At 66.5% G+C, this 461373-nt stretch carries 406 protein-coding genes, 2 tRNA genes, 3 rRNA genes, 25 pseudogenes, 1 riboswitch and 7 other annotated features (2 of these 444 only partly in view); of the genes and pseudogenes, 200 read left to right on the top strand and 236 right to left on the bottom strand.

Annotated features, from left to right (window positions below; genetic code table 11):
- A protein-coding gene (locus GBRO_RS12225; RefSeq protein ID WP_041920466.1) for an FHA domain-containing protein crosses the window boundary here: on the top strand, nucleotides 1-112 show its final stretch. It extends 2420 nt beyond the left edge of the window; only the last 112 of its 2532 coding nucleotides appear in the window; its start codon lies off the left edge, out of view; its stop codon occupies nucleotides 110-112.
- Between the two features lie 22 nt (nucleotides 113-134).
- Here the strand turns inward: GBRO_RS12225 and glgP are convergent, their stop codons facing one another.
- On the bottom strand, nucleotides 135-2684 hold the full coding sequence (gene glgP / locus GBRO_RS12230) for an alpha-glucan family phosphorylase (RefSeq protein WP_012834256.1): 2550 nt from the start codon (nucleotides 2682-2684) through the stop codon (nucleotides 135-137).
- Between the two features lie 78 nt (nucleotides 2685-2762).
- Between glgP and dop the strand changes: the two genes are divergently transcribed.
- The 11 genes from dop to GBRO_RS12285 all read left to right on the top strand — a co-directional run bounded on the left by dop (nucleotide 2763) and on the right by GBRO_RS12285 (nucleotide 15066).
- Complete coding sequence (dop, locus tag GBRO_RS12235; RefSeq protein WP_012834257.1) at nucleotides 2763-4262, top strand: depupylase/deamidase Dop; 1500 nt, start codon at nucleotides 2763-2765, stop codon at nucleotides 4260-4262.
- Nucleotides 4263-4449: 187 nt separating this feature from the next.
- Nucleotides 4450-4641, top strand: a complete 192-nt coding sequence (locus GBRO_RS12240) for a ubiquitin-like protein Pup (protein WP_012834258.1) — start codon at nucleotides 4450-4452, stop codon at nucleotides 4639-4641.
- Nucleotides 4638-5516 carry a proteasome subunit beta gene (gene prcB / locus GBRO_RS12245; RefSeq protein ID WP_012834259.1) on the top strand — a complete coding sequence of 293 codons (879 nt, stop codon included), beginning with the start codon at nucleotides 4638-4640 and terminating at the stop codon, nucleotides 5514-5516. The genes GBRO_RS12240 and prcB overlap by 4 nt, the downstream gene beginning before the upstream one ends.
- Nucleotides 5513-6301 (top strand): proteasome subunit alpha, encoded by a 789-nt coding sequence (prcA, locus tag GBRO_RS12250; RefSeq protein WP_012834260.1) that lies wholly within the window; start codon nucleotides 5513-5515, stop codon nucleotides 6299-6301. Before prcB ends, prcA begins: the two co-directional genes overlap by 4 nt.
- Before the next feature lie 45 nt (nucleotides 6302-6346).
- A complete protein-coding gene (gene pafA / locus GBRO_RS12255; RefSeq protein WP_085950367.1) occupies nucleotides 6347-7705 on the top strand; it encodes a Pup--protein ligase in 1359 nt (452 codons plus the stop codon).
- A 16-nt stretch (nucleotides 7706-7721) separates the two neighbouring features.
- A complete protein-coding gene (locus tag GBRO_RS12260) occupies nucleotides 7722-8717 on the top strand; it encodes a helix-turn-helix transcriptional regulator (protein WP_012834262.1) in 996 nt (331 codons plus the stop codon).
- On the top strand, nucleotides 8714-9694 hold the full coding sequence (locus GBRO_RS12265) for a helix-turn-helix transcriptional regulator (protein ID WP_012834263.1): 981 nt from the start codon (nucleotides 8714-8716) through the stop codon (nucleotides 9692-9694). Before GBRO_RS12260 ends, GBRO_RS12265 begins: the two co-directional genes overlap by 4 nt.
- A gap of 86 nt (nucleotides 9695-9780) precedes the next feature.
- Entirely contained in the window at nucleotides 9781-10050 is a 270-nt protein-coding gene (gene tatA / locus GBRO_RS12270; protein ID WP_012834264.1) for a Sec-independent protein translocase subunit TatA, read from the top strand.
- A 51-nt stretch (nucleotides 10051-10101) separates the two neighbouring features.
- Nucleotides 10102-11082, top strand: a complete 981-nt coding sequence (gene tatC / locus GBRO_RS12275; RefSeq protein WP_012834265.1) for a twin-arginine translocase subunit TatC — start codon at nucleotides 10102-10104, stop codon at nucleotides 11080-11082.
- Between the two features lie 24 nt (nucleotides 11083-11106).
- On the top strand, nucleotides 11107-13905 hold the full coding sequence (locus tag GBRO_RS12280) for a DEAD/DEAH box helicase (RefSeq protein ID WP_012834266.1): 2799 nt from the start codon (nucleotides 11107-11109) through the stop codon (nucleotides 13903-13905).
- A gap of 186 nt (nucleotides 13906-14091) precedes the next feature.
- Nucleotides 14092-15066, top strand: a complete 975-nt coding sequence (locus GBRO_RS12285; RefSeq protein WP_012834267.1) for a DUF4333 domain-containing protein — start codon at nucleotides 14092-14094, stop codon at nucleotides 15064-15066.
- A 12-nt stretch (nucleotides 15067-15078) separates the two neighbouring features.
- On the opposite strand, the gene GBRO_RS12290 is transcribed toward GBRO_RS12285, so the two are convergent.
- A complete protein-coding gene (locus GBRO_RS12290) occupies nucleotides 15079-16059 on the bottom strand; it encodes a 5'-3' exonuclease (RefSeq protein WP_041920467.1) in 981 nt (326 codons plus the stop codon).
- Nucleotides 16060-16124: 65 nt separating this feature from the next.
- Between GBRO_RS12290 and GBRO_RS12295 the strand changes: the two genes are divergently transcribed.
- Nucleotides 16125-17249, top strand: coding sequence for a M24 family metallopeptidase (locus tag GBRO_RS12295; protein ID WP_012834269.1), 1125 nt, complete (start codon nucleotides 16125-16127; stop codon nucleotides 17247-17249).
- A gap of 13 nt (nucleotides 17250-17262) precedes the next feature.
- On the opposite strand, the gene GBRO_RS12300 is transcribed toward GBRO_RS12295, so the two are convergent.
- Complete coding sequence (locus tag GBRO_RS12300) at nucleotides 17263-17685, bottom strand: pyridoxamine 5'-phosphate oxidase family protein (protein WP_012834270.1); 423 nt, start codon at nucleotides 17683-17685, stop codon at nucleotides 17263-17265.
- A gap of 57 nt (nucleotides 17686-17742) precedes the next feature.
- Between GBRO_RS12300 and GBRO_RS12305 the strand changes: the two genes are divergently transcribed.
- The 4 genes from GBRO_RS12305 to GBRO_RS12320 are packed head-to-tail and all read left to right on the top strand — an operon-like array spanning nucleotide 17743 to nucleotide 21246.
- A complete protein-coding gene (locus GBRO_RS12305) occupies nucleotides 17743-18501 on the top strand; it encodes an SDR family NAD(P)-dependent oxidoreductase (protein WP_012834271.1) in 759 nt (252 codons plus the stop codon).
- Entirely contained in the window at nucleotides 18498-19739 is a 1242-nt protein-coding gene (locus GBRO_RS12310) for a bifunctional cobalt-precorrin-7 (C(5))-methyltransferase/cobalt-precorrin-6B (C(15))-methyltransferase (RefSeq protein ID WP_012834272.1), read from the top strand. The genes GBRO_RS12305 and GBRO_RS12310 overlap by 4 nt, the downstream gene beginning before the upstream one ends.
- Nucleotides 19736-20515, top strand: coding sequence for a precorrin-4 C(11)-methyltransferase (gene cobM, locus GBRO_RS12315; protein ID WP_012834273.1), 780 nt, complete (start codon nucleotides 19736-19738; stop codon nucleotides 20513-20515). Before GBRO_RS12310 ends, cobM begins: the two co-directional genes overlap by 4 nt.
- Nucleotides 20512-21246, top strand: coding sequence for a cobalt-precorrin-6A reductase (locus GBRO_RS12320; RefSeq protein WP_012834274.1), 735 nt, complete (start codon nucleotides 20512-20514; stop codon nucleotides 21244-21246). Before cobM ends, GBRO_RS12320 begins: the two co-directional genes overlap by 4 nt.
- Nucleotides 21247-21347: 101 nt before the next feature.
- Here the strand turns inward: GBRO_RS12320 and GBRO_RS12325 are convergent, their stop codons facing one another.
- The 3 genes from GBRO_RS12325 to cobG form a co-directional block, all read right to left on the bottom strand.
- Nucleotides 21348-22850: a precorrin-2 C(20)-methyltransferase gene (locus GBRO_RS12325; protein WP_012834275.1), complete on the bottom strand. Its 1503-nt coding sequence runs from the start codon at nucleotides 22848-22850 to the stop codon at nucleotides 21348-21350.
- Nucleotides 22847-23473, bottom strand: coding sequence for a precorrin-8X methylmutase (locus GBRO_RS12330; protein WP_012834276.1), 627 nt, complete (start codon nucleotides 23471-23473; stop codon nucleotides 22847-22849). Before GBRO_RS12330 ends, GBRO_RS12325 begins: the two co-directional genes overlap by 4 nt.
- A gap of 100 nt (nucleotides 23474-23573) precedes the next feature.
- Nucleotides 23574-24755 (bottom strand): precorrin-3B synthase, encoded by a 1182-nt coding sequence (cobG, locus tag GBRO_RS12335; RefSeq protein ID WP_052298264.1) that lies wholly within the window; start codon nucleotides 24753-24755, stop codon nucleotides 23574-23576.
- 212 nt (nucleotides 24756-24967) lie between these two features.
- On the opposite strand from cobG, the gene cobN reads away from it, so the two are divergent.
- The 5 genes from cobN to GBRO_RS12360 all read left to right on the top strand — a co-directional run bounded on the left by cobN (nucleotide 24968) and on the right by GBRO_RS12360 (nucleotide 33291).
- Complete coding sequence (cobN, locus tag GBRO_RS12340) at nucleotides 24968-28579, top strand: cobaltochelatase subunit CobN (RefSeq protein WP_012834278.1); 3612 nt, start codon at nucleotides 24968-24970, stop codon at nucleotides 28577-28579.
- A gap of 92 nt (nucleotides 28580-28671) precedes the next feature.
- Nucleotides 28672-29190 carry an FxsA family protein gene (locus tag GBRO_RS12345; RefSeq protein ID WP_012834279.1) on the top strand — a complete coding sequence of 173 codons (519 nt, stop codon included), beginning with the start codon at nucleotides 28672-28674 and terminating at the stop codon, nucleotides 29188-29190.
- Between the two features lie 36 nt (nucleotides 29191-29226).
- Nucleotides 29227-30852 carry an amidohydrolase gene (locus GBRO_RS12350; protein ID WP_012834280.1) on the top strand — a complete coding sequence of 542 codons (1626 nt, stop codon included), beginning with the start codon at nucleotides 29227-29229 and terminating at the stop codon, nucleotides 30850-30852.
- 50 nt (nucleotides 30853-30902) lie between these two features.
- Nucleotides 30903-32489 carry an apolipoprotein N-acyltransferase gene (lnt, locus tag GBRO_RS12355; RefSeq protein WP_172491687.1) on the top strand — a complete coding sequence of 529 codons (1587 nt, stop codon included), beginning with the start codon at nucleotides 30903-30905 and terminating at the stop codon, nucleotides 32487-32489.
- Nucleotides 32473-33291 carry a polyprenol monophosphomannose synthase gene (locus GBRO_RS12360; protein ID WP_012834282.1) on the top strand — a complete coding sequence of 273 codons (819 nt, stop codon included), beginning with the start codon at nucleotides 32473-32475 and terminating at the stop codon, nucleotides 33289-33291. The genes lnt (GBRO_RS12355) and GBRO_RS12360 overlap by 17 nt, the downstream gene beginning before the upstream one ends.
- Before the next feature lie 24 nt (nucleotides 33292-33315).
- Here the strand turns inward: GBRO_RS12360 and GBRO_RS12365 are convergent, their stop codons facing one another.
- Nucleotides 33316-33660 (bottom strand): RNA polymerase-binding protein RbpA, encoded by a 345-nt coding sequence (locus tag GBRO_RS12365; protein ID WP_012834283.1) that lies wholly within the window; start codon nucleotides 33658-33660, stop codon nucleotides 33316-33318.
- A gap of 229 nt (nucleotides 33661-33889) precedes the next feature.
- Between GBRO_RS12365 and GBRO_RS12370 the strand changes: the two genes are divergently transcribed.
- The 8 genes from GBRO_RS12370 (at nucleotide 33890) to GBRO_RS12405 (ending at nucleotide 39189) form a co-directional block, all read left to right on the top strand.
- Nucleotides 33890-34171, top strand: a complete 282-nt coding sequence (locus tag GBRO_RS12370; RefSeq protein ID WP_012834284.1) for a hypothetical protein — start codon at nucleotides 33890-33892, stop codon at nucleotides 34169-34171.
- Nucleotides 34168-35292, top strand: coding sequence for a DUF475 domain-containing protein (locus GBRO_RS12375; RefSeq protein ID WP_012834285.1), 1125 nt, complete (start codon nucleotides 34168-34170; stop codon nucleotides 35290-35292). Before GBRO_RS12370 ends, GBRO_RS12375 begins: the two co-directional genes overlap by 4 nt.
- Complete coding sequence (locus GBRO_RS12380) at nucleotides 35289-36122, top strand: adenylate/guanylate cyclase domain-containing protein (protein ID WP_012834286.1); 834 nt, start codon at nucleotides 35289-35291, stop codon at nucleotides 36120-36122. Before GBRO_RS12375 ends, GBRO_RS12380 begins: the two co-directional genes overlap by 4 nt.
- 217 nt (nucleotides 36123-36339) lie before the next feature.
- Nucleotides 36340-36561: a DUF3263 domain-containing protein gene (locus GBRO_RS12385; protein ID WP_041920470.1), complete on the top strand. Its 222-nt coding sequence runs from the start codon at nucleotides 36340-36342 to the stop codon at nucleotides 36559-36561.
- Between the two features lie 28 nt (nucleotides 36562-36589).
- Complete coding sequence (locus tag GBRO_RS12390; RefSeq protein ID WP_012834288.1) at nucleotides 36590-36931, top strand: hypothetical protein; 342 nt, start codon at nucleotides 36590-36592, stop codon at nucleotides 36929-36931.
- On the top strand, nucleotides 36928-37698 hold the full coding sequence (locus GBRO_RS12395) for a VOC family protein (RefSeq protein WP_012834289.1): 771 nt from the start codon (nucleotides 36928-36930) through the stop codon (nucleotides 37696-37698). The genes GBRO_RS12390 and GBRO_RS12395 overlap by 4 nt, the downstream gene beginning before the upstream one ends.
- 117 nt (nucleotides 37699-37815) lie before the next feature.
- Nucleotides 37816-38835 carry an oxygenase MpaB family protein gene (locus GBRO_RS12400; protein ID WP_012834290.1) on the top strand — a complete coding sequence of 340 codons (1020 nt, stop codon included), beginning with the start codon at nucleotides 37816-37818 and terminating at the stop codon, nucleotides 38833-38835.
- Nucleotides 38836-38847: 12 nt separating this feature from the next.
- A complete protein-coding gene (locus tag GBRO_RS12405) occupies nucleotides 38848-39189 on the top strand; it encodes a nitroreductase/quinone reductase family protein (RefSeq protein WP_012834291.1) in 342 nt (113 codons plus the stop codon).
- 4 nt (nucleotides 39190-39193) lie between these two features.
- Here the strand turns inward: GBRO_RS12405 and GBRO_RS12410 are convergent, their stop codons facing one another.
- Together GBRO_RS12410 and GBRO_RS12415 are read right to left on the bottom strand one after the other, a co-directional pair.
- On the bottom strand, nucleotides 39194-40303 hold the full coding sequence (locus tag GBRO_RS12410; RefSeq protein WP_012834292.1) for an NAD(P)/FAD-dependent oxidoreductase: 1110 nt from the start codon (nucleotides 40301-40303) through the stop codon (nucleotides 39194-39196).
- A 9-nt stretch (nucleotides 40304-40312) separates the two neighbouring features.
- A complete protein-coding gene (locus GBRO_RS12415; protein ID WP_012834293.1) occupies nucleotides 40313-41569 on the bottom strand; it encodes an esterase/lipase family protein in 1257 nt (418 codons plus the stop codon).
- A 107-nt stretch (nucleotides 41570-41676) separates the two neighbouring features.
- Between GBRO_RS12415 and GBRO_RS12420 the strand changes: the two genes are divergently transcribed.
- The 6 genes from GBRO_RS12420 (at nucleotide 41677) to GBRO_RS12445 (ending at nucleotide 49554) form a co-directional block, all read left to right on the top strand.
- Nucleotides 41677-43365 carry a phospho-sugar mutase gene (locus tag GBRO_RS12420; protein WP_012834294.1) on the top strand — a complete coding sequence of 563 codons (1689 nt, stop codon included), beginning with the start codon at nucleotides 41677-41679 and terminating at the stop codon, nucleotides 43363-43365.
- Nucleotides 43366-43418: 53 nt separating this feature from the next.
- Nucleotides 43419-43832: a helix-turn-helix transcriptional regulator gene (locus GBRO_RS12425; protein ID WP_052298402.1), complete on the top strand. Its 414-nt coding sequence runs from the start codon at nucleotides 43419-43421 to the stop codon at nucleotides 43830-43832.
- Nucleotides 43833-43842: 10 nt separating this feature from the next.
- Nucleotides 43843-44253, top strand: coding sequence for a VOC family protein (locus tag GBRO_RS12430; protein WP_012834296.1), 411 nt, complete (start codon nucleotides 43843-43845; stop codon nucleotides 44251-44253).
- Nucleotides 44254-44291: 38 nt separating this feature from the next.
- Complete coding sequence (locus tag GBRO_RS12435) at nucleotides 44292-46709, top strand: ATP-binding cassette domain-containing protein (protein WP_012834297.1); 2418 nt, start codon at nucleotides 44292-44294, stop codon at nucleotides 46707-46709.
- Between the two features lie 76 nt (nucleotides 46710-46785).
- On the top strand, nucleotides 46786-48009 hold the full coding sequence (locus tag GBRO_RS12440; protein ID WP_041920474.1) for a glycosyltransferase 87 family protein: 1224 nt from the start codon (nucleotides 46786-46788) through the stop codon (nucleotides 48007-48009).
- Between the two features lie 156 nt (nucleotides 48010-48165).
- On the top strand, nucleotides 48166-49554 hold the full coding sequence (locus GBRO_RS12445; protein WP_041920475.1) for a cytochrome P450: 1389 nt from the start codon (nucleotides 48166-48168) through the stop codon (nucleotides 49552-49554).
- Nucleotides 49555-49575: 21 nt separating this feature from the next.
- Here the strand turns inward: GBRO_RS12445 and GBRO_RS12450 are convergent, their stop codons facing one another.
- The gene (locus tag GBRO_RS12450) at nucleotides 49576-50610 is read right to left on the bottom strand and encodes an LLM class F420-dependent oxidoreductase (RefSeq protein WP_012834300.1); all 1035 of its coding nucleotides are present in this window, start codon (nucleotides 50608-50610) and stop codon (nucleotides 49576-49578) included.
- Between the two features lie 131 nt (nucleotides 50611-50741).
- On the opposite strand from GBRO_RS12450, the gene GBRO_RS12455 reads away from it, so the two are divergent.
- Nucleotides 50742-51329: a PadR family transcriptional regulator gene (locus GBRO_RS12455; protein ID WP_012834301.1), complete on the top strand. Its 588-nt coding sequence runs from the start codon at nucleotides 50742-50744 to the stop codon at nucleotides 51327-51329.
- Here the strand turns inward: GBRO_RS12455 and GBRO_RS12460 are convergent.
- Nucleotides 51310-51720 carry a nuclear transport factor 2 family protein gene (locus tag GBRO_RS12460; RefSeq protein ID WP_012834302.1) on the bottom strand — a complete coding sequence of 137 codons (411 nt, stop codon included), beginning with the start codon at nucleotides 51718-51720 and terminating at the stop codon, nucleotides 51310-51312. The genes GBRO_RS12455 and GBRO_RS12460 overlap by 20 nt on opposite strands.
- Nucleotides 51721-51792: 72 nt before the next feature.
- Nucleotides 51793-52641 carry an EamA family transporter gene (locus tag GBRO_RS12465; protein ID WP_041920476.1) on the bottom strand — a complete coding sequence of 283 codons (849 nt, stop codon included), beginning with the start codon at nucleotides 52639-52641 and terminating at the stop codon, nucleotides 51793-51795.
- Nucleotides 52642-52826: 185 nt separating this feature from the next.
- On the opposite strand from GBRO_RS12465, the gene GBRO_RS12470 reads away from it, so the two are divergent.
- The gene (locus tag GBRO_RS12470) at nucleotides 52827-53777 is read left to right on the top strand and encodes a LysR family transcriptional regulator (RefSeq protein WP_012834304.1); all 951 of its coding nucleotides are present in this window, start codon (nucleotides 52827-52829) and stop codon (nucleotides 53775-53777) included.
- On the opposite strand, the gene GBRO_RS12475 is transcribed toward GBRO_RS12470, so the two are convergent.
- On the bottom strand, nucleotides 53743-54858 hold the full coding sequence (locus tag GBRO_RS12475; protein WP_041919874.1) for an alpha/beta hydrolase: 1116 nt from the start codon (nucleotides 54856-54858) through the stop codon (nucleotides 53743-53745). The genes GBRO_RS12470 and GBRO_RS12475 overlap by 35 nt on opposite strands.
- 479 nt (nucleotides 54859-55337) lie before the next feature.
- On the opposite strand from GBRO_RS12475, the gene GBRO_RS12480 reads away from it, so the two are divergent.
- The 5 genes from GBRO_RS12480 (at nucleotide 55338) to GBRO_RS12500 (ending at nucleotide 62864) form a co-directional block, all read left to right on the top strand.
- A complete protein-coding gene (locus GBRO_RS12480; RefSeq protein WP_012834306.1) occupies nucleotides 55338-56462 on the top strand; it encodes a glutamate--cysteine ligase in 1125 nt (374 codons plus the stop codon).
- Nucleotides 56463-56610: 148 nt separating this feature from the next.
- Nucleotides 56611-58146: a DUF3375 domain-containing protein gene (locus tag GBRO_RS12485; protein WP_012834307.1), complete on the top strand. Its 1536-nt coding sequence runs from the start codon at nucleotides 56611-56613 to the stop codon at nucleotides 58144-58146.
- Nucleotides 58143-58943 carry a DUF4194 domain-containing protein gene (locus GBRO_RS12490; RefSeq protein ID WP_012834308.1) on the top strand — a complete coding sequence of 267 codons (801 nt, stop codon included), beginning with the start codon at nucleotides 58143-58145 and terminating at the stop codon, nucleotides 58941-58943. Before GBRO_RS12485 ends, GBRO_RS12490 begins: the two co-directional genes overlap by 4 nt.
- Nucleotides 58940-62305, top strand: coding sequence for an ATP-binding protein (locus tag GBRO_RS12495; RefSeq protein WP_012834309.1), 3366 nt, complete (start codon nucleotides 58940-58942; stop codon nucleotides 62303-62305). Before GBRO_RS12490 ends, GBRO_RS12495 begins: the two co-directional genes overlap by 4 nt.
- A gap of 55 nt (nucleotides 62306-62360) precedes the next feature.
- Nucleotides 62361-62864, top strand: a complete 504-nt coding sequence (locus GBRO_RS12500) for a M15 family metallopeptidase (RefSeq protein ID WP_083775584.1) — start codon at nucleotides 62361-62363, stop codon at nucleotides 62862-62864.
- Nucleotides 62865-63007: 143 nt separating this feature from the next.
- Here the strand turns inward: GBRO_RS12500 and GBRO_RS12505 are convergent, their stop codons facing one another.
- The 4 genes from GBRO_RS12505 to GBRO_RS12520 form a co-directional block, all read right to left on the bottom strand.
- Complete coding sequence (locus GBRO_RS12505) at nucleotides 63008-64213, bottom strand: S8 family peptidase (RefSeq protein WP_012834311.1); 1206 nt, start codon at nucleotides 64211-64213, stop codon at nucleotides 63008-63010.
- Nucleotides 64210-65415 (bottom strand): trypsin-like serine peptidase, encoded by a 1206-nt coding sequence (locus GBRO_RS12510; protein WP_012834312.1) that lies wholly within the window; start codon nucleotides 65413-65415, stop codon nucleotides 64210-64212. Before GBRO_RS12510 ends, GBRO_RS12505 begins: the two co-directional genes overlap by 4 nt.
- Nucleotides 65416-65675: 260 nt before the next feature.
- On the bottom strand, nucleotides 65676-67205 hold the full coding sequence (locus GBRO_RS12515) for a catalase (protein ID WP_012834313.1): 1530 nt from the start codon (nucleotides 67203-67205) through the stop codon (nucleotides 65676-65678).
- Nucleotides 67206-67348: 143 nt separating this feature from the next.
- Nucleotides 67349-69586 (bottom strand): NADP-dependent isocitrate dehydrogenase, encoded by a 2238-nt coding sequence (locus GBRO_RS12520; protein ID WP_012834314.1) that lies wholly within the window; start codon nucleotides 69584-69586, stop codon nucleotides 67349-67351.
- Between the two features lie 298 nt (nucleotides 69587-69884).
- Here GBRO_RS12520 and GBRO_RS12525 point away from each other — a divergent pair, with 298 nt between their 5' ends.
- The 5 genes from GBRO_RS12525 to GBRO_RS12545 all read left to right on the top strand — a co-directional run bounded on the left by GBRO_RS12525 (nucleotide 69885) and on the right by GBRO_RS12545 (nucleotide 79380).
- Nucleotides 69885-70250 (top strand): ArsR/SmtB family transcription factor, encoded by a 366-nt coding sequence (locus tag GBRO_RS12525; RefSeq protein ID WP_012834315.1) that lies wholly within the window; start codon nucleotides 69885-69887, stop codon nucleotides 70248-70250.
- Nucleotides 70251-70253: 3 nt separating this feature from the next.
- Nucleotides 70254-70739, top strand: a complete 486-nt coding sequence (locus GBRO_RS12530) for an SRPBCC family protein (RefSeq protein ID WP_012834316.1) — start codon at nucleotides 70254-70256, stop codon at nucleotides 70737-70739.
- A gap of 171 nt (nucleotides 70740-70910) precedes the next feature.
- Nucleotides 70911-76409: an ATP-binding protein gene (locus GBRO_RS12535; RefSeq protein WP_012834317.1), complete on the top strand. Its 5499-nt coding sequence runs from the start codon at nucleotides 70911-70913 to the stop codon at nucleotides 76407-76409.
- Between the two features lie 234 nt (nucleotides 76410-76643).
- Complete coding sequence (fadD5, locus tag GBRO_RS12540; RefSeq protein WP_012834318.1) at nucleotides 76644-78248, top strand: fatty-acid--CoA ligase FadD5; 1605 nt, start codon at nucleotides 76644-76646, stop codon at nucleotides 78246-78248.
- Between the two features lie 82 nt (nucleotides 78249-78330).
- Nucleotides 78331-79380: a YihY/virulence factor BrkB family protein gene (locus tag GBRO_RS12545; RefSeq protein WP_012834319.1), complete on the top strand. Its 1050-nt coding sequence runs from the start codon at nucleotides 78331-78333 to the stop codon at nucleotides 79378-79380.
- A gap of 79 nt (nucleotides 79381-79459) precedes the next feature.
- Here the strand turns inward: GBRO_RS12545 and GBRO_RS12550 are convergent, their stop codons facing one another.
- From GBRO_RS12550 to GBRO_RS12590, 9 genes are all read right to left on the bottom strand, one after another.
- Nucleotides 79460-80074 (bottom strand): LGFP repeat-containing protein, encoded by a 615-nt coding sequence (locus tag GBRO_RS12550; protein ID WP_012834320.1) that lies wholly within the window; start codon nucleotides 80072-80074, stop codon nucleotides 79460-79462.
- Between the two features lie 121 nt (nucleotides 80075-80195).
- Entirely contained in the window at nucleotides 80196-81044 is an 849-nt protein-coding gene (locus GBRO_RS12555) for a Cof-type HAD-IIB family hydrolase (protein WP_012834321.1), read from the bottom strand.
- On the bottom strand, nucleotides 81041-82762 hold the full coding sequence (gene ilvD, locus GBRO_RS12560) for a dihydroxy-acid dehydratase (RefSeq protein WP_012834322.1): 1722 nt from the start codon (nucleotides 82760-82762) through the stop codon (nucleotides 81041-81043). Before ilvD ends, GBRO_RS12555 begins: the two co-directional genes overlap by 4 nt.
- Before the next feature lie 16 nt (nucleotides 82763-82778).
- On the bottom strand, nucleotides 82779-84401 hold the full coding sequence (locus GBRO_RS12565) for an alkaline phosphatase D family protein (protein ID WP_012834323.1): 1623 nt from the start codon (nucleotides 84399-84401) through the stop codon (nucleotides 82779-82781).
- 71 nt (nucleotides 84402-84472) lie between these two features.
- A complete protein-coding gene (locus GBRO_RS12570) occupies nucleotides 84473-85978 on the bottom strand; it encodes a phospholipase D-like domain-containing protein (protein ID WP_052298265.1) in 1506 nt (501 codons plus the stop codon).
- A 150-nt stretch (nucleotides 85979-86128) separates the two neighbouring features.
- Nucleotides 86129-86935, bottom strand: a complete 807-nt coding sequence (locus GBRO_RS12575) for a hypothetical protein (protein WP_012834325.1) — start codon at nucleotides 86933-86935, stop codon at nucleotides 86129-86131.
- A 122-nt stretch (nucleotides 86936-87057) separates the two neighbouring features.
- Nucleotides 87058-88071, bottom strand: a complete 1014-nt coding sequence (locus tag GBRO_RS12580; protein ID WP_012834326.1) for a YihY/virulence factor BrkB family protein — start codon at nucleotides 88069-88071, stop codon at nucleotides 87058-87060.
- A gap of 96 nt (nucleotides 88072-88167) precedes the next feature.
- Nucleotides 88168-89160, bottom strand: a complete 993-nt coding sequence (locus GBRO_RS12585; RefSeq protein ID WP_012834327.1) for an LLM class flavin-dependent oxidoreductase — start codon at nucleotides 89158-89160, stop codon at nucleotides 88168-88170.
- A 71-nt stretch (nucleotides 89161-89231) separates the two neighbouring features.
- A complete protein-coding gene (locus GBRO_RS12590) occupies nucleotides 89232-90797 on the bottom strand; it encodes an AMP-binding protein (protein ID WP_012834328.1) in 1566 nt (521 codons plus the stop codon).
- 164 nt (nucleotides 90798-90961) lie between these two features.
- On the opposite strand from GBRO_RS12590, the gene GBRO_RS12595 reads away from it, so the two are divergent.
- Together GBRO_RS12595 and GBRO_RS26315 are read left to right on the top strand one after the other, a co-directional pair.
- Entirely contained in the window at nucleotides 90962-91405 is a 444-nt protein-coding gene (locus GBRO_RS12595; protein WP_012834329.1) for a TIGR03668 family PPOX class F420-dependent oxidoreductase, read from the top strand.
- A 62-nt stretch (nucleotides 91406-91467) separates the two neighbouring features.
- Nucleotides 91468-91623: a hypothetical protein gene (locus GBRO_RS26315; protein ID WP_012834330.1), complete on the top strand. Its 156-nt coding sequence runs from the start codon at nucleotides 91468-91470 to the stop codon at nucleotides 91621-91623.
- Nucleotides 91624-91870: 247 nt separating this feature from the next.
- On the opposite strand, the gene GBRO_RS12600 is transcribed toward GBRO_RS26315, so the two are convergent.
- Both GBRO_RS12600 and GBRO_RS12605 read right to left on the bottom strand, forming a co-directional pair.
- On the bottom strand, nucleotides 91871-92197 hold the full coding sequence (locus tag GBRO_RS12600; RefSeq protein ID WP_041919875.1) for a hypothetical protein: 327 nt from the start codon (nucleotides 92195-92197) through the stop codon (nucleotides 91871-91873).
- Nucleotides 92194-94161, bottom strand: a complete 1968-nt coding sequence (locus GBRO_RS12605) for a sensor histidine kinase (protein WP_147290651.1) — start codon at nucleotides 94159-94161, stop codon at nucleotides 92194-92196. The genes GBRO_RS12600 and GBRO_RS12605 overlap by 4 nt, the downstream gene beginning before the upstream one ends.
- Nucleotides 94162-94420: 259 nt before the next feature.
- On the opposite strand from GBRO_RS12605, the gene GBRO_RS12610 reads away from it, so the two are divergent.
- The gene (locus GBRO_RS12610) at nucleotides 94421-95662 is read left to right on the top strand and encodes a M23 family metallopeptidase (RefSeq protein WP_012834332.1); all 1242 of its coding nucleotides are present in this window, start codon (nucleotides 94421-94423) and stop codon (nucleotides 95660-95662) included.
- A gap of 6 nt (nucleotides 95663-95668) precedes the next feature.
- Here the strand turns inward: GBRO_RS12610 and GBRO_RS12615 are convergent, their stop codons facing one another.
- The 4 genes from GBRO_RS12615 to GBRO_RS12630 all read right to left on the bottom strand — a co-directional run bounded on the left by GBRO_RS12615 (nucleotide 95669) and on the right by GBRO_RS12630 (nucleotide 97778).
- On the bottom strand, nucleotides 95669-96037 hold the full coding sequence (locus tag GBRO_RS12615; protein WP_041919876.1) for a TraR/DksA family transcriptional regulator: 369 nt from the start codon (nucleotides 96035-96037) through the stop codon (nucleotides 95669-95671).
- Nucleotides 96038-96124: 87 nt separating this feature from the next.
- Nucleotides 96125-96337, bottom strand: a complete 213-nt coding sequence (locus tag GBRO_RS12620) for a hypothetical protein (RefSeq protein ID WP_012834333.1) — start codon at nucleotides 96335-96337, stop codon at nucleotides 96125-96127.
- 157 nt (nucleotides 96338-96494) lie between these two features.
- Nucleotides 96495-97295 (bottom strand): crotonase/enoyl-CoA hydratase family protein, encoded by an 801-nt coding sequence (locus GBRO_RS12625; protein ID WP_012834334.1) that lies wholly within the window; start codon nucleotides 97293-97295, stop codon nucleotides 96495-96497.
- Between the two features lie 42 nt (nucleotides 97296-97337).
- Entirely contained in the window at nucleotides 97338-97778 is a 441-nt protein-coding gene (locus GBRO_RS12630) for a hemerythrin domain-containing protein (protein WP_041919877.1), read from the bottom strand.
- A 313-nt stretch (nucleotides 97779-98091) separates the two neighbouring features.
- Between GBRO_RS12630 and GBRO_RS12635 the strand changes: the two genes are divergently transcribed.
- The 5 genes from GBRO_RS12635 (at nucleotide 98092) to crtI (ending at nucleotide 103545) form a co-directional block, all read left to right on the top strand.
- Complete coding sequence (locus GBRO_RS12635) at nucleotides 98092-98817, top strand: dienelactone hydrolase family protein (protein ID WP_012834336.1); 726 nt, start codon at nucleotides 98092-98094, stop codon at nucleotides 98815-98817.
- Between the two features lie 99 nt (nucleotides 98818-98916).
- A complete protein-coding gene (locus tag GBRO_RS12640) occupies nucleotides 98917-100374 on the top strand; it encodes an MFS transporter (protein WP_012834337.1) in 1458 nt (485 codons plus the stop codon).
- Nucleotides 100375-100472: 98 nt separating this feature from the next.
- Nucleotides 100473-101018, top strand: a complete 546-nt coding sequence (idi, locus tag GBRO_RS12645) for an isopentenyl-diphosphate Delta-isomerase (protein ID WP_012834338.1) — start codon at nucleotides 100473-100475, stop codon at nucleotides 101016-101018.
- Nucleotides 101015-101938: a phytoene/squalene synthase family protein gene (locus GBRO_RS12650; RefSeq protein ID WP_012834339.1), complete on the top strand. Its 924-nt coding sequence runs from the start codon at nucleotides 101015-101017 to the stop codon at nucleotides 101936-101938. The genes idi and GBRO_RS12650 overlap by 4 nt, the downstream gene beginning before the upstream one ends.
- A complete protein-coding gene (crtI, locus tag GBRO_RS12655; RefSeq protein WP_012834340.1) occupies nucleotides 101935-103545 on the top strand; it encodes a phytoene desaturase family protein in 1611 nt (536 codons plus the stop codon). The genes GBRO_RS12650 and crtI overlap by 4 nt, the downstream gene beginning before the upstream one ends.
- Before the next feature lie 153 nt (nucleotides 103546-103698).
- On the opposite strand, the gene GBRO_RS12660 is transcribed toward crtI, so the two are convergent.
- Genes GBRO_RS12660 through GBRO_RS12680 form a run of 5 tightly spaced genes read right to left on the bottom strand, consistent with a single transcriptional unit; the run spans nucleotide 103699 to nucleotide 108958 of the window.
- A complete protein-coding gene (locus GBRO_RS12660) occupies nucleotides 103699-105189 on the bottom strand; it encodes a phytoene desaturase family protein (protein ID WP_012834341.1) in 1491 nt (496 codons plus the stop codon).
- Nucleotides 105186-106322, bottom strand: a complete 1137-nt coding sequence (locus tag GBRO_RS12665) for a glycosyltransferase (RefSeq protein ID WP_012834342.1) — start codon at nucleotides 106320-106322, stop codon at nucleotides 105186-105188. Before GBRO_RS12665 ends, GBRO_RS12660 begins: the two co-directional genes overlap by 4 nt.
- Nucleotides 106309-107133, bottom strand: a complete 825-nt coding sequence (locus GBRO_RS27000) for a carotenoid biosynthesis protein (protein ID WP_012834343.1) — start codon at nucleotides 107131-107133, stop codon at nucleotides 106309-106311. Before GBRO_RS27000 ends, GBRO_RS12665 begins: the two co-directional genes overlap by 14 nt.
- Complete coding sequence (locus GBRO_RS27005; RefSeq protein ID WP_012834344.1) at nucleotides 107130-107846, bottom strand: hypothetical protein; 717 nt, start codon at nucleotides 107844-107846, stop codon at nucleotides 107130-107132. Before GBRO_RS27005 ends, GBRO_RS27000 begins: the two co-directional genes overlap by 4 nt.
- On the bottom strand, nucleotides 107825-108958 hold the full coding sequence (locus tag GBRO_RS12680; protein WP_012834345.1) for a polyprenyl synthetase family protein: 1134 nt from the start codon (nucleotides 108956-108958) through the stop codon (nucleotides 107825-107827). Before GBRO_RS12680 ends, GBRO_RS27005 begins: the two co-directional genes overlap by 22 nt.
- Before the next feature lie 109 nt (nucleotides 108959-109067).
- Here GBRO_RS12680 and GBRO_RS12685 point away from each other — a divergent pair, with 109 nt between their 5' ends.
- Nucleotides 109068-109640 carry a TetR/AcrR family transcriptional regulator gene (locus GBRO_RS12685; RefSeq protein WP_012834346.1) on the top strand — a complete coding sequence of 191 codons (573 nt, stop codon included), beginning with the start codon at nucleotides 109068-109070 and terminating at the stop codon, nucleotides 109638-109640.
- On the opposite strand, the gene GBRO_RS12690 is transcribed toward GBRO_RS12685, so the two are convergent.
- Nucleotides 109634-110479: an enoyl-CoA hydratase/isomerase family protein gene (locus tag GBRO_RS12690; protein ID WP_012834347.1), complete on the bottom strand. Its 846-nt coding sequence runs from the start codon at nucleotides 110477-110479 to the stop codon at nucleotides 109634-109636. The genes GBRO_RS12685 and GBRO_RS12690 overlap by 7 nt on opposite strands.
- A 97-nt stretch (nucleotides 110480-110576) precedes the next feature.
- Here GBRO_RS12690 and GBRO_RS26540 point away from each other — a divergent pair, with 97 nt between their 5' ends.
- A complete protein-coding gene (locus GBRO_RS26540; RefSeq protein ID WP_012834348.1) occupies nucleotides 110577-111041 on the top strand; it encodes a hypothetical protein in 465 nt (154 codons plus the stop codon).
- Here the strand turns inward: GBRO_RS26540 and GBRO_RS12700 are convergent.
- Nucleotides 111016-111471, bottom strand: coding sequence for a VOC family protein (locus tag GBRO_RS12700; RefSeq protein ID WP_012834349.1), 456 nt, complete (start codon nucleotides 111469-111471; stop codon nucleotides 111016-111018). The two genes, GBRO_RS26540 and GBRO_RS12700, sit on opposite strands and share 26 nt — an antisense overlap.
- Nucleotides 111472-111583: 112 nt before the next feature.
- Between GBRO_RS12700 and GBRO_RS12705 the strand changes: the two genes are divergently transcribed.
- Both GBRO_RS12705 and GBRO_RS12710 read left to right on the top strand, forming a co-directional pair.
- Nucleotides 111584-112345 (top strand): alpha/beta fold hydrolase, encoded by a 762-nt coding sequence (locus GBRO_RS12705; RefSeq protein WP_115311696.1) that lies wholly within the window; start codon nucleotides 111584-111586, stop codon nucleotides 112343-112345.
- Nucleotides 112346-112374: 29 nt separating this feature from the next.
- Nucleotides 112375-113058: a DUF6319 family protein gene (locus tag GBRO_RS12710; protein ID WP_012834351.1), complete on the top strand. Its 684-nt coding sequence runs from the start codon at nucleotides 112375-112377 to the stop codon at nucleotides 113056-113058.
- Between the two features lie 25 nt (nucleotides 113059-113083).
- Here the strand turns inward: GBRO_RS12710 and GBRO_RS26320 are convergent, their stop codons facing one another.
- Nucleotides 113084-113521, bottom strand: a complete 438-nt coding sequence (locus GBRO_RS26320) for an SRPBCC family protein (protein WP_227892888.1) — start codon at nucleotides 113519-113521, stop codon at nucleotides 113084-113086.
- Here GBRO_RS26320 and GBRO_RS27715 point away from each other — a divergent pair.
- The gene (locus GBRO_RS27715) at nucleotides 113417-113761 is read left to right on the top strand and encodes an IS3 family transposase (RefSeq protein ID WP_227892889.1); all 345 of its coding nucleotides are present in this window, start codon (nucleotides 113417-113419) and stop codon (nucleotides 113759-113761) included. The two genes, GBRO_RS26320 and GBRO_RS27715, sit on opposite strands and share 105 nt — an antisense overlap.
- Nucleotides 113724-114071 (top strand): annotated as a pseudogene (locus GBRO_RS27720) (transposase); the annotation flags it as partial. The gene GBRO_RS27715 and the pseudogene GBRO_RS27720, both read left to right, overlap by 38 nt.
- A gap of 4 nt (nucleotides 114072-114075) precedes the next feature.
- Here the strand turns inward: GBRO_RS27720 and GBRO_RS12720 are convergent.
- Together GBRO_RS12720 and GBRO_RS12725 are read right to left on the bottom strand one after the other, a co-directional pair.
- Nucleotides 114076-114987, bottom strand: a complete 912-nt coding sequence (locus tag GBRO_RS12720) for an FAD binding domain-containing protein (RefSeq protein ID WP_012834355.1) — start codon at nucleotides 114985-114987, stop codon at nucleotides 114076-114078.
- Complete coding sequence (locus tag GBRO_RS12725) at nucleotides 114984-115490, bottom strand: 2Fe-2S iron-sulfur cluster-binding protein (RefSeq protein WP_012834356.1); 507 nt, start codon at nucleotides 115488-115490, stop codon at nucleotides 114984-114986. Before GBRO_RS12725 ends, GBRO_RS12720 begins: the two co-directional genes overlap by 4 nt.
- A 159-nt stretch (nucleotides 115491-115649) precedes the next feature.
- Between GBRO_RS12725 and GBRO_RS12730 the strand changes: the two genes are divergently transcribed.
- On the top strand, nucleotides 115650-116153 hold the full coding sequence (locus GBRO_RS12730; protein ID WP_012834357.1) for a hypothetical protein: 504 nt from the start codon (nucleotides 115650-115652) through the stop codon (nucleotides 116151-116153).
- A 93-nt stretch (nucleotides 116154-116246) separates the two neighbouring features.
- Complete coding sequence (locus GBRO_RS12735) at nucleotides 116247-117182, top strand: NADP-dependent oxidoreductase (RefSeq protein ID WP_012834358.1); 936 nt, start codon at nucleotides 116247-116249, stop codon at nucleotides 117180-117182.
- Nucleotides 117183-117270: 88 nt separating this feature from the next.
- Here the strand turns inward: GBRO_RS12735 and mbp1 are convergent, their stop codons facing one another.
- Entirely contained in the window at nucleotides 117271-117507 is a 237-nt protein-coding gene (gene mbp1, locus GBRO_RS12740; protein WP_012834359.1) for a microaggregate-binding protein 1, read from the bottom strand.
- Between the two features lie 299 nt (nucleotides 117508-117806).
- Between mbp1 and GBRO_RS12745 the strand changes: the two genes are divergently transcribed.
- Complete coding sequence (locus GBRO_RS12745) at nucleotides 117807-118670, top strand: alpha/beta fold hydrolase (protein ID WP_012834360.1); 864 nt, start codon at nucleotides 117807-117809, stop codon at nucleotides 118668-118670.
- A gap of 67 nt (nucleotides 118671-118737) precedes the next feature.
- Here GBRO_RS12745 and GBRO_RS12750 read toward each other — a convergent pair.
- From GBRO_RS12750 to GBRO_RS12760, 4 genes and pseudogenes are all read right to left on the bottom strand, one after another.
- A pseudogene (locus GBRO_RS12750) lies at nucleotides 118738-119763 on the bottom strand (lactonase family protein); the annotation flags it as partial.
- Nucleotides 119764-119994: 231 nt separating this feature from the next.
- Entirely contained in the window at nucleotides 119995-120450 is a 456-nt protein-coding gene (locus GBRO_RS27725) for an SRPBCC domain-containing protein (protein ID WP_083775693.1), read from the bottom strand.
- Between the two features lie 12 nt (nucleotides 120451-120462).
- Nucleotides 120463-121107: pseudogene (locus tag GBRO_RS27730) on the bottom strand (dihydrofolate reductase family protein); the annotation flags it as partial.
- 1 nt (nucleotide 121108) lies between these two features.
- A complete protein-coding gene (locus GBRO_RS12760; RefSeq protein ID WP_012834363.1) occupies nucleotides 121109-121321 on the bottom strand; it encodes an ArsR/SmtB family transcription factor in 213 nt (70 codons plus the stop codon).
- A gap of 5 nt (nucleotides 121322-121326) precedes the next feature.
- On the opposite strand from GBRO_RS12760, the pseudogene GBRO_RS12765 reads away from it, so the two are divergent.
- Nucleotides 121327-121836, top strand: a pseudogene (locus GBRO_RS12765) (IS3 family transposase); the annotation flags it as partial.
- 39 nt (nucleotides 121837-121875) lie between these two features.
- Here GBRO_RS12765 and GBRO_RS12770 read toward each other — a convergent pair.
- The 3 genes and pseudogenes from GBRO_RS12770 to GBRO_RS12780 all read right to left on the bottom strand — a co-directional run.
- A pseudogene (locus GBRO_RS12770) lies at nucleotides 121876-122386 on the bottom strand (ISL3 family transposase); the annotation flags it as partial.
- A 98-nt stretch (nucleotides 122387-122484) separates the two neighbouring features.
- A complete protein-coding gene (locus GBRO_RS12775) occupies nucleotides 122485-122685 on the bottom strand; it encodes a serine hydrolase (RefSeq protein WP_041919878.1) in 201 nt (66 codons plus the stop codon).
- The gene (locus GBRO_RS12780) at nucleotides 122682-123398 is read right to left on the bottom strand and encodes a TetR/AcrR family transcriptional regulator (protein WP_012834364.1); all 717 of its coding nucleotides are present in this window, start codon (nucleotides 123396-123398) and stop codon (nucleotides 122682-122684) included. The genes GBRO_RS12775 and GBRO_RS12780 overlap by 4 nt, the downstream gene beginning before the upstream one ends.
- Nucleotides 123399-123483: 85 nt before the next feature.
- On the opposite strand from GBRO_RS12780, the gene GBRO_RS12785 reads away from it, so the two are divergent.
- The 5 genes from GBRO_RS12785 (at nucleotide 123484) to GBRO_RS26335 (ending at nucleotide 126612) form a co-directional block, all read left to right on the top strand.
- On the top strand, nucleotides 123484-123768 hold the full coding sequence (locus GBRO_RS12785) for a PQ-loop domain-containing transporter (protein WP_012834365.1): 285 nt from the start codon (nucleotides 123484-123486) through the stop codon (nucleotides 123766-123768).
- Nucleotides 123768-124352, top strand: a complete 585-nt coding sequence (locus GBRO_RS24700) for an FAD-binding oxidoreductase (RefSeq protein ID WP_052298266.1) — start codon at nucleotides 123768-123770, stop codon at nucleotides 124350-124352. Before GBRO_RS12785 ends, GBRO_RS24700 begins: the two co-directional genes overlap by 1 nt.
- Entirely contained in the window at nucleotides 124310-125179 is an 870-nt protein-coding gene (locus GBRO_RS24705) for a BBE domain-containing protein (RefSeq protein WP_052298267.1), read from the top strand. The genes GBRO_RS24700 and GBRO_RS24705 overlap by 43 nt, the downstream gene beginning before the upstream one ends.
- The gene (locus GBRO_RS12795; protein ID WP_012834366.1) at nucleotides 125176-126063 is read left to right on the top strand and encodes an NAD(P)H-binding protein; all 888 of its coding nucleotides are present in this window, start codon (nucleotides 125176-125178) and stop codon (nucleotides 126061-126063) included. Before GBRO_RS24705 ends, GBRO_RS12795 begins: the two co-directional genes overlap by 4 nt.
- A 333-nt stretch (nucleotides 126064-126396) precedes the next feature.
- The gene (locus tag GBRO_RS26335) at nucleotides 126397-126612 is read left to right on the top strand and encodes a hypothetical protein (protein WP_012834367.1); all 216 of its coding nucleotides are present in this window, start codon (nucleotides 126397-126399) and stop codon (nucleotides 126610-126612) included.
- Nucleotides 126613-126839: 227 nt separating this feature from the next.
- Here the strand turns inward: GBRO_RS26335 and GBRO_RS12805 are convergent, their stop codons facing one another.
- Entirely contained in the window at nucleotides 126840-127178 is a 339-nt protein-coding gene (locus GBRO_RS12805; RefSeq protein WP_012834368.1) for an ArsR/SmtB family transcription factor, read from the bottom strand.
- Between the two features lie 105 nt (nucleotides 127179-127283).
- On the bottom strand, nucleotides 127284-127751 hold the full coding sequence (locus tag GBRO_RS25285) for a hypothetical protein (RefSeq protein ID WP_012834369.1): 468 nt from the start codon (nucleotides 127749-127751) through the stop codon (nucleotides 127284-127286).
- Nucleotides 127752-128069: 318 nt separating this feature from the next.
- Between GBRO_RS25285 and GBRO_RS12810 the strand changes: the two genes are divergently transcribed.
- Nucleotides 128070-129785, top strand: coding sequence for an acyl-CoA dehydrogenase family protein (locus tag GBRO_RS12810; RefSeq protein WP_012834370.1), 1716 nt, complete (start codon nucleotides 128070-128072; stop codon nucleotides 129783-129785).
- 79 nt (nucleotides 129786-129864) lie between these two features.
- Here the strand turns inward: GBRO_RS12810 and GBRO_RS12815 are convergent, their stop codons facing one another.
- The 4 genes and pseudogenes from GBRO_RS12815 to GBRO_RS27735 all read right to left on the bottom strand — a co-directional run.
- On the bottom strand, nucleotides 129865-130485 hold the full coding sequence (locus tag GBRO_RS12815; protein WP_052298268.1) for a hypothetical protein: 621 nt from the start codon (nucleotides 130483-130485) through the stop codon (nucleotides 129865-129867).
- Nucleotides 130486-131414: 929 nt separating this feature from the next.
- Nucleotides 131415-133244: a tyrosine-type recombinase/integrase gene (locus tag GBRO_RS12820; RefSeq protein WP_115311697.1), complete on the bottom strand. Its 1830-nt coding sequence runs from the start codon at nucleotides 133242-133244 to the stop codon at nucleotides 131415-131417.
- The gene (locus GBRO_RS12825; protein WP_227892819.1) at nucleotides 133241-134260 is read right to left on the bottom strand and encodes a tyrosine-type recombinase/integrase; all 1020 of its coding nucleotides are present in this window, start codon (nucleotides 134258-134260) and stop codon (nucleotides 133241-133243) included. Before GBRO_RS12825 ends, GBRO_RS12820 begins: the two co-directional genes overlap by 4 nt.
- Nucleotides 134261-134339: 79 nt before the next feature.
- Nucleotides 134340-135490 (bottom strand): annotated as a pseudogene (locus tag GBRO_RS27735) (IS3 family transposase); the annotation flags it as partial.
- Nucleotides 135084-135212, bottom strand: a sequence feature (AL1L pseudoknot). (Overlaps the previous pseudogene by 129 nt.)
- Before the next feature lie 670 nt (nucleotides 135491-136160).
- Here GBRO_RS27735 and GBRO_RS12850 point away from each other — a divergent pair.
- A protein-coding gene (locus tag GBRO_RS12850) for an IS3 family transposase (RefSeq protein WP_370452859.1) occupies nucleotides 136161-137443 on the top strand; the annotation gives its coding sequence in 2 pieces (ribosomal slippage) (nucleotides 136161-136443 and nucleotides 136443-137443; 1284 coding nt in all).
- Nucleotides 136439-136567 (top strand) — a sequence feature (AL1L pseudoknot). It overlaps the preceding gene by 129 nt.
- A gap of 107 nt (nucleotides 137444-137550) precedes the next feature.
- Here the strand turns inward: GBRO_RS12850 and GBRO_RS12855 are convergent.
- From GBRO_RS12855 to GBRO_RS12875, 6 genes and pseudogenes are all read right to left on the bottom strand, one after another.
- The gene (locus GBRO_RS12855; protein WP_012834376.1) at nucleotides 137551-138720 is read right to left on the bottom strand and encodes a L,D-transpeptidase; all 1170 of its coding nucleotides are present in this window, start codon (nucleotides 138718-138720) and stop codon (nucleotides 137551-137553) included.
- 436 nt (nucleotides 138721-139156) lie between these two features.
- Nucleotides 139157-139399: pseudogene (locus GBRO_RS27015) on the bottom strand (M23 family metallopeptidase); the annotation flags it as partial.
- Nucleotides 139400-139700: 301 nt separating this feature from the next.
- Nucleotides 139701-140159: pseudogene (locus GBRO_RS12860) on the bottom strand (WD40/YVTN/BNR-like repeat-containing protein); the annotation flags it as partial.
- Nucleotides 140160-140220: 61 nt separating this feature from the next.
- Nucleotides 140221-141609 (bottom strand): IS256 family transposase, encoded by a 1389-nt coding sequence (locus tag GBRO_RS12865; RefSeq protein ID WP_012834377.1) that lies wholly within the window; start codon nucleotides 141607-141609, stop codon nucleotides 140221-140223.
- 52 nt (nucleotides 141610-141661) lie between these two features.
- A pseudogene (locus GBRO_RS27020) lies at nucleotides 141662-142054 on the bottom strand (F510_1955 family glycosylhydrolase); the annotation flags it as partial.
- A 111-nt stretch (nucleotides 142055-142165) separates the two neighbouring features.
- Nucleotides 142166-142483 carry a hypothetical protein gene (locus GBRO_RS12875; protein ID WP_010844644.1) on the bottom strand — a complete coding sequence of 106 codons (318 nt, stop codon included), beginning with the start codon at nucleotides 142481-142483 and terminating at the stop codon, nucleotides 142166-142168.
- Nucleotides 142484-142719: 236 nt separating this feature from the next.
- Here GBRO_RS12875 and GBRO_RS12880 point away from each other — a divergent pair, with 236 nt between their 5' ends.
- Entirely contained in the window at nucleotides 142720-143670 is a 951-nt protein-coding gene (locus GBRO_RS12880; RefSeq protein ID WP_012834378.1) for a M56 family metallopeptidase, read from the top strand.
- 28 nt (nucleotides 143671-143698) lie between these two features.
- Here GBRO_RS12880 and GBRO_RS12885 read toward each other — a convergent pair whose 3' ends face one another.
- Complete coding sequence (locus tag GBRO_RS12885) at nucleotides 143699-144352, bottom strand: DUF305 domain-containing protein (RefSeq protein ID WP_012834379.1); 654 nt, start codon at nucleotides 144350-144352, stop codon at nucleotides 143699-143701.
- Between the two features lie 269 nt (nucleotides 144353-144621).
- On the opposite strand from GBRO_RS12885, the gene GBRO_RS12890 reads away from it, so the two are divergent.
- Nucleotides 144622-145557 carry a M23 family metallopeptidase gene (locus GBRO_RS12890; protein WP_012834380.1) on the top strand — a complete coding sequence of 312 codons (936 nt, stop codon included), beginning with the start codon at nucleotides 144622-144624 and terminating at the stop codon, nucleotides 145555-145557.
- A gap of 22 nt (nucleotides 145558-145579) precedes the next feature.
- Here the strand turns inward: GBRO_RS12890 and GBRO_RS12895 are convergent, their stop codons facing one another.
- From GBRO_RS12895 to GBRO_RS12925, 7 genes are all read right to left on the bottom strand, one after another.
- The gene (locus GBRO_RS12895; protein ID WP_006438343.1) at nucleotides 145580-145909 is read right to left on the bottom strand and encodes a metal-sensitive transcriptional regulator; all 330 of its coding nucleotides are present in this window, start codon (nucleotides 145907-145909) and stop codon (nucleotides 145580-145582) included.
- A complete protein-coding gene (locus tag GBRO_RS12900; RefSeq protein WP_012834381.1) occupies nucleotides 145906-148083 on the bottom strand; it encodes a copper-translocating P-type ATPase in 2178 nt (725 codons plus the stop codon). Before GBRO_RS12900 ends, GBRO_RS12895 begins: the two co-directional genes overlap by 4 nt.
- A complete protein-coding gene (locus GBRO_RS12905; RefSeq protein WP_012834382.1) occupies nucleotides 148080-150437 on the bottom strand; it encodes a heavy metal translocating P-type ATPase in 2358 nt (785 codons plus the stop codon). Before GBRO_RS12905 ends, GBRO_RS12900 begins: the two co-directional genes overlap by 4 nt.
- 63 nt (nucleotides 150438-150500) lie before the next feature.
- Complete coding sequence (locus tag GBRO_RS12910) at nucleotides 150501-151460, bottom strand: hypothetical protein (protein WP_012834383.1); 960 nt, start codon at nucleotides 151458-151460, stop codon at nucleotides 150501-150503.
- 92 nt (nucleotides 151461-151552) lie between these two features.
- Complete coding sequence (locus GBRO_RS12915; protein ID WP_006438347.1) at nucleotides 151553-151759, bottom strand: heavy-metal-associated domain-containing protein; 207 nt, start codon at nucleotides 151757-151759, stop codon at nucleotides 151553-151555.
- 101 nt (nucleotides 151760-151860) lie between these two features.
- Nucleotides 151861-153129, bottom strand: a complete 1269-nt coding sequence (locus GBRO_RS12920; protein ID WP_012834384.1) for an MFS transporter — start codon at nucleotides 153127-153129, stop codon at nucleotides 151861-151863.
- 3 nt (nucleotides 153130-153132) lie between these two features.
- Nucleotides 153133-154269 (bottom strand): PLP-dependent cysteine synthase family protein, encoded by a 1137-nt coding sequence (locus GBRO_RS12925; RefSeq protein WP_012834385.1) that lies wholly within the window; start codon nucleotides 154267-154269, stop codon nucleotides 153133-153135.
- Nucleotides 154270-154512: 243 nt separating this feature from the next.
- Here GBRO_RS12925 and GBRO_RS12930 point away from each other — a divergent pair, with 243 nt between their 5' ends.
- Genes GBRO_RS12930 through GBRO_RS12940 form a run of 3 tightly spaced genes read left to right on the top strand, consistent with a single transcriptional unit; the run spans nucleotide 154513 to nucleotide 156897 of the window.
- The gene (locus tag GBRO_RS12930; protein ID WP_005180009.1) at nucleotides 154513-155247 is read left to right on the top strand and encodes a response regulator transcription factor; all 735 of its coding nucleotides are present in this window, start codon (nucleotides 154513-154515) and stop codon (nucleotides 155245-155247) included.
- Nucleotides 155237-156469 carry a sensor histidine kinase gene (locus tag GBRO_RS12935; protein ID WP_012834386.1) on the top strand — a complete coding sequence of 411 codons (1233 nt, stop codon included), beginning with the start codon at nucleotides 155237-155239 and terminating at the stop codon, nucleotides 156467-156469. The genes GBRO_RS12930 and GBRO_RS12935 overlap by 11 nt, the downstream gene beginning before the upstream one ends.
- Before the next feature lie 47 nt (nucleotides 156470-156516).
- Nucleotides 156517-156897, top strand: coding sequence for a BlaI/MecI/CopY family transcriptional regulator (locus tag GBRO_RS12940; RefSeq protein WP_005180013.1), 381 nt, complete (start codon nucleotides 156517-156519; stop codon nucleotides 156895-156897).
- A 53-nt stretch (nucleotides 156898-156950) separates the two neighbouring features.
- Here the strand turns inward: GBRO_RS12940 and GBRO_RS12945 are convergent, their stop codons facing one another.
- Both GBRO_RS12945 and GBRO_RS12950 read right to left on the bottom strand, forming a co-directional pair.
- Nucleotides 156951-157280: a hypothetical protein gene (locus GBRO_RS12945; RefSeq protein WP_012834387.1), complete on the bottom strand. Its 330-nt coding sequence runs from the start codon at nucleotides 157278-157280 to the stop codon at nucleotides 156951-156953.
- Between the two features lie 27 nt (nucleotides 157281-157307).
- Nucleotides 157308-157721 (bottom strand): hypothetical protein, encoded by a 414-nt coding sequence (locus GBRO_RS12950; RefSeq protein ID WP_227892890.1) that lies wholly within the window; start codon nucleotides 157719-157721, stop codon nucleotides 157308-157310.
- Nucleotides 157722-158198: 477 nt separating this feature from the next.
- Here GBRO_RS12950 and GBRO_RS12955 point away from each other — a divergent pair, with 477 nt between their 5' ends.
- The 4 genes from GBRO_RS12955 to GBRO_RS12970 are packed head-to-tail and all read left to right on the top strand — an operon-like array spanning nucleotide 158199 to nucleotide 161375.
- Nucleotides 158199-158582, top strand: a complete 384-nt coding sequence (locus tag GBRO_RS12955; RefSeq protein ID WP_012834389.1) for an ArsR/SmtB family transcription factor — start codon at nucleotides 158199-158201, stop codon at nucleotides 158580-158582.
- Entirely contained in the window at nucleotides 158579-160534 is a 1956-nt protein-coding gene (locus tag GBRO_RS12960) for a heavy metal translocating P-type ATPase (protein WP_012834390.1), read from the top strand. The genes GBRO_RS12955 and GBRO_RS12960 overlap by 4 nt, the downstream gene beginning before the upstream one ends.
- The gene (gene lspA, locus GBRO_RS12965; RefSeq protein WP_012834391.1) at nucleotides 160531-161031 is read left to right on the top strand and encodes a signal peptidase II; all 501 of its coding nucleotides are present in this window, start codon (nucleotides 160531-160533) and stop codon (nucleotides 161029-161031) included. Before GBRO_RS12960 ends, lspA (GBRO_RS12965) begins: the two co-directional genes overlap by 4 nt.
- On the top strand, nucleotides 161028-161375 hold the full coding sequence (locus GBRO_RS12970) for a DUF3703 domain-containing protein (protein ID WP_012834392.1): 348 nt from the start codon (nucleotides 161028-161030) through the stop codon (nucleotides 161373-161375). Before lspA (GBRO_RS12965) ends, GBRO_RS12970 begins: the two co-directional genes overlap by 4 nt.
- 462 nt (nucleotides 161376-161837) lie before the next feature.
- Here GBRO_RS12970 and GBRO_RS24710 read toward each other — a convergent pair whose 3' ends face one another.
- Both GBRO_RS24710 and GBRO_RS12980 read right to left on the bottom strand, forming a co-directional pair.
- A complete protein-coding gene (locus GBRO_RS24710) occupies nucleotides 161838-162449 on the bottom strand; it encodes a DUF5134 domain-containing protein (RefSeq protein WP_321573992.1) in 612 nt (203 codons plus the stop codon).
- Between the two features lie 36 nt (nucleotides 162450-162485).
- Nucleotides 162486-163738, bottom strand: a protein-coding gene (locus GBRO_RS12980; RefSeq protein ID WP_085948627.1) for an IS3 family transposase whose coding sequence is annotated in 2 segments (ribosomal slippage) — nucleotides 162486-163444 and nucleotides 163444-163738 — 1254 coding nt in all. Because the reading frame shifts where the segments join, the coding sequence is not laid out codon by codon here.
- Nucleotides 163323-163454: a sequence feature (AL1L pseudoknot), on the bottom strand. (Overlaps the previous gene by 132 nt.)
- A gap of 340 nt (nucleotides 163739-164078) precedes the next feature.
- Between GBRO_RS12980 and GBRO_RS12990 the strand changes: the two genes are divergently transcribed.
- Nucleotides 164079-165899 (top strand): cytochrome c oxidase assembly protein, encoded by a 1821-nt coding sequence (locus GBRO_RS12990; RefSeq protein ID WP_115311699.1) that lies wholly within the window; start codon nucleotides 164079-164081, stop codon nucleotides 165897-165899.
- On the opposite strand, the gene GBRO_RS12995 is transcribed toward GBRO_RS12990, so the two are convergent.
- On the bottom strand, nucleotides 165896-168160 hold the full coding sequence (locus GBRO_RS12995) for a heavy metal translocating P-type ATPase (protein ID WP_012834395.1): 2265 nt from the start codon (nucleotides 168158-168160) through the stop codon (nucleotides 165896-165898). The genes GBRO_RS12990 and GBRO_RS12995 overlap by 4 nt on opposite strands.
- Nucleotides 168161-168273: 113 nt before the next feature.
- Between GBRO_RS12995 and GBRO_RS13000 the strand changes: the two genes are divergently transcribed.
- Nucleotides 168274-168645 carry a BlaI/MecI/CopY family transcriptional regulator gene (locus GBRO_RS13000; protein WP_012834396.1) on the top strand — a complete coding sequence of 124 codons (372 nt, stop codon included), beginning with the start codon at nucleotides 168274-168276 and terminating at the stop codon, nucleotides 168643-168645.
- 116 nt (nucleotides 168646-168761) lie between these two features.
- Nucleotides 168762-169613, top strand: a complete 852-nt coding sequence (locus GBRO_RS25300) for a M56 family metallopeptidase (RefSeq protein ID WP_227892891.1) — start codon at nucleotides 168762-168764, stop codon at nucleotides 169611-169613.
- 239 nt (nucleotides 169614-169852) lie between these two features.
- Here the strand turns inward: GBRO_RS25300 and GBRO_RS13005 are convergent, their stop codons facing one another.
- The 3 genes from GBRO_RS13005 to GBRO_RS13015 all read right to left on the bottom strand — a co-directional run bounded on the left by GBRO_RS13005 (nucleotide 169853) and on the right by GBRO_RS13015 (nucleotide 173102).
- Complete coding sequence (locus tag GBRO_RS13005; protein WP_041919884.1) at nucleotides 169853-170074, bottom strand: hypothetical protein; 222 nt, start codon at nucleotides 170072-170074, stop codon at nucleotides 169853-169855.
- Nucleotides 170075-170148: 74 nt separating this feature from the next.
- On the bottom strand, nucleotides 170149-171933 hold the full coding sequence (gene ctaD / locus GBRO_RS13010) for an aa3-type cytochrome oxidase subunit I (RefSeq protein ID WP_012834399.1): 1785 nt from the start codon (nucleotides 171931-171933) through the stop codon (nucleotides 170149-170151).
- Between the two features lie 233 nt (nucleotides 171934-172166).
- A complete protein-coding gene (locus tag GBRO_RS13015) occupies nucleotides 172167-173102 on the bottom strand; it encodes a M23 family metallopeptidase (protein ID WP_012834400.1) in 936 nt (311 codons plus the stop codon).
- A gap of 392 nt (nucleotides 173103-173494) precedes the next feature.
- Between GBRO_RS13015 and GBRO_RS13020 the strand changes: the two genes are divergently transcribed.
- The 3 genes from GBRO_RS13020 to GBRO_RS13030 all read left to right on the top strand — a co-directional run bounded on the left by GBRO_RS13020 (nucleotide 173495) and on the right by GBRO_RS13030 (nucleotide 176096).
- A complete protein-coding gene (locus GBRO_RS13020) occupies nucleotides 173495-174109 on the top strand; it encodes a TlpA family protein disulfide reductase (RefSeq protein WP_012834401.1) in 615 nt (204 codons plus the stop codon).
- Nucleotides 174106-174918, top strand: coding sequence for a cytochrome c biogenesis CcdA family protein (locus tag GBRO_RS13025; protein WP_012834402.1), 813 nt, complete (start codon nucleotides 174106-174108; stop codon nucleotides 174916-174918). Before GBRO_RS13020 ends, GBRO_RS13025 begins: the two co-directional genes overlap by 4 nt.
- A 236-nt stretch (nucleotides 174919-175154) precedes the next feature.
- On the top strand, nucleotides 175155-176096 hold the full coding sequence (locus GBRO_RS13030) for a cation diffusion facilitator family transporter (protein WP_012834403.1): 942 nt from the start codon (nucleotides 175155-175157) through the stop codon (nucleotides 176094-176096).
- Between the two features lie 105 nt (nucleotides 176097-176201).
- Here the strand turns inward: GBRO_RS13030 and GBRO_RS13035 are convergent, their stop codons facing one another.
- Both GBRO_RS13035 and GBRO_RS13040 read right to left on the bottom strand, forming a co-directional pair.
- The gene (locus GBRO_RS13035; RefSeq protein WP_012834404.1) at nucleotides 176202-176774 is read right to left on the bottom strand and encodes a vitamin K epoxide reductase family protein; all 573 of its coding nucleotides are present in this window, start codon (nucleotides 176772-176774) and stop codon (nucleotides 176202-176204) included.
- 59 nt (nucleotides 176775-176833) lie between these two features.
- Nucleotides 176834-177478 carry a DsbA family protein gene (locus GBRO_RS13040; protein ID WP_012834405.1) on the bottom strand — a complete coding sequence of 215 codons (645 nt, stop codon included), beginning with the start codon at nucleotides 177476-177478 and terminating at the stop codon, nucleotides 176834-176836.
- A gap of 262 nt (nucleotides 177479-177740) precedes the next feature.
- Here GBRO_RS13040 and lnt (GBRO_RS13045) point away from each other — a divergent pair, with 262 nt between their 5' ends.
- Nucleotides 177741-179192 carry an apolipoprotein N-acyltransferase gene (gene lnt, locus GBRO_RS13045; protein ID WP_083775695.1) on the top strand — a complete coding sequence of 484 codons (1452 nt, stop codon included), beginning with the start codon at nucleotides 177741-177743 and terminating at the stop codon, nucleotides 179190-179192.
- 744 nt (nucleotides 179193-179936) lie between these two features.
- Here the strand turns inward: lnt (GBRO_RS13045) and GBRO_RS13050 are convergent.
- Complete coding sequence (locus GBRO_RS13050) at nucleotides 179937-181184, bottom strand: L,D-transpeptidase (RefSeq protein WP_012834407.1); 1248 nt, start codon at nucleotides 181182-181184, stop codon at nucleotides 179937-179939.
- Nucleotides 181185-181616: 432 nt separating this feature from the next.
- On the opposite strand from GBRO_RS13050, the gene GBRO_RS13055 reads away from it, so the two are divergent.
- Together GBRO_RS13055 and GBRO_RS26345 are read left to right on the top strand one after the other, a co-directional pair.
- A complete protein-coding gene (locus GBRO_RS13055) occupies nucleotides 181617-183254 on the top strand; it encodes a cytochrome c biogenesis protein ResB (RefSeq protein ID WP_041919886.1) in 1638 nt (545 codons plus the stop codon).
- Nucleotides 183255-183388: 134 nt separating this feature from the next.
- Complete coding sequence (locus GBRO_RS26345) at nucleotides 183389-183715, top strand: DUF4229 domain-containing protein (RefSeq protein ID WP_012834409.1); 327 nt, start codon at nucleotides 183389-183391, stop codon at nucleotides 183713-183715.
- Between the two features lie 182 nt (nucleotides 183716-183897).
- On the opposite strand, the gene GBRO_RS27030 is transcribed toward GBRO_RS26345, so the two are convergent.
- The 3 genes from GBRO_RS27030 to GBRO_RS13070 form a co-directional block, all read right to left on the bottom strand.
- The gene (locus GBRO_RS27030; protein ID WP_227892892.1) at nucleotides 183898-184419 is read right to left on the bottom strand and encodes a M23 family metallopeptidase; all 522 of its coding nucleotides are present in this window, start codon (nucleotides 184417-184419) and stop codon (nucleotides 183898-183900) included.
- Nucleotides 184420-185717: 1298 nt separating this feature from the next.
- A complete protein-coding gene (locus tag GBRO_RS13065; protein WP_041920500.1) occupies nucleotides 185718-186350 on the bottom strand; it encodes an adenylate/guanylate cyclase domain-containing protein in 633 nt (210 codons plus the stop codon).
- Nucleotides 186351-186394: 44 nt separating this feature from the next.
- Nucleotides 186395-186994 carry a class I SAM-dependent methyltransferase gene (locus GBRO_RS13070; protein ID WP_012834412.1) on the bottom strand — a complete coding sequence of 200 codons (600 nt, stop codon included), beginning with the start codon at nucleotides 186992-186994 and terminating at the stop codon, nucleotides 186395-186397.
- A 15-nt stretch (nucleotides 186995-187009) separates the two neighbouring features.
- Between GBRO_RS13070 and GBRO_RS13075 the strand changes: the two are divergent.
- Both GBRO_RS13075 and GBRO_RS13080 read left to right on the top strand, forming a co-directional pair.
- Nucleotides 187010-187564: pseudogene (locus tag GBRO_RS13075) on the top strand (TetR/AcrR family transcriptional regulator); the annotation flags it as partial.
- An 86-nt stretch (nucleotides 187565-187650) separates the two neighbouring features.
- Complete coding sequence (locus GBRO_RS13080) at nucleotides 187651-190692, top strand: MMPL/RND family transporter (protein ID WP_006896188.1); 3042 nt, start codon at nucleotides 187651-187653, stop codon at nucleotides 190690-190692.
- 38 nt (nucleotides 190693-190730) lie between these two features.
- Here the strand turns inward: GBRO_RS13080 and GBRO_RS13085 are convergent, their stop codons facing one another.
- Complete coding sequence (locus tag GBRO_RS13085) at nucleotides 190731-191954, bottom strand: IS110 family RNA-guided transposase (protein ID WP_006896189.1); 1224 nt, start codon at nucleotides 191952-191954, stop codon at nucleotides 190731-190733.
- A gap of 495 nt (nucleotides 191955-192449) precedes the next feature.
- On the opposite strand from GBRO_RS13085, the gene GBRO_RS13090 reads away from it, so the two are divergent.
- Together GBRO_RS13090 and GBRO_RS25990 are read left to right on the top strand one after the other, a co-directional pair.
- Complete coding sequence (locus GBRO_RS13090; protein WP_115311700.1) at nucleotides 192450-192989, top strand: hypothetical protein; 540 nt, start codon at nucleotides 192450-192452, stop codon at nucleotides 192987-192989.
- 1 nt (nucleotide 192990) lies between these two features.
- Nucleotides 192991-193437 carry a hypothetical protein gene (locus tag GBRO_RS25990; protein ID WP_115311701.1) on the top strand — a complete coding sequence of 149 codons (447 nt, stop codon included), beginning with the start codon at nucleotides 192991-192993 and terminating at the stop codon, nucleotides 193435-193437.
- A 53-nt stretch (nucleotides 193438-193490) separates the two neighbouring features.
- Here GBRO_RS25990 and GBRO_RS13095 read toward each other — a convergent pair whose 3' ends face one another.
- Together GBRO_RS13095 and GBRO_RS13100 are read right to left on the bottom strand one after the other, a co-directional pair.
- Nucleotides 193491-194444, bottom strand: coding sequence for a DUF2971 domain-containing protein (locus tag GBRO_RS13095; protein WP_012834415.1), 954 nt, complete (start codon nucleotides 194442-194444; stop codon nucleotides 193491-193493).
- 260 nt (nucleotides 194445-194704) lie between these two features.
- Entirely contained in the window at nucleotides 194705-196093 is a 1389-nt protein-coding gene (locus GBRO_RS13100; RefSeq protein ID WP_012833431.1) for an IS256 family transposase, read from the bottom strand.
- Nucleotides 196094-196278: 185 nt separating this feature from the next.
- Between GBRO_RS13100 and GBRO_RS13105 the strand changes: the two genes are divergently transcribed.
- A complete protein-coding gene (locus GBRO_RS13105; protein WP_041919889.1) occupies nucleotides 196279-201171 on the top strand; it encodes a DEAD/DEAH box helicase in 4893 nt (1630 codons plus the stop codon).
- A gap of 170 nt (nucleotides 201172-201341) precedes the next feature.
- Here GBRO_RS13105 and GBRO_RS13110 read toward each other — a convergent pair whose 3' ends face one another.
- The 6 genes from GBRO_RS13110 to merA all read right to left on the bottom strand — a co-directional run bounded on the left by GBRO_RS13110 (nucleotide 201342) and on the right by merA (nucleotide 205717).
- Nucleotides 201342-201620 (bottom strand): hypothetical protein, encoded by a 279-nt coding sequence (locus GBRO_RS13110; RefSeq protein WP_012834417.1) that lies wholly within the window; start codon nucleotides 201618-201620, stop codon nucleotides 201342-201344.
- A 41-nt stretch (nucleotides 201621-201661) separates the two neighbouring features.
- Nucleotides 201662-201952 carry a type II toxin-antitoxin system RelE family toxin gene (locus GBRO_RS13115; RefSeq protein WP_012834418.1) on the bottom strand — a complete coding sequence of 97 codons (291 nt, stop codon included), beginning with the start codon at nucleotides 201950-201952 and terminating at the stop codon, nucleotides 201662-201664.
- Nucleotides 201949-202224 carry a type II toxin-antitoxin system Phd/YefM family antitoxin gene (locus GBRO_RS13120; protein ID WP_012834419.1) on the bottom strand — a complete coding sequence of 92 codons (276 nt, stop codon included), beginning with the start codon at nucleotides 202222-202224 and terminating at the stop codon, nucleotides 201949-201951. The genes GBRO_RS13115 and GBRO_RS13120 overlap by 4 nt, the downstream gene beginning before the upstream one ends.
- Before the next feature lie 897 nt (nucleotides 202225-203121).
- Complete coding sequence (merB, locus tag GBRO_RS13130; protein WP_005179592.1) at nucleotides 203122-203763, bottom strand: organomercurial lyase MerB; 642 nt, start codon at nucleotides 203761-203763, stop codon at nucleotides 203122-203124.
- A complete protein-coding gene (locus GBRO_RS13135; RefSeq protein ID WP_005179589.1) occupies nucleotides 203705-204256 on the bottom strand; it encodes a MerR family transcriptional regulator in 552 nt (183 codons plus the stop codon). The genes merB and GBRO_RS13135 overlap by 59 nt, the downstream gene beginning before the upstream one ends.
- A gap of 24 nt (nucleotides 204257-204280) precedes the next feature.
- Nucleotides 204281-205717 (bottom strand): mercury(II) reductase, encoded by a 1437-nt coding sequence (gene merA, locus GBRO_RS13140; protein WP_012834420.1) that lies wholly within the window; start codon nucleotides 205715-205717, stop codon nucleotides 204281-204283.
- 124 nt (nucleotides 205718-205841) lie between these two features.
- Here merA and GBRO_RS13145 point away from each other — a divergent pair, with 124 nt between their 5' ends.
- The gene (locus GBRO_RS13145; RefSeq protein ID WP_005179587.1) at nucleotides 205842-206219 is read left to right on the top strand and encodes an ArsR/SmtB family transcription factor; all 378 of its coding nucleotides are present in this window, start codon (nucleotides 205842-205844) and stop codon (nucleotides 206217-206219) included.
- Between the two features lie 612 nt (nucleotides 206220-206831).
- Here GBRO_RS13145 and GBRO_RS13155 read toward each other — a convergent pair.
- Nucleotides 206832-207056, bottom strand: a complete 225-nt coding sequence (locus GBRO_RS13155) for a hypothetical protein (protein WP_223374213.1) — start codon at nucleotides 207054-207056, stop codon at nucleotides 206832-206834.
- 132 nt (nucleotides 207057-207188) lie between these two features.
- On the bottom strand, nucleotides 207189-209351 hold the full coding sequence (locus GBRO_RS13160) for an MMPL family transporter (RefSeq protein WP_370452952.1): 2163 nt from the start codon (nucleotides 209349-209351) through the stop codon (nucleotides 207189-207191).
- A 208-nt stretch (nucleotides 209352-209559) separates the two neighbouring features.
- Here GBRO_RS13160 and GBRO_RS13165 point away from each other — a divergent pair, with 208 nt between their 5' ends.
- From GBRO_RS13165 to GBRO_RS13205, 8 genes and pseudogenes are all read left to right on the top strand, one after another.
- Nucleotides 209560-209949 carry an ArsR/SmtB family transcription factor gene (locus tag GBRO_RS13165; protein WP_005179570.1) on the top strand — a complete coding sequence of 130 codons (390 nt, stop codon included), beginning with the start codon at nucleotides 209560-209562 and terminating at the stop codon, nucleotides 209947-209949.
- On the top strand, nucleotides 209946-211910 hold the full coding sequence (locus GBRO_RS13170) for a heavy metal translocating P-type ATPase (protein ID WP_006902503.1): 1965 nt from the start codon (nucleotides 209946-209948) through the stop codon (nucleotides 211908-211910). The genes GBRO_RS13165 and GBRO_RS13170 overlap by 4 nt, the downstream gene beginning before the upstream one ends.
- On the top strand, nucleotides 211907-212437 hold the full coding sequence (lspA, locus tag GBRO_RS13175; RefSeq protein WP_012834422.1) for a signal peptidase II: 531 nt from the start codon (nucleotides 211907-211909) through the stop codon (nucleotides 212435-212437). The genes GBRO_RS13170 and lspA (GBRO_RS13175) overlap by 4 nt, the downstream gene beginning before the upstream one ends.
- A pseudogene (locus GBRO_RS13180) lies at nucleotides 212388-212915 on the top strand (MFS transporter); the annotation flags it as partial. The gene lspA (GBRO_RS13175) and the pseudogene GBRO_RS13180, both read left to right, overlap by 50 nt.
- A 51-nt stretch (nucleotides 212916-212966) precedes the next feature.
- Nucleotides 212967-214249 (top strand): IS3 family transposase gene (locus tag GBRO_RS13190; protein WP_370452859.1). Its coding sequence is split into 2 segments (ribosomal slippage): nucleotides 212967-213249 and nucleotides 213249-214249, totalling 1284 coding nucleotides; the frame shifts between segments, so codons are not numbered across the junction.
- Nucleotides 213245-213373: a sequence feature (AL1L pseudoknot), on the top strand. (Overlaps the previous gene by 129 nt.)
- Nucleotides 214250-214536: 287 nt before the next feature.
- On the top strand, nucleotides 214537-215043 hold the full coding sequence (locus GBRO_RS13195) for an MFS transporter (protein WP_223375528.1): 507 nt from the start codon (nucleotides 214537-214539) through the stop codon (nucleotides 215041-215043).
- 93 nt (nucleotides 215044-215136) lie between these two features.
- A complete protein-coding gene (locus GBRO_RS13200; protein ID WP_005179560.1) occupies nucleotides 215137-215727 on the top strand; it encodes a cadmium resistance transporter in 591 nt (196 codons plus the stop codon).
- 923 nt (nucleotides 215728-216650) lie between these two features.
- Nucleotides 216651-217388 carry a M23 family metallopeptidase gene (locus GBRO_RS13205; protein WP_012834423.1) on the top strand — a complete coding sequence of 246 codons (738 nt, stop codon included), beginning with the start codon at nucleotides 216651-216653 and terminating at the stop codon, nucleotides 217386-217388.
- Nucleotides 217389-217653: 265 nt separating this feature from the next.
- Here GBRO_RS13205 and GBRO_RS27740 read toward each other — a convergent pair whose 3' ends face one another.
- Both GBRO_RS27740 and GBRO_RS13210 read right to left on the bottom strand, forming a co-directional pair.
- Nucleotides 217654-217956: a DUF4229 domain-containing protein gene (locus tag GBRO_RS27740; RefSeq protein ID WP_083775591.1), complete on the bottom strand. Its 303-nt coding sequence runs from the start codon at nucleotides 217954-217956 to the stop codon at nucleotides 217654-217656.
- A 127-nt stretch (nucleotides 217957-218083) separates the two neighbouring features.
- A complete protein-coding gene (locus tag GBRO_RS13210) occupies nucleotides 218084-219727 on the bottom strand; it encodes a cytochrome c biogenesis protein ResB (protein ID WP_041919891.1) in 1644 nt (547 codons plus the stop codon).
- A gap of 432 nt (nucleotides 219728-220159) precedes the next feature.
- Here GBRO_RS13210 and GBRO_RS13215 point away from each other — a divergent pair, with 432 nt between their 5' ends.
- The 3 genes from GBRO_RS13215 to GBRO_RS13225 all read left to right on the top strand — a co-directional run bounded on the left by GBRO_RS13215 (nucleotide 220160) and on the right by GBRO_RS13225 (nucleotide 222944).
- Nucleotides 220160-221407 (top strand): L,D-transpeptidase, encoded by a 1248-nt coding sequence (locus tag GBRO_RS13215; RefSeq protein WP_012834425.1) that lies wholly within the window; start codon nucleotides 220160-220162, stop codon nucleotides 221405-221407.
- Between the two features lie 263 nt (nucleotides 221408-221670).
- Nucleotides 221671-222315, top strand: a complete 645-nt coding sequence (locus GBRO_RS13220) for a DsbA family protein (protein ID WP_012834426.1) — start codon at nucleotides 221671-221673, stop codon at nucleotides 222313-222315.
- A gap of 23 nt (nucleotides 222316-222338) precedes the next feature.
- Complete coding sequence (locus tag GBRO_RS13225) at nucleotides 222339-222944, top strand: vitamin K epoxide reductase family protein (protein WP_012834427.1); 606 nt, start codon at nucleotides 222339-222341, stop codon at nucleotides 222942-222944.
- 103 nt (nucleotides 222945-223047) lie between these two features.
- Here the strand turns inward: GBRO_RS13225 and GBRO_RS13230 are convergent, their stop codons facing one another.
- The 3 genes and pseudogenes from GBRO_RS13230 to GBRO_RS25995 all read right to left on the bottom strand — a co-directional run.
- Nucleotides 223048-223614 (bottom strand): cation diffusion facilitator family transporter, encoded by a 567-nt coding sequence (locus tag GBRO_RS13230; protein ID WP_321573993.1) that lies wholly within the window; start codon nucleotides 223612-223614, stop codon nucleotides 223048-223050.
- Between the two features lie 76 nt (nucleotides 223615-223690).
- Nucleotides 223691-224479, bottom strand: a complete 789-nt coding sequence (gene istB, locus GBRO_RS13235) for an IS21-like element helper ATPase IstB (protein WP_012834428.1) — start codon at nucleotides 224477-224479, stop codon at nucleotides 223691-223693.
- Nucleotides 224476-224634 (bottom strand): annotated as a pseudogene (locus GBRO_RS25995) (IS21 family transposase); the annotation flags it as partial. The pseudogene GBRO_RS25995 and the gene istB, both read right to left, overlap by 4 nt.
- Nucleotides 224635-224684: 50 nt before the next feature.
- Between GBRO_RS25995 and GBRO_RS27745 the strand changes: the two are divergent.
- The 3 genes and pseudogenes from GBRO_RS27745 to GBRO_RS13255 all read left to right on the top strand — a co-directional run.
- Nucleotides 224685-225835 (top strand): annotated as a pseudogene (locus GBRO_RS27745) (IS3 family transposase); the annotation flags it as partial.
- Nucleotides 224963-225091, top strand: a sequence feature (AL1L pseudoknot). It overlaps the preceding pseudogene by 129 nt.
- Nucleotides 225836-225914: 79 nt before the next feature.
- Entirely contained in the window at nucleotides 225915-226934 is a 1020-nt protein-coding gene (locus tag GBRO_RS13250) for a tyrosine-type recombinase/integrase (protein WP_227892819.1), read from the top strand.
- Entirely contained in the window at nucleotides 226931-228760 is a 1830-nt protein-coding gene (locus GBRO_RS13255; protein ID WP_115311697.1) for a tyrosine-type recombinase/integrase, read from the top strand. The genes GBRO_RS13250 and GBRO_RS13255 overlap by 4 nt, the downstream gene beginning before the upstream one ends.
- Nucleotides 228761-228936: 176 nt before the next feature.
- On the opposite strand, the pseudogene istA reads toward GBRO_RS13255, so the two are convergent.
- From istA to GBRO_RS13270, 4 genes and pseudogenes are all read right to left on the bottom strand, one after another.
- A pseudogene (gene istA, locus GBRO_RS13260) lies at nucleotides 228937-230310 on the bottom strand (IS21 family transposase); the annotation flags it as partial.
- A 184-nt stretch (nucleotides 230311-230494) separates the two neighbouring features.
- Nucleotides 230495-230872: pseudogene (locus tag GBRO_RS25325) on the bottom strand (cation transporter); the annotation flags it as partial.
- Nucleotides 230873-231082: 210 nt separating this feature from the next.
- On the bottom strand, nucleotides 231083-231895 hold the full coding sequence (locus GBRO_RS13265; protein WP_012834429.1) for a cytochrome c biogenesis CcdA family protein: 813 nt from the start codon (nucleotides 231893-231895) through the stop codon (nucleotides 231083-231085).
- Complete coding sequence (locus tag GBRO_RS13270; protein WP_012834430.1) at nucleotides 231892-232506, bottom strand: TlpA family protein disulfide reductase; 615 nt, start codon at nucleotides 232504-232506, stop codon at nucleotides 231892-231894. Before GBRO_RS13270 ends, GBRO_RS13265 begins: the two co-directional genes overlap by 4 nt.
- A 969-nt stretch (nucleotides 232507-233475) precedes the next feature.
- On the opposite strand from GBRO_RS13270, the pseudogene GBRO_RS26615 reads away from it, so the two are divergent.
- From GBRO_RS26615 to GBRO_RS26000, 4 genes and pseudogenes are all read left to right on the top strand, one after another.
- Nucleotides 233476-233910 (top strand): annotated as a pseudogene (locus GBRO_RS26615) (cation transporter); the annotation flags it as partial.
- A 49-nt stretch (nucleotides 233911-233959) separates the two neighbouring features.
- Nucleotides 233960-234421, top strand: a complete 462-nt coding sequence (locus tag GBRO_RS13280) for a helicase associated domain-containing protein (RefSeq protein WP_012834431.1) — start codon at nucleotides 233960-233962, stop codon at nucleotides 234419-234421.
- A complete protein-coding gene (locus tag GBRO_RS13285; RefSeq protein ID WP_005179528.1) occupies nucleotides 234421-235089 on the top strand; it encodes a helicase associated domain-containing protein in 669 nt (222 codons plus the stop codon). The genes GBRO_RS13280 and GBRO_RS13285 overlap by 1 nt, the downstream gene beginning before the upstream one ends.
- A tRNA-Leu gene (locus GBRO_RS26000) sits at nucleotides 235044-235165 on the top strand. The genes GBRO_RS13285 and GBRO_RS26000 overlap by 46 nt, the downstream gene beginning before the upstream one ends.
- Before the next feature lie 472 nt (nucleotides 235166-235637).
- Here GBRO_RS26000 and GBRO_RS13290 read toward each other — a convergent pair.
- Complete coding sequence (locus GBRO_RS13290) at nucleotides 235638-235850, bottom strand: hypothetical protein (RefSeq protein WP_005179525.1); 213 nt, start codon at nucleotides 235848-235850, stop codon at nucleotides 235638-235640.
- 516 nt (nucleotides 235851-236366) lie between these two features.
- On the bottom strand, nucleotides 236367-236729 hold the full coding sequence (locus GBRO_RS13300) for an Rv2640c family ArsR-like transcriptional regulator (RefSeq protein ID WP_005179521.1): 363 nt from the start codon (nucleotides 236727-236729) through the stop codon (nucleotides 236367-236369).
- 97 nt (nucleotides 236730-236826) lie between these two features.
- On the opposite strand from GBRO_RS13300, the gene GBRO_RS13305 reads away from it, so the two are divergent.
- The gene (locus tag GBRO_RS13305; protein WP_005179519.1) at nucleotides 236827-237312 is read left to right on the top strand and encodes an ArsI/CadI family heavy metal resistance metalloenzyme; all 486 of its coding nucleotides are present in this window, start codon (nucleotides 236827-236829) and stop codon (nucleotides 237310-237312) included.
- A 22-nt stretch (nucleotides 237313-237334) separates the two neighbouring features.
- Here GBRO_RS13305 and GBRO_RS13310 read toward each other — a convergent pair whose 3' ends face one another.
- From GBRO_RS13310 to GBRO_RS13330, 5 genes are read right to left on the bottom strand one after another with little or no spacing between them, the layout of a single operon-like run.
- Nucleotides 237335-237745, bottom strand: coding sequence for an arsenate-mycothiol transferase ArsC (locus GBRO_RS13310; protein WP_005179518.1), 411 nt, complete (start codon nucleotides 237743-237745; stop codon nucleotides 237335-237337).
- Entirely contained in the window at nucleotides 237742-238167 is a 426-nt protein-coding gene (locus GBRO_RS13315; protein ID WP_012834432.1) for an arsenate reductase ArsC, read from the bottom strand. The genes GBRO_RS13310 and GBRO_RS13315 overlap by 4 nt, the downstream gene beginning before the upstream one ends.
- Before the next feature lie 41 nt (nucleotides 238168-238208).
- The gene (locus GBRO_RS13320) at nucleotides 238209-238892 is read right to left on the bottom strand and encodes an arsenate reductase ArsC (protein ID WP_005179509.1); all 684 of its coding nucleotides are present in this window, start codon (nucleotides 238890-238892) and stop codon (nucleotides 238209-238211) included.
- Nucleotides 238885-239988: an ACR3 family arsenite efflux transporter gene (gene arsB / locus GBRO_RS13325; protein WP_005179505.1), complete on the bottom strand. Its 1104-nt coding sequence runs from the start codon at nucleotides 239986-239988 to the stop codon at nucleotides 238885-238887. Before arsB (GBRO_RS13325) ends, GBRO_RS13320 begins: the two co-directional genes overlap by 8 nt.
- Entirely contained in the window at nucleotides 239985-240347 is a 363-nt protein-coding gene (locus GBRO_RS13330) for an ArsR/SmtB family transcription factor (RefSeq protein ID WP_007240805.1), read from the bottom strand. Before GBRO_RS13330 ends, arsB (GBRO_RS13325) begins: the two co-directional genes overlap by 4 nt.
- A 156-nt stretch (nucleotides 240348-240503) precedes the next feature.
- Between GBRO_RS13330 and GBRO_RS13335 the strand changes: the two are divergent.
- A pseudogene (locus GBRO_RS13335) lies at nucleotides 240504-241232 on the top strand (DDE-type integrase/transposase/recombinase); the annotation flags it as partial.
- 204 nt (nucleotides 241233-241436) lie between these two features.
- Here the strand turns inward: GBRO_RS13335 and GBRO_RS13340 are convergent.
- Nucleotides 241437-241823 (bottom strand): hypothetical protein, encoded by a 387-nt coding sequence (locus tag GBRO_RS13340; protein WP_012834433.1) that lies wholly within the window; start codon nucleotides 241821-241823, stop codon nucleotides 241437-241439.
- On the bottom strand, nucleotides 241823-242461 hold the full coding sequence (locus tag GBRO_RS13345) for a nucleotidyltransferase domain-containing protein (protein ID WP_012834434.1): 639 nt from the start codon (nucleotides 242459-242461) through the stop codon (nucleotides 241823-241825). Before GBRO_RS13345 ends, GBRO_RS13340 begins: the two co-directional genes overlap by 1 nt.
- 201 nt (nucleotides 242462-242662) lie before the next feature.
- Between GBRO_RS13345 and GBRO_RS26355 the strand changes: the two genes are divergently transcribed.
- The 3 genes from GBRO_RS26355 (at nucleotide 242663) to GBRO_RS13355 (ending at nucleotide 244438) form a co-directional block, all read left to right on the top strand.
- Nucleotides 242663-242821, top strand: a complete 159-nt coding sequence (locus tag GBRO_RS26355) for a hypothetical protein (protein ID WP_012834435.1) — start codon at nucleotides 242663-242665, stop codon at nucleotides 242819-242821.
- 158 nt (nucleotides 242822-242979) lie between these two features.
- On the top strand, nucleotides 242980-243615 hold the full coding sequence (locus tag GBRO_RS13350) for an MFS transporter (protein WP_227892894.1): 636 nt from the start codon (nucleotides 242980-242982) through the stop codon (nucleotides 243613-243615).
- A gap of 286 nt (nucleotides 243616-243901) precedes the next feature.
- Entirely contained in the window at nucleotides 243902-244438 is a 537-nt protein-coding gene (locus tag GBRO_RS13355) for an AAA family ATPase (RefSeq protein ID WP_012834437.1), read from the top strand.
- 34 nt (nucleotides 244439-244472) lie between these two features.
- On the opposite strand, the gene GBRO_RS13360 is transcribed toward GBRO_RS13355, so the two are convergent.
- A complete protein-coding gene (locus GBRO_RS13360; protein ID WP_012834438.1) occupies nucleotides 244473-244874 on the bottom strand; it encodes a VOC family protein in 402 nt (133 codons plus the stop codon).
- Between the two features lie 76 nt (nucleotides 244875-244950).
- Here GBRO_RS13360 and GBRO_RS13365 point away from each other — a divergent pair, with 76 nt between their 5' ends.
- The gene (locus GBRO_RS13365) at nucleotides 244951-245529 is read left to right on the top strand and encodes a TetR/AcrR family transcriptional regulator (protein ID WP_012834439.1); all 579 of its coding nucleotides are present in this window, start codon (nucleotides 244951-244953) and stop codon (nucleotides 245527-245529) included.
- A 119-nt stretch (nucleotides 245530-245648) separates the two neighbouring features.
- Here the strand turns inward: GBRO_RS13365 and GBRO_RS13370 are convergent, their stop codons facing one another.
- Nucleotides 245649-246296: a hypothetical protein gene (locus GBRO_RS13370; RefSeq protein WP_012834440.1), complete on the bottom strand. Its 648-nt coding sequence runs from the start codon at nucleotides 246294-246296 to the stop codon at nucleotides 245649-245651.
- A gap of 150 nt (nucleotides 246297-246446) precedes the next feature.
- On the opposite strand from GBRO_RS13370, the gene GBRO_RS13375 reads away from it, so the two are divergent.
- Together GBRO_RS13375 and arsB (GBRO_RS13380) are read left to right on the top strand one after the other, a co-directional pair.
- The gene (locus tag GBRO_RS13375) at nucleotides 246447-246818 is read left to right on the top strand and encodes an ArsR/SmtB family transcription factor (RefSeq protein ID WP_012834441.1); all 372 of its coding nucleotides are present in this window, start codon (nucleotides 246447-246449) and stop codon (nucleotides 246816-246818) included.
- Nucleotides 246815-247614, top strand: a pseudogene (gene arsB, locus GBRO_RS13380) (ACR3 family arsenite efflux transporter); the annotation flags it as partial. The gene GBRO_RS13375 and the pseudogene arsB (GBRO_RS13380), both read left to right, overlap by 4 nt.
- Nucleotides 247615-248070: 456 nt before the next feature.
- On the opposite strand, the gene GBRO_RS13385 reads toward arsB (GBRO_RS13380), so the two are convergent.
- Nucleotides 248071-248457, bottom strand: a complete 387-nt coding sequence (locus GBRO_RS13385; RefSeq protein ID WP_012834443.1) for a VOC family protein — start codon at nucleotides 248455-248457, stop codon at nucleotides 248071-248073.
- A gap of 59 nt (nucleotides 248458-248516) precedes the next feature.
- Between GBRO_RS13385 and GBRO_RS13390 the strand changes: the two genes are divergently transcribed.
- From GBRO_RS13390 to GBRO_RS27755, 5 genes and pseudogenes are all read left to right on the top strand, one after another.
- Nucleotides 248517-249236 (top strand): TetR/AcrR family transcriptional regulator C-terminal domain-containing protein, encoded by a 720-nt coding sequence (locus GBRO_RS13390; RefSeq protein ID WP_012834444.1) that lies wholly within the window; start codon nucleotides 248517-248519, stop codon nucleotides 249234-249236.
- A gap of 86 nt (nucleotides 249237-249322) precedes the next feature.
- Nucleotides 249323-249949: pseudogene (locus GBRO_RS27750) on the top strand (SMP-30/gluconolactonase/LRE family protein); the annotation flags it as partial.
- 143 nt (nucleotides 249950-250092) lie between these two features.
- Nucleotides 250093-250323: a hypothetical protein gene (locus tag GBRO_RS26360; RefSeq protein ID WP_052298273.1), complete on the top strand. Its 231-nt coding sequence runs from the start codon at nucleotides 250093-250095 to the stop codon at nucleotides 250321-250323.
- 53 nt (nucleotides 250324-250376) lie between these two features.
- Nucleotides 250377-251618, top strand: a complete 1242-nt coding sequence (locus tag GBRO_RS13400; RefSeq protein WP_012834445.1) for a glucose-1-phosphate adenylyltransferase family protein — start codon at nucleotides 250377-250379, stop codon at nucleotides 251616-251618.
- A gap of 124 nt (nucleotides 251619-251742) precedes the next feature.
- Nucleotides 251743-252520 (top strand): annotated as a pseudogene (locus GBRO_RS27755) (tat pathway signal sequence).
- Between the two features lie 41 nt (nucleotides 252521-252561).
- On the opposite strand, the gene GBRO_RS13410 reads toward GBRO_RS27755, so the two are convergent.
- Nucleotides 252562-253746 carry a cytochrome P450 gene (locus GBRO_RS13410; protein ID WP_012834446.1) on the bottom strand — a complete coding sequence of 395 codons (1185 nt, stop codon included), beginning with the start codon at nucleotides 253744-253746 and terminating at the stop codon, nucleotides 252562-252564.
- Between the two features lie 154 nt (nucleotides 253747-253900).
- On the opposite strand from GBRO_RS13410, the gene GBRO_RS13415 reads away from it, so the two are divergent.
- Nucleotides 253901-254449, top strand: coding sequence for a TetR/AcrR family transcriptional regulator (locus tag GBRO_RS13415; RefSeq protein WP_012834447.1), 549 nt, complete (start codon nucleotides 253901-253903; stop codon nucleotides 254447-254449).
- A gap of 11 nt (nucleotides 254450-254460) precedes the next feature.
- Here the strand turns inward: GBRO_RS13415 and GBRO_RS13420 are convergent, their stop codons facing one another.
- The 3 genes from GBRO_RS13420 to GBRO_RS13430 all read right to left on the bottom strand — a co-directional run bounded on the left by GBRO_RS13420 (nucleotide 254461) and on the right by GBRO_RS13430 (nucleotide 255819).
- On the bottom strand, nucleotides 254461-254898 hold the full coding sequence (locus tag GBRO_RS13420; RefSeq protein ID WP_012834448.1) for a VOC family protein: 438 nt from the start codon (nucleotides 254896-254898) through the stop codon (nucleotides 254461-254463).
- 91 nt (nucleotides 254899-254989) lie between these two features.
- Nucleotides 254990-255421, bottom strand: coding sequence for a PPOX class F420-dependent oxidoreductase (locus GBRO_RS13425; protein WP_012834449.1), 432 nt, complete (start codon nucleotides 255419-255421; stop codon nucleotides 254990-254992).
- Between the two features lie 65 nt (nucleotides 255422-255486).
- Complete coding sequence (locus GBRO_RS13430) at nucleotides 255487-255819, bottom strand: MFS transporter (protein ID WP_083775594.1); 333 nt, start codon at nucleotides 255817-255819, stop codon at nucleotides 255487-255489.
- Between the two features lie 47 nt (nucleotides 255820-255866).
- On the opposite strand from GBRO_RS13430, the pseudogene GBRO_RS27540 reads away from it, so the two are divergent.
- A pseudogene (locus tag GBRO_RS27540) lies at nucleotides 255867-256791 on the top strand (MFS transporter); the annotation flags it as partial.
- A gap of 15 nt (nucleotides 256792-256806) precedes the next feature.
- On the opposite strand, the pseudogene GBRO_RS27055 reads toward GBRO_RS27540, so the two are convergent.
- Nucleotides 256807-257061: pseudogene (locus GBRO_RS27055) on the bottom strand (MFS transporter); the annotation flags it as partial.
- A gap of 234 nt (nucleotides 257062-257295) precedes the next feature.
- Here GBRO_RS27055 and GBRO_RS13440 point away from each other — a divergent pair.
- Complete coding sequence (locus GBRO_RS13440; protein ID WP_012834450.1) at nucleotides 257296-257850, top strand: DUF4334 domain-containing protein; 555 nt, start codon at nucleotides 257296-257298, stop codon at nucleotides 257848-257850.
- A 117-nt stretch (nucleotides 257851-257967) separates the two neighbouring features.
- On the opposite strand, the gene GBRO_RS27060 is transcribed toward GBRO_RS13440, so the two are convergent.
- Genes GBRO_RS27060 through GBRO_RS13455 form a run of 4 tightly spaced genes read right to left on the bottom strand, consistent with a single transcriptional unit; the run spans nucleotide 257968 to nucleotide 260255 of the window.
- Nucleotides 257968-258366: a GNAT family N-acetyltransferase gene (locus GBRO_RS27060; protein WP_012834451.1), complete on the bottom strand. Its 399-nt coding sequence runs from the start codon at nucleotides 258364-258366 to the stop codon at nucleotides 257968-257970.
- 16 nt (nucleotides 258367-258382) lie between these two features.
- Nucleotides 258383-258733: a hypothetical protein gene (locus GBRO_RS27065; protein WP_052298274.1), complete on the bottom strand. Its 351-nt coding sequence runs from the start codon at nucleotides 258731-258733 to the stop codon at nucleotides 258383-258385.
- Nucleotides 258730-259371 (bottom strand): nucleotidyltransferase domain-containing protein, encoded by a 642-nt coding sequence (locus GBRO_RS13450; protein WP_012834453.1) that lies wholly within the window; start codon nucleotides 259369-259371, stop codon nucleotides 258730-258732. The genes GBRO_RS27065 and GBRO_RS13450 overlap by 4 nt, the downstream gene beginning before the upstream one ends.
- On the bottom strand, nucleotides 259368-260255 hold the full coding sequence (locus tag GBRO_RS13455; RefSeq protein ID WP_041920512.1) for a hypothetical protein: 888 nt from the start codon (nucleotides 260253-260255) through the stop codon (nucleotides 259368-259370). The genes GBRO_RS13450 and GBRO_RS13455 overlap by 4 nt, the downstream gene beginning before the upstream one ends.
- 92 nt (nucleotides 260256-260347) lie before the next feature.
- Between GBRO_RS13455 and GBRO_RS13460 the strand changes: the two genes are divergently transcribed.
- The 5 genes from GBRO_RS13460 to upp all read left to right on the top strand — a co-directional run bounded on the left by GBRO_RS13460 (nucleotide 260348) and on the right by upp (nucleotide 266344).
- Nucleotides 260348-260791 (top strand): Fur family transcriptional regulator, encoded by a 444-nt coding sequence (locus GBRO_RS13460; RefSeq protein WP_012834455.1) that lies wholly within the window; start codon nucleotides 260348-260350, stop codon nucleotides 260789-260791.
- Nucleotides 260792-260833: 42 nt separating this feature from the next.
- A complete protein-coding gene (gene katG / locus GBRO_RS13465; protein ID WP_012834456.1) occupies nucleotides 260834-263053 on the top strand; it encodes a catalase/peroxidase HPI in 2220 nt (739 codons plus the stop codon).
- Nucleotides 263054-263191: 138 nt separating this feature from the next.
- A complete protein-coding gene (locus tag GBRO_RS13470; RefSeq protein ID WP_012834457.1) occupies nucleotides 263192-264445 on the top strand; it encodes a GTP cyclohydrolase II in 1254 nt (417 codons plus the stop codon).
- Nucleotides 264442-265698, top strand: a complete 1257-nt coding sequence (locus GBRO_RS13475) for a URC4/urg3 family protein (RefSeq protein ID WP_012834458.1) — start codon at nucleotides 264442-264444, stop codon at nucleotides 265696-265698. Before GBRO_RS13470 ends, GBRO_RS13475 begins: the two co-directional genes overlap by 4 nt.
- Before the next feature lie 16 nt (nucleotides 265699-265714).
- Nucleotides 265715-266344 (top strand): uracil phosphoribosyltransferase, encoded by a 630-nt coding sequence (gene upp, locus GBRO_RS13480; protein ID WP_012834459.1) that lies wholly within the window; start codon nucleotides 265715-265717, stop codon nucleotides 266342-266344.
- A 45-nt stretch (nucleotides 266345-266389) separates the two neighbouring features.
- Here upp and GBRO_RS13485 read toward each other — a convergent pair whose 3' ends face one another.
- Together GBRO_RS13485 and GBRO_RS13490 are read right to left on the bottom strand one after the other, a co-directional pair.
- Complete coding sequence (locus GBRO_RS13485; protein WP_012834460.1) at nucleotides 266390-267754, bottom strand: ABC transporter ATP-binding protein; 1365 nt, start codon at nucleotides 267752-267754, stop codon at nucleotides 266390-266392.
- A gap of 122 nt (nucleotides 267755-267876) precedes the next feature.
- Nucleotides 267877-269223, bottom strand: coding sequence for an ABC transporter permease subunit (locus tag GBRO_RS13490; protein ID WP_231140553.1), 1347 nt, complete (start codon nucleotides 269221-269223; stop codon nucleotides 267877-267879).
- Nucleotides 269224-269758: 535 nt separating this feature from the next.
- On the opposite strand from GBRO_RS13490, the gene GBRO_RS13495 reads away from it, so the two are divergent.
- Nucleotides 269759-270157: an ArsR/SmtB family transcription factor gene (locus GBRO_RS13495; RefSeq protein ID WP_012834461.1), complete on the top strand. Its 399-nt coding sequence runs from the start codon at nucleotides 269759-269761 to the stop codon at nucleotides 270155-270157.
- Between the two features lie 22 nt (nucleotides 270158-270179).
- On the opposite strand, the gene GBRO_RS13500 is transcribed toward GBRO_RS13495, so the two are convergent.
- From GBRO_RS13500 to GBRO_RS13520, 5 genes are read right to left on the bottom strand one after another with little or no spacing between them, the layout of a single operon-like run.
- On the bottom strand, nucleotides 270180-270932 hold the full coding sequence (locus tag GBRO_RS13500) for a CPBP family intramembrane glutamic endopeptidase (protein ID WP_012834462.1): 753 nt from the start codon (nucleotides 270930-270932) through the stop codon (nucleotides 270180-270182).
- Nucleotides 270929-271525, bottom strand: coding sequence for a TetR/AcrR family transcriptional regulator (locus tag GBRO_RS13505; RefSeq protein ID WP_012834463.1), 597 nt, complete (start codon nucleotides 271523-271525; stop codon nucleotides 270929-270931). Before GBRO_RS13505 ends, GBRO_RS13500 begins: the two co-directional genes overlap by 4 nt.
- Before the next feature lies 1 nt (nucleotide 271526).
- A complete protein-coding gene (locus tag GBRO_RS13510) occupies nucleotides 271527-272423 on the bottom strand; it encodes an ABC transporter ATP-binding protein (protein WP_012834464.1) in 897 nt (298 codons plus the stop codon).
- Nucleotides 272420-273253 carry an ABC transporter ATP-binding protein gene (locus GBRO_RS13515; RefSeq protein ID WP_012834465.1) on the bottom strand — a complete coding sequence of 278 codons (834 nt, stop codon included), beginning with the start codon at nucleotides 273251-273253 and terminating at the stop codon, nucleotides 272420-272422. Before GBRO_RS13515 ends, GBRO_RS13510 begins: the two co-directional genes overlap by 4 nt.
- Complete coding sequence (locus tag GBRO_RS13520) at nucleotides 273250-274311, bottom strand: ABC transporter permease (protein ID WP_012834466.1); 1062 nt, start codon at nucleotides 274309-274311, stop codon at nucleotides 273250-273252. Before GBRO_RS13520 ends, GBRO_RS13515 begins: the two co-directional genes overlap by 4 nt.
- Nucleotides 274312-274427: 116 nt before the next feature.
- Between GBRO_RS13520 and GBRO_RS13525 the strand changes: the two genes are divergently transcribed.
- Nucleotides 274428-275411 carry an arsenic resistance protein gene (locus tag GBRO_RS13525; protein WP_041920517.1) on the top strand — a complete coding sequence of 328 codons (984 nt, stop codon included), beginning with the start codon at nucleotides 274428-274430 and terminating at the stop codon, nucleotides 275409-275411.
- Nucleotides 275412-275432: 21 nt separating this feature from the next.
- Here the strand turns inward: GBRO_RS13525 and GBRO_RS13530 are convergent, their stop codons facing one another.
- A complete protein-coding gene (locus GBRO_RS13530) occupies nucleotides 275433-276167 on the bottom strand; it encodes a glucose 1-dehydrogenase (protein WP_012834468.1) in 735 nt (244 codons plus the stop codon).
- Nucleotides 276168-276316: 149 nt separating this feature from the next.
- Here GBRO_RS13530 and GBRO_RS13535 point away from each other — a divergent pair, with 149 nt between their 5' ends.
- Entirely contained in the window at nucleotides 276317-277399 is a 1083-nt protein-coding gene (locus GBRO_RS13535) for an NAD(P)H-dependent amine dehydrogenase family protein (protein ID WP_012834469.1), read from the top strand.
- Between the two features lie 99 nt (nucleotides 277400-277498).
- On the opposite strand, the gene GBRO_RS13540 is transcribed toward GBRO_RS13535, so the two are convergent.
- Together GBRO_RS13540 and GBRO_RS13545 are read right to left on the bottom strand one after the other, a co-directional pair.
- A complete protein-coding gene (locus GBRO_RS13540) occupies nucleotides 277499-278149 on the bottom strand; it encodes a response regulator (RefSeq protein WP_012834470.1) in 651 nt (216 codons plus the stop codon).
- Nucleotides 278146-279312: a sensor histidine kinase gene (locus GBRO_RS13545; protein ID WP_041919894.1), complete on the bottom strand. Its 1167-nt coding sequence runs from the start codon at nucleotides 279310-279312 to the stop codon at nucleotides 278146-278148. Before GBRO_RS13545 ends, GBRO_RS13540 begins: the two co-directional genes overlap by 4 nt.
- A gap of 128 nt (nucleotides 279313-279440) precedes the next feature.
- Here GBRO_RS13545 and GBRO_RS13550 point away from each other — a divergent pair, with 128 nt between their 5' ends.
- The 4 genes from GBRO_RS13550 (at nucleotide 279441) to GBRO_RS13565 (ending at nucleotide 284109) form a co-directional block, all read left to right on the top strand.
- Nucleotides 279441-280355 carry an ABC transporter ATP-binding protein gene (locus GBRO_RS13550; RefSeq protein WP_041920518.1) on the top strand — a complete coding sequence of 305 codons (915 nt, stop codon included), beginning with the start codon at nucleotides 279441-279443 and terminating at the stop codon, nucleotides 280353-280355.
- On the top strand, nucleotides 280352-281152 hold the full coding sequence (locus GBRO_RS13555) for an ABC transporter permease (protein ID WP_012834473.1): 801 nt from the start codon (nucleotides 280352-280354) through the stop codon (nucleotides 281150-281152). The genes GBRO_RS13550 and GBRO_RS13555 overlap by 4 nt, the downstream gene beginning before the upstream one ends.
- 265 nt (nucleotides 281153-281417) lie before the next feature.
- Entirely contained in the window at nucleotides 281418-283106 is a 1689-nt protein-coding gene (locus GBRO_RS13560) for an alpha/beta hydrolase (RefSeq protein ID WP_052298405.1), read from the top strand.
- Between the two features lie 70 nt (nucleotides 283107-283176).
- Nucleotides 283177-284109, top strand: a complete 933-nt coding sequence (locus tag GBRO_RS13565) for a helix-turn-helix transcriptional regulator (protein WP_012834475.1) — start codon at nucleotides 283177-283179, stop codon at nucleotides 284107-284109.
- Between the two features lie 15 nt (nucleotides 284110-284124).
- Here the strand turns inward: GBRO_RS13565 and GBRO_RS13570 are convergent, their stop codons facing one another.
- The gene (locus GBRO_RS13570; protein ID WP_012834476.1) at nucleotides 284125-284784 is read right to left on the bottom strand and encodes a PaaI family thioesterase; all 660 of its coding nucleotides are present in this window, start codon (nucleotides 284782-284784) and stop codon (nucleotides 284125-284127) included.
- Between the two features lie 93 nt (nucleotides 284785-284877).
- Here GBRO_RS13570 and GBRO_RS13575 point away from each other — a divergent pair, with 93 nt between their 5' ends.
- Complete coding sequence (locus GBRO_RS13575; protein ID WP_012834477.1) at nucleotides 284878-285705, top strand: crotonase/enoyl-CoA hydratase family protein; 828 nt, start codon at nucleotides 284878-284880, stop codon at nucleotides 285703-285705.
- A 4-nt stretch (nucleotides 285706-285709) separates the two neighbouring features.
- Here the strand turns inward: GBRO_RS13575 and GBRO_RS13580 are convergent, their stop codons facing one another.
- On the bottom strand, nucleotides 285710-286177 hold the full coding sequence (locus GBRO_RS13580; RefSeq protein ID WP_012834478.1) for a nitroreductase family deazaflavin-dependent oxidoreductase: 468 nt from the start codon (nucleotides 286175-286177) through the stop codon (nucleotides 285710-285712).
- A 118-nt stretch (nucleotides 286178-286295) separates the two neighbouring features.
- Between GBRO_RS13580 and GBRO_RS13585 the strand changes: the two genes are divergently transcribed.
- Both GBRO_RS13585 and GBRO_RS13590 read left to right on the top strand, forming a co-directional pair.
- Nucleotides 286296-286736 (top strand): hypothetical protein, encoded by a 441-nt coding sequence (locus GBRO_RS13585; protein WP_041919895.1) that lies wholly within the window; start codon nucleotides 286296-286298, stop codon nucleotides 286734-286736.
- An 18-nt stretch (nucleotides 286737-286754) separates the two neighbouring features.
- The gene (locus GBRO_RS13590) at nucleotides 286755-287699 is read left to right on the top strand and encodes an N-acetylglucosamine kinase (protein WP_012834480.1); all 945 of its coding nucleotides are present in this window, start codon (nucleotides 286755-286757) and stop codon (nucleotides 287697-287699) included.
- Between the two features lie 21 nt (nucleotides 287700-287720).
- Here GBRO_RS13590 and GBRO_RS13595 read toward each other — a convergent pair whose 3' ends face one another.
- The 3 genes from GBRO_RS13595 to htpG form a co-directional block, all read right to left on the bottom strand.
- Complete coding sequence (locus GBRO_RS13595) at nucleotides 287721-288860, bottom strand: hypothetical protein (protein WP_012834481.1); 1140 nt, start codon at nucleotides 288858-288860, stop codon at nucleotides 287721-287723.
- Nucleotides 288861-288942: 82 nt separating this feature from the next.
- Nucleotides 288943-289932, bottom strand: coding sequence for a hypothetical protein (locus tag GBRO_RS13600; protein ID WP_012834482.1), 990 nt, complete (start codon nucleotides 289930-289932; stop codon nucleotides 288943-288945).
- A 62-nt stretch (nucleotides 289933-289994) separates the two neighbouring features.
- The gene (gene htpG, locus GBRO_RS13605) at nucleotides 289995-292028 is read right to left on the bottom strand and encodes a molecular chaperone HtpG (protein WP_012834483.1); all 2034 of its coding nucleotides are present in this window, start codon (nucleotides 292026-292028) and stop codon (nucleotides 289995-289997) included.
- A gap of 208 nt (nucleotides 292029-292236) precedes the next feature.
- Here htpG and GBRO_RS13610 point away from each other — a divergent pair, with 208 nt between their 5' ends.
- Entirely contained in the window at nucleotides 292237-292998 is a 762-nt protein-coding gene (locus tag GBRO_RS13610; RefSeq protein WP_012834484.1) for a PIG-L family deacetylase, read from the top strand.
- 77 nt (nucleotides 292999-293075) lie between these two features.
- Here GBRO_RS13610 and recD read toward each other — a convergent pair whose 3' ends face one another.
- The 4 genes from recD to GBRO_RS13630 are packed head-to-tail and all read right to left on the bottom strand — an operon-like array spanning nucleotide 293076 to nucleotide 302269.
- Entirely contained in the window at nucleotides 293076-295001 is a 1926-nt protein-coding gene (gene recD, locus GBRO_RS13615) for an exodeoxyribonuclease V subunit alpha (protein WP_012834485.1), read from the bottom strand.
- Nucleotides 294998-298402, bottom strand: a complete 3405-nt coding sequence (locus GBRO_RS13620; protein ID WP_012834486.1) for a UvrD-helicase domain-containing protein — start codon at nucleotides 298400-298402, stop codon at nucleotides 294998-295000. Before GBRO_RS13620 ends, recD begins: the two co-directional genes overlap by 4 nt.
- Complete coding sequence (gene recC / locus GBRO_RS13625; protein WP_012834487.1) at nucleotides 298399-301854, bottom strand: exodeoxyribonuclease V subunit gamma; 3456 nt, start codon at nucleotides 301852-301854, stop codon at nucleotides 298399-298401. The genes GBRO_RS13620 and recC overlap by 4 nt, the downstream gene beginning before the upstream one ends.
- Before the next feature lie 16 nt (nucleotides 301855-301870).
- On the bottom strand, nucleotides 301871-302269 hold the full coding sequence (locus GBRO_RS13630) for an acyl-CoA thioesterase (RefSeq protein WP_227892943.1): 399 nt from the start codon (nucleotides 302267-302269) through the stop codon (nucleotides 301871-301873).
- Nucleotides 302270-302462: 193 nt separating this feature from the next.
- Between GBRO_RS13630 and GBRO_RS13635 the strand changes: the two genes are divergently transcribed.
- Nucleotides 302463-303086: a GNAT family N-acetyltransferase gene (locus GBRO_RS13635; protein WP_012834489.1), complete on the top strand. Its 624-nt coding sequence runs from the start codon at nucleotides 302463-302465 to the stop codon at nucleotides 303084-303086.
- A 196-nt stretch (nucleotides 303087-303282) separates the two neighbouring features.
- Nucleotides 303283-304734 carry an NAD(P)/FAD-dependent oxidoreductase gene (locus tag GBRO_RS13640; protein WP_012834490.1) on the top strand — a complete coding sequence of 484 codons (1452 nt, stop codon included), beginning with the start codon at nucleotides 303283-303285 and terminating at the stop codon, nucleotides 304732-304734.
- Between the two features lie 12 nt (nucleotides 304735-304746).
- Here GBRO_RS13640 and GBRO_RS13645 read toward each other — a convergent pair whose 3' ends face one another.
- The 9 genes from GBRO_RS13645 to GBRO_RS13685 form a co-directional block, all read right to left on the bottom strand.
- The gene (locus GBRO_RS13645) at nucleotides 304747-306264 is read right to left on the bottom strand and encodes an amino acid permease (RefSeq protein ID WP_012834491.1); all 1518 of its coding nucleotides are present in this window, start codon (nucleotides 306262-306264) and stop codon (nucleotides 304747-304749) included.
- A 51-nt stretch (nucleotides 306265-306315) separates the two neighbouring features.
- Nucleotides 306316-307017, bottom strand: a complete 702-nt coding sequence (locus GBRO_RS13650; protein ID WP_012834492.1) for an urease accessory protein UreD — start codon at nucleotides 307015-307017, stop codon at nucleotides 306316-306318.
- Nucleotides 307018-307044: 27 nt separating this feature from the next.
- Nucleotides 307045-307731 (bottom strand): urease accessory protein UreG, encoded by a 687-nt coding sequence (ureG, locus tag GBRO_RS13655; RefSeq protein ID WP_012834493.1) that lies wholly within the window; start codon nucleotides 307729-307731, stop codon nucleotides 307045-307047.
- Nucleotides 307732-307750: 19 nt separating this feature from the next.
- The gene (locus GBRO_RS13660; RefSeq protein WP_012834494.1) at nucleotides 307751-308401 is read right to left on the bottom strand and encodes an urease accessory protein UreF; all 651 of its coding nucleotides are present in this window, start codon (nucleotides 308399-308401) and stop codon (nucleotides 307751-307753) included.
- Nucleotides 308401-310119, bottom strand: a complete 1719-nt coding sequence (locus GBRO_RS13665) for an urease subunit alpha (RefSeq protein ID WP_012834495.1) — start codon at nucleotides 310117-310119, stop codon at nucleotides 308401-308403. The genes GBRO_RS13660 and GBRO_RS13665 overlap by 1 nt, the downstream gene beginning before the upstream one ends.
- 1 nt (nucleotide 310120) lies before the next feature.
- The gene (locus GBRO_RS13670; protein WP_012834496.1) at nucleotides 310121-310495 is read right to left on the bottom strand and encodes an urease subunit beta; all 375 of its coding nucleotides are present in this window, start codon (nucleotides 310493-310495) and stop codon (nucleotides 310121-310123) included.
- Between the two features lie 53 nt (nucleotides 310496-310548).
- Nucleotides 310549-310851 carry an urease subunit gamma gene (locus GBRO_RS13675; RefSeq protein ID WP_012834497.1) on the bottom strand — a complete coding sequence of 101 codons (303 nt, stop codon included), beginning with the start codon at nucleotides 310849-310851 and terminating at the stop codon, nucleotides 310549-310551.
- Between the two features lie 94 nt (nucleotides 310852-310945).
- The gene (locus GBRO_RS13680; protein ID WP_012834498.1) at nucleotides 310946-312220 is read right to left on the bottom strand and encodes a DUF6986 family protein; all 1275 of its coding nucleotides are present in this window, start codon (nucleotides 312218-312220) and stop codon (nucleotides 310946-310948) included.
- A complete protein-coding gene (locus GBRO_RS13685) occupies nucleotides 312217-312726 on the bottom strand; it encodes a PaaI family thioesterase (RefSeq protein WP_012834499.1) in 510 nt (169 codons plus the stop codon). Before GBRO_RS13685 ends, GBRO_RS13680 begins: the two co-directional genes overlap by 4 nt.
- A gap of 288 nt (nucleotides 312727-313014) precedes the next feature.
- Between GBRO_RS13685 and GBRO_RS13690 the strand changes: the two genes are divergently transcribed.
- The 9 genes from GBRO_RS13690 (at nucleotide 313015) to GBRO_RS13730 (ending at nucleotide 324392) form a co-directional block, all read left to right on the top strand.
- The gene (locus GBRO_RS13690; RefSeq protein WP_012834500.1) at nucleotides 313015-313413 is read left to right on the top strand and encodes a BlaI/MecI/CopY family transcriptional regulator; all 399 of its coding nucleotides are present in this window, start codon (nucleotides 313015-313017) and stop codon (nucleotides 313411-313413) included.
- 41 nt (nucleotides 313414-313454) lie between these two features.
- Nucleotides 313455-314405, top strand: coding sequence for a M56 family metallopeptidase (locus GBRO_RS13695; RefSeq protein ID WP_012834501.1), 951 nt, complete (start codon nucleotides 313455-313457; stop codon nucleotides 314403-314405).
- Nucleotides 314406-314511: 106 nt separating this feature from the next.
- Complete coding sequence (gndA, locus tag GBRO_RS13700; protein ID WP_012834502.1) at nucleotides 314512-315969, top strand: NADP-dependent phosphogluconate dehydrogenase; 1458 nt, start codon at nucleotides 314512-314514, stop codon at nucleotides 315967-315969.
- A gap of 19 nt (nucleotides 315970-315988) precedes the next feature.
- A complete protein-coding gene (guaB1, locus tag GBRO_RS13705) occupies nucleotides 315989-317425 on the top strand; it encodes a GMP reductase (protein ID WP_012834503.1) in 1437 nt (478 codons plus the stop codon).
- 4 nt (nucleotides 317426-317429) lie between these two features.
- The gene (locus GBRO_RS13710) at nucleotides 317430-318815 is read left to right on the top strand and encodes a hemolysin family protein (protein ID WP_012834504.1); all 1386 of its coding nucleotides are present in this window, start codon (nucleotides 317430-317432) and stop codon (nucleotides 318813-318815) included.
- Nucleotides 318808-319884 (top strand): hemolysin family protein, encoded by a 1077-nt coding sequence (locus tag GBRO_RS13715; protein ID WP_012834505.1) that lies wholly within the window; start codon nucleotides 318808-318810, stop codon nucleotides 319882-319884. The genes GBRO_RS13710 and GBRO_RS13715 overlap by 8 nt, the downstream gene beginning before the upstream one ends.
- Nucleotides 319884-320771 carry a hypothetical protein gene (locus GBRO_RS13720; RefSeq protein ID WP_012834506.1) on the top strand — a complete coding sequence of 296 codons (888 nt, stop codon included), beginning with the start codon at nucleotides 319884-319886 and terminating at the stop codon, nucleotides 320769-320771. Before GBRO_RS13715 ends, GBRO_RS13720 begins: the two co-directional genes overlap by 1 nt.
- 135 nt (nucleotides 320772-320906) lie before the next feature.
- Nucleotides 320907-323081, top strand: coding sequence for a malate synthase G (locus tag GBRO_RS13725; RefSeq protein ID WP_012834507.1), 2175 nt, complete (start codon nucleotides 320907-320909; stop codon nucleotides 323079-323081).
- Between the two features lie 126 nt (nucleotides 323082-323207).
- Nucleotides 323208-324392: a hypothetical protein gene (locus GBRO_RS13730; RefSeq protein WP_012834508.1), complete on the top strand. Its 1185-nt coding sequence runs from the start codon at nucleotides 323208-323210 to the stop codon at nucleotides 324390-324392.
- A 133-nt stretch (nucleotides 324393-324525) separates the two neighbouring features.
- Here GBRO_RS13730 and gcvP read toward each other — a convergent pair whose 3' ends face one another.
- Nucleotides 324526-327408 (bottom strand): aminomethyl-transferring glycine dehydrogenase, encoded by a 2883-nt coding sequence (gcvP, locus tag GBRO_RS13735; protein ID WP_012834509.1) that lies wholly within the window; start codon nucleotides 327406-327408, stop codon nucleotides 324526-324528.
- A 211-nt stretch (nucleotides 327409-327619) separates the two neighbouring features.
- Nucleotides 327620-327725: riboswitch (glycine riboswitch) on the bottom strand.
- A gap of 94 nt (nucleotides 327726-327819) precedes the next feature.
- Nucleotides 327820-328248, bottom strand: a complete 429-nt coding sequence (locus tag GBRO_RS13740; protein WP_012834510.1) for a MerR family transcriptional regulator — start codon at nucleotides 328246-328248, stop codon at nucleotides 327820-327822.
- A gap of 51 nt (nucleotides 328249-328299) precedes the next feature.
- Here GBRO_RS13740 and GBRO_RS13745 point away from each other — a divergent pair, with 51 nt between their 5' ends.
- Nucleotides 328300-329307 carry an SDR family NAD(P)-dependent oxidoreductase gene (locus tag GBRO_RS13745; RefSeq protein ID WP_012834511.1) on the top strand — a complete coding sequence of 336 codons (1008 nt, stop codon included), beginning with the start codon at nucleotides 328300-328302 and terminating at the stop codon, nucleotides 329305-329307.
- 4 nt (nucleotides 329308-329311) lie between these two features.
- Here the strand turns inward: GBRO_RS13745 and GBRO_RS13750 are convergent, their stop codons facing one another.
- From GBRO_RS13750 to secA2, 7 genes are all read right to left on the bottom strand, one after another.
- The gene (locus GBRO_RS13750; protein ID WP_012834512.1) at nucleotides 329312-329965 is read right to left on the bottom strand and encodes a MerR family transcriptional regulator; all 654 of its coding nucleotides are present in this window, start codon (nucleotides 329963-329965) and stop codon (nucleotides 329312-329314) included.
- A 308-nt stretch (nucleotides 329966-330273) separates the two neighbouring features.
- Nucleotides 330274-330777 carry a bifunctional nuclease family protein gene (locus tag GBRO_RS13755; RefSeq protein ID WP_012834513.1) on the bottom strand — a complete coding sequence of 168 codons (504 nt, stop codon included), beginning with the start codon at nucleotides 330775-330777 and terminating at the stop codon, nucleotides 330274-330276.
- A 168-nt stretch (nucleotides 330778-330945) separates the two neighbouring features.
- Nucleotides 330946-331632, bottom strand: a complete 687-nt coding sequence (gene ftsR / locus GBRO_RS13760; RefSeq protein WP_041920525.1) for a transcriptional regulator FtsR — start codon at nucleotides 331630-331632, stop codon at nucleotides 330946-330948.
- Between the two features lie 41 nt (nucleotides 331633-331673).
- Nucleotides 331674-332123 (bottom strand): glycogen accumulation regulator GarA, encoded by a 450-nt coding sequence (gene garA / locus GBRO_RS13765; protein WP_012834515.1) that lies wholly within the window; start codon nucleotides 332121-332123, stop codon nucleotides 331674-331676.
- Between the two features lie 239 nt (nucleotides 332124-332362).
- On the bottom strand, nucleotides 332363-332767 hold the full coding sequence (gene gcvH, locus GBRO_RS13770; protein WP_012834516.1) for a glycine cleavage system protein GcvH: 405 nt from the start codon (nucleotides 332765-332767) through the stop codon (nucleotides 332363-332365).
- On the bottom strand, nucleotides 332764-333471 hold the full coding sequence (locus GBRO_RS13775; protein WP_052298276.1) for a CDP-alcohol phosphatidyltransferase family protein: 708 nt from the start codon (nucleotides 333469-333471) through the stop codon (nucleotides 332764-332766). The genes gcvH and GBRO_RS13775 overlap by 4 nt, the downstream gene beginning before the upstream one ends.
- Nucleotides 333472-333491: 20 nt before the next feature.
- The gene (gene secA2, locus GBRO_RS13780; protein ID WP_012834518.1) at nucleotides 333492-335954 is read right to left on the bottom strand and encodes an accessory Sec system translocase SecA2; all 2463 of its coding nucleotides are present in this window, start codon (nucleotides 335952-335954) and stop codon (nucleotides 333492-333494) included.
- A 231-nt stretch (nucleotides 335955-336185) separates the two neighbouring features.
- Here secA2 and GBRO_RS13785 point away from each other — a divergent pair, with 231 nt between their 5' ends.
- Both GBRO_RS13785 and GBRO_RS13790 read left to right on the top strand, forming a co-directional pair.
- Nucleotides 336186-337775 carry a YgaP family membrane protein gene (locus tag GBRO_RS13785; protein ID WP_012834519.1) on the top strand — a complete coding sequence of 530 codons (1590 nt, stop codon included), beginning with the start codon at nucleotides 336186-336188 and terminating at the stop codon, nucleotides 337773-337775.
- A 72-nt stretch (nucleotides 337776-337847) separates the two neighbouring features.
- Entirely contained in the window at nucleotides 337848-339110 is a 1263-nt protein-coding gene (locus GBRO_RS13790) for an ISL3 family transposase (RefSeq protein WP_012832474.1), read from the top strand.
- Between the two features lie 87 nt (nucleotides 339111-339197).
- On the opposite strand, the gene GBRO_RS13795 is transcribed toward GBRO_RS13790, so the two are convergent.
- Nucleotides 339198-340406, bottom strand: coding sequence for a hypothetical protein (locus tag GBRO_RS13795; RefSeq protein ID WP_012834520.1), 1209 nt, complete (start codon nucleotides 340404-340406; stop codon nucleotides 339198-339200).
- Between the two features lie 139 nt (nucleotides 340407-340545).
- Between GBRO_RS13795 and GBRO_RS13800 the strand changes: the two genes are divergently transcribed.
- The 7 genes from GBRO_RS13800 (at nucleotide 340546) to poxB (ending at nucleotide 345841) form a co-directional block, all read left to right on the top strand.
- Nucleotides 340546-341004 (top strand): META domain-containing protein, encoded by a 459-nt coding sequence (locus tag GBRO_RS13800; RefSeq protein WP_012834521.1) that lies wholly within the window; start codon nucleotides 340546-340548, stop codon nucleotides 341002-341004.
- Nucleotides 341001-341990 (top strand): malate dehydrogenase, encoded by a 990-nt coding sequence (locus GBRO_RS13805; protein ID WP_012834522.1) that lies wholly within the window; start codon nucleotides 341001-341003, stop codon nucleotides 341988-341990. The genes GBRO_RS13800 and GBRO_RS13805 overlap by 4 nt, the downstream gene beginning before the upstream one ends.
- A gap of 42 nt (nucleotides 341991-342032) precedes the next feature.
- Nucleotides 342033-342863 (top strand): polyphosphate kinase 2, encoded by an 831-nt coding sequence (gene ppk2 / locus GBRO_RS13810; protein WP_012834523.1) that lies wholly within the window; start codon nucleotides 342033-342035, stop codon nucleotides 342861-342863.
- A 28-nt stretch (nucleotides 342864-342891) separates the two neighbouring features.
- Entirely contained in the window at nucleotides 342892-343188 is a 297-nt protein-coding gene (locus tag GBRO_RS13815) for a DUF503 domain-containing protein (protein WP_012834524.1), read from the top strand.
- Complete coding sequence (locus GBRO_RS13820; protein ID WP_227892897.1) at nucleotides 343189-343527, top strand: BBE domain-containing protein; 339 nt, start codon at nucleotides 343189-343191, stop codon at nucleotides 343525-343527.
- Between the two features lie 53 nt (nucleotides 343528-343580).
- A complete protein-coding gene (locus GBRO_RS13825; protein ID WP_012834525.1) occupies nucleotides 343581-343970 on the top strand; it encodes a PIN domain-containing protein in 390 nt (129 codons plus the stop codon).
- 134 nt (nucleotides 343971-344104) lie between these two features.
- On the top strand, nucleotides 344105-345841 hold the full coding sequence (poxB, locus tag GBRO_RS13830) for a ubiquinone-dependent pyruvate dehydrogenase (protein ID WP_012834526.1): 1737 nt from the start codon (nucleotides 344105-344107) through the stop codon (nucleotides 345839-345841).
- Between the two features lie 13 nt (nucleotides 345842-345854).
- Here the strand turns inward: poxB and GBRO_RS13835 are convergent, their stop codons facing one another.
- Nucleotides 345855-346670, bottom strand: a complete 816-nt coding sequence (locus GBRO_RS13835) for a shikimate 5-dehydrogenase (RefSeq protein ID WP_012834527.1) — start codon at nucleotides 346668-346670, stop codon at nucleotides 345855-345857.
- A 124-nt stretch (nucleotides 346671-346794) separates the two neighbouring features.
- On the opposite strand from GBRO_RS13835, the gene GBRO_RS13840 reads away from it, so the two are divergent.
- Nucleotides 346795-347199, top strand: coding sequence for an SRPBCC family protein (locus tag GBRO_RS13840; protein WP_012834528.1), 405 nt, complete (start codon nucleotides 346795-346797; stop codon nucleotides 347197-347199).
- Between the two features lie 119 nt (nucleotides 347200-347318).
- Entirely contained in the window at nucleotides 347319-348629 is a 1311-nt protein-coding gene (locus GBRO_RS13845) for a polysaccharide pyruvyl transferase family protein (RefSeq protein WP_012834529.1), read from the top strand.
- 51 nt (nucleotides 348630-348680) lie between these two features.
- Here GBRO_RS13845 and GBRO_RS13850 read toward each other — a convergent pair whose 3' ends face one another.
- Genes GBRO_RS13850 through GBRO_RS13860 form a run of 3 tightly spaced genes read right to left on the bottom strand, consistent with a single transcriptional unit; the run spans nucleotide 348681 to nucleotide 352183 of the window.
- Entirely contained in the window at nucleotides 348681-349697 is a 1017-nt protein-coding gene (locus GBRO_RS13850) for an LLM class flavin-dependent oxidoreductase (RefSeq protein WP_012834530.1), read from the bottom strand.
- Nucleotides 349698-349721: 24 nt separating this feature from the next.
- Nucleotides 349722-351143, bottom strand: a complete 1422-nt coding sequence (locus tag GBRO_RS13855) for a glycoside hydrolase family 1 protein (protein ID WP_012834531.1) — start codon at nucleotides 351141-351143, stop codon at nucleotides 349722-349724.
- Nucleotides 351140-352183 carry a hypothetical protein gene (locus tag GBRO_RS13860; RefSeq protein ID WP_115311704.1) on the bottom strand — a complete coding sequence of 348 codons (1044 nt, stop codon included), beginning with the start codon at nucleotides 352181-352183 and terminating at the stop codon, nucleotides 351140-351142. Before GBRO_RS13860 ends, GBRO_RS13855 begins: the two co-directional genes overlap by 4 nt.
- Nucleotides 352184-352354: 171 nt before the next feature.
- Between GBRO_RS13860 and thiD the strand changes: the two genes are divergently transcribed.
- The 4 genes from thiD to GBRO_RS13875 all read left to right on the top strand — a co-directional run bounded on the left by thiD (nucleotide 352355) and on the right by GBRO_RS13875 (nucleotide 355794).
- On the top strand, nucleotides 352355-353167 hold the full coding sequence (gene thiD / locus GBRO_RS13865) for a bifunctional hydroxymethylpyrimidine kinase/phosphomethylpyrimidine kinase (protein WP_041920530.1): 813 nt from the start codon (nucleotides 352355-352357) through the stop codon (nucleotides 353165-353167).
- A gap of 141 nt (nucleotides 353168-353308) precedes the next feature.
- Nucleotides 353309-353626, top strand: a complete 318-nt coding sequence (locus tag GBRO_RS27070) for a hypothetical protein (protein ID WP_223374271.1) — start codon at nucleotides 353309-353311, stop codon at nucleotides 353624-353626.
- 57 nt (nucleotides 353627-353683) lie between these two features.
- Nucleotides 353684-354334 carry an alpha/beta hydrolase gene (locus tag GBRO_RS13870; protein WP_231140568.1) on the top strand — a complete coding sequence of 217 codons (651 nt, stop codon included), beginning with the start codon at nucleotides 353684-353686 and terminating at the stop codon, nucleotides 354332-354334.
- Between the two features lie 86 nt (nucleotides 354335-354420).
- A complete protein-coding gene (locus tag GBRO_RS13875) occupies nucleotides 354421-355794 on the top strand; it encodes an NADP-dependent succinic semialdehyde dehydrogenase (RefSeq protein ID WP_012834534.1) in 1374 nt (457 codons plus the stop codon).
- Here GBRO_RS13875 and GBRO_RS13880 read toward each other — a convergent pair whose 3' ends face one another.
- Entirely contained in the window at nucleotides 355795-356217 is a 423-nt protein-coding gene (locus GBRO_RS13880) for a nitroreductase family deazaflavin-dependent oxidoreductase (protein ID WP_012834535.1), read from the bottom strand.
- Between the two features lie 150 nt (nucleotides 356218-356367).
- Here GBRO_RS13880 and GBRO_RS25345 point away from each other — a divergent pair, with 150 nt between their 5' ends.
- From GBRO_RS25345 to GBRO_RS13900, 3 genes are all read left to right on the top strand, one after another.
- The gene (locus tag GBRO_RS25345; protein WP_223374272.1) at nucleotides 356368-357111 is read left to right on the top strand and encodes a hypothetical protein; all 744 of its coding nucleotides are present in this window, start codon (nucleotides 356368-356370) and stop codon (nucleotides 357109-357111) included.
- 324 nt (nucleotides 357112-357435) lie between these two features.
- A protein-coding gene (locus tag GBRO_RS13895; protein WP_370452859.1) for an IS3 family transposase occupies nucleotides 357436-358718 on the top strand; the annotation gives its coding sequence in 2 pieces (ribosomal slippage) (nucleotides 357436-357718 and nucleotides 357718-358718; 1284 coding nt in all).
- Nucleotides 357714-357842 (top strand) — a sequence feature (AL1L pseudoknot). (Overlaps the previous gene by 129 nt.)
- 436 nt (nucleotides 358719-359154) lie before the next feature.
- Nucleotides 359155-360810, top strand: coding sequence for an HNH endonuclease signature motif containing protein (locus GBRO_RS13900; RefSeq protein WP_012834536.1), 1656 nt, complete (start codon nucleotides 359155-359157; stop codon nucleotides 360808-360810).
- 69 nt (nucleotides 360811-360879) lie between these two features.
- On the opposite strand, the gene GBRO_RS13905 is transcribed toward GBRO_RS13900, so the two are convergent.
- The 4 genes from GBRO_RS13905 to soxR all read right to left on the bottom strand — a co-directional run bounded on the left by GBRO_RS13905 (nucleotide 360880) and on the right by soxR (nucleotide 363767).
- Nucleotides 360880-361749, bottom strand: a complete 870-nt coding sequence (locus tag GBRO_RS13905) for a hypothetical protein (RefSeq protein WP_012834537.1) — start codon at nucleotides 361747-361749, stop codon at nucleotides 360880-360882.
- A 317-nt stretch (nucleotides 361750-362066) separates the two neighbouring features.
- Nucleotides 362067-362393, bottom strand: coding sequence for a hypothetical protein (locus GBRO_RS27075; protein WP_223374273.1), 327 nt, complete (start codon nucleotides 362391-362393; stop codon nucleotides 362067-362069).
- Between the two features lie 57 nt (nucleotides 362394-362450).
- Nucleotides 362451-363194, bottom strand: a complete 744-nt coding sequence (locus tag GBRO_RS13915) for a ferritin-like domain-containing protein (protein ID WP_012834539.1) — start codon at nucleotides 363192-363194, stop codon at nucleotides 362451-362453.
- A 96-nt stretch (nucleotides 363195-363290) separates the two neighbouring features.
- Nucleotides 363291-363767, bottom strand: coding sequence for a redox-sensitive transcriptional activator SoxR (soxR, locus tag GBRO_RS13920; protein ID WP_012834540.1), 477 nt, complete (start codon nucleotides 363765-363767; stop codon nucleotides 363291-363293).
- A gap of 40 nt (nucleotides 363768-363807) precedes the next feature.
- On the opposite strand from soxR, the gene GBRO_RS13925 reads away from it, so the two are divergent.
- The gene (locus tag GBRO_RS13925; protein WP_012834541.1) at nucleotides 363808-365232 is read left to right on the top strand and encodes an MFS transporter; all 1425 of its coding nucleotides are present in this window, start codon (nucleotides 363808-363810) and stop codon (nucleotides 365230-365232) included.
- Nucleotides 365233-365236: 4 nt separating this feature from the next.
- Here GBRO_RS13925 and GBRO_RS13930 read toward each other — a convergent pair whose 3' ends face one another.
- Both GBRO_RS13930 and GBRO_RS13935 read right to left on the bottom strand, forming a co-directional pair.
- Entirely contained in the window at nucleotides 365237-365647 is a 411-nt protein-coding gene (locus tag GBRO_RS13930; protein WP_012834542.1) for a DUF1622 domain-containing protein, read from the bottom strand.
- Between the two features lie 70 nt (nucleotides 365648-365717).
- Nucleotides 365718-366455 (bottom strand): annotated as a pseudogene (locus GBRO_RS13935) (exodeoxyribonuclease III); the annotation flags it as partial.
- A gap of 49 nt (nucleotides 366456-366504) precedes the next feature.
- On the opposite strand from GBRO_RS13935, the gene GBRO_RS13945 reads away from it, so the two are divergent.
- A protein-coding gene (locus GBRO_RS13945; protein WP_085948627.1) for an IS3 family transposase occupies nucleotides 366505-367757 on the top strand; the annotation gives its coding sequence in 2 pieces (ribosomal slippage) (nucleotides 366505-366799 and nucleotides 366799-367757; 1254 coding nt in all).
- Nucleotides 366789-366920 (top strand) — a sequence feature (AL1L pseudoknot). Its footprint overlaps the gene before it by 132 nt.
- Before the next feature lie 29 nt (nucleotides 367758-367786).
- Here GBRO_RS13945 and GBRO_RS27080 read toward each other — a convergent pair.
- Nucleotides 367787-367942 (bottom strand): annotated as a pseudogene (locus tag GBRO_RS27080) (endonuclease/exonuclease/phosphatase family protein); the annotation flags it as partial.
- Between GBRO_RS27080 and GBRO_RS26365 the strand changes: the two are divergent.
- Nucleotides 367911-368078 carry a hypothetical protein gene (locus tag GBRO_RS26365; RefSeq protein WP_169309846.1) on the top strand — a complete coding sequence of 56 codons (168 nt, stop codon included), beginning with the start codon at nucleotides 367911-367913 and terminating at the stop codon, nucleotides 368076-368078. The pseudogene GBRO_RS27080 and the gene GBRO_RS26365 overlap by 32 nt on opposite strands.
- A gap of 13 nt (nucleotides 368079-368091) precedes the next feature.
- Nucleotides 368092-368589, top strand: coding sequence for a DUF3253 domain-containing protein (locus GBRO_RS13955; protein WP_012834543.1), 498 nt, complete (start codon nucleotides 368092-368094; stop codon nucleotides 368587-368589).
- A gap of 111 nt (nucleotides 368590-368700) precedes the next feature.
- On the opposite strand, the gene GBRO_RS13960 is transcribed toward GBRO_RS13955, so the two are convergent.
- From GBRO_RS13960 to infC, 40 genes are all read right to left on the bottom strand, one after another.
- Nucleotides 368701-368774: transfer RNA gene (locus tag GBRO_RS13960), tRNA-Pro, on the bottom strand.
- Between the two features lie 97 nt (nucleotides 368775-368871).
- Nucleotides 368872-369141 (bottom strand): GlsB/YeaQ/YmgE family stress response membrane protein, encoded by a 270-nt coding sequence (locus GBRO_RS13965; RefSeq protein ID WP_012834544.1) that lies wholly within the window; start codon nucleotides 369139-369141, stop codon nucleotides 368872-368874.
- 24 nt (nucleotides 369142-369165) lie between these two features.
- On the bottom strand, nucleotides 369166-369651 hold the full coding sequence (locus GBRO_RS13970) for an FBP domain-containing protein (protein ID WP_012834545.1): 486 nt from the start codon (nucleotides 369649-369651) through the stop codon (nucleotides 369166-369168).
- 444 nt (nucleotides 369652-370095) lie between these two features.
- Nucleotides 370096-371532, bottom strand: a complete 1437-nt coding sequence (gene der, locus GBRO_RS13975; protein ID WP_012834546.1) for a ribosome biogenesis GTPase Der — start codon at nucleotides 371530-371532, stop codon at nucleotides 370096-370098.
- Nucleotides 371529-372263 carry a (d)CMP kinase gene (gene cmk, locus GBRO_RS13980; RefSeq protein WP_012834547.1) on the bottom strand — a complete coding sequence of 245 codons (735 nt, stop codon included), beginning with the start codon at nucleotides 372261-372263 and terminating at the stop codon, nucleotides 371529-371531. Before cmk ends, der begins: the two co-directional genes overlap by 4 nt.
- Entirely contained in the window at nucleotides 372260-373249 is a 990-nt protein-coding gene (locus tag GBRO_RS13985; protein WP_012834548.1) for a pseudouridine synthase, read from the bottom strand. Before GBRO_RS13985 ends, cmk begins: the two co-directional genes overlap by 4 nt.
- Nucleotides 373250-373252: 3 nt before the next feature.
- A complete protein-coding gene (gene scpB / locus GBRO_RS13990) occupies nucleotides 373253-373942 on the bottom strand; it encodes an SMC-Scp complex subunit ScpB (RefSeq protein WP_012834549.1) in 690 nt (229 codons plus the stop codon).
- 13 nt (nucleotides 373943-373955) lie between these two features.
- The gene (locus GBRO_RS13995) at nucleotides 373956-374861 is read right to left on the bottom strand and encodes a segregation and condensation protein A (RefSeq protein WP_012834550.1); all 906 of its coding nucleotides are present in this window, start codon (nucleotides 374859-374861) and stop codon (nucleotides 373956-373958) included.
- The gene (locus GBRO_RS14000) at nucleotides 374858-375796 is read right to left on the bottom strand and encodes a ParA family protein (protein ID WP_012834551.1); all 939 of its coding nucleotides are present in this window, start codon (nucleotides 375794-375796) and stop codon (nucleotides 374858-374860) included. The genes GBRO_RS13995 and GBRO_RS14000 overlap by 4 nt, the downstream gene beginning before the upstream one ends.
- A gap of 117 nt (nucleotides 375797-375913) precedes the next feature.
- Nucleotides 375914-376855, bottom strand: coding sequence for a site-specific tyrosine recombinase XerD (xerD, locus tag GBRO_RS14005; RefSeq protein WP_012834552.1), 942 nt, complete (start codon nucleotides 376853-376855; stop codon nucleotides 375914-375916).
- The gene (locus GBRO_RS14010; protein ID WP_012834553.1) at nucleotides 376852-377484 is read right to left on the bottom strand and encodes an NUDIX domain-containing protein; all 633 of its coding nucleotides are present in this window, start codon (nucleotides 377482-377484) and stop codon (nucleotides 376852-376854) included. The genes xerD and GBRO_RS14010 overlap by 4 nt, the downstream gene beginning before the upstream one ends.
- Complete coding sequence (locus GBRO_RS14015; protein ID WP_172491663.1) at nucleotides 377481-379235, bottom strand: CTP synthase; 1755 nt, start codon at nucleotides 379233-379235, stop codon at nucleotides 377481-377483. Before GBRO_RS14015 ends, GBRO_RS14010 begins: the two co-directional genes overlap by 4 nt.
- Nucleotides 379236-379365: 130 nt before the next feature.
- On the bottom strand, nucleotides 379366-380304 hold the full coding sequence (locus GBRO_RS14020) for a copper transporter (protein WP_012834555.1): 939 nt from the start codon (nucleotides 380302-380304) through the stop codon (nucleotides 379366-379368).
- Between the two features lie 3 nt (nucleotides 380305-380307).
- Nucleotides 380308-381495: a putative cytokinetic ring protein SteA gene (gene steA / locus GBRO_RS14025; protein WP_041920536.1), complete on the bottom strand. Its 1188-nt coding sequence runs from the start codon at nucleotides 381493-381495 to the stop codon at nucleotides 380308-380310.
- A gap of 101 nt (nucleotides 381496-381596) precedes the next feature.
- Complete coding sequence (gene recN / locus GBRO_RS14030) at nucleotides 381597-383369, bottom strand: DNA repair protein RecN (RefSeq protein ID WP_012834557.1); 1773 nt, start codon at nucleotides 383367-383369, stop codon at nucleotides 381597-381599.
- Between the two features lie 2 nt (nucleotides 383370-383371).
- Nucleotides 383372-384391 carry an NAD kinase gene (locus tag GBRO_RS14035; RefSeq protein WP_012834558.1) on the bottom strand — a complete coding sequence of 340 codons (1020 nt, stop codon included), beginning with the start codon at nucleotides 384389-384391 and terminating at the stop codon, nucleotides 383372-383374.
- Between the two features lie 44 nt (nucleotides 384392-384435).
- Nucleotides 384436-385263 (bottom strand): TlyA family RNA methyltransferase, encoded by an 828-nt coding sequence (locus GBRO_RS14040; protein ID WP_012834559.1) that lies wholly within the window; start codon nucleotides 385261-385263, stop codon nucleotides 384436-384438.
- Between the two features lie 15 nt (nucleotides 385264-385278).
- Nucleotides 385279-385560, bottom strand: a complete 282-nt coding sequence (locus tag GBRO_RS14045; RefSeq protein WP_041920537.1) for a hypothetical protein — start codon at nucleotides 385558-385560, stop codon at nucleotides 385279-385281.
- 11 nt (nucleotides 385561-385571) lie between these two features.
- Entirely contained in the window at nucleotides 385572-387599 is a 2028-nt protein-coding gene (locus GBRO_RS14050) for an HAD-IIA family hydrolase (RefSeq protein WP_012834561.1), read from the bottom strand.
- Nucleotides 387600-387701: 102 nt separating this feature from the next.
- Nucleotides 387702-387818, bottom strand: a 5S ribosomal RNA gene (gene rrf, locus GBRO_RS14055).
- A gap of 109 nt (nucleotides 387819-387927) precedes the next feature.
- A 23S ribosomal RNA gene (locus GBRO_RS14060) occupies nucleotides 387928-391060 on the bottom strand.
- A gap of 416 nt (nucleotides 391061-391476) precedes the next feature.
- Nucleotides 391477-392999, bottom strand: a 16S ribosomal RNA gene (locus GBRO_RS14065).
- The 16S, 23S and 5S rRNA genes sit together here, the layout of an rRNA operon.
- 439 nt (nucleotides 393000-393438) lie before the next feature.
- The gene (gene tyrS, locus GBRO_RS14070) at nucleotides 393439-394752 is read right to left on the bottom strand and encodes a tyrosine--tRNA ligase (RefSeq protein ID WP_012834562.1); all 1314 of its coding nucleotides are present in this window, start codon (nucleotides 394750-394752) and stop codon (nucleotides 393439-393441) included.
- Between the two features lie 63 nt (nucleotides 394753-394815).
- Nucleotides 394816-395031 (bottom strand): Trm112 family protein, encoded by a 216-nt coding sequence (locus GBRO_RS14075; protein WP_012834563.1) that lies wholly within the window; start codon nucleotides 395029-395031, stop codon nucleotides 394816-394818.
- Nucleotides 395032-395144: 113 nt separating this feature from the next.
- Nucleotides 395145-398153: an acyl-CoA synthetase gene (locus GBRO_RS14080; RefSeq protein ID WP_012834564.1), complete on the bottom strand. Its 3009-nt coding sequence runs from the start codon at nucleotides 398151-398153 to the stop codon at nucleotides 395145-395147.
- Between the two features lie 69 nt (nucleotides 398154-398222).
- Entirely contained in the window at nucleotides 398223-399710 is a 1488-nt protein-coding gene (argH, locus tag GBRO_RS14085) for an argininosuccinate lyase (RefSeq protein ID WP_012834565.1), read from the bottom strand.
- Nucleotides 399707-400906 carry an argininosuccinate synthase gene (locus GBRO_RS14090; RefSeq protein ID WP_012834566.1) on the bottom strand — a complete coding sequence of 400 codons (1200 nt, stop codon included), beginning with the start codon at nucleotides 400904-400906 and terminating at the stop codon, nucleotides 399707-399709. Before GBRO_RS14090 ends, argH begins: the two co-directional genes overlap by 4 nt.
- Nucleotides 400907-400991: 85 nt before the next feature.
- A complete protein-coding gene (locus tag GBRO_RS14095) occupies nucleotides 400992-401510 on the bottom strand; it encodes an arginine repressor (RefSeq protein WP_012834567.1) in 519 nt (172 codons plus the stop codon).
- Nucleotides 401507-402430: an ornithine carbamoyltransferase gene (gene argF / locus GBRO_RS14100; RefSeq protein WP_012834568.1), complete on the bottom strand. Its 924-nt coding sequence runs from the start codon at nucleotides 402428-402430 to the stop codon at nucleotides 401507-401509. The genes GBRO_RS14095 and argF overlap by 4 nt, the downstream gene beginning before the upstream one ends.
- Nucleotides 402427-403608 carry an acetylornithine transaminase gene (locus GBRO_RS14105; RefSeq protein ID WP_012834569.1) on the bottom strand — a complete coding sequence of 394 codons (1182 nt, stop codon included), beginning with the start codon at nucleotides 403606-403608 and terminating at the stop codon, nucleotides 402427-402429. The genes argF and GBRO_RS14105 overlap by 4 nt, the downstream gene beginning before the upstream one ends.
- On the bottom strand, nucleotides 403605-404513 hold the full coding sequence (gene argB / locus GBRO_RS14110) for an acetylglutamate kinase (protein WP_012834570.1): 909 nt from the start codon (nucleotides 404511-404513) through the stop codon (nucleotides 403605-403607). The genes GBRO_RS14105 and argB overlap by 4 nt, the downstream gene beginning before the upstream one ends.
- Nucleotides 404510-405766: a bifunctional glutamate N-acetyltransferase/amino-acid acetyltransferase ArgJ gene (argJ, locus tag GBRO_RS14115; RefSeq protein ID WP_012834571.1), complete on the bottom strand. Its 1257-nt coding sequence runs from the start codon at nucleotides 405764-405766 to the stop codon at nucleotides 404510-404512. The genes argB and argJ overlap by 4 nt, the downstream gene beginning before the upstream one ends.
- Nucleotides 405763-406800, bottom strand: coding sequence for an N-acetyl-gamma-glutamyl-phosphate reductase (gene argC / locus GBRO_RS14120; protein WP_041919899.1), 1038 nt, complete (start codon nucleotides 406798-406800; stop codon nucleotides 405763-405765). Before argC ends, argJ begins: the two co-directional genes overlap by 4 nt.
- Nucleotides 406801-406930: 130 nt before the next feature.
- A complete protein-coding gene (gene pheT, locus GBRO_RS14125; RefSeq protein ID WP_012834573.1) occupies nucleotides 406931-409405 on the bottom strand; it encodes a phenylalanine--tRNA ligase subunit beta in 2475 nt (824 codons plus the stop codon).
- A gap of 51 nt (nucleotides 409406-409456) precedes the next feature.
- On the bottom strand, nucleotides 409457-410509 hold the full coding sequence (gene pheS, locus GBRO_RS14130; protein ID WP_012834574.1) for a phenylalanine--tRNA ligase subunit alpha: 1053 nt from the start codon (nucleotides 410507-410509) through the stop codon (nucleotides 409457-409459).
- A 189-nt stretch (nucleotides 410510-410698) separates the two neighbouring features.
- Nucleotides 410699-413257 (bottom strand): Tex family protein, encoded by a 2559-nt coding sequence (locus tag GBRO_RS14135; protein WP_041919900.1) that lies wholly within the window; start codon nucleotides 413255-413257, stop codon nucleotides 410699-410701.
- A gap of 90 nt (nucleotides 413258-413347) precedes the next feature.
- Complete coding sequence (locus GBRO_RS14140; RefSeq protein WP_012834576.1) at nucleotides 413348-414157, bottom strand: TrmH family RNA methyltransferase; 810 nt, start codon at nucleotides 414155-414157, stop codon at nucleotides 413348-413350.
- A gap of 49 nt (nucleotides 414158-414206) precedes the next feature.
- Nucleotides 414207-414587, bottom strand: coding sequence for a 50S ribosomal protein L20 (rplT, locus tag GBRO_RS14145; protein ID WP_007237032.1), 381 nt, complete (start codon nucleotides 414585-414587; stop codon nucleotides 414207-414209).
- A gap of 66 nt (nucleotides 414588-414653) precedes the next feature.
- On the bottom strand, nucleotides 414654-414848 hold the full coding sequence (gene rpmI / locus GBRO_RS14150; RefSeq protein WP_012834577.1) for a 50S ribosomal protein L35: 195 nt from the start codon (nucleotides 414846-414848) through the stop codon (nucleotides 414654-414656).
- Nucleotides 414849-414981: 133 nt separating this feature from the next.
- Nucleotides 414982-415569, bottom strand: a complete 588-nt coding sequence (gene infC, locus GBRO_RS14155; RefSeq protein ID WP_083775597.1) for a translation initiation factor IF-3 — start codon at nucleotides 415567-415569, stop codon at nucleotides 414982-414984.
- Nucleotides 415570-415876: 307 nt separating this feature from the next.
- Between infC and GBRO_RS14160 the strand changes: the two genes are divergently transcribed.
- A complete protein-coding gene (locus GBRO_RS14160) occupies nucleotides 415877-416314 on the top strand; it encodes a DUF1844 domain-containing protein (RefSeq protein ID WP_012834578.1) in 438 nt (145 codons plus the stop codon).
- A gap of 60 nt (nucleotides 416315-416374) precedes the next feature.
- Nucleotides 416375-416722, top strand: a complete 348-nt coding sequence (locus GBRO_RS14165; protein WP_012834579.1) for a hypothetical protein — start codon at nucleotides 416375-416377, stop codon at nucleotides 416720-416722.
- 40 nt (nucleotides 416723-416762) lie between these two features.
- Here GBRO_RS14165 and uvrA read toward each other — a convergent pair whose 3' ends face one another.
- Together uvrA and GBRO_RS14175 are read right to left on the bottom strand one after the other, a co-directional pair.
- Nucleotides 416763-419645, bottom strand: a complete 2883-nt coding sequence (gene uvrA, locus GBRO_RS14170; RefSeq protein WP_012834580.1) for an excinuclease ABC subunit UvrA — start codon at nucleotides 419643-419645, stop codon at nucleotides 416763-416765.
- A 280-nt stretch (nucleotides 419646-419925) separates the two neighbouring features.
- Nucleotides 419926-421089, bottom strand: a complete 1164-nt coding sequence (locus tag GBRO_RS14175; RefSeq protein ID WP_227892945.1) for an MFS transporter — start codon at nucleotides 421087-421089, stop codon at nucleotides 419926-419928.
- A 79-nt stretch (nucleotides 421090-421168) separates the two neighbouring features.
- Here GBRO_RS14175 and GBRO_RS14180 point away from each other — a divergent pair, with 79 nt between their 5' ends.
- The 5 genes from GBRO_RS14180 (at nucleotide 421169) to GBRO_RS14200 (ending at nucleotide 427092) form a co-directional block, all read left to right on the top strand.
- Nucleotides 421169-421948 (top strand): AraC family transcriptional regulator, encoded by a 780-nt coding sequence (locus tag GBRO_RS14180; RefSeq protein WP_012834582.1) that lies wholly within the window; start codon nucleotides 421169-421171, stop codon nucleotides 421946-421948.
- Between the two features lie 46 nt (nucleotides 421949-421994).
- Complete coding sequence (locus GBRO_RS14185) at nucleotides 421995-422675, top strand: MBL fold metallo-hydrolase (RefSeq protein WP_012834583.1); 681 nt, start codon at nucleotides 421995-421997, stop codon at nucleotides 422673-422675.
- A gap of 160 nt (nucleotides 422676-422835) precedes the next feature.
- Nucleotides 422836-423975, top strand: a complete 1140-nt coding sequence (locus GBRO_RS14190; protein ID WP_012834584.1) for a DoxX family protein — start codon at nucleotides 422836-422838, stop codon at nucleotides 423973-423975.
- A gap of 82 nt (nucleotides 423976-424057) precedes the next feature.
- Nucleotides 424058-424729, top strand: a complete 672-nt coding sequence (locus tag GBRO_RS14195) for a hypothetical protein (protein WP_012834585.1) — start codon at nucleotides 424058-424060, stop codon at nucleotides 424727-424729.
- Nucleotides 424726-427092 (top strand): HelD family protein, encoded by a 2367-nt coding sequence (locus tag GBRO_RS14200; RefSeq protein ID WP_012834586.1) that lies wholly within the window; start codon nucleotides 424726-424728, stop codon nucleotides 427090-427092. Before GBRO_RS14195 ends, GBRO_RS14200 begins: the two co-directional genes overlap by 4 nt.
- A gap of 29 nt (nucleotides 427093-427121) precedes the next feature.
- Here GBRO_RS14200 and GBRO_RS14205 read toward each other — a convergent pair whose 3' ends face one another.
- From GBRO_RS14205 to GBRO_RS14225, 5 genes are all read right to left on the bottom strand, one after another.
- On the bottom strand, nucleotides 427122-427745 hold the full coding sequence (locus tag GBRO_RS14205) for an isochorismatase family protein (protein ID WP_012834587.1): 624 nt from the start codon (nucleotides 427743-427745) through the stop codon (nucleotides 427122-427124).
- A complete protein-coding gene (locus GBRO_RS14210; protein ID WP_012834588.1) occupies nucleotides 427742-429631 on the bottom strand; it encodes a hydantoinase B/oxoprolinase family protein in 1890 nt (629 codons plus the stop codon). The genes GBRO_RS14205 and GBRO_RS14210 overlap by 4 nt, the downstream gene beginning before the upstream one ends.
- Before the next feature lie 52 nt (nucleotides 429632-429683).
- A complete protein-coding gene (locus GBRO_RS14215) occupies nucleotides 429684-431738 on the bottom strand; it encodes a hydantoinase/oxoprolinase family protein (RefSeq protein WP_012834589.1) in 2055 nt (684 codons plus the stop codon).
- Between the two features lie 69 nt (nucleotides 431739-431807).
- Entirely contained in the window at nucleotides 431808-433040 is a 1233-nt protein-coding gene (locus GBRO_RS14220; RefSeq protein ID WP_012834590.1) for a CaiB/BaiF CoA transferase family protein, read from the bottom strand.
- Between the two features lie 44 nt (nucleotides 433041-433084).
- Nucleotides 433085-433774, bottom strand: coding sequence for a GntR family transcriptional regulator (locus tag GBRO_RS14225; protein ID WP_012834591.1), 690 nt, complete (start codon nucleotides 433772-433774; stop codon nucleotides 433085-433087).
- A 128-nt stretch (nucleotides 433775-433902) separates the two neighbouring features.
- Between GBRO_RS14225 and GBRO_RS14230 the strand changes: the two genes are divergently transcribed.
- Nucleotides 433903-434805: a hydroxymethylglutaryl-CoA lyase gene (locus tag GBRO_RS14230; protein ID WP_012834592.1), complete on the top strand. Its 903-nt coding sequence runs from the start codon at nucleotides 433903-433905 to the stop codon at nucleotides 434803-434805.
- Nucleotides 434806-434815: 10 nt separating this feature from the next.
- On the opposite strand, the gene GBRO_RS14235 is transcribed toward GBRO_RS14230, so the two are convergent.
- Together GBRO_RS14235 and uvrB are read right to left on the bottom strand one after the other, a co-directional pair.
- Complete coding sequence (locus GBRO_RS14235; RefSeq protein WP_012834593.1) at nucleotides 434816-435262, bottom strand: universal stress protein; 447 nt, start codon at nucleotides 435260-435262, stop codon at nucleotides 434816-434818.
- Nucleotides 435263-435442: 180 nt separating this feature from the next.
- Nucleotides 435443-437599, bottom strand: coding sequence for an excinuclease ABC subunit UvrB (gene uvrB / locus GBRO_RS14240; RefSeq protein WP_012834594.1), 2157 nt, complete (start codon nucleotides 437597-437599; stop codon nucleotides 435443-435445).
- A 76-nt stretch (nucleotides 437600-437675) separates the two neighbouring features.
- On the opposite strand from uvrB, the gene GBRO_RS14245 reads away from it, so the two are divergent.
- Together GBRO_RS14245 and GBRO_RS14250 are read left to right on the top strand one after the other, a co-directional pair.
- On the top strand, nucleotides 437676-438203 hold the full coding sequence (locus tag GBRO_RS14245) for a DUF402 domain-containing protein (protein WP_012834595.1): 528 nt from the start codon (nucleotides 437676-437678) through the stop codon (nucleotides 438201-438203).
- An 11-nt stretch (nucleotides 438204-438214) separates the two neighbouring features.
- Nucleotides 438215-438664, top strand: coding sequence for a hypothetical protein (locus GBRO_RS14250; protein ID WP_227892898.1), 450 nt, complete (start codon nucleotides 438215-438217; stop codon nucleotides 438662-438664).
- Between the two features lie 24 nt (nucleotides 438665-438688).
- On the opposite strand, the gene GBRO_RS14255 is transcribed toward GBRO_RS14250, so the two are convergent.
- From GBRO_RS14255 to rpsA, 5 genes are all read right to left on the bottom strand, one after another.
- Entirely contained in the window at nucleotides 438689-438946 is a 258-nt protein-coding gene (locus GBRO_RS14255) for a hypothetical protein (RefSeq protein ID WP_012834597.1), read from the bottom strand.
- A gap of 9 nt (nucleotides 438947-438955) precedes the next feature.
- Nucleotides 438956-439135, bottom strand: coding sequence for a hypothetical protein (locus tag GBRO_RS14260; protein WP_012834598.1), 180 nt, complete (start codon nucleotides 439133-439135; stop codon nucleotides 438956-438958).
- Between the two features lie 324 nt (nucleotides 439136-439459).
- Nucleotides 439460-440380, bottom strand: a complete 921-nt coding sequence (gene coaE / locus GBRO_RS14265; protein ID WP_012834599.1) for a dephospho-CoA kinase — start codon at nucleotides 440378-440380, stop codon at nucleotides 439460-439462.
- 81 nt (nucleotides 440381-440461) lie between these two features.
- Entirely contained in the window at nucleotides 440462-441694 is a 1233-nt protein-coding gene (aztD, locus tag GBRO_RS14270; protein ID WP_012834600.1) for a zinc metallochaperone AztD, read from the bottom strand.
- Between the two features lie 130 nt (nucleotides 441695-441824).
- Nucleotides 441825-443288, bottom strand: coding sequence for a 30S ribosomal protein S1 (gene rpsA, locus GBRO_RS14275; protein ID WP_012834601.1), 1464 nt, complete (start codon nucleotides 443286-443288; stop codon nucleotides 441825-441827).
- A gap of 198 nt (nucleotides 443289-443486) precedes the next feature.
- Here rpsA and GBRO_RS24740 point away from each other — a divergent pair, with 198 nt between their 5' ends.
- The 4 genes and pseudogenes from GBRO_RS24740 to GBRO_RS14295 all read left to right on the top strand — a co-directional run bounded on the left by GBRO_RS24740 (nucleotide 443487) and on the right by GBRO_RS14295 (nucleotide 447263).
- On the top strand, nucleotides 443487-444536 hold the full coding sequence (locus GBRO_RS24740) for a DUF4189 domain-containing protein (protein WP_012834602.1): 1050 nt from the start codon (nucleotides 443487-443489) through the stop codon (nucleotides 444534-444536).
- 41 nt (nucleotides 444537-444577) lie between these two features.
- Nucleotides 444578-445135, top strand: coding sequence for a 2'-5' RNA ligase family protein (locus tag GBRO_RS14285; protein WP_012834603.1), 558 nt, complete (start codon nucleotides 444578-444580; stop codon nucleotides 445133-445135).
- Between the two features lie 73 nt (nucleotides 445136-445208).
- Nucleotides 445209-446296 (top strand): annotated as a pseudogene (locus GBRO_RS14290) (class I SAM-dependent methyltransferase).
- Between the two features lie 115 nt (nucleotides 446297-446411).
- Complete coding sequence (locus tag GBRO_RS14295) at nucleotides 446412-447263, top strand: class I SAM-dependent methyltransferase (RefSeq protein ID WP_012834604.1); 852 nt, start codon at nucleotides 446412-446414, stop codon at nucleotides 447261-447263.
- Here GBRO_RS14295 and GBRO_RS14300 read toward each other — a convergent pair.
- Nucleotides 447256-448515, bottom strand: a complete 1260-nt coding sequence (locus GBRO_RS14300) for a branched-chain amino acid ABC transporter substrate-binding protein (protein WP_012834605.1) — start codon at nucleotides 448513-448515, stop codon at nucleotides 447256-447258. The two genes, GBRO_RS14295 and GBRO_RS14300, sit on opposite strands and share 8 nt — an antisense overlap.
- A 419-nt stretch (nucleotides 448516-448934) precedes the next feature.
- On the bottom strand, nucleotides 448935-449690 hold the full coding sequence (locus GBRO_RS14305) for a serine/threonine-protein kinase (protein ID WP_148223279.1): 756 nt from the start codon (nucleotides 449688-449690) through the stop codon (nucleotides 448935-448937).
- Between the two features lie 119 nt (nucleotides 449691-449809).
- Here GBRO_RS14305 and GBRO_RS14310 point away from each other — a divergent pair, with 119 nt between their 5' ends.
- On the top strand, nucleotides 449810-450778 hold the full coding sequence (locus GBRO_RS14310) for an ERCC4 domain-containing protein (protein WP_012834608.1): 969 nt from the start codon (nucleotides 449810-449812) through the stop codon (nucleotides 450776-450778).
- Between the two features lie 21 nt (nucleotides 450779-450799).
- On the opposite strand, the gene GBRO_RS14315 is transcribed toward GBRO_RS14310, so the two are convergent.
- Together GBRO_RS14315 and GBRO_RS14320 are read right to left on the bottom strand one after the other, a co-directional pair.
- Nucleotides 450800-451462, bottom strand: coding sequence for a response regulator (locus tag GBRO_RS14315; protein WP_012834609.1), 663 nt, complete (start codon nucleotides 451460-451462; stop codon nucleotides 450800-450802).
- Entirely contained in the window at nucleotides 451449-452690 is a 1242-nt protein-coding gene (locus GBRO_RS14320) for a sensor histidine kinase (RefSeq protein WP_012834610.1), read from the bottom strand. The genes GBRO_RS14315 and GBRO_RS14320 overlap by 14 nt, the downstream gene beginning before the upstream one ends.
- Nucleotides 452691-452843: 153 nt before the next feature.
- Between GBRO_RS14320 and GBRO_RS14325 the strand changes: the two genes are divergently transcribed.
- Both GBRO_RS14325 and GBRO_RS14330 read left to right on the top strand, forming a co-directional pair.
- Nucleotides 452844-453887, top strand: a complete 1044-nt coding sequence (locus tag GBRO_RS14325; protein WP_012834611.1) for an ABC transporter permease — start codon at nucleotides 452844-452846, stop codon at nucleotides 453885-453887.
- Nucleotides 453884-454657 carry an ABC transporter ATP-binding protein gene (locus GBRO_RS14330; protein ID WP_227892899.1) on the top strand — a complete coding sequence of 258 codons (774 nt, stop codon included), beginning with the start codon at nucleotides 453884-453886 and terminating at the stop codon, nucleotides 454655-454657. Before GBRO_RS14325 ends, GBRO_RS14330 begins: the two co-directional genes overlap by 4 nt.
- Here GBRO_RS14330 and GBRO_RS14335 read toward each other — a convergent pair.
- From GBRO_RS14335 to GBRO_RS14345, 3 genes are read right to left on the bottom strand one after another with little or no spacing between them, the layout of a single operon-like run.
- On the bottom strand, nucleotides 454629-455717 hold the full coding sequence (locus tag GBRO_RS14335) for an isocitrate/isopropylmalate dehydrogenase family protein (RefSeq protein ID WP_012834613.1): 1089 nt from the start codon (nucleotides 455715-455717) through the stop codon (nucleotides 454629-454631). The genes GBRO_RS14330 and GBRO_RS14335 overlap by 29 nt on opposite strands.
- Complete coding sequence (polA, locus tag GBRO_RS14340; protein WP_012834614.1) at nucleotides 455717-458566, bottom strand: DNA polymerase I; 2850 nt, start codon at nucleotides 458564-458566, stop codon at nucleotides 455717-455719. The genes GBRO_RS14335 and polA overlap by 1 nt, the downstream gene beginning before the upstream one ends.
- 42 nt (nucleotides 458567-458608) lie before the next feature.
- Nucleotides 458609-459181, bottom strand: coding sequence for a GNAT family N-acetyltransferase (locus tag GBRO_RS14345; protein WP_012834615.1), 573 nt, complete (start codon nucleotides 459179-459181; stop codon nucleotides 458609-458611).
- 310 nt (nucleotides 459182-459491) lie between these two features.
- On the opposite strand from GBRO_RS14345, the gene GBRO_RS14350 reads away from it, so the two are divergent.
- Together GBRO_RS14350 and GBRO_RS14355 are read left to right on the top strand one after the other, a co-directional pair.
- On the top strand, nucleotides 459492-460733 hold the full coding sequence (locus GBRO_RS14350) for a branched-chain amino acid ABC transporter permease (RefSeq protein ID WP_041919905.1): 1242 nt from the start codon (nucleotides 459492-459494) through the stop codon (nucleotides 460731-460733).
- A gap of 1 nt (nucleotide 460734) precedes the next feature.
- Nucleotides 460735-461373, top strand: partial view of a branched-chain amino acid ABC transporter permease gene (locus tag GBRO_RS14355; protein ID WP_012834617.1) — the 5' portion only. 351 nt of this gene lie beyond the right edge of the window; only the first 639 of its 990 coding nucleotides appear in the window; the start codon lies at nucleotides 460735-460737; the stop codon falls past the right edge of the window.

A 461373-nucleotide genomic window follows, 5' to 3' on the forward strand; every position in this document is an offset into this window, starting at 1 on the left:
GTGGGAGTCGAGCCTGGCGAACTACGCACTCGCGATCGGCGTGCTCATCGTGATCGGGTTGGTCCTGACCGCCCTCACCTACTCGAAACTGCGCCTGAAGAAGGCTCGCTGACGCGCTGGGCGGTCCTGGTGTGTCACACCTCCGGGTAGCGCACCAGACCGAGTTCGGCGTCGTCGGACAGGGCCGGATGGTTCGGCAGCACGCGGACGGTGTAGCCGAGGAGCCCCGAGGAGCGCGGTCCGATCGTCGCCGCGTACACCGTCCGGCCCGACGCATCGGTGCCGTCGGCAGGTGCCATCCGCGCCGATACCGGGTCGATGATGTCGCCGTCGTCGGTGACCCGTCCCAGGATCACCTCCACCTTCACCGCGTCGGGATCGAGGTCGCCCAGGGCGACGTGAGCGGTCACCAGCAGACCGTCGTCGGCCTTCTCGTCCTCGACCCCGGCGATCATGACCGACGACCACGCGGCCGCGATCAAGGCGCGATAGGACGCGAGATCACCGGCCTGCGCGTAGTCGTCGGCGCAGATGGCGTCGAAGGCCGCCGCGGCCGGGCAGTACAGCTCGACCGTGTAGTCGCGCACCATGCGTGAGGCGAGCACCTTCGGCCCGAGCCGGCTCAGGGTGTGGCGCACCATCTGAACCCAGCGCTGCGGCACACCGTCGGGGGTGCGCGTGTAGAACAACGGGATCACCGACTCCTCGAGTAGCGAGTAGAGCGCCTCGGCCTCGAGATCGTCGCGTCGATGCTCGTCGACGACCCCCTCGGCCGACGGGATCGCCCAGCCGTTCTCCCCGTCGGCCATCTCATCCCACCAGCCGTCCAGGATGGACAGGTTGAGTCCGCCGTTGAGCGCCGACTTCATCCCCGAGGTCCCGCAGGCCTCCATCGGCCGCACCGGATTGTTCAGCCACACATCGCATCCCGCGTAGATGTGTCGCGCCATCGAGATGTCGTAGTCGGGCAGGAAGACGATCTTGTGACGCAACTCGGGATCGTCGGTGAACCGCACCACCTGCTGGATGAGGGCCTTGCCGCCGTCGTCGGCAGGATGAGCCTTCCCGGCGATGACGAGCTGCACCGGCCGCTCGGCGTCGGTGAGGATGCGCCGCAACCGGTCCGGGTCGCGCAGCATCAGTGTGAGCCGCTTGTAGGTCGCGGCCCGGCGCGCGAAGCCGATGGTGAGCGCCTCGGGATCGAAGATCTCTGCCGTCCAGCCCAATTCGGCATCGATGAAGCCGCGGTCGCGTCCGCTGGCATGGGCGCGGCGGCGTACCTCGTCGACCAGACCGGCGCGCAACGTCTGCCGGGTGCGCCAGAGTTCGCCGTCGGGCAACTCGGCGTAGTGCGCCGGTGCGGAGTCCTCGTCCTCGCCGACCAGGTCGCGCCATGGGCGGGCCACCCAGGTGAATCCATGCACACCGTTGGTGATCGAGCCGATGGGCACCTCGTCGGCGTCGAAGCCGGGCCACAGGTCGGCGAACATCTGCCGGCTGACCTCGCCGTGCAGCCGGGACACCCCGTTGCTCCGTTGTCCGAGCCGAAAACCCATGTGCGCCATGTTGAACACCCCCGGGTCGGCTTCGTCGCCGAGTTCGAGGACCGTGCCGGCGTGCAGGCCGGGCAGCAGGCGCGACGAGCCGTCCGGCCCGGCATCGAGGTAGTAGCGCACCAGATCGGTGGGGAACCGGTCGATCCCGGCGGGAACCGGGGTGTGGGTGGTGAAGACGTTCGATGCGCGCACCACGGCCTCGGCGGTGTCGAAGTCGAGAGCGGCCGGGCCGTCGACGAGTTCGCGGATGCGCTCCACGCCCAGGAATCCCGCGTGCCCCTCGTTCATGTGGAACACGCTCGGCTCGGCCCGGCCGGTGATGCGGACGTAGTCGCGCAGTGCGCGGACCCCGCCGATGCCGAGCAGGATCTCCTGCTTGATGCGGTGATCCTGATCGCCGCCGTAGAGACGGTCGGTGACCGCACGCAGTTCCTCGTCATTGAGCGCGATGTCGGAATCGAGCAGCAGCAACGGGATGCGGCCGACGCTGGCCACCCACACCTGAGCGTGCAGCGTACGGTCGCCCGGCATGGCGATGCCGATGATCACCGGTCCGGAATCGTCGGTCAGCAGCGTCAGCGGCAGCGCACCGGGATCGTTCACCGGGTACCGCTCGATCTGCCACCCGTCGTGCGACAGGCTCTGCCGGAAGTAGCCCGACCGGTAGAACAGGCCGACGCCGATCAACGGCAGTCCGAGGTCGGAGGCGGCCTTGAGGTGATCACCGGCGAGGATGCCGAGTCCGCCGGAGTAGATGGGCAGCACCTCGGTGATGCCGAACTCCATCGAGAAGTACGCGATGCCTTGTGGCGCAACGGTTTCAGTGGACTCTGCATACCGCCCGAACCACTGCGGCGCGGCGAGGTAATCCTTCAGCTCGGCCGCCAGATCGCGCACCCGGGTGACGAACTCCTCGTCGGCGGCGAGTGCGTCCATCCGGTCCTGATCGACGTCGGCGAGGACGCGCAGCGGGTCGCCGGTGCTCGCCCAGCGCTCCGGATCGATCGCCGCGAACAGTTCCTGGGTGGGGACATGCCACACCCACCGGAGATTGTTCGCGAGAACTGCCAGATCGGTGAGCCGAGAGGGGAGTGGGACCCGAACGTTGAACCGGCGGAATGCTTTCACGGCGTAGACGCTACCCAGGTGGGCCCGCGTCTGCGAGGCGTCGACGATGAACATCGTGTGGACCACTAGGCTCGTGGCATGCAGCGAATCATCGGGACCGAGGTCGAGTACGGCATTTCCGCCCCGGGCGACCCGACCGCGAATCCGATCATGACCTCCACTCAGGCGGTTTTGGCCTATGCGGCCGCCGCCGGGGTGCCGCGCGCCAAACGCACCCGCTGGGACTACGAGGTGGAGTCACCGCTGCGCGACGCGCGCGGCTTCGACCTCGGGCGCGGCTCGGGTCCGGCGCCGATCATCGACGCCGACGAGATCGGCGCCGCCAACATGATCCTCACCAACGGTGCGCGGCTCTACGTCGATCACGCCCATCCCGAGTACTCCGCGCCCGAGGTCACCGATCCGCTCGACGCGGTGATCTGGGACAAGGCGGGGGAGCGGGTGATGGAGGCGGCCGCCCGGCACGTCGCGAGCGTGCCCGGCGCACCGCGCCTGCAGCTCTACAAGAACAACATCGACGGCAAGGGTGCCTCCTACGGCACCCACGAGAACTATCTGATGAACCGGGAGACACCGTTCACCGCCGTCATCGCCGGATTGACGACCTTCTTCGCGTCGCGCCAGGTGATCACCGGTTCCGGGCGGGTGGGCATCGGCCAGTCCGGCGACGAAGCCGGTTACCAACTGTCCCAGCGTGCCGATTACATCGAGGTCGAGGTGGGACTGGAGACCACCCTCAAACGCGGCATCATCAACACCCGCGACGAGCCGCACGCGGATCCCGAACGCTACCGCCGGCTGCACGTGATCATCGGCGACGCGAATCTCGCCGAGACCTCCACCTATCTCAAGGTCGGGACCACCGCACTGGTGCTCGACCTCATCGAGGCGGGGGTGGACTTCTCCGACATCGAGCTCGCCCGCCCGGTGCAGGCCGTCCACACCATCAGCCACGATCCGACACTCACCGCGACGGTCGCGCTCACCAACGGCCGCGAGGTCACCGCCCTGGCGTTGCAGCGCGAGTACCTCGACCGGTGCCGGCGGTTCCACGATCGTGAGCACTCCGACGACGAACGCGCCGCACATGTCCTCGCCACCTGGGCCAACGTCCTCGACCGGCTCGAACGCGACCCGATGGAATGTGCCGACATCCTCGACTGGCCGGCCAAGCTGAGAATCCTGGAGGGTTTCCGCCAGCGCGAGGGGCTGGGCTGGTCGGCACCCCGGCTGCAGCTGATCGACCTGCAGTACTCCGATGTGCGACTGGACAAGGGACTCTACAACCGCCTGGTGGCACGCGGTTCGATGAAGCGGCTCGTCGACGAGAACGACGTCCTCGCCGCGATCACCGAGCCGCCGCGCAACACGCGCGCCTACTTCCGCGGTGAGTGCCTGCGTCGCTTCGGCGCGGATGTCGCCGCGGCGAGCTGGGATTCGGTGATCTTCGATCTGGGCGGGGATTCGCTGGTGCGCATCCCGACGCTCGAACCGTTGCGGGGAAGCCAGGCGCACGTGGGTGCGTTGCTCGATTCGGTGGATTCGGCCGCTGAACTCGTCGACCAGCTGACCACCTGAGGGCCACCGGGATCACCGGTCCTGCCGATTACGCTCCTGCGAGAAGACGCGTACCGCCGCGTTCCGCCCCTCGCGTCGTGTCCACCGGTAATGTTGGGAGGACACGATTCCCGCGAACGGTTCGGCACTCACGCCGGAATCGGCACGGGCGGCCCGTGAGGGGCGATCGGTTTCAAGGAGGCAGCAGATGGCGCAGGAACAGACCAAGCGCGGCGGTGGCGACGACGACGGTGACCTCGGTCCCGAAGGCGGCGCCGGTCAGGAACGTCGCGAGAAGCTGTCCGAGGACACCGATGACCTGCTCGACGAGATCGACGATGTGCTCGAGGAGAACGCCGAGGACTTCGTGCGCGCCTACGTGCAGAAGGGCGGCCAGTGAGCGAGAGCCTCGGTTCGGTTCCAGGGTCCTTGCGGTCGGGTGTGATCTCTCCGGGTTTGTCGCTGGGTGCCGACATCTCGTCGTTCACCGAGTATCTGCGTGCCCACGCACCCGATCAGCTGCCGCAGGCGCGCGCTGAGGCCATGGGTCTGCACCGCGCCGCCGACGACATCCCGCACGGGACGACGATCGTCGCCGTCTCCTATCCGGGTGGGGTGATACTCGCCGGCGACCGGCGCGCCACCATGGGCAACCTCATCGCGACCCGCGACGTGAAGAAGGTGTACATCACCGACGAGTACTCGGCGGCCGGTATCGCCGGCACCGCCGGGATCGCCATCGAGATGGTGCGGTTGTTCGCCGTCGAACTCGAGCACTACGAAAAGCTCGAAGGTGTGCCACTGACCCTCGACGGCAAGGTGTCCCGCCTCGCGTCGATGGTGCGCGGCAACCTCGGCGCGGCACTGCAGGGCCTTGCCGCGGTTCCGTTGCTCGTCGGATACGACATCGACCACGACGACCCCACCGAGCGGGGCCGGATCTTCTCCTTCGACGTCGCCGGTGACCGCCACGAGGAGTTCGGTGGGTATCAGGCCATCGGCTCCGGTTCGGTGTTCGCGAAGTCGTCGCTGAAGAAGCTCTACCGCCACGACCTCGACGAGGCGTCGGCACTCGCGATCGCCGTCGAGGCGCTCTACGACGCGGCCGACGACGACTCGGCCACCGGTGGACCCGACATCGTCCGCAAGATCTTCCCGCTCGCCGCCGTCGTCGACGCCGGTGGCGCACGCGAGGTGGATGCCGAGTCCATTGAGGCGGCCGCCCGGGCGATCGTCGAACGTCGTGCCGCCGAGCACGAGGGGGGACCCCGATGACCTTCCCGTATTACGCCAGCGCCGAGCAGATCATGCGCGATCGTTCGGAACTCGCGCGCAAGGGCATCGCCCGCGGACGCAGCGTGGTCATCCTGACCTACGCCGATGGCGTGCTGTTCGTCGCCGAGAATCCGTCGAACACGCTGCGCAAGACCAGCGAGATCTACGACCGGATCGGCTTCGCCGCGGTCGGCAAGTACAACGAGTTCGAGAGTCTGCGCAAGGCGGGTATCCAACTCGCCGACATGCGCGGATACAGCTACGACCGGGCCGACGTATCCGGGTTGTCGCTGGCCAACACCTACGCCAACGCCCTCGGCGGTGTCTTCACCGAGCAGCCGAAACCCTTCGAGGTGGAACTGTGCGTCGCCGAGGTGGCCCGGTACGGCAAGCCGAAGCCCTCACAGCTGTACCGGATCAGCTACGACGGGTCGATCACCGACGAGACCCGTTTCCTGGTGATGGGCGGTGCGACCGAACCGATCGCTGCCGCGCTCAAGGAGAGCTATCAGCCGGATCTGGAACTCGGCGCTGCGGTGGCCGTGGCGGTTGGCGCGCTGGCCACCCCGGCCGATTCCGGCAACGGCACCGCGGCCTCACCGCGGGTGCTCACCGCCGGCGACCTCGAGGTCGCGATCCTCGACCGCAACCGTCCGCGGCGCGCCTTCCGGCGTCTGAGTGCCGCGGCGCTCGAAGAACTCCTCCCGACGACCGGCGAGAGCGACGCCGGGGACTCGGGCGCGGATGGTTCGCCGAGTGGCGACAGTCCGGACACGTCCGCGTGACGTGGCGCCGCGCCGGTGCCGTTCGGCACGGGTAGGGTTGAGCAGGTGCAGCGTCGAATCATGGGCATCGAAACCGAATTCGGTGTCACGTGTACCTTCCACGGTCATCGCAGGCTGAGTCCGGACGAGGTTGCCCGGTACCTCTTCCGGCGGGTGGTCTCCTGGGGCCGATCGTCGAATGTGTTCCTGCAGAACGGTGCCCGGCTCTACCTCGACGTCGGATCGCATCCGGAATACGCGACCGCCGAGTGTGACAGCCTGATCCAGCTGATCAATCACGACCGGGCCGGTGAGCTCGTTCTCGAGGATCTCCTCGTCGACGCCGAGCAGCGCCTGTCCGACGAGGGGATCGGCGGCGACATCTACCTGTTCAAGAACAACACCGACTCGGCGGGCAACTCCTACGGCTGTCACGAGAACTACCTCGTGGTCCGGGCCGGCGAGTTCTCCCGGATCTCCGATGTGCTGCTGCCGTTCCTGGTGACCCGCCAGCTGATCTGCGGCGCCGGCAAGGTCCTGCAGACCCCGAAGGCGGCGACGTTCTGCCTGTCGCAACGCGCCGAACACATCTGGGAGGGTGTGTCCTCGGCGACGACGCGATCGCGGCCGATCATCAACACCCGCGACGAACCGCACGCCGACGCCGAGAAGTACCGGCGCCTGCATGTCATCGTCGGCGACTCCAACATGTCGGAGATGACGACGCTGCTCAAGGTCGGCTCGGCCGCCCTGGTACTGGAGATGATCGAGGCCGGGGTGGTGTTCCGGGACTTCGCACTGGACAACCCCATTCGCGCGATCCGCGAGGCGAGCCACGATCCCACCGGCCGGCGCCCGGTCCGGCTGGCCGGCGGACGGCAGGCCAGTGCGCTCGACATCCAGCGGGAGTACCACGCCCGCGCCGTCGAGCACATGACCAACCGTCGGCCCGACCCCGAGATGGACATGGTGGTCGATCTGTGGGGCCGCATGCTCGACGCCGTCGAACGCGACGATTTCTCCAAGGTCGACACCGAGGTCGACTGGGTCATCAAGCGCAAGCTGTTCCAGCGCTATCAGGACAAGTACTCGATGGAACTGTCCGACCCGAAGATCGCACAGCTCGACCTCGCGTTCCACGACATCAAGCGGGGCCGCGGCGTCTTCGACGTGCTGTCCCGCAAGGGACTGGTGACCCGGGCGACCACCGACGAGGCGATCGCCACCGCGGTGAACGAGCCGCCGCAGACCACCCGCGCGAAGCTGCGCGGAGATTTCATCTCCGCCGCGCAGAAGGCCGGCCGCGACTTCACCGTCGACTGGGTGCATCTCAAGCTCAACGATCAGGCGCAGCGCACCGTGCTGTGCAAGGACCCGTTCCGCAGCGTCGACGAGCGCGTCGATCGCCTGATCGCCTCGATGTGAGTTCTATCCTGACCCGGTGGCAACTGCGAAAGTCGAGCGACTGCTCAATCTGGTGATCTGTCTGCTGCACACGCGGCAGTACGTCACCGCCGAGTACATCCGCGCCAATGTGGCCGGCTACTCCGACGACGGCCAGTCCCTCGAGGCGTTCAACCGCATGTTCGAGCGCGACAAGACCGAACTGCGTGACCTGGGCATCCCGCTGGTTACCGGCCGCTCACCGATGTCCGGGGGTGCCGAGGGTTACCGCATCGACCGCGGGAGTTACGAGCTCCCCGAGGTCAGCCTCGACGCGGACGAGGCGGCGACCATCGCGATGGCCGCCGCACTCTGGGACACCCCGGAGGTGTCCACCCTCTCGCAGACCGCGATCCTGAAACTTCGCGCCGCGGGATTTCCGGTCCGCAGCGAGGACGATCTCGGGATCTCCACGGGCGGGTCGGCCCGGTCGATGGGGTCGGAGGTCGTCATCGGTGCCCTGCTGACCGCGATCGACGCGGGGCAGGCCGTCGAGTTCACCCACCGGTCCGGTTCGGCATCGGCACCGACCACCCGCACACTCGAACCGTGGGGTGTCGTCACCCATCGCGGCCGCTGGTACGTGGTCGGTCACGACCGCGACCGCGACGCCACCCGCACGTTCCGGCTCTCGCGGATCTCGGATCTGCATGCGATCGGGGAGCCGGGTGCGGTCACGGTGCCGGCGGGCACCGATCTGCAGGGGATCGTCGCCGCGGCCGTGGACGCCGCCGCCGGATCCGACGGTCGTACCGCACGGATCTGGGTGGCCGCCGACCGTGCCGCCGGGCTGCGCAGGCTCGCGGTGTCCAGCGAGGCAGGCGACTTCGACGGCGAAGCCGGTGACGTCCTGACGATCGGTATCCGATCGCTGTCGACGCTGGCCCGGATGGTGCTCGGTGCCGGCCGCGACGCGGTGGTGCTCGAACCGCCGGAACTCCGCGACCAGGTCGTCGCGGCGCTCGACTGTCTCGTCGGGACGGGTGCGCGATGACCGCCCAGCCGTCGCGGCTGTCGCGGCTGCTCGCGATGGTCCCGTACTTCCAGGCCCATCGCGGTATCGCCATCGACCAGGCCGCACGCGATCTCGGGGTTACCTCGACGCAGCTCACCAAGGATCTCGAGCTGCTGTTCGTCTGCGGGCTGCCCGGCTACTACCCGGACGACCTGATCGAACTCGAGTTCAGCGAGGGTCACGTCCACGTCGGGTTCACCGCCGGAATGGACCGGCCGTTGCGGCTCACGAGCACCGAGGCCAGCACCCTGCTGGTGGCGCTGAGTGCGCTGGTGGACACTCCCGGCGTCGTCGATCGCGACGCCGCCCGCCGCGCCATCGCGAAGATCGAGCAGGCCGTCGGGTCCGGTGTGCGGGCGGTGTCATCCGACGATTCCGGCACCGGCGACACCGGGGATCCCACCACCTACGAGACCATCCGCGACGCCGTCAAGAAGTCCCGGGCCCTGGCCCTGCGTTACTACTCGGCGTCCCGCGACAGCATCACCGAGCGGGTCGTCGACCCGATCCGCCTGCAGGTGATGGACCAGCACACCTACCTCGAGGCGTGGTGCCGGCTCTCCGACGGGGTACGACTGTTCCGCTTCGACCGGGTCGAGGCGGCGACCGAACTCGACGAACCCAGTGCGCCGCCGGAGCAGGCGGCACAGCAGAACCAGTCGGTTGTCCTCGCCGACAACCCGGACCTGCCGGTCGCCGAGATCGAGATCGACCCCGATCACCTGTGGGTGCTCGACTACTACCTCATGGAACCCGAGCTCACCGAGCCCGGCGGGGACGTCGCCGCCCGCCCGGATCCGCAGGCACCGGTGCGTGGCCGGCTGGTGTACGGCTCCCCGGAGTGGCTCATCCGATTTCTGCTCGGTTTCGGTGGGGCGGTGCGGGTGGTGGGTGACGAGCAGTTCACCGACGACATCCGCGCGGCCGCCGCGTCGGCACGTGCGCGATACCGCTGACCGGTCCCCGGCGGACGTGTTCCCGATGGGGGCCACCGGGAACACTCGGGTAGCATGACAAGTGACCTGGATCGGGAGGTTCACACATGTTCAATGCAGTCCAGCCATGGCATCTCGTCGTCCTGGTGATCGTGCTTCTGGTGCTCTTCGGCTCCAAGAAGCTGCCCGACGCCGCCCGCGGTCTCGGCCGATCGCTGCGCATCTTCAAGAGCGAGATCAAGGAGATGCAGAAGGATGAGGAACCGGACACCACCGAGGCCGCCAAGGAAGCACAGCGGACCCTGCCCGCCGGTGCCGAGGATTCTGCGACCCGCAAGTCCACCGCTCCCAACGACGACGTGAAGAAGTCCGCGTAGCCGTTCCGGCCCGCGACGCCATCACGCCGAGCCCCCACGCCGAGCTCCAGAGTGCGCATACCCTTCGATCCCCGGTTCCGTAAACGCAAGCTCAATCCCGACGGCACCATGTCGTTGGTCGAGCATCTCTACGAACTGCGTACCCGCGTGGTCATCTCGTCCATCGCGGTCGTACTGACCACCATCCTCGGCTTCATTTGGTACTCCCACGGCTTCCTCGGGGTGTCCTCGCTGGGAGATCTGCTCCGGGAACCCTATTGCGATCTGCCACCGTCCTCGCGTGCATCGCTCACCCCCGACGACTCGTGCCGACTGCTGGCGACCGGTCCGTTCGATCAGTTCATGCTGCGTCTCAAGGTGGCGCTGACGGCCGGCATCGTGCTGGCGTGCCCCATCTGGCTCTATCAGTTGTGGCAGTTCATCACTCCGGGTCTGCACCGCAACGAACGCCGCTACGCCATCGCATTCGTCTCGGTGGGTGCGGTGCTGTTCGTCACCGGTGCCGTCCTCGCCTACCTGGTGGTGTCCAAGGCCTTCGAGTTCCTCCTCACCGTCGGCAACGACGTGCAGGTGACCGCGCTCGCCGGTGACCAGTACTTCGGCTTCATGCTGCATCTGCTGATCATCTTCGGCGTCAGCTTCGAGTTGCCGCTGATCATCGTGGCGCTCAACCTGATCGGCGTCTTGAGCTATCAGCGACTCAAGTCCTGGCGCCGGGGGCTGATCTTCGCCCTGTTCGTTTTCGCGGCCTTCGTGACACCGGGATCGGATCCGTTCACGATGTGCGCGCTGGCCCTCGCTCTGACCCTGCTGTTGGAGATCTCGATCCAGTTCGCCCGGTTCACCGACAAGCGGCGTGCCAAGCAGCGCCCGGAATGGCTGTCCGCATCCGACGACGAGGCCAGCCCGCTGCCCGGCGCCGAGCGGGAACCCGCCGGATCATCGATCGCACGACCCGCCCCGGTCGCCGATCCACGAACTGTCCCACGGACGTCGACCCGGGCCACCGAGACCTTCGACGATGTGCTCTGACCTGTGCTGGATGAAGGGAACCAGGTGAGCCGGCTCGACGAGTTCACCGCCCGCCTCGACTTCCGTCTCGACGACTTCCAGATCCGGGCGTGCACCGCGCTGGAGGCCGGTCACGGCGTGCTGGTGTGTGCACCGACCGGAGCGGGCAAGACCATCGTCGGCGAGTTCGCGGTACATCTCGCGCTGGCCGGCGGCACGAAATGCTTCTACACCACACCCATCAAGGCGCTGAGCAACCAGAAGTACGCCGACCTGGCCGCGGTACACGGACCCGAGTCCGTCGGCCTGTTGACCGGAGACTCGTCCATCAACCCCGACGCGCCGGTCGTGGTCATGACCACCGAGGTGGTCCGCAACATGATCTACGCGAATTCCCGTGCGCTGAACGGTCTCTCGCATGTGGTGATGGATGAGGTGCACTTCCTCGCCGACCGCTTCCGCGGTGCGGTGTGGGAGGAGGTGATCCTGCACCTCGAACCGTCGGTGCGGGTGGTCAGCTTGTCGGCGACGGTCAGCAATGCCGAGGAGTTCGGTGACTGGATCCAGACGGTGCGCGGCGACACGTCGGTCATCGTCGACGAGCACCGGCCGGTACCGCTATCCCAGCACATGCTGGTGGGTTCGCGCTTGTTCGATCTGTTCGCCCCGGGCGGACCGGATGACCGGCCCCGGGTGAATCCGGAACTGAAGAGCTTCATCCGCCATCGCATGCTGTTCGCCGACGAGGAGAGCCCGGCCCGTGATCGCAGCGGTGGCGATGGGCGGCACCGTGGTCAGCGGGGTGGCCGCGGGCGGGCACACAGTCCACGAACACGGCAACGCCGCGGCTCGGGGGCGTTGTCACGGCCCAACATGGTCGCCCGGCTCGACCGTGAGGGTCTGCTCCCGGCCATCGGATTCATCTTCTCCCGCGCCGGCTGCGACGGTGCGCTGGCCCAGTGCCTGCGCTCGGGTCTGTCGCTACTCGACCCGCCGGAAGCCGCCCTGGTCGACGAGGTGGTCGATCGGCATCTCAGCGAACTGTCGCCGTCGGATGCCGAGGTGCTCGGCGTCGACGAGTGGCGGGCCGGTCTGCGACGGGGTTTCGCCGCCCATCACGCCGGGCTGCTGCCGACCTTCCGGCATGCCGTCGAGGAGTTGTTCGTGCGGGGACTGGTGCGCATGGTCTTCGCCACCGAGACACTGGCACTCGGCATCAACATGCCAGCCCGGTCCGTGGTTCTCGAGCGTCTGGTCAAGTACAACGGCGAATCGCACGTGGATCTCACGCCGGGCGAGTTCACCCAGCTGACCGGGCGCGCCGGTCGACGGGGAATCGACGTCGAGGGGCACGCGGTGGTGGTGTGGACACCCGAGGTGGCCCCCGAGGAGGTGGCGGGTCTCGCCGGTGCACGGACCTTCCCGCTGCGCAGTTCGTTTGCGCCCGAGTACAACATGGCCGTCAACCTGATCGGCCGGCTCGGGATGGCCGGCTCCCGGGAACTCCTGAACCGCTCCTTCGCCCAGTTCCAGGCCGACCGTTCGGTGGTCGGCCAGGCTCGCAAGCTCGACGACGGCTATCGGGCCCTGCGCAAACTCGACGTCGAACTCGCGGGGGCTGCGGCCAACCGCGGGATCGAACCGGGGGAGCCGGGCGCGACCGACGATCCCACCGGGTTCCTCGGCTATATGACGCTGCGCGAGGACATCCGGCGCCGCGAACGTGAGCTCAAGTTCCGACGGCGGGTGAGCACGCACGATGCGATCGCCGCGGATCTGGCCACCCTCAAACGGGGCCATGTGATCGGGGTGCCCGGTGGCCGGCACCGGGGTCTGGCGGTGGTGCTCGAACCCGCGTCGCAGCCGGCGGACCCCAAGCCGCTCGTCCTGAGTGAGGACGCCTGGTGTGGCCGGGTGGGGATCCGTGACTTCGTCAATCCGCCCGACGTACTGGGCAACATGCGGCTCCCGAAGAATGCGGACCGGCGGACCGGCCGTGGTCGCCGCGACCTCGCCTCGGCCCTGCGGTCCACCGGGATCGAAGCACCTCGCGGGCGTCAGAAGCGACGGTCGGAGGCGGCCGACGACACCGAACTCGCGCAGATGCGCCGAGCCCTCAAAGCCCATCCCGCCCACCAGCTTCCGCCGGGCGACGATCTGTTCCGGCTGGCCGAGCGCCGCAACCGGCTGGTCCGTGACATCGGGAACGCCGAACGGGCGATCGACGCGCGCACCTCGACGCTCGGGGTCACCTTCGGTCACATCGTCGGCGTCCTCACCGAACTGGGCTACCTCGAGCACGCGGGCGACACGGTCACCGTCACCGACGCCGGCCGCCTGCTCGGCCGCATCTACAGCGAGAGCGATCTGGTGGTCACCGAATGTCTGCGCGCGGGTGTGTGGGAAGGGCTCGCGCCCCCGGAACTCGCCGCCGTCGTCGCGTCGCTGGTGTACGAGAGCCGCCGCGACAGCTACCGCGGTGTCGATGCGATGCCCGGGAACGCCGGGGTGCGGGCTGCGATGGCTGCCACCGCGGCGGTGTGGACCGAGGTGACCGAGGTGGAACGGCGCCATCAGGTGACGCCCACCCGGGAGCCGGACACCGGGTTCAGTGTGGCGGTGTCGTTGTGGGCGTCCGGGAGGTCACTGACCGAGGCCCTCGCCGCGGCCGGGGAGCGCGGACAGCTGCTCTCCCCGGGTGACTTCGTCCGGTGGAACCGGCAGGTCGTCGATCTGCTGGAACAGATCAGGCTGGGTGCCGGTCCCGATTCGCCGCTGGGATCGGTGGTGAGGTCGGCCGTCGGGTCCATCCGGCGCGGTGTGGTTGCCGCCGAACTGGGCTGAGGTCCACCGAACGTCCGACGGATCGTCGATTCGGCACCATCGACCTGACGTCGTTGCCTGATCGGGTGATGTCCCTGGGGTAACGTTCTTCACGGTCCGTTTCGCCGGGGTCTGGTGTACGGGTCGCGACGACGATTGTCATCCATGTGCGCGTCGAAGGACGCAAGGCGAGCGGGGAGATAACTCATGAGCCAGCCGAACAACCCACCGGCGGGCGGCAACAACGTGCCTGGCAACAATCAACCGCCCGGGGGTGGGGATGCGGGGTCCGGTGAGGGCAAGACCGAGGTCGTGAACGTTCGGGGAGGGCAGGGTTCGACACCGCAGCCGCAGCAGGCTCCTCCGACCACCGCGGCACCGACGCCGCCGCCCGGATATCCCTCGCAGCCCGGCCATCAATCCGGCCAGCCGGGGTACCCATCCCAGCCCGGCTACGGCGGACCGGCGACCCCGCCGCCCGGCCAGCAGCAGCCCAGTTCGCCACAACCCGGCCAGTACCCGCAAGGCGGGCAGCCCGGTCAGTTCAACCCGACGCAGGTCCACGGCCAGTTCGGTGCTCCCGGTGGACAGTTCGGTGCTCCGCCCGCGGGTGATCCGAATGCGACGCGTCAGGCGTCCGGATCGTACGGTCAGCAACCCGGACCGCCCTCCGGCCAGCAGTTCGGTTCAGGCCAGTTCGGTTCAGCCCAGCAGCAGTACGGACAGCCGGGGTATGGGACCACTCCCTTCGGCGAGCAGCAGCAGCCCTACGGGCAGTCCGGCCAGCCGGGTCAGCCAGGTCAGCCGGGTCAGTACGACCAGTTCGCGGCGATGGCGAACACCGGCTCGTCGGGCAAGGGCCTGCGTCGGGCGATGCTCGCCGGTGGCGTCGTTCTGTTCGTCGCCGCGATCGCGGTCGTGGTGACCGCTTTCTGGTTGCCCGGCTGGGCGCCCAAGAATTTGGATCAGTCGGCCGTCGAAGACGGGGTCAAGCAGGTGCTCACCACCGACTATCAGGCCCAGGACGTCAAGGACGTCTCCTGCCCGTCCGGTCAGCGGATCAAGCAGGGTGCGACGTTCACATGCACGCTCAACGCCGGCGGAGCCGATCAGCAGGTGACCGTCACCATCCTCGATGACGACGGCAAGTACGAGGTCTCCCGGCCGAGCCCCAAGGAGTGACGTTCCGGGCGTTCAGGACCCGCTGAACTCCCAGCCGAGCGCCTTGGCGAGGCGGGCCACCGATGTGCCGATCCCGAGTTCCTCGATGAGCCGGGCGAGTCCATCCGGATCGGCCGGTTGTGCCGGCAGGCGGTCGGTGCCCGCGGCGTCCTCGTCCGCGGTCCAGCTGTCGATGGTGTCGGCGTCGGTGCGCACCAGCACGACGGTGCGGGCGGCGTCCAGATAATCGGCGGAGGCGAGGATCGCCTTGCGCGCGCGGGTCGGCACCGACGATGACGGGTCGGCGGCCGCCGCCTCCAGGTTGTCGAGACTGCCGAACTCGGAGATCAGGGTCGCAGCGGTCTTCTCGCCGACCCCCGGGACGCCGGGCAACCCGTCGGATGGATCGCCGCGCAGCATCGACATCTCGGCGTAGGCCATCCCGGCGCGATCCGCCGGTACCCCGTAGCGGGCCGCCACTTCGTCGGGACCCATCATCTCCGCCTTGGCCAAGCCGCGACCGACGTAGAGGACCCGCACCGGCACCGGGTCGTCGGCGACCACCTGCAGCAGGTCGCGGTCGCCGCTGACCACCACCACCGGATCCTGTGCCTCCTCGTAGGCCAGCGTCCCGATCACGTCGTCTGCCTCGCAACCGACGGCCCCCGACCTCGCTATCCCCGCACACTCGAGGACCCGCATGATCATGTCCACCTGCGGCGTCAGGGTATCGGGAACCTCCTCGACATCGATCTCGGAATCGCCGGTCCCCGATGCCGCCGGGGTCGCCACCCGGTGTGCCTTGTAGGACGGGATCAGATCGGTTCGGAAGGACGGTCGCCAGTCCAGGTCCAGACAGACCACCAGCCGCGTCGGCCGCTCCCGGGTCACGAGATTGGCGATGGTGTCGAGGAAACCGCGTACGGCGTTGACCGGACGTCCATCCGGTGCGGTCATCTTCTCCGGCAGTGCGTAGAAGGAACGGAACCACAGGCTCGCACCGTCGAGGAGCATCAACGAATCGGTCACCCCCACACTGTGCCAAAGATACCGATCGACGTACGCGTAGGCTCGCACCCATGTCCACGACCGGAGAGACACGATTTCCGTCCGACGTCTACCGACGCCGCGTGCAGCGGGCCGCCGACCTGGCCTCCGAGAACGGATTCGACGCGCTTGTGGTGAGTCCGGGCCCCGATCTGCAATACCTGGTGGGCTCCCGTGCCAATACCTTCGAACGGTTGACCGCGCTGGTCATTCCGGCGGCCGGGTCGCCGCGAATCGTGGTGGCGCGCCTAGAGGTGCCGTCGCTGAGTGCCTCGGCGGTCGGCGACCTGGGTATCGAGGTCGCCGACTGGACCGACGGGCAGGACGCCCATGCGATCGCGCTCGCCGGGCTCGGCCGCCAACCTCGCATCGCCATCTCCGACGCCATGCCCGCGCTGCACGTGGTGCCCCTCGCGCAGCGCAGTGGCGCCACCCCGTCGCTGGCCACCCCGGTGCTGCGCGAGCTGCGAATGATCAAGGACGGCAACGAGATCGACGTCCTGCGGCGGGCCGGCGCGGCCATCGACAGGGTGCATGCCCGGATGGGTGAGTGGTTGCGGCCGGGGCGCACCGAACGGGATGTCGCCGCCGACATCGCCGACGCGATCCTCGCCGAGGGGCACTCGGGTGCCGAATTCGTCATCGTCGGCTCCGGACCCAACGGTGCCGACCCGCATCACGAACACTCCGATCGCGAGATCACCGCCGCTGACATCGTCGTCATCGACATCGGCGGGCCGATGGAACCCGGATACAACTCTGATTCCACCCGCACCTACTGCTTCACCGAACCGCCCGCGGAGATCGCCGAGACCTATGCGGCGTTGCAGGAGGCGCAGGCAGCGGCGGTGGCAGCCGTCCGGCCGGGGGTGCGGGCGGAATCGGTGGACGCGGCCGCCCGTGACGTCCTGGGTGAGCGTGGCCTCGCCGACCACTTCATCCACCGCACCGGGCACGGCATCGGCCTGTCGGTGCACGAGGAGCCCTACATCGTGGCGGGCAACACCATCGAACTACGGCCCGGGATGGCCTTCAGCGTCGAACCGGGCGTGTACTTCCCCGGACGGTGGGGTGCGCGGATCGAGGACATCGTCACCGTCACCGATGACGGTTGCGAGCCGCTCAACCTACGGCCGCACGAACTCACCGTGCTCTGAGCGACCCGACCGCTCAGCCGAGCAGCGTCTTCGATCCGAGAACCCGACGGACCTCGACCTCGATCACGACGCGTCGCGGATTCGGCTTCGGCTCGCGGTAGCGCGCCGCGTAGCGTCGTTCCGCCTCGGCCACGCGGGTGCGGTCGCGGCTCACGGTCGCGGTGCCCTCCAGCGTGATCCAGCGCGGCCCGTCGACGTGGGACAGCGCCGCGTAGCCGGCACGCTCCACATTGCGCACCTTCTGGCTTCCGTCGACGGTGATGACCCGGGCCAACCCGCTCGCCTCGTCGTAGGTGAAACCGACCGCGACGACGTGGGGCGTGCCGTCGGTGCGGACCGTGCTCATCGTGGCCAGGTGCCGCTCGGCGAGGAAGTCGAGTGCCTCCGGGGCGAGAGTCGGTGCGCTGATCGGGTTCCGGTGGCTCGGTGACGTCATGACCTCACCGTAATGGCCCGGCCCGGAACCGATTGCTCCGGATGGAATACTGCTGGCATGCCCGCAACCCGCACCATCCTGCTCTTCGGCGGTCGTAGTGAGATCGGTGTCGCCCTCGCGCGGCGGCTCGCCGCGGGCCGTACCGTGGTGCTCGCCGCCCGCCGTCCCGATGACCTCGCCGAGCAGACCCGGGCTCTGCTCGATGCCGGCGCGACGGCCGTCCACACGGTCGCCTTCGACGCCGACGACACCGCGTCCCACCCCGACCTCGTCGACTCCCTGTTCGTCGAGCACGGGCCGATCGAGGCCGCCATCGTCGCCTTCGGCATCCTCGGGGATCAGGCGCGTGCCGAACGCGACGTGCAGCATGCCCTGCAGATCGCGCATACCGACTACCTCGCCCAGATCAGTGTGCTGACCCCACTCGCCAGTGCCCTGCGAGCACAGGGGTCGGGCACCATCGTGGTGTTCTCGTCGGTCGCCGGAATCCGGGTTCGGCGCGCCAACTATGTCTACGGTTCCACCAAGGCCGGACTCGACGGTTTTGCCAGTGGGCTCGCAGATGCGCTGCACGGCAGCGGTGTTCGCCTGTTGCTGGCCCGGCCGGGATTCGTGGTCGGCGCCATGACGGCCGAGCTGATGGCGTCGGGAACCAAGCCGGCGCCGCTGTCGGTCAACGCCGAACAGGTGGCCGACGCGGTGGCCCGCGCCTACCGCAAGGGGCGCGCCGAGGTGTGGATTCCGTGGTCGTTGCGTCCGCTGTTCGTGGGGATGCGTCTGCTGCCACGAGCGGTCTGGCGAAGGCTGCCCCGGTGATCGACAGCGGAGGGACCCCGCAGTTCGTGGTCGTGGGCATCGGGGCCGACGGATGGCCGGGCCTGTCGCAGCGCGCCCGCGACGAATTGTGTTCCGCGGAGGTCATCTTCGGCGCCCGGCGGCAACTCGATCTCCTCCGGCCGGTGCCGGACGACACGGTCCGGGCCGAGACCGTGCCGTGGGAGTCGCCGATGTCGGAACATCTCGTCCGGGTACTCGACGATCCCGGCCACCGGCAGATCCACATCCTGGCCAGCGGGGACCCGATGTTCCATGGCGTCGGCACCACTGTCGTCAATGCGGTCGGTGCCGCGCGCACCCGCATCATCCCCGCGGTATCGAGCGTGAGCCTGGCATGTGCACGCCTGGGGTGGGACCTCACCGGCGTCGGGATCGTCAGCCTGGTCACCGACGACGAGTCGGCCGTCCTCGCGGAGGCATCCCATGGGCGCAGGCTCCTGGTGCTCAGCCGCGATCAGCACAGTCCTGGCGCTGTGATCGGCGTCCTCGGGGCCGCCGGGTTCGGCGAGTCCACGATCACCGTTCTCGAACAGCTCGGTGGTCCACGCGAGAAGGTGGTGTCCGGTGTCGCCGGCACCTGGTCACATCCCCCCGGTGACCGATTGAACATCGTCGCCGTCGATTGCGTCGGGCCGTATCGCACCCGGGCTCCCGGCCGCGCCGACGCCGACTACCTGCACGACGGTCAGATCACCAAGTCCGCCCACCGCGCCCTCACCATCTGTGCTCTGGAACCTGCTGGGGGACAGACACTCTGGGACATCGGTGCCGGCTCCGGCAGCATCAGTGTGGAATGGTTGCGGGCCGCTGGGCGCGGGCATGCGGTGGCCTTCGAGCGCGATCCACACCGAGCCGGGCGGATCCGGGAGAACGCGAGACAGCACGGTGTCGCGTCGGCCATCACCGTTCTCGGTGGCGCCCCCGACGCGCTGGCCACCGCGCCCCGACCCGACGCGGTGTTCATCGGCGGCGGCCTCACCGAGACCGTCCTTGCCGCCGCCTTCGAGGCCCTGCGTCCCGGCGGACCTCTGGTGGTGAACGCGGTGACGGTGGAGAGTCAGGCCCTGGTGCTCGGCTGGCATCGACGGCACGGCGGAACGACGCGCAGGGTGATGATCGAGTCCGTCGAACCCCTGGGGTCGATGAACACCTGGCGCCCAGCGCTTCCCATCGTGCAATGGATTCTGCACAAACACGTCGACGGCGGGGCGCAATGACGGTCTACTTCATCGGCGCCGGACCGGGTGCGCCCGATCTGATCACCGTGCGCGGCGCCCGAATCCTGGGTCGATGCCGCACCTGCCTCTATGCGGGCTCGCTCGTGCCGCCCGAACTGCTCGATCTGTGTCCACCCGATGCGACCCTCGTCAACACCGCACGAATGCCGCTGGGTGACATCATCTCCCGGATCGTCGACGCGGATTCCTCTGGCCACGACATCGCGCGGCTGCATTCCGGCGATCTCTCCCTGTACTCGGCGCTCACCGAGCAACAGCGGGAACTGAGGGCGCGTGGTATCGGTTACGAGATCGTGCCCGGCGTACCGGCGTTCGCGGCCGCCGCCGCCGCCCTGGACGTGGAGCTCACGACACCCGGGGTCGGGCAGAGCCTGCTCATCACCCGGGTGTCCACCCTGTCGACCGACATGCCACCCGGCGAGGAGCTCTCGCGCCTCGCAGCAACCGGAGTCACCCTCGCGCTGCACCTCGCCGCTCATCGGGCCGAACAGATCGTCGATGCCCTCGCCCCGCATTACGGTGCCGAATGTCCTACGGCCACAGTCGCCTTCGCCAGCCGACCCGATCAGCAGGTGATCCGCTGTGCGCTGCGGGAGCTACCCGCAGCCCTCGCTGAGGCCGGGATTCGCCGGACCGCGGTGATCTTTGTCGGCCGCGTCCTCGATCCGCACACCCACCCCGGTGTCACCGACAGTTACCTGTACTCCCACGCCCGGATGGGTAAGCTCCGGTCGGATCCGGGGTCCGTGCAGTGAGCGGGCGTGTTCTCATCCTCGGTGGCACCGGCGAGGCACGGGATCTCGCCGCGCGGGCCCAGGCCGCGGGGATGGACGTCATCAGTTCCCTGGCCGGCCGCGTCCGCGACCCACGGCTACCCGTCGGCGAGGTTCGGATCGGCGGCTTCGGGGGAGTCGACGGATTGCGAACGTGGATCGGCGACAACATGATCCACGCCGTCGTCGACGCCACCCATCCCTTTGCCACGCGGATCACCGGCAACGCGGTCGCCGCGACGTCCGCAACCGACGTGCCGTTCCTCCGCCTGCGCCGACCACCCTGGACACCGGATCCCGCCGACGACTGGTCGTGCGTCCCCGACATCGCCGCGGCAGCAGATGAGATCGCCGGTCGTCGAGCACGCGTCCTGCTGACGACCGGCCGCCAGGACGTCGGTGCCTTCGCCGGGATCGACTCGGCATGGTTCCTCATCCGCGTCGTCGACCCACCGGAGGCGTCGTTGCCGCCCCACCATCAGATCCTGCGATCACGGGGACCGTACCACCTCGACGATGAGCGGAACCTGCTGCGCGACAACCGTATCGATGTCCTGGTGACCAAGAACAGCGGGGGCGGACTGACCCACTCGAAACTCGTCGCCGCACGTGAGCTCGGCGTCGAGGTGATCATGGTCGAGCGCCCGCCCGAACCGCCGGGAATCCGCGTGGTATCGAATGCGGCACAAGCGATGTCGTGGTTGACCAGCTGACTTCCGGTGTCCAGAGAGGTCACTGCTGAGCCGTCCGAGGTGGACCGATGCAGGCCGGTGTCCTCAGCGGTGACCCTGGTGGACCGGGTATCGCACCGCCATCAGCCCGGTGCATGCCGCGGCGTATAGACCAGCGCGCCGGCGGTACGTCCCACCGCGGTGGTCGCCGACGATCCGATGATCAGCAGGGTGCGCATGTCGACGCTCGCCGGATCGAGTTCGCCGACTGTGGTGGTGAGCACCGATTGGGTCGGACCGCCGACGTCGCGTCCCACCACCACCACACGGTCCTCGGAGATCCGTTCCAGCAGAAGCATTTTCAGCGCACCAACCTGCCAGCCACGGGCCGACGACCCGGGATTGTAGACGGCGATGACGAGGTCGGCGTCGAGCGCGGCGATGATACGGCGTTCGATCAGCTCCCATGGCTTGAGGCGGTCGGAGAGCGAGATGACCGCGAAGTCGTGACCCAGTGGGGCGCCGACGGTGGAGGCCACCGCCGTCGCGGCGGTCATACCCGGCACCACGCGAACGGGAACGTCGTGCCAGCGTGGCTCGGCGGCCACCTCGGCGACCGCCGCCGCCATCGCGAACACCCCGGGGTCACCGGAGGAGACCACCGCAACCCGCGCGCCGTGGGCGGCCAGATCGAGCGCGAACTCGGCCCGCTCGGCCTCCACCCGGTTATCGCTCGCATGCACCCGTTGACCCGGTCGCGTCGTCACCCGGCGCAAGTAGGTCGTGTAGCCGACGAGATCGGTCGCGGCGGCGAGTTCGGCGCGAACCTGCGGCGTCGTCCACAGATCGTGACCAGGTCCCAATCCGACGACGACCACCTCGCCCGTCGAGTCGCCGACCGCAGGATCCTGTTCGGCGAAACGGGGATTGTTGCGGCGGCCGGCTACGACGACGATCGAGAAGTACGGCACCCGGGTCGAATCCACCTCCGCGGCCGGCTCCACTCGCTGCACGGTGGTGGACGCTCGTTCGACGTACCATGCCTCGTCGAGCCGACCGGTGGCCCGCAGCGCCTCGCGTACCCGGTCGAAGGTTCTGCCGAGCTTAATAACCACGATCGCGTCCGCGGAGGCGAAACGGAACCGCAGTTCCTCCGCCGACGCGGTGCCGGGTACCACCGTGAGGGTCTCGTCGCCTTCGACCAGTGGCACACCGGTGGCTGCCGACGCGGCACTCACCGAGGTGACCCCGGGAATGATCTCGGCCTCGAACTCGTCCGCGAGCCGTTTGTGCATGTGCATATACGAGCTGTAGAAGAGCGGATCACCCTCGGCGAGCAGCGCTACATCGCGACCCGCTCGCAGATGGGCGGCGAGCGTCCGGGCGCTCTCGGCGTAGAAGTCGTCCAGCGCGCCCTGATAGCCACGCGGATGATCGGTGGTCTCGGTGGTCACCGGATACATCAGGCGTTCCTCGCTCTGCCCGCCCGTCAGATAGGGCTCGGCGACCGAGCGCGCGATGCTGTTCCCGTGCCGCGCACAGTGATAGGCGATCACATCGGCCTCGGCAATGGCTCGTGCCGCCTTCACCGTGACCAATTCGCTGTCCCCGGGTCCCAGGCCGACGCCCCACAGTTTTCCGGTCATACCTCGCTCGCATTCGCGAGGGCGTTGAGAGCGGCTGCCGTGATCGCCGAACCGCCCCGGCGTCCGGTGACGGTGATGAACTCGAGATCGGTCCGCTCAGCCAGAGCCGCACAGGATTCCGCGGCCCCGACGAAACCGACCGGGGCACCCACTATTGCTGCCGGACGCGGCGCACCCTCGTCGATGAGGTCGAGCAGGGCGAACAGCGCCGTCGGCGCGTTACCGATCGCCACCACGGAGCCCTCGAGTCGCGGCAACCAATACTGGAGGGCCGCAGCAGTTCTCGTGGTGCCCATCTCGTCGGCGAGCGCCGGCAATCCCGGCTCGCCGAGGTAGCACACGACGTCATTGTCGGCCGGCAGTCGCTTGCGGGTCACGCCGGCAGCGACCATCGAGGCGTCGCACAGGATCGGGGCCCGCGCGGCGAGTGCCGCACGTGCGGCGACAACGACCCCGTCGGTGGCGACCACATCAGCCGGCAGATCCGTCTGTCCGCAGGCATGGATCATCCGTACAACGACGGTTGCCACGTCCGGGGCGAATGCCGAGAGGTCCGCCTCATCGCGGATGGTTGCGAAGGACTGCCGGTAGATCGCGGCACCGTCACGCAGGTAGTCAGTCATGGTGGCGTCAGTGTAGCCAGCGCCGCCTTCTGACCCGATCGTCGCGTGCATGGGTAGGTGGGGTAGGCACGAAAACTGCTCGACCGGCGGATAGGGCGGTTCAACCCGCGGTGGTGGAGCCGGGTCGTGGGTGGGTTCGGTATCCGTCGGGTTCGGCCTCCACGCGAAGATGCTGTGTGGCAGGTGATCCGCAACCGCGGCCGCACCCCACCCAGTGCTCGCGTACGGTGACCGGGGCGCCGTCGCGAACCCGGGCGAGCAGATCGTCACGAACCGGTGCGAGGCCGCTGGCGCACCCCGGGGCCCCGGCGCAGCAGCTCACCAGCGCCCACGGGGACGCGGCGTCGAAGATGAGTCCCATCGGAGCGAGCACGCGCACAACGGTTTCCGCGACTGCTTCGGAGAGATCGCAGATGAGGATCTCCCGGTCCGGGGTGATGATGATCGGCGTGTCGATCGCGGCGAGGAACTCGGCCAGTCGCGACGGGATCCGAGCGAGTTCGACCACTGCACCGAGCATGACGGCGCCGTCGTCCTGGTCGAACCAGCCGACCACCGGTCCCGCGGCGTCGCCGAGGTCGAGATCGCGACGAATGGGCTCGTTCAGGCCGGCCCGTGCTCTCTCACCGAGCCCGGCCAGCGTCTCGGCGTCGAGATCGGATATCCGCCACGCCGTGCCCGCCACAGCCGCGAACTCGCGCGCGACGCCGAGCATCGCGGCGACCACGGCATCGGTCCCGACGGCCGACCCCCACGTCTCTCCGGCCACCACGATGTCGACCGCCGGACCACGCTCGGTGGTCATGCGGGCAACCGCGCACACGTCGGGATCCCGCCGCAGGATGTCGCCGCGGCCGTCGTCGAGGCCGAACAGGAACCGGCCCGACAGCGAGGCGAGCCGATCGTCGGCCCGCAAGGCCTCGTCGAGCGGTGCGATCAGGGCGCGGACGTCGCCGATGCCACCAATGCGTCCGCTGAGCGGGCCGGCCGCGATGTTGCGCACCTTCTCATGGGTTGCACTCGGCACCAGCCCCGCCTCGAGGACGATCTCCGCAACCGCGTCCACGTCGGTGATCCCGCGCAGCTGGATGTTCGCGCGGGCCGTCAGCTCGAGATGGCCGTCGCCGAACTCGGCGGCGGCACGAGCGAGATGGGCGAGCTGCGGGCCGGTGATCTCCCCACCGGGCAGCCGAATCCGGGCCAGGTGCCCGTCGGCCGCCGCGTGCGTGCTGAACACGCCGGGGCAGCGATCGGTGACAGATCGACCAGGGGACTGGCTCACCTGTTCAGGGTACGGCGGGACCAGAAACGCGATGCCCTAGGCTTGACGCACCGAGAGCGACAGAAGCCGGTGCGAGTCCGGCGCGGTCGCGCCACTGTGACGGCGCCCCGAACCGGAACCCCGGGGTACCGAAGCCAGACCTGCGCCCCCGGCACCGACGTCATCCACGGCACGCCACGACATCCGGGCGCGACATCCCGGCGAGGAGAACCATGATCCTGCTGCTCTCGACCTCCGACACCGACCTGCTCACCGCAGCGGCGGCCGCCGAACGCGACGGGGTCGAGCTCACCGGCGCCAACCCGTCGCGCATCCTCGTCGACGACATCCCCGGACTCGCCGACTCCGCCGACATCGTCGTGGTGCGCATCCTGGGTGGCACCCGGGCGTGGGAGGACGGGCTGGCGGCGGTGGCCGCCACCGGCAAACCGCTCGTCGTCTGCTCCGGTGAGCAACAGCCCGATCCGGACCTGATGGCGCACTCGACGGTCCCGGCGGGAGTCGTGGCGCAGGCCCACAACTATCTGGCCGCGGGCGGCGTCGCCAACCTGGTCGCCCTGCACAACTTTCTGTCCGACACCGTGTTGCTGACCGGCCTCGGTTTCGATCCGCCGGTGCAGACACCCGCATGGGGGACACTCGAACGGCGCGGACGCGACGATCTGCCCGTCTCCGCACCCACGATCGCTGTGCTCTACTACCGCGCCCAGCACCTCGCCGGGAACACCCGCTACGTCGACGCCCTCTGCGCCGCCATCGAGGACCGCGGCGCCCGAGCGCTGCCGGTGTTCTGCGCATCGCTGCGAACCGCGCCCGACGACCTCATCGAACTCCTCGGTACCGCCGACGCCCTGGTGGTGACGGTGCTCGCCGCCGGTGGTGCCACCCCGGCCACCGCGTCGGCCGGCGGCGACGACGAGGCCTGGAACATCGAACGCCTTGCCGCCCTGGACATCCCGATCCTGCAGGGACTCTGCCTGACCGGCTCACGGGAGGACTGGGCGAGTAGTGACGACGGGCTCTCTCCGCTCGACGTGGCCACCCAGGTGGCGGTGCCCGAATTCGACGGCCGCATCATCACGGTTCCGTTCTCGTTCAAGGAGTTCGACGACGACGGGTTGCCCTGGTACCAGCCCGACCCGGAACGCTGCGCGCGGGTGGCCGGTATCGCGGTGGCCCATGCCCGCCTGCGGACGATCGCGCCCGCCGAGCGTCGTATCGCGATCATGCTCTCGGCGTATCCCACCAAACACGCGCGCATCGGCAACGCCGTCGGCCTCGACACCCCGCGGAGCCTGTTGCGGCTCCTCGAAGCCCTGCGCGACGCCGGGTACCACCTCGGTGAGACACCCATTCCCGGTGTCGCCGAAGATGATTCGGACGCGCTCATTCACGCCGTCATCGATGCCGGTGGGCAGGATCCGGACTGGCTCACCGAGGAAGCCCTGGCCGCCAACCCGATCCGGATGCCGGCCGCCGACTATCGGGACTGGTATGCGACGCTGCCCGCCGCGCTGCGGTCGGGAATGGAGGAGCACTGGGGTCCCGCACCCGGCGAGCTGTTCGTGGATCGTTCCCGAAATCCCGACGGCGACATCGTGATAGCTGCCCTGACTTTCGGCAACATCGTCATCATGGTGCAGCCGCCGCGCGGCTTCGGCGAGAATCCGGTCGCGATCTATCACGACCCCGACCTCCCGCCGTCGCATCACTACCTCGCGAGTTACCGGTGGCTGGCCGCGCAGACCGGGTTCAACGCCGACGCCGTCGTCCACGTCGGCAAACACGGCAACCTCGAGTGGCTGCCCGGGAAGACTCTCGGCATGTCCGCCGAGTGCGGCACCGATGCCGCGCTCGGTGATCTGCCGCTGATCTATTCCTTCCTGGTCAACGATCCCGGCGAGGGCACGCAGGCCAAGCGACGTGCGCACGCCGTGCTGGTCGATCATCTGATCCCGCCGATGGCGCGTGCCGAGTCCTACGGTGACATCGCTCGACTCGAGCAGCTGCTCGATGAGCACGCCAACATCTCCGCGCTGGACCCGGCCAAGCTGCCCGCAATCCGCCAGCAGATCTGGACTCTGCTGACCGCGGCCAAGATGGACCACGACCTCGGTCTGGCCGAACGACCCGACGAAGACGTCTTCGACGACATGTTGTTGCACGTCGACGGCTGGCTCTGCGAGATCAAGGACGTGCAGATCCGCGACGGGCTGCACGTGCTGGGTGAGCCGCCCCGCGACGACGCGGAGGTCGACCTGGTGCTGGCGATGTTGCGGGCCCGCCAGCTGTGGGGCGGAACCAGCGCGTTGCCGGGTCTGCGTGAGGCGCTCGGCCTCGTCGAGGACGGCGCGCAGGCACGTGGCGATGTCGATGCCGTCGAGACACTGGCGCGTGAACTCGTGGCCGCGTGCGCCAAGGGGGAGTGGAGCGAGGATGCGGTGGCCCGGGCCGCCGACGGCCATCCGGCCGCCGTGGCCGATGTGCTGGGCTTCGCCGCCCGGGAAGTGGTGCCGAGACTGCGCCAGACGACCGGGGAGATCCCGCGGGTACTGCACGCTCTCGATGGCGGGTTCATCCCGGCCGGACCGAGCGGATCGCCGCTGCGCGGACTGATCAACGTGCTGCCCACCGGCCGCAACTTCTACTCGGTGGACCCCAAGGCGGTTCCGTCGCGACTCGCCTGGGAGACCGGCCGCGCGATGGCCGACTCGCTGCTCGAGCGCTACCTGACCGACCACGGCCACCATCCGGCGTCGGTCGGATTGTCGGTGTGGGGAACGAGCGCCATGCGGACCTCCGGCGACGACGTCGCCGAAGTGCTCGCGCTGCTCGGCGTGATGCCCGTCTGGGACGAGGCATCACGACGGGTGACCAGTCTGGAACTCATCGACCTCGCCGAACTCGGCCGGCCCCGCATCGACGTCACCGTCCGCATCTCCGGCTTCTTCCGGGATGCGTTCCCGCATGTCGTGACGATGCTCGACGACGCGGTGGCGCTCGCCGCGGCCGCTGACGAGCCCGACGACCAGAACTTCGTCGCCGCGCATGTCCGGGCATCGCTCGCCGACCACGGCGACCACCGGCGGGCCATCACGCGCGTCTTCGGGTCCAAACCCGGAACCTACGGGGCGGGCCTGCTGCAGCTGATCGACTCGCGCGACTGGCGCAGCGACGAGGACCTCGCCCGCGTCTACACCGAATGGGGCGGTTACGCCTACGGCCGCGACCTCGCGGGTGTGCCCGCCGTCGACGACATGCGCTCGGCCTACCGTCGGATCGCGGTCGCGGCCAAGAACACCGACACCCGTGAACACGACATCGCCGACTCCGACGACTACTTCCAGTACCACGGCGGCATGGTCGCCACCGTGCGCGCGCTGACCGGCACCGCCCCGGATGCCTACATCGGCGACAGCACCCGCCCCGACGCGGTGCGCACCCGCACCCTGTCGGAGGAGACCAGCCGGGTCTTCCGGGCCCGGGTGGTCAATCCGCGCTGGATCTCGGCGATGCAGCGCCACGGCTACAAGGGTGCCTTCGAGATGGCGGCCACCGTCGACTATCTCTTCGGCTACGACGCCACCACCGGTGTGGTCGCGGACTGGATGTACGAGAAGCTGACCGAGGCCTACGTGCTGGACGAGGCGAATCAGCAGTTCATGCAGCAGTCGAATCCGTGGGCGCTGCACGGCATCGCCGAACGCCTGCTGGAAGCCGCCGAACGCGACCTGTGGGAGGCGCCGCCCACCGCGATGCTCGATGCGTTGCGCTCGGTGTACCTGCAGGCCGAAGGCGAGATCGAGGGCCGGGGAACCGACTGAGGGGTCCGGTTCGTTGCACGGGGGAGACTTCGATGAGGTTCCCCCGGACGCAGACGTGCCGGTGCGCGGACCTCGCAGAAAGGCAGGAAGCCATGCGCCTGCGTCACATGTTCTTCGTCTATGTGGTGGCGGAGTTGGCCGCCTTCGTCGCCATCGGGATGACCCTGGGCTTCGGTTGGGCCATTCTCATCAGTCTGGCCGCCGGGTTGCTCGGACTCGTGATCCTGCAATGGCAGGGCCGCAAGGTGTTCGGTCAGCTGCGCAGCGCGTCGCGCAACGAGGTCGACCCGGCCGGACCATTGGCCGACAGCGCCCTGTTCGCCGTGGCGACCGTGTTGCTGATCGTGCCCGGAGTGGTGTCGACCGCCGTCGGCGTCCTGATGCTGGCCCCACCGGTCCGCACACTGGCCCGTCCGGCCATCGTCGCGGTGGGTGCGCGGCGCGTGGCGACCGCGATGGATCGGGCGGGGGTGTACGCGACCGGTGTCTATCGGGGCGGCGTCGCAGGTGGTGACGTGATCGACGGGACCGTCGTCGACTCGGACCCGGCCCGGACTTCGCGGACCTCGCCGCCGTCGGGTGTCGCCGGGCAGCTGCCGCAGGGCCGCTGAGGATCACCGCGCCCGCGCAGGGCAGACTTGACCACCGTGCCGACCGAACTGCTCCTCGGCGGAGCCGTGTACTCCGCAACCGTGCCCCATGGGACCGCGATTGCCGTCACCGACGGCATGGTGGTGTGGGTCGGTAGTGACGACGTCGGACGGGCGTTGCACCCCGACGCGCACGTCACCGACCTGGGCGGCCGGTTCGTGGCACCCGCCTTCGTCGACTCCCACGTCCACCTCACCTCGACCGGGCTCGCGCTCCTGGGGCTGACCCTCAACGACGCCACCGGTCGTCGGGACTGTCTGGCCCGGGTCGGCGCTGCGGTACCCGGCCTCGACGACGGCGAGGTCCTCTGGGGACTCGGGTGGGACGATTCCACCTGGTCGGGGCCCGATGCCGACGACCGGCGGTTCCCGACGACCTCGGAACTCGACGCGGTGGCCGACAACCGCCCGGTCTATCTGGCCCGCATCGACGAGCATTCCGCGGTGGCCTCCACCGCGCTGCGCCGGCTGGTCCCGGACCTGGAGCAGGCTGCCGGCTATCACCCGGAGGAGCCGCTGACCGCCGAGGCCCACCACCTGGTCCGGGGCGCGGCCCGGCAGCTGCTCACCCCGGCACACCGCGCCCGCGCCCAGCGGCGCGCGCTCGACCTCGCCGCCTCCCGGGGTGTGGTGGCCGTGCACGAGAACGGCGGCCCCGACATCAGTGGGCTCGACGACTTCCTGGCCCTCGCCGACCTCGCCCACCCGGTCGAGGTGCGTCGCTACTGGGGACAGGCGGTCAGCGACGCCGACCACGCCGCCGAACTGGCCGCGATCACCCGGGCCGACGCGCTCGGGGGTGACCTTTTCATCGACGGCGCCATCGGATCGCACACCGCGTGGCTCACCGAGCCGTACGCCGACGACCCACAGAGCATCGGCATCTGCTACCTCGACCGCGAGGCGATCCGCACCCATGTGCGCGCCTGCACCCAGGCCGGCATCCAGGCAGGTTTCCACGTCATCGGCGACGCCGGTACCGAGGCGGTGGTGAGCGTCTTCGACGAGCTCGCCACCGAACTCGGTACGCCCGCCCTGGCACGCTGCGCCCATCGCCTCGAGCACGCCGAGATGGTGTCGGCCGCACAGGCCGACGTCTTGGCCCGCTGCGGCGTCATCGCGAGCATGCAACCGCTGTTCGATGCGGCCTGGGGCGGTCCCGGTGAGCTCTACTCCCAGCGTCTGGGCGACCACCGTGCTCCCGGCCTCAACGACTTCGCCATGCTGGCCAAAGCCGGTGTGGCGCTGTCCTTCTCGTCGGACGCCCCGGTGACCGACATCGACCCGTGGGCCACCATCCGCGCGGCGGTGCACCACCATCGGCCACGCAACGCCATCTCCGCGCGCGGCGCGTTCGCCGCCTGCACCCGGGGTGGCTGGCGGGCCGGCGGCATCAACGACGGCCTGACCGGAACCCTGGAACCGGGCGCCCGGGCCGCCTACGCCATCTGGAACGTCGAGGACATGGTGGTCGCCGGGTCGCATGCCGGCGTCGCGCGGTGGTCCACCGACCCTCGCTCACGTGTGCCCGCCCTGCCCGACGTCGCTCCCGACGCATCCCTGCCCACCTGTGTGCGGACGGTGCACCGCGATCGCATCGTCTTCGACCGGGGCGAACTGTGAGCCGAATCTGGGTGCTGCGCACCGCGGTCGCGGCGGTCGCCGGGATCGCGATGTGGGCGGCGTTCCCGCCGCACACCTGGTGGTTCTGTGCGGTCATCGGCACCGGATTGCTGTTCGGTGTGCTCAGCATCGGGCGACCGCGGGCGCGTACCGGAGCCTGGCTGGGCTTCGTGTTCGGTCTCGGTTTCTTCGTTCCGCTGCTGCCGTGGATCGGCGTCTACGTCGGTCCACTGCCCTGGCTGGCACTGGCCGTCGTCCTCGCCGTCTATCAGGCACTGTTCGGGGTCATCGCCGTCATCACCATGCGGCTGGGCTGCCCGCCACTGTGGTTCACCGTGTCCTGGGTATTCGTCGAAGCACTGCGATCGGGTTTCCCGTTTGGTGGATTCCCGTGGGGGAGAGCAGCATTCAGTCAGGTCGACGGGCCGCTGCTGCCACTGGCGTCCGCCTTCGGCGCACCGGGGGTGTCGGCCGGCGTCGCGCTCTTCGGCTCGGGCGTCGTCTGGTTGCTCGCGGTGCTCTACCGCGCCTACCGGACCAGCGGGCAACCCGGCGGTCCCGGTGTCCGGGTGGCGTTCCTGGCTGTCGTCGTGGCCCTGCTCGCGCCGATGTCCGCGATCGCGCTCACCCCGTCGACGCTGGAGAAGACCGTGTCGTCCTCCTCGACCAAGGTCGCGGCGATCCAGGGCAACGTGCCCCGGCTCGGTCTCGAATTCAATGCGCAGCGTCGCGCGGTCCTCGACAACCATGTACGCACGACATATGCGCTCGCCGCCGCGGTGGACGCCGGTACCGCCGAACGCCCCGACATCGTCTTCTGGCCAGAGAACGCCTCGGACATCTCGCCGCTGACCAACGCCGACGCCGCAGCCGTGATCACCGCGGCGTCCATCGCCGTCGGGGCGCCGATCCTCGTCGGCACCCTGGTGCGCAACGCGGACGGACGGCCCACCAACACCGTTCTGGTGTGGGACGGGCAGCGTGGACCGATCGACCGCTACGACAAACACATCGTGCAGCCGTTCGGTGAGTATCTACCGTGGCGACCCTTCTTCCGGATGTTCTCCTCGTATGCGGACATGGCCGGTAACTTCGCGCCCGGGACCGGCAGTTCGGCCGTGATGGTGCCCACTCGATCCGGGAATGTCGACGTCGGTATCGCGACCTGCTGGGAGGTGGCCTTCGACCGGGCCGCGCGCGATGCCGTGGACGACGGCGCACAGATCCTGTTCGTCCCGACCAACAACGCCACCTTCGGCCGGTCCACCATGACCTACCAGCAGCTGGCCATGTCGCAGGTGCGGGCCGTCGAGCACGGGCGGGCCGTGGTGGTCGCCGCAACGAGCGGCGTCAGTGCCATCGTCGAACCCGATGGCACAATGACGTCACAGTCGGGCGTGTTCACCTCCGCGGTGCTGGCCAATCGCCTACCACTGCACGAGGGCCGCACGTTGGCGACCCGGCTCGGGGACTGGCCGCAGACCGTCGCCGTGGTCGTTGCACTGGTGGGGCTTTTGGTTGCGATCAGGCGGCGTACTAGGTTCACAGACGGACCACGGGTCCCACCGGCGGCAACGCAGCCCGCCACGGTGAGGCCCTCCGGTGAGACAAAGGAGCTCGATGGCATCGGGGAGTGACGCTACGTCCGGGACGGGACATCCCGACGATGCACGGCAGCGGATCGTCGCCGACGACGGCGCCGGGGCGCTTGTCGTGGTGCCCACGTTCAACGAGCGCGACAACCTGCCGGCGATCATCAAACGTCTGCACACAGCTCTCCCGGGCACCCATGTCCTGGTAGTCGACGATTCCAGCCCGGACGGTACCGGCCGGGTCGCCGACGAACTCGCCGCCGCCGACGATGCGGCCCGCATCCACGTCCTGCACCGGGTCGAGAAGGACGGCCTCGGCCGGGCCTACCTCGCCGGATTCGCCTGGGGGCTGGCGCGCGACTATCAGGTCATCATCGAGATGGACGCCGACGGCAGTCACGCCCCCGAGCAACTCCACCGCCTGCTCAACGGCATCAACGAGGGTGCCGACCTCGTCATCGGATCGCGCTACGTGCCCGGTGGCAGACTCGTGAACTGGCCCAAACGACGCGAGTTCCTGTCGCGCGGGGCCAACACCTACGCGCGGCTGGCTCTGGGAGCCCAAGTCCACGACATCACCGCAGGTTATCGCGCCTATCGGCGGATCGTGTTGGAGAAGATCGCGCTCGACACGATCGAGTCGGCGGGCTACTGCTTCCAGATCGACCTGGCATGGCGAACCGTGCGCGCCGGTTTCGACGTGCGTGAGGTGCCCATCACCTTCACCGAACGCGAAGTCGGTGAATCCAAGATGAGCGGCGGCGTGATGACCGAGGCCTTCACGATGGTCGCGCGGTGGGGTATCGCCGGCCGGCTGGAGAAATGGGGAATCGGTCGCTCGCGCTGAGAGCGCGAGCGACCTACACCACCACTAGTTGGTGACGCCCTTACGGCGCTGCTTGAGCAGGTCGAGACGCTCGTTGAGCAGCACCTCGAGCTCCTCCTCGCTGCGGCGTTCGAGCAGCATGTCCCAGTGGGTACGCGGCGGCTTGACCTTCTTCTCCTCGGGCTCGGCGCCCTCGAGGATGGTGCCCTCCATGCCATTCTTGCACGGCCACTTCGACGGCACCTCGGCCTCGTCGGCGAAGGGGACGTCGAAGATCTCACCGTTGTCGGTGCGGTACTGGACGATGCGACGGGGCGCGAGGTCGTGGTCGCGATCGGTCTCGTAGCTCACCGCACCGAGGCGGCTACCCCGAAGTACTCGATCTGCCATGGAAATGTCCTCCAGCTTTCGTCGACTGAAATCTCGATCTCGATTGTCTCGGCGGCACTGCTCGGCCTGGTGCTCACGACCGGCGACAGTGTCGTCAACAGACCCATGCTACCCGCCCGACACCCGCCGGACGCTGCACGCGCACGCACATACGGCGCGGTAGGTTTGCCATGTGGAATCCACCCGCCGTCGTCAGCGCCCGTACGCGTGCGCGTGGTGTGGGCGGACCATGGTGGACTCCGAGCTCGGCCGGCGTCGAAAGTACTGCAAACGATCGTGCCGGCAGCGCGCCTACGAGCAGAGAACGCTGGTCGAGGGCACGGCTATTCCCGCCGACGCGATCATCCTCTCCGCAGCCGAGGCGGCCGACCTCGGCGATCGATTGTTCGCCCTGCGGTGCGCGGCCGAGGACCTCGACACCGCGCTCGCCGAACAGGCCGACACCGCGACGCTGACCGAACTCGCCGCCGAGGTGGTCTCCCTGGCCCGGGAAGCCGAGAAGTTGCGTTGACGATCCGCATCTTCGGATTGTCCGCGGTCGTGACACTGCTCGCGCTGGCCGTCGCCTTCGCCTATCGGGGATGGACCGGGCTCGCACTGTGCGCCATCCTCGGTGTCCTCGAGGTGTCGCTGTCCTTCGACAACGCCGTGATCAACGCGACGATCCTCGAGCGGATGAGCGAGTTCTGGCAGCGCATGTTCCTCACCGTCGGCGTCATCATCGCCGTCTTCGGGATGCGCCTGTTCTTCCCGCTCGCCATTGTCTGGGTGACCGCGGGTCTCGATCCGGCCGATGCCTTCCGGCTCGCGATGAATCCGCCCGCCGACGGCAGCGAGTACTTCGCCGACGGCAGTCCCAGCTACGAGACGATCCTGCACGACGCGAACCCGCAGATCGCGGCGTTCGGTGGGATGTTCCTGCTCTTGCTGTTCCTCAACTTCGTGCTGAGCGACCGCGAGAACACCTGGCTGACCTGGTTCGAACGTCCGCTCGCCGCGCTCGGCAAACTCGATCAGCTCGCGGTCGTCATCGCGGCCGCGGCGTTGCTGGCGGTGGCCCAGTTCCTCGCCGCCGAGGACAAGCGGGCGACGGTCCTCGTCGCCGGCCTGCTCGGCATCATCACCTACATCCTGGTCGACGGCCTGAGTTCCCTGTTCGCCGGGCAGGGCCACGACCGTGCCGCCGGATCCGGCGACGGATCCGGCGGTGCGACCGGTCCGACGGCGGTCACCAGGGCAACCGGCAAAGCCGGGTTCTTCCTGTTCCTCTACCTCGAGGTACTCGACGCGTCGTTCTCCTTCGACGGCGTGATCGGTGCCTTCGCGATCACACCGGACCCGATCATCATCGCACTCGGCCTCGGCTTCATCGGCGCGATGTTCGTCCGGTCCATCACGATCTTCCTCGTCCGCAAGGGCACCCTGGCGGAGTATCGCTACCTCGAACACGGTGCGCACTGGGCCATCGGTGCACTCGCGGTGATCCTGCTGACCAGCGTCAAGGTGCACATCCCCGAGATCATCACCGGCCTGATCGGCGTCGCCTTCATCGGCGCCGCACTGCTGAGCAGCATCCGGGCCAATCGACGTGACTCCCGCGCGAACGTCGTACGACTAGGCTCCCAGGCGTGAGCGCCCACAAGGGTTCAGATCCGGCCGGTTCAGATCCACCGGCGTCCCCCGAGGACCGCGCCGGCGCGGACGTCACGCCGGCGCGCCGCGCATCGGAGTTCCTGGCGCGGACCAATGCCAGCGATGGTGCCGTCAAGGCCGCCCGGGCCGCCCGGCGGCTCCTGCCCGAGGCCCCGCCACCCACCGCGGGCGACCGCGCCTCGGCACGCCTGGCGCGGTTGATCGGAGAGGCCGGGTCCGAGCGGCCCAGTGCCGTCCGCGAACTCGGGCTCGCGACGGTGCAGGTCTGGCAGTCGCTGGTCCGGCGCGGTCCACGCACCGACCGGCCGGTCCCGGCGACCATCCTGTTCACCGATCTGGTGAACTTCTTCACGTGGGCGCTGCGCGTCGGTGACGAACAAGTGCTCCGGCTGCTCGCCGAGGTCAACGACGTCACGCGGACCGTGGTGGTCCGCCGCGGCGGCACCATCGTCAAACACCTCGGGGACGGGGCCATGGCCGTGTTCACCGACGGAACCGAGGCGATCGAGGCGGGGTACGAGACGATCTGCGCGGTGAGCGCGCTCACCATCGACGGCTACCGTCCGCAACTCCGGGCGGGCGTGCACACCGGAACCCCGCGCGCGGTCGGCGACGACTACCTCGGTGTCGACGTGAACATCGCGGCGCGGGTCGCCGCGGCCGCCGGCCCGGGGGAGTTGCTCGCGAGCGCCGACACGCTCGACGTCGCCGAGGCCGATCGGTACGTCCGGCGCCGGCGCCGGTTCAAGGCCAAAGGGGTGCCCGCCGACCTCGAGGTCTACTCGGTCATTCCCCGCTATTCGGACTGATCACGCCCCGCGTTCGGCTCGTGTTCGCACACCGCATGACACGATTGCGATCATTGTGGATAGCACGCTGTTATCTGTCGCGCGACCGGTGTACAAAGGACCTCGACAGGGCCTCGGCGGTGGTGGGCGCCTCGCTCTCGAGAGCCGGAGCGCCCCGGCCCGAACAACATTCGAACGACCTTCGGTCAGAACAACTTGGTGGTGGCATCGCGTGGCAATCAACAGCAAGCAGCAGGAGATGCTGCAATTCGAGACCAGCTGGTACTCCCTCGGTGGCGGGTCGTCGCGTCAGATCATCGAACAGTTCGGTCTGTCCGATCGTGACTTCTTCTCCGAAGTCGATCGGCTCGTCGACACGGACCCGCCAGAAGCGTTGAGCAGAGCCGAACTTCGCCGCATGCGTGAAGTCATCCGGCGACGCCTGTGGATGGCGCGCTGAGTCACCTCGGACGAGTAATCTCGGCAGCGTGACCCCGTTCTCCGACGACGAACTCGCCGAGTTCTACCGCGAGATCGAGGGACGCACCGCCACGGGACGGCCACGTCGACGAACCGGCTCCCGCCTCGAGCCGGCCCAGCCGTGCCCGACACCGGACAAAAGCGCCTTCGGCACCCACGCCGCCGCTCTCGACGCGATCGCGTACTCCCGTCTGCACCGCCCCCGCGCCCCGCAGCTGCGAAGCTATCGATGCGCTTGCGGCGCATGGCATATCACGAGCTCGGCGCCACGGCCCGGATTCGACGAGCCGGGCTCGTCGGCCACCGCCCGGTCCGGGCGCGTTCGCCGGAAAGGGAAGAAGAAACGGTGAATCCGTTGGCTGTCACCGGGGTCCGGGTGGAACTGAGTGCTCCAGAGGCCCCACTCCGCGCCGCCTACGCGGCCCTGTTGTCGGCCGATGCGCGACGCCTCGAGCGTCCCAACGCGCACATCGTGGCGGGTCCGGGCCCGGCCCATCGTGTGCTCTTCGAGGTCGACGACGTCAACGGGGCCGCTCGCCTGCTGGGTCGGCGCGGGTTGCCGGTCGCTGGGCCGACCGAGGCCGCACCGCCCGGGCTCACCGGCGACGACGTGCGGACCGCATCGTCGGTGCCGCTGGGTATCTGCGCCGCGCGCAGGCCTGCGGAGTCGTTCGGGTCGTCGGACACCGACATCACCGGCATCGACCATCTCGTCTTCATGTGCAATGACCGTGATCAGGCGGTGGCCCTCTTCGGGGCCACCCTCGGCCTGGATTTTCGGCTCGACCGCCGAATCCCCGACGTCGGTGCGCCTGGGCCCGAGACGCCCGAGTCGGGCGAGCCCGCAACCGACGTCCACCAGATGTTCTTCCGCGGCGGCGAGATCATCTTCGAGGTCGTCGCGGGGGCTCCGCGCCCCGCCGACGCCGCACCGGTGGAGTTGTGGGGTATCGCCTGGCACAGCCCCGACCTCGAACGGACCCGCACCCGACTCCTCGACGCCGGCCTCTCGGTCACGCCGATCCGCGCCGGACGCAAACCCGGGACCCGCATCGCCACGGTGCGAAATGGGCCCGACCTCGCGACTCGCACCGTCATCATCGGGCCCGACGTCTGATCCGTCGGCCGTTCGCGGCGGCCGCCGACACGTCGAAAACGAGAATCTGTTCTCATTCGTCCCGCCGTGAGATAATCTGACTACATTCGTTGTCCGATTATCCCCGGAGGGGGCACCATGACCGTGATCCAGGAGAAGGCGACGGCAAGCGGGTCGCCCGACGACGTGAACGAGCAGCTCGCCGGTGGCGACCGGCTCATCAACAACCGCGACGACGAAATCGAACTGGTACCGGCCGACTCGCTCACCGCCGAACTCGCCGGCCACCTCACCTTCCTGCCCGTCAACGGTGCAGCCTTCGTGATGCAGGTGATGCACCCGGTCATCGGCGATGTGGTGGACAAGTACTCGGTCTTCCGCACCGACCCGATGGGGCGGGCCATCCGCTCGACCGATTCGGTGATGCGGTGGATCTACGGCGGCCAGGAAGCGATCGCCGAGGGACACCGGCTGCGCAAGCTCCACCAGCCGCTACAGATGCGCAACGCGGCGGGCAAACACATCAGCGCGCTGAACCCGGAGGCCTACCAGTGGGTGATCGCGACCGCGTTCCCCACCCTGCTGTCGGCAGCGCCGCTGCTCGTGGGTCGCGAGTTCGACCGCGACGAACAGCGTGAGCTCCTCGTCGACAACCGTCGCATCGCCAAGATCGTGCAGGTTCCCATGCGCGGCTATCCGGAGACCATCGAGGAGTTCGACGAGTACTTCGACGATTTCATCGAGAACAAACTGACCCGCCACCCGGTTGCCGTCGAACTGATCGAACAGATGCAGGCCGCCCCGCCGGTTCCCCGCGAGGTGCCCAAGGCCATCCGCCCGGCCGTCAAGGCGGCCGCCGCCAAGGCCGCCGTACCCCTGCAGAAGTTCAACTACCTCACCACCGTCGGCGTGATGGACCCGCGCGTGCGGGAGATCCTGGGTCTGACCTGGAGTAACCGGGAACGCAAGCAGCTCGAGCGGATGCACACCGTGCTGCGGGGGTCCTACAAGGTGCTCCCGGAACGCCTGACGTACTTTCCGCTGGCCTACCACGCGCGCCGTCAGCATGCCGCGATCCAGGCGATGAAACGTCGCGAGGCCAAGGGCGCCGCCTACATCAAGCCGAGTGCAACCGGCGCCACCTGCCCGCACCCGTGATTGGATCCGGGCGTGACCCTGTTTCAGCACATCGCCCGCGTCAACAACGCCATCACCCTGCCGATTCTGCGTCTGCCCGTCATCCGTGACCTGGCTGCCCGCTCGATCACCGTTCTCACCTACACCGGACGCAAGTCGGGAAAGTCCGTCCGCGTCCCGGTGGCCTATCGGCGCTCCGGCGACGAGGTGACGGTCGGGGTCGCCATGGCCGATCGGAAGACCTGGTGGCGAAACTTCACCGGTGCGGGCGCGCCGGTCGCACTCACCCTCGACGGCCGCGAACGCACCGGCCACGCGGTCAGCGGTCGGGACGAGAAGGGACAGGTGACCGTCCGGATCACGCTGGCCGGCTGAGCGCTCAGCGATCGGTGCCGCGCAACTCGCGCTCGACCTCCTCGGCGATCGCGAGGCAGGACGTGAGCCCCGGCGACTCGATGCCGAACAGATGGACGAGGCCGGGGATGCCGTGCGCCGCCGGACCGTCGATGACGAAGTCGGCCGCCGCTTCACCCGGTCCACTGATCTTGGGCCGGATACCGGCATAGTCCGGGACGAGGGATCGGCGGGGGAGTGCGGGCCAGTACTGCCCGATCTCGGCCTCGAAGGCGGCCGCTCGGGTCTCGTCGACGCGGTAGTCCACCCGATCGACCCATTCGACGTCGGGTCCGAATCGTCCGCGGCCGTCGAGGTCGACGGTGTAGTGCATCCCGAGGCCACCATCGACGGGGAGCGGATACACCAACCGCGAGAAGGGAACACGCCCCGACGCGACGGTGAAGTAGTTGCCCTTGGCCAGATGACGACCGGGTGTTCTCGCGTCGTGGCCCGACACCGACCGGGCCACCGACCATGCCCCGAGACCGGCGCAGTTGATCAGTTCGCGGCAGCGCAGGCGGGTGCCGTCGGACAGTTCGACGACGAACCCTGCCGAGACGGCCTCGGCGCTCGCAAGAGCGGTCCGTAACGCGACTACCCCGCCCGCGTCCAGCACGTCGCGGTGCAGTGCATGCATCAGTCCTGTGGTGTCGACGATGCCGGTGGACGGCGACAGGATCGCGGCCACCCCACAGACTTCGGGTTCGTACTCACCCAGGGCACGCTCGTCGAGCCGGCGGAGATCATGGACACCGTTGGCGATACCGCGGCGCCGGACGGATTCGAGCTGATCGATCTGTGCCGCCGTGACCGCGACGATGAGCTTTCCGATCCGCCGGTGACCAACGCCACGATCGGCGCAGTACGCGTAGAGCAACTCGCGTCCGCGGACGCACAGACGGGCCTTGCGGCTGCCCGCCGGGTAGTAGATCCCGGCATGAATGACCCCGGAGTTGCGTGAACTGGTCGCGGTGCCGACGGCGTCCTGCTCCTCGAGCACCACCACCTCGCGGTCCGATCGGGCGAGCAGGCGTGCAAGGGCCAGCCCGACGACGCCCGCGCCGATGACCAGGGTGTCGACCTGTTCCACCACCCGAGAATGTCAGGCGCTGCGTCCCACCGGCAACTGCGGCCGCGGCCTGAGGTGTTCACACAGCCAGCGGTAGATCACCTCGCTGTTGAGCAGCGTGAAGTGGTGCGCACCGCCGAGGTGCAACCCGTCGTCGACGCGGAACCCGACCCGGCGGGCCCGCCCCTCACCGCGACCGCTCGGCGTGAGCACCAAACCGTCGCCGACGATGCGGCCCAGCGGATGCCGCGGATCCCGGGTGACCGAGGCCGTGGCATAGAGGTGGCGGACACCCTCGACCAGCGGGATGGCCGCACTCGGCTTCTGCCGCAGGACATCCGGCTCGGCCCACCGCCAGTCGTCGTCGATCAGGTTGCCGTGGAACAGATCCCGGACACCGACACTGCGCCGGCGAAGGAACTCGCCGAACGGCCGGGTCACCGGGGTGAACCGCAACGCCGCCGTCGACATGTGCACACCGCGCGCCAGGGGCGCCCCGAGGTGCGGCGTCCCCAGGCTCACCGTGTGGCGCAGTTTCGAGAGCCAGGGCGCGCCGTTCTCCTCGGCCGCGTAGCAGGCGCTGCGGATCACGAGACCCCCCATCGAGTGGCCGATCAGGGTCAGCGAGGTGACCGGCGTCGGCCACAACAGCACGACCCGCGTCAGCAGTGCGGACAGTTCCCGACCGTTGTCGCTGATGTGGCGGCCGGTGTTGTAGCGCAGAAGTACCGGTGTCGCTCCGATGTCGCTCTGCAACCGCCGGCCATAGGTGGCGCGATCCTTGCGACGCCAGGCGTATTCGGTCTCCATCAATCCGTGCAGGAAGACCACGACGTGACCGGTGGCATCGGGGAAGGCCGTGGCGAGTCCGGCGCTGGTGACGGGCACGTCGTCGCCCTCCACCCGAATGCCCATCCGGCCGGCGAGCACCGAACCCGTGGCTTCCAGCTCGTCGCCGATCAGGCCGTTGAGCACGCCGATCGCCTGCGCACCCCGCGATGTCGACGACGGGGCGCGGCCGGGTGCGTCGAGTACGCTCTCGGCGACCCGGGCAGCGTTGTCGAGACCGGAGGCCAGCGCGTCGTAGATGCCCTCGCTGATCGTTTCGTGGGTGGTGTGTGACGGTTCGGTCCAGGGACGCAGCGGCGTCCGGGCGAGGCCGCCGAAGACGGTCCCGGACACCGATCTGTGCACGGCGGCGATCCCACGGGTGGCCCGGGCCAGTTCGGTGAGTCCGAGCCGACCTAGCTCACGCACCTCGTCGCGTCGCGTGGTGGGTTGTCCGACCATGTCGCTGAGTGTACAGGTGTTCACTGATGTTTCGGTGGGCGATTGGTACGGTCGGCGCGGCGAGTGCGCATGGCGCCCGGGAGCAATTGTGCAGAGAAGGTGGTCGAGTGGACGACGTCGTCGAGCGCGCGCAGGTCTGGTGCCGACATGATCCGGACCTGAGCACGCGCGCGGAACTGACCGCACTCATCGACGCCGCCCGGCACGGCGCCGAAGGCGCGCTCGACGATCTGTCCTCGAGGTTCTCCGGTCCGCTGGAGTTCGGCACCGCGGGCCTGCGCGGCGCAGTCGGAGCCGGTGAGTCGCGCATGAACATCGCCGTGGTCACCCGGGCGTCGGCGGGGGTGGCCGCATTCCTACGGGAGATGGTCGGCGACGACGCGCGCGTGGTCGTGGGCTGCGATGCCCGACATGGCTCGGATGCCTTCTACGACGCGGCCGTCGGTGTCTTCGACGGCGCCGGACTCGACGTCGTCGCCCTCCCGCGTCGGCTCCCGACCCCGGTGACCGCCTACGCGACGCGCGCATTGCGCTGCGACGCCGGGATCATGATCACCGCGTCGCACAATCCGCCCGGCGACAACGGCTACAAGGTGTACCTCGGTGGGCGCGCGACCGATGCCGCCGGCCGCGGGGTGCAGATCGTTCCGCCCGCCGATGCGCGGATCGCCGCACACATCCGGCGGGCAGCACCGGCCACCGACATCCCTGTTACCCCCGCCGGAACCGTACCCACCGAGTCCGGCGCGGTGGCCGACTCCTATGTCGAACGGGCCGCGGCGTTGCGGACGGCGACCGCACCCGCGAGCATTCGGGTCGTCCTGACACCGATGCACGGTGTCGGCGGACACACGGCGATCCGGGTTCTCCGGCGCGCCGGCGTGCCCGACGTCCACGTGGTGCCCACCCAGTTCGAACCCGACCCCGACTTCCCGACCGTCGGATTCCCCAATCCCGAGGAACCCGGCGCACTCGACGCGGCCGTGGCGGTGGCGACGCAGGTGGCGGCCGACGTGCTGATCGCGCTGGACCCCGATGCCGACCGGTGTGCGGTCGCCGTGCCACGGCGCGACGGTAGCTGGCGACAATTGACCGGTGACGAGCTCGGCGCCCTGCTCGGCGAGCAGGCCGCGACCGATCCCACTCGCCTCGGCGACACCCTGGCCTGTTCGATCGTCTCGAGCCGGCTGCTCGGCCGGATCGCCGCCCACCATGGACTGCGGTCGGTGGTCACGCTCACTGGGTTCAAGTGGATCGCCCGCGTGCCCGATCTGCGTTTCGGGTACGAGGAGGCCATCGGCTACTGCACCGACCCGAGCGCCGTGCGCGACAAGGACGGCATCGGGACGATGATCCGGGTGGTGACCCTCGTGGAGCGTGCGAAGGAACTCGGACGCACGCTCGACGATCTGCTCGACGACCTCGCCCGGCGTCACGGCCTGCACGCGACCGCACCGCTGAGCTTCCGGATGTCCGATCCCGCGGATATCGCCGCGACGATGGACCGGCTGCGGGTCACCGGCATCGGGCGCCTGACCGGTGCGCGAGTGGTGGAGACGACCGACCTGGCGCACGGCAGCGCGACGCTACCCCCGACCGACGGCTTGATACTGCTCACCGACGCCGACGACCGGGTGATCATCCGGCCCTCGGGCACCGAACCCAAACTCAAGTGCTATCTCGAGGTGGTGGCGCCCTGCACAGGAGACGTTGTCCCGCATGCCGCCGCGCGCGACCGCCTCGACGAACTGCGCCGCGACGTTTCGGCCGCGGTGTGTGGGACCATCGAGGGGTGACCCGTCGCGAGGTGCCGACCGCCGCCGAGCAGCGTCTGCGTGACCTGGCGGCGATGCGGTCAGTCCGGGACCGGATCGACTCGCACTTCGCCGAGCCACTTGACGTCGAGGCCCTCGCGCGCGGCGTGCACATGTCCGGGGGCCATCTCAGCCGGCTGTTCCGGCAGGCCTATGGCGAATCGCCCTACTCGTATCTCATGACCCGACGGATCGAGCGGGCGATGGTCCTGCTGCGGCGAGCGGAGTTGAGCGTCACCGAGATCTGCTTCGCGGTGGGTTGCTCCTCGCTCGGAACGTTCAGCACCCGGTTCACCGAGCTCGTCGGCATGCCGCCCAGCGCCTACCGGCGCGAGCACAGCCGCGCATCTGATCCCCGAGACGGCATTGCGGGTATGCCGGCCTGCGTTGCCAAACAGGTCACCAGACCGATCAGGAATCGAGAAGCACCCACGTCGACCGGTCGATAACGTTGGCCGCATGGACATCACCATTCATTCCAGCTTCCTTCCGCAGAACGATCCCGACGCGGCGATCGCGTTCTACCGTGACACCCTCGGATTCGAGGTGCGAATGGACGTCGGCTACAACGACTTACGGTGGATCACCGTCGGGCCGCCCGGGCAGCCGGACACCTCGATCGTGCTGTATCCGCCGACCGCGACCCCCGGACTCACCGACGAGGAGCAGCGCGTCATCGGGGAGATGATGGCCAAGGGCACCTACGGCAGTCTGCTCCTGGCCTCCGCCGACGTCGACGCCGCCTTCGAGCGTGTCGCCGGCGCCGACGCCGAAGTCGTCCAGGAGCCGACCGACCAGGATTATGGCGTGCGGGACTGCGCCTTTCGCGATCCGGCGGGCAACCTCATCCGCATCCAGCAGCGTCCCTGACCCGTCCACGTCACCACACCCGACAAGGAACCCGCCACATGCCCCCGAAGTCGCGTCCCCCGACATCCGACTCCGCAGACCGAACAGTCCACGTCGCCGACACCCACGACCGCATCCGCGTGCACGGCGCCCGCGAGAACAACCTCCGCAACATCGACGTCGAACTGCCCAAGCGACGGCTGACCGTGTTCACCGGGGTGTCCGGGTCCGGGAAGAGCTCGCTGGTTTTCGCGACCATCGCCGCCGAATCCCAGCGCATGATCAACGAGACCTACAGCGCGTTCGTACAGGGCTTCATGCCGACCCTGTCGCGGCCCGACGTCGACGTCCTCGGGGGGCTGACCACGGCAATCATCGTCGACCAAGAACGGATGGGCGCCAATGTGCGGTCTACCGTGGGCACCGCCACCGACGCGAACGCGCTGCTCCGAATCCTCTTCAGCCGTCTCGGCGATCCCCATATCGGCTCCCCGCAGGCATTCTCGTTCAACGTCGCCTCGATCAGCGGAGCCGGTGCGGTCACCGTCGAACGAGGCGGGCAGAAGGTGAAGGAGCGCCGCGAGTTCAGCATCACCGGCGGCATGTGCCCGCGGTGCGAGGGACGCGGGGCCGTCTCCGATTTCGATCTGACCGCGCTCTACGACGCCTCCAAGTCGCTCAACGAGGGCGCACTGACCATCCCCGGCTACTCCATGGACGGGTGGTACGGCCGGATCTTCCGCGGCTGCGGATACTTCGACCCGGACAAGCCGATCGCCAAGTACACCAAGAACCAACTCAGCGACCTGCTCTACAAGGAACCCACCAAGATCAAGGTCGAGGGCATCAACGTCACCTACGAGGGCCTGATCCCGCGCATCCAGAAGTCGATGCTGTCCAAGGACCGCGACGCGATGCAACCGCACATCCGTGCCTTCGTCGACCGTGCCATCACCTTCGCCACCTGCCCCGATTGCGACGGCACCCGGCTCTCGGCACAGGCACGCTCGTCGAGGATCGACGGCAAGAGCATCGCCGATGTGTGTGCGATGCAGATCAGTGATCTCGCCGGATGGGTGCGCGGACTCGACGAGCCGTCCGCGGCACCCCTGCTCGCGACCCTGCGCGACACCCTGGACTCCTTCGTCGACATCGGACTCGGGTATCTGTCGCTGGACCGGCCCGCGGGCACCTTGTCCGGGGGAGAAGCGCAGCGCACCAAGCTGATCCGCCATCTCGGGTCGTCGCTCACCGACGTCACCTACGTCTTCGACGAGCCGTCGATCGGATTGCATCCACACGACATCGCCCGGATGAACGAGCTTCTCCTCGCGCTCCGCGACAAGGGCAATACGGTGCTCGTGGTCGAACACAAGCCCGAGGTGATCGCGATCGCAGATCACGTCGTCGACCTCGGGCCGCGAGCCGGATCCGACGGTGGCGAGGTGGTTTTCGAGGGATCGGTGGCGGGTCTGCGTGCCAGTGCGACACTCACCGGTCGTCATCTCGACGATCGCGCCCAGCTCAAGGAGAGTACCCGCGAACCGTCCGGCACGCTGCCGATACGCGGTGCCGACACCCACAATCTGCGTGACGTCGACGTCGACATCCCGCTCGGCATCCTGGTGGTCGTCACCGGTGTCGCCGGTTCCGGCAAGAGTTCGCTCATCGAGGGATCGGTCACCCGCACCGACTCAGTGGTGTCGATCGACCAGACGCCGATCAAGGGATCGCGCCGCAGCAACCCGGCCACCTACACGGGCCTGCTCGAGCCCATCCGGAAGGCCTTCGCGAAGGCCAATGGGGTCAAACCTGCGCTCTTCAGCGCCAATTCGGAAGGGGCGCGCCCCAACTGCAACGGCGCCGGTGTCATCTACTCCGACCTGGCCATGATGGCCGGCGTCGCCACCGTCTGTGAGGTCTGCGAGGGCAAACGCTTCCTGGCCGAAGTCCTCGACTACACCCTCGGGGGCCGCGACATCAGCGAGGTCCTCGAGATGTCGGTCGCCGACGCCGAGGAGTTCTTCTCCGCCGGAGCAGCTCGTATCCCCGCCGCACACAAGATCCTCCTACGACTACGCGATGTCGGCCTCGGTTACCTCAAGGTCGGTCAGCCGCTCACCACCCTGTCCGGCGGCGAGCGCCAGCGCCTCAAGCTGGCCGCGCAGATGGGGGAGAAGGGCGACATCTACGTGCTCGACGAGCCCACCACGGGCCTGCACCTCGCCGACGTCGAGCAACTGCTCGGACTTCTCGACCGACTCGTCGACTCCGGAAAGTCGGTGATCGTCATCGAGCACCACCAGGCGGTGATGGCACACGCCGATTGGATCATCGACCTCGGTCCGGGTGCCGGCCACGACGGCGGACAGGTCGTCTTCCAAGGAACGCCGACGCAGATCGTCGCCGATCGCTCCACCCTGACCGGCCGCCACCTCGCCGACTACGTCGGCGCCGCCGTACTGAGTCCCGCCTGACGAGGCCGGGTACCGGCGGCCACGATACGATCCCGACTCGGAAGAGAGGGCGGTCGTGGCTGCTGGTTTGGTGAACATGTACCTGCGGAGCGCCGTGGCGCGGTGGGTTGCGCTGGTGATCGTCGCCACCGGAGCGGCACTCTACGTCTTCGTCTACCCGAATCAGCCGCCCTGGCCGTTCCGCATCGACTTCGACGTCTACCGCACCGGTGCCCAGGCCTTCCTCGACGGCCACCGGCTCTACGAGAACCTGCCGGCCCTCTCCGAGGGCACGCATCTGCCCTTCACCTATCCGCCGATCGCGGCCGTGCTGTTCACCGTCTTCACCATCGTGCCGGGATGGGCGGGGTCGGCGATCCTCACCGCCGGGTCCATCGGGCTGCTGATGGTCACGCTGTACGTGGTGCTGGCACGGGTGATCGACCGCCCGGCCACCGACATCGCGTGGTTGATGCTGCCGTTCACCGCGCTGGCACTGTGCCTGGGTCCGGTTCGCGACACCCTCAACTTCGGTCAGGTGAACATCGCGTTGATGACCCTAGTCGTGGTCGATGCCCTGGTGGGGCGCGGGCGGTGGTGGCGCGGTCTGCTCACCGGCCTGGCGATCGCCGTGAAACTGACCCCGCTCGTCTTCGTGCTGTTCTTCGTCCTGCGGCGCGACCGACGTGCGGCCATAGTCAGCGTCGCTGCGGCGCTGGCCCTGCACGGCATCGGATTCCTGTTGGCGCCCACCGATTCCGTCAAGTACTGGACCGATTCGCTGTTCGACACCGATCGCATCGGCAGCCCGATCTTCTCCAACAACCAGTCGATCAACGGCGAGTTGCACCGTCTCGGGATCGACTCGACGGCCGTCTGGCTGGTTCTGGCCCTGCTCGTCGGCTTGTTCATCGCGTGGGTCGCCTGGCGGTTGATCCAGGCCGGCAGCGAGGTGGGTGCCCTTCTGGCGGTGGCATTCTCCGCGCTCTACTGTTCGCCGCTGTCCTGGGACCAGCACTGGGTGTGGGTAGCGCCGCTGCTGATGGTGATGACGGTGTGGAGTGTGCGAACCCGGGCTCCGATCGCCTGGACGGCGCTGCTGGTGTCGGGTTTCGTGATCTTCGTGGTGATGCCGCATCAACGGGTTCCCCGCCGGTTCGAGGCTGAGCTGGACTGGACGTTCACCCAGCACATCATCGGTTCGTCGTTCCTGATCTGGGGGCTGGTCGCGTTGGCCGTGCTGGGTGTGCTCGCGCCCCGCCTGCCCGCCGACGTCGCGCGATCAGATACACGGGTGCGCCAGATATCGGCGATCCACTGACGCCGGTTCCCACCCCGCCGTACACTCGCTGTTGGAACAGCTTGTGAGTTTCGTGTCATCGCGCGACGGGTGTACGCGCGGCATCCGGGAGGTGGAACGACGGTGTTGGGCAAGAATCTGTTGGGCAGGACGGTGTTCGATCATCCGAAGCGGACCATGCAGTCGGGCTTGGGCGCGATCAGCAAGGCTTACCCCAGTTCGCCACGGCCGCTGGCCGAACCTCCCGCCGGTTCCGGGCTGAAGCCGGTGCTGGGCGACCCCGGACTTCCGTTGCTGGGCAACACCCTCGAGGCACTGGCCGACCCGCTGCGCAGCGCGATGCAACGCTACGAGCGCTACGGTCCGGTGACCTGGTCGGGATCGTTGGGGATGAACATCGTCACGCTCGTCGGGCCGGAGGCCATCGAGTGCGCGTGGATGAACCGCGAGAAGGCATTCTCCAGCGAGCAGGGCTGGGAGCCGATGATCGGGCCCTTCTTCCGGCGCGGCGTCATGCTGATGGATTTCGAGGAGCACATGCACCATCGGCGCATCCTGCAGCAGGCCTTCACCACCAATCGTCTCAAGGGCTACCTCGGCATGATGACGCCGCATATCGAGAAGACACTCGCCAATTGGCCAGTGGGCGAAGGCTTTCCGATGTACAGCCGCACCAAGGACCTCACCCTGTCACTGGCCACCGAGGTCTTCGTCGGAGCGTCCCTCAACGAGGCCGAGGCACATCGCCTGGAAACCGCGTTCGAGGCCGCGGTGCGTGGCGGGCAGGCGATCATCCGTGCGGACGTGAAGTTCGGCACCTGGGCGCGCGGCCTGCGCGGTCGGGAAGCCCTCCAACGCTATTTCCGCTCGGAGATCGCCGCGCGACGGGCCGGCGACGGTGACGACCTCTTCAGCGTGTTGTGTCACAGCGAGAGCCCCGAGGGCGATACGTTCACCGACGAAGACGTGGTCAACCACATGATCTTCGTGATGATGGCTGCCCACGACACCAGCACGATCGCGCTGTCGATGCTCACCTACTTCTTGGGGCGCCATCCCGAATGGCAGGACCGCTTGCGGGCCGAGTCGCTCGCCCTCGGCAAGGACACCCTCGACTACGAGGACATCGACGCCCTGACCAGTCTCGATCTGGCCTTCAAGGAGACAATCCGGATCAACGCACCGGTGGGCATGCTCTTCCGAAAAGCAGTGCGCGACACCGACATACTCGGGCACTACGTCCCGGCCGGGACACTTGTCGCCATTCACCCGTGGGCGACGATGCTGCGCGAGGAATGGTGGCCGAATCCGACGCATTGGGATCCCGAGCGTTTCTCCCCCGAACGTCGGGAGGACAAGGTCCACCGATTCGCGTGGGCGCCGTTCGGCGGCGGGGCGCACAAATGCATCGGGCTCTATTTCGGGGGCATGGAAGTCAAGGCCATCATGCACCAGATGCTGCAGCGCTTCGAGTGGTCCGTGCCCGCCGGCTACTTCCCCGAACTCGAATACGGGACCGGACCGACGCCCGCCGACGGACTGCCGATCGACTTCCGGCGCCGCTGATGCGACGCCGGCGGGCGGCACTCAGTCCAGAAGCGCGGCGAGTTGTTCCACCTGCTCGACGCTGCCGGGGGAGACGAGCATCGTCGTGACACCGGCGGCCTCCCAGATCCCGATCTGCGTGCGCACGTGGTCGAGGTCGCCGACGATCGCGGAGTCCTCGACGACCTCGTCGGGGATGACCCGTGCGGCTTCGTCTTTGCGGTCGCTACGGAACAATGCGGTCACCTCGTCGACGACGTCGCCATACCCCATCCGCCGGTAGACCTCGGCGTGAAAGTTGGTGTCCTCGCTGCCCATTCCACCCATGTACAGGGCCAGGAAGGGCTTGATCGCCTCGAAGGTGCCGGCGCGATCGTCGGTGATCACGATCTGGGCGGTGGCACAGATCTCGAAATCGGCGCGGCTGCGACGCGCCCCGGGGCGGCCGAAGCCGTCGTCGAGCCATTCGTTGTACTGATCGGCCATGCGCGGCGTGTAGAACAAGGGCAACCAGCCGTCGGCGATCTCGGCGGCAAGGGCGATGTTCTTGGGACCCTCGGCGCCCAGCATCACCGGGATGTCGGCGCGGCGTGGGTGAGTGATCGGCTTGAGTGGCTTGCCCAGTCCGCTGCTGTTCGCACCGGTCAGCGGGAGCGGGTAGTGCGGTCCGGCGCTGGTCACCGGTGCTTCGCGGGCCCAGACCTGCCGCATGATGTCGATGTACTCGCGGGTGCGGGCCAGCGGTTTGCCGAAGGTTTGTCCGTACCAGCCCTCGACCACCTGCGGACCCGAGACCCCGAGCCCGACGATGTGCCGTCCACCGGACAGATGGTCGAGCGTCAGTGCCGCCATGGCACACGCCGTGGGCGTGCGTGCCGACAGTTGTAGAACAGACGTCCCCAATCGCACGTGGCTCGTCGATGATCCCCACCAGGCCAACGGGGTGTAGGCGTCCGATCCCCATGCCTCGGCCGTGAAGACACTGTCGAAGCCGGCGCCCTCGGCCGCCGTGACCAGTTCGGCGTGATTCGACGGCGGCTGCGCGCCCCAGTATCCGAGTTGCAGACCGAATTTCATCATCATCCTCCGATGGCCGGTATCGCTGGTGTGAAACTACGCGGCGCAGCGTTGCCAATCAAGAGCCGAGTAGTCATATTGTTGCCTATCTGATCATGCCGTTCTGACGTGCAGCCCGGGAGGTCTCGCCCATGTCCTTGCGCCACGCGATCCTGGCCGCCCTGCTCGACGGTGGCGCGTCCGGATATCAACTCGCGAAGAACTTCGACGTGTCGGTGGCCAGTTACTGGTTCGCGACGCCACAGCAGCTCTACGCCGAACTCGGCCGCCTCGAGGCCGCCGGGCTGATCGCGGGCCGGGAGATCATCCAGGACCGACGGCCCAACAAGCGCCAGTTCACCCTCACCGACGACGGCCATCGCGAACTCGAGGCCTTCCTCGACGCGGGTTCCAAGCCGACCTTCATGCGCGACGAACTGCTGGTGCGGGTGTATGCGTGCGACGCGGGCGACACCGGCCGGTTGATCGAGGACCTGCGCGCCCGGGCCGACCAGGCCATCACGAAGGCCGAGTTCATCGAGGGGCTGTTGCGCAAGCTGCGTGGCGATCGCTCCGAAGATCGATTCCTCGCCGAGAGTCCCCGAATCGGGCCCTATCTCACGGGATTGCGCGGGATCGCCTTCGAGCGTGAGAACGCGGCCTGGTGTCGTCGAACCGCGTATGTGCTCGATGACCGCAGCGCCACCACGGGCTCGACCGTCACGTCGCCGGACGAGTGATCTCCTCGGCCGCTTCCGCCGAGATCTGGTCGAACTGTGCGCCCATCGCCTCGGCGAGGGCGGTGGCGCCGGACAGCGGCCGCACCATCACCATGAAGTCGTCGATCTTGCCCTCGTCGTCGAGATGCAGGAAGTCGCAGCCGGTGATGCTGCGGCCGCCGACCTTCGCTTCGAAGACCAGTGCATGATCGCGTCCCTCGGGGTCACCGATCTCGCGGACGTAACGGAAGTCGGTGAACACGCGCAGAACCCCACGCAGGATCGCCGCGGTGATCGCCTTGCCCTCATAGGGCGCGAAGGCGACCGGGCTGGTGAACACGACATCGTCGGCGAGAAGATCGGCCATCGCCTCGGTGTCCCGCTTCGCCACGGCGTCTCGAAATGCGCGCATCGCTGCCTCCTGGTCAATTTGTTGACCAAAGCCTAGAAGTATGTGCGCTTCCAGACAAGCCGCGAACCGCCGTCAGGCCTGCGACGGGGCCCCGGCACGGGGAGGACGCGCCGCGGTGATCGTGGTCCCGATGCTTGCGATGATGACCAGCGTGATCGCGGCGAGACGCAGGGGTCCGACCGACTGATGCAACATCACCCACCCGGCGAATGTCGCGACGATCGGTTCGAGACTGAGCAGGACGCCGAAGACGTGCCGGGGCAACCGGCGAAGTGCCGACAGTTCCAGGCAGTAGGGGATCACCGACGCGAGTACCGCTGTCCCGACGGCGAGAGCCACGGTGGTCGCGTCGGACAGCGCGACGGCCGCGCCGCGGACGCCCATCGGTGCCACGGCGAGAGCGGCGATGACCAGCCCGACGGCGAGTCCGCCGTGCCCGGGCACCGCGGCCCCGAGCCGCGCGCTGGTGAGAATATAACCGGCCCAACATAATCCGGCTATGCAGGCGAAGGCCACCCCGACCGGGTCGAGATGGGCGAGACCGAACAGGCTCTCGGCGCCGAGGATGCCCATGCCACAGGGCGCCACGGCGACCCACACCAGATCGAGTCGTCGACGGGACAGGATCGCGGCCAGCCCCAGCGGCCCGAGGAACTCGATGGCGACCGCGGTCCCGAGCGGAATCCGGTCGATCGCGGCATAGAAGGCGGTGTTCATCGCGGCCAGTGCCACCCCGTAGGCACCCGCGGCTCGCCACTGCGCCGTCGTCCACCCGCCGACACGCGGCCGGATGGCGACGACCAGGATCAGGGCCGCAAACGCCAGCCGCAGGGTCGTCGTACCCAGCACCCCGGCGATCGGGAACAGGGCAACCGCCAGCGCGGCGCCGAACTGCAGGGAGAGGCAGGAGCCGAGGATCATCGCGAGAGGCGTACCGATCCCGTTGCGATGCAACGGGATTCGTGTGCGAGACAGGACCTGGCCGGTCATCACGGCCGACGCCGGTGGATCAGTGACATGACACCCAGATTCCACCCGCGCATTACGTCAGTCCAGCAACTCCTTCTTGCGAGTTATCGTAAGTATTACTTACGTAAGGGTTGATCATGCTCAGTGTGTCGCGGTTGCGGCTCCTCGTCGAACTACATCGGCGAGGCACGCTCGCCCAGGTTGCCGAGGCCTTGTCGTACACGCCGTCGGCGGTCTCGCAGCAGTTGTCGTTACTCGAACGGGAAGCGGGCGTGCCGCTGCTCGAACGTGTCGGGCGAGGCGTGCGACTGACCGGTGCCGCGGTGACGCTGGTCGCGCACGCCGAAGCCGTGCTCACCCAACTGGAACTGGCCGAGTCCGATCTCGCGGCCGTGCAGTCGACCGTCGGCGGAGCGCTGCGGGTGGCGTCGTTTCAGACAGTGGTCTTCGCGATCATCCCGCAGGTCCTCGACCTGCTCGCGGCGCGACATCCCGACCTGCACGTCGATTTCAGCCAGCTGCAGGTCGACGAGGCCTACGACGGCCTGCACTCGCAGCGATTCGACGTCATCCTGGGCGAGGAGTACCCGGGACTACCCGAGCCGATCCGCCCCGGCATCGACCGGTCCGACCTCGTCAACGATCCGCTGCGCATCGCGCTGCCGCTGTCCGGTCGCTGGGCAGCACGCCCGGTCACGCTCGCCGAGCTCGCCGACGCACCATGGGCGATGGACCCGGCGCACAGCGCGACCGGTACCTGGGCCCGGGGTGTCTGCCGCACCGCCGGGTTCGAACCCTGGGTGCGTTTCGAGAGTCCGGACCCGTTGATGCACTCGCATCTGGTCCGCGGCGGTCATGCCGTGGCGTTCATCCCCGCTCTGATCGCCGCCGCGGTGGCCGGTGTCGCGTTCGGTGGACTGCCCGGTGATCCGGAACGGATCCTGTACACGGCGGTCCGGACCGGCCGCGCCGGTCATCCCGCCGTCGGCGCGTTCCGATTGGCGCTCGCCGAGGCCACGACCACGCTGGCCACGTCGCAGCCGTCGTGGGCCATCAGTGGGTCTGCTCGGCGTTCGGGTCGGGTTTGACCACCCGCCCGGACAGTTCCTGCAACGCACGGAACACCTGCTTGGAGGATTCGGCCCACGGCATCAGGATCGGGAAGACGTGGAACATCCCGAATTCCTCCATCGCGTACACCTCCACGCCGGCCGACTCGAGACGTTCGACGAACTGCCGGATGCCGTCGCGGAACATCTCGTCGGCACCCCAGCAGACGAAGGTCGGCGGGAACCACTCGGGATCCAGATCGCCGTCGACGATCGACACCCGGGCGTCATTGGGTTGCACACCCTGCAGGTACGGGGTCACCGGCACATTCCAGGGCAGGATATCGAGATCGGCGTTCTCGGTGACGGAGGGATGATCGAGATCGAGGTCCACCTCGGGTGAGAACAAGGCGACCGCAGCAGGCATCGGCATGGATCTGCTGTGGAGATAGGACACCAGCGAGGTGGCCAGACCACCGCCGCCAGAATCCCCGGCGATCACCAGGTGATCCGGTGAGACACCGCGGTCGAGCAACCCCTGATAGGCGTCGGCTGCATCCAATACGCCTGCGGGAAAGGGAAATTCGGGAGCCATCCGATAGTCGGCGATGAACACCTCGTGGCCGGTCGTGTTGACCAGCGAGGCGGTGAATGCCGAGTACATGATGGGCGAGGTCCCGATATAGCCCCCGCCGTGCAGATACAGAATGGTCGCCCCGATCTCCTGCCGTTCGGCGGGGTCGTCGACGTAGTTCTCCGAGCTGGCCCGGGCACGGCACCACAGGCCGTGGATGCCGCCGACGACGTCACTGGTGATCTCGACGCCGTCGGTCAGCGCGATGAACGGCGGCATGACCGCCTTGCAGACGTCGTCGAGGATCTTCTCCATCGAGCGGAACTCGTCGATCGGCAAGCCCATCGAGTAGCCCATGAACGAGCGGACCGCCTGCCGGGTGACCGACTGCCCGAGGTTGTCCAGGAGACCACCGGGACCCTGCCACGGTCGGCGGAACGGGACACGCGCGAGCCCGTTCAGCATGTTCTCCGCCAGCCCGACGACGGCGAGCGCCGTGACCGGACCGGACGCGGTTCTCACCTCGGGGCGATCTGCCATGACCATGACTCAACTGTAGAGCGCTCGCGTGCTGCCGGCGCGATCGAGCGGCCGGGGTCGCCACCGCGCTGAGCGGCCGGAAAACAGGAAAGATCTCCGGCAGACGGGAAGGGGAGCGGGTGAAGACGACCTGACCGGAAGAAGGTTCCCGGCGCTCAGTCGGGTCGGGGTCTGACCGACCGGCCGGGAAACCGATCGGTACATCGATGCGGGCCGGCCGGGCGTTACACCCACCCGCGATCGTGTTCAGCCCAGCCGACAAGGATCTCCGCCATCCCCGGCTTGCGCAGGTCGGTGATGTCACGCCAGGGCACGCGTCGTCGACACCGTGGTCGTGCCCGCCCACGACCGTTCACCGTCGGCACATTCCGTCGACAACGCTCCGACAACGCCGAGTACTGCGACTATGCGACGGCGGATCTGCCTGACATACAAGAAACGTCAATCGGTCCGCGCCGCTGGGTCGGTCCTACGATGACAAGGTGATGTCAGATGGTGCCGAACACGGCCCCGACGCGCTCGTGGTGGCCCCGACAGTCGGGGTGGAGGAAGAGTTCATCCTCGTCGACCCCGCCACCGAGCATCCGGTGGCACGTAATGGAGAGGTGGCCGCCGCCGCGTCACGGCGCGGTGTCGACCTCGAGCTGGAACTCACGTCCTGTCAGGTCGAGACCGCCACCGCGCCCCACCACGCGGTGGCCGACCTCCTCGACGAGCTGACCCGGCTGCGGTCGGTGGTCGCCGCGGCCGCCGCCGAGGTGGGCGTCGGGGTGATCGCGGCCGGGGCGCCGCCGACGGTGCCCGTTGCATTCCCCATCACCGACACCGCGCGGTACCGCCGGATCGGCGAACGTTTCGGCATGCTTGCCCACGAGCAGGGCGTCTGCGGATGCCACGTGCACGTCGCGGTGCCAGATCGCGAGACCGCGATCGAGGTGAGCAACCACCTGCGGCATCGGTTGCCGGTTCTGCTTGCGCTGTCGGCCAATTCACCGGTCTACCGAGACGCCGACACCGGACATGCGAGTTGGCGGTGGGTGCTCTGGTCTCGGTGGCCGGCGGCCGGGCCACCACCGCACCTGCGCTCACGCGAGCACTTCGAAAGCCTGGTGACGATGTTCGTGGCGAGCGGCGCGATCCTCGACGACCACATGGTTTATTGGGACGTCCGGCCGTCGGATCATCTACCCACCATCGAGGTCCGCGTCGGCGATGTGCAGCCAACGGCATCCGAGGCGGCCGCCTTTGCCGCCATCGTGCGTGGGCTGACCCTCACCGCACTCCGCGACATCGACGCCGGCATCGCCGCTCCCGAGATCGACACCGCCATCCTCGACGCCGCGATGTGGAAGGCCGCGCACGACGGCATCGACGGCGCGGGCATCGATGTACTCACCGGAGAATCGGTGCCGGCCCTCGACCTGGTCGGCCGGCTCGTCGACGACATATCCGACGCCCTGGACGCCGCCGGCGATGCCGACCTGGTGACGGCGGCCCGACGCAGTCTCGGTTCCCGCGGAAACGGGGCCACGCGTCGTCGCCGGGATTTCCGCGACGGCACCGACGGCCCGGGGATCGCAGGCGCGGCGATGGCCGAGTTCACCGGTTGACGCGAACGCGCGTCCAACAGTGGGAGGCCATGCCGTTTCCGGTTGTGGATCCCCTCGCCCGCCCGATGCGTGGACGTGGCAGACTACCTCGGGTCCTTTCCTCCGGTGACGCCGACGTGTTCACCGGGCAACGATTTCCGAGGAGCGCATGAGGAGTTCGGTGCAGAACGGTCTGGGGCAGAACGGTCTGGGGCACAACGGTCTGGGGCACAACGGTCTGGGAGACGCCGCCGTCGGCCGCTCGTCGCTCGCCGACGCGTGGGAGGCCAACCGGGCAATCCACCGGTCGGCCGCGGTACGACTGTTCGCCGCCGCCAACTCGGCGCTCTACGTCACCCTGATGGAACAGCACCTCGACTTCGGCGTGCGACTCCCCGAGACGGATCTCGCCGTCCGGCTCGAACGCGACATCGCCGAACTCGGCGCCGCCGAAGAACCGAACGGTCTCGAGTTGATCAAGTTGTGGGCCAAACAGGGCTGGCTGCACCGGGTCACCGACTCCGCGGGAGATGCGGCTCCCAACATCTGCTACCTGACCTCCGATGCCCGATCCGTCCTGGACTACGTTCGTCGGCAGCGCCGCGAGGACAGCGTTGCGACCGGCGGATCGATCAACGGTGTCGCGGCCGGGTTGCGGCGAGTGGCCGGGCAGGTGACCAACGATCCCGAGCAGATCCGCGAGGAGATCACCCAGCAGCTCACCGAACTCGACGCCGAACTCGCCGATCTCGACGCCGGTCGTCGACCTGCCCCGGATCTGCGGACCGCCGAGGACGAGGCCCGCGCGATCGCCTACCAGATGGAACAGATCATCACCGACATCGGCCAGTACGGGACGATGCTCGACCGGATCACCACCCAGTTGCTCGACGATCCGCACGATTCCGACCTGGCCTACCGCGACCGGCAGCGCCGGCTGTTCGACGATTACGAGGCGCTGCTCGAATCGTCACAGAGCGCCTCGTATCACGCCTTCAGCCACATGATCGGGGACCCGCAGCAGCGGGCCCGGCTCATCGCCGACATCGAGACGGTGACCGCGCAACTGCCGGGCATCGACACCGGGCTGCGGACGGTGATGGAGAACTTCTTCGGCCTCGTCACCCAGCAGATGGGTGAGGTGGGCCGGACCCGCCAACGGTGTGCGCGTCGCATCCGGCGCTTCGTCGCGTCGGGCACGCTGGAGCAGAGCCGCGGTATCGCCCGACAACTCAACGATGCGCTTGCGACCGCGAACGAACTGCTCAAGACATCGCTCGCGGACCGGCGCATCGGCTACGAGTTGCCGACGGCCACCCCGTCCCTGGCGTCCATCGGGCGGCTGGCCTTCGAGATCCGCGACCCGGCACCACCTGCGCCGGCACTGCCCGCCGACGGTGATACCGACCTCTCCTCCTTCGCGTCGCTGGCCGGACAGGTCGACACCGTGGAGCTGACCGAGGCGGTCAACGCGGCCGTCGAGGCCGGTCCGGTGCCGCTCACCGAGGTGATCGCGCACATCGAGGAGCCTTACCTCGCCCACGTGATCGTGTTGTGGTCCTGGGCGTTGCGTCAGCCCGGCAACACCGCAGGCGAGTCCACCCGAATCCGGTTCCGCTCGCTGCAGGGTGAGGACCAGTCCATCGAGATCCCCGCCCTGACGTTCACCGAACCCATCCCGACCGTGGAGGTCGACGCGCTATGAGCACCGAAACCGAACCGGACGAGTTCGCCGGGTACGACGACCTGCCCGCGGTCAGCACCGCCACGGTGAATCAGCGGCCCACGGGCCCCCGATTCGACGGCGACGTCAGCGAGTTGCCCGATCGGGCGTGCTGGGCCCTGCAGAATCTCGTGGCGCGCCGCTACGTCAGCGGCGACCGGCACCCGCAGCTGTGGTCGTGGGTGAGCGAGTATCAGGACGTGCTGCGGGTGCGACTGTCCGAGCTCGACCTGCGACTGCGGATCGCCGACGAACTGCAGGTGGCCTTCGTCGAACAGGCCGGCTACGACTCCCGTTGGGGCAGAAGAATTCTCAAGCGGGAAACGATCCAGACCTACGACGCGATCCTGGCGCTGCACCTGGCAAAGTACGCACGGGCATCCCGCGAGGAGCATGTGCTGATCACCCGCGAGGAGATCCACGAACTGTTCGCCGGGGTCAGCAACACCATCGACCGCGACCTCGCCCTGTTCGACAAGCGCATCGAGCGCGCCATCGACAAACTCGAGGAACTCGAGTTCGTCCGCAGGCAACGCGACGACCCGGACACCTTCACCGTGAGCCCGGCGATCTCGGCGGTCATGACCGCATCGGTGATCACCGATCTACAACGACAGTTCGACCAGTTCATCTCCTCGGGCGAGGAGGCAGACGGCCCCGACACCCCGGCCCCGACCAGCGGCGAAGCCGACCACCACGATCTCGACCACCAAGACCCTGACCACCACGAACCCGACGAGCGGGATCTCGACGGGGACGACGAAGGAGACGATTGGTGAGCGCGCACGTCGACCAGTACTCGCTGTCCCGATTGCAGCTGATCAACTGGGGTGTCTTCGACGGCTATCACTCGATTCCGTTCAGTCCCAACGGTTCGCTCATCACCGGCTCGTCGGGAAGTGGCAAATCATCACTCCTGGACGCGATCTCACTGGCCTTCCTGCCCGACAACCGGCGCAACTTCAACGCCTCCGGTGACGCCACCGCCGCCGGATCGTCGAGCGGCAAGCGGACCGTGGGCAAGTATGTGCGCGGCGCGTGGGGTGAGCGTCGCGACGGCGCCAACGCCGCGCGCGAGATCATGTACCTGCGCGGCACCGGCCCGGCCTGGGCGGCCATCGCCGTCACCTACACCTCCACATCCGGCTCGTCGATCACCGGCCTGGTGCTCAAATGGCTTGCCGCGGGCAAGATGACCGACGCGCACAGCTCCTACTTCATCCACGACGGCGACGCCGACATCGCCGACGTCTGTAACGCCTGGGCCACCAGCAACCACAACTCGGCACGCCTGCGGGAGGCCGGCTGGCGCGGCGGGCCGGGGGAGGGCCGCTACCTCGCCACGCTCTACTCGCTGATCGGCATCCGCGCCTCCGAGGCGGCCCAGCAACTCCTCGGGAAGGCCAAGTCGCTCAAGAGCGTCGGCGGTCTGGCCCAGTTCGTCCGGGAGTTCATGCTCGACGAACCCACCAGCATCGCCGGCATCAAGGACGCCCTCGAGCAGATCGATCCACTGGTCGAGGCGCGTGAACTGCTCGACGTGGCGCGACGTAAGCGAGCCATCCTCGGCAACATCGAAGCGGTACAGGAACGCTACGTGAGCGAGTCCGCCACCTTCAGTGTGCTCGACACGATCGACTCCTCGACGGTCCGTGCCTACGTCAACAACCTCGGGTTGCACAACGCCGTGCCGGAGGTCGCCGACCTCGACGATCAGATAGCTCGCCTCGACGGTGACCTCGCCGCGCTCACCGCGCAGCATGATCAACTGCGCCAAGATCATTCGCATCTTCTGTCCAGGATCGCGACCTCCACCGGTGACCTCGCACCGCTGCAGGAGCAGCTGGCCGGCGCGCAGAAGGTGAGTAACGAGGCGTCCATCCGGCGCGCGAGCTACGAGCACAAGGTCACCGCACTCGGCTTCTCACCCCCGAACGACGCCGAGGAGTTCTGGACCCTGCGCGAGACCCTGATCTCCGACGCCACCCATATCGACGGCCAGCTCGAGGCGGGTAAGGCACATTTCGCCGAGACCCTGGCGCGCGAGGTCGCCGCCCGAACCCAACGCGACACCGTCGCAGAGGAACTGCAGCGCGTGCGCCAGGCCGGATCGGCGTTACCGCGCGCCGAACACGACATGCGGCGCGTCATCGCCAATGCGCTGCAGGTCGACGAATCGGAGCTGCGCTACGTCGCCGAGATGGTGGAACTCGACCCCGACGAAGAGCGGTGGCGACTGGCCGTCGAGAAGGTGCTGCGGCCGGCGGGACTGCGACTCCTGGTCCCCGACAGGCATTTTCGCGTTGCCTTGCGTTTTGTGAACAACAACGACATGCGTGGACGGATCCAGCTGCATCACGCCGAGGACCGTCCGGCGCCGACCCCGCAGGCCGGCACCCTCGGCGCCACCCTGCGCCCGGTGGATCCCGGCCACCCGTGTTCGGCCGAGGCCGTCTCGATCCTGACCCGGCTCGGCAACTACGTATGCGTGGACTCGACAGCGGAGTTCGGCGACCATCCGAAAGCCTTGACCGACAAGGGACTTCGGAAGGACTCCGCGAAACTCGCCGTCAAGGACGACCGGGCTCCGCTGCGTCCGTCCCAGTACATCTTCGTCGGCAACGTCGACGCCAAGATCGCCGCTCTGCAGGACGAGCTCGACGAGGAACAGCGCGCCTACGACGAGGCGCGGGAGGCGAGCGCCACCCTGGACCGCGAACGCACCGAGCGTGAACAGCGGCGCGACGCCTACCGGCGCCTGTGTGAACAGTTCACACAGTGGAGCGAGATCGATCTCGACTCCGCCGACGATCGCGTCGATCAGCTGTCCGAGCAGTACGACCTGCTGATGGAGGAGCACCCCGACATCGAGGCGCTGCAGCGCAAGGCGGAGGATCTGTGGGAGCAGGTGCGCGGGGCGATCTCACAGGCCGCGCTGGTGCGCGACAAGATGGCCACCCATGACCAACGGCGCACCGCGCTCCTCGACCTCATGGACCGTCTGAAGCCGGAAAGTGTTCCCGCACAGGCACAGAGCACCCTCGACGGTTTCCGTGAAGAACTGGCAGCCACCCTCGACGTGTTGGCGCCGGACGCCTTTCGAACCGATCTCATGAAGGCGGTCGTCCGCGATCGAGACCGTATGCGGTCGGACACCCGTCGCTCACGCGACGAACTCGCCCGCATCCTCGATCGCTACGACGAGGAGTTCCCCGACGCGATCCCCAACGACAGCGACGACTTCGACGAGCGCACCCATGACTACGTGTCGCTGTGCCGGCGGATCGACGAGCGGGAACTGCCGTCGGCCTATGACCGGATGCGCCGGCTCATCACCGAGCAGGCACCGGGCGCCATCCTCAACCTGCATATGGCGGCCGACGCCGAGGAGCGGCGCATCATCGAACAGATCGAGCGGGTCAACAGCGGACTGGGCGCCGTCGCCTTCAACCGCGGTACCCGGCTTCGACTGCATCCGGGTCGCAAGAACCTCGCGGCGGTCGCCGAACTCACCGAGAAGGCCAAGCATATCTCGGGCCGAGCCGCCCCGGTGAGCTTCGGCGACGAACAGGCCATCCTCGAGCAGTACGCCGACATCCTGCTGCTGCGCGAACGCCTGGCGGGTGCCACGCCGGAGGATCGGGCCTGGACACGGGATGCGCTCGACGTCCGCAACCGCTTCGACTTCTACTGCGAGGAGCACGACGCCGAGACCGGGGAGACCATCCGCACCTACAGCAATGCCGGCGACAACTCCGGCGGCGAGCAGGAGAAGCTGATGGCGTTCTGCCTCGCCGGCGCACTCAGCTTCAACCTGGCCAGCCCGAGCGGCGACGACAACCGGCCCATCTTCGCGCAGCTGATGCTCGACGAGGCGTTCTCCAAATCGGATCCGCAGTTCGCCCAGCAGGCCCTCTCGGCCTTCCGGAAGTTCGGCTTCCAGCTCGTCATCGTGGCCACTGTGCAGAACACCAGCACCATCCAGCCCTACATCGACAATGTGATCATGGTGTCGAAGACCGAGGGCACGGTGTCCACGAGCGAGGGCACCAGCGCCCGTCCGGTCGCCACGGCGATGTCGACGTCGATCCAGGCGTTCTCGGATCTGCGACGCACCAGCGGCGCCCGCCTCCCCGTATGACCCCGGGGGTCTCGGTTTCCGCACGGCCGCTCGCCGGGCACGGTTGACTGGTGCGATGAGCACCCGTCCGTCCGGCCCGGCCTGGGTCACCGTCCTCGCCGCTCTCGCGGTGACCGCCGCAGTCGTCACGCCGTTCTCGGCCCCGAAAGCCCAAGCGGCACCCGCGACGTCAGGCCTCGATCCGGTGCTCGCCACGGCCTACCGCCAGGCGGCGGCCACCGCCCATGCCCAGGGGGTGGCGCTGGACATCACGTCGGGTCGCCGGTCGGTGGCTGAGCAACGCCGGCTGTGGCGCTCGGCGATCGCCACCTACGGCAGCCCGCAGGCGGCACGCCGCTGGGTGTTGCCGCCCGAGCAGTCCACCCACGTCACCGGCCACGCCGTCGACGTCGGGCCCCGCGCCGGCGCGCGCTGGCTGCAGACCCACGGGTATCGCTGGGGTCTGTGCCGCACCTTCGTCAACGAGTGGTGGCACTTCGAGGTCGTCACCATACGCGGCCTCCCGTGTCCACCGATGTGGCCCGACGCCGCGGCCCGCGCCGATCGACGGCCCGCCTGACTGCCCGGCCGATCGGTGACACATCTCGTCACATCGTTGGGTCAACCCTGTCTTCGACACCGCAGAAGGGCGGGAACACCGACACGCGAGCACTCCGGGTAACTCGGGAATCGCTACCGGCCGCACCCCGGCCACGGGGTGGTTCAGGGCGCGGTGGCCAGTCCGGCACCCACGTCCTCGACGGGGAGGGCCAGGCCTTGCGTACCCGCGATCAGTGCCTCCCAGAGATCACGGCCCCGCTTGCCGGTGCTCTGTGCATACAGCGCCGCGATGCCGGCTACATGCGGTGTGGCCATGGAGGTTCCGCTGATGATGTGGTAGCGGGTGGGCATCGGCCAGCTGGAGTACACATCCAGGCCAGGGGCGGCGATGTCGATAGAGCCGCCGTCGACGGGGGTGGCGCGTGCGGAGAACGGCGCCATCCGCAGATCCGGCGCGAGTGCCCCGACAGCGAGGATGGACGTCGAGTTGGCCGGGCTGCCGACGAATCCGGGGTCTCCCGGACGTCGTGCGTTGTTGCCGGCCGCCGCGATCACCAGGGTGCCCGCAGCCAGCGCACGCCGGCCGACGGCCTCGTAGGCGGCCACCGGCGTTGCGACATCGGCGCCCAGCGACATCGAGATGACCGCACAGCCGTTTGCGATCGCCCACTCCATCGCCGCCAGGATATTCGCATCCGATCCGCTGCCGGCATTGCTGAGTACCTTGCCCACATAGATCGAGGCACCCGAGGCCACCCCGTATCGACATTGGGTCGCCGGCGCCTTCGGCCCGCACGAGGTGCCGACACAGTGGGTGCCGTGCCCGTGACCGTCCTGCACATCCTCACCCGCGACAAAGGATCGGCTGACGATGGCCCGGCCGGCGAAATCCGGATGCGTGAGGTCGAATCCGGTGTCCAGCACGGCAACCCGGATTCCGCTGCCATCGAGGGGACAGGTGGTGACCTTGGTCGCCTGCAGCCCCCACGTGCTCAAGCGGCCGTCCCGCAGGTGAGTGTGTGCGGCGTGGGCCACGGTGGTCAGCGCGCGCACCACGTGCTCGGGTTCCACCGCGACGATGACCGGGTTCTGCTCGGCTTCGGCGTCGAGCGATTCGAGGGCCACCGGCCCCACGTCGGCCACCGCGATGCCGAGTCGTTCGAAGATGGTCGCGTCGGCGGTCTCGAAGATCTCGGGACCGACGGACTCGGTCGTGACATCCGCGCTCGAGGCCACGGTGTCGACACCCTCGACAGCCTGCAGGGCGGCCACCCGCTCCTCGTGAGAACTGTCGTCGGTGAAGGTGATGAGTCGCCGCCCGGTCTGCTGGGCGGGATGCGAACTGGTGGGCTGGTCGTCGTCGATCATTGTTCTGTCACTTTCTGTTCAGATGACATGGGTTGGGCTGCGGTGTCGATGGTGACCGTGACGGTGACGGGACACCGACGATTCCGTAGGTCGGTCTCCGGAGTGTCGGCGAGTTCTGTTGCGCCGGATTCGATCTCCGCGTCTTCGAAGTCCGGTGTCGTCGGCACGGCCATCGCGGTCCGGGAGGCCGGACCGATCAGCGGGGTCAGCAACTCGCGCTCACGTACCGAGAGCGTCCGGGCGCGCAGCATCGCGATGATCTGGCTGATCCGGATGCCCTCGTTGACGATCCCACCGAACTCCGCGTGATCGGGGGCGGGCACGCTGGCGTGATGGAGCGCGACCACCTCCCACTGGTCGTTGAAGACCGGAGAGCCCGACGAGCCGGGTTCGGTGTCGGCGCAGTAGTGGAGGTATCGGTCGAGGATGTCGACCAGCGTGTTCTCCCGCAGTGCGATCATCTTCTTGTCGCCGCGCGGGTGCTGGACGATGGTGGTGAACTCGCCGATCACGACGGTGCCCTGCGCCTCGGTCAGTGATCGAAAACCGAACGGCTGCAACTGTTCCGGGGTGCCCTTGACAGCGGTCAGCGCGAAGTCGAGATCACGGTCACCGACGTAGAAGGTATCCGGGTCGAGTTCGAAGGCGCGTACCGGCCGGGGGGACCCGTCCACGTCGTCCTGATAGTCGAATTCGACGGTGCTCGTGTGTGCCTTGTCCGCGGTGGGCAGGACATGGTGGTTGGTGAGCAGCAGTGTCGGGCTGACCAGGAACCCGGTCCCGTAGCCGCGGCCGTGGGAGATGTTGATCCGGCCCACCGAGCGGGCCGCGGCAACCCCGGCGTCGAGGTAGCGGACCCCGATGAAGTCGCTGGTGTTGATTATGGCTTCGACTGCGCGCCCGGCGGATTCGTTCTCGCCGGTGAGTGCGCCGGCCCGGGCGAGGACGCGATGGCTGTCCACCGGGGCCGCTGCGTCGACGCCGTCGGTGGAGCCGTCGAGATAGTAGCGGGAGAGCCGGTCGAGGCGTCGGGCGACGCGTTCGGGGGTGTTGGCCGCGGCAACCCCGCCCTCGAAACCGAGGACGCTCTCGGTGGCGTTGCGCGCAGCCGCCCGTTCGGCGACCCGCGCCTGCGCCGCCCGCTGTTGGGCTCGGTCCTCGCCCTCGGGCTCCAGCTCGCCGGCGAGCGCGATGATCGTCATGACGGGATCGCCGGCGCCGGCCGGCACACGTCGGGGTGGCGCATGATGGCGCTGGGCATGACGGGGCTGGGCATGACGGACTCCCTGGGATCGCACTGCCGATGGCGGATGTCACCGTGCAATCAGTGTGCGAACCCAGGGGACCAGGGGCATGCGTAGCCGACTACGCGTTTGCGACGACGCGATGCCGCCAGAACACGCAGGTGGTCGCGCACCGATGCGTAGTGCGCGACCACCTGGGGTGTTCTGCGGGGAGACGGTCAGGAAGAGCGGACCTTCTCCTGCATCGACGTCCGGGCCGGGTTGCCCTGATCGTCGACCTTCGGATCCGGTTGATCCCGCTTCTCGCTCACACCCGACTTGATGCGTGCGCCGATGTCCGGATCCACGCGGCTCCAGTAGTCGAAGGCGCGCGTCAGCACCGGCTCGGACACCCCGTTGAGGAGATGCCCGACGACGTTGTCCACGAAACGTTCTCGCGCGGCGTCGTCGAAGACCTCGCGCACCATCGTGCCGGCCTGACCCCAGTCGTCGTCCTCGGGATGATCCACGTACGCCGAGCGGATGATCTCGCCGTCGGCGGCCCACTGGGGCTCGTCGGGGCCGGAATAGACCGCTGCGGGACCACCTTTGGAGTTCGGCGCGTACACCGGGTCGGTGACCGGGTGGATGCGCATGTGACCGTCCTTGGTGTAGCTGTGCACCTCGTTGCGCGGCCGGTTGACCGGGATCTCCTTGTAATTCGAGCCGAGCCGGGCACGGTGAGCGTCGGCGTAGGAGAATACGCGGCCGAGGAGCATCCGGTCCGGGCTGAACCCGATCCCCGGCACCACGTTGTTCGGCTCGAAGGCCACCTGCTCGATTTGGGCGTGGTTGTCGGTCGGATTGGTGTGCAGCGTCATCTTCCCGACCTCGTGCAGCGGGTAGTCGCCGTGCGGCCACACCTTGGTGAGGTCAAAGGGATTGAACCGGTAGGACACCGCGTCGTCGTAGGGCATCAGTTGCACCTTCAGCGTCCAGCTCGGCGTTCCGCCGCCCGCGATCGTCTCGAACAGGTCGCGGGTGTGGAAGTCGGTGTCCGCCGCCGCCATCTGATCGGCCTCGTGCTGGGTGAAACACTCCACTCCCTGGTCGGTGATGAAGTGGTACTTCACCCAGTGCTTGACCCCCTGCGCGTTCACCCAGAGATAGGTGTGCGAGCTGTAACCGTTCATGTGACGCCACGTCTTGGGGATGCCACGATCTCCCATCAGCCAGGTCACCTGGTGAGCCGACTCCGGCGATAGCGTCCAGAAATCCCACTGCATGTCGTGATCGCGAAGGTTGTTGTCTGCGCGGCGTTTCTGCGATCGGATGAAGTGCTGGAACTTCATCGGATCCTTGACGAAGAAGACCGGCGTGTTGTTGCCGACCATGTCGTAGATGCCTTCGGTGGTGTAGAACTTCAGCGCGAAACCCCTTGGGTCGCGCCAGGTATCGGGGCTGCCGCGCTCGCCGGCGACCGTCGAGAACCGAACTACCATGTCGGTCTTGACACCTGGCGCAAACAGCGCGGCGCAGGTGTACGCGGAGACGTCCTCGGTGGTCTCGAAGGTGCCGAATGCCCCGCTGCCCTTGGCGTGCGGTTGGCGTTCGGGGATGCGCTCACGGTTGAACTGCGCCATCTGCTCGATCAGATAGTGATCGTGCAGGACGATCGGTCCGCCGGCCCCGACGGTGAGGGAGTGTTCGTCACTTCCGGCCGGGGCGCCCGAATCACGGGTTGTGTACACGGAATTGCTCTCGGTCATGGTGCCTCCGAGCATGTTGAAGCTTGATGGGCTGTCACGACGACCCGGACTGCTTCAGGCCCTGGGCCGATCCTACGCGTCAACCCAGACGGGCGACGGGGCTTCCTGCGCCCCGCCGCCCGTCTGGCGCGTCTGGTCCCGTGCTACTTCTGCACGTCCTCCAGAGCCTTGTTGAACGTCTCACTCGGGCGCATCACCTTGGCGAGCAGTTCGTTGTCGGGCGCGTAGTAGCCACCGATATCGACCGGTTCGCCCTGGACACCGTTGAGTTCGGCCACGATCGCGTCCTCGTTGGCCTCCAGCGCTTCGGCCAGCGGCGCGAAATGCTTCTGCAGATCGGCATCGTCGGTCTGCGCGGCCAGTTCCTTCGCCCAGTACAGGGCGAGGTAGAACTGGCTGCCACGGTTGTCGAGCTCGCCGACCTTGCGTGAGGGGCCCTTGTCGTTCTCGAGCAGCTTGCCGGTCGCCGCGTCCAGGGTCTTCGCCAGGATCTGGGCCTTCGGGTTGTCCTGCTTCTTGCCCAGGTCCTCCAGACTCACCGCCAGGGCCAGGAACTCACCGAGCGAGTCCCAGCGCAGGTGATTCTCCTCAAGAAGCTGCTTGACGTGCTTGGGTGCCGACCCGCCGGCGCCCGTCTCGTACAGACCGCCACCGGCCATCAGCGGCACGATGGACAGCATCTTGGCGCTGGTGCCCAGTTCCAGGATGGGGAACAGGTCGGTGAGGTAGTCGCGCAGGATGTTTCCGGTCGCGGAGATGGTGTCCATCCCGCGGATCAGGCGCTCCATCGTGTACCGGATCGCCCGGACCTGCGACATGATCTGGATGTCGAGACCGTCGGTGTCGTGGTCCTTGAGGTACTTGTGGACCTTCGCGATGAGCTCGTTCTCATGCGGGCGGTACGGATCGAGCCAGAACACCACCGGCATCCCGGAGTCGCGGGCCCGCGTGACGGCCAGCTTCACCCAGTCCTGGATGGGGGCGTCCTTGACGATGCACAGACGCCAGATGTCACCCTCTTCGACGTTCTGGGTGAGCAGCACCTCGCCGGTGGCGTTGTCGACGATGTCGGCCACACCGTCCTTGGGTACCTCGAAGGTCTTGTCGTGCGAGCCGTACTCCTCGGCCTTCTGCGCCATCAGCCCGACATTGGGGACCGTGCCCATCGTCGTGGGATCGAAGGCGCCGTTGGTCTTACAGAAGTTGATCATCTCCTGATAGATCCGGGAGAAGGTCGACTCCGGGTTGACCGCCTTGGTGTCCTTGAGTCGGCCGTCGGCGCCGTACATCTTGCCGCCGGCGCGAATCATCGCGGGCATCGAGGCGTCGACGATGACGTCGGAGGGGGAGTGGAAGTTCGTGATCCCGCGGGCGGAGTCCACCATCGCCAGCTCGGGCCGATGCTCGTGGCACTTGTGCAGGTCGTCGATGATCTCCTCGCGCTTCGCGCTCGGCAGCGATTCGATCTTGCTGTACAGATCCGACAGGCCGTTGTTGACGTTCACGCCCAGCTCGTCGAAGAGCTCGCCGTGTTTGGCGAAGGCGTCCTTGTAGAAGACCTTCACGGCGTGACCGAACACGATGGGGTGGCTGACACGCATCATCGTGGCCTTGACGTGCAGGGAGAACATCACGCCGGTCTCATAGGCGTCCTGCATCTGCTCTTCGTAGAACTCGATGAGGGCCTTGCGACTCATGAACATCGAGTCGATGACATCGCCGTCGGTGAGTGACACCTTGGGCTTGAGCACGATGGTCTCGCCGTCGGCGGTGGTGAGCTGCATCCGCACCTCGCGGTCGCCGGAGACCGTCGTGGACTTCTCGCCGTGGTAGAAGTCGCCGTGGGTCATGTGCGCGACGTGGGTGCGCGACGCCATCGACCACTTGCCCATGCTGTGCGGGTGCTTTCGGGCGTACTCCTTCACCGCCCGCGGTGCGCGACGATCGGAGTTGCCCTCGCGCAGAACGGGATTCACTGCGCTGCCGAGACACTTGGTGTAGCGATCGCGAATCTGCGATTCCTCGTCGGTCTTGGGGTTACCGGGGAAATCGGGGATCTTGTATCCCTTGTCCTGCAATTCCTTGATGGTGGCGACGAGCTGCGGCACCGAGGCGCTGATGTTGGGCAGCTTGATGATGTTGGTGTCCGGATTCTGGGTCAGCCGTCCCAATTCACCGAGATTGTCGGGAACGCGCTGTTCCTCGGTGAGGTAGTCGTCGAACTCCGCGAGCACGCGTGCGGCCACGGAGATGTCGCTGGTCTCCACATTGATGTCGGCGGCATCCGCGAACGCCCGGATGACCGGCAGAAACGCGTGCGTCGCCAGCATGGGCGCCTCGTCGGTCAGTGTGTAGATGATGGTCGGCTGCTTCGCGTTCATAACCCGCCTTCGTTTCCGGTTTCTCGTCACTCACCACATGGATCGCATGGGTCGAGCGTTTCAGCGCTACCAGTATCGCGTCGTGGGTGGGGTTGCGCCGAACGTTGGGGTCCTACCCGTCAGTAATGAGGCATTCGGTGATCAGGCACCGATGATCTCGATCCTGCCGAGGAGCCCACGACCCGTCACACAGTCACGATAGCCCGCGGCGCGACGTCTCCGACCGGGGTGCCGAGCCGGACACCGGCGAGCGCGGAGGGGTTGACAACGTACAACCATTTGGTTGTATATTTGGGACGTGGCCGAGACGGATGAGGACAGGGCAGACGCCCTCTTCCACGCGCTCGCCGACCGCACCCGCCGCGACATCATGCGGCGCGTGCTCGCCGGCGAGCATTCGGTCACCGCACTCGCGGCACGCTACGACATGAGCTTCGCCGCGGTCCAGAAGCACGTCGCCGTTCTCCAGCGGGCGGGGCTGCTCACCAAACGGCGCAACGGCCGCGAGCAGATCGCCAGTGGCGACGTGGACGCCGTGCGAGCGGTGTCGAGCATGCTGACCGATCTCGAACAGGTCTGGCGTGGCCGCATCGCGCGCATCGACGAACTGCTCGCCAGCGACACCGCAACCGACAATCCGAATAATCCGATCCCGGAGGACTGAGCAATGCCCGTCACCAACGTCACCCACGACGCCGACACCCGCACCCTGACCATCACGGCCGAATTCGCCGCCCCGGTGAACCGTGTCTGGCAGATCTATGCCGACCCACGTCAGCTCGAGAAGATCTGGGGACCGCCCACCTACCCGGCCACCGTCGTCGACCACGAATTCCGTCCGGGCGGGCGAGTGACATATTTCATGACCAGCCCCGAGGGCGAGAAGTATCCGGGCTACTGGAAGATCCAGGAGGTCGACGAACCCCACAGCTTCCGGTTCGTCGACGGCTTCGCCGATCAGGATTTCACGCCCATCGAGTCGATGCCCGAGTCGAGCAGCGTGTACACGTTCACCGAGCGCGACGGGCGCACACTGGTGACCTACACCAGCACCTATGCCACCGCCGAGGCGCTGCAGCAGGTCCTGGACATGGGAATGATCGAAGGTGCCACCGAGGCGATCAACCAGATCGACGTCTTTCTCGCCGCGTGAGCCTTCGACGAAACCACCTCCGGTCCCTGCCTCCCGACGTCACCGCCGGCGCGACCAGCAGATCCCGGGGGTGGTTTCGGGGAGCGTACTCGCGCGTACGAAAAACTTCCGAAACAATCATCCGGGTCCGCACTCGGCGCATGCCGATCTGACGAGAGAAGGGACTCGGTGATGTTCACCCGCATTGCCATCGTGAACCGCGGTGAGGCCGCCATGCGACTCATCCACGCCGTTCGGGGATTGTCTGCCGAGACCGGAGAGCCGATCGAGGTTGTCGCACTCCACACGGATGTGGACCGCGACGCCACGTTCGTGCGTGAAGCCGACATCGCCTTCGACCTCGGACCCGCCGCCGCGCGGCCCTACCTGAACCTCAAGGTCCTCGAACGCGCACTCCTCGAGACCGGCGCCGACGCCGCCTGGGTCGGCTGGGGCTTCGTCGCCGAGGATCCGCTCTTCGCCGAGCTCTGCGAGCGGATCGGGATCACCTTCGTCGGACCGTCGCCGGAGGCCATGCGCAAGCTGGGCGACAAGATCGGCGCCAAGCTCATCGCCGAGGAGGTCGGCGTCCCGGTCGCTCCCTGGAGCCGCGGGGCGGTCGACACCGTCGACGAGGCCAAGGCCGCAGCCGCCGAGATCGGCTACCCGCTGATGCTCAAGGCCACCGCGGGCGGCGGCGGTCGCGGCATCCGCGTCGTCACCAACGACGCCGATCTCGTCGACGCCTACGAACGCACCCGGGACGAGGCCGCCCGCGCCTTCGGTAGCGGCATCGTGTTCCTCGAACGCCTCGTGACCGGCGCCCGCCACGTCGAGGTCCAGGTGATCGCCGACGGTCAGGGCACCGCCTGGGCGCTCGGTGTGCGTGACTGCTCGGTGCAGCGCCGCAATCAGAAGATCATCGAGGAATCGGCGTCGCCGGTGCTCGCACCCGAGCAGGTGGCCGAGTTGAAGGGTTCCGCCGAGCGGCTCGCGGTCGCCGTCGGCTACCGCGGGGCGGCGACCGTCGAATTCCTGTACCACCCCGGCGAGAAGCTGTTCGCCTTCCTCGAGGTCAACACCCGCCTGCAGGTCGAGCACCCCATCACCGAGATCACCAACGGCTTCGACCTGGTGCGTGCCCAGCTGCATGTCGCTTCCGGCGGGCGTCTCGAGGGACAGCCGCCGGTCGAGCGAGGGCACGCCATCGAGGCACGGCTCAACGCCGAGGATCCCGATCGCGACTTCGCTCCGTCGCCGGGCCGCATCGCCCTGCTCGATCTGCCTGCCGGCCCGGGTATCCGCGTCGACACGGGGGTCAGCGAGGGTGACACCATCCCCGCCGACTTCGACTCGATGATCGCCAAGATCATCGCCTACGGCAGCGACCGCGACGAAGCACTGGGCCGGCTGCGCCGGGCGATGGCGCAGACCCGCGTCATCATCGAGGGCGGCTCCACCAACAAGAGCTTCGTCCTCGAGCTGCTCAACCAGCCCGAGGTCATCGACGGCAGCGCCGACACCGGCTGGATCGACCGGGTCCGCGCCGAAGGCGGGCTCGTGGCCCACCAGCACTCCGCGATCGCGCTGGCCGCCGCCGCCATCGACGCCTATGAGGAAGGCGAGGCCGTCGAGCGGCAGCGCCTGCTGTCCACCGCGGCCGGTGGCCGGCCGCAGGTCCAGCACGACAGCGGTGCGCCCCTCGATCTCAAGCTGCGCGGAGTTGCCTACCGGGTCCGGGTGGCGCGCATCGGCGCCCACCGGTTCCGCATCGCCATCGAGGCCGGCACCCAGACGCACACCGCCGATGTCGACCTCGAGCGGTTCGACGACCACGCCGCCCAGATGGTGGTCAACCGGGTGCGCTATCGCCTGGTCACCGACACCCACGGCCCTGTCCATCTCATCGACGTCGACGGCATCACGCACCGGGTGAGCCGTGACGAGGGTGGTGTGGTGCGATCGCCCGCACCGGCGCTCGTGGTCGCGACCCCCCTCGAGGTCGGCGACGAAATCGAGGCCGGCGCACCGGTTCTCGTTCTGGAGAGCATGAAGATGGAGACCGTGCTGCGCGCTCCGGTGCGCTCTCGGCTCAATGAGTGCCTGGTGTCGGTGGGCACGCAGGTGGAGACCGGCGCGACCCTGTTGCGCCTGGAACCCCTCGCCGACGACGACGATGACGATGACGACGCGGCAACCGACACCACCGACGCCGTCGAACTCGAACTCCCCGCCGAGCCCACACACGTCGAACCGCACGAGCGGACCACCCGCACCCAGGAGGATCTGCGCAGTCAGCTCCTGGGGTACGACGTCGACCCGCAGCACCGCACCCGCCCGCTCGACGACTACCTCACCGTGCGGCATGCCGCGCTGGAGAGTGGGCGCCGGCCGCTGGCCGACGAGCTGGAACTCATCACCGTCTTCGCCGATCTGGCCGAGCTGAGCCAGAATCGGCCGACCGGTGAGGATCTCGGCGTCGAGCACGTGCACAGCGCACGCGAGAACTTCCACACCTACCTGCAGAGCCTCGACGTCGAGCGGGACGGGCTGCCGGAGTCCTTCCACACGCAGCTCGGGCGGGCGCTCGGACATTACGGCGTCACCGAACTCGATCGGACGCCGGAGCTGGAGAGCGCGGTCTTCCGGATCTTCCTCGCACTGCAGAATCCGGCGGATTCGGCAGCCGTGATCACCACCCTGCTGCGCGAGTGGCTCACCGAACCGACTCCGCGCGAAGAGCTTCGCGGACCGGTCGGCAGTGCCCTCGACCGTCTCGTGGCGGCCACCCAGGTCCGGTTCCCGGCCGTCGCCGATCTGGCGCGTGGCGTCGTCTACGCCTGGTACGGCCAGCCACTGCTGCGGCGCAGCCGGGCGCGTGTCTACAACGACGTCCGCAAGCAACTGCGCTACCTCGACGAGAATCCGCAGACCCCCGATCGGGCCGAACGCATCGCCGAGATGGTCGGATCCACCGAACCGCTGGTGCGCATCCTCGGCCAGCGGATCGTCCGCGGCAACACCGACAACACGGTGATGCTCGAGGTTCTCACCCGTCGCTACTACGGCAACAAGGGGTTGTCCGGCGTCCGGATCCAAGAAGCCGGGGGAGCCACCTTTGTCATCGCCGACCGCAACGGGTCACGTCTGGTGTCGGCGGCGGTCAGTTTCGAGCGGCTCGGCGACACGATGAGCGGGCTCGCCGAACTCGCCCGGGACTCGGCGTCCATCGACGCCGACATCTACCTCAGCTGGGAACAGCAGCCCGACGAGTTCGACACCATGGCGCAGACGCTGCACGAGATCATCGCGGCCAATGCACTGCCCAATCAGGTCCATCGCGTCACCGTCACGGTGGCCGGCAGCGGCGACGCCCGTATGCATCACCACTTCACATTCCGCCCGTCGGCCACCGGTATGGCCGAGGAACGGCTGATCCGAGGTCTGCATCCCTACATCGCGCAGCGCATGCAGCTCGAGCGTCTGCACAAGTTCGATCTCACGCGCCTGCCCTCGGCCGACGACGAAGAGGTGTACCTGTTCCGCTGCGTGGCCAAGGAGAATCCGTCCGATGATCGGCTGATCGCCTTCGCGCAGGTCCGTGACCTGACCGCCATGCGCGACAACGACGGCCGGCTGCTGACCATCCCGTCGGCGGAGACCACCCTGGCCTCCTGCGTCGATTCCATCCGTCGCGCACAGCGGCAGGGCAACCGGACGGCCAACACCAACCGGGTCGTCATGTACATCTGGCCGCCGATGGAGGTCAGCGATCACGACCTGTACACGATCGCCTCACACATCCGCGGCATGACCTCCGGTGTGGGCCTCGAGGAGATCCAGCTCATCGCCCGCCGCCGCGACTCGGAATCCGGTGAGCTGAAGAAGGTCTCGGTGCGGTTCACGCTGAACGCGACCGGCGGTATCGAGGTTACGGTCGGTGACTCCACCGGCGAGCCCATCGAGCCGGTCGACGAGTATCGGCAGAAAGTCCTGCGGGCGGCCCGGCGCAACACCGTCTACCCCTACGAGTTGGCCACGCTGCTGGGCGATTTCGCCGAATACGACCTCGACGCCGAACAGCGTCTGGTTCCGGTGGACCGGCCGAAGGGGCGCAACACCGCCGCGATCGTCGCCGGTATCGTCACCACCGCGACCGACAAGTACCCGGAGGGTGTCACCCGCGTCGTCCTGCTCGGCGATCCGACGAAATCGCTTGGCGCGCTGTCGGAGCCGGAATGCAGCCGGGTGATCGGCGCCCTGGACCTCGCGGAGTCGATGCAGGTGCCGCTGGAATGGTACGCCCTGTCCTCGGGTGCACGGATCTCGATGGATTCGGGTACCGAGAACATGGACTCGGTGGCGCGTGCCCTCAAGCGGGTAGTCGAGTTCACCCAGGCCGGCGGCGAGATCAACATCGTGGTCGCGGGTATCAACGTCGGCGCGCAGCCGTACTGGAACGCCGAAGCGACGATGCTGATGCACACCAAGGGCGTCCTGGTGATGACCCCGGACTCGGCGATGGTGCTGACCGGCAAGCAGTCACTGGACTTCTCCGGTGGCGTGTCGGCGGAGGACAACTTCGGCATCGGCGGCTACGACCGCGTCATGGGCCCCAACGGCCAGGCGCAGTACTGGGCGCCGAATCTCGGTGCGGCACGCGATATCCTGATGTCGCACTACGACCACACCTACGTGCTGCCGGGGGAGCAGACCCCGCGCCGGTCGGACACCGCCGACCCGGTCGACCGGGACATCTCGGACTTCCCGCATGTGCTCGCCGACAGCGACTTCACCACGGTCGGTGACGTCTTCTCCAGCGCCACCAACCCGGATCGCAAGAAGCCGTTCGACATCCGCACGGTGATGCGGGCCGTCGCCGATCAGGATCTGCCCGTGCTGGAACGCTGGGCGGGTATGGCCGACGCCGAGACCGCCGTCGTGCAAGACGTGCACCTCGGCGGAATCCCGGTGTGTCTCTTGGGTATCGAGTCCCGCGAGGTGCAGCGGCGCGGCTACACGCCGACCGACGGTCCGGACACCTACACCGCGGGCACCCTGTTCCCGCAGTCGTCCAAGAAGGCGGCCCGCGCCATCAACGTGGCCAGCGGCAACCGTCCACTGGTGGTGCTGGCCAATCTATCGGGCTTCGACGGGTCGCCGGAGTCGCTGCGTAAGCTGCAGCTCGAATACGGCGCCGAGATCGGCCGGGCGATCGTGAACTTCCGTGGCCCCATCGTGTTCTGCGTGATCTCGCGGTATCACGGCGGCGCCTTCGTGGTGTTCTCGAAGGCGTTGAACCCCAACATGACCGTGCTCGCGATCGAGGGATCCTTCGCCTCGGTTCTCGGTGGTGCGCCCGCGGCCGCGGTGGTCTTCGCCGGCGAGGTCGGCAAGCGTGTCTCGGCCGACCCCCGTGTGCGGGACCTCGAAGCCAAGCTCGGCGGGGCCTCCGGTGTCGACCGCTCGGCGCTGGCCGCCGAACTCGCCGACACGCGGCAGACGGTGCGAGCCGAGAAGATCGGTGAGGTGGCCGCCGAATTCGATGCGGTGCACAGCATCCAGCGTGCCGTCGAGGTCGGTTCGGTGGACGCGGTCATCAAGGCCGCCGAACTCCGCCCCCGCATCATCGGTGCCATCGAGAACAGCGCGGCCTGGTCCGATCGCGGCTCGCGTGTGACGAGTTCCTGATCCCTGCTGATCAAACCGGCCGCCCCTGCTGATTGACATCCCTGAACGTCAGTTCTTCAGCGGCGGCGGCTTGGTCGGTGCCCCGTCGGGCGATGGCTGGTCGTAGGGGAGCCGACGCTGGACTCCCACTCCGCTCCTCTGACGTCGGAATTGCCCAACACACCTCACATTGGCTCTACTGTGTGAGCGAGGACACAGAACGACGTAGGTGTCCCAAGTGTGAGGGGGAGAAGTATGACCGCTGCCGTGGATCCGACCAGCAATCTGGTGACCGAGCCGCTGCGCTCGCGACGCAACCACTGGAACAACCAGGTCCGCCGGCATGCTTTCATGCAGCCCGACGCGATCGCCATTCGGTATCTCGACACCTCGACGACGTGGCGGCAGCTCGACGAACGGTCGCGGGCCTTCGGTGCCGCACTGCACCGCAACGGCGTGAAGTTCGGTGATCGGGTGCTGATGGCTCTGCTGAACCGGACCGAGTACATCGAAGCCATCCTCGGTGCGAACCTGATCGGCGCCATCCCGGTCCCGGTCAACATCCGGATGAGTCCGGCCGAGGTCGCCTATCTGGTGGACAACAGTGGTGCCCGGGTGATCGTCACCGAGAAGATGCTCGCACCACTCGCCGGCGCCGTGAGCGCATCGACCGGGTCCATCGACACGTTGATCGTCGTCGACGCCGACGACACCCCCGAGGCGCTGGACTACGAGACCCTGCTGAGCGAAGGCTCGTCGGATCTACCGGAGGTCGATGTCCCAGAGGACACCGTCGCGTTGATCATGTACACGTCTGGCACCACGGGAAAGCCCAAGGGCGCCATGCTCACCCACACCAACCTGCAGGCACAGGCGGTCACCACGATCGCCACCGCCCACGGTGATTCCGAGGACATCGCCTCGATCGTGCCGCCGCTGTTCCACATCGCCGGGATCGGCAACTTCGCGCCGGCGTTCTATCGCGGGGTGCGCGTGGTGATCCACCCGCTGGGCGCCTTCGATCCCGACGCGATGCTCGACACCCTCGAACGCGAGGGGACCACGTCGGTGTTCATGGTGCCCGCGCAGTGGCAAGCGGTGTGCGCGGCTCAGCAGGCCCGGCCGCGGACACTGCGGCTACGCAACATCAGCTGGGGCGCCGCACCCGCCTCCGACAGTGTCCTCACCGCGATGAATCAGTCCTTCCCCGACGCCCTCAACATGACCGCGTTCGGGCAGACCGAGATGTCGCCGGTGACGTGTGTGCTCGAGGGCCGCGACGCCATGCGCAAGATCGGTTCGGTCGGCAAGGTGGTGCCCGCGGTGACCGCACGCATCGTCGACCCGCTGATGAACGACGTCAAGCCGGGTGAGGTCGGCGAGATCGTCTATCGCGGCCCCAATCTGATGGCCGGCTACTGGGAGAACCCGCAAGCCACCGCGGACGCCTTCCGCGGGGGGTGGTTCCACTCCGGCGACCTCGTCCGCCAGGACGAGGAAGGTTTTCTCTACGTCGTCGACCGTGCCAAGGACATGATCATCTCGGGCGGGGAGAACATCTACTGCGCCGAGGTGGAGAACGTGCTCTTCGGGCACGAGAAGATCGCCGAGGCCGCGATCATCGGTCGCGCCGACGAGAAGTGGGGTGAGGTGCCGGTCGCCGTCGTCGTACTCGCGCCCGGTGCCGACGATCTCACCCTGAGTGAACTCGAGCCGTACCTCAACGAGAACCTCGCGCGTTTCAAGCACCCCAAGGATCTGGTCATCATCGACGAGCTCCCACGCAACGCCGGCGGCAAGGTGGTCAAGCCACGACTACGCGACGCCTACGGCAGCAAGGACGCCGGCCTCGCGCACTGACCGGGCGGCAACCTGAACCGGCGGCAAGGGGCCGGCGGATCACGGCGGGTTTGAACGACGGCCGAGCGGGTACAGCTATGCCATGTCGACCACCGATGCCCGCCCACCCGACCCCGAGAGCGACGATCTGCCGGATTCCCCGACAGATCTCACCCGCCCGTCGGTGTGGTACATCACCCGTAAGGTCGCCCGCGAGTTCAGCCGCGATCAGTGCACCGATCTCGCCGCCGCACTGACGTACTACGCGGTGCTGTCGCTATTCCCGGCGCTGCTCGCCGTGGTCTCACTGCTCGGTGTCTTCGGTCAGGGGCAGCGCACCGTGGATGCCGTTCTGCAGATGGTCGACGACGTCGGGCCGTCCTCGGCTGTCGACACATTGCGCGATCCGGTCCAGCAACTCGTCAGTGCGCCATCGGCGGGTTTCGCGCTGGTCCTCGGTCTGGCCGGCGCGCTGTGGTCGGCGTCGGGGTATGTCGGCGCGTTCGGCCGCGCCATGAACCGGATGTACGAGATCGACGAGGGACGGCCGATCTGGAAGTTGCGTCCCCAGATGCTGCTGGTGACCGCCGTGGCGTTGCTGATGGCGGGTGCAATCGCAGTGATGCTGGCGATCAGCGGACCTGTCGCGAAAGCGGTGGGGGATGCCATCGGAGCCGGCGATGCGGCTCTCACGGTGTGGAACATCGCCCGCTGGCCACTGGTGCTGATCTTCGCGATTCTCGTGGTGGCGATCCTCTACTACTCGACACCCAATGTGAAGCAACCCAAGTTCCGGTGGATCAGCATCGGGGCCACCGTGGCGATCGTGGTGTGGATCCTCGCTTCGGTCCTGTTCGGTCTCTACGTTGCCAACTTCAGCAGCTACAACAAGACCTACGGGGCGCTGGCCGGTGTGGTCGTCTTCCTGCTCTGGCTGTGGATCACCAACCTGGCCTTGCTGTTCGGCGCCGAGATCGACGCCGAACTGGTGCGCGGGCGCCAGCTCCAGGCGGGGCTACCGGCGGAGAGGTCGCTGCAGTCCCCGCCGCGTGACACCACTGCCTCGGAGAAGAACGACGCCAAGGACCGAGAACTCATCGAGGAGGGCAGGCGACTTCGGCGCACGCGCGGTGAGTCCGCACCTGACGACTGACGCGTGTTCGCGAGAAGCCCGCACCGAGTGCAGCGCCCCCACCTGCGAACCGCGGGTGGGGGCGCGGACCGGTCCGTGGTCACTCGGTGGGCACGACCTTGCCGTTGACGGTCACCTCGACCTTGTTGGTCGCCGAGTCCCAGGTGATCTTGCCGTGCTCGAAGGTGGACGTCTTGACGGTGCCCTCCTCGGTCTCATCGCTGGTCGCGACGCCGAGCGGACCCTGCGAGCCACCCTTGCCGTCGGCCGCGGGAGCCCCGGACTCGTCGCGCTTGACGTTCCACGCGTCGCGGATCTTGCCCCAGGTGATGTAGGCCGGGGTGGCATCATCGGCGTTCTTGGCGGTGATGACACCACCGTCGAACTGCTGGAAGACGACCCCGTTCGCACCGGTTCCGGCCGCGCCCTCGCCGGTCAACGGCTTGCCGAGGTCGGTCTTCTGCTTCTCGGTCGCCGCGGCGTACTTGGCGGCGATCGGGCCGGTCAGCCGGACGGTGGAGCCGTCCGCGGCCGTGAGTTCGACGGGCGCAACGGCGGCCGCGCTGCCCGACGTGGTTGCGCTCTCGGCCATCGACACCGTCGACGACGAGGCGGCCGAGTCACTGCTGTCGTCGTTGCTACAACCGGCTACGACGAGTAGGGCGATGGAGGTGGCCGCGGCGACGCCGACGACTCGCTGGAAGGTCTGCTTCATGATTTCCCTTTCGGTTCTCAGAGCACTCTCCGGATCTGCGCGCTATTGCACCGACCCTTAGCGACCCTAACCGCATCCTCTTCCGCAATCCAGGCTTTGAGGTCCTGCGCCGCTTGCGACCTCACCGGCTCGCGGGCTCGCCGAGCGCCGCGCGGATCGTGCGGACGACCCCGTTGTCTGCGTTGGATGGCGCCAGATACCGTGCGACCGCGAGGATCTCGGGATGCGCATTGGCCACCGCATAGGACCACTCGGCATCCCGGATCATCGCCAGGTCGTTGAGATAATCACCGAAGACCATGGTCTCCCCGGTACCGATCCCCAGGCTCTTCTGCACCGCCCGCACCGCGACCGATTTGTCGACACCCGGCGCCATGACATCGAGCCAGTTGCGACCCGACACCACGACCTCCATCGCACCGGGCAACGCCGTCAAGGCGGGCGCCGTCACGTCTTCGACGTCGCCGAAGTCGTAGATCGCGACCTTCACGAACGGTCCGGGCACCGCGGTGAGGTCCTCGACCACCTCATGTGCGTAGTAGTAGGGCCGCACCTGATCGAGAAAGGGTGTGTCACAACGCTCGACGAAGGCGACGTCGGGACCGCACAACACCACACCCACGTCCGATGACGCCGTCGACTCCAACTCGCGTGCCGCGTCGAGCACTGCGGCGACGACATCGTCGTCGAGTGCGGTCACGCTCAGCTTCTCCGTACCGCACGCCACCACCGCGCCGTTCTCGGCGATGACCACCAGACCGGGCACGGCATGTCCGAGCTGGTGCAGCAGCGTCGCCGCCTGCCGCCCACTCGCCGGACAGAAGACGACTCCGCGACGATCGAGCTCGTCGAGCACCGGCCACAGTCCCTCGGGAATCCGTTTGGCCTCGTCGAGCAGGGTGCCATCCATGTCGCTGACGATCAACCGCACCCCCGGCGGGACCGGCGGGATCCGGACCACCTGGGTCATTCGCAGATCGCTCCGCGAGATGCGGAGGTGACGAGTTTGGCGTACTTCGCCAGCACACCCCGCGTGTACCGGGGCAGAAGCGGGGTGAATCCCTTTGCCCGAGAAGCCATCTCATCTTCGTCGACGAGGATGTCGAGCGTGCCCGACGCCACGTCGAGGCGAATCCGGTCGCCGTCGCGTACCAGGGCGATCGGCCCGCCGTCGACGGCCTCGGGCGCGATGTGACCCACGCACAGGCCGGTGGTGCCGCCGGAGAACCGGCCGTCGGTCATCAGCAGCACGTCCTTGCCGAGACCCGCACCCTTGATGGCGCCGGTGATGGCAAGCATCTCGCGCATACCCGGACCGCCCTTGGGCCCCTCGTACCTGATGACCACCACGTCACCGGCGGTGATGGTGCCGTCCTCGAGGGCGTCCATCGCGGCACGCTCCCGGTCGAACACGCGCGCCACACCTTCGAAGACGTCGGAGTCGAAGCCGGCCGACTTCACCACCGCACCGCCCGGCGCGAGCGAACCGGTCAGGATGGTGATACCCCCGGTGGGGTGGATCGGTGTTGTCATGGCGCGCAACACTTTTCCGTCCGGGTCCGGCGGCGCGATGTCGGCTAGATTCTCCGCCATCGTCTTGCCGGTGACGGTGAGGCAGTCGCCGTTGAGCAGGCCCGCGTCGAGCAGCGCCTTCATCACCACCGGCACGCCACCGATCCGGTCCACATCGGTCATCACGTGCTGACCGAACGGCTTGACATCGGCCAGATGCGGTACGCACGAACCGATTCGGGAGAAGTCGGCCAGGCTGAGCGCGACGTCGGCCTCGTGGGCGATGGCCAGCAGATGCAGCACGGCGTTGGTCGATCCGCCGAAGGCCATGACCACCGCGATCGCGTTCTCGAACGCCTCGAAGGTCATGATGTCGCGCGCGGTGATGCCGCAACGCAGGAGTTCGACGACGGCCTCGCCGCTGCGGCGCGCGAACTGGTCGCGTCGCCGGTCCGGGGCGGGCGGCGCCGCACTACCCGGCAGCGACATGCCCAGCGCCTCGGCGACGCTGGCCATCGTGTTGGCCGTGTACATGCCACCGCAGGCGCCCTCACCGGGACAGATGGCGCGTTCGATGGTATCCACGTCGGCTCTGCTCATCAGCCCGCGCGAGCACGCCCCGACCGCCTCGAAGGCGTCGATGATGGTGACCTGCCGCTCCGAGCCGTCGGACAGCGTGGCATAGCCGGGCAGCGTCGAGCCGGCGTAGAGGAACACATTCGCAAGATCGAGCCGGGCGGCCGCCATCAGCATTCCGGGCAGCGACTTGTCACAACCGGCGAGCAGCACCGACCCGTCGAGCCGTTCGGCACTCATGACCGTCTCGACGCTGTCGGCGATCACCTCGCGCGAGACCAGCGAGAAATGCATACCCTCGTGTCCCATCGAGATGCCGTCGGACACCGAGATGGTGCCGAATTCGAGAGGGTAGCCACCGGCGGCGAAGACACCTTCCTTGACCGAGGTGGCCAGCCGGTCCAGCGACAGGTTGCAGGGGGTGATCTCGTTCCACGACGACCCGATCCCGATCTGCGGTTTGGCCCAGTCGTCGTCACCCATGCCGACCGCGCGGAGCATGCCGCGTGCCGCGGTCCGTTCGAGGCCGTCGGTGACGTCTCGGCTGCGGGGCTTGATGTCCACGTCGTTGGTGGTCGAGGACTCAGGTGAGGGGCTCATAGTCGCAGCGTAGTACTCACGTGAGGGGCACCGCGGCACGCTCGACGAGGCTGCCGTCGGCGCGTGGCTGCTCGAAGGTGACTCGCGAGGTACGCCCGTCGACGATCAGGGTGGCGATGGTGTTGCCGAACATCGGACCGGCGACGTTGGTCCAGTTCACCGGACGTGCCGGCACACCGGACCGACGGGCCCACGCCCGGGTCAGTCGTGCCGCCCGCGGTGACCAGGCATGGGCCAGAGCAGGTTTCACATACGCGGGAACATGATTGTGCACCGGTGAACAGACCAGTTGATGGATGGGCGTGCCGTGCGCGCCGTCCACGCGTGCCGCATAACTGTGGTGGACGTCGCCGGAGAGCACCGAGATCGACGCCGGCGGATCCGTTTGCCGCGCGGCCACGTCGGTGATGAGGCGGCTGAGCCGACGGAAGGAGTCGAAGAACGCCGGCCAGTGCTCGAAATCGGTGGCCTGCCGGATCTTCTCACCACACCGGCCGCGCAGCCCGGGGCGCGCCGCGGCGATCTCGTTGATCGACTGCAGGTCGCCGAGTGCCGGCGGCAGCAGCCACGGCAACGACGACCCGAGGACGAGATGGTCGACTCCGGCCGGGTCATCCTCGAGTTGATCGGCGAGCCAGTCGAACTCGTCGTCGCTCAACATCTTTCGCTGCCCACCGGACAGGATGCGGCCATTGCGCGAGTCGACGATGATCAGGCGCGTCCGCCCCAGATCCCATCGGAAACTGAAGCGCAGTCCCTTGTGACCGGACGTGTCGTCGTCGGCGCGATCGGCGAGATCGACCAGCAGTGGCCAGCAATCGCCCTCGGTGCCGAGCGCCGTGCGGTAGTCGGGATCGTCGGCGAGTTCGGCCGGCGAGAGATTGCCGAGGTGCTGGTACACCCAGTACGCGCCGAGTCCGGCGCGGATGCGGTCCCGCCACCACGGAACCGCGGCCATCTCCGCGCGCCACGCCGCCGAGGTGTTCCAGTCGTCCCGGATGTCGTGGTCATCGAAGATCATCGCCGTCGGCACCGTCGACATCAGCCAGCGGATCTCGGGATCGCTCCAGGTGTGCCGATAGAGTTCCTCGTACTCGGAAAAGCTCACCACCTCGTCCGGGGGGCGGTTGACGCGGGTGGATCCGCGTCGTCGTCCGGCGAGTCGACGACGCGTGTCGGGGGTCAGCTCATCGGCGTACACCTGATCGCCGAGCAGGATCAGCGCGTCGGGCAATTCCTCGACCGGACGTCTCGTCAGCCGTGTCGCATAGCAGTCCAGGGCATCCATGCCCAGCTTCTCGTCGAGGGCCTCGTCACCGGTCTTGGGGTAGCGGCACGAGCCGAACACCCAGCGCTGATGTCGGGTCGCATCGGCACCGCGGGTTGCGATGACACTCGGCGGGAACGGCGAATCCGGTTGCGGCCAGGCATCGGTCCCGTTGACCCGAACGCCGTACTCGACGGTGGTGTCCGGGGTGAGTCCGTCGACGACCACGAGGGCGTAGTGATTTCCCTGTACCTCGAAGGTGTCGGCCCGCGAGCCGAGGACCTCGACCGTGGCCTTCGCTTCGGTCTGCACCCACACGGTGGCGGTGGTTTCTCCGACGTGGCGCAGGATCGGGCCGAGGAGCAAGGGCATCACCCCACCCTAACGTCCGCACCGGCGCCCGGTGGCGGCTCAGCGACCTCCGTGATCTTCGCCCGCGGTGATCACACCCGCAACCGCCGCAGCGGCCGGCCCGCCAAGAAGCGGATCGTGCGCATCAGCACCGGATTTCCGCGTGCGCTTTCGGGGTCCATCAGATCGTTCTCCGCGAGCGGGCTCGACTCACCTTCGACGGTGTCGGCGTCGAAGGCGGCCAGGGTTTTCCCTGATCCGCGGAGGTCCTCGATCGCCGCGATCAGGCTGCCCCGGCGATCCAGCGCTGCGCGCCACGCCTCGTCGGTCACGTCGAGGTGCTCCGCGATGAGCGTGTCACGCACATCCAGCACGCCCGCCCGGTGCTCGTCGGCGCGTGGATCGGCGTCGGTGACCTCGATGGCGAGGTCACATTCGCTGTCGAGACCGAGGGAGCGGTTGTTCAGATTCGACGACCCCACGCGTAGCAGGACGTCATCCATGACAAGCACTTTCGCGTGCACATAGATCGGTTCACCGGCCGACGTGACGGGATAGTACGCACGGAATCGGTTGTGCTGGTCGGCCTCCCAGAGCATGTGCAGCAGGCGCTTGCGGGCACCGTCCATGGCCTTGCGCTCCAGCCAGCCGTCAGCGTGGCGGGGGAGGACCACGACGACCTCCGGCCCGTCGGGTTCGCGCAGTCGCTCGGCGATCGCCTCGGCGAGTGACCGCGCGGCCAGATACTGGCTCTCGACGTAGAGCCGGCGGCGTGCTCGGCGGATCACGTCGAGGTAGAGCTGCTCGATCTCGCGCACCTCGGACTGGTCACCGAGTTCCGGAAGTGTGCGCGCCACAGCCACATCCACATCGCGCAGGGTCGGGCTGAGCTGTGCCGGCCAGGGATCGTACTCGTCGTCGGGGACCGGCGGCAGATCTTCGCCGGTGGCGGATCGCCACCGGGCGCGCGCCACCTCGCCGACGAGCCGGGCGGCGTCACCGTCGACGGCTGTGGTGGCGTCGTGCCACGGACCGCACGGCGTGCCCCCTGGTTCGGTCCGGTGCGGCTCGTCGTCGCGGTGGGCCGGCGTGTCCCAGCGGTCGACCGTCATGTCGATGCCCCCACAGAAGGCGACGCGGTCGTCGATGACGACGATCTTCTGATGATGGGCGGCCCGAAGCGGGTGCCGTGTGTCGATCTCGAGGTGCAGGTGCCGGTTGGTGCGGAGATTGGTCAGGAAGATCGGCGCCATGCCGCGGGTGATGGCGGTGAGGGCGCCGACGCTCCATTTCAACAGGTGGATGTCGAGACCCGGCCGCTGAGCCGGCAGCCAATCGAGAAAGGCGCCGAGCTGGTTGGGTCCATCGACCGTCTGCCCGTCCGGCTCGAACTCGATGCGGGTGTCGAAGTCCCAGCCGATCAACATGATCCGGTGCCGGGCGCTGAGCATGGCGGTCTTGGCGTACCGGAAGTAGTCCTGCGCGTCGATGATGCAGGCGAGGCGCTCGGCCCGCGCGATGCCATAGCAGTTGCGCCCGGGGGTCAGTAGGGAGTCGTCACCGCGTCGATCGTCGTCACCGCATCTGCCTGCGCTCATTTTCACCCGCCCCTGGCTACCGCGATTCGACCCGACCCGGTTGAGGATAGCGGCGCACACGCACGGCTCGTCGACCCAGCCGCCGTCATCGGCGAAACGTCACGCAGATCGACGCTACGGTTTGGCCGCCCGGCTCGCCCGCTGACGAGGTCAGCGATGCGCGTGCCGGTTGCGCGACGCATCGCCGATCACCTGGTCGGCCTGCGCGATCGTGCGGTCGAGATGGGCGAGTCCGGCCCGGCGCGCCGCCAGCGGATCACCGTGGACGGCCAGATGTCCGGCGGCGATGTCGGCCGACTCGGTGGCGCCGGCCATCACGATCTCCGGCGCCTGGAACAAGACCGCCGAACCCACCTCGATGGCGTCGACCGCGGCGATCTGTGCCGGCGTCGACGGCCGCGCGATCTGCGGCGGATCCGCGACGACCGGGGCGTTGAGGGCGTCGAGGATGGCGATTCGTCCATCGTCGACGGCGCGGCGCACGACCGACGGCGGCGCTCCGGCCTGCAGAGTGTCGTTGACGGTGAGCACCTCGACGACAGCCACTTCCAAGGCGTTCTGCGCGCGCGGCAGGACGATCTGGAGATCGTTGTCGATGATCCCGGTCATCGCCGATCGTGCCGGGGCGGTAACCGACGCCGACGCGATACCCAGCGCGCGATCGGCAGATCCCGTCAGTGCCCGTGCCTGCGCATAGACGCCGGGCGCCCGGACCAGCGCGACCGGCACCTCGACAAGGCCGTCGACGATGTGCGGGCAGATGAGGGAACAGTAGGTGAGCTGATTTCGGGCGATCGCCCACGCGATGGCACCTGGCGGCGGGGCCGGCTGCCCGCTCACACCCGCGGGCATCCCCGGCGTCGGTTGCGCCGACGCGGGCGCTGCCAGAAGGGCAGGCGCCGACAATGCGGCGATCACCACGAGTCCCGCGGCTACGGATCGATGAGACCGCACCATGTCAACTCCCTTGACGTCCAACTCCCTTGTCCCCCCACGGCAGTGTGCGGTACCAATGCTGAAGGAACGCTGAAAGGTGCGACGCTGAGCGCCTTCCCACCCGACGCCGCCGCGTATGGCGGTCATCTCCGGTGCCGGCCGGTGTCGTGCTGGCCGGTTTCCTGCTCTTGCGTGTGGTGGCGATCGGTGTCGAAGGTGACATCGATCTCCTGAAATCCCTTGGTGCGCTGCGCACGCGCCTGCGCGGAGTAGGCCGCCTCATCACCCGGGGTGAGGGTCACGTTGTCGGTGAACGGCGTCAGCAGCGATCGCGGATACAGGTTGTCGACACGAACGGCATTGCATTCCAGGCAGATGACCACCATCACCGCTGCGATGTACAGAAACGCCAGCAGACCCAGGACAACAGCGAAAACCCCGGTCGTGGCACTGGAATTGGCGATGACGCGCTGGATGAAGACCGTGCCGAAGGTCTGCAGGATCTGCCACCCGACCGCAGCACCCACCGCGCCGGGCAGAACGTCGCGGATGCTCACGTCCCGTGCCGTGCCGAAGCGGAATCCGAACACGAACACCGCGATGTAGAGCAACAGGGTGCCGACGGTCGCGAGCACCCGGCCGTCGGAGCCGAGGTCGATCGCTGCGGACACCCCGTTGAGCGCGGTCAAGCCGATGATCACCAGACCGACCGTCGCCAGCAACAGGGCGCCTTTGACACGCACCTGAATCGGGTTGGGCCGCTCGTTGCGGGGGACCGTCCAGACGATGTTCATCGCGTTCTGGATGGCAACCGAGACGCCCAGCGCGCCGTACACCGCACTCACCACACCGATCACCACCGCCAGGGTGCTGCCACTCAGCTGGCCCGGCTGACCCAATTGATCACCGATGACCGGGATCTGGGAGAGCGCCGAATCCACGATGCGCTCCTGGAGTTCGGGGTTGTCCTCGAGGACGAGGCCGAGAACGGAGGTGAAGACCAGTAGCAGAGGGAACAGCGAGATGAAGCCGTAGTAGGTGATCAGGGCAGCGAGGTAACCGCCCTGATCGTCGAAGAACTTGTAGGCGACGGCGAGTGGAAAGCCGGTCTTCGGGTGCCGGTTCTGGAAGTCGTCGATCCGATCGGCCAGCGACACCGCCTCACCCTTCTCCTCGACCCCGCAGGATGCCGAGTCTACGTGGGGTCAGCCGCCTATCCGGTCATCGGAGACACGCTCGCCGGCGCACGCCGATCAACCGGCATCGACCTTCGGCATGATCTCCTCGGTCAGCCGCTTGAGGTCGTCGAGGGTCTTGGACACGGGAACGTCAGTGAACGGCGGCCACAAAAGCGGCATGTCCAGACCGGCTTCGGCATACCGCTTGAGGATGTCGGTGATCTGCTCGGCCGTCCCGGCGAGCAGATTGGTCAGTTTCCCGTTGTCGGACTGGTCGGTCTTCTCATCGGTGATGACGAACCAGATCATGCTGCACATCTGCACGTCGTCGATGGTGCGGTCGGTGTCCATGTCGTCGAGTTCCTTGGCGATCGCGGTGCGCCACTTGGACAGTTCCGCTGGGGAATCCTGGATTCCGATCCAGCCCGACATCCCGTACTTGGCGACACGCAACGCCGAGCGTCGCGCATCCTTGAGACCGCTGAAGTACATGGGCGGGAACGGCTTCTGCAACGGCTTGGCCCCGAAGCCGCTCTTCTCGAAGTCGGCGAACTCACCGTGGTATTCGAACAGGTCGTTGGTCCAGATACCCTGCATGATCTCGATGGTCTCGCGCACGTGGGCATGTCGACGCGGAAAGATCGCGCTCGCGCTCGCCGCGGCGAATTCCTCGGGCATCCAACCGGATCCGACAGCCACGTTGAGCCGGCCATCCGAGAGATGGTCGATGGTGGCCAGTTCGGCGGCAAGCACGCCGGGTGCGCGGAACGGTGTGTCGATGATGCTCATGCCGATGCGCACCTTCGACGTCTTGGCGGCCAGCCAGGGGATGAGCGGCATCCCCTGCAGGAACTCACCGTGAGCGGTCACCGGGAGCTGTTTGGGAAAGCCGTCCATCATGCCGAAGGCGTACTGCAGTTCACCGCGGTCAGACGCCTCGGGAACGATGATGCGGTCCAGTGTCCACACCGAATCGAAGTCGAGTTCCTCGGCCAGGTCCGTCAGCTCGGAGAGTTCGCCGACGGTCACCTTGTCTCGGAAGTTGGGGAGATAGAGAGCGAGTTTCATGGTGGTGGCCTCCTTGCCGGGTGATTCTCTACTGTTGTTGTGACGGGTGGCTATGTCACGATGGGGGAGCATCATTCGTTGTCTCCGCTGACGTAGGCGCGCAGCGCTTTCTTGTCGAGTTTGCCGAGTGCGGTCAACGGCAGTTCCTCGACCAACCGCACTTGTTTGGGGATCTTGTAGCGGGAGAGCCGTTTTCGACAGTGCGCGATCACCTCGTCGGGATTCAGGGCGCCGGCAGAGACGACGCAGGCGATCACGGCTTCCCCCCAATCCGGGTGCGGGGCACCGATGACAGCCACCTGGGCGACGCCCTCGAGTTCGGCGATGGCGTTCTCGACCTCCGTGGAGTAGACGTTCATCCCGCCTGTGATGATCAGGTCGTTCTTGCGGTCGACCAGGTAGAGGTAGCCATCGGGATCGACGCGCCCGAGATCACCGGTGTACAGCCAGCCGTCGCGGACGGTCTGCGCCGTCTTCTCCGGCAGCCCGTGATACCCGGTCATGGTGTACGGCGTCATCGCGGTCACCTCACCGATCCCTCCGGCCGGGCATTCGTTGTCGTGGTCGTCGACGATGCGCACCCGGGCCATCGCGATCGGACGCCCACAGCTCGTCAGCCGCTCGGGCCGCGCCGGATCGTGGTCCTCGCGGGTGAGGCGGGTGATGAAGTTGGGCGCCTCGGTCTGTCCGTAGAGTTGCATGAACACCGGGCCGAACGTGGCCAGCCCTTCGGTGAGACGGTCGACGGTGATCGGTACGGCGCCGTACAGGATCGTGCGCAGCGACGAGAAGTCGGCGTCACGGTCGGCGACGACCATCCGCACGTGGTCGAGGAGCCGGTAGATCATTGTCGGGACGGCGAAAAGAAAGGTGGCCCGGTCGCTTTCGATGCGTTCGAGCACGATCTGCGGGTCGAAGCCGGACTCGACGAAGGCGTGTGCGCCCTTGACCATTCCCGCCTGCAGATGCAGCCCCGACGAATGTGGCAGCGGTGAGGTGATCACCAGCCGTTCGTCGTCGCCGAATCCGATCTCGACGACATGTGACAGCACATTGAGCGCCAAGCCGGCCTGGGCGTGGACGACGCCCTTCGGCGCGCCGGTGGTTCCGCCCGTATAGACCAGAAGTGCCACATCGGTTGGCGCGACGGCGATCTCGGGCGGGGTGTGCGCGCCGACGCCCACCGCGTCGTCCCATGAGACCGCACCCGGCGGCGGATCGGGCGGCTCGGGGCCGACGACGACGAGCGTCTGCAACGCCGTCTCGGGATCGGCTAGTACCGGCACGGCGCGGCTGAGTTGCGACGGTGTCGCAATGGCGACGACGGCACTGCTGTCCCGCAGGATGTACTCCGCGTCGCGCACGCCGAGAAGGTCGTTGAGCGGCGCCTTGGCGCCACCGCAACGCAGGACGGCCTGGTCGGCGACCACGTATTCGAGGCCGTTGCTCATCATGAGCGCTACCGGTGTCCCCGGCGCCACGCCGCACTCGACGAGGAACCGGGACAGCCCGTTGGCCTGGGTGGCGAGCTCGCCATATGTCAGGGTCTCGCCGCCCGAGGTGACTGCGGGGCGGTCGTCGAAGCGATCGACCGCTCCTACCAGCAGGTCGCGAAGGGTCAGTTGACCGGCGGTCATCGCACTCCTCCGAGGTTGACAGCTCTCGCATTCACCCGACGTGCCGCCCCGCGCCCTCGGTGTGATGTATGACACAGTAGGCGCGCAGCGTCCGGTCCGGACCGTGAACGCCGCAGTTCCCCCGTTACGCAGGGGCGGCCACGGTGGTGTGAGAAGGTCGAGCCGTGTCCACCTCGGAGTTCCCGGTCCACGACTCCTTCCGATCGGCACGCGTCGCCCGACTGGCCACCAGCGGCGCCGACGGTGTACCGCATCTTGTGCCGATCGTGTTCGCACTGGCCGATGACACGCTCTTCACCTGTGTCGACCACAAACCCAAACGGACCCGAGCGCTACGCCGGCTGGCGAACATCGCGGCCAACCCGCGGGTGTCAATCCTGGTCGATCACTACACCGACGACTGGACAGCGCTGTGGTGGGTGCGCGTGGACGGCGCAGCGCAGGTCGTCGACGCGTCGACGACGCTCGGGACCCACGGCGTCGATGCCCTCGCCGCCAAATATACGCAGTACCGCGAGCATCGACCGGCCGGGGCGGTGATCGCGGTGCACGACCTGACCTGGCATTCGTGGACGGCCTCCGGCGCCACCCCCGATCGACGACCCTGACGGGCGAGAACTGGCATCCTGGTGTCGGACCCAGACTGACGCCCGACCCGAGGAGGCCTCCGATGGCGGCGGACAACGACCCCAAGACGTCACACCACTCCGACGACGACTCCGACGACGTGGCCCACCCCGGCCCGGCCGACCACGGCGGCACCGGCGGGATGGCCACCAGAGAGGTCACCCCGGAACTCGCCGAGGGCGACGACTCCGATAACTAGGGCCCGTCCCACAGCTGGTTGAGCCATGGTTGAGCCGCGACGAGCGAGCTTGTCCGACTGCTGGTTGAGCCGCGACGAGCGAGCTTGCGAGCTCGACGCGCGTCGAAACCAGCAGCAAGACAACACTATCGGCGACCACCACCCGAACAGCCGACAGTACTGGGCACCGACGCCTCTCGCCCAGCGGCTCGGGGCGGCTCAGCCGGCAGAAGGCAACAGCGACTCAGCGGCAATAGGAAGCGGCAGCTCAGTTGGTCGGCGTAACCGGTGGCTCAGCCGCCAGCCGGGCCGGTGAGCCGCGACGAGTGAGCTCGCGAGTCCGGTGCGCGTCGAAACCATCAGCGGGACAACGCTGTTCGTGACCACTGAGCTCGGTCAGCCGGTGACCGGCGGAGGTGTCGACGACCACGGTGACCGCTGCCGATCGTCCCGGTGGTAGTGCGCGGATTCGGACCGCACCGTCGGCCGCTCCACGCAGCGCCTCGACGAGGCGATCACGGATCTGCTCGTCCAGTGACGGAAGATCGGTGGGATCCCGGTCTCCCGCACGGTCGTCGAGCAATGTGACACTCACACCACGACGACGGGCCGCGTCGATCGCATCGACAACGTCGGGTGTGCACAGGGCCCGCGCCCGCAGCAGATCCCGAAGATGGCCTCGATCACCGCACACTCCAGACGCATCTGTGCATCAACGGCGTTGCCCTCCTCGGCGAGCAGCGCGAGCAGCGGCCGCGCCAGCGCGGTGATCGGTGCCAGGTGGAGAGCGCGTTCGTCGGCGGCGGCGCGGATGGCCGCCGCCTCGGCAGCCGCGTCGGCCGCCTGTCGCTGTGCATCGGCGAGCGCACCGACCAGCGCCCGGTTGACCGCGGCATAGACGATGGCAATCGCCACGAATCCACCAGACGGGCCGATCAGCAACACCCCGCGCAACGCGTCACCGGCGTCCACCGACGACCACCACGCCGCAACCGCCAGCGTCACCACGAACCCGAGCGCAGCCGACGACGGACGTCCCCGCATCGCCAGCATCGCGACGATCAGCGCCGGTGGGCCGGTGATCCAGATGGGGACGAGCTGTCCCGGCGGATCGAGGGCGAACAGATAGATCCCGCACATCACCGCCGGCGTGAGCGCGACGAACAGCGTGCCCCAGCCGGCGAGCGGATCCGGCCCGGGCGCCACGAGCACCGCTGCGGCACATGCCATCAGAAGCAGGGCCAGCAGGGCCACCCACGGCGACCTCAGCTCTCCCGGATTGAGGACCGCCGCGAGCACTTCGAGCCCGACGATCACCCCGGCCAGCCACCTCGCCGTACGCGACCGCATACCGAGAGCATCAGAACCGTCGGCAATCGCAATCGCGCCGGGCGGATCCCACCGCACCTGTACCGAAGTTCCCGCGCCGGGTCGCGACCACACCGTGGCGGTGCCGCCCGCGACCTCCGACATCCGCTTCTCGATCGACGAAGAGATTCCGAGACGCTCGGGCGCCACCGATGAGCGGACGAATCCCGCACCGTCATCGTCGATCCGCACGCTGATGCGCCCGGCACGCAGGTCGATTCGGCAGCGCCGCACCACGTCCGCGGGTAGATGACGCGCACAGTTGCGCGCGGCTTCGGCAACCGCTCCGAGAACCGCATCGACGACGGCCGGCGGATAGACGTGAACCTCGTCGTCGCGTCCGGCCATGGAGATCGACATCTGCGGGTCGTTCTCCTCGATCACGTCGACGATGGTCCGGGTCACCTCGTCACCGTCTGGCTCGCGCTCCACTGCGGCGCTCCGGAGGGTCTTGTCAAGAGCACGAACGGTTGCCGCCGCCCGGTCGGGAAGACGTGCGGACGCACCACCGCGGGCGGCCTCGAGGAGATTCGCCATGATCATGTCGTGCGTGAGGGCACGGGCCTGCGCGCGTTCCATCACGCGCGCACGCGCTGCGCCGGACTCCTGAGCTTGTGCGATGGCGGACGCGGCGGCGCGGTCGAGGGCCGCGGCAGTCCGCAGGCCGGCCGTGCCCAGCGCGAAGGGGACCAGTGCGAACACCGTCGAGCAGGCGATGTCGGCGATCATCGCGGTCACACCCGCATTGGACTGCGCGATGTTGCCGACGAACTTGACCCCGACCGCGGCGATCACCACGTACGTCGCTGTCACCGCGGTCGGCCACGCGACCAATGCACAGATCGTGCCGAGCACCACAAACGGTCCCAGCCAGAACACGGTGGCATCGTCGATGGGGTTGCCGTTCCAGGCCATCGGCCACAGTGCAACGGCCAGCAGAACCCCCAGTGCCGCAATCGAACTGAGTACGCGTAGGCGCAGGAGATCCGACGACCCGATCGCGTGTCCGGCGACCAGGAACCCCGGGAGAACGGCGAGGATCATCGCGCTCGGCGTCCACCACGTGGCGACCACCGCGTGTGCCTGAGTGATGGCCGGAATCAAGAACGGGAGGAACACCAGATAGGCGGCGCCCGCGAACACCGCGTAACAACGCATGGTTCGGCCGACGGCCGTGTCGGTGCGATCCAAGTCGCGATCGGCAGGCCCGACGGCACGAACCACCCAGGTGCCTGCCGACTCGGCAGGACGTCTCAATACCGCCCGGCGAATACCCACTGGACACGATTATGCGGGTGGCCCGGTGTCGACGTGAGAATTCGGGAGTCTTGGCGCCTGGGCGTGACCACTCGATGTCACCACCCGGGTACCCGATATCGGTATTGGACTCCTCGATGTCGTTGCGGTGCAACAATCAGTTGAGCCGGGGACCAGACAACTGGAGTACATCATGATCTGTATCGTCCCCGCCGGCGTCATTCGACCGCTCGTCCTCACCGCACTCGGCTGCGCAACGGTTCTCACGATCGCGGCGTGTTCGACGGGTTCCTCCGACACCGCCGCATCGTCGTCGAGTGCCGTCGCGACCGACACCGCGCCAGATGTCGTGACGCCCGTCATCGCCTCGACGGTCGACGATCCGATCCCGGTCGTCGGTTCGGACGGCAGGACGCACCTCGCCTACGAGCTGGTGCTGACCAACGTCACCCCCGACGCGGTCGCCATCCGCTCATTGGCGGTGAGCTCGTCCGATCAACAGCTGCTCACCCTCGACGGCGCGGCGCTCACCGCGCTCGCGCGGCGGGGGAGTGGCCGGCCGGGCCTCGATCTCGACGGTGGCGAGTATGCCCGACTGACGCTGGATGTGGCACTGCCCGAAGGTAGCCCGACGCCGACCTCACTGACCAACACGTTGACGGTTGCTCCATCCAAGCCGCAGCCGCCGCTGATCCCCGCGGTCATCGCCGAACCCATCAGCGTGCGGGTCTCGCCACACCAGGCCGTGACACTCGAATCGCCTCTGCAGGGCGACGGATGGCTCAACGGCGACGGCTGCTGCATACCGAGTGCGCACCGCACCGCGGCCAACCCCATCAACGGAAGGCTTTGGCTGGCAGAACGTTTCGCCATCGACTGGGTTCGACTCGACGCTGCGGGCAAGATGTTCGTCGGCGATCCTTCCGCGCTTGCGTCCTATTCGTACTACGGAGCCGAGATCCACTCCGTGGCGCAGAGCACCGTCGTTGGCGTGGTCGACGGACTGCCCGACCAGGTGCCGGGACGGACGCCCACCGGATTGCCGCTCGACCAGTACGGCGGAAACCACGTGGTCGCCAAGATCTCCGACGGGGTGTTCGTCTTCTATGCCCACCTCAAGCCGGGCAGCGTCCGGGTGAAGGTCGGCGACTCGCTGAGGCCGGGACAAACGGTCGGACTCCTCGGCAACAGCGGCAACTCCGATGCTCCCCACCTTCATTTCCACGCGATGAACGGACCCGACCCGCTGCGTTCCGCCGGAATCCCGTATGTCTACCGACAGTTCACGGTGGCGCACCGGCTACAGGCCGAGAGCCAGCTCGAGGAGTTGCTCACCACGGGCGGACCGGTGGCGTATGCACCCGAGCCGGTCGCCAAGGCGGTCACCGACGCCATGCCGATCGACCTGGATCTGGTGAACTTCCCGACCGGCTAGACGCACTCACCAGCGTCGGCTGGGACTGCGTATGGCGCAGCGGACGCACTGCCGCGCAGCAGGCAGCACCTCGAGGCGTTCGGAATCGATCTGTTGCCCGCAGGTTTCGCACAGCCCGTAGGAACCGTGCCCCACACGCTCGAGTGCCTCGTCGATCTCGGCCAGGCGTACCCGTGAACGTTCGAGCTGCGCCAACAGATGTCCGCGTTCGACGGCGAGCGTGGAACCCTCGGGATCGTGCTCGTCGTCGGCGGCCTCGTCTGCGGTGGCCTCGAGCACCGCCGCCAACCGTGCTGCGAGCGATTCGATGAGGTCAACCGTGCGCCCTCGTTCCGCGACCAACATGCTCCGCGAGGTGCCGTCCTGGCCTCTCATCGGATCGCGAGTCGTGCTCGGCTCCGGTTCATCACACCTTTCTACACCCGCAATGAGACAGCCGGCTTGGGCTTGACGCCGGAGTGGTCAGTCCGCGTCGGCCGACGGGCCCGTGTTGGTGCCGCCGTCGGACACCTCGAAGTTCTTCCATTCACCGTCGTCGTAGACCTGCATCGCGGTGCCGAGGGCGTCGTCGGGGACCTCGACGGTCTTGAACCAGTCATAGGCGCCTGTGGCGTCGTCGAACTCGGTTTCCTCGATGACCTTCTCCTGCGCATCGATCACACGGTAGCGAGCCATGATCGTTCACCAACTCTCTGTGCTTCTCGTCGTCTGCCGTCTCTCCCCGACGGTAGGCAGACGCCGCCGGCAGCACCCGCAGCACACCTGTATGATGCCGAATCGTGTTCTGCGACAACAGATCGGTAACGATGTCGAGCGAAAGGTTGCGCTGGCCTCAGTCCGGGTCGGCGAAGCGCGCCGGACGGCGTTGCATGCCCGCCGCCACCGCTTCCATCTGATTGGGCGAACCCATCAGACCCACCTGCAGTTCGCTCTCGAGCAACAAGGCCGAGTGCGCGTCGCAGCCGGTCCAGGTTTCGTCGTAGAGCCGTTTGGCCGCCCGTACCGCATGCAGCGATTTGGTGGCGATCTCGTGTGCCACCGCAATGGCATGCGCCAGCGGGTCCTCGCTGACCGCGGTGACCAGCCCCAGCGCGTGCGCCTCGGCGCCGGAGATGATGCGCCCGGTGAACGTGAGTTCCTTGGCCACATCGGCCGAGACGAGTCGGGGGAGTGTCTGGCTGATACCCATGTCGGGTACCAGCCCCCACTTGACCTCCATGATCGACAGGCGTGAATCCGGTGTGGCATAACGAATGTCGGCACCCAGCGCGATCTGCAGTCCGCCACCGAAACAGTTACCGGTGATCGCGGCGATGACCGGCGCGGGTACCTGCGCCCAATCGGTGGACACCCGCTGCGCATGATTGGCCGGGTTGTCGTCGGTCCGGGCCAGCAGCGTCTCGGCGCCACCACCGGCACCGAGCGAGCCGATGTCGAGCCCCGAGCAGAAGCTCTTGCCGGCGCCGTGCAGCACCACCGCACGCACCGAGCGGTCCTCGGCGACGGTCGACGCAGCCGCGACGATGCCCTCGAACATCGCGGCATCGAGCGCATTGTGCTTGTCACCGCGGTTCAGCGTCACCGTCGCGACACCAGCGTCGTCGACATCCACCAGTACCCGTGGCTCACCCATCACTTCGTCTCCTCGTCGTCATCATTGTCGGCCGGTCGTGCATCACAGCATCCGGACACCCGGGTGCGCGCGCTGCCAGGCGTCGATCGCCGAATCCCACTGGTCTCCGTCGAGCGTGGTCACCGAAGCCGGGAAGAGCGCGTCCTCTTCCTTCGCGATGTGCTCGTGCAGATCGAACACAGCCGTGCGGAAACGGTCCCGATCGGCCGGCACCGACAGATCCATCAAGGTCAGGAAGGCATCGAGTTCGCGATGTTCGTCGATCAGCGGGGCGATGTAGTCCTCGAAGATGTCGTCGGAGGTCAATAGCTGGGCGAACAACCCGTCTTCCTCACCCCGCCAGTGCGAGCGCAGTTCCACGGCCATCCGGCCGGCGAGCTGATGAGCGTGGGCCACGTCTCCGGCGTCGAGCGCCCGTACCGCATCCCCACCGAGATTCACCGCCCGTTCGTGTTCGGCGGTGTAGTCGCGCAACAACGGCATGTCCGGGCATCCGCAGTACTGACACACTGTGCGCCTCCCGAGGTCTCCGACAGGGCTGACCCCACCGTACTGGGCCGCCACATCTCGCAGTGCCGACTGCCCGCCACCCGCCGAAACGTCGTTGCACCCGGTGCAACACCGTTGCTACCGTCCGAGAACCACAGAAGGAGGTGATACCCGATGAACGCACATCCATGGGTGTCCCCCTCCGGAATCACGATCGCACCCCGCGTGGTCGCCACCGGCAACCACTGAGCGATCCCGTGCCGGTCGTCCGGGAGCACCACCCAGGTCACTCCCGAAAGGCACCATCATGCAGTTCTCATCCGAACAGCGACTCGACGACGACATGCGCGAGCGCCGTTTCACCGTTGCCGGGATCCCCGGAATTCTCTGGACCCCGTACCCGTCGACCCCGACGCCGCTGGTCCTGCTCGGCCATCCCGGCGACCTCGATTCCATGTATCCACGGCTGCTCGAGCGGGCCCGGTCCTGCGTGAGCCTCGGCTTCGCCGCAGCCACCATCGAGACACCCGGCGCGGGTGTCCGACCGCGCTCACCGGCCGCCGACCAAGCACGCAAGGATCTGCGTCGCGCCATGGCGGCCGGTGACCCGCTCGAGGACATCGTCGATCGGCTGGTCCTTCCGCTCGTGGACACCTCCGTTCCGGAATGGCAGGCCACCCTCGACGCGCTTCTGTCGCTACCCGACATCGGAGGCCCGGTCGCGTGGTCGGGAGGGGTGATCGGCATCGGCATCCGACTCGCCCGCATCGAGCCGCGCATCTCGGCAGCTCTGTTGTTCGCCGGCACCTTCGTTCCCAAGACCCTCGTGGACGAGGCTCGTCAGATCTCCATCCCGCTGTTGATGCTGCTCCAATGGGACGACGCCGGAAATGACCGGCCGGCCGCGCTGGAACTGTTCGACGCCTTCGGTTCGGCGCAAAAGACATTGCACGCCAACATGGGTGGCCACACCGGGGTCCCGGCATTCGAAGGCGACGACGCGGCCCGGTTCTTCGCCCGGCATCTGACCTGATCGCGCCACGACAGCAGGCGACAGCACGCGACAGTCCGGCGACAGCGCCGGCTCCTAACGTCCTGCGGTAGTTGCCACATCGATCGGAAGGAGACTGCCATGACTGCCGCCGTCACCTCCGCGACGCACACATCGTCGCGTACCTACACCTCCCTCGCCGCCGCCTGGATCCCGCTCGCCGCGCTGTGCCTGGCGTTCTTCGTCGAAATGGTCGACAACACGTTGCTGTCGATCGCATTACCCACCATCGGACGCGACATGGCCGGCGACACCACCGCCCTGCAGTGGATCACGGGCGCCTACTCCTTGACCTTCGGTGGGCTGCTGCTGACCGCGGGTTCCATCGCCGACCGATTCGGTCGTCGTCGGGTACTCCTCATCGGTCTCGCCGCATTCGGGTCACTGAGCCTGCTCGTGCGGGCCGTATCGAACACCGGCGAGCTCATCGCGTTGCGGGCCGGGCTCGGGATCGCCGCGGCGGCCATGGCGCCGATCACCAACTCGCTGGTCTTCCGCCTGTTCGACGACGAGAAGCTGCGGATGCGCGCGATGACCGTCATGATCATCGTCGGCATGTCGGGGTTCGTCCTCGGCCCGCTGATCGGCGGGACGGCGCTGGCCCACGTCCGCTGGGAGTGGCTGCTGCTCATCAACGCGCCGATCGCCTTGATCGCGGCCATCGGAGTCCGGTTCGGTGTCGCCGCCGACCGGCGCGACGATCTCACCGGGGACGCGCTCGATCTGCCGGGCGCACTGTTGAGCATCACCACGATCGGGCTCGCGTGCTGGTCGTTGACCAGCGGGGTGGAGCACGGCTGGCTCTCGGTGAGCACCATCGCCGCGATCGTCGGGGCAGTCGGGGCCGGCGTGCTGTTCGTCTGGCATGAACGCCGCAGCCCCGCACCGATGCTCGACATACGACTGTTCACCAACGGAACCGTGCGCGGATCGGCGATCGCCCAGATCGGTACGTCGGTGGCGATGGCCAGTGTGATGTTCGGGCTCATCCTGCACTTCCAGTACGCCTACGGCTGGAGTCCGGTCAAGGCGGGCCTCGCCAATCTGCCGATCATCGTGACGATGGTCCTGGCCACGCCGCTCTCCGAGTGGCTTGCCGCGCGGTTCGGTCATCGCATCGCGTGCCTGATCGGCGCGGGGTGTCTCGCGGGTTCGATGGCCGGACTGGCCTGGGGCGTGGAGCACGGCTACGGGGTCATCGCTGCCTGCATGGTCCTCATGACCATCGGCTTGCGCACCGTCATGACGATCTGTGCGATCGCTTTGGTCGCAGCGACGCCGCCGAACCGCACATCCATCGGCACCGCGCTGAACGACACCGCACAGGAGGTGGGCACCAGCCTGGGAACCGCGGTGGTCGGCACGCTCATCGCCGTACTCGTCACCACCACCCTGCCGGCCGGGGTGTGGAGCAGTTCACTCGTCGAATCCTTCTTCCACGGCGAGCGCATCACCTATGCGGTGCTGGCCGTGGTCGTCGGGCTGATCACGGCGGGCGGAGCGCTCACCCTGACCAACTCGCGCAGCACCGAGGAGTGAGCCTCGGCAGCGACCATCCGGATCGGCGGCGGCACCGAATTTCCTGGAGAACGGACAGTCCTGCGACGATGCTCTTGAACCGAGAAACGGAGGCCGCGATGACGAACGACCTGGTCGTGCTGCTCGATGAACGACGACGACCGTGCGGTACGGCACCGCGACGCAGCGTGCACGGCACCGACACACCGCTGCACCTGGCGTTCTCCTGCCACATCGTCGACTCTCACGATCGCATCCTGATGACGCGGCGGGCATTGGCCAAGACGACGTGGCCGGGGGTGTGGACCAACTCCTACTGCGGACACCCCCGGCCGGGGGAGTCCGTGGAGGACGCGGTCCGGCGATACGCACCTCGTGAACTCGGGCTCGAGGTGGACGGGTTGCACTGTGTGCTACCCGACTTCGACTACCGGGCCGTGGACGCCGACGGCGTGGTGGAGAACGAGATCTGCCCGGTCTACTGGGCTCGGCCGATCGGTGCACCGCAACCGAACCCGGACGAGGTGATGGACCACGTCTGGGCACCCATCGACGATGTGTGGGCGGCGGCAGCCAATACTCCGTGGGCCTTCAGTCCGTGGTTCGTCGAACAGGTCCGTGCTCTCGGGCCGCGGCCCCTCGAGGCGATCCGGTGGGCGTCATGACCGTCAGCGTGCGACCACCGACCCAGTCCGACGACACACGGCCCTATCACCACTACGACGATGTTGCCGACGAGACCGCGGCGCTGGTGATCAGCTCCTATTCGTCGTCGTTCGGGCTGGCGTCACGCCTGCTCGCGAAACCGGTGCGCCGGGACGTGCACAACATCTACGCGCTCGTCAGGGTGGCCGACGAGATCGTCGACGCCCCCCGGCCCGATCAAACCGAAACGCAACGGCGCCAGGCGCTCGACGCCCTCGAGACCGAGGTCATCGCGGCCCTGCGCACCGGGTCGAGTTCCAATCTGGTCGTACACGCCTTCGCCCGCACCGCCCGCCGCACCGGCATCGACGCCGCCCTGGTGGCCCCGTTCTTCGCGTCCATGCGCGCCGACCTGGACTGTGCGGTGCACGACGAGCAGAGCCTGGCCGACTACATCTACGGTTCGGCCGAGGTGGTGGGGCTGATGTGTGTGCATGCCTTCCTGTCCGACCACCCGCACCGCAAGGCGCGTTACGACCAGCTCGCGCCCGGCGCACGCCGCTTGGGCGCGGCGTTCCAGAAGGTCAACTTCCTGCGTGACCTGGGCGAGGATGCCGGCCAGCTGGGCCGGCGCTACCTCGTCGGACTCGATCCCGATCACCCCACCGAACAGGCCTGGCAGCACTGGCTCGACGACATCGACGCCGACCTCGCTGCCGCCGCGAGAACGATTCCGTTGTTGCCCAACGGCACTCGGGTTGCTGTGTGCACCGCACATGACATCTTCGCCGATCTATCCCGCCGGTTGCGGGCGACACCGCCCGCGCAGGCCTGCCGCACCAGGGTTCGCGTTCCTGGACGCGAGAAGGCACGGATCGCGGCAGCGGCCGCCCTCCGGCGCGGCAACCCACGCGTCACAGCGCAGGCCCCGGCGTCGTGACCGGGACTCACCAGAAACGAATTGTCGTCATCGGTGGCGGGGTCGCGGGCCTGGCCACCGCGACCCTGTTGGCCGCCGATGGCCACGACGTGGAACTCGTCGAGAAGAACCCGGACCTCGGTGGGCGCGCGGGTTCGTGGGCACACAGTGGGTTTCGTTTCGACACCGGGCCGTCGTGGTGGCTGATGCCCGAGGTCTTCGACCACTTCTTCCGCCTCGTCGGGACCTCCACCGAACAACGTCTGGATCTGCGTAGCCTCGATCCCGCCTATCGGGTGTTCTTCGAGGGTGACGCCGACCCGATTGACATCACCGCCGACGTCGACCTCAATCGGAAGGTCTTCGAGTCCGTCGAGCCCGGTGCGGGCGCCGCGCTCGACGATTATCTGACGTCCGCGCGTCGCGTCTATGACCTTGCGGTGCAACGTTTCCTCTACACCAACTTCGATTCCGCGGCCGCCTATCTGGGGCCTACGGTACTGCGTAATGCACCCGAACTCACCCGCCTGTTGCTCCGGACACTGGACCGGTTCATCGCCGAGCGATTCACCGATCGTCGCCTGCGCCAGATCCTCGGGTACCCGGCGGTGTTCCTCGGCTCATCCCCCGATCGCACGCCGGCGATGTATCACCTGATGAGTTGGCTCGACATCGCCGACGGGGTGCGTTACCCGGTGGGCGGATTCACCACCCTGGTCGACGCGTTGGCCGCGGTCGCGCTGGAACACGGTGTGCGCGTTCACACATCAACCACAGCCGTCGCCATCGAAACCACGCCCCGACGTCGGCTCACCCGGCCGCTGGGGCGACGCGCATCGGTGCGCGGTGTGCGGGTCCGTGACGACGACGGTGACGAGCGGACCATCGACGCCGACGTGGTGGTCGGCGCCACCGACCTGCATCACGTCGAAACCCGGCTGTTGCCCGCCCGGCTGCGCACCTTCGGTGAGAAGTGGTGGGACCGTGCCGTATCCGGCCCCGGCTCGGTCCTCGTCTTCCTCGGCGTACGCGGCGAGCTTCCGCACCTGGCGCATCATTCGTTGTTCTTCACCGAGGACTGGACCACCAACTTCGATGCCATCTTCGAGAGTCCCACGCGCGTGCCGGATCCGGCATCCATCTATGTGTGCCGTCCGTCGGCGACCGATCCGAGCGTCGCACCCGCCGGTCACGAGAATCTGTTCATTCTCGTCCCGGTGCCGGCGGATCCCGATCTCGGCGCGGGCGGTGAGGACGGCCACGGCGACGCCACGGTCGAGCGGATCGCCGATCGCGCCATCGCGCTCGTCGCCGACTGGGCGGGTGTGCCCGACCTCGCCGAGCGGATCGCCGTGCGGCGCACCGTGGGACCCGCGGACTTCGTCACCGATGTCAACGCGTGGTCGGGTGGGGCACTCGGACCCGCACATACGTTGCGGCAGAGTGCCTTCTTCCGCGCGACCAACCGTTCCCGCAAGGTCGACGGCCTGTACTACGTCGGGCACAGCACCACCCCCGGCATCGGCCTCCCGATGTGCTTGATCAGCGCCGAGCTCGTCCGCAAACGCCTCCGCGGCGACAAGTCAGTCGGCCCGTCGCCCACACCACCACCTCCCACCACTGGTTGAGCGGAACAACCCCCACCGCTGGTCGAGCCACCCCGTGACCACGGATCACACCGCCCGACCCCCACTGCTGGTTGAGCCGTGACTGACGAGCGAAGCGAGACAGCCGCGCGTCGAATCCACCCCGCGACACGACAATGTCAGCACCACAACGGATCACACCGCCGGACCGATCAACTCGGCCACAATCTTCGCCGACATCATCACCAACGGCAGTCCACCGCCGGGGTGGGCGGAACCGCCGACCACGAACAGACCTGGAACGTCGGTGGTGTTGCGCGGCCGCAGGAAGGCGGCGCGCGGACCATTCGACGACGTCCCGTAGATCGACCCGCCGGGAGTGAGCGTGCGCCGTTCCAGATCCGCGGGTGTCAGGATGTCGCAGTGCCGCACACGAGTTCGGATGTCGAGTCCACGCTCGGCCATTCGGTGCAGGATCATGTCCGCGTAGTCGGTGGCCAATGCGCCGCGGTCCCAGTCGACTCCGTTTCGCGGCTCGTGTCGGGGCGCATTCACCAGCACGAACCACGCACCAGTACCTGGCGCCGGCACGATCTGTGGGTCCTCGGGGGCAGACAGGTAGATGGTGGGGTCCGCCACGGGACGTGGCGGACCCCCGCGGCCGAAGATGGCGTCGAACTCCGCGTCGTAGTCCTCGGGGAACAGGACCTGATGATGACATCGGTCCGGCGGGGGATCGTCGACACCGAGCAGCAGCACAAAACCCGACAGCGACGCTGTCGCGCGCCGGATCCGGCGCAGAGCCCTTGCCGCTGAACGCGTGTGGAGCAACGATCGATACAGTTGCTCGGCATCGGCGTTGGCGACCACCAGATCAGCCCGGCGGTAGGTGCCGTCGGACAACACGACGCCATCGGCGTGCCCGTCGGCGCCGACGCTGATCTGCGCGACGGTGCTACCCGTCTCGATGACGCCACCGAGTGCCTCGAACCGGTCGGCGATCGCGGTGGCGATCCGCCCCAGGCCACCTGGGACATACCATGATCCCCACGCCTGCTCCGCCCACGGCACCGCGGCGAGAGCCGCCGGGGCACGCCTGGGATCTGAGCCGGTGTAGGTCGCGTACCGATCGAGCAGCATCCGTAGCGGCGGATCGCGCAGATAGCGGGATCCGAGACCTCGCAGCGACCTCCAGGGGGCGATGGTGGCGATGTCGGCGGGCCGGGCAGCTCTGAGCAGCGAGCGGCCACTGATCGGCGACTCCAGGAACGTGTGGTGGGTGAGATCCCAGATGTGTTCCGCGCGAGCAAGAAACGACATCCACTGTGCACCACGACCCGGCCCGAGCGCGGTGTCGAGTGCATCGGGGATCTCGGACAGCTCACCCGGCAGATCCAATCTCGTCCCGTCCGGGAATCGGTACCGGGCGGCGATGTCGAGGCGGGTCAGCGGCAGTACGTCGTCGACCGCGACGCCGGTGGCCGCGAACAGCTGCTGCAGCACGTGCGGCATCGTCACCAGCGAGGGTCCGGTGTCGAAGATGAAGCCATCACGTTCCAGCACACCGAGTTTCCCGCCGATCTCGGCAGACTGTTCGATGATGCTGACCCGGTGGCCCAGCGCCTGCAACCGCAGCGCGGCGGCCAATCCGCCCACGCCGGCGCCGACGACGAGGACCTCCGTCATCGGCCCACCGCCACCGTGCGCCCCTTCCAACGCGCCGTGCCGCGCCGGCGTGCGATCATCGAATCCGCGGTGAGCAGCCCGAACGCGAGGATCGAGATCGGATGCGCGGCCACGTCGGGCCAGATCCGACCGTGCGTGGTCGCGGCGACAACCGCCCGGGACGTCACGCCGGCGAGGTATCCCACCAAGCCGGCACGGGATCCGCCGACCATCGCGATCGCCGGGACGACGTGCACGACGACGAGCAAGCCGACCACCGCCACGGCCGCCGACGACGATCCGAAGGCCGCCCACAAGGACTTTCGATACCCGTCGCGGAGAGCGACGGCACCGGTGTACATGCGGCACTCGGCGATCTGGCTGCCCTCGGTCACCCCACCGCGTCCGCCGACGGCTTTGACGGCGCGGAGCAGCGCGATATCCTCGATCACCTCGGCACGCACGGCGTGGTGGCCGCCGGCGCGGCGGTACACTCCGGCGTCGACCACGAGCAGTTGGCCGTTGGCCACCGACATCGACGGTCGCGCGGTGCGTTCGGCGAGACGCAGCGGAAGGGTGCTCATCCACGACCACTGCAGCAGTGGCTGGATGAGCCGTTCGGCAACGGTGTCGGCGCGTTGCCGCGGGTAAGGACTCACCAGGTCGAGTCCGGTGTCGCGCAGCAACGCCCCGGCGGCGACGAAGGCGCACGGTCGCACCCGCACGTCGGCGTCGACGAAGATCAGCAATCCCTCGGCATCGTCGGCGCGGCGGGCCAATTGCGCACACGCCCACGGCTTTCCGAGCCAGCCGTGCGGTGTGGGTGTTCCGGTGATCACCTCGACCCGGGGGTCCCGGCCGGCATATCCGACCGCCAGCTCGGCGGTACCGTCGGTGGACTCGTCGTCGAGCACGATGACGCGGCCCGGTCCCGGCCACCGATCGAGCGCGGCGAGGATCGCGTCGAGGCAGTCGATGACGTTGCTCGCCTCGTCACGCACCGGCAGCAGGACCACGAGCGGCTCGGAGTGCGGCACGGCAGTCAGATCGGGTTGTCGCAGGGTCATCGCATTGCGGACGGTGAGGGCGAGTGAACCGACGGCGAGGACGGCGCCGACGCGGACCACCTCCTGCCAACGATCAGTCGCGGACACGGTCTCGCCCCCGGATGAGCACCACGATCAGTGGAATCGCGATGGCGCCCATGAGAAATGCGCCGACCACGGCGACCGAGGGACGACCGAAGAACAGAGCGTGGGCGAGCACGCAGGAGCCGTAGGTCCACAGGTAGACGGTGATCGGTAGCGCGTCGGTGGTGGGCCGGCCGATCAATCGGTCGAGAATGATCATCATCGTCAGTGACACGACGAACCAACCGGCGAAGTTGGTGAGCGGGATACCGTCGACTCCCGGCAGGGCGGGCTCGGGGCGAGCCCACACCCAGTGGCCCTGGTCCACCATCTGCGGATCCAAGAACACATCCCAGGCGGTGAGCGCACACGCACCCACCACGGCGACGGCCCATCGCCGACGCGGTCCGACGAGGCGGCGGGCCACCACCAGCGCCGGCCACGCCATCATGATCCAGGCGAGCGGAACGAGGACCGGCACGCCGAGGACCTCGGGTCCCAGTGTTCCCGAATAGGCATAGTGGCCGAACGGGAATCCGGTGTGCACGCCCACGGATTCGGCCACCAGTCCGCCGCCGGCGGCGACCGCCACGAGAACGAGGGCAGCACGGACGCCGACGCTGCTGGCCACGTGGACACACGCCGTGGTAGCGAGGAGAAGAACGCTCGCGGCGGTCAGCGGCAGCGTCCCGCCGTCGGTGAACGGGAAGCACGCCTGCACGATCACCGTTGCGGCGAACAGACCCCAGCTGAGAAGCAGTGGCAGGCTGCGCGTTCCGTGCGGCGGGGCGGCGGTCGCAGGGCGTCGACGTTCGGCGGCGGATGTACGCGTCACGGGGTCCGCCCCTGATAGCGGCCCGCGAGTTCGAGCACCGCGAACCGGGCGAAGAGCTCCTCGGCATACCAGTGCTTGGGCACGGTGTCGCGGATGGCCTGCCGGTGTGCCGTTGAGCGGTAGGCGAAGTCGGTGAGGGCGGTCGCCGAGTCCCAGATCGAGAAGGTGCCCTGCAAACCGACGGGCGCCTCGCCGATGCCGAGTGCCAGCCGAAGACCTGGCGCGCCACCGAGCTCGGCGACCACCGGCGGCACCGCGCGCCAGAACGACAATGCCCGGGTGGGCCGCAGCCGCGCGCGGGTGACGACGGCGACCGGTCCCGGGTGCGCGGCGTTGCGGCCGGCACCGATCCCGAAGGGTTCCCGGCCGGCCCAGCGACCCCGGCTCGACAACGGCCGCAGCCGCACGGTCAGCTCTTCGTGACTGGCCTCCGACCACGAGCGGATGAAACGCGAGGACCCGGCGGCGTCGGCCGCGTCGATGTCGGGCCACACCGTCAGCAACGCCCAGTGCCGCGGGTCTGCGTCGCGCGGGGTGAAGGTGCGCGCCGACCCGGTGCCCATCAGCTTGCCGAATCGCAACCCCGGCAGTCGACGGAGGCCGACTCCGCCGTATGCCATGCGTCCCAGCGCACCGGTGACGCTGCGTACTCCCCAGATACGCAGGTCCACCACCGGGGTGGCGACCTGCGTCACGAGTCCCGCCAGATGCATCGGGACACGAGGCGAGCCAACGCATTCCGGCACACGTCGTCGACCGGCAGGGTCTCGACCGCAGCCAGCGCCTCGGCGGCGAGATCGTCGATCCGGTCTTCGACGTGACGCACGGCCCCGGTGTCGTGCAGCACCCGGCCGACCGCGACCAGGTCGTCGTCGGTGAGATGCGGATTTCCGAGGGATCGTTCGAGGAGCAGGCGCTGCGCCGGGTCGGCCCGTTCGGAGGCGACGGCGACGAGCAGGGTGCGTTTTCCCTCGCGAATGTCGTCGATGACGGGTTTGCCGGTCGTCGCCACGTCGCCGAATACCCCGAGCAGGTCGTCGCGCAATTGGAATGCCTCGCCGGCGATCAGTCCGAGGGACTCGTAGGCGTCGAGCAGGTCGTCGTCGGCGCCGGCGAGCGCACCGCCGAGCCGGAGTGGCTGGGCGACGGTGTATTTCGCGCTCTTGTAGTGCAGTACCAGCCGGGTACGGGTCAGCGATGTTGTCGGTGTGGCCTGGGCCAGCATGTCCAGGTACTGTCCGCCGACCGTTTCGTCACGCATCAGCGACCACACCGCGCGGGCCCGTTGACCGATCTCCGGCGATGCGGCCGATACCGCGTCGGCGAGCACCTCGTCGGACCACATCAGACAGAGATCCCCGGCCAGGATGGCCACGGCCTGACCGAACGCCTCCGGGTCCCCAGCGAGGCCGTCGGCCGTGTGCCGGTCGGCGAAGCGGCGGTGTACGGTCGGCATTCCCCGACGCCGGTCGCTGTGGTCCATCACGTCGTCGTGGATGAGCGCGCCGAGGTGGAACAGTTCGATCGCCGCGGCGGCGTCGACCGCTCCCGCGGGAAGATCACCGCCGGCGGCACCACGTGCACCCCAGAGACAGAACGCGGCGCGCAGACGTTTGCCACCCGAAAGCGCACGAACGAGGTAGTCCGCCAGGGGAGCGATGTCGGGGTCGATATCGGCCAGGCGCCTGCCCCGGGCGTGGACGTGGCGGTTGAGCACGGCGTCCACGCCCAGCATGTTCTCCGCCCAGAGCGTCTCGATCGCGGTGTTGATGGTGGCGGTGTCGATGGTGGCCGTGGGCGCGTGCGAGATGTGTGGTGGTGACACGCCATGTATTCGGAGCCATCGAGAGATCGGATGGGACGGCAACTCGACGGCCCGCGGCGCGAACCGGACGCCGCACCGAGGAGTATTCGGGCGGCGTAGAGTTCTGCTCGTGCCACGAACGTCCCCCGACACCCGCAATCGTCTGCTCGACGCGGGACGCCGGCTCTTTGCCGAGCGCGGTGTGCTGGCTCCCACCCTCGACGAGGTCCGGCGTGAGGCGGAGGTGAGCGTAGGTGCCCTCTACCACCATTTCACGGACAAGCAGGCGTTGGCGGCCGCGGTGTATGCGCAGATCATGGGCGAGTACCAGAACGGCTTCCTCGAGATGCTCACCGCGCAGGCGACGGCCGAGGGCGGCATCCGCGGCGGTGTCGATTACCACCTGCGCTGGGTGGGCACCCACCGGGCACAGACCCAGCTCCTGCTCGGCGAACGCCTGGACAGCGAGTCCTTGCAGGCAGCGAATCAGCGCTTTTTCCGGGCGGTCTCGGACTGGTGGCGACCGCACCACGCCTACGGTGCGCTTCCGCCGATGCGGGCGGGTGTCACCTCGGCGCTCTGGCTGGGACCCGCGCAGGAGTACAGCCGACACTGGATCACCGAGAGCGACAAACAAGTCCCGCCCGCGGTCATCGCGGTCTTCTCCGACGCCGCCTGGGCCACGTTCCGGCAGGATCACTGACCTCGGCGCGACATCGTGGCCCGCACAGCGGTTGCGAAGGTCTGCGTGCTGAAGCAACTGGGTTCGGCGAATTCCTCGAGTGTGAGCGCATCGTGCCAGGAGGCATCGGCGCCCGCGCGTAGCAACGGCTTCACCATGGCGGTGGTGTGCGTAGGCAACGCCGCGACCCGTGACGCCCAGTCGTCGGCCGCCGCGAGCAGTTGGTCGTGGTCGACGACCTCTTGCACCAGCCCGATCTCCTTCGCCTGCCACGCGTCGAGGTGCTCGCCGCGCAGAAAGTAGCTCAGCGCCCCCTGGTAGCCGAGGCGTCGGGTCAGTGCCCAGGTGGTTCCCACCTCGGGCAGCAAGCCGAGGCGGCCGAACGCCGGAACGATCACCGCACGGTCACTTGCCAAGGTGATGTCACAGGTCAGCGCCCACGCGAGACCGACGCCTGCGGCGGGCCCGTTGAGTGCGGCGACGAAGATGGTGTCCGCACCGGCGATCGTCCGGGCGATCGCGCCGAATTCACGTCGGATCCACCGCCACATGTCGGTCGTCCCCTCGGCGGCATCGAGGTAGCCCAGAGCGGTGTCCATCATCTGCAGATCGCCGCCGGCGCTGAAGCCCGGGCCGGCACCCGTCAGGATGATCGTTCGGATGTCCGGGGATTCCGTCAGGTCCGCCACCGCTCGGCGCAGTTGCCGTACGAGCGGTGCGGACAACACATTGAGGCGTTCCGGTTCGCAGAGCGTGATGATCGCCCGATCACCCTGCTCTTCCACGAGCACGCGGCGTGGTGCGTCGGGCGCGTCCCCCTCGTCGATGAGTCGTCGATACAGCGAGTCGTCTCGTCCCATGTCGTCGTCCTTCTCTGCCGCGCGGGTCTATGAATACCGAGAATTACTCGGTATGTCCAGAGTAGAACTCCACCACTGACCGGACAAGGGGATCGGCATGGACCATCACACCAGGCGTGGTCGACGCGATATCGAACGCGTATTTCGTTGGACCACAGTCGCATTCGCCGTCGCTCTGTTGCTGCACGGCGCAGATCACCTGCGCCGCGGCATGGACGTGGTCCCGCATGCGGTGATGATCGGCGGCAACATCCAGTTGCTCTTCGCCGCCATCACCGTCGTACTGGTGTTCACCGGCCGCCGGGCAGCGCCGTACTTCGCGGTCGGTGTCGGACTGCTCAGCGCGATCGGCTTCACCGCGGTACATCTGTTGCCGCACTGGGGATTCTTCAGCGACAGCTTCGTCAACGCACCGGCGTGGGCCAGGGTGACGTGGTTCTCCTGGCTCACCGCGATCATCGAGATCGCCGCGGACCTCGCGCTGGCGATCGTCGGCTCAGCCGTCCTGGTGTCGCGTCGACGCAAAGCCGACGCCCCTACCGGGAGTGCGCGGATCGCGTGAGTTCTTCAGACTGGGCGACAATGATCCCGGCCGGGCCTTGAACGTAGCAGAGCCGGTAGATGTCCTCGTACCGCTCGATCGCGCCGATCAACTCGGCCCCGTGGGCTGCCAGCGCGGCCAGTGTGGCGTCGAGGTCGTCGACCGCGAACATGACGCTGCGCAGGCCGAAGGTGTTGCCCAACGCATTGCGCGGTTCGGGATCGATCACTGCCGGGGAGTGGAATTTGGTCAGTTCGAGCCGGCCGTGTCCGGTCGGGGTTCGCATCATTGCGATCGTCACCCGAACATCGTCGAGGCCATTGATGCGATCGACCCATGGCCCGCTGACGGGCGCCCGTCCCTCGGGTTCCAGCCCGAGTTCGGCAAAGAAGGCTGTCGCGGCGTCGAGGTCGTCGACGACGATGCTGACGTGATGCAGTTCCATGGTCATGGTGGTCCTCCTGAAGGTGTCGCGGTGGTCGCCGCTCACACGAAGGACGTAACCGGCCCCGCGTTCTCGACATCGCACCGGCGGATGGCTGCGGCAACGGTAGCGTGGCGGTGTGAACCCAGGTCTCTGCGAGTACACCACCATCTCTCATCCGCAGCCGGATACCCGTGTGTGGCACGAGGTCTACGGTGACGGCAAACCGGTGGTCCTGCTCCACGGCGCGTTTTCCGGAGCATCGTCGTGGGGTGGTCAGATTCCGGCATGGGTGGACGCCGGATGGAAGGTGTACTGCCCGGAACGACACGGCCACGCGCACAGTCCGGACGTCATGGCGGAGTTCCATTACGCCGACATGGCTGCCGAGACGATCGCCTACCTCGACGAGGTAGTCGGCGGCCCGGCGGAGATCGTCGGGTGGAGCGATGGCGCAGTGGTCGGGGTCCTCGTCGCGTTGCAGCGACCAGATCTCGTGCGCCACCTCGTGTTGATCGGTCAGTATCTCAACAGTTCCGGACGTGCCACCGGCGGCATCCTCGACGCTCTCGAATCCGCCAACGACGACCTGATGTCGTTCTTCGCGGCCGAGTACGCGTCCGAGACCCCGGACGGCGCAGACCATTTCCCGATCGTCTTCGCCAAGACGATGGCGATGATCAGTTCCGAACCCGAGATCGATCTGAGCGAACTGTCGGTGATCACGGCACCCACTCTGGTGATGCAGGGAGATCGAGACGAGGTCACGCTGGACCACAGTCGCGAGGTGGTCGACGCCATTGCCGGCGCACGCCTGTGCATCCTGCCCGGCTCCCACCTCATCCCGATCGAGGCACCGGCGGCGGTCAACAGTGTGATACTGCAATTCCTCACCACGTAGGAGACACACCCTGGACCTCGTTCGCACGCGTGTGCGAAGATGTGGCGGTGAGTACGCGGAACAATGCCGGATTGACTGCCGACGACCTACAGTCCCTGTCTGCCGGGCTCGCCGAGGGCAAACGCGTCAGCGTCTATCTCCGGGATCCATTGCCATCACTCGGTCTTGATGCCGGTGCGTCGGCGCGCGTGGTGGCCATCGACGGGTCGACGGTGACGGTCCGCCCCAAGGGCGTCGACGATCAGCTGCCGTTCAGTGCCGACGAGTTGCGGCGAACCCGTCGGGCACCATCTGTCGCCGACGGCCCGCGACGACGCACAAACGCGACCACGGCTTCACCCGCCGACCCGCCGACACCGACGAAAAGTGGTGCTACAGAGATGAAATCACCGTCGGAACCACCGGCACGACCGAAACCCGCACGGCGCGCGCGGCCGACCACCACGGCCGTCGCCATCACCATCACCTCGGGGCCGGGCACCACCTGGACGGTCGGGGTGTCGCATGGCAGCCGGCGGCAAGGTAAGCCCGCCGAGGTGACCGCGGACAAAGTGGCCCGCGCGATGCGTGAACTCGGCGACGATGGAGCGATCACCGCGGTCGACGGCGTGATCGAGTCTGCACGCGAGGCTGCGCAGAAGAGGGTCGAGGAACTCCGTCAGGAACTCGAGACCGCGCGGGCCGCGCTCGCCGACCTCGATGGGTCGGTCTAGCGGGCGAGTGCGTGTCGAGGCGTGATCAACCGGTGACCTCGGCGGCCAACCGGGCGAGGGTGTCCTCCAGCTGATCCGGCGTCACCAGCGGGAATTTCACCTTTTGCAGCAGGTCCTTGTCGGTGACCTTGGACCAGTCATAGGTATGGCGCACCAGGGTCGCGTCCGGACCCTGTGCCTCCAGCTCCCACAGCCATTCCCAGCCCGGGGGTTGCGTGCCGGCCGGCGCGGTCTGCCAGGCGAGGAGCTTGTCCTTGGCGTATCCGGTCACATGGTTGTCGGTCTTGTATTCGCCGCCCATGTGCGGACCGTCCATGTTCATGGTGAAGACCTCGCCGACCTTCTGGATGCGGTCGGCATGGTCGACGCCCCGCACGAATCCCGAACCGTCGAGTTTCTGGTGACGTTCGGGATTGCTGAGCACATCAAACACCTGGTCGATGCCCGCAAGAATCCACGGCACGGGTTCCGGCGGGCGTGGGCACACCTGCGGTTCGACGACGGCATCGAGATCAACAAGAAGAAAGTGCACCGGTTGTGGAAAGAAGAGGGCCTGCAAGTGCGGCGCGCTCCGCCGCAAACGCGCCGGCCAGTCATCGGTCCCGGTCGTTGTCGCGGACGCGCCGAAGGTGGTGTGGGCATTGGACTTTCAGTTCGATTCCACCGTGGATGGGAAGAAGGTCAAGATCGCTTCGATGGTTGACGAACACACCCGGATGTCGTTGCTGAACATCGTGGACCGCTCGATTCCGGCTGAGCGGTTGATCGAGGAGTTGGAGAAGACGTTCGCGATCTGGGGTGGCCCGCCGATGGTGCTGCGCATGGACAACGGCCCTGAGTTCATCTCAGAAGCCCTGCAGGCGTTCTGTGCAGGGTCGGTGGGGATCTCCTACATTCCGCCCGGCACACCGTGGAACAACGGGTTCATCGAGTCGTTCAACAACCGGTTGCGCGATGAGTGTTTGAACCGCAACTGCTGGCCCACACTGATCGAGGCCCGCGTGGTCATCGACGACTTCAAAGACGACCACAACCACCGACACCGGCACTCGGCGCTGGGCTACCAAACGCCGGCCGAGTACGCTGCCGGATGCACCCACCAACATCACCCCGTGCGCGCCAGGGCTTGTGGGCGACACCGCCCAGAGCAATGCGGGCGTCGCGGATTCGGCCCGCGTCGATCGTCAGCTCGGCCGCGACCGACACCACCGCAAAGGCGTAGGACGCACGGTCGCGAACCTTGCGGTAGGTGGCGACCGCACCGGCGGCGACCGGCGGAAGCGTCACGGCGACAATGAGTTCGCCCGGCGCGAGCACCGTGTCGTGGACCGCGTCGTCGGCGGGGAGCCGGTGCAGTTCACGCACGGCGATGCGGCGTTCGCCGGCGGGGCCGAGCACGCTGACCTCCGCGTCGAGAGCACACAGCGCAACCGCCATGTCCGAGGGATGCGTGGCCACACAGGTCTCGGACGCGCCGAGGATGGCGTGATAGCGGGTATAACCGCCGATCGCGGAGCAACCACTGCCGGCAACCCGTTTGTTGCAGGGTGTCGAGAGGTCCTGGAAGTACAAACACCGCGTGCGCTGCAACAGATTTCCACCGGTGGTGGCCAGGTTGCGCAACTGTGGCGACGCGCCCGACAGCAGAGCCCGGGCCAGAGCGGGATAGTCGCGGCGGATCAGCGGGTGCGCCGCCAGGTCGCTGTTTCGGACGTTGGCTCCGATGCGCACGGAACCGTCGTCGGTGGTCTCGACCGAGTCGAGCGGCAGGCGTGAGATGTCGATGACCAGATCGGGTGTGGCGATACCCAACTTGAGGTGATCGACCAGGTTGGTGCCACCGGCCAGCACGGCGGCATCGGGGTGGGCGCGCAAGAGTGTCACGGCACCGTCGACGTCGGTCGCGCGCTGGTAGTCGAACGGGATCATCGGGGACTCACCTGCCGTACCGCCGCCAGGATGTTCGGGTAGGCGGCGCATCGACACAAGTTGCCGCTCAGCCGTTCTCGGATCTCGTCGTCGGTGAGTTCGGGGTCCGCGTCGAGGTCGTCGGAGACGTGACTCGGGTGGCCGGCGGCAACCTCGTCGAGCATCCCCACCACCGCGCACACCTGCCCGGGTGTGCAGTAGCCGCACTGGAAGGCGTCCTGATCGATGAACGCCTGCTGCACCGGATGTAGCCGGTCGCCGTCGGCGAGACCTTCGGCGGTGACGATCGTCGCCCCGTCCTGGGCCACGGCCAGCGACAGGCACGTGGTGACCCGCCGGCCGTCGACGAGGGCGGTGCACGACCCGCACTGGCCGTGGTCGCAGCCCTTCTTCGGCGAGAACACCGACAGCCGATCGCGCAGGGCGTCGAGCAGCGTGGTGCGCGTATCGACGACGACGTCCCGTTCGACGCCGTTGACCGTGATGGTGATCCGGGCTTCCATGGGTGACGTCGTACCCATGGATGGGGTGCGGTAAACGTCTCCCGGCTTGCCGTGTTCCGTCGCGACAGACCGGGCCGACTACGCTTCACCAGCGGCGGCGTGGGCCCGCCGCCAGCGGGCCGGTCACGCCGTGCCCCGTTCCTCAGAAGGGAGTGCCCGGTGTCCCAGGGTTTCCGATCGCCGTCCGACTGGTCGTTGATGGCGCGGACCGTCGCCGACGCCACCGACCGGGGCATCCGCTCCGCGCGAGCTCACGACGGTGGCGACTTCGCCGAGGCCGTCGAGATTCTCGGCGTCCACGCCGATGCCGCCCGTGCGGTGCACGCCCACATGGTGCGTGAGCTCATCGAGACCGCATACCAGGACGGCCTCGACAGTGACGACGTCGCCGACGTCCTCACGCGAACCGTCGCCGACGCCACCGGATGGGATGCCCCGGTAGATCCGACGGCCGTCGCCGTGGTACTCACCGGAGCACTCGGGGTCAACGAGCCAGCCGACCCGGGCGATGCCGGTACGCCGGCCTCATCGGCCTCCCAGGTGATCGGCGCAGCGATCCTGGTGGCGGCTCGTCTGACCACCGATACCGGGGTGGACCATGGGGATTACCTCACGCGGGCCGTCGAGGAGATTCGCCGCGCACAGACCGTCGAGATGCCCTGAACCTGGCACGGTGGTGACGCAGGGGGGACACCGCCGGGCGCTGGGATCACATCCTGGTGGAATCATTCGGGCCGGGAGCCCGTTGCAGCGAACATGCGAGCAATCACTTATGACCACTTCGGCGGCTCCGATGTGCTGGCGCTGAGCGACCTTCCGAAGCCCAAGGTCGGGCCCGACTCCGTGCTGGTGCGCGTCCGCGCGTCGAGTGTCAACCCCGTGGACTGGAAGCTACGCCAGGGTTACCTCGCCGAGATCATGGATACCGTGTTCCCGGTGGTGCCGGGATGGGACGTTGCCGGGGTCGTAGAGCAAATCGGTTTGGACACAGACGAATTCGAGGTTGGCGACGAGGTGTTCGGCTACGTCCGCAAGGACGTGGTCGGCGGAGAGGTGGCCGGCGGCACGCTGGCCGAGTTCGTCGCCGCGCCGGTGCGCACACTCGCGCACAAACCCGACGCCTGGTCCTTCGAGGAGGCTGCGGCCGTCCCACTCGCGGGACTGACGGCATACCAGACAATTCATCGGGCCGGTCTCTGGTCCGGTCAGAGTGTCTTGGTCCACGCTGCGGCAGGTGGTGTCGGCTCGTTTGCGGTGCAGATCGCGCGATCGGTTGGCGCCCGCGTGATCGGCACGGCGTCGGAAGCCAATCACGACTATCTGCGGCGGTTGGGCGCCGAGCCGGTGACCTACGGGGAGGGCTTGGCCGAGCGGGTACGTGCGCTGGAACCCGAGGGTGTGGACGTCGTTCTCGACTATGTGGGCGGTGACGCCCTGGATTCGGTGCCGGACGTGCTGCGTGCGGGCGGCACGGTGGCCTCCATCACCGATGCCCGTGCGCGCGATGAGTTCGGCGGACAGTACGTCTGGGTCCGGCCCAGCGCCACAGACCTCGCCGAACTCGCCCGGCTGGGTCAGACGGGTGAACTGAAGCCCGAGATCGCCGAGGTGTTCGATCTGGCCGACGCCGCTGCCGCGCACGAACGCAGCGAGGCCGGCCACGTGCGCGGCAAGATCGTCATTCGCGTGTGAGAGCGAAGGGCCGGTGCGCCTGTCGTCGCACACCAGCCCTCCGGGTCTCTCGACCCACCGCGTGTCGTCGCCAAATGGCCCGAGTCGGCTAATCCTGTTCGGCGCGTTGACGTTCCTCGTCGACCCGAGCCTCGGCCCGGGCCTTCTCGGCTTCGGCTTCCTTCTCGGCGGCGGTGCGCTGGGACTCGGCCTTGTCTTGTTGTGCTTGGCCTTCGCGCGTCATCGAATCCTGGCCGGTGACAGCGCCGACGGCTTCCTTGGCCTTGCCCTTGACATCTTCGACGACGCCCTTGATTCCCTCGGCGGGGCCGCTGTTCTCACTCATCGATGCACTCCTCGCAATTTGGTGGTCGTTCATCACAGGGCGACAAGCCCTGGACTGCGAGTACCCACTGCCTCTGAAGTCAAACCCGACGGCACGTGCACGTCGCGCGATCCGGTGCTGAGCAGCACCGACGACGGCGTGGGCTGCCCCCACCGCCAACTTACGGTACCGTAACCACAGGGGCACCCATCATCAGTCGTCGCGATCGGGTGGACAGCCGTCGCGGGGATGGGCCCGCTCGGGTGGCGACGGATGAGTGCGTCGGACGGTGATGGAACCGAACGACAGGAGGGAAGATCGTGACCAACGATTACACACATCTTGACCTGCACGGCGACAAAGTGGCCTACCGTGATGTCGGTCGAGGGGACACAATTCTGCTGATCCACGGGATGGCGGGAAGTTCGGCGACCTGGGACGCCGTGCTACCGAAACTCGCGGCGCATCATCGGGTCATCGCCCCCGACCTACCGGGCCACGGGGAATCCGACAAACCGCGCGGCGATTACTCCCTCGGCGCGTTTGCGGCGTTCCTGCGTGACCTGCTCGACGAGCTTCGCGTCGAGCAGGTCACCGTGGTCGGTCAGTCGCTGGGTGGTGGCGTCGCAATGCAATTCACGTATCAGCATCCCGACTATTGTTCGCGCCTGGTGCTCATCGGTAGCGGGGGACTGGGACCTGACGTCAGTTGGATGCTGCGGCTACTGGCGGCGCCCGGCGCCGAACTCCTGCTGCCGGTGATCGCAGCGAAACCGGTTCTGCGCGTGGGTGACACGGTTCGATCGTGGGCACGGTCGGCCGGTATCGGGTCACCTCGGGCCGATCAGACCTGGCGTGCATACGCGTCGTTGTCCGACGCCGCGACTCGGCAGGCCTTCTTGCGCACCTTGCGATCGGTGGTCGACTATCGCGGTCAAGCGGTCAGCGCGCTCAACCGGCTGTATCTCAACGCCGATCTACCCACCTTGCTGATCTGGGGTGACAAGGACAAGATCATCCCCGTCGCCCACGGCGTCGCCGCACACGAGGCGATCCCCGGCAGCCGACTCGAGATCCTGCCGGGGATCGGCCACTACCCCCACGCCGAAGCCCCCGATGATGTGATGGCGATCCTTGATGACTTCTTCGCCACCCGACCGGCCCACACCCGCAAGACCGGCTGAGGTCGTCGGACGACTCTACCGAGACGAAACCCGGTTCATCCGACCACATTTCGGAGCTTTCCGGTTGTCAGGAAATCCCTGCCCGGGTGAACACGATGGCCGATGGGCTGCCGGTGGCGACCACCGTGGGGCAGGCTCGTAAAGCGCCGGTAGCAGGGGAGTAGTCGAACGCCACGATGGTGTCGGACCTCTGGTTCGCGACGTAGAGGGCGGTGCCGGCGGGATCGAAGTTCATGAATCGCGGCTCACGACCCTGCACCGAGGTGAAGACCGGGGCGCCCACAAAACCTGCGGACGTGATCGGGTACGAGGCCACCGACTCGTGACCGCGGTTGGACACGTGAACAAATCGCGCGTCGCGATCGAGGATGACCTCCGCCGCTGCGTTCTCACCGGCGAACTCGCGCGGAAGCGTCGAAACACGTTGCACCAAAGTCAGGTTCGCGGACCCGGCGTCGTATCCGCAGACGCCGAGGTGTGAGGACAACTCGTCGACGACGTACACCATGGGTAATCGCGGGTGATAGACGAGGTGACGAGGCCCCGCACCAGGTGCGGCGCGCACAGGTGGACCGAGTTCGGACAGCCACCCCGAGCTTGCCGTGTAGCGCAGTCGGTGCAGCCGGTCGGTGCCCTTGTCGGGGACCACGATATGGGTGCCGGAGGAGTCGAATCGAACCTCATGAGGGTGGGGGCCGGTCTGGTCACTGTGCACCGGCCCGGGTTGTCCGGTCAGGTCCAACAGCTGGGTACGCGCAGCCAACCGACCGTCGGATCGACGCCGGAAGACCGCGACCGACCCGGTGGCATAGTTCGCGGCGACGAGGTGGCGCTCGTCGGGGGACAGCGCCAGATGCACAACGTTGGTGCCGCCGGTGTCGTAGTGCTCCAGGACCCGCAGGCGTCCCGTGTTCGCGTCGATGCGCAGTGCCGAGACCCAGGAGCCGTCGCCGTGGGCGGCGTACAGCGTGCGTTCTTCGCTGTCGGTGATCAGGTAGGACGGGTTGGGCGCGGTCGCGGTGGTGTCGATGAGATGCCACGATCCGTCGGCGGCGATGTCGAACACCCCGATACCGGTACCGGTGCCGCGGCGCTGCGGTGTCGTATAACAGCGACGTAGGCGCGAAGTGCGCCTGTGCGGCTGGTTGGTACTGACGGAACGCTATCGCCCATGGCCGGCCTCCTCTCGTCCCATCGTAGGGACCGTTGATGTGGTCCACGCCGTACGAACGGCGTCACGGCGGCGGACTCATCAAGCGCCTCCTCGACGGCCGTCAGGGCTCGAGTGGGCTGCGACGCTGGCTGCGTTGGCGGGAAACTCCCGTCACGCGGCGTCCAGCGCGTCGAGTAGCCCGCGGGTGCCCATTTCACGGTTGGGCCCGTCGGCCCAGAATCGATCGAGGAAGATGCCGTGCTCGCTGTGTGTGAACCGGGTGCCCCCGGGGATCGGGTCGAACTCCAACGCCGCCAACGACGTTGACATGTGGACGCCGTCAAGCCACATGTCGTAGGTGGTGACGATGCGGTTGTGCTCGACGATGTCGGTGTAGACCGCCTCGTACCGCGAGAGTGGCCCATCGTGGAACTCCGCCTCGGCGATGTCACGTCCGCCGACGCGGAAATCAAAGGCCCACTCGGTGGGTTCGGCTGCGTCACCGGCACCCCACCACGACAGCTTCTGCTGCTCATCGGCAAACGAGTCCCACTCGCGCACGACAGGTACGAGGTAGTCGCGGGTCAGGGTGAACTCGGCGCGGGCCAGGCGTCGTTCGATCGTCACGGGCGTGTCCCATCGCGTGAAGGTGACGTGGATCGTGCCGCTCTCCGCGACTTCCGTCGTGACCTTGTGGGTGCGATCGAGGTCGGGGAGATCGTCCCACAAGCGCGCGCCCCGGCCCAGGACGATCGGCGCGATCATCAGGTGCAGGTCGTCGACCAGGCCGGCTTTCAGGAACGCGCGGGCGGTGCCGATGCCGCCACCCACGCGGACGTCTCGTCCGCCCGCGGCCTGCGCCGCTTCGGTGAGCACGTCTTCCACTGCGCCACTGCGGAAATGGAAGACCGTACCACCTGCCATCAGCAACGATGGACGTGGCGCGGTATGGGTGAGGACATAAACCGGGGTACCGAACGGAGGTTCATCGCCCCACCACCCCTTCCAGTCCGGATCGGCGGGGAATGTATGCAGCCCGAACATCGCGGCTCCGATGATCTCGGCACCGACACCCTCGAAATGCGCTGCGGCGTATGAGTCGTCGACACCGGTGGTTCCGGCTCCGGTGGTGTCGCCGAGAACACGCTCGTGGAATGTCCGCGTGGCGCCGTACGCCGCGGTAAGACGTCCCCAGTCGTCCCCCATCGGATTGTCCGGGGAGATCCCGGTTGTCGCGGTACGGCCGTCCAACGAAGTGAACAGATCGATGCGAATACGAGTCATGTCAAGCCTCTTTCGTGCTGGTCCGGGTCAGGTGGATGCCGAGTTGGTCGGCCTGGTGTTCGGCAGGAGTGCGTTGCTCGCCAAGCCACAGATGCAGTACATCGAGGGCACCGGGTCGCAGACTGACCGTGCGAACGCGTCCGTGCTTGTGCGACAGGATGATTCCCGCATCCTCGAGAACTCCGAGATGCTGCATGAACGAGGGGAGCGCCATCGAGAAGGCTGTGGCTGACCGACATCACGGAGCACCGCACCCGTGAGGGCAAGGTGTTCATGTGCGCCGTCAAGGACGTGTGGTCCAACCGGCTCGTCGGGTACGCGATCAGCTCGCGGATGAAGGCCCGCCTGGCCGTGCAGGCGTTGGAGCACGCCGTGGACACCCGCGCCCGGGCCGGCGTCGACGTGGCCGGGTGCATCGTCCACAGCGACCGCGGGTCCCAGTTCCGGTCCCGCAAGTACCTGCGGGCGCTATCCCGGCACAACCTGCTCGGATCCATGGGCCAGGTCGGCTCGAGCGCGGACAACGCCGCCATGGAGAGCTTCTTCGCGCTGCTGCAGAAGAACGTCCTGGACCGCCGAACCTGGGACACCCGCGACCAGCTGAGGCTGGCCATCGTCACCTGGACCGAACGGACCTACCACCGCCGACGACGCCAAGCCCGCCTCGGCAAGTTGACCCCCATCGAGTACGAGACCATCATGACCACACCGGCCACCCAGGCCGCGTGACCAACATGTCACCTATCTATCCGTGCAGCAGTCCCCGCGTAGGTGCTCGTCGACCCCGATCGCGCTCACCCCGTCGAACCGGGCCGGGTCGTCGATCAAGGCACGCTTGCCCTCGGCCAGGACGGCGTCGTTGGCGGTGTTCCACGCGACCGCGAGCCCTTCGGCGACCCGTGCCACCGTGAGGTGCTTGAGCACGATCGCTTCCAGCGCCCACCGCAGTCCACGCCCTGACAACTTCGCCCGCGGCTCCGCCGCCTTGGTGGTGTCCTGACGCCACACGTGGCCGCAGTGCGGACATCGGTAGCGGCGGACCGTCACCACCAGCGTCGTCGGGCGCCACCCCAGCGGCTCGTGCGCCAACTCCCGGGTGAACCGTGTCCCTGGGCGCGCCCTCGCAGCCACACCGTCGACACCACTGGTCAGGCTCGACCACCCGACACGCCAGGACCGCACGGTCAGGCTCCAGCCGCTGCCCCACCGCCTCCAGGCCCAGCTCGTCAAGGCGGGCGAACGTGGTCAGGTCAGGGCAAGCGAAGGTAGCGTCAGGCACGTCGAGGTCTTCCAGATGGTCAGTGTGAGAACTTCCATCCTGCGAAGGCCTCGACGCCTACCCCCGCACCGACGCGCCGATCACCCCGAAGTCAGCTCCTACACCCTCAAATGTGAAGAGCCGCTCTTCGTGCCGCTGGCGATGCCGAACAGGGTGTCAGGGCCGTTGGGGATTCCCAGGTCGCGCCGGGCCATGCCGTAGCCGCGGCTGACGGCCGGCGCTCCCTCGCGGTCGACACGGATCACCCCGGAGAAGCGCACGTCCGCAGCGATCTCGTCGAGTGCACTTTCCAGACTCACGACCTCACCCCTGTCCTGCCATCCACACCGTCCGTGCCGTGTACAGAGTCGGGCGCCTGACCGGTCAGCGTGGAGATGAGGTGATCTCCGACCCACTGCTCGGCCTGGTCCCAGCTCCACGAGCGGCCGCGGACGAGCAGCGCCCAGAACTCGGGCGACATGGCCATCCAGACCAGGTCGACGGCCTGGGCCTGCCCGAGCGTGGGGGACAAGGGGGTTACTGATTGCAGGTCGCGGACGATGCCTCGGGCGCCGAACAGCCGCTCGGCATCAGCCGTGGCTACGAGCTCGCGCAACTGATCGTCGCCGTCGCCGGCCGTGACGGCGGCCACCAGCTGGCTGTAGATGGGCAGCACCCGCTCTGCGACCGTGCGCATCAGACCCGCGTAGCCGCGAAGCTTTGCTGCCGGGTCGAGCTCCTCGAGCACCGCAACGAACTCGGGCCGGTGCCGGAAGGCGACCTCGGCCTGGTCACCGACCAGGGCAATGTCGTAGGCCCGCTTCACCAGGTCGGCCTTGGTCGCGCAGATCTTGTAGAGCATCGCACTCGAGATGCCTGCCTCACGGGCCACCTCCGCCATGGTCATCGCGGCCCACCCCTTGCTCGTCAACAGGTCCCTAGCCGCGGCGACGACTCTTTGCTGGGTGCGTTCGGCCTGGGCGCGGCGCTGGGGGCTGTGGTAGTCGCGACGGGGGTTCTGGGACGTCGCCATCAGATCACCGACTTTCTATTGGGTTGACGCAGACTCTACCAGTATCTACATTGGGTGGAGTCACTTACTATCGAAAGGGGGGTCCATGACGCTCACCACCGCATTCGGCGCCTTCTCGGCCGCGCTGTTCGCGCTGAGCCAGGTCCCCACCCTGTTCAAGGCCGTGCGCACTCGTGACCTGGCGTCGTACAGCCTGACCAGCCTGGTGATGGCCAACGTCGGCAACCTCCTCTATTCGGTGTACGTGATCAGCCTGCCGGCGGGACCCATCTGGTTCCTGCACGGCTTCTCCTTCGTGATCACCGCCCTCATGCTCGGGCTCCGCATCGCCTACCCCACCCGCACCCTCACTTCAGTCCAGGAGGATTGATGTCTCAACGCACCCACAACCACGTCGGTCACCACCGGCTGACGCCCGGCACCCAGGAGCATGCCGCGGCGACGTCGGCATGGAACCGGCTCACGGTCCACCGGCCTGCCGCCGTGTTCGCCCCCGCCGACGTCCACGACGTCGCCCACGCGGTGCGCTGGGCCGTTCGAGAGGAGCTGGGGGTGGCCGTGATGGCGACCGGTCACGGAGTCGCCGGTGTCGGCGAACACGGTGTCTTGATCAACACGGCCTCGCTTCGCTCGGTCTGCATCGATGCAGCGCGACGCACCGCCACGGTCGGGGCGGGAGCACATTGGTCCGACGTCCTCCCGGCGTGCGCACCCCACGGTCTCGTCGGAATCTGCGGGTCCAGCTCGCAGGTCGGCGTCGTCGGCTTCACCCAGGGAGGCGGCTTCGGCTGGCTCAGCCGGAGCCTCGGCTTCGCCTCGAGCTCGGTGCGCGGCGCGGAACTGGTCACCGCGTCGGGCCGGGTCAGGACGCTGCGCCGAGACCGTGACGACGACCTCGACCTGCTGTGGGGGTGGCGGGCGGCGCCAGCAACTTCGGAGTCGTCACCAGCCTGACCCTGGACCTGCACCCGATCCGCGGGGTGTACGCGGGCAGCCTCTACTACCCCGTCGACCGGGCGAGCGAGGTGATCCCAACGTACGCCAGCTGGTCGGCCTCGCTCCCCGCGGATGCCATGAGCGCGCTTGCGCTGAGCGGATTGCCCGACGCGCCGAGTGTGCCGGAGCCGTTCCGGGGTCGTCGCTTCGTCGTAGCCCGCGGCTGCTTCCCCGACCTGACAGCCGGCGAGGACCACGTGCACGAACTGCGTCGCCAGCTCGGCGACCCCGACATCGACACCTGGACGAAGCGAGCGGCCACCGATCTCGACGGGGTCAGCCTCGACCCCACCAGCCCGCTGCCGTTCGTCCAGCGCGGGGAGTCACTGACCGACATCACCGACGAGGTGACTTCGACACTGCAAGAACACGTCATCCCGCACCTCGGCACCTCGCTGGTGATGTGCGAGATGCGGCAACTCGGCGGCGCCATGGATACCTCACCTCGCGGCCCGCACCCGATGGCGGACACCAGCGCCCGGTTCAGCATCAACTGCATCGGCGTGGCCCCCACGCCCGACGCCGTGGCCGCGGTGCGCACAACCCAGGAGCGGATCTTCACCAGCCTGCGCCTGCACCCAACCGGGGACACCTACCTCAACTTCCTCGACGGCGACGCCACACCGGAACGAGTCCGCGCCGCTTACACCCCGCAGGACTGGGAGCGCTTGGTCGCTCTCAAGAACGAGCACGACCCCCACAACGTGCTCCGGTTCAACCGCAACATCCCTCCACACGCACCCTCCTCGATCCCATCCATCCATCAGAACGGAGCACCCTCATGAAAACCATCCTCGTCACCGGCGCAACCGGAACCATCGGCCGACATGTCGTCCCCGCGTTAGCCCACCATGGGCACCGACCCCTCGCCTTCGGGCGAGACCCACAACGACTCGCGGCGACCCATCCGGGAATCCAGGCCAGAGTCGGCGACTTCGGCGACCCCGAGACCCTGCGGGCCGCCATGACAGGGGTCGACAGCGTGTTCCTGGCCAGCCCCAACACACCAGATCAGGTCCAGCACGAATGCGCCGTCATCGACGCCGCCGCCGCGTGCGGCGTCAGGCGGATCGTCAAGCTCTCCGCCCGCGGCGCGGACGAGACCTCCCCGGTCGCGTTCTGGCAATGGCACGCCGCCATCGAGTCCCACCTCGAGCGCAGCGGCGTACCGTACGTTGCGCTGCGGCCGGGCTTCTCCATGGCCAATGTGCTCGGGCATGCCGACCAGGTCCGCGACCACGACATCTTGCCGGCACCCGCCCTCGCCACCCCCGTCGCCATGGTGCATCCAGCCGACGTCGCCGAGGTCGCGGCGCACCTGCTCGCCACCGACCCGTTCCCCACCGAGCGTGTCCTCGAACTCACCGGACCTCAGGCCATCACCTTCACCCAGCTGGCCGAACTGCTCACCGATGTCGCCGCACGCCCCATCGCCTACGCCGGCGGGACCGACGACCAGGTGCGGCAGTCACTGGATCAAAGAGGAGTCCCCGCATTCGTGACCGATCAGATCCTCGCCATCTTCGACCAGCTCCGGACAGGAGCCCAGGCGGCGAGCACCTCGGCGGTCACCGACGTGCTCGGAAGGCCGGCACGCCCTGTGGGTGCGTTCCTCGCCGAGAACGCCGCCGCCTTCAAACCAGCACGTCAAACCCGGAGCGCATCATGACCACCCCTGCAGACGCAGCACCCTCGCAGCCAGTGATCCAGGCCAGCGCACCCGGTGGACGCGCTCCGGACATCCTGCGGCGGCTGCTGGCCGTCGTGGCCCCCATCCCGATGATGGCAATGGGCACGTTCTACCTGATTAGCCCATTCCCCGGTGACGCGCCGCTTCCGGAGCAGGTCGCCGTCGCAACTCAGGACCCGGGCCGCATCCACCTGATGGAGTGGCTCACCGTCCCCTTCATGTTCCTCCTTCTCCCCGCCGTCGCTGCTGTCATCTGGGTGTCATATCGAGGGGCACCGCGATTGACCACCGCAGCAGCCGTTGTGGCCGGCGGTGGACGCTACCAACCTGCAAGGCCCGGTGTTCCCAGCGGCACTCATCGTGGAGAAACACATTCCTGTCGACCCCGTCGTCCAGCTTGAGGCGGCGATCGAGGAACACCCGATCATGCTGCTCGCCGGCCTGTCCTTCATCATCGGGATCACCTTCGGGCTGCTCCTGCTTGGTTTGGCCCTGTGGCGCAAAGCCCGAACATCGCGGCTCCGATGATCTCGGCACCGACACCCTCGAAATGCGCTGCGGCGTATGAGTCGTCGACACCGGTGGTTCCGGCTCCGGTGGTGTCGCCGAGAACACGCTCGTGGAATGTCCGCGTGGCGCCGTACGCCGCGGTAAGACGTCCCCAGTCGTCCCCCATCGGATTGTCCGGGGAGATCCCGGTTGTCGCGGTACGGCCGTCCAACGAAGTGAACAGATCGATGCGAATACGAGTCATGTCAAGCCTCTTTCGTGCTGGTCCGGGTCAGGTGGATGCCGAGTTGGTCGGCCTGGTGTTCGGCAGGAGTGCGTTGCTCGCCAAGCCACAGATGCAGTACATCGAGGGCACCGGGTCGCAGACTGACCGTGCGAACGCGTCCGTGCTTGTGCGACAGGATGATTCCCGCATCCTCGAGAACTCCGAGATGCTGCATGAACGAGGGGAGCGCCATCGAGAAGGGCGCCGCGAGCTCGGACACGACGGCAGGTGCCTTCGCGAGGCGTTCGACGACCGCCCGACGCGTCGGATCCGCGAGGGCACGGAGAATGGCATCGACGTCCGATCGATACTTAGGCACACACCTAAGTATCGACTCTTGCGCGGTCTCCGTCAAGACCTTTTGCGCAAGACCTGAACCACCATGAACCCGTCCGCCGCCGCACTGTACGCAAGCCTGATGCGCTCAGAGCGCGACGATGATGCCGCTATATGCGGTGCACACCTTGCCCCGACCTGGAATTCCTATGCGGCACAGGCGAAATTGCTTGGCGTTGTAGCGCGTCGACCGCGTCCACTGGCCAACCGCCGGCACGCCCCGTGGGGGTACGGAGGCCAAGCGATACCACCCGGTGGCACGCAGTATCGGAGTGCGTCGGGCAATCTTCTCACTAACGGGTGCCGCGATGCTGCGTCCCTCGAGGACAACCGCCCGCCTGCCCGCGTCGTTACGCAGTGCATAGACTCCACCGTTGCGGTCAAGCTGGACCGCGTCGGCGGTCCCGTACCAGTCCGCGAGACGGACATGGGGAGCAGGTTCACGCTTTGCCGTCACGGGCCCGGCATGGGCCGATGGCGCAGCAGATAGTCCTACCAACACGATGAGGCTCAATGCAGCCGTCCACAGAATCTGACGAAACTTCTTCCGCGTCATGGGTTACTCCTCCGTCGACAGCACAGTTGCACGCACCACCTAACGTGTTGGCCGATTCCCATCAGGGTAGGTGAGGCGGGAGCGTGCGCCTTCGCCGACTCGCCGCCCAATGAAGATGGATTGACCGTCAGCGCGATGGCCGGGATCGGCCGGGCTGAGCTGGTGGTTCGGGTCGTAGGCTGGACTCCAGCGATCTGCATTCTGTGCTCGGTGTGCTGCGTGACCGGTCGCGTCGCGACGTTCATTTACGCCCACCGACAGAACCTGGGTTCCCGAGGCCGGACATCGCCTCAACCAAGTGTGACTAGGGTGGTGGCCATGGGCCTCCTCCTGAACCCTGCAACGGATCACTACCCACAGTTCGACGCCGAGACGCGCCGGTTGCTGCGCGCGACCATCGACTTCTTCGAGTCCTACGGCAAGCAGCGGCTGCTGCAGGCCGATCTGAACGCCGAGTGGGTTGCCGACTTCCTCGAGTTCGAGAAGAAGGAGAAGCTGTTCGCGACCTTCCTCACCCCGTCGGCCTATGCCGACGGCGAGGGGAACCGGCGCTGGGACGCCGCCCGCAATGCCGCGCTGAGCGAGATCTTCGGCTTCTTCGGCCTGGCCTACTGGTACGCCGAGCAGGTCACCATCCTCGGCCTCGGGCCGATCTGGATGTCGGACAACGAGATCGCGAAAACCAGAGCGGCGCGGCAGCTTATTGACGGCGGGGTGATGGCATTCGGGTTGTCGGAGCGCTCACACGGCGCCGACGTGTACAGCACCGACATGATCCTGACCGATGACGACGCAGGCGGATTCACCGCCTCGGGCACAAAGTATTACATCGGCAACGGCAACGTCGCAGGCATGGTCTCGGTGTTCGGGCGGCGCGCCGACGTCGAGGGACCCGAAGGTTACGTGTTCTTCGTCGTGGACAGCCGACACCCGAACTATCGACTCATCGACAACGTGGTGCACGGGCAGATGTTCGTGTCGACCTTCGCACTCGATGACTACCCGGTCAGCGCCGACGACATCCTGCACACCGGACCCGAAGCATTTGCCGCCGCACTCAACACAGTCAACGTCGGCAAATTCAATCTGTGCCACGGCTCGATCGGCATGTGCACACACTCGCTGTTCGAGGCGATCACTCACGCCGACAACCGAATCCTCTACGGCAACCCAGTCACCGACTTCTCGCATGTGCGGAGCAACTTCGTCGACGCATTCGCCCGACTGTCGGCCATGAAGCTCTTCAGCGACCGTGCCGTCGACTATTTCCGCTCGGCAAGCCTCGAGGACCGCCGCTACCTACTGTTCAACCCGGTCACGAAATCGAAGGTGACGTCGGAGGGGGAGACGGTGATGACTCTGCTGCTCGACGTCGTCGCGGCCAAGGGCTATGAGAAGAACACCTACTTCCATCAGGCCAACAGGTTCATCGGCTGGTTGCCGAGGCTGGAAGGCACTGTCCATGTCAACGTCGGCCAGATTCTGAAGTTCATGCCCAACTACCTGTTCGGGCCGGTCGATTATCCCGAGATCGGGACCAGGCTCGACGCCGCCGACGACGCGTTCTTCTTCGCGCAGGGGCCGGTCGGCGGCGCCGGAAAGGTGCGGTTCGCCGATTGGACCAAGCCGTATACGGCACGCACCGACGTGCCCAACGTCGCGGTGTTCTACGAGCAGGCCACGGCCTTGCAGACGCTGCTGGAAACCGCCGCCCCCAGCCCGGAACAGCAGAAAGACCTCGACTTCGTCCTCACCGTCGGGCACTTGTTCACGCTCGTCGTGTACGGCCAGTTGATCCTCGAGCAGGCCGCGATCACCGAACTCGACGCCGACCTGCTCAACCAGATCTTTGATGTCCAGATCCGCGATTTCTCCGGTCACGCCGTGACGCTCTACGGGAAACCCACCGCCACACCCGAGCAACAAGATTGGGCATTGCGCGCCGTTCGACGACCCGTCGTTGGCGCCGACTCGTTCGGCAGGGTCTGGCAGCAGGTCAAGGCGCTCGCGGGCACCTACGAGATGCCCGGCTGACGACGCCCGGGGGTGGGGGAGCTCCGGTGCGTACGCTCGTTGCAACTAGATGTGAGGGCGACATCATTGGCGGGGCGCACTACAAAGCGCGCTTGGCCTTCTCCAACGCGCCGAGCATACGCAGCACAGTGTCCCGCTTCGCGGTCAGGTCAGACGCCTTGGCCTTCCCGCTTAGACCGCTGTCTTCCTGCGCGACCTCAAGGCGGTCCTCGATCTCAGCGAGCTGCGCCAAGAGGGCCTCGGCCCGACGCACGAGTTCACCGACGTCGGGCCGGGAAGCGCCCGTCGGGTCGGCCCCGGAACCGACTTTCTGCACCTTGCCAGCGGCCTTGCCATTCGCTTTCCCGACGGCGGGCGCGGATGTGGTGTCGGCGGCTCGCCCCACGGAGGCAGATGAACGTGTCTTCGGAGCGTCTGTCCGAATCCGCCTGAGCTCCGCGGACGCCTCGCGAAAAGCGACCCGATGCTCCCGCTCTTCGTCGTCCTCTGACTCCAGGGACCCACCCAAGGGGCGCAGACCGTAGAAGCGGATGAACCGGCGGGCCTCGGCGACAGTTTGTTCAGCGCTGCGACACCGCCCGCACCGCGGTTCATGGCGATAGACCGCAACGTCGTCTGAGGACGAGCACCACACACATCGGGATACAGTGACGTCGGCCACGGGAGCACCAGAAGCGAGGAGAGACACGGGTGAAGACATTACGACACAGGGTCTTTCACTTCTAATCGGGGTTGACGTCACACGTGTCGCGAGCGCGAATTGATTCTTGTAGAGGTGATGCACTGTGAGTCGCTAAGGACATACGACGCGCGTCATCGAAAACCAGCGATACATAACTTTCTTTGCCTTACTAGAGAGACTTCATGATGCCCCATCAGGTAATGTGCTGCAAGTCACACACAGAGGAGGTGGGCCGTGATTCCTCCGCCCGCACGTTGTTCCACTTGATTCACCACGCAATCGATCTCCCGTGTACGCGAGCGCGACGATGCCCAACGGGACGACGCCGTTTCGGCCGTGGCGCTGGCATCGAGCAGCAGAACGACCTGCCGACGCTCCTGTTGGAAGACACAGCTGGAAGAGCTCATCCTGCCTCCCAATCGATACCGTAGAGATTCAGCGAGATTACTTTCTGCCAACACGTTTAAGACTCCCAGCGCAGTAGAGCCGAGCGGTCAGGCTGGTGTTGCTCCGTTTGAGCATCGTACGCTCAGCTCTTGGACTAATCACTTTCCGCACGTATCCAGATATTCGTTGTGAGGAATACCCCCATGCACAATCTCAAGATAAGAATTCGCAACGCAATCGTCGCTGTAACAATCCTTGTCGGAGTAGGGATAGGAACAGTTGTTGTCGCAGCACCAGCTCAGGCAGCAACGAACGGGTGGGTCACCGCATGCTTCAAATTCACTCCCTCAAGGGGCGGAGGTGTTTGGACCGGAGCGCAGACTGCGATGACCTATCGAGGGAACTGGCCCACCTACTCGCTACCACAAACCAGTCGCAACGGTGGTGACCGGGTGGGTCGACCAGTAGGCGGTCTCGTACTCGACGGGCGGAACGTGTCCGATCTCGCCGTGCAGGCGGCGGTGGTTGAACTTATGTGGGTGATCGGCGTCAAGAGCCGGTCATGAGGCGTCGGTGTCGAGTCGTTCGAGGAGTCCGTCGAAGACCTTGGCTCGGCCAACTTGGCCCTTGTGTGCGGCGTCGTCGCGTTGGGCTTGGAGGGTGGGACGGAACTCGATGGTGGTGACGAAGAAGCTGCAGGATTCGCAGATCGATTCGAAGTGGCAGTCCATGTCGACGGGCCGGGCACAGTATCCGTTGCCGAGCATGCGGCGGTGCATTTCGGCGCGGAGCTTGCGCATCTCGGAGCCTTCGTCGGTGTCGGGAAGGTGTGGCGGCTGGTCGTAGAGTGCTTCGACCTTTTCGGTGACGGAGAAGTACTGCTCGGCCACTGTCCTGTCGGCGATGCGGGCGTAGACCATGGTCATGGCGAGCGTTTTGTGGCCGAGCAGAGCGGCGATGGCGTCGAGCGACATGCCCCGGTTGATGGCCTGGGTCGCGAGGGTGTGGCGCAGTTGGTGAGCGGTGACATGTCCGATCCCGGCGGCTTCGGCGTGCCGGTCGAGCGCGGCCGTCACTCGGTGGCTGGTGATCGGGCGGTGGTTCTCGACGAGCAGCCGGCTGGTGCGGATGCCGGTGGGACGGTGGTTGTCGATCCAGTCGTCGAGGAGTTCTTTGAGTTGGGGGTGTAGTGGTATGTAGCGGTCATTGTGCATCTTGCCCAATGGGATTCGTAGCCAGAAGGCTGTGCCGATCTGGACCACGGCATCGGTGGTCAGTCCGAGTAGTTCGCTAATGCGGATGCCTGTGCGGGCGAGTAATTCGACGATCAGACGGGACAGGGGGTCGGTATCTGCGCGGGCGGCGCGGAGAAGTTTGGTGGCGGCCCCGTCGTCAAGGAATCTGGGCAGTGGCTTGTCGATGATCGGTAGGTCCCCGATGAAGACCAGCGGACGCACCGGTGCGTTCGGGTAGTCCCAGTCGGTGATCCGGTCGAAGAAGCAATGCAGGTTGATCAGAGCGTTCTTGATGCTGACCCGGTTCAACGGTTTCCCGGTACGTGGGGTGGGTGTGGTGGACAGCCACTTCTTGAACTCCTCGATGTGAACGCGTTGCAGCTCAGCGCAATTCGCGATCTGTGGGTGGGTGTCGGTCAACCACGAACCGAAGCGCCGCAGGTCGTGTTCGATGCCGGTGACCGTATTGGGTCGCAGGCTCAGGGTGACCTGCTCGATGTAGCGGCGAGCGGTGGTCGCGTAACCGTGTGTGATCGTCGCCCAACCGGTCGTCGCGACTGGCTGATGGTTCGACGGGCGCCGCCAGGTGGACAGTTTCTCGGCATGGAACAGGGTCAGCTGGAGCTGGTTGAACATACCCGCGAGGTTGCGGCCGGCCTCGGGCAGTCCCCGCATCCGGTAGCTCGCCAGGAGCGCTTCGCGAGCCGGGAAGAACTCTGTATCACCCACTGCGGCAGGAGGAGTCGCGGTCATCGCGGAGATCTTGGCCAGTAGATTCCACTGGCCGGTGATCCGCGAGCCGCTGATCTCGACTGTCTCGCACGCCTCGAGAAACCAGCGGTAGTCCTGCGGGCAGTGGGAACGTGCGGCGTATCCCAGATGCAGATTCAGCGAGCTGATCAACTCGGCATCGGCACGCAGCTGCCCGGTGACCATCAGCCAGGACGCGAATGAGCGCGCTTTCCCGACGACCTCGAGCCGCTGCGGCGAGGTCAAGCAATGCCAGCCGCCGGCGCGACTCACTCGCCTCTGGCAGGTTTCGGCTGCCTGTGTCGTGGAGCGCCCGGTCTTGAGTCCTGCCGCGCGCATCGCCGCGAGGTAGCTGGCGACGATGTGTGCGTCGTTGCCGGACAAATCGGCGGCCGCGGCCATCATTGCTCCGAAAGGTTCTGGGCATCAATGGCTTCCATTGCTCGTCGGTACTCGCTGGCGAGCCAGTCGTTGGCCAGGTGTAGGTAGATCCGAGTCGACTCGATCGAGCGGTGGCCAGCCTGGGACTGGATGGCTTCCAACGCCATCCCGGCCTCGCGTAGCCGGGTAAAACAGGTGTGCCGCAACTGATGGCACGTCAGCTGCTCGATGCCTGCACGGCGCCGCGCGCCGGCGATGATCTCGTCGAGTCCGGCGGCGCTGAGTGGTTGCCCGCGACGGGGACCCTTGAGCACGACGAACAGGCGATCGGTGGCCGTATCCTGTGGACGCTCCCGATTCAGATAGTCGGTGACCGCGGTGAAGAAGCGTGTCGAGATCGGCACGATTCGCTGATGCCCGCCCTTTCCTTCGGCGATAAACACCCGTCTTTCACCAGGATTGAGATCGTTCAACCCGAGTCCGAGGACTTCGCAGCGTCGCAGACCGCCGAGCAGCATCGCGGCCACCATGGCCCGGTCACGGTCCGTGCGCAATGACGCGACGAATGCGTCGGCTTGCGCGGGATCGAGCACCCGTGGCAACGTCCGCGGCGCCCGGATCAACGGAACTCCCCGCACTGCCCGGCCCGGACTCCGAGTCGCTAGTCCTCGCGGCACGGGATTCGCCGTCACGACACCACGGATTCGCAGATACTCGTAGAGCCCGGCGATGCTGGACAACCGGCGCTTGATGGTGCGCGCCGACAATCCCTGCTCGCCGTCCTCGATGCGTACGACCGTCGCACCCCGACGCGGCTGACGCTGCTGCTTGAGGAAGTCGAGCACGTCATCGACGCTGACCTTCTCGGGTTCTCGGTCGACGACCTCGAAGAACACCTTCAGGTCGTAGGCGGTCGCCAGGACTGTGTTCGGTCGCGCCCGCGTGGCAACCAATTCGAGATAGTCGTCAACCAACTCGTGCCCGAGTGACACCATTCGGCCGCCGGTACTTGCGCCGCGCACCAGACAGGGATCGAACACCACGCACCTCCCGAGTCGAGGGTCCGCCTGCCCTGTAGCTATCACCAGCAGACACGCCGAGATCACCTGCATATCGTGACCATTCGACGTACTCAGCGACGGCGATCTCGACCTCGCCCACACCTGCCCAGCCGCCTCGCGGGCGCATCACGGGGTTACGGATGCATTCGGCTTTGAACAGCGAGTTGAACGCCTCAGCCATCGCGTTGTCGTATGAATCCCCTTTGGAGCCAACAGATGTCACCGCTTCGGCTTCGGCCAGTCGTTCGGTGTAGCGGATGGCTCGGTATTGCACTCCGCGGTCGGAGTGGTGGATCAGCCCGGCCACGTCGTGGCCGGCACGCGACCGTGCCCACAATCCCATGTTCAGGGCGTCGAGGGCGAGGTCGGTGTGCATGGTGGTCGAGACCTGCCAGCCGACGACCATCCGCGAGAACACGTCCAGGACGAACGCCGCGTACACCCAGCCCGAGTGGGTGCGGATGTAGGTCAGGTCCGCCACCCACAACGCGTTCGGTGCCGCCGCGGTGAACTGACGGTTGACCCGGTCAGCCGGCCGGGGTGTTTCAGCTCCCTCGCTGCGCGTGGTCTTGCGTGTCTTGAGTCTCGCTATCCCTTGCAGCCCATCGGCTTTCATCAATCGCTCGACGGTGCAGCGGGCAACACTTTGGCCCTGTCTGCGCAATTGGGCATGCACCTTGCGGGCACCGTAGACGCCGAGGTTGTCGGCATGCACCGCGCGGACCTGGGTAAGGAGCTTCCGGTCACGCACCACACGAGGCGCCTCGGTCTTCTGGGGGCTCAGGTGGGCTCGTACCGTGGACGGAGCGATCTGGGCGGACGTATCGCGCAATGCCGCACAGATCGGATCGACTCCGTGTTCATCGCGGTGAGCCGCGACGAACTCCACGATCAGCGCTGTGGGCGGTCGATCTCCGCCGCAAAGAAAGCCGAAGCCTGCTTCAAGATCGTGTTCGCTCGCCGCAGTTCACAGTTCTCCCGCTCCAACGCCGCGATGCGGTCAGCGTCCTCACTCGTGGTGCCCGGGCGGACCCCGCCGTCGATCTCGGCCTGACGAACCCAATTGCGCAACGCCTCGGGATGGACTCCGAGCTGATCGGCGATCCGCTTGATCGCACCTCTCGACGAATCGGGATCTTGTCGCGCTTCACATGCCATCCGGGTGGCCCGGTCCTTGAGTTCCTCACTGTACTTGCGTGGTGCTGCCATGCTCTCCATCCTTCACAGGTTCGAGAGCCTCCGACAGACCCGGGGCGGTTCATGAAGCCGGAAAGTGGGGTTAGCCCATCGCCGCACCGGTCATCGACCGCATCAACAACAAGGTCTTTAGGGTCCTCTCCGAAATGCTCGGCCATCAGAGGTAGCGCGGTGGATCGACCGTAGGGTCGTCGTCGATGGTGTCGACGTGCGGGTCGGCGAGAATGTTGGTAACCGCAAGGGAGCTGGCACCGAAGGTGGCGAAGTGCGGGTTGACGTCTCTGACGACACTCCGTGCACGGTCCGCCGGCCAAACGAACGCCGGGATCGGCCAAGAAGACCCGAACGGCGCGCGGCGTGGTTGTCGTCCCACGCGGCCAGATCAGCCTCGCCTCGCACAGGTAGTACCGACGGACGCTATGCCGCCGCTGCTCGTTATTGATGTTGATCCTCACGGCACCGGTTCGCCCGCACAGGGTCTCGACATGACTGACCAACGGCCCTCGTGAATTAACCCCTGGCTCAGTGGGTGACCGGTAGTAGCACTCGTCGCGAGTGGTGGTGTGCTGCATTCGAGCGAAGTTCTGTACACCGCGAGAAGCGCCTGAGACAGTGAGCGGGTGAGCCCGTTGAACCGCCCCGGGTTCGTCGGAGGCTCTCGAACCTGTGAAGGATGGAGAGCATGGCAGCACCTCGGAAGTACAGCATTGAGCTGAAGGAGCGAGCGACGCGGATGGCGGTGGAAGCCCGCAAGGACCCGGCCACACGGCCGGGAGCGTTCAAACGGATCGGCGATCAACTCGGTGTGCACCCGGAGGCGCTACGCACCTGGGTCAAGCAAGCCGAAATCGATGGCGGGCAGCGGCCGGGTACCACGAGCAGCGATTCCGAGCGGATCGCGCAGCTCGAGCGGGAGAACCGCGAGCTGCGGCGGGCGAACACGATCTTGAAGCAGGCGTCGGCTTTTTTTGCCGCGGAGATCGACCGCCCACAGCGTTGATCGTGGAGTTCGTCGCCGCTTCTCGCGACGAACACGGAGTCGATCCGATCTGCGCGGCCCTACGCGACACGGCCGCCCAGATCGCTCCGTCCACGGTACGAGCCCACCTGAGTGCGAACAAGACCGAGGCGCCACGCACGGTGCGTGACCGGGAGATGCTCGGCGAGATCCGCACCGTGCACGCCGACAATCTCGGCGTCTACGGTGCCCGCAAGGTCCACGCCGAACTACGCAGAAAGGATATCGACGTGGCGCGCTGCACTGTCGAACGATTGATGAAAGCCGATGGACTGCAAGGGATACCGAGGTTGAAGACACGCAGGACCACCCGCAGCGATGGCGCCGAAACCCCGCAACCGGCCGACCGAGTCGGCCGGCAGTTCACCGCCGAGGCGCCGAACACCTTGTGGGTGGCGGACCTGACCTACATCCGCACCCACTCCGGGTGGGTGTACGCGGCGTTCATCCTCGACGTGTACTCGCGCGTGGTCGTCGGCTGGCAGGTCTCGACCACGATGCACACCGACCTCGCATTGGACGCCTTAGACATGGGATTGTGGGCGCGTGATCGTGCCGGCCAGGATGTGGCCGGACTGATTCACCACTCGGACCGCGGAGTGCAGTATCGAGCGATTCGTTACACCGAGCGTCTCGCCGAAGCTGAAGCGGTGACTTCGGTTGGCTCCAAGGGTGATTCGTATGACAACGCGATGGCCGAGGCGTTCAACTCGTTATTCAAGGCGGAATGTATCCGCAACCCGATCATGCGCCCGAAGAGCGGGTGGGGCGGTGTCGGCGACGTCGAGATCGCGGTCGCCGAGTACATCGAGTGGTTCAACCACCGCCGTCTGCACGGCGAGATCGGACACGTCCCGCCGGTCGAGTACGAGGCCGCCTACTGGGCGGCCCACACGGTCACCAGCTACCGTGAGAACCCGGTCCCAGCAGAGGCCGGAACCAACTAACCGAGCCTCCAGCAAACCCGGGGCGATTCACGTCGTGAACTCGCCCCGGCCGTGCATGGTCGGAAGAACGTGCTGAGCGTCGACGAACTCCAGCCAGGCGGGGGCGCCTAGGTGTCTGCGTTGCCGTTCTTCCATTGTGGCCACGGGATGTTCCAATCGCCGAGTCCATCAACTCCCGGCAGTGTGTCGGCGTTGGTGTTCTTGACCGTGACGGGGTCACCGCGCAGGGTGTTCTTCACGAGCCATTCCGCGTCAGTGGGACTCAGGTTTGGGCAACCGTTGCTGACGTTGCTGCTGCCTTGCGCCGACATCGACCACGGTGCGCCGTGCATGTAAATGCCGCTGTAGGACATTTGCACCGCCCATTGAACGGGTGTGCGGTATCCCGCTGCGGACTCGACAGGCACTCCGTAGGTGGACGAGTCCATGATGATGTGCTCGACGCGATCTCCGATCATGTAGATACCGCGGGGCGTCGGAGTGCTGTCTTTGCCGAACGAGGTCGGCATCGTGCGGATGACCTTGCCGTCTCGTTTGACGACTATCGTTTTGGTGTTGTCGTCGGCAACGATTTCCTGAGCTCGGCCAATCGTGAAGTCGTAGGACAAGTTCTCGTCGCCGTAGAGCCCGTCGCCGAGGTCGACTCCGTAAATGTTGACGGCGACACTGACTTTGGTGCCCGGCGTCCAGAAGCGTTCGGGCCTCCACCGGACTTCGGAGTCGCTGATCCAATAGAACGCACCCCGCATCTGGGGGTCAGACGACACGGTGATCGCCGCCTGTGCCTTCTTTCGGTCGGGGATGGGATCGGCGAACCGCACCCCGACTGTGTGGGCGATCCCGACGGTTTTCTCGCCGAGGATGGCAGCGCTGGTCAGTGACTCCGGTGAGGTCGTGGTGAAGCGCTGCGAGACGACCGATCGACCGCCCACGCCCACGGCCTCGGCTTGAACGGAATACCGCTTCGAATATCCCAGGGGTTGGGTGCTTGTCCACGTTGAGCCGTCCTCGCTCAGTGAGCCCGCCAAGGGACGGCCGCTGGCTGTGGGGATACGGACGTTTGTCAACGCGCCGCGGCTGGCCGTGACAACAATAGGAAGCCCAGGTTCGACAACCGCGTTGGGCGCGAGTCGACCGCCACCTTCGGTGGCCACAGCAATGGAAGGCTGTGCGATGTCGGCGAAGCTGTCAACGGCCTGAATCTCGTTGCTGTAGGCGCCTCCGGTTGAGCTGCACGAGGTCAATAACATCACCACAGCCGTCAAGGCTGCGAGCATCAGCAGTCGCGGAATACCTGCCCGGACCGACCCGCGGCATCCACGAGCGCTCGAGCACTGCGGCTGCGCACCGTAAGCCGCCAAGAGATCACGTGGCTCTTCGATAGCTCGAGTCCTTCTTACGCGGCCCATCGATTGTGGCGAACCCTCTCACTCGGCGCCTGGACTAGGTTTACTATCCACGATAGTAGTTGAATGCTGTGCGCTCCTCTACCCGCTGCACAGCGCGAGAGAAGGTTCGAAACGTCTTCGTGGTGGGCGACCGCCGAGCGGTCACGTCGACCTCATTATTGCCGTGTGGCGACACCCCACAGGTAGTCCCCGCCGATGCGTGTTCGCCACCGCTCGCCGACGTCGAGGCCGTGGTGCGACAACTCTCGCGACACCTGCGGGACCACTCGTCCTCATACCTCCCGCGCGCCGATAAGGCGGGTCGTCCGACGACGTAGACTCCCCGGGTTCTCAACCACGGTGCAGGATCGAGTTTGGGTCCATCTTGCTGCCACACCTTGTAGTGCAGGTGTGGGCCGGTGGAGTAGCCGCGGTTTCCTACCGTTGCGATCTGCGCGCCGGCCAGGACTCGCTGCCAGACGCTCACCAGTGTCTCGCTGATGTGCCCATACACGCCGATCGTGCCGTCGTCTTGCAGCACTCGCATCCACAGCCCGAAGCCGGCGGCCTTCGATAACCGTCCCCGCCCAAGGCGATCTTTGAGGTCGCGGGTTCGGTGTGCTCACGCAGCTGTGACACGCGCAGCAAGTTCGTGGGGTAGTCGGGGCTGCTCGTCTCATCGATAACGACAGTGACGTCTTCGAAGACGTGGCGTTTCTGGGTGCCGTCAGGTGGTCGAGAGTGACCACCCAGGTCGGCCGGGTGCCACCGTCTGTCAGATCCTGCTCGTGGAGTGGGTGGAGTGGACGTGATCAAAAGCGCGTCCGGATCTGAGTCGCCTCCTTCCTTCGTTGCTCCACACGAGTCCGTTAGCTGAGCGTGTAGAGCAATTGTTCGTTTGCGGCGTATGCATTTTCGGCGTTTCTGGCGACCAGCGCGTTGACACTATTGATGGTGCTGCGTTGTTCCCAGTGTGTGCCGTCTGGGCTGCGCCAGACGGTGTCGGCGGTGTCGATGCCCCAGAGCGTGCCATCGGGTGCGGCCGCCAGGAGAGCTAGGGCCGGCGCATCGGGAACGGTTGTGAAGGTCTGGGCGTCGTCGGTGCTGTGTTGCAGGCCATCTGGGGTAGTCGCCCATACGCCGCGGTCGGTGATCGCGAGTGCTGCTGCGGCCAGGGGCGCGCCGGGGGTCCAGCTTCTCCCGTCATCGGTCGATACGAGCAGGCCGTTGATTCCGTCGAAGCCTACGAGTAGTTGTCCGTTGGTGGCGAGCGCGTGGAAGTCGATGTCGCCGGCCACCGATCTCGGTGTCCATGTCTGCCCGCCAGAGCTTGTCAAGATGTTTGTGTAAGAACGTGACTCCTGATTTTTGTGTGCTTGCTGTTGCGGTTTAGGTGAGGTGGGGTTCGATGCGGTCGGGGTAGGCCAGGGCGAGTTGGCCGAGGGCCTGTTTCCAGTTCGTCACGACCTGTCCCTCGACGAGTCGTCCGGGGGCTTTGCGGGTGGCGGCGGGCTTGCCGCGTTCCTTCTCGCGTTGCCGGGCGCGTTTGTCCTCGATGTCGCAGATCGCCAGCCACAGCAGCTTGCGGACCGCGACGTCATTCGGGAAATGGCCGCGGTTCTTGATGACCTTACGTAATTGATAGTTCAGCGACTCGATCGAGTTCGTGGTGTAAATGACCTTGCGCAGTTCGGGTGGGAACGCCAAGAAGGGGATGAAACGGTCCCACGCCCGGTCGAAAGCCTGTGCTGCACTGGGGTATTTGACACCCAACTCCGAGTCGCGGAAGGCCTCCCACTCGAGGCGGGCGACCTCGACATCCGGGGCTGTGTAGATCGGTTTGATCGCCCGGGCCACCTCCTTGCGGTCTTTGTAGTTGACGAACCGCATCGCGTTGCGGATCAGATGCACCACGCACGTCTGCACGGTGGCCAGCGGCCAGGTCGCCTCGATCGCCTCGGGGAATCCGGTGAGCCCGTCACAGCACACGACCAGCACGTCTTTGACGCCGCGGTTGGCCAGATTCGCGCACACCCCGGCCCAGAACCTCGCGCCCTCTTCGGCCTGTATCCAGATCCCCAACACATGCTTGATACCGGCCATGTCGACGCCAATCGCTATGTGGGCGTGTTTGTTTCGGACGTGGGCGCCGTCTTTGACCTTCACCACCAACGCGTCGAGATAGATGACGGGGTACAGCGCCTCCAGCGGCCGGTTCTGCCATTCGTCGACCGCGTCGAGGACCTCGTCGCAGATCTTGGAGATCGTCTCGTGGGACAGATCGGTGCCGATTGTGGATGCGAGGTGGTGTTGGATATCGCGCAACGTCATGCCGCCGGCATAGAGCGAGATGATGATGTCATCGAGGCCACCGAGCCGGCGCGACCCCTTGGGGACCAGACGTGGGGTGAACGTGCCGTCACGGTCACGAGGGACGTTCAGCTCGACCGGACCGGCTTCGGAGGCGACCGTTTTCGGGGTCGACCCGTTGCGGGCATTCGGCAGTTCCCGACCGCCCGGGTCGCCCTTGTCATAGCCGAGGTGATCGGTCAGTTCGGCTTTCAGCCCACGTTCGAGGGCGAGTTTGATCAGACCCGGAATTAGGCCACCGTCCCCGGTGATCTGAACCTGCCCGGTATCGATCTGGGCCAACAACTCATCGACCATGCCCGAAGCCGCCAACGCCTCGGCCACCTCCGCAGTCGAACGTGGCTCGGCCAGCTCAGGCAACTGATGATCGTCGTGGCCCTGCTGCTTGTCGTCTAACGCCATGCTCATAGATCTTCCTCTCACTGATGAGCACTGGACTTACACAGACCATCTGACACCCCCGCCCGCCATCTTCGCTGGCGACGAGTCCCAGCGGGTTGGGTGCCGAGCTCCGCGGGCCGGGATGGCCGGAGGCGAAGATCCGATCAGAGCCGGTTACCCCGGCCAGTCCCATGAAGTCGTCGTCGGAGACGCCGACCCGGCTGGTGGTTCCATCTGCGGTGAGGGCGATTACGCCGGTGTGAGTTCCGGCGAGGATGGTGCCGTCGGCGCGGATGTGCAGGGCGTGGAGGTGGTCGAGTTCTGGGGTCAGTGTTGCGCTCTCTGCTGAGGTTGCCGACGGTGGTGGGGATGTGGGTTGTTCCCGGGTGGAGCAGCCGGTTAGCACAATCAGCGTGGCGATGACTGCGAGGACGACCGCAGCGGTGCGGTTGGACGGGTTTGAGGCAGGCAAGCGGCTAGGACTTTCGTGTGGGTAGGACTGAGTTCGGGCGTGGGTGGTGTGGTGATCGGGGTGGTGGCGAGACCGGGTAGGAGCCGCCCTAACCCTCTGGGGGTGTCGTGGTCACGACTTCTGGATGGGGGTGGAAGGCTGTGAAGGCTTTTGGCCGCAATGCTTTTGGAGGACGAGGGAGATGAGGACGTTGCCGAGGTGGTGACGTGCCCCGGAGAGGTCGCCGATCGCAGCGAGGTGGCGGACGAGACCGATGTGTGCGGCGAGGTGGCGGCGTCGGTTCGAGGTGACGCTGAGGTGGTGGGCGCGGTGGAAAAACTGGTGGGTCGAGTATGGCGTGGGTGCTCGGTAGACGTCTCGCATGGCATGCAGATACTGACGACGGTGGTCGTCGGGGGGCGAGTGCGTCTCCTTCGGGTTCTCGGTCACGGCGCATTCCTCGGACTGGTACGCGCAGGCCGGGTCAACCCGCGTCAACTAACTACTATAAAACCTAGTAATTGGCGGCGCGGTCGGTGCCTGAGTTGCGGCGTCACCGACGAACTTCTGGGGCATACTGGCTGGTGGTGCAGGTGGTGGGTCGCCGGGAAGGTGTGTTGAGTGTGGGTCTCAGCGAGCACGACGGCGGGGCGTCGAGGATCGAGGCGAACGATGGGTGAGCATCCATGAGTGCAGCGGTGGTGTTAGTTGTTGCCGCGGGTGTGCTGGGCTGGTTGTGGCCTCGATGGATGGTTCGGGTGCAGGGCCGTATCGATGCTCGTTGGGTGTTGGTGGCCTGGCCGGCCGCGCAGGTCGTGTTTGCGATGTTGTGGGTGGGAGCTGTTGTGACGCTGGCGGTTCCCGGCCATTTCGGCATCCATTCGTTGTCCGAGGTGGTGTCGTGTCTGCGGGTGTTGTCACACGGCGCATCCCCGCGGGTGGAAGCGATCTCCGGTGGCGTGCTGGCGGTGGTGACCGGGGCAGCGATTGTCCGAGCGGTGACGATCGCGGTGCGATCGGCGGTGCGGATGCGTGGTGCTCGTGAGGAGTATCTGCAGTCGTTGCGGTTGGTGGGCGCCCGCAGTGAGCGCTATCCCGACGTGTGGTGGCTCGCCGACGGGCGGCCGATGGCGTTTTGTCTGCCGGGCAAGGATGCCGGCATTGCCGCCACGACCGGGTTACAGGCGGCGTTGTCCGGTGAGGAACTCGATGCCGTCGTTGCCCATGAGCGCGCACACCGGCGGCAACGTCATCACACCGTGGTGTTGGCGGCCCGCGCTCTCGGGCGTGCGTTCCCGCTGATTCCGTTGTTCAGCCGCGCGGGCCGTGAGGTCGCCGGCTTGGTCGAGCAAGCCGCCGATGCCCGCGCCGCCCAGCTGGTGGGTGCGCGGGCGGTCTGCTCGGCGTTGGGAACGTTGGCCCGTTCGGGACCTGTAGCGGGCCCGGTGGGTGTGTTGTCGATCAGCGATTCGTCGTCCGTGGGGCCGCGGCTGAGCCGCTTGGACTCCGGTCACCGGTGCCGGTCGCGACGTCATCATGTGGGTGCCGCCGCGGCGGTGGCTGGTGTGGTGGCGGTACCGACCACGCTAGCGGTGTCCGGTGTCGTCGCGGCGATGGTGATCGCGATGTGTGTGTAGCCGAGACCGACCCGGGCAGGTCCGACCGCTAGGGGTTGTTGAGAAGCTGCTGCATCCTCGCAATTTCGCTCTCCTGATCAGTGACGATCTGACGTGCCAGAGCGATCGCCTCGGGCGATTGGCCGTCTTGAATCTCGGTCTTGGCCATGGCGATGGCGCCGCGGTGGTGTTCGATCATCTGCGTCAGGAACAGGCGCGACGCCTCGGCGCCTTGCGCGTCGCGTAGCTGCTGCATCTGTTCTGGCGACATCATGCCCATCATCGACGGCATCGGGGAGGAACCCGGCGCCATCGACGTACCCATGTCCATGTTGTGCCCCTGGCCCTCGAGTGGGGCTCCCCATTGCTCCAGCCACGACTGCATCTGCTCGATCTCAGGCTGCTGAGCGTCTTTGATCTGCTGGGCCAGACTGACGACCTGGGGGTTGATGTTGTCCTTCTCCAACAGGATGTCGCTCATCATGATCGCCTGGGTGTGGTGCGGGATCATCTGCTGGGCGAACGAGATGTCCGCGCTGTTGTGTTCGGCAGTGGCCGCCGCTGACGATTCGGTACTGACCGTGCTGGTACCCATCCCCGACATCGAGGAATGATCCTCAGTCGAGGTGTCCGAACACGCGGCCACCACTGTCAGAACAGCCGCCGCGGCAGCAACGACGACACCGGTTCGTGTGGCTCTCATCGATCTCCTCCTCAAGGGTGATACTTCGCCACCGCCCGGCGGCGCTTCCATAACAATTCTACTAACACCGATAGTAGTTAGTCGCCTGCCCGGCACCCACAAAACGGGCGGTGAACTGCGCAAACAACGCCGCTAATGCCCGATTAGTTCGCTTCGTGGCGGGATGTTGTGTGACTGGTGGGGCACAAGTGACTTGTGGTGTGATCTCGCGGGTACACGCATGGCACTCGTGCGTGGGTCTACGACGTCCGCGGGAAAGGTGCGACCGCATGCAGATGGTGTTGACATCGCTACGGGTCAAGGCGGGGCAGCGGTGGGGCCCCAAGGCGCTGGGGGTGGCGGTGGCGGTGTGTGTGGGCGTTGCGCCTGTGATCGCCACCGCACCGGCGGCGGCCTCGACCGATGGACATGTGGCCGGGGAGTTGATCGCGATCGTGCAGGACTCGGTGAAGGCCGCATTGGGTGGTGCTGCAGCGGCGAGTTTGGGGGAGCCGATCACGCAGGCGGCGTCCTGCCTGGGCGCTCAGGCCCAGTCGGGCAGTGTCGGCGATGCGGGCAGTGTGGCCGCGCTGCAGTGCTTCGGCACGTTTTCGCTCATTGATCCGATAGACGGGTTCCGGATCATCGACGCGTTACCGCTGGCTCGGCTGGTGGCCACCCTGATCGCCGCGATCGTGCCGCACGATCCGAACGAGCCGCATGGCCCCCAACCGCAGGAACCCGGAACGCCGACGCCGCTGCTGCCCGGTAGTGGCGGTGCGGTGGCGCCGACTGCGGGTGAGATCACGTCCACCTTCGGTGACGGACGGGGCCATCAGGGCATTGATATCGGTAATGATCTGGGTGCGCCGATTGTCGCTGTGGCTGACGGGGAGGTCATCACCTCCGGACCCGCTGAGGGGTTCGGGTTGTGGATGCGGATCCGGCACGATGACGGCACGATCACCACCTACGGCCACAACGACGAGAATCTGCTCGAGCAGGGCGCGCGAGTACGGATGGGGCAATCGATCGCCACGGTGGGCAACCGTGGGGTGTCGACCGGCCCGCATCTGCATTTCGAGGTTCTCGATCCGACGGGAGTCAACGTCGATCCGGCACAGTGGCTGGCCGATCGTGGGGTGGTTCTGGCGATGGCCGCTGATGCCGACGCCCCCGCGCCGGGGCCGGTGGTGCCCCAGTGGGTCGGCGAACGACGCCTGTGACGAGCCAGCGCGGTGTGGTGGGTCAGGAACGAACGAGGCGAGCGATGGCCGCCGAGGCTTCAGCGATCTTCTCCTGTGCCTCGTCGCCGCCGGCGTGGGCGGCATCGAGCACGCAGTGGGTGAGGTGGTCGTCGAGCAAGCCCAGCGCCACCCCCTCCAGTGCCTTGGTCAGCGCCGAGATCTGGGTCAGGATGTCGATGCAGTACTGCTCCTCATCGACCATCCGGTGGATACCTCGGGATTGGCCTTCGATGCGCTTGAGCCGGGCCAGGTATTTGCCCTTGTCGCTGATGTAACCGTGGGAGGAGTGTTCCGGTGCGGAGGAGTTTCCCGGGGCGGAGGCAGTGGTCATGGACTCACCTTCTCAATGGATCTCGGTCGGTTGTGCTGCAGTGCACGCACTGTACTCGCGCCTGGGTGCAGGTCGAGTCGGCGCAGCAGTTGCGCGTTGAGTGCGACCACGACCGTCGAGGCTGACATCAGAATCGCTCCGACCGACATCGGCAGGACGAACCCGATGGGCGCGAGAATTCCGGCGGCCAGCGGTACCGAGATCAGGTTGTATCCCGCTGCCCACCACAGGTTCTGCTTCATTTTTCGGTAGCTGGCGTCCGACAGCTCGATGACCGACAGCACCGAGCGGGGGTCGTCGCTGGCGAGGATGACCCCGGCCGAGGCGATCGCGACGTCGGTGCCGGCCCCGATCGCGATGCCCACATCGGCCTGGGCCAGGGCGGGGGCGTCGTTGACGCCGTCGCCCACCATCGCCACCTTGCGTCCTTCGTGCTGCAGTTCGGCCACCTTGCTGGCTTTGTCTTCCGGGCGTACACCGGCGAACACCCGATCGATACCGAGGTCGTGAGCGACGGTGTGCGCGACCGCTTCGGCGTCGCCGGTAATCATCACAACCTCGACCCCGCGGGCGTGCAGCACCTCGACGGCTTGGCGGGATTCCCCGCGCACCTCATCAGCAAGTTTGAGAGCTCCAATCAGCTCAGTGTCGCGGGTGACATGCAGGATGATTGCGCCGTCGGCGCGCCAGCGATCAGCGATGGCCAGTTCCTGATGGCCCTGTTCCTCGAGCATGCGGGGCCCGCCCACCCGCACTGTGGCGCCCTCGACGCGAGCGGTCACACCGACCGCCGGTGACGAGGTGAAGTCGGTGGCCGCCGGCACCGGCCGCGCGCGGTCTCCGGCAGCTGCGACAATCGCTCGCGCCAACGGGTGCTCACTGTCGGCTTCGGCGCTGGCGGCCAGGGCGAGCACGGTGTCCTCATCGACGCCGTCGGCGGCCGCGATCTCGATGACCGTGGGCTCACCCTTGGTCAGGGTTCCGGTCTTGTCGAACAGCACCGCATCCACAGTGCGCATGGCCTCAAGTGCCAACCGGTCTTTAACCAGCACGCCGCCGCGGGCGGCGCGTTCGGTGGCAATGGCCACCACCAGGGGGATAGCCAAGCCGAGTGCGTGCGGGCAGGCGATGACCAGCACGGTGATGGTTCGAATCACCGCCTGGTCGGGTTGGCCGATGACCGTCCACACGATGGCCGTGATGATCGCTGAGCCGAGCGCGAACCAGAACAGCAGCGCTGCAGCGGAATCGGCCAGCCGCTGGGCGCGGGAGGTGGAGTTCTGCGCGTCTGCCACCAGGCGCTGAATCCCGGCCAGCGCCGTGTCATCGCCGGTGGCGGTGATCTGGACCCGCAGCCCCGAGTCGGTGGCCACCGTGCCGGCCACCACCTGATCGCCGATGCCGCGGCGCACCGTGCGCGATTCTCCGGTGACCATGGATTCATCGAGCTCGGCCGAGCCGTCTACGACGCGACCGTCGGCCGGCACGCTGGCCCCCGGGCGCACGATCACCACATCTCCGACCTGCAGCTCACTGGGAGCAACCGTGGTGATCTGGTCGCCATCGACGCGTTCGGCCTCATCGGGCAGCAGCGCGGCCAGCGAGTCCAGGGCCGAAGTTGTCTGGGCCAGCGACCGCATCTCGATCCAATGCCCCAACAGCATGATCACGATGAGCAGCGCCAGTTCCCACCAGAAGTCCAGTTCGTGGTGCAACACACCGATGCTCGCACCCCAGGACGCCACGAAGGCCACCGTGATCGCCAAGGCGATCAACAGCATCATTCCCGGTGCACGCGACCGCAGTTCTGAATAGGCGCCTACCAGGAACGGCCGCCCACCCCAGCAGTACATCACCGTACCCAGCACCGGTGAGACCCACTTCAACACCTCACCATCGGGTAGGTCATAGCCGATGAGCATCGCGAACATGGGCGAAAAGGCCACGACCGGCACAGCCAGGGCCAGCATGATCCAGAACAGCCGCCGGAACTGCCCGACGTGATCACCATGCCCCCCATGCCCAGCGTGATCATGGTCTGCGCGGGCGCGCTCAGCATGGTGATCGTGGTGGTTGTGTGACGCTGCGGCGAGTTGGCCGTGGTGGCGTTCATCGGCGGCGTCGTGACCGACGTGCTCAGGGGAAGAGTGCTCGGAGGAGGAGTGCTCGTTCATACCGTCACCTTATACCCCTGGGGGGTATACGTCGAGGGGTTGGTGGATGGAGTTGTGGACGATGAGTGGGGCGGGCTGGTGAAGGCGCGTAACCGCAGGCTGTTGCTGACGACGAACACGCTGGACAACGCCATGGCGGCCCCAGCCAGCATGGGGTTGAGCAGTCCCAGCGCGGCCAGCGGTATCGCGGCGACGTTGTAGGCGAATGCCCAGAACAGGTTCATTTTGATCGTTTTCAGAGTGGTGCGTGCCAAGGCGATCGCGTCGGCGGCAGCGTTGAGGTCGCCGCGGACCAGGGTGATGTCAGCGGCATGCATGGCGGCGTCGGTGCCGGTGCCCATCGCCAGCCCGAGATCGGCGTGGGCCAGGGCAGCGGCGTCGTTGACGCCGTCGCCGATCATGGCCACAACCTTGCCGTCGGATTGCAGGTCGGTGATGACGGCGGCCTTGTTGGCCGGCAAGACGTTAGCGATGACGGTGTCGATACCGACCTCAGCGGCCACGGCATCGGCGACGGTCTGGTTGTCGCCGGTCAACAGGATGGGCGTCATACCCAGTGCGGCGAGCCGGGCGATGGCGTGTGCGCTGGTGGGTTTGATCGCATCGGCGACCGCCAGGACCGCATGGGCGCGGCCGTCCCAGGCGACGAGTACGGCGGTCTGTCCGGCTTCTTCGGCGGCGGTCTGCGCCTCGTTGAGGTGAGGGTCATCCACGGCGATGCCGTGTTCGGCCAGCAGCGTCGGACGCCCGACGGTGACCACACGTCCCTGGACCAGACCGCGCACGCCTCGACCTTCGAAGTTGCGGAAGTCGTCGACCTCGTCGAGCGGCCCGACTTCGGCGGCTGCACCAGCAGCGATGGCGGCCGCGACGGGGTGCTCGGAGGCATTCTCCACCGCTCCAGCGAGGGCGAGCACGTCTTCGCGAGTGGTGGAGGGAGCAGTGGTGACCTGGACGAGTGTCATCTGTCCCGTGGTGACCGTGCCGGTTTTGTCGAGGACAACGGTGTCGACGGTTCGGGTGGATTCGAGGACTTCGGGGCCTTTGATCACGATGCCGAGTTGGGCTCCGCGGCCGGTACCGACCAGAAGTGCGGTCGGGGTGGCCAGTCCCAGAGCGCAGGGGCAGGCGATGATCAGCACAGCGACCGCGGCGGTGAACGCCGCTTGCAGGGGATAGCCGGCGCCGATCCACGCGCCGAGGACAGCGATGGCGACGGCGATGACCACCGGCACGAAGACACTTGAGATCCGGTCGGCCAGTCGCTGGGCGTGGGCTTTGCCGGTCTGGGCGCGTTCGACCATCGCGGCCATTTGCGCGAGTTGGGTGTCTGCCCCCACGCGGGTCGCCCGCACCCGCAGGTGCCCGCCGGCGTTGACTGTCCCGCCGGTCACGGTGTCGGCGGGGGCGACCTGGACTGGCATCGACTCGCCGGTGACCATGCTGGCGTCAACTGCCGAGGTGCCAGACACCACCACACCGTCGCTGGCGATCTTCTCGCCGGGCCGCACAATGAACTCGTCGTCGACGGCGAGCTCGCCGATCGGTATCCGATGCTGGTGGCCGTCCCTGATCACTGTGACGTCTTTGGCGCCCAGCTCCAACAAGGCCCGCAACGCCGCACCGGCTTGCCGTTTGGACCGCTTCTCGAAGTATCGGCCGGCCAGGACGAACATCGTGACCCCCGCGGCGACCTCGAGGTAGATGTTGCCTGCACCGTCAGAAGCGCTGACCGTCAGGGTGAATCCGTGGGTCATGCCTGGTTGTCCGGCGGTGCCGAAGAACAACGCATACAACGACCACAACAGCGCCGCGGTGGTGCCGACCGAGATGAGGGTGTCCATGGTGGCCGCACCGTGGCGCAGGTTGAGCAACGCGGCGCGATGAAACGGCCATGCCGCCCACACGATCACTGGCGCGGCCAACGTCAACGACGCCCACTGCCAGTAGGTGAACTGCAACGTCGGGACCATTGCCAGCGCGATCACCGGTACCGAGAGAACCACCGCACCGATCAGTCGGTGACGCAAGGCCACGAGCTCCCCGTCGTCGTCCGAAGGGTCATCGTCGGGGGCGGCACCTTTGGTGGGAGTGGCGGGCAGCGCAGCGTGGTATCCGGCCTGTTCGATGGTCTCGATCAGCAGGTGTGGGTCGACACCGGCGGGTGCGCTGACGTGAGCTTTTTCGGTGGCGTAGTTCACCGAGGCGCTCACTCCGTCGAGTTTGTTCAGTGTGCGTTCGATGCGTGCCGCGCACGATGCACACGTCATGCCCGACACGGCGAGTTCGACATCGACGGCGCCTGTCTGCTCGGCGGTGGCCGCAGGTGGGTGGATCGGAGCTGAGGTGGTCATGGGGGAGTTCCTCGTTGGGTGAATGCCTCGGCGCAATGCCCCGGGGTGGCGCTGGTCAGCGAGTTAGTGTCCGGCGTGCGGATCGACCGAGGGGGCCGTGGAGTCAGGTGTCGGGGCAGGGGTGCCGGTGGGGGCATCGAGAACGAAGGTGGCGGTGTGCACAGCGCCGTCGACCTGGAAGTCGAGGTAGAGCAGATAGCGGCCCGGGGTGGGGGCGGTGGTGGCGAAGCGGACCTGTGGTCCCGCGAGTTGACCGGCGGTCGGTGCCACGCCCTCAGGGTGAACATGCAGGTAGGCCAGGTCGCCTTGACGCAGGGCCACCAAGTGACCGAAAGCGCCCAGATACGGCTGCAGGGTGGTAACCGGTTGTCCTGCTCGGCGCACGGTGACGGTCAGTTCGGACTCGGCGCCCGCGCGCAGATGACCGGCCAGCTCGATGTCGAACCCGTCGACGGATGACTGTCGTGATTCGGCGGTGGGTGGGGCCGGCTGGTAGTCACCGCTGACTTCGACGGTGCTGGTGAGGGTGAGGGGTTGGCCGGTGGCGGCGGGCACGAAGTCGGCGTAGATCCGGTAGCTGCCTCCCGTCGCCCACTGCCAGGGCAGCGTCCAGCGCCCTTCGGGCGAGAGAGTGGGGTGCACGTGTCGGAAGTGGGTGCCATCCGCGCGGACGACGATCAGGTGCAGCTGCTTGTCGTGCTCGGTGGCGAAGTCGGTGACCGCGGTCCCGGCGGCATCGAGGATCTCAAAGCTCAATGGAGCCTGCACCCCGGACGCATGGGGTGCCACCACATTCCCCAGGATGAAGCCGCCTGCTGCCAGCGAAACCCCGCGAACCTGATCGGCACCCGGAGACGAGGCGGATGTTCGCGACTGTGGTGCAGCATTGTGATCGGCATGGGCGGACTCAGCCGGGGACGTCGACGCCCTGTCGGACGCGACACCAGCGGCGATGGCGTACGCCGCAGCGAAAACTATCAGCAGGGCCGCGGCGAAGACGCCGAGCTTGGTTGGAACATTCATCGCTGGATTCCTGTCATCGGTGGTGGCGACACACACGCCGCCCGGGGAGGGGCTGAAGTCGCCAGTGGGCAGACACTTCAGCCCCTCGTCGGCTACTGCGCCAGGTGGTAGCCGGCCTCTTCGACCGCGACGCGGATCGCGTCGGGCTCGATCGGGGCCGAGCTAGAGATGGTGACTTGCCCGCTGGCCACGTCGACCTCGACGTCGGTCACGCCGGCCAGTGCTCCGACTTCTTCACGCACCGACGACGCGCAGTGCCCACACGTCATTCCGGAGACGATCACTGTCGATGTGCTCATGAGATGTGCCCTTTCGGTACAGCAGTGGTGCCGACGACCTTGGGGGTCTGTCGCTGTGGCGTCTCGCCACACCACCTTTATACCCTACCCCCCTAGGGTAATCAATGGGTGGAGGTGGGTTGAGCTTCGGTGGGGGCGGAGACGCTGAGCCATCCGCGGCGGTGCAACATCAACAGGGCGGACGCCGCCGCTATGCCGGTGAGGACTAGAGCGATCCACACCAGTTCGGGCATGTCGCGGGTGGTGGCCGCGCTGAACAGCCACCCGGTCGCGGCGTTGCCGAGCAGAATCCCGATCCCGACGATGGTGTTGTAGAGCCCGTAGTGGGTGGCGACAAGCGTGCCGCGGGCCAGTCCCACCACCGTGTCCATTTCGAATGGGAACACTGCTGCGGTGGCGGCGGCGAGCAGAGCTGCGGTGAGTAGCAGTGCGGCGATGTTGAGGGCGATGTTGCGCTGATGCGTTGCGGTGCCGGCGACTAGGGGCAGGAAAGCTGCAGCCATCAGTGTCATTCCCACGCTCAGGCTGCCGGTGCTGCCCCAGCGGTTGCCGAACCATGTGGTGATGCGTAGCTGTCCGGCGATGGCCACCAGACCGGTCACCACGAACATTGCGGTGACAACACTGGTGGCGAGGGTGGGGTTGTCTGCTATGCGGTCGGCATGTAGGGGCAGGGCGAGGTAGACCTGGAAGGACAGCACGTAAGAGCTGGCCATCGCCGCAGCGAAGAGCAGGAATCGCCGGTTACGTACGACGCTGCGCCAGTCCTGAATGATTGAGGTGTTGCTTGGGGCTGGTGTTGTTGCGGGTAGCGCTTTGATCTGCACGAGGGTCAGGACCGCGAAAACTGCTGCCGCACAGAGAGAGGTGAGCCGGAAGTCCAGGGCGGTCAGGGCTAGTCCGACCAGCGGCCCGAGCAGGATGCCGGCCTGGTAGAAGACGTTGAACACGGCGAATGCTTCGATCCGGCGCTCACCGGCGTCGGCGGCCAGGTAGGCCCGTACGGCGGGGTTGAACAGCGCCCCGGCGAATCCCGTTGCCGCCGAGGCGATCAGGATCGCGGGCAGCGAACTGGCCAGGGCCAGTAGGACGAATCCGATGACCCGCATCAGGCATCCGGCGATGATGAGCGGTTTGTACCCCCAGCGGTCAGCGAGTGTTCCCCCGATCAGGAACATGCCCTGTTGGGAGAAGTTGCGTATCCCCAGGACCAGGCCCACTGCCCATGCGGCCAGGGCCAGCGGGCCGGCGAGGTAGGCGGCGAGGTAGGGCATGAGCATGTAGAAGCCGAGATTGATGGTGAACTGGTTGACCATCAGCACTTGGCTGGGGCGATCGAAGCTGCGGAAACTGCGGTAGAGGCGTCGCATAGATCAGCTCGTGGGCTCGGCGTGCGGCACGCAAGTGGGGTCGATGATGGTAGGGCACCGCGTCCAGCTGCTCGCGACCTGAGTGAGCGGATCGCTGATGGTGTGGGGGGCAGTGGGCGGCGCCGGGGCGCCGATCAGGTCGTGAGCTTGGCAGTACTCGTCGTTGTAAATGGTTCCGTAGTAGCGGGCGGGGCCATCGGGGAAGACCGCCGCGATGCGCGTATCGGCCGAACGAGTGCGAGCCAGCCAGCCCGAGACCAGGGCCACCGCGCCCACGCTCCAGCCGCCGGTGGCGTACTGCGTGGCGGCCAGGGTGCGGCATGCCCAGACTGCTTCGGCCGGCGCCACCCAGTGCACCTCACTGAACTGGTCATAGGCAACGTTGCGGGGGTAGATGCTCGAGCCGAGTCCCCGCATGATCCGTGACTGTGCGGGCTGGCCGAAGATCGTCGAGCCGATGGTGTCTACGCCCACGACTTCCAGCTCAGGGTTGAACTGCCGCAGAGTATGAGCCACACCGGCTGAGTGCCCACCGGTGCCCACCGAGCACACCAGCACATCGATATGGCGCAGCTGCGCGATCAGCTCCACACCCAGTGAGCTGTAACCGGTCACGTTGTCGGGGTTGGAATACTGGTCGGGACACCACGCAGCCTCGTCGCGCTCGAGCAGGGTGCGCACGCGGTCGCGGCGGGCTTGTTGCCAACCCCCGACCGGATGGGGATCGCTGACGACATCGACCTGGGCGCCGTAGGCGGCGAGCATCTGCCGCAAGATCGGTTCCAGTCCGGGGTCGGTCACCAAGGTCACCGGATGACCGAACACGATGCCCGCTAAAGCCAGGCCTAATCCCAGTGTCCCACTAGTTGATTCGATGATCTGCGCCCCCGGGGCCAGCTCTTCACGGGCGCGGGCGCGTTCGACCATGTGCAGCGCCGGCCGGTCTTTCATGCCACCGGGGTTGAAGCCTTCCAGCTTGGCCCAGAAGCCGCGCCCGTGCTCGGCGAAGGGTTCCTCGATGCGCAACACCGGGGTGCCGCCCACCAGCTGACGACTCAGCCCAGCACGGGGCGACGCGGCTTCGGCGGGGAAGGTACTGGCGAATGGATCACTGGTGGTGAGGCTGTAGGAGACAGTCACACGGGCATCCTCTGCGTTGTTGAACAGGACGCCGCCGGGCAGAAATCAGATCATCAGTGTGAGAGGGAACTGTGTCGTAACGTTCCACCCGGCGACACCGCCACCTTGCCCACCGAACCTCAAGGCTGATCGGCAGCGTGGATCAAGATCTGCTCAAGAATGCCCACGAGGTTGGATGATCGTGTAGACCACCGCCACCATAGGAGCGTGCCCCAAGATCGCAACGTCGTCGACGACCTCCATATGCCGGTGGTCCGACCACCGCACGGTCTGCACGCCCTGGTGATCGAAGATGAGCCCGACATTGCCGAAGTCGTTGCTGACTACCTGCAGCGCAGCGGATTCACGGTCACCGTTGCGCCCGACGGCCAGGAGGGAGTCGCCGCCGCACGCACGGCGAGTCCGGCAGTAGTCATCCTCGACCTGGGCTTGCCGTCACTCGATGGCGTCGAGGTCTGTCGACAGTTGCGCACCTTCACCAACGCCTACATCGTGATGGTCACGGCCCGCGCGGACGAAGTCGACACAGTCGTTGGCCTGTCGGTGGGGGCCGATGACTACCTCACGAAACCATTTCGCCCTCGTGAGCTGATGGCGCGCATCGACGCCATGCTGCGCCGACCACGGCCGACCCCAACCGGCGAGTCGCACCCGCGGACGATAGGGGAGCTCACCCTCGACCCTCAGGGTCGTGAAGTCCAGGTGGAGAGCACACCCGTGGAGCTGACTCGGACTGAGTTCGACGTTCTCGAAGCGCTCACGCGGCGGCCCGGTGTTGTGTTCAGTCGAGAGCAACTGCTCACCGAAATCTGGGGACCCGACTGGGTCGGCGATGCCCACGTCGTCGAAGTCCATGTCGCCAGTCTGCGCCGCAAACTCGGTGACAGCGCCGTAGCCGGCCGATTCATCCGCACCGTTCGCGGAGTGGGCTACCGGATGGGTGACGGCCAACCTCGAGGAGCCAGCGATGAACGATGAACGTCGACGGTTACGTATCCCCGGCAGCTTCGGCTCCCGGCTCATGCTCGCTCAAGCTATCGTCATCGCCGGCGGCGGCATCAGCGTCGCGATCGTGGCACTATTCGTGGCTCCACACACCTTCCACGACCACCTCGGCCAAGCTCGCCTCGAGCCAGGGTCAGTTCAGGCCGACCATGTCGAAGCCGCGTTCACTTCCTCGATCGTCGTCTCAATGTCTGCCGCATTGATCACCTCGACGATCCTGGCCACGGCCGTCAGCTGGTTCCTGGCTCGCCGCGTACAACAGTCAGTCGCCAGTGTCGCCCGCTCAGCCGTGGCTATTGGCGCCGGCAACTACCGCACGCGCGTACCCGATCGCCAGCTCGGCACCGAGTTCACCCAGCTCAGCCGAGCTATCAACCAACTTGCACAACGGCTGGATTCACAAGACGACATCCGTAAGCGGATGCTGTCAGACCTTGCCCACGAACTGCGCACCCCACTGACCACCATCGGCGCGATCACCGACGCCATCGAAGACGGAATCCGGGCTCCCGACTCCCACACCTTCGACGTCGTGCGCACCGCCACCACCCGCCTGCAGCGTCTCGCCGAGGACATCGCGACCGTATCCAGCGCCGACGAGCATCAGATGCCCCTCCACCCGGCGACGATCACTGTCAACGAACTGCTCATCGCGACCTACGAAGAAGCCGCCGACCTGTTCACCGACGCCAAAGTCACGCTAGGCATCGTCACCACCGCCGCGCGCGTACACATCCATGTCGACGCCGAACGAATGAGCCAAGTACTGCTCAATCTGCTCACCAACGCGCTGCGACACAGCTCCCCGGGCCAGCGAGTCGTAGTCAAAGCCGACACCGCCCCGGCACACGCGGTGCGCATCAGCGTCGTCGACTGCGGGGACGGCATTCCCCCTCAACACCTTCCACACATCTTCGACCGCTTCTACCGCACCGACTCCTCACGCACCAGAGACGCCGGCGGCAGCGGAATCGGCCTCACCATCGCCCGCTCCATCGTCGAAGACCATGGGGGCACCTTGCTCGCCGAAAGCCTGGGAACCGGACACGGAGCCACCTTCACCATCACGTTGCCGACCACCACCCGACGTCACATCCACCGCAGCACCCCTGGAACCGAATTCTCCGTGGCCTTCAAACACCGCCCGCCTCGCGGCGCTGCCGATGCGCTCCAACGGGACCAAGCTACTAACTGAGGTAGTCCGTCGTAAGATTGACCCGCATCTAGAGATGGTGGGTGAAAATGACTGGGCTGGGTTCACTGGAACGCGCAGTGATGGACGTGCTGTGGTCAGCAGGCGCGGCGATGTCGGTGCACGACCTAGTCGAGGAACTCCACGACCGCGAACCGGCCTACACCACAGTGCTCACCGTCGTCACCAACCTGCACAAAAAAGGGTTCGTCGGTCGAGAAAAAGTCAGCCGCGCCTACCGGTACTTCCCCATGCAGACCCGTGAAGAGGCCACCTCACGCACCTTGCGTCAGGTCCTCGACGCCAGCGGGGACTCCGCGGCAGTACTGATGCACTTCGCCCAGACCGTGACACCCGCCGAGCGTGAAGTGCTCAGCGAATACCTCACCCTCAAACCTCGCCACACCCGCGGCGGCGGCACCAAAGCCTAAGCCATAGAAACCCTCCGACAAGGGAAACCCCGGCGAGGCCCAGGCCCGACTACTCAACCGATCGCGCGCCCCTTGACTGCTGGGAGTAGACGCGCCACCAGCGCACCGGCCACACCCGCAGCGAAGGCCGCAGCACTCAGAGCCGACACCCAGTCGTGCACATCCACAGCGGTCAGCACCCGCAGCTCAACCGGATCACCGCGCCCGACTCCTGAGCGGGGGTCGGATGGCACGAGATCCGACGTTCGGAGCAGCATCACCAGCCAGAACGCGGCCACCGCCTCAAACATCACCACAGCAAGACCCACCGCACGGGAGATCGTACGGGCAGGACCGCGCGGGCCGAACCGACCCGCACGCCGCACCGCGACACCGTCAGTCATGCCTCACCACCTCCCCGCACACCCCCATCACACCCCACTTCTACTAACCACCTTCGTATTTTGTGGCCATCGGGCGTGGGCACAGGAGGCCGGCCGGGCCAGGCGGAAGACTATCGCGGCCACCAGACCGAAAATCGCGATCACACTGCCAGTACGGACCCACCTCGGGGGTCGATTGAGCTCTGCCCTCAACGCCAACTCGGCAATCGGATCAGCAGGCACCACACCAACCTCGATCGGCCCGCCCGTGGCCGCGAACACGATGAACACCCACATCGCCGAGGCCATCCACACGAGCGAGTCCACCATCACCGCCAACGACGCACCGTGCAGACGCGCGGAGAACAGCATGAATGCCCCAACACAGAGCAGCGCCAACACGATCGCCGCCGCGAAAAAGCCCGGGGGGGCAACCACCATCACGCCGCCGGCCGCACTCACAGCAAGCGCACACGAAACGACGAGCGCCCGCCAAGCCTCCCCACCTCGACCCGGCCGACGGGCAGCGGCGACACCACACGCTACGACCGCACCGAACAGCCCCAAGAATGCCCCTTGGGCCACAACGCTTGCAATCACCGCGCCTCCAACAGCCATCTTGAAACTATTACAAATAGTAGTTCAGATGGGCCGGAGGACGCTGAGCGGCGGGGGAGTAGCTCTACCCCATGGATGGACCGGGGCCTCCAGAGGCGAGGAACCCTGGGCCGCGCTCACACCAGTCCTAAAGGTGTCTGCCACCCGACTTCGAGAGTGACCCCGCGGTACACGCCAATCTGGCGTGCCCGCAACTGGAAGCGCAACAACCCACCGACGCGAACGGGTGGTCGAACCGGGCGGTGCCGACGATGCCCCTGCGGGTATCCCGGATGTCAAGGTGATGCTTTCGGAATCGCCCAACACGGTTATTATCGTGATATGACGATTGATAGTGCGGATGGGTGCCTCGCCGCGGCGGGTGCCGGATCGAATCTGGATGCGGCGGTGGCGTTGTTTCACAGCCTCTCCGACGGGACTCGGTTGGCGATCGTGCGCCGCCTCGCCGACGGGGAGTCGCGGGTGGCGGACCTGGTCGGCGAGCTGGGGTTGGCGCAGTCGACGGTATCGGCGCACGTGGCGTGCCTGCGGGACTGCGGCCTGGTCACCGGCCGCCCGCAGGGTAGGCAGGTGTTCTACTCGCTGACCCGCCCGGAGTTGCTGGACCTGCTCGCCGCCGCCGAAACCCTCCTCGCGGCCACCGGTAGCGCGGTCGCGTTATGCCCGAACTACGGCACGGACACCGGTGCGGGGGTGACGGTGTGAGCGACGCCTGCGGCTGCGGCCACGACGAACCCCGCCCGGAGGGCGAAGAGAAGCACGAACCCGACAAGCTGTGGCAGGTCACCGAGATCCGGGCCGCCGTCCTCGCCGGGGTGCTGCTGGTCGCCGCCCTGATCGTGGGGTGGTCTGACGGCTCGCGCCCGGTGGAGCTGGCCCTGGAAGCGGTGGCGTTGGTCGTCGCCGGCTACACCTTCGTCCCCTCCACGCTCAAGCGCCTGGCCAAGGGCAAGATCGGGGTCGGGACGCTGATGACGATCGCCGCCGTCGGCGCCGTCCTGCTCGGCGAGGTTGGCGAGGCCGCGATGCTGGCGTTCCTGTTCGCGATCAGCGAAGGGCTCGAGGAGTACGCGGTCACTCGCACCCGCCGCGGCCTGCGTGCCCTGCTGTCCCTGGTTCCGGACACCGCGACCGTCCTGCGCGGCGGCCGCGAACAGACCGTTCCCCCAGCGGATTTGGCGCTCGGGGAGATCATGATCGTCAAACCCGGGGAGCGGATCGCCACCGACGGCATCATCCGATCCGGGCGCACCGCGCTGGACACCTCGGCGATCACCGGCGAATCGGTGCCGGTCGAGGCCGGACCCGGCGCGGAGGTGTTCGCCGGCTCGATCAACGGCACCGGTGTCCTCGAGGTCGAGGTCACCGCCGGTGCGGAGGACAACTCGCTGGCCAAGATCGTGAAAATCGTCGAGGCCGAACAGTCCCGCAAAGGGGAGGCGCAGCGCCTGGCCGACAAGATCGCCAAACCGTTGGTCCCGGGTGTGATGGTCGCCGCGGTGCTGATCGCCGCGATCGGCAGTGTGTTCGGCGATCCGTTGGTGTGGATCGAACGCGCCCTGGTGGTGCTGGTCGCCGCCTCCCCGTGTGCGCTGGCCATTGCGATACCGGTGACGGTGGTCGCCGCGATCGGTGCCGCCTCCAAACTCGGTGTCCTGGTCAAAGGCGGTGCTGCACTGGAATCGTTGGGCCGCGTCCGCGGGATCGCGCTGGATAAGACCGGAACCCTGACCCGCAATCGCCCCGAGGTCATCGACGTCGCGACTACCGGCGGCGCTACCCGCGACGAGGTGTTGACTGTCGCGGCCGCGCTCGAGGCCCGCAGCGAACATCCCCTCGCCCGGGCGATCCTCGCCGCCGTCGACGACTACACCCCGGCCGAGGGCGTCGAGGCCATCCCCGGCGCCGGATTGACCGGCCACGTGGGCGGTACCCCCGCCCGCCTCGGCCGGCCCAGGTGGATCGAACCCGGCCCCCTGGCCGCGGACATCGAGCGGATGCAGCACGCCGGGGCCACCGCGGTGCTGATCGAACGGGACGGTCGCCTGATCGGAGCGGTCGCCGTGCGCGACGAGCTGCGCCCCGAGGCCCGCGAGGTGGTCGTCGGGCTCCGCCGCGGCGGTTACCACGTGGCGATGCTCACCGGCGACAATGACCGCACCGCACACGCGTTGGCCGCCGACGTCGGCATCGACGAGGTGCACGCGGACCTGCGCCCGGAGGACAAGGCCCGCATCGTCGGCACCCTCCGCCAGGAGCGGGCGACGGCGATGGTCGGCGACGGCGTCAACGACGCCCCGGCCCTTGCCACCGCCGACCTGGGCATCGCGATGGGCGCGATGGGCACCGACGTCGCCATCGAAACCGCCGACGTCGCCCTGATGGGTGAGGACTTGCGGCACCTGCCGCAGGCGCTCGCGCACGCTCGGCGGTCGCGGACGATCATGCTGCAGAACGTCGGCCTCTCGCTGGCGATCATCACCGTCCTGATGCCCCTGGCCCTGTTCGGGGTACTTGGCTTGGCCGCCGTCGTCCTCGTCCACGAGGTCGCCGAGATCGTCGTCATCGGCAACGGGGTCCGCGCCGGCCGGGCCGCCGCCCTCACCGGCCCGGCGGCAGCACCCGCACCGGTTCCGGCGACCGCGGCTCGAGCATGACCAGAACACCGGAAGCGAAATCGCGGCGGTCACGGCGCCTGCTGGTCGTTGTGGCCGCCGGGCTGGTCGCGGTCGCGCTGGTCGTCGACTCGATCGCCCGGCAGGCGCTCGCCGGCGACCGCAGCGTCGACCTCGGTGTGCTGCAGTTGAAGGTGGCCTACAACACCGGTGTGGCGTTCAGCATGGGCAATCAGCTACCACCCCCGGTGCTGCTCACGGTGACCGGGCTGATCACCGCCGGAATCGCGGTATACGCGTGGCGGGCAGCGCCCACCAGCAGCTGGTCCTCCATCGTCGGGCTCGGAGCGATCTTCGCCGGCGCCGCCGCCAACGTCATTGACCGCACCCTCGACGGGAAGGTCACCGACTACCTGCACACCGGGTGGTTCCCCACCTTCAACCTCGCCGACACCTTCCTGTCCTGCGGGGTCGCCCTGCTGCTGGCCGCCCAGTTCGTCGAATCTTGCTCCGCCGAGTCGAAGGTGAGCACGTCATGATCGCAATGCCCACCGCCGTCCGCACTGCCTACACCGCCGAGATGGCCGCCGCCCGCACCAGCACCGAGGACACGCAGCGGTGGTCACACCTCGAGCGCGCGCACATCCTGTCCCAGCCTTTTTCGTGGCCGCATACCAGCAACCACATCGCCATGCTCGTCCTCGCCCTGCGCCAACACGACCGCCGGGAGGCCCTCGGCCAGGTGCTGCGGATCATCGTCGCCGCCCCCGGCTCGGTCCTGGGCCGCTACCCCGAGGGCAACACCGGCCGCACCCGCGCCGGGCTGATGACACCGATGCCGATCCCCGCGGACCTGGCCGCGACCCTAGCCTCGACCAGCTGACACCCGTGCGGTGCGTCCGCACGGCACCACTAGATCAGGTGCCAGCCGACCGCTACCGGTGTGGGGCGGCTGGGGCACTGCGGGAACGGCCGGTGCGGGCAGGGCCGGCCCGGCGGGCCCGTCAGCTGCTTGGGCGACGTTGTCGGTCTTGAGGATCGTGGTGACGAGTCCGTTGGAGATTAGGGCTCCGTTTTCGAAGTCCGTTCGCTGTCCGTTCGGCACCCGGTATTCGTTACCTGTCGGCAGGCCGAGTCGCCCGTGTCCGTTCCGAGTTGCGCGAACCGTGCGAAGATCTTGCCGAGCACGGTCCACGTCCGGCCGCACACTCGACCACGCCATCGACGCACTACGACAGAGTCTCTCTATTCTGGTCATGAGTTGCTTCTCGCGGTGGGTTGCACTCAGCTGTCACGTGTGCGCTTTCGCGCTTCGCCCGTGAACCCGTGCCGACTCACTGAGCCGTCAGAGCAACGTCGCAAACATGATGCCCATAGCCGCGGCCATGCAGCCGTGGCACAGCCATCCGATTTCGCGTTGCCATCGTCGGGTGAACGACACTGCCTGTGACCGGCGAATGCGTGGTGCTGCCCACATTGCCGCCACGAACTTGCCGGTGCACACCAGCGTCGCAACGAGAAACGCTAGGACGATGAGCAAGTTCAGGGGGCTCATCCAACCCGGACTCGAAGTCGCACCATGCATGCTAGCCATCTCGGCTACGGCATCGTCAGCGCCGAGGTGATGCGACGCGGACGGACCGTCGGCGCCCGACGACGCCAGCGAATGTCGACTCATTACCGCATACATCCACACCATCGAACCCATCGTCAGCGATGCGTACACATAAAACCTACGCGCCATAAGAGTTCGGGCGGCGATGACGGCTAGTACCACGGTCGCGCCAGCGAAAAACACCAAGGGTGGGACACCCGACAATCGAAGGCCGATCGGCCATGCCATCACGATCATGGCAACGACCATCACCAGGAACAGCGAGTGTGCGATCTCATAATGACGGTCACCCCGCCGACGGATCAGGGCAGTAATACTGTCAATTGCGCCGAGTCCAAACAGGACTGTGAACCGTCCTGGATCGGATAGAGACCTGGTTCAGGCCACCTCCGCCACGGAGGCGACGCTGTCACGATAGCGCGTCTCGTACTCGACGGGTGAGCAGTAGCCCAGGGAGGAGTGCAGCCTCTCGGCGTTGAACCAGTGCACGTAGGCGGCGGTCTCTCGTTCGACCTCGCCGCGGTCCTTCCAGGCGCGGCCGGTGTCGATCAGTTCGGTCTTGTACAAGCCGATCGCCGACTCCATGAGCGCGTTGTCGAGCGCATCGCCGACCGATCCTATGGATCCGGTGATGTTGGCCTCGGTCAGCGCAGCGGTGAATGCCAACGATGTGTACTGACTGCCCGCATCGCTGTGATGAACCAAACCGGTTGCGGTGAAGTCGAATCCGGATCGGCGGCGGGCGAACAACGCTTGCTCGACAACACTCGTCACCAACGGTGTGTGCTTGCTCGCCATGACTCGCCACCCGAGGATGCGTCGCGAAAACACATCCACGAGGAACGCGACGTAGACAAACCCCGCCAATGTCCACACATACGTGAAGTCGGCCACCCACCACTGATCCGGATGTGTCGGTGTATCCCATTGTCGTTCAACATGATCAGGGAATCGTGGCGCCCTATCGTCTCGGTGGGTCGTGGTGGTGCGATGGCTGCCGCGTACAGCACCGGAGATGCCGCAGATCCCCATCAGCCGGCCGACCTGATCACGACCCATCACGTGACCGGCGCGCCACATCGTGTGATACATCTTGCGCACCCCGTACACACCGCGGTTCTTCTCGAACTGCTGGTAGACGGCATGAGCGGCGTAGGCCTCCTCGAGCATCGCTGCCGAGACCAGGCCACGCTGCTTGTGGGCATAGTAGGTGGATGGGGCAATCTGCATTCCGTACTCGGTGAGTACCCGGCAGATCGGATCGACCCCGAACCTGTCCCTGTGATCGTCGATGTACTCGACGATCAACGAAGTCGGCGGTCGATCTCCGCCGCGGCGAAAAACGCCGACGCCGTCTTCAAAATCTCATTGGCTCTGCGCAATTCGGAATTCTCACGACGCAGCTCACGCACCTGAGCATCCAACTCCCCACTGGTCGTACTCACCCCCGAGGAGACCACCGGCGTGTCCTTCTCGATCCAGTTACGCAGCGTCGCCTGATTGATATCGAGCATCTCGGCGACATGCCGGCGCGCCGCCGACTTCGACCCGCCCACCTCGCCGAGCCGATCCTGATACATCCGCACGGCACGCTCACGCGTCTCCTGGTCAAACTTCCGTGGTGCTCCCATGACAGCATTCTCCTGGTGAGATCACGGTCTCCACCAGACCCAGGACGGTTCACTGTGACGACCCACCGAAGCAGGACATCCTCGACCAACGTCACGCTCCGTCCTCAGGCCCGCCTGCCAGAAATACTATCGGTAGTAGTAGCATGCCGAGGTGGATGAACCAAGGCTGGCCCCTGCTGAAGTCACCCGAGATTCGATGTCTATGACTGGACGCGAGTCGGCGTGGGTGCTGGGCGCTACCGCGGCTGCGGTGGGCCTGGGCCTGGTGGCGTATGCACTAAGGGTGGGTGCATCGCGCTACTTAGAGAGCGGAGACCCGTTTCCAGGACGCACTTCTGCGGTGCTCGATGTCGTGGGCAACTATGTCGGTGCCGTTCTTGCCGCCCTGGTTGTCGGTGGGTTGGTGATCATTGCGATAGCGACAGTCATCGACTCCGACGGGTACATCGACGTCTCGGTCTATCGCACTCATCGCCTGGTGCGACGGCTGTCGGCGTTGTGGATGGTGTGGTCGACTGGGATGGTTTTGGTCGCTGCTGCAGACACTGCCGGCCTGTCGGTGGTCCGGATGGTGGTGACCGGTCAGGTGGGGTACGCGGTCAGCGTCAGCCTGCCCGCCATCGCTTGGATGGTTTGTGCGGTGGCTGCGGGGGTGGTGTCCGTGGTCACCGCGATGTCGTTGCGGTGGTTGACTCATGTGTCGATGTTGCTGCCTGCTGCGATTGGGGTAGCAGCACTGCCTGCGGTCGGCAACGCCGCGCAGGGTCCAGATCATGACTACACCACCGGGGTAGTGGTCTGTTTCGCCGTCGCTTTTGCGGTATCGCTGGGGGTTCGGTGCATGCAGCATTCTCGGGCGGGAGGGCTGTGTGCGAACTCAATGAACTATGCTGCTGCACAACGCATTAAGAAGGTGTTGTGCACTGCTGATGCTGTGGCTCTAGTTTGCGTTGTTGCGGTTGCGGGGTTGTTGCGTACTCGCGATGTGCCAGGATCTGCGTTCGGGGTTGCCACCGGGGTATTGATCGTGTCGTTGGTGGGTCTGGTGATCGCTGACGTCATCACCCTCCGCGTGCGCCGCGACACGGTGGTACCAGCGGTCGCGGCGGGTGCGCTCGTTGTAGCCGCGGGTTGTTGGGCGGTCATGGATACCCGCGTGGCGCCGGGGCTGATTGCCCACCCGTTCACGGTGTGGGATGTGTATCTGGGCTATCCGCTTCCAGATCCTCCCGCGATATGGTCCATGCTGGGCGTGTGGCGGTTTGACATCGTCGTGGGCGGTGCGGCTGTAGCGATGGGGCTTGCCTACGGGATTGCAGTGCGGCGTTTACGTCGGCGTGGGTCTGGCTGGCCGCTGGGTCGGGCCGTCTCGTGGTTCGCCGGATGCGTTGTGTTGGTCCTGGCCAGCAGTTCGGGTGTCAGAGCTTACGGAAACGCCATGTTCAGCGTGCACATGGTGGAGCATATGGGGTTGAGCATGATCGCGCCGGCACTGCTGGCGCTGGGCGCCCCGGCGAGTCTGGCGTTGCGGGCTTTTCCCAGACATGCTGCTGGACAGCAGCTTCCGAGTGCTCGTTCGACGGTTCTTATGATTCTTGACTCCCCGACAGTGCGGGTGCTGACTCACCCGGTTGTTGCACTGTCGCTGTTTGTCGGGGTTCCATTTGCAGTGTATTTCACTCCGGTGTTTGGGATTCTCGCTCGTTACCACTGGGGGCACATCGTGATGAGTGGGTTGTTTGTGGTCGTCGGTTACCTGTTCTTCTGGACGGTGACCGGGGTCGATCGGGGGCCGCGTCGCTTACCGATCCTAGGTCGATTGGGACTGCTGTTTGCGGCGATGCCGTTTCATGCATTTTTCGGTATCGCACTGATGACGATGTCTACGGTGGTAGCCGAGTCGTTCTATCAGCAACTTCAGTTGCCGTGGCAGCCTGATCCTGCGCAGGATCAATGGGTCGGCGGAGTCCTCGCCTGGGTGGTCAGCGAGGTTCCGATCGTGGTGATCATGGTGGTGTTGGTTGTTCGGTGGGCGCGGCAGGAACGTGCTGGGCGTCGACACGATGACTACGCCGTCGGGGCTGGCGGCGCGGATTCCATGGGTGACATCGACACCGAAATCCATGAGCTCGCCGCGGGTCGCCGCCTAGGGGGACGCTAAGCGCGGGCCGGTCGTCTCTCTGTCGACCGGTCTGCGCCGAACCGGCGCAGTCGCAGGCTATTTGTCACGACGAAGAGTGAAGACAATCCCATCGCCGCTCCCGCGATAAGAGGGTTGAGCAATCCCGCGGCGGCGACTGGCAATGCGGCGATGTTGTAGCCGAACGCCCACACAAGGTTGACCCTGATCGTGCGTTGGGTGGCTCGAGCTAGATCCAAAGCCTGAACGACACCTAGGAGGTTTGAGCGCATTAGCACGATGTCGGCGGCTCCGATCGCGATGTCGGTGCCGCGGCCCATGGCCACTCCGAGGTCTGCGGTGGCCAGGGCTGGCCCGTCATTGATGCCGTCGCCGACCATCGCCACACATGCTCCGCCCCGGCGGAGGGTGTTGACAATATCTGCTTTGGCCGCTGGAAGGACTTCGGCCACCACCTCGGTGATCCCGACCTCGTCGGCCACTGCGTGAGCAGCGCCGTGATTGTCGCCGGTGACCAGCAGCGTACGGACGCCGCGTCGCCGCAGCGCGGTGACGGCAGTGTGTGCCGATGGTTTCACTTCGTCGGTGACGGCGATGACGGCTACGGCGACCTGGCCGATGGCCAAACACACGGCGGTATGTCCGGCGCGTTCGAAGTCGCGGTAGGAGCGGACCAGTTCTTCACTGACGGTGGCCCGGTCTGTGACCCACGTCGGCGAACCGAGCGAGACCTCAGTCCCATTGATGATGCCTCGTACACCGCGGCCGACCTCGGCGCTGAACTCGAGACAGTCCTCCAGGGGCGTGTCCTGTGCTGCGCTGGTCAACGCTCTGGCGATGGGATGTTCGGAGTGTTGCTCGAGCGAGGCCGCCAGCCGGAGTGCCTCTCGGGCAGAGATGTCGGTGGAGACGACGATGTCGTGAATGCATGGGACTCCGGTGGTGATCGTTCCTGTCTTGTCGAGGAGGACTGTGTCGATGCGTCCGGAGAGCTCCAAGGCCTGGTGGCCTTTGAGGAAGATGCCCAGCTGAGCCCCTCGTCCGGCAGCCACCATGAGAGCCATGGGTGTGGCCAGCCCCAACGCGCACGGGCACGCGATCACTAACACTGCTACTGCCGCACTCAGGGCGTGCTCGAGCGACCCGCCGGTACTGAGCCATGCCGCTGCGGTGACGGCAGAGAGCGCCACGACAGCGGGGACGAATAGGGTGGCGACGCGGTCGGCGACGCGTTGAGCTCGAGCTTTGGTGAGTTGGGCTTGATCGACGAGCCGAATCATCTCGGCCAGGCGGGTGTCGTCTCCCACGGCGGTGGCTGAAACAACTAGCGTCCCCTCCAGGCAGACTGTTCCACCGACAACCGCAGACCTCGCGCCGGGTTCAGCAACAATGGGGGCATTCTCGCCGGTCATCATGCTCGCATCAACCGATGCGCGCCCGTCCACGACATCGCCATCGGTGGGGATGGTCTGTCCGGATCGGACGATGACCGTGTGGCCTACTTTCAGCTCTTCCGTGGGCAGCGACATCTCGGTGCCGTCGGCGAGCAGAATGTGGGCGTCGGTCGCGCGCAGGGCCGCGAGTGAACGCATCGATTCAGCGGCGCGCGCTCGTGCCCGGGCCTCGAAGTAGCGGCCGGCCAACACGAAAACGGTGACCCCGGCCGCGACTTCGAGATAAATCGAGTCACTGGCGGCGATCGCGGCCCACACGCCTGGTTCGGTGGGTGCAGTGGAGGGCGTCGCGAACATTGAATACAGCGACAGTCCGCTAGCAGCAAGCACACCGATGGAGACCAGTGTCTCCATCGTCGCGGCACCGGTCCGCAGTGCGGTGCGGTAAAACGGCCACGCACAGTAGGTGACGATCGGGGCGGCAAGAACGATGAGGAGGATTTGCCACCCGGGGAAGCGCAATTCGGGAATGACCGAAAGCACGACAGATACATCAGCAAGGGGAATGAACAGGACAACCGCGATGATCAGCCGACGCAGCAACCCCTCGGCGTGTGCGGTGTCGGGATCGATACGGCTAAGGTGCGGCACGTGCGGAGTGGCAGTGTACCCGGCCCTATCCACGGTCGAGATAGCCTCCCCGACATCGATATCGCTGCCTATGTCGATCGTTGCCCGGTGCGTGGCGTAGTTGACCGAAGCCCTGACACCGTCAATCTTGTTGAGTTTGCGTTCGATCCTGTTCGCACATGCCCCACAGGTCATGCCCTCGATGTCGAGTTGGATCTGGCGTACACGGCGATCTGCACAGTCGATGGTCTGCGTCACGCTCACGACCTCGCTATCGTGTCCGAAGGGTTCTGACGCGTAACCGCGCCGAGACTACTAAGCAGGCTAGTTTGTCGTAAGCTGAAGGTCGACTTCAAGGACGGTAGGGCAAGATGACTCGGCTCGGATCGCTAGAGCGCGAGGTGATGGATGTGCTGTGGGAAGCTGGCGCCGCGATGTCGGTACACGATCTCGTTGACGCCCTGACCGACCGAGACCTGGCGTACACCACCGTGTTGACGGTGGTCACGAACCTGCACAAAAAGCAGTTCCTCGGCCGGGAGAAGATCAGCCGCGCCTATCGGTACTTCCCGTTGCAGTCGCGCGAGGAAGCTACGTCGCAGACACTGCGGCAAGTTCTCGATGCCAGCGGCGATTCCACGGCCGTGTTGATGCACTTCGCCAAGATGGTTACTCCCGAGGAACGTGACGTCCTCAGTGAGCACTTGTCGCGGGCCAGAACTGGCCGTCCGCGGAGGCGTTGACAGTGAGTGTGGCGTTGGCGCACCTTGTGGGTGCGGCAGTGTTGGCCGTGCTGGCCCCCTACGTGCTGGATCGACTGCCCGCTCGTTGGTCGCCACGCGTCGTGATGACCGCATGGGTGAGCAGTATCGCCACTACGTTGGCCCTACTGGCTTTGTCGGCGCTGACGGCGCTTCTGCCGGATCCGCCACCGGCTGAACAATTCGTTGAAGCTCTGGCCCGGTGCGCCAGCGCCGTCTTACATGCGTTGCGTGACGATTTCAGTCAGTTGTATGGGTTCGGTGTGGTCGTGGCGGCGGCGGCGGTTGTGGCGCGCACGGCAGGTTCTTATGTCCGCCATACCCGCCGCTCATGGCGTATCCAGCGACTGCACCGCGACGTTGTGGCAGTGGTGGGGAGCACCGAAGCTGATACTCCCGACGTTCTGTGGATTGATCATCCCTATCCGATGGCCTATTGCGTGGGCGGCCGTAGTGGATTCGTTGTGGCCACCAGCGCGTTGAAGACCGATCTCTCGCCCGAGGCTCGCGCGGCGGTGCTGGCTCACGAGTTCGCTCACCTACGATCCCGACATCACCGAGTGGTTGGCTTCTGCGATGTGATGGCGCGGGCGCTGCCGTTAGTGCCACTGTTTCGGCGTGCACCCGCAGCAGTGAGCGCACTGGCTGAGGTCGATGCGGACATGGTTGCGGCGCGTACGACCAGTTCTGCGGCCGTTCGAGCAGCGTTGACATCTATCGGTGCTGCTGGCGGTTCCGCCGCCGGCGGCGCTAGCCCGGCTCTCGGTGGAGCCCACGCGGGGTCTGCGACCCGCTACCGACTGCGCATGCTCGAGCAGGCAACGACCGAACCCACAGCGGGTAGATACGCGCTCGCAGGTATGGCTCCGTTAGCAGCGAGTGCGATGTGCGCCGCCATGGCGTTGCCCGCGTTGTCTCTTCTCGTTCACGGCCTTACTGCCTCCTACTAGCTCGCGACAGCAACGGAAGCGCCCCGGGGTGTGGGGTTAGGCGCTGAGCGGCCTCTGTTACTGCAGCGAACGGGAGACCCACCTCGACTGCCACCGGTGGCAGTCGAGGTCCCCGTTGTCGTCGTCACCTTCGTGACGTGATGAGCTTCGAAAGCGTGTGCATCGTTGTCGATAACGCATCCCATGTTCTTGCCGCGCAGCGCGGTCGATTGACCCGCCCTGTTCTCGGACCTTCACGGTCAGCGGCCGCTGCGTTGCGCTGCGCGTGCCACTACGGTCGCTGTCAGTCGCGCGACGCAGGCCGCGATCGTGGCCGCGGTGAGCCACACAATCAACGGTGTGGAGGCGACATGCTCGGCGATGGTCTCGTTGTAGCCACGATGGGACTGCTCATCGAGGAGAGACCCCGCCACAGCGGTGAGCACGAAGGCGAGCAGCGTGGTGTACAGAACGGTGAGCATTGCAAACCATCGCGGCATAGCCAGTGCACGACGGGGACGGGGATGTTGGTAAGCACTAATCCCGGGATGCATGACTAGCGGCCTCCTCGATCGGCGTCCGAGGATGCCTCATGTGTGCCCGTCGTCAGGGGTTCACGGCGAACTTCCTCGGCGGCCCTGCTCTCTTCGTGGAATGAACCAACATGGGCTTCAGCGCGCATTCGTTCGACCATGTGCGGGTAGTGCAATTCGAACGCCGGACGCTCCGAACGGATGCGAGGGAGTTCGGTGAAGTTGTGGCGCGGCGGCGGGCAGCTGGTGGCCCACTCCAGGGAGTTGCCGAAGCCCCAGGGATCGTCGACGGTGACGACTTCGCCGTAGCGGTAGCTACGGAAGACGTTCCACAGGAACGGCAGGGTCGAGACGCCGAGGATGAACGCACCGACGGTGGAGATGATGTTGAGCGTGGTGAAGCCGTCTGACGGGAGGTAGTCGGCGTAGCGGCGGGGCATGCCTTCTGCTCCGAGCCAATGTTGCACCAAGAAGGTGAGGTGGAAGCCGATGAAAGTCAGCCAGAAATGGACCTTGCCCAAACGTTCGTCGAGCAGGCGTCCGGTCATCTTCGGGAACCAGAAGTAGATGCCGGCGTAGGTGGCGAACACGATGGTGCCGAAAAGCACGTAGTGGAAGTGGGCGACCACGAAGTAGCTGTCGGAAAGCTGGAAGTCTATGGGTGGGCTGGCCAGGAGCACACCGGTGAGCCCGCCGAAGAGGAAGGTGACCATGAAGCCGACCGAGAACAGCATCGGGGTTTCGAACGTCATGTGGCCACGCCACATCGTGCCGATCCAGTTGAAGAACTTCACACCGGTCGGTACCGCGATCAGGAACGTCATGAAGGAGAAGAACGGCAACAGCACAGCGCCGGTGACGTACATGTGGTGCGCCCACACCGCGACTGACAGCGCGGCGATGGCGAGGGTGGCGTAGACCAGTCCTGAGTATCCGAACAACGGTTTGCGGCTGAAGACCGGGAAGATCTCGGAGACGATGCCGAAGAACGGCAGCGCGATGATGTAGACCTCGGGGTGACCGAAGAACCAGAACATGTGCTGCCAGAGGATGGCGCCGCCGTTGGATGGATCGAACAGATTCGCACCGAATTGGCGGTCGACTTCGGCGCCGAGAAGTGCCGCGGTGAGTAGCGGAAACACTAGCAAGATCAGCACGCTGGTGACCAGGATGTTCCACGTGAAGATCGGCATGCGGAACATCGTCATTCCAGGCGCGCGCAGGCAGATAACCGTGGTGACCATGTTGACCGCGCCCAGGATGGTGCCCAGACCGGACACGGTCAGTCCGAGAAACCACATGTCTGACCCCACGCCCGGTGAATGGATTGCGTCGCTGAGCGGGGTGTAGGCGGTCCAGCCGAAGTCTGCGGCGCCGCCGGGAGTGATGAAGCCGGCCAGCGTGACGCTGGAACCAAAGAGGAACAGCCAGAAACCCAGTGCGTTGAGCCGAGGAAAGGCGACGTCGGGAGCGCCGATCTGCAGGGGCAGTACGAAGTTGGCGAAGCCGATCACGATGGGGGTGGCATACATCAGCAGCATGATCGTGCCGTGCATGGTGAACAGCTGGTTGTACTGCTCAGTCGAGAGGAATTGCATACCCGGCGTCGTGAGTTCGCCGCGCATCAGCAACGCCATCAATCCGCCGACGAGGAAGAACCCGAAGCACGCGACGATGTACATCATGCCGATCAACTTGTGATCGGTCGTAGTCAGCATCGTGTAGATAAATGACCCTTTGGACTTGCGCCGCTCGGGATAGGGCCGCTTGGCGACCACCTCGGGCGGGCGCGGGGACACCGCGGTCATGGAGGTCCTCCATCTGACTCGGAAACGGTGGCCCTGTTCGAACATCACGCACATCGTGCGCGCAACGTCACCGGGGCCCTACTACGGACTGTAGTCAATCAACTACTAAGTAGCATAGTTTGTATTGGAATCACCAGTCGTGGAGCACGCCTCGTCATGACTGCGACGAGACATGGCCTCCCTCAGAGGTATCAGGATCAACGGGCCGTCGCGGCCGAGCGTCGCTGCCGTCCCTACCGCCAGAGGTCTGCACTCCCGGTGCTGGGCGGCTCGCTGGGCGTGATAGTAGGAGGTTCGGCGTCGCTGTCGGAGGGAAGATGTACGCCGCGTTCAGCGAGCCAGGTCACCGGGTCGAGAGCTGCACCGGATGCATCGGCAACCTCGAAGTGCAGGTGGGGGCCGGTTGAGTTACCTCGATTGCCGACCGTGGCGATGGGTTGGCCAACCGCGACCGGCGCTGCCGCCGCGATGAGGTTGTCGTCATTGTGGCCGTAGGTAGTGATTGTTCCGTCGGCGTGCCGGATGCGGACCCACAATCCGAAGCCTTGGGCAGGACCAGAGTTGATTACTTCGCCGTCGGTGACCGCGAAAATCGGTGCCCCCAGGTCGTTGCCGATATCTAGACCCTGGTGCCCTCGGCCGTCACCGAAAGTAGAGGTGATTCGACCATTCGTCGGAGCGACCACCGTCCCGGGTGACGGCGCCGAGAACTGGGATCGACCGGTCGGTGCGGGATGCGGGGCCGCGGGATCGTGGGGGCGCATCTCCAATGCCAGAAGCGCCAGCAACCGCCCGATCGGTAGTGCGTCGACAACCAGTTCGGCAGCTGCTCGTCCCGCACTGAGTACGGCGGCAAAGCATCCCACTGCAGTGATGGGATCATCGGTCGGCACCGACGGCTCGACTGGGCGCGCTCGATCACTCAGACATGTGCTCACTGTTCGAATTTCGTCGGTCAGGGCTCCCATCGCCGGCCCGCCCAACGATGTCGAGATCGTCTCAGCGACCAGCTGAGCGAACTGCTGGGCCACGTGGGTGTCATCCGCATCGGCTCGCGCTCGAGCGTCGACCGAGAAGCTCAGCAGAACCGCAGCAACGATCCCCGCGACCCCCAGCCTCAGGCAGGGCTGTTTTTCGTCGCGGCGACGGGTGATGGACGACATAGGCATGCCGGGAGACCTTCCAGGGATGGGCGCGGCGGACTGGAGCGCAGCACCCCACGCTAGGTGCGCATGGGGCCACGGCGGTAGCCCTCCGCTCGAACCATAGGCCTCACAGGTCACAGCAGTAACACGGGCAGATTGAGTACCTATCGCGATTGGCTTCCCAACTACTAGTGCATGTAGTTGTGATCAGATGGCATCTGAAGCGGCCTAGACGCAATGTAAGGAAGGCCATAAGTGCAGTTGAGAGGCACATTCGACCGTTCGAGTATCACGTTGTAAACAACGATGCTGTGATCGTCGGACGAGTCGGTCCTCACAAAAACTATGACATTGTTGACAAATCCCTCGTTGATCTACCACGCTGCGTAGTAGAACGACGTCAAGGAGCGCTGATAGTGCAGCAGGGGATAAGGTTGTCCGCGGCACGGGCGGCAGTCCTGGCGTTGATCTGTGTGGTGCCGTGGGTGGCATCGGGCTGCGCCGGCGATGACGCGGTCGCTCAGGGCGGAACCTTTCAATTTGTCTCGCCTGGCGGGCTGACAGTTATCACTTACGACCCGCCCGCGAGCCGTCAGAGTATCGCTCAGGTCTCCGGCCCTGATGTGGTGACAGACCAGAACATCGGACTCGACGACTTCGCTGGCAAGGTCGTCGTCATCAACGTCTGGGGTTCGTGGTGTGGCCCATGCCGGGGAGAAGCCGACGACCTCGAGTACGTCTACGAACAGACTAAGGCCTCGGGTGTCGAGTTCCTCGGTATCAATCTGCGCGACAACCGGCAGGCCGCGCGTGATTTCATTGTCGACCGCAAGGTCGCTTTTCCATCGATCTACGACTTTGCCGGTGTCACGCTGGCCGCGCTGACCACTCCGACATCAGTGGTGCCGACCACCATTGTGCTCGACCGCGAACACCGTCCGGCCGCAGTGTTCCTCAAGGCCATCACTGCCGACGAACTCGGGACAACAGTCAAGCGAGTCGTCGCTGAGCCCACCGCGCAACAACAATGACGCCACAGGCCGTCGAACTACAGGCCGCAGTTGGCGAGACGTTTGCAGACGTCGTCGTCGGCGGTCCGCTATTGCTGGCACTGCTCGCGTGCGTGATCGCCGGACTGGTGTCGTTCGCCTCGCCGTGCGTCGTCCCGCTCGTTCCGGGGTATTTGTCTTACCTGGCTGGCGTGGTCGGCGCCGAGGCCCCCGCGGTGTCGGTGGGGGAGCCGACCAAGCGGGGTCGATCGCGTGTGGCGGCCGCGGCGATCCTGTTCGTCGGCGGCTTTACTGTGGTATTCGTCGCAGCGACTGCGACAGTGCTGGGGGTCACAACCACTTTCGTGGTGAATCGTGAGATCTTACAGCGCATCGGCGGCGTGGTGACCATCATCATGGGGCTGGTGTTCATCGGGCTGGTGCCGGCACTACAACAGGAACGACGGTTCGCGCCCCGCCGGATCTCCAATATCGCCGGCGCCCCGCTGCTGGGTGCGGTCTTCGCACTCGGGTGGACACCATGCCTTGGGCCCACGCTAGCGGCGGTCATCGCTACCGCCAGCGGCACCGAGGGCGCTACCGCAGCCAAAGGTGTCGCGCTGATCGTGGCGTACTGCGCAGGCCTGGGCATTCCCTTTGTCGTCCTTGCATTTTCCTCGGCGTGGGCGTTGCGCAGCCTCGGCTGGTTGCGCACCAACGCCCGCACAATTCAGATCGTTGGTGGCGCCATGATGATCGCGGTGGGCATCGCCTTGGTCACAGGACTGTGGGACCAATTCATCGTATGGGTCCGCGACGCGTTCATCACCGATACCCAACTACCCATTTAAGGCCTGTGGTGGCGGCGACGGTTCGCCGTCCCAGCGTTCCCCGCTGTACACCGACGATCCCCGAACACCGAAACAGCGCCGACGCCACCCGCGACCGCGGGCCATCCCACCACACCGCCCAGACCATTCCACAGTTCCGTAACAGCTCGGCCTGACATATAGTCACATGCGCATATATTGATACATTCGGGCGCGCGTAGCCCGTCCGAGTGCGGATCGAACGGAGAGCGCGAAAAATGGGAGCCGGACACAACCACGGACCGACCGACCCTGCATCCAGCGACTCGTCGCTGCGAGTCCGGCTGGCGATAGCGTTTGCTCTTACAGGGATCATCGTGGTTGCCCAACTGGTCGGGTCGGTGATTACGGGGAGTCTTGCCCTTCTGACTGATACAGCACACGCCGCGACAGATGCGATTGGTTTGGCGGTTGCGCTCGTCGCAGCAACGGTGATGCACAGACCGGTCAGTAAAACTCGCACATGGGGCCTGCGGCGCATTGAGGTCATCGCCGCCCTGGGTCAGGCCTCGCTGCTGCTCGCGGTCGGCCTCTACGCTGCTGTCGAGGGCGTGCGGAGATTGTTCGCTCCGCCTGAGGTGCCCTCGACCGAGCTGCTGCTCTTCGGAGTGATCGGGCTCGTGGCAAACATCGTCGCAATGCTCGTGCTCGCCTCGGGACGAGGCGCCAACTTCAACATGCGAGCGGCGTTTCTGGAGGTCCTCAACGACGCGTTGGGATCACTGGGTGTGATCGTCGCCGCGATCGTCATCGCTACCACCGGTTTCCAACGAGCCGACGCGCTGGCCGGGCTGTTCATCGCGCTACTCATCGCACCCCGCGCCCTCAAGCTCATGGCAGAGACGACCCGAGTGCTGATGGAATTCACGCCCAAGGAGATCGATCTGGACGACGTCCGGGCCCACATTCTTGAGATGGATCGTGTGCAGGACGTGCACGACCTTCACGCGTCGACGGTGGCCACTGGTCTACCGATCATCAGCGCTCACGTCGTGGTCGATGACGACTGCTTCCAGGACGGCCACGCCCCCACCATTTTGAACGACATCCGGACGTGCGTGGCGACCCACTTCGCCATTTCGTTCGAGCACTCCACTTTCCAGCTCGAGACCAACGCCCAACGCCACCAGGAAGAAGCGTTGGCCGCCCATCATCCATGAGGGTGTCGCGTCGGCGTCACCCCCATAAGCACGTCCGGTCTGCGCACGAGTGCAAGAGTGTTGCCGCGAGAGACCTGGTGCCTCACCCTTGGCGCCGGTCCACGGTCACACCAGCGTGGACCAGTACCACCAGAAGCGTTCGGTGATCAGGAAGATCACTGCCATCACCCACACCAGTGGTACTACGGTGTGCACTGTGAAGGCGACATCGAGGACTCGGCGTGCTCTCCCCGGTGGGCAGAAATGGTCGGCATTGCGCAGACTCACATACCAAAAAGCAACCACGACTACCACCCACACGGCCATGCAGTACGGACAGAGAGCATTGATTCGGTACAGACTCTGAAAGATCAGCCAATGGACGAATACCAGCGCACCCGTCAGTCCGATCTGCAGTCCGATCATGACCCAGGGCGCCGGCCGACGTCCCATCAGGACGGCGACAGCGAGTAGAGCTGTAAACCCTACGATTCCGATCAGAGAATTGGGAAACCCGAGGACGACCGCCTGAGGGGTGTCCATCACCGATCCGCAATTGACGATCGGGTTGATACTGCAGGTCGGTGTGTACTCCGGATCGGTTCCCAGTTCGAACTTTTCGACCGTCAGTGTGAACGCAGCGGCAAGCCCAACACCTCCGCAGACCGCAAGAATCCACGCGAGCAACCGCGGGAACACCGGAATCTGCGCATCTGGCGCCGAGGCTGAGGGCGTTGAGGCTTGCCGGTGTGGGGTGGTCACTGCCGTATCGCGGATTCGAGCGCAGAGCTCAGATCATCATACCCTTCGGGCTTGATGCGTTCGTCGTTGATGAAAAACGTCGGGGTTCCGGTGACACCTAACGCTTTACCGTCAGCGACATCGCGGTCGATAAGCTCCCGGGTGGCCTGCGAGTCGTAGGCGGCGGCGAATCGCTCCATGTTCAGGCCCAGCTCCCGGGCATAGGAGAAGAACAGATCGTCCAGCGGGACCCTCTGCTCACCCCAGCTGCGTTGCGTGTCGAACATCTTGCGGTACATCGGTTCGAACTGGCCCTGTTCGGCCGCCGCGGCCACGGCCCGGGCTGCGCGGTCAGCGTTGAAGTGCCCGGGGAGGGGAAAATAGCGAACCACGAAAGTGACCTGATCTCCGTATGTTTGGCGTAGCTGCTCCACCGCCGGGTACGCCGCCCCACACCCTTCACATTCGAAGTCCAAGAATTCGACGAACGTCGCCTTGGATTCAGCCGGAGCCGACAGCCGCGGAGAATCGGGCCTTGCCGTCATGCTCGCTTGGTCGCCGGACTGTTCGCTTTCGCCGGCCCGGGACACCACGAAGACCACCGTCAGCGCCAAGCAGAATACGAACACTGCCGCGAGCGACATCCTGACGTTACGGCTCATCGAGACACCACTCCGAGTCGAACCATGAGCGCTTGAGCTGGCACGATCTTCACTCCTGTCAGATTACTACTACCGTGACTAGTAGTTTACAGGCGCGCGGTTCCGGCCGGGCGACGGCGGGCGCCGATCTCGCGCTCGACAGAAATCGGTGAGGGAGCGGTGCTCTGTGAGTCGCCATTCGGATGCTCGGCGTGTCAGCGCACTTGTACCGCCGGCGCTTCATTCTGTGCTGCGGACCGCAGCTGCGGTCGGTTCGGGCTGGATGCTGTATGTAAGCTTTCCTCCGCGCCACCTGTGGTTCCTCGCCCCGGTGGCTATTGCGATTCTGGTGGTGACGCTGCGGGGACGCTCGCCTCGGGCGGCGTCAGGCTACGGCTATCTAGCTGGGCTGGGATTCTTTGTGCCGCTGCTGCCGTGGGTCGGCACCTATGTGGGCGCGGTGCCGTGGCTCGCCTTGGCAGCGGCCGAGGCCGTGGCGTTCGGGGTCTTCGGGGCGTTGGCGGCGGTGGTCGGCCGATGTCGTGGCGCGCCGTTGTGGCTAGCGTGCGCCTGGATGGCTGTCGAGGCCGCCCGCTCCCGCGTTCCTTTTGGCGGTTTCCCCTGGGGTCGAATCGCATTCGGTCAGCCGGATGGGTTGTTGCTGCCGTTGGCGGCACTGGCCGGCGCGCCGGGGTTGTCCTTCGTTGTGGTGCTGCTCGGCACACTCCTGGCCGCGGTTGCAGCGGCTGTGGTCAACCTGCACCCTCGGGCGTTGGCTGGCCCAGCCGCAGCAGTCGCCGCAGTTGGACTGTTGATGTGGATGTTGGTGCCCTCGCAGACAGCAGTTCCGGCGGAGCAGTCGGTGACGGTGGCGTTGGTGCAGGGCAACGTGCCTCGGTTGGGTTTGGACTTCAATGCCCAGCGACGTGCGGTGCTTGATAATCATGTCCAACGCACCCTCGATCTTGCTGAGAAGGTTCGTACCAGGCGGGTCGTTCGTCCCGATGTGGTGGTGTGGCCGGAGAACTCTTCTGATATCGACCCGTTCGGAAATCGCGATGCTGCCGCGCAGATTGATCGTGCGGCGCGGGCGATCGGGGTGCCGATCCTGGTGGGCGCCGTGGTCACCGGGAACAACAACACCGCCCGCAATACGATGGTGGTGTGGGATCCGGTCAGCGGGCCGGGTCAGGAGCACGACAAACGCCAGCTGGTGCCGTTCGGGGAGTACTTGCCGATGCGGAATTTGATGATCCGACTGTCTTCCTATGCCGCTCAAGCCGGCAACTTCGTTCCTGGCACAGGTAAGGGCGTCGTGGATCTCGCGGGAGTGCCCGTGGCGGTGGCGACTTGTTACGAAGTCGCGTTCGATGATCTGGTGGCCGAATCGGTGCGCGCCGGTGCGCAGCTGATCGCGGTGCCGACCAACAACGCGACGTTCGGACGCACCGAGATGACGTATCAGCAACTCGCGATGTCACGGGTTCGGGCAGTTGAACATGATCGGGCGGTCGTCATCGCAGCAACCAGTGGTGTGAGCGCTGTCATCAAGCCTGATGGGGATGTTGCGCAACAAACAGCGCTGTTCACCCCGGATGTCCTGATCGCGCGGGTACCGCTGAAGACAACGACGACCATAGCGACCCGGGCCGGAGCAGCAGGAGAAGGGATCTGCGCAGCCGTGGTCTTGGCAGTACTGGTCGTGCGTACGTGGACGTCCCGTCCCCGCACCTGAAGGAGCGCGGTGCACGTAGCGGCGCTCACGATGTGGCGATGACAAAGTAGGGGGCGCCATCTGCGTCGGTTGCCGGGGGCGAACAGCAGCTGCACCCGGGGTCTGCTGTGGCAGAGCAGTTATCGGCGCCGCGCGCGTCAACAGTTGCGGAGTCGTTAGCAGAGAAATCGCGGCTGACAGTGGTTGATCCGCGGTGGTCGATACCGAAGTGCAGAAGCTTCGCCTGTGCCGTGGTAGCCAGCAACCGAGATCCGTCCCAGCTCTTCTAGTGCAGCGCTGCGTTTGAGGAGCGCGCCGTGGTGGCTGACGGCGCAGATTGCGGCAGCGACCGTCAGCCGGTAGCGCGATCGCAACGCACACGGGGAAGCGGCTACCAGGACCAGTGCGGGGAACGTCACTCAGTGCGTGCCCATGCATTGGGACCGCCGCTGGTACCGGCGTGGCTAGTGTCGAGACACCTGCGACCGCCAGGACCGCCGTCACGAAAGCGGCCGGACGGGGTCAACGCATACGCCACCAACCGTCCGTGGCGGCGCCCGTTCATCAAGTCGGCACTCGTGACCAGGCACAGAGGGGCGAAACTAGATTCTGAGCCAGAGGGATACCTACTACCCGTTGATATGACAAATGGGCGCAATTCGCGCATGACCCTCGGCCGAAGCCGGCCTGTCGTGTCATGTCAAGACCGGACGAGCTCAGTCGCTGGCGAACAATGTGAGTGACCAGTCGAGCAAGTCGGAGCCTCTAGGTGTCTGCGTTGCCCTTCTTCCACTGCGACCACGGAATGTTCCAGTCACCGAGTCCGTCGACTCCCGATAGCGTTTCGGCGTTGGTGTTCTTGACCGTGACGGGGTCTCCGCGCAGGGTGTTCTTCACGAGCCACTCCGCGTCTGCCGGACTTAGATTTGGGCAGCCGTTGCTGACATTACTGTTGCCCTGCGCCGCCATTGACCACGGCGCCCCGTGCATATAGATGCCGCTGTAGGACATTTGGACCGCCCACTCGACGGGTGTTCGGTATCCCGCTGAGGATTCGACAGGCACTCCGTAGGTGGAGGAGTCCATGACGATGTGCTCGACACGATCACCGATCATGTAGATGCCGCGTGGAGTCGGTGTGCTGTCTTTGCCGAACGACGTCGGCATGCTTCGGATAACCTTGCCACCCCTCTTGACGACGATGGTCTTGGTTGAGTCGTCGGCTTCGATTTCTTGAGCTCGGCCGATTGCGAAGTCGTACAAAAGATTTCTGTTGCCGTAGAGCCCGTCGCCGAGGTCGACTCCGTAAATGTTCACGGCAACACTGACCTTGGTGCCTGGCGTCCAGAAGCGTTCGGGCCTCCATCGGACTTCGGAGTCGCTGATCCAGTAGAACGCGCCTTGCATCTGAGGATCAGAGGTGACCGTGATCGCATCCTGGGCCTTCTTTCGGTCAGGGATGGGAGCCGCGAATCGAACACCGATCGTATGGGCAATGCCGACGGTCTTCTCGCCGAGGATTACCGCGCTGGTCAGCGATTCAGGCGAGGCTGTGGAGAAACCTTGCGAGACGCTCAAACGACCACCCACACCCACGGCCTCGGCTCGAACGGAGTATCGCTTCGAGTACCCCAGCGGCTGGGTGCTTATCCATGTGCTGCCGTCCTCGCTCAGTGAGCCCGCCAAGGCACGGCCACTGGCTGTGGGGATATCAACCTTTGTCAATGCGCCGCGACTGGCTGTCACAATGATAGGGAGCCCAGGTTCAACGACCGCGTTGGGTGCGAGTCGGCCACCGCCGGCGGTGCCCACAGCGATGGAGGGTCGTGTGATGTCTGCAAAGCTGTCGACGGCCTGAATCTGGTCACTGTAGGTTGAGCCACCGCTGGCCGAGCTGCATGAGGTCAGTACCACCACAACGGCCGTCAGCGCTGCAAGTACCAGTAGTTGGGGAAGTTTGACCCACGCCGGACGGTGGCGCCGAAGAATTCTCAGACGCCGCGGCGACTCCATATCGCCAGTCGATCGGCGGTTACGAAGCGTCTCGCCCAACTGGGTCCCCAAAGCGCCAGAGCGGCCCATCAGTCACAAAGCCCTTCATCCGCTGGGACAACAACGGCACCACAGAGCATAGGCGCCGTTACAGATCTCACTAACCATGATAGTAGTTAGCTTACGGTCACGACCCTTCGCTCTCTGATTCGGCATCGAGCTGCATCACCGTTTGCTATCTGCCAGTCTGAACTACTACTCTTCGTAGTAGCGGCCCAGGCCAGAAAGAGCAGGTGAGACCCAGGTGGCGGTGCTGGTACGGAAGTCCTGGCGGCCGACCACGCTCGTAGTGTCGGGTGTCGATCGGCACACAGCCGAGGACTTCGTCGGCGCCCGCGTATGCCTTTCTCCCGCAATCGATAACTATCTGACCGCGACGTTACCGGCGCCACGATGACGGGCACCGAAACGCCGACGCCGCGCCGACGTCGTATGCTTGGCCGCCTACCCAAACTGTGGCGATCGCTGACGTCGATGAAAACAGCACTCATCCTGCTGTTCCTGTTGGCCGCAGCCGCAATCCCGGGCGCCCTGCTGCCACAACGACCACTCAACGAGCAGAAGACTGCCCAGTACATCGCCGACCGGGGCTCCCTCGGCATGTGGATGGACAGACTGCAGCTATTCGACGTCTTCGCCAGCTCGTGGTTCACCGCGATCTACGTCCTTCTGTTCGTTTCGCTCGTGGGTTGCCTCGCTCCCCGAATCCTCGAGCATCTGCGCGCTGTGCGCGCTCGTCCAGTCCCCGCGCCGCGCAACCTCACCCGCTTGCCGCGGCACATCGAGGACACAGTAGAGGGAGATCCTGACGAGGTTGCTGCCCTCATCAACGCCAACCTGCGGGGCTGGCGTCGAGTCACCACCACGCGACCAGCGACCGGGACCACCACAGCCGTTGAGATCTCCGCAGAGAAGGGCTATCTCCGTGAGTGGGGAAACCTGGTGTTCCACTTCGCTCTGCTCGCCCTGTTGATAGCGATCGCGGCCGACAAACTCTACGGCTACGAGGGCACCCGCAGTCTCGTCGCCGATGGCACGCAGGGGCTATGCAACACCTCGACCGCAGTCTATGACTCATTTCGTGCAGGCAGCCTGGTCGACGGTACCGACCTCTCACCATTCTGCGTTCGCGTCGAGGGCTTCGATGCCCGGTTCCTGCCGAGCGGTCAGCCCGACATGTACGAAGCTGACGTTACCTACACCGGCGACGTGCGGCAGCGTGACCCCGCTACCTGGAACACCGCGCGTATCCGCGTGAACGAGCCCCTGCGAGTCGCCGGCGACCGCGTCTATGTCCTCGGCAACGGCTTCGCGCCTACGTTCACTGTGACATTCTCGAACGGGGAGCAGCGCACTCAGACAGTGCTTTTCATTCCCGACGACTTGCAGACGATGCTGTCCTCAGGCGCGGCCCGTTTTGATACCCCAGCGGGCCTCTACCCCAACGCAGACGAACGTCGCAACCAACAGATCGCGATCGAGGGCCTGTTCGCTCCGACCGCAGCATTCCAGGGAACGCTTCTCACCTCATCGTCTCCCGTGCCGAATGATCCATATGTGGCTATCAGGATCTACCAGGGCGACACCGGACTGGATACCGGTCGCCCGCAAAACGCGTACTCCCTCAACCAAGCGCTCATCGAGCAGGGCCGACTCCAGCAGCGAGCACAAGTCAATCTCAGGCCAGGAGAGACCCACACCATCGCCGACGGCACCGTGGTGCGCTTTGACGGCTACGAACGATTTGTGTCCATGCAGGTTTCGCGTGGGCCGGCACAGAATTGGGTCTTGCTTTCGGCGACTGTGATGCTGGCTGGGCTACTTGTGTCTCTGCTTATCCGGCGCCGCCGAATCTGGGTGCGGTTGGTGCCCGTGAAAGTCGATGGCCAACGAGTCACTGCTGTGACAATCGCTGGTCTGGCCCGCACCGATCAGGCTGGGTGGGGCGAAGACTTCACCGAGCAGGCGCGGCGATGGATGACCGAGCCTGTGCCGACAGACCGCCGACCCCGGCGCATACGTCGCCGATGAGACGTACCTCCGTACAGATTCGTCCTGCGGGGGGAATCTATCCCACTCCGTGTCAAAGAACTCGCCGTGAGGACGGTGTCAAGTCGCATATTCAGCCGATCGCATTCAACCCGCACACGGAAAGCCTCCCGACCATGAGCAGCAAGAATTCTCACGGCGCCACCCCCTCACCCAGTTCTTCGGCCAGGTCTCTTATCGCAATTGCCCTGCTGTATAACACCGCGCGGTTAGCACTCGCTGCTGTGCTGTGTGGTTTAATCCTGTTGCTGTCCTACGCAATTGACTTGAGCTTCCCGATTCTCGGAGCTGTCGTCCTCGCCGTGATTCTCAGTAGTCCAGTCTCGATGATCGTCCTCAAACCCCTACGAACTCGCATCAATCAGCAGGCCGACGCAATCGATGCCCGCCATGCGACCAAGAGGGGGCTGGGCGAAAAGCCGCGTGGCAGACCTGCCGGATAATCGAAACCACGACCTTGGCGCCCGCGCCAGCGCACCGTTGCTGTCAATCGATCGAGGTCACCTTCGCAGAATGCTTCCGTCCTGGAACCGCAGAACAGCTCCGGGGGCGCGACGTCGGCTCGGCTCACGCCCGAGGCGCCTGGCCACAAGAGTCGCCAGCAGCTTGCGCAGATATTGCCGGGTCATCCGACGACATAGACTCCCCGCGTTCTCAGCCACTGTCCCGGGTCGAGTTTGGGTCCGTCTTGCTGCCAGACCTCATAATGCAGGTGCGGGCCGGTGGAGTAGCCACGGTTTCCCACCGTTGCGATCTGCTCGCCGGCCAGGACTCGTTGCCCGACACTCACTAGTGCCTCGTTGATGTGCCCATATACGCCGATCGTGCCGTCGTCTTGCAGTACGCGTACCCATAGACCGAAGCCGTCGGCTGGGCCGGATTCGATAACTTCCCCATCGCTGGCCGAGACCACCGGTGTGCCAATCGTGTTCGCGATATCGAGGCCATAGTGCGTGGTGTTCCAGCGCGACCCGTAACTCGAGGTCACGGTACCGAAGGTCGGCGCCGCCGACCGCGGCCGTGGTGGCGGTGCCGGGGGCTCGGGGCGCCGCAGCCGATCTGGCTGAATCAACTCACGCATCGCCGCGGTGAACTCATCGCGAGGCGATGCCGCCGCTGTACGCGCGCGGTCGTATTGCTCGTCCACCGTTCCATCGACTGCAGGTCGTGGCGCTGCGGAGGACCCGGCGGCGGCGGACCCGCTGCCAGTCTGGAACACGGGGGTGATCGTTGGGTTGTGTTGATCGGCGATGGCGGTGGCCGCGGTCCCGCCGGCGACGCAAAGAACCACGGCAGCCACGAGCGATCCGCCCAACCCGGCCGAGGCCGCCGACCGTATGAAGGCACCCGGCACCTCCTCGTCGTCGAGCACAGCGAGAAAATTCGATGGGTCTTGCTCGCGGTGAGGTTCCGGGACACACAAAGCTCGCTCCCACGGCGCAATCGCGACTGTAGCCCTTGTGTGACTGTCGCCGTCGAGCCGGCGCTGTCGGTGAGGTAGCCCAAAAGCCCGATGGTCGGGCAGAGCCGTCGCATGAGGTCGCGCGGTATGCGAACCGGGAGCGTGTGGACGAGCGGCACGGGATGGGTATACCGACGGCACCCGAGGCGCATTCATCGATCGCGTGTATGCCGAAGGCGGGGAAGCCGGGGTGAGGGGCCGGGCGAACATGCCCACCGCCTCTGTTGGGTGCGGCATTCGATGTCGCCCACCAGTACGCTCGACACCCGAATGCCGGGGCCCCGTTGGTCCGGGGGAGAGGGTTACCAATGCGCCGCGCCGGGTCGCAGGTATGCCAGCGAGGGGTGCGCCGGGATCAGCTGTGCGATGCCGTGCCAAGGGGAGTCCTTCAGTCCAAGCGTCGGGCCGGAATGGAAACAGATCGATATCGAGCAGGACACGGCCAGGTTACTACTATGGAGGCTAGTGACTTCAAGTGGGCGTCAGAATCACCCGCCTTCATGCCGTTCAGTCGGCTAACTCGCAACAATTAGCGATGAGATCCGCGTCCCAGTAGGGGAGAAAGGTCGATCGCGTTCGACCTACGTACCCCACGTCCCTCCGGCACCCGCGCGGCACAGTAACCCGCCCGACGTCGTCAGGTTCCGTATATTACTAACTGAATTAGTAGTATCGCGGGGGAAGGGAGTAGCTAACACCTGACGGGAGATCCCCCTATGACTCGGTGGCCGAGTAGTGACTCGAGCGCGCCGTGGACCTCTGGCTGCGGGGCAGCACTCATAGCTTCGGCGCCGGCGTCTCTGCCGCAGGAGGCACGTGGGGTTGTGAGCGAGCCAAAGGCAAGTATCCGCCAGTGAAAGGTCAGGGTGATCCCGGAGGCTCGGCCAACCCATCTTGCGCATGGTGAGCTGTTGACTCATCTGGGGGGGCAGGCAGCCGCCAACGACGTCGGGTGGCCGCGGCTGCGACGTCACTGACTACAATTAGAGGTCGAACCGGTCGGCGCAGCCGTCGGAGCAGAACCACCAATCCCGGCCGTTGCGAACCCGGTGGGCCGCCGCGGCCCTCGGGTCCACACCTATCCCGCATACCGGATCGTACGGGCGGCGGGCGGAAGCGAGAGAAAACGCATGCAGCTCGACCGAGGTGCTGATGTTGCGCAAGCTTCGCGGCCCAATGGAGGTGACAGGCAGCGACGCCCGCGTAGCGGCGGGCAGGACCGGGACGGTGATAACGGCCTGGCCGGCGCCGGCGAGCGCGGTGATACGGGCGGCGACGTTGACGTTGTGCCCAAAAAGGTCGCCGTCGCGACCGATGATCGCGGTGCCATGATGAACTCCCGCGCGCAGGGCTAGGAATCCACCCTCGTCGGAGGCCGCTTCGGCGAGGGCGGTAATCGTCGCCAGTATCGCGTCGGCGGTGCCCGCAGCAAGCATCACCGCGTCGCCGATTGTCTTGATCAACCGCACGCCAGGGTGCAGCGCTTCTCGGGCCTGCTCCGCCAGCCGGATGGCGAGTTCCGCAGCTTCGCGGTCGCCGCACATCTCGGTGAGCACGCTGTACCCAGCGAGATCGACGAACGCCACCGCCGCTTCTACCTCGTCGAGACCGGCCACCTCGTCGGACGGACCGTGATGGTGGTGACGGTGCGCCGCTGAGTTCATCGGCTCGGGCCGCGGGTCGCACGGAACCGTACAAGCCCCGCGTTCTCCCGAACGATCACGTCGCTTAGGGGCAGGCCCCCCAGGTGCGGCAAGAGTTGCCCGGGGTTGATGAAGCGGTGCGGTGCACCTTCGAGACGGTGCAGCAGCCGCGCCGGCACGGTGCCGAGCAGGTCATATCCGACCAGAGCTCCGCCGGGGCGGAGCACCCGCACGGCCTCGCTCAGTGCCTGCTCCCAGTCGATGACATGGTGCAACATGATGAATGAGACGACAGTGTCGAAGGAACCATCATCGTAGGTCAGGGCCGTGGCATCGGCGATCTCAGCGCGTGCCAGGGCGCCGAAGCCCCGCAACCGCTCTCGGGCTGCGGCGACCATCGCCGGGTCGAAGTCGGTCACCGTCACCTGCACCTGATGGGCCGGCACGCTTGACGTCAGCATCTGCGCCGCCATCGCACCACCGCCACCACCAATCTCCAACACCTCACCAGTAGGGCGGGTGCCCTGCAACGCCCACGGCAGTACCCACCGGGCAGTCGCTGTCTGCCACGGTGAGCTCCGACAGAACAGTGACTCGATCGTCGACATCGCTGGCATCCTAGTGGCTCCCACTCGACCTTGCTGAACAGTGGCGGGGTCGAAGCCGTTACCGTGGAGGCGGTCACTCGACTGTCTCGTGTTGCTCGCACCACCTTGTATCGTCACTTCGAGAGCTCCACAGATCTGGTGGCGGCTGCCTTCGAGCGATTGTTGCCTCAGGCCGAGACCCCCGAGACGACGACGTCGATCCGTGATGACCTGCTGAAGCTGATGCAGCGGCAGGCTGAGCTTATTGAGCAGGCACCGCTGCAGTTGACGACGCTGGCATGGTTGGCAATGCTTCCCGAGCAGCCCCGGCAATCCGGGCAATCCGACGGGGATCAGAACGCGCTCGCGCCACTGCGTCGTCGAGTCGTCGAGCAGTATCGAGAACCATTCGATCGAGTTTTGACGAGTGACGTGGCCACGGCGGAGCTCGGCGACCTCGATTTGACCATGGCAGTCACTCAACTGGCGGGCCCCCTTGTCTTTGCCAAGCTCACGGGCATTCGGTCGATGACCGTTGGCGATCTCGAACAGCTTGTCGACGATTTCCTCATGGCCCACCGGCGACACCAAACCTCCTGACCTCCTTCCCCATCTACGGTACTGCTAGTACCGTAACGATACCGTCGGTTTCGTAGACGGGCTGGGTCGAGGGTGAGGTGCTGCGTATGGTGGTCCAACGTCCAAGTGGTGGGCGCTTGGCGGCGCGCCGGTTGGCGGAACGCAGCGAGTACAGCACGACATTGGGGCGGTTGGCACGGTTCACCTTGGCGCACAGATTCCTCGTCATCGGGGCGTGGGTGGCTGTGGGTATCGTCTTGGCGATACTGTTTCCCCAGCTGGAGACGGTGGTGCGGCAGCAGTCTGTTGATCCGATCCCTGCTGGGGTTCCATCGTTTCAAGCACTCGATCAGATGGGTGGTGCGTTCGGTGAGAAGGGCGCCAAGACCACTGTTTTCGTGACCATGGAGAACCCGAACGGGTTCACCGACGTGGCGCGGGAACGCTACGACATGCTCGTTCTGCAGTTGCGCGAAAATTTCGACGATGTGCAGTCAGTGCGGGATTTGCTCTCCGATCCGACGACGGCCGGCCAGGCCTTGAGTGAGGACGGGCAAGCCTGGTACTTGCCTGTCGGGGTCACCGGAACTTTGGGAGGGCCAACGGCCACGCATGCTGTGGAGACCGTGCGCCAAACCGCGCAGCGCGTGTTTGACGGTACGGACACCACTGTCCATGTCACCGGGCCGACGGCCACTTTCAGTGACCAGATCGTCAGTGCTGAAAGCGATTTAGTCGTGATCACTGTGGCGACGGTGGCGCTTATCGCGATCATTCTGTTGATCGTTTACCGATCGCTGTTCACCGCGCTGGTGCCGTTGTTGGTGATCGGTGTCAGCCTCGGCGTGGGCCGCGGGGTCTTGTCCGCACTCGGCGAACTCGGTATGCCGGTATCGCAGTTCACCGTCGCGTTCATGACCGTCATCCTGCTCGGAGCCGGGGTCGACTACTCAGTCTTTTTCATCAGTCGCTATCACGAACGGCTACGCCAGGACGCTACCACTGAGGTTGCGCTCGTGGACGCGACAGCAACTATCGGACGGGTCATCCTGGCTTCAGCTGCCACGGTGGCGCTGGCCTTTTTGGCGATGGTGTTTGGTCAGCTGAGCGTGTTCTCCACCTTGGGTCCGGCATGCGCGATCGCCATCCTCATCGGATTCCTCGCCACGGTCACCCTGCTACCACCGGTGTTGCTGTGGGCGGCGCGATTCGGCTGGGGCGCACCCAGACGAGATCTGACCCGAAAGTACTGGAATCGCGTCGCCGTGCTCGTCGTGCGGCGTCCTGTGCCTCTGCTGGCACTAACCCTGGTCGGGCTAATCGTGCTTAGCGTCTTCGCGATGGGCATCCAGATCACCTTCGACGATCGTGAGGGGCAGCCCGCGACAACCGACAGCAACGAAGGCTACGCGTTGCTCGACCGTCATTTCCCTCAAGACGTCACTATCACTGAGTTCCTCGTTGTAGATGCACCGATCGATCTCCGTACTGCCAGCGGGCTGGCCGATCTTGAGCAAATGGCCTCACGTGTATCCCAGATCCCCGGAGTGACTCGAGTCATCGGTGTTACCCGTCCCACCGGGGACAAGCTCGAGCAAGCCGAGCTGTCCTGGCAGAACGGTCAGATCGGGGACCGGCTGGCGGGTGCGGTCGACGATGGCCAGAACCGCCGAGGTGACCTCGAACAGCTCCGTACCGGCGCATTCCAACTCGCCGACGGGCTTACTCAGCTCGACACCCAGGTACGCACCAACTTGGCCCCCCTGGCCGGCATCCTCGATCAGGCAAGCACAGCAGGGCAGCAAATTCAGCAGTACCAGCCGATACTCCGCCAACTCGCCGCATCTGCACCAGCGCTCGATCGCGCTTCTCAGAATGCCCCACAGCTGGCCGCGCTCACCCGCCAAACATCTGCAGCCCTGGCAACAGTGACCTCGATCCTGCCCATCCTCGATAATGCGCCCTGGTGCACCCAAGTCCCGCAGTGCGCAGCTCTGCGCGCGCAGACCCGCAATCTCGACGCCCTACTGAGCAACGGGACCCTCGACCAGATCGCCACGCTGTCAACACAACTCGCGCAGCTGGATACACCGATCTCAACAGTCACCGACCAACTCACTTCCACCGTCAACTCACTGGGCTCCACGCTGGGAAGCATCAGCAGCCAAGACCTTCCCGGCAAGCTCACCCAACTGCAAACAGGTATCAGTCAACTCGCGGCGGGATCACGCCAACTCGCCGCCGGTGTATCCGCGCTGATCGACAGCAACCTTCAACAACTCGCCGGGATGGCCGCGCTAGCCACACAACTACAAACCTCCGCCCGCGAGACCGCCGGAACAAACTCAGCAACCGGCTTCTACCTCCCACCTCAGGCCAACGCAGACCGCCGTTTCGTCGACGTCGCTCGCCAGTTCGTCTCGCCCGACGGCCATACCGTGCGCTACGCAATACAAACCAGCTTCGACCCCTACAGCACCGAGGCCATGCAACTGGCCGACACAATCACCGATGTCGCACTCGCCGCCAGACCGAACACAACCCTGCAGGACTCCAACATCGCGATAGCCGGGTTCCCCGCCATCAACGCCGATCTGCAACGTCTACTCACCGAAGACTTCCGACTCCTAGCGTTGGCCACCCTCACCATCGTCGGCCTGATCCTGATACTCCTACTCCGAGCACTCATCGCGCCGCTATACCTTCTGGGCACCGTCATACTCAACTACACCGCGGCACTGGGTATCGGTGTCCTGATCTTTCAACACATCCTCAAAACCGATATCGCCTGGCCCGTACCACTACTGGCCTTCATAGTCCTCGTCGCGGTCGGCGCCGACTACAACATGCTTCTTATCTCTCGCCTACGCGAAGAATCCCAAAACAACATCCGCATCGGCGTCCTGAGAACCGTCACCAACACCGGATCAGTCATCACCTCGGCCGGCCTCATCTTCGCTGCCAGCATGTTCGGACTCATGGCCGGATCCATCTCGATCATGACCCAGGTCGGACTCATCATCGGCATCGGCCTGCTGCTCGACACCTTCATCGTCCGCACCATCGTTGTGCCGACCATCGCCACACTTGTCGGCAGAGCAAGCTGGTGGCCGAGTACCCGAACCGACACGCATCCAGTGTCCCGCTAGTACGCACGCACGTGCCGAGATCTGACCGGCCCCGCCAGTCATCCAGCCATCGCGCCCACCTCATCGACTGACACCCGCTCGACGGTCGGCCGCGGCAACCACACCCTACCGTCGCGGATCAGTGCCCAGACCACGTCAACCAGACGTCTAGCGAGAGCGATGAGAGCGTGGACGTGGGAACGCTTCTCGCGTCGTTTGCGCTGGTAGAACTCGCGGGACGGGCCGTCGCGTTGCGAGCTGTTGAGTGCGGCCATGTAGAACACCTTGCGAAGTCCTCTGTGGTAACGCTGGGGTCTACGCAAGGCTCCCCGGCGGTTACCGGAGTCGTGCGGTACCGGAGCAAGACCGGCGTAGGCGGCGAGTCTGGCGGGCGAGCCGAACGAAGTGAGGTCGCCGCCGGTGATCGCGACGAGCTCAGCGCCGCTTCGGGTGCCGATGCCTGGCACGGATTCGAGAATCCGTGCGTGACGGTGGCGGCGGAACACCTCGGTGATCTGCTTATCCAGGTCGGCGATCTGACGGGTCAGCATGACCAACGAGGTAGCCGCGTGTTGCACCAGTAGGGCTGTGGTCGCCTCGCCAGGCAGGGTGACGGTCTGCGCGGCCGCCGCGGCACGGGCTTTGTCGATCATCTTCGGGATCGTGGGTCGGCGGACGCCGTGACTGCGCAGGTGGTCGTAGATCTCGTCGTCAGAGACCGCAGCGATCGCAGATGGCGTGGCGAAGCGGGTGAGGAACGTTAGACCGGTCAGTGTCGAGTAGTCGAAACACCGTTCTAGTGCAGGGAAGATGCGGGTCAGCAGGCCGCGCAGGCGGTTGATGCCTCGCGTACGTTCAGCGACGAGGTCGTTGCGATGTCCGGTCAGCAGGTCGAGTTCGATCGCGACGTCGTCGGGCGCCGAGACGGTGGCGAGATCGCCACGTAGGCGGGCTGTCTGGGCGATCACGACCGCATCGCGGGCATCGGTCTTGCCCTCACCCGCGAACGCACCGGTCATGCTGTGCACGACCCGGCCGGGCACGTAGCGGATCTGCTGGCGCCGCGCAGCCAGCACACCCCTCAGCAGCGCCGATTCCGGTGCGGTCATGTCGATCGCCCACACCACGAATTTCATGTCGGCGACCCGGTCCATGAGCGCTTCGATCGCCGGTTGATCGTTGGGAAGCCGCCGAGACCACAGCACCGTTCCCGCCTCATCGACCGCGGCGGCGTGATGCGCATGCCGACCGACATCAATTCCTACCCAGATCTTTTCGTCCATACTGTCCTTCCGTGTGCGGTTGGCTCGTCAGGGTGGTTTCGCCGGCACACCTTTACACAGCGACAAGTTCGCGAACACATCTCAATCAGCGGCCGAAACGACCCGTCACGGTCCGGGGTGACCTTCCACGCCAAGCCACCAGCGACAACAGGTGATTGTCGAGCCACGCCCCGAACCGCGGACGAACGTCCGAGGCGACCGCCCCGGACGTACTCCAACGTAAAGGTGATTGTGCGGAAGCGACGCGGGCCGCGGAAGAACTGGGTCTCGCGGTAGCGCTAGTCGTAGTCCAGATCGTCCGCTTCTAGGACTTGCGGTGCCATCCGCCCGGCTGCGCCTCCGTAGACAGGCGTCCCTACATGGGAGGACCCGCAGATCGTGGATCATCTATGTAACCATCGGCTTATGGTTCCGTCAGACGAAGTCCAACTTCTCCTTGACCACGTCCGCACCACTGGCATCGAACCTAGAGAGTCCGCTCGTGGCTGGCAGCACATGGGCGCGATCATCTGCGATGCGGCGCTTCAGCGACAGGCAAAGTACAAGACGCACGTGCGTCCTCGTGTAGTCCGACTGATTAAACGATGGCCCGATGCTGGCACGCTGAGTGGGTTTAGACGCCGCATGGCGGATGAGTCGATCTCTGACACGCTCGCGTGGCGCGGACCGCAGAAGCTCGCGGTCATTGCTGCACTCACCAAAGCCTTCGACGAGGCAGGAGTCGACAGGGTAGCGGATCTGGCCAACACTCTGGCGGATGAGGACCGCGGCCTAGAGCTACGCCGTGCGCTTCGCCGGATCGCGTACGTCGGTCCGAAGACCGTCGATTACATCGCCGTGCTCGCCGGCTCCGCCGAGCATGTAGCTGTCGACATGCACATTAAGGGCTTTGCTCGGGAGGCTGGCGTTTCGTACTGGAACGACTACAGCCGCGTCTCTCAGCTGGTGAAGGAAACCGCCGAAGCCGGGGGGTGGAGTACAGGGGCCTTGGACGCGGCGATCTGGAGCTACATGAGCGAACGAAAGAAGGTCTGACGTGGCCGAGGACATCCTTAACTGGCCGCGGGTCGGATCAGATCAGCGGCTTTACGTATGTCGTCCAGCAGAGCGTCAGTGGAAGGGTGGACTTGAAGATATCCATGCCACTGTGCGCGGTGGGGAAGCTACTCAAGGTTGGATCTTCAGCGGCGACGACTACCAGCCCGGACACTTGGTGTTGACGATCATGCAGACGGTTCCGATGCTCGTGATCGGTATCGACGTACCGATCAACCAGTACGACACAGATGGCAACATCATGTGGGAGCCGAGGCCAAGGGTCCATTTCCGCCATGGTCTCCCACTCGATGAAGTGGAAGCGAAGTCCCGCATTAACTTGCGAGATTTACATGGGTACCTCGCTGCGCCCGACATTCGTAGAGTCCTGTCAGCAATGAAATCGATTCATGCTGCTGACACCGGCATTTTCGGAAGCATTCCGTAGGGCGCTGCGTCCCCGATTTGATAGGCAGCCGACGGTGGCACCCAGGACTTCAATCAGCCGCGAAACGTGATCGTGGAGGTTTCCGCAACGTCGGGGTCGTGGCCATTGATGGCCAGTAGCTGACGTGCGGCGATGAGCTGGAGTTCTTGGTATGGCCCTGGGCCGATGATCAGCCTCGCGATTGTTGTCTCTGCCGCCGGGCGCCAATGGGTACCGAGGTTGATGGCAAACGTGGTAAAGGGCGTGAGACCGTAACCTCCGATGCGAAGTTCGCCGAACAGAGGCGAGGTGCTGGCAACCGGCGGCGCTGTATGCGTCATGACACGAAACTCCTGTTCGGCCTTGAACGAGTCATCTTTGTGCTGGGCGAGGTGCTTCGCCATCTCAAAGCGTGCGATAGCGAGGTCGTGGGGGCCGAGCGCGGGGCCGTTCGCGTAGCGGCTGATGAACTCGTCGGCGTCGTGTTCGATCGCGGCTGGCGTATAGCTCATTTCGACGAGATCCACGGCAGCTGGGAATCCCAGCAGCGGGTCCTCAGGGGCTGGCCGGTTGAACATTGGGTAGGTGTGATCCCTGAGGACGACCTTGGGTATGCCGATGGCAAATCCGCCTGCGCCCCCGGCATAGCCGCGCCACTGGCTGAGATCGTCGGACTGTGTGGAGAACGAAGCGGCAAACACCTGTGCGGGGTCTGGCAGGAATCCCTGCGCACGTAGTTCTCGAGCGAGGGGCAGCAGCTGGTGGCCGCCGCCGGTTGCGCTGGCGGCATTCTCGATCTTCTGTGCAAACACTTGGCCTGCGGTCTTTAGTTCGGCGTGGTCGTTCATGAATCGGACGTCGGACGCTTGGAATCGCAGCGTTCGCTGGTAGGTATACGCGGTGTAGAAAGCGTGTCCCTCGGTCGCGTACACCTTCGGGAAGCTCGCCTGGCCGATTTGATCAACAATGCCACGGAGCCCAGCCCCAGAAGTGTAGTGATACAAGATGTCGGTGTCGTCGGTGCCCACGTTGCTCATCCGCCTGCGAAGTCTGTGACCGGATAGCCCAGCCCGGCTTGTCGGTCACATTGTGCCCATGCACCCCGACACAGTCTCGTCGGGTGGCACCAACTAGCGACAATCTACCTTCGCGACGAGTAATTGGCGGCAGTGACGCATTCTAGGTCGTAGGGAGGGCGGCCCCTGTTGGTGGCTATGAATCCCCTGAGCTTGTCAAGATGTTTGTGTAAGAACGTGACTCCTGATTTTTGTGTGCTTGCTGTTGCGGTCTAGGTGAGGTGGGGTTCGATGCGGTCGGGGTAGGCCAGGGCGAGTTGGCCGAGGGCCTGTTTCCAGTTCGTCACGACCTGTCCCTCGACGAGTCGTCCGGGGGCTTTGCGGGTGGCGGCGGGCTTGCCGCGTTCCTTCTCGCGTTGCCGGGCGCGTTTGTCCTCGATGTCGCAGATCGCCAGCCACAGCAGCTTGCGGACCGCGACGTCATTCGGGAAATGGCCGCGGTTCTTGATGACCTTACGTAATTGATAGTTCAGCGACTCGATCGAGTTCGTGGTGTAAATGACCTTGCGCAGTTCGGGTGGGAACGCCAAGAAGGGGATGAAACGGTCCCACGCCCGGTCGAAAGCCTGTGCTGCACTGGGGTATTTGACACCCAACTCCGAGTCGCGGAAGGCCTCCCACTCGAGGCGGGCGACCTCGACATCCGGGGCTGTGTAGATCGGTTTGATCGCCCGGGCCACCTCCTTGCGGTCTTTGTAGTTGACGAACCGCATCGCGTTGCGGATCAGATGCACCACACACGTCTGCACGGTGGCCAGCGGCCAGGTCGCCTCGATCGCCTCGGGGAATCCGGTGAGCCCGTCACAGCACACGACCAGCACGTCTTTGACGCCGCGGTTGGCCAGATTCGCGCACACCCCGGCCCAGAACCTCGCGCCCTCTTCGGCCTGTATCCAGATCCCCAACACATGCTTGATACCGGCCATGTCGACGCCAATCGCTATGTGGGCGTGTTTGTTTCGGACGTGGGCGCCGTCTTTGACCTTCACCACCAACGCGTCGAGATAGATGACGGGGTACAGCGCCTCCAGCGGCCGGTTCTGCCATTCGTCGACCGCGTCGAGGACCTCGTCGCAGATCTTGGAGATCGTCTCGTGGGACAGATCGGTGCCGATTGTGGATGCGAGGTGGTGTTGGATATCGCGCAACGTCATGCCGCCGGCATAGAGCGAGATGATGATGTCATCGAGGCCACCGAGCCGGCGCGACCCCTTGGGGACCAGACGTGGGGTGAACGTGCCGTCACGGTCACGAGGGACGTTCAGCTCGACCGGACCGGCTTCGGAGGCGACCGTTTTCGGGGTCGACCCGTTGCGGGCATTCGGCAGTTCCCGACCGGCCGGGTCGCCCTTGTCATAGCCGAGGTGATCGGTCAGTTCGGCTTTCAGCCCACGTTCGAGGGCGAGTTTGATCAGACCCGGAATTAGGCCACCGTCCCCGGTGATCTGAACCTGCCCGGTATCGATCTGGGCCAACAACTCATCGACCATGCCCGAAGCCGCCAACGCCTCGGCCACCTCCGCAGTCGAACGTGGCTCGGCCAGCTCAGGCAACTGATGATCGTCGTGGCCCTGCTGCTTGTCGTCTAACGCCATGCTCATAGATCTTCCTCTCTCTGATGAGCACTGGACTTACACAGACCATCTGACACCCCCAATCCCCTCTGCAGCACGGACCTGGACCCAGCTGGAACAGGCCGCCGCGAAGGCGTCCCCGGTGACGAGTTACAAGACTGATCGGCGTGGTGGGGCACCACCATCGTCTCGTTGTCTGACAGATTATGTCCATGGCGTCTGTGCACGATGTAATCGAGGCGTTCCGCAAGGAGCCGACCAACTCCGAACGCGGCACCAAGTTCGAGCAGCTGATGGTTCGTTACTTCGAGCTGGATCCCACCATGGCGCAGCAGTACGACGGTGTGTGGCGATGGATCGACTGGCCAGGTCGCCAAGGGAAGCCGGACACTGGGATCGACATCGTCGCCCGCGAGCGCGACACCGGTGATTACACCGCGATCCAGTGCAAGTTCTACGAGCCCACCCACACCCTGGCCAAAGGCGACATCGACACCTTTTTCACCGCCTCGGGCAAGGCCGGGTTCACCAACAGGGTGATTATCTCCACCACCGACCGCTGGGGCCGCAACGCCGAAGACGCCATCACCGACCAGCAGATCCCGGTCCAGCGAATCGGGTTGGCCGAGATCGCCGAATCCCCGATCGACTGGGACATTGCCTGGCCGCAGGGCGAACTTCAGGTGGAACTGACACCCGCAGTCCGTCATCAGCCTCGCCCCCATCAGCAGCAAGCGATCGATGCGGTGTTTGACGGCTTCGCCGCGGGCAACGACCGCGGCAAACTGATCATGGCCTGCGGTACAGGAAAAACCTTCACCGCACTGAAGATCGCCGAACGTACCGCCGCCGAGAACGGTGGCAGCGCACGCATCCTGTTCGCGGTGCCCTCGATCTCACTGTTGAGTCAGACCTTGCGCGAGTGGACCGCACAGACCGAGACCGACATTCGCGCCTTCGCCGTGTGCTCGGATACCAAGGTGTCGCGCGCGGCCGAAGACGTCAGCGTCGTCGATGTGGCCATCCCGGTCACCACCGACGGCCCCACCCTCGCCGCGCACATGGAACACCGGAAACGCGCCAGAGGTCTGACCGTCGTCTTCACCACCTATCAGTCGTTGCCGGCGGTCGCAGATGCACAAAACCGCGGGGTGGACCCGTTTGATCTGGTGATCTGCGACGAGGCTCATCGCACCACTGGCGTCACGGTGTCTGGGGCTGACGAGTCGAACTTCGTCAAGGTTCACGACGACGACTTCCTCCACGCCCACCGCCGGCTCTACATGACGGCGACACCCAGGATCTTCGCCGACACGGTGCGGGAGAAGGCCGAGGAACACTCGGCCGAGCTCACATCGATGGACGACATGGACATCTACGGCCCGGAGTTCCACCGGCTGTCCTTCGGCGACGCCGTCGACCGTGGGCTTCTCACCGACTACAAGGTGATCGTGCTGACCGTGGACGAAGGCCTCGTCGCGGCGCCGATGCAAAAGCAGTTGGCAGGCGAGTTTGCCGAACTACAACTCGATGACGCCTCCCGCATCGTGGGCTGCTGGAACGGCCTGGCCAAGCGTGCCGGAACGACACCCGACGGCACGGGCTTTGCACCCGACGAACCGCCGATGCGCCGCGCGGTCGCCTTCGCCAAGGACATCGCCGCTTCTAAGCAGGTCGCCGAGGTGTTCCCCGCAGTGGTCGACGCCTACCGAGACCTTCTCGACGACACCGATCCGCTCAATGACGCCACCGGCAACCGCGATCTCACGGTATCGGCACGACATGTCGACGGCACCATGAACGCGCTGCAGCGTAACGAGGCGTTGCGGTGGCTGCGTTCGGGTTCCATCGGCGACGACGAATGCCGCATCTTGTCCAACGCCCGATGCCTGTCCGAAGGTGTGGACGTACCCGCCCTCGACGCCGTGTTGTTCCTTCACCCCCGCAATTCCGTCGTCGACGTCGTGCAGTCAGTTGGACGTGTCATGCGGCTGTCCCCAGGCAAGGACTACGGCTACATCATCCTGCCCGTGGCCGTACCCAGCGGCGTCAGCCCCGCAGCCGCGCTGAGCGACAACCGACGATTCAAAGTGGTGTGGCAGGTCCTCAACGCCCTACGCGCCCACGACGACCGCTTCAACGCCATGGTCAACTCCATCGCACTGAACGCCGCCACCCAACAGGCCGGCCTCGGCAAGGGCAACGACCGACTACTCGGCGGACACATCGGCCCGGTCGCCGACGACACCGACTCCATCGGTGGTGACTCCGCTTCTCCTGGCGCATCGGGTGACGACGGTACCGGCGACCACGACGTCGCCACCCAGCTGGCTCTGTTCTCCCTCTCGGAATGGCAAGAGGCGATCTATGCCCGCATCGTCGACAAAGTCGGCACCCGCGTCTACTGGGAACAATGGGCCGCCGACGTCGCCGACATCGCCGCAGCCCAAATCACCCGCATCAACGCACTTCTGGCCGACGCCGACCATGCTGTGACGCAACGCTTCGAGCTGTTCGTCCAGGCCCTACGCGACAACCTCAACGACTCGGTCAGCCGCGACGATGCGATCAGCATGCTCAGCCAGCACCTCATCACCAAACCCGTCTTCGACGCCCTGTTCGCCGGCCACGAGTTCGCCGCCCACAACCCGGTGTCGATCGTGATGCAACAGATGATCGACACACTCGACGACGCGAACCTCGAATCCGAGACCAGCGGGCTGGAAAAGTTCTACCAATCGGTGCGCATCCGAGCCTCGGAGGTGACCAGCGCCGACGGCAAACAGCAGGTCATCGCCGAACTCTACGAGCGGTTCTTCCGGGTGGCGTTCCGCAAACAAGCCGACGCACTCGGCATCGTCTACACGCCCACCGAGATCGTCGATTTCATTCTGCGCGCCGCCGACCACGTCTCGCGAGACACATTCGGCCGTGGCCTGACTGACGACGGTGTGCACATCCTGGACCCATTCACCGGGACCGGCACCTTCCTCACCCGACTGCTGCAATCCGGACTGATCCTGCCCCACGACCTCGGCAGAAAGTACCGAAATGAGTTACACGCCAACGAAATCATGCTCCTGGCCTACTACATCGCCGCAGTCAACGTGGAAACCACCTACCATGCACTGACCACTCCCGACGGCGAGACCGGAACCTACGAACCGTTCGAAGGCATCGTGCTGGCCGACACCTTCCAGATCACCGAGGACGACGACTCGATGGACTCGATCATGTTCCCGCAGAACAACCTTCGCATCGAGAAACAGCTCGCCGCACCCATCAACGTGATCGTCGGCAACCCGCCCTACTCGGTCGGCCAGGACAGCGCCAACGACATGAACGCCAACATCAAATACCCGACCCTCGACGCCCGGATCGCCGACACCTTCGCCGCCCGCTCCACCGGCACCAACAAGAACAGCCTCTACGACTCCTACTACCGCGCCTACCGCTGGGCCACCGACCGCATCGGCGACACCGGCATCGTCGCTTTCGTCTCCAACGGCGGCTGGATCGACGGCAACACCGCCGACGGCGTCCGCCTCACCCTCGCTCGCGAATACGCCCACCTGTGGGTATACAACCTGCGCGGCAACCAGCGGACTGCAGGGGAATTGTCGCGACGCGAGGGCGGCAAGGTGTTCGGCGCCGGAAGCCGTTCCACCATCACCATCTTCATCGGCGTCAAAGACCCCACTCACACCGGACCATGCCAAATCCACTACCGCGACATCGGCGACTACCTCAGCCGAGAAGACAAACTCCGCATCATCAACGCCGACCGCATCGAAACCATGGACTGGCAACCCATCGCACCCAACGAACACGGCGACTGGATCAACCAACGCAACGACGAGTTCAGCAGCTGGCCCGTCATCGGCGCGAAGGATGGAGGCAGCAGTGCAGTGTTCGCCTCGTACTCATCCGGTTTGAAAACGGGCCGAGACGCTTGGGTCTACAACTGGTCGGACACCGCGCTGCACAATTCAGTTGCTGAACTTATGAGACAGTATCGGCAGGTCGAAGAACTTTACGCGCAACGCACGACCGGGAGCCTCGACGACGTATTCGCCACCCACCCGGAGCTGACCGGTAGCGGAATGATCTCGTGGAACCGCAGCTTACGGCAGCAAATCATGCGGGGTGCCAGCCTCGAGATCTCGGAGGCGTCCTTCCGGGCTGGCTCGTACCGGCCCTTCGCGTCTCAACACGTCTACTTCGATAAGTCCACCAGCGACATGGTCTACCGATTGCCGTCGATGTTCCCAACACCCCATCACCACAACGTCGGCTACTACATAGTTGGGACCGGGTCTGACAAACCGTTCTCTGTGCTCGCGACGAATCGCATACCGGACCTATCGTTCTGGGGCTCCGGGAGCGGCCAGTTCTTTCCTCGCTTCACTTATGAGCATGTCGATGCAGTTGCAGCTTCGGGTGAGCTCGACTTCGGTTCTGCCGCCGATGTTGTCGATGTTGACGAGCATGGTTACCGCTGCATCGACAACATCACCGACGGAATCCTGGCTCGCTACCGACGGGCGCTCGGCGACTCGGTCACAAAGGACCAGATTTTCTGGTCGGTGTACGGCCAGTTGCATGTGCCGTCATACCGGGAGACCTACGCGGGCGATCTGAAGAAGATGCTGCCGCACATCCCGATTCCGGATTCGCGGGCACGGTTCGATCAACTCGCCCAAGTTGGGGAGCAGCTCGGACACTTGCACATGCGCTATGAGGACGTCGACCCGTATCCGCTCGATGTGCAACTCAAGCCCGGTGCCGGCCCAGGGGACCCTGAGACCTGGCGGGTACAGAAAATGAAGTGGCGCAGCAAAACCGACCACACCGCCATCATCTACAACACCAAAGTCACCATCGGCGGGATTCCTCCCGAGGCCGAGGAGTACCTGCTTGGTGCACGCTCGGCGCTCGCATGGATCATCGACCGGTACCAGGTCAAGACTGATAAGGCGTCCGGGATCGTCAATGACCCCAACCTGTGGTGCGACGAACACAACGACCCGACCTACATCCTCGACCTGATCAAAAAGGTCACGACCGTAGCGACGGAGACGGTGAAGATCGTCAAGGACTTGTAGGACTCGAACAGGGCCCGGACACCAGCCACTGGCTCGGGGGGCGTTCAATCTGCCGGGGGTGCCGGTGGAGGCCTTAGCGGAAGCGGTGCCGGCGGCGGGCATCGAGCGGCAGAGGACCGACGGGATCGCTCACCGGTTGAGGGTGCGCCCTGCTCGAGGATCTGACAGGTCTAGCGGTCGATGTAGAGGCGTGCTGCGTGGCGTTTGGCGGCGGCTTGGTGTTCTTCGGCGGCGCGGAGCGTGTCGCGGAGGGATGCGAGGGCTTCGGTGATGCTGGCGATCGCTTCGGCGGGTGTGGTCGGTGCGCCGAGGGTGTCGACGGCCAGATCGTCGCGGTGGGCGAGGTCACGGTAGTCGCGCTCGATGTCGAGCGACTGGCGTTGCAGAGCGATGATGGGGTCGTAAAGCTGGTCGATAGCCTGATCGAGCGTGTTCCCGGGGTCGTTCACAACATTCTCTCCTTCGTCCAGGTACGCAGTGCCACAGTCGGTTAGGTGCGATATGCGTGGGCGCGGTGGTCGATTCTGACGACAACGATGGTGTGGTTGGGGGCGTCGATGCGGAGCAGGATGCGGTAGTCGCCGCGGCGGGCGCTGTGGAGGCCTCCGAGGTCGTCGCGCAGCGGTTTGCTGAGCCGGTGAGGGTTGCCAGCGAGAGGTCCGGAGATGAATTCGATGACGGCGTGGACGATCCGGGATGGAAGTCGTTGAAGGTCGCGGCGAGCTGGGGATGCGACCTCGACCCGGTATGGGGCGGGCGAGTCTGTCGGAGCGTCGCTCATTTCGGCGGCATACCGTGTTCGGCGCGCAGGTCGTCGATGGAGGCGGTGTGGCCGGCGGCGTACTCGGCGTCGGCGGTGGCGACGTCGTCGCGGACGCCGGCACGTGAGAGCCAGTAGATCGTCTCGTGCAGCGATTCGAGGTCGTCGGCCGACATCAGCACCGCAGCGGGTTTGCCGTGCTTGGTGATCGTGATGATGTCGTGCGTGGTTTCGGCGCTGTCGATGAGCGCGGAGAGCTTGTCCTTGGCCTCGCCGAGTGGCACTGTCGTCATGCGTCCAGTGTAGCCGCCACACTGGCCCGGATATAGCCAGACTTTTAGCCGATAATATATCTTATGTCAAGTAAGCCCCTGCATATTGCATCAGATGCAACACGTGGCCTGAGATCCGTCATTTGGATGTCAGTTGGCGACCTGGGGATTCGTCACTCGTGTCAGTAGCGCTCGTCACCGGAGTCATCTACCCGTGCGTATCTCGAGCGCGCACCGCCACCCTGACTCTCGATCTGTAGATCAGCGGATGCCTTCGGCCGCCAGGCCCTCGCGCTGCTGGGTGGCGTCGATGCTGAATGCGCCGCCGTGGATCAGCTCACCGAGGCCACTACCGAGGCATTCCAGCAGTACCCCGACTACGCGGTGATCACCAGTTTTCCTGGCCTGGCTGACCTCTCCGGCGCTCGGGTGCTCGGCGAGATCGGCGACGACCGCGAGCGGTTCACCGACGCCCGTTCGCTGAAGGACCTACGCCGGTTCTGTGCTGATCACGCGGGCCTCCGGGCGCAGCATCTCGATTACCCGCCGCGTGGTGAAGAACAACCGACTCAACGCTGCAGGATTCCTTTGGGCGTTCGCCGCGATGGCGAAAGCCGGCGCACCCCAAGACCATTAACGCCGAGGACGCGACCGCGGCGATCGGCACGCCGCTGCGCTTCGGCACCTCTTCGACCGCTTGCTCGGGCAGCTCCACTACTGCTTGCAAACCGGTCAGCACTACGACCCGATCAAGGCGTTCGGGCCCGCTCAGGACGCGTCCTTCGAGATCGCGGCTTGACCTCTTGGTGTGATCGGAGGTCTTCTTCGGCGCGTTCAAGACCGATATCGACGCCGAACTCGCCCAGCTCGGCCCGACCGGGTACCGGCCCTTGTGGGTGCGCGACACCCTGTTCTGAGTCAGCAGCACGGCGCCTCGCCGGCCGGGTCGATGAGCGCCTCGGCCAGTGGGCGTGCGAGCTGGGTGTAGGCGTCGGCGACCGGTAGCACGGTCATCCCAGGATGCTCGGATCGCCACTGCTCGGCGGCGTCGGGAGTGGCCAGGAACATCTGCGGATTGCAGCAGGTGGCGCGGACCTGCCCGCCCCGGATCCCGGCGGGGTCGACGAAGGCCACCATCGCGGCGGCCGGTTGCAGGTCGGTGACTCCCGTGACTGGATCGACGGTCAATCGCACGGCGCTGACGGTAACCGGGCACTCGGATTCGACGTGTGCGCTCGCCCCGATCACGGCGGGGAAGACGAGCGTGTCGGGCGCACACCAGGTGTAGAGCTGATGGCCTGCGACGGTGAATCGGTGCGGGGTCGGATTCAGGGTCAATCCCCACCCGAGGACCCGGCCCTGCTCGTCGTATTCGATGTCGGCGCCGATCGGTGTCTCTTCGAGATCTCCGGCGTCGACACCGGCTGCGGCCGCCAACTCCGTGACGGTGACCGGCGCTCCGTGGGCCAGCAGCCGCAGCGCGGCCCGCAGCAGCGCCCGGTCACGGTCGGCTGGTGCGATCGTGGCGAAAACGTCGGCGGGAATGGAGTCGGTGCTCATGAGAGTCAGCCTTTCCGAGAATGCGTCGGGTGCGATGTCGATGACGGTAGGGTCTGCCCCCGGGGGCAGAGTCAAGCCCGCGTCGGGCATCGGCACGGACCTCGGTCCAGCACACATCGTCGGCGGCCCACCGCGCACGGTGGATGCTGGTGAAGTCGTCGATGCGGTCGAGGATCTGCTGGGCGTCGCTGATCCGGCGGTGCAGCCGCTGTCGCGACCGCTCCAGTAGCTCGGCCAGACGCGCGCCGACCGCTCCGTCTCCACTATCGACGGCGTCATCGGTGAGCTGGCAGATCTCGGCGATGGTGAGCCCAAGCCCGCGCAGCTCGCCGATGAACCGCACACACCACAGTGCGTCATCGGTGTACAGGCGGTAGCCGGCCGCGCTGCGCCCCAGGGTGTGGATGAGCCCGAGGTCGGTGTATTCACGCAACGCCTTCACCCTCACCCCGGTCCGCGCCGACAACACGCCGATCGTCATGTGCCCGTTCATCTCGGCCTTTCCTGGAGGAGATCGTCAGCCTGCGCAGCAGGACAGTTTCGTCACGTCGGTGGTGAAGGTCTGGGCGGTCAGTTTCAACGCTTCGGCCATGGTCAGATACGGCGCCCAGCTGTGGGCGAGCCGGTCGACGGTCATACCCGCGGTCATCGCGTATCCGGCGGCGGTGATCAGGTCTCCGGCACCCTCGGCCAGCGCGTGCACGCCCAAGATCCGGCCGGTATCGGCGTCGGCGACGATCTTGGCCAGGCCACGGGTATCGCGATTGACCAGCGCCCGCGCCACACTCGACAACGCCAGCGTCCGGCACCGGCACCGGTATCCGGCCGTCACCGCCTCGGCCTCGGTGAGCCCCACGGCGGCGATGGCGGGGCTGGTGAACGTCAGCCGCGGCACTGTGGCGTAGTCCAGGACCCGATCCGCGTCGGCGAACGCGTTGTCGGCCACCAGCGTTCCCTGCGCGGCGGCCACATACACGAACTGCGGGCCCCCGGCCACGTCCCCGGCCGCCCAGATCCGGGCATTGCCGGTGCGCTGACGGTCATCGACGATCACCGCGCCGCGCCCGTCGACACCGACCCCGACCGCCTCCAGGCCCAGCCCCGCGGTGTTCGGGCGGCGACCGGTCGCGACCAACACGTGTTCGGCCCGCAGCTCGCTGACCCCGGCCCGAGTGCGCACGCTCACCAGCTTGTGGCCGCCACCGGCCAGGACCTTCTCGACGGTGGCCGCGGTCAACACGGCGATATGCTCATCGGCGAAGACAGCCTCGATCGCGGCCGAGATTTCCGGTTCCTCGCCCGGCGCCAGCCGCCCCAGGGCCTCGATCACCGTCACCCGGGTGCCGAGGCGGGCGAACAACTGGGCTTGTTCGAGCCCGACAGTGTTGCCGCCGATCACGATCAGCGACTCCGGGAGCCGCTTCAGGTCCATGGCGGTGGTCGAGGTCAGATACCCGGCCTCGACCAGACCGTCGATCGGCGGGATCCACGGCGTCGCACCGGTCGCGATCAGGTAATGGCCAGCCTCGATCACCCGGGTCCCGCCGTCGTTCGCTCCGACCCGCAACCCCGGCGCCGCACTCGTGCCGTCGAACACTGCCGTGCCGGAGACGATCTCCCACCCGTACTCGCCCGCCAGCTCGATGTACTTGTTTGCCCGCAGCTGCGCGACCAGCGCGTCCTTACCGGCGATCAGGCCCGGAAAATCCAGCGGCACCGCAGCGGCACCCAGGCCGGGAAACCGGTCGGCGGCGGCTGCGGCGTGGCGGGCCTCCGCGGCGGCCAGCAACGTCTTCGACGGCACACACCCGACGTTCACGCAGGTGCCACCGACGGTGTCGCGCTCGATCATCACCACGGACCTGCCGTGGCCGACCGCGGCGATAGCGGCGGCGAACGCCGCCGAACCGGACCCGACGATCGCCAGATCCGGACGGGATTGTGTCGTGGCCACGCCTGCCTCCTGAGGGGTTGAGCAACCGCGTCGCCAGCCAACGGCTGCTATTCGCATTGACGAATACCTACAGGGCTCATACTATGCGCTTAAGCGAATAGTTCAAGTGGTGTGGAGGTGCCCCATGTCCCGGTCCACGACCGCCGTGCCCGGCGACGAGCTGGCGTGCACACATCTGGATACGACGGCGAAGTTCTTTCGCGCCCTGTCGGATCCGACCCGGTTGAAGCTGCTGGAATACATCCTCGCCGGCGAACGCACCTCGGCCGACTGCGTCGCCCACGCCGGCATCTCCCAGCCGCGGGTGTCGGTGCACCTGTCGTGTCTGGCCGATTGCGGATACATCGTCGCGCGCCGCGACGGCAAGAAGCTGCGGTACACGGTCGGAGACCCGCGCGTGGCCGAACTGGTGCTGCTCGCCCGGTTGCTCGCGGCCGACAACGCCGCCGCCCTGACGTGCTGCACCCGCATCGACCAGGTACCGGACGGTGACCGGACATGAACGCCCTCGACAGCCCTCACGTCTCGGCAGCCGCTCACCGTCGGCGGGTTCACCGCGGCTGGGACTGGGTGTCAAGCTCGCCGAGGTCGATGCCGAGCTCGCCGAACTCACCGCGGTCCGGCGACACCCTGGCCGCCGCGCTGGCGGCCGGACGCGAAGACCTGCTCGAGCGCAGCGAATCCCCCTGCTGCCCTGTCCCATCGACACCGAACCCAGCGCCAGGCAGCGGTGGCTCGGCGAGCTGCGGGGGAGGCCGTTGTGGCTGCTGCGACCTAGACACGCCGCTGGCGGGCTTGCATCGGGACCGCGGCACTGCTGCCTGGGCTGTTGCGCGGTGGTGCCCCGCTGCTGATCGCGGCCGTAGCACTGAGCAGCGGCACGCTGCTGGTGAGCCTGTCATGGCTCCAACCGCTCGGATTCGCCCATCGGACTCGGGCTCCTCGGACTGATCTGGTCCCGCCAATGACTCGCGCCCGCGGCTGCGATGAGGGCTGCGCAGCCACACCTTCCGGCGACGCGGGCACTCCGGCCCGCACCACCGCCGCGACCTGGCTCAGGCCGTCACCGAGTTTGGCGCCTGCGAGGCCACCACGGTGATCAGCACCGTAGCCATCAACGGCGCCATCGCCGGTGCTCACCGCGCGCCGAGACCCGCTGCCCGGTCCCGGCGCGCGGTACACCTGGGGTGAGCCACGCCAGCGTCAGTGGGATGACGATCAACACGAGGAACGCTTCCAGGAACGGTCCGGCCTCCACGAACTCGGCCAGATCCGACGTAGAGCCGCAGCTGGTGGCAGGGACACCGCTCCGCCGCGCCAGCTGGGTAATACGCATCATCACCACCCCGCGACCCTGAACCTTCGACTCGACTCGAAGGTCAGACCGGCCGTGACGGTTGCCCCCGAGGGCGGTGTGGCCCCGGCGGCCGGTCCCGTGTCCGCGACGAATCAACCTGGTCTGATCGCCGCGCTACTCAGCGGCGGCCCGTGGTGCGCGAGTGTTGGGTGGGCGAAACCTGAGGGCGGGCAGCCACCAGTTCCAGCCGCCGAGCAGGCGCATGAGGGCGGGGACGAGGACGAGGCGGATGAGGACGGCGTCGATGGCGACGGCGACGGCAAGGGCGAGTCCGAGTTGTTTGAGTTCGAGGATGTCGGCGGTGAGGAAGCTTGCGAAGATGGCGATCATGATCGCGGCGGCCGCGGTGATGGGGCGTGCGGTGTGGGTGAGCCCGGCCGCGACGGCGCGCTGGTTGTCGCCGCTGGCGTCCCAGTATTCGCGGATGCGACGAATCAGGAACACCTCGTAGTCCATCGAGAGCCCGAACAGTAGCGCGAACACCACGGTGGGTAGGTAGACCTGCACGAATCCGGGGCTGGTGAAGTCGAGGACGTTCTCGCCCAGACCCCACTGGAACACCGCGACGGTGATACCGAGGGCGGCGCCGGTGGCGAGCAGGTTCATCGCGATGGCCTTGAGGGGTAAGGCGATACTGCGGAAAGCGGCGATGAGGAAGACCAGCGAGGCGGTCAGCACCAGGGCTACGACCAGCGGAAGTTTGGTGGTCATTTCGTCGGAGAGATCGACGAATTCGGCGGTGCTGCCGCCGATGCGGATCTCGGCTCCGGCTGCGCCGGCGGCTGTGTTGCGCAGGTCGCGGACGAGGTCGGTGGCGGCCATCGAGTCGAAGGTGACCGAGGGGATCGCCATCGCGAGCATTCGACCGTCATTGAGCTGGGCGGGCAGGACGATGTCGATGCGGGCGTCGCCGTCGATCTCGGTCAGGAATCGGTTGACCCGTGCTTCGGCGTCTGCGGTGAGTGGGGTGTCGCTGGGGCCGGTGGCGATGATCTCGACCGGGGAGAGTGCTCCGGGCGGGAAGTTGGTGTTCAATGCGGTGCTGGCGCGTCCGGTCGGGGTGTCGTCGAGGGCGGTGGTGCCCATGTCGAGGCCGTAGCGGATCCCGAATACCGGCAGCGCGGCGAGGACCAGCACCGCTGCGGCCGCGGTGCCGAAGAGGACGGGTCGGCGCATGACGAGATACGCCCAGCGCGCCCAGCGGCCACCGAGAACGCCGGGAGCGTCGGTGGCGCTGTCGGCAGGGCGCCAGCGGGCCGGGAGACTACCGCGGTTGACAGCCGGGCCCAAGGCGGCGAGCAGGGCGGGTAGCAGGGTGACGGCGACGGTGAGCATACTGGTGACGGCGGTGGCGACGCCGATGGCGATGCCACGGAAGATCGGTGCCTGGATGATGATCAACGCGCACAGCGAGATCATCACCACCAAGCCCGAGACCAGAATCGTTTTGCCTGCTGTGGCGAGGGAGCGACCGACGGCGCCGCTGATCGCGGCATGGTCTGGCCCGGTGTGGTGGGTGAGTTCTTCGCGGAAGCGGCTGACGATGAACATCGCGTAGTCGATACCGACGCCGAGGCCCACCATGGTGGCCATGGCCACGGTCAGCGAATCGAACGCGGTCACAGCAGTGAGGGTGAACAACACTCCGACCGCGGTCAGCATCCCGGCGATGGCCACTGCGATCGGGACCGCCGCTGCGGCCAGGGCGCCGAGGGCGAGGACGAGCAGGACCAGCGCGACCGGGATGCCGATTGCCTCGGCGCGGGCCAGGTCGGCGTTCTGCAGTTCGGTGGCCGCGTTCTGTACCGCCGAGTACCCGGTGACCCCTACGTCGATGGAATCGTCGCCGGTGGTGGCGATGGCGTCTTGCAGGTCGCGCGCGACTTTCGCGCGTTCGGCCATGTCGCCGTCCATGCCGGCGAGCGCGATCGCGACGTGACCGTCGGCCGAGATCTGGGATCCGGGCAGCCCGTCGTAGGGGCCGACGACGTCGACCACGCCCTCGACCGCGGTGGCGGCGGTGATCGTGCGAGCCACCGCTGCACGGAACTCGGCGTCGGTGGCGGTGACCGCGCCAGACTGCAGCACGATGACCGCCTGTTCCGTACCGAACTGCGGGAAGTGCCGGGCAACCAGGCGATCCACCTCGGTGGACTCCGAGCCCTCGACACCGAAATCCATCGCACCGAGCCGGTTCTCGAGCAGCGGGTAGGCCACCGCGCACACCACCAGCAGCAGTCCCCAGACCGCCAGGACCGCACGTCTGCGCCGGGCCATCAGAACGCCCCACCGATATAGCACTCCGGGCGAGCCCGGCGGCGATGGTTGCTGAGGCGAGTTCTCGACGACGGCGGACTTCTGCTGGTTCACGCGTTCTCCCTCCGTAGCGACCACGAATTGATCGCCATATCACGATGTAATCGTTGAAACGAGATTAATCACACTCTCACTCGATATCAATAGCTTTCGCCGCTATCATCGCTTTATGGCGATTAATGATGGCGGGGGTTGCCTCGTCGAGACGCAGGGGTTGGATCCGGCGGTGGCCCTGTTCCACAGCCTCTCCGATGCGACACGGTTGGCGATCGTGCACCGGCTGGCGTGCGGGGAAGCGCGGGTCTTGGACCTGATGGCCGGGCTCGGACTGGCTCAGTCAACGGTATCGGCGCACGTAGCGTGCCTGCGCGACTGCGGGCTGGTCGTGGGCCGCCCGCAAGGGCGGCAGGTGTTCTACAGCCTGGCCCGCCCGGAGTTGATGGACCTACTCGCCTCGGCAGAGACCTTGCTCGCGGCGACAGGCAATGCGGTGGCGTTGTGCCCGAACTACGGCACCGACTCCACCACCGAGACGGAGAGCGCGGAGGTACGAGCATGAGCGACGCATGCGGCTGCGGCCACGACGAACCCGCCGGTGACGGCGAGGCCGAGGAACGCGAACCCGAAAAGCTCTGGGAAGTCAGTGAACTGCGCGCCGCCGCGGTCGCCGGAGTGCTGCTGGTCGCGGCACTGATCGTCGGCTGGACCGGCGGCCCACGCGCCGTCGAGTTGGGGTTGGAGATCGCCGCACTGCTCGTCGGTGCATACACCTTCGTCCCCTCCACGCTCAAACGGCTGGCCAAGGGCAAGATCGGTGTCGGCACGCTGATGACGATCGCCGCGATCGGCGCGGTGATCCTCGGCGAGGTCGGCGAAGCCGCCATGCTGGCGTTCCTGTTCTCCATCAGCGAGGGCCTCGAGGAGTACGCGGTCGCGCGCACCCGCCGCGGGCTGCGCGCCCTGTTGAACCTGGTACCGGACCGGGCCACCGTGCTACGCGACGGCACCGAAACCGTCATCGCCCCTGCCGAGCTGCGCGTCGGGGATCGGATGCTGGTGCGCCCCGGTGAGCGGGTCGCGACCGACGGGGTGATCGTCGACGGGCGTAGCGCGCTGGATGTTTCGGCGATCACCGGCGAATCGGTACCGGTAGAAGCCGGGCCGGGCGCGGAGGTGTTCGCCGGGGCGATCAACGGCACCGGTGTGCTGACCGTCGAGGTCACCACGACCGCCGAGGACAACTCCCTGGCACGGATCGTGCGGATCGTGGAGGCCGAGCAGGCCCGCAAGGGCGACGCTCAACGCTTGGCCGACAAGATCGCCAAACCGCTGGTGCCCGGCATCATGATCGCCGCCACAGCCATCGCGGTGATTGGCGCGCTCTTCGGGGATCCGGTCACCTGGATCGAACGTGCGCTGGTGGTGCTGGTCGCCGCCTCACCGTGCGCGCTGGCGATCTCGGTGCCGGTGACCGTGGTCGCCGCGATCGGTGCGGCGAGCAAGCTGGGTGTGCTGGTCAAGGGCGGTGCCGCACTCGAGGCGATGGGCCGGGTGCGCGAGGTCGCGCTGGACAAGACCGGCACGCTGACGGCGAACAAGCCTGCCGTCGTCGAGATCGCCGCCACCGGCGGTGTGCACGGGGACCGGGTGCTGGCGGTCGCGGCCGCGCTGGAATCGCGCAGTGAACATCCCCTCGCCCGCGCCATCCTCGCCGCCGTCGACACCGTCACTCCCGCCACCGACGTCGAGGCGGTCACCGGTGCCGGGTTGACCGGCCGCGTCGACGGACGCCGGGCGCGGCTGGGCCGTCCGGGCTGGATCGAACCGGGTGTTCTGGCCGCCGATGTGGAACGGATGCAGCACGCGGGGGCGACCGCGGTGCTGATCGAGCTCGACGGCCAGGTGATCGGTGCGATCGCTGTGCGCGACGAACTGCGGCCCGAGGCACACGAGGTCATCGACCGATTGCACGCGCTGGGAATCCGGGTCTCGATGCTCACCGGTGACAACGCCCGCACCGCCGCCGCTCTGGCCGCTGAGGCGGGGATCGAGGACGTGCACGCGGATCTGCGCCCGGAGGACAAGGCCCACATCGTGGGCGAACTGCGCAGCGACCGGTTCACCGCGATGGTCGGCGACGGCGTCAACGACGCCCCCGCACTGGCAACCGCCGACCTCGGTGTGGCGATGGGCGCGATGGGCACCGATGTCGCTATCGAAACCGCGGATGTGGCGTTGATGGGTGAGGACCTGCGGCACCTGCCGCGGGCTCTCGAGCACGCTCGTCGGGCTCGCCGGATCATGTTGCAAAACGTCGGTTTGTCGTTGGGGTTGATCACGATCTTGATCCCGCTCGCGCTGTTCGGGATTCTCGGGTTGGCGGCGGTGGTGCTGGTGCACGAACTCGCCGAGATCGTCGTCATCGCCAACGGTGTCCGCGCCGGACGCACCAAACCCCTGGCCTCGCTGACCGATTCGGCGGCAAAGCCCGCACCGGTACTGGCCGGAGCGCCCGCGTGACCGCCACCGCGTCGTCTGCTCCCACCGTGTCGCGGTGGGGGCGGCGACTGCGGTGGGTCGCTGCCGCGGCCGCGCTGGCCGGTATCGACCTCACGCTCAAAGCGTGGGCGCAGACCACGCTGGCCGGGGCCCCGATCGAGGCGGGTCCGGTGGACCTTAAGTTGGCGTTCAACCCGGGAGCGGCGTTCTCGATCGCCGCCGACGCACCGAGCTGGGTGATGCTCACGCTCACCACGGTGATCACCACCGCGGTCGCGGTCGGCGGATGGGTGGTCGCGCCGCGCGCGAACCTGCTCACCCGCGTCGCGCTCGCCGCGATCCTGGGCGGTGCCGCCGCCAACGTCATCGACCGGGCCCCCGACGGTGTGGTCACCGACTACCTGCACACCGGCTGGTGGCCCACCTTCAACCTCGCCGACACCTTCATCGTGCTCGGCGCGACCGCCCTCATCATCGCCACTCTGATCGGAAACTCCGATGAGCGAGAACCATTCTCACCCGAACACCACGCCGACGACCGGGGCTGAGCCGGGCCCGTCACGTCGGTGGGCAGGGCTGGCGGCGCTGGTCGTCGCCCTGCTCACCGTCGGGCTGGACCTGATGGTTCTCAACGTCGCCCTGCCCACCCTGGCCCAAGACCTCGGCGCGAGCACCACCCAGTTGCAGTGGATCGTCAACGCCTACACCCTGGTCTTCGCCGCGCTCATGCTGCCCGCCGGCGGCTTCGGTGACCGCTACGGTCGCAAACGGCTGCTGCTGATAGGTTTGGTCGCCTTCGTCGCCGCCTCGGCCTGGGCCGCTTTCAGCGGGTCCACCGGCTCGCTGATCGCCGCCCGCGCGGTCATGGGCATCGGGGCCGCGATCATCGTGCCGCTGTCGCTGGGGATCCTGCCGACCCTGTTCGGCCCCGACCAGCGTCGCCGCGCGATCGCGGTGTGGGTCGGTGCACTGGGTGTCGGGTTGCCGCTGGGGCCGATCGTCGGTGGCTGGCTGCTGCAGCATTTTGAACCGCCCCGGGTTCGTCGGAGGCTCTCGAACCTGTGAAGGATGGAGAGCATGGCAGCACCTCGGAAGTACAGCATTGAGCTGAAGGAGCGAGCGACGCGGATGGCGGTGGAAGCCCGCAAGGACCCGGCCACACGGCCGGGAGCGTTCAAACGGATCGGCGATCAACTCGGTGTGCACCCGGAGGCGCTACGCACCTGGGTCAAGCAAGCCGAAATCGATGGCGGGCAGCGGCCGGGTACCACGAGCAGCGATTCCGAGCGGATCGCGCAGCTCGAGCGGGAGAACCGCGAGCTGCGGCGGGCGAACACGATCTTGAAGCAGGCGTCGGCTTTTTTTGCCGCGGAGATCGACCGCCCACAGCGTTGATCGTGGAGTTCGTCGCCGCTTCTCGCGACGAACACGGAGTCGATCCGATCTGCGCGGCCCTACGCGACACGGCCGCCCAGATCGCTCCGTCCACGGTACGAGCCCACCTGAGTGCGAACAAGACCGAGGCGCCACGCACGGTGCGTGACCGGGAGATGCTCGGCGAGATCCGCACCGTGCACGCCGACAATCTCGGCGTCTACGGTGCCCGCAAGGTCCACGCCGAACTACGCAGAAAGGATATCGACGTGGCGCGCTGCACTGTCGAACGATTGATGAAAGCCGATGGACTGCAAGGGATACCGAGGTTGAAGACACGCAGGACCACCCGCAGCGATGGCGCCGAAACCCCGCAACCGGCCGACCGAGTCGGCCGGCAGTTCACCGCCGAGGCGCCGAACACCTTGTGGGTGGCGGACCTGACCTACATCCGCACCCACTCCGGGTGGGTGTACGCGGCGTTCATCCTCGACGTGTACTCGCGCGTGGTCGTCGGCTGGCAGGTCTCGACCACGATGCACACCGACCTCGCATTGGACGCCTTAGACATGGGATTGTGGGCGCGTGATCGTGCCGGCCAGGATGTGGCCGGACTGATTCACCACTCGGACCGCGGAGTGCAGTATCGAGCGATTCGTTACACCGAGCGTCTCGCCGAAGCTGAAGCGGTGACTTCGGTTGGCTCCAAGGGTGATTCGTATGACAACGCGATGGCCGAGGCGTTCAACTCGTTATTCAAGGCGGAATGTATCCGCAACCCGATCATGCGCCCGAAGAGCGGGTGGGGCGGTGTCGGCGACGTCGAGATCGCGGTCGCCGAGTACATCGAGTGGTTCAACCACCGCCGTCTGCACGGCGAGATCGGACACGTCCCGCCGGTCGAGTACGAGGCCGCCTACTGGGCGGCCCACACGGTCACCAGCTACCGTGAGAACCCGGTCCCAGCAGAGGCCGGAACCAACTAACCGAGCCTCCAGCAAACCCGGGGCGATTCATTTCTGGTGGGGCTCGGTGTTTCTGATCAACGTCCCGGTCGGTGTCGCCGCCCTGGTTGCCTGTGTGGTGCTGTTGCCCGAATCGGTCGACCCGCATGCACCGGCGTTGGACTGGCTCGGGATCCTCACCGCCGTGCCCGGTACGGCGGCGCTAGTATTCGGCATCATCCAGGCTCCCGCGTACGGGTGGACCGATCCCGTCGTGCTCGCGGCTCTGGCGGCCGGTGTGTGGCTGATCGCGGGCCGCGGCCGGATTCGTGCTCGCATCCCGCATCACCGTCGACTCCGGCTACGGCTTCGTCGCGGTGTGCCTGGCGACCGTGGGCCTGGGAGCCGGGCTGGCGTTGGCGCCGGCTGTCGACGCGGTCATGGCGAGCCTGCCCGAGCATCGCAGCGCCGCAGGAGCTGGGTTGCTGATGGCCATTCGACAGGTCGGTGCCGCGTTCAGCGTCGCGATCCTGGGCACCCTGCTCACCGTCGTTTACACCCGCGACCTCGACCCCCACCTGAGCGGCCTGCCCGAACCAGTGGTCAGCGCGGCGCGTGACAACATCGCCGGAGCGCAACTTGCCGCGACCCAGATTCCCGGCCCAGCGGGCGCCGATCTGGCCGCGTCCAGCGCCCACGCCTACAGCCACGCCATGTCCGCAGTGTTCCTTGCCAGCGCCGCCATCAGCGCACTACTGGCCGCGGCCATCGCCGCCAAACTCCCCAACCACACTCCTGCGCCCGCGCCGACATCACCGGCGCGTGATCGAAACTGAAATAGCCACTCCCATGACAGCGGCTACGGCACGCGACACAACTGCGTGTCAGCCGAGCAGCAGTGCACTCCCAGAGAAAGGGCATCCGCCGGAATGGTTACCTCGATCCTGCAGGCCATCGGACTCTTCCTGGTGACCAACATCGACGACATCATCGTGCTTTCGCTGTTCTTCGCCCGCGGCGCGGGAACCCGCGGAACAACGGCCGCCATCGCGACCGGACAATATCTCGGTTTCGGAGCGATCCTCGCCGCGTCGGTCCTCGTAGCGCTGGGAGTCACGGCGCTGCTGCCCGAAGAAGCCATCGCCTACTTCGGGCTCATTCCTCTGCTGCTCGGTCTGCTCGCCGCCTGGAGAGCATGGCGCAACAACGGCGACGACGATGAACGGTTCGAGGGCAAGAAGGTCGCGGTCTGGACGGTGGCGGCGGTGACCTTCGCCAACGGCGGCGACAACATCGGCGTCTACGTCCCGGTCTTCGCGACCGTGGGTACAGCGGCGATCGTCGCCTACTCGGTCGTGTTCCTGCTCTTGGTCGCCGTGCTGGTGTTCACCGCGAAGTTCCTCACCACCCGCAAGGCCATCGCCGAGATCTTGGAACGGTGGGAACACATCCTGTTCCCGCTCGTGCTGATCGTTCTCGGAATCGTCATCCTCGTCAGCGGCGGCGCATTCGGCCTCTGACCGTCGTCCCGGTCTGCACGGCCCAGATCACGGAGGACAGCGGCGATCGGCTCCAAAGAATGAAGTGCTATTCGAGGCCGTAACCGGTAGACAGCCGTCCTTCGGTTGGTCCATGGTTGTGCTCAGGGGCGCTGCACCGTTGTGGCACTACTACCACTGTGGCACTACTACCATCGACGTAGTTCAAGGCCTCCGGCAACGTGGGGCTTCTACCGCGCCTAGCGGGGTCGCTCGTGCAAACGCTTTAGTCGGGCGCTGTCATCGTTGCGAACTGTTTCCGCCCCAGCGCATAGCCCTGACCCACTGGTCAACTTAAAACGCTGATGGAACCGTGAGGGGCGCCGGTTCGGCGCGCCCGCGCGGAGAGAAACTAACCCACGTAGTAGTAACCTGTTCGTGGCTCGTTTGATATCGATCTGTTCCATCCGGGACGACTCTTGGACTGAAGGACCTTCCTTGGCACGGCATCGCAAAGCTGACCCCAGCCCGCTCCCCATTGGTATGCACACGTCCCCTCGCGGTGCCTCGGCGCCCTTCACCCTCGGAGCCACGGGGCCGCAGCCTTCGGGTGTCGCGCGTGCGGCGGGGCGACATCGGATGCCTCCCTCCCCCGAAGCTGTGGTCAGGTCCATCCGGCCCGCTACCTCTGTTCCCCCGCGCGCGTCGCACGCTCGGTCGGGGGGTGCGCCCGGGACGTCTTCATCTTCATATCTACCTCGCGATGGCCGTCCATACACGTCTCGCTCGCATGATGTATGGCCGCGCGCAGCCCGGTTCGATCATAGGGGTTTCGGGCCACCGCGCACACCGCGCACGGTCGATCTCGGCAGGAACCCAGGGCCGCAGCGCCTACTGCTCCATGGGAGCGGGCGTCCGGTCTCGATTGCCAAGGCAGTCAGCAAGTTCGATCTGCTTTTCTCGACGTGCTCGACGACGAGAAGGTCTCGGGCGCATCAGCCAGGTCGACGGCCGTTGCCGGGCTGAGTGGATCGCTCGTGGCCGCGGTGGTTCTCTGTGTAGCCGGCGGGGCCGCGGCCACCGCGCTCGCCGATCGTCACAATCCAACGAACACCCCAGCGCTCATGGCTGGCGTGTCCGCCGACGACCGATCCGCAGCAGCGCCACGACCTGTAGCCCCCGGATCGGTGGACGAAGAACAAGGCACCACTCTGGCAAGGGCATCGTCACGCGATGAGCTGTCCGCGGCCGTGCGGGAGCTAGTACAGCCAGATCGCGCGCGGCCGTCCGAGCCCCTGGCGCCACAACGCCCGCGGTCGGCGGCACCGACCTACGGCACCGTCACCTCGAGCTTCGGAGCGCGTTGGAGCACTACGCACTATGGCCTCGACATCGCTAACACGATTGGCACGCCGGTCGTCTCGACCAGCGACGGGCAGGTCATCGAATCCGGTCCGGCCGATGGGTTCGGTTTATGGGTACGTGTGCTACAAGACGACGGCACGATCGGCGTCTACGGGCACATCAACGAGACGCTGGTGAGCGTCGGACAACGAGTCCAGGCCGGCGAGCAGATCGCAACAGTAGAAAACCGCGGCTACTCCACCGGTCCACACCTGCACTACGAAGTTTGGCAACAAGACGGACCCAAACTCGACCCGGCGCAGTGGCTGAGAACCCGGGGAGTCTACGTCGTCGGATGAACCGGCATTGCCGACGCAAAGCTGTTGGCAACTCTCGGGCAGGCGCCATGGGCGTGAGCCGAGCCCACGCCGCGCCCTCGGAGCTGTTCTGCGGTGCCACGACGAAAGTATTCTGGGAAGGTGCTCCCGATCGATTCACAACAACGATGTGCTAACTGGGGTGGTCACCGCCGGCGGGCAGCGGCAGCTCGTTGTAGCTGATCGGTGGTCTTACCCGATGCTTGTGTGAGCACGTGTCTGGATCGTGGGTTCAACTATCCGGCAGCTACCCCGCGAGTCCACTCTTGGTCGCATGGCGGGCATCTATTGCGTCGGCCTGCTGATTGATACGAGTTCGCAGAGGTTTGAGGACGATCATCGAGACTGGACTACTGAGAATCACGGCAAGTACGACAGCTCCGAAAATCGGGAAGCTCAAGTCAAATATGAAGGAGAATAACAGGATTGATCCACATAGCACCGCAGCGAGTGCTAACCGCACAGTGTTGTACAGCAAAGCGATTGCGATAAGAGACTTGGCCGAAGAGCTAGGTGAGGGGGCGGCGCCGCGAGAAGTGTCTCTACTCATGGTCGGTAGGCTTTCCGTGTGCGGGTTGAATGCGATCGGCTGAATATGAGACGTGACACCGTCCTCCCGTCGAGCTCTTGACCTGGAGCGGGATTGATCCACCGATGAATCTGTGCGTATGTAGGTCTCATCGGCGACGTATGCGCCGGGGTCGGCGGTCTGTCGGCACAGGCTCGGTCATCCATCGCCGCGCCTGCTCGTTGAAGTCTTCGCCCCACCCAGCCTGATCGGTGCGGGCCAGACCCGCGATTGTCACAGCAGTGACTCGTTGGCCATCGACTTTCACGGGCACCAACCGCACCCAGATTCGGCGGCGCCGGATAAGCAGAGACACAAGTAGCCCAGCAAGCATCACAGTCGCCGACAGCAGGACCCAATTCTGTGCCGGCCCACGCGAAACCTGCATGGACACAAATCGTTCGTAGCCGTCAAAGCGCACCACGGTGCCGTCGGCGATGGTGTGGGTCTCTCCTGGCCTGAGATTGACTTGTGCTCGCTGCTGGAGTCGGCCCTGCTCGATGAGCGCTTGGTTGAGGGAGTACGCGTTTTGCGGGCGACCGGTATCCAGTCCGGTGTCGCCCTGGTAGATCCTGATAGCCACATATGGATCATTCGGCACGGGAGACGATGAGGTGAGAAGCGTTCCCTGGAATGCTGCGGTCGGAGCGAACAGGCCCTCGATCGCGATCTGTTGGTTGCGACGTTCGTCTGCGTTGGGGTAGAGGCCCGCTGGGGTATCAAAACGGGCCGCGCCTGAGGACAGCATCGTCTGCAAGTCGTCGGGAATGAAAAGCACTGTCTGAGTGCGCTTCTCACCGTTCGAGAATGTCACAGTGAACGTAGGCGCGAAGCCGTTGCCGAGGACATAGACGCGGTCGCCGGCGACTCGCAGGGGCTCGTTCACGCGGATACGCGCGGTGTTCCAGGTAGCGGGGTCACGCTGCCGCACGTCGCCGGTGTAGGTAACGTCAGCTTCGTACATGTCGGGCTGACCGCTCGGCAGGAACCGGGCATCGAAGCCCTCGACGCGAACGCAGAATGGTGAGAGGTCGGTACCGTCGACCAGGCTGCCTGCACGAAATGAGTCATAGACTGCGGTCGAGGTGTTGCATAGCCCCTGCGTGCCATCGGCGACGAGACTGCGGGTGCCCTCGTAGCCGTAGAGTTTGTCGGCCGCGATCGCTATCAACAGGGCGAGCAGAGCGAAGTGGAACACCAGGTTTCCCCACTCACGGAGATAGCCCTTCTCTGCGGAGATCTCAACGGCTGTGGTGGGTCGGGTCCCGGTCGCTGGCCGCGTGGTGGTGACTCGACGCCAGCCCCGCAGGTTGGCGTCAATGAGGGCAGCAACCTCGTCAGGATCTCCCTCTACTGTGTCCTCGATGTGCCGCGGCAAGCGGGTGAGGTTGCGCGGCGCGGGGACTGGACGAGCGCGCACAGCCCGCAGATGCTCGAGGATTCGGGGAGTGAGGCAACCCACGAGCGAAACGAACAGGAGGACGTAGATCGCGGTGAACCACGAGCTGGCGAAGACGTCGAATAGCTGCAGTCTGTCCATCCACATGCCGAGGGAGCCCCGGTCGGCGATGTACTGGGTAGTCTTCTGCTCGTTGAGTGGTCGTTGTGGCAGCAGGGCGCCCGGGATTGCGGCTGCGGCTAACAGGAACAGCAGGATGAGTGCTGTTTTCATCGACGTCAGCGATCGCCACAGTTTGGGTAGGCGGCCAAGCATACGACGTCGGCGCGGCGTCGGCGTTTCGGTGCCCGTCATCGTGGCGCCGGTAACGTCGCGGTCAGATAGTTATCGATTGCGGGAGAAAGGCATACGCGGGCGCCGACGAAATCGTCGACTGGGTGCCGATCGACACCCGACACTACGAGCGTGGTCGGCCGCCAGGACTTCCGTACCAGCACCGCCACCTGGGTCTCACCTGCTCTTTCTGGCCTGGGCCGCTACTACGAAGAGTAGTAGTTCAGACTGGCGGATAGCAAACGGTGATGCAGCTCGATGCCGAATCAGAGAGCGAAGGGTCGTGACCGTAAGCTAACTACTATCATGGTTAGTGAGATCTGTAACGGCGCCTATGCTCTGTGGTGCCGTTGTTGTCCCAGCGGATGAAGGGCTTTGTGACTGATGGGCCGCTCTGGCGCTTTGGGGACCCAGTTGGGCGAGACGCTTCGTAACCGCCGATCGACTGGCGATATGGAGTCGCCGCGGCGTCTGAGAATTCTTCGGCGCCACCGTCCGGCGTGGGTCAAACTTCCCCAACTACTGGTACTTGCAGCGCTGACGGCCGTTGTGGTGGTACTGACCTCATGCAGCTCGGCCAGCGGTGGCTCAACCTACAGTGACCAGATCCAGGCCGTCGACAGCTTCGCAAACATCACACGACCCTCCATCGCTGTGGGCACCGCCGGCGGTGGCCGACTCGCACCCAACGCGGTCGTTGAACCTGGGCTCCCTATCATTGTGACAGCCAGTCGCGGCGCATTGACAAAGGTCGATATCCCCACAGCCAGTGGCCGTGCCTTGGCGGGCTCACTGAGCGAGGACGGCAGCACGTGGACAAGCACCCAGCCGCTGGGGTACTCGAAGCGATACTCCGTTCGAGCCGAGGCCGTGGGTGTGGGTGGTCGATTGAACGTCTCGCAAGGTTTCTCCACAGCCTCGCCGAAATCGCTGACCAGCGCGGTAATCCTCGGCGAGAAGACCGTCGGCATTGCCCACACGATCGGTGTTCGATTCGCGGCTCCCATCCCTGACCGAAAGAAGGCCCAGGATGCGATCACCGTGACCTCTGATCCTCAGATGCAAGGCGCGTTCTACTGGATCAGCGACTCCGAAGTCCGATGGAGGCCCGAACGCTTCTGGACGCCAGGCACCAAGGTCAGTGTTGCCGTGAACATTTACGGAGTCGACCTCGGCGACGGGCTCTACGGCAACAGAAATCTTTTGTACGACTTCGCAATCGGCCGAGCTCAAGAAATCGAAGCCGACGACTCAACCAAGACCATCGTCGTCAAGAGGGGTGGCAAGGTTATCCGAAGCATGCCGACGTCGTTCGGCAAAGACAGCACACCCACTCCACGCGGCATCTACATGATCGGTGATCGTGTCGAGCACATCGTCATGGACTCCTCCACCTACGGAGTGCCTGTCGAATCCTCAGCGGGATACCGAACACCCGTCGAGTGGGCGGTCCAAATGTCCTACAGCGGCATCTATATGCACGGGGCGCCGTGGTCAATGGCGGCGCAGGGCAACAGTAATGTCAGCAACGGCTGCCCAAATCTAAGTCCGGCAGACGCGGAATGGCTCGTGAAGAACACCCTGCGCGGAGACCCCGTCACAGTCAAGAACACTAACGCCGAAACGCTATCGGGAGTCGATGGACTCGGCGATTGGAACATTCCGTGGTCGCAGTGGAAGAAAGGCAACGCAGACACCTAGAGGCTCTGGCTTGCTCGACTAAGTCACTCACATCACTGGCCAGCGACTGAGCTCTGGTCTTGACACGACACGACGCACCGGCTCCGCCCTGGGGTCAGGCCTGTGGCCCTCACCGATTCTTGTCGACCGCGAGATCGGCGCGCGCCGCCGCCCGGGCGGGACCGCTCGCCTGTAAACTACTAGCCAACATAGTAATATGTTTAGGCAGGAGTGAAGATCGTGCCAGCTCAAGCGGTCGTGGTTCGGCTCGGAGGGGTGTTTCGATGAGCCGCAACGTCAAGATGTCGCTCGCGGCAGTGTTCGTGTTCTGTCTGGCGTTGACGGTGGTGTTTGTGGTCTCCCGGGCCGGCGAGGGCGAACAGTCCGGCGACCACGCGAGTATGACGGCACGGCCCGATTCTCCGCGGCTATCGGCTCCGTCCGAGTCCAAGGCAACGTTCGTCGAATTCCTGGACTTCGAATGCGAGGGGTGTGGGGCGGCGTACCCGGCGGTGGAGCAGCTACGCCAAACATACGGGGATCAGGTCACTTTCGTGGTTCGCTACTTCCCCCTTCCCGGGCACTTCAACGCTGACCGCGCAGCCCGGGCCGTGGCTGCGGCAGCCGAACAAGGCCAGTTCGAACCGATGTACCGCAAGATGTTCGTCACGCAACGCAGCTGGGGTGAGCAGAGGGTACCGCTGGACGATCTGTTCTTCTCCTATGCCCAGGAGCTGGGCCTGAACATGGAGCGATTCGCCGCGGCCTACGACTCGCAGGCGACCCGGGAGCTCATAGACCGCGATGTCGCTGACGGCAAAGCGCTGGGTGTCACCGGCACCCCGACGTTTTTCATCAACGACGAACGCATTACGCCCGAAGGTTATGACAATCTGAGCTCTGCGCTCGAATCCGCGATACGGCAGTGACTACCCCGCAGCGGCAAGCCTTAATGCCCTCAGTCTCGGCGCCGGATGCGCTTCCAGTTTTCCCGCGGCTGCTCGCGTGGATTCTTGCGGTCTGCGGAGGTGTCGGGCTTGCCGCTGCGTTCACACTGACGGTCGAAAAGTTCGAACTGGGAACCAATCCGGAATACACGCCGACCTGCAGTATCAACCCGATCGTCAATTGTGGATCGGTGATGGACACCCCCCAGGCAGTCGTCTTCGGGTTTCCCAACTCACTGCTCGGAATCGTGGGGTTTACAGCTCTACTCGCTGTCGCCGTCCTGATGGGGCGTCGGCCGGCGCCCTGGGTCATGATCGGACTGCAGATCGGACTGACGAGTGCGTTGGTGTTCGTTCATTGGCTGATTTTTCAGAGTCTGTACCGAATCAATGCTCTCTGCCCGTACTGCATGGCCGTGTGGGTGGTTGTCGTGGTTGCCTTTTGGTATGTGAGCCTGCGCAATGCCGACTATTTTTGCCCGCCGGGGAGAGCACGGCGAGCCCTTGAGGTCGCCTTCACGGTGCACACCGTAGTACCGCTGGTGTGGGTGATGGCAGTGCTCTCCCTGATCGTCGAACGCTTCTGGTGGTACTGGTCGACGTTGGTGTGACCGTGGTCCGGCGCCAGGGGTGAGGCACCGCGTCTCCCGCGCAACATTCTTGCTCTCGTGCGCAGGCCGAAGGTGCCCGTGGGGTGACGCCGATGCGACGCCCTCATGGATGATGGGTGGCCAACGCTTCTTCCTGGTGGCGCTGGGCGCTGGTCTCGAGCTGGAAGGTGGAGTGCTCGAACGAAATGGCGAAGTGGGTCGCCACGCACGTCCGGATGTCATTTAAGATGGTGGGGGCGTGGCCGTCCTGGAAGCAGTCGTCATCGACCACGACGTGAGCGCTGATGATCGGTAGACCGGTGGCCACTGTCGATGCGTGGAGGTCGTGCACGTCCTGCACACGATCCATCTCGAGAATGTGGGCCCTGACGTCGTCCAGATCGATCTCTTTGGGCGTGAATTCCATCAGCACTCGGGTCGTTTCTGCCATGAGTTTGAGGGCGCGGGGTGCGATGAGTAGCGCGATGAACAGCCCGGCCAGCGCGTCGGCTCGTTGGAAACCGGTGGTAGCGATGACGATCGCGGCGACGATCACCCCCAGTGATCCCAGTGCGTCGTTGAGGACCTCCAGAAACGCCGCTCGCATGTTGAAGTTGGCGCCTCGTCCCGAGGCGAGCACGAGCATGGCGACGATGTTTGCCACGAGCCCGATCACTCCGAAGAGCAGCAGCTCGGTCGAGTGTCAACGGCCAGTTTGATGTCCCCGCTGGTGGCCAGGTAAAAGTCCCCACCCTGTGCGGGATGTTCTAGGTGGGTGGTACCTCCGTTCGGTGTGTCATGCGGTAGGAGTCGCCGTCAGTGATGACGATGGTGGCGTGGTGCAGTAGCCGGTCGAGGATGCTGGCGGCGGTGGTGTGTTCGGGCAGGAATCGTCCCCATTGCTCGAAGGGCCAGTGACTGGCTATCGCCAGTGAGCGGCGTTCGTAGGCGCCGGCGACGAGCCGAAAGAGCAGTTGGGTGCCGGTGTCGTCGAGCGGGGCGAATCCGATCTCGTCGAGAATGAGCAGATCTTGGCGCAGCAGGGTGTCGATGGTTTTGCCGACGGTGTTGTCGGCCAGCCCGCGATACAGGGTCTCCACGAGGTCGGCGGCGGTGAAGTACCGCACTTTGTGCCCGGCGTGCACTGCGGCGATCCCCAGCCCGATCAGGGTGTGACTCTTACCCGTTCCGGCTGGGCCGATCAGGGCTAGGTTGTGTTGTGCTCGTATCCATTCCAGTGAGGACAGGTATTCGAAGGTGTTGGCCGGGATGGAAGATGCGGCCACGTCGAACGATTCCAGGGTTTTGGTGACCGGGAACCCGGCAGCTTTGAGTCGGTTGCGGATGTTGGAGGCATCACGGGCGGCGATCTCGGTTTCCACCAGGGTCCGCAGCACTTCTTCGGGTGTCCACCGCTGGGTTTTCGCGGTGAGCAGCACCTCGGGGGCGCTGCGGCGGATCGAGGCCAGTTTCAATCGGCGTAGCGCGTGGTCGAGGTCGGCCGGTAGTGGCGGAACTGTTTGGGTTGTAACTGGTTTCGATGTTGTGTTGGTCATGACACCTCTTTGTCGCCGGCGCCGAGCTTGTAGGCATCCAGCGAGCGGGTGGGCGCGGTAGGCAGGTGGCCCAGCAATGCTGTGCCGGCCGGTCGCGGGTTGGGGGTGCCGGCTCCGGCATCGAGGATCGAGCGCACATCGGCGGCCTTGAACTGAACCGCCCCGGGTTCGTCGGAGGCTCTCGAACCTGTGAAGGATGGAGAGCATGGCAGCACCTCGGAAGTACAGCATTGAGCTGAAGGAGCGAGCGACGCGGATGGCGGTGGAAGCCCGCAAGGACCCGGCCACACGGCCGGGAGCGTTCAAACGGATCGGCGATCAACTCGGTGTGCACCCGGAGGCGCTACGCACCTGGGTCAAGCAAGCCGAAATCGATGGCGGGCAGCGGCCGGGGACCACGAGCAGCGATTCCGAGCGGATCGCGCAGCTCGAGCGGGAGAACCGCGAGCTGCGGCGGGCGAACACGATCTTGAAGCAGGCGTCGGCTTTTTTTGCCGCGGAGATCGACCGCCCACAGCGTTGATCGTGGAGTTCGTCGCCGCTTCTCGCGACGAACACGGAGTCGATCCGATCTGCGCGGCCCTACGCGACACGGCCGCCCAGATCGCTCCGTCCACGGTACGAGCCCACCTGAGTGCGAACAAGACCGAGGCGCCACGCACGGTGCGTGACCGGGAGATGCTCGGCGAGATCCGCACCGTGCACGCCGACAATCTCGGCGTCTACGGTGCCCGCAAGGTCCACGCCGAACTACGCAGGAAGGGTATCGACGTGGCGCGCTGCACTGTCGAACGATTGATGAAAGCCGATGGACTGCAAGGGATACCGAGGTTGAAGACACGCAGGACCACCCGCAGCGATGGCGCCGAAACCCCGCAACCGGCCGACCGAGTCGGCCGGCAGTTCACCGCCGAGGCGCCGAACACCTTGTGGGTGGCGGACCTGACCTACATCCGCACCCACTCCGGGTGGGTGTACGCGGCGTTCATTCTCGACGTGTACTCGCGCGTGGTCGTCGGCTGGCAGGTCTCGACCACGATGCACACCGACCTCGCGTTGGATGCCTTGGACATGGGCTTGTGGGCGCGTTCGCGTGCCGGTCAGGATGTGGCCGGGCTGATTCACCACTCGGACCGCGGAGTGCAGTATCGAGCGATTCGTTACACCGAGCGTCTCGCCGAGGCTGACGCGGTGACTTCTGTTGGCTCCAAGGGTGATTCGTATGACAACGCGATGGCCGAGGCGTTCAACTCGTTGTTCAAGGCGGAATGTATCCGTAACCCGATCATGCGCCCGAAGAGCGGGTGGGGCGGTGTCGGCGACGTCGAGATCGCGGTCGCCGAGTACATCGACTGGTCACGATATGCAGGTGATCTCGGCGTGTCTGCTGGTGATAGCTACAGGGCAGGCGGACCCTCGACTCGGGAGGTGCGTGGTGTTCGATCCCTGTCTGGTGCGCGGCGCAAGTACCGGCGGCCGAATGGTGTCACTCGGGCACGAGTTGGTTGACGACTATCTCGAATTGGTTGCCACGCGGGCGCGACCGAACACAGTCCTGGCGACCGCCTACGACCTGAAGGTGTTCTTCGAGGTCGTCGACCGAGAACCCGAGAAGGTCAGCGTCGATGACGTGCTCGACTTCCTCAAGCAGCAGCGTCAGCCGCGTCGGGGTGCGACGGTCGTACGCATCGAGGACGGCGAGCAGGGATTGTCGGCGCGCACCATCAAGCGCCGGTTGTCCAGCATCGCCGGGCTCTACGAGTATCTGCGAATCCGTGGTGTCGTGACGGCGAATCCCGTGCCGCGAGGACTAGCGACTCGGAGTCCGGGCCGGGCAGTGCGGGGAGTTCCGTTGATCCGGGCGCCGCGGACGTTGCCACGGGTGCTCGATCCCGCGCAAGCCGACGCATTCGTCGCGTCATTGCGCACGGACCGTGACCGGGCCATGGTGGCCGCGATGCTGCTCGGCGGTCTGCGACGCTGCGAAGTCCTCGGACTCGGGTTGAACGATCTCAATCCTGGTGAAAGACGGGTGTTTATCGCCGAAGGAAAGGGCGGGCATCAGCGAATCGTGCCGATCTCGACACGCTTCTTCACCGCGGTCACCGACTATCTGAATCGGGAGCGTCCACAGGATACGGCCACCGATCGCCTGTTCGTCGTGCTCAAGGGTCCCCGTCGCGGGCAACCACTCAGCGCCGCCGGACTCGACGAGATCATCGCCGGCGCGCGGCGCCGTGCAGGCATCGAGCAGCTGACGTGCCATCAGTTGCGGCACACCTGTTTTACCCGGCTACGCGAGGCCGGGATGGCGTTGGAAGCCATCCAGTCCCAGGCTGGCCACCGCTCGATCGAGTCGACTCGGATCTACCTACACCTGGCCAACGACTGGCTCGCCAGCGAGTACCGACGAGCAATGGAAGCCATTGATGCCCAGAACCTTTCGGAGCAATGATGGCCGCGGCCGCCGATTTGTCCGGCAACGACGCACACATCGTCGCCAGCTACCTCGCGGCGATGCGCGCGGCAGGACTCAAGACCGGGCGCTCCACGACACAGGCAGCCGAAACCTGCCAGAGGCGAGTGAGTCGCGCCGGCGGCTGGCATTGCTTGACCTCGCCGCAGCGGCTCGAGGTCGTCGGGAAAGCGCGCTCATTCGCGTCCTGGCTGATGGTCACCGGGCAGCTGCGTGCCGATGCCGAGTTGATCAGCTCGCTGAATCTGCATCTGGGATACGCCGCACGTTCCCACTGCCCGCAGGACTACCGCTGGTTTCTCGAGGCGTGCGAGACAGTCGAGATCAGCGGCTCGCGGATCACCGGCCAGTGGAATCTACTGGCCAAGATCTCCGCGATGACCGCGACTCCTCCTGCCGCAGTGGGTGATACAGAGTTCTTCCCGGCTCGCGAAGCGCTCCTGGCGAGCTACCGGATGCGGGGACTGCCCGAGGCCGGCCGCAACCTCGCGGGTATGTTCAACCAGCTCCAGCTGACCCTGTTCCATGCCGAGAAACTGTCCACCTGGCGGCGCCCGTCGAACCATCAGCCAGTCGCGACGACCGGTTGGGCGACGATCACACACGGTTACGCGACCACCGCTCGCCGCTACATCGAGCAGGTCACCCTGAGCCTGCGACCCAATACGGTCACCGGCATCGAACACGACCTGCGGCGCTTCGGTTCGTGGTTGACCGACACCCACCCACAGATCGCGAATTGCGCTGAGCTGCAACGCGTTCACATCGAGGAGTTCAAGAAGTGGCTGTCCACCACACCCACCCCACGTACCGGGAAACCGTTGAACCGGGTCAGCATCAAGAACGCTCTGATCAACCTGCATTGCTTCTTCGACCGGATCACCGACTGGGACTACCCGAACGCACCGGTGCGTCCGCTGGTCTTCATCGGGGACCTACCGATCATCGACAAGCCACTGCCCAGATTCCTTGACGACGGGGCCGCCACCAAACTTCTCCGCGCCGCCCGCGCAGATACCGACCCCCTGTCCCGTCTGATCGTCGAATTACTCGCCCGCACAGGCATCCGCATTAGCGAACTACTCGGACTGACCACCGATGCCGTGGTCCAGATCGGCACAGCCTTCTGGCTACGAATCCCATTGGGCAAGATGCACAATGACCGCTACATACCACTACACCCCCAACTCAAAGAACTCCTCGACGACTGGATCGACAACCACCGTCCCACCGGCATCCGCACCAGCCGGCTGCTCGTTGAGAACCACCGCCCGATCACCAGCCACCGAGTGACGGCCGCGCTCGACCGGCACGCCGAAGCCGCCGGGATCGGACATGTCACCGCTCACCAACTGCGCCACACCCTCGCGACCCAGGCCATCAACCGGGGCATGTCGCTCGACGCCATCGCCGCTCTGCTCGGCCACAAAACGCTCGCCATGACCATGGTCTACGCCCGCATCGCCGACAGGACAGTGGCCGAGCAGTACTTCTCCGTCACCGAAAAGGTCGAAGCACTCTACGACCAGCCGCCACACCTTCCCGACACCGACGAAGGCTCCGAGATGCGCAAGCTCCGCGCCGAAATGCACCGCCGCATGCTCGGCAACGGATACTGTGCCCGGCCCGTCGACATGGACTGCCACTTCGAATCGATCTGCGAATCCTGCAGCTTCTTCGTCACCACCATCGAGTTCCGTCCCACCCTCCAAGCCCAACGCGACGACGCCGCACACAAGGGCCAAGTTGGCCGAGCCAAGGTCTTCGACGGACTCCTCGAACGACTCGACACCGACGCCTCATGACCGGCTCTTGACGCCGATCACCCACATAAGTTCAACCACCGCCGTCTGCACGGCGAGATCGGACACGTCCCGCCGGTCGAGTACGAGGCCGCCTACTGGGCGGCCCACACGGTCACCAGCTACCGTGAGAACCCGGTCCCAGCAGAGGCCGGAACCAACTAACCGAGCCTCCAGCAAACCCGGGGCGATTCAAACCGCCGGAACGCCACCGCCCGGGTCAGGGCGGTGAGCACCTGCTCGCGGCCGTGGGAGGCGACTAGTCCGAGGATGTCATCGAGTTCACCGCCCAGGCGGGTATTACCGATCGCCGCAGCACCGACCAGGAACTGCTCAGCGACCTCACCGAGAGCGCAGAACTGTTTCTCTACCGCAGTTTTGGGTCGTGGTGCACGACTGGGCGGTGTGCGTGGCCCCCCGTAGTGGTCATCGTTGAGGACGACCTCACCAGGTGCGGCCAACACATGCTCGGCAACCACCTCACCCGAGGCGGGTTCGGCAATCAGGAGCCTTCCGCCGTCCTGGATGAGGGTGACGCTGGTGCCGATAAGCCGGTTGGGTACCGAGTAGCGGGCCGAGGCATACCGAATACAGGAAAGACGATCGACCTTACGAGTGACCGGTGGCGGACCGACCTGAGCACGCAGAGACGGCAACGCCGACAACACTTCTCGTTCCACATCGAGTTGCTCAGCAGGCACGCACAGCGTGTCGCTGTGGCGGCGGGTGTTGACCTCGACACACCAGTCCCGCGCGGCCCGGTTCGCTGCGTGCACATCCAGCTGCACGTCGTCACGACCAGCGGCGATCTTTGCTTCGGTCCACAACGGCTGCGCCAGATCCGACTGCGCGTACCCACACAGGTTTTCCACGATCCCTTTCGACTCCGGATCAGCGCCGTGGCAGAAATCCGGGGCGAACCCATAGTGGGTGGCAAACCGCACATACGTGGGCGTCGGTACGACGACGTTGGCGACGACTCCACCTTTGAGGCAGCCCATCCGATCAGCAAGTACCTTGCTGGGTACTCCACCGATCTCCTCCAACGCTTCGGCGATGAATCCGAGTGTGGTGGTGGATGTTTCGTTGGTGGCGAACCGAACGAAACGCCACCGCGAGAACGCCAGCACCGCGCAGAACATGTGTAGCCCGCCGATCACAGCCCAATCGATGACCAGATAGTCACCGGGAGCCCACACTGCCGGACGACGCCCACGATGATGATCACGGCGCCACTGTGTCTTCTCCTGGGCGACGAGACGACGGAAGTTACGGGCCGAGCCCTCAAAGCCCGCTGCACGTGCCACCGGCAGCAGACGTTTGGCGGTGATCCGGCCGTGTGACCGCTCGACTCGCTCAGCGACCAACTCGGCGACCACATCGTAGTTGCGGGCCCGTTCCTTGCGATCGGGTGGCTGATCGTCGGCCTCGAACCGGTCGACCACACGTTTGACGGTCTTGTGGGTGGTGCCGCACACCTCGGCGGCGGCGCGATAGCTTCCGAGTTCTCGGTAAGCAGAAATGATGTCCATACGGTCCTTCGCAGACTTCAATGGAACTCCCAGGCGGTGATGGTGATCGGTTGGCACCTTCACCGTCATCGCCTGGGCCCTCAGTTCCGGGTCGACACGACGAACACAGGGTGGGGACTTTTATCTGGCCACCAACGGGGACCTCGACCTGGCCACCAGTGGGGACTTTCTCATGGCCATCGACAGTCGAGGGCACCTCAGGCGGAGCGAACAGTCTCCGCACGCCCTCGACAGCAGCGTAGAGGCCGACCGCGAGCAGCAGCGAGGCCTGACCCAGGGCGGCGATGACCTCAATGCGCCGCAGGCCCCATGTGCGAGTTTTACTGACCGGTCTGTGCATCACCGTTGCTGCGACGAGCGCAACCGCCAAACCAATCGCATCTGTCGCGGCGTGTGCTGTATCAGTCAGAAGGGCAAGACTTCCCGTAATCACCGACCCGACCAGTTGGGCAACCACGATGATCCCTGTAAGAGCAAACGCTATCGCCAGCCGGACTCGCAGCGACGAGTCGCTGGATGCAGGGTCGGTCGGTCCGTGGTTGTGTCCGGCTCCCATTTTTCGCGCTCTCCGTTCGATCCGCATTCGGACGGGCTACGCGCGCCCGAATGTATCAATATATGCGCATGTGACTATATGTCAGGCTGGGTTGGTATGTAACTGTGGAATCGTCTGGGCGGTGTGGTGGGATGGCCCCGCGATCGCGGGTGGTGTCGGCGCTGTCTCGGTGTTCGGGGACCGTCGGTCTACAGCGGGGAACGCTGGGACGGCGAACCGTCGCCGCCACCGCAGGGCTCAGATGGGTAGTTGGGTATCGGTGATGAACGCGTCGCGGACCCACACGATGAATTGGTCCCACAGTCCTGTGACCAAGGCGATGCCCACCGCGATCATCATGGCGCCGCCAACGATCTGAATTGTGCGGGCGTTGGTGCGCAACCAGCCGAGGCTGCGCAACGCCCACGCCGAGGAAAATGCAAGGACGACAAAGGGAATGCCGAGGCCTGCGCAGTACGCCACGATCAGCGCGACACCTTTGGCTGCGGTAGCGCCCTCGGTGCCGCTGGCGGTAGCGATGACCGCCGCTAGCGTGGGCCCAAGGCATGGTGTCCACCCGAGTGCGAAGACCGCACCCAGCATCGGGGCGCCGGCGATATTGGAGATCCGGCGGGGCGCGAACCGTCGTTCCTGTTGTAGTGCCGGCACCAGCCCGATGAACACCAGCCCCATGATGATGGTCACCACGCCGCCGATGCGCTGTAAGATCTCACGATTCACCACGAAAGTGGTTGTGACCCCCAGCACGGTCGCAGTCGCTGCGACGAAGACCACAGTGAAACCGACGACGAACAGGATCGCCGCGGCCGCCACACGCGAGCGACCCCGCTTGGTCGGCTCCCCCACCGACACCGCGGGGGCCTCGGCGCCGACCACGCCAGCCAGATAAGACAAGTACCCCGGAACGAGCGGGACGACGCACGGCGAGGCGAACGACACCAGTCCGGCGATCACGCACGCGAGCAGTGCCAGCAATAGCGGACCGCCGACGACGACGTCTGCAAACGTCTCGCCAACTGCGGCCTGTAGTTCGACGGCCTGTGGCGTCATTGTTGTTGCGCTGTGGGCTCAGCGACGACTCGCTTGACTGTTGTCCCGAGTTCGTCGGCAGTGATGGCCTTGAGGAACACTGCGGCCGGACGGTGTTCGCGGTCGAGCACAATGGTGGTCGGCACCACTGATGTCGGAGTGGTCAGCGCGGCCAGCGTGACACCTGCAAAGTCGTAGATCGATGGAAAAGCGACCTTGCGGTCGACAATGAAGTCTCGCGCGGCCTGCCGGTTGTCGCGCAGATTGATACCGAGGAACTCGACTCCCGAGGCCTTAGTCTGTTCGTAGACGTACTCGAGGTCGTCGGCTTCTCCCCTGCAGGGGCCACACCACGAACCCCAGACGTTAATGACGACGACCTTGCCAGCGAAGTCGTCGAGTCCGATGGTCTGGTCTGTCACCACATCAGGCCCAGAGACCTGAGCGATACTCTGACGGCTCGTGGGCGGGTCATAGGTGATAACCGTCAGCCCGCCAGGCGAGACAAATTGAAAGGTTCCGCCCTGAGCGACCGCGTCATCGCCGGCGCAGCCCGATGCCACCCACGGCACCACACAGATCAACGCCAGGATTGCCGCCCGTGCCGCGGACAACCTTATCCCCTGCTGCAATATAAGCGCTCCTTGACATCGTTCTACTACGCAGCGTGGTAGATCAACGAGGGACTTGTCAACGTTGTCATAGTTTTTGTGAGGGCCGACTCGTCCGACGATCACAGCATCGTTGTTCACAACGTGATACTCGAACAGTCCAGATATGCCTCTCAACTCCACTTATGTCCTGCCTTTCATTGCGTCTAGGCCGCAGCAGGTGCCATCTGATCGCAACTACATGCACTAGTAGTTGGGAAGGCTATTGCGATAGGCACTCAATCTGCCCGTGTTACTGCTGTGACCTGTGAGGCCTATGGTTCGAGCGGAGGGCTACCGCTGTGGCCCCATGCGCACCTAGCGTGGGGTGCTGCGCTCCTGTCCGCCGCGCCCATCTCTGGAAGGTCTCCCGGCATGCCTATGTCGTCCATCACCCGTCGCCGCGACGAGAAGAAGCCTTGCCTGAGGCTGGGGGTCGCGGGGATTGTTGCTGCGGTTCTGCTGAGCTTCTCGGTCGACGCTCGAGCGCGAGCCGATGCGGATGACACCCACGTGGCCCAGCAGTTCGCTCAGCTGGTCGCTGAGACGATCTCGGCATCGTTGGGCGGGCTGGCGATGGGAGCCCTGGCCGACGAGATTCGAACTGTGAGCACATGTCTGAGTGATCGAGCGCGGCCAGTCGAGCCGTCGGTGCCGACCGATGATCCCATCACTGCAGTGGGATGCTTTGCCGCCGTACTCAGTGCGGGACGAGCAGCTGCCGAACTGGTTGTCGACGCACTACCGATCGGGCGGTTGCTGGCGCTTCTGGCATTGGAGATGCGCCCCCACGATCCCGCGGCCCCGCATCCCGCACCGACCGGTCGATCCCCGTTCTCGGCGCCGTCACCCGGGGCGGTGGTCGCTCCGACGAATGGTCGAATCACCTCTACTTTCGGTGACGGCCGAGGGCACCAGGGTCTGGATATCGGCAACGACCTGGGGGCACCGATTTTCGCGGTCACCGACGGCGAAGTGATCAACTCTGGTCCTGCCCAAGGCTTCGGATTGTGGGTCCGTATCCGGCATGCCGACGGAACAATCACTACCTACGGCCACAATCCCGAACGGCGGGAGAGAGTCGCGCTGCGGGTCATCGCGTTCTCGTTCTTCGCGTTGGCCGCGTACGTGAGCGTCGACTCGATCCGCACGCTGCTGGGAGTGGGTAGCGAGGCCGAGCATTCCTCGATCGGCATCGTGTTGGCCGCGGTTAGTTTGGCGATCATGCCGTTGCTGTCGTGGGCGGAACGCCGCGCAGGTCGCGAGCTCGGCTCGGTGAGCGCTGTCGCCGACTCGAAGCAGACGCTGCTGTGCACCTACCTGTCGGCGGTGTTGCTGGTCGGTTTGTTGCTCAACAGTTTGTTCGGATGGTCGTTGGCGGATCCGCCGTATCGAGACCGAGTTCCCGGACTGGCGGTGGAACGTACGGGAGGCGATGTTCGACGTCGGCCTGGCGCATCTGCGCCGCTACGTCGCCACCCATGGGACGAGCCGCGTGGGTTACGACGAGGTGGTCGACGGATTCCCGTTGGGGCAGTGGACGAGGGATCGTCGCGCCGACTTCCGCACAGGCCGACTGTCTGCGGAGCGGATCGAGGTGTTTGAGCGCGAATTCCCTGACTGGCAATGGACCCCTCAGACCGCAGTATTCGCAGCCGCGTTCGAGACCGGGATCGGGCACCTGCATCGGTATGTCGCCGCGCACGGCACCCCCAACGCCCCCCGGCGTGATGTGATCGACGGATTCCCGATCGGCACCTGGATCCAGAGCCGCCGCGCCGACTACCGCAAAGGCCGGTTGTCGGCCGAGCGGATCCGCCGTATCGAGACCGAGTTCCCGGACTGGCAGTGGACCATCCGAACCAGCTCGACTCAGGGCACGATCGGTGGCCTGTAATGGGTGGTCCTGATGACCGACGGTTCGAGGTCGGGCTCGCGCATCTGCATCGCTACGTCGCCGCACAGGGTTCGAGCTCTCCCCCGCGCGGCGCAAGGATCGACGGGTTCCCGATCGACGTGTGGGTGGCCAGCAGACGCACCGACTACCGCAAGGGCCGACTGTCGGCCGAGCGGATCGAACGGCTCGCGACCGAGTTCCCGGACTGGCAGTGGAGTGTGCGCGACGCGCAGTTCGACGTCGGCCTGGCGCATCTGCGCCGCTACGTCGCCGCACATGGGACGAGCACCGTGAGTCAGCATGAGGTGTTCGACGGATTCGCCCTCGGACAGTGGGTGACGAATCGTCGCGCCGACTACCGCAAAGGCCGACTGTCGGCGGAGCGGATCGAGGTGTTTGAGCGCGAGTTTCCTGACTGGCAGTGGTCGCCTCAGGCCACGGCGGCGGCCGCCGCATTCGAGGTCGGGATCGCGCACCTGCATCGGTATGTCGCCGCGCACGGCACCAGCAACGCCCGAAATCGGGCGGTGATCGAAGGATTCGCGATCGGACAGTGGGTCGCCAACCGCCGCGCCGACTACCGTAGAGGTCAGCTCGCCACCGAGCGGATCCGCCGCATCGAGGCCGAGTTCCCGGACTGGCAGTGGACCGCACAACGCCGCTCCTGATCCGACATACGGCGCGCGGTGAGGCAACGGATTCAAAACCCGTCCAGTGTCAGTTCGAGTCTGACCGGGGGCACCAGGGCCCTCGCAGGCAAGCGCACATCGCTCGCACCAAATTCTCCTGGGAAACCTATTGATCTCCGGCATGTGACGTGCTAAGTTTCACATCCCTCTTTCTATGAGGGCTTCCCTCCAACTCTGAGGGTCTGATTGTGGTCACAGGTCCAGGCGGAGCTATATCCGCACCCAGGGCCCACGTGGTTCAGCCACTCAGACCTTCGGAAGGGGGTGAAAATGGAAGCGATGGTCATCCTCGGGATCATCCAGATCCTCATCGCAACAGCCCATCTCGTTGTAGACATCCTCAGCTAGCCCCAGCGAGGGGGCCGGGCACTCGCCCGGCCCCTCGCCTCGCCTGGCGGCATCCTTCGTGGAAAGGCTTGCGTACCGACAAAACCCCGGGCTGCGAATCGCCCACCTGCACAACGCAACCACGATGGCCCTGTGGCAACCGACCCGCCGGGGAGGGCGGCAGCGCAGCGCCAGCGGAGTCAGCTCGTGGCTTCCCCGAGTCGTTCGACCTGTCCGCCAACCTCGTCGGCGTACGCCTGAGCCTCGGTCGCCTCATTGTCGGTGTAGACCCGGACGTCTGCCGGCCTACCGGCCGGCCGCACGATCAACGTCAGCTCCCCTATCGCGACGCGACCGCGTTTAGGTGCGACGCGATTGGTGGGCCCGGCCCCGGCATCGTTGTTCTCGGTCATCGCTCGGCGGCGTCCTGTCTCGGTTGCAGCGCCTCGGGCGGCACCCACATGGTGATCGTGGCCGAGGAGACGCGGTTGGCGCTCTCGACTGGCATCTGACATATCCCGCGCCAGAGGCCGTTTGAAGTTTGGAGCCACGCTAAGAGAAGCGCGTTCATGGTGGGTTCGATCCGGGCACCGGATGCGCGGACTCGCAGTGACACTCCCCCACCGGCGGCATACGAGCGTCCGCAGGACGGGTCAGCGATCGCCATGTCGATCAGCACGGGCCTCGGTGGGTCGACCACGCGTAGTGTTCGGGTGTCGGGCCAGTGGTCGAACATGCCATCAGTGTCATCTCGCAAGACATCGGTGACAGTTCTGCATCAGGCCATAGGTGACAGAGTGAGGGGTCTTGGTGGTGACACTTCTTCATTTGGTTTCCGCCACGCACCGCTATGTGCCTTGCGTTGCGTGGCGCGGTTGCCTATGAGGGGGGCCTGACGCAGGTGCTCAACTGACCGCGCCTGCGACGGTTCAGCAGCACCCCGTGATGGCGCTGAGAACGCTGCGCAGCGCTTCCAACGACTCTGGCCGGGCACGGTAGTAGACGTTCATCCCTCGTCGGTCAGGTGCGACCATGCCGGCCTTGCGGAGCTGCCCCAGGTGGTGGCTCGTGGTGGCCTCGGTGAGGCTGACCGCGGTCGCGAGGTCGCAGGTGCAGATCCCCTCACCGGTGTCAGTGAGCAGAATCGAGACGAGTTTGATCCGGACCGGATCGGCCAGCGCCTTGAGCCGCAGAGCGATTTCTAGGGCGGTGTCGTCATCGAGAGGGGCCGCCGACACGGGCGCACAGCAGATCGGGGCACTGATGTCGACCATCGGCAGGGCCTTCGGCATGACCCGACCATACCCTGGTACTTGACATATGTCGAAAAGGTGGCACCCTGCAGGTGTCAGTAGTTCGATATATGTCTCACAGGTGAAGGTGATGGTCATGTCCCGTATGCAGCTCGCGCTCAATGTCGATGATCTCGATACCGCGATCGAGTTCTACTCCAAGCTGTTCAACACCACCCCGGCCAAGCGCAAGCCGGGATACGCCAACTTCGCGATCGTCGAGCCGCCACTGAAGCTGGTGCTGCTGGAGAATCCCGGCCAGGGCGGCACGATCAACCATCTCGGCGTCGAGGTCGAGTCGAGCGAGAAGGTGCACGCCGAGATCGCCCGGTTGTCCGGGGAGGGTCTGTTCACCCAGGAGGAGATCAACTCCACCTGTTGTTTCGCGACGCAGGACAAGGTGTGGGTGACCGGGCCGGCGAAGGAGAAGTGGGAGGTCTACACCGTGCTGGCTGACTCCGAGACGTTCGGGACCAGCCCGAAACTGTTGGAACAGAACGCCACCGAGGACGCCGAGCAGGGTTCGGTGTGCTGCGGCGGCAACGCCGCAGACCAGGCCGAGGCGCGCACAGCCTGCTGCTGACAGCCTCGGTTCGCGTTCTCGCCTACCGCGCGATGCGGTCGGCGAGGGCGCGGATCCGGTTGGTGATGTCGTCGCGGATCAGCCGCATTCGTTCGATACCGTCGATGCCCCGTCCGGAGGGTTCGTCGGTGTCCCACACTTCGAGGGCGACGCCGTCGGGTGGGGTGACCTCGGCGGTGCCGACCACCACGACCAGGTCCACGGCTTGCATCAGTTCATCGGTGAGTTGCCGCGGCTGATGTCCGACGACGTCGGCGCCGACTTCGGCGAGTACCTGGGCGGACAGTTCGTTGACCTGGCCGCCGATTTTCGCGTTGGTGCCGGCTGAGGATGGGGTGATCCGGTCGGTGACTGTCGGTGTGAGGTGTTCGGCCATCACCGATTTGCCGCGGTTGGACACGCACACGAACAACACCTGCGGTGGTGTGCTCATTGGCCGACCTGCTGGTCGGCGGGTACCAGTTCGTCGAGGAGGTTCGCGACGAGTCCGCGGATCTGATCGCGGATGGGGCGGACCGCGTCGATGCCTTGGCCGGCTGGGTCGTCGAGAGCCCAGTCCCGGTAGCTGACGCCGGGGAACACCGGGCACGCATCGCCACAGCCCATGGTGATCACGACGTCGGAGGATTCGACGGTGTCGGGGGTGAGGATCTTCGGTGACTGTGCGGAGATGTCGATACCGACTTCAGCCATCGCCTCGACCGCGGCCGGGTTGATGGAGTCGGCGGGAGCAGATCCGGCGGAGCGGACCTCGACGCTGCCCTGGCTCAAGGCGGTGAGGAAACCGGCGGCCATCTGCGAGCGGCCAGCGTTGTGGACACACACAAATAGCACCCTAGGTCGAGATGTAGACATGAGACACAAGCCCTTTCAGCTGTGAAGGAACATCAGATACGTCACACACGTTCGGTGGTGAGTTCGGTGAGAAGACCACGAACTCGGGCGTCAAGATCGTCGCGGATCGCGCGAACCTCGTCGAGGGGACGGCCCTGGGGGTCCGCGACCGTCCAGTCCAGATAGCGTTTGCCGGGATAGATCGGACACGCGTCGCCGCAACCCATGGCTACGACCACGTCGGCGGCGGCGACTACATCGTCGGTGAGCGGTTTGGGGTACTGCGTGCCCATGTCGACGCCGATCTCGGTCATTGCTTCGACGACGGTCGGGTTGATCGAGTGCGCGGGGGCTGACCCGGCGGAGCGCACGTGTACCCGCCCGGCGGCGTGGTGGGTCAACAATCCGGCGGCCATCTGTGAGCGGCCGGCGTTCTGGACGCAGACGAACAGAACTTCGGGCACATCCTTGGGCACCGATCCATCGGACTGGGCCAGGGCGCGTAACCGATCAGCCGCGAACCTGCCCGCCAAGGTCGTCAGGTGCGCATGCACCCGGGAGGTGCGCCGTAAGGCGGTGTAGGACTCGAACACACAGCGTTCCACCGTCTGGCGAGACACCACCCCCTCATACTTGGCGGCCAGGTCAGCGGCGGTACGGGCGAGCACGGCATGGGGCATCAACAGTTCGGGCTGCGCGCGGTGTTCACTGCGACTTAGCTGCTCGTCCAACAGATCCTCAGGCATCGCGAGCCGGCTCCTTCGACACATCCGGGCTGGAGGCAGTGGTTGGGGTGGTGAAGCGTTTCCGCAGTGCCAGGGACACGTACACGAGGGCGACGAGGACGGGGACCTCGATGAGTGGTCCGATGACTCCGGCCAGGGCCTGGCCGGATGTTGCACCGTAGGTGGCGATCGCGACGGCGATGGCGAGCTCGAAGTTGTTGCCCGCGGCGGTGAACGCCAGCGTGGTGGTTCGCGCATACCCCAGCCCCATCGCGGCCCCGAGCACGAACCCACCGCCCCACATCACCGCGAAGTAGATCAGCAGCGGCAGAGCGATCCGCACGACGTCCCACGGCTGCGACGTGATCTGCTCACCTTGCAACGCGAACAGGATGACGATGGTGAACAGCAACCCGTAAAGGGCCCACGGCCCGAGACGCGGCAGGAACGAGGACTCGTACCAGTCGCGGCCTTTGGTTCGCTCGCCGATGCGGCGGGTGAGGAAGCCTGCGACCAGGGGTATACCGAGGAAGATCAGCACCGACTTCGCGATCTGCCACGGCGAGGTGTCGATGGTGGTCTGCTCCAGGCCCAGCCATCCGGGCAACACCGAGAGGTAGAACCAACCCAGCACGGCGAACATGACCACCTGGAACACCGAGTTCAGTGCGACGAGAACAGCAGCGGCTTCGCGGTCGCCGCACGCCAGGTCGTTCCAGATGATGACCATCGCGATGCATCGGGCCAGGCCGACGATGATCAGTCCGGTCCGGTACTCCGGCAGATCCGGGAGCAGGAGCCAGGCCAGCGCGAACATCAACGCCGGTCCGATGATCCAGTTCAACGCCAACGACCCGAGTAGCAGGCGACGATCACCGGTGACCGAGTCGAGTCGGTCGTAGCGCACCTTGGCCAGCACCGGATACATCATGATCAGCAATCCGAGGGCGATCGGCAGCGAGATGCCGTCGAGCTCGACCGCCGCCAAAGTGTCACCCAGGCCGGGGACGACTCGACCGAGCAGCAGTCCGGCGACCATCGCGGCGCCGATCCACACCGGCAGAAACCGGTCCAGCGTCGACAACTTGCCCGCGACCGCGGTGTCGGTGGCGGTCACTGGTCGGCCTCACACGACCGCGTTTCCCCCACGACCGTGGCGAGATCGCCCAGCAGGCCCGACAGTTGTTGCAGCGCTTCGGTGTTCACCCGGTAGTACACCCAGGTCGCGCGGCGCTCGCTGGTCACCAGACCCGCCTGGCGCAGCACCTTCAGATGGTGCGAGATCGTCGGCTGCGACAGCTCGAACGGCCCGGAGATGTCGCACACGCACGCCTCGCCGCCCGGATGCGCAGCGACCTCCGACAGCAACCGCAGTCGAACCGGATCAGCGAGTGCCTTCAACAGTGGGGTGACAGCCCCGGTCTCGTCGCTACTGAGGCCGCGGCCGGGTGGCAGCAGGAGATTCTTATTCGACACGCGTCAATATTGACACACGTCGATGCAGGCGACAAGGTGGCCGACCTGGAAGCAGGCTTGCGCTTTCGCGTTGGTGTCCACGACAAGCAACCGGTTGGGCTCCGATCGAACCGCCATCCTCGGGTCAGCTCACGTGCCGCATTCAACGCTCAGACGGTGGCTGTTAATGAACCTATCGACCCTGTCGTCCGGCTAGCTATCTCGCAGTGGCCTGATGATGCACCCCGCGGAGCGGTCTCAACATTCTGCGTCGAACACGGAATTTCTCGAAAGTCGTTCTACGAGCTGCGTAAACGCGCCAAAGTCGAGGGGCCCGCGGCAGCCCTCGAACCGCGGACCCGCCGCCCAAAGTCGAGCCCGTCAGCGCTCAGGGACGAGGTCAAGTCACAAGCGGTGGCGGTGCGCGCCGCCTTGGAAAGGTCGGGTCTGGACCACGGACCGATCAGCGTGCACGACAAGATGCGGTCGATGGGCATGGCACAGGTCCCCTCGACAGCATCGCTGGCCCGCATCTTCCGCGATGCCGGAGTAGCCCGGCGTGAACCGAAAAAGAAGCCCCGCTCGGCGTGGCGGCGGTTCGTCTATCCCGCACCGAATGCGTGCTGGCAACTCGACGGCACCGAATACGTTCTGACCGGCGGACGTACGTGCGTCATCCTGCAACTGATCGACGATCACTCTCGCTACGCCGTGGGCTCCCACGTGGCCGCCGGTGAGACCTCCGACGCCGCGATCGCGGTGTTCGACAAGGCGGTGACCGCTCACGGCGTGCCCCAGCGACTCCTCACCGACAACGGGCCCGCTTTCAACCCCTCACGCCGCGGCCGCATCGGTCAACTCGTCGAACACGCCCACGCGCTCGGAGTCGAAACAATCACCGGCAAGCACGCAGCGATCGAGTATGCAGGGCTACGTCCCGCGATCGACACCTGAACGCACTGGCCGTCATCGCGAACACATCGACGGACACGCAGACGACGACCCGACTACCCCATTCGCTCGCGTGAACGACAATCTACATCGGCCGTCTGCGTCGGCTCCTCGACCCCATCATCATCGCTCCGGTCCCAGAAGCGCCAACAGCGCGCGCTACCCGCGACTGGCTAGCGCCAGTCTGGCTGCCTCAACTAGGTGTTGCGCTGCACGGGTCATCCGCTTGAGCTCCGCAGAAGTTAAGTGCTGATGCGTATACGCAGCCTTGTTCTTCAGATTCAGCAGCGTGTTCAGATGTCGCTCGGACCCACTGTCCGCACGCTTCAGCAGGGCCGCCGCCTCGGCGTGGTTCCCGGTGTTGGAATGCACGCCGAGGCGAAGGCAGCAGATTACGTCCGAGGCTGCGACGCCGGCATCGACATACAGGTCCCCAGCGGCGTTGGGCATCTCATCTCCGAGGTGGCCCGCAGCATCGAAGAACTCATTCGCCTTCGACATCCGCCCAGCGATGATCACGGCGTCACATGTGCGCTGCGACGCCATCAGAACCTCCCCGAGGCCTGGCGCAGCTGTGCGTTGAACCAAGACCGCGTTCCCGCCACGGTGAGGCCGTGCTTCGCCACGTCCAGAAGCAGAGGTTCTCCGGCGGCGGCCGCGGCGCGAAACTCGTCCGCACCGTACTCAACTATGCGACCGTCGTTGCCGGTCCACGCAGTAATACGTCTGGCAACCTCGGTCGCGCGCTGCTCCCACAAATCACTGGCCTCGTGGTCCGAATCGCTGCGCACCAGAATCAGGTCGATGTCGCTATCGAGCCGCATATGCCCTGTCGCTGCCGACCCGAACACCGCGGCGTAGCGCAACGTTTCACCCCACTCGTGGAGATGCACTTCGAGGCGGTTCAGAAACTCGGCGTTGAGCCGCGCCAGCGCCATGATCGGCTCTGCAGCAAGGTGTTCGGTGTTGAGGCGATAGGTGTTTGTCCGACCCACCTGGTCGTGCAACACCACGCCCTGGATGGCGAGTCGATTGAGGACCTTGCGGATCCCTTCAGCCGATACCGTGGTCAGGATGCGATGGACCTGGCTGATCGTGAATGTAGCGTCTGCGGACGCCAAGACCGCGAGTACATCTCCGTCCAGGGTCGGCGTTACCGTGCCCAACGGCTTGTTCAATTGCACGACCGACAACCCCTCTCCCGGCAACTAAAGTTGGAGTAGTACCACTATAGTGGTACTAGGTTTGGATTGGCCACAATGTCGTGCGGAAGCCGGTACGGAGGAAGCTCAGAGGGTGTTCGTACGAGGCCTGCGACGACCGCAATCTGCTCCCCCGCATCCGACGTCGGTTTGACGGCGCCATGCCCGGGGTACACGGCCCGTGTGACGAGCAAAGAGACAGACCCCCACACCGAGAACGTCGGCACCAGCCCCGAGGGTGTCGAGTCCGACGTACAGTCCGATCCTGCCGAAGGCGAGCAGTCCGGCGACTGGTCCGGCGAGGGCGGTGCCACCCCGCAGGGTCCCGCGACCGACAACTGAACGGAGTGGCCGCTATCGCGAACACATCGACGGACACGCGAACGTCAACACGAATACCCCGTTCGCTCGCGTGGACGGCACTTGTCTTATCGGTCCTCCAGGTACTGGCACCTGTCATCCCCTTTTCCGGCTTTGGCGCTCGGCCCAACGAGGCAACGGTGGACTTTCTGATCACCCCGAGCGGATACACCTTCTCGATCTGGTCGGTGATCTATGTCCTCTCCATCGTTGTGTGCGTGGCGTTGGTCGCCCACCACCAAACCGGTGTGCAGGCCGGCACCAGGATCGTCGTCGACTTGTCGATCGCTTTTGCGGGAGCGACGACCTGGATCCTGTTCTCCGCAGCGGAATGGACGTGGATCACCTCGATCGTCCTCACCGTGATGACGCTGGTCCTACTCGACGCCGCTCGGCTCGCCGCCGGCCCCGACGATGCCTCTGGTCACAGCATGATCCGTACACTGGTACGCGTCCTGATCGGCATCTATGCAGCGAGGGCTACGGCAGCGGTCTTCCAGAACTGGGCGTCGGACATCGGTACCGCCGGCGCCGATCCCACCGCGCTCGGATGGCAACTCACCATCCTCATACTCGACGCAATCGTGGGAATCGTCGTCACCGGCCTCGTCGGCGCACCGCTGCCGTTCTATCCCCTGACGCTGATCTGGGCGTTGACAGGCATCGTCGTCGCCGGGTGGTCGGTGACGATCGAGGTGGTGATCGCCTGCCTTGTCGCGATCGTTCTGGTCATAGCCGCGTACCTAGCGTCGAGGAATCGAACCGCACTCGTTTGACAGTGCGGCTCAATGTGTTTCGCCCGTTCGGACCCGGCTCGTCGAACCAACACCGCAACAGATCTCCGACTACCGGGCACAACAGGAGATCGCCCGGCGAACGATCCACATCACCGCGCCCCTGCGCATTCCGGCTACACGGTTCCCTAGCGCGGGCAACGGATCGCCGTCGACCTCGACGAGCCTGATGCCCAGATCAGCCGCCGGCCGCCCGGCTCAGCCGGACTCGTCACGGGTGTCACGCCAAGTCCGCGAAGCGGTCCCCGACCGACGTATTAGGAGAGATATGCATCGACACTCGCGCGCTGTCATACTGTCGGGCTGCTCCGGAGGCGGCAAATCCACTGTGCTGCAACCCTTGGCAGCGCGCGGATTCGCCACCGTCGCTGAGCCCGGCCGGCGAATCGTTCGCCACGAACTCAGGACCGGCGGAGAGGCGTTACCGTGGCTGGACCCGTCACATTTCGCTCGGCGCTGCATCCAGCTGGCACGCACGGACCTTGGCGGCCACGACGACAGCCGGTGGCGCTTCTTCGACCGTGGCCTGGTCGACGTCGACACCGCGTTGCGGCACCACGAGGGCGTCGGCGCCTGCACGGTCGACGAGCTCAAGAGCTATCACCACCGAGTCTTCCTGACACCGCCCTGGCGAGCGCTCTACGCCGTTGACGATGAGCGTCAGCTGGGGTTCGCCGAGGCCGTCGACGAATACTCGCGACTTCTCAATGCTTATCGGGGACTCGCTTACACCGTCACCGTGCTGCCGAAGGTGGATGCCGCCCAGCGCGCCGACATGATCCTCACCGAGTTGGAACTCATCTGAATCCGCTCCGTCACCGCACACCGGTGCTCGCATCTCACTGGTAGGCGTCGGCGTACTCCCCCGACGGCGCGATCGGCTGGATCACGTCGAGCAGCACACCATCTGGTGCCGCGACGATGAAGTGACGCTGCCCAAAATCTTCGCTGCGGATCGGCAGCACGCACTCGACGTCGCCTCGGGACGTGAGCTTGTCGTGCATCGCGTCGACGTCCTCGACCTCGAGGTTCACGATCACGCCTTTCGGAAGCGCGCGGTAGTCCCCCGGCACCGTCGGGTGATCGTGGGCAAGGATTGCGAGCTCAAAGGCGTCGAGCCGCAGGCTGACGTACCAATCGGTTTCGAACGTGGTCTGGAATCCGAGTAGATCCCGGTAGAACCCGGCGGCCGCGCCGACGTCGCTCGACATGAGGACGGGATAGAAGCCGGTAGCAGACATGATTCCTCCGTTTACGTACGATGCGTATGTATCGCCGTTCACTATACATACGCAACGTACGTAAAGGTAGGTGCTCATGCCCCGCGCCAGTGCCGTCGACGCCGCTCGCACCGCCCAGCGGGTTCTCGAGTTCGCGACCGCGCTCTTCGCCGAGAGAGGTTTTCGCGAGGTATCGCTCGCGGACGTGGCGCTGGCCGCCGGCGTCACTCGCGGAGCGGTCTATCACCACTACGGAAGCAAGGCCAAGCTGTTCGCCGCTGTAGCGGCTCACCTGCAAGCGCGCGTTGCCGAAGCAGTTGTCGCCGCGGCAGATGCGGCTGGATCGTCGCCGACAGACCAGCTGCGCAGCGGGTCTCACGCCTTCCTGGACGCGATAACGACCGGCGACGCAGTACGGGTCTTGCTGATCGACGCTCCCGCGGTGATCGGCTGGCAGGAGTGGCGACGCCTCGACGCCCAGAACTCGGCAACACATCTGAGCGACGCCTTGAGCAGTGCGGGGGTTCCGACCGACCTGCTCGACGCCACAACCGCACAACTCTCCGGAGCGATGAACGAAGCCGCACTCTGGATTGCGCAGGAAGACGACTCCACGCATGCCCGCGTCCGCTCACACGTCGTCCTCGACCGGCTGATCGATGCCTACCTGACGTAGGTCACGCCATTGCTATGGCGAAGTCAGAGCCTCGAAACACCCGACGATACAACCTGTTCCGCATGCCCGAGCTCACGGCGCGATCAGCACGAAGTCGACCGAAGACGATCCGGCATCTGTCAGTTCAGACCCGACGGCACGACCTTGCCGTTGACCGTCACGGTGACCTCGCCGGTCGTGGTCTTCTCGGCGATCTCGCCGTGCTCGAAGGTGACCACGCGATGGTCGCCTTCGGTGATCAGGTCGCTCACGGGAACGCCCAGCGGTCCAGGTGAACCGTTCTTGCCCGTGATGGACGGTGTGCCGTCCGGTGCGCGTTCGGTGTTCCACGCGTCCCGGATCTTGCCCGAGGTGATGATGTAGGCCGGGGTGCCCGGCGTGTTGTTCTTCGCGATGATCACCCCGCCCTCGAACTGCTGGAACACTGCACCACTCTCGCGGGTCCCGGCATTGCGGTCACCGGTCAAGGGCTTCCCGAGCGATGACTTCTGGGCCGCGGTCGCCGTCGCGTACTTGACCGCCAGCGGGCCACTCAACGTCACCTCCACATCGTCGCGCCCGGTAATGGTGACCTTGGTGGGAGCCGTTCCTGTCGGGCTCTGGGCGACCGTCCCGGAGGTCGCGTCGCCACTCGGCGCAGCCACCGACCCAACCTGCGACGCGGCGGATTCTCCTGAGTCATCGCCCCCGCATGCGGCCACGATCAGCGTGACGGCGCACAGTCCGGCGACGACAACTGCGGACCGGTGAGAATCAAGCTGCCTCATACCCTCCCCCTCGAACTGTCGCGATTGTCGGTCCGGAGCGGATACCGGACACCCGGGCCGACTCTATCCGCACCATGACACGACCGCTGTTGCGATCCTCGAGATGCCACCCCTTTTGTCACTTACTTCGATATCGGTCAATATAGAGAGATGTCGAATCAAAATGGCGCTGTGCGGTGTATACCGCTCGCCCGCGAGCCGCTGTCCGACGAACGGGCCGACGGCCTGTCGCGGATGTTCAAGGCCCTGGGCGACCCGGTGCGTTTACGACTGCTCAGCCTCGTCGCGAGTCATGCGGGCGGGGAAGCATGCGTCTGCGACATCTCCGCATCCTTCGACGTGTCCCAACCGACGATCTCTCACCACCTCAAGGTACTGCGCTCCGCCGGGTTGCTCGATTGCGAGCGCCGCGGAACGTGGGTGTATTACTGGGTCATTCCTTCTGCGCTGCAACAGTTGTCGACGGTCCTCGCCGATCCGTCACAGTCGCAGAGTCTCCCCACGACGACAGCACGCGCGTGAGTCACGAGACGCGCACGCGGCACGCACCCGAGGTGGCCGGCAAGCTGTCCACCCTCGACCGGTACCTGCCGGTCTGGATCGGTGTCGCCATGGCCGTGGGCCTGCTGGTGGGCCGCTTCGTCCCGGGCATCGACACCGCCCTCGATGCGATCACCGTCGACGGTATCTCGCTGCCGATCGCTCTCGGATTGCTGATCATGATGTATCCGGTGCTGGCCAAGGTGCGCTACGACCGCCTCGACACGGTCACCGGCGACCGCCGTCTGCTCGTCGGATCGCTCGTGCTCAACTGGATCGTGGGGCCGGCGCTCATGTTCACCCTGGCGTGGCTGCTGTTGCCAGATCTTCCCGAGTACCGCACCGGCCTGATCATCGTCGGGCTGGCGCGCTGCATCGCGATGGTCATCATCTGGAACGACCTGGCCTGCGGCGACCGGGAAGCCGCTGCGGTCCTGGTGGCCATCAACTCGATATTCCAGGTGATCATGTTCGCGGTGCTGGGCTGGTTCTACCTCTCGGTGCTTCCGGGGTGGCTCGGGCTGCAACAGACCACCATCGATACCTCGTCGATTCAGATCGCCAAGTCGGTGCTGATCTTCCTCGGGATTCCCCTGCTCGCGGGCTACCTGTCGCGCAGATTCGGCGAACGCGCCAAAGGCCGCCAGTGTACGAGGATTCGTTCCTCCCGAAGGTCGGCTCGTGGGCACTGTACGGCCTGTTGTTCACGATCGTCGTATTGTTCGCCCTGCAAGGCGAACAGATCACCGCGCACCCGGGCGATGTCGCGCGTATCGCGCACCTTCGGGGCCCACGACGGCTCGCCGGGCCTACCGATCACCTGGTGGAGCCTGGTGGCCGGCGACTTGCGTATCCCCCATTTCCTCGGCCTCCACGCGATGCAGGTGTTGCTGGTGACGGCATGGCTGCTCCTGATGGCCTCACATCGACGACCATGGCTGCGCGACGATGATGTGCGTGCACGGCTTGTCTGTATCGCCGGCGCCGGATGGGCTGCGGCAGTGGCCATCACGCTGTCACAGGCCCTCCGCGGACAGTCGATCGTCCACCCCGACGCCGCAACGCTCGTGATGGCCACATGTGTTGCGAGCGTAGGTGTTGCCGCTGTTGCGTTCAGCGTGCGGTCAGCCCGAAGGTCTGCTCCGTTTGCATGTGGTGAAGCGCCGAGCGACACGCATCTGTCGGTGCGCTGACCGTCGCGCGCGTGACACGCGCATCCGCGCCGGGACGCGGCCTACCCGGCATCCACCCACTGCACGAGTTGCCAGATGAGTCCATTCGGATCGGCGAACTGACAGAACCTCTCGCCCCACGGCTCGGTTTCCGGTGGTGTCACCACCTGCGCGCCACCGTCCCGCAGCCGCCCGTATTCCGCGTCGACGTCATCGACGACGAACACCAGCAGAAGCCCCTGCCCGGCCGACCCGGCGATCTGCGCGGGTTTGAACGTCGGCAGCCCCGTGGCAAGGAAAATCACGTTCACACCGGCGGACGGATGCGCCAGTGACACAAAGCCTTCGGCAGCCATCTGTTCGGTGAAGCCGAAGTGTGTGCGGGCGAAATCGGCGGAGGCTGCGACATCGTCGACGTTGAGCGACACGGCGGTTTGGTTGATCTGCATCTGAACTCCTTGGACGGTAAACTACGTACACTGTACGTGAATTGTGGAAGGGGTGCCGTATGCCCAAGTCGCTGGTCGACCTGTTGTGGCGGGACAGCCCACACGCGCCGGTCGCCGGCAGCCGTGGACCACGTTCGAGACGTTCGCTCTCCGACGTTGTCGACGGTGCCGTGACCCTCGCCGACGCATCGGGACTCGACGCGCTCACCATCCGCTCGCTCGCCGAGGCCTTGGGCATATCAGCGATGTCGATGTACACCCACATCAACACCCGCGACGATCTCCTGGTCCTGATGGCCGACACCGCGCATGCCCGGATGGCTCTCCCACCCTTCGGACGTGCGGGCTGGCGCGCCCGCGTGACACGCGTCGCCGAGTCGAATCGTCAACTGTTCGTGACCCATCCGTGGCTACTACACGTCACCGATCAGCGCGTCGCCCTGGGACCGGGGACAATTGCCAAGTACGACCACGAACTCCACGCCTTCGACGGCACCGGCCTAACGGACGTCGACCGGGACGCGGCGCTGACCTTCGTGCTGAACTTCGTCGCCGCGGGCGCGGCGGCGCAACTCCGTCCGGCACAGGACTTCGATACGATCTGGGCCGAGTCGGCGGCGAGACTGGAACGCTATGTGGGCCAGTCCCATCCCCTGGCCCGTCGGATCGGTCAGGCCGCCGGTGAGGCGATGGGGGCACCCTACAGCGCGACCCGCGCGTGGATATTCGGCCTGCAGCGGGTATTGGCCGGGTTGCGCGAGATCATCGAGGCCGACTGACGTCACCGCTCGAGCAGTCATCCGGCGTGGCGAGTCAGCCGCTGCGACGGTCGATGTGCGCCTCGCCCGAGGTTAGACTTCTGGTCATGTTCGGCAAGCCGCCGCTCGACCCGGCGAGGCGTCACGTTGCGGCCGCTCCGGCGCTGCCGACCCCGACCCGCGCCTTCCCTGAGGCGCATCTGATCCCATTGCCGGGAACCGATCCCGAGGATGTGGTCGTCGGAACCGACGGCATGCTCTACTGCGGCCTGGCGGGCGGTGCGATCGTGCGCGTACACCCGGACACGCACCGGAGCGCCATCGTCGCGACCACCGGCGGGCGACCACTCGGGCTCGAACCACACGGTGACGGCCTCCTGGTCTGCGATGCCCACCGGGGACTACTGCGCGTCGACCCAGCCACCGGGCACGTGGCGACGCTGGTAGCGCACGTCGACGGATCTCCCCTCCGGTTCTGCTCCAATGCCGCTGTGGCGCCTGACGATTCGATCTGGTTCACCGAATCATCGACGCGCTTCGGTTTCGCACACTTCATGGGCGCATTCATGGAACACCGCCCGTCCGGACGGCTGTTGCGTCGCGACGCCGACGGCACCGTCGCGGTGGTGCTCGAGAACCTCGACTTCCCCAACGGACTGACATTGACCCCCGCCGGCGACGCCCTGATCCTCGTGGAGACCGCCGGCTACCGCATCAGCCGCATCGACCTGGCCGCCCCGCAGAACCCTCCGCACGTCCTGGCCGACAACCTGCCGGGCTTCCCGACAACCTGTCCGTCTTCCGTGACGGCCGCGCATGGGTCGCCTTCACCAATCCGCGCAGCCGCGACCTGGACCGCTCCGGGCAACTGCCTGCTATGGCCCGCAAACTCATCTGGCAGCTCCCTGAGCGCTGGATCCCGGCTCCCGACGACATCGTGTGGCTGCGCGCCATCGACACCGACGGTCGCGTCGTCGAGGACCTGCACGCGGTGCGCCCCGACTACGAGATGGCGACCGGCGTCGTCGAACATGGTGGACGTCTCTATGCAGCCGGTCTGCGACGGTCGTCGCTGCTGTGCCTGGACCTGCGCGACACCGCAACCTGAGCCGGGTCCGGCGATTATCGGGCACAATGTCCGATTTGCGGCACACTGGGCCGATGGGACGAAACGATGTGGTCGCGATCGTGCAGGCCGGTGGACGGGGTTCGCGGATGGAGGTGCTCACCGAACGCCGGGCGAAACCGGCTCTGCCGTTCGGTGGGAATTACCAGCTCATCGACTTCTCACTGTCCAACCTGCACCACAGTGGCATCGACGACGTGTGGCTGTGCGTGCAGTACCTGGCTGATTCACTGCTGCAGGAGGTGGCGGGCGGGCGGCCATGGGATCTCGACCGCACCCGCGGCGGCCTGCGCGTGGTATTGCCGGAGGAGTCCGACGACGAGGACACCGAGGACGGATTCGCGACCGGGAACGCCGACCTGCTCTATCGTATTCGCGATCGCATCGCGGCCCGCGCGCCGTCGGCGGTCATCGTGATGAGCGCCGACCACGTCTACGACTTCGACCTCTCCGACGCGCTGCGAACCCACGTCGACTCCGACGCCGAATGCACTCTGGTCACCACCACATGCTCACTCGAGGAGGCCGCCAGCCACGCCACCGTGCGCACCCGCCGCGACGGCACGGTCAGCGAATTCCGGTACAAACCCGAGCGTGCATCCACACGCGTCATCGCGGCCGAGATCTTCATCTACCGGCCGGACGTCCTCATCGAGGGTCTCGAGGACCTCTATCCGTCCACGGTGGCCACCGGCGACGACGACTCCGACACCGGTCTCGGCGACTTCGGCGACCATCTCATCCCCTGGTTCGTCGACCGCGGAAAGACTGTGACACACCGGCTTCCGGGGTACTGGATCGATGCGGGACGTCCCGAGACCTATCTGCAGGCACACCGCGACCTGATCGACGGCACGATCGATCTGTTCCGGCCGTCGTGGCCGATACTCACCCGTCAGCCCCAACGCAACGCCGCCCGCATCGACGAGGGCGCCATCGTCGCCGACTCGCTGATCAGCAGCGGCGCGCGGGTGGCCGGGACGGTCCGGCGAAGCGTGCTCGGACCCGGCGTGGTGGTCGAGCGTGGTGCAGTGATCTCAGACTCGATCATCTTCTCCGACACCATCATTCGTTCGGGTGCCGAGGTGTCGTGGTCGATTGTCGACGAGCGGGTGCGCATCGGACCCGACGCCCGGGTCGGCGGCCGGCCGCGGACTCGTCCGGTACCCACCGACCGCATCACCTTGATCGGCATGGAGGCGCAGGTCACCACGGGCGCGCGAGTGGGCATGGGTGAGCGCCTGGCTGCCGGATCACGGCGCATCTCGGGAAACTGACGCCCGGGAACTCACAGGTTCTCCGCGGGCAAACCCACGTAGGGTGGCGCCCGTGCGCTTCACCCTTCTGCGAATCGCGACAGCTCCGCGAATCGCGGCTGTTGGGATCGCGGCCGCTGCCCTGATGGGTCTGGCCGCACCCGCTGCGACGTCGGCGGCGCCGCAGCATTCCGACGACGCGATCGCGGTGTCACTACCGGGTCGTCTCGCGGCGGCCGACGCCTACGCCGCGACGCGACCGGGGACCGTCGGCATCGTCGTGGTCGATCGTGTCACGGGTACGGTGATGGCCAACCGGTACGCCGACACACCCGTGTGGACCGCGTCGACCATCAAACTCGCTGTCGCCACCGACCTGCTGCGTCGCCAGCGAGCCGGCACCGTCCACCTCAGCAACACCGGCCGGGCCGACATGCACGCGATGCTCAACTCGTCCGACGACGCCGCGACCGATCGGCTGTGGTTCGCCTACGCCGGCCGCGACCATCGCACGTTCAACCGCGACTTCCGTGCCTTGGGATGACCGCCCTGCAACCACAGGCCGGTTTCACGTCTTACTACCCGTATTGGGGCTTTCAGAAGGACAGTCCGCGCGACCTGGCCCGGCTGGTCCGCTACGTGCTGGACCGCCCCGCAGCGGGCGACCGCGGATACCTCGTCGCGGAGATGCGCAACGTGGCGGGAAACCAACGATGGGGCATCCGCGCATTACCGGCGAACCTGGCACCGGCAACAAGAACGGTTGGTCCGACGAACAGGGTGGATCGGTGGTCAACAGCATCGGCTTCGCCGGCCACAACCAACGCTTCGTCGTTGCGATCATGAATTCGCTTCGCGGCCAGGGCAATCAGAACGACGGTCGGGCGACGGTCACCCACGTCGCCCGTGATCTCCTGAGCTGAGCGAGACACACTGCGCTTCGGGCGTCAGGTCCGCTGGCCACTCAGCCGGCGAGGATCAACGGCAATGTCGTGAGGCGTCGCACCATCAAACTCCGTTCCCATTGTGGGTCCGGCGAGGCCAGTCTGAATTCGGAGGTCGCGTCCAGTAGCTGAGCGATGCCCAGGCGCGCTTCCAGTCGTGCCAGTGGCGCACCGACGCATAGGTGAATTCCCTTGCCGAATGCCATGTGCGAGCGACGGTCGGATGGGTCGAGGCTGATCGAGTCCGCGTAGTCGAAGATTGCCGGGTCGCGATTGGCCGCACCCCACATGAGGTAGAGGTGCGATCCGGCGGGTAACGGTGTCTGACCGAGGGTGGTGTCGTTGACGACATGCCGATAGTGTCCGCGGAACGGCGACTCCAACCGCAGTACTTCCTCGACGAACACCGGTATGAGTTCGCGATCGGCTGCAAGTGCGGCCACAATATCCGGATGGCGCGCGAGCAGCCAGACCGACGTTCCCAGTAGGCTCACGGTCGATTCCGCGCCCGCCGCGACGAGTTGGATCAAGATCATCACCGCAGAGTCCTGATCGAGGTCGCCGCAATGAACCAGCCGCGCCAGATCTCTCAGTACATCGTCGCCGGGTTCGGCCAACGCCCGATCAAAGGCGGCTGTGAGATAGGCGCTGAGCTCACCGACCGCAGCGGTTGCCGACTCCAACTGATCGGCGGTGACCACACCGTCCAGGAGCACAGTGCTGGCAAAAGACCATCGAATGAGTTCGGCGATGTCGTATTCGGGCAATCCCAGCAGCTCGGCCACCACCGCCATCGGTAGACGTTGAGCGATGGACTCCACCCAGTCCACGCGATCCCCGACGACTCCTGTCGCCCACAGGTCCACCAACGTCTGCTCGATGAACGGTTCGAGCCGGCTGACCCGCCGGGCCGTCAACGACGGCATGATGATTCGACGATGCATCCGGTGGCGGGGATCGTCGGCGGTGGCCAACACATGCATCGAGGAGCCCAGTTCGGCGACCGGAAAGCCTGTGACTTGCCCGTCGTCGTGCCACACCATGGTCGCCGTGAGATTTGACGAGAAGTCATCGGTCCTGGCCACTGCTTCGGCTATCAGGTCCCAGGACGTCACCGCATAGAACTCCGAATCGCCGAATCGAGCGACCGGGTTGTTGTCGCGCAGGTCGGCGAGACCGGCATAGGGGTCATCAAGATCACGCATTCGACCAGGGTCGACGCAGTTCGAGGCGAGCGCAATGGCTTCTGGTCATGTCGAGACATCGACGATTCGGGTCGAGCCCGCCGGTTCGGTCCACCAAGTGGTGACCTGCGGGAATTGCTGAAACATTCTGCGAATATGTCTCATACTGAGACTGGTGGCTCAGGACTGGTTGGTCGGCGGGGTACGAGCGGATTCGGCGCGTAACCGACTGCTCGATGTCGCGGCGACCATCGTCGCCCAGCGCGGTATCGACCGCTTCGAGATCAACGACCTGGCCGCCCGTGCCCACTGTTCGCGTGCCACCGTCTACCGCCACGTGGGCGGCAAACAAGCGATTGTCGAGACCGTTCTGGGCGTCGCCTCGGTACACATCGTCGACACCGTTCGCGAAGCCGTCGTCTCGCTACACGGACCCGAACGCGCCCAGGTAGCCATCGAAGTCGCGCTGCGTGAGATCCGTGCAGATCCGGTGACGAGTCAATTTATCCGGTCCGGACGGTTCCTCGAGGGCACCCGCTTGGTGCTTCACTCGCCGGTGGTCGCGCGGATCGCCGCTGAACTCATCGACCTCGACCCCACCGACAATGTGCCGGCAGCACTGGCCGTCCGTTCGGTGCTGGCGCTGCTGATCTGGCCCGCGAGTACTCCTGAACTGGAGATACAGATGATCGAGGAACTGGCCGTCGCGGTATGTCGGCACTGACCCGCCGGCGCTCAGTCGAGGCAGAACTCGTTGCCCTCCGGATCGGCCATCACGATGTGACCGCCTGCCATCGGCGGCGCGGGTTCGTGGCGCTCGAGCCGACGACCACCGAGCCCGACGAGACGCTCGCACTCCTTCTCGAGGGCCGCTATCCGTTCGTCACCCGCGAGTCCGGGTGCGGCCCGGACGTCGAGGTGCACACGATTCTTCGCGGTTTTCCCTTCCGGTACTCGCTGGAAGAAGACGCGCGGTCCGCGCCCGTCGGGGTCGACAAGCGCCGACGCGTCGTTGCGGTTCTCCGGTGGCACCCCCAATGCCTCCAGCGCCGCCTCCCAGGAGTCGAATCCCGGTGGTGGATCCTGCAATCGGTAGCCGAGGACCTGCGCCCAGAAGTCCGCCAGCGCGGCGGGGTCTGCGCAGTCGAAGGTCACCTGGACTTCTCTGGACATCGGAATCCTCCTCGCGATTGGTCTCACCCCCACGTTGCCAGTGATCGCGGACAGTGACGGTCCTCGATGTGGTGGGCGATCGCGGCGACCTTCAGCGCAGCCGTGCGCCGTACACCTTGTGAACCTGCATCGTCATCAGCACGCGGCGATCGTCGACCATCGCCGCGCGGTACTCGTCCCAGTCGGGATGCTCGCCTGCGGCGCGGCGGTAGTAGTCCACCAGGGCCTCCACCTCGGGTCCGTGCGGGTCGTCGCCCGGACCGACGAGGGTGACCGCCCCTTCGGCGGTCGCCCAGGTGTACCCGTCGGAACTGGTGACCTCGAGTGCCGCCCGCGGATCGCGCCGCATGTTGGCGGTCTTGGCCCGCCCCTGGGCCACCGACACCAGGATCGTGTCGGTCGAGCGATCGTAGAAGGGCGTCACCGGTGACAGTTGAGGCATGCCGTCGGACTTGATGGTCGCCAGCACTCCGATTCGTGCGGTGCTGAGGAATTCGCGGGGGTCAAAGGCTGCAGGGGTCATGTGACCGTCAACCGGTGCTGCCATCCCGGCTATTCCTGCCAACGACGACACCGCGGCACCCTGTGCTATCGGACATCCGTTGTGAACAGATGTTCTTCGTCGGGTTCGCCAGAGCCGGTCATGGCAAGTACACGGGCGACGTTGTCGTGGTCGTAGGAGGTCCACCGGTCGCGATGCTGGCGCCGGTACTCCGACCACGACGACACGATGAACTGCTCGACGAAGCGGTCGGGCTCGTCGCCGCTGCGATAGAGCCGCCAGTTCCGTGCGCCGGTGCGGCGGCGTGATCGGGCCACGGCCGCCATCGCGTCGAGGAACTCGTCATGCCGCTCCTCAGCGACCCGATAGGTGGCGCTCACCTCCACCGGGCCGTCGTCGGGCTCGGGCTCGAAGATCAGCGTCGGGACCGGCCAGGCTGCTGAGTTCGACGCTGATCGGCGCGGTGATGGCGTTGCTGGTCTACACCGGTCACCTCGATCCCGCGGGGCTGCTCATCTTGACCTTCCTGCTCGGTGTGGGATCGTCGTTGTCCTCGCCGGCATTCCAGGCGATACAGCCGGAGCTGGTACCGCGAGATCAGATCCCGGACGCCGCATCGCTGGGCAGCGTGTCGGTGAATGCGGCTCGCGCGATCGGGCCGGCGCTGGCCGGTCTGATCTTCTCTTTCGGCGGCGCCGGACTCGTGTTCCTGCTCAACGCCATCTCCTATCTCGCTGTCGTGATCGCACTGTTGATGTGGCATCGACGGTCCCGTGATTCGACTATCGAACCCGAGCATGTGGGAGTCGCTCATCGTCGGGCTCCGCTACGTCTGGTCGGCGCCCATCGTGCGTCGCATTCTGCTGCGTTCGGCACTGTTCGCGGTTCCGGCCTCTGCTCTCTGGGCGCTGTTGCCGCTCGTGGTCGCTCATTCGTTTCACCTCGGTTCCACCGGGTACGGCCTGGTCCTCGGTGTGCTGGGGATCGGGGCGCTGATCGGTGTGGCGCTCATGCCGTGGGTGCGCACCCACATGTCGTCATCGCTGGTACTGGCTTCCTCGGCGTTGTTGTTCGCGCTGGGCACACTGGCTGCGGCGGTGTTGTCGTTGTGGCCGTCCCTGATGCTGTTCCTGCTCGCGGGGGTGGCCTGGATCGCGACGCTCACGACTCTGAACGCGGGCACTCAGCTGACGCTGCCGCAATGGGTGCGTGCACGCGGTATGTCGGTGTATCTGCTCGTCTTCATGGGGTCGCAGGGCATCGGATCGTTCCTGTGGGGAGCGGTAGGGTCGGCGATCGGCACACGGTGGGCACTGATCGTCGCAGCGATATGCCTGGTGATCGCCGCGGCGAGTGTCGTGGTGCTTCCGTTGTCGCCCGTCACCGGCACCCTGAGCCGGGAACTCATACACCGAGGTCACCACCAGCAGCCACTTGCGATCGAGGAGGTCGGCGAGGACTCCCGCGAGCAGGGACAACACGAGTGTCGGCGCGAGGCTGGCCGTCTGCGCCAGCGAGATCACCGTTGGCCCGGCGTGATTGTCCACCAGGAACCACTGGGCGCCGACGGATTGCATCCAGAGTCCGACATTCGACACGAGTTGCGCGATGAACAGATTGCGAAAGATGTTGTTCTTCAGCGGTTCCCAGGCGGATGCCATGCGCACTCCTCGGTTCGGCGGGCGTCACCGGCCCGCGACGTCGTGGTGCCGCGACCGCCATCGTCGACGATCCGATCGCGCCCGCGACTCCGCTTCGGCGAACGGTCAAGGAAGCGGCGTCCGCCGTCCCAGTCTGACAGGCCCGCGTCGTGACGCCTCGACAACTGCGTCACCCATCCAGTTGTCTTGGAACGTACACAAGTATTCGTTTCAAGCTCGCGTAGGATTCATGCCATGCAGTTGCCCGATCTGATGCCGACCGTCCCCTCCACCACCGCCGAGGCGCTGGAACTCTTCGACGCCTCGCCTGCCGTGGAACCCGACTTCATGATCGGCACCTGGCACGGCGCCGAGGTCCCGACCGGACATCACGTCGACGGCCTGCTCGCCGCCAGTGGGTGGTGGGGCAAACAGTTCATCGACGCTGAAACGGTGCATCCCCTCCTGTTCCGCACCAGCGACGGCACCGGGCTGTGGCCGATGAATCCCGTCCTGGCCTTCAGCGGCGTCGGGGTGTCCAAGAAGGTCCCGGCAATCAAGAATCACTCGTACGCCAAGACGATCGCCGCGACCCGTCGGCTCTACCAGACGCGGACGGCCCGGGCCCGGTTGCGCACCACCCGTTATCGCGGTGTCGACTCGGCGACGATGGTCTACGACCAGCTGCCGATCAACGATGTGGTCCACCGTCTTTCCGAGGACGCGGTGATCGGTGCGATGGACCTCAAGGGCTCGGACAAGCCGTACTTCTTCGTCCTCTGGCGCGACGCTTCACTGACGCTGGTCTAGGCAGCCACTTCCTCCTCCTGCATCGTGTTCGTCCGCTGTCTGCAGCACCCGGAAGAACTGATTGCGGGGGAAGAACTTTCGCGCCGTCTCCCGAGATCGACGTCGACCACCGACGGTTCAGACCGGTAGCCGCGTGAGTCGTCGCTCCCCATACTTGCGAAAGCCCAACCGGCGCTGGATCGGAGACGACGTCTGCTCGGCATGCACGATCGCCAGCGTCGCACCACGCGATCTCGCGTCATCGACCCGGACGGCGACCAGCGCGCGATAGACGCCGTGGCCACGGAACTCCGGCAGAACCGCGGCACCCCAGAGCCGTGCCACACCGTCGACGAGCGCATAGCCGCCCGCACCTGCCGGACGACCGCGGTGACTGCCGAGGAACATGCCCGGCCAGTCCGCCTTCGGCGTCGAATCCAGATCGGCGAGCACCGGCGGCGCAAATCCCCAGGCACGATGGGACACATTCTCGAAGATGCCGAGCATGTCGCGGCCGCCGACGCGGGTGGTGGTCACCGCATCGATGTCGGGGTCAAGGGACGCTGGACTGTGAGAGATCAAGCGCCACAATGTCTATGACGGCCACGGTGGTGGCATCGCGGCGCCGGAGCTCATCCGCGTCTGCGTCGGCGAACACGCCCGGCCCGACGGTCAAACGCATCGATGACGCTCCCAGACGACCTGCGGCTGCGCCCGCATCGTCGAGCAGATCCATCGGATCGCCCGGTGGGCCGTGATAATTCAGCAGGGTCGCCTCGCCGTCCTGCAGATAGAACTCGTGAGGTCCGAGGACGATGTGCTCCGAGCCGGGGGGATGCCACGAGGACCGCCACCGCCTGGATTGCTCCAGCACCTGATCGGGCGTCCATTCCACGGCGTTCACCCTAGTGTCATCAGCGACGGCCACGGATGACCGGGATGGTTGACGTCGACGAAGCGACGCAGTCGGATGCGTGCTTCGGCGTCCATGTGCGGCCACGCGCGTTCCAGATCCGCCCGGTCCTTGTCGCGTGCCGCTGCGGCCTTGTACATGAGAATGTATTCCGTTGCGAGATAACGAATTTCACCTCGAAGCCAGGTGACCGTAGCCAACGGCGCCGACGATCCGTCGCGCCGGTTGTCCCACCGATCGTTGTCGTCGGGGGTGAGAAGCAGGTCGAGAAGCCACGGCGACGACGCATCGGCGCGGAGCCACACCTGGGTCGAATCCTCGGGCAGCACATCGTCGACGGGCCAGAGACTGCCACCCGGCCCGATGGCCCACACATCGAGTCGGCCGTCCACCGCCGTGCGGAGAGCCCTGATGTCCTTGCGGAAAACGCCGATGTCGATGTCATCGTGCGGCCGAGTCGATGACGTAAAGGCATCGATGGCCCACCCGCCGGCCACCCACCAATCACCGACGAAACCGTCGAGAAGCTCACCCACCTCCGTCGGCCGCACCGCAGCCCACGGTCCGTAACGCTGAAAGAAGCGCTCATCCTCCGGGGTTCTCGGTGGTACCAGCGGGAATTCCCTCACGTCTCGACCGCCCGACGTGCTGCATCCACACGTCTCGCTGCTGCGCGATGACGGCTCTCGATGTCGCTGCAGGCCTTGTCGGCAGTCGTCTCACGCCGGCGGGCGAACCGGAGTTCGCCGTCGACGCGCTCGAGCTCGGCCCGCAGCTCCTCGGTTCGGCGCGCGAGTTCCTCGACCCGGCTTCGCACTGCGTGCAGTTCGGTTCGTGCCCGTTCGAGTTCGTCGTGGATAGCGGCTTCGCCCGCGATCGCCTCGTCCAACTCCGCCTGCGCGGCGGCACGAGCCTGCACTGCGACATCGTCGGGCTGCTCATCGGCCGACTGCTCGGCGTCGCGCTTGTCGGCATCGTGCTCGTCGGCGAGATCCACTCGTCCCCCTTCGCTCACCGGATCCGGGACGAGAAAGACACCCGCAGGCCCGAATCCGCTGTACTCCACGGCAGTGACCAACCGTCCGGACCGCAGTTGCGTCGCGATCTCCTCGTCGGCGATGGCGGCACGCAGCGACGTCGTGATCTCGCGGACGGCGCCCGCCGCGATGGGTTGACCGCGCTCGGCGGCAACATCTGTGACCGCGCGCGTGCCGTCGGCCACCACCTGCCGGCGGCGTGCGGACAGTTCGCGCACCTGGGCGACCGCCGCCCGACGCTGCGCCGCCGCCAGCTCGGCCCCGAGTGCGATCAGCGCATCCACACCGTCCGGATCGGCCCGCACCCACTGGTTGATCGCCCAGGCCGACAGAGTCGGCCGACGCAGGCCACCGATGGTGTCGGCGAGCCCGCGGTCACCGGCGGCGCGTGCGTCCTTGACGAGTTCGTTTCTGCGCGAGACAAACTCGCCCGGCGAGAGTCCGTACAGTTCGTCTGCGGCGTCGTCGAACTCCATGCGATGATCATAGGACGCGGCGTTCATCAGCAGTTTTCGACGAGTTTCCGTAAAAACCTGAATCATTCCAGAAAACTGTGCATACTGGCTCCATGCCCACCGCCGACGAGTGCGCCGATCTCCTGCGCACCGCCAGTCTTCGCGTCACGCGGCCGCGCGTCGCGGTGATGCAAGCGGTGCACACACATCCGCACGCCGATACCGAGACGATCTACGCCGCCGCCCGCTCCGATCTGCCCGAGGTCTCCCTGCAGGCGATCTACGACGTTCTCGGTGCGCTCACCTCGGCCCGGCTCATCCGGCGCATCCAGCCGGCCGGTCACGTCGCGCGTTACGAGGCCCGGGTCGGCGACAACCACCATCACGTCGTCTGCCGCGCATGTGGCGCAATCGGCGACGTCGACTGCGCAGTCGGTGACGCACCCTGCCTCACCGCATCTCATGACCACGGCTTTGTCCTCGACGAGGCCGAAGTCGTCTATTGGGGCCTGTGCCCCGAGTGTTCCGTATCCGACCCATCGGGATCACATCCGTGATCACAGCCCGAATCACCCACTCCCGAAAGGAAAGTCACAGTCATGGCTGACGACAACACCACCGCCCCACCGATCGGTGAAGCCCAAACGGAGGCGGGGCAAGGCTGCCCGATGCGGATCAAACCGCCCGTCGAGGGTGGCGGTAACCAGCAGTGGTGGCCGGACCGTCTGAACCTGCGGGTCCTCGCCCACAATCCCGATGTGATCCGACCTCGCGAGCCCGACTTCGACTACCAGGCCGAGCTGCAGAACCTCGACGTCGAAGGTCTTGTCACCGACCTCAAGGCGCTCATGAAGGACTCGCAGCCGTGGTGGCCGGCCGACTTCGGTCACTACGGACCGTTCTTCATCCGCATGTCGTGGCACGCGGCCGGCACCTACCGCGTCGAAGACGGTCGTGGTGGCGCGGGCACCGGCATGCAGCGTTTCGCACCGCTGAACTCCTGGCCGGACAACGTGAGCCTGGACAAGGCCCGCCGCCTGCTGTGGCCGATCAAGAAAAAGTACGGCAAGTCGCTGTCGTGGGCCGACCTCCTGGTCCTGGCCGGCAACGTGGCCATCGAGGACATGGGTCTGCCCACCAAGGGATTCGCCTTCGGCCGTCCCGACGAGTGGGAGCCCGAGGAGGTCTACTGGGGTGCGGAGGCCGAATGGCTGGGCACCAACCTGCGCTACTCGGGGGATCGCAAGCTCGAGAATCCCCTCGCGGCAACCACGATGGGCCTGATCTACGTCAATCCCGAAGGGCCCGAAGGCAGCGGCGACTTCCTCGCCGCCGCTGCGGACATCCGCGACACCTTCGGCCGGATGGCGATGAACGACGTGGAGACCGCTGCGCTGATCGTCGGCGGGCACACCTTCGGCAAGACCCACGGCAACGGTGACGCCGAGCTGCTCGGGCCCGAGCCCGAGGCCGCGGGCATCGAGAAGATGGGACTCGGCTGGCACAACCCGCAGGGCACCGGCCACGGCAACGACACGGTCACCAGTGGCCTGGAGGTCACCTGGACCCACACCCCCACCAAGTGGGACAACTCGTTCCTGGAGATCCTCTACAGCAACGAGTGGGAGCAGTTCCACAGCCCGGCCGGAGCCATCCAGTGGCGCCCCAAGGACAACGGATGGGCCAACTCGGTGCCCGTGGCACAGGGTGACGGCAAGACCCACCCGGCGATGCTGACCACCGACCTCACCATGCGGTTCGACCCGGTCTACGGCGAGATCACCCGCCGCTGGCTCGATCACCCAGAGGAGCTGGCCGAGGAGTTCGCCAAGGCCTGGTTCAAGCTCCTGCACCGCGACATGGGTCCGGCGGTCCGCTACCAGGGTCCGCTCGCGCCGTCGGAGACCTACGTCTGGCAGGACAACGTTCCCGCACAGCAGGGCCCGGTCATCTCCGACGCCGACATCGATTCCCTCAAAGCCCAGATCCTGGATTCGGGACTCACTGTGGCACAACTGGTTTCCACCGCCTGGGCCGCGGCGTCGACCTTCCGCGGCAGTGACTACCGCGGTGGCGCGAACGGCGGTCGCATCCGTCTTCAGCCGCAGGTGGGCTGGGAGGTCAACCAGCCCGACAAACTGCGTCAGGTGATCTCGAAGCTGGAGAGCATCGCGGAGTCGTTCAACGGTGAGGGCGGCGCCGCGGTGTCGTTCGCCGATCTGGTGGTCCTCGGCGGTGCCGCGGCCATCGAAAAGGCCGCCAAGGACGCCGGTTTCGCCATCACGGTGCCGTTCACTCCCGGACGCACCGACTCCACCCAGGAGTCGATCGACGTGGAGTCGTTCTCCTACCTCGAGCCGCGCTACGACGGCTTCCGCAACTACGAGGGCAAGGGCAACGAACTGTCCGCCGAGTACAACCTGGTGGACAAGGCGAACCTGTTGACGCTGTCCGCACCGGAGATGACGGTCCTCGTCGGCGGGCTGCGCGTGCTCGGTGCCAACTATCAGAACTCCACCCACGGGGTACTGACCGACAAGCCGGGGCAGCTGACGAACGACTTCTTCGTCAACATCCTCGACATGGGAACCGACTGGGCACCGTCGTCTGCCGACGACGGCACCTACGTCGGTACCGATCTCGCGTCGGGCGCACAGAAGTGGACCGGAACCCGCGCCGACCTGGTGTTCGGTTCGAACTCCGAACTGCGTGCGCTGGCCGAGGTCTACGCCGAGGACGATGCGAAGGAGAAGTTCGTCAAGGACTTCGTCGCCGCATGGGACAAGGTGATGATGCTCGACCGGTTCGACGTGGCCTGACCGGCTCCGACGTGCGACGCCCCGCGAACCCACTTCGCGGGGCGTCGTCGTATCCGGCACGATCGGCGCCGGATGGTTAAGCTGGCTCCTTTCCACCGCGCACCGCGACGGATGTGGCACGTGAGGACGGAGAAGACCATGACCAACCCGCACCGATCCCTCGGGCATATTCGTCTGACCTCACACAGCGGGGGTGTCGACGCGCCGCCGATCCGGTGGGGCGCCGGCACCGCCGCCGAGCGCGGTCCCGTCATCGGCACCACCGCAACCCGCGCCCACCGCAACGTCATCGGAACCCACAGCGGCTCCTACAGTGTCTATCGCGCGGTCGCGGTCGCCGCCGGTGCGCTGTCGCGGGAGCATCGCGCCGACCTCACCGACACCTCCCCCACCGACGCCATCGGCCCCTACCCGCAATGGGGCGATCCGTCGGCCATCGTCAGTCTCGACCCCTGGGGCGCCTCGGTGGCCGAGTCGTTTCCCACCGAGATCGCCGCCGGAGTCGACATCCGCCCGACCATCGCCGTCACCAAGGCGCACGTCATCCTGCCGGAGGTCACCGAGGCCATCGCGAGCGGCCGGCTGGTGCCCGACGGCAGCGTCCTGTTGCCCAGCGGGGCCGCGCTGGTGACCAAGGCGGCCGTCGAACCGGTCTGGCACCTACCCGGGGTGGCCGCCCGATTCGGTTGCAGTGAAGCGCAATTGCGCCGTGTGCTGTTCGAAGAGACCGGCGGGATGTACCCCGAACTGGTCACCCGGGCCGACCTGGAGGTGTTCCTCCCGCCGATCGGCGGGCAGACGGTGTACATCTTCGGCGACCCGCGGGATCTGGCCGATCCGACGGTGGAACTGACCGCGCGAGTTCACGACGAATGCAACGGCTCGGACGTCTTCGGCTCCGACATCTGTACCTGCCGGCCATATCTCACGCACGCCATCGAAGAGTGCATTCGCGGCACCCAGCGTGGTGGCGTGGGACTGGTGGCCTACTCGCGCAAGGAGGGCCGGGCGCTGGGCGAGGTGACCAAGTTCCTCGTCTACAACGCGCGCAAGCGCCAAACCGGTGGCGACACCGCCGATCAGTACTTCGCCCGCACCGAATGCGTTGCCGGAGTTCAGGACATGCGTTTCCAGGAACTGATGCCCGACGTCCTGCACTGGCTGGGCATCACCCGAATCCACCGCTTGGTGTCGATGAGCAACATGAAGTACGACGCCATCACCGGGTCCGGTATCGAGGTCGGTGAGCGCGTCAACATCCCCGAGGAACTCATCCCCGCCGACGCCCGGGTCGAGATCGACGCCAAGATGGCCGCAGGCTACTTCGCCCCCGGCCCGGTCCCGGATGCCGACGAACTGCGAAAGGCCAAGGGCCGAGGGCTGAACGGATGAACCTCAGTCACCACGAGAACGACACCGCCGTCGGTGAGGTTCGCGCTACGGTCACCCTGCTGCGCTCCACGACCGCGGTGCGCGAACGATCACGACAGTTGCTCGACCGTGCCCGCGACGGCATGTCGCCGTGGTTTGTTCTCGACGAGGCCCGGCTGCCCGCCGCCGCCGAGTGCGTCGCGGACACCACGCGGCAGCGCTACCCGGATCTGGACATCCCATTCCACAGCCGCTGGCGCCACTTCGAAGCCGGCGGGGTCGACCGGCGAGCACAGCTCGAGAACACGCTCGGACCGTCGGATCCCGACGACCGGGCCCGAGCATTCATCGATGTCGCGCTGGTGAGTGTGCTCCTCGACGCGGGCGCCGGCTCGGCGTGGCGCTACCGCGAAGACGCCAGCGGCCGGTCGTTCCGCCGTTCCGAGGGGCTGGGTGTCGCGAGCTGGCACGCGTTCTGCGCCGGACTGTTCTCCGGCGATCCCGACCGGCCCCTGCAGGCCGACGCCGCCCGGCTGGCAGCCCTGACCGTCGAGGACGTGGCCACCGCCTTTCAGGTGAGCGCCGACAACCCGTTGGTCGGCCTCGAAGGTCGCGTCGCACTGCTACGGAATCTGGGTGCCGCACTGACCGCACGACGAGACGCCTTCGGCGCGGCCGCCCGCCCGGGCGGACTCTACGATGCGCTCACCTCGGACGCCGGTGATTGCGTTGCGGCCCAAGACATCCTGGCGACCCTCCTGGACACACTGGCCCCGATCTGGCCCGCCGACAACACGATCGGCGGGCAGCCGGTGGGTGACTGCTGGCGCCACCCGGCCGTCCACGGTCCCGGACGCAGCGACGGCTGGGTGCCGTTCCACAAACTGTCGCAGTGGCTCACCTACTCGCTGATCGAACCCTTCCAGTGGGCGGAGGTGGCCGTCACCGGCCTCGACGAACTGACCGGCCTGCCCGAGTACCGCAACGGCGGACTGCTGCTCGACACCGGCGTTCTGCAGCTGCGCGATGCGAGCCTCGCCGAGCAGCAATGGCGCGTCGGTGACGAGATGATCGTCGAATGGCGGGCGCTGACCGTCGCCTTGCTCGACGAACTCGCCGACCACGTGCGCGACGCCCTGGACCGCGACGCCGAGCAGCTTCCGCTCGCCTGCGTACTCGAGGGCGGGACGTGGGCGGCCGGACGTGCGCTGGCCGACCGCACACGCGACGGGCGACCGCCGATCGCCATCGTCAGCGACGGAACGGTGTTCTGACATGAAAGGGGACGACATGGGCCAGGTGCGGGTCATCGACCATCCGCTCGTTGCACACAAGCTGACACTGATGCGGCGAAAGGACACCTCCACCAACGACTTTCGTCGTCTGCTCACCGAGATATCGACGCTGATGTCCTATGAGGTGCTGCACGACATGCCCATGCACGAGATCACCATCGACACGCCGCTCGAGTCCACCACCGCCAGCGTGATCGACGGCAAGAAGCTCGTTGTCGCCGCGGTACTGCGGGCCGGTGCCGGGATCGCCGACGGCATGCTCGCGGTGGTTCCCGGCGCGCGCGTGGGCCACATCGGTCTCTACCGCGACCCCAAGACCATGGTCGTGGTGGAGTACTACTTCAAGATGCCGGGCGACCTCGAGGAACGCGACGTGGTGATCGTCGATCCATTACTGGCCACCGGCCACTCCGCGGTTGCTGCGGTGGACCGCATCAAGGAGTATCGCGCCAAGTCGATCAAGTTCGTCTGCCTCCTCACCTGCCCGGAGGGAATAGCCGTGCTGCACGACGCGCACCCCGACGTGCCCGTCTACACCGCTGCCATCGACCGGGAACTCGACGACAACGGCTTCATCCGTCCGGGACTCGGCGACGCCGGCGACCGCATCTTCGGGACCGCCTGACCTCGACGCATACGTTGTGCCGCACACGATCCGGCCGGACGGGACTCACCGGCGTCCAGAACCACCGTCCGGGTCGCGATCGATGAGCATGGCCGAGAGCGCGGTGGCAACCTCGGAGAGGACGAGTTCACCGGAGTTGGCGTCGTAGTCGAACAACTCACCGTAGCGGCCCCAGTCGATGGCGATGTCGAGTTGCTTCTCGGTGTCCTCGGCGCTGTAGCCGCGCCGCAGCAGGTCGCGGAAGAAGTCGTCGCGTAGCGCACCGCCGTCACTGTTCTCCAACGCCTTCACGATCGTCGCGACCAGCGGGGCACGTTCGACGGCGAGCGTGGCGAAGATCTCCTTGGAGCCCGGGATGTCGGCGGTGTACCAGGATCGTCCGGTGTCGGTGAGAAATGCCTGCGCGCCTTCGACTTCCAGGAGTCCCAGCATCCGGCCGGCGTCGACCAGCGGCAACAGGTCGTCGACCTGGAAGGAGAGTTCGTCGGCCAGATCGGGCAGGTCCGCCTGACCGTCGTGGGAGTACACGATCTCGACCAGGCCGGCCAGCCCACCGACACTGGCATCGGGCAGCGGATGGGTCAGCGGGCCGGGCACGGCGGCGCGTTCGGCGGCGGACTTCTCGTCGCGCCCGGTGAGGATCGCGTAGAGCCGGTCCACGGCGGCGTCGAAGGTGGGACTGCGCCGATCCCGCGGACGGGGCAGCCGCATCGGGACCTCGGCCTTGATGTGGCCCGGGTTTGAGCCGAGCACGAGCACCCGGTCGGCCAGCAGCACGGCCTCCTCGATGTCGTGGGTGACGATGCAGATGCACCGGGTGGGGAAGTCCGGACGCGCCCACAGCGAGATCAGCTCGCCGCGCAGGTTCTCACTGGTGAGGACGTCGAGAGCCGAGAAGGGTTCGTCCATCATCAAGACGTCGGGTTGCAGGACCAGCGCACGGGCGAAGCCGACCCGCTGACGCATCCCGCCGGACAGTTCACGCGGATAGGCGGTCTCGAAGCCGTCCAGGCCGATCTGATCGATCGCCTCCAGCGCCCGGCGGCGACGTTCCTTCTCGGGCACCCCCGCCGCGCGCAGGCCGAGTTCGACGTTGTCCTGCACGGTGAGCCAGGGCATGAGCGCGAAGGACTGAAAGACCATCGCGGCACCCGGATTGGCGCCGTTGAGCGGGGTGCCGCGATAGCGGACCTCTCCACTGCTGGGAGCGATCAGACCGGCCAGGGTGCGCAGGAGAGTCGACTTGCCCGAACCCGATTTGCCGAGCAGCGCGACGACCTCGTCCTCGTGCAGGGTGATGCTGACATCGTCCAGGACGTGCAGGACCGAGCCGTCCGCCGAGGGGAACGAATTGGAGACGTGTTCGGCCTGGATCAGGGCGGTGCGCGCGGGCGCGGGAACTGTGGTCATGTCGGTTTACATCCTTCTGTGGTCGGTACGGGATCAGCTGAGGGAGAAGCGGCGCTCGGCGAAGTCGTACAGCCGCCGCCAGAACAGGCGGTTGAGACCGACGACGAAGATGCTCATCACGGTCACCCCGACCAGGGTGCGGCGAAGTCGCCCTGCGCCGTGGACTGGGCGATGTAGGCACCGAGCCCGGTGGCGGTGAGGGTGTGACTGCCGTACGAGACCACTTCGGCCACGATGGAGGCGTTCCAGGCGCCGCCGGCCGCGGTGATGCCGCCGGTGACCCAGGAGGCGAAGATGGCCGGTCCGTAGAGGTAGCGCCACCTGTGAAAACGGTTGAGCCGCAGGTTGACAGCCGCTTCGCGGAGGTCGTTGGGGATGGCAGCGGCGCCCGCGATGACGTTGAACAGGATGTACCACTGGGCGCCGAGCGCCATCAGGACGATGCCACCGAGATTCAGGCTGACGCCGGTATGGATCAGCAGGAGCGTGAGGAACGGGAACAGGAAATTCGCCGGGAAACTGGCCAGCACCTGCACGACCGGTTGCGCGAAGCGGGTCACCTTGGGGCTCAACCCGATCCACACCCCGATCGGCACCCAGACGACCGTGCCGACGACGAGCACCACCACGACCCGGGCAAAGGTGGCCAGCCCCAGACCGGCGGCGACGACGAACTGGTCCAGCCCGGTGTTGTCGTCGATGTAGGTGAGCATCCGAACGAGTCCGAGGACGATCAAGCCCGTCACGATCACCGCGAAGGCGATGTCACCGGCCCGGCGGCGCACCTGATTGACCCGGAGCGGACGGTCGGCACGCCCCAGGGGTCGGGTCACACGGTCCAGCCCGGCGCCGACGGGACGCAGGGCACGCCCGACGACGGCGGGGACCACCGACCGACGTAACAGGTCGAGGACGACGCTGCGCTGTTGGTCGACGGTCACGGTGTCGCCGGCACGGAATCGCTCCGCCCACGCGGTCAGCGGCCGCCAGAAGAGGAAGTTGACGCCGACGACCATCACGATCATCACCACGATCGCCAGCAGCAAACGCCCGATCTGCTGGTTGGCCGAGGCGGCCGCCACGTAGGAACCGATGCCGGGTAGTGCGTAGACGTGATTGTTCACGGTGATCACCTCCGAGGCGATCAGGAAGAACCAGCCACCACCGAAACTCATCATCCCGTTCCAGACCAGCGGCATGGTTCCGTTGGGCACGTCGAGCTTCCAGAACCGTTGCCACTTCGTCAGTCTCAGCAACCGCGCGGCCTCGTCCAGATCACGGGGCTGGGTGATCAGGGACTGGTAGAACGCGAACGTCATGTCCCAGACCTGGCTGGTGAAGATCGCGAAGATCGCTGCGCATTCGACGCCCAGCGCCGTGCCGGGGAACAGCATCAGCCACACCGACAGCGTGATGGACAGGAAACCGAGCACCGGGACCGACTGGAGCACGTCGAGGGTGGGCAGCATGATCTTCTCGGCACGCCGCAGCCGGGCCGCGGCCGTTGCGTAGACGAAGTGAAGATCGTCGAGGCGGCGAGCGCGACGAACATGCGCAGCAATGAGCGCGCCGCGTAGTACGGCAGGTTCGCCGGATCGGTGGAAACCGTCGAGGGGGCGGTGACCCGATCGAACGGTTCGGTGATGCCGTGTGAGAGGCGGACGATCAGCCAGAAGATCACCGCGACGGCGAGCAGCACGAGCACGTCGGCGCCGAGGTGACTGCGGCCTCGTAGCGAGGCATCTTGGCCGGTGAAAGGGCGCAGCAAAGCCTTCAGGGTTCTCCTGAAGATCGCGAAGCAGAACCCGCGCCGTCAAAACCTAGGGAATCAGTACCTGGTGAATCAGCGCGGTGGGAGGCGGGACGAACAGCCGACCGGGACTGACGGGGTCGGAACTCATGGCTGTTCACCTCCTTGCGTCGACGGACTGACGGCTGACATCAGGCAGCATAATCAACATTCAATGGCTTGCGCAAACATCAGATTGTTCCGATGATGGAGCGATGGAGCCTCCCCCATCGTCCCGACCTGTCACCGAGGCGCAACTGACGGCGGCTGCTGCCACCTTCGACATGTTGTCGGCCCCGAACCGGCTTCATCTCGTCTGGTTGCTCGCGACCGGCGAGTTCGATGTGTCCACCCTGGCCGAGCTGTCCGGATCGAATGTGCCGGCCGCCAGTCAGCACCTGGCGAAGCTGCGTGCCGCCGGAATCGTCACGGCCAGACGCGACGGGCGACGTCAGCTCTACCGGGTGGAGGACCCGCACATCGTGACCGTCATCGAGCAGATGTTCTCCCACATCGCTCCGGACGGAACTCTCGCCGACTCGGCTGACCGGCGCCGTCCCCCGCGGCTGCCGCGATTCGAGCGGGCACTGTCGGCCGACAGATCATCGCGCTGACCCCACGCGGGGGCCGGACCGCTCAGGACGTCAGCTGCCAGGCCACCGCGGCACCGATCGCGCCGATCGCGTTGAGCGACCAGTGCAGCGCGATCGGGGCCAACAGGCTCGTCGTGCGGTCGCGCAGCCACCCGAGGATCAGGCCGGCCGCGGCTGTGGCGATCACGGCGCCGAGCACGCCCGCGACCTGCCCCGGAATACCGGAACCGAGGATCTGGGTGAGTCCCTCGTTGCCCGCGGTGAGCCCCAATGAGGTTGCAATGTGCCAGCATCCGAAGAGCACTGCACCGATGATCAGGGTCGGCCATCGGCCGAACAGCTCACCCAGGGTCCCCTGGAGGACTCCGCGGAAGGCGATCTCCTCGGGCAGCACGGTTTGCAGTGGGATCAGCACGAAGGCGGCGAGCATCGCCTCCGACGTGTCGTTGTACCGATCCGACAGGAACAGTTCGCGCGTGGCGGGTATGGCCACCGCAGCGGTCACGATGACCGCGACCACCACCACAGCACCGACCGCGAACGGCACTCCTGCCCGCAACTCCCCCGGACTGAGGCCCATACTGCGCCAACGTAACCCGGCCCATCGCGCCAGCACGAGCAGAACCACTGCCATCACCGGCACTGCCGCCAACTCGATGTTCGCATCGGTGAAGTGCGCGACATAGTTGGTGATCGCGAGGATCGCGACGACGACTGCGAGCAACGCCACCATGCGCCGATGATGATGAGGTGCGGTCCTCGTCTCGGCGAGGTCGTCGGTCGGTGGCACGCTCACAAGTGTGCCGTGCCCCGCAGATAACTGTCGATCACGGGGCCCACACGCGCGGCGATCTCGTCCGGGGTGGCGTCGGCCAGAGCCGGCACCTGCAAGATGTAGCGGGATATCCCGAGCCCGACGAGGACCGTGCCGATCAGGGCGAGCCGCCGTTCACGGTCGTCGGGCGCCACCTGATCTCCGAGCGCGATCGTGACCATGGCGATGTGCGCGTCGCGCAACCGCGCGGCGACCCCATCGTGGGACAACGAGATCCGCAGCATGGCCAGCAGGTGATTGCGTACGGTCGGCTGTTCGGTCCACACCGTGAGCACACGCCGGATGAATTCGGTACCCACACTCCCCTCGTCGGCGTCGATCCCGGCGAAGTACGTGGCCATGTCGATGTCGGGTTTCAACGCCTCGACAAGCAGGTTGTCCTTGGTTCCGAAGTAGTGATGGACAAGGGCCGGATCGACGCCGGCATCACTCGCGATGGCGCGAATCGTGGTGCGCTCGAATCCCTTCGCCGAGAACATCTCCCGCGAGCTGGACAGGATCGCTGCGCGTTTGTCGACATCACGGCCGACGGGCCGGCCTCTGCTGCGGACCATCTCAGTCCGACCGCCGTGCCAGAACCAGCATCTTCTCCTCGATGGTGGCGGGCACACTCGTGATGGTCGCATCCATACCGGCGTCGACGAGCACGCGACGGACCCGGTCCGGTTCGGTGTCGGCCACGCGGATCGCCCGCCCGTCGAGGATCACCGGGACATCGGCGTCGTTCAGAACACGGAATGCGCCGGCCCAGTCCGCGGTGCGCACAGCGACGGCCGTGGTGTCCCCCACCACATCACGTTCGCTGCCTTGGGCCACCAGCCGCCCACTCGACATCAGCAACAAGCGGTCGCATTGCTGTGCCTCTTCCATGTAGTGGGTGGTGACCAACACGCCCACGCCTTGTTTGGATTGCTCGCGGATGGTGTCCCACAGGGAGGCACGGGCCAGCGCGTCCACTCCCGAAGTGGGCTCGTCGAGCAACAGAACCTCAGGCTTGTGGGCGAGCGCCACCGCGAAGGCGACCTGCCGCTGCACACCCAGCGAGAGATCACCGACCAGGGTGTCGGCCACCGCGTCGAACTCGGCCGGCGGCTCGGTTCGCGCAAGGCCATACGCACGTCCGCTGAACTCGAGGTTCTCCCGGACCGTCAGATCACGCCACAAACCCAGGCCCTGCGGGACGTAACCCATGCGTGCTCGGCGCTTCTGATCCGGTGGGCCGCCGAGCATTTCGACGGCGCCCTCGGTGGTCTGGAGCAGACCGAGAAGCATGCGCATCAGGGTTGTCTTCCCCGCGCCGTTGGCGCCGAGCAGACCCACGACCTCGCCCGCGGCCACCGACATGGTGACGTCGTCGACGGCGGTGAAGTCACCGAACCTCCGTGTCACGCCCGCGGCGCGCAGGACCGCCCCGGCCAGGCTTCCCTGGTCGCTGCGCCCACCGGGAGTCATTGCGGCACTCCCGATCTGCGTTCGAGCGAGGCCGCTATGACAATATCCTCGAGGTCGGGCTGGAGCGGCTCGGCATCCGGCGGCGGATCGCCTTCCGGCCAGTACTCGTGCCGGCGTCGCCCTCGACGCCACGACCACTCCGGACGGACCGCCGTATCCCCTACGGTCACCACCCCGCGAAAGCCCTCGCGCACATCGTCGTACGATCCCTGGACCAGCACGTGACCCGCATCGAGCACCACGAGGTGGCCGCTGCGTTCGGCCTCGTCGAGATAGGTCGTCGACATCAGCACGGCTGCGCCCTCGGCCGCGGTCTCGGAGATCATGCGCCACAGATCGATTCGACTCACCGGATCAACACCGGTGCTCGGTTCGTCGAGCAGGAGGAGTCGCGGTTTGTGCAGCATCGCCATCGCTGCACCCAGTTTGCGTCGCATCCCGCCCGACAGTGCGGACGCGAGCCGGTCGACGGCCACCTGCAGCCCCGCGCGACGGATCACCTCGTCACGACGGCGGTCGAGGAGGTCGCCGGACAGACCGTACATTCCACCGACGAAATCCAGATTCTGCCGCACGGTCAGCGCCGCCCAACTACCCGGTCCCGCCGGCAGGAAGCCCATGTCCGCCTTCCCCGGCGCGCGCACCTCACCGGAATCGGTGGACACCTCCCGCGCGAGAGCACGCAGCAGCGTCGACTTGCCTGCGCCGTCGCCGCCGACCACCGCGACGACCTCGCCGGCCGGGAGATCCACGGTCACATTGTCGAGCGCGACACGCTCCCCATGGCGAACGGTGATGTCACGAACCCCGAACGCGGCCCCGTCGCTCATCGTGAGTCCCCGTCGGCAGTGGCGCCGTCGGTCGACGCCGGGATGGTGGCCCGGATGTTCGGCGCGAGGTCCCGGCGGAACCGCAGGGTGGCCCCGGTGAACACCACGACCGCCATCACGGCCAGGATGAGCAACGGTAGCCAGAGCGATTCGATCGGCGCGTCGCGCAGCATCACGCCCTGCGAGATCATCGTGAAATAGGTCAGCGGCAGCAGATAGCCGATCCATCTGACTCCGGCGGCCATCGCGTCCAACGGAAAGATCATGCCGGACAACAGGATCTGTGGGAGCAGGAACATGAAAGCGGTCTGGATCGCCTGCCCGGTGGTCTGCGAGATCGTCGAGATCAGCACGCCGAGGCCGAGCACCACGAACAGGAAGATCGCGGCGCCGAGTGCAAAGGTGGCGACATTCCCCGCGAACGGGACGCCGAAGAGGACCATGCCGAGGACCGTGACGATCAGCATGTCGAGCGCGGCGAGCAAGAAGTAGGGGGCGATCTTCCCGAGGATGACCTGGCTGGGTTTGATCGGCATCACGGCGAGTTGTTCCAGGGTGCCGGCCTCACGTTCACGGACCAGACCAATGCTGGTGATGATCGTGCCGATGAAGGTGAGGATCAAGCCGATGATCGCCGGCACCATCACCCAGGACGTCTTGAGGTCGGGGTTGAACAGCACGTCGGTCGTGATCTTGCCGTCCATCTTGTTGAGGATCCCGACGATCGATTGCGCGGCAAAGAGATTCGAGCCGTCCACGAGCGCGGTGGGCGGTTGGGTGCCGGTGACGATGGCAACGTCGACCTTGTTCTCCCGCAACATGTCCGTGGCGTCGGCCCGGTCGCCGTCGGTGACGGTGGTGACACCGAAGAAGTCGGGCAATCCTGAAGCCACCTGCGCCGCTTGGGGTCCCACCACGGCGGCCTTGACCGAGTCGACGTAGAAGTTGGCGGCATACCCGAAGATGACCAGGAGAAGGAGCGGCATGACGATGAGCATCGCCAGGGTGCGCCGATCTCGAAGAAGCTCGCGGAATTCCTTGACGATCATCGCTCGCATGGTCCGATGCTAAAACTTCGGTTCGACCAGGGTCAACAGTTGTTGAATTTTGTTCATCTGGCTGCCCGCAGGTGGGCGCCACCCGATCCGCCGGGGCGGTGGCACACAATGGTGCCGTGGCCGCTGCTCCCGGAATCGCCGAACGACTCGAACGTGTACAGGTGCCGCTCTACCTGGGGGCCATCGTGGTGGGCGTGCTCGTCGGACTGTCGACTCCCCGATTCGCCGAATCGCTGGACCTCGCCGTCACGCCCGTGCTGGCGGCGCTGCTTTTTGTCACCTTCCTGCAGATTCCCATTGCAGATCTGGGGAAATCTTTGCGCGACGTGAGATTTCTCGGCGCGATCGCGGTGGTGAACTTCGTCGTGGTCCCGCTGGTGATCGTGTGTCTGGCTCCATTTGTGCCCAATGACACCGCGATCCGGATCGGTGTGCTCCTGGTGCTGCTGTGCCCGTGCGTCGACTACGTGGTGGTCTTCACCGGACTCGCCGGCGGATCGAGAATCCGGCTCCTGGCCGCCACCCCGCTGTTGCTGCTCGTCCAGATGATTCTCGCCCCGCTGCTACTCCTGGCCTTCCTGGGGCGGGAGGTGACCGAGGTGATCGAGCCGGGCCCCTTCCTGGAGGCCTTCGTGCTGCTCATCGGGATTCCGCTTGCCCTGGCCTGGGTGGTTCAGGCCTGGGCCGCCCGGACACGCGCGGGCCGTCGGTTCACCGCCGGCGCGGACACCACCATGGTGCCGCTGATGATGGCAGTTCTCGCGGTCGTCACGTGCTCACAGATCCCACGGGTGGAAGAGCGCCTGGGTGATCTGCTCGCGATCATCCCCGTGTACGTGGTGTTCCTGATCGTGATGGCGTTCGCGGGAGTTGTTGTCGGCCGGGGATTTCGGCTCGACGTCGCGTCGACGCGCGCGGTCACGTTCTCCGGGGCGACCCGCAACTCGCTGGTGGTTCTCCCTCTCGCACTGGCGCTGCCCGTCGGCTACGAGGCCGCAGCCGCGGCGATCGTCACACAAACCCTGGTGGAGTTGATTGGCATGGTCGCCTATGTCTGGGCGATACCCCGCCTGGTTCCCGACCGTTCGAGGGCCATCTGACCGCGGCCGCTTGTGTAGGGCCTACTTGTGTGGGACGTCGGCGCTCAATCCGCCGTCCATGACGAACTCCGCCCCGGTCGCATAGGACGATTCGTCGCTGGCGAGGAACACGATGAACGTCGACACCTCGCTGGACTCGGCGGCTCGGCCCAAGGGCACCTTGACCATGTCCTCCGGCAGTCCCTCGGTCATCGGGGTGCGGATGAGTCCGGGATGGATCGAGTTGACCCGGATGTTGTGGGGCGCCAGTTCCAGCGCGGCCGACTTCGCGAGGCCGCGGACACCCCACTTGGAGGCGACATACCCATGCGCCCAAGGGCTTCCGCGCAACCCCTCGACGGAGGAGACGTTGATGATCGACCCGCCACCGGCCTCGATCATCGGGTCGGCGACGGTCTGGATGCCGATGAACGTCCCGGTCAGGTTGACGTCGATGATCTGCCGCCACTTGTCGAGACGGAACTTCTGCACCGTCGACCCGTTGACGATGCCGGCGTTGTTCACCAGCACGTTGACCTTGCCGAAGTCGTCGACCGCGGTGGCGACCGCGGCCTGCCAGTCCTCCGGTGAGGTGACATCGAGGTGGACGTAGCGTGCCACATCGCCGAGTTCGGCAGCCAGAGCCTTGCCCTCGTCGTCGAGGATGTCGCCGATCACGACCTTGGCTCCCTCGGCCACGAGGGCGCGAGCATGCTCGGCTCCCATCCCTCGAGAACCACCGGTGATCAGTGCGACCTTGTCGTCTACGCGTCCCATGGCGAGCAAGACTACAACGGTCAGAGCGAAATGAGAACACGTTCTACCGATCTGCGGGCGTTCATGCTCTACTGAGATGGACAGAAGTCCGGACACTTGTACATCTGACCTCGGGTTACTCCCCGAGTGGCACCAGGAGGCCCCATCTCATGCCCGTGCGCGTCGCCCTCATCGGTACCGGCAATGCCGGCCGACTCGCCCTCCGCCAGCTGATCGAGGATCCGCGGTTCGAGCTCACCGCAGTCGGGGTGTCGACCGCAGAGAAGGCCGGACTCGATGCCGCGGCGCTCGCCGGGCTGGACTCCCCGACCGGCGTCGAGGCCATTGATGTCACCGGTGCCGACGGCCTCGACACCGTCCTCGCGTCCCGCCCGGACTGCGTCGTGTACTGCGCGATGGGCGACACGCGACCCGTCGAGGCCTTCGACGACGTCCGTCGAATCCTGGCCGCCGGTATCGACGTGGTGGGCTCGGCGCCCGGCACCCTGCAGTTCCCGTGGGGAGTCATGCCGGCGAAGGCGATCGCCAAACTCGAGGCCACCGCACGCGACAACGACGCGAGCATCTTCATCACCGGCGTCGATCCCGGCTTCGCCAACGATCTGATCCCGTTCGCCTTCGCCGGGACCTGTCAGCGCATCGAGCAGATTCGCTGCATGGAGATCGCCGACTACGCGACCTACGACGGCGCCACCGTCATGTTCGACGTGATGGGCTTCGGCAAACCCATCGACGAGACACCCATGCTGTTCCTGCCCGGTGTGCTCGGTCTCGCCTGGGGCACCACCATCCGTCAACTCGCCGCCGGCCTCGGCGTCGAGGTGGATGAGATCGATGAATCGCACGAGAGTTTCCCCGCGCCAGACGATTTCGAAATCGCTGCAGGCCGGATCGCGAAGGGTACCCGGGCGGCCGTGCGATTCGAGATCATCGGTAGGTCGGCCGGCCGGCCGGCCATCGTCATCGAACACGTCACCCGGCTCCGCGAAGATCTGTGCCCCGAGTGGGCACAACCCGCACAACCGGGCGGTTGCTACCGGGTGGAGATCACCGGCGAACCGAACTACCGCATCGACATCTGCCCGACGAGCGAGCGTGGCGATCACAATCACGCCGCGATCGTCGCTGCCGCCGGACGCATCGTGAACGCGATCCCGGCGGTGGTCGACGGCCCGGCCGGTATCCGGACGACACTCGACCTGCCGTTGGTCACCGGACGCTACAGCGGCTGATCCCGCGTTGATCGTGCGTGGAGAACACGGTCACTGTGCACGAGGCGCGCAGCGCAATGCACGATGAACGAGTTCGCCTGCCCGGTCGATGGTTTCGGGTCAGGCCAAACCGGCGTCATGCATGCAGATGGCGACCTGCACCCGGTTGGTCGCGTCGAGTTTGGTGAAGATGTGCGAGATGTGTGCCTTGACGGTCGCCAGACTCATGTAGAGGCGTTCGGCGATCTCGGCGTTGGAGGCACCGCGGGCGAGTTCAACGGCCACGTCACGCTCACGCTCGGTCAGTGATTCCGCGCGCTGCGCCGCCTGTGCCGAGCGCACCCCGCCACCGTCGACGACCTGTTTGATGAGCGCGGCCGTGACCGACGGGCTGAGTGCCGGCCGTCCGGCCAGCACGCTCTTGATGGCGTGGACGATCTCGTCGGGCGGGGTGTCCTTCAGCAAGAACCCGTCGGCCCCGACGGCGAGCGCCCGCACCACGTAGTCGTCGGCGTCAAAGGTGGTGAGCACGATGACATTCGGCGGGTCGGCCAGCTGCTTGAGTGCGGCGGTCGCGGCGATGCCGTCCATCCGCGGCATCCGCAGATCCATCAACACCATGTCGACGGGATCGGCGGACTGCCGCTCGAGGGCTTCCTGTCCGTCGGCGGCCTCGGCCACGATCGACAACTCGGCGTCGCCACCGAGAAGCAACCGGAGTCCCGACCGGACCAGCGGGTCGTCGTCGACGAGCATGATGCGTGCGGTCATGGCTGCCACGGTAGCCAGACATGGAGGACGAAGCGCTTGTCGTCGGTCACCGTCGCCGACTGACGGCCGCCGCTGAGCGCCACTCGTTCGGCGACGCCGACGAGTCCGAACCCGGAGACCGGTGCGGGCGCGGTGAGTGTCCCGACGGGCAGCGCGTTCTCCACCAGCAGGTTGATCCCCTCGCCCGGCACCCCGCTCACACGCACCGTCACCAGCGACGCCGGCGCGTGCTTACGGGCATTCGTCAGTGCCTCCTGGGCGCAGCGGTAGAGCGTGCGCGCCACCGCGGCCGGCAACCCGGCGAGATCGGCGTCGCAGTGGTAGTGCACGCGCATACCCGCCGCGCGGCACTCCTCGATGAGCTCGGCGAGGTCGGCGGTCCGCCGCTGCGGATCCTCAGGATCGGCGTCACCGGGTCCCTCGCGCAGGACGCCGAGGACCTCGCGGAGTTCCGTCAGGGCGAGATGCGACGTCTCCTGAATCGTCTTGGCGGTCGCGCGAACCTCGTCGGTGGACAGATCGGTCCGGTAAGCCAGTGCGCCGGCGGTCATACTCACCACCGAGATGCGGTGTGCCAGAACGTCATGCATCTCCCGGGCGATGCGGGCGCGTTCCACCGAACGGGCCTGGTCGACCTTGGCCTGCTGTTCGGCCTCCGACGACAACGCCCGCTCGCGCCAACTGGCGAGCAACTCGCGCCGCGATCCGATGTACATTCCCCAGGCAATCAGTACCGCGGTGAAGGCGACCACGAAAGTTGCCGACACCAGGAGCGGATCGTCCTGCTCCGCCGGGGTGGCGACGTAGGTGACCCCGATCAGCCCGCACGCCACACTCAGGACCGCCTGCGGAATGATCTCGCGCCATCGGCGTCGCGTCGACAGCGACACCAACGCGAGCGCAGCCGGTCCGGTTGAACTGCTCGAGATCGTCGCCACGATGTTGAGGAAGGTGGTGATGGCGACCGGGAATCGTCGACGCCACCAGATGACGACGTAGCTGACGCAGCCGAGCGCGAGATCGCCGAAGAGCCACCATCGCGCCTCGTCCCACAGGAAATCGGCCCGCGAACCCAATGCCAGCCCGGAGATGAGCAACATCAACGCGAGCCGCCAGAGATGACTGATCGGTCTCAGCGGTGGCTGATACTGCTCGGGACGCACACCGCCACGGTAGCCGTGCGTCGCATACGCGGCGCCCTACTCACGGCCAGAGCCTCTACGACTTTCGGCCATCTGTTCCGGCCGGTCGCCTGATGCGCGCAGGCGTCGAGGACCCGATGCTGGAGATCATGATCACCGTTGAGAATCTGACCAAACGCTACGGCGACTACGTGGCCGTCGACGACGTGTCCTTCGCCTGCCGGCCCGGGCAGGTCACCGGATTCCTCGGGCCCAACGGGGCCGGGAAGTCCACGACCATGCGCATCATCGCCGGCTTGACGCCCCCGACCTCCGGACGCGCCCTCGTCGGCGGTGCCGACTATCGCGAGATCCCCAACCCCGCAACGCAGGTCGGTGTGTTGCTCGACGCCTCGGCTCAGCATGCGGGACGCACCGGCGCCGAGATCCTCCGGTTGGCCGCGATGACGATGGGAGTCGGCCGCGACCGCGTCGACGACATGCTCGAGATGGTCAGCCTCACCCCGGACGAGGCCGACCGTCGCGTGCGCAACTACTCCCTCGGCATGCGCCAGCGACTCGGGATCGCGACGGCACTCATCGGCGACCCGCGCATCCTCATCCTCGACGAGCCGGCCAACGGCCTCGATCCCGCCGGCATCCACTGGATGCGGACCCTGCTGCGCAACTACGCCGATCGTGGTGGCACCGTTCTGCTCTCGTCGCACCTGCTGCACGAAATCGAGATCATCGCCGACGACCTCGTCGTCATCGGCCACGGACGCATCGTGGCCCGCGGCACCAAGGAAGAGTTGCTCGCCGGAGCCGGTACCCGCGTGCGGTCGCTCGACGATGCCGCCCTGCAGACCGCGCTCCAAGCCGCCGGACTGGTGGTGACCCCGTCGCACGACGGTGGATTCACCGTCGACGCCTCCGGTGAGGAGGTCGGCCGCGCCGCCGCGCACGTCGGGGTGGTGCTGACCGAACTCCGGCCCGCCGACGGCGCCCAGCTCGAGGAAATGTTCCTGCAGCTCACCTCGGAAACCCAACGTGAACAGCCCACCCTCGAAGGAGCGCTCCGATGACCGCCACCACGACCGTCGCACCGGTCAGCGTCGACCTGTCCCGGCCGACGATTCCGTTGCGCCGACTCGTCCGCGTCGAACTCCGCAAACTCGTCGACACGCGGGCCGGGTTCTGGCTGATCGCATCGATCGGCGTGATCTCGCTGGTCGTGATGATCGCGATGCTGATCGCCAACCGCAACAATCCCGACAACCTGAACTACGGCCAGTTCTTCGGCATGATGAACATCCCGACCGGCATCATCCTGCCGATCATGGCCATCCTGCTGGTCACCGGCGAGTGGAGTCAGCGCACCGCACTCACGACTTTCGGGATGGAGCCGCGCCGTGAACGCATAGTGCTGGCCAAACTCGCCACCGCATTGATCGCCGGTGTCGCCGCGGTCGGCGTGTCGCTGGTGCTCGGCGCGATCGGCAACCTGATCGCGGGCATCGCCTATTCCTCGCCTGCGGGCAGCTGGGATTTCACCGCGGCCGGCCTGGTGAACTCCGTCGTGTTGCAGATCTTCGGGCTCCTGCTCGGATTCGGTTTCGCCGCACTGATTCTCAACACCCCGGGCTCGATCGTCGCGTACTTCGCGCTGCCGACGGCGTTGTCGCTGGTGACCGAACTGGTGCCGTGGTTCAAGGAGAACCTCGGGCAGTGGGTGGACACCGCTTCGACGAATCTGCCGTTCCAGTCGGGCGAATGGGCCACCGGTGGTGAATGGGCCCGTCTCCTGGTCTCGGCCATCATCTGGATCGCGATCCCTCTGACGCTGGGGATCGTCCGGGTGATCCGGTCGGAAGTGAAGTAGACGGTGGCGCAGTAACCACGTCTACGTCACGCGCGTCGGTCGGCGAACCATCCCAGGGTTCGCCGACCGACGTCGTTGTCCAACAGGACGTGCTCGCACCCGCCGGCTGGAAACCCTAGTGGTGTTTGCTGGTCCACCGACCCTGAGGAGCGCAGTGAGCAGCGACGCGGTATCCGACAGCAGGCCGGACGTGGGAGACGACCTCCCCGCCGGTACCGACGGTGGGCAAGCTGACCCGGCCGCCGATGCGCCGCCCACCGCGTCGATGACGACCGGGACCGCGACTTCGACCCCCCGCGCGCGATCCGGCCTCGACGGGTGGTGGTACCGACAGCGATGCCGCTACTCCTTTGTCGGCATGACCTTCGCGCTGGTCTTTCTGTGGCTGTCGGCCACCCCGTCGCTGCTGCCCCGTGAAGCCCTGTTCCAGGGTGCGGTCAGCGGCGCGTCGGCGGCGCTCGGATACTGCCTGGGTGTCTTCCTGGCCTGGCTCGCCCGGTTCATGGTGTCGAGGCCCGAGCCCTGGCAGCCGGCACGGCTGCGGTTCTGGACCGTCCTGGGTGTAATCGCGCTGATCGGCACGACCGTGATGATCTACTGGTGGGGGCACCGGCAGGACGAGATCCGCGACCTGATGGGCGTCGAACGGCTCTCGTGGACCGCCTACCCGCTGACCGTCGTCCTCGCCGCCCTGGTCTTCTTCCTGCTGATGTCGATCGGCCAGGCCTGGGCATCCGCGGTGCGCTGGCTCGTACGCAAGCTCGAACTCATTGCGCCGCCCCGGGTTTCGGCTGTCGTGGCCGGAACAGTGGCGGTGGTCTTCACCCTCTTCGTCCTCAACGGCGTGGTCGCGAACTACTCGATGCAGTGGCTGAACAGCACCTTCGCAGCCGTCAACGACGAGACCACGGCCGACTCCACCCCGCCGACGTCGTCGCTACGGTCGGGCGGTCCCGGGTCACTGGTCACGTGGGACTCGCTCGGCCGGCAAGGACGCATCTTTGTCTCCAACGGGCCCACCAGAGAGGCGCTTTCGGCGTTCAACCGGGCTCCCGCCGCCGAACCGATCCGTTCCTACGTCGGTCTTGGCTCCGGCAGTGACCTGCGCGCGAACGCGCAACTCGCGGCCGCCGAACTCGAACGGGCCGGCGGGCTCGACCGCGCCGTCGTCGCCATCGGTTCGACCACAGGGACCGGGTGGATCAACCGCTCCACCGTCGACTCGCTCGAGTACATGTACAACGGAAACACCGCGACGGTCAGCATGCAGTATTCGTATCTGCCGAGCTGGTTGTCGTTCCTCGTCGACCAGGAACGGGCCCGGCAGGCCGGCCGCGCCCTCTTCGAGGCCGTCGACGAACGCATCCGTGCCCGCCCCGAGGCGCAGCGCCCCAAGGTCGTCGTCTTCGGTGAGAGCCTCGGCTCATTCGCCGCCGAGTCCGCCTTCGGGACCATCCCGGCGCTCTCCGCGCGTACCGACGGCGCGCTCTTCGTCGGCCCCACGTTCAACAACACGCTGTGGATCGACACCACCCGCGACCGCGATCCCGGCTCGCCCGAGTGGCTGCCGATCTACCACGACGGCCTGCAGGCCCGGTTCATCGCCGATGCCGGCGACCTCGCCCGGCCGGACGCACCCTGGAAACCCGGCCGCATCGTGTACTTGCAACACGCTTCCGATCCGATCACCTGGTGGTCACCGGATCTGATCCTGGACAAGCCGGATTGGTTGCGCGAGAAGCGCGGTCCCGACGTGCTGTCGTCGATGCACTGGATACCGTTCGTCACCTTCCTGCAGGTGTCCGCCGACATGGCCGTGTCGACCGGGGTCCCCGACGGCCACGGACACAACTACCTGGCGGCGATCCCGTGGGCGTGGGCGGCGATCCTGCAGCCACCGGGATGGACCGCGGCCAAGACCGACGCACTCGAACCCCTGTTGCGCCGGGACTGACGAGCCATTCCCGATCAGGCGGGCAAGAACGGTCGGGTGTGTCGGGCACGCGCCGTCGCATACTCGGTACATGACGTCCGACTCCCGTGACCGACTGCGCGAGCTCCTCGATGCCGTCCTCGCCGACTCCCACGACAATCTCGAGGACATGGCCCGCGGGGCCTACGCGTCGACCTTTCACTTCTCCCGTCAGGTGACCCGCGGCGCGGGCGAGTCCCCGGTCGCGCTTCGACGACGCGTGCTGCTCGAGCGGGCCGCCTGGGGGCTGCAGCGGGGACGGTCGGTCACCGAGACGGCTTTCGAAGCCGGATACGACTCGGTGGACGGCTTTGCGCGTGCGTTCACGCGCGCCTTCGGGCACAGTCCCAGTCGGCTGCCTCGACTCGGCGAGCGCGGCCACTGGCTCGATGCCCCCAATGGCATCCACTTCCACTCTCCGACAGTGCTTTACGTGGACAACGGCGCACCGGTGACGGAGGGCGCGGGCAATGTCGTCATGATGATGATCCGGCACGACCTCGACGACACCGCCGCACTTCTCGACGCCGCCAAGGCGCTCGACGACGAGGAATACCGGCGGCCACGACTGGCCGGACACCAACTGCTGGACTGGAGTGGGACCGAGGAAAGCCTGGCGCAGTGCCTGTCTCACCTCGTCGCCGACAAACTACCGTGGTTGGCCACCATCGAGGGTGCCGATACACCAGCCGATGGACCAGACGATGTGGCCTCCCTGGTCGAACTGCATGAACGCCTCGCACCGCGCTGGCTCGCCGGAATCCGTGACATCGATCGTCGCGGAGCCTGGCAGGACCGCATCGTCGACGCACTGTGCGAACCGCCCGAATCCTTTCTGCTCTCCCAGATCGTCGCGCATGTGCTCACGTTCTCCGCACACCGACGGCAGATCGTCCGATGGATGCTGCGGGATGCCGGCATCGACGTCGGGGATCTCGACCCCGATCCGATCATGTGGCACCGCAGGCAATCCGGCGGATTCTGACCCGGGCCGGGATGCTCAGCCCTCGCCCACCGAGCGGCGGAGTTGATCAGAGACCTCACCGCGCGCCCATCGGGGCAGGATGAAGATTCCCTCCGCTTGGGCGCATACCCCTGTGTCCGTGGACAATTCGCCGGTGACGAACGACTTGATGCCCTCCACCCGGTCGAGTCGGGCATCCACCCGGACCGCGCCGAGCGGTGTACCCCGCACGTAGCGGACGGTGAGTGTCCCGGTCATGCCCGGTACACCGGCGTGCTCGGCGGCCGACCCCAGGACCTGATCGAGGATGAGCGCGATGACCCCACCGTGGACCAGGCCGGCCGGCCCCTCGTACTGGGGCCCCAACTCGAACTCCGACCACACGCGCTCGCCGTCGTGTTCCAGATCCACGGGCGGAGCGATGGGATTGCGTTCCCCCACGACCGCGTTGCCCCAGGCGCGCTTGGTGCCGTCGGAGTTGAATCGCACGCCGAACGCACCGTCGATCCGCTTCGTCTCGAGGATCGATCGGGCGGCGGCGAGATGCCTGCGCGCCTCGACGACGGCATCGTCGTCGACATCGGTCACCACGGTCGCCGCGACCAGGGCCCGGACGTCGTCGGCGAGCTCGCGCGCCACCGCCGTCCGCCGCACCAGTTCCGCGGGATCGATGTCCTCCTGGATGTATCCGGTCACTTCTGCCTGCCTCCCATTTTGTCGCGTCACCCCGGTGCATTCGTTCTAACAGGCGGCGCCTCGCTGCGTTGGCGTCCTAGTAGTCTCCTGAGGATGAGTGAACAGACATGGAAAGCATTCGAGGTCACCATCGCCGACCGGGTCGCCGAGGTACGCCTGACCGGACCCGGCAAGGGCAATGCGATGGGTCCCGACTTCTGGAGCGAGCTTCCCGTGCTGTTCGGCCAACTCGACGCCGACCCCGACGTCCGCGCGGTGGTGCTGACCGGCTCCGGTAAACACTTCTCCTACGGCCTCGACCTCGTGGCGATGGGTGGCACGTTGGCCACAGTTCTCGCCGACGGCGCACAGGCCGGTCCGCGTACCGAGTTCCTGGACAGCCTGCGTCGTCTGCAGAATGCGATCACCGCTGTCGCGGACTGCCGTAAACCGGTGATCGCGGCCGTCTCCGGCTGGTGCATCGGCGGTGGGGTCGACCTCATCTCGGCCGCCGACATCCGCTATGCGAGTGCGGATGCCAGATTCAGTGTCCGCGAGGTGAAGGTGGGCATGGTGGCCGACGTGGGCAGCCTGGCCCGCCTGCCCCTCATCCTCAGCGACGGTCACCTGCGCGAATTGGCGCTCACCGGCAGGGACATCGACGCCGCACGCGCCGAGAAGATCGGACTGGTCAACGACGTCGCCGACGATCAGGACGCCGTCCTGGCACTCGCCCGCGCGACGGCCGCCGAGATCGCGGCCAACCCACCGCTGGTGGTACATGGCATCAAGGCCGTCCTCGACCACACCCGCAGTGCCGCGGTTCACGACAGTCTCCGCTACGTGGCGGCGTGGAACTCGGCGTTCCTGCCGAGCAAGGATCTGACCGAGGCGATCACGGCCGTCTTCGAAAAGCGCACACCGGATTTCACCGGCGACTAGGCGCTCAGGAGGGGCGGAGCCGGAAGACCGGGATGCGGCGGTCGGTGCGCTGCTCGTAGAGATCGAAATTCGGCCACACCGTCCGCAGCTTCTGCCAGGCGTCGGCGCGGTCGTCACCGTCGAGTTCGGTGGGCACGGCCGTCCAGGTCCGCTGATGCCGGGAGATCTCCACGGAGTCGGCGGCACGGACGTTGAACACCCACTGCGGCATCTTCGGGCCACCGAAGTAGGAACCCGCGATCAGCCAGTCGTCCCCGTCGGGGACGGCGAGCAATCTGGTGGTGCGCATGACACCGCTGCTGCGACCGGGGACGCGGATGGTGACATTCGGCAGCGTCGCGATGTCGAGCAGGCTCAGACGCCCGCCGGTCACCTTCTGTAATGCGCTGTCACACTTCACGATCTGCGGAAGATAGTTCGGCATCCAGGAGATCGATCCGATCTTCACCGCGGTGGCGCGCAACGGGTTCATCTGCCCAGTCTGGCATGGCTTCGTGGGAGACCCGAACTGTCAAGAGTCCCGTCCACAGTCGCATTGCGCTGTGGACGGCCCAACCGTGGAGTGGCCCCCGGCGGCGCACTATCGGCACATGACATTCACCGATCATTCCCCGATTCCGCACATCGATACCGTCACCGATCCCTTCGACGGCCCCGACGACCTCCGGCAGCGCTGGCGTGCGCTGATGGGTCCCCTCGGATTCTCCGAACGGATCCTCTGGTTCATCTTCACCGAGGACTCCCGGATGCTGCCCACGGCATGCCAGCTCGAGCTGCCCGACCGACCCGACGCGTTCCTCGCCGACGTCTTCCTCATGCGGCTGCACGATCTCGCCGCCGAGGACCTGCCGCTGTCGGTGGCGTTCCTGCTCAGCCGCCCCGGGCGCAACGGGATCACCGCCGACGATGTCGAGTGGACGAGTCTGCTCACCGCGGCAGCGGCACGGCACCGGGTGAGCATCCACCCGATTCACCGCGCCAACGACCTCACCCTGGTGACGATGCCGAAGGTGATCGAGCAGGTGGCGTGAGCAGGTAGCTTGTGACTCATGCCGCCCACGCCTGGTTCCGGCGGTTCGCGGATCGTCATCGATTGCGGCCAGACGGGTTCGCGTCTGCGCATCGATGACGGCCCCGACCGTGACGCCGCGCCGGTCTACACGGATCGGCCCGTCGTCGAGCAGGTTGCGGCCCTGGCCCGCGAGGCGGTGTCGGCAGCCCGCAGCCCGGTGACCGCACTCGCCGCCGGGGTCTCCGGCCTGACCGAGCAGCATGCCCGCGCCGACGTGCTGCTCGGCATGCTCACCGACCTGGGTGTCGCCACCGTCGTGCTCGCGCACGACTCGGTTTCGGCGTACCTGGCGGCCAACGGTTTCGCCGAGGGCGTCACGTGTGCTGTGGGTACCGGCGTGGTGACCCTGGGCGTAGGGCCGGCCGGCGTCGCCCGGGTCGACGGGTGGGGACATCTCTACGGGGACGCCGGTAGCGGCTACTGGATCGGGCGGGCCGGCATCGAGGCAGCGCTGCGCGACTTCGACGGCCGTGGCACACACACCGCACTCACCCGCATCACCGAAGAGGTCTTCGGGTCGCTGCCGGAGCTCTACATGGTGCTGCAGGGCTCGCCCGACCGGGTGTCACGAACCGCCGCGTTCGCCAAGCGCGTCGATGCGGCCGCGGCCGGCGGTGACGTGGTCGCGCAGGATATCTGCCGACGTGCGGCAGCCGAGCTCGCGACCTCGGCCGGCGCCGCACTCACCCGCAGCGGCTGGTCGGCGGGACGACCGGCACGCATCAGCTGGATGGGCAATGTACTCGCGCGGAGCGAACTGATCCGCGACACTTTCATCGCGACGATGACCGAGCTCGCCCCCGGGGCCACGATCGGGCCGCCCGGGGGCACCACACTCGACGGCGTCACCGCACTGCTGGAGCTGCCCGCCGGGCACCCGCTCGGCGACTCGGTGACCCGGGCCGGTCCGCCTGGGCGGTGACCCCCGCCCAGGCGATTGAAGTCAGGACTTCGCCGTGTAGGTCGGCGGGTTCTGGGTGAGGTCGACGCTGCCGTTCATGTATTCGGTGACCGTGTCGGTCTCCGGGGTGTTGCCGTAGTTCGACACATAGCTGATCCCCCATTCGACGGAGCCCGAGACCGTGACCTTGGTCGCGTCGCTGTAGTCGAAGCGGGTCGTCAGTTCGTCGAGGCGGGTCGGCTTGGTCCATCGGACGCTTCCCGGCCGCGCACTGGCGTAGGTGTCCTGCTCACAGCCCGGTTTGTCGACCGACGCGCGGGCCTCCCGGGACCCCTCGCAATTGGTCAGATAGGTGTTGACGGCGTTGGCGACGGCGGTCTTTCCGGCCTCGCTGAGGGTGGGTGTGACGTTGCTCGAGACGGAGAAGTAGGACTCGGGACCGAGCGGGAATTCGCCCGACTTCTCGTCGGAGACGGTCACGTACTGGTTCTTGGAACCCCACAGCAGCGGACCCGGGAACACGTACAGCTTGGCCTCTTGCGAGACGTCGACGCCGAACAGGGTCAGCTGGGGCACCTCGATGTAGCTGGGATCGATTTCCAGCACGCCGTTCTCGAGCTGCCACGACCCACCGGAGCGCCGTACCAGGATGTCGATGTCGGCGTTGCGGTTCCCGAACTTGTAGGTCGCCTTCACCAGGCCGCCGTCGCTGTCATAGACCTTGATGTCGGTGATCTTGGCGGTGTCCTGCTGCTTCTTGAGGATCTCGTTCGTCAGCAGCTTCGTCGACGGCGGCGTCTTGACGACGCTGAGCGCCTTCGCCGCGTCGCCGGCGGCCAGGGCGTTCAGATATGTTTTCACCGCGTCTTCGGCGCTCGACGCACCGTCGTCGTCACCGCCGAGAACCAGCGCCAGTGTGGTCGCGACCACGGCGACGATCACGACGGCGGCGATTCCCGCGATGATCCACAGCGTGCGATTCGATTTGCGTGCCGGTGGCAGCCGCGGCGGAGGCCCGTATCCGGGGCCGGGCACCTGATATGCGCTGGTGGGCGCGAACTCCGAACCACCGGGCTGGCCGTAGTTCTGGTGTGGCGCATAGTTCTGGTGTGGCGCGGTCTGTCCGTAGTCGACCGGACGGAACCCGCCCGAGCCGTCTCCCCCGTAACCCGGACCCGTCATCACATTCCTCCCAGCGTCGTTGATCGAGCAACACACTAGAGGGTGCGCTGTCATGTGCACGAATCGAGGTGGGGCGAATGACCTACTCGGCGAGAAATGCGGGGGGTGTCACAGTCAGGTCGACGCTACCCACCAGATACTGATCGACGGCCACGGACCGGGTGGTTCCGTCGGAGACGTATGTCGGCGTGTAGTCCGCCTGCCAGGAGACCGGACCGGCCACGTCGACGGTGGTGACCGACGCACGTGAGAGCGTGGAGTACAGGCCGGACGCGTCGTCCGGGGCCCTCCAGCGGACGGTGCCCGGCCGAGCCGACCGATAGAGGGTCTGCGAACAACCGGGGCGGTCGGTGGCCGCATCGGCCTCACGGGAACCGGCGCATCGTTCGAGGTGGTTTCGGACGGCGCTGCCGACGGCCCTGACACCCGCGTCGTCGAGCTCGGCGTCGAGTCGAATGCGCACCGGCGACTGCGGACCCAATGGAAATGGTTGCGGGTCAACCACTTTGGCAGAAAGGAACGGATTGGCGCTCCCCCACACCTGCGGCCCGGGGTAAACGTACAGAGTCCGCGGACTGCCGATCTCGACGTCAAAGAGGGTCGGTCCGGGTACCCGGCCGGGATCGAGATCGATCTGCAGCACGCCATTGGACACCAACCAGCCCTTGCCGGACCGGACACTGCGGTAGCGGACGTCGGCGGCGCGATCACCGACACGGTAGGTGGCCCGCACCTCCCGGATCTGATCCGAGGCGCCGACGGCCTCGGCCCGCATCACCGCGATGTCGGTGATCGCGCTCAGTGCCCGCTGCTGTCGGAGGACGGCCTCGCCGAGCAGCCGATCCGAGGGCGCGGGTGTGGTCACCCGCACCAGCGCGGCGCCGTCGGCGGTGGCCAGGGCGTTGAGATATGTCTGCACCGCCTCTTCCGGCGAGTCCGCGACGCCGTTCGTCGGACCGGGGTCACGACGGAGAAGAACAGCGGTGATCACCAGGGCGACAACCAGTACGATCACCGCCCCCACGCCCAATCCAGCGAGGAACGGACGGCGGTGCAGCCAGTCGGCCACCACACGCCGACGATCCCGTCGCACGGGTGCGACGGGATCGGTCGGCGGCGGGGTCGCGGTACCGGTCAGGACTCGGATGCCTCGCCGATCGCGTCACCGGTGGTCGCGTCACCGCTGGTTCCGGCGCTGGAACCGGCGGCTTCGGTGACCGAGCTGGTGAGTTGCGCGGCAAGCAGTTTGGCGAATTCGGCGGGATCGTCGAGTTCACCGCCTTCGGCGATGAGCGCCATACCGTAGACCAGTTTGGCGGTGGCCGCGAGTTCGTCGGAGTTCCCGCTCGCGTGCGCCTTGTTGAGCCCGATCACGAGCGGATGATCCGGATTGAGTTCGAGTGCACGCTTGGACTTCGGAAACTGTTGTCCCGACGCCCGATACAGCTTTTCCAACTGAGGTGACATGGAGAAGGTGTCACCGACGAGGCAGGCCGGCGACTCGGTGAGGCGCGTGGAGAGCCGGGCTTCGCTGATGTCGTCGGACAACGTGGTCCCCAGCCAGCCGAGCAGACCCTCGAAGGCCTTGTTCTGCTCGTCCTTCGACGACGAGTCCTCGTCGTCGGAGTCGCCGTCCAGATCGACGGCACCCTTGGCGATGGACTGGAAGGTCTTGCCCTCGAATTCGGCTCCGCTGGTCACCCACATCTCGTCGACGGGGTCGGCGAGCACCAGCACCTCGATGCCTCTCGCCTTGAACGCCTCCATGTGCGGGGAGTTCACGATGTGCTGACGCGACTCACCCGTCATGTAATAGATGGTGTCCTGGCCCTCGGGCATCCGGGTCACGTAGTCGGCCAGCGAGGTCAGTTCGTCCTCGGACCGGGTGGATTCGAAGGCCGACGCCTTGAGCAGTGCTTCGCGGTTGTCGGGGTCGTTGACCAGACCCTCCTTGAACACCCGGCCGAAGTTGTCCCAGAACGTGCGGTAGTCGTCGGGCCGCGAGGCGCGCATCTCGGTGATCGTGGAGATGACCTTCTTGGTGAGCCGGCGACGGATCGCGCGGATCTGGCGGTCCTGCTGCAGGATCTCGCGGGACACGTTCAGCGACAGGTCGGCTGCATCGACGACGCCCTTCACGAAGCGCAGGTACTCCGGCATCAGTTCTTCGCAGTCGTCCATGATGAAGACGCGCTTGACGTAGAGGTGGATGCCGTTGGTGCGCTCGCGCATGAACAGGTCGAACGGCGCCTGACTCGGAATGAACAGCAGCGCTTGGTATTCGAAGGTGCCCTCGGCCTTGAGCGTGATGATCTCGAGCGGCTCGTCCCAGGCATGTGCGACGTGGCGGTAGAACTCGTGGTACTCCTCGTCGGACACCTCGTCGCGCGATTTGGACCACAGCGCTTTGCGTGAGTTGATGGTCTCGGTCTCGACGACGGTCGTCGTGGTCGGCTCGTCGTCGGAGTCGCCCTCGGCGTCGGGATCCTTCTCGATCGGCACGGTCTTCTCGACGTCCATCCGGATGGGCCACGAGATGAAGTCCGAGTACTTCTTGACCAGCTGACGCAGCTTCGCCTTGTCGGTGTAGTCGTAGAGATGATCGTCGGTGTCGACGGGCTTGAGCGTCAATGTCACCGATGTGCCCTGCGGGGCGTCGTCGACGTCGTCGATGGTGTAGGTGCCGTCGCCGGTGGACTCCCATCGGGTCCCGGTCGTCTCGCCCGCGCGGCGGGTCACCAGGGTCACCTTGTCGGCGACCATGAACGTCGAGTAGAAGCCGATGCCGAACTGGCCGATCAGTTCCTCTGCGGCACCGGAGTCGCCCTCCTGCTTCGCCTCGGCGAGGGTCCGGCGCAGCTCTGCGGTGCCGGAGCGGGCCACTGTGCCGATGAGGCCGACGACGTCCTCGCGGGACATGCCGATCCCGTTGTCGGCGATGACGAGTGTCCGCGCCTCGGCGTCGGGGTCGAGGGTGATGTGCAGATCGGTGGTGTCGACGTCGAGTTCGGAGTTCATCAACGATTCGAGGCGCACCTTGTCCAGCGCGTCGGATGCGTTGGAGATCAGCTCCCGCAGGAAGCTGTCCTTGTTGGAATAGACCGAATGAACCATGAGATCCAGCAGCTGCCGGGTCTCCGCCTGGAATTCGTGGACCTGTGAGGTCATTGCCGCCCTCCACAATGTACTTGTGATCGCCGCGCGGCCGGCGCCGGCCGCGGTCACGACTGTTGCATGACGAGCAGAACTTTACCGAGACCACGACGATGCTCCGATGGTGGCCCTGCCCGACCCCGTACCCTGAATGGGGAATCCGACCCCCGACCGCCGACCGGACCGCAGGCTGCCGACGGGGCCCGACCAGGAAGCCAGGTGGATGGGCACACCCCGACTGCTGTTCGTGCACGCACACCCCGACGACGAGTCGATGTGGACCGGCGGGCTGATCGCCCGGCATCTGCAGGCCGGCGGTGAATTGGATCTGGTGATGTGCACCTGGGCGGAGAGCACGCCTCGCGCGAACGAGTTGCTGGACGCCATCACTGCCCTCGGGGTCACCCGCTCCCCGATCCTCCTCGGCTACGCCGACGACCGGGTACCCGATTCCGCGCCGGGCGGGCCGCGATTCTGCGCCGCCCCGTTCGACGAGCAGGTCCGTGAACTCAGCGCCCACATCCGCACACTGCACCCGGACATCATCGTCACCTACGACGCCTTCGGCATCTACGGCCATCCCGACCACGTCCATGCCCACCGGCTGGCCTGTGCGGCCGCCGACGCCGCCGCCTGCCGTTCGCTCTACCTCGACGCCGGCGACCCGTGGCAGGTCAAATCACTGTACTTCGCGACGATCCCGGAGTGGATGATCGACGAACTCGCCCCGGTACTGTTTGCCGCTGTCCCCCGCGAGCATCTGCCCGGCACGGCCGACGACGCCATCGACCTCCGCCTCGATGTGACGGAGTTCCTCACCCAGAAGTCGGCCGCGATCAACTGCCACCGCAGTGAGATCGACCGTAGCCGAACGATCTCCATGTTCATGTCGTTGCCCGACGATCTCCGATTCCGGCTGCTGGGCTCGGAGAACTACCAGCGGCGAGACCTGGTCCCCGGCGGATGTGACCTCGTCGTCGGCTGATCATCCCCGGAACCGTCGTCGACCGACCGTTCCAGGAGAGCGGCGAGGCTACCCACTCAACGGGATTCGGCGCACGGTCAGCGGGGGGCGAGGGGGGTCACCGGCGAGCGCAGGCCACTGGCCCGCTGGACCCGGCGTTCGACCGCGGCGCGGACCACGTCCGGGGCGGCGACGACCCGAACGGCGGTGCGGGCGCGGGTGATCGCGGTGTAGAGCAGCTCCCGGGTCAGCAACTCGGAACCGGATGGTGGCAGGACGACGGTGACCCGGTCGAACTGACTGCCCTGACTGCGATGGATGGTCATCGCGTACACCGTGCTGATCTCGGCGAGTTGAGTGCGGCGAAGCAGCCGTACCTCGCCGCCCCGCCGGAACGCGACCCGCAGGTCGTCCGGATCACCGCTGTGCGGGTCGCGGATGATCACGCCGGTGTCGCCGTTGAAGGTTCTGGTCTGACGGTCGTTGGCGGTCACCAGGATTGGCTGTCCGGCGAACCATCCCGGACGATCGGCGTCGTGCCCGAGCCACTCGGCGACCCGCCGCGACCACCCTCGGACCCCCCAGTATCCCTCGCGGTGGGCGCACAGCACGCGATGCGAGTCGAGCGCCTCGACGGCGGCGTGTGCGTCGCAGGCCAGTGCGGCCGTGCGCAACTCGCGTCCCCAGGCGGTGACGTCGGGACGGGTCGCGTCGATGTTGTCGGGGGCGATGAGCTCGATGTCGCTCACGTCGGGATCGGTGAGCAGGTCGATGACCCGGGTCGCGTCGCCGGCGTTCACCGCCGCGGCCACCGCGGCGATCCCGCCGCCGAACCGGTACTCGCGACGCAGGGTGATCACGCCGCGCGAGATACGGGCCGCCTCGCCGGGCCCGATGGCCTCGGCGCTGACCCGTTCCGGTCCGATACCGGCCGCCTGCAGCGCGATCGAGGCATGCGCGGACTCCCCTGCGGCCGGCCCCGGATCGGTGTCGGTGCGTTCCACGAGATCGGCGAGTACCGCGCCGGCATCCACCGAGGCGAGCTGATGCGGGTCGCCGACGAAGATCACCCGCGCATCCGGCCGTGCCGCGTCGAGGACCCGGCTCATCGCGGTCATCGACAACATCGAGGTCTCGTCGACGACGATGACGTCATGCGGCAGGGTGTGTCCGCGGCCGAAACGCGGATTGGACCCGGGATACCACCCGAGCAACGAGTGAACAGTCACCGCGTGTAGTGCGCCGGCACCCGTGATCAGCGTCGGATCGAGCCCGGCGGAACCCCCCGGCGACACGGAGGCCTGCAGCTGTGCGGCGGCCCGACCGGTGGGCGCGCACAGGCCGACGCGGAGGCTGCCACCGTGCACGATCTGCAGAACGGCGAGAATCCGCGCGACGGTGTAGGTCTTACCGGTGCCGGGACCACCGGCGAGGACAGTGGTCCACCGACTAGCCACCACCGCTGCGGCGAGCCGCTGGAGATCGACAGTCTCCGAGGATGTTACGTCTCCGAACACGGTGTCGATGGCCGACCGCAACCGATCCGGGTCGACCTGCGGTGACGTGGCGGCCCGAGCCGCCAGCACTGTCCGGATGGTCTCCTCCTGCCGAAAGTACTTCTGCAGGTATAGCAATGGACCGTCGTCGGAGCCCATCAGCATCAATGGCCGCAGCGGGCCGGCACCGGTCCCGACGACCAGCGGACACCTGCGGAGTTCGCTCAGCAACTCGGCCGGCGCCGGCAGCACGAGGTCCGGCTGATCGGGCAGGCCGGGGATGTCGCCGATCCGGTCCAGGGCCAGGCAGGTGGAGCCCAGACGTACCGCGCGCACCGCCAGAGCGGTGCCCAACAGCGCCAGGTCAGACAGCGGTTCTCCACACATCCTGGTGAGGCGGTCGGTGACGTGCACGTCGGCGGCCGCGAGCACCCCGGCTGCGTTCCACCGCGCCAGAATCCCGGCCCCGCCCAGCACTCGATACGGTTCGGCAGCAGTGAGATCGACCCCAGGCCCCGGTGTGGTCATCGGCGCACCCCCGCCAGCAGATCGGAGATCGCGGTGACCAGCTCCGACGGTGGTTTCCATTCGAAGACACCGCATCCCGGTGGCGTCGACGGTCCCGCCATTCCGCGCACAAAATGGTACTGCACACCACCGAGGTGGTGCTCCGGCGTGTAGCCGGCGATCCGCCATCGCAGATATCGGTGCAGCGCAACGGAATACAGCAACGCCTGCAGTGGGTAGTGGGCGTGGATCATCTCGGTGGCCATCGCCCCGGAATGGAAGTCCTCGACCATCAACTCCCCGGGACGCAGCCGGTTGGTCTTGTAGTCGACCACCACGTAGCGGCCGTCCGGGACACGCAGCACGGAGTCGATGCTGCCGGTCAAGAAGCCGCGCAGCCGCGCAGCGGGGACCCCGCGCAATACCTGCGCGTATGGCCGCAACGGGTCGTCAGCACCCAGGTGGCGATCCATCAGGTCGGCGATCTCGGCTACCGTCGCCCCGGTCTCGGTCTCATCGGACGCGGCGTCGTCGCCGAGCGGCAACTCGAAGTCCAACTCCGCGAGCCGATCCCGCGGGGCGATACTCCACAGGTCACCGAACCCCAGCGGGGTGGTCAGCACACCGACCAACGCGTCGGTCAGGACATTGACGTCGACGGTGCCACCACGCACCCCCGCGGCGCGCGCGACGAGCTGCGCCACGTGCGACCGGATGTCGGGTGCTGAGGTGTCGACGTACTCCAGGACCTCGTGAACGAGTGTGCCGAAACCCGCACCGAAGGATAGTCCGGACATCGGCGACGGCGTGCCGGTCCGCTCACCCGACTCGTCCTCGATGACGTTGCCGGCCAGCGGTTCCGGCGCTTCGATCGGTTCATCGTCGAGTGCCGTGTCCAGGCGCGCACCGTCGCGTTCACTGCCCGTCTCGACCGCCGACGGCCCGTGCGCGGCGCCGGCGATGATGGCGGAGTACGAGGTTCGACGCCACTGCTGATCGATCCTGCGATCGAAGGCCGCCGCGCTCAGGACCGGCAGATCGGCGGGGTCGTCTCCCGCCGGTCCGGCCGGGGGTGTGGGCAGCCGGCCCGCGGGCGACACCTCGATTCGCGAATCACGCTCGGCGAGTTGGCGAAGCACGGTGACGCACTCGACGTCGTCGGGCACGTCGACGGATTTCGCGACGGTCCAGGGTGCTTGCGGGTCGGTGCCGGACCGCTCGGCCAGTGCTCGTTGGCGACCGAAGATCAGCCGGTGCAGCGGACCGGTCGGCGTGTTGGCCGTCGGCGCCCACCACGTCACCACCTGCGACTGCGCCCGCGTGAGCGCGACGTAGAGCAGCCGCAGATCCTCGCCGGCGACCTCCTCGGCGTAGCGGGCTCGCCGCGTCCCCCGCCCCGGCGCGCCCGGTCCGGCCACGTCGAGGAGTCGTGTGCCCTCGTCGTCGTGGAAGGTGAGATCCCCCTCCTCGTCGATCCAGGTACCGTCCCAGCCGAACGGGACGTAGACGATCGGGAACTGTAATCCCTTGCTGGCGTGGACCGTCATGATCTGGACGGCCTCGGTGTCGCGTTCGAGCCGTCGGCTCTGGTCCTCGTGCCGCTGCCGGCGGGAGCTGTCGGCGATCCGGTCGGCGAGCCATTCGACCAGACCGCTGATGCCCTCGCCGGACTCGACCACCTGTTTGTTGCACAGTGCGGAGATCTGCAGGAGATCGGTGAGCAGCCGCTCTCCCCCGCGCATGGCGAGTACCCGGGCCGCGACGTTCTCCTGCGCCATGAGGCGTTGTGCCATCGCGGCGAATCCACATTCGCCGAAGACCTGCCCGAGCGCTGCGAATCCGGCACCGAGTTCGGCGGTGCCCGTCTCTGCCTGCACCGCAAGGCGTTCCGGTGTCCAGCCGAGTAGCGGTGTGAGGGCCGCCAGCCGGACACGATCAGGTCGGGACGGCTGTTCGACGGCGCGCAACACCCACAACCAGTGCTGCGCGGCCGAGGTCTCGAACACGTTGACGCCGGACCCGATCACCGCGTTCACGCCGCGCGCCGCGAGTGCGGTCTGCAAAGGTTCGATGGTCTTGTTCTGTCGCACCAGGACCGCGATGTCACCGGGTTCGACCGGTCGTCGCGCACCGTCGACGACGATCGTCATGCCGGCGGACAGCGCGGAGGAGATGTGGTCGGCGACGTCGGTGGTGATCCGGGCGCGGGCATCGGGCGCCGACGGCACCCCCAGCGAGTTCAGCCGGTTGAAATCGGTCCGCATGAACGCGCGCACCTGCATCGGTACCGCGCCGTCGAGGCGACTGCCCGCGTGGGCGGCACCCACCGGATGCACCACGATGCCCGGATGCCCCAGGGTCGCGCCGCCGTAGAGCGTCCACAGGGATGCCACCAGGTCGCCGTCCGAGCGGCGGTTGGTGTCCAGGGCGCGCAGGGTGTCGGCAGAACGCACCGCGGACAGATAGCTGAGCACCTCCGCGCCCCGGAAGCCGTAGATGGACTGTTTGGGATCGCCTACCAGCACGAGGCGCCGGTGCCCGTGGAAACAACGCCGGACGATGTCCCATTGCAGCGGATCGGTGTCCTGGAACTCGTCGACCAAGGCCACCGCGAAGGTGCTCCGGATGCGCCGGCAGGCCGCCTCGCCGACGTCGGGATCGGTGATGATGCGGTGCAGGATGGTCTGCAGGTCGTCGTAGGTCCGCAGTCGCGATGTCCGCTTGCGTGCCTCGACGATCTGCCGTACCCGCGCCGCGAACCGCACCCGCCGCGCAGCCACGCGGCCGGGCTCCCCGGCGTCCTGCAGTTCGGCCGCCTCGGGTGCTAGCGCCACGGCCGCCTGCCGGACCGCGTCGCGAGCGATCCGCTGTGCCTCGGCCAGGCTGAAATCCGGTGCCTCACTGGTGGAGAAGCCGCGGAGATAGAGGTCGAGCGCGACCTCGTCGGTGAGTTCGTCGACCTCTTCGACGATCCGGTACACCATCTCCCGTTCCCCGAGGAAGCCGAGGGCCTCGAGCATCCGATTGCAGAAGGTGTGGGTGGTCGCGATGGTCGAGGCGTCGAAGTCCGACAGGGCCCGCACCAGGTGGGCGCGGCGCCGCGCGACATCCTCGGCGGTCCCGGCGGCCAGCAGCCGGTGCAGCTGATCCGCCGACTGCGCCGCCGACGCCGGATCAGCGAGTACGCCGACCAATCCGTGGACCCGCTCGCGCATGCGTTCGCGTAGTTCGGCGGTGGCCGCGCGGCTGAACGTGACCAGCAACATCCCGGAGATCGGCACCCCCTCGGCGAGGTAGCGCGCGGCGAGGCTGACGATCGCATAGGTCTTGCCGGTGCCCGCGCTGGCCTCCAGGACCGTCGTCTGCGCGGGGAGGTCCTCGGCGATGTCGAAGGTGTGGGGTGCTCGGGTCGATTCCGTCACGCGATGCCCTCCCCGTTCTGCAGCAACGGCGACCAGATGGCCCGGGCAAGCGCACAGAACAGCGGGTCATCGGGATCGGCGGGTGCCATGATGCCGGCCAGAACGTTGTCCTCGACCGCCTTTCGGGCCAGGATGTCCTCGAAGGTGACCTCGGCGAGCGCATCACCGCCGAACACGAGGCGCACATGAGGTTGCAGATGGGCGCCGAACTTCCCGGAGAAGGACCGGCGCGCGTTGACCAGACCCCAATCGGGCCGGCGCCCACCGGCATCATGCTGCGCGAAGGCCGCCGCGGCCTCGGCCGGCAGGGGCAGAGGCTGCTCGAGGCCGGCGTCCCGGATACGGATGAGGTCGTGCAGGATACGTGCGGCGTCGTCGGGCCGGCCGAAGGTGACCCGCGCGGCACCCGCACCCCTGGCGGCGCGCCCCACCACGACACCGGAGTCCACCCGACCGGCGACCGGGTTTCCCTGATCGGCGGCGGCCGCCACCGCGACGATCCGAATCCATTCCGTCAGTTGCTGTTTGGCTTTCAACCGAGAGTACGTAGCGGTGACGAAGCGTTGGCCGAACACGTTCGGCACGGTGCCATACAGACGGCGTCCGTCCGGCAGGGTCACGTCCACGTCGAGCATCGCGGGCGACCCGTCGCGCAGAACGGCGACGTTGCGGTACAGATTCTGCGCCACGGTCGAGATCGACGCCAGCGTGCGGGTCCCGAAGGCGAAGGGCGGCAACGTTCCCCGGCGGAGCTCGGCGGCCTGGCACTCCTCGATGGAGGCGCCGCCCAGCATGCGTTTCAGGAATCGTTCGCCGATACCCCACGATTCCAGGGGATCGAGATCGACGTCGAGCTGATCGTCGTGTGCGCTTTCCGCGCGTGGAATTCGTGCGCCGAGTCGCTGGCGGAGGTAGCCCGCAATCGGGTCGGTGTGGAACTCGATCAACAGGTCGAGGTCGATGTCGCCGGCCTCGTCCGGATCGTCGTCAACGGGCACCGAGCGCGCGGCCATCGGGACCGCGGTGGTGGCGGGCGTGCGCATCGCACGGGCTCCGTCGAGCAGTTCGGCGTCGTGACTGAACGGGCCGGCCACACCCGCGACGCCGCCGTCGAGAAAGTTGCGTTGATCGAAACCGTGCAGCGTGTGATGTCGCACCGGATCCACGGCGGCCGCAGGCGATCTCGCGGGATCGATGAGGGTGCGCAATGTATCGGCCAGTTCACTCACCACGACGGCGGGCGGGATCCGACGACCGGAGACCGGGTCGGCACCGGAGTAGAAGACCAGCAGCGTCTCGGTGGCGGCGCAGATTGCGTCAAGGAAGCACTGTCTGTCCTCGTCACGCGGGTTGCGTTCGCCGACAAGCGGATCGACGCCCAGGAGGTCGTCACCGTCGATGCGCTGGACGCGGGGGAACACCTCGCCGTCGATGCCGAGGAGCACGATGACACGATGCGGGACCGACCGCATGGGCACCATCGTGCAGACCGTGAGTTCACCGGTGCGGAAGTTCGAGCGGGTGGGCCGCCCGGCGAGCAGTGCGGCCATCAGGTCACGCACATCGGCGAGGCGGAGCACGGTCGGCTCGGCGGGGCCGGACTCGCCGAATGCGTCGGTGATCAACCGGATCGCCTGGGCCCGTTGCCAATCGTCGCCGGGTGAGGTCGCGGTGAGGGCATCGACGACGCCGGTGAGAGCGTCGCGCCATCGATCACGTGGGCCGGTCTCGGTGAGGGCCTCGAGGGTGGTCGACAATCGCGCGAGGAACTCGGCGAAGCGGCCGGCGAGGTCGATCTCGGTGCTCTCGACCCCGGCGAGCGGGAGTGCGGTACCCAGCCACTCGCCGTCCTGCTCCTCGGCCACCACACCGAGTAGGATGCGATCAAGCCCCGCCTCGAAGGTGCCCTGACCGAAACCGTCGAGCCCGAAACGCGCCCGCTGCCCGAGCCCGATTCCCCAGCGAACATTACTGCCCGCCAACCAGTCCCGTACCCGATCCAGATCGTCATCGGTCAGATCGAAACGGGTCCGCACCGGTTCGAGACCCAACAGGTCGGCGACCTCACCGGCGCTCACACGTCCGGCGGCCAACTCCACCACCGCACCCACCACGTCCAGGATCGGGTTGACCTGCCGGACCCCACGGTCGGCCAGCCGCACGCGCAACGCGAAGGCCGGGTGCGCCAGACCGGCCTGCCCGAAAGCGCCCCGGATGAGCGGCGCGAACGTCTCGACGTCGGGGCACATGATCAAGACATCGCGGGGCTGCAGGGTCGGGTCGTCGGCAAACAGATGCAACAGCCGGTCCCGCAGGACCTCGACCTGCCGTTCGGGTCCGTGACATGCATGGATCTCCACCGATGAATCCGCCGGTACCGCTTGTTGTCTCAGGTCATCAGCGCACAGACCGGCGTGCAGCGCACCCAGCAGCGTCGGGCGATGGCCGAGCACCGACTCGTGGTGGACGTCGACGTCGGCATGCGGCTGCAAGCGCAACTCGAGTTCCTGCACATCCCGCGACAGGCTCGCCAGCAACGGGTGGGCGATCGCCGGCAGCCGACGGTCGGCCCGGCGCGGCGAATGCGTCTCCTCCGGCCGATCACCGGCCACGGTCGATGACGAGATCGCTTCCCACAGAACCGGACTCGGGTGCGGTAGAAACACATGCACGTCACGATGACGTGCCAGCGCAACCAGCAGGGCACGGAACTCCTCGGTGACGCGAGTCGGCCCGAACACCGAAAGACGTTCGGGCAGATCCGTCACCGCCGGGTTCGCCCGCAGCCGGGCGCACAGGTCGCCGAGTGCCTCGGCGGGATGCGGGCGCCCGACCTCGGCGCGCAGCGCACGCCAGAATCCCGGCTGCCACGACAGATCGGCGCCGATGTGACCACCCGCGCCGTCCTCGTCTCGGCCCTGCGCCCATGCCGCGAGCATCGTCGGCCGGGCCCGCCCGTACCGCTCGAACAGATCGGCCAGATGCCGGGCCGTCGCGAACCGGCGCCCGATCCGCGGGGACGTCTCGTCGCCGCCGCCGACGTGGCGGGCGATCATCGCGAGTTCGGGGTCGTCGATGCGGTCGTCGAGGACGCGCAGCACCGACCACACCAGGACGGAGGGTCGCCACGGATCGTCCGCACCGCCGCCGGCGCTGTGTTCGTGACCGGCGTTCGCTGTGTCGGTGCCGGCCGCTTCGGTGAGCAGCGCGGCAGTCACCGCATCGGCGAGCGCGGCCGGTGAGAGGAACTCGATGTTGGCCGCGATTCCGTCGGATCGTGTTGTCCCGCAACCGATCCGGGTCGCAAGGTGCTGCTGCAACCAGCGTTCCACGCCGGCGGCCGGCACCGCCACGATCTCGGGACTCATCGGATCGTCGAGCGGGGTCGCGAGGAGGTCGGCCAGCGCGTCGGCGAGAGTGTCGGTGCGCTCGGCCCGGTGCAGATGGAGCATCAGCCGGGTGGAGTGCTCAGGCGCCGGTCATCGACCGGCGTGCGTGGAAGCGGATCGGTTCACCCAGATGGTACTCGAGCACCTCGCGCATATCCGGTGGGATCGGCCGCGGCCGTCCGGTGTCCGGGTCGACCACCACCATCGTCGTCTCCGCCGAGGCGCAGAGCACCTCGTGATCGTCGAAGAGGCGCAGCGCCATCACGAACGACGACGTCCCGACCCGGCTTACGCAACTGCGCGCGCAAATCGGGGCCGGGGTGTACTCGAGGGACGCTGAGAACTCGATGTCCTGCCGCGCCACCAGCATCGACAGGTCCGCCGGGCGCGTCGGCCACCAGTCGGCGAAAGAACGCACGCGGGTCTCCTCGAACAGCCGCGCGAACTGCACGTTGTTGACATGGTTGTTGGGGTCCATGTCGCCCCAGCGCAGCTGCAACGGGATGTCGAGGTGATAGTCGTGGGCCACCCTGCCGACGATAGCGACGGGTACCGACGCCGCGAACACCACCTCCGGACACACCGGCACCGAACGCCGATCGTGGCGGCGGCGAGGTCGTAGACTCACGCGCGGGGAGTGAGTGCACGATGGCGACACCGAGGGGATGGGCGTGAACATCGACACCGCGCGAACACGGCTGCGGCCGCTGGGACGCGACGACGTCGATGAACTGATCCACCTCGACAGCGATCCCGAGGTGATGCGCTACGTCAGCGGCGGCGCGTCGACCTCACGTGCGGTGATCGAAGAGTGGGTGCTGCCCCGCGCTGAGGCCGAACGTCGCAGTCACGGCACCGGCGTATGGGCCGTCGTGGATCCGGCCACCGCGGTCTTCCTGGGTTGGGTGTCGCTGCGTGCGCCGCGGCACAGCAATCGGGCCGAACTGGAACTGACCTATCGTCTCCGGCGTGCCGTGTGGGGGCGCGGGCTGGCCACCGAGGCATCCCGGGCCCTGCTGGCCTTCGCGTTCGGTCATCTGGGCACCCAGCGCGTCTTCGCCGGCACCATGGCGGTCAACGTGGGCTCCCGGCGGGTGATGGAGAAACTCGGGATGAGTCTGACCGCCATCCATGTCTCCGACGAACGATTCGACGACGTGGCCGCACCACCATCGGTCCTCGGTTTCCTCGCCGACGGCGGCTTCGAGGCGGCCGAGGTCGAGTACGAGATCCTGGCGTCACGTTGGTCGGTGCTCGCCTCGCGGTGGCCCTCGGCGACCGGCCTCCCGGCCTGAGACAACCCGCCGAAATCGTGGGCGGCAGGGTCTCGTCGCGAACAACCATGGATCATTGACTACCGTTGTGGGTGTGCGGCGTCACGCGCACGATCGGCCAGACAAACTTTGAGACCCGCAGACCGTCGCGGCCCAGACGTTCAGACCCCGCAGACCGTTCAGACCCGCAGACGATCGAGCCAGAGGAGATGTTCTCGTGAGCAGCCCAACCCCACACGCCCGCAAGCATGTGGTCATCATCGGCTCCGGTTTCGGCGGCCTGTTCGCCGCCCAGCGACTGCGCAAGGCCGATGTGGATGTCACCCTCATCGCGAAGACGACACATCACCTGTTCCAGCCGATGCTCTACCAGGTGGCCACCGGCATCGTCGCCGAAGGCGAGATCGCTCCGGCGACCCGCGTGGTCCTGCGCAAGCAGCGCAACACCAAGGTGCTGATGGGCGATGTGTTCGAGATCAATCTGGAGGCCAAGACGGTCACCTCGCGGCTGCTCGAGCGGGTCACCGTCACCCCGTATGACAGCCTGATCATCGCCGCCGGCGCGGATCAGTCCTACTTCGGCAACGACCATTTCGCCGAGTACGCGCCCGGTATGAAGACCATCGACCACGCTCTCGAGCTCCGCGGCCGCATCCTCGGCGCCTTCGAGCAGGCCGAACTGTCCGACGATCCGGCCGAACGCGCCAAACTGCTGACCTTCGTCGTCGTGGGTGCCGGCCCGACCGGCGTGGAACTCGCCGGCCAGATCGCCGAGATGAGCGACAAGACCCTCAAGGGCGCGTTCCGCAACATCGATCCGACCGAGGCACGGGTGATCCTGCTCGACGCCGCCCCGGCGGTGTTGCCGCCCTTCGGCGAGAAACTCGGCGGCAAGGCGGCGCGCCGTCTCGAGAAGATGGGCGTGGAGGTCCAGCTGAATGCCATGGTCGTCGACCTCGACTACGACGGTCTGGTGGTCAAGGAGAAGGACGGCACCACGCGGCGCATCGAATCGCAGTGCAAGGTGTGGTCCGCGGGCGTGCAGGCCAGCCCGCTCGGCAAACAGCTCGCCGAACAGTCCGGCGTCGAACTCGACCGCGCCGGTCGTGTGAAGGTGCAGCCCGACCTCTCGATTCCCGGGCATCCCGACGTGTTCGTCGTGGGCGACATGATGGCCGTCGACGGTGTGCCGGGCGTCGCGCAGGGCGCGATTCAGGGCGGACGCTACGCGGCCGACGCGATCAAGGCCGAGCTCAAGGGACATTCCCCGGCCGATCGCAAGCCCTTCAGCTACTACGACAAGGGCTCGATGGCCACCATCTCGCGGTTCAGCGCGGTGATGCAGGTGCCGATCCCGGGCACCAAGAAGAAGTTCGAGACCGAGGGCTACTTCGCGTGGCTCGGCTGGCTCGCCCTGCACCTGGTGTATCTGGTGGGCTTCCGTAACCGACTCAACACCCTGGTCAACTGGTTCTTCGCGTTCACCACGCGCGGCCGTTCACAGCTCGCGGTGACCGAGCAGCAGGTGTATGCCCGGACGGCGATCGGGCAGCTCAGCGCGCTGGAGAAGAAATCCGTGGAGGAGACCGAGGCCGAATCGGCGGGCGCCACGCCGCCCGGCGAGAAAGCGGACGACGGCGAGGCGGACACGAAGGTCGAGGCGAGCTGACCTCGTCGGCGCTCAGTGCACCGGATCGGGGTCCGGATCCGGATTCCGGTGTGCCGAGGCCGACGCCGTGGACGACAGATCCGCGGTGCGCAGATCGACCGACGGTATGCGGGTGAGGAGTTTGTGGCCCCACCAGAAGCCGAGGAACACGGCGAGCGCGCCGTAGGCGGTGAGCCACAACTCCCAGTTGCCCGCGGTGCCGTCGCGAATCGCGGTGAAGTTCTGGCCCGCGATCACCGCAAAGCACATCAGCAACGCCACGATCGGGCCCGCCGGATACAGCCACGCCTTATAGGGCAACTCGTCGAGTGAGCGGCCCTGCAGATTCCAGGCCCGGCGGAATCGGTAGTGCGCCCAGGCGATCCCGATCCAGGTGATGAAGCCCGCCACCGACGACGCCGTCACCAGCCACACGTAGGCACGGCCGTCGCCCACCCGGCTGGCGAGGAAGCACAGCGCCCCGATCGCGGTGGTCGCCGCCACCGCCATCACCGGGACGCCGGAGCGTCGAGTGACCCACATGAACACCCGCGGCGCACTTCCCTCGACCGCCAGTCCGTACAACGCGCGGGTGGCCGCGAACAGGCTCGCGTTGCCCGCCGACAGGATGGCGATGAGGATCACGGCGTTCATCATCGACGCCGCCACCGAGATGCCCGCGTCTTTGAAGACCAGGGTGAACGGCGCGATCGCGATGTTCTCCTCGGAGGCATTCAGCAGATTCGGATCGGTGTAGGGAATCAGGAACGAGATGATCGTCAGGGTGCCGACGTAGAAGAGCAGAATCCGGACGAACACCGTGCGCACCGCGCGCGGGATCGCACTCTTGGGTTCCACCGCTTCCCCGGCGGCCACCGCGATCATCTCGGTGCCCTGGAAGGCGAAGCCGGCGATCAGGAACACCGAGAGCATGCCCAGCGGCCAGTCCACGAACGGCGCGTCGTCGATGGTCCAGTTACTGAACCCGGGTGCCGGCCCGTCACCGACGACACCGAGCACCAGGAGCACCCCCACGCCGAGGAAGACCACGACCGCGATCACCTTGATGGTCGCGAACCAGAACTCGGCCTCGCCGAAAGCCTTGACCGCGAACAGGTTCAGCCCCAGCAGGGCAGCCAGGAAGATCACCGACCAGATCCACGACGGCACGTCGGGCAACCAGAACTTCATGATCAGTCCGGCCGCCACGAGTTCGGCGGCCAGGGTCACCGACCAGTTGAGCCAGTAATTCCACCCGGCGGCGAAACCGAAGGACTTGCTGACGAACCGTTTGCCGTACTCCTCGAAGGGATTGCTGCACGGGATGTAGGCCGACATCTCCCCCAGGCTCTGCATGAGGAAGAAGACCATGACGCCCATGAGCAGATAGGCGGTGACCGCGCCGCCCGGCCCGGCATCGTGGATAGTGGCGCCGGATGCCACGAACAGGCCGGTACCGATGGCACCGCCGAGCGCGAGCATGCTGATGTGACGACTCTGCAGTCCCTTGCGCAGGGACTCATCGGGGGTGATCCCCAGGGGACTGGACACCCGGGGAGTCTATCGGCGATCAACGATGCCGGCGCGACGTTCGGCGCAGAGTCAGACCAGTGCGCGCACGTCGAGTTCGTCGCAGAGGTGACGGGCACCGGCCGCCGATCCGGCCAGCGCCGTCGTGAGGCTGCCGCCGGCCGCGAGCATCAGCCGGGCGGCATACCCGGCGTCGGCGACATCCTCGGGCCGATCGTCGGGAAACCGGAACACACTGCTGATGCCGCGGTGTGCCAGACCCGTCGGCGATGCCGATCCGATCGCGGTCCGGTGCCGGAGAAGCGGTCGGTGCTCTGCGTCCACATGGAGGGCGGACTGCCAGCCACCGAGGTCGTCGGCCGGGTTGAGGCCGGGCGACCGGCCGATCTGGGCGTGTTCGCCGATGGTCACACTCGCTCCGGCCGCCACGGCGATCGTGGTGGTGCTCCGGTGCGCGGCGCCGCCGGCGATCACCGTGGGCTCTGGATCGACGAGCAGCCGGGCACCCTCGCCGACGGTGAGGTCCCAGGCCGATTCCGAATCCGTCCGCTGTGCCGACGGCAGCACGATCATCGCCGCGACCGTGCGGACCTCGAGTCGGGCACCGGCGGTCACGTCGACCACGATTCGCACAGTGTCGCCACCGAGGGGGGTGGCGGCGGTGCCGATGAGATGCACGGTGTGCGGACCCGTCTGGCGCACGGCGATCCCGCCGGCCGCGGATACCCGTGGCGATCTGCCGGGTGCGGCGACGATGCTCACCTCGGTATGCACGACACCCCTGATCCCTGGGTCACCCGATCAGCCGCCCACGGCGACCGCGGCGAGTTGCCCGCGGACCCAGTGCAATACGTCGGTGGCGGCCGGATCGTCGGTCAGTGAGATCATCGCGGTCGGCCGGCCCTGCCGGACCCGCTCGGCGTCGGCGCGCATCACCTCGAGGTCGGCGTGCACGCGCTCGGCGAGATCGGTCTTGTTGATCACGAGCAGATCGGAGAAGGTGACGCCGGGCCCGCCCTTACGTGGAACCTTGTCGCCGCCGGCCACGTCGATGACGAAGATCTGCACGTCGATGAGTCCGGTGGAGAACGTCGCGGTCAGATTGTCGCCGCCCGATTCCACCAGGAGCAGATCCAGCGGCGGATTGGCGGCGACGAGGTCGTCGATGGCGTCGAGGTTGGCGGTGATGTCGTCGCGGATGGCGGTGTGCGGGCAGCCGCCGGTCTGCACGGCGGTGATCCGCTGGTCCGGCAGAACCGCGTTGCGGCGCAGGAAGTCCGCATCCTCGGTGGTGTAGATGTCATTGGTCAGCACGGCGACCGACAACTCGTCGCGCAGTTCGCGGCACAGCGCGGCGACCAGCGCGGTCTTACCCGAGCCGACCGGTCCGCCGACGCCGATCCGCAGGGCCTCGCCGGGTTCGCGGTGGCGTCGCGGGCGGTCCGGGTGATGCGAGTGCGGCTCGCCGTCGATCAGGTGGGGTGGCATGGGGTTCCTCTCGGGGCGGTCAGGACATGAACAGGGGCATGGGGCGTCGTGCATGCCGTTCGGCGTAGACGTCCATCGTCGGGTCGGACAAATCGGCGAGCCCGGTGGCGGCTTGCGCGGCGACCCGTTCGCAGTCGACACCGAGTTCGGCGATCACGATCGCCACGTCGGCCGGGTCGAGTGCCAGTAGCCGCTGGCCCGCGGTCGCCGAGCCGCTCATCGTCGTGTACGCCAGTACCAGCGCGGTGTGGAATCCCGACAGTCGGCATCGTGCCCCGATGGACCCCGCGATGACCGGCAGGTGGGTGGCCGGCGTATGCGCCGACCAGTCGTCGTCGGGCCACATCCGCCGGGCCAGCCGCAGCATCCCGCGGCCCTGCGCGTAGGACGCCGCACGGGCGGCCGACGACGGTGTGCGGGCGTCGGTTTCCTGTTGTGCGGCAACGACATCCAGCGCGTCTTCGGCGACCGCGGCGGCGATCGACGCGGCCACCAGCCCGGAGGTCAGCAACCGCCTGCGCAGGAAGTCGGCGAGTGCGGCGACGGTCGTGACGTCACCGTCGGAGATGGCCTGCTCGACGCCACCGGAGTGCACGTGGCCGCCCACCGGGAGCCGGGAGTCGGCCAGCGTCAGCATCATCGCCAGCGGAGCGGATTCGAGGTGGCGCATCAGAACAGGAAATACCGCTGCGCCATCGGCAACCGGTCCATCGGCGGTGAATCCCACACCTCACCGTCGATGCGCACGGTGAAGGTGTCGGGTTCGACCTCGATTCGCGGGCAGGCGTCGTTGCCTGGCATGTCCGCCTTGCCGAGGCTCCGAGTGTTCTTGACGGGCACCAGTTTTCGGTCGACACCGATCCGATCGGCCAGGCCGTCGTCGGCTCCGGGCGCGACGAAGCTGACCGACGTGGCCGCGGCAACCTTGCCCGCCGCGCCGAACATCGGCCGCCCCAGCACCGGCTGCGGGGTGGGAATGGACGCGTTGGCATCACCCATGGCCGCCCACGCGATGGCACCGCCCTTGATGACGAGATCTGGTCGGACACCGAAGAACACCGGGTCCCAGACGACGAGGTCGGCGAGCTTGCCCACCTCGACCGAGCCGATCTCGTCGTCGAAGCCGTGCGCGATGGCGGGGCAGATCGTGTACTTCGCGACGTAGCGGCGGGCGCGGAGGTTGTCGGCCGGGCCATCGCCGTCGAGCGCACCGCGTTTGCGCTTCATGACGTGCGCGGTCTGCCAGGTGCGCAACACCACCTCACCGATCCGGCCCATCGCCTGGGCGTCCGATCCGATCATCGAGATGGCGCCGAGGTCGTGCAGCAGGTCCTCCGCGGCGATGGTGGACGGCCGGATACGACTTTCGGCGAAGGCGAGATCCTCCGGCACGGTCGGGTTGAGGTGATGACACACCATGAGCATGTCGAGATGCTCGTCGAGCGTGTTGACGGTGTGCGGGCGGGTGGGATTGGTGGAACTCGGCAGGACGTTGGGATGTGCTGCGACCGTGATGATGTCGGGCGCATGCCCACCACCGGCGCCTTCGGTGTGGTAGGCGTGGATGCCGCGGCCGGCGATGGCGGCGAGGGTCTGCTCGACGAATCCGGCCTCGTTCAGGGTGTCGGAGTGCAACGCGACCTGGACACCGGTCTCGTCGGCGACCCGCAGGCACGCATCGATCGCGGCCGGGGTGCTGCCCCAGTCCTCATGAAGTTTGAATCCCGATGCGCCGGCCCGGATCTGCTCGTACATCGCCTCGGCACTGACCGTGTTGCCCTTACCGAGCAGGGCGATGTTCATCGGCCAGTGATCGGTAGCGGCCAGGATCGAGGCGAGATGCCAGGCACCCGGGGTGACGGTGGTGGCCTTGCTCCCCTCGGCGGGACCGGTGCCACCGCCGATCAGGGTAGTGATGCCGTTGCCGAGCGCCTCGTCCATGATCTGCGGACAGATGAAGTGGACGTGACAGTCGATCCCGCCGGCCGTGACGATTTTGCCGTTGCCGGCGACGATCTCGGTGGACGGCCCGATCACGAGATCTGGGTGGACGCCGTCCATCGTGTCCGGGTTCCCCGCCTTGCCCAGCGCGACGATCCGGCCGTCCCGAATCCCTAGGTCCGCCTTGATGATTCCCCAGTGATCAAGGACCACCACGCCGGTGATCACCGTGTCGGGGGCGCCGTCGGCGCGGGTCGCGCGGCTCTGCCCCATCGACTCGCGGATCACCTTGCCGCCACCGAAGACGGCCTCGTCACCCGCGCGTCCCGGGCCGCCGGAGCGATCCTCGGTGACCTCGATCAGCAGGTCGGTATCCGCGAGCCGGATCCGGTCGCCGGTGGTGGGGCCGAACAGCGCCGCGTAGCGGTCACGACCGAGTGATGCCATGTCAGTTCCGTCCTTCGCGGGCGTCCGGGAGCTTGCCGGGGGCGTCGAGTGAGATGCCGTGCACCTCACGGGAACCGCCCAGCGGCACCAGCGTCACGGTCATCGCCACGCCGGGTTCGAACCGCACCGCGGTACCGGCTGCGATGTCGAGACGTCGCCCGAGCGCCTGGTCCCGGTCGAAGTCGAGTGCCGCATTCGCCTGCGGGAAGTGGACGTGGCTACCGACCTGCACCGGCCGGTCGCCGGTGTTGATCACCGGCATCGTGACCCGGTCGGCTCCGGCGTTCAACTCGATCGTTCCCGGCGCCGGGATCACCTCGCCCGGGATGATCCCCTGATCACTCGAAAGCTGCTCCGGCGGTGCGTGATCCGACATGTCATTCTCCTCGCGTCGCTGCTGCTCGGCCCCCGGCCGGCGCAGGCGATCAATCAATCGATCGGGTTGTGCACGGTGACGAGCTTGGTGCCGTCCGGGAAGGTGGCCTCCACCTGCACGTCGTGCAGCATCTCGGGCACCCCGTCCATCACATCCGCGCGTCGTAGCACCTCGCGTCCCGACGTCATGAGTTCGGCGACCGTTCGCCCGTCGCGCGCACCCTCGAGCACGTGATCGGTGATGATCGCCACCGCTTCGGGGTGATTGAGTTTGAGACCGCGTCCCTGCCGCCGGCGGGCCAGCTCGGCCGCGTAGGAGATCAGCAGCCGTTCTTGTTCATGCGGCGACAGTCGCACCGTTGTCTCTCCTCCTCCACGAGCCGCCCGCGGGACTCGGGCGCCGACAATGGAGTCATCCTGCCACGCACCCACTCCATCGGCGCGGCGAGCGTCAGCCGCCCAGGCTGCCGCCGTGCGCACGCAGAGTCTGTAACCGCGCCTCGGTGCACAGCGGTGCGATCGTGGTGACCTCAGCGGCGGTGAACGCGCCCGCCGCGATGCCACGTTCGATGACCAGCGCGAGCGACATCGCAGTCGCGGGTTCGTCGAGCACCTCACTACCCGATACGTGTTCGAAGTAGGCCTGCAGACGTGCCGCCGCAGTCGGCATCGCCTGCCGGAAGAAGTCGATGACCGCTGTCCAGCGGGTCACCAGATGCCCGGGGTGCATGTCCCAGCCCTGGTAGAGCCCACGCTTGAGGGAGCGAGTCACCAGCGCGTGATGGCGCTCGAGTGCCGCCGCGACCTGACCGGGGTCACCGACCGGGACCACCTGCGTGGAGCCGTCGCTCACCCAGACCCCGGTATGCGCGGCGGCCGCCTGCATCACGTCCTTGGCATGATCGGCGACCGGGTGCGTCAGGGACTGCTGCGCGGAGACGATGCCGCAGGCCGCGCTGTAATCGTAGGTGCCGTAATGCAATCCACTCAGCCGCGGACGGCCGCGGTGGATCGCCTCGGCCACGGTCGCCCGCCCGTCGGCGCCCAGCACCGCCTGCGGGATCTCCACCTGCAGCTCATAGCGCAGTGCACCCTCGGACAGGCCGTGGGCGCGTTCGAGGTCGGCACAGATCAGGTTGACCGCGTCGACCTGACGCACGTCGCGCAGCTTGGGCACGGTGAAGACGAAGCCGTCGGGCACGCCGCCGGCCGCGTCGAGTACCAGTTCCAGGGTGCGGATGCCGCGGGCACGTTCCGCGGCGCCGAGGCCTTTTGCCCGGATTCCGGCGACCCGCGGCGCGTGTGGCCGGTCGGCGGACCAGGCGGCCAGCGTCTCGCCGGCCCGACGGGCATCGGCGTCCTCGACGGCGTCGGGCCGCCGGCCGTAGCCGTCCTCCAGGTCGATTCGTGCGTCGACGATCGGATTGCTGCGCAATCGCGCCAGCACGAGGTCGGCAATCGGGGCGTCGGCGAGATCGGCGAGGGTGGCGGCGGCCGCTTCGGCGATGGCGCGCGCCTGCTCACCCCAATACGCCGGGGTGCCGGGGTCGGCGTCGGCCGCACTGAGGTAGGCGGTGTGCACCGGTTGGGCGGCGGCATCGTCACCCGGGAACTGCCGGGCGAGGTCGGCGTCGACGTCGTCGAGGATCGCGTCGACGGCGGACCGGGTGTCCGGGTGCAGCGCGCGGTGCGGGCCGGGCCGTGGGACGCCGGACGCCGAGCTCATGCGGGCGCGGCCTGGCCGTCGGGCAGTTCGATGTTCTGCAGGCGCACCTGGGAGCGGGCGAGCAGGCGGCCGTCGTCGTCGGTCATCTCCACGGCCCACAGCTGCTGGCGCCGGCCGCGGTGGATCGGGGTCGACCGCGCGGTCACCGTCCCGGAGCGGATGGAACGCAGGAAGTCGGTGTTGTTGTTCACGCCGACGGCGGTCCCGCCGATCCCGGACTCCTGCAACCAGAAGTAGCCGCTCATGCTCGCCACGCTCTCGGCAACCGCACAGTAGACGCCGCCGTGCACGATGCCGAAGGGCTGATGATGCTTGTCGGCGATCTCCAGGGAAGCCACCAGACCGTCTGCGCCGACCTCGATGGGCGTCAGGCCGAGTACCGAGTCGAGTCCTCGTCCCAGCGAGGCCCGCACGTCGCGTTCTGTGCTGTCGGTCCCCGCATTGCCGGTCTTCCCTGCATTCCCGGTCGTGCCTGTGCTGCCGGTCGTCCCTGTGTTGCCAGTCATGGCCTCAACACTGACACGACCGTCCCCGTCGGACACCTCGAGGCCCGGGTGAACACCCCCGAGGAACCGGTAGGCCCCACGTTTCGTTGAAACGTGGGGCCTACCGTGGCGTGGACCGGGGGTCTCTGCAGCCCTCAGGACTCTCGCGCGGTCCGACGTGACTCTTAATGTAGGCTACCCTTACCAACCTGTCAAGGGCCGCGCGAAGTTCGTGTCGGAGAACCGCTTCGGCGCAGGTGGGACACCGGTTTGACCGCGAATGCGGCGAGTAGGAGATGCGGCAGTAAAATGCGAAGAATGAATGGTTTGGGCGACCTCGAGCGTGCCGTGATGGACACGTTGTGGACCAGTTCCACGCCGCAGACCGTGCGGCAGGTACACGCAACACTCTCGCGTGACCGCTCGCTCGCGTACACCACCGTGATGACAGTGCTGCAGCGGCTCGCCAAGAAGAACCTGGTCACCCAGATCCGCGACGACCGGGCACACAAGTACGTCCCCACCCATCCCCGCGAAGACCTCGTCGCCAGCCTGATGGTCGACGCCCTCAGCGAGGCCGACGCCCCGGGTTCGCGTCACGCGGCGCTCGTCTCCTTCGTGGGCCGCGTCGGCGCCGACGAAGCAGCGGCGCTGCGGCATGCGCTCGATGAACTCGAAGCGGCGCGCGGGACCCCCGAGTCCGGCTAGATTCACACACACCCCCACAGCCCACCGCAAGGACCGCCCTGATGACAGCCCTGCTCTTCGGCATCCTGACCGTGGTGCTGGTCGGTCCCGCCCCGGAGGCTCTGTCCCGGGCGCAGTGGCCGATCCGCGCGCCACGGGCAGCGATGACCCTGTGGCAGGCGATCGCGCTGGCCGCGGTGCTCTCCGCGTTCAGCTGTGGTCTGGCCATCGCGGCCAATCTGCTCGCGCCGGGGCGCGACGGGACACCGACCACCCATCCCCTCCACGAGATCGAGCGCATCGGCTTGCCACTGTGGTCGGTCTACGTCGGCGTCTTCGCCCTCACCCTTCTCATCGGCGGACGTCTGGTCTTCACCACGATCCGCGTCGGACTGCGTACCCGCGCCCGCCGGGCCTCACACCGGCAACTGATCGACATCCTCGACCGCTGCGACCGCAGCGATGCCTCGCATCCCCTGTTCGCCCGGGATGTCCGGATGATCGACGTGGAACAGCCACTGGCCTACTGTCTACCCGGCCTCCGCCAGCGCGTGGTGGTCTCCGAAGGTGTGGTGCACCGCCTCACCCGCGACGAACTCATCGCCGTCATCGCCCACGAACGGGCCCACCTGCGGGCGCGGCACGACTTGGTCCTCGAGGCGTTCATCGCGCTTCACGAGGCGTTTCCGCGCTTCGTCCGCAGCAGCTCGGCGCTCGACGCGGTGGAACTGCTCGTCGAAGCCCTCGCCGACGACCAGGCCGTCCGGGCCACCACGCCGACGACACTCGGCCGCGCGCTGGTGGCCTGCGCCGACGCCGTGGCCCCCCGCGGCGCGATGGCCGTCGGCGGTCCGACAACTCTCGCGCGGGTGCACCGCCTCCGCGACGACCGGTCCACCCGGCTGGTGGCGATCACCGCCTACTGCGGTGCGGCCGCGATCCTCGTGGTCCCCACCCTCGCCGTCGCCATCCCGTGGCTCACCGAGCTGAGCCGACTGGTGTCGGCAGCGTGATCGCCTACCCGGCACGTACGGATGACGCCCGAGCCGAGCGCGCCGTCCGGCCGTCGAGGCGGACTCGATCGGCAGTCGATGTGGCCGAGGCAATAGGCTTGGTCCCATGAACAACGTCGAGTCATCGTCAACCTCCGCGCGCGCCCAGATCGGTGTCACCGGTCTGGCCGTCATGGGATCGAACATCGCGCGCAACTTTGCTCGCCACGGGTACACCGTCGCGCTGCACAACCGCAGCATCGCCAAGACCGACGCGCTGATCGAAAACCACGGTGGCGACGGTGATTTCATCCGCACGGAGACGATGGCCGAGTTCGTGGCCGCGCTCGAACGTCCGCGCCGGGCACTCATCATGGTGAAGGCCGGCGACGCCACCGACGCGGTCATCGAAGAACTCGCCGGCGTGATGGAACCCGGAGACGTCATCATCGACGGTGGCAACTCGCTCTACACCGACACCATCCGCCGTGAGGCGGCGATGTCGGCGCGTGGACTGAACTTCGTCGGCGCGGGCATCTCCGGCGGCGAGGAGGGGGCGCTCAACGGGCCGTCGATCATGCCGGGCGGACCGGCCGAGTCCTACAAGTCACTCGGGCCGCTCCTCGAGGAGATCTCCGCGCATGTCGACGGCGAACCGTGCTGTACCCACATCGGCCCCGACGGCAGCGGCCACTTCGTCAAGATGGTGCACAACGGCATCGAGTACGCCGACATGCAGCTCATCGGTGAGGCCTACGACCTGATGCGCAAGGCGCTCGACCTGCCGGTCGCCGAGATCGCCGAGGTGTTCCGGCAGTGGAACTCCACTGAACTCGAGAGTTACCTGGTGGAGATCACCGCCGAGGTGCTCAGCCAGGTCGACGCCGAAACCGGCAAGCCATTGGTGGATGTGATCGTCGACGCCGCCGGCCAGAAGGGCACCGGCCGATGGACCGTGAAATCGGCTCTCGACCTGGGTATCCCGACCACCGGCATCGCCGAGGCCGTTTTCGCGCGCGCGTTGTCGAGTTCCACCGCACAGCGCGAGGCCGCCCGCGGTCTGGCCGCCGGTCACCTCGGTGCCGCACCCACCGACACGGCCGCCTTCATCGAGGACATCAAGTCTGCGCTGTATGCCTCCAAGGTGGTTGCCTACGCCCAGGGATTCGATCAGATCGCCGCCGGCAGCGCCGAGTACGGGTGGAACGTCGACCGCGGCTCGCTGGCCACCATCTGGCGCGGCGGCTGCATCATCCGGGCGCAGTTCCTCAATCGCATCCGCGAGGCCTACGCCGACGATCCGGACCTGCCTAGCCTGCTGCTCGCGCCGTACTTCCGGGACGCCGTGGAAGCCGGCATCGACAGCTGGCGGCGGGTGGTCGCGACCGCCACCACGCTGGGCATCCCGGTGCCGGCGTTCGCATCGTCGCTGTCCTACTACGACGGCCTGCGCGCCGAACGACTGCCCGCCGCGCTCACCCAGGGCCTGCGGGACTTCTTCGGCGCGCACACCTATCAGCGTGTCGACAAGGCCGGGACGTTCCACACGCTGTGGGGCGGAGACCGGTCGGAGGTGTCCGAATGACGGCCGGCACCGCCTGATCGTGCGTTTCCTGTCCGGGCACCAGCCCAGCCACGACCTGACCTACGACGACCTGTTCATCGTGCCGAACAGGTCGAATGTCGCCTCGCGCTTCGACGTCGACATCTCCACCCACGACGGCAGCGGGACCACGGTTCCGCTGGTCGTGGCCAACATGACGGCGGTGGCCGGCAAACGGATGGCCGAGACCGTGGCCCGCCGCGGCGGACTGGTGATCCTCCCCCAGGATCTGCCGCTGGCCGCGGCGGCCGATTCGATCGCGTTCGTCAAGTCGCGGCACCTCGTCGCGGACACGCCGGTCGTGCTCACCGAGGACGATTCGGTGTCCGACGCGCTGGCGCTGCTACCCAAACGCGCTCATGGCGCGGCCGTCGTCGTCGCCGACGATGGGCGTCCGATCGGCATCGTCACCGAAGCGGCCTGCACCGGGATCGACCGCTTCACCCGGGTACGCGACGTCCTCGACCCGGCGATGGTCACGCTGCCTGTGGACACACCCGGCCGAGAGGTCTTCGACGCTCTGGGTGACCTGCACCTGGCACTGGCGGTGCTGGTGCATCCCGACGGCACCCTGGCCGGTGTCCTCACCCGGATCGGGGCGCTGCGGCACGGTATCTACCGGCCGAACGTCGACGCGGCCGACAAACTGCGGATCGCGGCCGCGGTCGGTATCAACGGCGATGTCGCGGGTCGCGCACGGTCCCTTGTCGAGGCCGGTGCCGACCTGCTCGTCGTCGACACCGCGCACGGTCATCAGGAGAAGATGATCGCGGCGCTCGACACGATCGCGTCCGCCCACCTCGGCGTCCCGATCGCCGCTGGCAACGTGGTGTCGGCAGAGGGAACCGTCGACCTGATCAAGGCCGGGGCGTCCATCGTGAAGGTCGGAGTCGGGCCCGGCGCGATGTGCACCACCCGGATGATGACCGGGGTGGGCCGGCCGCAGTTCTCCGCCGTCGCCGAATGTGCCGGTGCCGCACGAGAACACGGAGCACACGTCTGGGCTGACGGAGGTGTGCGCCACCCGCGTGACGTGGCCCTCGCCCTCGCGGCAGGCGCGTCCAACGTGATGATCGGGTCCTGGTTCGCCGGCACCTTCGAGTCACCCGGTGAGCTCCAGCGCGACGCCGACGGGATGTTCAAGGTGAGCTTCGGGATGGCCTCCAAGCGCGCCGTCGCGGCACGCTCGGCAGCCGACAGCGCCTACGATCGTGCGCGCAAGGCGCTCTTCGAGGAGGGCATCTCGAGTTCGCGCATCCGCATCGATCCCGGCCGGCCGAGCGTCGAGGACCTCATCGACCACATCTGTTCGGGTGTGCGCAGTGCGGCCACCTATGCGGGTGCGCACACGCTCACCGAACTGCACGACAACGTGGTGCTCGGCATCCAGACCAGCGCCGGATTCGCCGAGGGACGTCCACTTCCGGGCGGATGGTGATCGGGTGGAGACGCTGCTCCTCGTCGCGAGCCTCATCGGTTTCGTCGCCCTCACCCTGGGCACCGCCCTGTTCGTGGCGGCCGAGTTCTCGCTGACCGCACTGGAACGTTCGACGATCACCAACGACGTCGAGGCGCGCGGTGATCGTCGCGCCAAACTGGTGCAGCGCGCGCATTCGACATTGTCCTTCCAACTCTCCGGTGCCCAACTGGGCATCACCATCACCACCCTGATCACCGGTTACATCGCCGAGCCCGTTCTGGCGCGCATCTTCGGACCGCCGCTACGGTCGGCCGGGCTCGGCGAATCGGCCGCCTCGGTGACCTCCCTCATCCTGGCGCTGGTCATCGCGACGTCGTTGTCGATGGTGCTCGGTGAACTGATCCCCAAGAACCTCGCCATCGCCAAACCGCTCGCCGTCGCGCGCGCCACCGCCGGCCCGATGACACTGTTCTCCGCGGTGTTCCGGTGGGCGATCAACGGACTCAACGGGTCAGCGAACTGGATTGTGCGACGCCTCGGGATCGAGCCGACCGAGGAACTCGCCTCGGCCCGCTCACCCGCCGAACTGGTGTCGCTGGTTCGCAATTCGGCCCGGCACGGTTCCCTCGACGAGGACACCGCGACCCTGGTGGACCGATCGCTGAAGTTCGGCGAGCTGACCGCCGAAGACCTGATGACGCCGCGCGTGACCGTCGACTGCCTCGATCGCGACGACACCGTCCGCGACCTCGTCATGGCGTCCTCCCGTACCGGGCACTCGCGTTTCCCGGTGGTGGTGGACGGATCGCTCGACGACCTGGTCGGGGTGGTCCACATCAAACAGGCCTTCACCGTCCCGCCCGAACGGCAGGCGAGCACACCGCTGGCCTCGATCGCCCGGACGGTTCCCCGCGTGCCGACCAGCCTCGACGGCGACGCGTTGATGGAGCAGATCCGCGCCGACGGCATGGAGGTTTGCGTCGTCATCGACGAATACGGCGGAACCGCGGGCATCGTGACGACCGAGGATCTCATCGAGGAGATCCTCGGTGACGTCACCGACGAACACGACGACGAACGGGCCGATGTCGCCGAAGACGGCGACGGCTACCTCTGCGCGGGTCTGTTGCGCATCGACGAGGTCTACGAGGCCACTGGCTACCGCGCTCCCGACGGCCCCTACGACACGCTCGGTGGGCTGATCATGTTCTGTCTCGGCCGCATTCCCGTGGTCGGTGACACCGTCGAACTCCCGACGTTCACGCTCTCCGTCGACGACGAGGACGAACCGGAGATGCCGCCGTCACCGGAATCCGACGTCGCCTGGCAGGCGAGGGTGACACAGATGGACGGCCGACGCGTCGACGTGGTGTCGATGCGCCCGATCCCGGAGGACCGCCGTGGATGACCTGTGGGCCGTCGTGCTGGCGGTGTTCCTGTTGGCCGGCAACGCCTTCTTCGTCGGCGCCGAGTTCTCGCTGATCTCCGCGCGCCGGGATCGACTCGAGGCGCTCGAGCAGAGCGGGAAGAAGCGGGCGCGCACCGTCATCCGGGCCGGTGAACGACTGTCGCTGATGCTGGCCGGAGCCCAGCTCGGTATCACCATCTGCTCGATCCTGCTCGGACGCGTGGGCGAACCGGCCGTCGCCCACCTGATCGAGGCGCCGTTGGATCTGGTGGCGGTACCCGATGCGCTGTTGCATCCTATCTCCTTTGCCATCGCGTTGGCCCTCGTCGTGGTGTTGCACATCCTGATCGGCGAGATGGTGCCGAAGAACATCGCGCTGGCCGGCCCGGAGACCGCCGCGATGCTGCTGGTGCCCGTGCATCTGGCGTTCATCCGGCTGACCCGGCCCCTCATCGGCTTCTACAACTGGCTGGCCAACATCTCGTTGCGCGCGATGCGGGTAGAGCCCAAGGACGAATTGACCTCGACCGTCTCCCCGGGTGAACTCGCCCAGATGCTCAGCGAGTCCAAGCAGGAGGGGCTCATCGACGCCGAGGAACACGAACGGCTCACGCGGACCCTGCAGTCGGTCAACCGCACCGTCGATGAGGTGATGATCCCGCTGGACCGGATGCGCAGTGTGGCCGTCGAGGTCGACGCGGAGACCGGTGGTGCCGGTCCCACGCTCGGCGCGGTGGAACGCGCGGTGACCGACACCGGCTTCTCCCGCTTCCCGGTGCGCGGTCCCGACGGGACGTTCACCGGTTACCTGCATCTGAAAGACGTGCTCGACGAGATCCTGGACGAACGCATCGGTCCCGACACGATCATCGGCATCGACAAGATCCGTCCGCTACCGGTGATCGCCTCGACCACCGAACTCGATGAGGCGACCGGCGCGTTGCGTCGGACGAGTTCGCATCTCGGTGCCGTCGTCGACGAGAACGGCCGAACGGTCGGGGTGGTGGCGCTCGCCGACCTTGTCGAAGAGTTCGTCGGCAACGTCCGCGACGAGACCCACCGCGTCTGATGAGTGCGTCGGTCCGGACCGTTCTGACGCCGGCGCAGTGGCGTGATCGGCGAGACGCCCACCTCGCACGCGTCGACGAACTGATCGGCCCCTATCTGCAGGCGCGTCGGCGTGGGGTGAAGCACCCCGTCCTCGACTTCCTGTTCACCTACTATTCCTCGCGGCCCGCCGACATCCGTCGCTGGCATCCGGGGTTCGGCACGATCCTCGAGGACGCCGACGAGTACGCCGGCCTGCGCGGATACCGTCGGGTCGACGCAGGTGTCACCGCCGATCCTGCCCATCTGGCCGATCGCGCACAGACCCTCGATTCGGTCGCCGGACTGCTGGAGGTCACCGCTGCCCGCGAACCGCGGTTCGGCTGCTTCGGGCTGCACGAGTGGGCGATGGTCTACCGGACCCGCGACATCCGTCACGCGTTGCCGCTGCGGCTGGGCTCCGACGGCACCGACGCGGTGGTGGAGTCGATGCCGCTGCGCTGCACCCACTTCGACGCCTTCCGGTTCTTCACCGAACCCGCTCGGCCGCGCAACGCGACGACGCTGAGCCGGGCCACCCAGCGCGACCACGAACAACCGGGCTGTCTGCACGCGACAATGGACCTCTACCGCGCCTGCATCTCGCTGCGGCCGCTGTTGCCCTCGGAGGTGACCTTCGCGGCCTTCGAGATCGCGCTGAGCGCTCGTGAACTCGACATGCGGGCCAGTCCCTACGACCTGACCTCGCTCGGCTATCGGCCGGTGGCGATCGAGACCCCGGCGGGCCGGGCTGCCTATGTGCGCGAGCAGACGGCGATCGCCGGGCGCGGCGCGGCCGTCCGCGCCGAGATCCTCGAGCAGTGCCGTGCCTTGCAGGAGGCCAGGAACTCTGTTGCACCCCCGGAGTAGGGTTTCGAGGTGTCCACGATCACGGCGACGGGAGCCATCGGCGCAGGTCACCTATCCGGTAAGCCAGGTGAAGGCGCCCGTTACCGGCGAGTAGCATGAACACGATCGAATACGTCCGACGCTAGAAAGGCTGACATGTCCGACCGGATCACTGTCGACGGTTTGCAGGTCTCTTCCGTCCTCTACGACTTCATCAACAACGAGGCTCTGCCGGGGACCGGGGTCGACAAGGACGCGTTCTGGTCGGGTGCGGCCGCCGTGATCGCCGACCTCGCGCCCCGCAACCGGGACCTGCTGGCCGTTCGTGACGATCTGCAGGCCAAGATCGACCAGTGGCACCGGGACCACAGGGGCGAGCTCGACTTCGACGCCTACAAGGCGTTCCTGACCGAGATCGGCTACCTCGTCGACGTGCCCGCCGACTTCCAGATCGGCACCGACAACGTGGATCGCGAGATCAGCGAGACCGCGGGACCGCAGCTGGTGGTGCCGATCCTCAATGCGCGTTTCGCACTCAACGCCTCCAACGCCCGCTGGGGTTCGCTCTACGACGCGCTGTACGGCACCGACGTGATCCCGGAGACCGACGGCGCCGAGAAGGGCAGCTCGTACAACAAGGTGCGCGGCGACAAGGTGATCGCCTACGCCAAGGACTTCCTGGACAAGGCCGTGCCGCTCGAGCAGTGCAGCTACACCGATGTGACCAAGCTGGCCGTCGTCGACGGCGCCCTGCAGGTCACCCTGGACGATGGCACCACCTCTACGCTTGCCGATCCGTCCGCCTTCGCCGGTTACCGCGGTGAGCCGGACTCTCCGTCGTCGATCCTGTTGCGCCACAACGGCCTCTATCTCGACATCGAGATCGACCCGTCGTCGCCGATCGGGCAGACCGACCCAGCCGGCATCAAGGATGTCGTCATGGAGTCGGCGATCACCACGATCATGGACTTCGAGGACTCGGTCGCCGCGGTCGACGCCGACGACAAGGTGCTCGGCTACCGCAACTGGCTGGGCCTCAACAAGGGCGACCTGTCCGAGGAGGTCACCAAGGGCGGCAAGACCTTCACGCGCGTGCTCAACGGCAACCGCGAGTACACCGCACCCGACGGCACCGGCTTCGATCTACACGGCCGGTCGTTGCTGTTCGTGCGCAACGTCGGTCACCTGATGACCAACGACGCGATCCTCGACGCCGACGGCAACGAGGTGCCCGAGGGCATCCTGGATGCGCTGTTCACCTCGCTGATCGGCATGCACGGCCTCACCACCGATGCCGGCGTGCAGAATTCGCGTACCGGCTCGATCTACATCGTCAAGCCCAAGATGCACGGCCCCGACGAGGTTGCCTTCACCGTCGACCTCTTCGGTCGGGTGGAGAAGGTGCTCGGCCTGCCGGAGAACACCCTCAAGGTCGGCATCATGGACGAGGAGCGCCGCACCACGGTGAACCTCAAGGCCTGCATCAAGGCCGCACAGGACCGCGTGGTGTTCATCAACACCGGCTTCCTGGACCGCACCGGCGACGAGATCCACACCTCGATGGAGGCCGGCGCGATGATCCGCAAGGGCGAGATGAAGAAGCAGAAGTGGATCCAGGCCTACGAGGACTTCAACGTCGACACCGGTCTGGCGGCCGGACTGCAGCACAAGGCGCAGATCGGTAAGGGCATGTGGGCGATGACCGACCTGATGGCCGACATGGTGGAACAGAAGATCGCCCAGCCCAAGGCCGGCGCGACCACCGCCTGGGTGCCGTCACCGACCGGTGCGACCCTGCACGCCATGCACTACCACCTCGTCGACGTCTTCGAACGGCAGGACGAGATCGCCAAACGTGATCCGGCCTCGGTCGACGACATCCTGACCATCCCCCTAGCACCACGCACCGATTGGAGCGACGAGGAGAAGAAGGAAGAACTCGACAACAACTGCCAGTCGATCCTCGGCTACGTGGTGCGGTGGGTCGACCAGGGTGTCGGCTGCTCCAAGGTTCCCGACATCCATGACGTCGCGCTGATGGAGGACCGCGCCACGCTGCGCATCTCCAGCCAATTGCTGGCGAACTGGATTCACCACGACATCGTCAGCGCCGACGACGTGGTCGCCGCGCTCGAGCGGATGGCGCCGGTGGTCGACCGCCAGAACGAGGGCGACCCGGCCTACCGGCCGATGGCCCCCGACTTCGATGCCAGCATCGCCTTCCAGGCCGCCAAGGAGCTGATCCTCGAGGGAGCCAAGCAGCCCAGCGGCTACACCGAGCCGATTCTGCATCGCCGTCGCCGCGAGGTGAAGGCCGCCGCATCGGCCTGATCAGCCTCCGGTAGCGCAGCGCACCGGTCCCGTGACGCCCCGGCGCCCGACCGCCTTACCCCGCGGTCGGGCGCCGGGGCGGTATCGTCAGACCCTGGCAGCACGCACGCACGGAGGGCATCCACCTTGGCGCATCATCGGAGTACCGGCAGCGGGGGCGGGATCCGGGGTCGAGGTGTCAGCAGAGGCCTGATCTTCGCGATGCTCTCGATCATCCTCGTCGGCGCCGTCATCGTGACGTGGCAGCACCTCGGCGATCTCATCGACCGCAAGGCCGACGAGGACGCCGCCGCCTGCGTCGAGGGCCGCCAGGACGTCACGATCCGCGCCGACGCCGATCTCGCCGCCGGGTTGACCGCGATCGCGGAGAACTTCGCGAAGACCTCCCCGGTGGTTCGCGACCACTGCGTGAGCATCACCATCCGCCCGGACGCCGACGCCAAGATCACCGCCGACGCACTGGCCGGCACCTGGGACGACGCGTCGATGGGCACGTACCCGGCGGCCTGGATCCCGCAGTCATCGGTGTGGGCGGCGGAACTCGCGACCCGCAAACCGGATGCCGTGGAGGGTTCGCCGCGTTCGCTGGTGACCTCACCGGTGGTCCTGGCCGTCTCCCCCGAGTTCAACCAGACGCTCGGTGGAAACCTCGACTGGTCGCAGCTGCCCACCCTGCAGCGCCGTGATGCCAGCCTCGCCGATGTCGGCCTGAGCGGCTGGGGGTCGTTGCGGATGGCGATGCCGACCGGCCAGCAGGCGGATGCGAGTGCACTGGCCGCCCAGGCGGTGGCGGCCCAGGTGATGCGCACAACCGGTGTCCTGACGACCCAGGACGCGTCGTCGCAGCGCGTCACGTCGAGCGTCGAGGCACTGCTGCAGGGCGCACCGCAGCCACCCGACGGCACCCCGGCGGGTGCCGCGAAGGTGATCGCCGACGGTGCCGACGACGCTGCGTCGACGAGTATCCATTCCGTCCCGATCACCGAGCAGAAGCTGTTCCAGATCACCCGCCAGGACACCACGGCCCGCGTCGTCGAACTCCTGCCCACCGGCCCCACGCCGATCGCCGACTACCCGGTGGTCCGGCTGGCCGGCGATCGGGTGTCCGATGTCGCGACCGACACCGTCGCCGAGTTCGTCGCCTTCGCCGCTCAGCCCGACCAGCTCCGCCTGCTGACCGAACTCGGCTTCCGTGGTGACGCCCCGATGCCGCCCGCCACCGCATCGGTCACCTTCCCGCGTACCCCGGACCCGATGCCGAAGCCGGAGAACGGCGCGATCGTCGCGATCAACAAGCTCGTCTACCGCTGAGCCCACGCCGATCCTGCTGATCCCGGCCCGTCCTGCCGATCGAACCGCATCTCCCCCGCTGGTTGCGCCGCGACCGGCGAGCGTAGCGAGTCGGCCGCGTTCCAGAGGGAACCACCGGCAAGGACAGGCGACGTCAGCTGCTGAACGCCTCCACCGGTGGACAACTGCAGACGAGGTTGCGGTCGCCGAAGGCGCCGTCGATGCGTCGGACCGCCGGCCAGACCTTGGGCCGCCCGCCCGCGCTCGGTAGCCCCTGCGGGTAGACGGCAGCTTCTCTCGAGTACGGCCGATCCCATTCTCCGACAAGGCATTCGGCCGTGTGCGGTGCGCCGCGCAGCGGGTTGTCGTCGGCAGGCCAGACACCGTCGGCAACCCTGTCGATCTCTGCGCGGATCGCCACCATGGCATCGCAGAAGGCGTCGATCTCGTCGAGGTTCTCGCTCTCCGTCGGCTCCACCATCAGCGTTCCCGGTACCGGGAAGCTCATGGTCGGTGCGTGGAAACCGTAGTCGGCGAGCCGCTTTGCCACGTCGTCGACGGTGACGCCGGTGGCCTTGGTGAGGCCGCGCAGGTCGAGGATGCACTCGTGCGCCACATAACCGTTCTCACCGGTGTAGAGCACCGGGTAGTGGTCGCCGAGCCTCGCGGCGACGTAGTTGGCGGCGGCGATGGCCGTCAACGTGGCCCGGCGCAGCCCGGCCGCCCCCATCATCGCGATGTAGGCGTAGGTGATCGGCAGAATCGACGCCGACCCGTACGGCGCCGCGGCGATCGTCATCTCACCGGACAGTTCGGGAGCGAGCGGATGGCCCGGCAAGAACGGTGCGAGGTGCTCGCGCACCGCGACCGGTCCCACACCCGGCCCGCCACCGCCGTGCGGGATGCAGAACGTCTTGTGCAGGTTCAGATGACTGACGTCACCGCCGAAGTGCCCCGGCCGGGCGACCCCGACCAGTGCGTTCAGATTGGCGCCGTCGACGTACACCTGCCCGCCCGCATCGTGCACGGCCGCGCAGATCTCCCGGATGTCGTGCTCGAAGACGCCGTGCGTGGACGGGTAGGTGATCATGATCGCCGCGACCCGATCGGCGTTGTCGGCCAGCTTCGCCTGCAGGTCGGCGAGGTCGACGTCGCCGTTCTCCCGGCACCCGACGACCACCACGCGCATCCCGGCCATCACCGCCGAAGCCGCATTGGTGCCGTGGGCACTCGACGGGATCAGGCAGACGTCACGTCCGGCCTCGCCGCGACTGCGGTGATAGCTGCGGATGGCGAGCAGCCCGGCGTACTCCCCCTGTGAACCGGCGTTGGGCTGCAGACTCACCTTCTCGTAACCGGTGACGTCGACCAGCCAGTCCTCGAGGGTGCTGATGAGTTCCCGGATTCCGACGGTGTCGTCGGCCGGCGCGAAGGGGTGGAGTCCGGCGAAGCCGGGCCAGGTGATGGGCTCCATCTCCGTCGCGGCGTTCAGTTTCATCGTGCAGGACCCGAGGGGGATCATGCTGCGATCGAGCGCGATGTCCTTGTCGGACAACGCCCGCAGGTACCGCAGCATCGCGGTTTCAGTGCGGTACCTGTTGAATGCCGGGTGCGTGAGGAACTCCGAGGTCCGCGTCTCGATCGGCTGGGCGAATCCTCTCGGTCTCACCTCGGCGGCACTGAATGCGCGCAACACACGTCGGAGGTCGTCGTCGGTGGTGGTTTCGTCGCAGGCGATGCCGACCACGTCGTCGTCGACCCGCCGCAGGTTGACTCCCTCCAGTTTTGCCTGCTCCACAACCGCTTGTGCCTGGCCCGGCGTGCGAACCTCGATGGTGTCGAAGAAGGACGCGTGGGCGACCGCGAAACCGGCGGCGGCCAGGCTGTCGGCGAGAAGAGCTGCCGCCGAATGGGTTCGACGGGCGATGGCGCGAAGTTCGTCCGCGCCGTGGTAGGACGCGTACATCGCGGCGATCACCGCCAGCAGCACCTGCGCCGTGCAGATGTTGCTGGTGGCCTTCTCCCGACGGATGTGTTGCTCGCGGGTTTGCAACGCGAGCCGGTAGGCGAGGTTGTCGTCGGCGTCCTTCGAGATCCCCACCAGCCGTCCGGGCAGCTGTCGTGCGTGCTTGGCGTGCACCGACAGGTATCCAGCGTGCGGTCCGCCGAAGCCCATCGGCACCCCGAAACGTTGCGTCGTACCGAAGCACACATCGGCACCCTGCTCGCCGGGCGGTGTGATCAGCGTCAGCGCCAGCAGGTCGGCCCCCACGGCGGTCAGGGCCCCGCGCTCGTGCGCCGCTTCGATGATCGGGGTGGCGTCGACGATCCGCCCAGAGGCCCCGGGCACCTGCAGGATCACACCGAAGAACTCGCCCTCGGGCAGTCCCTGACCGGGCAGGTCCGGGTGTAGCGACGCCACAACGACCTCGATGCCCAGGGGTTCGGCACGTGTCTCGATGACGGCCCGTGTCTGCGGGAACAGATCCGCGTCGAGGACCACCCGATTCGACTTGGACTTGCCCGCGCGACGCATCAGCGTCATCGCCTCGGCGGCCGCGGTCGCCTCGTCGAGCATCGACGCGTTCGCAACCTCCATCGCGGTCAGGTCGCTGACCATCGTCTGGAAGTTGAGCAGGGCCTCGAGCCGACCCTGACTGATCTCCGGCTGATACGGCGTGTAGGCGGTGTACCAGGCAGGGTTCTCCAGGACGTTGCGGCGGATCACGGCCGGGGTGTGGGTGCCGTAGTAGCCGAGTCCGACCATCGAGCGGGCCACGGTGTTCGCGGCGGCAAGTTCGCTCAGACGTGCAGTCACCTGCGCCTCACTCATGGGTGCCGGCAGACCGGCCAGGGCATCGGTCTCGGTGTCATCGACGATGACGGCCGGCACCACGCCACGGGCGAGGTCATCGAGCGAGGAGACCCCGATGGTCTGGAGCATGCGGCCGGTCTCGTCGGCATCCGGACCGATGTGTCGGTCGACGAAGGCGGCGGACCGGATGGGTTCCGGGGATTCGGCGGGCAAAGCACTCATTGACGGGGACCGACCTCTCGCAGGACCCGAGTCGCGCATCGATCGCGCACGGGCAGCTGGCCCTCCCCCTCTGTCATGTCATCGATCGAAGGCCGATCGCGGACGCCTGAGAGATTCGGCAATCGGGGCTGCCACTGCAACGGTGCAGCAGCGCCGACGACGACCTTTCACCGTGGGCGGACGACGCAAGTCGTCACTTTCCAGAGACGCCGTCAACACCACGGTCCTGGGTGCCTGAGAGTTTGACGAGGAGGTATTGCTCCTTCGGCGGCCACCCGGGGCCTTGCGGCCCGGTGACGCTCTCCCGAGGTGTAGCGACGCGGGTTCAGCTTACCCGGCGGTTGATGCGCGCCGACGCTGCGACCAGCTGCGCGTGCGCGGAATCACTCGCCGACAGAGGGCCTGCGGTGTTCAGGTCCGAGCCCCGTGCGCGGGATCCCACAGTCCGGAAACGTTGCCGTCCCGGAGATGCTGCTGATAGACACCGGTCTTCCACGCGATGATCGAGCGAGCCTGTTCGAGTGCATGAATCTGCTCGTCTACCCGCTCACGTTGGGCATCGAGCAGCGCAAGCCGCTCTGCCTCGTTGCCCGGGCCGTCTCTGACGAGGGCGGCGAACCGTTGGAGCTCGGCCAACGGCATCCCCGACGCACGCAGGCGCGTGCAGATACGCAGCCACTCCGCATCCGCCGCACGGTATCGACGCCGTCCACCCGAGTCTCGCTCGATCGGAGCCACCAGTAGCTCTGCGTCCTCGTAGAAGCGCAAGGCGTGCACACTCATCCCGACTGCGTCGGCGACCTCACCGATCGCGAACCTTCGCGCGTCACCATCACCCATCGGACCACCTCACTTGACCTAGAGCGAACTCTAGCTCCTAGCGTCGGCGTCATGACAGTCATCCCACAGCGGCCGATGGGCTCCGGATTCACCGCCGAGAGCACCTCCGAAGACGTGATGTCGGGCGTCGACCTGCACGGCCGGACCGCTCTCGTCACAGGCGGCTACTCCGGACTCGGTCGGCAGACCACCATGAGTCTTGCCGCCGCTGGAGCCAATGTCATCGTTCCGGCTCGGCGCCTTGACGTTGCCATGGCCGCGTTGGGCGCCGTGCCCCGCACAACCGTGATCGGTGGCATAGACCTCGAGGACCTCGGCAGTGTTGAACGCACAGCCGAATCCGTCGCCCAGCTGACCAATCGGCTCGACATCCTGGTCACCGCAGCCGGCGTGATGGCCACCCCGCATCGGCTCGTCGGACCCGGGTGGGATCACCAGTTGACCGTCAACCACCTCGCGCATTTCGCCCTGGTCAACCACCTGTATCCACTGCTCGCCGAGGCTGCGGGCGAGCACACCGCGCGAGTCGTGGTGTACTCATCAGCCGGCCACCACTTATCCGACATTCGTTGGTCCGATCCACATCTGCGCACCGGATACGACAAATGGATCTCCTACGGACAGTCCAAGACCGCGAACGCGCTGTTCGCTCTTCACCTCGATGCGCTTGCCAAGACATCCGGGGTTCGCGCGTTCTCCCTGCATCCGGGCAAGATCCTCACGGGTCTGCAGCGCCACCTCGACGTCGCCGAGCAAGTGGAGAAGGGATGGATCGACGATGCCGGGCGCGTTGTCGATCCCGGATTCAAGTCACCTGCGCAAGGTGCTGCGACAGCGCTCTGGGCAGCCACCTCGCCACTGCTCGACGGCTGTGGCGGCCTCTACCTCGAGAACTGCAACATCGCGAACGTGACCGCGTCGGGCGGCACCGTCGACGACGGCGGGGTCGCACCCCATGCAATGAACAGTGATGCGGCCGAACGCCTCTGGCAGATGTCCACGACCATGACAGCGCGTCATGGTCGTGTATCAGAAGCAGGTCGCCAACGTCCGCGATAGCGCCCTATCCCGTGCGCCGCGCCCGGTTCTTGCGCCGCGCAGCGAGTTCGTCCTCGGGGGACGTCTCGCTGACAGCGCCGTCGGCGCGCTCGCCCGGGAAGTCGGCAATGGTGCCGGTGAGTTCGCGCATCGCGCCACTGACTGCGATGCCGAACACGCCCTGCCCGCCCTGCAACAGGTCGACGACCTCTTCAGCAGACGTGCACTCGTAGACGGTGGTCCCGTCGGAGAACAGCGTGATGCGGGCCAGATCCTCCACCCCACGCTGCCGCAGGTGGTCGACGGCGACCCGGATGTTCTGCAGTGAGATCCCGGTGTCGAGCAGACGCTTCACGATCTTGAGGACAAGGATGTCCTTGAACGAGTACAGCCGCTGACTACCCGAACCCGCCGCACCTCGGATCGAGGGTACGACGAGCGAGGTGCGGGCCCAGTAGTCGAGCTGGCGGTAGGTGATCCCTGCGATCTGGCAGGCACTGGGCACGCGATAGCCGACGAGTTCGTCGGGGACGGTGTCGTTGGGGAACAGGCCGGGCGCGATGTCGTCGAGGCTGCCCTGCGTGGGGCCCTGCGCCGGCCGCGCCCCTGTCACGCCGCCGTCCGGCGGCGTCCCCTCGCCGTGTGACGTCGATGTGCTGTCGACCGGCTGATCGCCCACTGCAGACTCCCTCGCAAGCCTCGGATCGGACCGTCACATAATGCCCGGCACCGGCGTCCACTCTACGCGGCGCGGGGCGGCATCGAGCGGCCGATTTCCCTCATCGCCTGTCGGGTTCGGGCGACGTTGCCTCCGACGGTATGTCCAATCCGGGGACCCGATCAATGCGACGCGCCCAAACACTCGACCTCAACTCGAGATCGGCGTGAATGGTGACCCCGCGGTGGCCGTTCCGTGACCTCTCGGGTCGGCCCGCTCCCGTCGGCACTCTGCGTCAGCAATCTGCGGTCCGCACGGACACCGTCGACTCAGGTGCCGCCGCTCGCCTTGAAGTCGTCCGGCGACACGTTGTCGAGGAACTCCTTGAACTTCTCGACCTCGTCGTCGCCGGCCGCCGGGGCCTCCTCGTCGGACTCCTCGTCCGGGATGAGCAGGCCGGCCTCGGCGAGCACTTCTTCGTCGGCGATGATCGGCACCTCGGCGCGCATCGCCACCGCGATGGAATCCGACGGACGCGCCGATACACGCAGGTCTCCGGAGAAGACCATCTCCGCGTAGAAGGTGCCCTCCTGCATGTCGACGATGCGTACCTCGAGCAGGGTCTGGCCGAACTCGTTGATCAGATTGACGATGAGATCGTGGGTCAGCGGGCGGGGAGGCTCGATCCCCTTCTGCCGCAACGCGATCGAGGCAGCCTCACTCTGGCCGATCCAGATCGGGAGGTAACGCTGCCCGTCCACCTCACGCAACAGCAGCACAGGTTGGCTCTGTGGCGGCTCCACCCGGATTCCCACCACTCGCATCTCGCTCATCTCACACCCACCTTCGATGTCGCCCTGGGTCTCACCCCGACAAGCCGGTCCCGCTGCGATCTGGTCCGCCCCCTGCTGCGGTCTCACCTCGCCTCGGTTTTCCTCGACGCTACACCGCTGTCCGCATGCGCGGCGGGCGACTTGAACTCACCCGACGACCGTCGAGGTTCAGTCGAGCGCGCCGCGCACCGCCGCCTTGACCAGCTGCGTGTGCAGGGTCACCGACAGTGCCGCGATCTCGCGCACGAGTTCCTCCGCACGGTCGCGTGCTCCGGTCCCCTTGCCCTTCGCGATCGGGCTGGCGATCTGCGCCACCAGCCCCGCCTCGCGGTCGGCGGAGACCTTGAAGGCCCGCAGGTGCCGGGTCTCGAGGCCATAGCTGGCCAATGCCGCCGCCGCCTCGACCAGCCGGACCGCATCCTCGTCGAAGAAGCCGGCGGGTCCGGCCGACAGCAGTCCGTTGCGCTGCAACTCGGTGACGAACGCCGAGTCCACCCCGGTGCGTTCGATCAACGATTCCCGTGACACCCGGCCACCACGCGACCCGAAGTCAGTGGCCGGGGCCACCGCCCCCCGCGCCGAGGACAGCAACCGGGTGGCTCCCGGCGCCGCACCGCGATCACCGGAGTCGATGGCATCGAGTTGTTCTTTGATCACCTTGAGCGGAAGGTAGCGATCACGCTGCGCGGTGAGCACGAACCGCAGGCGTTCACAGTCGTCCTCACTGAACCGCCGATATCCCGACGGTGCCCGCTCGGGTGTGATCAATCCCTCCGATTCCAGAAATCTGATCTTCGAGATCGTGATGTCCGGAAAGTCGTCGCGCAGCAGCGCCAGGACCGAGCCGATGGACATCGATCCCTCGCCGCGCGGAGCCGAGGATGCCGTCACAGCGCTCAGGAAGCTGCTTCGTCGCGCGGACCGCTGAGGAACACCAGCCGGAACTTCCCGATCTGCACCTCGTCGCCGTTGCTCAGGGCCGCGGTGTCCACCGGCTCCCGGTTCACGTAGGTGCCGTTGAGGCTGCCCACGTCGACCACCTGAAACTCGTTGTCGCCGAGGCGGAACTCTGCATGCCGACGACTGACGGTCACGTCGTCGAGGAAGATGTCGCTGTCCGGGTGCCGACCCGCAGACGTGGTCGGCTGATCCAGCAGGAACCGCGATCCCGCATTGGGACCCCGCTTGACGACAAGTAACGCCGTCCCGGGCGAGAGCCGCTCCACCCCGGTGTCGGCGGGTTCACTCGAGGTTTGCGCATTCGCATCGAGTTCGTTGATGAACTCCTCGCGGAACACCGAGGTGGTCTCCACCGGCGCCTCGAAGTCCTTGTCGTTATCGCTCACCGCTTCTCCTTCGTCATCATCGGTGCCGCCCGATCACCGGCCTGCGCCGCGGGGGCCCGGTTCACTGCACCCTTCGGTTCCGGGGGACCCCAGATCGTCGGTGCCACATCGCGGCCGGCGTGTCCGTGCCCGCCCGCGATCGTCCTGCCGTAACCGTACCGGTCATGCCGATCGCACCGGCAGGCGAGTCGACTCCGGCACCGACGATCATATCCTCACCCCGGCTCCGGCCACGGTGGTTATCCCTCGATGACGGCGCGATATCCCGCCGCATCCAGGATCGCGTCGAGCCGGGCGGTGAGTGTCGCCTTGTCGGCGATCTCGATCTCCACCAGCCAGCCGGCCCCGTACGGGTCGGAATTGACCAGATCCGGTGCGGCCTCGAGCTCCCCGTTCACCGCGGACACGGTGCCGTCGAGCGGCCCGAAGATGTCCGAGACACTCTTCGTCGACTCGACCTCGGCGAACGATTCACCCGATTCCACGGCCGAGCCTTCTTCGGGCAACTGGACGAAAACCACGTCGCCGAGCGCATCCTGGGCGAAATCCGTGATGCCGACCCGGACCACGGTCGGTCCGACCTGACGGACCCATTCGTGTTCGGCGGTGTAGCGGAGTTCGTCTGGCACGTTGCTGTCGGTCACGGTGTGCGCCTTTCTTCGTCGGAGGTGAAACCGGTGTCGCGCCGTACCGGCGGCTCATCCGCCGGGTACGACGATCGTGCCGTGGCGGACACCGGCGGCATCCGACGCAGCACCAGAACTGTCTGATACCAGTACAAGGCGAACGACCAGAGGTACAGCGCGACACCCCAGATCATGAACGCCCAGCCGATCGGATAGCAGATCGTGCCCACCACCGAATCGAGTTGTCCGGCAAGGATCCAGGGGAAGGCGCTCATCAGCGCGAAGGTCGCGGCCTTGCCGATGTAGAGCACCGGTAGGGCCAGGATGCCCCGACGGCGCAGCAACGGGGCCGACGCGAACAGCAGCACGTCACGGGCGATGATCACCGCGATCAGCCACCACGGCAAGAACTCCCGGATACCGAAAGCGAGCGGGATGATGACGATGTAGAGCCGGTCTGCAGCCGGATCGAGCAGTGCACCGATCCGCGACGACTGATTGAGCAGCCGGGCGAGTTTGCCGTCCGCCCAATCGGAGAAGCCCGAGAACATCAGCACCGCAAAGGCCCATCCATCGGCCTTCTGCACCAGCAGCAGCCACACGAACACCGGGATCAGCACCAGCCGCAGCACACTCAGCGCGTTCGGCACCGTGACGTACCTGTCAGGCGCGTCAACGCTCGACTCCCCCGCGTCCCGGTCCGGTGACGTGGCGTCGCGCACCGGTCAGCCCCCCGCCGAGGTCACCGGAAGATTCCGATGACGCCCTGCAGGGTCTTCGCGCCGCCCGAGGCGAACAGATTGTCGTGCACCATGTAGGTCCACGTCGTCGTCGAGCGATGCAGATCGGCAGTTCCCAGGTCGACGCCGTCGGCAGTGATCTGCGCTTCGCGGAAGGTCTTGCGGGCGCTGGTCACCGCTTGCGCGGGCAGATCGGTGAACTCGGCGAGGATCAGACGGTGGAATTCGTCGAGCGGACTCTCCTTGCCGATGGCCCGGAGATGGATGCTCGCACGCACATCGGAGACAAAGGCAAGGTGATCGGCCCACGCCCGGTCGAGGTGATAGAGCATGATCTCGCGGGCCGCCTGCACCAGGACCTCCCGGTCCACGGGTTCGACAGGGGCGGTTGACTTCTCGTCGGCCCCGTCGTCGTCGGCCCCGCCATCGCCGCCGTCGTCGGTCTTCTCGACGGAGGTCGTCGCGTCGTCGGCCTTCTCGTCGTCGGCTTTTTTGTCGTCGGCCTTCGCTTCGTCGGACTTCGCTTCGTCCGCCTTCTCGCCGAGCAACTCGGCATACCGATCCGGCTCGAGCTCCGCGAGTTCTTCCAGCGCGGTCTCGGTGGTCAGGACGGCCATCCGCCGCTCGACCACGATTTCCCGCTGCTGATTCACGAGCTTGTTGTATCGCCATGTGTTGGCATGCAATTCGAGCATGACGCCTTCGGCGACCCGCTGGGCCTGCTCGATGAGGTCGATACCCTTGCTTCCCATCGAGCCATCGTCGTTGGGCGACACCGGATCACGCTTGAACGCGAGGTTCTTGGTGACCACCGGGTCCTCGAGGCTGGAGAAGAACACGGACATGCCGGGATCACCCTGTCGGCCGGCGCGTCCGCGCAACTGCAGGTCGAGCCGTTCGGTGTCGTGACGTCCGGTACCGATCACGCACAGGCCGCCGAGTTCGACGATCTCCTCGCGCGCCTCCTCGTCGTCATGTGAACCGCCGAGCCGGATGTCGGTGCCACGGCCGGCCATCTGGGTGGACACGGTCACCGCGTTCTTGGTGCCCGCCTCGGCGATTATTTTGGCTTCCTCGGCGTCGTTCTTCGCGTTGAGGACCACCGAGGTGACCCCGGCCTTGTCCAGGAAGTACGCCAGCTCTTCGGATTCGGCGACGTCGTGGGTACCGATGAGGATCGGCTGCCCGGTCTCGTGGATCTCCTTGACGTACTCCACGATGGCCTCGACCTTGTTGGCCTTGGTGTCATAGACCCGGTCCGGGAGGTCGGTGCGGATGTTCTCGGTGTTCGGCGGGATCTGCGAGATGCGCAGCTCGTAGAACTGGCGGAACTGCTCACCGGCGGCGATCGCGGTACCGGTCATGCCGCACACCTTGGGGTAGCGGCCGATCAACGCCTGCACGGTGATCGTGTCGATGACCTCGCCGTCACCGGTCTGAGCCAGTCCCTCCTTGATCTCGACCGCGGCCTGCACGCCGTCGGGCCAGCGCTGCAGCTGTGCGACCCGCCCGCGCGAGGCGTTGATCAGGTGTACCCCGCCGTCACGGACGATGTAGTGCACATCGCGTTCCAGCAGGTAATGGGCATGCATGGCGATGTTCACGTGGACGAGAGTGCTGCCCACGTGTTCCTCGTCGTAGAGGTTGATGCCGCCGAGTTCGGCCTCGACGAACTCGGCGCCCTCGTCGGTGAGGGTCACGTTGCGTCCGTCGGAATCGATCTCGTAGTGCTTGTTCTTCAGCCGCCCGACAACATCGTGGATCGCCTCATCGGGTACGTCGGCCTCGGTCGAGCCGGCCAGGACCAACGGAACCAGCGCCTCGTCGACCAATACCGAGTCCGCCTCGTCGATGATGGCGACATCGGGCTTCGGCGAGACGAGATCGTCCTCGCGCAGCGCCAGCTGATCACGCAGCACGTCGAAGCCGATCTCGTTCACCGACCCGTAGGTGATGTCACCGGCATAGGCGGCTTTGCGTTCCTCGCGGGTCGAGTTCTCCGAGATGGAGTGCACGGTCATCCCGAACATCTCGAACAGCGGTTTCATCCAGTCGGCGTCTCGGGCGGCGAGGTAGTCGTTCACCGAGATGATGTGCACCTGGTGCCCGTCGAGGACGTAACCGATCGCGGCGATCGCTCCTGCTAACGTCTTGCCCTCACCGGTGGCCATCTCGATGATGTCGCCCTCGAGGAGACGCAGCGCGCCCTGGAGTTGGACGTCGAAGGGACGCAGACCGATGGAGCGATCAGCGGCCTCTCTGGTCAGCGCCAGGAACTTCGCACGATCGCCGTCGTGGGTGGCGATGTCGAGCTTCTCGACCTCGCGCAGGAAGTCCTCGTCGTCGAGGTCGGCTGCCCAGTCCGTGTGCTTGTCGGCATCCTTGATCACGCCCAGCGACTTGGACTGGTTACGTGTCGACTGCGACCCGAGCAGTCGCCACATGCTGTTGGTCAGCTTTCCCACCGAACACTTCTCCTGATCAATCGTCGGCCATCACGGCCCATCGGCGACCCGTGGCCGCGATGAGAACATCGTCAACGGTACGCGGCCCGCCCGTGCGACATGTCACTGGTCAGCGCTCACGTCGCTGGTCACCGGTCGGCGGCGACATTACAATTCCTGCTGCATCGTCCGGCCGTGGATCGACGAATCGACGACGAACCCCGCGCCCCCGGCACCGTCAGGGAGGCTTCGATGAATGGGCTCGCTGTCAACCGCACACGGCTGCGCATCCTGCGAGCCGTCCTCGGTGGACTGCTGATCGCCGTCGGGATCGGTCTCGGCGCCTTCAACGCCTGGTGGGTGGCGCTGTTCTTCGGTGTGCCGCTGGTGTTCACCGGCATCGCGATCGGTCCACGTCCCTCGCGGATCTCCGAACTCGACATCTTCCGCCGGGGCACCGACCGCGCTTCCGTCCCGATCCGGGTCGAGGCGCTGACGCGGAGCAGTCTCGACACCGACGACCTCCAGCCGACGCTGGTGACCGCGACGGTCACCCCGCCCGACGACACCGAGTACGAGGCCCGCTGGATCACCGCGATGTCGCGCGGCCACGTCCAGGCGCTGACCACCCAACCGTTCACGACGCTGCCGCCCGACCTGCTGCCCGCCCGCACCTCCGGTGACGACGTCCCGGAGTTCGACGACCACCCCGGACGCTGGGCGATCATCTATCCGGCCGTGACCGTCGTCGCGCTCGTCGCGCTGCTGTTCGGCGTCGGCCAGGCCTGGCACATCGGCGTGACGATGCCGTCGATCAGCAAGACGCTCGATCTCACCGACGACGAGAACCCCGACTACAGCACCAAGCTGCGCGCCGCGTTGAGCACGATCACCGATCGATTCGGACCGGTCGGCGCCGACAACATCCTCAGCATCCGACTCGACGAGAACGCCGGCTCCGACTACGCCACCGTGTTCGACCCGAACACCGGCGAAACGACCAACATCTGGATCGACACAGCTCGGACGTCGCCCACCACCGATTCGCGCCGCAAGGCCAGCACATTCACCGCCGCCGATCTGGCTCGCACCGACCTCACCGCGATCGTGAACACGATGACCGCACAGGTCACCCGATTCGGGGGAGACAGCGAGATCGAGGACGTCAACATCGAGCGTCCCCGTGGCTCCGATGACGGCCGTGCTCCCCTCCTGGTCAGCGCGTCGTTCGACGGCAACACCACGATCGGGTCGAGCGGCGTCACCATGCAGGCCCGCCCCGATGGCACTGTGGCCGAATTCTTCGACCCGAATGACTTCGCGCGTTCCTTCGACCTCACGCGAGCCGCGATGGTCGGCGAAGGGTTGCCCCTCGACATGCCCGTACTCACGCAGTTCAAGATCCGCTCCTTCGCACCCAACACGCCCTACGTCGGGAGTGCCTTCAACGGCGGTGGGGTCCGGATCGAGTACCGGATGCCGGGCCGGTACGGAAACCTCGAGATTCAGCCAGGCAGATTCCCCGAGCTCACGGACTATCGCGGACGGGGCACGGCCGACGGCTTCACCTTTGCTGAGGTTTCGCTCGCCACCTTCGAATCGGTGCGACGACAGGCGATCTCGCGTGGGAACGTTCCGCCCTACGACCAGGACGCAGTCGACATCGAGGTGTCCGATCCGCCGTTTTTCGACGCGGAGGACGCCCGCACCGCGGGTGCTCGAGCATCTCAGTGGGCGATCAGCATCGCGATCGCCGATGTAAAGGCCGCCGAAGGGATCTATTCCACGACGGGCACATTTCTGGCTCTCCTGACGCATCCGTGGGTGGTTGAGCGCGCCTGAAACGTGAGCACGCCGTTCCCTGTCTAGGTTTCTGAGCTGTCTAGGACCAGGAACCAGTGAGCGGAGAACGGCGTGCAGAACGCCACCTTATGGCGAGCCCTGTTGGGGGTCGAGAAGACAGTCGTGGAGGACATCGAGTTCGACGAGGACGAGCAGACTCTGGTGGCCTGCGTTCGGCCCACGCGACGTGCGGGAGCTCGCTGCGGACGATGTCAGCGACGGTCTCCTTGGTACGACCGTGGCGAGGGACGTCGTCGGTGGCGGGCGCTGGACCTGGGCACCATCCAGGTCCATCTCGAGGCCGACGCACCGCGGGTCAACTGCCGCGAGCACGGGCCCACGGTCCGCGCGGTGCCCTGGGCCCGGCATGGCGCCGGACACACCACCGGGTTCGATGAGCAGGTCGCCTGGCTGGCCACCCAGTGCTCCAAGAGCGCGGTCACCGAGTTGATGCGGATCGCCTGGCGCACCGTGGGGGCGATCATCACCCGGGTCTGGGCCGACGTCGAGAAGCTGCATGACCGGTTCGCCGACCTACGCCGGATCGGGATCGATGAGATCTCCTACAAGCGCGGCCACCGCTACCTGACCGTGGTCGTCGACCACGACACCGGTCGGCTGGTCTGGGCCGCCCCCGGCCGGGACAAGGCCACCCTCGAGGGCTTCTTCGACGCCCTCGGTGAGGAGCGGTGCAGCCAGATCACCCACGTCTCCGCCGACGGTGCGGACTGGATCAGCACTGTGGTCGCCGACCACTGCCCCCACGCGGTCCGCTGCGCCGACCCCTTCCACGTCGTCCGGTGGGCCACCGACGCCCTCGACGAGGTCCGCCGAGCTGCCTGGAACCAGGCCCGCGGAGCGGCCACCCAGCGCCGTGCCGGCCGCGCATCGGGACACGCGAAGGCGTTGAAGCATGCCCGCTACGCGCTGTGGAAGAACCCCGAGAACCTCACGGTCAGGCAGCAGGCCAAGCTGGCCTGGGTCGCCAAGACCGACCCGCGGCTGCACCGTGCCTACCTGCTCAAAGAAGGCCTGCGACTGGTCTTCCAGCTGCCCCACGCCGAGGCCGCGGAGGCGCTCGAGGTCTGGATCCGGTGGGCGCGGCGCTGCCGGATTCCCGCCTTCGTGGAGCTGCAGCGTCGCATCGTCAAACACCAGGCCTCGATCCTCGCAGCGATCGAGCACGGTCTGTCCAACGGTCGCATCGAGTCGGTCAACACCAAGATCCGGCTGATCACCCGCGTTGCCTTCGGATTCAGGTCTCCCGAGGCTCTCATCGCCTTGGCCATGCTCAACCTCGGCGGCCACCGACCAGTCCTCCCCGGCCGGTCATGACCCACGGATCGGTCAGGAGAGCCACATTTCTGCACGACGAAGTGTTCTGACCGACGGGTCCCCGGTCCGGCGGCACCTGGCCCGCGATCAGGAACCGCCCGCCTCGATCGCGCGACGCGTCGCCGCCTTCAGTTCCGCGACAGCCGCTTGGGGTGGATGCAGTCCGCCGCGCTCGGTCATCGACGTGACGATGTCGTGAACCCGTCCGAAGTAGGTCGCCTGCTCGGCCGGGGTGACGCTACCGGCGGCATGCCGGTAGAGCTTGAGCGCAGTGTCGAGGTCGTCCTGGTCACCCGGTTCGAGATAGCCGACGCCGACCTTCTTGCCGTGTGCTTCGCAGGCGATCCAGGCGCGCCGCAACCTGGCGACTGCCTGCTGGTAGGCATCGGCTCGCGATCTGGTGCCCGGGTAGGTGTCGGTGCGCAGTGCCATCGCCTCGTCGAGCGCCATGTGGAACGTCTGGGTGGACTCGACGGTCACGTCGGTGATCGCGGGGTAGCGCAACACCATGGCCGGGTCCAGCTCATAGGCGGCGTACTCGCCCAGGATCGTGTCGTGGCGGCGGGTGGCCTCCTCCCACAGCCGCTGCGCCGCGTCATCGGTGCCGGCGTCGGCGATTCGCGGGCCGGCAGGAGGCGCCGGGGTCTCGGCGTCCCCGTCCTCGGTGACGACCGTCTTGGCTGCTGCCGCCATCGTCCCAGTTGCCTTCGTCCCTGCGGTCTTCGTCTCTGCCGCAGCGGCTTTCGCCTTCGCCGCGGGCTTTGTCTTCGGCGTGGTGCGCTCCGGCGCCGCTCGTCGCAGATGGTCGATGACCTCGGCGGCGGCCGGGTCCGAGTCGACCACCGCGATCTTCCAGTTCTCCCGGTCGCCGGACTGCGCCCCGGCGTGCGGCACCGGATCGAAGCCGAGAGTCAGGTACTTGCGCCCGCGGACCCGTAGGTCCCGGACATCGCCGTGCGGCGCGGTCGTCGTGTCGGCCGGCCCGCTCAACGACACCGACGAGAGCGTGGCGAGGGGGTAGCTCACGAGGTTGCGGTCCTCGTCGCCCAGATAAACCGAGTCAGAGTCGACGGCCAGCAGAACGGCGCCGCGTTCGCCCAATCGGCCGACGGCGGCCGACGCCAACGACACTGCGACGAGCCCCGCCGCGACGCCGGCTGTGACCATGCCCGACACACCGGCGATGTTGAGGACCACCAGCGCGATCAGACCGAGCACCATGGCCACCCAGGCCGTGGTCGCGGCCCGATGATGCCCGGCGGTCAGGTACTCGGTGCGACACGTCACCGACACCATGGGTCACCTCCGGTCGGGCACCCGATCGCCTCGAATCGGCTACCGTGGTGGCGTGAATTCCTCTGGGTCGAATTCCTCTGCGGTGTCGCCGCATGACCATTCCGGCGGTGACGTCCGACGCATCAGTTTACGTGTCGGGATGTGCTCGGGTGGCCGCTCGCCGATCCGGGCGCGGATCGGCCGCGCACTGGCACTGACATTCATCGGTCTGCTGGTCACCGCAGCGAGCCTGCTCACGCTACCCGGGAGTGCGAGCGCGGCCCCGAACCCGTTGCTGGGCAAGCACTATTCGTCGACCGCGGTCACCGGACCACAGATCCCCGGCGGCGGACCCCTCGTCGTCGACTTCCCGTCGGCCGGGCGCATCGCGCTCTCCGCTGGATGCAACCGGCACATCGGACCGGTCACGATCGACGGGTCGACCATGCGGGTGGGTCCGTTGATGTCGACGCGAATGGCGTGCGCCGGCCCCCGCGCCGGCGCCGATCAATGGCTCGAGGATCTGACCCGGACACCACTCAACTGGTACTCGGTGGGCCAGGCACTCATCGTGACCGGCAAATCGAATCAGATATTGCTCGTCCAAGGAGCCGCATGAGTACCTCCCCCGCCGTCGTGACCGTCACCGGAGCGGCCGGGAGCATCGGATACGCCGCGCTGTTCCGCGTCGCGGCCGGTGCCATGCTCGGCCACCACCAGCCGGTGGCGCTGCGCCTGCTCGAGCTGCCGCAGACCATCGCTGCCACCGAGGGCACCGCAATGGAACTCGAGGACGGCGCGTTCCCGTTGCTGACATCCATCGACATCACCGACGACCCGCACCGCGCCTTCGACGGCGCCAACTACGGACTGCTCATCGGCGCGAAGCCACGCAGCAAGGGCATGGAACGTGCCGATCTTCTCGCAGCCAACTCCGACATCTTCGCCAAGCAGGGTGCGGTCATCAACGAGGTTGCCGCACAGGATATCCGGGTCATCGTCGTCGGTAATCCGGCGAACACGAACGCCGCCGTGGCGGCCGCCAACGCGCCGGACGTACCCGCCGAACGATTCACCGCGCTGACCCGGCTGGACCACAACCGCGCACTCGCGCAACTGGCCCGTCACACCGGCACCCCGGTCGCCGAGATCACCCGGATCTCCGTGTGGGGCAACCACTCCGCGAGTCAGTACCCCGACATCTTCCACGCCCGCGTGGGCAACCGCTCCGGCGCGGAGTTCGCCGAGGACCGCGACTGGCTGGTCAACGATTTCATCCCGACCGTCGCCAAGCGCGGCACCGCGATCATCGAGGCCCGCGGGGCCTCCTCGGCGGCGTCGGCCGCCAACGGCGCCATCGACCATGTCCACGACTGGGTGCTCGGCTCTCCGGCGGACGACTGGACCTCGGCGGCACTTCCATCGCCGGGGATCTACGGCGTACCCGAAGGTCTGGTGTGCTCCTTCCCGGTGCGGGCCGTCGGCGGACGGTGGCAGATCGTCGAAGGGCTCGACATCAACGAGTTCTCGCGGCAGCGGATCGACGCATCGGTGGCCGAGTTGCAGGCCGAACTCGACGCGGTGTCCGCCCTGTCCGATCGCTGATCATCCCACCGCCGCACAGCGGCGGGCCGTAAGCTCTCCTGCATGGCGAAGAAGGGCAAGTCCAAGCAGCCGAAGATCTCCAACAAGATCTACGAGGCCGAGCTGTTCCGGCTGCAGACCGAACTGGTCAAGATGCAGGAATGGGTGCGCGAGACCGGAACCCGCGTGGTCGTCGTCTTCGAGGGCCGCGACGCTGCCGGCAAGGGTGGCACCATCAAGCGCATCACCGAGTACCTGAGTCCTCGGATCGCTCGCGTGGCAGCACTACCGGCACCCACGGATCGTGAACGCGGACAATGGTATTACCAGCGCTACGTCGCGCATCTGCCGGCGCCGGGTGAGATCGTCCTCTTCGACCGATCCTGGTACAACCGTGCCGGAGTGGAGAAGGTGATGGGGTTCTGCACCCCGGAGGAACACACCCGGTTCCTGCGGCAGACACCGATTTTCGAGCAGATGCTGATCGACGACGGAATCCTGCTGCGTAAGTACTGGTTCTCGGTGTCCGACGAGGAACAGCTCCGCCGGTTCCGATCGCGGATGTCCGACCCGGTGCGGCAGTGGAAGCTCAGTCCGATGGACCTGGAGTCGGTGTTCCGCTGGGAGGACTACTCGCGGGCCAAGGACGAGATGATGGTGCACACCGACACCGCGATGAGTCCGTGGTACGTCGTCGAATCCGACGTCAAGAAGCATGCGCGCCTCAACATGATCTCCCATCTGCTGTCCACCATCGACTACCACGAGGTACCCCGACCGGAGGTGAGTCTGCCCAAGCATCCGATCGAGAGCGGCAACTACCATCGGCCACCGCGTTCGTTGTCGAAGTACGTACCCGATCACGTCGCCGAGTTACTCGGCGGTGACCACTGATCCGGTGGCGTCCGACGACCAGGAGCGGATGTGGATCGGCTTCGGCGAGTTCGACTATCTGCTCGGAGACGTCCACTCCCTCAAGCAGAAGCGTTCCGTGGTCCGCCCGATCGTCGCCGAGATCCGGCGGCGGTTCGAGGTCACGGTCGCCGAGGTCGGCCATCGCGAGGTGCACCGGCGCACGATGATCGGCGTCGGACTGGTCGCCGCGGATCGGGCCCACGTGGTCGAGGTTCTCGACGCCGTCGAACGCTGGGCCGCAGCGCGCCCGGAGGTGGAACTTCTCTCGGTGCGCCGCCGGGTGGTCAACGCCGCCGACATCTGAGTGGCCCGTACCGCGATGCCGGCCGGCCGGTCACTCGGCGATGACACCCGCCGCGACCGCGGCGGCGCGATAGGCCGCCGCCAGGAGTTCCTCGTCGAACTCGGTGCCGTGGTGCCCGACCCGCATGTGGGTCTGGCGATCGAATCCGCCCTGCGGCTGGCCCGGCGCGATCTCGAGCCATACGTGACCGGCGCCGCTTACCTGAACTTCACCGAGATGGAAGAGCGTTCGGCCCGTTCGGCGTCGGCCTTCAGCGACGATCACCGGCGCCGGCTCGCCGCCTTGAAGGCGAAGCTCGATCCGCGCAACCGGTTCTGCCACGGGGTGGTGCTGTCCTGACCGACGCGGCGGGGCACTTGTGCGAGCTCAGGCGCACCGGGCACGATGGGGTGATGGCGACTTCGCGAACCCCGCAACCGACGACATTGGTGGTCGACGCCGCCAATGTCGTCGGTTCGGTGCCCGACGGCTGGTGGCGCGACCGACGCGGCGCGGCGCTGCGCCTCCGCGACCGACTCGCACCCCTGACGGTGACCGGACTGGCCGGGGTACCCGGACCGCTCGACGTGGTGCTGGTGGTCGAGGGACAGGCGCGCGGTGTCGAGTCGAGTGCCGACGTGCGGGTGGTCACCGCGCCCGGCTCCGGAGACGACACAATCGTCGACGTCGTTGCCGGACAACATGATCGGCAGGTCGTGGTGGTGACGGCCGATCGTGAACTGCAGCGCCGCGTGCGCGCTGTGGGAGCGCGCACCGTCGGGCCCTCGTCGATTCCGCGTTGATCGTTCGACACGCGCTCGACGGTCGCACACTCCCGGGCGCCCGGCTCCTACCATGGAATACGGGCTGGAGACGGACCGGTCGGATCGGGGATGTGCAAGCAGATCGACACCACCAACGTCTGGAGGACACGAGCATGGCCACCACCGTCGCAGAGATCATCGTCGAACGACTGAAGGACGCCGGGGTCGCCCGCGTCTACGGCATCCCCGGGGACTCCCTCAACGGCTTCACCGACGCCCTGCGCGTCGACGGGTCCATCCGATGGCAACACGTCCGTCACGAAGAGGGCGCCGCCTTCGCGGCGACCGCCGAGGCGTCCCTCACCGGCGAGATGGCGGTATGTGCGGGAAGTTGCGGTCCCGGCAATCTGCATCTGATCAACGGGCTCTTCGACGCGCACCGCAGCCGGGTCCCGGTGCTCGCGATCGCCGCGCACATCCCCGCCCCGGAGATCGGGAGCGGGTACTTCCAGGAAACCCATCCCGAACAGCTGTTCCGCGAGTGCAGTTCGTTCTGCGAGATGGTCAGCACACCCGAACAGATGCCGCGACTGCTCGACGTCGCGATGCGCACCGCCGTCGAAGAGCGCGGGGTGGCCGTTCTGGTGATCCCCGGCGAGACCTTCCTGGCCAAATGCTCCTCGCGACGCGCCGGTGCGCCAATTCGCGCGGTCGACCGGGTGGTGCGGCCCACCGATGCCGAACTCCGACGGGTCGCCGCCACCCTCAACGCGTCGGAGAAGGTGACGATCCTGGCCGGCGCCGGCACCGAAGGTGCACATGACGAGGTCGTCGAGCTGGCCAAGGCGTTGCAGGCCCCGGTGGTCCATGCCCTACGTGGAAAGGAGTTCGTCGAATACGACAATCCCTACGACGTGGGGATGACCGGTTTGCTCGGCTTTTCGTCGGGCTATCGGGCGATCGAGAAATGCGACACCCTGCTCCTGTTGGGCACCGATTTCCCCTACCAGCAGTTCTATCCGTCCAAGGCGACCATCATCCAGCTCGACATCCGCGGCGAACAGATCGGCCGGCGCTGTCCGGTCGACATCCCGCTGGTCGGCAGCGTGCGCGACACCATCCCACCGCTACTGGCGCTGATCGACCGCAATCGCGATGTGTCGCACCTGGTCTCGTCTCGGGATCACTACGCCAAAGCCCGCGCGCGGCTCGATGACCTGGCCGTCAACGATCGCAACCGCGCGCCCATCCATCCGCAGTATCTGGCCCGGCTCATCAGCGACAAGGCGACCGACGACGCAGTGTTCATCCCCGACGTCGGCTCACCGGTCGTGTGGGCGGCCCGCTATCTGCGGATGACCGAATCACGCAGGCTCATCGGCTCTTTCACACACGGCTCGATGGCCAACGCGGTCTCGCAGGCGGTGGGTGCGCAATCGGCTTTCCCCGGTCGCCAGGTGATCGCGCTCGCCGGCGACGGCGGACTGGCCATGCTGCTCGGCGAACTGCTCACCATCACGCAGAACGCGCTGCCGGTCAAGATCGTCGTGTTCAACAACTCCTCGCTCAACTTCGTCGAGGTGGAGATGAAGGCGGCCGGCTTCGTGAACTTCGGAACCGACCTGATCAACCCCGACTTCGCGGCGCTGGCCCAGGCAGTCGGCATCCTCGGGCGCCGCGTCGAAGAACCCGATCGGCTCGAGCAGGCGGTCGGCGAGATTCTCGCGCATGACGGTCCGGCACTCCTCGACGTGGTGACCGCCCGGCAGGAACTGTCGATCCCGCCCACCATCACCGCCGCTCAGGCCAAGGGCTTCACCCTCTACGCGCTGCGCACCGTCATGTCGGGCCGCGGCGACGAACTCGTGGACCTCGCCGACACCAACCTGTTCCGGCGCCTGTTCGACTGATGGGACTGGCGAGTCAGACCTCGCGGGAGAACGCAGACGCACGCGCCACCTGGTCGGCGGTGATCTCGACGCCGGTGTAGCGCTCGAACTGGCGGGCGGCCTGCAACGCGATCACCTCGGCGCCGGTGATCACCGGTGTGCCCGCACCCCGCGCGGCAATGATGAAAGGGGTCTCGGCCGGGAACGCCACCACGTCGAAGGCGGCGCGCGCGGCGGCGATCTGCTCCGCCGAGAACGACAGCGCCGCCTCGTCGGCTCCGGCCATCCCGATGGGGGTCACGTTCACCAGGATGACGTCCGCGGGCGCCGGTTCGGCCACGGTGTGCTCGTACCCGTACTTCGCAGCCAGTTCGGATCCGGCCTCCTGGTTGCGGGCGAGCACGGTGAGCGTATCGAAACCCGCCCCGCGGAACGCCGCGACCACCGCTTTGGCCATTCCTCCCGAACCGCGCACGACGACCGGAACGGACGGATCCAGGGAGTGCTCGGCGATCAGCTGTGCCACCGCCTCGTAGTCGGTGTTCGAGGCGACCAGCCGGCCGTCGTCGTTGACGATGGTGTTGACCGACTCGATGGCCGATGCCGACTCCTCGAGTTCGTCGACGAGCGGGATCACCGCCTCCTTGAACGGCATCGACACCGATGTGCCGCGGATACCGAGCGCCCGAACGCCACGAATCGCGCCTTCGATGTCGTCGGTGCCGAACGCCTTGTAGATGCAGTTCAGCCCGAGTTCGTCATAGAGATAGTTGTGGAATCGGGTACCGATATTCGACGGTCGGCCCGACAACGAGATACACAGGGTCATGTCCTTGTTGAGAATGGGCACGTCGACTCCGTCTCCGTTCGATGCCACTGGGTTCGAGGCCTCTGGGTTCGATGCCTCCTGGGTCCGATGCCCCTGGGCGAGGCTCGGCGCGGCCAACGATACGCGACCGTGAAAGGCACAGCGCATGATCAGCAGACACATCTCGGTCGTCATCCCCGGCGTCGAGGCCACCGAGGTCTATCGCTTCGCCGCCGACCCCGACAATCTGCCGCGCTGGGCGGCGGGGCTCGCCAGCGGTGTACGCCGCGTCGGTGACGAGCTGATCGCCGACTCGCCGATGGGCGCGGTCACGGTGCGCTTTGCCGAGCCCAACCCGTTCGGGGTCCTCGACCATCAGGTCAGGCTGCCCGACGGCAGCGTCGTCGACAATCCGGTGCGGGTGCTCGCGCATCCGGAGGGGTCGGAGGTGCTGTTCACCGTGCGGCAGGGTGACGCTTCCGACGATGCGTTCGACGCCGATTGCGCCGCGGTGCTGGCCGATCTGAATCGGCTCCGGACACTGGTCATGCCGGCTGCCCCATCGCGGTGACCCACCCTCGTCCGCGCGGCCACGCTGACCCCCGCCCGACCGGCCACGCTGACCCACCCCCGACCGCCCGTGATGACCCAGCGGTGCGCGCGAGGTCCCGCGCACCGTAATCTCAGCGCATGTCGATCCCCGAACTCGCGTGGCGGGCCGGCGGTGCCGCCGCACGCCGGGCCACCGATTCTTCTCTGGCACGGTCGCTCGGTATCGGTGAGGTCATCTATCTCGTCGCGCCGACCGGTTATCCCAACTACGGCGACGAACTCATCGCTCGCACGTGGCTGCGATACCTGGCACGCGTACGTCCACGCACCACCGTGGTGCTCGACAGCCACTCGCCCGGACAGGCCTCCCTGCTACTGCGCGACGCGCATCCGAAAGTCATCTTCACCAACACGCTCTGGCAACTCACCGAATTCGCCGCAAATGCGCCGGCGAGCGACGACGAGCACAAGCCGGACCCCACGCGGCCGTGGGAGTGGGTGGCCCGGACGGCCGCCGATCCGGGCCGGGCGCCACGCCTGAGCGAGGGCATCGAGATCCTCAATCGGGCGTCGACGATCCATCTGCTCGGCGGCGGATATGTGAACAGTGTGTGGCCGCACCATGTTTCACCTGTCAGCGCGATCGCGGCGGTGGCCCGCCAGACCGGCGCCGCCGCGGTGGCGAGCGGCCAGGGACTCATCCCGCGACTCGACGAGCCGGGCTGGACCGCACTGCTCGACGCGGCCCGGGACTTCACCGTCTTCGACGTCCGCGATACCGCCTCCGCCGATGCCCTGGCCGGGGCACCCGGTGTCGGGGCAAGCGCCTCGGGCGACGACGCCTGGTTGGCGTTGCATCGGCCGGTCTCGGAGCTCTACCGCCGGATCGGGACACGTAGCCCCGGCCGCGGCGTGGTGCTCTGCCTGCAATCGGATCTGACCGACCAGTTCCGCGGGCCGGCCTCCACCGGTGTCGAGGCGCTCACCGACTTCGTCCGATCCACGCTCGACGCCTGGGACGTCCCGGGTTCCGATGTGACTGTCGTCGAAGGCATTCCCGGACACGATTACGAGGTTCCCCACCGGCTGGGTTCGCGTCTCGACGGTGCGGCCGTCATCCCGTTCCGGGAACTGTGGCGCCACGGATTGCCGGCCGGAAAGGCGAACACCTGGATCACCACCCGATTCCATCCGCACCTGATGGCCGCTGCCGCAGGCGATTCGGGAATCGCTATCGTTCCGATGCCGGTGTACTACTCCACCAAGCACCGCTCGCTGCTCGATGCCGGGTCGGCGTGGACCCTCGTAGAAGGTGGCGACACCATTCCGGACCGGCCGGCCGCGGGCGGGTTCTCCCCCACCGCCCGCCGTCGCGCCATCGACGCCAAACTGGCTCTGGCACAACGCGTGTACCCCGACACCCGCCTGCGGTCGTTGCGGCGGGGCTGACATCGTCGCGTCGGGCCCGATCCCGACGGATGCGGGCATGCCAGTGACCCGTCACCGAGGCCATCCCAGCGCCGGGCCCAGTCGCTCCGCGATGTCGGTGACGATCTGGATGTAGTCGGATTCGTCGAAGCTGAACGGAAGCGCGAACGCCACCTCGCCGGCCCGCTGAAAGCCGGTATGCGCGTACAGCCGCTCGGCGAGCTGATCGGAGGGACCCACATAGTCGGGCGAGAAGAGCATGCCCCGCGGCCCCTGCGGGGTGCGTGTGCGGGCCAGTCTGGACTCGGCGTAGGCCTCGTACTTGCGGACCTGCTCGGGGGTCGCGCGATCGGTGGGGATCACCACCAACCCCTGGGACACCCGCGCTCGCGTCGGATCCGGGTGGTGGGCCAGATATTCGTCGATGTGCTCACCCTGGATCGTCGCGAAGTCCCGCGACTCGGTGCCTTCGATGGTCACCACCGACGACGTCAGATAGTTGATCCCCTGCTGTCCCGCCCATCGTGCCGAACTCCGGCCCCCGCCGTACCAGACACGGCCGGCCAGCCCGGGCGAATGTGGCTGGACCCGCCGCGAGAAGGACTCGATTCCGACGGTGCCCTCGAAGGAACTGACCGGGACACCCCGCAGGTGGTCCAGCAGACGCGCCACCCTGTCCTTGGAGAAGTTCTCGACGTCGTGGGTCTCGGGGTACAGAGCGAGCTTGAAATCGTCGTAGCGCATCGGAACGCCCACCGAGACACCCGGATTGAGGCGCCCATCGCTCAGCACGTCGACGGTCGCGAGGTCCTCGGCGAGACGCAACGGATTCTCCAGCCCGAGCGGGATGACGGCGGTGCCGAGCTCGATGCGGCTGGTCCGGACGGCGGCCGCAGCCAGAACCGCGACCGGCGAGGAGATCCCGAACTGCAGATGACGATGACGTACCCAGACCGAGTCGAAGCCGAGATCCTCGGCGCGTTCGATCATGCGCAGAGTTTCCAGATGGCCGTCCCGCGGATGGTCTTCGGAGAATCGGCCGATGGTCAGGAAGCCGAGTTTGTGGAGCGGTTCACCGCGGCGTGGCATACCCGTAGTGTCGCACCGCAGGCGTCAGGACCGCAGGCTTGCTCCGTTGGTCGCGATGACGCCGGCATACCAGTGGAACGACTTCTTGCGGGTACGCCGCAGCGTTCCGGTGCCGTCGTCGTTTCGGTCGACGTGAATGAAACCGTAGCGCTTGGACATCTGCGCGGTGGAGGCGCTGACCAGATCGATGGGTCCCCAGGAGCAGTAGCCCAGAACGTGCACCCCGTCGGCGATCGCCTCACCGACCTCGACGAGGTGATCGCGCAGATACTCGATCCGGTAGTCGTCGAGCACGGTGGGGCCGCCGGGACCCTCGACCACCTCATCATGTGCGCCGAGGCCGTTCTCCACGATGAACAGCGGTTTGTTCCAGCGGTCCCAGAACTGGTTGAGGACGATGCGCAGACCGGTGGGATCGACCTGCCAACCCCAGGCCGAGGAGGCCAGGTACGGGTTGGGCACACCACCCATCAGGTTTGCCTCCCGGGCTGTTCGACGGGTCTCGTCGGCGGTCTCGCACACGCTCATGTAGTAGCTGAACGACACGAAGTCGACGGTGTTCGCGGCCAGCAGCTCTCGGTCGTCGTCGGTGATGTGCAGTCGAATCCCGTTGTCCCGGAAGTACCTTTCCGCATAGCCGGGATAACGTCCGCGCACATGGACGTCGGAGAACATGAGGTTGGCGTGGTCGGTGTGCAGCGCTGCCTCGACGTCGGCCGGGGCGGGTGTCAACGGATAGACCGGAACCCCGAGCACCATGCAGCCGACCCGGATGTCCGGATCGGTCTCATGCGCGATGCGGGTGGCCAGCGCGCTCGCCACGAGTTCGTGGTGGATCGCTTGGTAGAGGTCGCTCGGCGACAGCTTTTCGGGTGCGGTGTTGATACCGCCGGACAGGAACGGAGCGTGCAGCACCGAATTGATCTCGTTGAACGTCAACCAGTATCGGACGCGGTGGCCGTAGCGGGCGAACAGCACACGCACATACCGCTCGAAGAGTCCGATGACCTCGCGCGAGACCCAGCCGTCATAGCGCTCGGCGATCGCCAGGGGTGTCTCGTAGTGGGAGATGGTCACCAGTGGGGTGATGCCGTGTCGCTCGAGTTCGTCGAGTACCCGATCGTAGAAGGCAAGGCCGGCCTCGTTCGGTTCGGCGTCGTCGCCGTTGGGGAAGATGCGGCTCCACGCGATGGAGAACCGGAACACCGTGAAACCCATCTCGGCGAACAGCGCGATGTCCTGGGCGTAGCGGTGATAGAAGTCGATTGCGATCTGCTTGAGGTTGTCCGGAGTCGGTGTGGCGGTGCGGGGTTCGAGGATGCCGCGGGGCAGGACATCCTGGATCGAGAGCCCTTTGCCGTCCGCGTCGAAGGCTCCCTCGATCTGATTGGCGGCAGTCGCACCGCCCCACAGGAAGCCTGCGGGGAACGTGGTCCAGCCGGTCATCGGAACTGCTTCTCCCTCATCCGTGCGGATCGACGCGTCGGTCGACGATGGTCGAGGACTCCTCCAGCGACAGGGTGCGGCCCGCGAAGCGCCGCTCGGCGCGCCGCTGCATCACCGGCAAGAGGGTTCACGAAGAAGCCGTTGCCGATGTCAAGCACCAGATTGTTGCCGTCGGCGTCAGCGAGCGCGATGCCCTGCGGATACTCCCCCGGCGTCTGTTCGGGCAGATCGTTGCGGCTCGCCACCACCACCCCGTCGGCGACAGCGAGCGCGTCGTCGCCGAAGATCCGGTAGCTCGCCGGGTTCTTCGGGTCACCGACGAAGATGCGGCCCTGGTCGTCGGCCTGCTCCCAGTCCACCGCGTATCGCTGCGCCAGATATGGCGAACCGTTCACCGGCAGCACCGCATGCGTGTGCCGCATGGCGTCGCAACAGGCGTCGGCCGCAAGGTAATTCGCGCCGGACAGGGGCGGAGCCAATACCGGCACATCACCGCTACCCACCCTCGCCTGCGCAAGTGTCTCGGTCATCCGATTCGAGCCGGGCGGCGCGGCCTGGGCCACGACGTCGAGTTCGTGGACGAGCGTGGTGGGCACCTGCGCGCCCGCACTGATGACGATGTGCACGAACACGATGCCGTTCTGCCCGCCGCGCAGGATGTTCGAATACCCTTCGGGCGCACCCGGTGCCGAGCCACCTTCCGGACCTCCCACCGGTTTGGTCCGGGCGGCCAGGCCGCCGGAAGAGAGTTCGAGGACGGGCGTTCTCGACGAGGCGTCGAGAACGCGCAGACCGCCGAGTGTGACCGGTGCGGCGGTGAAGTTGGTCAATGCGATCTCGTACACCAGATGCCGGCGCCCGTCCGAACCCACAAACGGAGTGGGTGCGAACATCACCTCCCCGACGACCGGGGTGAACACGGGTTCCGGCGGGACCGACACTCGCGCATCCGACGCCGAGGTTCCCGTCGCCTCATCGTCTGACGATCCACAGGCGGCGAGGCCGACGGTCAACAACACCGCCGCGAACAGCACGCTCACAACGCGACGGTAAGCGGATACGGGGCCGACGTGCCACATGATCGTCTCGATTCACTGGGTGCATGCAGTGGCCCGACCGACCGATGATAGGCCCGGCAATCCGGAGTGCGGGGCTGATCCGGCCAGATACCGATGCTGGTGTCCGAAGACACCCAACGTACCCTCGGTGACGTGGTTGATTTCGCATACGTCATCGCCGGTTCCGAGGCCACCGGGGGCGCCGGTCTGCAGGCAGACCTGAAAACCTTCCAGGAACTCGGTGTCTACGGGGTCGGCACCATCACGTGCATCGTGTCCTTTGATCCCCAGCACGGGTGGACGCACCGCTTCGTCCCGATCGAGCCGACGGTGATCGCCGACCAGATCGAGGCGGCCACCGCCACCCACGACCTCGATGTCGTGAAGGTCGGCATGCTGGGTACCCCGGACACCATCGACGTGGTCGCTGATGCGCTGGCGGCCCGCAGCTGGCGGCACGTGGTCCTCGACCCGGTTCTCATCTGCAAGGGCCAGGAGCCGGGCGCGGCCCTCGACACCGACACCGCGCTGCGGGAGAAGGTCCTGCCGCTCGCAACCGTCGTAACGCCCAATCTCTTCGAGACGAAGACGCTGGCCGGTGTCGACGAGATCACCACCGTCGATCAGCTCGCCGACGCCGCCCGCCGGATCGCCGATCTCGGTCCGCGGTACGTGATCGCCAAGGGCGGGGTGGATCTCCCCGGTGACGACGCCGTGGACGTGTTGTTCGACGGCGACGAGGTGACGGTCCTGCGTGCCCCCAAGGTGGGGACCGAACGCGTCTCCGGCGCCGGATGCACGCTGGCCGCCGCGATCACCGCCGAACTCGCCAAGGGGGTGGTTGTCGCCGATGCGGTTGCCTTCGCCAAGGACTTCACCACCGCCGCCATCGCCGGACGCGTCGCGGCGCACACCCCCTTCGACACGGTCTGGCAGGGCGCCTACGTCGATCAGCTCGATCCCTGAGAACGTGCGGTCCGGCCGGGTCGGACGCCTGCCGGATCGGACGCCGGATTCGGCCGATTCCACCGCTGCCGGTGCCGCTCGTTGCGATAATCGATCCGTGGTCGACCCCGCTCTCCTCGAGAACCCACCGGCTCAGTGGATGTGACAGCCCCCGTCGTCATCGACGGGTTGAGCTATGTCGCGCACGACGACCCCGCCATGCCCATGTATCGGGTGATAGCCAATAACCGGCAGCCCGTGGCCCTGCGTGACCTGATGATCGCGCCGGTACGCAGCGGTTACATCGGCGACGGGCATCAACCCGATCCCTCGCTGGTGCCCGCGTCCGGTGCGACGGCGGTGCCCGACGTGCAGGTGACAACGGTGTACATCCCCGTCCGGGACGGGGTCGCCCGCTGCGAGCTGTACCGTCCGGCGGGGATCGACCCCGACGAATTGCTACCCGTGGTGGTCTACTAACACGGTGGCGGATTCACGGTCGGCTCGTCCGACGACTGCGACTTCCTGACCCGCAAGATCGCCCATCTCAATCGTGCACTGGTGATCTCGGCGAATTACCGGTCGGCTCCGGAGTTTCCGTTCCCGGTACCGCTCGACGATGCCTACGACGTTCTGCGCTGGGTGTTCGACAACGCCTCGCGGGTCGGCGGCGATGCCCACTTCGTGGCGGTGGCCGGCGATTCGGCCGGGTCGAACTTCGCCGCAGCATTGCCGTTGCGCTGCAAGGATGATGGCGTGCGTCGGCCCGATGCGGTGGTCCTGCTCGGGGCGATGGTCGACTTTCGTTTCGAGCGCTGGCCGTCGTTCGTCGAACAGGCCCCGCGCGGCATCGTCTACGACACCGCCTTCACCGGTTTCATCCGCGGCGCGTATCTGCCGACGACACCGTGGGATCACCCCTACGCGAGTCCCATCGACGGTGATCTCGCCGGTTATCCGCCGACCGTGATAGCCACCGGCACCCACGATCCCATCATCGACTCGGCGCGAGCCTTTGCCGACCGACTCGACCAGGCCGGTACATCCGTGACGTCGTACTTCCCGGCCGGAATGCCGCACGGGTTCTACTTCTTCCCAGCTGTGCACCCGGAGGAGGACGTGGCATACCGGATCGTCGCCGACGCATTGGCACCGTTGATCGGCGCCGCGACGGGCGCAGACGCCTGACCGGCGTCGCTGCCGTCCGAGGCCGCGAGTGGTACTCGTGGAAGAAGGGGTGCGCACCAGCCGACCACGACAGAAGGGGCATGGACATGGCCATCGCCACCATCGATCCGACCACCGGCACGACCATTCGCGAATTCGACTCGCTCACCGAGGACGAGGTCGACGCGGCCCTCGATCGAGCGGCGCGATGTTTCACCGACTACCGCAAGACGACCTTCGAGCAGCGCGCCGGATGGTTACGCGCCACCGCGGATCTGCTCGAGGCCGAGGCCGACACGGTCGCGGCCATGATGACTCAGGAGATGGGCAAGACCCTGGCCGCTGCGAAGGCCGAAACCCTCAAGTGCGCCCGCGCATTTCGGCACTACGCCGAGCACGGTGCCGCGATGCTCGCCGACGAGCCCGCCGATGCCGACGCCGTGGGCGCGAGCAAGGCCTACATGCGATATCAGCCCCTCGGCGTGGTACTTGCGGTGATGCCGTGGAACTTCCCGTTGTGGCAGGCCGTCCGGTTCATCGCACCGGCCCTGATGGCCGGTAACGTCGGTGTCCTCAAACACGCGTCCAACGTCCCGCAGTCCGCGCTCTACATCTCAGATGTGCTGCGCCGTGCGGGATTTCCGGACGGCTGTTTTCAGACCTTGCTCATCGGGTCGTCGATGGTCGAGGCGATCGTGCGCGATCCGCGGGTAGTGGCCGCCACCCTGACCGGCAGCGAGCCGGCGGGCCGCGCGGTGGCCGCTGTGGCCGGTGACGAGGTCAAACACACCGTGCTCGAACTCGGCGGGAGCGACCCGTTCATCGTCATGCCCAGCGCGGATATCGCTGCGGCCGCCAAGACCGCCGTCACCGCCAGGGTGCAGAACAACGGCCAATCCTGCATCGCGGCAAAGCGATTCATCGTTCATACCGACGTGTACGACGAATTCACCGCAGCATTCGTCGACGGATTTCGGGAGCTCGTCGTCGGCGATCCCACAGACGAGGCAACCGATGTCGGCCCGCTGGCCACCGAACAGGGACGTGACGATCTCGAGAAGCTCGTCGACGGCGCAGTCGCCGACGGTGCCACCGTGTTGATCGGCGGCCACCGCATCGACCGGCCCGGATGGTTCTACGAGCCCACCGTAATCGCCGACATCACCCCGGATATGGAGTTGTACTCGGCCGAGGCCTTCGGGCCGGTGGCCGCGCTCTATCGGGTCGATGACATCGACGCCGCGATCACCCTCGCCAACGACTCCACCTTCGGCCTGGGCGGCAATGCGTGGACCACCGACGCCGGCGAACAGGACCGCTTCATCGACGAGATCGAATCCGGGCAGGTGTTCATCAACGGAATGACCACCTCATACCCGGAACTCGGTTTCGGCGGGGTCAAGCGATCCGGTTACGGGCGCGAACTCACCGCTCACGGCATCCGCGAGTTCTGCAACATCAAGACGGTGTGGATCGCCTGATCACTCGAGGACGAAAACCGGGATCTGCCGATCGGTCTTGGTCTGATACTCCCCGTAGGGCGGGAAGGCGGCGACCGCGAGCTCCCACCAGTGCGCCCGCTCGTCCCCGTCGACCTCGCGGGCGGTGAGTTCGACGACGCTATCGCCGTCCTGCACGGTGACCTGCGGGTGAGCCTTCACGTTGTGATACCAGGCTGGATGCTCGGGTGCGCCGCCCTTGGAGGCGACCATGGCGTATTTGCCGTTCTCCTCGACCCGCATCAGCGGTACATAGCGCTTCTTGCCGGATTTCGCGCCGGTCGTCGTGAACAGGACGATCGGACGGTCGAGCACCTGAACGCCGTCGGTGGTGCCCTGTTCCAGGATCTTTGCGGTCTGGTCACGTACCCAGTCGGTCGGGCTCAGTTCTGGTTGATCACTCATGTCGGTAGCCAACACGGCGCAGCGGTGGCGTATTTCCCGACTCGGTGAGAGAGCCGAGATCAAGACGTTCAGAACGCCGTCGACTATCGCGATCTCGGGACGGGGACGAGTGGGGCGACGTTCTTCCGCACCATCGGGTCATCGGTCGGTGTGGCCGTCTTCGGCGCCGTCTTCAACAGCCAACTCGATTCCCACCTGTCCGCCGGCGTCCCGCCCGCGGCGGTCGGGCCGTGCTCGGCGGAAGTGCTCGAGGCCTCCACGCTGAGCCTGCCCTCGTGCCCGCCGGTCGTCCAATCACGGTTGGACGGCTTCACCGACGCCTTTCAGACCGTGTTCCTCGTCGCGGTCCCCATCGGGCTCCTCGCCTTCGGCCTCTCGTGGTTGCTACCCGAGGTCGAGTTGCGCACCGTCACCCGCATTCCCGAACCCAGCGAATCCTTCGGAATACCTTCTGCACGAACATCTCTGGAGGAGTTGCGGTTGCAGGTCTGGCGCACGCTGGGCCGAAGACCGACTGCGCATCTGGGAGATGGTCGTCGCCACCGCCGGCAGTCCGCTGTCCCGCGGGGAGGCGTGGATGGTCAGCCGGGTGGCCGAGGAGACGACGCGGGATTTCGCCACCATGGTCTCGGTGTCCGGCACACCGCTGCCCATCGTCGAAGACACCGCCGAGAGGCTCGCGGCCGCGGCATGGTGACCATCGACGGCGGAATCGCGAGGATCACGTCGGCCGGGAGCGCAGAGGCGGATCGTCTCCTCGAGGCCCAACGCGAGCGGCTACGCACGTTCGTCGCGGACTATCCGGGCAGCAACGAAGCCGACGTGGACGAGATACTCGACGAGATCGCCCGACGTCTGCACGATGAGGTGCCCACCGGACTCGACGTTCGGTAGGAAGTTCCCCGACCCGACGTCGGCTGAGCAGTCTATGGGGTTGGTTGTCAAGGGCTGGTTTTCGGTGTGTGGGCGTGTATGTTCGACTGCTGACAAGGAATCTGTTTGCCGCAGTTGGGTGCTGGGGGTTGTTGGGTTGCCGGGGTCCGGGGTGCCCTGCGCGTGCTCTACCTAGCGGTCAATCGGGTTGTTCCCGACAGTCTTCATTCGAGCTTTGGTCGCGCGAGGGTGGGACTGCTCATGCTCAGCCGCGGGTTGTTCCCCAGGTGCTTTGAACCGCCCCGGGTTCGTCGGAGGCTCTCGAACCTGTGAAGGATGGAGAGCATGGCAGCACCTCGGAAGTACAGCATTGAGCTGAAGGAGCGAGCGACGCGGATGGCGGTGGAAGCCCGCAAGGACCCGGCCACACGGCCGGGAGCGTTCAAACGGATCGGCGATCAACTCGGTGTGCACCCGGAGGCGCTACGCACCTGGGTCAAGCAAGCCGAAATCGATGGCGGGCAGCGGCCGGGTACCACGAGCAGCGATTCCGAGCGGATCGCGCAGCTCGAGCGGGAGAACCGCGAGCTGCGGCGGGCGAACACGATCTTGAAGCAGGCGTCGGCTTTTTTTGCCGCGGAGATCGACCGCCCACAGCGTTGATCGTGGAGTTCGTCGCCGCTTCTCGCGACGAACACGGAGTCGATCCGATCTGCGCGGCCCTACGCGACACGGCCGCCCAGATCGCTCCGTCCACGGTACGAGCCCACCTGAGTGCGAACAAGACCGAGGCGCCACGCACGGTGCGTGACCGGGAGATGCTCGGCGAGATCCGCACCGTGCACGCCGACAATCTCGGCGTCTACGGTGCCCGCAAGGTCCACGCCGAACTACGCAGAAAGGATATCGACGTGGCGCGCTGCACTGTCGAACGATTGATGAAAGCCGATGGACTGCAAGGGATACCGAGGTTGAAGACACGCAGGACCACCCGCAGCGATGGCGCCGAAACCCCGCAACCGGCCGACCGAGTCGGCCGGCAGTTCACCGCCGAGGCGCCGAACACCTTGTGGGTGGCGGACCTGACCTACATCCGCACCCACTCCGGGTGGGTGTACGCGGCGTTCATCCTCGACGTGTACTCGCGCGTGGTCGTCGGCTGGCAGGTCTCGACCACGATGCACACCGACCTCGCATTGGACGCCTTAGACATGGGATTGTGGGCGCGTGATCGTGCCGGCCAGGATGTGGCCGGACTGATTCACCACTCGGACCGCGGAGTGCAGTATCGAGCGATTCGTTACACCGAGCGTCTCGCCGAAGCTGAAGCGGTGACTTCGGTTGGCTCCAAGGGTGATTCGTATGACAACGCGATGGCCGAGGCGTTCAACTCGTTATTCAAGGCGGAATGTATCCGCAACCCGATCATGCGCCCGAAGAGCGGGTGGGGCGGTGTCGGCGACGTCGAGATCGCGGTCGCCGAGTACATCGAGTGGTTCAACCACCGCCGTCTGCACGGCGAGATCGGACACGTCCCGCCGGTCGAGTACGAGGCCGCCTACTGGGCGGCCCACACGGTCACCAGCTACCGTGAGAACCCGGTCCCAGCAGAGGCCGGAACCAACTAACCGAGCCTCCAGCAAACCCGGGGCGATTCACGTTGTCGTGAGGCACGATCTCACGTAACCGCTTGATCCGGGCATTACGGCGGTTGTCACCACGACTCAACCGACTACGATTAGACACTGACATCCTCCTAGTTTTGGTTCTGGGACACCAAGCCCGACATCAACCAAAACAGGAGGATGTCGCTGGCTTCCAATCCCTCAACCCATTACTAGGTGCCCCTACGCCGGCTGACCTGTCCCCCGACGTCCCCCTTTCGCCGGCTGAGGTGTGAGGAGCGCTAGTCACAAGCCTCGAAGCCCTGACGACACACCCGATCCACGCAACCACCACCGTGAGAGCACTCGACAAAATCAGAGGTTGCACAATCCGACAAACCGATCTAACATCGAAAGTAGGTTCGAAGAACACCAGTTCGACACAAGGGGGGTGACCACAGTGAGCGACCAGCCACCATTACCACCACAGCTCACCGACCTGATCGCCCAACTCCACGCCCTCACCGACGAACTCCAGCAGGTGGACCTCACCGCCTGCTCCGACGATGACCTCATCGCTGCCGCCAACGCGCACGAACAAGCCATCACCCGATTGACCTACGCCGGTGACCGGCAACTGGTGGAGATCACCGCGCGGGATCTGCCGCGGCAGATGGGCTACCGCTCGGTGCCGAACTTCTTCAACCATCGTCTGCGGATCTCCAACCCGCAACGCCGCCGCACCCAACTGGCGGCCACCGCCACTCAACGATCGTTGACCGGCGACACCACCGAACCGAGGTTTCCGGTGCTCGCCGAGGCGTTCGCCGCCGGCACCGTCGGCACCGGGCACATCACCACGGTGCTCGATGTGCTCGACCAGATCCCCGCGTCGGTCCCCTTCGACAAGAAGACCGCGGCCGAGCGGCAGATGGTCGACATCGCCACCGAGTTCGCGCCTGCCGAGATCGCGATGGCCGGTCAACGCCTGTTGGGCCATCTCGATCCGGACGGGTCGCTGACCGGTGATGCTGATCGGGCGCGGCGCCGCGGAGTGTGGATCGGCAAACCGCGTACTGATGGGACCTCGCATCTGTCGGGCACCCTTACCCCGGAATTGGCGGCCCGACTGTCGATGATGATGGCCGTGTTCGGCCAACCCGGCCTCAACAACCCCGACGATCCCGACGCGCCGAACGGGGCCTACGAGAACGCTGATGCCGACCACGTCGCCGACGCCGCCTGCCGTGACTACCGCACCCCCACCCAACGCAACCACGACGCCCTCGATGCGGCCCTGGAAGCCATGTTTGCCGACGGGACGCTGGGCACCACCCACCGCGGTCTGCCGGTGCAGTTGATCATCAAAGCCGACCTGAGCGATCTGATCGCCGAGACCGGGTACGGTGTCACCGCCACCAACACCCTGCTACCGATGACCGATGTCATCCGGTTGGCCGCGCAGGCACAGCCGTGGTTGGCGGTGTTCGAGGACGCCACCCCGATCCCCCTGTTCTTCGGGAAAGGCAAACGGTTCGCCACCCAAGCCCAACGCATGGTCAACTTCGCCCGCCCCGACGGACACGTCTGTTCCGCCCACGGCTGTGATCAGCCGGCGGCGTATCTGGAACTGCATCACGCCCAACTGGACTGGGCCGACGGCGGACTCACCGACATCATCGACATGACCGGCGCGTGTCCCAAACACAATCGGATGGTCGGACCCAACCCCGGCCAATACACCACCCGCATGATCGGCGACGGCCCCGACCGCGGACGCTGCGGCTGGACCCTCAACACCCGCCCCGGCGCACCACCCAACCCCGAACGGGTCAACCGCACCCCCGACCTGGCCGCCGGATTCACCAAACACCTCGCGCAGGTACGCGCCGAAATCCACGGCCCACCTGGCAATGGGCCGACGACCGACGACCCGACAACCGATGTTCCCGACATGGACACCGGACGATCAGCGCTGCCCACTGAACAAGGCGCGATCGACCAACAGGTCCGCGAACTCGCCCGCCTCCAGCTCCGTCAGACCATCAACCCCGACTCCGTCGTCGAGACCCGGCTCGCCGCACTCCTCGAAACGCACCTCGGACTCAACAACTGAACCGGCGCCTGCGATGGACCACTTGATTCCGATCCCTGACGTGTGAGGAGCGAGGTGGACCACTCCGCGTCACACCTCGATGCGAACGTTCTCAGGGTGGATCATGAGTTCGATCGGGACAACGAATCCGATTGCGACATTGAAAGGTTCGATTTCCCACTCACGCAGCGCGGCGGTGGTCAGCGTCGCCGCCTCGATTCGTGAGGTCGCCGACAGTGTCGCCACGAGTGTCGCGCGATCGTTGGCTGCAGACGTTTCGCCCCAGCTGCCGACCGTGGGCGCCGGAGAAGCCGAGATCACTGAATATGTCCACGCGTTGACAGTTGAAGTACTGATCAGGACAGCCGGTTCACCCTTTCCCGGGTTCGGTCCTCGGCCGACCACCACCTCACCCCTCGCCTGCGCACCCTCTGCCGCCCGAATAATGTACTGCTCCACGTCCTCCCAGCACCCGTCGTACAGCCCGCCGCGTCGTACGGGACCGAGTTGGATGAACAAACCCCTGCCGATGGTCGACTCGCTCGCATGCGAGAAACGACTGGTGATTCCTACGCAGATCATTGACGTCGACGAATCGAAGCTCGCGACCTCGCGATAGTGCGCACGGCCGTACCGACGGGTGGATACCGCCCCCGAACACAACACCTGTTCGAGATCGTCGCAGTCCGTGTGCGACTTGATCTTCATCAACACTGGTTCCCCGTCTCGCCACATGCGCACATGCTCGGACATGGCCAGACCCAGTGACACCTCAGTCGATTGTGTCGAGTCGAACCCCTTGGTGACATCGTTGGTTGCGCTCATAAGTCCCCCGATCGAGTTGGTCACCCCATCATCGCGAACCTCGTACTCGCTGACGTTTACGCGCTCACCGCTGTGGACAGGGAAACGTAGCCCGTCGGATGGTGCAGTAAGGGTCCGGGCGAGTGCCAGAATCATTCACTCCGGGATACCCCGCGCCGACGATCGCCCGATCGTGGCTCGGCTTCCCACCCGGCCGCAAACGGCGACGGCGTAACCCTCCGACGCCGCAGGACCGCGATCGCCGCAGTGGTGACGACCAGCGCCACGATCGTCCCGACCGCGATGCCGACGACGGCCGTCGTCTCCCCTGCGCGGCCACGATGATCCCGACGAAGGCCCAGACCAGCGTGAGTGGGTAGGCGACGAGCACGGACCCGACTGCGGTGGTGACGGCCAGCCCGACCACGGCGCACGCGAGGAGAATGGCCACCTGCCAGCCCAGTGACTGCGGATCAGCGAGGTCGGCACCGATCGCGGCTGCCCAGTTCTGGAAGACGGCTGCCGTTGCCCAGGCCGCGTAGACACCGACGAGGACACGAGGTCAGGACCGTGAGCCACGGCGGCGCAGAGTCGTCGGCCGGCCGCGCGGCGATCCGGGCCGCGTCGAGCAGGACCACCGTCATGACGATCAGGACGATCGGGGTCACCCAGGTCCATTCGGGTGCCGACACCAGAATCCACACCGCCGCGCCGGCGAACGCGACTTCGAGGTCGATGAGCAGGCGTCGCGGATTAATGGTCCTGGCGGCGCCCTTCCACACCACGAGGAGGGCGAACACGATCGACAGCAAGTGGATGTGACTCCAGATCGAGAACGTGTAGCCCCACCGGGGTGATCAGGAGATCGGTCGTCGACTCGTTGGGCGACGCACCGAACCCGCCGGTGGCGCGGAATCGAGTACGGCATCGGACACCACGACGAACAGTCTCCAGGTGTCGATGATGAACCGGCGCCGTGAGACTGCGAGGTCGCGCAACGCCGGCCCGTGGTCTAGCCCGACAACCACCGTCACCACCAGGGCCGCGGTGCGCCACAGATATACGAGTACATGTCGAACCGCGGCCGGATGGTGCCCGAATCGTTCTCGGAGACAATCGATCTGGAACGGGACATGGCGGTGCTCGTCGTCGAGGATTCGTTCGGCGACGTCGGTGAGCAGGCGATCTTCGCCCTCGGCCAGCGCCCGGTAGTACCGCAGTGCGATCACTTCGGCGATCGCCAGGATCATCACTTCGAGCCGGAGCCCGAGCAGTCGTCGCAGATGAACGAAGACGGTGTCGGACCAATGCCGGTCAACGGTGCCGTGACCGCCGGCGCGGAGCAACGCGGCCAGCATTCGCGCATGGTTCTGCTCTTCGGCGACGAAGAGGCGGACCGCCGCGGCGTAGTCGGTGTCGCCGCTAAGGTCGGCCTTCGCGATGAGGTGGGCGCCATCCCCGCTCTCCCCGACCTGGAACCGCTGGAGGCTGAGCACCACCGCGGGTGTGAGATCGGTGCCGCCGGCCCAGTCGGGCTGGGCTCTCTGCGAACGTCGGTGTGCCGCGACACGGAAGTCGGCCAGCCACTGCTGCGAGTCCATACATCCAGCCTATGGGCACATCTCGGCAGCCCGGCCGCCGTTGTGCACGATCTGAACGACACACGGCACCCTGCGCGCGTGGCCGGCCGCGCGACCTCAGTCCACGTCGCCGGGGTCGATTGCGGGCAGTAGTCGGGGCCCCGCGCCGGCAGATCCCAGTTCGTCATCGGGATTGAGGACGCGACAGCTGCGCAGCGACACGCAACCACAGCCGATGCACTCGACCAATTCCTCCTCCATCCGCTCGATCTCTTTACGTCGGGCCTCGAGTCGTCCGCGCCATCGCTCGCCGATGCGCCGCCAGTCGGTCTTGGACGGCATCCGGTCCTGCGGGAGGTCGGCGAAGACCTCGGCCACCTCGGCCAGCGGGATACCCATGCGCTTGGCCACCTGGATCACCGATACGCGTCGGATCACGTGGCGGGCGAATCGGCGTTGACCGCCCGAGGTCCGGGTCGAGCTGATCAGCCCTTCCCGCTCGTAGAAGTGCAAGGCAGACACCGCAACTCCGGTCCGGCGTGCAACCTCTCCGACGGTCAGCAGATCGGTCGGGACAGGCTTGATCTCATTCATGCTTGACCTCAACTTAAGTTCAGGTTCTAGCGTAGCCCACATGACCGCTGAAGACACAAGAGCAACAGGAACTTCCGAGACCGAGACGCCGCTCGGCAGACCGGTTGGCAGCTGGCGCGAACTCTTTGGCGCCGACCACGCCACGGCCTCACTCGTTCTGGCGGGCGGTATCGCCGTGTACGCCATGAACACCTTCGTCACGGCAGCGCTCCTCCCCTCCACCATCGCTGACATCGGTGGCGATCAGTACTTCGCTTGGGTGACAACCACTTTCATGGTCGCCTCGGTGCTCGCCTCGATGCTGGTCGCCCGCACTCTCGCCGCGATGGGTGCCGCACGTGCCTACCTGACGGCCTTTCTGCTGTTTGCGGCCGGATCTCTCGCCGCCGCACTCACCCCGACGATGGAACTCCTCCTTGCCGCGCGGGTGCTCCAGGGACTCGGTGGCGGACTCCTCGCCGGACTCGGCTATGCCGTCATTCGCGACGCACTCCCCGAACACTTGTGGACCCGTGCCACCGGTCTCGTCTCGGCGATGTGGGGGGTTGGCACTCTCCTCGGACCAACAACGGGCGGATTCTTCGCCCAGATCGGCTTCTGGCGCGGTGCCTTCTGGTTGCTGGCGGCCGTGGCGGTGGTGCTCGGGGTGCTGTCCACTCGCGCATTGCCCAGGGGCAGTTCGGAGTCCGACGACTTCGGGAGGCTGCCGGCGACGTCTCTCGTCATGCTGGTTCTCGCGGCCACGGCGTTCAGCATCGCGGCCATCGTTCCGGTCGGCGGGCCGACCGCTGTTGCGCTCGCGGCCGGTGCCGCGCTGGTCGGCGGATTCATCCTGGTGGACAGCCGCGCGTCGTCGCCGGTGTTGCCGCACATCACCTATCAGCGTGGCAACCCGCTGAAGTGGTTCTACATCGTCCTCGGCATCCTCAGCGCCGCAGCGATGGCCGAGATCTTCCTGCCGAAATTCGGCCAGGATCTCGCCGGGATGACACCGCTGGTCGCAGGTGTCTTCGGCGCGACGGTGTCGATCGGCTGGAGTGTGGTGCAGCTCTTCAGCGCAAGCGTCGACAGCGAGCGGATCGGCAGACGGCTTATGATCCTCGGACCGGTGTTCGTGACGGTCGGCCTCGCTGTCTATGCCGCGACGCAGCACGTCACCGCGGCATGGATTCCCGTGGTCTGGGTGGTCGGCCTCATTCTCGCCGGAGCCGGTGTGGGTCTGGCCTTCCCCCACCTGAGCGTGGCGGCGATGCGCAGCACCGACGATCCCGTCGAGGGCTCGAAAGCCGCGGCGGGGGTGGGCACGGCCGAACTCATCGCGAACGCCATCTCGTCGGCGCTGGTCGGCACCCTCGTCGTGGTGGGCGGCCCCGGCGCGGCGGGTTCGATGATGATGGGGGCGGGACTCGCCGCACTCGGCGCGCTCGGGGTTGTGGCCATCGTTGCCGCCCTTCGCCGCGAGTGACAGCTCACGAGGCCGAGCCGGCGCGCTTCGCGTCGGTTTCGGCGGATACGGCCTGGGCCATCACCGTGGCGCCGGACCGCAGCGCCCGGCGCCACGGGAGCGCTCCCTCGACCTCGATCTGAATCGACATGCTCAGTACCGTTCGCAGCAGCACGATGATCGCGAGTACACCGACGTCGGTCAGAGAGGGCTTCGACGTGATGGTCCTGATCAGGTCGGCGGCGACAAGGATCTCCAGCCCGAGCAGAATGGCGCCGCCGAGAGCGTTGCGCAGAACGGTGAACGCACTCGAATCCCGTTGCAGTGCACGACGTCCGGCGACGATGAAGGCCACCACGAATCCGACGATCATGGCGAGCACGCCGATCACCTCGAAGGCGGTCGCAACCCCGTCGAACACCTCGTGAATCTGCATCGCCCCAGCATACGGCGAGGATTGATTACCGGCCCCATATCGACCGGACCACCCCTCGCGCGCAGCGCAGTCAGTGATCCCGGTAGGTCACGACGAGCGGGGCATGGTCGGACAGCCGCTCGGTCGCCGAAAGCTCTTTGTCCACAATCACTTCCGTGGCGGCCGCGGCAAGTCTGGGTGTCGCGAGCTGGTGGTCCACGCGCCAGCCCACGTTTTTGGTGAACGACTCCCCTGCCCAACTCCACCACGTGAGCGGACCAGGTTGATCACCATGTACTCGCCGCACCACGTCGACGAGCCGACGTGACCCGAGGATCGAGTCGAACCAGGCGCGGTCTTCGGGAAGAAACCCGTCCATCTTGCGGGCCGCCCGCCAGTTGGTCACGTCGTGCTGCGTGTGGGCGAGGTTGAGGTCTCCGACGAGAAGATACTCACGACCGGCACGCAGCGCAGCGAGCCGGTTGCGGTCCAACTCGCGCGCGAAGGCACTCAGAAATCGCTGCTTGCGTTGATACTTCGCCCCACCGTCGGGCTGTTCGCGCATCGATCCCGGACGCTGGAGGTGCGCGGGGAGCCCGCCCTTCGGAAGATAGAGACACGCCACGGTCACCGGGCGGTCGCCGAGGTCGACCTCGATGTAGCGCCCATGCGCCGCGAACTCACCCAGCCCACGTGCCCGCGGCCGGTGCGTGACCCAGGTTCGTACGGCGACGGCGGGCGTTCTCGTCAGGACGGCGACACCGTTGCGTCCGGCCACCGATCCCACGTCCACCGCAGCCTGGTATCCGGCGATCACACCCACCTCTGAACCGTCCTGGGTCTGGTGGAGACCGTGATCTCACCAGGAGAATGCTGTTATGGGAGCACCACGGAAGTTTGACCAGGAGACGCGTGAGCGTGCCGTGCGGATGTATCAGGATCGGCTCGGCGAGGTGGGCGGGTCGAAGTCGGCGGCGCGCCGGCATGTCGCCGAGATGCTCGATATCAATCAGGCGACGCTGCGTAACTGGATCGAGAAGGACACGCCGGTGGTCTCCTCGGGGGTGAGTACGACCAGTGGGGAGTTGGATGCCCAGGTGCGTGAGCTGCGTCGTGAGAATTCCGAATTGCGCAGAGCCAATGAGATTTTGAAGACGGCGTCGGCGTTTTTCGCCGCGGCGGAGATCGACCGCCGACTTCGTTGATCGTCGAGTACATCGACGATCACAGGGACAGGTTCGGGGTCGATCCGATCTGCCGGGTACTCACCGAGTACGGAATGCAGATTGCCCCATCCACCTACTATGCCCACAAGCAGCGTGGCCTGGTCTCGGCAGCGATGCTCGAGGAGGCCTACGCCGCTCATGCCGTCTACCAGCAGTTCGAGAAGAACCGCGGTGTGTACGGGGTGCGCAAGATGTATCACACGATGTGGCGCGCCGGTCACGTGATGGGTCGTGATCAGGTCGGCCGGCTGATGGGGATCTGCGGCATCTCCGGTGCTGTACGCGGCAGCCATCGCACCACCACGACCCACCGAGACGATAGGGCGCCACGATTCCCTGATCATGTTGAACGACAATGGGATACACCGACACATCCGGATCAGTGGTGGGTGGCCGACTTCACGTATGTGTGGACATTGGCGGGGTTTGTCTACGTCGCGTTCCTCGTGGATGTGTTTTCGCGACGCATCCTCGGGTGGCGAGTCATGGCGAGCAAGCACACACCGTTGGTGACGAGTGTTGTCGAGCAAGCGTTGTTCGCCCGCCGCCGATCCGGATTCGACTTCACCGCAACCGGTTTGGTTCATCACAGCGATGCGGGCAGTCAGTACACATCGTTGGCATTCACCGCTGCGCTGACCGAGGCCAACATCACCGGATCCATAGGATCGGTCGGCGATGCGCTCGACAACGCGCTCATGGAGTCGGCGATCGGCTTGTACAAGACCGAACTGATCGACACCGGCCGCGCCTGGAAGGACCGCGGCGAGGTCGAACGAGAGACCGCCGCCTACGTGCACTGGTTCAACGCCGAGAGGCTGCACTCCTCCCTGGGCTACTGCTCACCCGTCGAGTACGAGACGCGCTATCGTGACAGCGTCGCCTCCGTGGCGGAGGTGGCCTGAACCAGGTCTCTATCCGATCCAGGACGGTTCACCTCCGACGCCGGGCACCGCAGCTCCTGCAGCGCGACCACGTCCGGCGACCGGGCCGCCAGCCAGCGGTCGAATCCCCGACGACGTGCCGCCCGGATCCCGTTGACATTGAAGGTGGCGACCGTGAACGACGAGTCTCCGGTGAGCGTGCCCATGATCAACAACTGTGCCGCACGGGCACATCTGTCTGCGAGCCGGTCGGTGGGCGCGATTGCCGAGCCAGAGCTGTCCGCGGACCCGAACACAGCCACCACTACATCCGCGGGTTCGGCGACGGCGGCCCGACGATGATTACGGTGGAGACATGGGCGAGCCGGAGGCGACAGCGGACGGACGGTACATCGTCGTCGACGGCCGGCGCTGGCGGGCGACGGACCCCGCGATCCCCGAATCGTTGCGCCGGCAGCTGGTGGACGAGTTGATGGACGCCCGGCGGGCGGTGCGGTCGGACCCGGACACGGCGCGACCGAGGGTGCGCGACGCCAAGGTGGCTCTCGGTGAGCGCGGCGAGCCGTGGTGGGAGGACCCGTCGGACGAGGGGCGGCGCACCCGCATCGAGAGCGCGATCCGCGCGATGGCACACGCCCGCGCGCCGAAGACGCTGTGTCCGAGTGAGGTCGCCCGCATTGTGGGCGGCGAGCAGTGGCGTCCGCTGATGCCGCTGGTGCGCGAGATCGCGGACGACCTGTCGGAGCGAGGCGTCATCCGCGTGACACAGACGGGCGTGCCGGTGGTGGCGACCGAGGTCAAGGGCCCGATCCGCCTCAGCGCCACAGATGCGATGGAGCCGGAAGACCCGTGACGGACAGTCGGCTTGGTGGGCACCGGGGCCTCGGACGCCAATGCGTCCAACGTGTGTCTGAATCACGACGCTGCAAACACGAAACCCCACCGTTGCCGGCGGGGTCACTTGTCGGGCTGACAGGATTTGAACCTGCGACCACCTGACCCCCAGTCAGGTGCGCTACCAAACTGCGCCACAGCCCGTTGCCCCGTGAGGGGCGTTCAAGAGCCTAGCCGACGATCCCGTCCGCAATCCAATCGCCTGGTCAGACGATCGCTGGTAGTGCGGCCGGGCCGTCGGTCAGGCGGCGGTCGAGGACCGCTTCTTATACCAGATCCAACCGACGGTCACGATGAGCGCACCCACCAGCGACCCGATGATGCCGCTGGGCCGGAAGTTGAGGCCGTCACCGGCCAGCAGGCTGATCAGCAGTCCGCCGACGAATGAACCGACGAGTCCGGCGACGATAGCCAGTCCCCAGTCGATGTTCCACATGTTCTTGCCGCCGACGATGAGCTGGGCAAGTGCACCAATGACCATGCCGAACACGATGATTCCCAAGATGAGCACCAAGCGAGCATAGCGGAGGCCACCTCAGCCGAGGATCCGCCTCGCGAAACCCTCCACATGCGCGCGCAGCGCGTCGATACGCCGTTGACGCACGGCCTCCGGGTTGTCACCGGCGAAGATGGCCGACGGTCGGACGCGGACGTTGGCGCAGCACTGGAAACCGGCACAGAGCAAAGTGCCCACGGTGTCGCCTTTACGTCCGGCGGCACCGGCACGCTTGGCGCTGAAGAAGGTGACCTCGTTGGGCAACTGAACGTCCTCGCAGAACGAGCACTGCGGACGGGTGCGCGGCTGGCGGGCACCCTGGCGCATCATGATGCCGACGAGCCGATCGTCGACCGGCACCACCAGGTAGCCGACGAGTGGGAGTTTGGGATCGCGCCAGCCGAGGAAGTCGAGGTCATCGAAGTCAAGGGACGGGAAATCGGCTGGCAGCGTCAACGCGTTGCGTTCACGCATGGAGGCGTTGACGAGGGATTTGCGGATCTGCGACTCGGTGAGCGCATGCATGGGAGAACTCCTGGGAAATCGTGCGTGTGAAGGGTATGCGAGAGCTGGCGCGGGCCGCCTGATGTGCGTTGCCTGCGCCTGCGGAGCAGCTTGTTCACACGGTGTCGGCGCGCACGCCGACGACCTCCTCACGCCCGATGGGCGTCCTCAGCGTCACGATCACGTCCGCCATGCTGCCGCAATACCGGCGCCGGGACAACCGAATTGAGTGCCGAGGACAGTCGTGTCCGGAACGTTCGTTCTCACGTGCCGCCGAGGGCAATATGCCCTCGGTGTGCACTGAGGACGACCCGTGCGGACACGTCGGTAGTTATCACTGCCCAGCGGCTGGTGACACAACTCCATGGTGGTCGCCAAAGCTGTTGTCTCACTGTCTGCTTCGAGACTCGTCGCGAACGCTCCTCACACCTCAGGGAGCGTTGCTGGGGCAGCGCGGCGTCGGACTCAGCGCTTGCGGCGCTCGCGTTTGTCGCGCACCCGCACGTTGATCCGGACGGGCGAGCCGTCGAAGTTGAACTCTTCACGCAACCGCCGCTCGAGGAAGCGGCGATATCCCGCCTCCAGGAACCCGGTGGTGAACAGCACGAACGTCGGTGGCCGGGTGGCGGCCTGGGTGGCGAACAGCACCCGCGGCTGGCGTCCGCCCCGCAGCGGTGGCGGATTGGCCGCGATCACGTCCTTGAGCCAATTGTTCAGTGGCCCGGTGGAGATCCGCTTGTCCCAGGAGTCGAGCGCGGATTCCAGTGCGGGAACCAGCTTGTGCACCGCTCGGCCCGTGGACGCGGAGATGTTGACGCGTGAGGCCCACGGCACGCGGGCCAGTTCGCGGTCGATCTCCTTGTCGAGCTGATACCGGCGGTCCTCGTCAACGAGGTCCCACTTGTTGAAGGCGATGATCAGCGCCCGGCCGCTGTCGATGATCAGTGACAGCACCCGCAGGTCCTGTTCGGTGATCGGTTCCGAGGCGTCGATCAGCAGGATGGCCACCTCGGCCGCGTCGAGCGCCGCCCGCGTGCGCAGCGACGCGTAGTACTCGTGCCCGCTGGCCGTGCGCACCTTGCGGCGCAATCCGGCGGTGTCGACGAATTGCCAGGTCTTGCCGTCCAATTCGATGAGTTCATCCACCGGGTCGACCGTGGTGCCCGCGACGTTGTCGACCACCGACCGCTCCGCGCCGGCCAACTTGTTCAGCAACGAACTCTTGCCGACATTCGGTTTTCCGACCAGTGCCACGCGCCGGGGGCCACCCAGGGCCGGACCCTCACGCGGGGTCTCGGGCAGCTTCTCGAGGATGACGTCGAGCAGGTCACCGGCGCCACGACCGTGCGCCGCGGACACCGTGAACGGCTCCCCCAGTCCCAGCGACCACAGCGAAGCGGCCTCGGCTTCGAGTCGCTCACTGTCGACCTTGTTGGCGGCAAGGATGACCGGCGTCTTCGAGCGGCGCAGCACACGGGCCACCGCCTCGTCGGTCGCGGTCGCGCCCACTGTCGCGTCGACGACGAGCACGATGGCATCCGCGGTGCGCATGGCGAGTTCGGCCTGCGCCGCCACCGCCTGCTGCAGTCCCTTGGCGTCGGGTTCCCAGCCGCCGGTGTCGACGACGGTGAACCGTCGCCCCGACCAGCTCGCCGCATACGACACACGGTCGCGGGTGACCCCGGGGATGTCCTCGACCACGGCCTCACGACGGCCCAGGATGCGGTTGACCAAAGTGGATTTACCGACGTTGGGCCGTCCGACGATCGCGAGCACCGGCATGTGCTCGACGTCGGCGGCACCGTCGAATCCGTCCGCTTGCCCCAGTTCCCAATCGGATTCGTCCGACCAGGTGCCGTCACCGGGTAGTGCGGCGAGATCGCCGTCCAGATTGTCGGTCACCGCTGAACTCCGATCCGGTCGTTGACGAGCGCCGTCAGCGTGCTGAGCACCTCGTCGATGGACAGGTCACTGGTGTCGACGACGACGGCGTCCGGTGCGGCACGCAACGGCGACACCGCTCGCGTCGAATCGAGATGATCGCGCCGGTTGACACTGGCCAGCACGGCCTCGAAGTCGCTGTCGCGACCGGCTCCCAAATTCTGCTGATGGCGGCGCTGTGCCCGCGCCTGCGGGCTCGCGGTCAGGAAGATCTTCACGTCAGCGTCGGGGAACACCACGGTGCCGATGTCCCGGCCCTCCACCACGACAAAGGCGCCCTCGGCATGCATCCGTTGCAGCGCAACGAGTTTGGTACGAACGGCCGGAACAGCCGACACCGCGGAAACCGCGTCGGTCACCCGGTCGGTACGAATCGGACCGGACACGTCCACCCCGTCGAGATACACGCGGGAGCGTCCGTCTGCGGTGGGGACCAGTTCAATGGTGGCGTCGGCGACTGCGGCCTCGATGCCCCGCGAATCCTCCAGCGAGACATCGGCGTCCAGGACCGCCAGGGTCGCTGCACGGTACATCGCTCCGGTGTCGAGGTAGTGGGCGCCGACCTGCGCGGCCAGCATCTTGGACAGCGTCGACTTGCCGGTCCCGGCGGGGCCGTCGATGGCGACGACCCGTGAATTCTCTTCCACCGGTGCGACATTCGACGACGACTGGGGCGTCGGGGAATCTGTCACAGTCCGACCGCCTTGTACAGCGCGCCGACCTCGTCACGCCCGAGCACACGCAGGCTACCCGGGCGCTGCTCGCCGAGCGCGACCGAACCGACGTGGGTGCGCACGAGCTCGACGACCGGGAACCCGACCTCGTCCATCATGCGGCGCACGATCCGATTCCGGCCCTCGTGCAACGTGATTCGCAGCAGCGACTGCCCCTCGTGCACATCGACGATGGTCAGCTTGTCCACCGCCACGGGTCCGTCGTCGAGTTCGACGCCGTCGCGCAGCATGCGGCTCAGCGAGCGCGGCACCTCTCCCCGCACGGTGGCGAGGTAGGTCTTGGGGACCTCATAGGACGGGTGCATGAGGCGATGCGCGAGCTCCCCGTCGTTGGTGAGCAACAGCAACCCCTCGGTGTCGGCGTCGAGGCGCCCGACGTGGAAGAGTCGCTGGCCGGCCATCACCCGCTCGGCGACGATGTCGCCCACGCAGGGCCGGCCCTGGTCGTCGGCCATGGTCGACTGCCAGCCCCTGGGTTTGTTGAGCGCGAGGTACTGCCGCGTCTCGTCGATGATGACGCGCGCCCCGTCGACGCGGATGATCGCGGTGTCGGGGTCGATGCGCAGTCCCTGCTCCGTGACGATCTCACCGTCGATCTCCACTCGACCGGCCGCGATCATCTCCTCGGCCCCGCGGCGTGATGCGACGCCGGCCTGGGCGAGCACCTTTTGCAGCCGCACACCGTCGGCGACGTAGGTCGCGCCCGAGTCGGCCGGGTCGACCGCGGTCTGATGACGGGCCGGACGGGCGTTGTTCAGGCGTACCCGGCCGGTTTCGACATCCGGCTTCGATGCGGTGCGGCCGCGGCCGGTGTCCTTGGACTGCCCCTTGCGGTGCGTTTTCTTGGGGGATTGTCGCGCAGCGGGTTGGTCGGTGCGCTTCTTCTGGGCTTTTCCGGTCCGCTTGCGGGGTCCCGGTGCGCCGTCTCGGCCAGCGGTTGGCATGTCTCAGTCCTGGGGGTTGATGGATTCTTCCTTCGAGTCTGACGCCTGACGCCCCAGTTTGGCGAATCGCGGATCCGCCAGGAGTTCCTCGTCGAGGTCATCAATGAGGTCGATGTCGGGCAGCAGCGGCGCCAGATCGGGGAGTTCGTCGAGGGAGGCGAGCCCGAGGCGTTCGAGGAACAGTTCGGTGGTCCCATAGGTGGTCGCGGTGGTCTGCGGGTCCGTGCCGACCTCGTTGATGAGGCCCCGGGCCACCAGGGTGCGGATCACGCCGTCCACATTCACCCCCCGGATGGCCGACACACGGGCACGCGAGACCGGCTGGCGGTAGGCGATGACCGCGAGGGTCTCGAGCGCGGCCCGGGTGAGTTTGGAGCGGGCGCCGTCGAGCAGCAGCCGCTCCACGTACGGGGCGTACTCAGCACGGGTGTAGAACCGCCAGCCGTCACCGGCGAATCTGAGATCGATCCCGCTGCCCGATGCCGTCAGGTCCGACGACATGCTGTTGAGCATGTCCTGCACGCGACGCTTGTCCTGGTCGACCGCGGTGGCGAGTTCGTCGGTGGTCGCCGGGGTGTCGACGACGAGCAGAACCGCTTCGAGCGCCGAGCGCAGTGACGCGTCATCGAGGGCGATCTCGTCGTTCTCCTCGTCGACCTCCTCGTCGACGCCGTCGTGCTCCAGCTCGCTCATCGGTGCACACTCCTCATCCGTAGTCCTCTGCCTTGTCGATGTTGACGTCGTCGGCGTCACGGTCTCCGGTCCACGTCACCCGGAGATCGCCGAGCGCCTCCGGCTGATCGAAGGTGATCGCCCGCTGCCGGTACAGCTCGAGCAGCCCCAGGAAGCTCCCAACCACCTCGAGTCCGTTCGCGCAGTCGGCGACGAGATCGGTGAACGACAACCACTGTCCCGGAACGGCACTGAGCAACCCGGCCATCCGTTTCGCCTGCGCCGGTACCGACACCTTGTGGACGTCGTGGAGATGATCGAGGCCGACGGTGGGGACCGGCCGGGGCGTCAGCGCACTGGCCGCGACTTCGACGAAACCGTGGGCGTCGACGCCGAGCGTGACCTCCGGCAACAGGTCCTCGAACTGCTGCTCCAGCGAGACCGCACGCGGATAGCGCTGCAGCGCAGCGGCTTCCAGCTCACCGAACAGCGCGGCCACCTGCTTGTAGGCCCGGTACTGCAGCAGCCGGGCGAACAACAGGTCGCGGGCTTCGAGTAGCGCGAGGTCTTCGGGATCGTCGACCTCACCGGTGGGCAACAGGCGGGCGGCCTTCAGATCGAGGAGGGTGGCGGCCACCACCAGGAACTCGGTGGTCTGCTCGAGAGGTAGTTCGGCACCCATCTCCCGGGTGTAGGCGATGAAATCGTCGGTCACCTCGTGCAGGGCGACCTCGGTCACATCGAGGCGGTGCTGGCTGATCAGGTTGAGCAGCAGATCGAACGGCCCCTCGAAGTTGGGGAGTCGCACCTGGAAGCCGGTCGTGGCCGGGGTCTCGGCTGAGGCGTCGTCGGCCGCGGTGTACTCGTTCGGGGACGCGACGACGCCGCCCTCGTGTTCACCTGAGGAAGGGACCACATCGCCGGTGTCGGCGGCGTTCATGCGCCCTTCGCATCGCGCGCGATGACCTCGCGGGCCAGTGCACGGTAGGCGGCGGCACCGGCCGAACGGGGGGCCCAGGAGGTGATCGGCTCCCCCGCCACGCTGGTCTCCGGGAACCGGACGGTGCGCGAGATGACGGTGTCGAAGACAGCGTCGCCGAAGACCTCCACCACGCGGGCCATCACCTCGCGCGAATGCAGGGTGCGGGCGTCGAACATGGTCACCAGGATGCCGCCGAGTTGCAGACGCGGGTTGAGGCGGTCGCGCACCTTCTCGATGGTGTCGTTGAGCAGCGCCAGACCACGGAGGCTGAAGTACTCGCATTCCATCGGGATCAGCACGGTGTCCGAGCAGGCCAGCGCGTTGACCGTCAGCAGGCCCAGTGACGGCTGGCAGTCGATGAGCACGAAGTCGTAGCGGTCGAGGACGGGGTGCAGGGCGCGGCCGAGGGACTGCTCACGGCCCACCTCGGTGACGAGTTGGATCTCGGCCGCCGACAAATCGATGTTGCTGGGCAACAGATCCAGGCCGTCGACACGGGTCCGCATCAGGACCTCGTCGGTGTCGGTGTGCGGCGGGACGAGCAGGTTGTACACGGTCTGGTCCAGATCGTGGTGGGGCACCCCGAGTCCCGCCGACAGCGCGCCCTGCGGATCGAGATCGACCAGCAGCACACGGCGACCGTATTCGGCGAGCGCGGCCCCCAGGTTGATCGTCGACGTCGTCTTGCCGACGCCGCCCTTCTGGTTGCAGACGGCCACGACGGTGGCCGGTCCGTGCCGATCGAGCGGTGCGGGTTCGGGGATGTCGCGGTACGGGCGACCGGTGGGACCGAGTTCGCTCTGCGTGACATGCTCGGTCTCGTCGGCGTCACGTCCGGGCGAGACCTCGATGCGATATTGGTGATCGGGACGCGGTGAGCTCGGATTCGTCACTCCTGGCCAGCTCCCCTCTTCCCTCGATCTCGCCGTGCGGCGTCTGTCAGCCTAGTGGTTGGCACCGGTCAAGCGTCGGAGCACCGCCGCGACCACGGCACATCGTGTCGCCCGCGCTCACCGTGCCCGCGGGTGGGCGGTCGCATAGACCTCGCGCATCGTGTTGACGGTCACCAGCGTGTACACCTGAGTGGTGGTGACCGAGGCGTGACCAAGCAGTTCCTGCACCACCCGCACGTCCGCGCCGCCGTCGAGCAGATGGGTCGCGAAGCTGTGCCGCAACGTGTGCGGCGACACCGCCTTGTCCAGTCCGGCCCGTTCGGCCGCACTCACCAGCACCTGCCAGGCACTTTGCCGCGACAGCCGCCCGCCGCGGGCGTTGAGGAACAGGGCGGGCGCCGACCGGGTCGCCAGCACGGGTCGCCCACGTACGAGGTAGGCGTCGATGGCGTCGGCGGCCGGCCCACCAACCGGGACGATACGTTCCTTGCCACCCTTGCCCCGCAGCCGGACGGCGCGGGCGGCGGTGTCGAGATCGTCGACGTCGAGCGAGGTTGCCTCTGAGATCCGTGCGCCGCAGCTGTAGAGCAACTCCAGGAGCGCGCGGTCGCGCAGTGCTCGCGGATGGTCACCGGTGCTCGACGCCTCGAGGATCGCCAGCACTTCGTCCACCGGCAGCGACTTGGGCAGCCGGCGCGCCGGGCGCGGCGGACGGACCGCGTGCGCGACGTCGGTCGACACCACCCCCTCGTCCACGGCGAATCCGTGAAACCGCCTGGTGGCCACCAGGGTTCGCGCTATCGAGCTGTCCGCCAGAGGCCGCGAACCGGTCGCCTCGTCACCGCGCCGCAGGGCCACCAGGAACTCGCGGATATCGGACTCGGTGACCTCGGCCAGCCCGCTGATCCCGCGGGCGATCAGATAGTTCTGATACCGCTCCAGATCGCGCCGGTACGACGTGACGGTGTTGTGCGCCGCCCCGCGCTCGACGGTGAGGTGATCGAGGTAGCGCGCCACCGGGGCCGCGATCGGTCCCTCGGGAAACGGATCGGTGATCACGGCCGGCGACGACGGCGCAACGCGGTGGGCTCGTCGGGCCACGGCGCATCCACCGACCGCAGCGCAGTCGTGGATCGATCGGCGGCTGCAGCAGCGAGGATCCCGGCCACACTGGTCGCGTTCACGATCTCGCCGGCCAGGACCTTGGCGACCGCCTCGTCGAAGGCGATCCACTCCACCGACATGTCGGCTTCCTCGTCGGTGCGTTCGGCCGCATCGAGGTGACGCAGATCCTCGGCCAGGTACAGGCGTAGCGCCTCGTCGGTGAATCCCGGAGACAGGTCGAGGTCCACCAGTACCCGCCACGAATCGGCGGCCAGATCGGTCTCCTCGGCCAGTTCGCGTTGCGCGGCCGTCAGCGGATCCTCCGTGTCCCCCTGATCGAGCAGACCGGCGGGGAGTTCGAGCAGCCTGCGGCCGATCGGATGCCGATACTGGCGCACCATCGCGATTCGGCCCTGCTCGTCGCGGGCCAGGATCGCCACCGCGCCGTAGTGCTCGACGACCTCGCGCTCGGCGACGCGCCCGCCGGGCATCTGCACCTTGTCGACGCGCAGGGCCAGGATCGCGCCCTCGTAGACGGTACGGCGCTCGCTCACCGCGAAGTCGTGACTCCCGGCCGGGGTCAAGCGCCCACGCCCTCACCGGAGTCGACGGAGTCGGACTCGGGTACGTCGGCGTCAGCATGCGGATCATAGTCGCCGATATCGACCGGAAGGCGTTCGGCCGCTTTGTATTTCAGCGCCGCACCGATGAACGACCGGAACAACGGGTGTGGCCGCGTCGGCCGGCTCTTGAGTTCGGGATGGGCCTGGGTCGCCACCAGGAACGGGTGGACGGACTTCGGGTACTCGACGAACTCCACCAGATGCCCGTCCGGCGAGGTGCCGGAGAACACCAGCCCGGATGCGGCGATCTTGTCGCGATAGGCGTTGTTGACCTCATAGCGATGACGGTGCCGCTCGGAGACCTCCCGGGTGCCATAGCTCTCGGCCACCACCGATCCCGGCTTGAGCGACGCCGGGTAGGCCCCGAGCCGCATGGTGCCGCCGAGGTCGGCCGCCCCGGCCACGGCATCCTCCTGATCGGCCATCGTGGAGATCACCGGATGCGGGGTGTCGGGATCGAATTCGGTGGAGCTCGCCTCGTCGAGACCCACCGAACGGGCCGCCTCGATGACCACGCACTGCAGACCCAGGCACAAGCCCAGCAGTGGAATCCCGCGTCGCCGTGCGTAATTGATGGCGCCGACCTTGCCCTCGATCCCCCGGATGCCGAAACCACCGGGGATGAGGACGGCGTCGACGTCACTGAGCGCCGCCTGCGCGCCGGCCGGCGACTCACAGTCGTCGGACGGGACCCATCGGATCTCGGTGCGCGCACGCCACGCGAAGCCGCCGGCCCGGATGGCCTCGGTGACAGAGAGATAGGCGTCGGGCAAGTCGACGTACTTGCCGACGAGGGCGACGGTCACGCTCTCGCGCGGGTCGTGGACCCGGTTGAGCAGCTCGCCCCATTCGGTCCAGTCCACGTCGCGGAACGGCAGACCCAGTTTGCGCACCACGTAGGCATCGAGGTGCTCGTTGTGCAACACCTTCGGGATGTCGTAGATCGACGGCGCATCCGGCGTGGAGATCACGCCCTCGATGTCGACGTCGCACATCAGCGCGATCTTCTTCTTGAGCCCCTCGGGGACCTCGCGGTCGCATCGCAGGATCAGCGCGTCCGGCTGGATACCGACGTTGCGCAGCGCCGCGACCGAGTGCTGAGTCGGCTTGGTCTTGAGCTCGCCCGACGGTGCGAGGTAAGGCACCAGCGACACGTGCAGGAAGAAGACATTGTCGCGTCCCACGTCGTGACGGATCTGGCGCGCCGCCTCGATGAACGGCAGCGATTCGATGTCGCCGACGGTGCCGCCGATCTCGGTGATCACGACATCCGGCGTCTCACCGTCGTCGCCCGGCTCACGCATCGCGAGCACCCGGGATTTGAGCTCGTCGGTGATGTGCGGGATCACCTGCACCGTCTCACCGAGGTACTCACCGCGCCGTTCTTTGGCGATGACCGCCGAATACACCTGTCCGGTGGTGACATTCGCCGACTGGGACAGGTTGCGGTCGAGGAAACGTTCGTAGTGACCGACGTCGAGGTCGGTCTCGGCGCCATCGTCGGTGACGAACACCTCACCGTGCTGGAAAGGGTTCATCGTGCCGGGATCGACATTGAGGTAGGGGTCGAGCTTCTGCATCGTGACGCGCAGACCGCGCGAGGTGAGCAGCTGCCCCAGGCTGGAAGCCGTCAGGCCCTTACCCAGTGACGAGGCGACACCGCCCGTGACAAAGATGTGTTTCGTGTCGTGCACATGGCGAAGTGGTCGCAAAACGCGTATCTCCCGTCGGCCGAACCAGGCGCGGATGCCCTGATTACCTACGGGACTCCAGGGTAACACCACTACGCCGATTCACCGTCCGCCACTCCGGACGGACGGTGCCGGCTCCTGTGCCGGGCGGCTACTGCTGCGCCGGGCGGCCGTCGGCGCCGACGGTGATGGCGCTCGCCCCGGCTCCGGTGCCGTAGGCGCCGGTGTGTCCCTTCGACTCCGAGGACAGCACCAGCACGGTGGTGATCCGGCCGGTCTGCTGATCGACGTTGTCGACCGTGGAGACCGCGTTGCCCAGAGCCGGGTCGGAACGCACGACGGCGATCGGTGAGCCGCCCTCGGCCGAGCCACCGCGGCCGACTAGGACACCGCCCTCCCCGCGCGCGGCCATCGCCGCGGCGAAACGTGCGACCACGGATCCCTGGGCGCCCGAGTCCTTCCCGAAGTCCCCACCGGTCACCAGCACCATGAGATCGGCCGGTGTGATCGCGTTGTCGGCGTAGTCGATGAATCCGCCGTCACGCAGCGTCTGCAGACCGGTGGCCCGATCGGAGGCGCGGGCGGGCGCACTGCCGTCACGTCGCAGGATCAGACTGCCGAGCAGATCACCGGTACGGCCACCCGAGTCGGTCAGTTCCGGACGCAGCAGCGTACCCGGCGGAATCGTCTGGTCGACGATGGTGCGCAGCTGCTCGGCCTTCTGGTCGGTGACCAACGTGTCGGTGAGGGCGATCTGACCGGCGAAGCGACCGCCCGCACCGGAGATGGACTCCTTCACCGCGGTCACGTCGGCGTCGGCCGCGTTGGGCGCGGTCACCACCACAACCGATTGTCCGCGAAGCGAATTGGCGATGAGGCGCGGAGCGACCGCCTGATCGAAGCTGTTCGCCGCGTTCAGTTGCTCGTTGAGGTCATCGCGCTGGTTCTCGAGGTCGCCGATACGGTCACGACTGGTTCCGGTGACCGAGTTCATCCGGTCACCGACGAACCCGGAGCCGAGGAACAGTCCCAGCGCCAGGGCCAGGAAGACCGCGACCAGCGAGATGGCGTGTTGGCGAAGTGAGATCATCGACTACCTGTTCCAAACTCCCCGGGCCCACTCGACCAACTGATGCCACTGCGCGACAACCCAATCGGTGACCTCGGGACCGGCGCTCGAGAGCAGCACCGCGGCGATCACGGCAACCAGAGCGGCGAGCACCACACAGGCGATGGCCGCGCCGGACACCCGACTGCGGTAGAGCGTCGCCACGGCCTTCGCATCGACGAGTTTGGGACCGACCTTGAGGCGGGTCAGGAAGGTCGACGGATTGCTCTCCCGCCGGGAGCGGTCGAAGAAGTCGTCGAGTGTCCCGGCATAGCCGACGGTGACGATGAGGTCGGCGCCGTGGTAGTCGGCGAGCAACAGGGCGAGATCGCCGTCCGAGCCGGCCGCCGGGAACGTGGTGGCACCGATCCCGAGATCCTGGATGCGCTCAAGACCGGGAGCATGTCCGTCGGTGTCGGCCGGAAGCACCACCTGCGCACCGCATTTGAGTGTCTGGGTCTTCAGCTCGCTCGGATCGCCGACGATCAGGGCCGGCCGGTAGCCGGCCTTCATCAGCGTCTCGGCGCCGACGCCCACCCCGATGAGCACCGGCGAGTACTCCTTGATGAACGGCTTGAGCGAGCGCAGGTCGGCGACCCGGTCGGGACCATCGGCGACGATGACGACGTGTTTGCCCGCGACATCGACGTCGATGTCGGGGACGCCGACCCCGTCGATCAGCAGCGGGGACTCGCTGCGGATGAACTCGATCGTGTTGCCGGAGAAGGCCTCCAGGTGATCGACCAGGCCGGACTTGGCACCGATCATCATGTCGGCGATCTCGTGTTCGTCGAGTTCGGCGCCGCGTGCCAGGCGCCGGTCGCCGACGAAGAGCCGGTCGTGGTGGACCCTGACCTTGGCGCCGTCCTTGACCCGCTTGAACACCTCCGGCCCGACGTCGTCGAGCAGCACGATGCCGGATGCGACGAGGACCTCCGGACCGAGATTCGGGTAGCGGCCGCTGATCGAACGCGAGGCGTTGACCACGGCCACGACGTTGGCCTGCACCAAGGCATCCGCGGTCACCCGATCCAGGTCCACCTCGTCGAGGATGACGATGTCACCCGGCCCCACCCGGCCGAGGAGCCGCTTGGTGTTCTTGTCGATCCTGGCGATACCGGTGACGCCAGGCAGTTCTTCGGTGTTTCGCGCGAGCAGTGCAGGCATCTTCATGACGGCCATGATTGACCGCGTAGCGGGCCGCCGCGAGGAGGCGCGCCGTAACAGGGGCAACTTTTGTCACATGAGTAACAGCAGTTACGGCGTCGGGGCGGTCACTCCTTCGCCCGTTCCGCCGTCTGCAGCAGTTCCTCGGCATGCGCCTTGCCGGTGTCGGACTCACCGAGTCCGGCGAGCATCCGGGCGAGTTCGGCCACCCGCTCGTCCCGGTCGAGTTCGCGCACGGTGCTGGTGTGTGCGCCCCGCCCGCTGCTCTTGCCGATCACCAGATGGTTGTCGGCGAAGGCCGCCACCTGCGGAAGATGGGTCACGACGATGACCTGATGGGCCCGCGCGAGTCCGGCCAGTCGTTTGCCGATCTCGACCGCGGCGCGCCCGCCGACGCCGGCATCGACCTCGTCGAAGACCATCACCGAACCCGATGTCGGTTCTGCCAGAACGACTTCGAGAGCCAACATCACTCGCGAGAGCTCGCCGCCCGAGGCCGAGGTGGCGATCGGCAGTGGATGGGCGTTCTTGTGCGCGATCAACGCGAACTCGACCCGATCGGCCCCGTCGGCACCCGCGTGGGCGCGCGTCCCGACGACATCGATGCCGAGCCGGTCGTCGGCGCTCGCCGGTTCCGGCGTGACGGCCACGTCGAGTGCGGCATCTCCCATGGCGAGCCCGCGGAGTTCCGCGGACACCTTGTTGGCCATCGAGGTGGCCGACTTGGCACGTACTGCGTGCAGCTTGCCGGCGGCGGCCTCGACGTCAGTGCGCGCCGTGGCTGCGGCGGCCTCGAGTTCCTCGATGGAGCTGCGCGGATCCTCGATCTCGGCGAGTCGAGCCTGCGCCTGCATCCGCCAGGCGATGACACCGTCGATATCGGGTGCGTACTTGCGGACGAGCGCCTTCAACTCGGCCTGCCGGGTGAGCAGCTTGTCGAGTTCCTCGGCATCGGCGGGGAGGTCGGACAGGAAGGCGGTGAGTTCCGCGCCGACGTCGGTGATCACGGTCAGCGCCTCACTGACCCGCGGGACCAGGGCGCGCAGCGTCTCGTCGGCGACGGTCTCCAGGATGTCGCGGACCTGCCCGAGTCCCTCGATGACCGAACGTCCGTCGCCGGCGACCAGATCCTGCGAGGTCGCCGCGGCGGTCCGGATGGACTCCAGATCGGTCAGCCGGCGAATGGTGGCGGCGAGTTCCTCGTCCTCGCCGGGTGCCGGGTCGACGGCCGCGATCTCGTCGATTCCGAAGCGGAGCCGATCAGCCTCCTGGGCGATCTCGCGATAATTGGCGCGACGGGCGTCGAGTTCGTCGAGGATCTCGATCCACGCGTCTCGGGCACGCCGATAGGCGGTGAGAGCCTTGTCCGCACGTGCCCCGGCGAAGGCGTCGAGTGCGGCGCGCTGATGTTCTGGCCGCAGCAGTCGGAGTTGGTCGTTCTGGCCGTGGATGGCCAGTACGGCATTCGTGAGTCGGCCCATCACACCCACGGGCACCGACCGGCCACCGAGATGTGCTCGCGAGCGACCGTCGGCGCCCACCGTGCGCACAGCGATGACGGTGTCATCGTCGTCGAGTTCGGCGCCGGTCGACTCGAGGATCTCGGCCACCACCGAATCCTGTTGTATCCCAGACGTTTGTGTCCCAGCGGCAGCAGAGCCCTGCCCGGGCAAGCGGAAGCGACCCTCGACCACCGCCTTCGGGCTGCCGTTGCGAACGCGATTGGCGTCGGCCCGCGCACCGGACAGCAGGTGCAGGCTGGTCACGATCATCGTCTTACCGGCCCCGGTCTCACCGGTGAGCACGGTGAACCCGGGATGGAACCGGGCCGAGGCGGCCTCGATGACGCCGAGCCCGGAAATGGTCAGTTCTTCGAGCACCCCTACGTCTGCCTCCCCCGCCATCCGGTGACCGGAAGCGCGAATTTGGTGACGAGCCGATCGGCGAACGGATCCGAGTCGATCCGAACCCACTGCACCGACCGCTCGCTGCGGACGACCTCGACGCGGGCACCGGCCGGGACGTCGAGTAACCGCCGGCCGTCGCAGAGAGCGATGGCCGATCGGCCGTTCTTGTCGATCTCGACCGCGATCCGGGACCGCGGACTGGTCACCATGGGTCGCGCGAAGAGTGCGTGCGCATTGCTCGGGACCACCAGGATCGCCTCCAGATCGGGCCACATCACCGGTCCGCCGGCCGAGAACGCGTAGGCGGTGGACCCGGTGGGCGTCGACACCAGCACACCGTCGGCCCCGAACGCCGAGACCGGCCGACCGTCGACCTCGGTGAACAGTTCGAGCACGCCGCTGTTGGTCCGGTTGAGGATGGCGACCTCGTTGAGCGCCCAGCTGCGTGTCGTCGTGTCGGGATCGGCGGGGTCGGTGACCACCACATCGAGCGTCATCCGGGGCTCCACACGATAGTCACCCGAGATCAGCTGGGCCATCACCGCGTCGACGCGATTCGCCTCGGCTTCGGCGAGGAATCCGATGCGCCCCAGGTTGATTCCGAGTACCGGGGCGTCGGCGGGATAGGCCAGTTCGGCGGCCCGCAGGAAGGTCCCGTCACCACCGAGGACGATCACCACCTCGCATCCCGCAGCCGACGCCGAGTCGGCGGTCGTCACATCCACCGCGGCGCCGATCTCACGCAGGTGATCCGGGTCGACGGGGTGATTCTCGGCGGTGGGGGTCTTGCCGGGCAGGTGGTCGGGCGGATCGGCGTAGGAGTGGGCGCGCGCACCGTCTTTGGTGTCGTGGTCGACTACCCGCAGTTTGATGCCGGCTTCGGCGCAGTGTCGTGCGATGGCATCGATCGTCGTCGTGACGATCTCGCGCCCGGTGTGGGCGACCACCAAGAACTCGCGGCCGCCGGTGGGTTCGGCTACCGACTCGTCGGCCACTCTGGTCCCCTTCTCACTCGGCGGATGCGGCCGCTGGCCGACGATCAGGACGGGCCGTCGTCGACGGCTCGCTCGATCAGTGATCGCAGGTCGACCCTATCGCCCCCACCCGACGCTCCGCCGGGCTGGTGATGCAGCCAGAGGAAGTACTCCACATTGCCCGACGGTCCGGGCAACGGGCTGGCGACCACCCCGCAGGGCATCAGATCCACTTCGGCCGCCTGACGTGCGACGTTGTGGACGGCTTCGGCACGCAGCGCCGGATCACGGACCACGCCACCGGAACCGACCCGATCCTTGCCGACCTCGAACTGCGGTTTGACCATCGGAACGAGGTCAGCGCCCGGCCGGGAGCAGCGCGCCAGCGCGGGCAGCACCAGGCCCAATGAGATGAACGAGAGGTCGGCGACGACCACGTCGACCGGCCCGCCGATCTCGTCGGGTTCGAGATGACGCACGTTGGTGCGGTCGTGGATCTCGACGCGGTCGTCGTTCTGCAGTCGCCAGATGAGTTGTCCGTAGCCGACATCCACGGCCACCACACGCGCCGCGCCGCGCCGCAACAGGACGTCGGTGAATCCGCCTGTCGAGGCACCCGCGTCGAGGCAGCGTCGGCCGGCGACTTCGAGTCCCGCCGGTTCGAAGGCGTCGAGGGCGCCGATGAGTTTGTGCGCACCGCGTGATGCCCAATCCTCACCCTGTTCTTCGACGACGAGCACCGGGGTGTCGCGGGTGACGTTGGTCGCCGGTTTGGTGGCGACGACTCCGTTCACCTTGACCACCCCGGAGTCGACGAGGTGGCGAGCATGCTCGCGCGAGCGCGCCAGGCCGCGACGGACCAGTTCGGCGTCGAGTCGCGCCCGGGTGGCCATTTTCGCGCCCCGGCGTCAGCGACGATCGACCGCGTCCAGGGCGGCCGTCAGCGCGTCATGAGCCTGTTCGAGCAACGCGGTCTGGTGTTCGAGCGCACGCAGATCGAAGGTGTCCCCGACCTCGTGGCGAACCGAGTCGACCTGTTGCAGAAGGTCTTCCACTTCCGAGCGAATGGCAGCGGTGGCGCCTTCGGTGTCGACGTCGACGAACTCGTCGGTGGTCTCGAACTGTCGGCGCGGCATCCCCGCCGGCGACGGACCGGGGGTCGGGCGACTGGCTTCTGGTGAATCGGTCATCGTCAGCAAAACTAGCTCGGAATGCCCAGGACGGCGAGCCGTTCCTGGGTTGCGGCATCACCGGCGGCGACCGAAAGCGTGTCGACATCCACATCGGTGCCGTCGATTGCCGCCCAGATGGCGTGCACGACCGCGGGGACCATCGACACCGCGGCGGCATCGTCGTCGGGGGTCACCACGACACGCGAGTCGAAGACCTCGACGTTCCAGCCGGGCTGCGGCCCGACCCGGACGCTTTCGGGGTCGTCGAACAGTCCGGCGAGGTCGTCGATGACGTAGGTGGGACGCTGTTCGGGAGGCGCAATGAGCAGATCGGGCACCGTGCTCACACCCGTGAGCACCAGCGCGCTGTCGATCCCGACGGCGTGCGCTCCCTCGATGTCGGTATCCAGCCGGTCACCGACGACCAACGGTGTGCGTGCGCGGGACCGGGCGATGGCGTCGGCCATCAGGGGCGCGGCCGGCTTGCCTGCGACGATGGGCTCGGCGCCGGTCGCGTTGCGCACGGCTGCGACCATCGACCCGTTGCCGACCAGCAGGCCTCGCTCGGAGGGCAGCGTGGCGTCGACGTTGGTGGCGATCCACAGTGCTCCCGCGCGGATGGCGAGTGCGGCTTCGGAGAGCTGGGCCCAGCCGGTCTCCGGGGAGTGTCCCTGGATTACTGCCGCGGGCCGGTCATCGGCACTGCGCGTCACCCCGATCCCGGCTTCCCGCACCTCCTGGGCGAGCCCATCGGTCCCGATCACCAGAGCGCGAGAACCCGGCTCGAGGTGCTCGGAGAGCAACCGCGCCGCGGATTGGGCGCTGGTGACCACGAGATCCGGAGTCGCGTCGAATCCGAGATCGGTCAGGTGGGCGGCCACCTCGGCCGGACGGCGACTCGCGTTGTTGGTCACGAAGAACCGGGCTGTCGAGGTACGCGCCAGGGAGTCCACGGCATGGGGCAACGCACGATGCCCGGCAAAGACGGTGCCGTCGAGATCGAGCAGGAGGGCGTCGTAGGAGTCTGCGAGAGTTCGACGACGCTTCGGAGGTGTGCTGTCCACGGGAACTGCGGTGCTCTCGACAGCGGTGCTCTCGACCGGAACAGCGGCGTCATGGACGACAGGCGCGGACCCCTCGGCGAGAGGGGCAGAGATCTCAGCAGGAAGCACAGTGCGGTCGGTGGCAAGCGTGCTGGTCTCGACTGGAACCGCGGCGCTGTCGGCGGAAGGCTCGCTGGTCTCCACCGGTACCGCGCCGCTCTCCGCGGCGGGTGCGGTGCCTTCGGTCTCGGTCTCGTTCTCTGTGCTGTCCGCGGGAGCAGCAGTGCCTTCGGCGATATCGGTGAGCCGGAACTCAGCGTCGGTGACGTCGTCGACGTCGGCGGCGGCAGCGTTCATGAACCAGGTGACGGCATCGTCGGTGCGGCCGGCGGCCTCGAGCGCCGAGGCGTATGCGTAGAAGAGCCGGGCGGGCATCGTCCCGGTCTGACCCGGTCGCAGATCCTCGGCCTGCAGGGTCACAATCGCCTTTTCGGCGTCGCCCAGATCCATGCGCGCGCCGGCCTCGACGATGCGCATCTCGGTTGCCTCGTCACCGGTCAGGGCGCGACCGTCGTCACCTCGCGCGATCTCGATCGCGCGTTCCGGCCGGCCGAGTCCGCGCTCGGCGTCGGCGATCAGCGGAAGAAGCGCGGAGTTCCCGGTGATCCGACGCGCGGCCCGGAGTTCGGTGATCGCTTCCTGCCACTCGCCCGCGGTATAGGCCGCGACGCCGACGGTCTCCCGGACCACGCCGACGCGGGACGCGCGACCACGTGCGGCACGCGCGTGCTCGAGAGCCAGAAGTGGATTCTCGTCGAGAAGCCGCGACACCATCACCAGATGCCGGGCAACACTGTCGGCATTAGCCTTGTCGAGAGTCAACAGGTCGCGTCGGACCTCACCCTCGAGATCGGACGCCGCCACGTCGTCAGGAATCACCGGACCCGGCGGACGCTCGCGGTCTCGGCGTCCCCGCCCGCGTGAGTCCGGACGTCCTCGATCACGATCACTCATGCTTCCTCACCCTATGCCGTCGGATCCGTCGAAGATCAAGAACATAAAGAAAGGCCCCGTATTCGATATGAACATATCGAATACGGGGCCTTCTCAAGTTGTGTTCGGCGGTGTCCTACTCTCCCACACTGATTAGGGTGCAGTACCATTGGCGCTGGAGGGCTTAGCTTCCGGGTTCGGAATGGGACCGGGCGTTTCCCCTCCGCTATGGCCGCCGTAACTCTGTGAAATTATCCCGCTCCCACCCACCAGCACATCGCTTAGGGGGTGGGGGTGCGTGCAATTTCAGAAGTACATAGTGGATGCGAACACTTGATGTAAAAAGTGTTGTGGTAAGTCCTCGGCCGATTAGTACCAGTCACCTGAACCTATTACTAGGCGTACAGTTCTGGCCTATCAACCCCATGGTCTGTAGGGGGCCTTAACCACTCAAGGTGGTGAGAAACCTCATCTTGGAACAGGCTTCCCGCTTAGATGCTTTCAGCGGTTATCCCTTCCGAACGTAGCTAACCAGCAGTGCCCCTGGCGGGACAACTGGCACACCAGAGGTTCGTCCGTCCCGGTCCTCTCGTACTAGGGACAGGTTTCCTCAAGTTTCTAACGCGCGCGGCGGATAGAGACCGAACTGTCTCACGACGTTCTAAACCCAGCTCGCGTGCCGCTTTAATGGGCGAACAGCCCAACCCTTGGGACCTACTCCAGCCCCAGGATGCGACGAGCCGACATCGAGGTGCCAAACCATCCCGTCGATATGGACTCTTGGGGAAGATCAGCCTGTTATCCCCGGGGTACCTTTTATCCGTTGAGCGACACCGCTTCCACTTGCCGGTGCCGGATCACTAGTCCCGACTTTCGTCCCTGCTCGACATGTACGTCTCACAGTCAAGCTCCCTTGTGCACTTACACTCAACACCTGATTGCCAACCAGGCTGAGGGAACCTTTGGGCGCCTCCGTTACATTTTAGGAGGCAACCGCCCCAGTTAAACTACCCACCAGGCACTGTCCCTGAACCCGATCAGGGTCCGAGGTTAGAAGTCCAATACGATCAGAGTGGTATTTCAACAACGACTCCATGAACACTGGCGTGCCCACTTCACAGTCTCCCACCTATCCTACACAAACCGAACCGAACACCAATACCAAGCTATAGTGAAGGTCCCGGGGTCTTTTCGTCCTGCCGCGCGTAACGAGCATCTTTACTCGTACTGCAATTTCGCCGAGTCTGTGGTTGAGACAGCAGAGAAGTCGTTACGCCATTCGTGCAGGTCGGAACTTACCCGACAAGGAATTTCGCTACCTTAGGATGGTTATAGTTACCACCGCCGTTTACTGGGGCTTAAATTCTCAGCTTCGCACCCCGAAGGGCACTAACCGGTCCTCTTAACCTTCCAGCACCGGGCAGGCGTCAGTCCGTATACATCGTCTTACGACTTCGCACGGACCTGTGTTTTTAGTAAACAGTCGCTTCTCTCTGGTCTCTGCGACCCACACCAGCTCAGACCGCAAGGGCCGTCACCAGAATGGGTCCCCCTTCTCCCGAAGTTACGGGGGCATTTTGCCGAGTTCCTTAACCACAGTTCTCTCGATCGCCTTAGTATTCTCTACCTGACCACCTGTGTTGGTTTGGGGTACGGGCCGTGTACCAACTCACTAGAGGCTTTTCTCGGCAGCATAGGATCATGGAATTCGCCGCAACGGCTACGCATCACCTCTCAGGCTTCATGCTGTGCGGATTTACCTACACAACGCCCTACAGGCTTACACCAGTACAACCACTCACTGGCCCCACTACCTTCCTGCGTCACCCCATCGCTTGCCTACTACCAGCCGAGGTCCCACGCAGCCCCATCCGGTCACCCGAAGGTGATCCATCCGGTTTTGGGTGGTTAGTACAACTGATTCAGCATGGGCGCGGATACACGGGTACGGGAATATCAACCCGTTGTCCATCGACTACGCCTGTCGGCCTCGCCTTAGGTCCCGACTCACCCTGGGCGGATTAGCCTGGCCCAGGAACCCTTGGTCATTCGGCGGCAGAGTTTCTCACTCTGCTTTCGCTACTCATGCCTGCATTCTCACTCCCACACCCTCCACACCTCGTTCACACGGGCGCTTCCACGGATGCAGGACGCTCCCCTACCCACCCACACACCTAGCCCACAACCCGTAGATCATGGGCGGGCTTATGTGAGTGCCGCGGCTTCGGCGGTGTACTTGAGCCCCGCTACATTGTCGGCGCAGGATCACTTGACCAGTGAGCTATTACGCACTCTTTCAAGGGTGGCTGCTTCTAAGCCAACCTCCTGGTTGTCTTCGCGACCCCACATCCTTTTCCACTTAGTACACGCTTAGGGGCCTTAGCCGGCGATCTGGGCTGTTTCCCTCTCGACTACGAACCTTATCGCCCGCAGTCTCACTGCCACGCTCTCACTTACCGGCATTCGGAGTTTGGCTGACGTCAGTAACCTAGTAGGGCCCATCGGCCATCCAGTAGCTCTACCTCCGGCAAGAAACACGCAACGCTGCACCTAAATGCATTTCGGGGAGAACCAGCTATCACGGAGTTTGATTGGCCTTTCACCCCTACCCACAACTCATCCCCTCCATTTTCAACTGAAGTGGGTTCGGGCCTCCACGACGTCTTACCGACGCTTCACCCTGGCCATGGGTAGATCACTCCGCTTCGGGTCTAGACCCAGCGACTCAACGCCCTATTCAGACTCGCTTTCGCTACGGCTACCCCACACGGGTTAACCTCGCCACCGAGCACTAACTCGCAGGCTCATTCTTCAAAAGGCACGCCATCACCCACCAGCCACCAAAGACTGCACAGGCTCTGACGGATTGTAAGCGTCCGGTTTCAGGTACTATTTCACTCCCCTCCCGGGGTACTTTTCACCTTTCCCTCACGGTACTAGTCCGCTATCGGTCACCAGGAAGTATTCAGGCTTACCGGGTGGTCCCGGCAGATTCACAGCAGATTCCACGAGCCCGCTGCTACTTGGGAGAACATCACGCAAGACCGCATGCTTTCAGCTACCGGACTCTCACCGTCTACGGCAGACCATTCCAGGCCACTTCACCTAACACACGATTTTCTCACTCACGCTTCCACAGGCAGATGGAAGAAGATGAACCCCACAACCCCACACACACAACCCCTACCCGGTCTCACATGCGCATGGTTTAGCCTCCTCCGCTTTCGCTCGCCACTACTCACGGAATCACAATTGTTTTCTCTTCCTATGGGTACTGAGATGTTTCACTTCCCCACGTTCCCCCCACACCAGCTATACATTCACTGGGTGGTAACACGACATCACTCGTGCTGGGTTTCCCCATTCGGACACCCTCGGATCACAGCTCGTTTGACAACTCCCCGAGGACTATCGCGGCCTACCACGTCCTTCATCGGCTCCTGGTACCAAGGCATCCACCGAACGCCCTAAAACACTTACAACAACACCTACACAAAACCCCCAACACACAGCTGAGGACCAAATGTAGACATCACCAAAAAATCAAAACATTTTGCTATCTCTCGAAATCACGAGAAATAAAGATGCTCGCATCCACTATGCACTTCTCAAACAACACACACCAGCCACCCACACACCCCTCCACACCCCACCACAGGACGCATCAACAGAGCAGCGCAATGACCAGCCCAGAAGAAACACCGCGTGTTCCCTCAGAACCCCGATAGTGTGCGATGAACACGCCGGCCTCACAGCCAACAATGATCGATACCGGCAGGCATAACACCCCACCGAACACGACCCGTCTGATGTTTCACCCTTGAGCTCCCCGTGCAGCACACTCGGCCACAAACAGGACTCCATGAAGGCCGAAACCCCCATGCATAATGCTCCTTAGAAAGGAGGTGATCCAGCCGCACCTTCCGGTACGGCTACCTTGTTACGACTTCGTCCCAATCGCCGATCCCACCTTCGACAGCTCCCTCCCACAGGGGGTTAGGCCACCGGCTTCGGGTGTTACCGACTTTCATGACGTGACGGGCGGTGTGTACAAGGCCCGGGAACGTATTCACCGCAGCGTTGCTGATCTGCGATTACTAGCGACTCCGACTTCACGGGGTCGAGTTGCAGACCCCGATCCGAACTGAGACCGGCTTTAAGGGATTCGCTCCACCTCACGGTATCGCAGCCCTCTGTACCGGCCATTGTAGCATGTGTGAAGCCCTGGACATAAGGGGCATGATGACTTGACGTCATCCCCACCTTCCTCCGAGTTGACCCCGGCAGTCTCCTGCAAGTCCCCGGCATAACCCGCTGGCAATACAGGACAAGGGTTGCGCTCGTTGCGGGACTTAACCCAACATCTCACGACACGAGCTGACGACAGCCATGCACCACCTGTACACCAACCACAAGGGAACGACTATCTCTAGCCGCGTCTGGTGTATGTCAAACCCAGGTAAGGTTCTTCGCGTTGCATCGAATTAATCCACATGCTCCGCCGCTTGTGCGGGCCCCCGTCAATTCCTTTGAGTTTTAGCCTTGCGGCCGTACTCCCCAGGCGGGGTACTTAATGCGTTAGCTACGGCACGGAACTCGTGAAATGAGCCCCACACCTAGTACCCACCGTTTACGGCGTGGACTACCAGGGTATCTAATCCTGTTCGCTACCCACGCTTTCGCTCCTCAGCGTCAGTTACTACCCAGAGACCCGCCTTCGCCACCGGTGTTCCTCCTGATATCTGCGCATTTCACCGCTACACCAGGAATTCCAGTCTCCCCTGTAGTACTCAAGTCTGCCCGTATCGCCTGCACGCCTACAGTTAAGCTGCAGAATTTCACAGACGACGCGACAAACCGCCTACGAGCTCTTTACGCCCAGTAATTCCGGACAACGCTCGCACCCTACGTATTACCGCGGCTGCTGGCACGTAGTTGGCCGGTGCTTCTTCTCCAGGTACCGTCACTCACGCTTCGTCCCTGGTGAAAGAGGTTTACAACCCGAAGGCCGTCATCCCTCACGCGGCGTCGCTGCATCAGGCTTGCGCCCATTGTGCAATATTCCCCACTGCTGCCTCCCGTAGGAGTCTGGGCCGTGTCTCAGTCCCAGTGTGGCCGATCACCCTCTCAGGTCGGCTACCCGTCGTCGCCTTGGTAGGCCATTACCCCACCAACAAGCTGATAGGCCGCGGGCCCATCCCCAACCGCAAAAGCTTTCCACCAAACACCATGCGATGTAAGGTCATATCCGGTATTAGACCCAGTTTCCCAGGCTTATCCCAAAGTCAGGGGCAGATCACCCACGTGTTACTCACCCGTTCGCCACTCGAGTACCCAGCAAGCTGGGCCTTTCCGTTCGACTTGCATGTGTTAAGCACGCCGCCAGCGTTCGTCCTGAGCCAGGATCAAACTCTCCATGAAAAAACATCGAAACAAACCCACCAACCACAAAAGCCAGCAGAAGTTTCAACACAATCAGGAAAGAAAAACCTGACCAATCCAAAAACTAGCAACACCCACCCCATCGGAGCAGATGCCACAAAATAAATCATCATCCATCCAAAAACACTTGGACACACAATGCCAAACAAATGGCATCAAACAATTCATCGTCACACTATCGAGTTCTCAAAGAACACACACCCACCAGCCGTTGTCCGGTCAAGGACCCGTCTCCGGTGAGCTCTCCCTGAGCGCGACGAGTCGCACTCATGTTCTCGGGAGTGGCCACACATGAGCGGCCCGAGCCTCGTGGCTCGGACACCTTTGCTTCCCCGGTCCGTCCTGGCCCCGGGGGAGTTGCTCTCTGCGGTGCATCGATTAAGTTACACAGGCGAGAACAACGCGTCAAATCGCCTGGTCAGCTCGTTATCCGCGCGCCGGCAAAGCTCTTCTTGCCCCGTCGGACCACCAACCACCGTCCGTGCAGCAATGAATCGTCCGTCGGGGTCCAGTCGGGGTCCTCGATCTTCACGTTGTTCACATACGCACCACCCTCGGCGACGGCCCGGCGCGCTGCCTTGTTGCTGTCCGAGAGTCCCGTGTCGACCAGGAGCCGCACGATGGTCGGCGGCTCGCCGGTGTATTCGGCGACGGTGGTCTCGCCGACCGCCGCTGCCAAGGTCTGTTCGTCGAGCGCGTCGAGCTCCGCGCGCCCGAACAGAGCCTGACTGGCCAGTTCCACCGCTGCGGTGTTCGCTTCCCCATGAATCAGCGTCGTCATCTCCGCGGCGAGCGCCTTCTGCGCCTTACGCAGGTGTGGCGTCTCCTCGGTCGCACGCTCGAGCGCGTCGATCTCCTCGCGCCCGAGGAAGGTGAACCACTTCAGGTACCGCACCACGTCGGCGTCAGCGGTGTTCACGAAGTACTGGTACCAGGCATAAGGGCTGGTCAGTTCCGGATCGAGCCAGAGGCTGCCGCCACCGGTGGACTTCCCGAACTTCTTTCCGTCCGACGACGTCACCAGCGGAACGGTGAACCCGTGGACGGTGGCGCCCTCGACGCGGCGCGTCAGATCGACACCGCTCACGATGTTCCCCCACTGATCGGACCCGCCCACCTGCAGCGCACAGTCGTAGCGCCGGTGCAGTTGCAGGAAGTCGTGGGACTGGAGCAGCACGTAACTGAACTCGGTATAGCTGATGCCGTCGGTCTCGAGCCGCCGTCGCACCAGATCGCGTCCGAGCAGCACATTCATCGAGAAGTGCTTGCCGAGATCCCGGAGGAACTCGATCACGGTGAGCTCGCGGGTCCATTCCATGTTGTTGACCAGAACCGCCCCGGTCGGCGAGTCGTCGATGGTGACGAACCGTCGTAGTTGCGCGTCGATCCGCGCGGCCCAGTCGGCGACGGTGTCCGCGGAGTTCATGGTGCGTTCGCCGACATCACGCGGGTCACCGATCAGCCCCGTCGCGCCGCCGGCGAGGACGATCGGCCGGTGACCGGCCAGTTGGAACCGACGCAGGGTCAGCAGCGGGACGAGATGACCCGCATGCAGACTGGCTGCCGTCGGGTCGAACCCCGCATAGAGGGTGGTCGGCCCCCCGGCGAGCCGGGCGCGTAGCGCGTCCAGGTCGGTGGACTGTGCGATCAGTCCCCGCCATTGCAGTTCGTCGACGATGTCGCCGGAACCTGCAGCTGGCGTGGTCTCGGGATTGGCATGCTCGGCACTCACGACTCCGATCTTGTCATCGTCGTGTCACGGGTTCACGTCCGGCCGGATGTCATCGCCGCGCGTTCACCCGTTCGCGGTGAACCGCTCGTGCTCGGCGTCGTCGACGGTCCGTGCCTCGTCAGCGAGCATGACCGGGATTCCGTCGGCGTCGATGCGGTAGGCGACGCGCAGTCGCGGGTTGTACAACTCGTCACCGGCGTCGAGCAGCGGACCGTGGTCCTGCGGGCACACCAGACGTTCGCGCGTGATCGGATCGATGGACTCGGCGCGTGAACTCACCGTGATTCCCCCTTCTGTGGTGCCGGCATCTGTCGGGCTCAACCCTAATCGGCTACCCGCTGTGCGCGGGTCGGTGGTCGGCAGCTCACTTCTCTGCGCCTACTTCTCGGCGCCTACTTCTCGGCGGCCGCGGCTATCGCGGCCGGCTGATCAGAGAACCACTCCAGCTTGGCGGCGGCGGTACGGGTGTAGCGGCGGTATCGTCCCTCGTCGTCGCGGTACCAGATCCGCGCACCCGGTTGCGGTATGCCCTCACGTGCGAATCTCGTGCTGATCGGCCGATACGCGTCGGTCACCGGGATCTCGTCCACCACCCGGATCAGGTGCGGACGCTGCCCGACGGCGAGTTCGCCGAGTCCGATCCGCAGCGCGGTCGCGGTCAGGGCATCGGGTTTGGCATCGGCACGCAGCGTCACCGCGGCGACCCCTATCTGGCGTCCCGGCTCCCCCACCGCGTACGCGACCGCCGCATCGACCCCCTTGACCCGGGACAGCATCTGCTCCACCGGCGCCACCCAGATCGGCCCGGTCGCAGACCGGATCACGCTGTCCACCGAGCCGAGGAACCACAGGTCGTCATCGACGTCGCGGACGAACAGGTGACCCGACACCTCCCACCGGTCGTGGGAGCCGAACACGTCCCGCAGAACCGTCGACGAGGTGTCGAACCGGTGCCGCGCCTTCGACAGCAGCAGACCCGGCTCGCCGATCTCGGCCTTCCGCACGAAACCGGCGTCGTCGATGATGAGTCGTTCGGACCGGATGTCGTAGGCGGCGACCTCGACCGGATTGGTCTCCGGTAGTGGCCGGCCCATCGAGCCCACCTTGTCGGCCGACACATTGGCCAGGATCGCCGAACCGTCCGCGGTCGCGAAGAACTCCAGGACACGCGCCCGCGGGAAGCTGTCCACGACGTCGTCCCACAGACCGACCGGCATACCCGAACCCATGAACAGCCGGATCGGGTTGTGGGGGTTGATCCGGAACTGTTCGGACCGCACGATGTCGCGCATCATCGTCCACGTGTAGGAGACCACCGTGACGCCGTACCGCGGGACCTCCGCGGCAAAGGTCTCCGGATCGATGCCGTTGGACAGCGCGATCCGCGAGCGCCCGACGACGGTCGCGCCCAGCGTGGTGAGCAGGCCCGAGGCATGGTGCAGCGGCGGCAGACAGTAGACGGTGTCGCGGTCGGTCAGGCCGGCAGCCGACGCCGCGCCGAAGGCCGACATCGCGAAGCGGTGATTGCTGACCGGCCACGTCGCCAATCGACCGCGCGAACGCGTGAACAGCACGAAGGCGAGGTCGCCGGCAACGCCGGGATCCGGCCGATACCACGTCGGCAACTCGACCTGATCGGGGTCGATCTGCTCCATGTCGATCACCGACATGCCATCGGCCGCCTCGATCACGCGGGCATCGCCACTGCCGCCACCGAGAACCAGGACCCGGTCACAATGCTCGGTTGCCTGTTCGAGGTGGGTGGGATCGGTGACGATCACCGAACTGTCGGCCAGCCGCAGCATCTCGGCGACATCACCGTCGGCGGCGAGCATCACCGCAACCGCCCCGAGCCGCGACAGCGCCCCGACCACCACCAGCGCACTCGGCCGGGTGTCCATCAACACGCCGATGTGCTGCCCCGGACGCACTCCGCACGCGATGAGACCGGCGACCACGTTGTCGATGCGCGCGTTCACCTGCGCATGGGTCAGCACCCGGTTCTCGAACAGGAACAGTTCCTTGTCACCGCCGCGCTTGTTGTTCTCCGACATCAGTTTTCCGAGTGAGATCCGGGTACCGGTCTGGATCTGACCGAGCCGGAACAGGCGCGGCACGGTGCGGATCGACTCCTGCGCCACCGCACGCGAGGTGCGCTGCACGGAGTTGGCCAGCACCATCAGCTCTCGGGAGGCCGCGGTGCCGGCATCGGCGACCGACCCGACGCCGTGGGTGATCCGGGACGACAGGCTCACGCCGCCACCGTGGCCGGGTTCGACGGCCTCCATGGTGGAGATCATCGCCGGCTTGTCGGCCCGGCCCTCCTGCCATTTGATCCAGTCCGAGGTGGTCGGCCAGGTGTGGCTTCCGGCCGAGCTGCCCACGACGAGCCCGAAATGTCCTACCGGGACCCGGGATTCGTACACGGTTGCGTACGGGGCGGCGCGGACGATCCCGCGGACCGCCGCCGGCTGACCGATGTCGTCGGCCTCACCGACAAACGCGAGGACCGGACAGGTGATCTCGGCCAGTGACACCAGGTCACCGTTGATGACGAAGCCGCCGGACACCATGCGGTTGTGGGCGACGAACTGCCGCAACAACTCCGCGATGGCCGGGCCAGACCACGCGACCCAGCCGTCGGCCTCCAGGAAGCGACGCTGATCCTCGCGCGGCAGCAGCGCGTCACGATCGTGCAGACGGCGCAGGAAGTCGATGCGGCTGCGCACCGTCTTGACCGGATCGAGAAGCTGAAAACCGGTGCGCGCCATCCAATCCCGAATCCACAGGTTCCGGCTGAACACCTTGTCGGCGAGAAACTCGGCGCCCGGGGCGACCAGCCCGGCGGGCAATCCGAGCGGCAGCGCGGCCAGCACATCGACGGGGCTGCCGAAGGTGATCACGCTCGCCAGTCCCTTGGACTGCCGGTAGGCGGCCGTCTGGTAGGCGAACATGCCGCCCTGCGAATAGCCCGCCAGGTGCACGTCGCGTCCGGTGGCCTCGACGATCAGATCGATGGCGCGGCTGATGGCAACGACGTGGTCGGCGAGATTGCGTTCCATCCCGCCCTCTTCGGTGTCCGGGGACCCGAAGTCGATGACCCACGGAGCGATGCCGTTGCGGTGCAGGATCGACACGGCACCGTTGAGTTCGGTGACGTCATAGACGTTGGCCGACACCATCATCGGCGGAACCAGCACGACGCTCGGATCGTCGGCGTGCTCGTCGGGGAAATAGCGCCGCAGCCGGAACATCTTCTCCGTCTCGACGATCGCGAACGGCGCCGGCTCGGTGTCGGTCTGGAAGCCGCCGAAGCGCAACACCTCGAGCCCGTTCTGCGCGGTGGCCAGCACACGGCCCACCACCCCGCCGACGTCGGGCACTCCTGTGAAACCGACCATCCTCGTCCGATCCCTCCTGTAGTCCCCCGACCCGGTCGTTACCTTTTCGGTCACGTGACGCGTGTCACTCTACTCATTCGCGGGTTCGCCAACGTGGGTTCGCCCGCCCGGGCCGCGCTGCCAGCGCGTCCGCAGTTCTGCGGTCTGCCCCGACAGCACGTCAAGCTGGCGTCGAACCTGGTTCGGGGAGGTGCCCCCGTGGGCGTCGCGGGACTCCACCGATCCGCGCACCGACAACACCTCACGGACCTGCGGGGTGATGTCGGGATGAATGGCGGCCAGCGTGGCGTCGTCGAGGTCGGCGAGTCCGACGCCCCGCGATTCGGCCTCGCGCACACATGCGCCGGCGACCTCATGTGCCACCCGGAACGGCACACCTTGGCGCACCAGCCATTCCGCGATATCGGTGGCCAGGGTGAATCCTGCCGGCGCCAGTTCGGCCATCCGGTCGGTATGGAATTCGAGGGTCGCGACCAGGCCGGTGACCGCGGGCAGCAGCAACTCGAGTTGGGCGACGGCGTCGAAGACCGGTTCCTTGTCCTCCTGCAGGTCGCGGTTGTAGGCCAGCGGTTGCGCCTTGAGCGTGGCGAGCAGACCGGTCAGATCGCCGATCAGCCGGCCGGCCTTGCCCCGTGCCAGTTCGGCGACGTCGGGATTTTTCTTCTGCGGCATGATCGAACTGCCGGTCGACCACGCGTCGGACAGCGTGACGTAGCCGAATTCCGGTGTGCTCCAAATGATCACCTCTTCGGACAACCGAGAGAGATCCACCGCGATCATCGCGAAGACGAAGGCCGCCTCCGCGGCGAAGTCACGTGCGGCCGTGGCGTCGATCGAGTTCTCGGCCGGTGCGTCGAAGCCCAGGTCGTCGGCGATGGCCGCGGGATCGAGTCCCAGTGAGGACCCGGCGAGCGCGCCGGAACCGTACGGCGAGACCGCCACCCGCCGGTCGGCGTCGGCCAGCCGGTCGACGTCGCGCAGCAGCGGCTGGGCGTGCGCCAGCAGATGATGCGCGAGCAACACCGGCTGCGCCGCCTGCAAGTGGGTCTTACCCGGCATGATCGCGTCCGGATGCGCGGCCGCCTGTGCGGTCAGCGCCTCGACGACGTCGAGCAGCCCGAGCGCGACCCGGCGCATCCCGGCCCGCAGCCACATCCGGAACAGCGTCGCCACCTGGTCGTTTCGGGACCGCCCGGCTCGGAGCCGGCCACCGAGTTCGGGACCGACGCGCTCGATCAGGCCGCGTTCGAGTGCACCGTGCACATCCTCGTCGGACTCGGCGGGGACAAACCGGCCGGCGGCCACGTCGTCGGCCAGCCGATCGAGACCGACCAGCATCGCCTCGAGTTCCTCACCGGTGAGCAGACCCGCCCGATTGAGCACGCGCGCATGCGCTTTGGACGCCTCGACGTCGTAGGGCGCGAGCACCCAGTCGAAATGGGTGGACTTGCTCAGTGCGGCCATCGCCTCGGCGGGACCGCCGGCGAAGCGTCCGCCCCACAGCGACCCCTCATTGGTCTGTCCGCCGGCGCTCTGGCCCCCGGTGCTCTCGCTCACAGGTTCAGGTCGCGCTTCGCCGCGATCTTCGACGACAGGCCGTGCAGTTCGACGAAGCCGCGCGCGGCGGACTGATCGAAGCTGTCACCCTCGTCGTAGGTCGCCAGGTTGAAGTCGTAGAGCGACTCCCCGCTGCGCCGGCCGTTGACGATGATCCCGCCGGCATGCAGGATCAGGCGGATGTCGCCGGACACGTGCTCCTGTGTGCTCGCCACGAAGGTGTCCAATGAACGCTTCAGCGGCGAGAACCACAGCCCGTCGTAGACCAGTTCTGCCCACTTCTGATCGGTGCGCCGCTTGAACCGGCCCAGTTCGCGTTCGAGGGTGACGTGTTCGAGTTCCTCGTGGGCACGGATGAGCACCATGGCGCCGGGCGCTTCGTAGACCTCGCGGCTCTTGATGCCCACCAGGCGGTCCTCGACGACGTCGAGCCGTCCGACACCCTGGGCGCCGGCGCGCCGGTTGAGCTCCTCGATGGCCTGCAGAACGCTCACCGGCCGACCGTCGATGGCGACCGGGCGACCCTTGTCGAAACTGATGATCAGCTCGTCGGGGGCGTTGAAGTTGACCGTGGGGTCCTCGGTGTAGTCGTAGACGTCCTTGGTGGGGGCGTTCCACAGGTCCTCGAGGAAGCCGGTCTCCACCGCGCGTCCCCACACGTTCTGGTCGATCGAGAACGGTGACTTCTTGGTCACGTTGATCGGGATGGCGTTCTCCTCGGCAAAGGAGATCGCCTTCTCCCGGGTCCACGCGTAGTCGCGGACCGGCGCCAGCACCTCGAGGTCAGGGGCCAGCGTGGCGAAACCGACCTCGAAACGCACCTGATCGTTGCCCTTGCCGGTGCACCCGTGGGCCACCACGGTTCCGCCGTGATCGCGCGCCGCGGTGACCAGATGCTTGGCGATCAGAGGCCGCGACAGCGCCGACACCAGCGGATAGCGATCCATGTAGAGCGCGTTGGAGGTGATGGCGCCGAGGCAGTAGTCGTCGGCGAACTCGTCACGGGCGTCGACGACGACCGCCTCGACGGCACCGCAGTCGAGTGCCCGTTGGCGCACGACGTCCATGTCCTCGCCGCCCTGGCCGAGGTCGAGCGCGACCGCGACGACCTCCTTGCCGGTTTCTTTCTGGATCCAGCTGATCGCTACCGAGGTGTCCAAGCCGCCCGAGTACGCCAGTACTACACGTTCCGCCATGGTGGTGTGCGCTCCTGTTTTCTTGCCGTCGTTCGTGAGAAGTATTCCAGTGAGGGGTTGTCGTTTCGATGGGCCCCGTGTCCGACTACACGAGACCCTCGATTCGTCGGGCGACCTCGGCGCCGGACACCGGATCCCGTGCCACCACGAAGATGGTGTCATCCCCGGCGATGGTGCCGAGCACGTCGGGTAGGTTCGCGCGGTCCAGGGCGCTCGCCAGATAGTGCGCCGCACCCGGCGGAGTGCGCAGCACGGCCATGTTGCCGCTGGCATCGGTGGACACCAGTAGATCGGCGAGTAGGCGCGCCAGCCGGTCGGTTCCGCCGAAGACACCACGCACCGGCGAGCCGTCCTCGGGGACCACGTAGACGCCGGCACCGCCGTCGGCGGCGCGCAGCTTCACCGCGCCGAGTTCGTCGAGATCGCGCGACAGGGTGGCCTGGGTGGCGTCGATCCCCTCGTCGGCGAGCAGTTGCTGCAATTCGGACTGACTGCGCACCTGATGTGCGGCCAGCAGGTCGACGATCCGCGCCAATCGGCCCGCTCGGGTTGCTGCGAGCCGGGCTTCCGGATGCTCGCGTGCGTCCTTGCCCGCGGCGGTCATCGATGCTCCAGCAGCCAGATCAGCAGCGCCTTCTGCGCGTGCAACCGATTCTCCGCCTCGTCGAGGACGACGCTGGCCGGTCCGTCGATCACCGCGTCGGTGATCTCGTCGCCACGATGTGCCGGCAGGCAATGCAGCACGATCGCGCCGTCGGCCGCGACCGACAGCAGGTCGTCGTTGATCTGATACGGCCGGAACGGTGCCTTGCGGTCCCGGCCGTCGTCCTCCTGGCCCATCGACACCCAGGTGTCGGTGACCAGCACGTCGGCGCCGGTCGCGGCCGTGACCGGATCGGTGACCAGCCGCACCGACCCGCCAGTCGTCGCGGCCCGGAGTTCGGTTGCCTCGACGACCGCGGGGTCGGGCTGGAATCCGTCGGGAGCGCTGATCGTCACGTGCATCCCCGCGGTGACCCCGCCGAGCGCCAGGGAATGCGCCATGTTGTTGGCGCCGTCGCCGAGATAGGTCATCGACAGTCCCGCGGCGAAACCCTTGTGTTCGATGATGGTCTGCAGGTCGGCGAGCACCTGGCACGGATGGAAGGTGTCCGACAACGCGTTCACCACCGGCACGGTCGCCGTCGACGCCATCGCCTCGAGCCGCTCCTGCCCGAAGGTGCGCCACACGATCGCGTCCACGAAGCGCGAGAGCACCCGCCCGGTGTCCTCGAGCGTCTCGTCGCGGCCGAGTTGCGTGGTGCGGCCGTCGACGACCACCGCGTGGCCACCCATCTGCGCGATGCCCATCTCGAAGGAGAAGCGGGTGCGGGTGGAGTTCTTGTCGAAGATGACGCCAACGCCGCGCGGGCCCTCGAGCGGGCGGTAGGCGAACGGATTCGCCTTCACCTCCGCGGCGAGTGCGAGCACCTGCGCCTGCTCGTCCGGGGTCAGGTCGTCGTCACGCAGGAAGTGCCGAGTCATGCCTGCTCCTTTGCTGCCGAATCGAGGATGCCCGGTAGTGCGTTCACGAAGTCGCGTCCCTGCTCTTCGGTGATGATCAGCGGTGGCGCGAGCCGGATCACATCCGGGGCGGGCGCATTGATGAGGAAGCCGGCGGCGCGGGCCTCGGCCTCCACGGTGGCCGACACCGGCCGGTTCAGCACGATGCCCAGCAGGAGTCCGGCGCCACGCACATGCGAGACCAGCGGGTGCTCGAGGTCGTCGATGCCGCCGGCGATCGACTTTCCCACCGCCGCAACGTGTTCGGTCAGGCCTTCGTTGTCGATGGTGCGGATCACCGCGAGGGCCGCGGCCGCTGCGACCGGGTTGCCGCCGAAGGTGGTGCCGTGCTGGCCGGGGGTGAACAGGTCGGCCGCCGGGCCGGTCGCCAGGCATGCGCCGATCGGCATCCCACCGCCGAGGCCCTTCGCCAAGGTCATCACGTCGGGCACCACGCCGGCGGCCTGATGGGCGAAAAAGCTTCCGGTGCGCGCGATTCCGGTTTGCACCTCGTCGAGGATGAGCAGCGCGCCCCGCTCTGCGGTGATCCGCCGGGCTGTCGCGAGATAGTCGACCGGCGGCACCACCACACCGCTCTCGCCGAGGATCGGCTCGAGGATCACCGCGGCGGTCCGGTCGGTGACCGCGGCGTCGAGCGCGGCCGCGTCACCGTAGGGTACAAAACGAACGCCGGGCGGCATCGGCTCGAAGGGTTCCCGTTTGGACGGCTGCCCGGTCATCGCGAGCGCACCCATGGTGCGACCGTGGAAGGCCGCCTCGGCGGCCACGATCTCCGGCCGGCCGGTGCGGCGGGCCAGCTTGAACGCCGCCTCGTTGGCTTCGGTTCCCGAGTTGCAGAAGAAGGCCCGGCCCGGCTGCCCGAACTTGTCGAGCAGTGCCTCGGCCAGTTCCACCACCCGCGGGTTGATGTACAGGTTGGACACGTGGCCCAGCGTCGCGATCTGCTCGGTCACCGCCGACACCACCGCCGGGTGGGCGTGGCCGAGGGAATTCACCGCGATACCGCCGAGCAGGTCGAGGTAGCGGGTGCCGTCGGCGTCGAACACATACGGTCCCTCGCCGTGGGTGAGCGCGAGCTTCGGGGTGCCGTAGTTGTTCATCAGCGCGGCCGACCACCGCTGCTGGAGGGGTTCGGTCATGATGTCTCCTCGGTCGTCACCCGGTCCTCGGATGCGACGACGGTGGTTCCGGTCGATGCGGTGGTCAGAAGTTGGGCCAGGACGGAGTGCGCGACGCGACCGTCGACGACGTCGGCGCGTCGGACTCCGCCGCTCACCGCTCGCAGACAGGCCTCCATCTTCGGCACCATTCCCGAATCCAGGTTCGGCACAAGCGCTTCGAGGTCGTCGGTGGTGATCTCCTCGACCAGCGACGACCGGTCCGGCCAATCGGTGTAGAGGCCTTCGACGTCGGTGAGCATCACCAGACGCGCGGCGCCGAGCGCCTCGGCCAGGGCTCCGGCCGCGGTGTCGGCGTTGATGTTGTGGACCACTCCGTCGCGGTCCGGCGCGATGGTGGAGACCACCGGGATGCGCCCGGCGCCCAGCAGATCGAGTACCGCCGAGGTGTTGACGGCCGTGATGTCGCCGACGAGTCCGATGTCGGTCTGCTCGCCGTCGACCAGGACCGTGCGCCGGGTCGCGGTGAACAGGTGGGCGTCCTCACCGGTGATCCCGACCGCATACGGCCCGTGGGAGTTGATCAGGCCCACGAGCTCCCGACCGACCTGCCCGAACAGCACCATCCGGGCCACATCCATCACCTCTGGGGTGGTCACCCGGAAGCCGCCCTTGAATTCTCCTTGCAGCCCAAGGCGTTTGAGCATTGCCGAGATCTGCGGCCCGCCGCCGTGCACCACCACCGGGTGGATGCCGCACGCGCGCAGGAACACCATGTCGGCGGCGAAGGCGCGTTTGAGCTCGTCGTCGACCATGGCGTTACCGCCGTACTTGACGACAACCGTTGCGCCGGAGAGGTTTTGCAGCGCGGGCAGCGCTTCGGCGAGGATTGCGGCACGCTCGATGGCGCTGATGTCGGCGCTCATGAGGAGTACGCCGAGTTCTCTTCGACGTAGGCGTGCGAGAGGTCGGTGGTGCGGATGGCGGCGGTCGCATCGCCGAGTCCGAGGTCGATGTCGACCGCGATATCGGGACCGGACAGGTCGACGTCGCGGGCACCGTCGGCACCGACTCCGTTGACGCACACCGGGTTCCCGTTGAAGGACACCGTGATGCGGTCGGGGTCGATGTGCACCGGGGAGATCCCGACGGCCGCCAGCACGCGGCCCCAGTTGGGATCCGAGCCGAACAGTGCGGTCTTCACCAGTGAGTCCCGCGCGACGGTGCGGGCGACGCTCACCGCGTCGCCCTCGGAGACCGCGCCGGATACGGTGATCACCACACGCTTGGTGACGCCTTCGGCGTCGGCCATCAACTGGGCGGCGAGGTCGTCGCAGAGGGCGAACACGGCGGCGTCGAGATCGGCCTGCTCGACCGGGATCTGACTCGCCCCGGAGCTGAGCAGCAACACGGTGTCGTTGGTGGAACTCGAGCCGTCGACGTCGAGCCGGTCGAAAGTCTTCGCGGTTGCCCTGCGCAGCGCGGTGTCGAGTTGTTCGGCACTGGCGTGGGCATCGGTCGTGAGCACGACGAGCATCGTCGCCAGCGAGGGCGCGAGCATGCCCGCGCCCTTGGCCATCCCGCCCACGTTCCAGCCCTGCGGATGGTGCAGCGCAGCCTGTTTCGGCACGGTGTCGGTGGTCATGATCGCGTAGGCGGCGTCGGTGCCCCCGGAGAGCCCACCGCCCATCTCCTGCACGATCTCGGTGACACCGGCGAGCATCTTGTCCATCGGAAGCCGGTCACCGATCAGGCCGGTCGAGCACACCGCGACCTCGACGGCGCCGGTCTCGGTGCCCCAGTTGCTCAGTGCCGCGGCGACGGCCTCGGCGGTGGCGTGGGTGTCCTGAAAACCTCCCGGCCCCGTGCACGCGTTCGCACCCCCGGAGTTGAGGATCACCGCGCGCAGCCGGCCGGTGGTCAGCACCTGCTGCGACCAGAGCACGGGCGCCGCCTTGACCTGATTGCGGGTGAACACCCCGGCGGCCGCGTAGTCGGGGCCCTCGTTGAAGACCAGCGCGAGATCTTCCTTGCCCGACGCCTTGATACCCGCGGCGATTCCCGCGGCGCGGAACCCGAGCGGGGCCGTCACGCCCTGCTCCCGGATCAGCCGAGGCTCGTCGCCGGGTGCACCACCCTCGATCCGATCGTCGGCATTCGGCTGACCTGCTGCGCTCACGGTGCCACCCCCACGGTGCTCAGTCCCTCGTTCTCGTCCCAGCCCAGTGCGAGGTTCATCGACTGCACCGCGCCGCCGCCGGTCCCCTTGGTCAGATTGTCCACGGCGCCGACGGCGACCAGCGTTCCGGCCCGTTCATCGACGCTCACCGCTAGTTGCACGGCATTGGAACCGATCACCGACCCGGTGGCGGGTAACCGATCGGCGGGTAGCACGTGGATGAATTCCTCATCGGCATAAGCCTTTTCGTACACCGCACGCACCTCGTCGGCACTCGCGCGGGTCCGCGCGGTGCAGGTGGCGAGGATGCCACGCGCCATTGGGGCCAGCACCGGGGTGAACGAGACCGTGACCGGCGCATCGGCGGCCGCCGACAGCGCCTGCGCGATCTCGGGCGTGTGCCGATGAGTGCCGCCGACGCCGTAGGCCCGGGCCGATCCGATCACCTCGGAGGCGAGGAGATCCACCTTCGGCGACCGACCGGCACCCGAGGCGCCACTGACCGCGACGATGGTCACGTGCGGCTCCACGAGACCGGCGGCAAGCGCCGGCAACAGCGACAGGATGGACACCGTCGGATAGCAGCCCGGCACCGCGATCCGGCTCGCATCACGCAGCACATCCCGGTTGCCGGGCAGTTCGGGCAGTCCGTACGGCCACGTCCCGGCATGGGCTCCGCCGTAGTAGTGCGACCACTCGTCGGCGTCGCGCAGCCGGAAGTCGGCCCCGCAGTCGATGATGAGCGTGGTCGGCGGCAGCGCATCGGCGATGACCGCCGAGGTGCCGTGCGGCAGCCCGAGGAACACCACGTCGTGTCCGGCGAGGACCTGCGGTGCGCTCTCCTGCAGTACCCGGTCGGCGAGCGGCAGCAGATGCGGGTGATGGGCGCCGAGCGTGGTGCCCGCATTGCCGCCGGCCGTCAGCGCTCCGATCTCCAGGTCTCCGGATCGCAGACGCGGATGGCCGCAGAGCAGTCGTAGGATCTCGCCACCCGCGTAGCCACTCGCACCGGCCACCGCCACCTTGATCGTCATGTGATCATTATGCATGCTGGTGCAAATTGATTCATAGCCGGCCTGTTGATCATGCGCCCAGATCCGTTGATCGTGCGTCAGATTCCATTGACCGGGCGAGCGTGCACGGCGGATGAAATCCGCCGCACGATCAACGCAGGCGGGCGCCCACTCTCCGGCCGGCCTCGTCGACGGCCGAGAGCTTGGCGGCGTTGGCCTCATCCTCGGTGAGTGTGCGGTCACCGGCCCGGAACCGCAGGGCAAAGGTCAGGGACTTGTTCCCCGCGCCCACCTGATCGCCGGTGAAGACGTCGAACAACTCGATCGATTCGAGCAGGTCACCGGCACCGGCACGCAGCGCCTCCCCGACCTCGGCGGCGGGCACGTCGTCGGCGACGACGACAGCGACGTCCTGCAGTACTGCCGGGAACGCCGAGACCGTCGGCGCGGGCAGCACCGTGGTCAGCGGCAGCGCGTCGACGTCGACCTCGACGGCACACACACGTGGCGGGAGGCCGAGACGCTCCAGCACGGTCGGATGCAGTTCACCTGCATATCCGACCGTGACACCGTCGACGGTCAGTCGCGCGCACCGGCCCGGATGCCATGGCTTGTGGTCGTCGGCACTCAGGTCGATGCTCACCCCGGCGGCCCGGCCGATGGTGCGTGCCGCCTCGAAGGCGTCGAGGTAGTCGGCCGCGCGGCCGGGTCCCCACGGACCGGCGGGATCACGCAGACCGGTGAGCACCACAGCAACATGCAGCGGCTGGTCGGGCAGGGACGCATCCAGGGCTGCGATTTCGTCGTCGGTGGGACGCCGGTTGACGTCGATGGGACCGACGGGGGTCATGGTGTCGGTCGCCAACACCACCTGCCCGATCGTGTACAGACCCAGATCACGTTGTCCGCGAGCGATGTTGCGCGCGGCCATCTCCAGGAGCCCAGGGAGCAGGGTCGTGTTCAGATCGGGACGGTCGGCCTCGAGTGGGTTGAGGACTCCCACGGTGCGACGACGGTCGTCGTCGGCGGGAAGATCCCAGGTGTCGAAGACATTCGCCGGCATGAACGGGTACGGCAACACCTCGACGTAGCCGTTCAATGCGAGGCTGCGGCCCAGGCTCCGACGACGCCGCTGCCCGGCGGTGAGACCGGTCCCGGCCGGTGCATGCGGCACCACCGCCGGAATGCGCTCGAGCCCTTCGAGACGGAGCACCTCCTCCACCAGATCGGCGCGTTGCCGCAGGTCGGGACGCCATGTCGGGGGCGACACCAGCAGCGGGTCGGTCCCGGTCACCACACAGCCGACCTCGGTGAGCCGGGCCGCGGTGGTCCCGGGCGGGTAACTGATGCCCGCGGTCCGGTCCGGTTCGTCGGCGGCGATGGTGATGTCGGGGATGGCGGGCACCGTGACCTGCGCCTCCGACAGCGGGGAGGCGATCTGACCGCCGGCGATCTCGACGATCAGTGCTGCGGCACGGTCGGAGGCGGCTGCGGTGATCGCCGGATCCACGCTGCGCTCGAATCGCTTGCTCGCCTCGGAGGTCAGCTTGTGTCGTTTGCCGGTCCGGAAGACACGCACCGGATCGAAGGTCGCCGCCTCGAGCAGGACCCGGGTGGTCTCGTCGCCGACCTCGGTGGCCGCGCCACCCATCACACCGGCCAGCGCGATCGGGCCGGTCTCGTCGGCGATGACGACGTCTTCGGGGTCAAGGACCCGATCGGTTCCGTCGAGGGTCGTCAACTTTTCCCCGGCCCGGGCGGGCCGCACGGTCACCGTGCCGGACACGCGGTCGGCGTCGAAGGCGTGCAGGGGCTGGCCGAGTTCGAGCATCACGTAGTTCGTCACGTCGACGATGGCCGAGATCGGTCGGACGCCGGCGACCAACAGTCGTTTCTGCATCCACCACGGTGAGACCGCGGTCGCGTCGACGCCGGTGATGAGTCGTGCGGTGTACCGGGTGGCCTGTGACTCGTCGTCGATGGCCACCGGCCAGGGCTCGCCCTCGGCGGTGGCCAGCGCCTCCTCGGCTTGTGCCGGGTCGACGAACGGCACGCCGAAGCTGCCGGCGAGTTCTCGCCCGAGTCCGCGGACGGAGAAGGCGTAGCCCCGGTCGGGGGTGACGTTGACATCGATGGCGGTGTCGTCGAGGCCGAGGACCTCGCGCGCGTCTGCTCCCGGCTCTGCGGTTGCGGGTGCGAGGACCAGGATGCCGCTGTGATCGGTGCCGATGCCGAGTTCGGACACCGAACAGATCATGCCGTCGGAGATGCGACCGTAGGTCTTGCGGGACGCGATCTCGAACGGGCCCGGCAGCACCGTGCCCGGCAGAGCCGCGACGATCAGGTCACCTTCGGCGAAGTTGCGTGCGCCACAGACGATTCCGCGCGGTTCCGCCTCCCCCACCTCGACGGTGCAGAACCGAATCGGCTTCTTGAACTCGGGGAGTTCCTCGATGGACGCCACCCGGCCGATGACGAGCGGGCCGGTGATCTGCGGGAACGGCTCGATGTCCTCGATCTCGAAGCCGACGCGGACGAACCCCTCGTCGACCTCGGCCGCCGTCGCCGACCAGGCCGGGTCACCCTGGCGTAGGACCTCGGTGTACCAGGACTGTGGTGCGCGCACTGTGAATCGTTTCCTTCTGGTCTCTCGCGGATCGTCGGTTGCGCGGTCGGGTCAGGCTGCGGGCCCGAACGGCAGGGTGAACCGGATGTCGCCTTCCACCATGTCGCGCATGTCGTTGATGTCATTGCGGAACTGCAGGGTGCGCTCCAGCCCCATCCCGAAGGCAAAGCCGGAGTAGACATCGGGGTCGATTCCACTGGCCCGCAACACATTCGGGTTGACCATGCCGCAGCCGCCCCATTCCACCCAGCCCGGCCCGCCCTTCTTGGCGGGGAACCACACGTCCACCTCGGCGGACGGTTCGGTGAACGGAAAGTAGCTCGCGCGCATCCGCGTCGTCGTCTCGGGCCCGAACAGTGCCCGCGCGAACACCTCCAGGGTTCCGCGCAGATTCGCCAGCGTGAGGCCCTTGTCCACGGCCAGTCCCTCGATCTGGTGGAACACCGGTGTGTGCGTGGCGTCGAGCTCGTCGGTGCGGAAGGTGCGCCCTGGGCAGGCCACGTAGATCGGCACGTCCCGGCTCAACATCGACCGCACCTGCACCGGCGAGGTGTGGGTCCGAAGCACCTGCCGCGAACCCTGGGGTGCGACGTAGAACGTGTCCTGCATCGAACGCGCCGGATGGTCGGGCAGGAAGTTCAGCGCATCGAAGTTGTGATGTTCGGTCTCGACCTCGGGCCCTTCGGCGATCTCCCAGCCCATCCCGACGAAGACGTCGGCGACCTGCTCGGCGATCACCGTGATCGGGTGCCGGGCTCCGACGCGGCGCCGGCCACTGGGCAGCGTGACATCCACCGCTTCGGCCACGAGCACCGCGGCGTCGCGTTCGGCGTGCAGGACCGCGGTGCGCTCGTCGAAGGCCGCGGATACCCGGCCGCGCACCTCGTTGACGAGTTTGCCGCCGGCGGAGCGTTCTTCCTTGGGCAGCGACCCGAGCGCCCGGCGGGCCAGCGCGATGGGCGACCGATCACCGAGATGCGCCGTCTTGGCCTGTGCCAGCGCCTCCAGATCGGCGGCCGCGGTGAACGCCGCGATTGCCGCGGTGGCGGCGGCCTCGAGCTCCTGCTGATCCGGAAACACCGGTTGGTCGGCGGAAGATGCCACGGTCGGAGTGCTCCTCAACTACGCGTACAGGACGGTCACCTGCTGCGATGACCCCAATCGAGAGTAGTCGACCGCCTTGGACCCGTTGACCGTGCGTCCGAAAGCGTTGACCGTGCACGTCGCGCTACCCGGTCAACGGATCTGAGCGCACGGTCAACGGATTCCGTGCACGATCGACGACGGGTCGGGTCAGCGGCCGTAGCCGGCACGCTTGAGTGCATCTGCCATCGCACCGCCGGGCGCGGGGCGGTTCTCACCGCGACGGCGATCACCGTTCTTGCCGCCGGCGCCCTTTTTACCCGTGGCGTTCTTACCTGAGGTGTTGTGGCCCGACGCCTTGTTGCCCGACTTGCTGGTGGCGCCGTCGGTGCGCGGGGCGCCGCCCCGGCCATCGGTGCGACGCCGGTCGTCGGTGCGCGGACCGCCGCCGCGCTCCTCACGCCGACCGGACCGACCGCCCGTCGAGGGTGCCCCGGGCTCGTCGTCGAGGCGCAACGAGAGGCCGATCCGCTTGCGCTCGACGTCGACCTCCATCACCTTCACGGTCACGATGTCGCCGGACTTGACCACCTCACGCGGGTCCGAGACGAACCGGTTGGCCATCGCCGACACGTGCACGAGTCCGTCCTGGTGGACGCCGACGTCGACGAAGGCGCCGAAGGCGGCGACATTGGTGACCTGTCCCTCGAGGATCATCCCGGGCCGCAGGTCGGACACCTTCTCGATGCCGGCGGCGAAGGTGGCCGTCTTGAATTCCGGCCGCGGGTCGCGCCCCGGTTTGTCGAGTTCGGCAATGATGTCGATCACCGTGGGCCGGCCGACAGTGTCATCGACGAAGTCGTCGGGCCGCAGTCGCTTGAGTGTCGCGGAATCACCGATCAGGGTCCGCACGTCGGTGCCCACCTTCTCGACGATGCGCGCGATCACCGGATAGGACTCCGGATGCACACTCGAGGCGTCGAGGGGATCGTCGCCGTCGGGGATGCGCAGGAAGCCCGCGCACTGCTCGAAAGCCTTGGGGCCCAACCGCGGAACGTTCGTTAGATCCTTGCGGCGACGGAACGCACCGTGTGCGTCCCGATGGGCCACCAGGGATTCGGCGAGACCTGCGGTGATGCCGGAGACCCGCGAGAGCAGCGGCACGGATGCGGTGTTCACATCCACGCCCACCGCGTTGACGGCATCTTCGACGACCGCGCCGAGCGACCGGGCCAGCAGGGTCTCGGAGATGTCGTGCTGATACTGGCCGACGCCGATCGACTTCGGGTCGATCTTGACCAGTTCGGCGAGCGGATCCTGCAGACGCCGCGCGATCGACACCGCGCCGCGCAGCGAAACATCGAGATCGGGAAGTTCCTTGGACGCATATGCCGACGCCGAGTACACCGACGCGCCGGCTTCGGACACCACGACACTGACCGGCGGTGTGGCGCCCGACGCCTTGATCGCCGACACGAGTTCGTCGGCGAGGGCGTCGGTCTCGCGGGACGCGGTCCCGTTGCCGATCGCGATGAGTTCCACGTTGTGCCGGGCGACGAGCGCGCCGAGGACCGCGAGCGCGCCGGATCGGTCCCGTCGCGGCTCGTGCGGGTAGATCGTCGCGGTCTCCACCACCTTGCCGGTCGCATTCACCACAGCCACCTTCACCCCGGTCCGCAGGCCCGGATCGAGGCCCATCGTGGTGCGCGCACCGGCCGGTGCGGCGAGCAGCAGATCGCGCAGGTTGGCTGCGAAAACGCCCACCGCGTCGGCTTCCGCCGACTGCCGAAGCCGCATCCGGATGTCCAGCGAGAGCCCGACGAAGAGTTTGGTCCGCCACGCCCAGCGCACGGTGTCGAGCAGCCAGCGGTCGGCCGCGCGGCCCTGATCGGCGATCCCGAACCGCGCTGCGATGCGCTGTTCGTACACGGTCGGTCCGACGGGCCTCCCCGCCGCATCGGTGTCGGCGTCCGGGTCGGCGTCGAGCGTCACCGAGAGCACGTCCTCACGCTCGCCACGCAACACCGCGAGGACCCGGTGCGACGGCAGCGAGGTGAAGGGTTCGGCGAAGTCGAAGTAGTCGGCGAACTTGGCGCCCGCGGTGTGTTTGCCCTCACGAACGGCGGTACGCAGCACGCCACGTTCCCACATCGACTCCCGCAACTCCCCGACGAGATCGGCGTCCTCGGCGATCGTCTCGACGATGATCGCGCGCGCACCTTCGAGTTGCTCCGGCGTGTACGCGGCCGGGTCGGTGGTCGCGTCGGCCAGCAACGCATCGGCCACCGGCTGGTGGCCCGCCTCCCGGGCGATCTGCGCCTTGGTCCGGCGTTTGGGTTTGAACGGCAGGTAGATGTCCTCGAGGCGCGCCTTGGTGTCGGCCGCGACGATCCGGGCATCGAGTTCGGGATCGAGTTTGCCTTGCGCGGCAATGGATTCACGGACCGATGCTCGACGCTGTTCGAGTTCCCGCAGATACTCGAGACGCTCGTCGAGGGTGCGCAGCGCGACGTCGTCGAGGCCGCCGGTCGCTTCCTTGCGGTAGCGGGCGACGAACGGGACGGTCGCCCCGCCGTCGAGGAGGCCCACCGCCGCACGCACCTGACCGACGCCGACGCCGAGTTCGGTGGCGATGGTCGAGGAGATGCGCGCGTTCACCTCGTCGGGCGAGGGCTGGGTCACGACGGTCGACGCGCCGCCGGTTTCGACGGCGGTCGACGATGCCGATTCCGGTGCGGATTCTGCGGAGTGGGAGCGAGGATCAGACACGAGACGCGACCCTACCGGGTCGGTCCGACGGTGCGTCCACACAGACACACCTCATGCACAGCGCCGACCACTACGGACCGCTGCGGACAGTCAGTCCCGGGTTTGCCGGCGTGCACTCGCGTACAGACAGATCGCGGCGGTCGCCGCGACATTGAGACTCTCGGCCCGGCCGCGAATGGGAACGGCGACACGATGATCGGCCATCGCCTGCACATCCACAGGCAGACCGTGCGCCTCGTTGCCGAACAGCCAAGCGGTCGGCCGTGTCAACAGCCCATCCGCGTCGTCGCTGATGTCGTCGAGGATCAGCTCGCCGTCGGCGGCCGTGGCCAGCACGCAGACGCCGGCGGCCGCAATTGCCGAGAGCGCGTCGGAAACCGATCGTTCGCGCACGATCGGGAGATGGAAAATACTGCCCGCGCTGGACCGGACACATTTCCCGTTGTGCGGGTCCACGGCGTCGCCGAGCAGGACGACGGCATCGGCGCCCATCGCGTCGGCACATCGGATCAGTGTTCCGGCGTTGCCGGGCTCGCGTGGCTCGACGCCGACGGCGAGTAGGCGGGGTGCGGCGGCCAGAACCCGGTCGAGCGAGTCGTCGAGCAGCCCGCAGACGGCGAAGATGCCGGTCGGCGTCGATGTCTCGGCCAGTTTCACCGCGGCCTGCGGCCGAATCGCCACCACGTCGACGCCCGCGTCGCGCGCCTCGGCGATGAGCGATGCATGGCGGTCCTGATCGTCGTCGGGTACCAGCATGATCTGCGCGTGCCCCGATCGGAGGGCGGCCTGCACCGCGTTGACACCCTCGACGAGGAAGCGACCCTGCTCACGTCGAGCTGCGGCACGATGCAGCTTGGCATACGACACGACCCGCGAGGAACGCTCGGACAAGACCTCCATCACAGAAGTCCTGCCGCGCGTCCGCTCGCGGGTCGGCGGGTGTGCTCGATCAAGCAGCCGGTGCGTTGACGTCGGTCGGCAGCGCCTTGCGCGCGACCTCGACCAGACCGGTGAAGGCCTCCGGGTCGGTCACGGCGATGTCGGCGAGGACCTTACGGTCCACCTCGACACCCGCGGCCTTGAGGCCCTGGATGAAGCGGTTGTACGTGATGTCGTTGGCACGGGCCGCGGCGTTGATGCGCGCGATCCACAGCTTGCGGAACTCGCCCTTGCGGGCGCGGCGGTCCCGGTAGGCGTAGGTCATCGAGTGGAGCTGCTGCTCCTTGGCCTTGCGGTACAGCCGCGAACGCTGTCCGCGGTAGCCCTTGGATGCCTCCAGCGTCGAACGACGCTTCTTCTGGGCGTTGACAGCCCTTTTCACGCGTGCCATGTGTCAGTCCTTCAGTCGTCGGTGTGCCCCGGTGCGCTCATCGGCGTACGCACCACGGGCTGGTGATCAGCGGTTGAGCAGTCGCTTGATGCGCGGGGCGTCGTTCTCGCTCACGACGGTGGTGCCGTCGAGACGACGGGTGCGGCGCGACGACTTGTGCTCCAGCAGGTGGCGACGGTTGGCCTTCTGGCGCACGATCTTGCCGCTGCCGGTGACCTTGAACCGCTTGGCGGTTCCCTTGTGGGTCTTGCTCTTGGGCATGTCTTTCCTTCATTCGGGCGAATCTCAGCACCGGGCCGGTCGGGGGTCCGGTGCTGGGCTTCGCGTGTCGGTCGGCCGGTGGTCCACGACGAGTGGTCGTGGCGATCCGGCCGGAGGCTGGTCGGCTCGGGCGTCAGCCCTGGTCGGTCGAGGCGGCCTGTCGGCCTCCCGAACGATCCCGGCTCTCCTGAGCTTTCGCGCGGGTCTTCGCGCCCTTGTGCGGGGCGAGGACCATGGTCATGTTTCGGCCGTCCTGCTTGGCCGAGGTCTCGACGAATCCGTAGTCGGCGACATCGTTGCCGAGTCGCTGCAACAGGCGGTAGCCGAGTTCGGGACGGGACTGCTCGCGGCCGCGGAACATGATGGTGACCTTCACCTTGGAACCCGCTTCGAGGAACCGGATCACGTGACCTTTTTTGGTCTCGTAGTCGTGGTCGTCGATCTTGGGCCGGAGCTTCTGCTCCTTGATGACGGTCATCTGCTGGTTGCGGCGCGATTCGCGCTGCTTCTGGGCCGCTTCGTACTTGAACTTGCCGTAGTCCATGATCTTGCACACCGGCGGGCGCGCGTCGGGCGCGACCTCGACCAGGTCCAGATCGGCTTCTTCGGCCAGGCGAAGTGCATTTTCAACACGCACGATGCCCACCTGCTCACCGTTCGGTCCGACGAGTCGGACCTCCGGTACGCGGATGCGATCGTTGATGCGGGTCTCAGTGCTGATGGGGCCTCCTTGATCAGGTTTCTTGTGAAGGCCGCCGCGATAGTGTTCGGGTGCAGATGGAACACCACTCTCAGCACAAGAGCCCCGCGGTGATCAGATCAATGCGCAGGGCTCCGTTACCGACCGATTCGTCGACTGACGTCGACCACCGACTACGCAGCAGGTAGCGCCCGTGGCGATACGCTGCGACCGTCGGCGTGAACCGGACCGTACAACTGCGACAAGTCGCGTCGTGACGGTGGGAGCGGAACTCCACTTGCGACCCCGGGCAGAACCGGGGCGGTCGTGCTATGGGAGTCTATCAGCCATGACCGAGAACTCCTATTCGTCGTCGGACAAGCCCGCTGGTGAGGGTCCTGCCGATGACGCAGGTGGGGATCTCGGCGCTGACGGATCGACGATCCCGGCAGCCGACGGGGACAACGTTCGCGAGCTCGCGACCATTCCCGCCATCGAGGTCATCACCCGCGCCGCGATCATGCTGATGAGCGCCGCTGCGGAAAAGGTGGGACCGGAGGCCGGTGGCGACGCCCAGTTCCAGGACATGCCGGAGGCGCGGTCATTGATCAACGCACTCGCCGGCCTGGTAAAGGCAGCCGAAGGCGATCTCGGGCTGCATCGCAAACCGATCGTCGACGGCCTCAAGGCACTGCAACTCGCCTTCCGCGACGCGAGCGCCTACCCGGACGAACCCGGCGAGGGCCCCGGTGAGAAGTACACCGGCCCCGTGCGCGACCGCCGCTGAGCTGATTCGACGCCCAGCTGAATCGGGTGCAGTCGGCGACGGTGACCGTAGGCTGGACCCATGAGCACAGACGATCCGAACGGCGTCGGGCCCACGGAGGAGCCCGCGGTCATCGAGGGCACCCTCGTCGACGGTGAGCCGGTGCCCGGCCAGGCCACCTCGACCACTCCGGCCGGAACCGGCGGCGGATATCTGCCACCGATCCCCGATCCGAACTACACCGACGCCGGTGTCCCGACCTTCGACTTCGTGCGGGACAAGATCGAGAACCGAATCAGCACCGCGATCGGTTCACAGGAACTCGCCGAGGAATCCCACGAAGGCCAACAGGTCGACGAGATGATGCGCAAGCGCGACGAGGCGGCCAAGAAGCGACTCGAGGAGATCCGCAAGTCGATGGGTTCCTGAGGCCCCGGCACGCGGTGAGTCGGAGGGCTCGTCGTCCACCTCAGCCGGCTGAGGCCACCGCCTCATCGACGTCGAGGATCTCCGCGAGGAATTTTCCGGTGTGACTGTCGGGTTCGACGGCGATGTCCTCCGGGGTGCCCTCGGCGACCACCATGCCGCCACCGCTGCCGCCTTCGGGACCCATGTCAATGATCCAGTCGGCGGTCTTGATGACGTCGAGGTTGTGCTCGATGACGATCACCGTGTTGCCCTTGTCGACCAGACCGTTGATCACGTCGAGCAACTTCTTGATGTCCTCGAAGTGCAGGCCGGTGGTCGGCTCGTCGAGGATGTACACGGTGCGGCCGGTGGATCGCTTCTGGAGTTCGGCCGACAGTTTCACACGCTGGGCCTCGCCGCCGGACAGCGTCGGCGCGGGCTGTCCGAGGCGGACGTACCCGAGTCCGACGTCGACGAGTGTCTTGAGGTACCGGTGGATCGAGGTGACCGGCTCGAAGAACTCGGCTGCCTCCTCGATCGGCATGTCGAGCACCTCGGAGATGGTCTTGCCCTTGTAGTGCACCTCCAGGGTCTCCCGGTTGTAGCGCGCGCCGTGACAGACCTCGCACGGCACGTACACATCAGGCAGAAAGTTCATCTCGATCTTGATGGTGCCCTCACCCGCGCATGCCTCGCATCGACCGCCCTTGACGTTGAAGGAGAACCGGCCGGGCTGATAGCCCCGGACCTTGGCCTCGGTGGTCGCGGCGAACAGGGTGCGGATTTTGTCGAAGACACCGGTGTAGGTTGCCGGGTTCGATCGTGGGGTCCGCCCGATCGGCGACTGGTCCACCTGCACCAGTTTGTCGAGATGATCGAGACCCTTCACCCGGGTGTGCCGCCCCGGCACCTGACGGGCACCGTTGAGTTTGTTCGCCAGCACCGTCGCCAGGATGTCATTGACCAGCGTCGACTTGCCAGAACCGGATACCCCGGTGACCGCGGTGAGCACGCCGAGCGGGAACTCGACGTCGATGCCGCGCAGGTTGTGTTCCCGCGCACCCACGACGGTCAACTGCTTCTTACGCGAGATCGGGCGGCGGATCGCGGGCACCGGGAGCACGTCACGCCCGGACAGATATGCGCCCGTCAGTGAGCGACGGTTCTTCAGCAGGTCCTTGTAGCTGCCGCTGTGAACCACCTCGCCACCGTGTTCACCCGCGCGCGGGCCGATGTCGACGATCCAGTCCGCCGACCTGATGGTGTCCTCGTCGTGCTCGACGACGATCAGGGTGTTGCCCAGGTCCCGAAGTCGCGTCAGCGTATCGATGAGACGGCGGTTGTCGCGCTGATGCAGCCCGATCGACGGCTCGTCGAGGACGTAGAGGACACCGGCCAAACCGGACCCGATCTGCGTCGCGAGCCGGATGCGCTGGGCCTCGCCGCCAGACAGGGAGCCCGCCGCACGCGACAGGGACAGGTATTCGAGTCCGACGTCGAGCAGGAACCGGATGCGGGCCTGGACCTCTTTGAGGACGCGGCCGGCGATCGCCGCCTGCCGTTCGTCGAGTTCGAGACCATTCAGGTAGTCGGCGCATTCGGCGACCGACAGGGCACACACCTCGGCAATGGAATAGGCGCCGTAGGTCGGGTGATCGAGGGTGACCGCGAGGATCTCCGGGCGCAGGCGGGCACCGTCGCAGGCCGGACACGGCACGTCGCGCATGTAGCCCTCGTAGCGCTCCTTCATCTGCTCGGACTCGGTCTGATCCATCCGGCGGCTCAGGAAGGCCATCACACCTTCGAACTCGGTGTAGTAGGACCTGGTGCGGCCGTACCGGTTTCGGAACTTGACGTGCACCTGGTGATCGCTGCCGTTGAGGAGCGCGCGACGGGCCTTGACCGGTAGCTTGCGCCACGGGGTGTTGACGTCGAAACCCATCTGGTCGGCAAGACCCGATATCAGTCGCAGGAAGTAGTCGGCGTTGTGACCACCCGACCAGGGCGCGATCGCACCGTCGGCGAGTGACAGCTCCGGGTCGGGCACCACGAGATCCTCGTCGACCTCCTTGCGCACACCCAGGCCGTCACATTCGGGGCAGGCGCCGTACGGGGAGTTGAACGAGAACGAGCGCGGTTCGAGGTCGTCGATGGCGATCGGATGCCCGTTGGGACAGGCCATCCGCTCGGAGAACCGGCGTTCGCGATCTGGGTCGTCCTCGTCGAGGTCGACGAAATCGAGGACCAGGATGCCGTCGGCCAGTCGCAGCGCGGTCTCCACCGAATCGGTCATGCGCTGCTTCGCGGAGGCCTTGACCACGAGGCGGTCGACGACGACCTCGATGTCGTGCTTCTCCTGCTTCTTGAGCTTCGGTGGATCACTGAGCTGGTAGATGACCCCGTCGATCCGGGCGCGGGCGAACCCCTGGGTCTGCAGTTCGGCGAACAGGTCGACGAACTCGCCCTTCCGAGTGCGCACGACGGGCGCCAGTACCTGGAACCGGGTGCCCTGGTCCATGTCCAGGATCTGGTCGACGATCTGCTGCGGAGTCTGCTTGGCGATCAGCTCGCCACACACCGGGCAGTGAGCGCGGCCGGCGCGCGCATAGAGCAGGCGCAGATAGTCGTAGACCTCGGTGATGGTGCCGACCGTCGAGCGAGGATTGCGGTTGGTCGACTTCTGGTCGATCGACACCGCGGGCGAAAGACCCTCGATGAAGTCCACATCCGGCTTGTCCATCTGCCCGAGGAACTGGCGGGCATAAGCCGACAGCGACTCGACGTAGCGACGCTGTCCCTCGGCGAAGATCGTGTCGAAGGCGAGCGACGACTTCCCCGAGCCGGAGAGCCCGGTGAACACGATGAGGCTGTCCCGGGGCAGATCCACATCGATACCACGAAGATTGTGCTCGCGTGCACCACGGACGATCAGACGATCAACCACTGCTGTCCTAACATTCTCTACTCGGGGGCCGACGCCCCGAGGGCTGGTCGTCGGCGGGCCGTGTCGGCGGCTGTGACCGGCGCATTCGGGTCTAGACGCGGGCCTGCGCAACACACTATCGACGGGCACCGACACATCCGTGCGCGACCGATGGTCGGGCAGTCGCCTGCCGCCGAGCAAAGTCGGATGCGCCAGGACCGGAGCCGGTATTCCACGATACCCGCGCCCCGGTCCGCAGCGGCCTCGACGAGTTGCCGATCACATCTGGTCGAGAGACGCCTCAGTCGACGTCCGGCGAGGGCAGCAGAACACTGAGCACCACACCGGCCACAGGCACCACACACAGCACCGTCAGCACCATCGACGGTCCCCACCGGTCGGCGACCGCACCGAGGACGGGCGCGAACAGTCCACCGATGGTCACGGCCAGTCCGAGCGTGACTCCGGCCGCGGTCCCGGGCCGGGACGGCAGGTAGTCCTGCCCCAGCTTCACCAGCACCCCGAAGGGGAGGTTCACGCAGATACCGGCGAGCGCCGCACCGGCCAGTCCGATCCACATGTTCGGAATCAGGCGCACGGCGACGATCGTCGGGATGACCGCCAGCGATCCGGCCTGCACCACCCGGACCTCACCCCAGCGGTCGGCCAGTCGGCCGCCGAGCAGCGTGCCGAGCACACCGCCGCCCAGGAACAGGGTCAGCACGACGCCGCCGAGGGTGACGCCGGCACCGTGATGGCGAATCCAGAACAGTGCGATGAAGGTGTTCATCCCGAAGAAGACCACCGAGCGCACCACCTCGAGGGCTGTCAGCACGGAGAACGCCAACCAGCGGTCTGGCCCGGTGCGCACCGCGGTGCCGGTGGGCACGCTCACCCTGCGCCGCTGATGACGCTGCAGGATCCCTGCCATCAGCACCGCCGGCGGGATGAACATTGCCGTTGCCCCGACGCCGAGAGTGACCAGCGCGGGCGTGACCAGTGCCGGGGCGAGAAAGAACCCGATGCTGCCGCCCGCGGCGAACAGACTCATGCCCGTGCTACTGCTGCCGGCATCCCGCCGGGCGTCGCGACCGGCCGCCGGGTGGAATGCGGCGACGCCGAGACCGGAGAGCAACATGACCAGCCACACCGCGGCGTAGACGGGCATGAGACCGGACAGTCCGGCTCCTATCCCGGCCACCGCCAACCCCACCGGCGCGAGCCAGAGCATCGGTCGACGGTCGGCGAGCACTCCGATGAGCGGCTGCGGCAGCGACGAGCCGAGCGTGGCGGCGAGTGCGAGCCCGGAGGCGGCGGTGTAGCTGTATCCGCGTTCGAGGACGAAGAACGGGATCGCCGCAGGTACCAGGCCCTGGTAGAAGTCGTCGATCGCATGCGCGATCATCCAGTGCCGCATCCGAATCCACACGCGCGGTGGCGCCTGGTCCGTCGGCGGACGGGTCATGTCGGTGACGTCGGGTGTCTTCACGATCTTCGACGCTAGGTCCGCCTACCGCGACGCACTTCCGGTATTCTGCCCAAATATGTCGGAAACCCGCCAGTACGGTGAGATCGCTGCCGAGTCGGCACCGAACCCCACCGTCGACGCCGCAGATCGGCATCCCGGCGGGCACCGCATCGCCCGGCATCACCATCTGACCCACCAGATCGTCTACGCCAGCAGCGGCCTGGTGGAGGTGACGACGCAAGCCGGGACGTGGGTGGCCCCGCCCGACCGTGCGATCTGGATACCGGCCCTCGCCTGGCACGAACACCGCTTCTATGGCAACACCGAGTTCAATTGCGTCTCCATCGAACCGTCGGCGCGGCCTTTCGCCGACGACGCACCGGTGGTCGTGGCCGTCACCGGACTGGTTCGCGAACTCATCGTCGAAGGCTCCCGCACCTCCGACCCGACGTGTCCCGCACAGCAGCGACTTCGCTCGGTGCTGCTCGACCAGTTGCGACGCACCGACGAGACCGCGCTCTCGCTGCGGACCCCGAGCGATGATCGTCTGGTGCACGCCTGCGCCATCGTCACCGCAGACCTCACCCGCAATCACTCCCTCGCCGACCTGGGCCGGACGGTGGGCGCAAGTAAGCGCACGCTGAGCCGACTACTCCGGGACGAACTCGGACTGACCTACCCGCAGTGGCGGACCAGTGTCCGGCTGCATCGGGCGCTGATCCTGCTCGCCGAAGGCGCCGGGGTCACCGAGGTGGCGCATCGTTGCGGCTGGGCGACGCCGAGCGCGTTCATCGACGCCTATCGGCGTGTACTCGGCCATACCCCCGGGTCACGTCGCGCGCCCGCACGCGTCTGACGCTGATGACGACCACGCTTCCGACCGCCGTCCTATCGTGGTCGTCATGACCTCAGCAGCCCCCATCACCGACACCTACACCGGCGACCTCTCCGCATCGAAGACACCTCAGCGCCGAACCCTGGACTCGGCGTCGATCGTCAAACTCTCGGTGGGTCCGATGGACAACAACGTTTACATCGTGACCTCCCGCGCGACCGGCGAGCAGCTGATCATCGACGCCGCGAACGACGCCGAGGACATCCTCGCCGTCCTCGACCAACTACCCGGAACCCCGGCACTGATCCTCACCACCCACCAGCACTACGACCACTGGCAGGCACTGAAAGAGGTCGCCGCGGCGACCGGTGTGCCCACCGCCGCCGGTCGGCTCGACGCCGCCGAACTGCCGGTGACGCCCGATCGCCTCATCGACGACGGCGACGTCATCACCGTCGGGGACCTGGCCTTCGACGCGATCCACCTCGTCGGGCACACCCCGGGATCCATCGCGCTGGCACTCACCGACGGTGACACCGTGCATCTGTTCACCGGCGACTCGCTATTCCCCGGCGGGGTCGGCAAGACCTGGCAGCCGGGTGACTTCGAGACCCTGCTCGACGACGTCAGCACCAAGCTCTTCGACCGCTACGACGACTCCACGGTCGTCTACCCGGGCCACGGCAAGGACACCACACTGGGTGCCGAACGACCGTCGCTGCCCGAGTGGCGCGAACGCGGATGGTGAGCCGACGATCGCCGGGCGGACGCACCGGACCAGGTAGCGTGGACAAGGCCAAGAAGTGCGCACCATGGAGTCGGTCCCAGCCGGAAACCGGGCCCGGCTCCGAATATGACACCGCAGGAATTCGTCAACACAGAACCCAACCACCGAAGGTCGTGACCGAATGATCCTCCGCCGTATCGCCCGTCCCATGCTCGCCTCGGTCTTCGTCTACGCGGGCATCGACTCCCTCCGGAATCCCACACACCGCGCCGACGTGGCGCGTGACTTCGTGAACGAGGCCGTAGACAAGCTGCCGGACGAGGCAACGGCAAAGGTGCCCACCGATCCCGAGACCCTCGTCCGGATCAACGGTGCCATCCAGGTCGGCAGCGGGCTGCTGCTGGCCACCGGCAAATTCCCACGCGTGGCCGCGAGCACGCTCGCCGTCAGTCTGGTGCCGACCACCGTCGCCGGTCACGCGTTCTGGGAGGAGACCGACCCGGCCAAGCGGGCGCAGCAACGCACCCAGTTCCTCAAGAACCTCAGTCTGCTCGGTGGTCTGCTGATCACTGCCGCCGACACCGAGGGCAAGCCCTCGCTGGCCTGGCGGGGCAAGAAGAAAGCCGGTGCCGCGGGTGACGCCATCGCTGCCGCACTGCCGATCGGCGCGGCCGCCGGCACGTCCACCTGGGAGTCGCTGCGCGAGCGCACCCATGAGGGTGCAGAGGTCCTCGGCGAGCGGTCGTCGGAGGCCGGCGAATACGTCAAGGAAGGTGCGCACCTGCTCTCCGAGCGATCCGCGGAGGCGGCCGCCAAGATCCGCGAACACGCTCCTGAGATCGCCGAGGCCGCGCGGGAACGCTCAGCCGACGCCGCGGCGAAGTTCCAGAAGCATGCGCCCGAGATCGCGGATGCGGCTCGGGAACGGTCGGCGGAACTCGCGGAGAAGGCCGCCGACGCGGCGAGTGTCGTGGCCGACCGGATTCGTGACCGCGCTCCCGAGGTCGCCGACGCGGCCCGCGAACGGTCCAGCGGGCTCGCCCGGTTCGCCCGCAAGCGCGGACCGGAGATCGCCGACACCGCCCGCGAACGGTCGGCCGACCTGGCCGACGCGGCTCGCGCCAAGTCGAACGAGCTCGCCGACCTGGCCCGCACGAAGGGCCCGCAGGTTGCCGAGGTCGCCCGCGGGAAGGGCGCCGAGCTGGCCGACGCCGCCCGCGAACGCTCCGCTGACGTCGCCGACTCCGCCCGGGCCCTGGCCGCGTCGGCGAGCGACACCGCTGACGAGGGCCGTCGGCGCTGGCGCAAGGCCCGCAGCTGAGAGATCCGCAGAGGTATAGCGCCTGATCACCCCAGCCGAGACGCAGCCGGACGCGGCGCACCCACCGCACGAGTACCCGTGGGTGTCCGCGGTCCGTGCTGTCTACCCGCAGCCGGACCGGCCCCTACCCGAGCGTCCCGACGCCGCCGCCCGGCTCGTCGTCGCAGTCGGCTCCAACGCGTCGCCCGCGGTGATGGCGGCCAAACTCGGCCACGCGATCCCCATCTTCGGCGTCCGCGTGGCCGGTCTGGCCGTCGGGCACTCCGCCCACGTGGCGGCACGCGGCTACATCCCGGCCACCCCCGTACCGAGCCCCGGCGCTGCCCTCAGCACCGGTGCCGCCTGGCTCGGCGACGACGACCTCGCGACACTGGACTCCACCGAACCGAACTATCATCGATTAACAGTGACTACGCACGACCATCCCCTGTGTCCCTCCCCGGATCAGCCACCGACGCCCGACGACGCGCCCACCGAGTTCTCGGTGTACGTGTCGCGCCACGGTGCGCTCGGCGACGCCCGGACCGGCGAGGTGCTGACCTTCGGCCCGCAGCAACGCGTCCTGGACTGGCTGCACGCGCGCGTCGGTGACCCCGTGTTCAGCGGGGATGCCGCCACCGTCTGTGCGCGACTCGGCCGACCCGCCACCGCGCGCACGATCACCGAGCGCCTGCACGCACACGGCCTCGCGCTTCCGGTGTGGCCGTCGCACGGTGACGCCGCGAGCGCAGTCGGGACCGGAGTCCGCAGATGACCGCGGTCTCTCCCGACGCCGATCCCCGCTTCGACGAGGAACAGGCTCATCTCGACCGCGTCTACGGGCGTCTGGACCGCATGCGATCCACGACCCGCCGGCGCCTGTCGACCACGCTGAGCGAGTCCGGCGGCACTCCGCAGGCCCGGTCCGAGCGCGAGTCGTATGAACGGATGTACACCGAGGATCTCGCCAAATTCGATGCCGCCGAACACAATCTGTATTTCGGCCGGCTCGACCTCGACGACGGTGAAGTCCGTCGGATCGGACGGATCGGGGTCCTCGACGACGGGATCGGCGAAGACGGCGTCCGCGACGAGGAAGCAGCCGACTCGACGTTGCTGCTGGACTGGCGGGCTCCGCTGTCGCGCCCGTTCTATCTGGCCACACCGGCCGCACCGGAGGAAGTCACCCGCCGTCGTCACATCCGCACCCGCAGCCGTAAGGTCCGCGGCGTCAGCGATGAGCTGCTCACCGGCGCCGAAGCCGACTTCGACGACGTGGGCAACGGCGACGTGGTGAATGAATCCGCCCTCGTCGCCGCACTCAACGCCGCCCGCACCGGCGAGATGACCGACATCGTCGAGACGATCCAGCGTGAGCAGGACCTCATCATCCGCTCGACGCACCGGGGTGTCACCGTCATCCAGGGCGGACCGGGCACCGGCAAGACCGCCGTCGCGCTGCATCGCGCCGCCTACCTGCTCTACACGCATCGGGACATCTTGTCGCGCAGCGGAATTCTGATCGTAGGCCCTAACGACGACTTCCTGACCTACATCGGTCAGGTGCTGCCGTCGTTGGGCGAGTCCGGTGTCCTGTTGTCCACCATCGGAAATCTGTTCCCGGGGGTCACCGCGCAGGCTGTGGATTCTCGCGCGGCCGCGGTGGTCAAGGGCGATCTGCGGATGGTCGACGTACTCAAGCGTGCGGTCCGCGCCCGTCAGTCATTGCCGAGCACGCCGGTCACCGTCGACTTCGACGGCTATCAGGTGCAGATCGATTCTGCTCTGATCAAGAATGCCCGTGCGAAGGCACGCAGCACCCGCCGCGCGCACAATCTCGCCCAGCGTCCCTTCCTGCGCGCCGCCGTCGGCGAACTCGCAGTCCGTCATGCCAACACCATCGGCGCCAGCCTCCTCGACGGTTCGCAGCTGCTCAGTGTCGATGACATCGCCGACATCCGCGACGACATGAGCCGCGATCCCGACATCCGCGCAGCCCTGGTCCGCTACTGGCCGTCGCTGACCCCGCAGGATCTGTTGCGCGACTTCTACGCCGACCCCGCCGCCATCCGCCGCGCCACCCCGGGGTGGTCGGATGCGGAGCGTGGCGCTCTCGGCCGGCCCGCCGGGCCACGTGAGTCGTCGGGGACGGACTTCTCCCCTGCCGACGTCCCGTTGCTCGACGAGCTGGCCGAACTCATCGGCTACGGCACCGAGGACGCCGAACGTGCCGAACGAGCACGCTGGCGGCGTCAGCTCGCCGAGGCCCAGGACGCCCTCGACATCCTGACCGGCTCCGCGCCGCAGGACATCGAGGACGAACTCGACCCCGAGATCCTGATGGCGTACGACCTCATCGACGCCGAGCAACTCGCCGCCCGCCAGACCGAGGTCCGCAGCGCCACCACCGCCGAACGCGCCTACGGCGACCGGACCTGGACGTTCGGTCATGTGATCGTCGACGAAGCACAGGAACTCTCCGCGATGGCCTGGCGGATGATCATGCGCCGCATACCGAATCGTTGGATGACCATCATCGGCGACACCGCGCAGACCAGTGACGAGGCGGGCACGCGGTCGTGGCGCGAGGTGCTGCAACCGTACGTCGCCAACCGCTGGCAGTTGCGCGAACTGACCGTCAACTACCGCACCCCCAGCGAGATCATGCGCTACGCCACGCGTGTACTGGGCCGCATCGGCGACGCCGCTACAGCACCGACATCCTTGCGCAGCAACGGAATCCAGCCCACCTCGGTCACTCCCGATGCTGTCGGTCAGCCGACCCTGGAGGATGCGGTGGTCGCGGTCTCGCGCCACCAGCACACCGGTCTCACCGCCGTCATCGTGCCCGAGATGCTGTACCGGTCGGTGTCCGCAGCGGTCGCCGGCGCCGGACTCGACGACCCGCCGCGCGTCTACACCGTCCGCACCGCCAAGGGCCTGGAGTTCGACACGACGGTCGTCGTCGAACCGTCCGCGATCATCGGCGAGGCCGATGGGCCGGAACAGTACGGCTACAGCGATCTCTATGTGGCCCTCACCCGCGCGACCCAGCGCCTGCTGGTGGTGCACGCCCAACCGCTGCCCGACGAACTCGCCGATATGCCCACGCAGCCCAACCCCACACCCGCCGACTGAGCCGCCACCCGTCCAGCCAGCCGACGGCGCTAGCCTGCAGAAAGTGCGGCCAGCGCCTCGTCCACGCTCAGCACATCGGCGTATTTGGCCTGTAGGTCAAGGAGATTGGCCCGATGAATGGCAGGTTCCCGCTCGCCACAGGCCTCATCGATGACGAGCGGCCGGAATCCGTGTTGCAGGGCGTCGGTCGCCGTCGCCCGGATGCATCCGCTGGTGCTCAATCCGCAGATGTAGAGCGTGTCGATGCCCGCGGCAGTGAGTGTGGCGGCCAGCGTCGTCCCGAAGAAGGCACTGGCGTACTGCTTGGTCACGATCACCTCGCCGGGTTCGGGACGTGGCTCGTCGACGAAGTCGCCGAGCGCCGATCCCTCCTCGAACACCTTGAGTGCCGGAATCTTTCGCATGAACAGTCCACCGTCGGCCCCGCCGGGGAGGTAAACGACCCGGGTGAACACCACCGGTACCGCGCTGTCGCGTGCGGCCGCGACCACTCGCCCGCAGGCCGCAACCGCATCTTCGACCGGCGCGCGCAGCGGCGACGCGTCGTCAAGGTACGCGCGTACCAGATCGACGACGAGCACCGCCGGCCGGCGACCGGGACCGAGGTCACCGGCGAACCCCGAATCCCGGTAGGCCTCGAGGGCGTCGTTCACGCCCCAACTGCCTTGCGCACGTTGACCGGCGGCCGCGGCGGCTGCAACCCGGTCTCCGCCTCGCAGTTCGCCAGGATCTCGGCGATCTCGGGCCCCTTGTCGAAGACCGGGAGTTCCCCACGGCCCGAGCGTATCTCGGTCCGCAGCGCGTCGGTGGCCGCCACGTCGACGGTGCCGTCCTCAGCACAGACGACGCCGTATCCGTCGCGGGCGCCCGCCGCGCTGACCAGCTTGCGCCGTACTTCCAGCGCCACCAGTTCCGGGTCCCGCTCGAGCGGATCACCCCATCCGCCGCCACCCCAGGTGACGAAGTGCAGGACATCACCGCGACCGACCGGGACATCGTGAATCTTGCTGGGCAATACTTCCACCTCGCCCGATGCTCGCACGATCCACTTGCGGCCCCGCGCACCGGGTTTGCCACCGTTCACACCCCATGGGTAGGTGAGCCACCGATCGTCGTGGATGGCGATGGTGCCGGGCTCCTCGAAGTGGTACGCGACGTCCACACCGTTCCCGCCGCGGTGCAGGCCTGCCCCGCCGGTGTCGCGGATGGTCTCCCACCGTTCCACCCGCAACGGATAATACGACTCGAGGTATTCGCACGGGATGTTCACGAACGACGGCCAGAGCGAGTGGCCGTCCGGCCCGTCGCCCATCGGACGGCCCGGGATGCCACCGAAGCCGATCGAGTACAGCTGGAACCACTCTCCGTCGCGAGGACCGCCGTCGTAGTGTCCCGAGTACATGAAGTGCGGCGACGACGAGAAGCCGGCCGCGTTGAGGATCTCCGGGTTGTTCTTGCCGAGCAGACCACCGAACAGATCAAAGACGCGGCCGATCCCGTGATTGCGACCGTTGAGCGCGGCCGGATACCGGGGTTTCCAGAATGAGTCCTCGGGAATGGTCACGTCGATCAGCGGGTAAAAGCCGTCGTTCCAGAGGATCTGGGGGTCGGCGACGGTGATCACGTAGATCCCGAAGAACATGCGGACCAGGTTCTCGTTGATGAAGTAGTTCACCGGGCCGACGGCCTGCGGCGCCGCCTCGGAGAAGTCGAGGTGGACCTTCTCCCCGGTGCGGGTCAGCTTGATGGTGAGTTCGTAAGGGCCGTAACCACATCCGTCGTCGCAAATGTAGTCGCTGAACTCGATGGTCTCACCGTCGACGAACAACATCGACAACAGGACTTTCATCGCCTGGTAGTTGCGGTCGAGCAGCGCGTCGAGCGCCGAGAGGTACACGTCCGCACCGAAGCGGTCGCACAGTTCACCGATGCGGCGCGCCGCGGTGGTACACGCGGCGACGAGCCCGTTGAGGTCGGCGCGATTCCAGTCCGGCATCCGCACCTGGTTGAGGATGATGTCGAGCGCGGTCTCGTTGAGCTCCCCGCCGCTGTAGAGCTTGAACGGCGGGATCACCACGCCCTCTTCGAAGATCGTGCGCGCGTCGGTCGGCATCGACGACGGGGTCTTGCCACCGACGTCGGACATGTGACCGAACATCGACGCCCAGCCGACGACTCGACCCTCGTGGAAGATCGGCAGCACGATGAGCCAGTCGTTGGCGTGGCTGATCGCGGCACCACACGCATAGGGATCCGACGTTAGCAGGATGTCACCCTCGCCGACGGTGCCGTCGAAGTTGTCGAGGAAATCCGGAACCGACAGCCCGAACTGGCCGACCACCATCTTGCCACTCGGGTCGGCGATGAGCGGGAACTCGTCGTGTTGTTCGCGGATGCCCGGTGAGAGCGCTGTCCGGAACAGCACCTCATCCATCTCGTAACGGGCGTTGCGCAAGGCGTTTTCGATGATGTCGAGGGTGACCGGATCGACCGGCACCTTGGTGGCGGGGGTGGTCGAGGTCTCGATGATGGTTGCCATCGCGAAGCTCCTGTGATCGGGGAAAGGGAGAGTGTGGGTGGGTCGGGCGGGCTCAGATCGGGCGGATCAGCAGACTCCCGTTCGGATGAACCGTCGCCGCGTGACCGGAGAGGACCAGGGTCGTCGAATCCATCTCGGTGATGACGGCGGGACCGGGAATGACGTTGCCGGACAGCAGTTGTGCGCGGTCGTATATCGGCGCCTCGACGTGACCGCCGTCCATCCACACCGTGCTCTGCGCCACCCGCGCCGCCGACGGATCAGCATCACCCTCCGCGAGTGGCTGCCAGGCGACCTCCGGACGTGGACCGCTGAGGGCGACACGCAGGTTGATCACCTCGCGTTCGTTCTTGAGCAGGAACGAGAACAGTCGCTGGTGTTCGGCGTCGAAGGCGGCACCGAGTGCGCCGAGGAGATCGTCACCGGCAAGGGTCTCGGCGTCGAGGTCGACGGGGATCTCGAAACCCTGACCGTGATAGCGCAGATCGACCTGATAGCGGGCCGTCTGTTGCTCGGCCGGCACCCCTTCGGCGGAAAGTCGTTGCGCCGAAGCCGAAGCCAATTCTTCTAGCGCGGTGCGGAGCTCGGCGTCGTCGAGTTGGGAGAAGGACCGCACCATGGTGCGCGCGCTCTCGTCCTTGACACATGTGGTGGCGTCGCCGTAGGCACACAGCACACCGGGCGACGGTGGCACGATCACCGGCCACGACCCGGTCAGTCGGCCCAGCGCGTTGGCGTGCAGCGGGCCGGCACCGCCGAACGCGACGAGGGCGAAATCCCGTGGGTCGTAACCCTGCTGCACACTCACCAGACGCAACGCGCCGAACATGTTCTCGTTGACGATGTCGATGATGCCCGACGCGGCGGCTTCGGGGCTGTCGAGTCCCATCGCCTCGGCGATGGTGGCCACCGCCTTGCGCCCGGCCTCCACGTCGAGGGCAACCTCGCCGCCGGCCAGTTCGTGCGGCAGATAGCCGAGGACGACGTTGGCGTCGGTGACCGTCGGTTCCACGCCACCGGCCCCGTAGGCGGCGGGACCCGGATCGGCTCCGGCCGATTGAGGCCCCACCCGCAGCGCCCGCGTCAGTTCGGGTACGTGGGCGATCGAACCGCCGCCGGCTCCGACGGTTCGCACATCGACGCTGGTCGCCCGTACCGCGAGATCGCCGACCTTGGTCTCGCGGCCGATCCGCGGTTCGCCGCCGAGGACCAGCGCGACGTCGGTGGACGTGCCGCCCATGTCGAAGGTGAGGAAGTCGCTGAACCCGGCCTGCTGTGCGAACCACACCGCGCCGGTCACGCCACCGGCCGGTCCGGACAGCAGCAGCGACACCGGGTCCTCGGCGGCCTTGGACGCCTGCACGAGACCGCCGTCGCTGCGCAGGATCGACAGCGGCGCGGCGCTGCCCTGTCCGCGCAGGGTGTCGTCGAGATTGCGGACATACCGCGACACCTCGGGCTGCACGTAGCTGTTGGCGACGGTGGTGAGAGTGCGCTCGTACTCCCGCATCTCGTGCAGCACGTGGCTCGAGATCGACACCGGGATGCCGGGCAGCTCCTCGGCAGCCCAGGCCGCCACCTGCTTCTCGTGCGCGTCGTTGGCGTAGGAGTTGATCAGCGAGATGGTCAGCGCCTCGATACCGGCGCCGGCAAGACCGCGCAGCGCGGTACGTGCCTGCTCCTCGTCGAGCGCGATCACCTCGCTACCGTCGGCCGCGATCCGTCCGGTGACCTCGATGGTGTGCTCGAGCCTGGCCAGCGGCTCGGGTTTGGGCCAGATGATCCAGCCCGCGAGTCCGCCTGGCACGAACGACCGTGCGATCTGCAGCACCTGGCGGAATCCGTCGGTGGTCACCAGCCCGACACGCGCGCCCCGACCCTGCAGGATCGCGTTGGTGGCGACGGTGGTGCCGTGCAGGACCTGTCCCACCTCGGACAGGTCGATCCCCGCTTCGGCACAGACCTTCGCGACGCCGTTGAGAACGCCCACGGACTGGTCCGACGGTGTCGATGGGGTTTTAGCGCGGTAGGTGGTTCCGGACGTCTCTTCCAAGAGCAGGACGTCGGTGAAGGTGCCGCCCACGTCGACGCCGAGTCGGTAACGCATGGTGATCTCCAAAGTGTTGGGAGTTGAGCTGATGGGATTGTGTTCTCTTGGTACAGAATGGGTTCGGTGTCAGATGACGCCGTGCGCGGCGAGTTCGGCCAGTCCGTCGTCGTCGATGTCGAGCAGACCGGAGTAGATCTCGACGTTGTGTTCACCGAGTTGCGGCCCGGGATGGCGTACCGCGCCCGGGGTGTCACCGAGTTTCGGGAAGACCCCGTGCATGGGGATCTCGCCGAAGTCGGGGTGCGCCAACCTGACGATGGCCTCGCGCGCGGCGAAGTGCGGGTCAGCGAACATGTCGCGCGCGGTGTAGATCCGTCCGGCCGGAACCCCGGCCTCGTGCAGGATCTCGAGCAATTCCTCGGTCCCGTGGTCACGGGTCCACGCGGCGATCACTTCGTCGAGTTCGGCCATGTTCTCGCCGCGGAATGCGTGATCGCGATAACGCGGATCCGTGATCAGGTCGTCGCGGCCCATCGCCCCGGCCAGTCGCGCGAAAACGGTGTCCTGGTTGGCGGCGACCAGGATCATCTCGTCGCCCTTGGTGGGGTAGACATTGCTCGGTGCGATGTTCGGCAGCACCGAGCCGGTCCGTTCGCGCTGGTATCCGCCGATCTCCCATTCCGGTAGCAACGATTCCATCATGCCGAGGACCGCCTCGTAGATCGCCGAGTCGACGAGCTGTCCTCGCCCGGACCGCGCACGCTGATGGACGGCAGCGAGGACGCCGATGGTGGCGAACACGGCGGCGAGTGAATCCCCGATGGAGATGCCGCTGCGCGACGGTGGCATGCCGGCATCGCCGGTGACATAACGGATTCCGCCCATCGCCTCGCCGATGGACCCGAAGCCGGCTCGCGGCGAGTAGGGACCGTCCTGTCCGTAGCCGGTGACCCGCGCCATGATCAACCCGGGGTTGTCGGCCCGTAGCTCCTCGAAGCCGAGCCCCCAGCGTTCGAGCGTCCCGGGGCGAAAGTTCTCCACCACGATGTCGGCTTCGGCGATGATGCGGCGGGCCAGGACCTGTCCTTCGGGACTGCGCAGATTGCAGGTCACCGACTTCTTGTTGCGCGCGACCACCGGCCACCACAACGACTTGCCATGTGGTTTCTCGCGACCCCACTGCCGCATCGGGTCGCCGACGCCCGGCGGCTCGAGCTTGATCACCTCAGCGCCGAAGTCGCCCAGCAGTTGCCCGCAGAACGGTCCGGCGAGCAGCTGCCCCATCTCCACGACACGCAGATCCGACAGCGGGCCCCGACGCTCCCCCACGGCGCCCGTGGTGGTTGCGACATCAGTCATCTGGCATTCCTCTTCTCGTTCGGTAGGGGTGCGCAGGCGCCACGTCAGACCGCGGTGTCCGACGGCACTGTCACGGGACCGCCCTGGGCCGCCTCGTCGGCGGCAAGTGCTTGTAGCAGAACAGATTTGGCCGCGCGGACGTGGGCGCGCATCACCGAGCCCGCCCACACCGGATCACCCGCGCGTAGCGCTGCGACCAGGTCACGATGATGTGCGTGGCTGCGTGCCAGGTCCGTGGGTGTGTACCGATGGAAGGTTCGCATCACCAGGGGCAGCGCGATGACCGCACCGAGCATCGAGACCAACCGCGCACTCGCCGCCGCCGATCGGACGATCGCATGGAACTCGTCGTTCAGGGCGGCGAGCCGGTCGAGATCAGGGTTGTCGGCGGTGGCGGACTCCATCAGAACGCACAGCTCGTCCATACGATCCAGTTCGGCGGGCCGGATTCGTCCGGTCGCGCGCTCGGCTGCCATCGCCTCCAGCGTCATCCGCAGGTCGTAGATCTCCTCGAGGTCATCGGCGGTCCAGGTGTACACACGCGCGCCGCGATGGGGAAGGACCTCGACCAGTCCCTCCATCTCGAGTTGACGTAACGCCTCCCGAACCGGGGTCCGGCTGGTCCGGGTCAGTTCGGCGATCTCCACCTCACCGAGCCGCGCCCCCGGGGCGTACCGACCGTCGACGATGGCATCACGGATGTGTGCGTACACGCGGTCGACTGCCCTGGTCATTGCACTCCCTCGGCCTTGATTGTTCACAACCTAGACCGAGATCGGCTGATTCGTGCGGTAATCACCGTAAAAATCGGGTTACTTCCCCACCGTTGCATGCAATCGCTGACGAGTGTCACGATGGACGGATGACATCGGTGGAACTGGTCGAGGTGGGCCCCCGCGACGGGCTGCAGAACGAGCAGACGTTGCTCTCGGTCGATGAGAAGGTCGAACTCATCACCCGCGCGGTCGACGCCGGGGTTCGTCGCATCGAGGCGGTCAGCTTCGTCAATCCCAAACGCGTACCGCAGATGGCCGGTGCCGAGGAGGTCATGGCGGCGGTCCCCCGGCGTTCCGACGTCTCCTACATCGGTCTCGTCCTGAACCGACGCGGCCTCGACCGTGCGGTCACCGCCGGCGTCGACGAGGTCAACGCCGTCGTCGTGTCGACCGAGGAGTTCAGTAGACGAAATCAGGGATGCAGTGTCGCCGAGGGGATTTCGGCGGCAATTGACGTGGTGCGCGACGCCCGGGCGGCCGGCATGCGCACCACGGTCACGGTCGCAACCGCCTTCGGCTGCCCGTTCTCCGGTGAGGTCGAGGTGGACTGGATCAGGCAGATCGTCGCCGATCTCGTCGACGGTGCCGCGCCGGATGAGATCGCCCTCGCCGACACCATCGGCGTCGGGGTACCCGCGCAGGTCCGGGCGTTGTCGGCGGCCGCTACAGCCTCAGCGCCGGGGATCGCGCAGCGCTGGCATTTTCATAACACGCGCAACACCGGATACGCGAACGCATTGACTGCCTTGGACACCGGCGCACACGCGCTCGACGCGAGCATCGGCGGCTTCGGCGGGTGCCCGTTCGCACCGGCCGCCACCGGCAACATCGCGTCCGAGGACCTGCTCTACGCACTCGATCGGTCCGAGGTGTCCACCGGTGTGGACATGGCCGGATTGATCGACGCCGCACAGTGGCTCGGCGGGGCGCTGGACAAAGCGGTGCCGGCACTACTCGGACGCGCCGGGGGATTCCCGACGCGTCCGTGAGTGACAGGTGTCAGTGGGTGGTGTGCACGATCAGCACGTCACACGCCGACTTGCGCGCGACATCGGCCGGCACCGACCCGAGGAGCCGGCCGGCGATCGAGTTCAGTCCACGGTTGCCGACGACAAGCAGGTCGGCCTTCACGTCGGTCACCAACTGCAACAGCGCGTCCACGGGCGCGCCTTTGACGGGCCGCGGCACGATGTTGGTCGCACCGGCACCGGCCGCACGCTCACGTGCGGTCCGCAGGATCTCCTCGGTCGGCGCGGAGCCGGTCACCTGATAGGCCTCGTCCTTGAGGATGTCGGCCGCCTCGCCGGAGCCGCGGTCATTGGGGAAGTAAGCGCAAGCGATCACGAGCTGAGCCCGTTCCCCGGCCAGAGCACCTGCGCGTTCCACCGCCTTCATCGATGATTCGGAACCGTCCGTACCGACGACGACGGTCTCGTATGCGCTCATCCCAACCTCCAGAAGAAGATTCCCACCCCACTGCCCTCCAGCAGGGCTCATGCATCCCCACACTGTAGGGCCCCTGATCGGGCAGGGTAATGCGCACGCGCCGGGTTTGCCAGAGGTTCGTGGTGATCGGCACAAATCCGACCGTCGGCGTCGCAGCGCACGCACATGGCGCCGACCGCGCTACTTGATGCCGGCCGCGTCCATCCCGCGGAGCTCCTTCTTAAGATCGGCGATCTCGTCGCGGAGACGCCCGGCCAGCTCGAACTGCAGGTCGCGGGCCGCGTTCATCATCTGATCGGTGAGCTGTGCGACCAGGTCGGCGAGTTCGGCCCGCGGCATCGACGAGACGTCGCGCTTCTCGATGACACCGGCGCTGCCCGCCTTGGACACCTCCCCCTGAGCACGCCGGCCGCGACTGGCGTTACGTCCCGAGCCACCGACCTTGACGGTGTCGTCGTCGGCTTCGCGATAGACCTGGTCGAGGATGTCGGCGATCTTCTTGCGCAACGGCTTCGGGTCGATGCCGTGTTCGGTGTTGTAGGCGACCTGCTTCTCCCGCCGACGTTCGGTCTCCTCGATGGCATTGCGCATCGAGTCGGTGATCGTGTCGGCGTACATGTGGACCTCGCCGGAGACGTTGCGGGCCGCACGGCCGATCGTCTGGATCAGCGACGTGGTGCTACGCAGGAAACCTTCCTTGTCGGCGTCGAGGATCGCCACCAGCGACACCTCGGGCAGGTCCAGACCTTCACGGAGGAGGTTGATGCCGACGAGGACGTCGTAGTCGCCCGAGCGGAGCTGCCGCAGCAGTTCGACGCGACGCAGCGTGTCGACCTCGGAGTGCAGATAGCGCACCCGGATTCCCAGCTCCAGCAGATAGTCGGTGAGATCCTCGGCCATCTTCTTGGTCAGGGTCGTCACGAGGACGCGTTCGTCACGTTCGGTGCGCTCACGGATCTCGTGGACCAGGTCGTCGATCTGCCCCTTGGTCGGTTTCACGACGACCTGCGGGTCCACCAGGCCGGTCGGGCGGATGACCTGTTCGACGAACTCACCGTTGGCCTGCCCCAGTTCGTAGGGGCCCGGGGTCGCCGAGAGGTACACGGTCTGCCCGATGCGGTCGACGAATTCGTCCCAGGTGAGCGGGCGGTTGTCCACGGCCGACGGCAAGCGGAACCCGTACTCGACGAGGTTGCGTTTACGGGACATGTCGCCCTCGTACATGCCGCCGATCTGCGGGACGGTCACATGGGATTCGTCGATCACCAGCAGGAAGTCGTCGGGGAAATAGTCGATGAGGGTGGCCGGGGCGCTGCCCGCCGCCCGTCCGTCGATGTGACGCGAATAGTTCTCGATACCCGAGCAGAAGCCGACCTGCCGCATCATCTCGAGGTCGTAGGTGGTGCGCATGCGCAGCCGCTGCGCCTCGAGCAGTTTGCCCTTGCCCTCGAGGTCGGCGAGCCGTTCCTCGAGTTCGGCCTCGATACTCGTCATCGCCCGTTCCATGCGTTCCGGACCGGCGACGTAGTGGGTGGCCGGGAAGATGCGCAGCGAATCGACTTGGCGTACAACGTCTCCGGTGAGCGGGTGCAGGTAGTACAGCGCCTCGACCTCGTCGCCGAAGAACTCGATACGCACCGCGAGTTCCTCGTAGGACGGGATGATCTCGACCGTGTCGCCGCGCACCCGGAACCCGCCACGGGTGAACGACTGATCGTTGCGGGTGTACTGCACGTCGACGAGGAGCCGCAGCAGCGCATCGCGATCGATGTTCGCACCGACCTCCACCTCGACGGACCGGTCGAGGTAGGACTGTGGGGTGCCCAGGCCGTAGATACAGGACACCGACGCCACCACCACCACATCCCGCCGGGACAGCAGACTCGACGTGGCCGAGTGCCGGAGCCGTTCGACGTCGTCGTTGATCGACGAGTCCTTCTCGATGTAGGTGTCGGTCTGCGCGATGTACGCCTCGGGTTGGTAGTAGTCGTAGTAGGAGACGAAGTACTCCACCGCGTTGTTCGGCAGCATCTCGCGCAGTTCGTTGGCCAGCTGTGCGGCCAGCGTCTTGTTGGGCGCCATCACCAGCGTCGGGCGCTGTACGCGCTCGATCAGCCAGGCGGTGGTGGCCGACTTACCGGTGCCGGTGGCACCGAGCAGCACGATGTCCTTCTCGCCTCCGCGGATGCGGCGTTCGAGGTCATCGATCGCCTCGGGCTGGTCACCGGCAGGTTCGTACTCGCTGACGACTTCGAACTTCCCGCCGGTGCGCACGATCTCACCCACCGGCCGGAACTCTGAATGCGCGAGGACCGGGTGTTCAGCAGCAAAAGCCATAGTGCCAGGGTAAACGCGAACACCGACAGGAATGTTCCGTCGCTGAGCCGGGGCGGCGCTGCACTACAGTCTGCTCATGGCCGACGAGCCCCATCCACCCAAGCGCGAGGTCTTCGACGTACCCGCGATGACCAACACCGACAACAAAGGCTTCGTACGGCCGGTGCTCGACTATCAGGTCAACGACTACGGCCTCTACATGTCCCGCACCGCCGACCATCCACGGTTCGAGCATCTGGAAACCTGGCTTCTGCCCTCACTGGGATTGCGCGCCAACATCTTTCATTTTCGGGACGGGTATCGCGACGGTCAGCGGCTCTACCTCGACGTCGGGAGCTCCACCGGACCCGACGACGCCGGACGCTGGCACGCCGTCGACTGGTATCTCGATCTCGTCGACGTCCCCGGCCGGCCGCTGGATCTCGTCGACGTCGACGAGCTGTTCGAGGCGCATGCCGCCGGCCTGATGACGCTCACCGAGTCCGAGGAGGCAGTGACCATCGCCACCCGTGCCCTGGTCGGGGCAGCCGAGTTCGGTCACGACGTCCAGGCGTGGCTCGACGCCGCGATCGGGCATCGACTCACCTGGATGGATCGCTCATGACACTCTGCCGAGTGGTACAGACCTCCGTGGTGCACGCACAGCCCGATGCCGTCTGGGACCGGGTGGCGAGCATGCCCGGCATCAATGCCGAGCTCATGCCGTATATGCGCATGGTGTTACCGCGACGGCACCGCGGCAAGACCGTCGCCGACATCGAGGTGGGTGTACCCGTCGGCAAGGTGTGGCTGCTCTACGGCGGGTTCCTGCCGTTGGACTACGACAACCTGACCATCGCCGAACTCGTGCCCGGATCCGGTTTTCGCGAGGAATCATCCATGCTCGCCATGGCGATCTGGCGACACACCCGTCGGCTGACCACCGTGGACGGCGGAACCGAGGTCAGCGACACCCTCGAGTTCCGGCCGCGACGGGTTCTGCGGCCTGCGACACCGCTACTCGAGTGGTTTGTCGGTCATCTCTTCCGACACCGCCACCGCCGCCTCGCCGATCACTTTCGCTGATCGGCGCCGATCTTTGGGCCCCGGTCAGGGGATCAACACCGCACACTGCCCGCGGCCGAAGAACGGCGGGAATTGCACCCCGGTTCCGACCTGTGCACGCAGCGACCTCGACGACGACCCCTGCGTGGCGGTGAGGACGTAGGTTCCCGGCGCCGGCGGCGTCCAATTCGCGGACACGACGCGTCGAGTCGGCTTCACGTCGACCAACCGCACGGCCGGACCACCCAGACGTCTACTGGTGATCGAGACGCGCTGGGCCGACGGCGCCGTGTCGTCGACCATCGCTGCCACCTAGTAGGTACATCCGGCGCCATAGTGTCCGGCGACCGACCCGTATCCCGGATAAGTACCGATCGCGATGCCCTCGACCCTCACCGACGCCTCCGACGGCGTCACCGCACCGAGGATTCCGGCGGCCGCGGCCACGACTCCGACGACGGCGACACGAACACGAAACTTGTTTCCCGACATGACTTTCCCCGACCTCCCGACTGGATTGCACTCACCGGCCACCAGTGGGTGGCGCAGCTCACTGCGACCCTAACAACCACGACCCGCCCGTATCCCCGGATTCGAAAATCCACTCCCCCGGACCAACCTGCCCGTGAACCGGTTGCGCCGCCGCCCTATCTGCTGGTCACGCCGCCCCCCTACCCGCTGGTCACGCCGCCGCCCTACCCGCTGGTTGAGCCGCGCCGGGCGAGCCTGCGAGCCCGCCGCGCGTCGAAACCACAAGCGAGCCAACCATGTCCGCAACCAACGACACACCCCGACAGGGAGCCTCAGGCCCCGCGTTCACGGAGCCGGCGTGACCACCCGTACCGTCGCCGGGCGGCCCGGATCACACGAACGATGCACACCGGTTTCCACCGGTGCGAATCCGCCGTCGGCCAGCGGATCGGTCAGCGCGGCCGCCGCCTCGACATCCCGTGCGGTGATCGTCAGCTCGGTCACCGAGCCGGTCGCGTTCTGGTCAACAGCGGTCACGTCAACAGCAGTGGCCTTCTCACCGGCGATCGCCCACAGCCGGTTGGTGAGTCGGGCGGGAAGCGCTGCCGGATCGGGTTCGGCGGCAACGAGGTCCGCGATCGGCTCGGCCGCCGTCCGTTGCCGGACGTGCGCCTCGAGCGGCACCAGCCGCCCTTCCCAGAGCGCGGCCGCCGCCTCGGCCAGATCGTCGGCCGTCCCGGAATTGTCCAGCCAGGCGTCAGCCACCGCCCGCCGCTGCTCCTCGGTGGCCTGGGCAGCGATCCGGGCGCGCGCGTCGGCCTCGGCGACCCCGCGCAAGGTGGTGAGTCGCTGCACCCGGAGCTCCTCGTCGGCGTGCACGACGACGACGAGGTGGAAGAACGGTGCCGTGTGGTTCTCGACCAACAGCGGAATGTCCTGCACCACAATCGCATCGGCCGGTGCGGCGTCGAGCAGCTCCTGGGTGCGGGCGCCGATCAGCGGATGGGTGATGCCGTTGAGTGTGGTCCGGGACTCATCGTCGGCGAAGGCCTTGGCGGCCAGCGCCGGCCGGTCCAGCGCACCGTCGGCGCCCAGGATGTCGTCGCCGAAGGCAGCGACGAGCGCGGCGAGTCCCTCCGACCCGGGGGCCACCACCTCGCGCGCGATCTTGTCCGCGTCGATGATGTACGCACCGTGTTCGACGAAGGTCTTTGCCACTGTCGATTTACCGGCCCCGATGCCGCCGGTCAGTCCCAGCCTGATCACGTCCACCAGTGTGGCAAACCCGCCGGAGTCCGCGCCGGGTGCCCCGCCGCCGGCGTGCCGGGGGCAGGGCATCCACGGACCTCAGCCGGTGACGCCGGTGAGTTCGATGGTGGGATGGGGCAGCGTGGCCTCACCCACCTTCTCCTTGGTCGCCAGGTCGACCGCGACGATCTTCTTGGCGGCCGGATCCGAGACGTAGGCCACGCCGTCTTGCACGAACAGATTCGGCATCGGCGACTGCCATTCGTCGGGCTCGGTCCAGGCGCCGATCACCGGGATGCGGGCCGTCCGGGCCGCGGTGTTCACGTCGAAGACGTGCAGGGCGCCGTCGGTGCCCAACAGGACGGCCGAGCCGCCCGGGCCGCGTTCGATGGAGCGGAAACTGTAGCTGGAGTCGAAGGGAACCACGCGCAGTTGTCCACTGCGGGTGTTGGTGAGGGTGAAGCGGTTGGGTCGCTCGATCTCGGCGTCCTTGTCGGTCTTGTAGTCGCCGAAGACGATGGGTGACGTTTCGTCACCCGCCTGGTTTCCGATCCGGCCGTAGGGATCCGGGTTCGCGACCTTCTGGATCTGATTGCCCCGCACGATGAGGATGCCGTTCTCGCAGCCGAAGGTGAGCACGCCGTCGGCCGCGGCCGCCTCGCCGTGTATGCCCGGGCACTGGTCGTTGCGCGCGATCTCGCGCCGATCACGATCGAGAATCGCTATGCCACTGCGGGATTCCTCGTTTCCGACGGTGACCACCAGCGTCCCGTCCGCGCGGGCGACGGCAACCCCGTGATGTGGCTGCGGGACCGTGAAACTCGTCGATTTCGCGTTGCCGCGCAACAGTTCTGCCGGTTCCACGATGTTCACCTCACCCGTGCCGTCGCTGAACAGCGTGATGCGGGCGTCATGCGGGACCACATGGCCGGGTTCCTCGCCGCCGAATCGGATATCCGTGAGCTGCGGGGTCGTCGTGTAATAGTGGCCGTGATCGCCGTGTTTACGGGTCCAGGTCCCCATGTCCAGAACACGGAAACCGCCTGTCTCCGAGACGAAGACGTTGCGCCCGTTCTGCGCGCTGTTGAGCCGGATGAAGCCTTCGGTCTCGATGTCGGCGACCTGCTCGAGCGACTCGGCGTCGAGCACCAGGATGCCGCCGTCGTAGCTGAGGGCGAGTCTCGGTGTGGCGCTCTGCTGCTCGACCGGGGCGCTCGGTGAACTCGACGTCGAGGCCGTATCGTCGCCGCCACTTCCGCAGGCGGTCAGCGCGACGGCGAGCGTCGCGAGCAGGGTCAAGGATCGTGTCCGATATGTCCGTGGTGAATGCACGACGGACAGTCAACTGGTTAATGAAAATTATTGTCAAATGACCATGGATCGGCTCCTGGTGCCGCACTGACGAAGGGGGCCCTTCCGGACGAATCCGGAAGGGCCCCTTCGGTTCAGCTGAGTGCAGCTATCAGGCGTTGCCCGAGAGCTTCTCACGCAGCGCGGCGAGCTGCTCGTCGCTGGCCAGCGAGCCACCGGTCGAGGCCGGCGCGTTGCTGCCGGTACCACGGCTCTCCGATGCCGACGAGTAATCCGACGGTGCGTTGGCCGCCTCGGCGGCGGCAGCGGCGAACTTCTCCATCTGAGCGGTGTGCATCTTGTGGCGACGCTCGGCCTCGGCGTACCGGGCCTCCCATGCCTCACGCTGCTTCTCGAAGCCTTCGAGCCACTCGTTGGTGTCGGCGTCGAAGCCCTCGGGGAAGATGTAGTTGCCCTGCTCGTCGTAGCTGTCGGCCATGCCGTACTTCGACGGGTCGAACTCCTCGGTGTAGTCCTCGTTGGCCTGCTTGAGGCTCAGCGAGATTCGACGACGCTCGAGGTCGATGTCGATGACCTTGACCATCGCATCGTCGCCGACGGCGACAACCTGATCCGGCACCTCGACGTGGCGCTCGGCCAGCTCGGAGATGTGAACCAGGCCCTCGATGCCCTCGTCGACGCGGACGAACGCACCGAACGGCACCAGCTTGGTGACCTTGCCCGGCACGATCTGGCCGATCGCGTGGGTACGGGCGAACTGACGCCACGGATCTTCCTGGGTTGCTTTGAGCGACAGCGAAACCCGCTCGCGATCGAGATCGACGTCGAGAACCTCGACGGTGACCTCGTCGCCCACCGCGACGACCTCGGACGGATGATCGATGTGCTTCCAGGACAGCTCGGAAACGTGCACCAGGCCGTCGACGCCGCCGAGATCGACGAAGGCGCCGAAGTTGACGATCGAGGACACGACGCCCTTGCGGACCTGGCCCTTCTGGAGCTGGTGCAGGAACTCGCTGCGCACCTCGGACTGGGTCTGCTCCAGCCACGCGCGGCGCGAGAGCACCACGTTGTTGCGGTTCTTGTCGAGTTCGATGATCTTGGCCTCGATCTCCTTGCCGATGTACGGCTGCAGATCGCGCACGCGACGCATCTCCACCAGCGACGCCGGGAGGAAGCCACGCAGGCCGATGTCCAGGATCAGGCCGCCCTTGACGACCTCGATGACGGTGCCCTTGACGGCCTCGTCCTTCTCCTTGAGCTCCTCGATGGTGCCCCAGGCGCGCTCGTACTGTGCGCGCTTCTTGGACAGGATCAGGCGGCCTTCCTTGTCCTCCTTGGTGAGGACCAGGGCCTCGACCTCGTCACCGACGTTGACGACCTCGTTGGGGTCCACGTCGTGCTTGATCGACAGTTCACGGGAAGGGATGACGCCTTCGGTCTTGTAACCGATGTCGAGCAGAACCTCGTCCCGATCGACCTTGACGATGGTTCCTTCCACGATGTCGCCATCGTTGAAGTACTTGATCGTGGAGTCGATGGCGGCGAGAAAGTCCTCGGCCGAGCCGATATCGTTGACGGCTACTTGCGGCGAGGTGATCGTGGGGGACGACATATGTTGAGTTGCTCCGGACAGGTGTGTAGTAGGTACAGTTCCGCTTGTCGTAGCCGGAGGTCGTAGAGTCGACACCAGGCACGACGACGGCACGCGACTATGCGCGCGTGCCCGTATAACACTACGCCAGACCCGTTGTGCTGGGCAAATGCGTCCGTGGCGACTGACAACGGTCAGGTAGCGAGGGGGAAATCACCGATGAACGACCAGCGACCCGGCAACGAGGGATATCCGGGGCCGGACGATCCTCGCCACCACGGTCCCCAGTACGGCGGCCCCCAACACAACGGTCCCCAGTACAACACCCCTCAGCACAACACCCCTCAGCCTGGCAATCCCCAGTACGGCGCTCCCGCCCAGGGACAGCCGAGCGGCGGAGACCAGCACGGTGGCCAGTGGGGCAGCGAGACATGGGGCAACGAGACCCCGAAGGACGATCCACACTTCGCGCCCACCCAGTACAACGCCACCCCCTACGGTCAGCCGGGTCCACTGCCGTCGGAGCCGACACAGGCGTTCGGGCCCTCCGGTGTCCAGCCGCCCGGACAGCCGCCGACCGGGAACGCAGGTCAGCCCGGCGCCCCGTTCGGTGCACCCGGCTTCGGTGGTCCCCCGTTCGGTCCGCCTCCCGGCGCTCCGGGATTCGGCGGGCCCGGATTCCCGCCGCCGCGCCGGAACAACAACACCGCAGTACTCGCCGTGATCGGCGGCGTCGTCCTGATCGTGGCGATCGCGGTCGCGGCGACCGTCGGCATCGTCTTCGCGAACCGATCGTCCGACGACTCGCACACCAGCGCCGACGCGAGCAGCTCCTCGTCGACCGCCGACGACAGCACCGAGTCGTCGGATTCGAGCACCACACCCGGGTACACGCCGTACCCCACGTACACGACGACGACCACCACCGAGGCGCCGACGCTCTACGGCGGGATCGCGTTCGCCGGGTCGGGCGCCTACAACACGAGCGTCAACTACTCCGACGCCGACACCGCCAAGACCACTGCCGTCAACGCCTGCAACACATCGATCCACAGCAAGGGATGGGGGTCGGACAGCTATTGCGGCTACGTCCCGATCCAAACCGGTTACTGCGGATCTGTGGCAACTGCCACTGTCGCGAGCGGCTGGGGCCCCACGGGCTGGTCGCAGACCACCGGTGGCCGTGCCCAGGCGATCACCCTCGCCCGCGAGAAGTGCGACTCGCTCGGCCAGGGCACGTGCCACGAGCTCATCACGCTCTGCATGTGAGCGTCGGTCGGTGATGTACGCGGGTCTGTTTGACTGGAGCCGTGGCGCATTCCATCGAGCTCCTACCCGACGACGAGACCGACGCCCTCACCCGCGCCCAGTGGCGGGCGCTCGTCGATGCCGACCTGCCCAGCGCCGCGACGATCAGATCGTCCACCAACCGCCCACACGTCACGCTCGTGGCGGCCGGCCGGATCTCGGCGAGCGCCGACACCGCGATCCTGCCGGTGGCCCAGCGCCTGCCGATACGCGCCCGCCTCGGTGCCCCGATCGTCTTCGGCGGTGGCTCGCATCACACGCTCGCGCGACTGGTGGTGCCGTCGAGCGACCTGCTCTCCATCCATGCGCAGGTGGCCCGGCTCGCCGGTCCCGCCATGGTCGACGATGCGGGCGCCCCAACGCTTTTCGCGCACAGCGCACCGGGATGCTGGACTCCGCACATCACACTGGCACGACGACTGTCCGGCGAGCAGGTCGCCGCGGCGCTCGCCGTCCTGGCGACCGTCGACAGCCGGGAGCCCGCCATCGTCTTCGACGCGGTGCGACGCTGGGACTCGGATGCGAAGAGCGAGCACGTACTACCGGGACGCGCCTGCTGACCCGGTGTTGCAAATCGGGAGCGATCCGTGGGGTTCAGGTCCGGACGTGTGAGCGCACGTCGATCATCAGCAGATGACCCGCTCCGAACCCACCGATTACACCTCGTCGGCCGACGACTTCGCCGAAAGACTCTTCGCATCCGCTCTGGCCACCGCCGAGACCATGAGTATCTACGTGGGTGAACGCCTGGGTGGTACGCCGATCTCGCGACCCACGGTCCCACCGGCGCCGACGACGTCGCCGCGCGCACGGGCACACATCCCCGATATGCACGCGAATGGCTGGAGATGCAGGCCGCCTACGGCATCGTCGACGCCGATCCCGATGCCACGCCACCGCTCTTCGCGCTGCCACCCGCCCACGCCGAGGTCCTGCTCGACGAGCACAGTCTGACCTATCTGGGGGCGCTGCCCCGAATGTATGCCGCCGCGTTCACCCATCTTCCCGAGCTGATGGCGGCCTACCGCGACGGGGGCGGGGTGAGCTGGGCACAACTCGGTGCCGACGCCCGCGAGTGTCAGGCCGCACTCAATCGCCCCTGGTTCGAGCAACGTCTCGCACCGGCACTGGCCGGCGTCGACCATCTGCACGCCGTGCTGTCCCGGCCGGGCGCCCGCGTTCTCGACGTGGGCTTCGGGGGCGGTTGGTCGACCATCGCACTCGCCGAGGCCTACCCCGGCGCCACCGTCACCGGCCTCGACATCGACCCCGAATCGGTGCGCATGGCGCAACGCAACGCCGCCGCGCGCGGAGTGTCCGAGCGCGTCGACTTCCGCATGGCCGACGGCGATTCCGCCCGTGCCGCAGGCAGTTTCGACATCGCGTTCGCCTTCGAATGTGTACATGACATGCCGCAGCCGGTCGATGTCCTCGCGTCCGTGCACGCGGCGCTGGCTCCCGGGGCGTCCATGGTGGTCATGGACGAGGCAGTCTCCGATCGATTCGACGGCCCGGCCGATGAGGTGGACCGGCTGATGTACGGCTTCTCGATGTTTGTATGCCTGCCCGACGGGATGTCCGTCCAGCCGTCGGCCGCGACCGGCACGGTGATGCGCCCTGACACGCTGGCCCGGTATGCGCGCGACGCCGGATACCGTTCCGCCGCAACGCTACCCATCGACGATTTCGCATTCTTCCGGTTCTACGAACTCGCCACGTGACCCCGGCCCGTGGTTCCCCGGCCGGATGTACCTGCGACGACGCCAACGCAGCGAGGCACCGCCTGGGCGTCGGACTCGTCAATGAATTTCCAACACCGGACCCTAGAATGCTGCTGTGAACTGCGACGTCCCTGATGCCCCGCGAGCGCCACGACTGCTACCCGACGTCGATTCGCAGATCAGTATGCAGGCGAATCGCTCCTGGTGGGATTCCGACGCCGAGGAGTATCACCGTGAGCACGGCGAGTTTCTCGGCACCGGCCGCGACGGTGGTGATTTCGTCTGGTGCCCAGAAGGTGTCCGCGAGGAGGATGCCCACCTCCTCGGCGACATCGCCGATCGGGATGTGTTGGAGATCGGCTGCGGATCGGCACCATGCGCGCGCTGGCTGACCGCACACGGCGCACGCGCGGTCGGCATCGATCTGTCGCGTCGGATGCTGGCGATCGGGGTCGCGGCGATGGGCCGCGACGCTCGGCGGGTCCCGCTGATCCAGGCAACCGCCGAGGCACTCCCCTTTGCCGACGATTCCTTCGACTCCGCGTGTTCGGCCTTCGGCGCGGTCCCGTTCGTGGCCGACTCCGCCCGGGTGATGGCCGAGGTCGCCCGGGTACTGCGTCCCGGCGGACGGTGGGTGTTCGCGGTGAATCATCCGATGCGCTGGATGTTCCCCGACGATCCCGGCCCCGACGGCCTGACGGTCTCCATCCCCTACTTCAGCCGTACCCCCTACGTCGAGACCGACGAGACGGGTGAGGTCACCTACGTCGAACATCACCGCACCATCGGTGACCGGGTCCGCGAGATCCGCGCCGCCGGACTGATCCTCGACGACATCATCGAACCGGAGTGGCCCGACGGTTTCGACCGCGTCTGGGGTCAATGGAGTCCGTTGCGGGGCAGCTACTTTCCGGGCACCGCGATTTTTGTGTCGCATCTGTCGGAGGATCGCCGCGCAATCAACTGACCTCGAATACCCAGGCGCGCGGAAAGGTCAGCTCTCCGTTGGCAGACCACTGGTAGTCGCGTGCCATGCCGGACCCGCTGTAGCGGCGGAAGTAGTCCGCCATGGCAGCGCGCGTGGTCACACCTGAGTCGATCGCTGCCAACATGATGGTGGCCAGATCGTATGGCTCCGAGGCAAAGACGAAGGGCTCCTGCTGGAACTTGTCGCGGTAGGCGGCGCTGAACTTCGGAGTCGCTGGTCCGCACGGACAGGTCACCAAGCTGCGCGACGCAGCTGGACCGGCCGTTGCCGGGAAGCGCGGGTTGTACACCGAGTCAGGACCCGCGAGAAAGACTGATGTCACCGCGGCCGCCCGCAGCTGGCGCACCAACGCCGACGCCTCCAGGTAGGTGCCGGCGTAGAAGACCGCATCCGGAGCGATTTGCTTGATCCGTGAGACCTGCTCCGAGTAGTCATTGGCCCCGCGCGTGACGGTGAGAACGCATCCGACGGCAGCTGCCTGTCCCAGGTTCGCGGCCACCGTCGGTGCGAGATCGCTTGAGCTGTCGGAGTCGTTGCCCACTACACAGACCTTGTTGAATCGTCGGGTCTTGGACATGTGGTTCGCCGCGGCGACACCGAGATCCTGGTCGGTGATGGTGCCCCGGAAGAAGGTGCGCCACCCGGACTGGACCAACTTCGGGGATGTGGCCGACGGACTGGCAAATACAAGGCCAGCGGTGTTGAGTGCCGGACCCATCGCGAAAGCCTCTCCCGATGTCCAGGGTCCCACGAGACCGACGACCGACGGATCGCCGAGGATGCCGGCTGGCAGTTGGGCGGCCCGCTCGGGTGTGCCCTCCGTGTCGAATTCACGAAGTCTCACCTGGCAGCCGGGATTTGCCTCATTGTGAGCGGAAACGGCAAGGCCGACCCCGTTGCGCATGCCGCTCGCTCGCTCAGTCCGCTCGCCACTCAGCGGCCCAGCCCAGGCGATCGTTGTCACCGGACAGGTCGCATGTCCCGATCCGCGAGGATCGAGTGCCTGATTCTCGTCGTGGGCGGCCACGCTGCCGTCGGCGTTGATCTCCGTGAGCGGCACAAAGGTGCCCGGCAGAGCGCCATCAGTGGACGACGCGTTGGATTCTCCGTTCGACCTGAACACGGACACACCGACGACGGCGAGCAACGCGACGGCCAGAACGCCGGCGACGAGGGCCGCCCACAGCAGCTTGCGCCGACGCCCTTTCGCTGGTTGAGACGACGAGACCAACGGTGGTTGGGATGGATGTGACTGCGGTTGCGATGGCCAGGATGACTGCGATGGCGGTCCCATCGGTCCCACCGCCTGTTGGCCGGGTCCGGGCGCTGCGCCACCCGATGCCGGTGGCGGACTGGACGATTCATGGGCAGCGGAGTAGCCCATGGCAGCGATCGGACCAGCACGCTGGGCACGCAGCGACTCCGGTGACACGGTCGGTCCGATGCCGGGCCTCGGCGGGCGTGCCACCACCTGGGTTGCCGCGGGCGATGACGTCGGACCGACATGGAGGAGGGCGGCCGTGAACTCATGCGCGAAATCGGCACATGTCGGGTATCTCGCCGCCGGTTCCCTCGCCACTGCGCGGCGCATGCAATGATCCACGGGGGCAAGGTCCGGCGACGTCTCGGATGGCAGCATCGGCGGTTGAGTCAACTGCGCCGCGACCAACGCACCCGGGTGCTCGGCGGTGAATGGCGCCCCCCTGTCAGTAGTTCGAACGCGGTCGACGCGAGCGAATACTGATCGGCGCGATCGGTGGCCGACACCCCCTCCAGCACCTCCGGTGCCGCGTAGCGAAATGTCCCGATGAACGCGGAGGTCGCTGTCAACCGCGCACCGGACATCAGGCGGGCGATGCCGAAGTCCAGCAAAACCACACGATCGAGGGCGGTCGAGTCCTCGGCTCGAGTAACCATGATGTTGGCCGGCTTGACATCTCGGTGCACCACGTCGTGGTGATGCGCGTAGTCGAGAGCCTCCGCAGCTCGAGCAATCACCACGCCCACTTCAGCGCTCGTCAGATGCTGACCCGAGGCCAGGTCGGCGCCGTCGACGAAGTCCATGGTGAACCACGGGGTCCGCTCCTCGATCCCGTAGTGATAGATGGTCACGATGCCGGGGTGTTTCAGCGCTGCCGCCGTTCTGGCCTCGCGTGTGAACCGTTCTTCGAACTGTGGGTCGCCATGGTCGACCGCGATCAGCTTCAGCGCCTCCAGGCGACCCAGGTGCGGATGCTCGACAAGGTAGACCTGCCCCATTCCGCCTTGCCCGATCATGCGCAGCACCCGATACCCGGCGAACCGTGCCCCGGTTTCAAGATTCACAGCAGGGACCTCCAGCGCCCCCCCCCGGGTGCGGATGCTCGGAGCGTCACAGCCATCCGCCTGAACTGTGATGTGACTCACACTAGGAGCGTCGGGGTCTGCTTGTATTGGGCTCGGCGACGCAATCCACCGTTCGGAGGACACCGACGGCGACTCGACGGACTTGGCATCGCATAACCTATGCGGCACGCTGATCGGCGATGCCCGACGAATTCCTCATCGCCCGCAACCCCGAGGAAGGCACGACGCTGCCCTATCTCGTCCGACTGCCGCTCGGGACAGACGGAATCGTGCTCAAGGTGCGCGAGACGTGGCCCCGGACAAGCAAGGTGTATTGCCACCGCGTCGCCGACTGGCCTGAGGACGCCGAGATCGTCGAACGGCTCCCGGTCCGCTCCATCAGGAAACGTGGCGCCGCGATCGACCTCGTCCTCGACCGGGGACGGGAGAACCGATCACAGTTCGTCCTCACCCGCGCGCGTGGGCGCGAGATGATCTTCTGGCAGTCGCGTCGTACCGCGAAGCAGGCCCGGCCCAACGTGAACACCCCGAAAGCGCGGGCACACGGTCAGGTATTCGAGATCGCTGTCGACACCCGGGAGCGGTACGGCTATCGCTTCGCCGAGCAGCAGGCGACCACCGTCAAGCGTGCGCTCCCGTCCGGCGACTACGCCGTCTTCGACGAGGATGAGCTGATCGCCGTCGCCGAGCGCAAGAGCATCGAAGACCTCGCCGGGACACTGTTGTCGGGCAAACTCACCTACCAGCTGGCCGAGTTGTCGACCGCACCCCGCGCCGCGGTCGTCGTCGATTCCGGCTACTCCCGGCTGTTCAAACTCGAGCACACGCCGGCGTCGTCGGTGGCCGATGCCGTCGCCGAGGCACAGGCGCGTTTCCCGTCGGTGCCGATCGTGTTCTGCGAGACCAGAGCACTCGCGCAGGAGTGGCTCTATCGATGGTTCGGTGCGTGCCTGCACGAGGCGGCACTGTCGGGCACCTCGGGTCACGCGTTCGCTCAGGACAACGAGACCGTCCCCGCGCCGGCGAAGCCGCCAACCCCGACGTCCGGACAGATTCGAGAATGGGCTCGCGCCAACGGTTTTCAGGTGTCTGACCGCGGGCGAATCCCCCGCGAGGTGCAGTCGGCTTTCGCCGATGCCCAGCGGTGATGTCGACCGGGCCCATTTCGGTCAGTCGATCACGCCCCGCCGCCGTGCCTCGGCAACCGCAGCGGTGCGCGAGCCGACTCCCAGCTTCGTGAATGCATGCACCAGGTGTGACTTGACCGTCATCTCACTCAACATGAGTTCGCGGGCGATCTGCCGGTTGCTGCGGCCCGTCGCCACCTCGGCGATGATCTCGATCTCACGGGGCGTCAGGACGGTGTCCGGCGGAGTGCGCATCCGCGACAGCAGCCTCGACGCCACGGCAGGCGACAGCGCGCTCTCCCCGGCCGCAGCTCCTCGGACCGCGCTCACCAATTCCTCGGGTGGGGTGTCCTTCAGCAGGTAACCGCTGGCGCCTGCCTCGATGGCGGCAAGGATGTCGGCATCGGTGTCGTAGTTGGTCAGCACGAGGACGCTGGGCGCGTTCGGGGATTCCCGGATCTGTCTGGTCGCCTCGACACCACCGCGGCCGTCCCCGAACCGGAGATCCATCAGTACCACGTCGACGCGTGTTCCCAGAACCGCCGTGCACAGTCGGACCGCCTCGTCCGCGGTGGTCGCCTCGGCGACGACCCGGATGTCGTCGTGATGCGCGAGAAGTGCGCGCAGACCGGCACGCACGATCGCGTGATCGTCGGCGAGCACGACGGACAGCGTGGAATCCCCGGCCGAGTCAGCCACGGTCATACCGCACACGCCGTGCCGCCGAGTCGGATTCCATCGGCTCGATGTCGACCGACTCATCCGGCGAGCAGATCGGAAAGGCAACCGCCACAGACGTGTTGCCGGGTTCGGAGGTGATGTCGAGCTGACCGTCGAGTTCTTCGGCGCGACGCCGAATCGTCGCGAGTCCGAACGCTTGCGCATCCTCGACGTCGAACCCCCTTCCGTTGTCCACGATGTCGAGATGGACACGGTCGGGTGCGTAGGTGATCGTGACGCGCAAGGACGTCGCGCCGGAATGCCGGACCACGTTGGAGACCGCGCCCTGAGCGATGCGCACCATCACCGACTCGAGAGCCATCGGCAATACCTCGGGGTTCCCGTCCACGACGACGTCGGTGTCGATGCCGTGCGTGCCGGCCCCGTCCGCGATACGTCGGATGGCCGAGACGAGCGACCTGCCGGCGAGCGGGGCGGGACTGAGTTCGGCGATCAGCCGACGAGTCTCGGTCAATGCCTCGGCCGCCGCTTCGCGGGCTACCGGCAACTCGGCGGGCACCGGCGCATCGGCGTGGACGACCGACCGTTCCGCGGCGAACAACAACATCTGGATACTGGACAGGCTCTGGGCAACCGTGTCGTGGATCTCCCGCGACAGGCGTTCACGCTCTCGTGCCCGGCCGACGGCGCGTTGCTCGGCCGCCAGGTTCTCCCGGGTGGCCACCAACTCGTCGATGAGCTGTTGCCGGGCAACAACTTCGGCGTAGAGACCGCGGTATCCGGCAGAGATGACCACGGCGACGCCGGCGCCGAGGACCGGGCCGATCAGGGCCGCTACCGACCAGCCGTTGTGTGCGGCGAACCCGACGACCGCGACGACGGTCGCGGCGCAGACCGCCAGGGTGCCGCGGCGCATCCCGAGCAGGTGCAGATACACGAAGAACAGCACGAACGCCAGATACACGGCTTCGGCACTCACACACAGACAGGCCAGCCACGCCACCGTGAGGGCGGCGGCCCACCCGTACCCCCACGCTTTTCCGACTGGATGTAGCGGCGTCTTCCCGGCGATCGCGACAGCCCCGACGACGTAGGTGATGGCCCAGGCGAGCGCAAGTGCCGCCGCAGCCACGCCACCTCCACTGTCCGCGATGAGCGCGCGGAGCGCGACGACACCGGCGAGGACGACTGCCAGCACATGCAGGCTCCACTGCAGCGCGGTGGCTGCCGAACTCGCGGCTGTTCGATGCATGTCCCCCAACGGTAGCGTCCGATCGTCTCAGCGCATCCATCAAAAGTGCCAGACGGCACGACACCAACGATGCAGCCAACCGCATCCGGACGCGCGACGCCGTCGACCCAGCACGCGACGACACTGGTCATCGAACCCGTCGAAAGGAATGTCATGTTCGTCGCCATTCGCGAACTCCGCAGAGCCCGAGGGCGATTCGCACTGATCACGCTCGTCGTCGTCCTGGTGACGGTGCTCGTCACCTTCCTCGGTGGACTCACGGCAGGACTGCGTCACCAAAATGTGTCGGCACTGAACGCGCTGCCCGGATCGCAGATCGTGTTCGCCGCCAACGGCACCGATCCGTCCTATGACCGTTCGGCCCTCGACCCGGCGAGCATCTCTGGCTGGCAGGCGTCGGGTGCCGAAGTCACCGAGGTGGGCATCTCGCGCAATCAGGCGACCACCCATCAGCACTCCGATCCCTTTCAGGTTGCCCTGTTCGGCATCAGCGGTGCCGCTCGCAATCCCGCTCCGGGAACCGTATTCGTCAGCAGTCCGGCGGCCGCGGAGCTCGGGGTCTCGCCCGGTCAGACGGTATCACTGGGTAATCGCGAGTTCCGGGTTGCCAACACAGTCGGCGATCTCTGGTACGCGCACACACCGGTGGTCTACCTCGCACTGTCCGACTGGCAGCAGCTGAGCCCGAACTCCGGTGCAGCCACCGTCCTGGCGGTGAATCCGGCACCCGGCACCGACGTCGGCGCGTTGGCGAAGGCCACCCGCACCACAAGTATGTCCACGTCGGATTCGCTCGCAGCCTTGCCGTCCTACAACGCGGAGAACACCTCGCTGACTCTGATGACCCTGATGTTGCTGGCCATCTCGGCACTGGTCATCGGCGCCTTCTTTCTCGTGTGGGCCATCCAGCGCATCCCGGATACTGCCGTCCTCAAGGCCCTCGGCGCACCCACCGCCAAGCTCGCTGTTGATGCGCTCGGTCAGGCGGGCATCGTTCTGGTCGGCGGCAGTCTGATCGGCATCTCCGTCACGATCGGCGCCGGCGGGCTTCTCGGCTCCATTCCGTTCGTGCTGTCCACGAGCACGGTGCTGTGGCCGGCCACCGCCATCGTCCTTCTCGGCCTCGCGGGCGCGGCGCTGTCGCTCCGCTACGTCGTCACCACCGACCCACTCACCGCACTAGGGAGCACCCGATGATCACCGATACCGCACACATGCCCGACATCACCCCGGCCGCGCACGACGTCGCCCTCGACCTGCGGGACCTCACCCGGCGGTTCCCCGACGGCGATACCCGCATCACCGCTCTCGATCGGGTCGATCTGCGTCTACCGCGAGGTTCCATCGCCGCCATCACCGGTCCGTCCGGGTCAGGTAAGTCCACGCTGCTCGCCGTGGCGGGCACCCTGCTACGCCCGGACTCCGGCAGCGTCCACCTGAACATCGACGGCGATCCGGTCGAGGTTACCGGCCTCAGCAGGGCCCGGCTTGCCGCCATCCGGCTCACGCATATCGGGTTCGTCTTCCAGCAACCGAACCTCATTCCGTCCCTCACCGCGACCGAACAGCTCGAAGCCGTCGCGCGTCTCACGAGCTCGACGAGTTGGCGTCCGGCCCGAGCACGCCGCATCCGTGAACGCGCCCACGAACTGCTCGATGCGGTCGGCCTGTCCGAGCACGCCGGCAGGCTACCCGGCCAGATGTCGGGCGGGCAACGACAACGCGTCAACATCGCCCGTGCCCTGATGAACCGGCCCGACGTGCTGTTGGTGGACGAACCCACCAGTGCTCTCGACAGTGAGCGAGGGGCAGCCATCATCGATCTGATCGTCGAGCTCACTCGTGAGCGCAACACCGGAACCCTTCTCGTCACCCACGATCTCACCCATCTCGATCACATGGACAACACCTACGAGATGGTCGACGGACGACTGTCGATCAAGAACCCGAGCCGGCCGACTTCGTGATCGCCTGCACGATCCCCTCACCCACCTGGGACGTCGAAGCGCTGCCGCCCAGGTCTGCGGTGGCAAGTCCCGACGCCAAGGTGGCCGCCACAGCATCCGCGATGCGATCGGCGACGGCGGCCAGTCGAGGGTCGTCGTCACGATTTCCCCACCAGCGCAACATCATCGCGGCCGACGCGACGATGGACACCGGGTTCGCGACGCCACGACCCGCGATGTCCGGCGCGGCCCCGTGGGTGGCCTGTGCCATCACCTTGGTCGCGGAGCAGTTCACCGATCCGGCCAGCCCGAGCGAGCCGGCCAACTCGGCTGCGAGATCAGACAGTATGTCGCCGAACAGGTTCTCGGTGACGAGGACGTCGAACTCAGCCGGACGCCGAACCAGCAGCGCGGCCATCGCATCGACGTGCTTGTCGTCGACGACGACGTCCGGATACTCGGCGGCGACCTCGCGGCAGACGTCGCGGAACAACCCGGTCGTGAGCTGCAGGACATTGGCCTTGTGCACGATCGTGAGCCGTCGCGAGCGCTGCTCGGCGATCGCAAAGGCCTGGCGTGCAATACGTTCGGTGGCCTGCCGGGTGATCACCCCCACCGCGAGGGCCACATCCGGGGTCGGCATGAATTCACCGGAACCGACGGCCATGTTGCGGTCGGCGTACAGACCCTCCGAGTTCTCCCGCACGATCATCACGTCGATGCCGGGGGTGGTGGCCGGCACACCCGGGTAAGCGCGGCACGGTCGCAGATTGGCGTAGAGGCCATATCGCTTGCGGCACAGCGCACTGGGATTCGGCATGCGCAGATGCTCCGGCGGATACGACGCCGAGTCATGCGGACCCAGAATCCAGGCGTCCAGAGTATCGAGGACCGCGAGACTCTCCGCCGGCAACGACGACCCGTGCGAAGAGATCGCCGACGACCCCATCGGCAGTTCAACCCACTCGATGCCGACATCCTCGAGCGCTGCGGCGGCGTCCACCGCGGCGAGGGCACACGGCACTATCTCGGCACCGATGCCGTCGCCGTACAGAACGCCGATCCGCAGGTCAGCGCCCATCAGTGGGCCGCGTCGTCCCAGGACCGCCCGAACCCGACCGACACCTCCAGGGGCACCGACAGCGTGATCGCGGCACCCATCTCCTCGCGCACCACCGCCTCGACGGCGTCACGTTCACCCGTCGCCACCTCGACGACGAGTTCATCGTGCACCTGCAGCAGCATCCGTGATCTGAGCTCTTCGGACTGAAGTCGCTTGTGCACGTTGATCATCGCGACCTTGATGATGTCGGCGGCGGTGCCCTGGATGGGGGCGTTGAGCGCCATCCGCTCGGCCGACTGACGCCGCTGCCAGTTGTCGCTGTTGAGGTCCGGCAGATAGCGGCGACGACCAAACAGTGTTGCGGTGTACTCGTTACGCCTCGCCTCGGCGACGACGTCGTGCAGGTAGTCGCGCACCCCGCCGAACCTCGCGAAGTAGGCGTCCATCTGTTCCTTGGCCTCGTCACGGCTGATCTTGAGCTGCGCGGCGAGACCAAAGGCACTGAGCCCGTAGGCAAGTCCGTACGACATGGCCTTCACCCGATGACGCATCTCGGTGGTCACCTCGTCGATCGGCACGCCGAAGGCGCGCGACCCGACGAAGTTGTGCAGGTCCTCCCCGGTGTTGAACGCTTCGATCAGCCCGGCGTCCTCGGACAGGTGCGCCATGATCCGCATCTCGATCTGGCTGTAGTCGGCGGTCATCAGGCAGTCGAAGCCATCGCCGGTACCACCATCGTGCCCGCTCGATCCGCTCCCGGCGCCCACACCATCGGGCCCGCTCGCTCCGCTCCCGGCGCCCACACCACCATCCCCGCTCGCTCCGCTCCCGGCGCCCACAATGAAGCCCTGCCGGATCTCCCGTCCCGCGGCGGTGCGGACCGGGATGTTCTGCAGATTCGGTTCGGTCGAAGACAACCGGCCCGTCGCCGCGATCGTCTGGTTGAAGGTGGTGTGGATTCGCCCGTCGTCGGCCACCGACTTCAGGAGGCCGTCGACGGTCACCTTCAGCCGGGTGGCGTCGCGATGCTCGAGGAGATGAGCGAGGAACGGGTGCTCGGTCTTCTCGTACAAGGCCTGCAGCGCATCAGCATCGGTGGTGTACCCGGTCTTGGTCTTCTTCGTCTTCGGCATGTCGAGTTTGTCAAAGAGCACCGTCTGCAACTGCTTGGGTGAGCCGAGGTTGATCTGCTCGCCGATGACGTCATAGGCGGCGTTGGCCGCGACGCGGATACGCTGCGCGAAGTTCTTCTCCAACTCGCCGAAGTGGTCGACGTCCACCGCGATGCCCGCCGCTTCGAGATCGGCCAGCACAAAGGCCAGCGGCAACTCCATCTCGGTGAGCAACGGCAGCGAGTCGATCCGGTCGAGCTCGGTGTCGAGGACCTCGGCCAGTTCGACGACGGCGCGCGCTTCCAGCATGTGCTGTTCGGCGAGCTTCGCGGCTCCCCCGTCGTCGTCGAGCAGCGAGAGCTGCCCGTCACCGGACCCGTCGTCGGCACGCAACTCACGACGGAGGTAGCGCAGGGCGAGGTCGTCGAGGTTGAAGGTGCGCTGACCGGGCCGCACGATGTAGGCCGCCAGCGACGTGTCACTGGTGACCCCGGCGAGCGTCCAGCCCCGCGACCGCAACGCATGAATCCCCCACTTGACCTCGTGCAGGGCCTTGCCCATCGCGGGGTCGGCAAGCCAGTCGGCAAGGGCCTGCTCGTCGTCGGCGTCGACGGCGGTGACATCGACGTAGGCCGAGGTGCCGTCGGCAGCGGCGATTGCCAGGCCGGTGGGGTCGGCGCCGACCACCACATGCGGTGCGGTGACCGCGAGTCCGCTGCGTCCGGTGCCGGCGTGCTCGGCGAGCCACGCCCGCACCTCGCCCTGCCCCAACACAGCTCCGTCCAGATCGAAGCCCGATTCCGCTTCGGGCGTCGCGGAACTCAGCGTCGAGAACAGTCGATCGCGCAGAACTCGGAACTCGAGATCGTCGAAGAGCTGGTGGATGCGGTCGCGGTCCCAGCCGACCATGGCCAGTTCGTCGGGCCCGGCCGGCAGTTGCATGTCGCGGACCAGTTCGGTGAGCTGACGATTGGTCTGCACCGACGCCAGGTTTGCGCGCAGTGCGTCGCCGACCTTGCCCTTCACCTCGTCGACATGATCGACGAGGGAGGCCAGCGAGCCGTACTCCCGAATCCACTTCGAGGCCGTCTTCTCCCCCACACCCGGAATGCCGGGAAGGTTGTCGCTGGGGTCACCACGCAGCGCCGCATAGTCCGGATACTGTGTCGGCGTCAACCCGTACTTCTTCTCCACCTCGGCCGGGGTGAACCGCGTCAGCTCCGAGACCCCCTTGCGCGGGTAGAGCACCGTCACCGAGTCGTTGACCAGCTGCAACGAATCGCGGTCGCCGGTGACGACCAGCACCGAGTAGCCCTCGGCGTCGGCCTGGGTGGCGAGCGTGGCGATGATGTCGTCGGCCTCGTACCCCTCGATCGCCATCACCGGGATACCCAGGGCGTCGAGCACTTCCTTGGTGAGGTCGACCTGACCGTTGAACTCGTCCGGCGACTTGGATCGTTGCGCCTTGTACGCGGGGTACATCTCCGAGCGGAAGGTCTTGCGCGAGACGTCGAAGGCGGCCGCGATGTGCGTCGGTTCCTCATCGCGGAGCAGGTTGATGAGCATCGACGTAAAGCCGTAGACAGCGTTGGTGGTCTGCCCGGTCGCGGTCTTGAAGTTCTCGGCGGGCAGCGCGAAGAACGCACGGTAGGCCAGTGAATGGCCGTCGAGGAGCATCAGTACCGGCTTGCGCTCGGCCTTCTTACCCCGGGTGGTCGTCTTGGTCGCTGTCGTGGAACTCTGCGCGGGACTCACCTCTGGGAGTCTAGTGATGTGCCCCGACAGCTGATGCGGCCGTCACGGCATCGGCCGGTACATCAGCCATACCTTCGGGCCGTCATACGGCAGCACCACCTCGTCGGTCACGCGGAACCCGAACCGTTCATAGAGCGGGACGTTGCGTTCATGCGAACTTTCCAGGTACGCAGGTGCCTCGATCTGGGACAACCGATGTTCGAGCAGCGCGGTGCCGATTCCGAGTCCGGGTGCGGCCGCGCCGATCTGGCCGAGATACCAGTGCGGTTCCTTGGGTCGACGGGGTGTGAAGGTCTGCTCGATGGCGATCCCGCGCGGCATGCGCGGACCGAGCGCACGGGCAAATCGGAGCATGGACACCGCCTGATCGCGCACACCGACCTTGTGGCCGGGCGGCTCCCATGCGGAGGCGCCCGCGGCGACACCGTCGCGGATGGCCAGATCGAAGGTCGAGCGCGCGCCGTGCACGTTCTCCACGAGCACGCGATGCAGCAGACGATGCCTGCGGCGATCTGGCTGGAGCCACACCATCACCGGGTCGTCGATGAAGGCCTGGGTCAACACCCGCTCCACCACGTCGAGGTCCGTCGTCGCCGCCACACGCACCGCCACCATGGGTCAAGACTACGGATCCGCGACACGATCGTCGCCCGACCGGAGACTGACACCCCACTGACCACGGACGCATCAGATGTAACCTCCGGGAAACGCAGTTGTCGTCACCTTGAAGCGATGTGGCCGCTAAGGTCCGGCAATGCGGCGGTGGGGAGATCGTGGCCCCAATGCGTCGGCAAATGATCGACTCGACCGGGAGGTTGCACACGCGATGACCCAGCCTGACTGCCAGGTGGCCGTACCGGCCGAATCCCCTCCGGGACACCCACGATCCGCCCTGGCACGATGCGTCTCGCTCCTACTCCTGTTGATGGCGGCACTTGCTGTCGGTGGCGTCGTCGGGACCTCTTCGGCATCCGCGGCGCCCGAAGACGCCGTTCGGGTGTTCGGCGTCCTGCGCAACGGGGCAACGCCGGTCCCCAACGTCACCATCCAGGCGAAAGAGAGCTCCGGTGCGGTGGTCGGTACTGCGACGTCGGCCTCGACCGGGTCCTGGGAGATCGAGGTACAGCCGGGCCAGTACACCGTGGTCCTCGACGCCAAGACACTCCCTCAAGGGGTGACGGTGCAGGAGGACGAGGTGAAGGTCACCGTCGAGGAGGGCTCCGACAAGCCGGTCATCTTCTCCTTCGGCGCCAAACGCACCGGCCTGGAGGTGTCACCGCTCGAAGAACTCACCCGGCTCACCATCGACGGACTGCGCTTCGGTCTCATCATCGCGATCACCGGTGTGGGCCTGAGCCTCATCTTCGGCACCACGGGGCTGACCAACTTCGCGCACGGTGAGCTCGTCACCCTGGGTGCGGTCATCGCCTGGGTCATCAACGTCAAACTCGGGGTGCAATTGATCCCGGCGACGATCATCGCGGTCGTGATCGGCGTGGGTGTCGGCATCGTCAACGAACTCGGCTTGTGGCGTCCCCTGCGCCGACGACGAACCGGGCTGGTGGCCATGCTGGTGGTGTCCATCGGTCTCGCCCTGGTCATCCGCTACCTCATCCTGATGTTCTTCTCCGACCGGTCCGAGCCATTCGCCGACTATCAGGTGCAGACCCAGATCGGCTCCGGGGCTTTCGCGATCACCCCGGTCAACCTGGCCTGCATCATCATCAGCCTCGTCACGCTGCTCGCGGTGGCGGTGATGCTGCAGAAGACCCGAATCGGCAAAGCAATGCGCGCCGTCGCCGACAACCGCGACCTCGCCGAATCCTCCGGCATCAACGTCGACCGCGTCATCTTGTTCGTCTGGGGTTTGGCCGGCGGCCTCGCGACACTCGGCGGTGTGCTCTTCGCACTGTCCGAGCTCGGCGGGCGCGTGCAATGGGAGATGGGTTTCAAACTGTTGTTGCTAATGTTCGCCGGCATCACCCTCGGCGGCCTGGGTACCGCCTACGGTGCGCTGCTCGGCTGCGTGATCGTCGGACTCGTCGTTCAGCTCTCGACATACGTACTCAGTCCCGACCTCAAATACATCGGCGGGCTGCTGATCCTCATCGTCATTCTCACCATCAGGCCTCAGGGCATTCTCGGATCACGAGCGAGGATCGGCTGACATGGACATCGTCTCCGCACTACAGGTCGCGCTGGCGCAGCTCGTCGGACCGTCGGCCATCTTCTACGCGCTCCTCGCGATCGGACTCAACCTGCATTTCGGCTACGCAGGCCTGCTCAACTTCGGTCAGATCGGCTTCGCGCTGCTCGGCGGCTACGGCGTCGGCATCATGGCCGTCAACTACGACCAGCCGCTGTGGTTGGGCGCCATCGTCGGCATCGCGGCCGCGGCCGTACTGGCCATGGTTCTCGGTGTGCCGACGCTACGACTACGCGCGGACTACCTGGCCATCGTCACCATCGCGGCCTCGGAGATCCTGCGGCTGGTGTTCCGATCGACGTCGACCGACGAGGTCACCCACTCCACCAACGGGATCTACGGCTATTCGGCACCGTTCTACGCCCAGAGCCCGTTCGACAACGGCAAGCAGTATTCCTTCCTCGGGATCAAGTTCATCGGCGGTGACCTGTGGGCGATGGTGATCGGGTGGAGCATCGTCGCGCTGCTGTGCCTCATGGTGTACCTGCTCTCGCACAGCCCGTGGGGACGCGTGCTGAAGGCCGTTCGCGAGGACGAGGACGCGGCCCGCGCACTGGGCAAGAACGCCTACTTCTTCAAGATGCAGGCGCTGGTTCTCGGC

The sequence above is a fragment of the Gordonia bronchialis DSM 43247 genome (assembly GCF_000024785.1).
GTDB classification, from domain to species: Bacteria; Actinomycetota; Actinomycetes; order Mycobacteriales; family Mycobacteriaceae; genus Gordonia; species Gordonia bronchialis.

Coding starts and splice junctions, on each gene's coding strand:
- GBRO_RS13610 (WP_012834484.1), top strand. CDS start 292,237: ATGGGCACACCCCGACTGCTGTTCGTGCACGCACACCCCGACGACGAG.
- GBRO_RS13400 (WP_012834445.1), top strand. CDS start 250,377: ATGGGACGAAACGATGTGGTCGCGATCGTGCAGGCCGGTGGACGGGGT.
- istB (WP_012834428.1), bottom strand. CDS start 224,479: ATGACCAACACAACATCGAAACCAGTTACAACCCAAACAGTTCCGCCA.
- GBRO_RS14350 (WP_041919905.1), top strand. CDS start 459,492: ATGGCGGCACTTGCTGTCGGTGGCGTCGTCGGGACCTCTTCGGCATCC.
- GBRO_RS13455 (WP_041920512.1), bottom strand. CDS start 260,255: ATGGAGTTCGACGACGCCGCAGACGAACTGTACGGACTCTCGCCGGGC.
- GBRO_RS12940 (WP_005180013.1), top strand. CDS start 156,517: ATGACTGGGCTGGGTTCACTGGAACGCGCAGTGATGGACGTGCTGTGG.
- GBRO_RS13315 (WP_012834432.1), bottom strand. CDS start 238,167: ATGTCTACATCTCGACCTAGGGTGCTATTTGTGTGTGTCCACAACGCT.
- GBRO_RS12265 (WP_012834263.1), top strand. CDS start 8,714: ATGACCGCCCAGCCGTCGCGGCTGTCGCGGCTGCTCGCGATGGTCCCG.
- GBRO_RS12640 (WP_012834337.1), top strand. CDS start 98,917: ATGACTGCCGCCGTCACCTCCGCGACGCACACATCGTCGCGTACCTAC.
- GBRO_RS13660 (WP_012834494.1), bottom strand. CDS start 308,401: ATGCGCCACCTCGAATCCGCTCCGCTGGCGATGATGCTGACGCTGGCC.
- GBRO_RS12300 (WP_012834270.1), bottom strand. CDS start 17,685: ATGACGTCACCGAGCCACCGGAACCCGATCAGCGCACCGACTCTCGCC.
- GBRO_RS14200 (WP_012834586.1), top strand. CDS start 424,726: ATGACCGCGGTCTCTCCCGACGCCGATCCCCGCTTCGACGAGGAACAG.
- GBRO_RS13685 (WP_012834499.1), bottom strand. CDS start 312,726: ATGACTGGCAACACAGGGACGACCGGCAGCACAGGCACGACCGGGAAT.
- GBRO_RS13475 (WP_012834458.1), top strand. CDS start 264,442: ATGAACCTCAGTCACCACGAGAACGACACCGCCGTCGGTGAGGTTCGC.
- GBRO_RS13515 (WP_012834465.1), bottom strand. CDS start 273,253: ATGAGCGACGGGGCCGCGTTCGGGGTTCGTGACATCACCGTTCGCCAT.
- GBRO_RS12610 (WP_012834332.1), top strand. CDS start 94,421: ATGATCTGTATCGTCCCCGCCGGCGTCATTCGACCGCTCGTCCTCACC.
- GBRO_RS13165 (WP_005179570.1), top strand. CDS start 209,560: ATGGCGATTAATGATGGCGGGGGTTGCCTCGTCGAGACGCAGGGGTTG.
- htpG (WP_012834483.1), bottom strand. CDS start 292,028: ATGACCTCACAGGTCCACGAATTCCAGGCGGAGACCCGGCAGCTGCTG.
- GBRO_RS12895 (WP_006438343.1), bottom strand. CDS start 145,909: ATGACCACTGCCTCCGCCCCGGGAAACTCCTCCGCACCGGAACACTCC.
- GBRO_RS13555 (WP_012834473.1), top strand. CDS start 280,352: ATGACCGCCACCACGACCGTCGCACCGGTCAGCGTCGACCTGTCCCGG.
- GBRO_RS13375 (WP_012834441.1), top strand. CDS start 246,447: ATGTCGAATCAAAATGGCGCTGTGCGGTGTATACCGCTCGCCCGCGAG.
- GBRO_RS12415 (WP_012834293.1), bottom strand. CDS start 41,569: ATGGTCGGACAACCCACCACGCGACGCGACGAGGTGCGTGAGCTAGGT.
- GBRO_RS12240 (WP_012834258.1), top strand. CDS start 4,450: ATGGCGCAGGAACAGACCAAGCGCGGCGGTGGCGACGACGACGGTGAC.
- GBRO_RS13695 (WP_012834501.1), top strand. CDS start 313,455: ATGACAGCCCTGCTCTTCGGCATCCTGACCGTGGTGCTGGTCGGTCCC.
- GBRO_RS13385 (WP_012834443.1), bottom strand. CDS start 248,457: ATGCAGATCAACCAAACCGCCGTGTCGCTCAACGTCGACGATGTCGCA.
- GBRO_RS13285 (WP_005179528.1), top strand. CDS start 234,421: ATGGGTGGTCCTGATGACCGACGGTTCGAGGTCGGGCTCGCGCATCTG.
- GBRO_RS12435 (WP_012834297.1), top strand. CDS start 44,292: ATGCCCCCGAAGTCGCGTCCCCCGACATCCGACTCCGCAGACCGAACA.
- GBRO_RS12445 (WP_041920475.1), top strand. CDS start 48,166: ATGCAGTCGGGCTTGGGCGCGATCAGCAAGGCTTACCCCAGTTCGCCA.
- GBRO_RS12485 (WP_012834307.1), top strand. CDS start 56,611: ATGAGGAGTTCGGTGCAGAACGGTCTGGGGCAGAACGGTCTGGGGCAC.
- GBRO_RS12305 (WP_012834271.1), top strand. CDS start 17,743: ATGCCCGCAACCCGCACCATCCTGCTCTTCGGCGGTCGTAGTGAGATC.
- GBRO_RS12290 (WP_041920467.1), bottom strand. CDS start 16,059: ATGCTCCTCGACGGTGCGAGCCTGTGGTTCCGTTCCTTCTACGCACTG.
- GBRO_RS12570 (WP_052298265.1), bottom strand. CDS start 85,978: ATGAGCGCAGGCAGATGCGGTGACGACGATCGACGCGGTGACGACTCC.
- GBRO_RS14090 (WP_012834566.1), bottom strand. CDS start 400,906: ATGGCGGAACGTGTAGTACTGGCGTACTCGGGCGGCTTGGACACCTCG.
- GBRO_RS12440 (WP_041920474.1), top strand. CDS start 46,786: ATGTACCTGCGGAGCGCCGTGGCGCGGTGGGTTGCGCTGGTGATCGTC.
- GBRO_RS13105 (WP_041919889.1), top strand. CDS start 196,279: ATGGCGTCTGTGCACGATGTAATCGAGGCGTTCCGCAAGGAGCCGACC.
- GBRO_RS25285 (WP_012834369.1), bottom strand. CDS start 127,751: ATGACGCGGAAGAAGTTTCGTCAGATTCTGTGGACGGCTGCATTGAGC.
- GBRO_RS13170 (WP_006902503.1), top strand. CDS start 209,946: ATGAGCGACGCATGCGGCTGCGGCCACGACGAACCCGCCGGTGACGGC.
- GBRO_RS12820 (WP_115311697.1), bottom strand. CDS start 133,244: ATGATGGCCGCGGCCGCCGATTTGTCCGGCAACGACGCACACATCGTC.
- GBRO_RS12735 (WP_012834358.1), top strand. CDS start 116,247: ATGCGAGCAATCACTTATGACCACTTCGGCGGCTCCGATGTGCTGGCG.
- GBRO_RS14220 (WP_012834590.1), bottom strand. CDS start 433,040: ATGACTGATGTCGCAACCACCACGGGCGCCGTGGGGGAGCGTCGGGGC.
- GBRO_RS12520 (WP_012834314.1), bottom strand. CDS start 69,586: ATGAACGCGAAGCAGCCGACCATCATCTACACACTGACCGACGAGGCG.
- upp (WP_012834459.1), top strand. CDS start 265,715: ATGGGCCAGGTGCGGGTCATCGACCATCCGCTCGTTGCACACAAGCTG.
- GBRO_RS13310 (WP_005179518.1), bottom strand. CDS start 237,745: ATGAGCACACCACCGCAGGTGTTGTTCGTGTGCGTGTCCAACCGCGGC.
- GBRO_RS26360 (WP_052298273.1), top strand. CDS start 250,093: ATGGCCCGCAAACTCATCTGGCAGCTCCCTGAGCGCTGGATCCCGGCT.
- GBRO_RS13720 (WP_012834506.1), top strand. CDS start 319,884: ATGAGTGCGTCGGTCCGGACCGTTCTGACGCCGGCGCAGTGGCGTGAT.
- GBRO_RS13690 (WP_012834500.1), top strand. CDS start 313,015: ATGCGAAGAATGAATGGTTTGGGCGACCTCGAGCGTGCCGTGATGGAC.
- GBRO_RS13985 (WP_012834548.1), bottom strand. CDS start 373,249: ATGCCAACCGCTGGCCGAGACGGCGCACCGGGACCCCGCAAGCGGACC.
- rpsA (WP_012834601.1), bottom strand. CDS start 443,288: ATGTCGTCCCCCACGATCACCTCGCCGCAAGTAGCCGTCAACGATATC.
- mbp1 (WP_012834359.1), bottom strand. CDS start 117,507: ATGAGTGAGAACAGCGGCCCCGCCGAGGGAATCAAGGGCGTCGTCGAA.
- GBRO_RS13505 (WP_012834463.1), bottom strand. CDS start 271,525: ATGGTCCGCAGCAGAGGCCGGCCCGTCGGCCGTGATGTCGACAAACGC.
- GBRO_RS13755 (WP_012834513.1), bottom strand. CDS start 330,777: ATGAGCGAGATGCGAGTGGTGGGAATCCGGGTGGAGCCGCCACAGAGC.
- GBRO_RS12505 (WP_012834311.1), bottom strand. CDS start 64,213: ATGATCGACGACGACCAGCCCACCAGTTCGCATCCCGCCCAGCAGACC.
- GBRO_RS13280 (WP_012834431.1), top strand. CDS start 233,960: ATGTTCGACGTCGGCCTGGCGCATCTGCGCCGCTACGTCGCCACCCAT.
- GBRO_RS14260 (WP_012834598.1), bottom strand. CDS start 439,135: ATGTCGGGAAACAAGTTTCGTGTTCGTGTCGCCGTCGTCGGAGTCGTG.
- GBRO_RS12460 (WP_012834302.1), bottom strand. CDS start 51,720: ATGCGCGCATTTCGAGACGCCGTGGCGAAGCGGGACACCGAGGCGATG.
- GBRO_RS12575 (WP_012834325.1), bottom strand. CDS start 86,935: ATGGTGCGGTCTCATCGATCCGTAGCCGCGGGACTCGTGGTGATCGCC.
- GBRO_RS13485 (WP_012834460.1), bottom strand. CDS start 267,754: ATGACCACAGTTCCCGCGCCCGCGCGCACCGCCCTGATCCAGGCCGAA.
- GBRO_RS13410 (WP_012834446.1), bottom strand. CDS start 253,746: ATGCGTGATCTTGATGACCCCTATGCCGGTCTCGCCGACCTGCGCGAC.
- ilvD (WP_012834322.1), bottom strand. CDS start 82,762: ATGAGCCCCTCACCTGAGTCCTCGACCACCAACGACGTGGACATCAAG.
- GBRO_RS12455 (WP_012834301.1), top strand. CDS start 50,742: ATGTCCTTGCGCCACGCGATCCTGGCCGCCCTGCTCGACGGTGGCGCG.
- GBRO_RS13875 (WP_012834534.1), top strand. CDS start 354,421: ATGGCCATCGCCACCATCGATCCGACCACCGGCACGACCATTCGCGAA.
- rpmI (WP_012834577.1), bottom strand. CDS start 414,848: ATGCCCAAGAGCAAGACCCACAAGGGAACCGCCAAGCGGTTCAAGGTC.
- GBRO_RS13915 (WP_012834539.1), bottom strand. CDS start 363,194: ATGGACTCGCAGCAGTGGCTGGCCGACTTCCGTGTCGCGGCACACCGA.
- GBRO_RS12475 (WP_041919874.1), bottom strand. CDS start 54,858: ATGGTCATGGCAGATCGCCCCGAGGTGAGAACCGCGTCCGGTCCGGTC.
- GBRO_RS13590 (WP_012834480.1), top strand. CDS start 286,755: ATGCCGCCCACGCCTGGTTCCGGCGGTTCGCGGATCGTCATCGATTGC.
- GBRO_RS13680 (WP_012834498.1), bottom strand. CDS start 312,220: ATGAGCTCGGCGTCCGGCGTCCCACGGCCCGGCCCGCACCGCGCGCTG.
- GBRO_RS14140 (WP_012834576.1), bottom strand. CDS start 414,157: ATGGAGGTCTTGTCCGAGCGTTCCTCGCGGGTCGTGTCGTATGCCAAG.
- GBRO_RS12325 (WP_012834275.1), bottom strand. CDS start 22,850: ATGACCGGAAAACTGTGGGGCGTCGGCCTGGGACCCGGGGACAGCGAA.
- GBRO_RS12815 (WP_052298268.1), bottom strand. CDS start 130,485: ATGTCTTCACCCGTGTCTCTCCTCGCTTCTGGTGCTCCCGTGGCCGAC.
- GBRO_RS14325 (WP_012834611.1), top strand. CDS start 452,844: ATGTTCGTCGCCATTCGCGAACTCCGCAGAGCCCGAGGGCGATTCGCA.
- GBRO_RS12370 (WP_012834284.1), top strand. CDS start 33,890: ATGGTGGACTCCGAGCTCGGCCGGCGTCGAAAGTACTGCAAACGATCG.
- GBRO_RS12515 (WP_012834313.1), bottom strand. CDS start 67,205: ATGACCGAGAGCAATTCCGTGTACACAACCCGTGATTCGGGCGCCCCG.
- GBRO_RS13550 (WP_041920518.1), top strand. CDS start 279,441: ATGATCACCGTTGAGAATCTGACCAAACGCTACGGCGACTACGTGGCC.
- GBRO_RS14255 (WP_012834597.1), bottom strand. CDS start 438,946: ATGGTCGACGACACGGCGCCGTCGGCCCAGCGCGTCTCGATCACCAGT.
- tatA (WP_012834264.1), top strand. CDS start 9,781: ATGTTCAATGCAGTCCAGCCATGGCATCTCGTCGTCCTGGTGATCGTG.
- cobN (WP_012834278.1), top strand. CDS start 24,968: ATGATCCTGCTGCTCTCGACCTCCGACACCGACCTGCTCACCGCAGCG.
- poxB (WP_012834526.1), top strand. CDS start 344,105: ATGGCCACCACCGTCGCAGAGATCATCGTCGAACGACTGAAGGACGCC.
- GBRO_RS13905 (WP_012834537.1), bottom strand. CDS start 361,749: ATGATTCTGGCACTCGCCCGGACCCTTACTGCACCATCCGACGGGCTA.
- GBRO_RS12955 (WP_012834389.1), top strand. CDS start 158,199: ATGACGATTGATAGTGCGGATGGGTGCCTCGCCGCGGCGGGTGCCGGA.
- GBRO_RS13305 (WP_005179519.1), top strand. CDS start 236,827: ATGTCCCGTATGCAGCTCGCGCTCAATGTCGATGATCTCGATACCGCG.
- GBRO_RS12400 (WP_012834290.1), top strand. CDS start 37,816: ATGACCGTGATCCAGGAGAAGGCGACGGCAAGCGGGTCGCCCGACGAC.
- gcvP (WP_012834509.1), bottom strand. CDS start 327,408: ATGAGTGCTTTGCCCGCCGAATCCCCGGAACCCATCCGGTCCGCCGCC.
- GBRO_RS13425 (WP_012834449.1), bottom strand. CDS start 255,421: ATGACCCCTGCAGCCTTTGACCCCCGCGAATTCCTCAGCACCGCACGA.
- GBRO_RS13560 (WP_052298405.1), top strand. CDS start 281,418: ATGACGACCGGGACCGCGACTTCGACCCCCCGCGCGCGATCCGGCCTC.
- GBRO_RS12780 (WP_012834364.1), bottom strand. CDS start 123,398: ATGGCGACGTCCCAGAACCCCCGTCGCGACTACCACAGCCCCCAGCGC.
- GBRO_RS13815 (WP_012834524.1), top strand. CDS start 342,892: ATGTGGATCGGCTTCGGCGAGTTCGACTATCTGCTCGGAGACGTCCAC.
- GBRO_RS12810 (WP_012834370.1), top strand. CDS start 128,070: ATGGGCCTCCTCCTGAACCCTGCAACGGATCACTACCCACAGTTCGAC.
- GBRO_RS13155 (WP_223374213.1), bottom strand. CDS start 207,056: ATGATGCGTATTACCCAGCTGGCGCGGCGGAGCGGTGTCCCTGCCACC.
- GBRO_RS13855 (WP_012834531.1), bottom strand. CDS start 351,143: ATGACCGGCTGGACCACGTTCCCCGCAGGCTTCCTGTGGGGCGGTGCG.
- GBRO_RS14215 (WP_012834589.1), bottom strand. CDS start 431,738: ATGCGTTACCGACTCGGCGTCGACGTGGGCGGCACCTTCACCGACGTC.
- GBRO_RS12555 (WP_012834321.1), bottom strand. CDS start 81,044: ATGACCCAGGTGGTCCGGATCCCGCCGGTCCCGCCGGGGGTGCGGTTG.
- GBRO_RS12510 (WP_012834312.1), bottom strand. CDS start 65,415: ATGACGATCATCGCGCTCGCCGGCGAGCTGGAGCCCGAGGGCGAGGAC.
- GBRO_RS12945 (WP_012834387.1), bottom strand. CDS start 157,280: ATGACTGACGGTGTCGCGGTGCGGCGTGCGGGTCGGTTCGGCCCGCGC.
- GBRO_RS14225 (WP_012834591.1), bottom strand. CDS start 433,774: ATGACCAGGGCAGTCGACCGCGTGTACGCACACATCCGTGATGCCATC.
- GBRO_RS13850 (WP_012834530.1), bottom strand. CDS start 349,697: ATGCCACGCCGCGGTGAACCGCTCCACAAACTCGGCTTCCTGACCATC.
- GBRO_RS12900 (WP_012834381.1), bottom strand. CDS start 148,083: ATGAACGAGCACTCCTCCTCCGAGCACTCTTCCCCTGAGCACGTCGGT.
- GBRO_RS12650 (WP_012834339.1), top strand. CDS start 101,015: ATGACCGTCAGCGTGCGACCACCGACCCAGTCCGACGACACACGGCCC.
- GBRO_RS12490 (WP_012834308.1), top strand. CDS start 58,143: ATGAGCACCGAAACCGAACCGGACGAGTTCGCCGGGTACGACGACCTG.
- ftsR (WP_041920525.1), bottom strand. CDS start 331,632: ATGTCCATCGGCTCGGTCCTGGCGCTGCTGCGCGACGACTTTCCGGAC.
- fadD5 (WP_012834318.1), top strand. CDS start 76,644: ATGACCGCTGCCGTGGATCCGACCAGCAATCTGGTGACCGAGCCGCTG.
- GBRO_RS12660 (WP_012834341.1), bottom strand. CDS start 105,189: ATGACGGAGGTCCTCGTCGTCGGCGCCGGCGTGGGCGGATTGGCCGCC.
- GBRO_RS24700 (WP_052298266.1), top strand. CDS start 123,768: ATGTCTCAACGCACCCACAACCACGTCGGTCACCACCGGCTGACGCCC.
- GBRO_RS13725 (WP_012834507.1), top strand. CDS start 320,907: ATGTCCGACCGGATCACTGTCGACGGTTTGCAGGTCTCTTCCGTCCTC.
- GBRO_RS13535 (WP_012834469.1), top strand. CDS start 276,317: ATGCCCGTGCGCGTCGCCCTCATCGGTACCGGCAATGCCGGCCGACTC.
- prcA (WP_012834260.1), top strand. CDS start 5,513: ATGACCTTCCCGTATTACGCCAGCGCCGAGCAGATCATGCGCGATCGT.
- GBRO_RS13255 (WP_115311697.1), top strand. CDS start 226,931: ATGATGGCCGCGGCCGCCGATTTGTCCGGCAACGACGCACACATCGTC.
- GBRO_RS13300 (WP_005179521.1), bottom strand. CDS start 236,729: ATGCCGAAGGCCCTGCCGATGGTCGACATCAGTGCCCCGATCTGCTGT.
- GBRO_RS12430 (WP_012834296.1), top strand. CDS start 43,843: ATGGACATCACCATTCATTCCAGCTTCCTTCCGCAGAACGATCCCGAC.
- GBRO_RS24740 (WP_012834602.1), top strand. CDS start 443,487: ATGAACGACCAGCGACCCGGCAACGAGGGATATCCGGGGCCGGACGAT.
- GBRO_RS13930 (WP_012834542.1), bottom strand. CDS start 365,647: ATGCAGATTCACGAGGTGTTCGACGGGGTTGCGACCGCCTTCGAGGTG.
- GBRO_RS13630 (WP_227892943.1), bottom strand. CDS start 302,269: ATGGACCCCAACAACCATGTCAACAACGTGCAGTTCGCGCGGCTGTTC.
- GBRO_RS13000 (WP_012834396.1), top strand. CDS start 168,274: ATGACTCGGCTCGGATCGCTAGAGCGCGAGGTGATGGATGTGCTGTGG.
- GBRO_RS12635 (WP_012834336.1), top strand. CDS start 98,092: ATGCAGTTCTCATCCGAACAGCGACTCGACGACGACATGCGCGAGCGC.
- argF (WP_012834568.1), bottom strand. CDS start 402,430: ATGACTCGGCACTTCCTGCGTGACGACGACCTGACCCCGGACGAGCAG.
- GBRO_RS12865 (WP_012834377.1), bottom strand. CDS start 141,609: ATGAGCATGGCGTTAGACGACAAGCAGCAGGGCCACGACGATCATCAG.
- GBRO_RS13120 (WP_012834419.1), bottom strand. CDS start 202,224: ATGACGACAGTGCCACTCGGCGAGGCCAAGGACAAGCTCTCCGCGCTC.
- GBRO_RS12330 (WP_012834276.1), bottom strand. CDS start 23,473: ATGACTGACTACCTGCGTGACGGTGCCGCGATCTACCGGCAGTCCTTC.
- GBRO_RS13340 (WP_012834433.1), bottom strand. CDS start 241,823: ATGGCGTCGCAGCGCACATGTGACGCCGTGATCATCGCTGGGCGGATG.
- GBRO_RS12365 (WP_012834283.1), bottom strand. CDS start 33,660: ATGGCAGATCGAGTACTTCGGGGTAGCCGCCTCGGTGCGGTGAGCTAC.
- GBRO_RS13370 (WP_012834440.1), bottom strand. CDS start 246,296: ATGAGGCAGCTTGATTCTCACCGGTCCGCAGTTGTCGTCGCCGGACTG.
- GBRO_RS12480 (WP_012834306.1), top strand. CDS start 55,338: ATGTCAGATGGTGCCGAACACGGCCCCGACGCGCTCGTGGTGGCCCCG.
- GBRO_RS14185 (WP_012834583.1), top strand. CDS start 421,995: ATGACCTCAGCAGCCCCCATCACCGACACCTACACCGGCGACCTCTCC.
- GBRO_RS13665 (WP_012834495.1), bottom strand. CDS start 310,119: ATGGCATCACTCGGTCGTGACCGCTACGCGGCGCTGTTCGGCCCCACC.
- GBRO_RS13840 (WP_012834528.1), top strand. CDS start 346,795: ATGATCAGCAGACACATCTCGGTCGTCATCCCCGGCGTCGAGGCCACC.
- rplT (WP_007237032.1), bottom strand. CDS start 414,587: ATGGCACGCGTGAAAAGGGCTGTCAACGCCCAGAAGAAGCGTCGTTCG.
- GBRO_RS13070 (WP_012834412.1), bottom strand. CDS start 186,994: ATGCCAGCGATGTCGACGATCGAGTCACTGTTCTGTCGGAGCTCACCG.
- GBRO_RS14095 (WP_012834567.1), bottom strand. CDS start 401,510: ATGACCGCCGCGGGCAAGGACGCACGCGAGCATCCGGAAGCCCGGCTC.
- GBRO_RS13050 (WP_012834407.1), bottom strand. CDS start 181,184: ATGGAGTCGCCGCGGCGTCTGAGAATTCTTCGGCGCCACCGTCCGGCG.
- GBRO_RS12785 (WP_012834365.1), top strand. CDS start 123,484: ATGACGCTCACCACCGCATTCGGCGCCTTCTCGGCCGCGCTGTTCGCG.
- GBRO_RS13845 (WP_012834529.1), top strand. CDS start 347,319: ATGTCGATCCCCGAACTCGCGTGGCGGGCCGGCGGTGCCGCCGCACGC.
- GBRO_RS14045 (WP_041920537.1), bottom strand. CDS start 385,560: ATGACCGATTCACCAGAAGCCAGTCGCCCGACCCCCGGTCCGTCGCCG.
- GBRO_RS13970 (WP_012834545.1), bottom strand. CDS start 369,651: ATGCATGCGCTCACCGAGTCGCAGATCCGCAAATCCCTCGTCAACGCC.
- idi (WP_012834338.1), top strand. CDS start 100,473: ATGACGAACGACCTGGTCGTGCTGCTCGATGAACGACGACGACCGTGC.
- GBRO_RS13365 (WP_012834439.1), top strand. CDS start 244,951: ATGCCCCGCGCCAGTGCCGTCGACGCCGCTCGCACCGCCCAGCGGGTT.
- GBRO_RS12890 (WP_012834380.1), top strand. CDS start 144,622: ATGCAGATGGTGTTGACATCGCTACGGGTCAAGGCGGGGCAGCGGTGG.
- argB (WP_012834570.1), bottom strand. CDS start 404,513: ATGAGCGCCGACATCAGCGCCATCGAGCGTGCCGCAATCCTCGCCGAA.
- GBRO_RS26315 (WP_012834330.1), top strand. CDS start 91,468: ATGGCGGCGGACAACGACCCCAAGACGTCACACCACTCCGACGACGAC.
- GBRO_RS14245 (WP_012834595.1), top strand. CDS start 437,676: ATGGCCGACGAGCCCCATCCACCCAAGCGCGAGGTCTTCGACGTACCC.
- GBRO_RS12295 (WP_012834269.1), top strand. CDS start 16,125: ATGTCCACGACCGGAGAGACACGATTTCCGTCCGACGTCTACCGACGC.
- uvrB (WP_012834594.1), bottom strand. CDS start 437,599: ATGGCTTTTGCTGCTGAACACCCGGTCCTCGCGCATTCAGAGTTCCGG.
- GBRO_RS13670 (WP_012834496.1), bottom strand. CDS start 310,495: ATGTCGGATCACGCACCGCCGGAGCAGCTTTCGAGTGATCAGGGGATC.
- GBRO_RS12450 (WP_012834300.1), bottom strand. CDS start 50,610: ATGAAATTCGGTCTGCAACTCGGATACTGGGGCGCGCAGCCGCCGTCG.
- GBRO_RS27715 (WP_227892889.1), top strand. CDS start 113,417: ATGGTCGACGCCCCGCACGAATCCCGAACCGTCGAGTTTCTGGTGACG.
- GBRO_RS13090 (WP_115311700.1), top strand. CDS start 192,450: ATGGGCGCGATCATCTGCGATGCGGCGCTTCAGCGACAGGCAAAGTAC.
- GBRO_RS14330 (WP_227892899.1), top strand. CDS start 453,884: ATGATCACCGATACCGCACACATGCCCGACATCACCCCGGCCGCGCAC.
- lspA (WP_012834391.1), top strand. CDS start 160,531: ATGACCAGAACACCGGAAGCGAAATCGCGGCGGTCACGGCGCCTGCTG.
- GBRO_RS13490 (WP_231140553.1), bottom strand. CDS start 269,223: ATGCTGCCCACCCTCGACGTGCTCCAGTCGGTCCCGGTGCTCGGTTTC.
- lnt (WP_083775695.1), top strand. CDS start 177,741: ATGCTGTATGTAAGCTTTCCTCCGCGCCACCTGTGGTTCCTCGCCCCG.
- GBRO_RS12970 (WP_012834392.1), top strand. CDS start 161,028: ATGATCGCAATGCCCACCGCCGTCCGCACTGCCTACACCGCCGAGATG.
- ureG (WP_012834493.1), bottom strand. CDS start 307,731: ATGCCACCCCACCTGATCGACGGCGAGCCGCACTCGCATCACCCGGAC.
- GBRO_RS14080 (WP_012834564.1), bottom strand. CDS start 398,153: ATGGTCGGTTTCACAGGAGTGCCCGACGTCGGCGGGGTGGTGGGCCGT.
- GBRO_RS13800 (WP_012834521.1), top strand. CDS start 340,546: ATGTGCTCGGGTGGCCGCTCGCCGATCCGGGCGCGGATCGGCCGCGCA.
- GBRO_RS13595 (WP_012834481.1), bottom strand. CDS start 288,860: ATGACGGGTCCGGGTTACGGGGGAGACGGCTCGGGCGGGTTCCGTCCG.
- GBRO_RS12345 (WP_012834279.1), top strand. CDS start 28,672: ATGCGCCTGCGTCACATGTTCTTCGTCTATGTGGTGGCGGAGTTGGCC.
- GBRO_RS26540 (WP_012834348.1), top strand. CDS start 110,577: ATGGACCATCACACCAGGCGTGGTCGACGCGATATCGAACGCGTATTT.
- GBRO_RS13265 (WP_012834429.1), bottom strand. CDS start 231,895: ATGACGCCACAGGCCGTCGAACTACAGGCCGCAGTTGGCGAGACGTTT.
- GBRO_RS12720 (WP_012834355.1), bottom strand. CDS start 114,987: ATGATCCCGTTCGACTACCAGCGCGCGACCGACGTCGACGGTGCCGTG.
- GBRO_RS12425 (WP_052298402.1), top strand. CDS start 43,419: ATGCGGTCAGTCCGGGACCGGATCGACTCGCACTTCGCCGAGCCACTT.
- GBRO_RS14315 (WP_012834609.1), bottom strand. CDS start 451,462: ATGACCGTGGCTGACTCGGCCGGGGATTCCACGCTGTCCGTCGTGCTC.
- GBRO_RS13520 (WP_012834466.1), bottom strand. CDS start 274,311: ATGCGAGCGATGATCGTCAAGGAATTCCGCGAGCTTCTTCGAGATCGG.
- GBRO_RS13320 (WP_005179509.1), bottom strand. CDS start 238,892: ATGCCTGAGGATCTGTTGGACGAGCAGCTAAGTCGCAGTGAACACCGC.
- soxR (WP_012834540.1), bottom strand. CDS start 363,767: ATGAATGAGATCAAGCCTGTCCCGACCGATCTGCTGACCGTCGGAGAG.
- ctaD (WP_012834399.1), bottom strand. CDS start 171,933: ATGACCGCGGTGTCCCCGCGCCCGCCCGAGGTGGTCGCCAAGCGGCCC.
- GBRO_RS12700 (WP_012834349.1), bottom strand. CDS start 111,471: ATGACCATGGAACTGCATCACGTCAGCATCGTCGTCGACGACCTCGAC.
- GBRO_RS13085 (WP_006896189.1), bottom strand. CDS start 191,954: ATGGACGAAAAGATCTGGGTAGGAATTGATGTCGGTCGGCATGCGCAT.
- GBRO_RS13220 (WP_012834426.1), top strand. CDS start 221,671: ATGAGCCGCAACGTCAAGATGTCGCTCGCGGCAGTGTTCGTGTTCTGT.
- GBRO_RS14020 (WP_012834555.1), bottom strand. CDS start 380,304: ATGATCTCACTTCGCCAACACGCCATCTCGCTGGTCGCGGTCTTCCTG.
- GBRO_RS12465 (WP_041920476.1), bottom strand. CDS start 52,641: ATGATCCTCGGCTCCTGCCTCTCCCTGCAGTTCGGCGCCGCGCTGGCG.
- GBRO_RS12795 (WP_012834366.1), top strand. CDS start 125,176: ATGAAAACCATCCTCGTCACCGGCGCAACCGGAACCATCGGCCGACAT.
- GBRO_RS13115 (WP_012834418.1), bottom strand. CDS start 201,952: ATGAGCGACGCTCCGACAGACTCGCCCGCCCCATACCGGGTCGAGGTC.
- GBRO_RS13955 (WP_012834543.1), top strand. CDS start 368,092: ATGGGCGAGCCGGAGGCGACAGCGGACGGACGGTACATCGTCGTCGAC.
- GBRO_RS12500 (WP_083775584.1), top strand. CDS start 62,361: ATGAGCACCCGTCCGTCCGGCCCGGCCTGGGTCACCGTCCTCGCCGCT.
- GBRO_RS13210 (WP_041919891.1), bottom strand. CDS start 219,727: ATGACGGGCACCGAAACGCCGACGCCGCGCCGACGTCGTATGCTTGGC.
- GBRO_RS12550 (WP_012834320.1), bottom strand. CDS start 80,074: ATGAAGCAGACCTTCCAGCGAGTCGTCGGCGTCGCCGCGGCCACCTCC.
- GBRO_RS14165 (WP_012834579.1), top strand. CDS start 416,375: ATGAGCACAGACGATCCGAACGGCGTCGGGCCCACGGAGGAGCCCGCG.
- GBRO_RS12880 (WP_012834378.1), top strand. CDS start 142,720: ATGAGTGCAGCGGTGGTGTTAGTTGTTGCCGCGGGTGTGCTGGGCTGG.
- GBRO_RS12470 (WP_012834304.1), top strand. CDS start 52,827: ATGCTCAGTGTGTCGCGGTTGCGGCTCCTCGTCGAACTACATCGGCGA.
- recC (WP_012834487.1), bottom strand. CDS start 301,854: ATGCTCCATCTGCACCGGGCCGAGCGCACCGACACTCTCGCCGACGCG.
- GBRO_RS14040 (WP_012834559.1), bottom strand. CDS start 385,263: ATGGCCACCCGGGCGCGACTCGACGCCGAACTGGTCCGTCGCGGCCTG.
- GBRO_RS12630 (WP_041919877.1), bottom strand. CDS start 97,778: ATGCCGTTGTTGCGCGACTACACCGCCGAACACGAACGGGCGGTGAAT.
- GBRO_RS13290 (WP_005179525.1), bottom strand. CDS start 235,850: ATGACCGAGAACAACGATGCCGGGGCCGGGCCCACCAATCGCGTCGCA.
- GBRO_RS13740 (WP_012834510.1), bottom strand. CDS start 328,248: ATGGGTGATGGTGACGCGCGAAGGTTCGCGATCGGTGAGGTCGCCGAC.
- GBRO_RS13495 (WP_012834461.1), top strand. CDS start 269,759: ATGGAGCCTCCCCCATCGTCCCGACCTGTCACCGAGGCGCAACTGACG.
- GBRO_RS12620 (WP_012834333.1), bottom strand. CDS start 96,337: ATGGCTCGCTACCGTGTGATCGATGCGCAGGAGAAGGTCATCGAGGAA.
- GBRO_RS14180 (WP_012834582.1), top strand. CDS start 421,169: ATGTCGGAAACCCGCCAGTACGGTGAGATCGCTGCCGAGTCGGCACCG.
- argC (WP_041919899.1), bottom strand. CDS start 406,800: ATGACGATCAAGGTGGCGGTGGCCGGTGCGAGTGGCTACGCGGGTGGC.
- merB (WP_005179592.1), bottom strand. CDS start 203,763: ATGAGCACCGACTCCATTCCCGCCGACGTTTTCGCCACGATCGCACCA.
- GBRO_RS13785 (WP_012834519.1), top strand. CDS start 336,186: ATGAATGGGCTCGCTGTCAACCGCACACGGCTGCGCATCCTGCGAGCC.
- GBRO_RS12535 (WP_012834317.1), top strand. CDS start 70,911: ATGTTCACCCGCATTGCCATCGTGAACCGCGGTGAGGCCGCCATGCGA.
- GBRO_RS14190 (WP_012834584.1), top strand. CDS start 422,836: ATGATCCTCCGCCGTATCGCCCGTCCCATGCTCGCCTCGGTCTTCGTC.
- GBRO_RS13565 (WP_012834475.1), top strand. CDS start 283,177: ATGACGTCCGACTCCCGTGACCGACTGCGCGAGCTCCTCGATGCCGTC.
- GBRO_RS13470 (WP_012834457.1), top strand. CDS start 263,192: ATGACCAACCCGCACCGATCCCTCGGGCATATTCGTCTGACCTCACAC.
- GBRO_RS13025 (WP_012834402.1), top strand. CDS start 174,106: ATGACGCCACAGGCCGTCGAACTACAGGCCGCAGTTGGCGAGACGTTT.
- GBRO_RS13460 (WP_012834455.1), top strand. CDS start 260,348: ATGCCCACCGCCGACGAGTGCGCCGATCTCCTGCGCACCGCCAGTCTT.
- cobM (WP_012834273.1), top strand. CDS start 19,736: ATGACGGTCTACTTCATCGGCGCCGGACCGGGTGCGCCCGATCTGATC.
- GBRO_RS13100 (WP_012833431.1), bottom strand. CDS start 196,093: ATGAGCATGGCGTTAGACGACAAGCAGCAGGGCCACGACGATCATCAG.
- GBRO_RS12920 (WP_012834384.1), bottom strand. CDS start 153,129: ATGCGACGCCTCTACCGCAGTTTCCGCAGCTTCGATCGCCCCAGCCAA.
- recD (WP_012834485.1), bottom strand. CDS start 295,001: ATGACCACACCGGGGCCTGGGGTCGATCTCACTGCTGCCGAACCGTAT.
- GBRO_RS12360 (WP_012834282.1), top strand. CDS start 32,473: ATGGCATCGGGGAGTGACGCTACGTCCGGGACGGGACATCCCGACGAT.
- GBRO_RS12855 (WP_012834376.1), bottom strand. CDS start 138,720: ATGCTCGCAGCCTTGACGGCTGTGGTGATGTTATTGACCTCGTGCAGC.
- GBRO_RS13160 (WP_370452952.1), bottom strand. CDS start 209,351: ATGGCCCGGCGCAGACGTGCGGTCCTGGCGGTCTGGGGACTGCTGCTG.
- GBRO_RS13145 (WP_005179587.1), top strand. CDS start 205,842: ATGTCCCGGTCCACGACCGCCGTGCCCGGCGACGAGCTGGCGTGCACA.
- GBRO_RS13040 (WP_012834405.1), bottom strand. CDS start 177,478: ATGAGCCGTAACGTCAGGATGTCGCTCGCGGCAGTGTTCGTATTCTGC.
- gndA (WP_012834502.1), top strand. CDS start 314,512: ATGAACAACGTCGAGTCATCGTCAACCTCCGCGCGCGCCCAGATCGGT.
- GBRO_RS12885 (WP_012834379.1), bottom strand. CDS start 144,352: ATGAGAGCCACACGAACCGGTGTCGTCGTTGCTGCCGCGGCGGCTGTT.
- GBRO_RS12935 (WP_012834386.1), top strand. CDS start 155,237: ATGAACGATGAACGTCGACGGTTACGTATCCCCGGCAGCTTCGGCTCC.
- GBRO_RS13575 (WP_012834477.1), top strand. CDS start 284,878: ATGAGTGAACAGACATGGAAAGCATTCGAGGTCACCATCGCCGACCGG.
- GBRO_RS14235 (WP_012834593.1), bottom strand. CDS start 435,262: ATGAGCGCATACGAGACCGTCGTCGTCGGTACGGACGGTTCCGAATCA.
- GBRO_RS14230 (WP_012834592.1), top strand. CDS start 433,903: ATGACATCGGTGGAACTGGTCGAGGTGGGCCCCCGCGACGGGCTGCAG.
- lnt (WP_172491687.1), top strand. CDS start 30,903: ATGTGGGCGGCGTTCCCGCCGCACACCTGGTGGTTCTGTGCGGTCATC.
- GBRO_RS13805 (WP_012834522.1), top strand. CDS start 341,001: ATGAGTACCTCCCCCGCCGTCGTGACCGTCACCGGAGCGGCCGGGAGC.
- GBRO_RS27005 (WP_012834344.1), bottom strand. CDS start 107,846: ATGCATCTGGCGGGACTCGTGACGCAGGTCGCCACCCCGGTGGTGGAC.
- GBRO_RS13995 (WP_012834550.1), bottom strand. CDS start 374,861: ATGAACGCCGCCGACACCGGCGATGTGGTCCCTTCCTCAGGTGAACAC.
- GBRO_RS13005 (WP_041919884.1), bottom strand. CDS start 170,074: ATGCTCACCGTTCTGTACACCACGCTGCTCGCCTTCGTGCTCACCGCT.
- GBRO_RS13225 (WP_012834427.1), top strand. CDS start 222,339: ATGCCCTCAGTCTCGGCGCCGGATGCGCTTCCAGTTTTCCCGCGGCTG.
- GBRO_RS13540 (WP_012834470.1), bottom strand. CDS start 278,149: ATGACCGCACGCATCATGCTCGTCGACGACGACCCGCTGGTCCGGTCG.
- GBRO_RS26345 (WP_012834409.1), top strand. CDS start 183,389: ATGAGCAGCAAGAATTCTCACGGCGCCACCCCCTCACCCAGTTCTTCG.
- GBRO_RS12590 (WP_012834328.1), bottom strand. CDS start 90,797: ATGACCGCCGGTCAACTGACCCTTCGCGACCTGCTGGTAGGAGCGGTC.
- GBRO_RS13200 (WP_005179560.1), top strand. CDS start 215,137: ATGGTTACCTCGATCCTGCAGGCCATCGGACTCTTCCTGGTGACCAAC.
- GBRO_RS13215 (WP_012834425.1), top strand. CDS start 220,160: ATGGAGTCGCCGCGGCGTCTGAGAATTCTTCGGCGCCACCGTCCGGCG.
- GBRO_RS14310 (WP_012834608.1), top strand. CDS start 449,810: ATGCCCGACGAATTCCTCATCGCCCGCAACCCCGAGGAAGGCACGACG.
- scpB (WP_012834549.1), bottom strand. CDS start 373,942: ATGAGCGAGCTGGAGCACGACGGCGTCGACGAGGAGGTCGACGAGGAG.
- dop (WP_012834257.1), top strand. CDS start 2,763: ATGCAGCGAATCATCGGGACCGAGGTCGAGTACGGCATTTCCGCCCCG.
- GBRO_RS14320 (WP_012834610.1), bottom strand. CDS start 452,690: ATGCATCGAACAGCCGCGAGTTCGGCAGCCACCGCGCTGCAGTGGAGC.
- GBRO_RS12625 (WP_012834334.1), bottom strand. CDS start 97,295: ATGGGTGAGCCACGGGTACTGGTGGATGTCGACGACGCTGGTGTCGCG.
- GBRO_RS13880 (WP_012834535.1), bottom strand. CDS start 356,217: ATGAGTGATCAACCAGAACTGAGCCCGACCGACTGGGTACGTGACCAG.
- ppk2 (WP_012834523.1), top strand. CDS start 342,033: ATGGCGAAGAAGGGCAAGTCCAAGCAGCCGAAGATCTCCAACAAGATC.
- GBRO_RS12915 (WP_006438347.1), bottom strand. CDS start 151,759: ATGAGCACATCGACAGTGATCGTCTCCGGAATGACGTGTGGGCACTGC.
- GBRO_RS12690 (WP_012834347.1), bottom strand. CDS start 110,479: ATGGGACGAGACGACTCGCTGTATCGACGACTCATCGACGAGGGGGAC.
- steA (WP_041920536.1), bottom strand. CDS start 381,495: ATGAAGATGCCTGCACTGCTCGCGCGAAACACCGAAGAACTGCCTGGC.
- GBRO_RS12565 (WP_012834323.1), bottom strand. CDS start 84,401: ATGCCCTTGCTCCTCGGCCCGATCCTGCGCCACGTCGGAGAAACCACC.
- GBRO_RS14175 (WP_227892945.1), bottom strand. CDS start 421,089: ATGACCCGTCCGCCGACGGACCAGGCGCCACCGCGCGTGTGGATTCGG.
- GBRO_RS13135 (WP_005179589.1), bottom strand. CDS start 204,256: ATGAACGGGCACATGACGATCGGCGTGTTGTCGGCGCGGACCGGGGTG.
- GBRO_RS14335 (WP_012834613.1), bottom strand. CDS start 455,717: ATGGGCGCTGACCTGCGGATCGGCGTTCTGTACGGCGACGGCATCGGT.
- GBRO_RS14050 (WP_012834561.1), bottom strand. CDS start 387,599: ATGAGTGATCGTGATCGAGGACGTCCGGACTCACGCGGGCGGGGACGC.
- GBRO_RS14210 (WP_012834588.1), bottom strand. CDS start 429,631: ATGGCAACCATCATCGAGACCTCGACCACCCCCGCCACCAAGGTGCCG.
- GBRO_RS12910 (WP_012834383.1), bottom strand. CDS start 151,460: ATGAATGTTCCAACCAAGCTCGGCGTCTTCGCCGCGGCCCTGCTGATA.
- GBRO_RS12930 (WP_005180009.1), top strand. CDS start 154,513: ATGCCGGTGGTCCGACCACCGCACGGTCTGCACGCCCTGGTGATCGAA.
- GBRO_RS12615 (WP_041919876.1), bottom strand. CDS start 96,037: ATGAGAGGCCAGGACGGCACCTCGCGGAGCATGTTGGTCGCGGAACGA.
- GBRO_RS13360 (WP_012834438.1), bottom strand. CDS start 244,874: ATGTCTGCTACCGGCTTCTATCCCGTCCTCATGTCGAGCGACGTCGGC.
- GBRO_RS13355 (WP_012834437.1), top strand. CDS start 243,902: ATGCATCGACACTCGCGCGCTGTCATACTGTCGGGCTGCTCCGGAGGC.
- GBRO_RS13825 (WP_012834525.1), top strand. CDS start 343,581: ATGGCGACTTCGCGAACCCCGCAACCGACGACATTGGTGGTCGACGCC.
- GBRO_RS12285 (WP_012834267.1), top strand. CDS start 14,092: ATGAGCCAGCCGAACAACCCACCGGCGGGCGGCAACAACGTGCCTGGC.
- GBRO_RS14105 (WP_012834569.1), bottom strand. CDS start 403,608: ATGACCGAACCCCTCCAGCAGCGGTGGTCGGCCGCGCTGATGAACAAC.
- GBRO_RS12530 (WP_012834316.1), top strand. CDS start 70,254: ATGCCCGTCACCAACGTCACCCACGACGCCGACACCCGCACCCTGACC.
- GBRO_RS14160 (WP_012834578.1), top strand. CDS start 415,877: ATGACCGAGAACTCCTATTCGTCGTCGGACAAGCCCGCTGGTGAGGGT.
- GBRO_RS13030 (WP_012834403.1), top strand. CDS start 175,155: ATGGGAGCCGGACACAACCACGGACCGACCGACCCTGCATCCAGCGAC.
- GBRO_RS13925 (WP_012834541.1), top strand. CDS start 363,808: ATGACCGCTGAAGACACAAGAGCAACAGGAACTTCCGAGACCGAGACG.
- GBRO_RS27740 (WP_083775591.1), bottom strand. CDS start 217,956: ATGAGTAGAGACACTTCTCGCGGCGCCGCCCCCTCACCTAGCTCTTCG.
- GBRO_RS13745 (WP_012834511.1), top strand. CDS start 328,300: ATGACAGTCATCCCACAGCGGCCGATGGGCTCCGGATTCACCGCCGAG.
- katG (WP_012834456.1), top strand. CDS start 260,834: ATGGCTGACGACAACACCACCGCCCCACCGATCGGTGAAGCCCAAACG.
- GBRO_RS13580 (WP_012834478.1), bottom strand. CDS start 286,177: ATGAACCCGTTGCGCGCCACCGCGGTGAAGATCGGATCGATCTCCTGG.
- GBRO_RS13055 (WP_041919886.1), top strand. CDS start 181,617: ATGACGGGCACCGAAACGCCGACGCCGCGCCGACGTCGTATGCTTGGC.
- GBRO_RS13015 (WP_012834400.1), bottom strand. CDS start 173,102: ATGCCTATGTCGTCCATCACCCGTCGCCGCGACGAAAAACAGCCCTGC.
- GBRO_RS13795 (WP_012834520.1), bottom strand. CDS start 340,406: ATGGTGTCGGTGACGTGTCGCACCGAGTACCTGACCGCCGGGCATCAT.
- GBRO_RS13510 (WP_012834464.1), bottom strand. CDS start 272,423: ATGACTCCCGGTGGGCGCAGCGACCAGGGAAGCCTGGCCGGGGCGGTC.
- GBRO_RS14345 (WP_012834615.1), bottom strand. CDS start 459,181: ATGGTGGCGGTGCGTGTGGCGGCGACGACGGACCTCGACGTGGTGGAG.
- GBRO_RS12585 (WP_012834327.1), bottom strand. CDS start 89,160: ATGAAACTCGCTCTCTATCTCCCCAACTTCCGAGACAAGGTGACCGTC.
- GBRO_RS13585 (WP_041919895.1), top strand. CDS start 286,296: ATGACATTCACCGATCATTCCCCGATTCCGCACATCGATACCGTCACC.
- GBRO_RS13080 (WP_006896188.1), top strand. CDS start 187,651: ATGGTGGTCCAACGTCCAAGTGGTGGGCGCTTGGCGGCGCGCCGGTTG.
- GBRO_RS13420 (WP_012834448.1), bottom strand. CDS start 254,898: ATGTCCAGAGAAGTCCAGGTGACCTTCGACTGCGCAGACCCCGCCGCG.
- GBRO_RS12905 (WP_012834382.1), bottom strand. CDS start 150,437: ATGACCACCTCAGCTCCGATCCACCCACCTGCGGCCACCGCCGAGCAG.
- GBRO_RS12725 (WP_012834356.1), bottom strand. CDS start 115,490: ATGGAAGCCCGGATCACCATCACGGTCAACGGCGTCGAACGGGACGTC.
- GBRO_RS13440 (WP_012834450.1), top strand. CDS start 257,296: ATGCAGTTGCCCGATCTGATGCCGACCGTCCCCTCCACCACCGCCGAG.
- GBRO_RS12760 (WP_012834363.1), bottom strand. CDS start 121,321: ATGGCGCTCCCCTCGTTCATGCAGCATCTCGGAGTTCTCGAGGATGCG.
- GBRO_RS13390 (WP_012834444.1), top strand. CDS start 248,517: ATGCCCAAGTCGCTGGTCGACCTGTTGTGGCGGGACAGCCCACACGCG.
- GBRO_RS13530 (WP_012834468.1), bottom strand. CDS start 276,167: ATGGGACGCGTAGACGACAAGGTCGCACTGATCACCGGTGGTTCTCGA.
- GBRO_RS12545 (WP_012834319.1), top strand. CDS start 78,331: ATGTCGACCACCGATGCCCGCCCACCCGACCCCGAGAGCGACGATCTG.